This window comes from Marinobacter fonticola (assembly GCF_008122265.1).
In the GTDB taxonomy this organism is placed as follows: domain Bacteria; phylum Pseudomonadota; class Gammaproteobacteria; order Pseudomonadales; family Oleiphilaceae; genus Marinobacter_A; species Marinobacter_A fonticola.
In genome coordinates, this window is sequence record NZ_CP043042.1 from 2,872,173 (window position 1) to 3,333,545 (window position 461,373).

At 57.4% G+C, this 461,373-nt stretch carries 415 protein-coding genes, 2 tRNA genes and 3 pseudogenes (2 of these 420 running past the window's edge); 189 read left to right on the top strand and 231 right to left on the bottom strand.

Annotated elements, in window-relative coordinates:
* From FXO11_RS12770 to FXO11_RS12785, 4 genes are all read right to left on the bottom strand, one after another.
* Window positions 1-1,352, bottom strand: the beginning of a protein-coding gene (locus FXO11_RS12770) for an efflux RND transporter permease subunit (RefSeq protein WP_148863329.1). 1,846 nt of this gene lie to the left of the window's left edge; the window shows 1,352 of its 3,198 coding nt (coding positions 1-1,352); its start codon is at window positions 1,350-1,352; its stop codon lies beyond the left edge, outside the window.
* Window positions 1,353-1,366: 14 nt separating this feature from the next.
* Complete coding sequence (locus tag FXO11_RS12775; protein ID WP_148863330.1) at window positions 1,367-2,596, bottom strand: efflux RND transporter periplasmic adaptor subunit; 1,230 nt, start codon at window positions 2,594-2,596, stop codon at window positions 1,367-1,369.
* Window positions 2,597-2,619: 23 nt separating this feature from the next.
* The gene (locus FXO11_RS12780) at window positions 2,620-3,837 is read right to left on the bottom strand and encodes a TolC family protein (protein WP_148863331.1); all 1,218 of its coding nucleotides are present in this window, start codon (window positions 3,835-3,837) and stop codon (window positions 2,620-2,622) included.
* 194 nt (window positions 3,838-4,031) lie between these two features.
* Entirely contained in the window at window positions 4,032-5,282 is a 1,251-nt protein-coding gene (locus FXO11_RS12785) for a DcaP family trimeric outer membrane transporter (protein ID WP_148863332.1), read from the bottom strand.
* A gap of 337 nt (window positions 5,283-5,619) precedes the next feature.
* Here FXO11_RS12785 and FXO11_RS12790 point away from each other — a divergent pair, with 337 nt between their 5' ends.
* Window positions 5,620-5,919 carry a hypothetical protein gene (locus tag FXO11_RS12790; RefSeq protein ID WP_148863333.1) on the top strand — a complete coding sequence of 100 codons (300 nt, stop codon included), beginning with the start codon at window positions 5,620-5,622 and terminating at the stop codon, window positions 5,917-5,919.
* 175 nt (window positions 5,920-6,094) lie between these two features.
* On the top strand, window positions 6,095-7,408 hold the full coding sequence (locus FXO11_RS12795; RefSeq protein ID WP_148863334.1) for an ATP-binding protein: 1,314 nt from the start codon (window positions 6,095-6,097) through the stop codon (window positions 7,406-7,408).
* 409 nt (window positions 7,409-7,817) lie between these two features.
* Here FXO11_RS12795 and FXO11_RS20515 read toward each other — a convergent pair.
* A pseudogene (locus FXO11_RS20515) lies at window positions 7,818-8,075 on the bottom strand (group II intron reverse transcriptase/maturase); the annotation flags it as partial.
* Between the two features lie 216 nt (window positions 8,076-8,291).
* A complete protein-coding gene (locus FXO11_RS12805; protein WP_227545897.1) occupies window positions 8,292-9,281 on the bottom strand; it encodes a porin in 990 nt (329 codons plus the stop codon).
* Between the two features lie 475 nt (window positions 9,282-9,756).
* On the opposite strand from FXO11_RS12805, the gene FXO11_RS12810 reads away from it, so the two are divergent.
* Window positions 9,757-10,515, top strand: coding sequence for a ZIP family metal transporter (locus tag FXO11_RS12810; RefSeq protein WP_148863335.1), 759 nt, complete (start codon window positions 9,757-9,759; stop codon window positions 10,513-10,515).
* 457 nt (window positions 10,516-10,972) lie between these two features.
* Here FXO11_RS12810 and FXO11_RS20585 read toward each other — a convergent pair whose 3' ends face one another.
* The 6 genes from FXO11_RS20585 to FXO11_RS12835 form a co-directional block, all read right to left on the bottom strand.
* A complete protein-coding gene (locus FXO11_RS20585) occupies window positions 10,973-11,101 on the bottom strand; it encodes a hypothetical protein (RefSeq protein ID WP_264766171.1) in 129 nt (42 codons plus the stop codon).
* 97 nt (window positions 11,102-11,198) lie between these two features.
* Entirely contained in the window at window positions 11,199-12,191 is a 993-nt protein-coding gene (locus tag FXO11_RS12815) for a zinc-dependent alcohol dehydrogenase family protein (RefSeq protein ID WP_148863336.1), read from the bottom strand.
* A 10-nt stretch (window positions 12,192-12,201) separates the two neighbouring features.
* Complete coding sequence (locus FXO11_RS12820; protein ID WP_168203170.1) at window positions 12,202-13,569, bottom strand: dihydrolipoyl dehydrogenase family protein; 1,368 nt, start codon at window positions 13,567-13,569, stop codon at window positions 12,202-12,204.
* 94 nt (window positions 13,570-13,663) lie between these two features.
* The gene (locus FXO11_RS12825) at window positions 13,664-14,863 is read right to left on the bottom strand and encodes an oxidoreductase (RefSeq protein WP_148863338.1); all 1,200 of its coding nucleotides are present in this window, start codon (window positions 14,861-14,863) and stop codon (window positions 13,664-13,666) included.
* Window positions 14,864-15,036: 173 nt separating this feature from the next.
* Complete coding sequence (locus tag FXO11_RS12830) at window positions 15,037-16,200, bottom strand: zinc-dependent alcohol dehydrogenase (protein ID WP_148863339.1); 1,164 nt, start codon at window positions 16,198-16,200, stop codon at window positions 15,037-15,039.
* Window positions 16,201-16,535: 335 nt separating this feature from the next.
* Window positions 16,536-17,225 carry an SDR family oxidoreductase gene (locus tag FXO11_RS12835; RefSeq protein WP_148863340.1) on the bottom strand — a complete coding sequence of 230 codons (690 nt, stop codon included), beginning with the start codon at window positions 17,223-17,225 and terminating at the stop codon, window positions 16,536-16,538.
* A 217-nt stretch (window positions 17,226-17,442) separates the two neighbouring features.
* Between FXO11_RS12835 and FXO11_RS12840 the strand changes: the two genes are divergently transcribed.
* Window positions 17,443-18,084 (top strand): hypothetical protein, encoded by a 642-nt coding sequence (locus tag FXO11_RS12840; RefSeq protein WP_148863341.1) that lies wholly within the window; start codon window positions 17,443-17,445, stop codon window positions 18,082-18,084.
* 12 nt (window positions 18,085-18,096) lie between these two features.
* Here FXO11_RS12840 and FXO11_RS12845 read toward each other — a convergent pair whose 3' ends face one another.
* Both FXO11_RS12845 and FXO11_RS12850 read right to left on the bottom strand, forming a co-directional pair.
* Entirely contained in the window at window positions 18,097-18,717 is a 621-nt protein-coding gene (locus FXO11_RS12845; RefSeq protein ID WP_148863342.1) for an L-threonylcarbamoyladenylate synthase, read from the bottom strand.
* A 46-nt stretch (window positions 18,718-18,763) separates the two neighbouring features.
* Complete coding sequence (locus tag FXO11_RS12850) at window positions 18,764-19,102, bottom strand: BolA family protein (protein WP_148863343.1); 339 nt, start codon at window positions 19,100-19,102, stop codon at window positions 18,764-18,766.
* A 119-nt stretch (window positions 19,103-19,221) separates the two neighbouring features.
* Between FXO11_RS12850 and FXO11_RS12855 the strand changes: the two genes are divergently transcribed.
* The 4 genes from FXO11_RS12855 to FXO11_RS12870 all read left to right on the top strand — a co-directional run bounded on the left by FXO11_RS12855 (window position 19,222) and on the right by FXO11_RS12870 (window position 26,855).
* Window positions 19,222-21,387, top strand: a complete 2,166-nt coding sequence (locus tag FXO11_RS12855; RefSeq protein WP_148863344.1) for a DNA topoisomerase III — start codon at window positions 19,222-19,224, stop codon at window positions 21,385-21,387.
* A 315-nt stretch (window positions 21,388-21,702) separates the two neighbouring features.
* Window positions 21,703-22,434 (top strand): response regulator transcription factor, encoded by a 732-nt coding sequence (locus FXO11_RS12860; protein ID WP_148863345.1) that lies wholly within the window; start codon window positions 21,703-21,705, stop codon window positions 22,432-22,434.
* A gap of 47 nt (window positions 22,435-22,481) precedes the next feature.
* Window positions 22,482-24,137: a FecR domain-containing protein gene (locus FXO11_RS12865; protein WP_148863346.1), complete on the top strand. Its 1,656-nt coding sequence runs from the start codon at window positions 22,482-22,484 to the stop codon at window positions 24,135-24,137.
* Window positions 24,138-24,245: 108 nt separating this feature from the next.
* Complete coding sequence (locus FXO11_RS12870) at window positions 24,246-26,855, top strand: CHASE2 domain-containing protein (RefSeq protein ID WP_148863347.1); 2,610 nt, start codon at window positions 24,246-24,248, stop codon at window positions 26,853-26,855.
* Window positions 26,856-26,944: 89 nt separating this feature from the next.
* On the opposite strand, the gene FXO11_RS20520 is transcribed toward FXO11_RS12870, so the two are convergent.
* Entirely contained in the window at window positions 26,945-28,066 is a 1,122-nt protein-coding gene (locus tag FXO11_RS20520) for a fibronectin type III domain-containing protein (RefSeq protein WP_227545898.1), read from the bottom strand.
* Window positions 28,067-28,347: 281 nt separating this feature from the next.
* Between FXO11_RS20520 and FXO11_RS12880 the strand changes: the two genes are divergently transcribed.
* Window positions 28,348-28,833, top strand: coding sequence for a GNAT family N-acetyltransferase (locus FXO11_RS12880; RefSeq protein ID WP_148863348.1), 486 nt, complete (start codon window positions 28,348-28,350; stop codon window positions 28,831-28,833).
* 69 nt (window positions 28,834-28,902) lie between these two features.
* Here FXO11_RS12880 and FXO11_RS12885 read toward each other — a convergent pair.
* Window positions 28,903-28,979, bottom strand: a tRNA-Met gene (locus FXO11_RS12885).
* 347 nt (window positions 28,980-29,326) lie between these two features.
* Window positions 29,327-29,403: transfer RNA gene (locus tag FXO11_RS12890), tRNA-Met, on the bottom strand.
* 528 nt (window positions 29,404-29,931) lie between these two features.
* Between FXO11_RS12890 and FXO11_RS12895 the strand changes: the two genes are divergently transcribed.
* Window positions 29,932-31,023 carry a GGDEF domain-containing protein gene (locus tag FXO11_RS12895; RefSeq protein ID WP_148863349.1) on the top strand — a complete coding sequence of 364 codons (1,092 nt, stop codon included), beginning with the start codon at window positions 29,932-29,934 and terminating at the stop codon, window positions 31,021-31,023.
* Between the two features lie 61 nt (window positions 31,024-31,084).
* Here FXO11_RS12895 and rnhB read toward each other — a convergent pair whose 3' ends face one another.
* The 15 genes from rnhB to rpsB all read right to left on the bottom strand — a co-directional run bounded on the left by rnhB (window position 31,085) and on the right by rpsB (window position 46,341).
* Entirely contained in the window at window positions 31,085-31,750 is a 666-nt protein-coding gene (gene rnhB / locus FXO11_RS12900) for a ribonuclease HII (RefSeq protein WP_148863350.1), read from the bottom strand.
* Window positions 31,743-32,930 (bottom strand): lipid-A-disaccharide synthase, encoded by a 1,188-nt coding sequence (lpxB, locus tag FXO11_RS12905; protein WP_148864911.1) that lies wholly within the window; start codon window positions 32,928-32,930, stop codon window positions 31,743-31,745. The genes rnhB and lpxB overlap by 8 nt, the downstream gene beginning before the upstream one ends.
* A 76-nt stretch (window positions 32,931-33,006) precedes the next feature.
* Window positions 33,007-33,798, bottom strand: a complete 792-nt coding sequence (gene lpxA, locus FXO11_RS12910; RefSeq protein ID WP_148863351.1) for an acyl-ACP--UDP-N-acetylglucosamine O-acyltransferase — start codon at window positions 33,796-33,798, stop codon at window positions 33,007-33,009.
* The gene (gene fabZ, locus FXO11_RS12915) at window positions 33,798-34,235 is read right to left on the bottom strand and encodes a 3-hydroxyacyl-ACP dehydratase FabZ (protein WP_148863352.1); all 438 of its coding nucleotides are present in this window, start codon (window positions 34,233-34,235) and stop codon (window positions 33,798-33,800) included. The genes lpxA and fabZ overlap by 1 nt, the downstream gene beginning before the upstream one ends.
* A gap of 11 nt (window positions 34,236-34,246) precedes the next feature.
* Complete coding sequence (gene lpxD / locus FXO11_RS12920) at window positions 34,247-35,278, bottom strand: UDP-3-O-(3-hydroxymyristoyl)glucosamine N-acyltransferase (RefSeq protein ID WP_148863353.1); 1,032 nt, start codon at window positions 35,276-35,278, stop codon at window positions 34,247-34,249.
* Between the two features lie 83 nt (window positions 35,279-35,361).
* Window positions 35,362-35,856, bottom strand: a complete 495-nt coding sequence (locus FXO11_RS12925) for an OmpH family outer membrane protein (protein ID WP_227545899.1) — start codon at window positions 35,854-35,856, stop codon at window positions 35,362-35,364.
* Between the two features lie 116 nt (window positions 35,857-35,972).
* The gene (gene bamA / locus FXO11_RS12930; RefSeq protein WP_148863354.1) at window positions 35,973-38,291 is read right to left on the bottom strand and encodes an outer membrane protein assembly factor BamA; all 2,319 of its coding nucleotides are present in this window, start codon (window positions 38,289-38,291) and stop codon (window positions 35,973-35,975) included.
* Between the two features lie 44 nt (window positions 38,292-38,335).
* Window positions 38,336-39,685, bottom strand: a complete 1,350-nt coding sequence (gene rseP / locus FXO11_RS12935) for an RIP metalloprotease RseP (RefSeq protein ID WP_148863355.1) — start codon at window positions 39,683-39,685, stop codon at window positions 38,336-38,338.
* Between the two features lie 91 nt (window positions 39,686-39,776).
* On the bottom strand, window positions 39,777-41,000 hold the full coding sequence (ispC, locus tag FXO11_RS12940) for a 1-deoxy-D-xylulose-5-phosphate reductoisomerase (protein WP_227545900.1): 1,224 nt from the start codon (window positions 40,998-41,000) through the stop codon (window positions 39,777-39,779).
* A gap of 3 nt (window positions 41,001-41,003) precedes the next feature.
* Window positions 41,004-41,846 carry a phosphatidate cytidylyltransferase gene (locus tag FXO11_RS12945; protein ID WP_148863356.1) on the bottom strand — a complete coding sequence of 281 codons (843 nt, stop codon included), beginning with the start codon at window positions 41,844-41,846 and terminating at the stop codon, window positions 41,004-41,006.
* 24 nt (window positions 41,847-41,870) lie between these two features.
* On the bottom strand, window positions 41,871-42,695 hold the full coding sequence (gene uppS, locus FXO11_RS12950) for a polyprenyl diphosphate synthase (protein WP_148863357.1): 825 nt from the start codon (window positions 42,693-42,695) through the stop codon (window positions 41,871-41,873).
* A 102-nt stretch (window positions 42,696-42,797) separates the two neighbouring features.
* A complete protein-coding gene (gene frr / locus FXO11_RS12955) occupies window positions 42,798-43,355 on the bottom strand; it encodes a ribosome recycling factor (protein WP_148863358.1) in 558 nt (185 codons plus the stop codon).
* Window positions 43,356-43,529: 174 nt separating this feature from the next.
* Complete coding sequence (gene pyrH, locus FXO11_RS12960) at window positions 43,530-44,258, bottom strand: UMP kinase (RefSeq protein ID WP_148863359.1); 729 nt, start codon at window positions 44,256-44,258, stop codon at window positions 43,530-43,532.
* Between the two features lie 251 nt (window positions 44,259-44,509).
* Window positions 44,510-45,379, bottom strand: coding sequence for a translation elongation factor Ts (tsf, locus tag FXO11_RS12965; protein WP_148863360.1), 870 nt, complete (start codon window positions 45,377-45,379; stop codon window positions 44,510-44,512).
* Between the two features lie 224 nt (window positions 45,380-45,603).
* The gene (rpsB, locus tag FXO11_RS12970) at window positions 45,604-46,341 is read right to left on the bottom strand and encodes a 30S ribosomal protein S2 (protein ID WP_148863361.1); all 738 of its coding nucleotides are present in this window, start codon (window positions 46,339-46,341) and stop codon (window positions 45,604-45,606) included.
* A 507-nt stretch (window positions 46,342-46,848) separates the two neighbouring features.
* Here rpsB and map point away from each other — a divergent pair.
* From map to dapE, 6 genes are all read left to right on the top strand, one after another.
* Window positions 46,849-47,619, top strand: coding sequence for a type I methionyl aminopeptidase (map, locus tag FXO11_RS12975; RefSeq protein ID WP_148863362.1), 771 nt, complete (start codon window positions 46,849-46,851; stop codon window positions 47,617-47,619).
* A 239-nt stretch (window positions 47,620-47,858) separates the two neighbouring features.
* Window positions 47,859-50,528: a [protein-PII] uridylyltransferase gene (locus FXO11_RS12980; protein ID WP_148863363.1), complete on the top strand. Its 2,670-nt coding sequence runs from the start codon at window positions 47,859-47,861 to the stop codon at window positions 50,526-50,528.
* Between the two features lie 49 nt (window positions 50,529-50,577).
* Window positions 50,578-51,777, top strand: a complete 1,200-nt coding sequence (gene dapC / locus FXO11_RS12985) for a succinyldiaminopimelate transaminase (RefSeq protein WP_148863364.1) — start codon at window positions 50,578-50,580, stop codon at window positions 51,775-51,777.
* Window positions 51,778-51,843: 66 nt separating this feature from the next.
* Window positions 51,844-52,188 carry an ArsC family reductase gene (locus tag FXO11_RS12990; RefSeq protein ID WP_148863365.1) on the top strand — a complete coding sequence of 115 codons (345 nt, stop codon included), beginning with the start codon at window positions 51,844-51,846 and terminating at the stop codon, window positions 52,186-52,188.
* Between the two features lie 62 nt (window positions 52,189-52,250).
* The gene (gene dapD / locus FXO11_RS12995; RefSeq protein ID WP_148863366.1) at window positions 52,251-53,279 is read left to right on the top strand and encodes a 2,3,4,5-tetrahydropyridine-2,6-dicarboxylate N-succinyltransferase; all 1,029 of its coding nucleotides are present in this window, start codon (window positions 52,251-52,253) and stop codon (window positions 53,277-53,279) included.
* A gap of 197 nt (window positions 53,280-53,476) precedes the next feature.
* A complete protein-coding gene (dapE, locus tag FXO11_RS13000; RefSeq protein ID WP_148863367.1) occupies window positions 53,477-54,610 on the top strand; it encodes a succinyl-diaminopimelate desuccinylase in 1,134 nt (377 codons plus the stop codon).
* A 302-nt stretch (window positions 54,611-54,912) separates the two neighbouring features.
* Here the strand turns inward: dapE and FXO11_RS13005 are convergent, their stop codons facing one another.
* Window positions 54,913-55,131: a SlyX family protein gene (locus FXO11_RS13005; RefSeq protein ID WP_148863368.1), complete on the bottom strand. Its 219-nt coding sequence runs from the start codon at window positions 55,129-55,131 to the stop codon at window positions 54,913-54,915.
* Window positions 55,132-55,326: 195 nt separating this feature from the next.
* Between FXO11_RS13005 and FXO11_RS20625 the strand changes: the two genes are divergently transcribed.
* The gene (locus FXO11_RS20625) at window positions 55,327-55,863 is read left to right on the top strand and encodes a cold-shock protein (RefSeq protein ID WP_148863369.1); all 537 of its coding nucleotides are present in this window, start codon (window positions 55,327-55,329) and stop codon (window positions 55,861-55,863) included.
* 70 nt (window positions 55,864-55,933) lie between these two features.
* On the opposite strand, the gene FXO11_RS13015 is transcribed toward FXO11_RS20625, so the two are convergent.
* The 25 genes and pseudogenes from FXO11_RS13015 to FXO11_RS13130 form a co-directional block, all read right to left on the bottom strand.
* The gene (locus tag FXO11_RS13015; RefSeq protein WP_148863370.1) at window positions 55,934-56,308 is read right to left on the bottom strand and encodes a hypothetical protein; all 375 of its coding nucleotides are present in this window, start codon (window positions 56,306-56,308) and stop codon (window positions 55,934-55,936) included.
* Window positions 56,309-56,440: 132 nt separating this feature from the next.
* Window positions 56,441-57,397 carry a hypothetical protein gene (locus tag FXO11_RS13020; RefSeq protein ID WP_148863371.1) on the bottom strand — a complete coding sequence of 319 codons (957 nt, stop codon included), beginning with the start codon at window positions 57,395-57,397 and terminating at the stop codon, window positions 56,441-56,443.
* A gap of 246 nt (window positions 57,398-57,643) precedes the next feature.
* Complete coding sequence (locus tag FXO11_RS13025) at window positions 57,644-59,050, bottom strand: mannose-1-phosphate guanylyltransferase/mannose-6-phosphate isomerase (protein WP_148863372.1); 1,407 nt, start codon at window positions 59,048-59,050, stop codon at window positions 57,644-57,646.
* A gap of 313 nt (window positions 59,051-59,363) precedes the next feature.
* Complete coding sequence (locus FXO11_RS13030; RefSeq protein ID WP_148863373.1) at window positions 59,364-59,732, bottom strand: histone-like nucleoid-structuring protein, MvaT/MvaU family; 369 nt, start codon at window positions 59,730-59,732, stop codon at window positions 59,364-59,366.
* Between the two features lie 279 nt (window positions 59,733-60,011).
* Window positions 60,012-61,274 (bottom strand): Vi polysaccharide biosynthesis UDP-N-acetylglucosamine C-6 dehydrogenase TviB, encoded by a 1,263-nt coding sequence (gene tviB / locus FXO11_RS13035; protein ID WP_148863374.1) that lies wholly within the window; start codon window positions 61,272-61,274, stop codon window positions 60,012-60,014.
* An 18-nt stretch (window positions 61,275-61,292) separates the two neighbouring features.
* Window positions 61,293-62,708 carry an MBL fold metallo-hydrolase RNA specificity domain-containing protein gene (locus FXO11_RS13040; RefSeq protein WP_148863375.1) on the bottom strand — a complete coding sequence of 472 codons (1,416 nt, stop codon included), beginning with the start codon at window positions 62,706-62,708 and terminating at the stop codon, window positions 61,293-61,295.
* Between the two features lie 42 nt (window positions 62,709-62,750).
* Window positions 62,751-64,685 carry a polysaccharide biosynthesis protein gene (locus FXO11_RS13045; RefSeq protein ID WP_148863376.1) on the bottom strand — a complete coding sequence of 645 codons (1,935 nt, stop codon included), beginning with the start codon at window positions 64,683-64,685 and terminating at the stop codon, window positions 62,751-62,753.
* A gap of 1 nt (window position 64,686) precedes the next feature.
* Window positions 64,687-65,238: a sugar transferase gene (locus FXO11_RS13050; protein ID WP_148863377.1), complete on the bottom strand. Its 552-nt coding sequence runs from the start codon at window positions 65,236-65,238 to the stop codon at window positions 64,687-64,689.
* Window position 65,239: 1 nt separating this feature from the next.
* Entirely contained in the window at window positions 65,240-66,199 is a 960-nt protein-coding gene (locus FXO11_RS13055; RefSeq protein WP_148863378.1) for a UDP-glucose 4-epimerase family protein, read from the bottom strand.
* Complete coding sequence (locus tag FXO11_RS13060) at window positions 66,192-67,340, bottom strand: glycosyltransferase family 4 protein (RefSeq protein ID WP_202980226.1); 1,149 nt, start codon at window positions 67,338-67,340, stop codon at window positions 66,192-66,194. The genes FXO11_RS13055 and FXO11_RS13060 overlap by 8 nt, the downstream gene beginning before the upstream one ends.
* 295 nt (window positions 67,341-67,635) lie before the next feature.
* A complete protein-coding gene (locus FXO11_RS13065; RefSeq protein WP_148863379.1) occupies window positions 67,636-68,718 on the bottom strand; it encodes a glycosyltransferase in 1,083 nt (360 codons plus the stop codon).
* A 5-nt stretch (window positions 68,719-68,723) separates the two neighbouring features.
* On the bottom strand, window positions 68,724-69,944 hold the full coding sequence (locus FXO11_RS13070; RefSeq protein WP_148863380.1) for a hypothetical protein: 1,221 nt from the start codon (window positions 69,942-69,944) through the stop codon (window positions 68,724-68,726).
* Window positions 69,945-70,074: 130 nt separating this feature from the next.
* Window positions 70,075-70,974: a glycosyltransferase gene (locus tag FXO11_RS13075; protein WP_148863381.1), complete on the bottom strand. Its 900-nt coding sequence runs from the start codon at window positions 70,972-70,974 to the stop codon at window positions 70,075-70,077.
* Window positions 70,967-72,244, bottom strand: a complete 1,278-nt coding sequence (locus FXO11_RS13080) for an O-antigen translocase (protein WP_148863382.1) — start codon at window positions 72,242-72,244, stop codon at window positions 70,967-70,969. The genes FXO11_RS13075 and FXO11_RS13080 overlap by 8 nt, the downstream gene beginning before the upstream one ends.
* Before the next feature lie 3 nt (window positions 72,245-72,247).
* Window positions 72,248-73,369, bottom strand: coding sequence for a DegT/DnrJ/EryC1/StrS family aminotransferase (locus FXO11_RS13085; RefSeq protein WP_148863383.1), 1,122 nt, complete (start codon window positions 73,367-73,369; stop codon window positions 72,248-72,250).
* A gap of 11 nt (window positions 73,370-73,380) precedes the next feature.
* A pseudogene (locus FXO11_RS20660) lies at window positions 73,381-73,512 on the bottom strand (DapH/DapD/GlmU-related protein); the annotation flags it as partial.
* Between the two features lie 120 nt (window positions 73,513-73,632).
* A pseudogene (locus tag FXO11_RS20665) lies at window positions 73,633-73,830 on the bottom strand (N-acetyltransferase); the annotation flags it as partial.
* A complete protein-coding gene (locus FXO11_RS13095; protein WP_148863385.1) occupies window positions 73,827-74,228 on the bottom strand; it encodes a sugar 3,4-ketoisomerase in 402 nt (133 codons plus the stop codon). The pseudogene FXO11_RS20665 and the gene FXO11_RS13095, both read right to left, overlap by 4 nt.
* Entirely contained in the window at window positions 74,228-75,106 is an 879-nt protein-coding gene (rfbA, locus tag FXO11_RS13100; RefSeq protein WP_148863386.1) for a glucose-1-phosphate thymidylyltransferase RfbA, read from the bottom strand. The genes FXO11_RS13095 and rfbA overlap by 1 nt, the downstream gene beginning before the upstream one ends.
* A 106-nt stretch (window positions 75,107-75,212) precedes the next feature.
* A complete protein-coding gene (gene rfbB, locus FXO11_RS13105; RefSeq protein WP_148863387.1) occupies window positions 75,213-76,277 on the bottom strand; it encodes a dTDP-glucose 4,6-dehydratase in 1,065 nt (354 codons plus the stop codon).
* A 2-nt stretch (window positions 76,278-76,279) separates the two neighbouring features.
* On the bottom strand, window positions 76,280-77,302 hold the full coding sequence (locus FXO11_RS13110; protein ID WP_148863388.1) for an NAD-dependent epimerase/dehydratase family protein: 1,023 nt from the start codon (window positions 77,300-77,302) through the stop codon (window positions 76,280-76,282).
* 61 nt (window positions 77,303-77,363) lie between these two features.
* Window positions 77,364-78,128: a Wzz/FepE/Etk N-terminal domain-containing protein gene (locus FXO11_RS13115; RefSeq protein WP_148863389.1), complete on the bottom strand. Its 765-nt coding sequence runs from the start codon at window positions 78,126-78,128 to the stop codon at window positions 77,364-77,366.
* 249 nt (window positions 78,129-78,377) lie between these two features.
* Entirely contained in the window at window positions 78,378-78,857 is a 480-nt protein-coding gene (gene rfaH / locus FXO11_RS13120) for a transcription/translation regulatory transformer protein RfaH (RefSeq protein ID WP_148863390.1), read from the bottom strand.
* Between the two features lie 384 nt (window positions 78,858-79,241).
* Window positions 79,242-80,765, bottom strand: a complete 1,524-nt coding sequence (locus FXO11_RS13125; RefSeq protein WP_148863391.1) for an O-antigen ligase family protein — start codon at window positions 80,763-80,765, stop codon at window positions 79,242-79,244.
* A 280-nt stretch (window positions 80,766-81,045) separates the two neighbouring features.
* Window positions 81,046-81,492 carry a pilin gene (locus FXO11_RS13130; protein ID WP_148863392.1) on the bottom strand — a complete coding sequence of 149 codons (447 nt, stop codon included), beginning with the start codon at window positions 81,490-81,492 and terminating at the stop codon, window positions 81,046-81,048.
* A gap of 362 nt (window positions 81,493-81,854) precedes the next feature.
* Here FXO11_RS13130 and pilB point away from each other — a divergent pair, with 362 nt between their 5' ends.
* From pilB to FXO11_RS13200, 14 genes are all read left to right on the top strand, one after another.
* A complete protein-coding gene (gene pilB, locus FXO11_RS13135) occupies window positions 81,855-83,570 on the top strand; it encodes a type IV-A pilus assembly ATPase PilB (protein ID WP_148863393.1) in 1,716 nt (571 codons plus the stop codon).
* A gap of 2 nt (window positions 83,571-83,572) precedes the next feature.
* Complete coding sequence (locus tag FXO11_RS13140; RefSeq protein ID WP_148863394.1) at window positions 83,573-84,793, top strand: type II secretion system F family protein; 1,221 nt, start codon at window positions 83,573-83,575, stop codon at window positions 84,791-84,793.
* An 87-nt stretch (window positions 84,794-84,880) separates the two neighbouring features.
* Window positions 84,881-85,756, top strand: a complete 876-nt coding sequence (locus FXO11_RS13145) for a prepilin peptidase (RefSeq protein ID WP_148863395.1) — start codon at window positions 84,881-84,883, stop codon at window positions 85,754-85,756.
* Between the two features lie 47 nt (window positions 85,757-85,803).
* Window positions 85,804-86,430 (top strand): dephospho-CoA kinase, encoded by a 627-nt coding sequence (gene coaE, locus FXO11_RS13150; RefSeq protein WP_148863396.1) that lies wholly within the window; start codon window positions 85,804-85,806, stop codon window positions 86,428-86,430.
* A 77-nt stretch (window positions 86,431-86,507) separates the two neighbouring features.
* On the top strand, window positions 86,508-86,960 hold the full coding sequence (locus FXO11_RS13155; protein ID WP_148863397.1) for an HIT family protein: 453 nt from the start codon (window positions 86,508-86,510) through the stop codon (window positions 86,958-86,960).
* A complete protein-coding gene (locus tag FXO11_RS13160) occupies window positions 86,935-88,005 on the top strand; it encodes a hypothetical protein (protein WP_227545901.1) in 1,071 nt (356 codons plus the stop codon). Before FXO11_RS13155 ends, FXO11_RS13160 begins: the two co-directional genes overlap by 26 nt.
* A complete protein-coding gene (gene tsaA, locus FXO11_RS13165; protein ID WP_148863398.1) occupies window positions 88,002-88,742 on the top strand; it encodes a tRNA (N6-threonylcarbamoyladenosine(37)-N6)-methyltransferase TrmO in 741 nt (246 codons plus the stop codon). Before FXO11_RS13160 ends, tsaA begins: the two co-directional genes overlap by 4 nt.
* 122 nt (window positions 88,743-88,864) lie before the next feature.
* A complete protein-coding gene (locus tag FXO11_RS13170) occupies window positions 88,865-91,213 on the top strand; it encodes a response regulator (RefSeq protein ID WP_227545902.1) in 2,349 nt (782 codons plus the stop codon).
* A gap of 113 nt (window positions 91,214-91,326) precedes the next feature.
* Window positions 91,327-91,527 (top strand): DNA gyrase inhibitor YacG, encoded by a 201-nt coding sequence (locus FXO11_RS13175; RefSeq protein ID WP_148864917.1) that lies wholly within the window; start codon window positions 91,327-91,329, stop codon window positions 91,525-91,527.
* A gap of 152 nt (window positions 91,528-91,679) precedes the next feature.
* Window positions 91,680-92,234, top strand: coding sequence for a YfaZ family outer membrane protein (locus FXO11_RS13180; protein ID WP_148863399.1), 555 nt, complete (start codon window positions 91,680-91,682; stop codon window positions 92,232-92,234).
* Between the two features lie 139 nt (window positions 92,235-92,373).
* Window positions 92,374-94,557: a hypothetical protein gene (locus tag FXO11_RS13185; RefSeq protein ID WP_148863400.1), complete on the top strand. Its 2,184-nt coding sequence runs from the start codon at window positions 92,374-92,376 to the stop codon at window positions 94,555-94,557.
* A gap of 194 nt (window positions 94,558-94,751) precedes the next feature.
* The gene (locus FXO11_RS13190) at window positions 94,752-95,663 is read left to right on the top strand and encodes a glucosaminidase domain-containing protein (protein WP_148863401.1); all 912 of its coding nucleotides are present in this window, start codon (window positions 94,752-94,754) and stop codon (window positions 95,661-95,663) included.
* 2 nt (window positions 95,664-95,665) lie between these two features.
* A complete protein-coding gene (locus FXO11_RS13195; RefSeq protein WP_148863402.1) occupies window positions 95,666-96,052 on the top strand; it encodes a YkvA family protein in 387 nt (128 codons plus the stop codon).
* 26 nt (window positions 96,053-96,078) lie between these two features.
* Window positions 96,079-97,050: an acyltransferase gene (locus tag FXO11_RS13200; protein ID WP_148863403.1), complete on the top strand. Its 972-nt coding sequence runs from the start codon at window positions 96,079-96,081 to the stop codon at window positions 97,048-97,050.
* A gap of 47 nt (window positions 97,051-97,097) precedes the next feature.
* Here FXO11_RS13200 and FXO11_RS13205 read toward each other — a convergent pair whose 3' ends face one another.
* From FXO11_RS13205 to zapE, 5 genes are all read right to left on the bottom strand, one after another.
* Window positions 97,098-99,806 carry a LuxR C-terminal-related transcriptional regulator gene (locus FXO11_RS13205; protein ID WP_148863404.1) on the bottom strand — a complete coding sequence of 903 codons (2,709 nt, stop codon included), beginning with the start codon at window positions 99,804-99,806 and terminating at the stop codon, window positions 97,098-97,100.
* Window positions 99,807-100,151: 345 nt separating this feature from the next.
* Complete coding sequence (locus FXO11_RS13210; RefSeq protein WP_148863405.1) at window positions 100,152-101,513, bottom strand: DUF1329 domain-containing protein; 1,362 nt, start codon at window positions 101,511-101,513, stop codon at window positions 100,152-100,154.
* 33 nt (window positions 101,514-101,546) lie between these two features.
* Window positions 101,547-103,382 (bottom strand): DUF1302 domain-containing protein, encoded by a 1,836-nt coding sequence (locus FXO11_RS13215; protein ID WP_148863406.1) that lies wholly within the window; start codon window positions 103,380-103,382, stop codon window positions 101,547-101,549.
* Between the two features lie 350 nt (window positions 103,383-103,732).
* A complete protein-coding gene (locus tag FXO11_RS13220) occupies window positions 103,733-104,917 on the bottom strand; it encodes a thiolase family protein (protein ID WP_148863407.1) in 1,185 nt (394 codons plus the stop codon).
* A gap of 136 nt (window positions 104,918-105,053) precedes the next feature.
* Window positions 105,054-106,151, bottom strand: coding sequence for a cell division protein ZapE (zapE, locus tag FXO11_RS13225; RefSeq protein WP_148863408.1), 1,098 nt, complete (start codon window positions 106,149-106,151; stop codon window positions 105,054-105,056).
* Window positions 106,152-106,649: 498 nt separating this feature from the next.
* Here zapE and FXO11_RS13235 point away from each other — a divergent pair, with 498 nt between their 5' ends.
* Window positions 106,650-107,096 carry a YhcB family protein gene (locus tag FXO11_RS13235; protein WP_148863410.1) on the top strand — a complete coding sequence of 149 codons (447 nt, stop codon included), beginning with the start codon at window positions 106,650-106,652 and terminating at the stop codon, window positions 107,094-107,096.
* A 168-nt stretch (window positions 107,097-107,264) separates the two neighbouring features.
* On the opposite strand, the gene FXO11_RS13240 is transcribed toward FXO11_RS13235, so the two are convergent.
* The 11 genes from FXO11_RS13240 to FXO11_RS13290 all read right to left on the bottom strand — a co-directional run bounded on the left by FXO11_RS13240 (window position 107,265) and on the right by FXO11_RS13290 (window position 116,124).
* Window positions 107,265-108,026, bottom strand: coding sequence for a Nif3-like dinuclear metal center hexameric protein (locus FXO11_RS13240; protein WP_148863411.1), 762 nt, complete (start codon window positions 108,024-108,026; stop codon window positions 107,265-107,267).
* A gap of 21 nt (window positions 108,027-108,047) precedes the next feature.
* Window positions 108,048-109,112, bottom strand: coding sequence for a histidinol-phosphate transaminase (gene hisC, locus FXO11_RS13245; RefSeq protein WP_148863412.1), 1,065 nt, complete (start codon window positions 109,110-109,112; stop codon window positions 108,048-108,050).
* Between the two features lie 27 nt (window positions 109,113-109,139).
* Entirely contained in the window at window positions 109,140-110,447 is a 1,308-nt protein-coding gene (gene hisD, locus FXO11_RS13250; protein ID WP_148863413.1) for a histidinol dehydrogenase, read from the bottom strand.
* 55 nt (window positions 110,448-110,502) lie between these two features.
* Window positions 110,503-111,147 carry an ATP phosphoribosyltransferase gene (gene hisG / locus FXO11_RS13255; protein WP_148864918.1) on the bottom strand — a complete coding sequence of 215 codons (645 nt, stop codon included), beginning with the start codon at window positions 111,145-111,147 and terminating at the stop codon, window positions 110,503-110,505.
* A 102-nt stretch (window positions 111,148-111,249) separates the two neighbouring features.
* A complete protein-coding gene (gene murA, locus FXO11_RS13260; protein WP_148863414.1) occupies window positions 111,250-112,512 on the bottom strand; it encodes a UDP-N-acetylglucosamine 1-carboxyvinyltransferase in 1,263 nt (420 codons plus the stop codon).
* A 135-nt stretch (window positions 112,513-112,647) separates the two neighbouring features.
* Window positions 112,648-112,893, bottom strand: coding sequence for a BolA family protein (locus FXO11_RS13265; protein WP_148863415.1), 246 nt, complete (start codon window positions 112,891-112,893; stop codon window positions 112,648-112,650).
* 151 nt (window positions 112,894-113,044) lie between these two features.
* Window positions 113,045-113,365, bottom strand: coding sequence for an STAS domain-containing protein (locus FXO11_RS13270; protein ID WP_148863416.1), 321 nt, complete (start codon window positions 113,363-113,365; stop codon window positions 113,045-113,047).
* A complete protein-coding gene (locus tag FXO11_RS13275) occupies window positions 113,362-114,012 on the bottom strand; it encodes an MlaC/ttg2D family ABC transporter substrate-binding protein (protein WP_148863417.1) in 651 nt (216 codons plus the stop codon). The genes FXO11_RS13270 and FXO11_RS13275 overlap by 4 nt, the downstream gene beginning before the upstream one ends.
* Before the next feature lie 74 nt (window positions 114,013-114,086).
* A complete protein-coding gene (gene mlaD / locus FXO11_RS13280; RefSeq protein WP_148863418.1) occupies window positions 114,087-114,536 on the bottom strand; it encodes an outer membrane lipid asymmetry maintenance protein MlaD in 450 nt (149 codons plus the stop codon).
* Window positions 114,536-115,318 carry a lipid asymmetry maintenance ABC transporter permease subunit MlaE gene (mlaE, locus tag FXO11_RS13285; protein ID WP_148863419.1) on the bottom strand — a complete coding sequence of 261 codons (783 nt, stop codon included), beginning with the start codon at window positions 115,316-115,318 and terminating at the stop codon, window positions 114,536-114,538. The genes mlaD and mlaE overlap by 1 nt, the downstream gene beginning before the upstream one ends.
* Window positions 115,315-116,124: an ABC transporter ATP-binding protein gene (locus FXO11_RS13290; protein ID WP_148863420.1), complete on the bottom strand. Its 810-nt coding sequence runs from the start codon at window positions 116,122-116,124 to the stop codon at window positions 115,315-115,317. The genes mlaE and FXO11_RS13290 overlap by 4 nt, the downstream gene beginning before the upstream one ends.
* A gap of 484 nt (window positions 116,125-116,608) precedes the next feature.
* Here FXO11_RS13290 and FXO11_RS13295 point away from each other — a divergent pair, with 484 nt between their 5' ends.
* The 13 genes from FXO11_RS13295 (at window position 116,609) to yjgA (ending at window position 127,249) form a co-directional block, all read left to right on the top strand.
* Window positions 116,609-117,571, top strand: coding sequence for a calcium/sodium antiporter (locus FXO11_RS13295; protein WP_148863421.1), 963 nt, complete (start codon window positions 116,609-116,611; stop codon window positions 117,569-117,571).
* Between the two features lie 17 nt (window positions 117,572-117,588).
* Window positions 117,589-118,557, top strand: coding sequence for a KpsF/GutQ family sugar-phosphate isomerase (locus tag FXO11_RS13300; protein ID WP_148863422.1), 969 nt, complete (start codon window positions 117,589-117,591; stop codon window positions 118,555-118,557).
* 52 nt (window positions 118,558-118,609) lie between these two features.
* A complete protein-coding gene (kdsC, locus tag FXO11_RS13305) occupies window positions 118,610-119,170 on the top strand; it encodes a 3-deoxy-manno-octulosonate-8-phosphatase KdsC (protein WP_148863423.1) in 561 nt (186 codons plus the stop codon).
* 4 nt (window positions 119,171-119,174) lie between these two features.
* Window positions 119,175-119,765, top strand: coding sequence for an LPS export ABC transporter periplasmic protein LptC (gene lptC, locus FXO11_RS13310; protein WP_148863424.1), 591 nt, complete (start codon window positions 119,175-119,177; stop codon window positions 119,763-119,765).
* A complete protein-coding gene (gene lptA / locus FXO11_RS13315; RefSeq protein ID WP_148863425.1) occupies window positions 119,743-120,294 on the top strand; it encodes a lipopolysaccharide transport periplasmic protein LptA in 552 nt (183 codons plus the stop codon). Before lptC ends, lptA begins: the two co-directional genes overlap by 23 nt.
* Complete coding sequence (gene lptB, locus FXO11_RS13320; RefSeq protein WP_148863426.1) at window positions 120,294-121,019, top strand: LPS export ABC transporter ATP-binding protein; 726 nt, start codon at window positions 120,294-120,296, stop codon at window positions 121,017-121,019. The genes lptA and lptB overlap by 1 nt, the downstream gene beginning before the upstream one ends.
* 384 nt (window positions 121,020-121,403) lie before the next feature.
* Window positions 121,404-122,924 carry an RNA polymerase factor sigma-54 gene (locus FXO11_RS13325; protein ID WP_148863427.1) on the top strand — a complete coding sequence of 507 codons (1,521 nt, stop codon included), beginning with the start codon at window positions 121,404-121,406 and terminating at the stop codon, window positions 122,922-122,924.
* 153 nt (window positions 122,925-123,077) lie between these two features.
* Window positions 123,078-123,386: a ribosome hibernation-promoting factor, HPF/YfiA family gene (hpf, locus tag FXO11_RS13330; protein ID WP_148863428.1), complete on the top strand. Its 309-nt coding sequence runs from the start codon at window positions 123,078-123,080 to the stop codon at window positions 123,384-123,386.
* 55 nt (window positions 123,387-123,441) lie between these two features.
* Complete coding sequence (ptsN, locus tag FXO11_RS13335) at window positions 123,442-123,909, top strand: PTS IIA-like nitrogen regulatory protein PtsN (protein WP_148863429.1); 468 nt, start codon at window positions 123,442-123,444, stop codon at window positions 123,907-123,909.
* Between the two features lie 61 nt (window positions 123,910-123,970).
* Window positions 123,971-124,861 (top strand): RNase adapter RapZ, encoded by an 891-nt coding sequence (rapZ, locus tag FXO11_RS13340; protein WP_148863430.1) that lies wholly within the window; start codon window positions 123,971-123,973, stop codon window positions 124,859-124,861.
* The gene (locus tag FXO11_RS13345) at window positions 124,858-125,127 is read left to right on the top strand and encodes an HPr family phosphocarrier protein (RefSeq protein WP_148863431.1); all 270 of its coding nucleotides are present in this window, start codon (window positions 124,858-124,860) and stop codon (window positions 125,125-125,127) included. The genes rapZ and FXO11_RS13345 overlap by 4 nt, the downstream gene beginning before the upstream one ends.
* 163 nt (window positions 125,128-125,290) lie before the next feature.
* Window positions 125,291-126,652, top strand: a complete 1,362-nt coding sequence (gene mgtE / locus FXO11_RS13350; protein WP_148863432.1) for a magnesium transporter — start codon at window positions 125,291-125,293, stop codon at window positions 126,650-126,652.
* A gap of 66 nt (window positions 126,653-126,718) precedes the next feature.
* Window positions 126,719-127,249, top strand: a complete 531-nt coding sequence (gene yjgA, locus FXO11_RS13355) for a ribosome biogenesis factor YjgA (protein ID WP_148863433.1) — start codon at window positions 126,719-126,721, stop codon at window positions 127,247-127,249.
* Window positions 127,250-127,265: 16 nt separating this feature from the next.
* On the opposite strand, the gene FXO11_RS13360 is transcribed toward yjgA, so the two are convergent.
* The 7 genes from FXO11_RS13360 to FXO11_RS13390 form a co-directional block, all read right to left on the bottom strand.
* Window positions 127,266-128,108, bottom strand: a complete 843-nt coding sequence (locus tag FXO11_RS13360) for a carbon-nitrogen hydrolase family protein (protein WP_148863434.1) — start codon at window positions 128,106-128,108, stop codon at window positions 127,266-127,268.
* Between the two features lie 121 nt (window positions 128,109-128,229).
* On the bottom strand, window positions 128,230-132,126 hold the full coding sequence (locus tag FXO11_RS13365) for a YhdP family protein (protein ID WP_148863435.1): 3,897 nt from the start codon (window positions 132,124-132,126) through the stop codon (window positions 128,230-128,232).
* 94 nt (window positions 132,127-132,220) lie between these two features.
* The gene (gene rng / locus FXO11_RS13370) at window positions 132,221-133,702 is read right to left on the bottom strand and encodes a ribonuclease G (protein ID WP_148863436.1); all 1,482 of its coding nucleotides are present in this window, start codon (window positions 133,700-133,702) and stop codon (window positions 132,221-132,223) included.
* The gene (locus tag FXO11_RS13375; RefSeq protein WP_148863437.1) at window positions 133,699-134,307 is read right to left on the bottom strand and encodes a Maf family protein; all 609 of its coding nucleotides are present in this window, start codon (window positions 134,305-134,307) and stop codon (window positions 133,699-133,701) included. The genes rng and FXO11_RS13375 overlap by 4 nt, the downstream gene beginning before the upstream one ends.
* 23 nt (window positions 134,308-134,330) lie before the next feature.
* On the bottom strand, window positions 134,331-134,810 hold the full coding sequence (gene mreD, locus FXO11_RS13380) for a rod shape-determining protein MreD (protein ID WP_148863438.1): 480 nt from the start codon (window positions 134,808-134,810) through the stop codon (window positions 134,331-134,333).
* On the bottom strand, window positions 134,807-135,691 hold the full coding sequence (mreC, locus tag FXO11_RS13385) for a rod shape-determining protein MreC (protein WP_319945909.1): 885 nt from the start codon (window positions 135,689-135,691) through the stop codon (window positions 134,807-134,809). Before mreC ends, mreD begins: the two co-directional genes overlap by 4 nt.
* 217 nt (window positions 135,692-135,908) lie before the next feature.
* Complete coding sequence (locus tag FXO11_RS13390; protein ID WP_148863440.1) at window positions 135,909-136,952, bottom strand: rod shape-determining protein; 1,044 nt, start codon at window positions 136,950-136,952, stop codon at window positions 135,909-135,911.
* Window positions 136,953-137,249: 297 nt separating this feature from the next.
* On the opposite strand from FXO11_RS13390, the gene gatC reads away from it, so the two are divergent.
* Genes gatC through gatB form a run of 3 tightly spaced genes read left to right on the top strand, consistent with a single transcriptional unit; the run spans window position 137,250 to window position 140,502 of the window.
* Window positions 137,250-137,537, top strand: a complete 288-nt coding sequence (gene gatC / locus FXO11_RS13395; protein ID WP_148863441.1) for an Asp-tRNA(Asn)/Glu-tRNA(Gln) amidotransferase subunit GatC — start codon at window positions 137,250-137,252, stop codon at window positions 137,535-137,537.
* Window positions 137,538-137,586: 49 nt separating this feature from the next.
* Window positions 137,587-139,035 carry an Asp-tRNA(Asn)/Glu-tRNA(Gln) amidotransferase subunit GatA gene (gene gatA, locus FXO11_RS13400; protein ID WP_148863442.1) on the top strand — a complete coding sequence of 483 codons (1,449 nt, stop codon included), beginning with the start codon at window positions 137,587-137,589 and terminating at the stop codon, window positions 139,033-139,035.
* An 18-nt stretch (window positions 139,036-139,053) separates the two neighbouring features.
* Window positions 139,054-140,502, top strand: a complete 1,449-nt coding sequence (gatB, locus tag FXO11_RS13405; protein WP_148863443.1) for an Asp-tRNA(Asn)/Glu-tRNA(Gln) amidotransferase subunit GatB — start codon at window positions 139,054-139,056, stop codon at window positions 140,500-140,502.
* Between the two features lie 117 nt (window positions 140,503-140,619).
* Here gatB and rimO read toward each other — a convergent pair whose 3' ends face one another.
* Entirely contained in the window at window positions 140,620-141,963 is a 1,344-nt protein-coding gene (rimO, locus tag FXO11_RS13410) for a 30S ribosomal protein S12 methylthiotransferase RimO (RefSeq protein WP_148863444.1), read from the bottom strand.
* Between the two features lie 364 nt (window positions 141,964-142,327).
* Here rimO and FXO11_RS13415 point away from each other — a divergent pair, with 364 nt between their 5' ends.
* The 4 genes from FXO11_RS13415 (at window position 142,328) to FXO11_RS13430 (ending at window position 146,667) form a co-directional block, all read left to right on the top strand.
* A complete protein-coding gene (locus FXO11_RS13415) occupies window positions 142,328-142,717 on the top strand; it encodes a PilZ domain-containing protein (protein ID WP_227545903.1) in 390 nt (129 codons plus the stop codon).
* Between the two features lie 238 nt (window positions 142,718-142,955).
* Window positions 142,956-143,864: a sulfate adenylyltransferase subunit CysD gene (cysD, locus tag FXO11_RS13420; RefSeq protein WP_148863446.1), complete on the top strand. Its 909-nt coding sequence runs from the start codon at window positions 142,956-142,958 to the stop codon at window positions 143,862-143,864.
* Window positions 143,865-143,893: 29 nt separating this feature from the next.
* Window positions 143,894-145,555 carry a sulfate adenylyltransferase subunit CysN gene (gene cysN, locus FXO11_RS13425; RefSeq protein WP_148863447.1) on the top strand — a complete coding sequence of 554 codons (1,662 nt, stop codon included), beginning with the start codon at window positions 143,894-143,896 and terminating at the stop codon, window positions 145,553-145,555.
* A gap of 83 nt (window positions 145,556-145,638) precedes the next feature.
* Window positions 145,639-146,667 carry a nucleoid-associated protein gene (locus FXO11_RS13430; RefSeq protein ID WP_148863448.1) on the top strand — a complete coding sequence of 343 codons (1,029 nt, stop codon included), beginning with the start codon at window positions 145,639-145,641 and terminating at the stop codon, window positions 146,665-146,667.
* A gap of 90 nt (window positions 146,668-146,757) precedes the next feature.
* Here FXO11_RS13430 and FXO11_RS13435 read toward each other — a convergent pair whose 3' ends face one another.
* The gene (locus FXO11_RS13435; RefSeq protein ID WP_148863449.1) at window positions 146,758-147,084 is read right to left on the bottom strand and encodes a DUF1820 family protein; all 327 of its coding nucleotides are present in this window, start codon (window positions 147,082-147,084) and stop codon (window positions 146,758-146,760) included.
* A 162-nt stretch (window positions 147,085-147,246) separates the two neighbouring features.
* On the opposite strand from FXO11_RS13435, the gene miaB reads away from it, so the two are divergent.
* Genes miaB through lnt form a run of 5 tightly spaced genes read left to right on the top strand, consistent with a single transcriptional unit; the run spans window position 147,247 to window position 152,508 of the window.
* Window positions 147,247-148,587, top strand: coding sequence for a tRNA (N6-isopentenyl adenosine(37)-C2)-methylthiotransferase MiaB (miaB, locus tag FXO11_RS13440; protein WP_148863450.1), 1,341 nt, complete (start codon window positions 147,247-147,249; stop codon window positions 148,585-148,587).
* A gap of 52 nt (window positions 148,588-148,639) precedes the next feature.
* A complete protein-coding gene (locus tag FXO11_RS13445) occupies window positions 148,640-149,632 on the top strand; it encodes a PhoH family protein (protein WP_148863451.1) in 993 nt (330 codons plus the stop codon).
* Window positions 149,629-150,138 carry an rRNA maturation RNase YbeY gene (gene ybeY, locus FXO11_RS13450; protein WP_148863452.1) on the top strand — a complete coding sequence of 170 codons (510 nt, stop codon included), beginning with the start codon at window positions 149,629-149,631 and terminating at the stop codon, window positions 150,136-150,138. Before FXO11_RS13445 ends, ybeY begins: the two co-directional genes overlap by 4 nt.
* Window positions 150,135-150,980 (top strand): HlyC/CorC family transporter, encoded by an 846-nt coding sequence (locus tag FXO11_RS13455; RefSeq protein WP_148863453.1) that lies wholly within the window; start codon window positions 150,135-150,137, stop codon window positions 150,978-150,980. Before ybeY ends, FXO11_RS13455 begins: the two co-directional genes overlap by 4 nt.
* The gene (lnt, locus tag FXO11_RS13460) at window positions 150,970-152,508 is read left to right on the top strand and encodes an apolipoprotein N-acyltransferase (protein ID WP_148863454.1); all 1,539 of its coding nucleotides are present in this window, start codon (window positions 150,970-150,972) and stop codon (window positions 152,506-152,508) included. Before FXO11_RS13455 ends, lnt begins: the two co-directional genes overlap by 11 nt.
* 13 nt (window positions 152,509-152,521) lie before the next feature.
* On the opposite strand, the gene FXO11_RS13465 is transcribed toward lnt, so the two are convergent.
* Window positions 152,522-153,088, bottom strand: coding sequence for a zinc ribbon-containing protein (locus tag FXO11_RS13465; protein ID WP_148863455.1), 567 nt, complete (start codon window positions 153,086-153,088; stop codon window positions 152,522-152,524).
* A 313-nt stretch (window positions 153,089-153,401) separates the two neighbouring features.
* On the opposite strand from FXO11_RS13465, the gene leuS reads away from it, so the two are divergent.
* The 3 genes from leuS to holA are packed head-to-tail and all read left to right on the top strand — an operon-like array spanning window position 153,402 to window position 157,617.
* Window positions 153,402-155,987, top strand: coding sequence for a leucine--tRNA ligase (gene leuS / locus FXO11_RS13470; protein WP_148864919.1), 2,586 nt, complete (start codon window positions 153,402-153,404; stop codon window positions 155,985-155,987).
* A 38-nt stretch (window positions 155,988-156,025) separates the two neighbouring features.
* Window positions 156,026-156,607 (top strand): LPS-assembly lipoprotein LptE, encoded by a 582-nt coding sequence (locus FXO11_RS13475; RefSeq protein ID WP_148863456.1) that lies wholly within the window; start codon window positions 156,026-156,028, stop codon window positions 156,605-156,607.
* Window positions 156,604-157,617, top strand: coding sequence for a DNA polymerase III subunit delta (holA, locus tag FXO11_RS13480; protein ID WP_148863457.1), 1,014 nt, complete (start codon window positions 156,604-156,606; stop codon window positions 157,615-157,617). The genes FXO11_RS13475 and holA overlap by 4 nt, the downstream gene beginning before the upstream one ends.
* Before the next feature lie 87 nt (window positions 157,618-157,704).
* On the opposite strand, the gene FXO11_RS13485 is transcribed toward holA, so the two are convergent.
* The 7 genes from FXO11_RS13485 to bioB form a co-directional block, all read right to left on the bottom strand.
* Entirely contained in the window at window positions 157,705-159,495 is a 1,791-nt protein-coding gene (locus tag FXO11_RS13485) for an acyl-CoA dehydrogenase C-terminal domain-containing protein (protein ID WP_148863458.1), read from the bottom strand.
* 241 nt (window positions 159,496-159,736) lie between these two features.
* Window positions 159,737-161,536, bottom strand: a complete 1,800-nt coding sequence (locus FXO11_RS13490) for an acyl-CoA dehydrogenase C-terminal domain-containing protein (protein ID WP_148863459.1) — start codon at window positions 161,534-161,536, stop codon at window positions 159,737-159,739.
* Between the two features lie 220 nt (window positions 161,537-161,756).
* Entirely contained in the window at window positions 161,757-162,473 is a 717-nt protein-coding gene (locus FXO11_RS13495; protein ID WP_148863460.1) for a putative metalloprotease CJM1_0395 family protein, read from the bottom strand.
* Between the two features lie 26 nt (window positions 162,474-162,499).
* On the bottom strand, window positions 162,500-162,748 hold the full coding sequence (locus FXO11_RS13500) for a flagellar biosynthesis protein FlgE (protein WP_148864920.1): 249 nt from the start codon (window positions 162,746-162,748) through the stop codon (window positions 162,500-162,502).
* A 49-nt stretch (window positions 162,749-162,797) separates the two neighbouring features.
* Window positions 162,798-163,490, bottom strand: a complete 693-nt coding sequence (gene bioD / locus FXO11_RS13505) for a dethiobiotin synthase (protein WP_148863461.1) — start codon at window positions 163,488-163,490, stop codon at window positions 162,798-162,800.
* 85 nt (window positions 163,491-163,575) lie between these two features.
* On the bottom strand, window positions 163,576-164,745 hold the full coding sequence (gene bioF / locus FXO11_RS13510) for an 8-amino-7-oxononanoate synthase (protein WP_148863462.1): 1,170 nt from the start codon (window positions 164,743-164,745) through the stop codon (window positions 163,576-163,578).
* A gap of 8 nt (window positions 164,746-164,753) precedes the next feature.
* The gene (gene bioB / locus FXO11_RS13515) at window positions 164,754-165,815 is read right to left on the bottom strand and encodes a biotin synthase BioB (protein ID WP_148863463.1); all 1,062 of its coding nucleotides are present in this window, start codon (window positions 165,813-165,815) and stop codon (window positions 164,754-164,756) included.
* A gap of 83 nt (window positions 165,816-165,898) precedes the next feature.
* Between bioB and FXO11_RS13520 the strand changes: the two genes are divergently transcribed.
* Complete coding sequence (locus FXO11_RS13520) at window positions 165,899-166,651, top strand: ComF family protein (protein ID WP_148863464.1); 753 nt, start codon at window positions 165,899-165,901, stop codon at window positions 166,649-166,651.
* Between the two features lie 8 nt (window positions 166,652-166,659).
* Here FXO11_RS13520 and FXO11_RS13525 read toward each other — a convergent pair whose 3' ends face one another.
* Window positions 166,660-167,775, bottom strand: coding sequence for an NAD(P)/FAD-dependent oxidoreductase (locus tag FXO11_RS13525; RefSeq protein ID WP_148863465.1), 1,116 nt, complete (start codon window positions 167,773-167,775; stop codon window positions 166,660-166,662).
* 126 nt (window positions 167,776-167,901) lie between these two features.
* Between FXO11_RS13525 and FXO11_RS13530 the strand changes: the two genes are divergently transcribed.
* The 6 genes from FXO11_RS13530 (at window position 167,902) to cmoB (ending at window position 172,586) form a co-directional block, all read left to right on the top strand.
* Window positions 167,902-168,825 (top strand): DMT family transporter, encoded by a 924-nt coding sequence (locus FXO11_RS13530; RefSeq protein ID WP_168203171.1) that lies wholly within the window; start codon window positions 167,902-167,904, stop codon window positions 168,823-168,825.
* 87 nt (window positions 168,826-168,912) lie between these two features.
* The gene (locus tag FXO11_RS13535; protein WP_148863467.1) at window positions 168,913-169,335 is read left to right on the top strand and encodes a hypothetical protein; all 423 of its coding nucleotides are present in this window, start codon (window positions 168,913-168,915) and stop codon (window positions 169,333-169,335) included.
* Window positions 169,336-169,437: 102 nt separating this feature from the next.
* Window positions 169,438-170,448 (top strand): serine/threonine protein kinase, encoded by a 1,011-nt coding sequence (locus tag FXO11_RS13540; RefSeq protein WP_148863468.1) that lies wholly within the window; start codon window positions 169,438-169,440, stop codon window positions 170,446-170,448.
* A gap of 2 nt (window positions 170,449-170,450) precedes the next feature.
* Window positions 170,451-170,825 (top strand): kinase, encoded by a 375-nt coding sequence (locus FXO11_RS13545; RefSeq protein ID WP_148863469.1) that lies wholly within the window; start codon window positions 170,451-170,453, stop codon window positions 170,823-170,825.
* Window positions 170,809-171,576, top strand: a complete 768-nt coding sequence (gene cmoA, locus FXO11_RS13550) for a carboxy-S-adenosyl-L-methionine synthase CmoA (protein WP_148863470.1) — start codon at window positions 170,809-170,811, stop codon at window positions 171,574-171,576. The genes FXO11_RS13545 and cmoA overlap by 17 nt, the downstream gene beginning before the upstream one ends.
* 53 nt (window positions 171,577-171,629) lie before the next feature.
* Window positions 171,630-172,586, top strand: coding sequence for a tRNA 5-methoxyuridine(34)/uridine 5-oxyacetic acid(34) synthase CmoB (cmoB, locus tag FXO11_RS13555; RefSeq protein WP_227546159.1), 957 nt, complete (start codon window positions 171,630-171,632; stop codon window positions 172,584-172,586).
* A gap of 145 nt (window positions 172,587-172,731) precedes the next feature.
* On the opposite strand, the gene FXO11_RS13560 is transcribed toward cmoB, so the two are convergent.
* The 11 genes from FXO11_RS13560 to FXO11_RS13610 all read right to left on the bottom strand — a co-directional run bounded on the left by FXO11_RS13560 (window position 172,732) and on the right by FXO11_RS13610 (window position 186,578).
* Window positions 172,732-174,033 (bottom strand): adenylosuccinate synthase, encoded by a 1,302-nt coding sequence (locus FXO11_RS13560; protein ID WP_148863472.1) that lies wholly within the window; start codon window positions 174,031-174,033, stop codon window positions 172,732-172,734.
* A gap of 38 nt (window positions 174,034-174,071) precedes the next feature.
* Window positions 174,072-175,256 (bottom strand): ATP phosphoribosyltransferase regulatory subunit, encoded by a 1,185-nt coding sequence (locus FXO11_RS13565; RefSeq protein ID WP_148863473.1) that lies wholly within the window; start codon window positions 175,254-175,256, stop codon window positions 174,072-174,074.
* A 248-nt stretch (window positions 175,257-175,504) separates the two neighbouring features.
* On the bottom strand, window positions 175,505-176,386 hold the full coding sequence (gene hflC, locus FXO11_RS13570) for a protease modulator HflC (protein ID WP_148863474.1): 882 nt from the start codon (window positions 176,384-176,386) through the stop codon (window positions 175,505-175,507).
* Between the two features lie 2 nt (window positions 176,387-176,388).
* A complete protein-coding gene (gene hflK, locus FXO11_RS13575; protein ID WP_148863475.1) occupies window positions 176,389-177,582 on the bottom strand; it encodes an FtsH protease activity modulator HflK in 1,194 nt (397 codons plus the stop codon).
* A 233-nt stretch (window positions 177,583-177,815) separates the two neighbouring features.
* Complete coding sequence (hflX, locus tag FXO11_RS13580) at window positions 177,816-179,120, bottom strand: ribosome rescue GTPase HflX (RefSeq protein WP_148863476.1); 1,305 nt, start codon at window positions 179,118-179,120, stop codon at window positions 177,816-177,818.
* A gap of 407 nt (window positions 179,121-179,527) precedes the next feature.
* A complete protein-coding gene (hfq, locus tag FXO11_RS13585; protein ID WP_148863477.1) occupies window positions 179,528-179,779 on the bottom strand; it encodes an RNA chaperone Hfq in 252 nt (83 codons plus the stop codon).
* A 187-nt stretch (window positions 179,780-179,966) separates the two neighbouring features.
* Entirely contained in the window at window positions 179,967-180,980 is a 1,014-nt protein-coding gene (miaA, locus tag FXO11_RS13590; RefSeq protein ID WP_148863478.1) for a tRNA (adenosine(37)-N6)-dimethylallyltransferase MiaA, read from the bottom strand.
* A 3-nt stretch (window positions 180,981-180,983) separates the two neighbouring features.
* Window positions 180,984-182,879: a DNA mismatch repair endonuclease MutL gene (mutL, locus tag FXO11_RS13595; RefSeq protein ID WP_148863479.1), complete on the bottom strand. Its 1,896-nt coding sequence runs from the start codon at window positions 182,877-182,879 to the stop codon at window positions 180,984-180,986.
* 168 nt (window positions 182,880-183,047) lie between these two features.
* Complete coding sequence (locus FXO11_RS13600) at window positions 183,048-184,400, bottom strand: N-acetylmuramoyl-L-alanine amidase (protein WP_227545905.1); 1,353 nt, start codon at window positions 184,398-184,400, stop codon at window positions 183,048-183,050.
* A gap of 40 nt (window positions 184,401-184,440) precedes the next feature.
* On the bottom strand, window positions 184,441-184,956 hold the full coding sequence (gene tsaE / locus FXO11_RS13605) for a tRNA (adenosine(37)-N6)-threonylcarbamoyltransferase complex ATPase subunit type 1 TsaE (protein ID WP_148864922.1): 516 nt from the start codon (window positions 184,954-184,956) through the stop codon (window positions 184,441-184,443).
* 65 nt (window positions 184,957-185,021) lie between these two features.
* Window positions 185,022-186,578, bottom strand: coding sequence for an NAD(P)H-hydrate dehydratase (locus FXO11_RS13610; RefSeq protein ID WP_148863480.1), 1,557 nt, complete (start codon window positions 186,576-186,578; stop codon window positions 185,022-185,024).
* A 120-nt stretch (window positions 186,579-186,698) separates the two neighbouring features.
* Here FXO11_RS13610 and queG point away from each other — a divergent pair, with 120 nt between their 5' ends.
* Window positions 186,699-187,760 (top strand): tRNA epoxyqueuosine(34) reductase QueG, encoded by a 1,062-nt coding sequence (gene queG, locus FXO11_RS13615; RefSeq protein WP_148863481.1) that lies wholly within the window; start codon window positions 186,699-186,701, stop codon window positions 187,758-187,760.
* A gap of 20 nt (window positions 187,761-187,780) precedes the next feature.
* Here the strand turns inward: queG and orn are convergent, their stop codons facing one another.
* Complete coding sequence (gene orn, locus FXO11_RS13620) at window positions 187,781-188,329, bottom strand: oligoribonuclease (RefSeq protein ID WP_148863482.1); 549 nt, start codon at window positions 188,327-188,329, stop codon at window positions 187,781-187,783.
* Window positions 188,330-188,444: 115 nt separating this feature from the next.
* Between orn and rsgA the strand changes: the two genes are divergently transcribed.
* Window positions 188,445-189,494 (top strand): small ribosomal subunit biogenesis GTPase RsgA, encoded by a 1,050-nt coding sequence (gene rsgA, locus FXO11_RS13625; RefSeq protein ID WP_148863483.1) that lies wholly within the window; start codon window positions 188,445-188,447, stop codon window positions 189,492-189,494.
* A 42-nt stretch (window positions 189,495-189,536) separates the two neighbouring features.
* On the opposite strand, the gene motB is transcribed toward rsgA, so the two are convergent.
* Both motB and motA read right to left on the bottom strand, forming a co-directional pair.
* Complete coding sequence (gene motB, locus FXO11_RS13630) at window positions 189,537-190,496, bottom strand: flagellar motor protein MotB (RefSeq protein WP_148863484.1); 960 nt, start codon at window positions 190,494-190,496, stop codon at window positions 189,537-189,539.
* A gap of 32 nt (window positions 190,497-190,528) precedes the next feature.
* On the bottom strand, window positions 190,529-191,380 hold the full coding sequence (motA, locus tag FXO11_RS13635; protein ID WP_148863485.1) for a flagellar motor stator protein MotA: 852 nt from the start codon (window positions 191,378-191,380) through the stop codon (window positions 190,529-190,531).
* Window positions 191,381-191,779: 399 nt separating this feature from the next.
* Between motA and FXO11_RS13640 the strand changes: the two genes are divergently transcribed.
* Window positions 191,780-192,592 (top strand): sulfurtransferase, encoded by an 813-nt coding sequence (locus FXO11_RS13640; RefSeq protein WP_148864923.1) that lies wholly within the window; start codon window positions 191,780-191,782, stop codon window positions 192,590-192,592.
* Window positions 192,593-192,597: 5 nt separating this feature from the next.
* Window positions 192,598-193,461, top strand: a complete 864-nt coding sequence (gene asd / locus FXO11_RS13645) for an archaetidylserine decarboxylase (protein WP_148863486.1) — start codon at window positions 192,598-192,600, stop codon at window positions 193,459-193,461.
* 46 nt (window positions 193,462-193,507) lie between these two features.
* Here the strand turns inward: asd and epmA are convergent, their stop codons facing one another.
* Both epmA and efp read right to left on the bottom strand, forming a co-directional pair.
* Window positions 193,508-194,488 (bottom strand): EF-P lysine aminoacylase EpmA, encoded by a 981-nt coding sequence (gene epmA, locus FXO11_RS13650; protein ID WP_148863487.1) that lies wholly within the window; start codon window positions 194,486-194,488, stop codon window positions 193,508-193,510.
* A 19-nt stretch (window positions 194,489-194,507) separates the two neighbouring features.
* A complete protein-coding gene (gene efp / locus FXO11_RS13655) occupies window positions 194,508-195,083 on the bottom strand; it encodes an elongation factor P (protein ID WP_148863488.1) in 576 nt (191 codons plus the stop codon).
* Window positions 195,084-195,128: 45 nt separating this feature from the next.
* Between efp and epmB the strand changes: the two genes are divergently transcribed.
* The 3 genes from epmB to FXO11_RS13670 all read left to right on the top strand — a co-directional run bounded on the left by epmB (window position 195,129) and on the right by FXO11_RS13670 (window position 200,554).
* The gene (gene epmB / locus FXO11_RS13660; protein ID WP_148863489.1) at window positions 195,129-196,160 is read left to right on the top strand and encodes an EF-P beta-lysylation protein EpmB; all 1,032 of its coding nucleotides are present in this window, start codon (window positions 195,129-195,131) and stop codon (window positions 196,158-196,160) included.
* A gap of 251 nt (window positions 196,161-196,411) precedes the next feature.
* Entirely contained in the window at window positions 196,412-198,202 is a 1,791-nt protein-coding gene (locus tag FXO11_RS13665) for a GTPase (protein WP_148863490.1), read from the top strand.
* 264 nt (window positions 198,203-198,466) lie between these two features.
* Window positions 198,467-200,554 (top strand): EAL domain-containing response regulator, encoded by a 2,088-nt coding sequence (locus FXO11_RS13670; RefSeq protein ID WP_148863491.1) that lies wholly within the window; start codon window positions 198,467-198,469, stop codon window positions 200,552-200,554.
* A 105-nt stretch (window positions 200,555-200,659) separates the two neighbouring features.
* On the opposite strand, the gene serB is transcribed toward FXO11_RS13670, so the two are convergent.
* Both serB and parC read right to left on the bottom strand, forming a co-directional pair.
* On the bottom strand, window positions 200,660-201,886 hold the full coding sequence (serB, locus tag FXO11_RS13675) for a phosphoserine phosphatase SerB (RefSeq protein WP_148863492.1): 1,227 nt from the start codon (window positions 201,884-201,886) through the stop codon (window positions 200,660-200,662).
* Window positions 201,879-204,194 carry a DNA topoisomerase IV subunit A gene (parC, locus tag FXO11_RS13680; RefSeq protein WP_148863493.1) on the bottom strand — a complete coding sequence of 772 codons (2,316 nt, stop codon included), beginning with the start codon at window positions 204,192-204,194 and terminating at the stop codon, window positions 201,879-201,881. The genes serB and parC overlap by 8 nt, the downstream gene beginning before the upstream one ends.
* A gap of 389 nt (window positions 204,195-204,583) precedes the next feature.
* Between parC and FXO11_RS13685 the strand changes: the two genes are divergently transcribed.
* A complete protein-coding gene (locus FXO11_RS13685) occupies window positions 204,584-204,820 on the top strand; it encodes a hypothetical protein (protein WP_227545907.1) in 237 nt (78 codons plus the stop codon).
* Between the two features lie 108 nt (window positions 204,821-204,928).
* Window positions 204,929-206,569: a methyl-accepting chemotaxis protein gene (locus FXO11_RS13690; RefSeq protein ID WP_148863494.1), complete on the top strand. Its 1,641-nt coding sequence runs from the start codon at window positions 204,929-204,931 to the stop codon at window positions 206,567-206,569.
* 262 nt (window positions 206,570-206,831) lie between these two features.
* Here the strand turns inward: FXO11_RS13690 and FXO11_RS13695 are convergent, their stop codons facing one another.
* Window positions 206,832-207,425 (bottom strand): YceI family protein, encoded by a 594-nt coding sequence (locus FXO11_RS13695; RefSeq protein WP_227545908.1) that lies wholly within the window; start codon window positions 207,423-207,425, stop codon window positions 206,832-206,834.
* A 53-nt stretch (window positions 207,426-207,478) separates the two neighbouring features.
* The gene (locus FXO11_RS13700; RefSeq protein WP_148863495.1) at window positions 207,479-208,054 is read right to left on the bottom strand and encodes a cytochrome b; all 576 of its coding nucleotides are present in this window, start codon (window positions 208,052-208,054) and stop codon (window positions 207,479-207,481) included.
* Between the two features lie 830 nt (window positions 208,055-208,884).
* Between FXO11_RS13700 and FXO11_RS13705 the strand changes: the two genes are divergently transcribed.
* Window positions 208,885-210,153: an EAL domain-containing protein gene (locus tag FXO11_RS13705; RefSeq protein ID WP_148863496.1), complete on the top strand. Its 1,269-nt coding sequence runs from the start codon at window positions 208,885-208,887 to the stop codon at window positions 210,151-210,153.
* An 83-nt stretch (window positions 210,154-210,236) separates the two neighbouring features.
* Here FXO11_RS13705 and parE read toward each other — a convergent pair whose 3' ends face one another.
* The 7 genes from parE to FXO11_RS13740 all read right to left on the bottom strand — a co-directional run bounded on the left by parE (window position 210,237) and on the right by FXO11_RS13740 (window position 220,829).
* The gene (gene parE, locus FXO11_RS13710) at window positions 210,237-212,132 is read right to left on the bottom strand and encodes a DNA topoisomerase IV subunit B (protein ID WP_148863497.1); all 1,896 of its coding nucleotides are present in this window, start codon (window positions 212,130-212,132) and stop codon (window positions 210,237-210,239) included.
* A gap of 131 nt (window positions 212,133-212,263) precedes the next feature.
* Window positions 212,264-212,743, bottom strand: coding sequence for a protease complex subunit PrcB family protein (locus FXO11_RS13715; RefSeq protein ID WP_148863498.1), 480 nt, complete (start codon window positions 212,741-212,743; stop codon window positions 212,264-212,266).
* A complete protein-coding gene (locus FXO11_RS13720) occupies window positions 212,740-215,361 on the bottom strand; it encodes a S8 family peptidase (RefSeq protein ID WP_148863499.1) in 2,622 nt (873 codons plus the stop codon). Before FXO11_RS13720 ends, FXO11_RS13715 begins: the two co-directional genes overlap by 4 nt.
* Window positions 215,362-215,517: 156 nt before the next feature.
* Window positions 215,518-217,566, bottom strand: a complete 2,049-nt coding sequence (locus tag FXO11_RS13725) for a TRAP transporter large permease subunit (RefSeq protein WP_148863500.1) — start codon at window positions 217,564-217,566, stop codon at window positions 215,518-215,520.
* Between the two features lie 17 nt (window positions 217,567-217,583).
* Entirely contained in the window at window positions 217,584-218,615 is a 1,032-nt protein-coding gene (locus tag FXO11_RS13730; RefSeq protein ID WP_148863501.1) for a putative solute-binding protein, read from the bottom strand.
* A 108-nt stretch (window positions 218,616-218,723) separates the two neighbouring features.
* On the bottom strand, window positions 218,724-219,785 hold the full coding sequence (locus FXO11_RS13735; RefSeq protein WP_148863502.1) for a hypothetical protein: 1,062 nt from the start codon (window positions 219,783-219,785) through the stop codon (window positions 218,724-218,726).
* Between the two features lie 411 nt (window positions 219,786-220,196).
* Window positions 220,197-220,829, bottom strand: a complete 633-nt coding sequence (locus FXO11_RS13740; RefSeq protein ID WP_148863503.1) for a TetR/AcrR family transcriptional regulator — start codon at window positions 220,827-220,829, stop codon at window positions 220,197-220,199.
* 159 nt (window positions 220,830-220,988) lie between these two features.
* Between FXO11_RS13740 and FXO11_RS13745 the strand changes: the two genes are divergently transcribed.
* From FXO11_RS13745 to FXO11_RS13780, 8 genes are all read left to right on the top strand, one after another.
* Window positions 220,989-222,788 (top strand): acyclic terpene utilization AtuA family protein, encoded by a 1,800-nt coding sequence (locus tag FXO11_RS13745; RefSeq protein WP_148863504.1) that lies wholly within the window; start codon window positions 220,989-220,991, stop codon window positions 222,786-222,788.
* Window positions 222,785-223,651: an SDR family oxidoreductase gene (locus tag FXO11_RS13750; RefSeq protein ID WP_148863505.1), complete on the top strand. Its 867-nt coding sequence runs from the start codon at window positions 222,785-222,787 to the stop codon at window positions 223,649-223,651. Before FXO11_RS13745 ends, FXO11_RS13750 begins: the two co-directional genes overlap by 4 nt.
* An 8-nt stretch (window positions 223,652-223,659) precedes the next feature.
* Window positions 223,660-225,276, top strand: a complete 1,617-nt coding sequence (locus tag FXO11_RS13755) for an acyl-CoA carboxylase subunit beta (RefSeq protein ID WP_148863506.1) — start codon at window positions 223,660-223,662, stop codon at window positions 225,274-225,276.
* Window positions 225,277-225,305: 29 nt separating this feature from the next.
* Window positions 225,306-226,466, top strand: a complete 1,161-nt coding sequence (gene atuD / locus FXO11_RS13760) for a citronellyl-CoA dehydrogenase (RefSeq protein WP_148863507.1) — start codon at window positions 225,306-225,308, stop codon at window positions 226,464-226,466.
* Window positions 226,467-226,475: 9 nt separating this feature from the next.
* The gene (locus FXO11_RS13765) at window positions 226,476-227,297 is read left to right on the top strand and encodes an enoyl-CoA hydratase/isomerase family protein (protein WP_148863508.1); all 822 of its coding nucleotides are present in this window, start codon (window positions 226,476-226,478) and stop codon (window positions 227,295-227,297) included.
* Window positions 227,298-227,307: 10 nt separating this feature from the next.
* Entirely contained in the window at window positions 227,308-229,299 is a 1,992-nt protein-coding gene (locus FXO11_RS13770; RefSeq protein WP_148863509.1) for an acetyl/propionyl/methylcrotonyl-CoA carboxylase subunit alpha, read from the top strand.
* Entirely contained in the window at window positions 229,296-230,120 is an 825-nt protein-coding gene (locus tag FXO11_RS13775; protein ID WP_148863510.1) for an SDR family oxidoreductase, read from the top strand. The genes FXO11_RS13770 and FXO11_RS13775 overlap by 4 nt, the downstream gene beginning before the upstream one ends.
* A gap of 84 nt (window positions 230,121-230,204) precedes the next feature.
* The gene (locus FXO11_RS13780; protein ID WP_148863511.1) at window positions 230,205-232,037 is read left to right on the top strand and encodes a long-chain-acyl-CoA synthetase; all 1,833 of its coding nucleotides are present in this window, start codon (window positions 230,205-230,207) and stop codon (window positions 232,035-232,037) included.
* 175 nt (window positions 232,038-232,212) lie between these two features.
* Here FXO11_RS13780 and FXO11_RS13785 read toward each other — a convergent pair whose 3' ends face one another.
* A complete protein-coding gene (locus tag FXO11_RS13785; RefSeq protein WP_148863512.1) occupies window positions 232,213-233,190 on the bottom strand; it encodes an NADPH:quinone oxidoreductase family protein in 978 nt (325 codons plus the stop codon).
* A 214-nt stretch (window positions 233,191-233,404) separates the two neighbouring features.
* The gene (locus tag FXO11_RS13790) at window positions 233,405-233,965 is read right to left on the bottom strand and encodes a BLUF domain-containing protein (RefSeq protein ID WP_148863513.1); all 561 of its coding nucleotides are present in this window, start codon (window positions 233,963-233,965) and stop codon (window positions 233,405-233,407) included.
* 562 nt (window positions 233,966-234,527) lie between these two features.
* Here FXO11_RS13790 and FXO11_RS13795 point away from each other — a divergent pair.
* The 4 genes from FXO11_RS13795 to FXO11_RS13810 all read left to right on the top strand — a co-directional run bounded on the left by FXO11_RS13795 (window position 234,528) and on the right by FXO11_RS13810 (window position 238,650).
* Entirely contained in the window at window positions 234,528-235,823 is a 1,296-nt protein-coding gene (locus tag FXO11_RS13795) for an NCS2 family permease (protein ID WP_148863514.1), read from the top strand.
* 49 nt (window positions 235,824-235,872) lie between these two features.
* Window positions 235,873-236,415 carry an adenine phosphoribosyltransferase gene (locus FXO11_RS13800; RefSeq protein ID WP_148863515.1) on the top strand — a complete coding sequence of 181 codons (543 nt, stop codon included), beginning with the start codon at window positions 235,873-235,875 and terminating at the stop codon, window positions 236,413-236,415.
* A 61-nt stretch (window positions 236,416-236,476) separates the two neighbouring features.
* On the top strand, window positions 236,477-237,142 hold the full coding sequence (locus tag FXO11_RS13805) for a fumarylacetoacetate hydrolase family protein (RefSeq protein WP_148863516.1): 666 nt from the start codon (window positions 236,477-236,479) through the stop codon (window positions 237,140-237,142).
* Between the two features lie 170 nt (window positions 237,143-237,312).
* Complete coding sequence (locus FXO11_RS13810) at window positions 237,313-238,650, top strand: ABC1 kinase family protein (RefSeq protein ID WP_148863517.1); 1,338 nt, start codon at window positions 237,313-237,315, stop codon at window positions 238,648-238,650.
* Between the two features lie 230 nt (window positions 238,651-238,880).
* Here the strand turns inward: FXO11_RS13810 and FXO11_RS13815 are convergent, their stop codons facing one another.
* The 6 genes from FXO11_RS13815 to ligD (FXO11_RS13840) form a co-directional block, all read right to left on the bottom strand.
* Window positions 238,881-239,210 carry a four-helix bundle copper-binding protein gene (locus FXO11_RS13815; protein ID WP_148863518.1) on the bottom strand — a complete coding sequence of 110 codons (330 nt, stop codon included), beginning with the start codon at window positions 239,208-239,210 and terminating at the stop codon, window positions 238,881-238,883.
* Between the two features lie 218 nt (window positions 239,211-239,428).
* On the bottom strand, window positions 239,429-241,519 hold the full coding sequence (locus FXO11_RS13820; RefSeq protein WP_148863519.1) for a catalase: 2,091 nt from the start codon (window positions 241,517-241,519) through the stop codon (window positions 239,429-239,431).
* 444 nt (window positions 241,520-241,963) lie between these two features.
* Window positions 241,964-243,061, bottom strand: coding sequence for a non-homologous end joining protein Ku (gene ku, locus FXO11_RS13825; protein ID WP_148863520.1), 1,098 nt, complete (start codon window positions 243,059-243,061; stop codon window positions 241,964-241,966).
* Complete coding sequence (gene ku / locus FXO11_RS13830; RefSeq protein ID WP_148863521.1) at window positions 243,058-243,828, bottom strand: non-homologous end joining protein Ku; 771 nt, start codon at window positions 243,826-243,828, stop codon at window positions 243,058-243,060. The genes ku (FXO11_RS13825) and ku (FXO11_RS13830) overlap by 4 nt, the downstream gene beginning before the upstream one ends.
* Window positions 243,828-244,058, bottom strand: coding sequence for a hypothetical protein (locus tag FXO11_RS13835; protein WP_148863522.1), 231 nt, complete (start codon window positions 244,056-244,058; stop codon window positions 243,828-243,830). The genes ku (FXO11_RS13830) and FXO11_RS13835 overlap by 1 nt, the downstream gene beginning before the upstream one ends.
* On the bottom strand, window positions 244,055-246,658 hold the full coding sequence (gene ligD, locus FXO11_RS13840) for a DNA ligase D (RefSeq protein WP_148863523.1): 2,604 nt from the start codon (window positions 246,656-246,658) through the stop codon (window positions 244,055-244,057). Before ligD (FXO11_RS13840) ends, FXO11_RS13835 begins: the two co-directional genes overlap by 4 nt.
* A 537-nt stretch (window positions 246,659-247,195) precedes the next feature.
* Here ligD (FXO11_RS13840) and FXO11_RS13845 point away from each other — a divergent pair.
* From FXO11_RS13845 to FXO11_RS13860, 4 genes are all read left to right on the top strand, one after another.
* Window positions 247,196-248,536, top strand: coding sequence for an acetyl-CoA C-acetyltransferase (locus FXO11_RS13845; protein ID WP_148863524.1), 1,341 nt, complete (start codon window positions 247,196-247,198; stop codon window positions 248,534-248,536).
* Between the two features lie 23 nt (window positions 248,537-248,559).
* Window positions 248,560-250,668, top strand: a complete 2,109-nt coding sequence (locus FXO11_RS13850; protein WP_148863525.1) for a 3-hydroxyacyl-CoA dehydrogenase NAD-binding domain-containing protein — start codon at window positions 248,560-248,562, stop codon at window positions 250,666-250,668.
* A 219-nt stretch (window positions 250,669-250,887) separates the two neighbouring features.
* Window positions 250,888-251,415: an ankyrin repeat domain-containing protein gene (locus FXO11_RS13855; protein WP_148863526.1), complete on the top strand. Its 528-nt coding sequence runs from the start codon at window positions 250,888-250,890 to the stop codon at window positions 251,413-251,415.
* A gap of 93 nt (window positions 251,416-251,508) precedes the next feature.
* Window positions 251,509-252,513 carry an AraC family transcriptional regulator gene (locus FXO11_RS13860; RefSeq protein WP_148863527.1) on the top strand — a complete coding sequence of 335 codons (1,005 nt, stop codon included), beginning with the start codon at window positions 251,509-251,511 and terminating at the stop codon, window positions 252,511-252,513.
* Window positions 252,514-252,620: 107 nt separating this feature from the next.
* Here the strand turns inward: FXO11_RS13860 and FXO11_RS13865 are convergent, their stop codons facing one another.
* The 6 genes from FXO11_RS13865 to FXO11_RS13890 all read right to left on the bottom strand — a co-directional run bounded on the left by FXO11_RS13865 (window position 252,621) and on the right by FXO11_RS13890 (window position 258,206).
* Window positions 252,621-253,802, bottom strand: coding sequence for a thiolase family protein (locus FXO11_RS13865; RefSeq protein ID WP_148863528.1), 1,182 nt, complete (start codon window positions 253,800-253,802; stop codon window positions 252,621-252,623).
* A gap of 27 nt (window positions 253,803-253,829) precedes the next feature.
* Complete coding sequence (locus tag FXO11_RS13870; RefSeq protein ID WP_148863529.1) at window positions 253,830-254,978, bottom strand: acyl-CoA dehydrogenase family protein; 1,149 nt, start codon at window positions 254,976-254,978, stop codon at window positions 253,830-253,832.
* Between the two features lie 43 nt (window positions 254,979-255,021).
* Window positions 255,022-255,783, bottom strand: a complete 762-nt coding sequence (locus tag FXO11_RS13875; RefSeq protein WP_148863530.1) for an SDR family NAD(P)-dependent oxidoreductase — start codon at window positions 255,781-255,783, stop codon at window positions 255,022-255,024.
* A gap of 217 nt (window positions 255,784-256,000) precedes the next feature.
* Window positions 256,001-256,486 (bottom strand): hypothetical protein, encoded by a 486-nt coding sequence (locus tag FXO11_RS13880; protein ID WP_148863531.1) that lies wholly within the window; start codon window positions 256,484-256,486, stop codon window positions 256,001-256,003.
* A complete protein-coding gene (locus FXO11_RS13885) occupies window positions 256,483-257,781 on the bottom strand; it encodes a PQQ-dependent sugar dehydrogenase (protein WP_148863532.1) in 1,299 nt (432 codons plus the stop codon). Before FXO11_RS13885 ends, FXO11_RS13880 begins: the two co-directional genes overlap by 4 nt.
* A complete protein-coding gene (locus FXO11_RS13890; protein WP_148863533.1) occupies window positions 257,778-258,206 on the bottom strand; it encodes a DUF2231 domain-containing protein in 429 nt (142 codons plus the stop codon). The genes FXO11_RS13885 and FXO11_RS13890 overlap by 4 nt, the downstream gene beginning before the upstream one ends.
* Window positions 258,207-258,325: 119 nt before the next feature.
* Between FXO11_RS13890 and FXO11_RS13895 the strand changes: the two genes are divergently transcribed.
* Window positions 258,326-258,505, top strand: a complete 180-nt coding sequence (locus tag FXO11_RS13895; protein WP_202980227.1) for a hypothetical protein — start codon at window positions 258,326-258,328, stop codon at window positions 258,503-258,505.
* Window positions 258,506-258,730: 225 nt separating this feature from the next.
* Entirely contained in the window at window positions 258,731-259,849 is a 1,119-nt protein-coding gene (locus FXO11_RS13900; protein ID WP_148863534.1) for a phospholipase D-like domain-containing protein, read from the top strand.
* Window positions 259,850-260,206: 357 nt separating this feature from the next.
* Here FXO11_RS13900 and FXO11_RS13905 read toward each other — a convergent pair whose 3' ends face one another.
* From FXO11_RS13905 to FXO11_RS20535, 3 genes are all read right to left on the bottom strand, one after another.
* Window positions 260,207-260,587, bottom strand: a complete 381-nt coding sequence (locus FXO11_RS13905; RefSeq protein WP_227545910.1) for a DUF6152 family protein — start codon at window positions 260,585-260,587, stop codon at window positions 260,207-260,209.
* Window positions 260,588-260,773: 186 nt separating this feature from the next.
* The gene (locus FXO11_RS13910; RefSeq protein WP_148863535.1) at window positions 260,774-261,178 is read right to left on the bottom strand and encodes a hypothetical protein; all 405 of its coding nucleotides are present in this window, start codon (window positions 261,176-261,178) and stop codon (window positions 260,774-260,776) included.
* Window positions 261,179-261,307: 129 nt separating this feature from the next.
* Complete coding sequence (locus FXO11_RS20535; RefSeq protein WP_227545911.1) at window positions 261,308-267,214, bottom strand: putative Ig domain-containing protein; 5,907 nt, start codon at window positions 267,212-267,214, stop codon at window positions 261,308-261,310.
* A 471-nt stretch (window positions 267,215-267,685) separates the two neighbouring features.
* On the opposite strand from FXO11_RS20535, the gene fdhF reads away from it, so the two are divergent.
* The 6 genes from fdhF (at window position 267,686) to FXO11_RS13950 (ending at window position 274,660) form a co-directional block, all read left to right on the top strand.
* A complete protein-coding gene (gene fdhF, locus FXO11_RS13925) occupies window positions 267,686-270,655 on the top strand; it encodes a formate dehydrogenase subunit alpha (protein WP_148863536.1) in 2,970 nt (989 codons plus the stop codon).
* Window positions 270,655-271,137, top strand: a complete 483-nt coding sequence (locus FXO11_RS13930) for a DUF1641 domain-containing protein (protein WP_148863537.1) — start codon at window positions 270,655-270,657, stop codon at window positions 271,135-271,137. The genes fdhF and FXO11_RS13930 overlap by 1 nt, the downstream gene beginning before the upstream one ends.
* Window positions 271,138-271,215: 78 nt before the next feature.
* Window positions 271,216-271,812 (top strand): paraquat-inducible protein A, encoded by a 597-nt coding sequence (locus FXO11_RS13935; protein ID WP_148863538.1) that lies wholly within the window; start codon window positions 271,216-271,218, stop codon window positions 271,810-271,812.
* A complete protein-coding gene (locus FXO11_RS13940) occupies window positions 271,809-272,426 on the top strand; it encodes a paraquat-inducible protein A (RefSeq protein WP_168203172.1) in 618 nt (205 codons plus the stop codon). Before FXO11_RS13935 ends, FXO11_RS13940 begins: the two co-directional genes overlap by 4 nt.
* On the top strand, window positions 272,419-274,068 hold the full coding sequence (locus tag FXO11_RS13945; RefSeq protein WP_148863540.1) for a PqiB family protein: 1,650 nt from the start codon (window positions 272,419-272,421) through the stop codon (window positions 274,066-274,068). The genes FXO11_RS13940 and FXO11_RS13945 overlap by 8 nt, the downstream gene beginning before the upstream one ends.
* Before the next feature lie 25 nt (window positions 274,069-274,093).
* Window positions 274,094-274,660 (top strand): PqiC family protein, encoded by a 567-nt coding sequence (locus FXO11_RS13950; RefSeq protein WP_148863541.1) that lies wholly within the window; start codon window positions 274,094-274,096, stop codon window positions 274,658-274,660.
* A gap of 18 nt (window positions 274,661-274,678) precedes the next feature.
* On the opposite strand, the gene FXO11_RS13955 is transcribed toward FXO11_RS13950, so the two are convergent.
* The 3 genes from FXO11_RS13955 to FXO11_RS13965 all read right to left on the bottom strand — a co-directional run bounded on the left by FXO11_RS13955 (window position 274,679) and on the right by FXO11_RS13965 (window position 277,283).
* Window positions 274,679-275,662, bottom strand: a complete 984-nt coding sequence (locus tag FXO11_RS13955) for an aldo/keto reductase (protein WP_148863542.1) — start codon at window positions 275,660-275,662, stop codon at window positions 274,679-274,681.
* A gap of 155 nt (window positions 275,663-275,817) precedes the next feature.
* A complete protein-coding gene (locus FXO11_RS13960) occupies window positions 275,818-276,210 on the bottom strand; it encodes a cupin domain-containing protein (RefSeq protein ID WP_148863543.1) in 393 nt (130 codons plus the stop codon).
* An 86-nt stretch (window positions 276,211-276,296) separates the two neighbouring features.
* On the bottom strand, window positions 276,297-277,283 hold the full coding sequence (locus FXO11_RS13965) for a chemotaxis protein CheB (RefSeq protein ID WP_148863544.1): 987 nt from the start codon (window positions 277,281-277,283) through the stop codon (window positions 276,297-276,299).
* Window positions 277,284-277,713: 430 nt separating this feature from the next.
* Between FXO11_RS13965 and ligD (FXO11_RS13970) the strand changes: the two genes are divergently transcribed.
* From ligD (FXO11_RS13970) to FXO11_RS13985, 4 genes are all read left to right on the top strand, one after another.
* The gene (ligD, locus tag FXO11_RS13970) at window positions 277,714-278,727 is read left to right on the top strand and encodes a non-homologous end-joining DNA ligase (RefSeq protein ID WP_148863545.1); all 1,014 of its coding nucleotides are present in this window, start codon (window positions 277,714-277,716) and stop codon (window positions 278,725-278,727) included.
* Window positions 278,724-279,635: a non-homologous end-joining DNA ligase gene (ligD, locus tag FXO11_RS13975; RefSeq protein WP_148863546.1), complete on the top strand. Its 912-nt coding sequence runs from the start codon at window positions 278,724-278,726 to the stop codon at window positions 279,633-279,635. Before ligD (FXO11_RS13970) ends, ligD (FXO11_RS13975) begins: the two co-directional genes overlap by 4 nt.
* 434 nt (window positions 279,636-280,069) lie before the next feature.
* A complete protein-coding gene (locus tag FXO11_RS13980; RefSeq protein ID WP_148863547.1) occupies window positions 280,070-281,530 on the top strand; it encodes an ATPase domain-containing protein in 1,461 nt (486 codons plus the stop codon).
* A 35-nt stretch (window positions 281,531-281,565) separates the two neighbouring features.
* Window positions 281,566-283,851: a putative bifunctional diguanylate cyclase/phosphodiesterase gene (locus FXO11_RS13985; RefSeq protein WP_148863548.1), complete on the top strand. Its 2,286-nt coding sequence runs from the start codon at window positions 281,566-281,568 to the stop codon at window positions 283,849-283,851.
* Between the two features lie 108 nt (window positions 283,852-283,959).
* On the opposite strand, the gene FXO11_RS13990 is transcribed toward FXO11_RS13985, so the two are convergent.
* Both FXO11_RS13990 and FXO11_RS13995 read right to left on the bottom strand, forming a co-directional pair.
* Window positions 283,960-284,283: a low molecular weight protein tyrosine phosphatase family protein gene (locus FXO11_RS13990; RefSeq protein ID WP_148863549.1), complete on the bottom strand. Its 324-nt coding sequence runs from the start codon at window positions 284,281-284,283 to the stop codon at window positions 283,960-283,962.
* Window positions 284,280-284,873, bottom strand: a complete 594-nt coding sequence (locus tag FXO11_RS13995; protein ID WP_148863550.1) for a TetR/AcrR family transcriptional regulator — start codon at window positions 284,871-284,873, stop codon at window positions 284,280-284,282. The genes FXO11_RS13990 and FXO11_RS13995 overlap by 4 nt, the downstream gene beginning before the upstream one ends.
* Before the next feature lie 110 nt (window positions 284,874-284,983).
* On the opposite strand from FXO11_RS13995, the gene FXO11_RS14000 reads away from it, so the two are divergent.
* The 3 genes from FXO11_RS14000 to FXO11_RS14010 all read left to right on the top strand — a co-directional run bounded on the left by FXO11_RS14000 (window position 284,984) and on the right by FXO11_RS14010 (window position 286,980).
* Window positions 284,984-285,463, top strand: a complete 480-nt coding sequence (locus FXO11_RS14000) for an HPP family protein (protein ID WP_148863551.1) — start codon at window positions 284,984-284,986, stop codon at window positions 285,461-285,463.
* 102 nt (window positions 285,464-285,565) lie between these two features.
* A complete protein-coding gene (locus tag FXO11_RS14005) occupies window positions 285,566-286,174 on the top strand; it encodes an ABC transporter ATP-binding protein (RefSeq protein ID WP_148863552.1) in 609 nt (202 codons plus the stop codon).
* The gene (locus FXO11_RS14010) at window positions 286,174-286,980 is read left to right on the top strand and encodes an ABC transporter permease (protein WP_148863553.1); all 807 of its coding nucleotides are present in this window, start codon (window positions 286,174-286,176) and stop codon (window positions 286,978-286,980) included. The genes FXO11_RS14005 and FXO11_RS14010 overlap by 1 nt, the downstream gene beginning before the upstream one ends.
* A 9-nt stretch (window positions 286,981-286,989) precedes the next feature.
* Here FXO11_RS14010 and FXO11_RS14015 read toward each other — a convergent pair whose 3' ends face one another.
* Window positions 286,990-287,958 carry a hypothetical protein gene (locus tag FXO11_RS14015; protein ID WP_148863554.1) on the bottom strand — a complete coding sequence of 323 codons (969 nt, stop codon included), beginning with the start codon at window positions 287,956-287,958 and terminating at the stop codon, window positions 286,990-286,992.
* Window positions 287,959-288,149: 191 nt separating this feature from the next.
* Complete coding sequence (locus tag FXO11_RS14020; protein WP_148863555.1) at window positions 288,150-289,730, bottom strand: GGDEF domain-containing protein; 1,581 nt, start codon at window positions 289,728-289,730, stop codon at window positions 288,150-288,152.
* Between the two features lie 607 nt (window positions 289,731-290,337).
* On the opposite strand from FXO11_RS14020, the gene FXO11_RS14025 reads away from it, so the two are divergent.
* Window positions 290,338-290,976 (top strand): PEP-CTERM sorting domain-containing protein, encoded by a 639-nt coding sequence (locus tag FXO11_RS14025; RefSeq protein ID WP_148863556.1) that lies wholly within the window; start codon window positions 290,338-290,340, stop codon window positions 290,974-290,976.
* Between the two features lie 152 nt (window positions 290,977-291,128).
* Here the strand turns inward: FXO11_RS14025 and FXO11_RS14030 are convergent, their stop codons facing one another.
* Window positions 291,129-291,611: an SRPBCC family protein gene (locus tag FXO11_RS14030; RefSeq protein WP_168203173.1), complete on the bottom strand. Its 483-nt coding sequence runs from the start codon at window positions 291,609-291,611 to the stop codon at window positions 291,129-291,131.
* Between the two features lie 201 nt (window positions 291,612-291,812).
* Window positions 291,813-292,274, bottom strand: a complete 462-nt coding sequence (locus tag FXO11_RS14035) for a DUF1353 domain-containing protein (RefSeq protein ID WP_148863558.1) — start codon at window positions 292,272-292,274, stop codon at window positions 291,813-291,815.
* Between the two features lie 265 nt (window positions 292,275-292,539).
* On the opposite strand from FXO11_RS14035, the gene FXO11_RS14040 reads away from it, so the two are divergent.
* On the top strand, window positions 292,540-293,370 hold the full coding sequence (locus FXO11_RS14040; protein ID WP_148863559.1) for an AraC family transcriptional regulator: 831 nt from the start codon (window positions 292,540-292,542) through the stop codon (window positions 293,368-293,370).
* A 44-nt stretch (window positions 293,371-293,414) separates the two neighbouring features.
* Window positions 293,415-294,023, top strand: coding sequence for a LysE family translocator (locus FXO11_RS14045; RefSeq protein ID WP_148863560.1), 609 nt, complete (start codon window positions 293,415-293,417; stop codon window positions 294,021-294,023).
* A 15-nt stretch (window positions 294,024-294,038) separates the two neighbouring features.
* Here the strand turns inward: FXO11_RS14045 and FXO11_RS14050 are convergent, their stop codons facing one another.
* Both FXO11_RS14050 and FXO11_RS14055 read right to left on the bottom strand, forming a co-directional pair.
* Window positions 294,039-294,992, bottom strand: a complete 954-nt coding sequence (locus tag FXO11_RS14050; RefSeq protein WP_148863561.1) for an HlyD family secretion protein — start codon at window positions 294,990-294,992, stop codon at window positions 294,039-294,041.
* Window positions 294,993-294,994: 2 nt separating this feature from the next.
* Complete coding sequence (locus FXO11_RS14055; RefSeq protein ID WP_148863562.1) at window positions 294,995-295,339, bottom strand: DUF3302 domain-containing protein; 345 nt, start codon at window positions 295,337-295,339, stop codon at window positions 294,995-294,997.
* Window positions 295,340-295,553: 214 nt separating this feature from the next.
* Between FXO11_RS14055 and FXO11_RS14060 the strand changes: the two genes are divergently transcribed.
* From FXO11_RS14060 to FXO11_RS20590, 3 genes are all read left to right on the top strand, one after another.
* Window positions 295,554-296,504, top strand: a complete 951-nt coding sequence (locus FXO11_RS14060) for a ribose-phosphate diphosphokinase (RefSeq protein WP_148863563.1) — start codon at window positions 295,554-295,556, stop codon at window positions 296,502-296,504.
* An 821-nt stretch (window positions 296,505-297,325) separates the two neighbouring features.
* Complete coding sequence (locus FXO11_RS14065) at window positions 297,326-297,964, top strand: PEP-CTERM sorting domain-containing protein (protein WP_227545912.1); 639 nt, start codon at window positions 297,326-297,328, stop codon at window positions 297,962-297,964.
* A 341-nt stretch (window positions 297,965-298,305) separates the two neighbouring features.
* Window positions 298,306-298,431 (top strand): hypothetical protein, encoded by a 126-nt coding sequence (locus tag FXO11_RS20590; RefSeq protein WP_264766172.1) that lies wholly within the window; start codon window positions 298,306-298,308, stop codon window positions 298,429-298,431.
* Between the two features lie 44 nt (window positions 298,432-298,475).
* On the opposite strand, the gene FXO11_RS14075 is transcribed toward FXO11_RS20590, so the two are convergent.
* Window positions 298,476-299,366 carry a hypothetical protein gene (locus FXO11_RS14075; protein ID WP_148863565.1) on the bottom strand — a complete coding sequence of 297 codons (891 nt, stop codon included), beginning with the start codon at window positions 299,364-299,366 and terminating at the stop codon, window positions 298,476-298,478.
* A gap of 731 nt (window positions 299,367-300,097) precedes the next feature.
* Here FXO11_RS14075 and FXO11_RS14080 point away from each other — a divergent pair.
* The 7 genes from FXO11_RS14080 (at window position 300,098) to FXO11_RS14110 (ending at window position 308,884) form a co-directional block, all read left to right on the top strand.
* Window positions 300,098-301,552, top strand: coding sequence for a catalase (locus tag FXO11_RS14080; protein ID WP_148863566.1), 1,455 nt, complete (start codon window positions 300,098-300,100; stop codon window positions 301,550-301,552).
* Between the two features lie 334 nt (window positions 301,553-301,886).
* On the top strand, window positions 301,887-302,675 hold the full coding sequence (locus tag FXO11_RS14085) for a PIG-L deacetylase family protein (protein ID WP_148863567.1): 789 nt from the start codon (window positions 301,887-301,889) through the stop codon (window positions 302,673-302,675).
* 103 nt (window positions 302,676-302,778) lie between these two features.
* Complete coding sequence (locus FXO11_RS14090) at window positions 302,779-305,115, top strand: HAD-IIB family hydrolase (protein ID WP_148863568.1); 2,337 nt, start codon at window positions 302,779-302,781, stop codon at window positions 305,113-305,115.
* 1 nt (window position 305,116) lies between these two features.
* Entirely contained in the window at window positions 305,117-306,361 is a 1,245-nt protein-coding gene (locus tag FXO11_RS14095) for a glycosyltransferase family protein (RefSeq protein WP_148863569.1), read from the top strand.
* 5 nt (window positions 306,362-306,366) lie between these two features.
* Window positions 306,367-307,269: a glycosyltransferase family 2 protein gene (locus FXO11_RS14100; protein WP_202980228.1), complete on the top strand. Its 903-nt coding sequence runs from the start codon at window positions 306,367-306,369 to the stop codon at window positions 307,267-307,269.
* Entirely contained in the window at window positions 307,266-307,865 is a 600-nt protein-coding gene (locus tag FXO11_RS14105; protein ID WP_148863570.1) for an SAM-dependent methyltransferase, read from the top strand. Before FXO11_RS14100 ends, FXO11_RS14105 begins: the two co-directional genes overlap by 4 nt.
* Before the next feature lie 2 nt (window positions 307,866-307,867).
* Window positions 307,868-308,884: a hypothetical protein gene (locus tag FXO11_RS14110; RefSeq protein ID WP_148863571.1), complete on the top strand. Its 1,017-nt coding sequence runs from the start codon at window positions 307,868-307,870 to the stop codon at window positions 308,882-308,884.
* A gap of 40 nt (window positions 308,885-308,924) precedes the next feature.
* On the opposite strand, the gene FXO11_RS14115 is transcribed toward FXO11_RS14110, so the two are convergent.
* Together FXO11_RS14115 and FXO11_RS14120 are read right to left on the bottom strand one after the other, a co-directional pair.
* Complete coding sequence (locus FXO11_RS14115; RefSeq protein WP_148863572.1) at window positions 308,925-309,944, bottom strand: alpha/beta fold hydrolase; 1,020 nt, start codon at window positions 309,942-309,944, stop codon at window positions 308,925-308,927.
* Between the two features lie 117 nt (window positions 309,945-310,061).
* Window positions 310,062-310,340 (bottom strand): hypothetical protein, encoded by a 279-nt coding sequence (locus FXO11_RS14120; RefSeq protein WP_202980229.1) that lies wholly within the window; start codon window positions 310,338-310,340, stop codon window positions 310,062-310,064.
* A 93-nt stretch (window positions 310,341-310,433) separates the two neighbouring features.
* On the opposite strand from FXO11_RS14120, the gene FXO11_RS14125 reads away from it, so the two are divergent.
* A complete protein-coding gene (locus tag FXO11_RS14125; RefSeq protein WP_148863573.1) occupies window positions 310,434-311,390 on the top strand; it encodes a LysR family transcriptional regulator in 957 nt (318 codons plus the stop codon).
* Between the two features lie 49 nt (window positions 311,391-311,439).
* Here the strand turns inward: FXO11_RS14125 and FXO11_RS14130 are convergent, their stop codons facing one another.
* The 8 genes from FXO11_RS14130 to FXO11_RS14170 form a co-directional block, all read right to left on the bottom strand.
* Entirely contained in the window at window positions 311,440-312,837 is a 1,398-nt protein-coding gene (locus FXO11_RS14130; protein WP_148863574.1) for a DHA2 family efflux MFS transporter permease subunit, read from the bottom strand.
* Window positions 312,838-313,102: 265 nt separating this feature from the next.
* Window positions 313,103-313,612, bottom strand: coding sequence for a DUF2243 domain-containing protein (locus FXO11_RS14135; protein WP_148863575.1), 510 nt, complete (start codon window positions 313,610-313,612; stop codon window positions 313,103-313,105).
* 280 nt (window positions 313,613-313,892) lie between these two features.
* Window positions 313,893-314,429 (bottom strand): DUF421 domain-containing protein, encoded by a 537-nt coding sequence (locus FXO11_RS14140; protein WP_227545913.1) that lies wholly within the window; start codon window positions 314,427-314,429, stop codon window positions 313,893-313,895.
* A gap of 126 nt (window positions 314,430-314,555) precedes the next feature.
* Entirely contained in the window at window positions 314,556-314,903 is a 348-nt protein-coding gene (locus tag FXO11_RS14145) for a DUF2834 domain-containing protein (protein ID WP_148863576.1), read from the bottom strand.
* A gap of 187 nt (window positions 314,904-315,090) precedes the next feature.
* Window positions 315,091-315,861: a substrate-binding periplasmic protein gene (locus tag FXO11_RS14150; RefSeq protein ID WP_202980230.1), complete on the bottom strand. Its 771-nt coding sequence runs from the start codon at window positions 315,859-315,861 to the stop codon at window positions 315,091-315,093.
* 498 nt (window positions 315,862-316,359) lie between these two features.
* Entirely contained in the window at window positions 316,360-316,710 is a 351-nt protein-coding gene (locus FXO11_RS14160) for a VOC family protein (RefSeq protein ID WP_148863578.1), read from the bottom strand.
* A gap of 50 nt (window positions 316,711-316,760) precedes the next feature.
* Window positions 316,761-317,438 carry an SIR2 family NAD-dependent protein deacylase gene (locus FXO11_RS14165; protein ID WP_148863579.1) on the bottom strand — a complete coding sequence of 226 codons (678 nt, stop codon included), beginning with the start codon at window positions 317,436-317,438 and terminating at the stop codon, window positions 316,761-316,763.
* Window positions 317,439-317,574: 136 nt separating this feature from the next.
* Complete coding sequence (locus FXO11_RS14170) at window positions 317,575-318,969, bottom strand: FAD-binding oxidoreductase (RefSeq protein ID WP_148863580.1); 1,395 nt, start codon at window positions 318,967-318,969, stop codon at window positions 317,575-317,577.
* A 211-nt stretch (window positions 318,970-319,180) separates the two neighbouring features.
* Here FXO11_RS14170 and serA point away from each other — a divergent pair, with 211 nt between their 5' ends.
* Window positions 319,181-320,410: a phosphoglycerate dehydrogenase gene (gene serA / locus FXO11_RS14175; RefSeq protein WP_148863581.1), complete on the top strand. Its 1,230-nt coding sequence runs from the start codon at window positions 319,181-319,183 to the stop codon at window positions 320,408-320,410.
* A 75-nt stretch (window positions 320,411-320,485) separates the two neighbouring features.
* Here serA and FXO11_RS14180 read toward each other — a convergent pair whose 3' ends face one another.
* Window positions 320,486-321,145 carry an OmpA family protein gene (locus FXO11_RS14180; RefSeq protein WP_148863582.1) on the bottom strand — a complete coding sequence of 220 codons (660 nt, stop codon included), beginning with the start codon at window positions 321,143-321,145 and terminating at the stop codon, window positions 320,486-320,488.
* Between the two features lie 33 nt (window positions 321,146-321,178).
* Entirely contained in the window at window positions 321,179-322,222 is a 1,044-nt protein-coding gene (locus FXO11_RS14185; protein ID WP_148863583.1) for an alpha/beta hydrolase, read from the bottom strand.
* Between the two features lie 255 nt (window positions 322,223-322,477).
* Here FXO11_RS14185 and FXO11_RS14190 point away from each other — a divergent pair, with 255 nt between their 5' ends.
* A complete protein-coding gene (locus FXO11_RS14190; protein ID WP_148863584.1) occupies window positions 322,478-323,377 on the top strand; it encodes an alpha/beta hydrolase in 900 nt (299 codons plus the stop codon).
* Between the two features lie 146 nt (window positions 323,378-323,523).
* On the opposite strand, the gene FXO11_RS14195 is transcribed toward FXO11_RS14190, so the two are convergent.
* Window positions 323,524-323,802, bottom strand: a complete 279-nt coding sequence (locus tag FXO11_RS14195; protein ID WP_148863585.1) for a GIY-YIG nuclease family protein — start codon at window positions 323,800-323,802, stop codon at window positions 323,524-323,526.
* On the bottom strand, window positions 323,799-324,701 hold the full coding sequence (locus FXO11_RS14200) for a DMT family transporter (RefSeq protein WP_148863586.1): 903 nt from the start codon (window positions 324,699-324,701) through the stop codon (window positions 323,799-323,801). Before FXO11_RS14200 ends, FXO11_RS14195 begins: the two co-directional genes overlap by 4 nt.
* 504 nt (window positions 324,702-325,205) lie before the next feature.
* Between FXO11_RS14200 and FXO11_RS14210 the strand changes: the two genes are divergently transcribed.
* Window positions 325,206-325,607, top strand: a complete 402-nt coding sequence (locus FXO11_RS14210; protein WP_148863587.1) for a DUF4168 domain-containing protein — start codon at window positions 325,206-325,208, stop codon at window positions 325,605-325,607.
* A gap of 77 nt (window positions 325,608-325,684) precedes the next feature.
* Here FXO11_RS14210 and FXO11_RS14215 read toward each other — a convergent pair whose 3' ends face one another.
* Window positions 325,685-327,016, bottom strand: coding sequence for a TRAP transporter large permease (locus FXO11_RS14215; RefSeq protein ID WP_168203175.1), 1,332 nt, complete (start codon window positions 327,014-327,016; stop codon window positions 325,685-325,687).
* Window positions 327,009-327,692: a TRAP transporter small permease gene (locus FXO11_RS14220; RefSeq protein ID WP_148863588.1), complete on the bottom strand. Its 684-nt coding sequence runs from the start codon at window positions 327,690-327,692 to the stop codon at window positions 327,009-327,011. Before FXO11_RS14220 ends, FXO11_RS14215 begins: the two co-directional genes overlap by 8 nt.
* Window positions 327,693-327,821: 129 nt before the next feature.
* On the opposite strand from FXO11_RS14220, the gene dctP reads away from it, so the two are divergent.
* On the top strand, window positions 327,822-328,955 hold the full coding sequence (gene dctP / locus FXO11_RS14225) for a TRAP transporter substrate-binding protein (RefSeq protein WP_148863589.1): 1,134 nt from the start codon (window positions 327,822-327,824) through the stop codon (window positions 328,953-328,955).
* Window positions 328,956-329,045: 90 nt separating this feature from the next.
* On the opposite strand, the gene FXO11_RS14230 is transcribed toward dctP, so the two are convergent.
* The 3 genes from FXO11_RS14230 to FXO11_RS14240 form a co-directional block, all read right to left on the bottom strand.
* Complete coding sequence (locus FXO11_RS14230) at window positions 329,046-330,071, bottom strand: META domain-containing protein (RefSeq protein ID WP_148863590.1); 1,026 nt, start codon at window positions 330,069-330,071, stop codon at window positions 329,046-329,048.
* Window positions 330,072-330,308: 237 nt separating this feature from the next.
* Window positions 330,309-330,719 carry a DUF1330 domain-containing protein gene (locus FXO11_RS14235; protein ID WP_148863591.1) on the bottom strand — a complete coding sequence of 137 codons (411 nt, stop codon included), beginning with the start codon at window positions 330,717-330,719 and terminating at the stop codon, window positions 330,309-330,311.
* A 66-nt stretch (window positions 330,720-330,785) separates the two neighbouring features.
* Window positions 330,786-331,622, bottom strand: coding sequence for a 23S rRNA (adenine(2030)-N(6))-methyltransferase RlmJ (locus FXO11_RS14240; protein ID WP_148863592.1), 837 nt, complete (start codon window positions 331,620-331,622; stop codon window positions 330,786-330,788).
* Between the two features lie 229 nt (window positions 331,623-331,851).
* On the opposite strand from FXO11_RS14240, the gene FXO11_RS14245 reads away from it, so the two are divergent.
* The 6 genes from FXO11_RS14245 (at window position 331,852) to FXO11_RS14270 (ending at window position 338,776) form a co-directional block, all read left to right on the top strand.
* Window positions 331,852-333,153 carry an imelysin family protein gene (locus tag FXO11_RS14245; RefSeq protein WP_148863593.1) on the top strand — a complete coding sequence of 434 codons (1,302 nt, stop codon included), beginning with the start codon at window positions 331,852-331,854 and terminating at the stop codon, window positions 333,151-333,153.
* Window positions 333,154-333,292: 139 nt separating this feature from the next.
* A complete protein-coding gene (locus tag FXO11_RS14250) occupies window positions 333,293-334,699 on the top strand; it encodes a di-heme oxidoreductase family protein (RefSeq protein WP_148863594.1) in 1,407 nt (468 codons plus the stop codon).
* A 14-nt stretch (window positions 334,700-334,713) separates the two neighbouring features.
* The gene (locus tag FXO11_RS14255) at window positions 334,714-335,733 is read left to right on the top strand and encodes an imelysin family protein (protein WP_148863595.1); all 1,020 of its coding nucleotides are present in this window, start codon (window positions 334,714-334,716) and stop codon (window positions 335,731-335,733) included.
* 49 nt (window positions 335,734-335,782) lie between these two features.
* Window positions 335,783-336,841 carry a DUF1513 domain-containing protein gene (locus FXO11_RS14260; protein ID WP_227545914.1) on the top strand — a complete coding sequence of 353 codons (1,059 nt, stop codon included), beginning with the start codon at window positions 335,783-335,785 and terminating at the stop codon, window positions 336,839-336,841.
* A 110-nt stretch (window positions 336,842-336,951) separates the two neighbouring features.
* Window positions 336,952-338,259, top strand: a complete 1,308-nt coding sequence (locus FXO11_RS14265; protein ID WP_148863596.1) for an MFS transporter — start codon at window positions 336,952-336,954, stop codon at window positions 338,257-338,259.
* Between the two features lie 217 nt (window positions 338,260-338,476).
* The gene (locus FXO11_RS14270) at window positions 338,477-338,776 is read left to right on the top strand and encodes a DUF6316 family protein (protein WP_148863597.1); all 300 of its coding nucleotides are present in this window, start codon (window positions 338,477-338,479) and stop codon (window positions 338,774-338,776) included.
* 90 nt (window positions 338,777-338,866) lie between these two features.
* Here FXO11_RS14270 and FXO11_RS14275 read toward each other — a convergent pair whose 3' ends face one another.
* Window positions 338,867-339,232 (bottom strand): DUF4870 family protein, encoded by a 366-nt coding sequence (locus tag FXO11_RS14275; RefSeq protein ID WP_227545915.1) that lies wholly within the window; start codon window positions 339,230-339,232, stop codon window positions 338,867-338,869.
* 51 nt (window positions 339,233-339,283) lie between these two features.
* Window positions 339,284-339,913 (bottom strand): LysE/ArgO family amino acid transporter, encoded by a 630-nt coding sequence (locus FXO11_RS14280; protein ID WP_148863598.1) that lies wholly within the window; start codon window positions 339,911-339,913, stop codon window positions 339,284-339,286.
* An 88-nt stretch (window positions 339,914-340,001) separates the two neighbouring features.
* Between FXO11_RS14280 and FXO11_RS14285 the strand changes: the two genes are divergently transcribed.
* Window positions 340,002-340,904, top strand: a complete 903-nt coding sequence (locus tag FXO11_RS14285) for a LysR family transcriptional regulator ArgP (RefSeq protein WP_148863599.1) — start codon at window positions 340,002-340,004, stop codon at window positions 340,902-340,904.
* Here FXO11_RS14285 and FXO11_RS14290 read toward each other — a convergent pair.
* The 5 genes from FXO11_RS14290 to FXO11_RS14310 form a co-directional block, all read right to left on the bottom strand.
* A complete protein-coding gene (locus tag FXO11_RS14290) occupies window positions 340,901-342,547 on the bottom strand; it encodes a methyl-accepting chemotaxis protein (protein WP_148863600.1) in 1,647 nt (548 codons plus the stop codon). The genes FXO11_RS14285 and FXO11_RS14290 overlap by 4 nt on opposite strands.
* 211 nt (window positions 342,548-342,758) lie before the next feature.
* Entirely contained in the window at window positions 342,759-343,304 is a 546-nt protein-coding gene (locus FXO11_RS14295; RefSeq protein WP_148863601.1) for a DUF4136 domain-containing protein, read from the bottom strand.
* 135 nt (window positions 343,305-343,439) lie between these two features.
* The gene (locus tag FXO11_RS14300; RefSeq protein WP_148863602.1) at window positions 343,440-343,709 is read right to left on the bottom strand and encodes a hypothetical protein; all 270 of its coding nucleotides are present in this window, start codon (window positions 343,707-343,709) and stop codon (window positions 343,440-343,442) included.
* Window positions 343,710-343,885: 176 nt separating this feature from the next.
* Window positions 343,886-344,140 (bottom strand): hypothetical protein, encoded by a 255-nt coding sequence (locus FXO11_RS14305; protein WP_148863603.1) that lies wholly within the window; start codon window positions 344,138-344,140, stop codon window positions 343,886-343,888.
* A gap of 211 nt (window positions 344,141-344,351) precedes the next feature.
* Window positions 344,352-346,157, bottom strand: a complete 1,806-nt coding sequence (locus FXO11_RS14310) for an acyl-CoA dehydrogenase (protein WP_148863604.1) — start codon at window positions 346,155-346,157, stop codon at window positions 344,352-344,354.
* 142 nt (window positions 346,158-346,299) lie between these two features.
* On the opposite strand from FXO11_RS14310, the gene FXO11_RS14315 reads away from it, so the two are divergent.
* The 9 genes from FXO11_RS14315 (at window position 346,300) to FXO11_RS14355 (ending at window position 353,723) form a co-directional block, all read left to right on the top strand.
* Complete coding sequence (locus FXO11_RS14315) at window positions 346,300-347,274, top strand: GlxA family transcriptional regulator (protein WP_148863605.1); 975 nt, start codon at window positions 346,300-346,302, stop codon at window positions 347,272-347,274.
* A gap of 267 nt (window positions 347,275-347,541) precedes the next feature.
* Window positions 347,542-348,639 carry a potassium channel family protein gene (locus FXO11_RS14320; RefSeq protein ID WP_148863606.1) on the top strand — a complete coding sequence of 366 codons (1,098 nt, stop codon included), beginning with the start codon at window positions 347,542-347,544 and terminating at the stop codon, window positions 348,637-348,639.
* A gap of 55 nt (window positions 348,640-348,694) precedes the next feature.
* Window positions 348,695-349,105 carry a CesT family type III secretion system chaperone gene (locus FXO11_RS14325; RefSeq protein WP_148863607.1) on the top strand — a complete coding sequence of 137 codons (411 nt, stop codon included), beginning with the start codon at window positions 348,695-348,697 and terminating at the stop codon, window positions 349,103-349,105.
* On the top strand, window positions 349,102-349,827 hold the full coding sequence (locus tag FXO11_RS14330; protein WP_148863608.1) for a PspA/IM30 family protein: 726 nt from the start codon (window positions 349,102-349,104) through the stop codon (window positions 349,825-349,827). The genes FXO11_RS14325 and FXO11_RS14330 overlap by 4 nt, the downstream gene beginning before the upstream one ends.
* Before the next feature lie 22 nt (window positions 349,828-349,849).
* Window positions 349,850-350,479 carry a DUF4178 domain-containing protein gene (locus FXO11_RS14335; protein WP_168203176.1) on the top strand — a complete coding sequence of 210 codons (630 nt, stop codon included), beginning with the start codon at window positions 349,850-349,852 and terminating at the stop codon, window positions 350,477-350,479.
* Window positions 350,476-351,330 (top strand): DUF350 domain-containing protein, encoded by an 855-nt coding sequence (locus tag FXO11_RS14340; RefSeq protein ID WP_148863610.1) that lies wholly within the window; start codon window positions 350,476-350,478, stop codon window positions 351,328-351,330. Before FXO11_RS14335 ends, FXO11_RS14340 begins: the two co-directional genes overlap by 4 nt.
* Before the next feature lie 4 nt (window positions 351,331-351,334).
* Complete coding sequence (locus FXO11_RS14345; protein WP_148863611.1) at window positions 351,335-351,919, top strand: hypothetical protein; 585 nt, start codon at window positions 351,335-351,337, stop codon at window positions 351,917-351,919.
* A 17-nt stretch (window positions 351,920-351,936) separates the two neighbouring features.
* A complete protein-coding gene (locus FXO11_RS14350; RefSeq protein WP_148863612.1) occupies window positions 351,937-352,161 on the top strand; it encodes a hypothetical protein in 225 nt (74 codons plus the stop codon).
* Between the two features lie 11 nt (window positions 352,162-352,172).
* Complete coding sequence (locus tag FXO11_RS14355; protein ID WP_148863613.1) at window positions 352,173-353,723, top strand: polyamine aminopropyltransferase; 1,551 nt, start codon at window positions 352,173-352,175, stop codon at window positions 353,721-353,723.
* A 42-nt stretch (window positions 353,724-353,765) separates the two neighbouring features.
* Here FXO11_RS14355 and FXO11_RS14360 read toward each other — a convergent pair whose 3' ends face one another.
* Complete coding sequence (locus tag FXO11_RS14360) at window positions 353,766-354,797, bottom strand: CNNM domain-containing protein (protein ID WP_148863614.1); 1,032 nt, start codon at window positions 354,795-354,797, stop codon at window positions 353,766-353,768.
* 77 nt (window positions 354,798-354,874) lie between these two features.
* A complete protein-coding gene (locus FXO11_RS14365) occupies window positions 354,875-356,929 on the bottom strand; it encodes an NADPH-dependent 2,4-dienoyl-CoA reductase (RefSeq protein WP_148863615.1) in 2,055 nt (684 codons plus the stop codon).
* 99 nt (window positions 356,930-357,028) lie between these two features.
* Between FXO11_RS14365 and FXO11_RS14370 the strand changes: the two genes are divergently transcribed.
* Entirely contained in the window at window positions 357,029-357,841 is an 813-nt protein-coding gene (locus FXO11_RS14370; RefSeq protein ID WP_148863616.1) for a crotonase/enoyl-CoA hydratase family protein, read from the top strand.
* 123 nt (window positions 357,842-357,964) lie between these two features.
* Here FXO11_RS14370 and FXO11_RS14375 read toward each other — a convergent pair whose 3' ends face one another.
* Window positions 357,965-358,357 (bottom strand): EF-hand domain-containing protein, encoded by a 393-nt coding sequence (locus FXO11_RS14375; protein WP_148864934.1) that lies wholly within the window; start codon window positions 358,355-358,357, stop codon window positions 357,965-357,967.
* 705 nt (window positions 358,358-359,062) lie between these two features.
* Between FXO11_RS14375 and FXO11_RS14380 the strand changes: the two genes are divergently transcribed.
* From FXO11_RS14380 to FXO11_RS14410, 7 genes are all read left to right on the top strand, one after another.
* Window positions 359,063-359,392, top strand: coding sequence for an EF-hand domain-containing protein (locus tag FXO11_RS14380; protein ID WP_148863617.1), 330 nt, complete (start codon window positions 359,063-359,065; stop codon window positions 359,390-359,392).
* A gap of 448 nt (window positions 359,393-359,840) precedes the next feature.
* On the top strand, window positions 359,841-362,636 hold the full coding sequence (locus FXO11_RS14385; RefSeq protein WP_148863618.1) for a monovalent cation/H+ antiporter subunit A: 2,796 nt from the start codon (window positions 359,841-359,843) through the stop codon (window positions 362,634-362,636).
* A 1-nt stretch (window position 362,637) separates the two neighbouring features.
* Window positions 362,638-363,009, top strand: coding sequence for a Na+/H+ antiporter subunit C (locus tag FXO11_RS14390; protein WP_148863619.1), 372 nt, complete (start codon window positions 362,638-362,640; stop codon window positions 363,007-363,009).
* Window positions 363,006-364,529, top strand: coding sequence for a monovalent cation/H+ antiporter subunit D (locus tag FXO11_RS14395; RefSeq protein WP_148863620.1), 1,524 nt, complete (start codon window positions 363,006-363,008; stop codon window positions 364,527-364,529). Before FXO11_RS14390 ends, FXO11_RS14395 begins: the two co-directional genes overlap by 4 nt.
* Window positions 364,526-365,017: a Na+/H+ antiporter subunit E gene (locus tag FXO11_RS14400; protein WP_148863621.1), complete on the top strand. Its 492-nt coding sequence runs from the start codon at window positions 364,526-364,528 to the stop codon at window positions 365,015-365,017. Before FXO11_RS14395 ends, FXO11_RS14400 begins: the two co-directional genes overlap by 4 nt.
* On the top strand, window positions 365,014-365,283 hold the full coding sequence (locus tag FXO11_RS14405; protein ID WP_148863622.1) for a K+/H+ antiporter subunit F: 270 nt from the start codon (window positions 365,014-365,016) through the stop codon (window positions 365,281-365,283). The genes FXO11_RS14400 and FXO11_RS14405 overlap by 4 nt, the downstream gene beginning before the upstream one ends.
* Before the next feature lie 19 nt (window positions 365,284-365,302).
* Window positions 365,303-365,635 (top strand): Na+/H+ antiporter subunit G, encoded by a 333-nt coding sequence (locus FXO11_RS14410; protein ID WP_148863623.1) that lies wholly within the window; start codon window positions 365,303-365,305, stop codon window positions 365,633-365,635.
* Window positions 365,636-365,645: 10 nt separating this feature from the next.
* Here FXO11_RS14410 and FXO11_RS14415 read toward each other — a convergent pair whose 3' ends face one another.
* Window positions 365,646-366,155, bottom strand: a complete 510-nt coding sequence (locus FXO11_RS14415; RefSeq protein WP_148863624.1) for a DUF4112 domain-containing protein — start codon at window positions 366,153-366,155, stop codon at window positions 365,646-365,648.
* A gap of 66 nt (window positions 366,156-366,221) precedes the next feature.
* On the opposite strand from FXO11_RS14415, the gene ppnP reads away from it, so the two are divergent.
* The 4 genes from ppnP to FXO11_RS14435 all read left to right on the top strand — a co-directional run bounded on the left by ppnP (window position 366,222) and on the right by FXO11_RS14435 (window position 369,631).
* Window positions 366,222-366,503: a pyrimidine/purine nucleoside phosphorylase gene (gene ppnP / locus FXO11_RS14420; protein ID WP_148863625.1), complete on the top strand. Its 282-nt coding sequence runs from the start codon at window positions 366,222-366,224 to the stop codon at window positions 366,501-366,503.
* A 225-nt stretch (window positions 366,504-366,728) separates the two neighbouring features.
* A complete protein-coding gene (locus tag FXO11_RS14425) occupies window positions 366,729-368,372 on the top strand; it encodes a fatty acid--CoA ligase (RefSeq protein ID WP_148863626.1) in 1,644 nt (547 codons plus the stop codon).
* 218 nt (window positions 368,373-368,590) lie between these two features.
* Entirely contained in the window at window positions 368,591-369,106 is a 516-nt protein-coding gene (locus tag FXO11_RS14430; protein ID WP_148863627.1) for a DUF2780 domain-containing protein, read from the top strand.
* A gap of 48 nt (window positions 369,107-369,154) precedes the next feature.
* Complete coding sequence (locus FXO11_RS14435) at window positions 369,155-369,631, top strand: DUF4442 domain-containing protein (RefSeq protein ID WP_148863628.1); 477 nt, start codon at window positions 369,155-369,157, stop codon at window positions 369,629-369,631.
* Window positions 369,632-369,666: 35 nt separating this feature from the next.
* Here FXO11_RS14435 and FXO11_RS14440 read toward each other — a convergent pair whose 3' ends face one another.
* The 8 genes from FXO11_RS14440 to FXO11_RS14475 form a co-directional block, all read right to left on the bottom strand.
* Complete coding sequence (locus FXO11_RS14440; RefSeq protein ID WP_148863629.1) at window positions 369,667-370,074, bottom strand: hypothetical protein; 408 nt, start codon at window positions 370,072-370,074, stop codon at window positions 369,667-369,669.
* 13 nt (window positions 370,075-370,087) lie between these two features.
* A complete protein-coding gene (locus FXO11_RS14445) occupies window positions 370,088-370,762 on the bottom strand; it encodes a glutathione S-transferase family protein (RefSeq protein WP_148863630.1) in 675 nt (224 codons plus the stop codon).
* A gap of 187 nt (window positions 370,763-370,949) precedes the next feature.
* Complete coding sequence (locus FXO11_RS14450) at window positions 370,950-371,810, bottom strand: DMT family transporter (protein WP_148863631.1); 861 nt, start codon at window positions 371,808-371,810, stop codon at window positions 370,950-370,952.
* Between the two features lie 87 nt (window positions 371,811-371,897).
* Complete coding sequence (locus FXO11_RS14455; RefSeq protein ID WP_148863632.1) at window positions 371,898-372,638, bottom strand: glutathione S-transferase family protein; 741 nt, start codon at window positions 372,636-372,638, stop codon at window positions 371,898-371,900.
* Window positions 372,639-372,768: 130 nt separating this feature from the next.
* Window positions 372,769-373,074 (bottom strand): translation initiation factor Sui1, encoded by a 306-nt coding sequence (locus FXO11_RS14460; protein ID WP_264766231.1) that lies wholly within the window; start codon window positions 373,072-373,074, stop codon window positions 372,769-372,771.
* 91 nt (window positions 373,075-373,165) lie between these two features.
* Window positions 373,166-373,516, bottom strand: a complete 351-nt coding sequence (locus tag FXO11_RS14465) for a putative signal transducing protein (protein ID WP_148863634.1) — start codon at window positions 373,514-373,516, stop codon at window positions 373,166-373,168.
* Between the two features lie 14 nt (window positions 373,517-373,530).
* On the bottom strand, window positions 373,531-374,052 hold the full coding sequence (locus tag FXO11_RS14470; protein WP_148863635.1) for a DUF4136 domain-containing protein: 522 nt from the start codon (window positions 374,050-374,052) through the stop codon (window positions 373,531-373,533).
* A 54-nt stretch (window positions 374,053-374,106) separates the two neighbouring features.
* Window positions 374,107-374,748 carry a YigZ family protein gene (locus FXO11_RS14475; protein WP_148863636.1) on the bottom strand — a complete coding sequence of 214 codons (642 nt, stop codon included), beginning with the start codon at window positions 374,746-374,748 and terminating at the stop codon, window positions 374,107-374,109.
* A 110-nt stretch (window positions 374,749-374,858) separates the two neighbouring features.
* Here FXO11_RS14475 and FXO11_RS14480 point away from each other — a divergent pair, with 110 nt between their 5' ends.
* Window positions 374,859-375,083, top strand: a complete 225-nt coding sequence (locus FXO11_RS14480; protein WP_148863637.1) for a hypothetical protein — start codon at window positions 374,859-374,861, stop codon at window positions 375,081-375,083.
* Here the strand turns inward: FXO11_RS14480 and FXO11_RS14485 are convergent.
* Complete coding sequence (locus FXO11_RS14485; RefSeq protein ID WP_148863638.1) at window positions 375,036-376,349, bottom strand: sensor histidine kinase; 1,314 nt, start codon at window positions 376,347-376,349, stop codon at window positions 375,036-375,038. The genes FXO11_RS14480 and FXO11_RS14485 overlap by 48 nt on opposite strands.
* Entirely contained in the window at window positions 376,346-377,014 is a 669-nt protein-coding gene (locus tag FXO11_RS14490) for a response regulator transcription factor (protein ID WP_406565653.1), read from the bottom strand. Before FXO11_RS14490 ends, FXO11_RS14485 begins: the two co-directional genes overlap by 4 nt.
* Window positions 377,015-377,236: 222 nt before the next feature.
* Here FXO11_RS14490 and FXO11_RS14495 point away from each other — a divergent pair, with 222 nt between their 5' ends.
* The 4 genes from FXO11_RS14495 (at window position 377,237) to FXO11_RS14510 (ending at window position 381,377) form a co-directional block, all read left to right on the top strand.
* The gene (locus tag FXO11_RS14495) at window positions 377,237-377,770 is read left to right on the top strand and encodes a Spy/CpxP family protein refolding chaperone (RefSeq protein WP_148863640.1); all 534 of its coding nucleotides are present in this window, start codon (window positions 377,237-377,239) and stop codon (window positions 377,768-377,770) included.
* 126 nt (window positions 377,771-377,896) lie between these two features.
* The gene (locus FXO11_RS14500) at window positions 377,897-379,069 is read left to right on the top strand and encodes a GNAT family N-acetyltransferase (protein WP_148863641.1); all 1,173 of its coding nucleotides are present in this window, start codon (window positions 377,897-377,899) and stop codon (window positions 379,067-379,069) included.
* A gap of 305 nt (window positions 379,070-379,374) precedes the next feature.
* Complete coding sequence (gene ilvG, locus FXO11_RS14505) at window positions 379,375-381,105, top strand: acetolactate synthase 2 catalytic subunit (protein WP_148863642.1); 1,731 nt, start codon at window positions 379,375-379,377, stop codon at window positions 381,103-381,105.
* Window positions 381,102-381,377 (top strand): ACT domain-containing protein, encoded by a 276-nt coding sequence (locus FXO11_RS14510; protein ID WP_148863643.1) that lies wholly within the window; start codon window positions 381,102-381,104, stop codon window positions 381,375-381,377. Before ilvG ends, FXO11_RS14510 begins: the two co-directional genes overlap by 4 nt.
* An 81-nt stretch (window positions 381,378-381,458) precedes the next feature.
* Here FXO11_RS14510 and FXO11_RS14515 read toward each other — a convergent pair whose 3' ends face one another.
* From FXO11_RS14515 to FXO11_RS14535, 5 genes are all read right to left on the bottom strand, one after another.
* Window positions 381,459-381,998 carry a hypothetical protein gene (locus FXO11_RS14515; RefSeq protein WP_148863644.1) on the bottom strand — a complete coding sequence of 180 codons (540 nt, stop codon included), beginning with the start codon at window positions 381,996-381,998 and terminating at the stop codon, window positions 381,459-381,461.
* 170 nt (window positions 381,999-382,168) lie between these two features.
* Window positions 382,169-383,521, bottom strand: coding sequence for a nicotinate phosphoribosyltransferase (locus tag FXO11_RS14520; RefSeq protein ID WP_148863645.1), 1,353 nt, complete (start codon window positions 383,519-383,521; stop codon window positions 382,169-382,171).
* A gap of 47 nt (window positions 383,522-383,568) precedes the next feature.
* On the bottom strand, window positions 383,569-384,123 hold the full coding sequence (locus FXO11_RS14525; RefSeq protein ID WP_148863646.1) for an isochorismatase family protein: 555 nt from the start codon (window positions 384,121-384,123) through the stop codon (window positions 383,569-383,571).
* Between the two features lie 156 nt (window positions 384,124-384,279).
* Complete coding sequence (locus FXO11_RS14530) at window positions 384,280-386,433, bottom strand: TonB-dependent siderophore receptor (RefSeq protein ID WP_148863647.1); 2,154 nt, start codon at window positions 386,431-386,433, stop codon at window positions 384,280-384,282.
* Window positions 386,434-386,580: 147 nt separating this feature from the next.
* Window positions 386,581-387,516 carry an AraC family transcriptional regulator gene (locus tag FXO11_RS14535; protein WP_148863648.1) on the bottom strand — a complete coding sequence of 312 codons (936 nt, stop codon included), beginning with the start codon at window positions 387,514-387,516 and terminating at the stop codon, window positions 386,581-386,583.
* A 185-nt stretch (window positions 387,517-387,701) separates the two neighbouring features.
* Between FXO11_RS14535 and FXO11_RS14540 the strand changes: the two genes are divergently transcribed.
* Window positions 387,702-388,700, top strand: a complete 999-nt coding sequence (locus tag FXO11_RS14540) for a nucleoside recognition domain-containing protein (protein WP_148863649.1) — start codon at window positions 387,702-387,704, stop codon at window positions 388,698-388,700.
* Between the two features lie 24 nt (window positions 388,701-388,724).
* On the opposite strand, the gene FXO11_RS14545 is transcribed toward FXO11_RS14540, so the two are convergent.
* Entirely contained in the window at window positions 388,725-389,519 is a 795-nt protein-coding gene (locus tag FXO11_RS14545; protein WP_148863650.1) for an SDR family NAD(P)-dependent oxidoreductase, read from the bottom strand.
* Window positions 389,520-389,908: 389 nt separating this feature from the next.
* Here FXO11_RS14545 and FXO11_RS14550 point away from each other — a divergent pair, with 389 nt between their 5' ends.
* Window positions 389,909-390,670 (top strand): substrate-binding periplasmic protein, encoded by a 762-nt coding sequence (locus FXO11_RS14550; RefSeq protein WP_227545916.1) that lies wholly within the window; start codon window positions 389,909-389,911, stop codon window positions 390,668-390,670.
* 158 nt (window positions 390,671-390,828) lie between these two features.
* On the opposite strand, the gene FXO11_RS14555 is transcribed toward FXO11_RS14550, so the two are convergent.
* Window positions 390,829-391,602 (bottom strand): sulfite exporter TauE/SafE family protein, encoded by a 774-nt coding sequence (locus FXO11_RS14555; RefSeq protein ID WP_148863652.1) that lies wholly within the window; start codon window positions 391,600-391,602, stop codon window positions 390,829-390,831.
* Window positions 391,603-392,466: 864 nt separating this feature from the next.
* Here FXO11_RS14555 and FXO11_RS14560 point away from each other — a divergent pair.
* Both FXO11_RS14560 and FXO11_RS14565 read left to right on the top strand, forming a co-directional pair.
* Complete coding sequence (locus FXO11_RS14560; protein WP_148863653.1) at window positions 392,467-393,567, top strand: Glu/Leu/Phe/Val family dehydrogenase; 1,101 nt, start codon at window positions 392,467-392,469, stop codon at window positions 393,565-393,567.
* A 165-nt stretch (window positions 393,568-393,732) separates the two neighbouring features.
* Entirely contained in the window at window positions 393,733-395,139 is a 1,407-nt protein-coding gene (locus tag FXO11_RS14565) for a sodium-dependent transporter (RefSeq protein ID WP_148863654.1), read from the top strand.
* An 82-nt stretch (window positions 395,140-395,221) separates the two neighbouring features.
* Here FXO11_RS14565 and FXO11_RS14570 read toward each other — a convergent pair whose 3' ends face one another.
* From FXO11_RS14570 to FXO11_RS14580, 3 genes are all read right to left on the bottom strand, one after another.
* A complete protein-coding gene (locus FXO11_RS14570; RefSeq protein WP_148863655.1) occupies window positions 395,222-396,094 on the bottom strand; it encodes an alpha/beta hydrolase in 873 nt (290 codons plus the stop codon).
* A gap of 85 nt (window positions 396,095-396,179) precedes the next feature.
* On the bottom strand, window positions 396,180-396,656 hold the full coding sequence (locus FXO11_RS14575; protein WP_227545917.1) for an MgtC/SapB family protein: 477 nt from the start codon (window positions 396,654-396,656) through the stop codon (window positions 396,180-396,182).
* A 67-nt stretch (window positions 396,657-396,723) separates the two neighbouring features.
* A complete protein-coding gene (locus tag FXO11_RS14580; RefSeq protein ID WP_148863656.1) occupies window positions 396,724-397,971 on the bottom strand; it encodes an AI-2E family transporter in 1,248 nt (415 codons plus the stop codon).
* Between the two features lie 301 nt (window positions 397,972-398,272).
* Here FXO11_RS14580 and FXO11_RS14585 point away from each other — a divergent pair, with 301 nt between their 5' ends.
* Window positions 398,273-398,818, top strand: a complete 546-nt coding sequence (locus tag FXO11_RS14585; RefSeq protein ID WP_148863657.1) for a type 1 glutamine amidotransferase domain-containing protein — start codon at window positions 398,273-398,275, stop codon at window positions 398,816-398,818.
* 166 nt (window positions 398,819-398,984) lie between these two features.
* Entirely contained in the window at window positions 398,985-399,215 is a 231-nt protein-coding gene (locus FXO11_RS14590; protein ID WP_148863658.1) for a hypothetical protein, read from the top strand.
* Between the two features lie 54 nt (window positions 399,216-399,269).
* Here FXO11_RS14590 and FXO11_RS14595 read toward each other — a convergent pair whose 3' ends face one another.
* Window positions 399,270-399,551, bottom strand: coding sequence for a cytochrome C oxidase subunit IV family protein (locus tag FXO11_RS14595; protein WP_148863659.1), 282 nt, complete (start codon window positions 399,549-399,551; stop codon window positions 399,270-399,272).
* A gap of 2 nt (window positions 399,552-399,553) precedes the next feature.
* On the opposite strand from FXO11_RS14595, the gene FXO11_RS14600 reads away from it, so the two are divergent.
* The gene (locus tag FXO11_RS14600) at window positions 399,554-399,820 is read left to right on the top strand and encodes a hypothetical protein (protein ID WP_148863660.1); all 267 of its coding nucleotides are present in this window, start codon (window positions 399,554-399,556) and stop codon (window positions 399,818-399,820) included.
* On the opposite strand, the gene FXO11_RS14605 is transcribed toward FXO11_RS14600, so the two are convergent.
* From FXO11_RS14605 to FXO11_RS14675, 15 genes are all read right to left on the bottom strand, one after another.
* Entirely contained in the window at window positions 399,817-400,473 is a 657-nt protein-coding gene (locus FXO11_RS14605) for a cytochrome c oxidase subunit 3 (RefSeq protein WP_148863661.1), read from the bottom strand. The genes FXO11_RS14600 and FXO11_RS14605 overlap by 4 nt on opposite strands.
* Complete coding sequence (locus FXO11_RS14610) at window positions 400,460-402,061, bottom strand: cytochrome c oxidase subunit I (protein ID WP_148863662.1); 1,602 nt, start codon at window positions 402,059-402,061, stop codon at window positions 400,460-400,462. The genes FXO11_RS14605 and FXO11_RS14610 overlap by 14 nt, the downstream gene beginning before the upstream one ends.
* A complete protein-coding gene (coxB, locus tag FXO11_RS14615) occupies window positions 402,058-403,056 on the bottom strand; it encodes a cytochrome c oxidase subunit II (protein WP_148863663.1) in 999 nt (332 codons plus the stop codon). Before coxB ends, FXO11_RS14610 begins: the two co-directional genes overlap by 4 nt.
* The gene (locus FXO11_RS14620) at window positions 403,053-403,847 is read right to left on the bottom strand and encodes an SCO family protein (protein WP_148863664.1); all 795 of its coding nucleotides are present in this window, start codon (window positions 403,845-403,847) and stop codon (window positions 403,053-403,055) included. Before FXO11_RS14620 ends, coxB begins: the two co-directional genes overlap by 4 nt.
* Window positions 403,844-404,251 carry a hypothetical protein gene (locus tag FXO11_RS14625; protein ID WP_148863665.1) on the bottom strand — a complete coding sequence of 136 codons (408 nt, stop codon included), beginning with the start codon at window positions 404,249-404,251 and terminating at the stop codon, window positions 403,844-403,846. Before FXO11_RS14625 ends, FXO11_RS14620 begins: the two co-directional genes overlap by 4 nt.
* Window positions 404,244-405,314 (bottom strand): hypothetical protein, encoded by a 1,071-nt coding sequence (locus FXO11_RS14630; protein ID WP_148863666.1) that lies wholly within the window; start codon window positions 405,312-405,314, stop codon window positions 404,244-404,246. Before FXO11_RS14630 ends, FXO11_RS14625 begins: the two co-directional genes overlap by 8 nt.
* Window positions 405,311-405,889, bottom strand: a complete 579-nt coding sequence (locus FXO11_RS14635) for a c-type cytochrome (RefSeq protein ID WP_148863667.1) — start codon at window positions 405,887-405,889, stop codon at window positions 405,311-405,313. The genes FXO11_RS14630 and FXO11_RS14635 overlap by 4 nt, the downstream gene beginning before the upstream one ends.
* On the bottom strand, window positions 405,886-406,407 hold the full coding sequence (locus FXO11_RS14640) for a DUF3341 domain-containing protein (protein ID WP_148863668.1): 522 nt from the start codon (window positions 406,405-406,407) through the stop codon (window positions 405,886-405,888). Before FXO11_RS14640 ends, FXO11_RS14635 begins: the two co-directional genes overlap by 4 nt.
* On the bottom strand, window positions 406,400-407,749 hold the full coding sequence (gene nrfD / locus FXO11_RS14645; protein WP_148863669.1) for an NrfD/PsrC family molybdoenzyme membrane anchor subunit: 1,350 nt from the start codon (window positions 407,747-407,749) through the stop codon (window positions 406,400-406,402). Before nrfD ends, FXO11_RS14640 begins: the two co-directional genes overlap by 8 nt.
* 3 nt (window positions 407,750-407,752) lie before the next feature.
* A complete protein-coding gene (locus FXO11_RS14650; protein WP_148863670.1) occupies window positions 407,753-410,728 on the bottom strand; it encodes a TAT-variant-translocated molybdopterin oxidoreductase in 2,976 nt (991 codons plus the stop codon).
* The gene (locus tag FXO11_RS14655) at window positions 410,716-411,363 is read right to left on the bottom strand and encodes a cytochrome c3 family protein (RefSeq protein ID WP_148863671.1); all 648 of its coding nucleotides are present in this window, start codon (window positions 411,361-411,363) and stop codon (window positions 410,716-410,718) included. Before FXO11_RS14655 ends, FXO11_RS14650 begins: the two co-directional genes overlap by 13 nt.
* Before the next feature lie 392 nt (window positions 411,364-411,755).
* Entirely contained in the window at window positions 411,756-412,232 is a 477-nt protein-coding gene (locus FXO11_RS14660) for a nucleoside deaminase (RefSeq protein ID WP_148863672.1), read from the bottom strand.
* A 162-nt stretch (window positions 412,233-412,394) separates the two neighbouring features.
* Window positions 412,395-412,898: a methylated-DNA--[protein]-cysteine S-methyltransferase gene (locus FXO11_RS14665; protein ID WP_148863673.1), complete on the bottom strand. Its 504-nt coding sequence runs from the start codon at window positions 412,896-412,898 to the stop codon at window positions 412,395-412,397.
* 19 nt (window positions 412,899-412,917) lie between these two features.
* Window positions 412,918-413,691 carry a 3'(2'),5'-bisphosphate nucleotidase CysQ gene (gene cysQ, locus FXO11_RS14670; RefSeq protein ID WP_148863674.1) on the bottom strand — a complete coding sequence of 258 codons (774 nt, stop codon included), beginning with the start codon at window positions 413,689-413,691 and terminating at the stop codon, window positions 412,918-412,920.
* A gap of 187 nt (window positions 413,692-413,878) precedes the next feature.
* The gene (locus tag FXO11_RS14675; RefSeq protein ID WP_148863675.1) at window positions 413,879-414,613 is read right to left on the bottom strand and encodes a murein L,D-transpeptidase catalytic domain family protein; all 735 of its coding nucleotides are present in this window, start codon (window positions 414,611-414,613) and stop codon (window positions 413,879-413,881) included.
* A 122-nt stretch (window positions 414,614-414,735) separates the two neighbouring features.
* On the opposite strand from FXO11_RS14675, the gene FXO11_RS14680 reads away from it, so the two are divergent.
* Complete coding sequence (locus FXO11_RS14680; protein ID WP_148863676.1) at window positions 414,736-416,334, top strand: L,D-transpeptidase family protein; 1,599 nt, start codon at window positions 414,736-414,738, stop codon at window positions 416,332-416,334.
* 283 nt (window positions 416,335-416,617) lie between these two features.
* On the top strand, window positions 416,618-418,294 hold the full coding sequence (locus tag FXO11_RS14685) for a methyl-accepting chemotaxis protein (protein ID WP_148863677.1): 1,677 nt from the start codon (window positions 416,618-416,620) through the stop codon (window positions 418,292-418,294).
* Between the two features lie 89 nt (window positions 418,295-418,383).
* Here the strand turns inward: FXO11_RS14685 and FXO11_RS14690 are convergent, their stop codons facing one another.
* On the bottom strand, window positions 418,384-419,019 hold the full coding sequence (locus tag FXO11_RS14690; RefSeq protein ID WP_168203178.1) for a PEP-CTERM sorting domain-containing protein: 636 nt from the start codon (window positions 419,017-419,019) through the stop codon (window positions 418,384-418,386).
* 544 nt (window positions 419,020-419,563) lie between these two features.
* Here FXO11_RS14690 and FXO11_RS14695 point away from each other — a divergent pair.
* Together FXO11_RS14695 and FXO11_RS14700 are read left to right on the top strand one after the other, a co-directional pair.
* Window positions 419,564-420,532 (top strand): VanZ family protein, encoded by a 969-nt coding sequence (locus FXO11_RS14695; protein WP_148863679.1) that lies wholly within the window; start codon window positions 419,564-419,566, stop codon window positions 420,530-420,532.
* A gap of 127 nt (window positions 420,533-420,659) precedes the next feature.
* Window positions 420,660-421,079 carry an ATP-binding protein gene (locus FXO11_RS14700; RefSeq protein ID WP_148863680.1) on the top strand — a complete coding sequence of 140 codons (420 nt, stop codon included), beginning with the start codon at window positions 420,660-420,662 and terminating at the stop codon, window positions 421,077-421,079.
* A gap of 65 nt (window positions 421,080-421,144) precedes the next feature.
* Here FXO11_RS14700 and FXO11_RS14705 read toward each other — a convergent pair whose 3' ends face one another.
* Window positions 421,145-422,035: an NAD-dependent protein deacetylase gene (locus FXO11_RS14705; RefSeq protein WP_148863681.1), complete on the bottom strand. Its 891-nt coding sequence runs from the start codon at window positions 422,033-422,035 to the stop codon at window positions 421,145-421,147.
* Between the two features lie 169 nt (window positions 422,036-422,204).
* Between FXO11_RS14705 and FXO11_RS14710 the strand changes: the two genes are divergently transcribed.
* The 3 genes from FXO11_RS14710 (at window position 422,205) to FXO11_RS14720 (ending at window position 424,465) form a co-directional block, all read left to right on the top strand.
* Window positions 422,205-422,654, top strand: a complete 450-nt coding sequence (locus tag FXO11_RS14710; RefSeq protein WP_148863682.1) for a MarR family winged helix-turn-helix transcriptional regulator — start codon at window positions 422,205-422,207, stop codon at window positions 422,652-422,654.
* A gap of 292 nt (window positions 422,655-422,946) precedes the next feature.
* The gene (locus FXO11_RS14715) at window positions 422,947-423,375 is read left to right on the top strand and encodes an organic hydroperoxide resistance protein (RefSeq protein WP_148863683.1); all 429 of its coding nucleotides are present in this window, start codon (window positions 422,947-422,949) and stop codon (window positions 423,373-423,375) included.
* 295 nt (window positions 423,376-423,670) lie between these two features.
* Entirely contained in the window at window positions 423,671-424,465 is a 795-nt protein-coding gene (locus FXO11_RS14720) for a substrate-binding periplasmic protein (protein ID WP_168203179.1), read from the top strand.
* 437 nt (window positions 424,466-424,902) lie between these two features.
* Here the strand turns inward: FXO11_RS14720 and FXO11_RS14725 are convergent, their stop codons facing one another.
* The 4 genes from FXO11_RS14725 to codB all read right to left on the bottom strand — a co-directional run bounded on the left by FXO11_RS14725 (window position 424,903) and on the right by codB (window position 430,779).
* Entirely contained in the window at window positions 424,903-425,709 is an 807-nt protein-coding gene (locus FXO11_RS14725; RefSeq protein WP_148863685.1) for a DUF6160 family protein, read from the bottom strand.
* Window positions 425,710-425,872: 163 nt separating this feature from the next.
* On the bottom strand, window positions 425,873-427,684 hold the full coding sequence (locus FXO11_RS14730; RefSeq protein WP_227545919.1) for a choice-of-anchor D domain-containing protein: 1,812 nt from the start codon (window positions 427,682-427,684) through the stop codon (window positions 425,873-425,875).
* A gap of 384 nt (window positions 427,685-428,068) precedes the next feature.
* Entirely contained in the window at window positions 428,069-429,100 is a 1,032-nt protein-coding gene (locus FXO11_RS14735; RefSeq protein ID WP_148863686.1) for an AraC family transcriptional regulator, read from the bottom strand.
* A gap of 404 nt (window positions 429,101-429,504) precedes the next feature.
* Window positions 429,505-430,779 carry a cytosine permease gene (codB, locus tag FXO11_RS14740; protein ID WP_148863687.1) on the bottom strand — a complete coding sequence of 425 codons (1,275 nt, stop codon included), beginning with the start codon at window positions 430,777-430,779 and terminating at the stop codon, window positions 429,505-429,507.
* Between the two features lie 227 nt (window positions 430,780-431,006).
* Between codB and FXO11_RS14745 the strand changes: the two genes are divergently transcribed.
* Both FXO11_RS14745 and FXO11_RS14750 read left to right on the top strand, forming a co-directional pair.
* Window positions 431,007-431,315: a hypothetical protein gene (locus FXO11_RS14745; protein ID WP_148863688.1), complete on the top strand. Its 309-nt coding sequence runs from the start codon at window positions 431,007-431,009 to the stop codon at window positions 431,313-431,315.
* A gap of 88 nt (window positions 431,316-431,403) precedes the next feature.
* The gene (locus tag FXO11_RS14750; RefSeq protein ID WP_148863689.1) at window positions 431,404-432,006 is read left to right on the top strand and encodes a CBS domain-containing protein; all 603 of its coding nucleotides are present in this window, start codon (window positions 431,404-431,406) and stop codon (window positions 432,004-432,006) included.
* 99 nt (window positions 432,007-432,105) lie between these two features.
* On the opposite strand, the gene FXO11_RS14755 is transcribed toward FXO11_RS14750, so the two are convergent.
* The gene (locus tag FXO11_RS14755) at window positions 432,106-432,420 is read right to left on the bottom strand and encodes a hypothetical protein (protein WP_148863690.1); all 315 of its coding nucleotides are present in this window, start codon (window positions 432,418-432,420) and stop codon (window positions 432,106-432,108) included.
* A gap of 171 nt (window positions 432,421-432,591) precedes the next feature.
* Between FXO11_RS14755 and FXO11_RS14760 the strand changes: the two genes are divergently transcribed.
* The 3 genes from FXO11_RS14760 (at window position 432,592) to FXO11_RS14770 (ending at window position 435,708) form a co-directional block, all read left to right on the top strand.
* A complete protein-coding gene (locus FXO11_RS14760; RefSeq protein WP_148863691.1) occupies window positions 432,592-433,530 on the top strand; it encodes a LysR family transcriptional regulator in 939 nt (312 codons plus the stop codon).
* A 94-nt stretch (window positions 433,531-433,624) separates the two neighbouring features.
* Complete coding sequence (locus tag FXO11_RS14765) at window positions 433,625-434,668, top strand: sodium:calcium antiporter (RefSeq protein ID WP_148863692.1); 1,044 nt, start codon at window positions 433,625-433,627, stop codon at window positions 434,666-434,668.
* An 83-nt stretch (window positions 434,669-434,751) separates the two neighbouring features.
* Window positions 434,752-435,708, top strand: coding sequence for a hypothetical protein (locus FXO11_RS14770; RefSeq protein WP_148863693.1), 957 nt, complete (start codon window positions 434,752-434,754; stop codon window positions 435,706-435,708).
* Window positions 435,709-435,722: 14 nt separating this feature from the next.
* On the opposite strand, the gene FXO11_RS14775 is transcribed toward FXO11_RS14770, so the two are convergent.
* Complete coding sequence (locus FXO11_RS14775) at window positions 435,723-435,989, bottom strand: DksA/TraR family C4-type zinc finger protein (protein ID WP_148863694.1); 267 nt, start codon at window positions 435,987-435,989, stop codon at window positions 435,723-435,725.
* A gap of 290 nt (window positions 435,990-436,279) precedes the next feature.
* Between FXO11_RS14775 and FXO11_RS14780 the strand changes: the two genes are divergently transcribed.
* Together FXO11_RS14780 and FXO11_RS14785 are read left to right on the top strand one after the other, a co-directional pair.
* Window positions 436,280-438,733, top strand: a complete 2,454-nt coding sequence (locus tag FXO11_RS14780; RefSeq protein ID WP_148863695.1) for a putative bifunctional diguanylate cyclase/phosphodiesterase — start codon at window positions 436,280-436,282, stop codon at window positions 438,731-438,733.
* Between the two features lie 87 nt (window positions 438,734-438,820).
* A complete protein-coding gene (locus tag FXO11_RS14785; RefSeq protein WP_148863696.1) occupies window positions 438,821-440,197 on the top strand; it encodes an NAD-dependent succinate-semialdehyde dehydrogenase in 1,377 nt (458 codons plus the stop codon).
* 111 nt (window positions 440,198-440,308) lie between these two features.
* Here the strand turns inward: FXO11_RS14785 and FXO11_RS14790 are convergent, their stop codons facing one another.
* Window positions 440,309-441,352, bottom strand: coding sequence for a hypothetical protein (locus tag FXO11_RS14790; protein ID WP_148863697.1), 1,044 nt, complete (start codon window positions 441,350-441,352; stop codon window positions 440,309-440,311).
* A gap of 98 nt (window positions 441,353-441,450) precedes the next feature.
* Entirely contained in the window at window positions 441,451-442,230 is a 780-nt protein-coding gene (locus FXO11_RS14795) for an SGNH/GDSL hydrolase family protein (protein WP_148863698.1), read from the bottom strand.
* Window positions 442,231-442,433: 203 nt separating this feature from the next.
* Here FXO11_RS14795 and FXO11_RS14800 point away from each other — a divergent pair, with 203 nt between their 5' ends.
* Window positions 442,434-443,081 (top strand): HPP family protein, encoded by a 648-nt coding sequence (locus FXO11_RS14800; RefSeq protein WP_148863699.1) that lies wholly within the window; start codon window positions 442,434-442,436, stop codon window positions 443,079-443,081.
* Window positions 443,082-443,113: 32 nt separating this feature from the next.
* Here FXO11_RS14800 and FXO11_RS14805 read toward each other — a convergent pair whose 3' ends face one another.
* The gene (locus FXO11_RS14805) at window positions 443,114-444,136 is read right to left on the bottom strand and encodes a class I fructose-bisphosphate aldolase (RefSeq protein WP_148863700.1); all 1,023 of its coding nucleotides are present in this window, start codon (window positions 444,134-444,136) and stop codon (window positions 443,114-443,116) included.
* Window positions 444,137-444,416: 280 nt separating this feature from the next.
* Window positions 444,417-444,932, bottom strand: a complete 516-nt coding sequence (locus tag FXO11_RS14810) for a GFA family protein (protein WP_148863701.1) — start codon at window positions 444,930-444,932, stop codon at window positions 444,417-444,419.
* A 714-nt stretch (window positions 444,933-445,646) separates the two neighbouring features.
* On the opposite strand from FXO11_RS14810, the gene FXO11_RS14815 reads away from it, so the two are divergent.
* Window positions 445,647-446,078, top strand: a complete 432-nt coding sequence (locus FXO11_RS14815; protein ID WP_148864937.1) for a RidA family protein — start codon at window positions 445,647-445,649, stop codon at window positions 446,076-446,078.
* Between the two features lie 161 nt (window positions 446,079-446,239).
* Window positions 446,240-446,944: a pseudouridine synthase gene (locus tag FXO11_RS14820; RefSeq protein WP_148863702.1), complete on the top strand. Its 705-nt coding sequence runs from the start codon at window positions 446,240-446,242 to the stop codon at window positions 446,942-446,944.
* Between the two features lie 20 nt (window positions 446,945-446,964).
* Here FXO11_RS14820 and FXO11_RS14825 read toward each other — a convergent pair whose 3' ends face one another.
* Window positions 446,965-447,702 (bottom strand): DUF72 domain-containing protein, encoded by a 738-nt coding sequence (locus tag FXO11_RS14825; RefSeq protein ID WP_148863703.1) that lies wholly within the window; start codon window positions 447,700-447,702, stop codon window positions 446,965-446,967.
* 224 nt (window positions 447,703-447,926) lie between these two features.
* Between FXO11_RS14825 and FXO11_RS14830 the strand changes: the two genes are divergently transcribed.
* From FXO11_RS14830 to FXO11_RS14840, 3 genes are all read left to right on the top strand, one after another.
* Complete coding sequence (locus tag FXO11_RS14830) at window positions 447,927-450,761, top strand: mechanosensitive ion channel domain-containing protein (protein ID WP_148863704.1); 2,835 nt, start codon at window positions 447,927-447,929, stop codon at window positions 450,759-450,761.
* A 265-nt stretch (window positions 450,762-451,026) separates the two neighbouring features.
* The gene (locus tag FXO11_RS14835; RefSeq protein WP_148863705.1) at window positions 451,027-452,250 is read left to right on the top strand and encodes an MFS transporter; all 1,224 of its coding nucleotides are present in this window, start codon (window positions 451,027-451,029) and stop codon (window positions 452,248-452,250) included.
* A 494-nt stretch (window positions 452,251-452,744) separates the two neighbouring features.
* Window positions 452,745-454,205: an SLC13 family permease gene (locus FXO11_RS14840; RefSeq protein WP_148863706.1), complete on the top strand. Its 1,461-nt coding sequence runs from the start codon at window positions 452,745-452,747 to the stop codon at window positions 454,203-454,205.
* A 105-nt stretch (window positions 454,206-454,310) separates the two neighbouring features.
* Here FXO11_RS14840 and FXO11_RS14845 read toward each other — a convergent pair whose 3' ends face one another.
* Complete coding sequence (locus tag FXO11_RS14845; RefSeq protein ID WP_148863707.1) at window positions 454,311-455,915, bottom strand: BCCT family transporter; 1,605 nt, start codon at window positions 455,913-455,915, stop codon at window positions 454,311-454,313.
* 349 nt (window positions 455,916-456,264) lie between these two features.
* On the opposite strand from FXO11_RS14845, the gene FXO11_RS14850 reads away from it, so the two are divergent.
* Window positions 456,265-456,609, top strand: a complete 345-nt coding sequence (locus tag FXO11_RS14850; RefSeq protein WP_148863708.1) for an EF-hand domain-containing protein — start codon at window positions 456,265-456,267, stop codon at window positions 456,607-456,609.
* A 141-nt stretch (window positions 456,610-456,750) separates the two neighbouring features.
* On the opposite strand, the gene FXO11_RS14855 is transcribed toward FXO11_RS14850, so the two are convergent.
* A complete protein-coding gene (locus FXO11_RS14855) occupies window positions 456,751-457,179 on the bottom strand; it encodes a host attachment protein (RefSeq protein WP_148863709.1) in 429 nt (142 codons plus the stop codon).
* Window positions 457,180-457,490: 311 nt separating this feature from the next.
* A complete protein-coding gene (thpD, locus tag FXO11_RS14860; RefSeq protein WP_148863710.1) occupies window positions 457,491-458,399 on the bottom strand; it encodes an ectoine hydroxylase in 909 nt (302 codons plus the stop codon).
* A 520-nt stretch (window positions 458,400-458,919) separates the two neighbouring features.
* Between thpD and FXO11_RS14865 the strand changes: the two genes are divergently transcribed.
* Window positions 458,920-459,702: a Crp/Fnr family transcriptional regulator gene (locus tag FXO11_RS14865; RefSeq protein ID WP_148863711.1), complete on the top strand. Its 783-nt coding sequence runs from the start codon at window positions 458,920-458,922 to the stop codon at window positions 459,700-459,702.
* Window positions 459,703-459,943: 241 nt separating this feature from the next.
* Window positions 459,944-460,717, top strand: coding sequence for a Crp/Fnr family transcriptional regulator (locus FXO11_RS14870; protein ID WP_148863712.1), 774 nt, complete (start codon window positions 459,944-459,946; stop codon window positions 460,715-460,717).
* Between the two features lie 66 nt (window positions 460,718-460,783).
* Here the strand turns inward: FXO11_RS14870 and FXO11_RS14875 are convergent, their stop codons facing one another.
* On the bottom strand, window positions 460,784-461,373 hold the final stretch of the coding sequence (locus tag FXO11_RS14875; RefSeq protein WP_148864938.1) for a cation:proton antiporter. 655 nt of this gene lie beyond the right edge of the window; only the last 590 of its 1,245 coding nucleotides appear in the window; the start codon falls outside the window, past its right edge; the stop codon is at window positions 460,784-460,786.

A 461,373-nucleotide genomic window follows, 5' to 3' on the forward strand; every position in this document is an offset into this window, starting at 1 on the left:
GGGTCGTTACCTACCAATTCTTCTCGGTGGGCATCATGTTCGGCATCCGGATGTGTCAGATGTTTGAACATATTTTCAACCATGACAACAGAGCCATCTACCAGCATACCAATCGCGACCGCGATGCCGCCCAGCGACATCAGGTTGGCCGAAAGGCCAAACCAAGCCATAATCATCAAGGCTATACCGATAGAAATAGGTATCGAAAGCAGCACCAACAATGTTGCCCGTAGGTTCATCAGAAACAGAGCAAGCACCACGACGATAAACACGAAAGCTAGCAGCAGCGCATTAGCCACCGTTTCTACCGCCTTCGTGACCAAATCCGCTTGGTTGTAGTAGGGCTCAAAGCGAACCCCCTCAGGCAAGGCTTGATTTATGCGGTCAATACGGGCTTCGATCCCATCGATAGTGGCTTTGGTGTTAGCCCCCATTCGTTTGAGTACAATGCCTGAAATCACTTCGCCCAGAGGCTCTACCTCGCCATTCTCGGCCTTACGGGTCATGGTCACGGCACCTTGACGTATTTCACGACCAAGCTCTACAGTGGCCACCTCGTCTACTGTCACCGTGATGCCATTAATGGTCTTGACGGGTATCTGACGAATCTGCTCCAGGCCCTGCTCACCGTTGTCCAGCCAACCCATGCCACGAATAACTAGCTGTTCTTGCCCGCGGCCCATGTACCAGCCCCCAACATTGGAATTGTTGTTTTCCAGGGCTTGCATGATGTCGCTCTGAGATAGATCGTAGGATAGCAGTCGTGCCGGATTCAGATTCACCTGGTACTGACGGACTTCTCCCCCAAACGATAGGATATCGGTGACACCTTCAGCAGGTATCAACAGTAATTTGACCAACCAGTCGTGCAGACTACGCAGCTCCATCGCGTCGTAACCCGAATCGGGATCTGCCATCAGCAGGTATTGGTAAACTTGGCCAAGGCCCGAGGTATTGGGGCCCATCTCAGGCACGCCGACGCCCTCTGGAATCAGCTCTTTAGCCGCCTGCAAGCGTTCAAACACTAATTGCCGCGCAAAGTAGATGTCCGTTCCTTCTTCGAACACCACGGTAACGCCAGACAAACCAGTCTTAGAAATGGAGCGTACTTCTTCAACATCCGGCAACGCATACATGACCGCTTCAATGGGATAGGTAATAAGCTGCTCCACTTCTTCAGCCGCAAGACCCGGAGCTTCGGTATTTACAGCAACCTGGACATTGGTAACGTCGGGAAAGGCATCCAGGTTCAGTTTTGGGATCTGAAACGCTGCCGTAGCCACCAGCACGGTAAGCGCGATAAGAACCAACAGGCGGTTTTTAACCGCCCAATCGACAACTCGGTTAAACATAAGGGCTCCGGCGATCAGTGGTTATGTGGATCAAAGCCACCTTTGGCAATTTGTGATGCGACGAAAAATGCACCCTGCAAAACAACACGCTTGCCCCCGTCGATGCCTGAGATCTCGCGGAGTCCTCCAATTGAGCGCCCCAACTCTACTTCCACAGGTGTGTACTCGCCCTCAGCCTTTTCCACAAAGACTGTCCAGTCGCCGTCCGCTCCCCGCATCAACGCGCTCTCCGGCACCGCAAGCACTTGCTCCTGGGTCTGGAATCGAAAATACACTTCGGCAAACATCCCCGGATGGAAACGATCATTCGGGTTTGGCAACTCCAGCCTGACGGTTCGTGTGCGGGTGACCGGATCAATGGTATGGGCTTCCTGAGATACCGTCGCAATCGCCAGATGGTCTGCGGCCCTGATTTCCGCTTCCAACCCCTGTTCAAGCACGACATCGGAACTGGCGGGTAAGTGAGCTTCTACCCAAAGTTCACTTTCATCCGCCAGGGTAACCAGCGGTTGACCAGCCTCGACGCGTTGTCCCTGTTCAAAATCATCAGTGAGCACTGCGCCATCCACCCGAGCCCTCAGGGAGTATTCTCCGAGACTACCCAAGCGACTATCCTTCAACTTATCAATATCATCTTCACTCAATCCGTAAGCGAGCAGTGTGGCTCTTGCGGCTTCAACATTTGCTTTTGCTGTATTGAACCTCTCGTCCCCGACCACGGAACGACCCAGCCCGCTAATTCTCTCCCACTCCGGATAGGCCTTCCTGTAATCAGCCTGAGCCTGTGCTACCTTCTCACTGAACAGAGTCACTAACGGCTGACCTTCGGTGACGTGTTCACCCAACGCCACGTGCCGGCGCAGAACCACTGAAGCAACCCGAGGTGATACGTGATAACTGGTGTACCCGTTAGTCAGCAACTCGCCGGGTGCATAGACTTCGTACTCGATCCGCTGACGCTCAAGTTTGCCTACCCGAATGTTTGCAAGTTTTTTCTGCTTCAGGTCGATCTTCGCAGCAGCGCTTTCTTCATGCCGGTCACCTCCCTCCTCTTCGTGACCATGATCGTCTTCCTCTTGGTCTTCTTGGTGCTCACTGTCATGACTAGCGCTTTCCGGAGCGTGGTCACGGTCAGCCGAATGCTTGTAACCTTCCTTCTCAGGAGTACCTTGCTCAGCTAACGCAACTGACGGTGTGGACAAATACAGCGACAATGTCAGTAAATAAAACAGAGACTTATTCATAATAAAAATCCAGTTTCAGAGCGTTATTGGAATAAGAAAGTCAGTTCGCCGGACTGGCGCAGGAGTGCGATGAAACTAAGCTGTGCTTGTCTTTCCAGCTCGATACCTGTTTTCAGGCTCTCGGCTCGCTGGCCGAGCGCCTGAAGGTATTCGGAGGTAGAAATGTCCCCGACCCGCCACTGCTGCTCAAGCAAATCAGCACTTCGTTTCACGCGCCCCTGGGATAACTCATTCCATCGGCTGAGCTGCTCGTCGTATCTTTTCCAAGCAGCGCGAGCTCCCGCCAATTCATATTGCTGCTTCCGAAAAAGTGCCTTAAACCGAGCCTCAGCCTCCAAAGCGCGCCGGTTGGCCGCTCTGGTTTCCGCGCTGTAGTTATTGCGAATATTGAGAGGGATCGAAAATGTAAGCCCTACCACATTTTCTCCCCCATCACGTCCTCCATTGAGTCCGACGGTGGGTGAAGCCGTTGCCCTTCGACTGGCAACCTCAGCTTCACTCTTCAACACCTGCCATTTGGCACGGGCAGCCGCTATTGAGGGGTGCAACAGTAAATCAGCATCGTCAGCACGAGTTTCGAGTTTCGGCCAGACATGTTCGGGAATGCCTTCACTCCCTGAAACCCAATCAGGCAACAGTTCCTTGACGCGGACTTCGGCTTGATCAACCGTAGCTTTCGCCTGAGCGACTTCACTCAGTTGCTGCGAGAGGCTCAAAAACAGTAGCTCTGCATCGACACGCCCGAGATCTCCTGCCTGCTGACGCTGTTCGACAAGCTTCAGCAATGCATCTAATCGTTTCTGCTGTGTCTCAGCTATTTCAGCAACGAGTTTGCTGGCTCGCCACTGAACAAGTGCACCCAACGATTCAGATACTTGCTCCAATATCGTTTCGCTCAAGTCGGCTTGGGCAGAAATCCGCATCGCGGAAGCTTTCTCCTCTAATGCCCCCCTTTGATCCGACCAATCGATCGTTTGTGAAAGCCCTACATCGAAATTTTCTTCACTTCCTGTCCGGTCGGCTCCCACTGACAACTCAGGGTTATACAACGGCTGTTCGCTGGCTTCAGCGTCTGCCTGCGTAGCCGCCGATTGCTCTCGAGCCGCCTGTACATCCGGATGTTTACTCACTTGAGTGGATAACCAATTTGCCCAGATCCGTGTTTCGGTATAGCCAAGTAACGGGACCGCTAGTAACGCCATACACAGCAACACTCGGACTGAGTGTCTATAAATATTCATCGCCAAACTCCCAACGATAGAGGTCAGATAAATCGCGTCAAAGCCCTGCTGAAAACCGGGCGAAGCTTAGCTGGCGTGCCTGAAATGAGTTTGAATATGAGGCAGGAGAACTGGCTTAATTAGAAACTTTAACTGGGCGGGATTGAAAGCGGCGGGCCCCAAACCAGAACCCGCCAAAAGAAAGTAACTAAGGATCAGAAGCTGAACTGCGCAGCCAATTGCAAACGGGTATTGTCGGCCGACTCACCGTTCGCTAGCTCTTTATTGGCGTATGACAGTTCTAACCCAAGAGTAACCGGGTCAGCAACTTGGTAGAAGTTACTGAAATAGGCACTCTCCAGTGTCTGGAAGGAGTTAGGGAAAAGATTCTCTTCCTGATCACCCTCCAGGCGTCCGTACGTGAGACTGGAGGCGAGTTTCGGCGTCCACTGCTGACTGACAGATACGTTAAAGCCGTAAGCCTCAATAGTTTCGAGATCGCCATTAGCATCAATATATGCTTCACCGATACCACTTCGACCAGCGTCACTCTCATTATTACTAAATGAGCTGTATATATAACGACCGACGCCGTCACCAAAAATAGCACCCGCCATCAAAGAGGTGGCGTCTGTAACGTCCAGTCGCGCGGCTGCCATAACGCCATAACCAAAAGCTGAGTCGTCACCGGTCGCGCTGGAATCATCTGTCTTGAGCGAGCGAGCCAAGCCCGCGACTTCCAATCCTCCACCATTGCCAGACCACTTATAGCGAGCGGTTAGGTCGGGCACCGTGTCTCTTGACCCCTCAAAGCCGCTGGTTTCGGGATTTTCGGCAGACACCGAAAATTGCCCATCTCCTACGCCCGCGGTGTAGCGGATCTGTGCCTGACGGACAAAACTCACGCCGACCGGACCATTGAAGTCCACTGTAGTTGGGTAAGCGGTGAAGTGCATGAAGTTGCTCCATGTCTGCCCGGCCAACCAGCCGTTTAATTCACCATAGGCATGACGGAGACGGAGCCCTCGTGAATTCGAGAATAGTTCGTTTCCACCACTCCCGAAAAAGTCCGCCTCGACAACTGTTTTCGCTTCACCAAGATCAGTTGGCGTACTAGTACCAATCCGAACCCGCGACTGACGGGCATGGACTCTCAATGAGCTGTCGCTCTCATCACTGGCAGTATTCAGAACACTAGGGTCGAGAGCATCCCCAAGGTCCTGATCCATGTCATAGATCATATCGAGCTTGACGTAACCACCGATGGTTACGGAAGTATTTGTACCTGGTAGCGTCCAACCGTCAGACTCCTTGCTTTGCGCCATGTCGTCCAACTGACGCTGCAAATCGTTAATCTGCACTTGCAGTTCATTTTCGGTTTGGGCGTGAGTGGACGGGGCCAGAATTCCGGCTACTGCCATCATCAATGTTGTGTTGGCCGCCAATTTAAAGTTTTTAGTTCGCATCTAAAACAGTCTCCATGCACTTTTTTTTTGTTTCACCCAATCGACAGGTAGCGCCATTAGCTCCACACCGAAATGCTTGGGCTATCCGCCATTGCCGATATACGCAGCCCGCTGCTCTTTCGTAGAAAAACAGGGGTTGGCTATCAATAACAGACAAACTTGAAATGAAGTTGAAAATTAAGAGCCAACACTTCTTGCACACGGAAAGCGACCACGACCAAATCAACGCATTGTCGAATTAAATGTCGAGTACTTACAAATAAATTCGGTTTTTTCAAGTTGAGTTAAAGCTTATTTGCTTTACTTGAGACTTAACATCTTCGATAGAGGGAGCTCTATGAAAAAGAAATATATATTGATTGCCTGTATGGTGGCGACTGTTGGCGCTGGGACTATCCACGCTGAAGGCACCGAAGCAAAAAGTGTCACCAAGACAACTCTGTCAGAAAAAAGTACACAGAGTCTAAAAAAACAGCATCGCATCATGACAAGAAGCGCTGCCTCTGAGGTGGGAATGGAAGCGCGAAGGCAGCTTATGCTTTCAAAAAAGGATGAGCTCTATCATGAATTGGTTGAATCGGGGGACATTGAATTATCCAGCACAGACCGTTTCGCATTGGACCAATTTAGCCATTAAATTACCGATCAATTTCTATTAACGATACAAGATCACCAAAAAACTTAGTCGACCAATCTTTAAGCCTTCTCATGATGGTCCCCGTGCCATTTTGCCGCACTACATTAGTTGTGCGGCTTTTTTGGTGCCCACCAAAAAGATTGTGTTGTTAATCTCGTTGTTATAGCGAACGCAAATGAAAATCGTAAAGCGACGACTATCTATAAAACGCAAACTACTCTCCTATCTCACACTAATTGGATTTTTCTGTGCAGTGTTAGTTTATGTTTCACAGACTATTTTAGTAGACTACATCCATGACGAACTTCATCGAAATCAGCTAGAAACAATAGCAAATCAAATTGTAAAAGAGGTAGACAGTAGCGGAAAAAACAGCCCTAACAATATTATAGAAAAATATGGCTCAGGGTCATACTCTATTTATATTGAAGATAGCGAAGGTAAGTCTTTTGCCAACAAACAGATAAAGCCCTATCTGGACATAATCAAGGAATCGAGACAATCAGGGCTCTTTCACATATCCGAAAACAACCGTTCTACACTAGGTTATAGTTCAACGTTTGAGATAGAGGGCCGAAAAACAACCGTAGCTGTTGTCGAAAAAAATTCTTTCAGCGCCAAAATCCTTAACAAACTCCACGCTCTAATATGGTACCTCTCGATTACACTTTTCATCGCAGCATCTACTATTGTCTATTTTGGAGTTGCGATAGCTCTGAAGCCTTTAAGGGTAATGAGCGTGCAACTGAATGCGCTAAAAAAGGGCGACCGAAAGAGGTTAGATGAAAAGGTGCCGGAAGAATTCCGGGAGTTGGTCAAACATCTAAACCGGTTACTTGAGTCCTATGAGAAAAAGCTGAATCGCTCGCGCCACCTGGCCGCTGACGTCTCCCATAGCTTAAAAACACCTCTCGCCGTCATGCATTCTATTCTAGATAACAACGCCATACCTTCTACAATTGTTACTGAACTTAGATACCAGTTATCCGATATGCATGAATTAATAGACATTCAAATGAGAAAGACCGAAATGGCCGGCCAGCATATTGGAAAAGCGACACCAATAGTTGAAAAGGCTCTGGCTCTAATAGATGCAGTAAGTCGAATTTATTCATCCAAGAAAATTTATCTTGAAGAAGCGCTGCCAAGAGAATTGGTATGGCCAATTGACGAACGGGACTTTAACGAAATTATAGGTAATTTGCTCGACAACGCTAGTAAATGGAGTTACCAAGAAGCATATTTATATCTGAATGTTCAAGAAGAGACGTTAACCATTCTAGTCGAAGATGACGGGCCTGGGGTGGCAGATCACCAACTTACGGAGCTTACAAAACGTCAAAAAAGACTGGATGAGAAAACTCCCGGGTATGGACTTGGCTTATCCATCGTTGAAGAGATCGTCACTGACTATACCGGGATTATTCACTTTTCGACATCGCCTAAAGGTGGTCTTCGAGTTATGGTCGAACTCCCGAAAATTATTTAAATTATGAAAATGAATTTTTATTATTTAATTAGACACCTACTGATGGGTGAATCCGATATACTTGTGTATCAGATAGCTTGGAATTTTTACTAGAATTTTTTCAGGAGAGACAAAAAATAGTTCGGAAGCTCCCGACACGCCTGAAAACGATTATCCATATCACCGTGGAACTCGACTTCCGCGGCGGTCGCAGTCGAGCTTGCCGGAACCATCGCCAATCCAGCCATTGCTGAAAACAGAACGCTTTACTTCACCTCACTTCCTCCAGTTTGCTTGTTAAATTTTCATGGTTTAAGCCTGCTTGGAGTATGCTAATAAGAACATTCGCATGCGGAGCATCGAGTAGGAGGGGGAGTTGCCTCCCCCACCCTCTCACACCACCGGGCATACGGTTCCGCACCACGGCGGTTCATGGTTGGCTCTGAAGCCGGTTCATCGTATCCAGCAAGCTTACCAAAGACAGGCGGTCGAACACCTTCTTGGGCAGGGCCGCATTCATATGCGACGCACCACTATTCCACCAAGGTCCACGACCATTCACCGCGCTTGTCCAATCCCTCGGCTCGGTTAATCCGAGCCGCATCAGGTTACGAGCCCGAGTGCGGGCCTGTTGACACCGCCACAGGATTAGCCGCAGGCGACGTCTAACCCAGCCATCCAGTGCCTCAGGCCAGCACCACCTGAACCGGAACAGCGCTGTCAAGGCGCTACGCGCCATGCCTGGCGCGCACAAAAAAAAGGCGGAAATCAAAATTTCCGCCTTTAAAAACCTCAGTTAACTCATGCCTATAGTTTCATGCGAACCTTAAATGAAGTTGAAAATAATAAAAAATTTAAAGATAGCTGGATGAAATAACTTGATACCTAGAGTCGGCGCAATACGTTACATGGAAAATTTATGTTCGAATCCTACCCCAAAAGTGGTGTCTTCGGAACTGGCCAGTTCCGCCTCAACTCGAGACACATAAGCGTAGGCTTTGCTCTTGCTGGCCAGCTTGTAGTCCACCCCCAAAGCCGCAAGAGTCAGTTCCTCGTCCGTGGTATCTCCCTCTGTCAGACCATACTGCGCCCTAAACTTCCAACGATCGAGCTTGACTGCTCCACTTAATAGGTAAGAAGCCTCCTGACCGGGCCCATGACTTTCATCGGCCCTCTGATAAAGCGCACCTATCTGAAAGTCACCCAGCCTAGCTATACCTACAGCTCGCAGGATATTGAGACGCTCGCCTCCGCTTGAATCCGCTTCCAATGAATCCTCAACGTCGGAGTCATATGCGACGCTCCCGAAGAACCTGCCGTTATCAAAGGTAACCGCGCTCGAGATAGTATCGGCGGGGCCATCGTTTTCTGCGCCAGTTGACTGCTCCTCACCTGGGACCACGGCAATATCAAAACCTATAGCGTCCAGAAAGCGCGGAGAACTGTACTGAATAATATTGCTGGTTCGGTTTTCTCCAGCGATGATGTTCTTAATATCTCCCTGCAAGTCATTAAATTGGTCGATCTTTCCTTGGGATGATTTTAATGGCGTATCAAACTTTCCTGCTATTAAAGTACCTAAGTCGTCATGCTTAAAGCCGCCAAAGATATTTCGCTGTGAAAGAGTTTGGCCGTCCTTGTCCCCATCATCAATGGCGATTTCGAATTCGGCCTTATAAATCGCTTCCAGGCCCTCGATATCGGTATAAAATGCACCTTTTATGCCCAGACGTGAGGCATTACTTTGGAGCTTCCAGGTGCCATTATTACCATCATCCTGATTCTCATAAGAAACATTGGCTTTGCCGTAGATTTCTGCCCCTTCGAAAGCAAGCGAACTGAATGACGCCACACTTAATCCACCAAAAACCAACATTGAAAAATATTTATTCATGAGATAGATCCCCAAATTAAACAACAAAACATGACACTTGAACCTTTCAAATGTTGAGTAGATGGTGGTATCGCAGCGTTACAAATAAGTTACAAACAGATTATTTATCTTTAAATTCAAAATGATAAATAAAAACCTTTAATTATAAAATGTAGAGCTGAATTGAACTTGAAAATCAAAGCATCAACGGTTTATTGAATATTTTTGTATGAAAATGAGAGATTGCACCTTCGTCTAGTTATCGGGGTCTAGTTATCGGAGCCTGATTATCGGTACGATAATCAGGCTGTTTGTCCTCGAAGGCGCTCGACACCTCCTAGCGCTTAAGGCCTGAAACCAAGCGGTACAGCTATCGATGCCTGGAACACGTGATCGAAATGGCCGTGCAACCGCGCTAGGCCTGTACGAAAACAAGTAGCGCGAGGTCCGAAGCCCGTCAGCTAGCGCATCTAGAATCGACGAAGGAAGGAAGTTAATGGATAGTATCTGGCTGGTACTTGGCTTGGCGCTATTCCCAGCGTTGGGAAACTTCGGTGGTGGTCTAGCCGCGGAGGTCTCCGGAACTACCGGGCGCCATCTCAATTACGCCCTTCATGGTGCAGCAGGACTCATTATCGCAGTGGTGTCGGTTGAAATCATGCCACGCGTGCTGGAGAGTCTTTCAGCCTGGCTAATCGCCATCGCTTTTACACTGGGCGGCATCGCTTACGTAGGTATCGAAAAGCTCGTTGAGGGTTTCCAAAAGCGGCGAAGCCAGCAGGGAGAGAACAGTCAGACGAGCGTCTGGATGATCTACATCGCCGTGTTCATTGATCTGTTCAGCGATGGCCTTCTGATCGGGGCGGGATCGGCGGTTTCGCCGTCGGTTGCAATGATTCTGGCAGCGGGCCAGGTGCTCGCGGATGTCCCTGAGGGTTTCGCAACGATCGCTAACATGAAAGACAAAGGGATCCCCCGCAGCAAGCGCCTGCTGATCTCTGCCTCCTTTGTGATTCCCGTACTCTCGGCAGCCGCCTTCGCTTACTTCGTGCTCAGGAACCAACCAGAAACGTTAAAGTTAGCAGCATTGACATTCACGGCAGGCCTCCTCACGGTTGCTGCTATCGAAGACATGATATCCGAGGCCCACGAGAGCGGAGAAGATACCCATGTCTCCCCTCTGGCCTTTATAGGCGGCTTCGTCCTGTTCGTTCTGGTCTCAGCCGGGTTGGAAGCGGTGACGCCGCAAAGCTAATCGGCTGTTCCCCAATATAGCCACGCCCTTCTGGTCGAATGCGAAGCATCTCGCCATGATCTCGTTTCGCTTAATCCAGAAGGAGTCCTATGATCATTCGATAGTGATATTGCGGTTGATGCTTTTCCTGGTGAGTTAGCACCGAAGCAAAAAATAATGTAAATGTCGCAAGCATACTCCATTTATCGACCGCGTGTGCTGCACACAGCAAAGAAGAGTCGTCAGCGATCCCTCCAACGACTGAGCTGAACAATTGCTGGCGGCGATGGTCAGAGTGCCAACGGTATTGCCCTTTACCCAATTAATAACATTGGTGCATCGAACGTAAATGTATTGAACGGTGTTGCCTTCACCGTCCTCATAGCTGTCGTTTAGTTCAAGCCATGTACAACGGGCGCCCCCTAGCGCAATCCAGGGGGTGCTCGATTGTTCTTCTGGAAAGGTAAAGATCCCGCTTTCAATCGGTTGAGGAGGTGACCTTCTCCACCCACTCGCCCTGGGACAGATCCACAGTGTGATCCAGCGCTTCTTTGCGGTTGATGACGTCCAGAAAGAAACCGTTCTCCTGAAAGGCATCGACCCGCACCGCTGAGGGGGATTACCATATCAACAATCCGTCCACGGCCGCCGCTTCCACTGACAGCCATGTCTGTTGAGGTACGATCTTTCACATCGTTTCCTGATCAAGGCACGGTCACCACGATCTTGCCGAACTGCTGGTTGGATTCCATGTACTCATGGGCGGCGATCATGTCGTCAAAGGTAAAGGTTTTGGACACGATGGCCGAGAAATCGCCGCTTTCAAGTCCCTCTTTGACAAAGCGCTTGCCACGCTCAAAACGTTCGGCGTCGCCAATAACCTCGAACAACGTATAGCCGCGCATGGTCAACGCCTTTTTGAGCCCCTTGATCAGTGGGAATGGCGTGGGCTCGCCCGACAGGGCACCGTAGACGACCAGCGTGCCGCCTGGTGCCATGGCATCCACCAGGTTTTCGACCTGGGGTCCAGCGACCGGGTCGAACACCAGGCGGGCGCCAGCGTCATCAGTAATGCGCATCACTTCGGCGGCGATATCCTGCTCCTCGGTGACGATGACGTGTGCAGCCCCGGCTTTTTTCAGGTCGTCGACTTTCGCCGACGTGCGCGTAGCGGCGATAGAGATGGCGCCGACGCTGTTGGCGATCTGGATCGCGGCTAAGCCAACGCTGGACGACGCCGCCGGGATAATGATTGCATCGTTCCTGCTAAGCCGACCAATTTCTATGAGTGCGCCGTAGGCGGTCAGAAATGGCATCCATACTGCAGCCGCCTGCACCGCGTCCAATCCCGGCGGGCGCGGGGTCACGGCATAAGCGGGCACGATGGCCTGTTCGGCGTAGAAGCTGTAATCGTTCATCGAGAATCCGGGAATCACGGAAACCGAATCGCCTTGGCTGACGCCATCGACCCCGTCTCCGACCGCTTCAACGATGCCGGAGCCTTCGTAGCCGATACCGGCCGGTAGTTGCGGCTCCTCTAAATAGTTGCCTGAGCGAAACATAGCCTCCGCGCGGTTCAGGCCGATCGCCTCGACCTTCACGCGAACCTCGCCGGCGCCGGGTTCACCGACCTCGACCTCTTCATACTGCAGAACTTCGGGTCCGCCAGTTTCATGGAAACGGATCGCTTTAGTCATGTGATGCTCCTCAAATCGAATCGAACAGCGTGCCGATGATCTCGGACAGGCTGGGATGGATGTGGATGGACCGGCATACCGCATCGGCCGTGCCGTCGCCCGCATTCATGGCCACAACAACTTCGTGAATCAGCAAGGCGGCATTTGGGCCGATGATGTGGCAGCCCAAAATCCGCTCGCTGCCGTTTTCTACGATTAGCTTGGCAAAGCCCGCCGGCGCGCCGACGATTTTGCCCTTGGCCACATCGGCGTAATCGACCTTAGCAACGCGATAGTCCAAACCCTGCTGCTTGCATTCGTCTTCGCTCAAGCCGACCGCGCCGATCTCGGGGTCGCTGAACACAGCATGTGGGTTGCTGCGATACGACATCCTTTCGTCGCCGCCCTGGGAATTGCGATAGGCCAGCTCACCTTCGTAGCTCGATGCATGCTTGAACATACCTCGGCCAATCACATCGCCGTAAGCATAGATATCTGGGTGATCGGTGCGTAGATGCGCGTTTACCCGGATAGCGCGGTTGTCTACTTGCACGCCGGTCTGACTCAGATCAAGCGTTTCGGTATTGGGCGTACGACCGGTGGCCACGAGTATCTGCTCTGCATCCAGTGTTTGCGTCGAGCCGTTGGCGGTTTCTACCTCAACCCGCTTGGTCACACCCTCGGTCTTCGCGCGCTTCGCCTTGCCGGTCACCAACCGTACCCGTTTACCGAACTGCTCGGTGAACAGCGCGCGGACGTCGTCGTCTTCGGATAGCAGTTCCTCGCTCGAATTGACGACCGTGACGTCGGTACCCATGGCGGCGAAGAAATAGCCGAGTTCTGCGCCGATATAGCCACCGCCGATCACAATCAGGCTTTCCGGCTGCTGTTCGAGTTCGAGTACATCTTCGTTGGTCCAGTAACCGGCGTCTTCAAGGCCCTCGATCGGCGGAATGGTCGCCCGCGCGCCGCTGGCGATGAAGATCTTGTCGCCAGTGATGCGCGTGCCGCTTTCGGTTTCCAGCAGCTTATCGCCGACAAACCGCACCCGCTCGAAAACCGGCGTCATCGCGGCTTCCACCCATTCGCGAGCGCCGGACGCGTTATTGGCCCTTGACGAACGCATCTGGCGCATGATTCCGGCGAAATCGATACTCATGCTTTCTTGGTCGACATGCACGCCGAAAGTTGCGGCGTCGCGAATGGCATCGACGGTGCGCGCGGACTGAACCAGCGTCTTGGTGGGGATACAGCCAAAGTTAACGCAGGTGCCCCCGATGGCCTCGGGTCGGTCGGTTATCAGCGCTACGGACTTATCGTCCTGGCTGGCGAAATAGGCGGCGGTCAGGCCGGAGCCACCGCCGATGACGACCACATCGTACTTTAGGGTTTCTGCCATGCTAAAACCTCGCCTCGGCCGTTTTACAGTAGATTGCCCCGGTTCACCGGCACCGCCGGGCATACCGATGCCAGCCTGGATGTCCAGGTGGGCACTAGTCCGTCGATTCCTTTACCTGGTTCGAGGGTGTGGCGTTGCGGATCAGCGGATTGTTCTGCCCCGTATCATGTTCCCACTCGGCTTGGGCATCCAGGGTGGCTACCGGCGAGATCATATCCGTCGAGAAAGCGCGGGGGTCATGATGATTGGCAATTTTCTGCGGCCAATCAGGGTTCGCTAGTGCCCCGCGTGCGAGGCTGACGAACTGCACATGCTCAGACGCCAGCAACGCTTCCGCCCGTGCGGGATCTTCGAGTTCGCCGTTGCCGATCACCGGCACGCGGCCGTGTTGCCGAGCCAGTTCAGCCAGGCTGGGGCCATCGTTGCTAAATGCCGGATCGACAGCGCCCGCGCCAGTGATGTGTATAAAATCGACACCGGCCTCGGCCAGCGAGCGGAAGATGAGCGCGGCGTCGTCTTCACCCCCGGCCCAGCGGTGCTGCATATTGTTGACCTTGGTCTGTGAAAGCCGAATGCCCACCGGAAACCCTTCGCCCATCGCATCCTTGACGCTGCGCACGATCATCCGTGGCACGCGCAAACGATTGCCAATACCACCGCCATATTCGTCCGTGCGTTGATTGCTGTAATCGGTGATGAACTGGTCGATTAGATAGCCATTGGCGCCGTGGATTTCCACGCCGTCGAAGCCGGCGTCACGGGCGCGTCTGGCGGCGTCGACAAAAGCGTCCACCACTTCAAAAATACCGGTCTCGGTGAGAGCCGTCGGCATGGCGTATTCGCCCTCATCGCCGTACATCGACATCTTCTCGCCCAGGGGCTGCACCTTAGAGGGTGCAACCGTGTCGTCCTTCCAGCGGTTGCGTTGCACCAAGGCGCCAGCGTGCATAATCTGCATGAAGATCGGCGTTTGGTATTTATGTACCGCGTCCACTACCCGCGCCCAGGCGTCTTTCTGGGTATCGTTGGCAATGCCAGGCTGATTGCCGTAACCCTGGCTAGAGCGTTCATCCGGATAGGTGCCCTCGGTAATGACCAACGCAAAATCGCCTTGGGCAAAGCGGGCATAGTATTGGGCCATCTGCTCGGTAGGAACACCATCCTCGCTAGCGCTTACCCGTGTCATAGGCGCGACTATTGCGCGGTTTTTCAAACTGCTCCCGCCGATATGCCCCGGCGTGTACAAGGTGGGATAACGGTTACTTTCGGGTTTCAGAGATGTGGTGGTGGCCATGTCTGTTCCTGCTTTAGAAGTAAGTACAATAGGAGGCAGGTTTACGTTGTCAGCCCCTCATGCTTGGCTTCGACAGCCTTGGTGGGGCCAAGGCTGTCCGGGTTGACGTGATGTCATATGACATCGTGATTTGAGGCTCGCCTTCCACCGAACCTTCTGTGGGGGTCATTACGCTATGGGGTCATTACGACTTTAATGCAGCCGTCCTTCTTTGCGTTGAACGCTGCGTAGCCATCCGGAGCTTCCGCCAACGGGAGGCGATGGGTGATGATGAAGGACGGGTCGATAAGGCCCTGTTCGATCGTTTTAAGTAGAGGCGGCATATACTGCTGCATATGGGTTTGCCCGCTCTTGAGCGACAGACTCTTGTTCATCAGCCCATGCAGCGAGAAATTGTCCACAGCGTTGGTGTACACGCCGGGCAACGACAGATGGCCGCCCTTGCGGCAGCAGCGAATCATTTCGTTGAGGGCCTCGGGATGATTTTCCTCAGTCGAGTCACTATCCCGGCGCTCGGCTTCCGGGTCGCCCTGGCCGTGGGCTTCGGCGCCCACCGCATCGATACAGCGGTCTGGCCCGAAGCCTTTGGTCATTTCTAATAGGGCTTCATAAACGTCCTGCTCCTCGAAGTTGATAGTCTCCGCTCCGGCCTTGTCGTGGGCCAGTTTCAGCCGTTCCGGTACGCGGTCGATGGCGATGACTCGTCCCGCACCCAACATCCAGGCGCTGCGAATCGTGAACTGGCCAACGGGACCGCAGCCCCAAACAGCCACCGTATCGCCGGGCTCGATGTCCGCATTATGCGCGGCCATCCAGCCGGTGGGGTAAATGTCGGATAGGAACAGCAACTGCTCATCGCTATAATCCGATTCCACTTTCAGTGGCCCAACGTCCGCGTATGGCACGCGCACATATTCGGCCTGGCCGCCTGGAATACCGCCGAGGAGATGCGAATAACCGAACAGAGCGGAGGGCGAATGGCCCATTACTTCGGCTGCCTTGTCCGCGTTGGGATTGGATTCATCGCAAAGTGAATACAGGCTTTTGTTGCAGAAAAAGCAACTACCGCAAGCAATGGTGAAGGGCACCACCACGCGATCGCCCTGCTTCAGGTTCGGCACGTCAGCGCCGGTCTCCACCACTTCGCCCATAAACTCGTGGCCAAGCACATCACCCGCTTGCATACCGCCCATCAAGCCATTGTACAAATGCAGGTCGGAGCCGCAGATGGCGGTGGCGGAGACCTTTATAATAGCGTCTCGGCTGTCTTCGATTTTCGGGTCTGCAACGTTATCTACGCGAACATCGTGCGTTCCATGCCAGGTTAAAGCCTTCATATCGGCAGTCCTCTTTTGAGTTTGCGTAAGAATGCTGGGTAGGTGTTTAAATCCTCTTTTTGAGCTCGTGTCTAGGAACTACTGTTGCGCTACGCTATCGGGTAGCGGCGAGTCGAACTCCAAAGCATAAACAGCGCTGCTGGATGGACGATATACTCATCACGGCCGGATTTGACTGCTCGGATTTCCTACTTCGTTGAGAGCACGGTTTTTTGATCTCATAGGGAAGACAACTATTTCTATAAGTGGAAACCCTTATGACGCAAGTGAAGTCAGTGCCCATTCGACTTGCAAACGTTGCGTCCTCAACAGCGGGCACGCAGTACCTCGCCACGTCACTCCACTTTTGGCGTCGGCCGCACCAGAATTTCATTCACGTCCACATGATCAGGCTGCGACACGGCATACATCACCGCTCGGGCGATATCGTCGTCAACCAAGGCGTGCTCCGGCTTTTCGTCGAAAAATGGCGTGTCGACCATACCAGGCTCGATTAAGGTTGCTCGAATGCCGCTGCCTCTCAGCTCTTCGCGCAAATTATAGCCAATAGCCGTTACCGCCCACTTAGTGGCACTGTACATAGACCCGGGAATGGTGGCGCGGCCTGCGCCAGAGCCGGTCAGCAAGACATGGCCCTTCGATTCGCGCAGTGCCGGCAGAGCCGCCTGTATAGTTAGGCCGACGCCATAAATGTTGGTCAGGATCATGTCGCGCCAAGCCTCATGATCGGCGCCGCTGAACCCGCCGGGCGAGCCGCCCCGGCCAGCATTGGCAAAGACTGCGTCGAGACGCCCGAAACGGTCCAGGGTTTGCGCGACAGCCGATTTCTGCTGATCGAAGTCCTGAACATCGCACTCAAGCGCCAAGGCCTGCTCCGGACCGCCCAACTCCTCTTGCAACGATTGCAACTTATCGACCGAACGAGCCACCAGAGCAAGATGGTAACCGTCTTTCGCGGCCGCACGAGCCGTCGCGGCGCCGATGCCTGTAGAAGCGCCAGTGATCAACATTACCTTGCTTGTCATATCGCGTCCCTCTTGCTTGGCTAGGTGAATAAGCCCAGCGCCCTTTAATAAACACTCGTCAATTCCCAGGTTAATGCGTTAACCAGACCGCACGCCAGCACGTGGACTTTACGGTTCTGCAATGACGATCAGGTGATGTGACGGGCGGGGCTGGCCTGTTTTGTGCTTAATGCTATGTGTCATAACAATGTTTTGGCGCCCGAGGACGAGAAAAACCATGTCATTGCTTGCATCACTGGCCCGTGCTGGAGCCAGCTTTCAACAAGCCGCTGAAAATCGCGCCGCCCGTCAGGCCGCCGCGCAGACCGCTGTTGCCAAGCCCGAGGAGAAAGCCGCAACAGCCGCGGATGATAGCGTTGTCCTTAACGGGGGAGAGCCACGCAGGCCTTCCAGCCAGCTTTCTGTGAATCGTTATAAGCAGGATGTCGGGCCGGATCATGCCTTCGTTCGTGAGACCCTGCGGCATAAACTTGCCGAGTACAGCCTGAATCCGGCCACCCGGATTGCGGTGGAAAAGAAAGAAACGGGAGGATTCGCAATCCAGGGCGTGATGCCGGAAAGCACACGGCAACAGATTGAGAAAGATCTGGATAACAACAAGACTTTCAAGGAGGCGTTCAGCCGGCTCAGTGTCAACGAACCGACGGTGTCATTCGTGGATACGGCGCTCCGTCTCAATCAAGCCTACGGCGTCAGTAACACCCTGCTCGACCAGATGGTGAGCGAGAACCAGCAGTTCAATGGCCTGCAGGACCTCACCCATCGCCTCGACAGCCTACGCCGTAACGCCGGCACCGACAGTCTTGACGCTGCAGGCCAGAACCGGCACTACGCGTTCAGCCTGAACGCCCGCGCCTAACTCGCCAAAAATCTATTGGAACGGCTCGGGGTCGCCCTTGCCGACCCGCACGATCTCGGGCACCTCACCGCAGAAGTTCACGACGGTCGTTGCTTCCATGCCACAGAATCCGCCATCGATGATCAGATCCAGGTCGTGCTCCAGTGTTTCGCGAATGTCGTAGGGATCGGTCATCGGCTCGGTTTCGCCCGGCAGGATCAGCGTACTGCTCATGATCGGCTCGCCCAGTTCCGCCAGCAATGCCTGCACGATGGCATTGTCGGGTACCCGTAAACCAATCGTGCGTCGCTTGGGATGAAGCAAGCGACGTGGCACTTCACTGGTCGCATCCAAAATAAAGGTATAGGGCCCAGGCGTGAACGTCTTCAACAGTCGATATTGGGTATTGTCCACCTTGGCGTACTGCCCGATATCGGACAGGTCCCGGCAGACCAGGGTGAAGTTATGTTTGTCGTCCAGGCGGCGGATGCGTTTGATACGTTCCGTCGCCGGCTTATCCTCCAGCTGACAGCCTATCGCGTAGGCTGAGTCCGTCGGGTAGACGACGACGCCGCCTTTGCGCAGGATGTCCACCGCCTGCTTGATCAGGCGCAGTTGCGGTGTTTCCGGGTGAATCTGAAAAAACTGACTCATAAGACATCCTTTCTAACGGTCATTAAGACGAATGTAGACAGGCAGCCTATGCCTTGTCGTGCTTGGAACCACCCAGGCACTGGGGTGAAGCGGGAGAGACTTCATTGCGGGCTTGCCACTCCTCCGGCGTATAGAGATGCAATGCCAGGGCATGCACGCCCCCTTGAAGCTCGCGACCCAGAGCGCCGTAAATCGCCTGATGACGTTTTACCCGGTTCTTGCCGGCGAAATCCTCGCTAACCAAGGTCACTTTGAAGTGAGTTTCCGAGTTGGCGGGAACACTGTGCATGTGACTCTCATTCGCCACCTCAAGATGGGCGGCCTGGAAGCCATCGGTAAGCTTCTTTTCAATCGCTGACTGAATCGGCGCGTTGGAATTTTGCATCTTGAACCTCCCATATCCTACTCGGCATATTGTACAACATTGAGCGCCGGTCGCGCTTGACAGTCCCGGCGAGGTCGGCCATCTTCCTTCGCCCGTTAGCTCCCAGCACCGAGAATCCCATGCGGCTTTTTATCGCGGAAAAACCCAGCCTCGGGCGCGCCATTGCCGCAGCCCTCCCCGGCCCGATGCAAAAAGGCAAGGGCTGGCTGCGCTGCGGCGAGAGAGATGTCGTGAGCTGGTGTATCGGCCACCTGCTGGAGCCCTCCGAGCCTGGGCAGTACGATCCCCGCTGGCAGAAATGGCAGTTGCATGAGCTTCCCATCGTCCCCGAGCAGTGGGCCGTCAGCCCTAAGGAGAGCGTTCGCGAACAGCTGGGCGTGCTGGAATCACTGATCGGAAAGGCGGAAACCATCGTCCATGCCGGAGACCCGGACCGTGAAGGCCAGCTTCTGGTGGACGAAGTGCTGCGCTACTGTCGCGTTCGGCGCCCGGTGGAACGCCTGCTTATTCAGGATCTGACCCCGACCGCGGTGATCCGCTCGCTAAACCGGTTGCGTGATAACCGCGAGTTTCGGCATCTCTCGCACTCCGCCCTGGCTCGTCAGCGGGCCGACTGGCTGTATGGCATCAATCTTACCCGAGCCTATACCCTGCGCTACCGCCAGCAGGGGCAGCAAGGGGTCTACTCGGTGGGCCGGGTGCAAACGCCGGTGCTGGGCCTGATCGTCGAACGGGACCAGACTATTGCCGGCTTTACGCCGCGCCCCTTTTATACGCTGACGATCAACTGCGTCCCACAAGGCAGTGATCCCCAAAGCGGGGCTGAGGCATTCACCGCCCGCTGGCGTCCCGGCGACGCTGTCCGGGACGCCATGGACGAGGAAGAGCGTATCCTTGATCGCAACGTGGCGGAACAGGTCGCCGCTGACGTCGATGGCCGCAGTGGCGACATAGTTAATGCCCGTTTTCGCGATCGCAACGAAGCGCCGCCGTTACCCCTATCGCTCTCCGTGCTGCAGATCGAGGCCGGACGGCTGTTCGGCATGGGCGCAAAAGCCGTGCTGGACACAGCGCAGAATTTGTACGAAAGGCATCAGCTGATCACCTATCCGCGTTCCGACTGCCGGTATTTACCGGAGGCCCATTTTGAGCAAAAGCATGAGGTTATTGCAGCACTAAGAGGCATAGCTCCGGGTTTGCAGCGGTTGGCGGATCAGGCCGATACCAAACGCCAGTCCCGGGCCTGGGACGACGCTAAGGTGGATGCCCACCACGCCATTATTCCCACCGGTCGGCAGCGGCCGGCCGGCAACCTGAGCAGGACCGAGCAGCGAATCTACGAGCTGATTAGCCGCTATTACCTGATGCAATTCTATCCGGACGCTATTCACCGCGAAGGCCGCCTGGATGTGAAGGTCGCCGGCCACGACTTCCGTGCCACCGAAACCGGCGTGGTGGATCAGGGCTGGAAAGCTCTGGAATTACGCAAGAAAGAGCAATCGGATAGACCCTCTCGTCCCCTACCAAGACTCAAGCAAGGCGATGCGGTCCAATGTACGTCGCCGCAGATCAAAGACCGAATGACCCAGCCGCCCAGTCATTTTACCGACTCCACGCTGCTGTCGGCGATGACGCACATTGCTCGATTCGTAGCCGACGCGGACTTGCGCAAAACCTTGCGGGACACGGATGGTTTAGGCACGGAAGCCACTCGCGCCGGGATAATCGAGACGTTATTCCGGCGTGAATACCTTTTCCGGGACGGGCGCGCCATCAAGGCCAGCGAAAAAGGTCATGATCTAATCGGTGCTTTACCCGCCGTCGTCGCTCAGCCGGATATGACCGCGGTATGGGAAGCCACTCTGGAGCAAATTCGCCAGGGGGAAGCCGATCCCCGGTTTTTTCTACAAACCATCGAGACGCAGATCACCGACTTGATTACGTCTCTAAAGTCGAACGCTCCAGCCGGAATCCCTGGGCCGCCGCCAGAGCAAACGGGCGTGCACTGCCCTCAATGCCGGGCACCCATGCGTGAACGGGACGGCAAGTTTGGACCATTCTGGGCTTGCTCACGATATCCCCAATGCAAAGGCACCCGCCCCATAGAAGACGATACGGACCATGCCGACGGCGCCAATCAGGCACCGACTCCCTGCCCGGCCTGCTATTCGCCGCTTACTCGACGGCACGGAAAGAAAGGCTGGTTCTGGGGCTGCAGCAACTACCCATCCTGCCGGCACACAGTCAGTGATGTTGACGGAAAGCCTTCCACCGTCCGCCCCTGAGTGGCGGGCATTAGCCCGTAAAGCGGCTCCATGCGCTCGCTTTCTCTCCAGTGCACCACCCTCTCCAGCTCGCCACAGCGAGCAGCCTAAGCACACCTATCTTCAGGTCCGGTAAAAAACGTACACGTTTGCTCAGAAAATCCTTAGGTATGCGAATAACCCGGACAGGACTTTACGGTACGGATATCGCTGTCCGATTTATTAACAGTACGCTACACAACGACACTGACCGCAGGCCCTCGATTTGCGAAAATAATCAATAGAATGGCGTCGGCTCTGCACCCGTTTTGCGCCAATATTCTCAGGAGAAACTCAATGCGCATCGCTCTTTTGGAAGATCAACTGGAGCAAGCCAGGAACATAGAACACCTGCTCAGGGAAAGCGATCATCACTGCGACAGCTTTCAGACAGGCCAGTCGTTCCTAAGCGCGGTCACCCATCGTAGCTACGATCTGCTGATCCTGGACTGGCAGATTCCAGACATGACCGGCATTGATGTGCTCAAGCACGTTCGGGCTCAGCTTAACTGGCCGATCCCGGTCGTGTTCCTGACCCAGCGCGATAGCGAGCAGGACATTGTTCAGGCCCTGGATGGCGGTGCAGACGATTACCTCGCCAAGCCGGCTCGCCCAGCGGAACTGCTGGCGCGTATCCACGCGCTGGTGCGCCGCAGCAACCCAGAAGTGGATCGCCAGACCTTGGAGTACGGCGCGTTCAAGATCGATACCAAGGCTCGCATGATCCACTTGCGTGGCGAATTGCTGACCCTGACCGATAAGGATTTCGACCTGACGCTTTTCCTGTTCCAGAACAAGGGCCGCCTGCTAACACGGGAAATGCTGCTGGAGCGGGTCTGGGGCGTCACACGGGATATCAATACCCGCACCGTGGACACTCATATGAGCCGTCTAAGGCGACGGCTGGGTATCAAGCCGGAAAATGGATTCCGTATTAAGACCATCTATCAGCGAGGATACCGCCTCGAAGCCATGGACGAACTGGGCACTGAAATGGATAGCGCCGTCAGTGACGAGTCATTGGGCTAAAAGCCCGACGATTGTTTTCGACCCCAAAAGCCGTAAAGGCGACGTTCATGCGACTATCGACAACCCCTCTACCGGGAATCGTCCGTGCAGTCGGCTTGGTGTTGATGGCTGTTGCCATCTCACCCGTTCAGGCCGAACTACCGATTACCCGGGGCTCCCAAACCGTAGCCTATACGCCATCGGCCCATTCGCGAGACCTGCAGGACTGGCGCTACACGTTGCGCCCCGGCGAAACCTTACCTCAGATCAGCCATCGCCTGCTCGCTAGCGGATTCGATATGTTTCAGTTGGCACGCTACAACGACATTGACGATCCGCAGGCCGTTCTTCCGGGCCAAAGCATTAACATTCCGGTCAGCTGGCTGGAAAAACGGCCCGAACCCGCCATGGCGCTCGCGGTATCGGGTCCCGTCCAGCACGTTGATGGCGTATCGGGCAGGCGACAACCCCTCACGCCGCAAATGACGATTCAGGCCGGTGACGAAATCACGACCCATTCGGGCTTCGCCGTTATCCAATTGGCAGACGGCTCACTGATGCGTCTTGGAAAAGAAAGCCATCTGATTTTCAATCGGCTGACCCGTTTCGGCAAGACGGGCATGGTGGATACCCGCATGCGCCTGGGCCGGGGCGAGCTGGATGCGGACGTCGAAGTCCTGATCGAGGACGGCTCACGCTTTGAGATCGATACACCTTCCGCCGTGGCCGCAGTGCGCGGCACCGCCTTCAGGCTGCGGGTGGACGCTTCCAAAACCGAACTACAAGTAACGGAAGGCGCTGTCGCCTTCGGACCGTCCGGCAAGACCGTCAATATTCCAGCGGGCTTCAGCGGGATCGCTGGCAAGGGGACTCTCAACCCGGTGGATATCCGGCGGTTGCCGTCCGCGCCACAGCCCGGTAGCCCCTTACCCGAGACAGCGCATAAGCTGCCGCTCGAACTGAACTGGCCCGATATCGCGGGCGCCAGCCACTATCAGCTCGACATCTTCAATGCCGACACCGGCCAGTGGGTGACACGCAAACAAACCAAAAACCCCGTCCTGTCCTTCAACCACCTGGACAACGGGCGCTACAACATCCGTCTGGCGGCAGTTGACCCTCGCGGCATGCCCGGCATGCCCTATCGGCAGCAGTTCGACGTGGCCCAGCAAGCCAAAACCGCCACACTGGAACAACCGGCCGCCGACGCCCAGCTTGACGATGAGATGCCATCGTTTTCCTGGCAGTACAACGGTAGCAACGAAGTTGCGCGAGTCGAAGTGGCCGAGACACCCGATTTTTCCGATCTCGCCGCAACCAGCGAATGGGCGCCGGATAGCAACGCCATTCCTACACGTCCTCTCAATCCTGGGGAGTACTACTGGCGCGTCGTGACGGAAGCGGGGGGGACGTCCATCGCCATGTCGGAACCGCGGAAGCTGATGATCAACGGCACATTGCCCCCAGCTCGCATCATTAATATCAACTACGTCGACAGCCAGGTGCGTATCTTCTGGCAACAAGTACGTTCCGCCGACAAGTACCTGCTACAACTGTCTGAGGACCCGAGTTTCCACAACATCATCAAGGAAGCAAACGTCGCCGATACCACAGCGGCCTTGCGCCTGATTCCCGGAAGGCGGTATTTTGTGCGCTTAAAAGCGCTTTCTGACGGTCCAATCACAGGTCGGTGGGGACCTGGCAGGGAGCTTTTTGTTAACTGAACCGCCAAACGACTTGTCAACTGAAGCCCAAACAAGGGGGTTGACTGCCCCCAAACGACATGGGGCAGGAATAACCATGGGTTAGGCGGGCTTAACTAAGCGAGACGCATGTACAGGGAATGGTTTCGACTGACGCGCACGGCCTGGAAACTGGCGCTCCCCCTCATCCTCGTTGCGTTCGCGCTGAAACTTGCCGGTCTTCCACAGCGGCTCGACCTCTGGTTCTACGATACGCTGGCCATGGGTACGCCGCTGGCGCCTTCGCAAAATCTCGAATTAATCGCTATCGACGAGAGAAGCCTGCGTGAGCTTGGGCGCTGGCCCTGGCCCCGCGAGCGGCATGCCGAACTGATTACACGACTGAACGCAGCAGGCGCCAACGTCGTCGTCTTCGATATCCTGTTTACCGAACCCAGTCCTGGAGACGCCCCGCTGGCCGCTGCCATGCGCCGACACGGCAAGGTCGTGCTTCCCGTTCATCTTTATCCATCCACGGCAGACTCCCCGCTCTCGGAACAACTTCCCACTGCCGAACTTACCCGCGCCGCCGGGGCCTTGGGACACGTGCATGTGGAACTGGATGAAGATGGCATCGCCCGCGGACTGTATCTTTACAGCGGTCTGGGTGAGGCGACCTGGCCGGCCATTTCTCTGGCGGCTGCCAAACTCGATGACCAGCGCGTGCCTGAGGCTGTCCCGTTGGACGAGCCTACATCGCCGTACGTGAACGTGCGCAGCCAGTACGCCCATATCCCGCTATCAGGCCGCGTTGGCACCGTTTCGGCAAGCTCATACAGCGATGTACTCCTCGGTCGGGAGACCATGGATCGTTTTACCGGCAAAACGGTCTTCATAGGTGCCACGGCGCCGGGCTTCGGCGATGTCCTACCGACCCCCCTGTCAGGGCTCGCCAGCCCGATGTCCGGCGTCGAATTCCACGCCAACGCCTATTCTGCCCTGGCGCAGGGTAAGGTGATCGATACGCTACCGAAGTATCAGGTAGCGATCCTGGTTATTGCAGTCGTCCTTTTCATTAGTTTAGCCCTGCCTCAACTCAAGCCGTCGCATACCCTCTGGGTGTGCCTGATGACCAGCGCCCTCTTCCTCCTCGCGTCGACCCTACTTTTCCGGCATTTCCACCTGTGGGTGCCGGTAGCCCAAGCGTTGCTGATACCGCTGATTGCCTACCCGCTGTGGAGCACACGGCGCTTGACGCTACTTAATACTTTTCTCAACCGGCAGCTTGATGCGCTCAGTCACGATCCCGGGCTCGGGCTCAAAGACCCGCAGGACCAACAGCCGCTGAGGATCGTCGAAGATCTCCGGCACCTGCTGCAAGCCAACGGCTGGTGGTTATCCCAGGGCGACGTCATTGTGGCGCGCCACCGATTGACGGCAAACGATCGTCCGCCAGCGCTTAGTATCGGCCAATGGACACATGTGGAAGACCAAAGCTGGATACGCTTCAGTCGCGGCGAGCGCCAGTTCGACCTTGGACTCGAGCTACCTCCCAGTCTTTCCAGGGAAGCCAGCCGACGCTATTTGCAGCGGTTGCGCATCGACAATCCAGACAAGTTCATCGATTCGGAACGTGAATTTCCGGCTGAGAATATTGGCGCCCGTATCGAGCGGGTGCGCTATGCCATTGAATCTCTGACAGGTATGCGGGAGTTTATCGGCCGCGGCTTCGAACGGATGCCGGATGGCGTCATCGTGACCGACGCCTTGGCGACGATCCAGTTCGTCAATGGGCACATCGAAGAGTGGTTCGGCGAACCTCGGCCCAGCCTCATCGGTATGCCACTACCGGCATTGCTCAATGCCCACGACCCTCGCGACTCCGCTCCCTGGCAAGAAACCATCGCCGATACCTTGACGCTGGGTCAGACCCGCACGGTCGACCTTCGAATCAAGGGTCTGGACCTGTTGATCCACCTCGCGCCGTTCAGCATGTCGGACTCCGACCAGCACGGCATCATAGCCAACATTTCCAACATCTCGGAGCTCCGCGAGCAACAGCGACAGCACCGGGAAGCCATCGACTTCATTTCACACGACGTGCGTTCTCCCCTGGTTTCCCAATTGGCTCTCATCGCACAACTCAAGCGCCGGCCGGAATCAATCGGGCCCGAGCAGCTTGAGCATTTGGGCAAACTGGCCCGCCGTAGCTATCAGCTAGCGGAAGAATTCGTTCAGCTGGCCCGGGCAGAGCAACTCACCGAAACCCGTTTTTACGATTGCGAATTTCTAGCCGTGGTGGAAAACGCCCGGGACAGTGTGAGCGAGCAGGCGCTCAGCAAAGGCATCGAGTTGGCACTGCATGGCGCCGAAGATATCTGGCTGCGAGGTAACGCCGAGCTATTGGAACGCGCGGTCATCAACCTGTTGACCAATGCGGTGCAATATAGTCCCTCCGGCTCGACGGTAACCATCCAGGTTTTCCGCGCGGGGCATCAGGTTTGCCTTGCCATCTCAGACGAAGGTGCCGGCATTGCCGAAGATGAACTCCCTCACCTGTTCGACCGTTACCGGCGCCAAAAGAGCACGGAGCTTTCAGGCAACCGGGGCGCGGGTCTGGGCTTATCTTTCGTGAAGGTGGTGGTCGACAAACACAAGGGAGAAATAAGTGTGCAATCAACAGAAGGCGAGGGATCGGCCTTCACGATACGTCTTCCGGTGGCCGATCCGTTGGCGTTGATGGCACCGACGCCGGAGTGAAGATCTTATGCGGCGCTCGCCGGAAATCAACGAGCGCCGCTTGTCCAAATAGATTTTCTAACCCATTAGAGGGGCAATCTGCGGTCTATTTAGATCGACTTGCTGACCACACTCGATAACGCGCTGGCCAGACCTTCGGTATCGATTGCCCTGACCGCGAAGTACCACTCGCCTTCCGCCAAGTTCTCGATGGTGTAGCTGGTGGCATTGGCGTCATCGATAGTGACCGCGTTGTCCATTTCGTCGGCATCACGACCGTAACGGATTTCGTAACCGCTCAATTCGCCTAAATACAACTTATCGCCGTTCATCCGCGTAAACGGCGCGTCCCAGCTCAGTCGTGCATAGGTATCGGCGACTTCGGCCTGATCACCCCGATCTCCGCGATCACCGGTGTTCGAGGATACGATCTGCGTGTAGAAGTTTTCCGTTAGCGTTTTCACAGTCTCCAAAGACTGCCGTACGCTGCTATCTACGACTCTGCCTTGAAGGTCCTCGGATAACATCACGGACCGCAGCATAACTTTATCGACAGAGGGCTTACCGTCGCTATCCGTTGTCGCCGAGAAGGCTCCCTCGCTGCGAATGAGCGCCTCGCTGTCCGCAAGTACCTCTTCGATCGAGTTCCAGTTCGTTCCGTCTACGAGAGACAGGAACGCCGCGTTGATGACCGCGAGCTGGACAGCGTCCGTACTGCCTGTGAATCCGTCAAGACGAACCAAATCCGGCGGTGGCAATTGCAGGGTGCCGGCGCGCAATCCGAAAGCAGACTCCATTTCACCGTAAGCCTGTTCAATACTGTTTCCGGCCAGCCCCGCTGTGGACTCTTCGGCTAGGGCAACCGCCAGCGTGGACAGCGGGGTCAGATAAACTTCCCGCGAAGCATCCAGGTTGACCGCAGCGCGCAGACGGAAGTCTTCGCTCAGGATAAAGGTCTCGCCAAAAGCAACCGCATCCGGTGTGCCCACGAAACAGGATGGCACGACATCGCAGGTCATCCGGGTTTGTCCGTCGGCGCTCAGTTCAATCAACACCCAACCTGAGGTCTTACCCGCAACCGGGAGCTGGAAGCGGCCCTGACTGTCCGTTACCGCGGTCTGCCCCAGTGTAGCGACTGCCTCGTATTTACCCGTCTGGGGGCTAATCTCAAGACTCCAAGCCTTGACCTGCCCCTGGCTGACAACGCCCTTGATAGCGCCACCATTGAGCACGATAGACTCTGAAGCCGTATTGGTTGAAGCGGTGTTGCTTGAAGCAGAGGAACTTGAGCCATCGAAGAGACCTCCACCACACCCAGTAAGAATAAGGGAGAGTGCTAAACCGGCGATCCCTGCCCCTGACTGTTTAATGACGGATAAAAACATCTTTTGCCACCGATATATTGACGTGTTGATGGCAGTTTACCCGTCGAGGCACGCTGATAATGTGTTTTACGTCTTCCAGATGTTATTTTTTTAGCCAATTATTTGACATTAGTTAACTAGGCTCCCCTATGCATACAACCAAGATACACTTTGATGTCCGGCGCTTTCGCCCAGAATTCGACTGCTCCGCGATTGGCACCCTGTACCAGACCTCTATCGAAAACCTTGCTCGAGCCGATTACGAACCGGAAGCGCTAGCTGCATGGTGCCAATGGGGCAAAAACACTCATGGCATCGGCCTCACACTCAACCGAGGCCAGACGCTGATCGCCCAGTACAGCGGCCGAATTGCCGGTTTTGCCCAACGTCAACCGAAGACGCACATCAACATGCTGTACATCCACCCGGATTTCGCCCGACGCGGCATCGGCAAGGCGCTTGTAGAAGAACTTGCACTAACGGCCAAGCGAGAAGGCGTCATGCGCCTAACAGTCAACGCCAGCCGTACGTCACGAGGATTATTTGAAAAAGCAGGCTTTATTGGCAGTGCGCCGGAATGGGTTGAACGCGAAAACGTGAAGATCGAGCGATTCCCGATGTCACTGGAGCTTTGATAGAAAGCGAGAAGAAAAAGGAGGGTAACCGAAACGAAAGAAGGCCAGTCAAAGACTGGCCTTCTTAATTGGTAGCGGGGGCTGGATTCGAACCAACGACCTTCGGGTTATGAGCCCGACGAGCTACCAGACTGCTCCACCCCGCATCAAACTGTGTTTTGCCTTTTATTCTCAAGCCCCACCGGGGTCGGGCTCATTACCCGAAGGTCGGCAAACTCCCTTCGGCTATCTTGGGATGGGGAGCCCGACGAGCTACCAGACTGCTCCACCCCGCATCAAACTGTGTTTTGCCTTTTATTCTCAAGCCCCACCGGGGTCGGGCTCATTACCCGAAGGTCGGCAAACTCCCTTCGGCTATCTTGGGATGGGGAGCCCGACGAGCTACCAGACTGCTCCACCCCGCATCAAACTGTGTTTTGCCTTTTAATCTCAAGCCCCACCGGGGTCGGGCTCATTACCCGAAGGTCGGCAAACTCCCTTCGGTCTTCAAATATGGTAGCGGGGGCTGGATTCGAACCAACGACCTTCGGGTTATGAGCCCGACGAGCTACCAGACTGCTCCACCCCGCATCAAACTGTGTTCCGCCTTTTATTCTCAAGCCCCACCGGGGTCGGGCTCATTACCCGAAGGTCGGCAAACTCCCTTCGGCTATCTTGGGATGGGGAGCCCGACGAGCTACCAGACTGCTCCACCCCGCATCAAACTGTGTTTTGCCTTTTAATCTCAAGCCCCACCGGGGTCGGGCTCATTACCCGAAGGTCGGCAGACTCCCTTCGGCTATCTTGGAATGGGGAGCCCGACAAGCTACCAGACTGCTCCACCCCGCATCAAAATCGGTAAGACTGAGGCGTCTCTATGTGTTGCCTCGATCTCAGTGGCGCGAATAATACGGACTCATATTGGACCTGTCAATCGATTATCGGATATGTATTTTTACACACGCCACCAATAGGCGGTCAGCTCGGAATCGTCGTCGTTCGTCGACAGCACTTGCGGATTAACGATTTAAAGGTTATTGAAGTAGACTTGGTTGTAGCGAATTTGGTGTGTTGCGCACGCCAAATGGTATTGAAGCAGTAGATTCGCTTGGGAATTCGATGGCATCGTCTGATCACAAGAAAAGCACCCAGGGGCTGGAAGCTTTAATTCAGCAGGCGCGCCGCAATGAGGCTATCGCTGCCAAACTCTTCGATATTGAACTGGAGATGCTTCGGGCCACCGACCTCTCCAGCTTTATCGACGGACTCACCGAAAATGTCAGGGGCCGCTTTGAGCTGGACGATGTCTGGTTTGTCTTTACCGATATCGAAGAAAATCGTCGTTTGCTGCACCTACTCGATAGCCAAGGCGCGCTGTCGGAAAGACAGCTGATCAGTACCGTCGATTTTCTGCGCCTGACCGACAACGGTAGTTATCCGCTGTTGAGAAACAGACCTAAAGCGCTAGCCAGGCTGATTCCCTCTCACCTCCGCGAGTACATCGGGTCTCTCGCGATATTGCCTCTGCAGATGGAAGGACGACTGATCGGCGCTCTGATTCTCGGCGCGTCCGATGGCCAGCGTTATCAACCGGGTATGGAAGCCTTCTTTCTACATCAATTGGCCGTGAAGACCTCGGCAGGACTAACCAGCATCTGGGCTCGGGAACAACTGCGCCAGCTTGCGACTCGCGACCCATTGACCGGCTTACGTAATCGCCGGGATATGGAATCAACTTTGGAGCAGGAGCTGGGGCGTTCGCAGCGTTACGGCCAAGCCATGGCCTTACTCTTTCTGGACCTTGACGATTTCAAGCACGTCAACGACACCTGGGGACACGAAGCCGGCGATGCCTGCCTGATTCATGTGGCCAACCATTTCCAGGCTCTGCTGCGCCGGGATGACAGCATATTCCGATTTGCTGGTGACGAATTTATCGCACTGCTCCCGGGCCAGAATGAAGCGAGCGCGGACCAAATCGGTAAGCGCATGCTGCATGAGCTGGCACAAAACCCCTTGACTCGGAATGGCTCGGAGATTTCGATCTCTTTCAGCTACGGCGTAGCCTGCATACGACCGGAATCCAACTCAACCGCAGAAGAGTTGCTCAGGATTGCAGATAAGCGGCTTTACGAAATGAAGAGAAGCAGCGAGAGGCGCAAGAGTCAGACCGCCACAGAGGACGCCAGAGATGTCACTAGCGCCCCTTAATGCCAGCGTGACTATGAGCCCTAACAAATAACGAACTTGTATTAACGGACCGCCTTGACGCTCAAGTATCGAAGAGGTCAACCGGAACGACAGCTTCATCTGTCTCGATCATCCCCTTGGCATCTAGAGCTTCACGAACCGGACGGAACGAACGCCGATGGACGGGAGAAGCTCCCAGTCGGCCTAGAGCCTCGAGATGCATGGGCGTTGCATACCCTTTGTGAACGCCCAAACCGTATCCCGGATAGCGGGCGTCGAGCTCGACCAACTCGGCATCCCTTGCCACTTTGGCCAGAATCGAAGCCGCACTGATCGCCTCTACCCGGCTATCGCCTTTAATAACCGGCTCACTAGCCCAACGCCACTTTGGACAGCAGTTACCGTCTACGAGAACATACTCCGGAAACGGCATCAACGCGGCTACAGCACGCTCCATGGCAACCAGCGTTGCTTGGTAGATATTGATCTGATCGATTTCGTGCACTTCGCAACGCCCCAGACTCCAAGCGATTGCCTGTTCCTTTATGAGCAGGGCTAGTTCCTCTCGACGAACCCCGGTCAGGACCTTCGAATCCATCAGCCCGGTAATCGGGCGGTCAGGATCGAGAATAACGGCAGCGGTGACAACGGGGCCGGCCAGCGGACCTCGCCCCACCTCATCGACACCCGCCAGCAGTACACCTTGATAGGCGCAAACAAAAGACGCGCCAATCAACTCATTACTCATCCCGATTACCCTTCAATTCAGCTGTTCGACCTTCAATTAAAGCAACAAGGGCATCAGCAGCCCGCTCATTGGCGTTGCGGCGAAGCTGCTCATGAAGTTCGGTGAAAGCCTGCTTCAATGCACTCGCCTGGCCATCCGATTCCAGGTGATCCAACACAGCCTGCCCCAATGATTCAGGCGTCGCTTCATCCTGCAACTTCTCCGGGACGAGCTCTCGCTGTGCAAGCAGATTGGGCAGCGCGAAAAACGGCACTTTAACAAGATGGGAAGCCAGAAAGTAAGTAACGGTGTTCAGACGGTATCCCACGACCATAGGCTTCTTCAGCAGCATGGCCTCAAGGGTAGCCGTGCCCGAGGCGAGTAGGATGACGTCAGCTGCCGCCATCACTTCCCGGGACCGGCCAAGGACCAACCTGACGGGCAGCTTGACTGCCTGAGCGTCAATAATGGCCTGAACCTGTTGCTGCCTCGCCCGATTAATACAGGGGATCACCAATTGCAGATCTGGCCTACGTGACTGCAGCCAATGTGCCGCTGACAAGAACAGCGCCCCTAGGCGCTCCACCTCACCGGCGCGGCTCCCCGGAAGAATAGCCAGGACAGCACCAGATTCCGGGAGATCCAACGCTTTGCGTGCCGCTGCGGTATCCGGAGACAGCGGCACCGCGTCCGCTAGCGGGTGGCCGACAAAAGTCACCGGTACGTTGTGCTCCTCGTAGAACTTCGCCTCGAAAGGAAACAGGGTCAGCATCAGATCGACCGCGCGGGCGATCTTGAAAATACGCTTACGACGCCACGCCCAGACCGACGGACTCACGTAATGCGCCGTGCATATACCTGCCTTGCGGAGCTGTAGCTCCAGGCCGATGGTGAAATCCGGGGAATCGATACCGATGACGATATCCGGCGGCGTGGTCAGGAAATAGTCGCGCACGCGACGCCGGATGGAGACCAGCTCGCCCAAGTGCTTGAGCACTTCCACCAATCCCATGATGGATAGCCTCTCCATGGGCACCAGCGAATGGAAACCGGCGGCCTGCATTTCCTCGCCCCCGATGCCCGCAAACCGGGCGTTGGGATAACGTTGGCGTAAGGCGCGAATCAGGCCCGCGCCGAGAATATCCCCCGATGCTTCACCGGCAACGATACCAACCGTGACCGGACGTTCGCTAACGATCAAGGGAGACGAAGACGCTACCTCCAGCTCTTCGGACGAGGCAACGGATGCTGGCAGAGATCCAGACACTAACGAACCATTACCGTACAATGCCCCGGTGCGCCTTGCGCAGGGTTTCGATCATATGCTGGACTTCTTTGATATCGCCGAAATCACTCTCGAGCGCCTCGATGGCCTGCGCCAGCGTTAACCCCTGACGGTAAATAACCTTATAGGCACGCCGCAACTCAGCAATCACTTCGCGTGAAAAGCCACGGCGCTTGAGCCCTTCGGCGTTGAGGCCGTGGGCCGAGGCCGATTGGCCACTGGCCATCACGTAAGCCGGAATATCTTTCAACACGATGCTGCCACCGGCGCTCATGCTATGAGCGCCGATATGACAGAATTGATGCACCATGGTACCGCCACCCAGGATCGCCCAGTCACCCACCGTCACGTGGCCGGCAAGCGTCGCGCAGTTGGCCAGTATAGTGTGGTCGCCCACGACACAGTCGTGCGCCACATGAACATAGGCCATCAACAGGTTGTCACTACCAATGCGGGTTTCCTGGCGATCCTGTACGGTTCCCCGGTGAATCGTACAGTTTTCGCGGATAACGTTGTTATCGCCGATCACCAGCGTCGTTGGCTCACCCGCGTACTTCTTGTCCTGGCATTCCTCGCCGATACTGCAGAACTGAAAAATGCGGTTATTGCGACCGACAACGGTCGGGCCCTTTATAACGACATGGGACAGGACTTCAGTCCCATCCCCAATCTCCACGCCCGGGCCGACAAAGCTCCAAGGCCCAACAGTGACGTTTTTGCCCAGTTTCGCGGAGGGATCGACAATCGCCTGAGGATGGACGCCCGTCCAAACCTGTGTCGCCATCAAACTTCTCTCTCAGCGGTCATGATTTCCGCCACGCAGGCGACCTCATCACCCACCAGAGCGCGGCAGTCAAATTTCCAGATACCGTGCTTATCCGTCACGAAGCGCGACTCAAGCCGGAGTTGATCCCCAGGCACCACGGGACGCTTGAAGCGCACCTTACTGGAGCCAGCGAGGTAGTGTATCACGCCATCTGACGGTTTCCGGCCGACGGTCACAAACCCGAGGATTCCGGAGAGCTGGGCCATAGCCTCAATAATCAGAACACCGGGCATAATAGGTTTACCCGGAAAATGGCCATTAAAGAACGGCTCGTTGATCGAGATGTTCTTGTAACCCACTATTGACTGCCCTTTTTCGACTTCCGTGACGCGATCCACCAGCAAGAATGGATAACGATGGGGCAGGAATTCCATAATTTCTTCAATATGCATCATCAGGTACGGCCTCAGGCTCGTTTAAGCAGTTTCTTCTCAAGCTCGCGCAACTTCCGCGCCATCTCATTGAGCTGACGGAATCGCACGACATTTTTTTGCCACCGACGGTTTGTGTCTACGCCCACACCTGACGAGTAAACGCCGGGCTCCTTGAGGCTTCGAGTCACCATAGTCATGCCGGTGAGATGCACTTGGTCGCCAATCTCGAGGTGACCGGCAATGCCCGATGCTCCACCGACAACGCAATGACGTCCAATACGGGTGCTACCGGCAACCCCCACCAGGGCAGCCAAGGCAGTGTGCTCACCGATAGTGACGTTATGCGCGATCTGAACCAGGTTATCCAGCTTGACACCATTATCGATTCGCGTGTTGTCCAGCGCACCGCGGTCGATTGTGGTGTTGGCACCAATCTCGACATCGTCACCGACGACGACCCCACCCACCTGGGCAATCCTGTGCCAAACGCCTTTGTCGTTGGCAAAGCCAAAGCCGGCGGAACCGACCACGGCGCCACTTAGGATAAGACAGCGTTTTCCGACGATGACGTCGTGATAGAGCGTTACCCGGGCATCGAGTCGCGAATCTTCACCAACCGCCGACCGTGCACCCACGAAGCAGCCCGCGCCGATGACCGCCCGCTCGGCAATCGCCGCTCCGGCCTCGATGACAGCCTGAGGGCCGATCGATGCCGAATCCGCGACAGTTGCTGAGGGATCGACCACCGCCGAAGGATGGATGCCCGCCTCAGGCTTGGGTTGTGGATCAAACCAATGGCTGAGCCGAGCATAACCGAGGTAGGGATTATCCAGTAACAGGACATTGGTCGGACACTGCTCCGCCATCTCGGGAGAGAGGATAACGGCCGCTGCCCGGGTGTCTTTCAGGTAACGGCCGTATGCCGGATTGGCCAGAAAAGAAATCTGCCCTTCTCCGGCAGACTGCAGTGTCGCGATGCCGTTGATCTGTACATTCGCATCGCCCACAACTTTGGCACCAAGCGCCTGGGCGATCTCACCCAGCGAATGGACATTGTTCGTCATCGCTTTCTCCGCCAGTCCGCACCTACGAGCCTGTCCCCATGAGCCGCCAAGGCACGTTAAGGGACAGGCCGGCTACAGTCCGCTTAGTTGTTCAGCTTCTCGATCAGTTGTTCAGTCAGGTCCATATCCGGCTTGGCGTAAACCACGGCTTCGCTGGGCAGGACAAGATCCAGATCATGCTCCTCCAGCAACGACTTCACCGCGGCATCCACTTTTGGCCGTGCCTGCTCCAGGAACTGCTGCTTGCGGCCGCTAACCGTGGAGTCGAGACGGTTTTTGAGGTAGTTGAATTCCTGAACGCTTTCCTTGAACTGACTCGTCAGTTCCGTGCGCTCCGTTTCATTCATCATTGCACCGTCTTTTTCGATACGCTCCTTAAGCTTACGCGCCTTTTCCTGCGCGTCTCTCACCTTGGCTTCATCGTCGGCAAATTCGGACTGCAGCTTGTCGCTGAACGCTTGAGCGCCCTCGGAGGAGAATAACGCCCGGCGGAGGTCCACTACACCGATGTTGGTCTCGGCCAGGGCCGGCAGCGCCAGAACCATGGCCATCGTCGCTACCATCAACTTCTTCATCATACTGAGATCTCCTATTTTATTTTATCTTGGCCTTTCGCCCTGTTGTATCAACCGCCTGTTGTATCAACGGCCTGTTACACCAGCGGACAGGTTACGCAATGTCGAGCACCCTAACGTCAGAAGCTCTGTCCGAGGGAGAACTGGAAGACCTGAGTGTCGTCACCCGACTCGGCGTTGAGGGCCTTGCCCAAACTAAAGGCCAGCGGGCCGATGGCCGTGATCCACTGGAACCCCACGCCTGCCGACAACCGAATTTCGCCCAGCTCCGGGTCGTAGCCACGGTCCGAGTCGAACACCTGACCCGCGTCCAGGAAGAACGCCGTGCGCATCGACCTGGAGTCACCCGCAAATGGCGTCGGGAAAATTAGCTCGACACTGGCCTCGGTAAGCAGGTTACCGCCAAACGGGTCCGGATCAGAAAGATCTTGGGGATTATTCGTGGCCAGCGGACCCAGCGAGTTCGCTTCAAACCCTCGCACCGAACCATAACCACCAGCGAAGAAATGTTCGTAGAATGGCATCACAGTGGAATCACCGTAGCCATCGCCATAGCCGATGTCCGTACGCGTGCGGAATACCCATGTTTCAGCGTTATTGATGGGCTGATAGAAATTGGTGCGATGGTTTAGCTTGTAATACGTGATGTCACTGCCCGGGACGGCGATATCCACTGAAATGGAGTGGCTGAAGCCATCCGTAGGCAACACGCCGCGGTTAAGCGTGTTTTTACTCCAGGAACCCGTGAGGAAGTAACTATTGAAGCTATCGCCCTGATCGTCGATAAAATCTTCGACTTCAACGGCCGGGAAATCGTTAGTCTTAACGTTGGTGTGGGTGTAGCCCACCCCAAAGTTCAGCCGCGTCACGCTGTCGATGGGATAGCCAAACGTCATACGGCCGCCGTATTCGTCGAGCAGGAATGAGGAAATATCCTGCTCTTCGAAATCCGTCTCCCGGGCGAACAGACTGAATCCCCGGCTGACGCCGTCAACCGTGTAGTAAGGGTCCTGGTAGGAGAAATTGGCGCTCTTGATCGAGTCGCTGAAGTTGGCGCCGATAGATACCCGCTTGCCAGTGCCGAAGAAATTATTCTCGGAGACGCTGGCGCCAAGGATAATCCCGGAGACCTGGGAGAAGCCCACGGACGCGGACAGGCTGCCGGTCGCTTGCTCCTCAACCGAATAGTTCACGTCAATCTGATCGTCCCGCCCCGGCACCCGGACGGTTTCCACGTCCACGGTTTTAAAAAAGCCGAGCCGCTCGAGTTTTGTCTTGGAGTACTCTATAAGGTCTGTAGAGGCTACGGCGCCCTCCATCTGCACCATTTCCTGGCGCAACACTTCATCACGGGTCGACACGTTGCCGTTGAAATTGACGCGGCGTACGTAGGCACGGTTGCCCGGCTCTACGAAAAAGGTAACCGAAGCCGTATTGTTCTCGCCCGTCTCGGGAACGGCGTTCACGTTGGCAAACGTGTACCCTTCCCGGCCCAAACGGCGAGACAGGCGTTCGGACGTATCCGTCAGTTCCTGACGCGAGAATATATCGCCCGACTCCATCTTGATAAGCTCGCGCAGCTCACTTTCCTCAAGAATCAGCTCACCCCTGAGATCGATGTCGGAGAGGGTGTACTGGGGGCCTTCGTTAATCGCGATGGTGATGAAGACGTCTTTCTTGTCCGGAGATATGGAGACCTGGCTGGACTCCACATTGAAATCGATGTAGCCGCGATCCAAGTACCAGGAACGCAAGCTTTCTAGATCGCCGCTGAGGCGCTCTCTGGCATACTTGTCGGCACTGGTGATGGACGTCCACCAGTTCGATGTTTCAAGCTCGAACAGCCCGAGGAGTTCCTCGTCGGAGAAGGCTTCGTTGCCGATAACGTTGATATGCCGGATAGAGGCTACATCGCCTTCGTTAATATCCAGCTTGATCGCCACACGGTTTCGCGGCAACTCTTCCGCAGTAGCCGTGACCCGGGCGTTATAGCGACCCTGAGCGACGTAGGAGCGCAGAATTTCGAGTTCCAGCCGCTCCAGGGTCGCGCGCTTGAATACCTGACCTTCCTGCAGACCCGCGCTATCCAGCGCCCCCCGCAGCATCTCGGTCTCGATGGCCTGGTTGCCCTCGATATCAATAGAGCTGATTGCCGGCCTTTCTTTGACCGAAAGCACCAGAACATTATCGTCCCGACTTGCGCTTAGATCCGTGAACAGCCCTGTTTGAAACAGGTTTTTGATGGCGTCGGCCAACGAGACTTCATCGATCTCCTCACCGATGCTGACAGGAAAGGAACCGAATACCGTGCCCGCAGAAACGCGCTGCAAGCCTTCAACCTCGATATCGGAAACCACAAATTCGTCAGCCAGAGCCGTCGGCAAGGCCCCAACTGCGGTCATGAGGCCTACAGCCACACTCAGAAGAGAACGTCTCATTCAGATAATTCGCCTGTTCATGCGCGTACGGAAGGTCGCAATTCTCACAACCGCATCAGGTCGTTGTAAAGGGCAAAGACCATCAATGTCAGGATCATTGCCATACCGATTCGTAACCCTACAGCCTGGGTCTGCTCGGAGAGTGGCCTGCGGCGAATCGCCTCTACGCTATAGAAGAGGATATGACCGCCATCAAGGACCGGAACCGGTAACAGGTTCAACACGCCGAGACTGACGCTGAGGTAAGCCAGGAACTGGATAAAATCCTCGAATCCCGAACTCACGCTGGCTTCAGCAACGCGGGCAATGGTAATAGGGCCGCTAAGATTATTCAAAGAAAGCAGACCGGTCAGCATCTTCTTGATGGCGACGAGGGTCAGGCGGGTATCGTCCCAAGTCTCGCCAACGGCATGGGGGAGCGCGGCCAGCGGGCCATAGCGATTCTCACGCAGCATCTCCTCCGGCCATTGGATAGGCGACACTCCGGCGCCGACACGACCGATTACCTCACCGTCTTCAGTCTCGAAACGCGCGGGGGTTACCGTGACGGTCTTATCCTCGCCCTGGCGAGCCACTGTCAGCTCCAGCGACTCCTCGGGCGAGTTACGGATCTTTTCGACCAACGCGAACCAGTCCTTGATCGGCTCACCATCGACCGCTTGCACTCTATCTCCGGACTGAAGCCCCGATGCCTGAGCACGGTCCCCAGGCACAATCTCACCCAGCACCGCCGGAACATCCGGCCGGTAGGGCGTAATGCCGAACAGATCGATCGGGTTGGGCTCGTGCTGATCCAGACGCCAGCCCTCCAGCTCCCCTGAACGGGAGCCGAGCGAACCACCGTCGCGCACAGTCATCTCGATGGGACCGTATTCGCCGGCCCGCTCAAGCAGCAAAGCGCCCACGTCCCGCCAGTCCGCGACCTGCTCGCCATCGATGCCGACGATTTCCATGCCTGGTTCCAGGCCCACGCGCTCGGCAACGCTGCCTGGCTTTACGTCGCCCACGACCGGAGCCACGGAAGTAAAACCTACCACGCTAAGTAGCCAGTAGGCGAAAATAGCAAACAGGAAATTGGCGGCTGGACCGGCTGCGGCGATGGCAATTCGCTTCCCCGGCGTCTTCTGGGTGAACGCCTCGTGCAGCTGGTCCTCTGGGACCGGGCCCTCGCGCTCGTCGAGCATCTTGACGTAACCGCCGAGCGGAATAGCGGCTACGGCAAATTCGGTGCCTCGCTTGTCGTACCAGGAAAACATGGGCTTGCCGAAACCCACCGAGAACCGCAACACGCGGACGCCACAACGCCTGGCCACCCAAAAGTGTCCAAACTCATGGATGGTAACGAGGATGCCGAGTGTGACAATAAGGGAGAGAACCGTTTGAATGAACTGCATGTTGCTCCAGAAGCAGACGGGTTAATCGATCCTCCGTGGCTCAAAGCTGGCCCATAGCCTGAGGGCAGCTTGTCCGACGACAGATACGATACTAGCCGAGACCAGACACTGAGACCGCGCGACGACGAATCTGTTCCAGTGCCAGTGATCGAGACTCCCGATCCTTATCAAAAATGACGCTAAAATTGTCCGCGCTGACAGCTGGCAAAGCGGCCAGGACCGAGTCAATAATAGCGGGAATATCCGTGAAACGCAGTTCCCGGCGCAGGAAGGCAGCGACAGCCTCCTCGTTGGCGGCATTGAGCACCGCCGGACTCGTCCCACCCTGCTCAAAAGCTTCCGCAGCCAAACGCAGGCAAGGGAAGCGCTCCGCATCCGGACGCTCGAAATGGAAGCGGCCCAGCGCAAATAGATCGAGCGGAGCGACACCTGAATCAATCCGCTCCGGCCAAGCCAAGCCGTTAGCGATGGGCGTGCGCATGTCCGGACTGCCCAGCTGGGCCAGTACAGAGCCGTCCACGTACTCGACCATCGAATGGATAATACTTTCCGGGTGGACGTGGACTTCGATCTGCGCCGGCTGAGTATTGAAGAGCCAGCAGGCTTCGATGAGCTCCAGGCCCTTGTTCATCAGCGTCGCCGAATCCACCGATATTTTCTGGCCCATGCTCCAATTCGGATGGGCGCAGGCCTGCTCCGGCGAGACATCGATCAGGGCTTCCGCAGCGGTCTGCCGAAAAGGCCCGCCTGACGCAGTCAGCAGAATACGGCGCACGCCAGCGCCCGGAAAGTTGCGTGTCTGGTGCGGCGGAAGACACTGGAAAATGGCATTGTGCTCACTGTCGATAGGCAGCAGTTCCGCACCACTTTCAGCCACGGCATCCATGAACAGCTTGCCGGACATCACCAGCGCTTCTTTGTTGGCCAACAACACGCGCTTACCGGCTCGAACTGCCGCCAGCGTAGACTCCAGACCGGCGGCACCGACAATGGAGGCCATCACGGTATCGCACCCGTCGGCAGCAGCGACGCTAACAAGGCCTTCGGGACCACCTAGAACTTCGACGCCCCACTCGGCAGGCATACGGCTTGCCAATTCCGCGGCGCTTTGTTCATCCGCCATAACGGCATAGTCTGGCCGATGCAGCCGGCACAAATCGAGCATGCCGTTAACCTGGCGACAGGCTGTCAATGCAAACACCCGGAAGCGGTCAGGATGCCGGCTGATCACATCCAATGTGCTCAGTCCTATCGACCCCGTTGCTCCCAGAACCGTCACCTGACGCATGGCTGCCTCGATTGGCTGTGATGACATAATCTAAGCGATTGGACTGACGTGAAGCCAGCCCAGCCACGTCATACCCAGGGCAAAGACGGGAATAGCGGCGGTCAGACTATCAATGCGATCCATGATACCCCCATGGCCTGGCAGCAACTGACTGCTGTCCTTGATGCCCCGGAAGCGCTTTAACATGCTCTCCAATAGATCGCCAACCACGGACACCGCACCGGTGACCAAGCTCAGGAGCAACAGGAGTAGCGTCTCCTGGCCATTACAGCCGATTAACAGACTCACCAGCAACGATAGCCCGGTAACCGCTGCGAGTCCTCCCCACACGCCAGCCCAGGATTTTCCCGGACTCACGCGGGGCGCGAGTTTCGACTTGCCGAACGCCCGGCCGGCAAAGTAAGCGCCAATGTCCGCTATCCAGACCACGCAGAAAACATACAGTAACAGCAGCAGGTTGTTATCCACATTGGCGAGCTGGAAGTGACTGGAACGCAAGTGGTTAAGCCCGACCCAAGCCGGCACCAAAACCAGCGCGCCCATCAACGCCCTGACGGCCACCGGACGCCAGAGCGCACTGCCCTCGGGGTACGCACGCACGAGCAAGAGCCCCACGACCCACCACACCACCGATAGCACAAGCACCGTTACCGCCGTTGTATGCAGCAACAGGAAAAGCACTAGCGCGGTGAGCAACGCATAGACGATGCGCGCCGTGCGGTTTGTGAGGCCCGCCATGTTGGCCCACTCCCAGGCGCCCATGGCGATAATGAAACCGGTGAAGATGGCAAAGCCCATCGGCGGCAAGAAGAAAATGCACCCAATGGCGATAGGCGCAAGAATCAAGGCTGTGATGACGCGTGTCTTGAGCACAACAGGGCCCGCTCTTGTTATTTATTAGGTTCTTGAGCCAGTCGCGGCTACTTTCTCGGTCTGGTTATTCTCGATCTGACCTTTCTCGATCTGGCCTTTCTCGAGCTGATCGTCAGTCTGACCAAACCGTCGCTTGCGGCCCGCGTAAGCGTTCAGCGCCGCCAGCATTTCCCGCTCATTGAAATCCGGCCAGTAGACTTCGGAAAAATAGAACTCAGTGTAAGCCAGATGCCACAACAAGAAATTGCTGATGCGCTGCTCCCCGGCCGTACGAATCATTAGATCCGGCATGGGCAGGTCGCCAATGCACATTCGCTGCTGAACATGATCTTCGGTGATATCCACCGGCTGAAGCAAACCCTTCTTAACCTCTTCCGCCAACGACCGCGTTGCCTGGGCAATATCCCATTGCCCGCCATAATTGGCGGCAATGACCAGGGTCATGCCGTCATTACCTTCTGTAAGCGCTTCCGCGCGGGCCATGTGCTCGCGAAGGTTGTCGTTGAACGCCGTTCGGTCGCCGATGATACGCAAGCGAATATTATTGCGGTGGAGCTTTTTGACCTCCCGCTCGAGGGCAATCAGAAACAGCCGCATCAGCGCCGAGACCTCGTCTTTCGGCCGTCGCCAGTTCTCGCTGCTAAAGGCAAAAAGGGTCAGCACTTCCACCCCGTACCGGGCGCAGGTTTCAACCGATGACCGCACCGCCTTAACGCCGGCCTTGTGGCCCGCCACACCGGCCAACCGGCGCTGTTTCGCCCACCGGTTGTTGCCATCCATAATAATTGCGACATGCCGAGGCCTGGAGCCCGCTGTCACCGGAATTTCGGCAGTTAGACTGTCCGTCATGCCATCCTCTGATACGTCACGGGGGCGCCAGGTAAAGAGGTGAACGCCCTCACCCTGACAGCCCCCGATAAATTCACTGCGTAAACTACCCGCGCTTAGAGATCAGACCTCCATGAGGTCGTCTTCCTTCGATTTCAGCATCTTCTCGACGTCTGCGATATAGAGGTCCGTCAGCTTTTGGATAGCGTCCTGCCCCTTGCGCTCTTCGTCTTCGGTAATGTCCTTTTCCTTGAGCAGTTCCTTCAAATCGTTGTTGGCATCGCGACGGGCATTGCGGATGGAAACGCGGCCATGCTCGGCATCCGCCTTGGCCTGCTTGACCATCTCACGACGACTGTCTTCGGTGAGCATCGGCATAGGGACGCGAATGACATCGCCGGTGCTGGCTGGATTCAGGCCAAGATCCGACATCATAATGGCCTTTTCGATAACCGGAATCAGGCCTTTTTCCCAGGGAGCAACCGCCAGAGTGCGCGAATCTTCAACGTTAACAGCGGCGATCTGTTTTAGCGGTGTTTGCTGGCCATAGTAGTTGACCATCACGCTGTCCAGAATGGCCGGATGAGCACGGCCTGTGCGAATCTTGTTGAAGGCCGAATGCAATGCGTCGAGGCTTTTCTTCATGCGCGTTTCGGCATCTGACTTAATTTCGTCGATCACGTTTAATTCCTCAATTCAGTCCGTTGCCCGGAAAATTCGATAGGATGCTGGGCTGGGCATTCGCGGATTTTCAATCGAGCGAATTCTAATCGTCTCGTCCACACAAACCCATACCCATCCCTGGTTCAAGCAGGGATCTTATTCGATCAGTGTACCTTATTCGGTCAATGTACCTTATTCGATCAATGTACCTTCGGCTTCGCCAACGACGATACGGGTGAGCGCGCCAGATTTGTTCATGTTGAACACCCGAACCGGCATGCTCTGATCCCGGCACAGACAAATAGCGGTCAAATCCATCACGCCCAGCTTCTTGTCCAAAACCTCATCGTAAGTCAGAACTTCGTATTTCTCGGCTGTTGGATCCTTCACCGGGTCGGCCGAGTAAACGCCGTCTACTTTCGTAGCCTTCAGAACAACGTCCGCATCGATTTCGATACCACGCAAACAAGCGGCGGAATCAGTGGTAAAGAAAGGATTACCGGTTCCGGCGCAAAATATTACGACATCTCCGTCCTTGAGGTCACGGAGCGCGCGGCGACGATCGTAATGTTCGACGATGCCGCTCATGGGGATAGCGGACATAACGCGGGTGCGGATATTGGAACGTTCTAGCGCATCACGCATGGCCAGGCCATTCATCATCGTGGCCAGCATACCCATGTGATCGCCGGTAACCCGATCCATCCCCGCGGCGCTCAATGCGGCGCCACGAAACAGATTGCCGCCGCCAATGACCAGCCCTACCTGAACACCGATACCGATGAGCGCGCCGATTTCCAGCGCCATGCGATCGAGCACTTTCGGATCGATCCCGAATTCTTGCTCACCCATCAGCGCTTCACCGCTGAGTTTCAGGAGCACACGTTTATATTTAGGCTGGGACTGCGAGTGTTTTGGCATGGCGAGGGATCCCCTTACTGGCGTCCAGGCGGACGGTGACAAAGCGGATGCATCATATTCTGAACGCTCCGAGGCTTATTTGGGCGACGACAGAACATGAGAGATCAGGTACGTTCTGCCCACGGCATGGCGTTACCTGGATCAGGGCTGCATGCGAGATAACCCGGTACCGAGAGGGCTCGAGGCCAGGCTATCTCGCATGCAACCCGCGCCACACATCGTCGTGTAGCGCGGGGCTTAAAAAGCCTTTATCAGGCCTTGCCGGTACCTGCGGCAGCAGCGACTTCGGCAGCAAAATCGACTTCTTCTTTCTCGATGCCTTCACCGACTTCGAGACGGATGAAGCCAATCAAATCAGCGCCGGCAGACTTCAGCAGAGCGCCAACGGTCTGGTCCGGGTTCTTGACGAACGGCTGCTCGACCAGGCTGTTTTCCTTCAGAAACTTCTGGATACGGCCGGTCATCATCTTTTCGACGATTTCAGACGGCTTACCTTCCATATCCGGCTGAGCGCGGATGATGTCCTTTTCCCTCTCGACTTCGTCCTGCGGCATTTCTTCCGGCTTGCCCACACGCGGATTGACGGCAGCGATGTGCATGGCGATATCGCGGGCGATTTCGGAATTACCGCCGGTCAAAGCGACGATGGAAGCAATTTTATTGTTGCTGTGGACATAGCCACCAACCACGTCACCTTCAATCTTGACCACGCGGCGAACGGTAATGTTTTCACCAATCTTTTGGACCAGGGCCTGGCGCTTTTCTTCCAGGTCGCCTTCCATTAGTTTGGCCACATCGCCTTCGCCAGTTTTGACGGCTTGTGCCAGCACATCGTTGGCGAAGTTCATGAAGTTGTCGTCACGGGCGACAAAATCAGTTTCAGAGTTAACTTCCAGCAGCGTGGCACTCTTGTTGTCATCAGCCACACTCAGTATGGAGACGCCTTCAGCGGCCGTACGGCCTGCCTTCTTGGCAGCTTTGAGGCCGGAAGATTTGCGCAGCTCGTCAATCGCGTTATCAACACTGCCCTCAGCTTCAACGAGCGCCTTCTTGCACTCCATCATGCCCAGGCCAGTGCGCTCGCGCAGCTCTTTGACCATTGCAGCGGTAATAGCAGCCATGTTCATTCCTCTCGTTTCAATCTCTGGAAAATGGCGCGCGTAAACTGCGCCACCTTTGCTCAAATCCTGCCGGACGTTTTATCCAGCCGGGCGAGAGCCTTAACCGTATGACGGTCACCCAATTCACTCGAATCGGGCGAGCATCGTGAAGACAAACGCTATAAAAAAGGGGGATTCAGCTCCCCCTTCTTCAACGCTGAATCGCTATCAGCCCGTCGCCGGACTTATTCAGCCGCGGGCGCGTCTTCGCTGACTTCAACGAACTCATCCGCGCCAGTGCCGGACTGGGAGGCTTCGATGCAGGTATCGGCAACCGCTTTAACGTAGATCTGGATGGCGCGAATCGCGTCATCGTTACCCGGGATCACGTAATCGACACCGTCCGGGTCACTGTTGGTATCGACAACACCGACGACCGGAATACCCAGTTTGTTGGCTTCCTTGATCGCAATGCGTTCGTGGTCGACGTCGATTACGAACAGTGCGTCGGGCAGGCCGCCCATATCCTTGATACCGCCGATGCCACGCTCCAGCTTATCCATCTCGCGGGTACGCTCGAGAGCTTCTTTCTTGGTCAACTTATCGAAGGTACCGTCCTGGCTCTGGCTTTCCAGATCACGGTAGCGACGGATGGACTGGCGAATGGTCTTGTAGTTGGTCAGCATACCGCCCAACCAGCGATGATTGACGTAGGGCTGACCTGCGCGCAGGGCTTCTTCTTTAATAATCTTCGCCGCGGCACGCTTGGTACCTACGAACAGAACCTTGTTCTTGCTCTCGGCCAGCTGACGGATGAACTTCAATGCGTCATCCATGGCCGGAACGGTCTGCTCCAGGTTAATGATATGAATCTTGTTACGGGCGCCGAAGATGAACTTCGACATTTTCGGGTTCCAGTAGCGAGTCTGGTGACCGAAGTGGGCGCCTGCCTTGAGCAGGTCACGCATGCTTACCTGAGCCATGATATCTACCTATCTTTAACTTTGGGTTAGTCCTCCATGTGTCCAATTGCCCAACCCCGCAGAGTTCAACAGAAGTTCAACTCTAGCGCGGCACCCTGGGTCAACGTGTCGACACATGTGTGTTTTTGCCGGAGCCCCTCATCACGGGACAACAGCTCCAGCGGGCGCGTTTATACCATAACCAGCCCTTCAGACGCCACTCATTTGTTACGTAGTTTCCGTAAAACAGGGACTTACACGAAAAGGTTCCAATGGCTATTCGCGGCAAGGCAACCGTGGTTTATGCCGTCTTTAATTAAGACCGCTGCTCTTAGCAAGCTAACCCGCTCCGGCATCGCCATGTCAGTCGCTGCCGGGGCCTACGATCGCTCGATTTAACAGGCTTTATGCTCGATAGACGCGCTGAATACGCTCTGAATAAAGATGATTGCGCTAGCCCTTCCTTGTACCCTGGGAATCAGCTCCCTAAAATAGGCGTTTGATTCGAATGAAGGGAAAGCCCCACTGATGCAGGTATCCATTAAGACCCCGGAAGAAATCGAAAAGATGCGTGTCGCCGGCCGGCTGGCAGCGGAAGTTCTCGAAATAATTGGCGAACACGTCAAACCCGGCGTTACTACAGAAGAGTTGGACCGCATCTGCCACGATCATATCGTCAACGTGCAAAAAGCGATTCCGGCGCCCCTGAACTACAAGGGTTTTCCCAAGTCGATCTGCACCTCGGTCAACCATGTGGTCTGCCACGGCATTCCCACCGAGAAGAAAGTGCTGAAGACCGGCGACATCGTCAATATCGATGTAACGGTCATAAAGGACGAATATCACGGCGATACCAGCAAGATGTACTTTGTCGGCGAGCCCAAGATCGCCGCTGATCGCCTGGTCAAAATTACGCAGGAATGCCTCTATAAAGGCATGGAGCTCGTTAAACCCGGAGCGCACCTGGGCGACATTGGGCACGTCATTCAGAATCACGCCGAAAAGAATCGGTTCTCGGTCGTACGCGATTATTGCGGCCACGGCATCGGCCGGGTTTTCCACGAAGAACCGCAGGTCATGCATTACGGTAAGCCGGGTACCGGGCTGGAACTGCAGGAAGGCATGACCTTTACCATCGAGCCGATGATCAACCAGGGTAAATACCACTGCAAGCTGCTACCTGATGGCTGGACCGTAGTCACCAAGGATCACAAGCTATCGGCGCAGTGGGAACATACGATTCTTGTCACAAGCGATGGCTACGACGTTCTGACGAAAAGGTCCGAAGAGCACTTCTAGGGCGATCACAGGTTTTAGATCACCGGAGTGCCCTCTAACGTAAGCGGGGCCCTATATGGCCCCTTAGAAGCTGAAGCACCTGCGACACGTTCCCCTGGACGCTAGATACTTCTGCTTCGGAGCAGCCGCAGGGCTGCCAAAATATCACTCATTTGGGTGGGCGTCGGAATCCAATCTATGCCTGTCTATTCCGGCGCGATCTACCCAGCTCTCAACCAGCCCCCGAGGCCTTGTTTACGATGGCGATTGCCGACGTCCTAGATACCGCCAGCCTGGAATCCCAAATCGCGGAGGCGCCCTCACCCGTGGGCCCGGCGCGCAAGGCGCTGCGATCCTCGTTCAACAATCACGCCGAATCGTTCAAGACTGGCGCGGATGTACGCGAACTCGTGATGGCGCGGGCATTGACCGTCGACCGGGTGCTCGCCCTGCTCTGGAAGCGTTACCCCTTTTCCCAGTCTGACGATATCGCACTGATCGCCGTCGGCGGCTACGGCAGGGGTGAACTTCACCCGCACTCGGATATCGATCTGCTGATCCTGACCCAGGATGGCATACGGGAGGAGTGGCAGGACGATCTGGCCGCCTTCATTACGCTGCTTTGGGACTTGCGTCTCGACATCGGCCACAGCGTGCGCAGCATCGAAGAGAGCAAGACCGCCGCCCGAGACGACGTCACCATTCTTACCAATCTGCTGGAAACCCGCACCGTCGCAGGCCCGGACAATCTTCGGGCCAAGCTTTCGACAGAGGTCTATTCGGATAGTGTCAGCGACGATCGGGCCTACTTTATTGCCAAACGCGAAGAGCAGCGCCGCCGCCACGAAAAATACGGCGATACCGAATACAACCTGGAACCCAACATCAAGGGATCTCCAGGCGGACTACGGGACATCCAGACCATTGGCTGGATCACCAAACGTCACTTTGGGCTGGAATCCATCGCCGATCTGACGCGCTTCAGTATTTTGTCCGAGGAGGAGTACCAAATTATCCTCAGCGGCGAGAACTTTCTCTGGCGCCTGCGTTACGGCCTGCAGTTGATTGCCGACCGCAACGAGAATCGCCTGCTTTTTGACCACCAGCGCGCCCTGGCGGAAATGCTTGGCTATCGCGATAAGGGCAAGCGTCTGGGTGTCGAGATGATGATGCAGGAGTATTATCGTACCGTGCTTGCTCTGGCAGAGCTTGCGGACGTCATTCTTCAGTATTATGACGAGGCGATCCTCGGGTCGGATGAGCAAGAGGATATCCGGCCGCTGAACAAGCGCTTTCAGATTCGGAACCGTTATATCGAGGCCATCAACAACCAGGTTTTTGCTTACGCACCCTACGCGCTAATGGAAATCTTCGTGTTGATGGCGCAGAACCCCGGTATCCGGGGCATCCGCGCGAAAACGATCCGCTCCCTGCGTGCCCACCGGCACTTGATCGACGATGCCTTCCGCTCCGACTTAGCGGTAACGACCCTGTTCATGGAATTGCTGCGCACGCCTCACGCGCTGGACCAGACGCTCTCTTTCATGAAGAAATACAACGTGCTGGGTCGTTATCTGCCAGAATTCGGGCAGATTATCGGTCAGATGCAGTACGACCTGTTCCACATCTTTACGGTAGACGCCCATACCTTGCGCGTGATCCGCAACATGGTTCAGATGCGCAGCGAAGAAGCGCTGACGAACTTCCCGCTGGCCTCTCGCTTAATCCATCGTCTGCCCAAGCTGGAAAACCTGTATATTGCCGGGCTCTATCACGACATTGCCAAGGGCCGGGGCGGCGATCACTCGGAGTTGGGCGCGGAGGAAGCGATTGCTTTCTGCGAACGCCATCATCTGAGCCAGCGCGATACCCAGCTCATTGCCTGGCTCGTTGAAAATCACCTGCTGATGTCCATGACGGCCCAGCGCAAAGACATTTCCGACCCGGACATCATTCATGCATTCGCCCGGGCTGTGCCCAGCCAGGTCCATCTGGACTACCTCTACGTGCTCACGGTCTGCGATATCAGCGCGACCAATCCCAAGCTTTGGAATACCTGGCGCGCATCCCTCCTTCGCCAGCTCTACATTGAAGCCAAGCGGGCGCTACGCCGGGGCACAGAAACCCCTATAGATCGCAATGAGTGGATCCAGGCCACCCAGTCGGAAGCCCGTGAAATCCTGCTGGCCCAAAACATCTCCGATGAACAAATCGATACCGTTTGGGATGTGATGGACGAGGACTATTTCTTACAGGACTCCACCGTCGACATCGCGTGGCAAACCGCAGCCATTATCCGCCACGGCGACAATCCGGACCCGCTAGTGATGATTCGCGATACCCGCGGCGGCCCGACCGACGGCTATTCCCAGATTGTGATCTATATGAAGGATCGCGCCGCCCTGTTTGCGGCGACCACGGCGGTCTTCGAGCAGCTCAACCTGAACATCGTCGACGCCCGCATCAGCAGCAGCCAAGATCCCTATTCTATCAGCGCCTATGTCGTGCTCGATGAACGGGGACAGCCACTAGGCAAAGACCAGGCACGCAAGGAACGGGTACGCGAACGGTTGGTAGAAGAGCTGGATGACCCCGAAGACTACCCGGACATCATCCACCGCCGCACACCACGGCAACTTAAGCATTTCTCGTTCCCGACCCAGGTGACCTTCTCCAACGATACGGTAAACCAGCGCACGGTGATGGAGATGATCACGCCTGACCGGCCCGGCCTGCTAGCCCGCGTCGGCCGCATCCTACTCGACCACGGCGTGCGTCTCACCAATGCCAAAATCGCTACCCTGGGCGAGCGCGTCGAGGACGTGTTTTTTGTCACCGACGATAAAGGCGCGCCGCTGAGCGACCCGGCCACCTGTCAGGCCCTGCAGGATGATCTATGCCGCCAGCTCGACGAAAGCGTTGGCATGTAACCGCCCCCAGACAACACTCGTCCATAGAGACCGCTTCCCGAGACTCGCCATGAACCCGAATCTTGACCGTTTACATCCTTATCCGTTCGAAAAACTAGCCAAACTCAAGGCCGGCATCAGCGCACCTGAAGGCATCTCCTCAATCGCCCTGTCGATTGGCGAGCCTAAGCACGCTTCGCCGGACTTCGTTCAAGACGTTATTCGGGAGAACCTGGATAAGCTATCCAATTACCCGACTACCAAGGGCATGGACGAACTGCGCGAGGCGATTGGCGTATGGGCCACGCGACGCTTCGAGCTCAAGCCCGGCACCCTAACCCCGGCGAGTCATATCATTCCGGTCAACGGGACTCGTGAAGCCATTTTTTCGCTGGTGCAGGCCGTTATCGATCCTCAAGAAGAGGCCACCGTAGTCAGCCCTAACCCTTTCTACCAAATCTACGAAGGGGCCGCCTTCCTGGCGGGCGCCACCCCGCACTATCTACCCAGCGAAGCCGATAATCACTTTATCCCCGATTTCGAGGCGGTGCCCGAATCGGTCTGGCACAAATGCCAAATCCTTTTCCTTTGCTCCCCAGGCAACCCCAGCGGCGCGGTTATTCCCCGCGACACTCTCAAATACCTGATTGAACTGGCCGACCGGCACGACTTTCTGATCGCCTCGGACGAGTGCTACTCGGAGCTCTACCCGGACGAAAACAACCCACCGGAAGGCCTGCTGCAGACCTGCGCCGCCATCGGCCGGGATGACTACGCCCGCTGCATCGTATTCCACAGCCTGTCCAAGCGCAGCAATCTGCCCGGTTTGCGCTCAGGCTTTGTCGCCGGAGACGCCAAGATCCTCACCGAGTATCTGCGTTACCGCACCTATCACGGCTCGGCCATGCCGATTCAGCACCAATTAGCCAGCATCGCCGCCTGGGGCGACGAGGAGCATGTCCGACAGAATCGCGCAGCCTACCGGCAGAAATTCGACGCCGTCGTGCCTATTTTAGCGGAGGTGATGCGGGTCTCCGCCCCGGACGCCGGTTTCTACCTCTGGCCGGAAACGCCTTTCGAGGACCATCTGTTCGCCCGCGATCTGGCCGCTAGCCAAAACGTCCACGTGCTACCGGGACGCTTCCTCTCGCGGGAAGTGGATGGCCGCAATCCAGGCGAGAACCGGGTACGCATGGCGCTGGTAGCACCGCTCGAAGAATGCATCGAAGCCGCAAAACGCATCCGCCAGTTCATTCAGCAATCCGAATAAGAGCCCTTTAATCGTGCAAAAACCGATACCGTATAAAACCCTTTAAAAACGATGATGAGAAACGGCATGGACATCTACGGCATCAAGAACTGCGATACCGTCAAGAAAGCCCTGAAGTGGCTGGACTCAAGCGATAGAACCTACACCTTCCATGATTTCAAGAAAGAAGGCGTGAGCCGCCAGCAATTGGAAGCGTGGGAGCAACAGGTAGGCTGGGAGTCCTTACTGAATCGCCGCGGCACCACCTGGCGCAAACTGCCGGATGCGGTTCGTGATAACATAGACCGCGATTCCGCGCTGGTGGTCATGGTCGAAAACCCCTCGGTTATCAAGCGTCCGGTGGTCGAGCACCAGGGCCAGGTCAATGTCGGCTTCAATGCCGATGAATGGACCCGCACTTTCGGCGCTTAATTCTCTCTAATTTTTAAAACACATCGCTTTCAATGACATTTGGATCAAGGAGCAGCAATCACATGAGTTTCGCATTCGGCATTGGTATCGGCACCCAGAACAGGCAGGGCGACTGGCTGGAGACGTTCTACCAGAAACCGCTGTATATGCCGGAAGCGACCCTCGTGGAGATCGCAGGCAATACTCTGAACTACAGGGGCGGCAACCAGGCCATCGAGGCCGATGCGGAGCAACTCAAAGCCTTTGCCGAAGCATTACACCAGGCCGGCCTGGAAGATCAGGCTCGCTTGGCTGAGAAGGCTGCGGGGAGCAAGCGCCCCGCTGTCGTCACACTGCTGGAAACGGACGATACCGCCTCCAGCACACCGGAGGTCTATCTTAAACTGCACCTGATTTCCCACCGTTTGGTGAAGCCTCACGGCCTGAAGCTCGAAGGTATCTTCGGCCTGCTGCCCAACGTGGCCTGGACCAACGAAGGTGCCGTCGACCTGGAGGAACTACCGGAGCGTCAAATGGACGCCCGCATTAACGGCACCACGCTGGAAGTGAAATCCATCGACAAGTTTCCACAGATGACGGATTACGTGGCGCCCCGAGGCATACGTATCGCCGATACCGCTCGTGTGCGATTGGGCGCCTACATCGGCGAAGGCACGACCGTGATGCACGAAGGTTTCGTCAACTTCAATGCCGGCACGGAAGGGACCAGCATGATCGAAGGACGCATTTCCGCGGGCGTCATGGTCGGCAAAGGCTCCGACCTGGGCGGCGGTTGCTCGACCATGGGCACCCTGTCAGGCGGCGGCAATATCATCATCGCTGTCGGCGAGAACTGCCTGATTGGCGCCAACGCCGGCATTGGTATTCCGCTGGGTGATCGAACGACGGTTGAAGCCGGTCTATACATCACCGCCGGTACCAAAGTGGCCCTCCTCGACGACAAGAACGAGCTCGTGCAAGTGATCAAAGCACGCGACCTGGCCGGCAAGCCGGACCTGCTGTTCCGACGCAATTCGCAGAATGGTGCCGTGGAGTGCAAGACCAACAAGTCGGCCATCGAACTGAACGAGGCCTTGCACGCTAATAACTAGGCTGACTACTTATTCCAACTCGAGTTAATCGTTAAATGTAGCGGACGCTTCAGCTTCGGAGCAGTCCGCAGGACTGCCGGGATGTCAGGCCAGGCAGACCGTCCGGGCACCTTCGGCGCCTCAGAAGCTGAAGCTTCTGCTACATGCTCGAGCTAGCCTGAAAACAACTCGGACCAACACCAAACCACGAGATCAGCATGACCCTATCCCCCACCCTCGAACTTGCCATGGACCTCATTCGCCGCAGGTCGGTCACTCCGGATGACGCCGACTGTCAGGCTGTCATGATGCAGCACCTTGGACCCCTGGGCTTCAAGGAAGAATCCATGCGTTTCGGGGAGGTCGACAATCTCTGGGCACGTCGTGGCACTGAGGGCCCTGTACTCGCCTTTGCCGGTCACACGGATGTCGTCCCGACCGGTCCCGAGAAAAACTGGTCCAACGCCCCTTTTGAGCCCGTTTTGCGCGACGGTTATCTCTATGGCCGCGGTGCAGCGGACATGAAAGGCAGTCTGGCGGCTTTCGTTACCGCTTGCGAACGTTTCGTAGTCGCCCATCCGAACCACAAGGGCTCCATTGCTTTGCTGATCACCAGCGACGAAGAAGGCCCGGCGCTGGATGGAACGGTCAAGGTCGTGGAGACCCTGCAAGCCCGCAACGAAAAGATCGACTGGTGCCTGATCGGCGAACCTTCGAGCACCCACCAGGTCGGCGATGTCATCAAAAACGGGCGCCGGGGCTCGCTGCACGGCTACCTGACAGTGCACGGCATACAAGGACACGTGGCCTACCCTCATTTGGCCGAAAACCCGGTACATACTGCCGCCCCCGCGCTCGATGCCCTGGCGAAAACAGAATGGGACCAGGGCAACGCCTTCTTTCCCGCTACAACGTTCCAGATCACCAAGGTCGAAGCAGGCACCGGCAGCAATGTGATCCCCGGCGAGCTGACCGTCCACTTCAATTTCCGCTACTGCACCGAGAACACGTCGGAAAGCCTACAGCAGCGGGTTCTGGAGATACTCGACCAACATAATCTCAAGTACGATTTGCAATGGCACTTAAGTGGAGAGCCTTTTCTGACAGACCGAGGCTCTCTCGTTGGTGCCGCTTCGGATGCGATCAGAACCGTTACCGGTCGAGAAACGGAGCTTTCCACCTCCGGCGGAACGTCCGATGGACGCTTTATCGCGCCGACCGGCGCTCAAGTCGTGGAGCTTGGCCCCGTTAACGCCACGATCCACAAGATTGACGAATGCGTGAAGGCGGAGGATCTGGATACGCTATCGGCTATCTATGAAGAAGTGTTGGTGCGGTTGTTGGTGGAGTAAATGCGGTTGCCAAGGTACTGGCAGCCCTGCGGGCTGCTCCGAAGCTAAAGAGGGTGTTGTAAAAGCACCAGCTAACCGGTTTGCACAGAGAGGGGGAGGCGCCGTAAGGCGCCCATCAGTGTCATTGGCGACTTCCGGCGAGGCTTTCGCCTCGCCCCCCTCTCTCCAAACCTCTCTCTCTCCAGGGGAGAGAGGCTTAGAACCGCGACCTTTTGCAACACCCTCTTTAGCTTCCGAGGCGCCAACGGCGCCCCGTCCAGTCACCGCTGAAACATGCTAGCAACCCAGTTAGCCCGCCGCCGTTAATAATGCGGCGGCGGTGTTTCGTCCTCTTCCCGCTTGATGTTGGATGGTGCCACCTCGGCTAGCTGCTTCTTCAATAGCTTTTTCGCTTCCCAGAGCTCTCGCAGGTCCAGCTCCTGCCGTGTTACCTGATCGCTCAGGGTCGCGATTAAGTCGTCTTGAAATGCCACACGGGTCTCTAACTCGATGAGCCTGACCTCCAGTTCTTCCAAGTTCATGTGATGGGCTCCCGTGAATTCAAAGGCTTTGGTTCGTAGATTGGGTCGTTCGAAGAATGATCTGTTATCATGCTGCGCTTGCACGGAAGCGGCCCTCCTTATTCGGCCCGACCGGCATGTCCGTCTGCGCCTGGTGGTCTATTTTACGTGAAATCAGGCTGTTAGTATTTTTGATTATGGAGAATAAATCGTCACATGCGTAATCCAAAAAAAGCGATCCTTGTTGCCCTCTTAATCGCTATCCCCGCGCCTTTCATTCTGGCGTTCTGCCTGACCACCTTCACCCCGGAGCTCTTCCAGATCCTGTCCAAATCAGGCTCCAGTGAACTGGCCACCAACACACCCTTCGTTCTCGGCAGTGCCCAAGGTATCGCCGCTTACGTTATCGCCGTTATTCTGTTTGGCGTGGTTGGCTTTCTGACCGTGGTTCTTGCCCAGGGTGCATCCCAACAAACCCGGCCCCAGCAGACCAGCCGCACGCAAGGCGGTGGGGATGGTTATGAAGATGACTTTGGTCCGGAAGGTGGCGAGGAAGGCACCGTCAAGTGGTTCAACGTCAAGAAAGGCTTCGGCTTTATCGTGCGCGAAAGCGGAGACGAGGTCTTCGTTCACTTCCGTGCGATTCGCGGACGCGGACGTCGCGTCTTGCGCCAGGGGCAGTTGGTGCGTTTTGATGTGGTTGAAGCCGATAAAGGCCTACAAGCCGATAACGTCAGTACCCTGGAAGACTAATTGATCAGCTATGGATCACCGGCCTTCCAGAAAGAAGGCTGGTGATCTCTTAACCCGTGAAGCTAGTGCACTAGTTCCAAGCAACTTTCTGCTCACCGCGCGAGTCAATCCGCCACCACTTTTCCTCATCCACAGGATCCCCCTCCTTCCAGTCTCCGGGGCTGCAACGAACCTCGGTGTCGAGGTGGCGCCAGGCATTACGCGCACACTCCAGATCCGAACGCCAGGGTAACTCATCACCTTCAAGCACAACGCTGGTGAAATGCTTATTGAACGCACCGGGATAAAGAAAAACACGAACGGGCGCATCACGGTAAAAGCCCCTTCCCTTGACGACGCCCTTCGTTCCGTGGGCCTGGAGCTCCAATCCGTCCAGCGATTCGCTCAACCACTGCCGGATAGGTTCATCAGAAAGCTCTCGCACATAGATTTCTAGGTCGTGCATTGGGGGTCCCGGTCATTCTCACAGAAACGCAAACATACTGCTCGAGCATGCTGTTTGGTTAATTCGCTATGATGCCCCAGCCAGCCCTTACCAGCAATGAGCGAGGCGGTCGCCAAGCGCATTAGCGCCTCGTCAATCTTGGGGGTCGCAAACCATTTGGCTAGTATGTGAGACTTTGCCGTCACACGCGTTCTTGTCAGCAAACGATCGGCTGGACGTCCTTTTTTGCAGCACTTGCACTTCCCGCGCGACATCCCGAGCCGTTACTTGGCAGAGCTTCCCTGCAAGCTCCCGCTCATACCAGTCAACCGCATAGGCCGCATGTTCGATCTCGATATGCGCCAGCTGCGATTGAATGGACTCTACATTTCCGCCTCTCGCCTGCGCAACCAACAGGGCGCGGTTCAAATCCTCAACCTGCCCTTTCAACGCCCGTAGTTGCGGTTCGCCGTGCTTAGCATGAAGGCATACCCTTGTGGCTGCGGCTTCAAGCAGTTGTATTGCCGCTCCAGGCGTTTCCGTAACGGTAGGCGCTCGACCTTGGGCCGCCCGCTCAAGGGCTTCGGGCTCAATGCAAACGCCCAACCGGCGTTCAATACCGCTTTGCCAGGCGCGTAAAATGCTCAGCCTTAGCTCAAAGCTACTAGCCGGCATTGTCAATGTCTGGAGGTCGCGACCGGTACGAGCGGAGAGCACATCCCGCGCCGCGTTTTCGATGTCATTACTCACCAGCAGGATCGGCCCAGGGAATCCCGGTACGACGTAAGAAGCGGGATGCAATGGATCGGCAAGAAGCAACGCCAGATCACGCGGCGACATATCGTCCAGCACCAGAACCGGCGGCAATGCCATAGAAACTTCAGCATCACGCATCGCACGCGTGTCGTCGGCCATCAAGTCGTGCTCGCGGCGCAGATCGAGCCATAGGGAGGGAAACGGCCAATTCGGTACATTCTGTTGAAGAAAGGTGGTTTTGCCCGAACCGGGCTCGCCCTTAATCCACAAGAGCAATTTTTCCGAACTTGCCAAGCGAACAGCTACGTCGTCCGCGAAGTTGAGTTGCCGGCATGAGACCGGCGCTACGGTCATTGGTACAACCATTGGTACAACGCCTTTGGACGTTGCCTTCAAGCCATTCCCTGGCCTATCAGACATCGAAAGCTCCTTTTTTCACGACCTATTCTTAAAAGACCTGTTCTTAAAATACTTGTCCTTAAACGACAAACCTTAAGCCCCTTGGTCTTAAACTCCTTTTTCAAATCACTAAAACGGGTACTGAAATGACGCCCGCTGCCCGCACATCCTATGCGGACAGCTTTCCCAGTCTGACCGTAATCAAACGCGGTTGTAGGTATCTGCGAAGCGCACAATGTCGTCTTCGCCAAGGTAACTGCCGGTTTGCACTTCGATCAGCTCCAGCGGAATGACACCCGGATTCGACAGGCGATGGCGGTGGCCCACGGGGATATAGGTGGACTGATCTTCGGTCAGCATAATTTCATCGTCGCCTCGGATGACCGCAGCCGTGCCTTTAACGACGATCCAATGCTCCGCACGGTGGTGGTGTTTTTGCAGCGATAAAGAGGCACCCGGGTTCACGGTGATCCGCTTGACCTGGAAACGCTCGCCCATCGCTATCCCCTCGTAAGTGCCCCACGGACGGTGCACTTTCTTGTGGAAGCGATGCTCTTCACGTCCCAAGGTTTTTATCTGAGAAACGAGCTTCTTGACGTCCTGAACTCGGCTGCGATCAGCCACCAGAACCACGTCGTCGGTTTCTACAATAACGTGGTCACTAACGCCCAAAGCGGCGATCAAACGCCCTTCAGAGTGGATATAGGAGCCGCTCACATCTTCCATGATGACGTCGCCGCGGCAGACGTTTCCGTCCTCATCGTGCGGCTGAATTTCCCAGAGCGCCGACCAGGACCCGACGTCACTCCAACCTGCATTGAGCGGAACCACAACCGCGTCTTTCGTTTTCTCCATGACGGCGTAGTCAATGGAATCATCGGGGCACGCCTCGAAAGATTCCCGATCCACCCGGATAAAGTCCATATCAGATTCGCGCCCGGCAAAGGCCGCTTGACAGGCTTCGAGCATGGCCGGACTCTGCTTGCCCAATTCCTCCAGGTAACGGTCGGCCCGGAACAGGAACATGCCGCTGTTCCAATAGTAGCCGCCCTGATCCAGATAGGATTTGGCGGTGGACTCATCCGGCTTTTCAACAAAAGCATCGACGGGTGAATAACCGTCAGTAGAGTCGCCCGCCCGAATGTAACCGTAACCGGTATGGGGTGCCGTGGGCACAACCCCGAACGTTACCAGCTTGCCCGATGACGCCGCCCTGGCGCCGACCTGCACCGCATCGGCGAAGGCCGCACGGTCGCGCAGAACGTGATCGGAGGGCATAACGAGCAACAGTTCTTCAGGATTGCTCTCGGCAGCTGCAAGAGCGGCCAGCGCAATAGCCGGCGCAGTATTGCGTCCGACGGGCTCAAGAATGATACCGTCGACCTTACCCGCCGCCATCTCTTGCATATGCGCGGCGACGACAAAACGGTGCTCTTCGTTGGTGATCGCCATCACCCGTGTCTGGGGATCAACCTTAAGTCCACGGTCGATCGTTTCGGCTAACAACGTTTCGTCGGAAACAACAGGTAGAAACTGCTTCGGGTAGGCTTCACGAGAGAGGGGCCACAGACGTGTTCCGGATCCACCGGAAAGAATGACAGCTAACATACAGCATCCTTGTCAGAAACTTTTATCCGATTCTAACTCAAATAAGGGCTGTATTGCTTGTGGGATATTGCTGAAATGCCGTTAAGACGCGGCAATGGTCAGAAAACAGAACGAGGACGGCAGCGTAGTGGCCAGTAAAACCTGTAACTATCGATAAATACCAGCAAAAAATACCAGAGTAATGTAGCGGAAGCTTTAGCTTTCGAGGAGGCTAGAAGCCTCCCGATTTCCGGGCCCTGACGGGCCCTCCGAAGCTGAAGCTTCGTCTACATGTAAGGCACGTATGTCGCCCTAACATGAAAGGCAGGTCAACTTAATCCTGCTGCCAGCCTTGCACCGCATCTTTACCGTACTTATCACGCCATTCATTCAGCGTCTTGTGGTTACCGCCTCGGGTTTTGACCACTTCGCCGGTGTTCGGGTTCTTATACGTCTTCAGGGGGCGCTTGGGGCGGGAACCGGAACCTGCTTCGACTTTAGCGCCTGAAACTGCCGGGTCAATAGCACCCAGCACTTGCAATACATCTTTCGCCGACTTGTTGTACTCTTTCATCAAGCCGCGAATCTTCTCTTCAAACTCAAGCTCATGCTTCAGCGCGTTGTCTTCCTCGAGTTTACGCAGCTCGTCTGCAAGCTTATCCATAAGCTGTTTCTTCTGGTAATACTCGTTAATCTTTGCCATGGATATATCCTTACTTGGTTCAATTTAGTTAATTGATTCAAATAAACTGGAAACTTATCGAATAAAGGACGCCGGATAAGGGGCAAAACTACGCTTAAGTTTTGCCTAGCCGTCACTGACGGAAATCATAGTAGAACAATACACAGAATATGACAATTAAAAGCGATACCGTAACATTATCTTCACTAGTAAACGCAGCCTGACTGCGAAAATAAAAAAGGGCCTCTGAGAGGCCCTTTTGAAATACGCTAAAACCTAAAATCCAGATCACATCACTTTTTACAAGCGCAGATGAGATGCAGTTTTGGCAAACGTTCCTTTCAGATCATAGAAAACGCCACCCGATTTAAGGTACGAGCGAACTTCCGCGTCACCCATTTCAATATATTCACGGTGCGCCACAGTTAGGATAACGCCATCATAGGCTTGTTTTTCGGGCGATGCACAAAGCGATATACCATACTCGTGAACCGCCTCTTCATTACTGGCCCATGCATCGGCGACATCCACTTGGCAGCCAAAATCTTTTAGCTCACGGACGACATCGATAACACGCGTATTGCGCAAATCAGGACAGTTTTCCTTGAAGGTAAACCCGAGAATCAATATCCGCGCGCCCGAAATTGTTTGCCCGGACCGAATCATTGCCTTGATCAGTTCAGACGCGGCATAAGCCCCCATGCCATCGTTAACCCGACGACCCGCCAGAATCATTTCAGGATGATATCCCACGGACTGAGCCTTATGCGTCAAGTAGTAGGGATCAACGCCAATACAATGCCCGCCGACCAAACCCGGCTTGAACGGTAAGAAATTCCACTTGGTGCCCGCGGCCGCCAACACTTCATGGGTATCGATACCCAGGCGGGCAAAGATCATCGAGAGTTCGTTCATCAAAGCGATATTAACGTCGCGCTGGGTGTTCTCAATAACCTTGGCGGCTTCGGCAACTTTTATCGAGCTGGCTTTGTGCGTGCCAGCGGTGATGACCTCGGCGTATACCGCATCCACCTCATCGGCTATTTCAGGCGTTGAACCCGACGTTACCTTTTTAATACTCGTAACACGATGCTCTTTGTCGCCTGGGTTGATGCGCTCGGGACTATAACCGGCGTAGAAGTCCTGATTGAACTTCAGTCCCGAGAGTTTCTCAAGGACTGGAATACAAACTTCTTCAGTAGCGCCAGGATAGACCGTCGATTCGTAAATAACGATGTCGTCTTTCTTGAGCACCTTACCGACCGTTTCACTGGCCTTAACCAGCGGCGTCAGATCCGGCGACTTGAATTCATCGATAGGGGTCGGAACGGTGACGATATAGATTTGGCAATCGGCGATGCCTTCCATAGAATCCGTAAAGGAAAGATGCTTGGACGCCGCCAGTTCGTCCTTCGAGACCTCACGCGTAAAATCCATACCCTGTTTGAGTTCGGCAATTCGCTTCGTATTAATATCGAAACCAACCACTTCGCGCTTTTCACCAAAGGCTACGGCCAACGGCAAGCCAACATAACCCAACCCAATGATTCCAATCTTCTTCATGGTGACTCCTACCTACTATCAGGGAACCAGAATCCGGCTCTTATATTTCGCTTCAAGGGTTTGCCGAAATGCCGCCTTAGCATCCGTGTCCCCATGTACAATTCTTATCTCTTCAGGAGCATCGGGAATACCCTCGATAAACCTGAGCAAATCACTTCGCCCCGCGTGTGCGGAGTAGCCGCCGATCTGATGAATACGGGCGCGTATCGTGTAGCGCTCGCCATCCAATTCAACCCAACCGCCACGGGGACCGTACTTAAGTATATCCCGCCCCGGGGTACCCGCGGCTTGATAACCGACAAACAACACGTCGTTGCGCGCGCCCGCCAACATCGCTTTCAAATAGTTCACTACCCGGCCCCCCGCACACATCCCCGACCCCGCCAAGACGACGCAAGGACGGTGTGAGCGGGCCAGATAATCCACAGCATTCAAGTGGTCTTCGTGGCTATTGATGACCGTAAGCTGCTCGAAAGAAAGCGGATGACGTCCTTGACGGACGACCTCTGTCGCTTCCGCATCCCAGTAAGGCTTGAGGTCGCGATAGATTCCAGTGAACTCCGCCGCCAGCGGCGAATCCACGACGATCTCAAGATCCTGCCAAGATACCTTACGCTCGCTGTCCTGCGAACCGCCCTGCTTTGAGACATCCTCGCTCCCGAATTCATGGATGAGGCTTTCTATCTCATAAAGCAGTTCCTGAGTACGCCCGATACTGAAAGCCGGTATAAGTACCGTACCGCCATCCGCCAAGGCGTTTTCCAGAATCGATTTCAAGCGGTACCGGCGCGTCTCCCGATCTTCGTGATCTTTATCCCCATAAGTGCTTTCGATAACCAGGCGATCTGCACGCTCTGGAGATGAAGGTTCCGGTAGCAACGGTGCGTGCGGCGCACCTAAATCTCCACTAAAGACGATACGCGTTTCCTGGTCGCCGGCTCGGGCATCGCACTCAATATAGGCCGAGCCCAAAATGTGCCCTGCCTGCTGCAAGCGAACAGAAAGCGAACCGTCACTCTCCTCGAACACTCGATGCCAACGACCGTAGGGAAGCGCCACCAGACGAGACCGAATCAGCCCCAGAACGCGATCGATCAAACGGCGATCCCGGGTAAAACCAATCTTCAGCGCATCCTCCAGAATTTCCGGAAGCATGATCGCCGAAGGCTCCGAACAGATAATCGGGCCGTCAAAGCCCGCAGCCAATAGGTAAGGAATTCGGCCCACATGATCGATATGCACGTGAGTGACGACCAACGCACGTATATGCTCGATGGGAAAATCAATGGCCAGGTTCGAAGCCGTGGCTGAATGCCCTTCCTCCTGCCCTTGAAAAAGCCCGCAATCAACGAGAATACCGCTATTGCCGACCAATAATTCGTGGCAGGATCCCGTCACGCCGCGGGTGGCGCCGTGGTGTTTTATGTCAATCACTTCAACGTTCCCTGTTGACCGTCATCCACAATATGAAAAAAGTCAGTGAGGCAACTGCCTGACCGTCGCCTCACTCAATTGAACTACCTGCTCACCCCCATTGCTCCACACGAGATCGACCATGTCGCCGTTGGGTGAATAACCCGTGGGGGCTTCCCGCAGAAGATCGATAACGCCTCCGCAATCGAAACTCTGACTGGCGAGGGTCAGCTTTTTCAAAAGCAACTCTACCTCGGGCCACTGCATGGAGACTTCCCGTGCCATCATGATACGCGGATGACTGGTACCTTGGGGGCTATTACCGATCAGAAGTTCTTCGAAGAGCTTTTCTCCAGGCCTTAGACCGGTAAACATCACCTCAATATCACCCTCCGGGTTGTCTTGCGTTCTTTCCTCAAGCCCCATCAGATGAATCATTTTCCGCGCGAGTTCGGCTATTTTTACGGGCTCGCCCATATCCAACACGAACACTTCTCCCCCGCTCGCCATACTCCCCGCCTGCAGCACGAGCTGGCTGGCCTCGGGAATCGTCATAAAGTAGCGGATAATATCCGGGTGCGTTACCGTAATAGGCCCACCATCGCGAATCTGATCGCGGAAAAGAGGAACAACCGATCCAGAAGATCCCAGCACATTGCCAAACCGCACCATTGAAAAGCAGGTATTGCTCTGGCGTTCCGCCAGGCCCTGAAGTACCAGTTCGGCTAATCTTTTAGAGGCTCCCATCACATTGGTGGGACGCACCGCCTTATCCGTAGAAATCAGAACAAAACGCTGCACACCTGCGCTGATAGCGGCTTCTGCCATGTGCCAAGTACCGAATACGTTGTTCTGGATGCCTTCAATAATATTGTGCTCCACCAACGGAACGTGTTTGTACGCCGCTGCGTGATAGACTGTCTCGATACCAAACGTCCGCATGACCGCCTCGCACCGGCGGCGATGGCACACACTGCCTAAAAGCGGATGAATCTCTACCTGCAAGCCTTCTACACGGTTTATCGACTCCAGCTCACGCTCAATGGAATAGAGAGAGAACTCCGACTGTTCAAATAGCACGAGGCGCGCGGGCTTGTGACGGATAATCTGACGGCAGAGCTCCGAACCAATGGAACCGCCGGCGCCGCTTACCATGACCGACTTGCCGTAGAGACTCTGAGCGACAATGGCATTTTCCGGGAGTACCGGATCCCTCCCCAACAGGTCCTCAATATCCAAATCGCGAATATCATTGATGCGCGCCTGCCCGGTAACGAGCTCAGACATGGAGGGCACGGTCTGTACGGGAATAGCCAGCGGTTCTAGCTGTTTAAGCAGCCGCTTTCGGTCGACTTTGGAGTTGGGATCAAGGGCCAGCAGAATCCGCTGAACACGGCTCCGATCAACCTCTTTGGCGATATGTTTGATATCGACGACGGGCAAACCGTTAACGGTCGACTTATGGTTGGCGCGTGTAAATGTCAGGAAAACCACCGGACGGTATTCGGTACCTTGCGCAAGCGCTGAGGCTAGCTGCATCCCCGTCTCACCGGCACCGACAATGGCGACACGTTCTTTACTGAGTATGCGTGGGCGATTCACGAGCATTCGAACGCCCAAGCGTGTACCGCTAACGAAGATGAAAGCCACAGCGCCATAGATAATAGGCACTGACCGCGGTACGAACGCCTGGAGCAAATAGCCCAAAACAATAAGGGTTAGGCTTGAAGCCACGACACCATAAATTATCGTTAGAAATGCCCTGTCACCCAGATAGCGGATAACGGCACGGTACAGGCCGAGCCTTATGAAGATAACTATAGTAATAGCTACGGTAATGGCGGCGACAGTGAATTGCTCTTGGGATGGAACCCAAACATTTTGCTCCAAACGCAATGCGAAAGCCGCCCAGACTGCAAAGAATAGGAAAAAAGCGTCAGAGAAAACGGATATTAACCGCTTATAAACGCGGGGTAAGTTTAGGAAGACATTAATCATATTAGCCCTTTACACGGTCTCCCGAGCCCTTGCCTAGCAAGGTCATATAAATATATCGAAAGTAGTATTTGATACTCAGCTCAGCTAACAGCTTAGCATCGGTTTCCGCCAGCAAGCGCGGAGTCGACATGTCAATGTTGTTAACTTGCGCCAAGCCGGTGATCCCCGGTCTTATACCGTAGACCCCCCGAGCGTCTCGCTCGGCAATCAACTCTTCCTGGCTAAAAAGACAGGGGCGAGGACCGACCAGGCTCATGTCGCCTTTCAACACATTCCAGAGCTGGGGCAACTCGTCCAGTTTGGTTCGCCGAAGAAAACGACCGAATTTCGTGATAGAAGAACCGCTGGCAAGATGACTTGCTACCGATGCAGTATCGACCTTCATGGTACGGAACTTTACTAGAGTAAAAGATTGCTTATACCGCCCCACTCGCTTCTGCCTGAACAGAGGGGAGCCTGTGTCACACAGCCCTAATACATAAAGAAGGATCAGCATGGGGAGACCAACAACCAATCCGAATAGAGCAAACAGTAAATCCAGACAACGAATCAAGTTATTTATCCTGATAGCCAGTAAAACAACGTTTTAGCCCTTCTTCTACAGAGAAGGGGGGAGTCCAGCCGAGCAGTTCACGATTTTTCGATATATCCACTTGCAGCGAACCAAGCAGTCGCCGAGCCATTGCCCTCTTACCTAAAAGAGCAGCACTGAATTCAAGCAGCCCCTCAGGCACAGGAATGAGCCGTGCTCTCTTTCCATCGGCTTCAGCCAAGGTTCGCAGAAGCTCTGTAGTAGACAGGTCCCTGCCATCACTTACCAGAAATACCTGATTCGCAGCAGCTGGATGATCCAGACAGGCAATAATCAAATCTACCAGGTTATCCAAGCCAACCAGGGATCGTTTGTTGCTAATAGCTCCAAAAGGTAACGGCAACCCTTTCTGAACCAGCCTTATAAGGCTGGCGAAGTTACCCTTTACCCCCGGGCCATACACCAAGGTTGGGCGGATGACGACAATCTCCATGCCAGTTTCTCTACCTATAGCCCAGAGCTTTTGCTCGGCTTCCAGCTTGGAAATACCGTATGGATCATCAGTAGCCACGAGATCACTCGCTGTAAACGGTTTGCCAGGATTCGTCTGTTCGCCGTTCACTTTAATGGAACTGATAAAAACAAACCGTCGGACCCCAGCAGCCGCTGATTGCCGGGCAAGACTCTCAGTGCCATCTACATTAATTTTGCGGAACTCGCTGAGAGGGTCAACCGCATTATCTTGCATAATGTGTGCACGGGCGGCTGTGTGAACGACTAACTGTTTGCCATTCAAAGCTGACGACCAGTCGGTTTTACCATGAATGGCACCAATCGCCGTCAAATTATTGGTTGTACTTTTGTTGGCGGCACGAACTGAACCTGAAGCATTAAAGTTATCACTCGTACGAAGTCTATTCAGGAGAAAACGACCAACGAATCCGTTCGCACCGGTTACAAGAGCGTTAGGCTTTTCAAACATTGGACAGCAACTCGCGATAAATATTCAGATGCTGGTCTACTATTTTTTCGATGGCAAATTCTCTCTCGGCCAACTCTCGACCAGCCCTACCCATCTGGATACGCCGCTCACGGCAATTAACCAAAATTTGAATCGCATCCGCCAAGGCAACGGAGTTCTTTACCGGCACCAGTACGCCCGTAACCTCCGGCTCGATGGCATCGCGGCAACCGGGAACATCAGTGGTAACTACAGCGCGACCGCACGCTGCAGCCTCAACCAACCCCTTGGGTAGACCCTCCCTGTAGGAAGGTAGGCAAACAATATGTGAAGCCGCGTACTCAGCAGCTATATCGCTCCGATATCCGGGAAGCTCGACAACGCCCTCTTTTCGCCACGACGTAACTTGCTCCTCGGTCACACTTGACGGATTGCCTGAATCAACAGAACCGATAAGCCGCATTCGCACTAGAACCCCACGTTCCTCAAGCAATCGTGCTGCTTCCACAAACTCGAAAACGCCTTTATCCCGCAACAACCTTGAAGCCATCGCCACCACAGGCGTACCCTCTGGCTCCGGCAAAAGGGAATATCCACCCAAATCCACACCAGAGCCTCTTATCATTCGCACCTCAGCTTGGCGCAACGCTCCCAGTTTAAGTAATGCGTTTCGATCATCTGGGTTCTGAAAAATAACCGAGAGACGATTTTGGCTGAGAGCCAATCGATAAAGCAATGAGACCAGCCATCGCCTTACTCTTGCCGCCCCGACGTCCATAAACACTGTACCCAATCCCGAAACCGCAGCCACGGTTGCCCTAACACCGGCGAGTTTTGCCGCAATACCACCATAGAGCAAGGGCTTAATCGTAATCAGATGCACCAAGTCGGGCTTCAATTCTGAAAAAAGCTGATAAATCGCAAAAATTGAGCGAATCTCACGGAATGGATTTTGACCACTTCGAGCAAGCGGAATTACGTGGTGGTCAAATCCAAGCTCTAAAATATTCCTGACACCACCGCCAGCGGCGGTTGCCACGTGGACCTCGTAGCCCGCCTGTCTAGCAGCCAAAGCGATCGGTAGACGGTGGGATAGAAAAAATTCGGGAGCATTTACTACAAAAAGGAGTTTCTTCACAAACATTTTACTCAAGCAAAGCATGAAATCCCAAGCGACTCGACAAACTGAGGCGGACCCGACTAGTTGGGCTAGCTTGATGATACTACTTAGGCCTGGGTCGAGGGTTGTTGGTAGTACACCGCATCCCGTGTCTGGTATTCAGCTTACATTTTTCACTATTGATTCTTATTGTTGTGGAGATTAACTTTCAGAGCTTAGGCAACCTCAAAATTTTGGGATCCACTATAAACACTTTCTAATCTCTCTCTCGACTTGCAGCAAGCTGTGTATTGCTGGCTAAGCGTGTAGAACCCAAATCCAAGAGGACCCACTCAAATTAGCCTAAATATATCTCATAATATTTTTCAACATTTGAATGAAGCGAGAACCTATTAACTATATGAGCCCTAGCAAGACAGCTATTTTTAGCATAGTCTTGTTCATCAACTTTACACGCCTTTTCTATAGCATTACTTAAAGCTACATCATCACCTGGTTTTACTAGAGCCCCATACTCATCAACAATTTCCGAAACGCCCCCACAATCCGTAGCTACAACGTATCGTCCACACGCCATAGCCTCGGCAACCACTAAGCCGAAGCCCTCCCATGCGGAAGACAGAACAAATACATCTGTAGCTGCCATAACTTCATTAACATCACTGCGAAGACCAAGAAATTTTATCTTATCCTTCACATTTAGGGTATCTGCGAGCTTCTCTAGATCTTCTAAAAGCGGACCGTCTCCGACAATTAGTAGTTTAAAGTTCTCTAATTTACGTTTTAGTCTAGCTATCGCACGCAAAAGTGTAGGGTAATCTTTTGGCCTATCAAGACGTCCAACAGCCAGTAAAACCTTACACCCATCAACCTTTTCTTCACTGCGAATCTTTGCCCTGGATTTATAACTAAATTTGAACTTATCGACATCTATACCATTTGATACTAAAACCATTCTACTCTCTGGCACGGCCTTTTTATCAACAAACGATTTCACTGCACTAGCACTGACATTGGTAGAAACATCAGTCAAAAAATCCGTAACACGATAAGCAATCATACGCATTCGCCCACCCTCATAACTACTATGAGCAGTAGTAATGAGACGCGGAATTTTTATCGTTAACCTCAATAAACGACTAATAATATTCGCATGAACCATATGGGAATGAACTACATCGGGACGAAAATCAACTATCAACCTACGTAGCTTAAAATAGCATCGTAAAAAATCTCTTCCAGACATTAGACCAATAAAAACAACTTCCACATCAGCATTCTTTGGCAAAACGACAGCATTCCCTGTCAAATAAGCAATTTTCACTTGGTGTCCATCTTGCGCAAGGGAGTCTGACAAATTAACAACAACATTCTCTGCCCCACCCATGCCAAGGCCAGTGATAACCTGTAAAATTTTCATGCGCTTTAACCATCTTCCGTCGGGTGAAAAACGTAAGATCTAGTAAAATATCGACACAGGAAGAAAAAAGTAAAATAATAGGCTGCCATACCTTGCGCATTATTATACAAAAACAAGCCTTTAAAATGAAAAACCAAAACCGCAAAGACCACCAGCGTAACAAAAAAAGGACTTTTTTTAAAAAAAGTTAACACAAAAACAAGCAGCAAGCTTAGCTTTATAGCCAAGAAAAGCACGCCACCGAATAAAACGTCCTGCATATAGCCAGCATCTGTATAAATAAACGTTCCGTCATTTACGGAGCCCCTCCCTATTAGGAAAGCATAATCGCCTGGCCAGAAATACATCTGATTAACCAAATAAGCGCCGGAAGCATCATCGAAAAAGTAGAAAAAGCTAAGCATCCACGCTTTATATGACTGAAGTGCAGGCAACTCAATTACTAAATAGAGGATAACTGCTCCGACCACCGAAAGAAGCACAAAATAGATAAACCTAGATTTAAGAATGTAAAAAAAAGCGGGAGCCAAAGCAAAGAAAGAGGTCCTAGCCGCAATAAATCCTGCAACAGAGCAAAAAGACAGGAGAACCAAGAGCAGGACATTATTCGATCTAAACTTAACTAAATAATAAGAAAACAACAACACGATCAAGCCATAAGCCGTCCCAATACTATAATAACCCGAGCCAGATACAAAGGAGTCACGATAAGGATTATTGCCCAGACTATCACTTATCACCTCACCTCTAAAATATTCTAGAAACGTAAAATAATCCGGAAAAGTCCCCGAAACAAAGTTCACCACTACATTTAAAGCATATACAAAAAAAAGCGAATAAATATAAAACTTTAAACCTCTATCAGCATAGAAAATCAAGAAAACAAACAGGCAAGCCAAGAACACAAAAAAAGCTTTAAACCAAGACAAGACAAACTCTAAATTGCCACCATAACTTAAAATAGTTCTAAATATTATAAAAGCGAAAGCAACCAAGAATACCACTAACAAGGGTAGACTTTGCTTGAAAATCGTTCTGACAACATGGTCAGAAGCCTGAAGTTTAATCGCTAGCGGCAACAAAAGGAAAATAGCTACTAAAAAAGTAAAACCAACACCATTTGGCAAGAAAGGAACTTGCGGATCAAACGCCACTAAAAAAAGAAGTGATATTGAAAAACAGGACTTAATACCTCCTAAAGGCACTTGAGAAAAAACCAGACCCACTAAACGCTACCCTTTAAAGACATAGAACTTACCCCATATAATATTTATAAAAATTAGGATTAATACTTAATACAAGAAACTAAACAAAGGCAGCGACAAGATCTTTGTTCGTATTATGTTAGCCAATGAACTATCTTCTTAAAATATTATAAGGAACAAAAATTTTAACTACATATCTACGGAAACGACGAGTTAGTAACTGCGCAGGGAAAAGCTTTATCGAACTCAAGGCAACCCGAAGGCTTTCGGCTTTTCTATATGGCTGCAAATCAATGGCGTAAGACAAATTCGCCGCAGCCTTTGCTGCTTTAAAGCACTCATTCGACCTATAACCACTTAATATCTCGTTACGAGCGACATGCATTCTTTCGATATTTGCGCTTAACCCTCCCCCGTGCTTCCTATACTCTACGAGAGTTTCACCAATAACATCCAATCTACTACCATTACTTAGCAGCCTCAACCACATGTACCAGTCTTCGATATAAGCGCCGGGGGGATAACCGCCGACATCTTTTACTGAGGACAAACGAATCATTTGAGTTGGCGTGGAGACAGATCGTAGCTGCAAAAAAATTTGCTTAAATTTGACTTCTCCAACCTTAGGCCTTTGCCTGCGAACTACATCTCCGAAATTATTAATTACATTCGTCGCACCAAAGACGCCATCACATTGCGGGTTCCTTGCCAAGTAGGCCACCTGAATTGTCGTCTTTTTAGGCAACATCTTGTCGTCGGATGCTATCGCAGAAAAATACTCTCCTTCGCACCAATCAATGGCTTCGTTTAGGGTTGCGCAAAGCCCCTTATTTGGCCTTGATCTAAACTCAAACCGAGTGAATCTATTATCACATTCGGAAATTAGCTCTCGGATCTTGTCAGCAGTCTTATCTTTAGACCCGTCATCTATAATGATAAGCTCTATGTGTTTATAGTCCTGATTTATTACGCTATAGACACAATCCTGAACATAGCTTTCATGATTATAACAAGGGATGATTATTGAAACGAGAGGATCTACTTCAGGCATCGCAAATACCTTTCTGTACCGACTTGTTTTTTAACGATCTAGTTATAAAAAACGCCATTATCCCCCAGTACAAAAAATAGTTTGCGAAGTGTGCCATAGCCACGCCTTCCAAGCCAAACAACCTAGTAAATTCTACAGTTAGTCCATAAAACATAGCAGCAAATACAATTTCGGAAGAAATAAACAGCTTAACCATCGCTTTACCAAGCATCAGATAGGCCAATATCCAAGCGCCGATTTTCAATGTGTCGCCAGCCATTTGCCACGCGAAAAGTGTTTCCATAGGTAGAAAATCGCTACTAAACAAAACATGGATAATAGTATCCCTTAGAAAATAGATTATTAATCCACACCCAGCAGCAACGGGTAGGATTATTCTATATCCTTGAATAATTTCCCTTTTAATTGCCGATCGATCTTTTAACTCGGATAACTTCGGCAGGAAATAAACGCTTAAAGTGGTGGTCACCAAAGTCAGGTAGGCAGAGCTAAGCCGCCACATAGCCTCCCAGTAACCGGCTGCTTCCCACCCAAAACTTTCTCCCAGGTGGTCTCGGATTAAAATGTGACTAAGAGGCACACAGGCCGCACTAGTAAGTGCCATCATGGCGTACCTCGCCAGATTCTTGGCAGTTTCCCGGTCTACACCACCAAATAGATAGCTAATGCGAAACCAGCTCGCGTTGTAAGTGAGCATGAGAGTTACAAAAAAAGTAAGGGACTGATAGACAGCCAGTGACACCAGAGCCCCGTACAGACCGAGTTGAACCGATAAAAAAGTAGTTACCACCAATGCAAAAAAGCTGCCAGCAATGTTGGCGACAACATAGCGCTGAATCTCTTTCTTGCCGTTTAGTATTGCTAGGAGCAGCGTGTTGAACACAAACAAGACAAGCGTGAGTGCGAACCAAATAAACACGCTGCCCAACGACTCATCTCTTAGGAACCAGCCCGCCAGTTGGCGATTGAAAACAATGACCAACGTAGCGGTAAAAAGGGATCCGCTAAGCGCTATGGTTCCCGCTGTACGCCAAACTTTATGCTGTCTACTTTTGTCCTGATAGTGCTCGGCGGTATACTTTGTTACGCCCGTATTGATGGCACCGCTTGCGAAGGTAGTGATCATCTGCACGGCATTCTGGAATTGCCCAAGCGCGGCATAGCCTGTAGGGCCGACGTAAATAGCTAGAATTTTATTTATGCCCAGCAATGTCAGCATTCTAACAATTACAGCTATTCCGTTTAGCAGGCTTGTTTTAACCAGAGTCATTGTTTAATAAGCCGGAAATGAATTGCAGGCTTCGATAACTTTATTAACCTGCTCGTCACACATTGTCGGGCTGATAGGTAGACTCAATACTTCTTGATGTATTATTTCTGTGACAGGGTAGCTTTGGGCGCTCCAAGATTCGTAAGCTTCTTGCTGATGGGGGGGTATCGGGTAGTGAATCATAGCTTGCACGCCCAGCCCCTGCAGATGCTCCTGTAACGCAGTGCGCGAAGCTGTACGAACTACATAAAGATGAAAAGCATGATTCTCCAAGCAATTCGCCTTTGTATCACTGGCGATAGGACTTCGAATGGCGGGGTTATTGATACCGTTCGCATAAGCAGACGCGATTTCCCGGCGACGCTGAGTTTCTGAATCAAGACAATGCAGCTTCACCTTCAACAAGGCCGCCTGCAGCTCGTCCAGACGGCTGTTCACCCCCTGGTACTGATTCTGATATTTTTGCTCGCTTCCGTAATTGCCCAACGCACGTATGGTTTGGGCAAGCTCTTCATTATTGGTTGTCACCGCACCTGCGTCCCCTAGTGCACCTAGGTTCTTACCAGGATAGAAGCTAAACCCAGCTGCATGCCCCCAACTCCCCGCCCTGTGACCGTCTACCGATGCGCCATGGGCCTGAGCTGCATCCTCCAGAACCAAGAGGTCATGCTGCTTTGCCAACACCATGATGTCCACCATAGGCGCAAGCCGACCATACAAATGAACGGCGACAATCGCACGAGTGTTTGCGGTGATAGCTGCAGCCGTTTTTTGGGGACACAAATTGAACGTCTCTTCATCTGGCTCCACTAATATTGGCTTGAGATTGTTCTCGGTAATGGCCAAGATAGTGGCAATGTAAGTATTCGCGGGGACAATGACTTCGTCGCCGTCTTGCAATTTTCCTAGCTCTTTCCAAGCTCGCAAAGTAAGCGCTAGCGCATCTAGGCCATTTGCGACGCCAATACAGTGCTCGGTTCCGCAGTAGGCGGCAAACGCTTGCTCGAAGCTCTTAACTTCATTGCCCTGTATGTACCACCCAGAATCGATGACACGAGTTGCAGCTTCAATCAGCTCCTCACGATACTGGCTATTGATTGCCTTAAGATCTAGAAAAGGAATCATTCTTCAAAGTACCTAGTAATTCTAGCTGGATTACCGACGACAAGCGCATATGGGGGAACGTCTTTCGTTACCACAGCTCCCGCGCCCACCATCGCGCCTGTTCCAATACTTATTCCGGGCAATAATGTTGCATTGGCGCCAATACTCGCCCCATCTTTAATGGTAATACCTGAAAACTCGCTCGGGTAGTTTTTGGAATGAGGATATGGGTCATTCGTGAAAGTTGCATTTGGGCCTATAAAAACATTACTCTCAATGCGAGTTCCATCCCATAACTGAACGCCGGATTTAACAGTTACATTATCTCCAATGACTACATTCCCTTCGATTAAGCAGTGTGCGCAAATATTACAATTCCTACCAATTTTGGCTCCTTCAAGAATGACCACAAACTGCCATATACGAGTTTCATCACCAATTTCGCATGACGATACATCAGCCAAATGGTGAATAGTACTCATGAGCTCACCTGCTCGATGAAATCCTCATAATTCCGTATATAATCGCTTTCGTCATAGTGCTCACTGGCAACTACGAGCAGGACGCAATCGGAACTGAAATCATGCATTTCGTGCCAAACCATGGGCTCAATCGCTACCCCCTTAGTTGGTGCATCCAGCCAAAGTTCAGCTTTCTCTGTACCGTTATCTAGCAACATGCGACATTGCCCTGACACGCATACAGCGACCTGTTGAAGCTCTTTGTGAGCGTGAAAGCCCCTACTAACCCCTTCCATCGTTCCGAAAATGTAGTAGACGCGCTTGATATCAAAAGGGACGGCTCTTCCAGATTCGAGCGCAACTAACGAGCCACGATCGTCACCCAACATTGGAAACTCAAGCAGATTGATCAACGACATTAGTGCTCTCCCGCAATGTCCAATAAATATTGACCGTAGCCGTTTTTACTCAGCGACTGCCCATTGCGCTTCAAGGCTGCCTTTGTCAGCCATCCATTGTTATAGGCAACCTCTTCCAAACATGCGATTTTATTACCTTGCCGCTTTTCGATCGTCTCTACAAACTGAGCAGCCTCTAACAAGCTTTCGTGGGTACCGGTATCCAGCCACGCGAAGCCTCGACCTAAAAGTTCAACGTGAAGGTCACCCCGTTCGAGATAGGCTCTGTTTACGTCGGTAATTTCTAATTCTCCCCGCTGGGAAGGCCGCACAGCTTTAGCAATCTCTGTTACCTGATTGTCATAGAAATACAACCCGGTCACTGCATGATGCGATTTAGGCTTTAAGGGCTTCTCCTCGATGGAAACCGCTTTTTGCTGCTCATCAAACGCCACCACGCCGAAACGCTCTGGATCTTTGACCTGATACCCGAATATAGTCGCACCTTGGCCGTTTTCCGCTCGTTTCGCAGCTTCTCGCAGCTTAGGCGTAAAGCCCTGACCGTAGAAAATATTATCACCCAACACCAGGCATACGTTGTCGTCACCGATAAAGTCCTCACCAATGATAAACGCCTGAGCTAAGCCATCTGGGCTGGCTTGTATAGCATAGGTAAGATTGATACCGAACTGCTCACCGGTACCCAGTGCTCGCTTAAAGCCCGCCTGATCTTCTGGAGTGGTGATAATGAGAATGTCACGAATACCCGCCAACATAAGCACAGATAACGGATAGTAAATCATGGGCTTGTCGTATACCGGCAGCAACTGCTTGGAGGTGCCGAGAGTTATCGGGTATAGGCGGGTTCCAGAGCCGCCAGCAAGGACGATGCCTTTCATGGGTTTCCTTTAGTTTGCATGCGATCTACGAACTTACGAGAAAAACGCAGCTGAAGCGTTCTACTAGGAGCCGAGTGACGTTGTAGTTGTAGCTGAAGCGAGCATCTCAGCCAGCAACCCCCAGCCGCTCTCGCTGGTAGCTACCGTCTTGCGCTCGCCGGCACCAGTCGAGGTTGTCGAGATACCACTGGATGGTTTTACGGATGCCTGATTCAAACGTTTCTGCGGGAACCCAGCCAAGCTCTCTCTGAATCTTGCGGGCATCGATGGCATAACGCAGATCATGACCCGGGCGATCTGTTACGTAGGTGACTAAGTCCGAATAAGCATCGACGCCTACCGGCTTGTTCGGCACAAACTCTTCCAGCAACGTGCAAATCGTTCCCACTACGTCGATGTTCCGCTTTTCATTGCGGCCGCCGATGTTGTATGTCTCACCGACCTCGCCTTCGGTGGCCACTTTGTATAGTGCATGGGCGTGGTCTTCAACATAGAGCCAATCGCGAACTTGCTCGCCCTTGCCATACACGGGCAAAGGCTTGCCCTCCAGGGCGTTAAGAATCATCAACGGAATAAGTTTCTCAGGGAAATGATAAGGACCATAGTTGTTCGAACAGTTGGTAACCAATACCGGAAGTCCATAGGTCCTATACCAAGAACGCACCAAGTGATCGGAGCTCGCTTTACTGGCGCTATAAGGGCTGCTGGGTGCGTAAGATGTAGTCTCAGTGAAAAGTTCAGTCGTCCCTTCAAGGTCTCCGTAGACCTCATCGGTACTGACATGATGGAAGCGGAAACGTGCTTTCCGGATTTCATCGAGGCCACCCCAGTATCTTCGCGCAGCTTCCAGTAACGTATAGGTGCCTACAATGTTCGTTTCGATGAATGCAGCCGGGCCGTCAATGGAGCGATCCACATGGCTTTCGGCAGCCAAATGCATAATCGCGTCCGGTTGGTGCTGTCTCAGCACACGTTCAAGTTCCGAGCGATCGCAAATATCAACCTGCTCGAAACAGTAACGCTTGTTACCGCTAACTTCAGCAAGGCTCTCAAGGTTGCCTGCGTACGTAAGCTTGTCAACGTTTACAACGTCATCAGCGGTGTTGTGAATAATATGACGGATGACGGCAGAACCGATAAATCCGGCCCCACCTGTAATCAAAAATTTCATGGTTAGTTTACGTCCTCAATGTACCAAGGCATGGCTTTAGTAATCCCTGCAGCAATCCGATATTCCGGGGAGTAGCCAAGTTTGCTGACCGCCTTGCCGATATCTGCTTGTGAGTGGCGTACGTCGCCTGCGCGGAAATCTTGGTAAACGGGCGATTTGATATATTGCTTGCCATTCTCCGCCAACGCGCTCTGAAGCGCCCCAAACAACTCGTTTAACGTCGTACGATCCCCTACAGCAACGTTGTAGACTTCGTTCTTTGCATTCTTATCGGCGGTGGCAGCTAGCAGGTTGGCTTGAACGGCGTTCTCCACGAAACAGAAATCCCGACTGGTCTCGCCGTCTCCATTTACCACCACATCCTCGTCCTGCAGCATTGCGGCGGTCCATTTAGGGATAACGGCAGCATAGGCGCCGTCTGGGTCCTGGCGTTTACCAAATACGTTGAAGTAGCGCAGGCCTACAGTGTTGAACCCGTAGGTTTTTGCGAAAACATCAGCATACAATTCATTGACGTACTTGGTGACCGCATAGGGTGATAGTGGTTTTCCAATATTTGCTTCAACTTTGGGCAAGGCGGGATGGTCGCCGTAAGTTGAGCTACTGGCGGCGTAGGTGAAACTCTCTACTGCAGCATCTCGGGCAGCAACGAGCATATTCAGAAAGCCACCGATATTGGTGCCATCCGTCGTAATCGGATCGTTAATGCTGCGAGGCACCGAGCCGAGCGCCGCCTGATGCAGTACGTGGTCGACATCCTGACACGCGTGACGACAGTCCTCCAGGTTGCGAATGTCCCCTTCGATAAACGTGAAACGGGACCATTGCTCTCCTGAGACCAAAGTCTTTACCTCTTCCAGATTATGCCGATGGCCAGTGGCAAAGTTATCTAGCCCGACCACAGCCTGGCCCAGACCGAGAAGGTGCTCGACTAAGTTAGAGCCTATAAAGCCAGCTGCACCAGTGACAAGCCAAACTCGTGGATTGACCAACAATTCTTGCGCTAAGGCGTCGTATCTCTTCATAGGGCTGCTCACCTCATCACCTGGGTCATTCAGTTACTTATCCACGCAAAATCATAGGAGCTTAGGCGCTGGCATTCGCACTTAGCTGTGCTCTCACGCGAATAATAAATTCAAAGAGAAATGCTCCAAAAACACCTACCATGCCACCCAGCAAACCCGCTAGCACGACGATCAGCGCTCGTCTTGGCCCTGTCTTCTCCGCACTCTCGCGACTCACCACAAGCACTTCCACTGGCTTAAGCTGTTCCAACTGGCGCTCCAGGCTTACACGTTTCTCAATGGCTCTCGCCAAAGCTTCTCCGGCGAACTGCTGCCCTTCTAGGGCTTCGATAACCTTCTCCAGAGATTCAATTTGTCGCTGAAGGCTCTTTTCTTCCGAGCTAATCAAATTGCCCTGATGCTGCTTCACCCTGTCGATCAAGGTTGTGTGTATATCCTTAACAACCTCGGCATTTTCCTTATCCGACTCGGAGCTGAGGCGGATGAGGCGGGTTTGTTCCGGATTGCTTGCGTTTACCTCGAAAGGTAGTTTTTTCTCATGCTCCGCTCGGAAGCGAGTACTCACTTCTTGCAGCCAGCGATTCTCAATAGTGGCAATCACTGCAGCTGGCTGCTCTATGGGGCGCCCGTCGCCTTGCTCGGCCACTTCCAAAAGGCTCGCATATTCGTACTTGTCGGATGTGAAAAGTGCGTATGCTAAGCCCGCTAAAGTCACGACAACAAATACGATATAAAAAACATACCGGCGGCGGACGAACACCGCGGCCAAATCCACCAAACTTATCTCGTCATCTCGCATTTGTTGCTGCTCGTAAGCATTGTTCATCTGAAAAAACCTGCTACAACCTGTTTGAAGAGTCCGGCACGCTACCGCCCCACCTACCCATTTCAGTGCGTTAAGGCGACGAGCCATGCATTCACAGCCTATTAACAACTGTTAGCGCAGCTTTTGGGTATAACCTGCCGGTGATTCGTATACGTCACGAAAGGAGGCGAATTCTACGGTATTTTGCGGAGTTTTTGCAGTTTCAATGAGTGACGAATCTGTAGGGAATTACCTCAGTTCAACCACCCATTATCGCTTTATAGCAGATACGGGCACGCGCACCCTTTGTTGACTCTGCATAAATTCAATCAAAACAATGGCTCGGGTCTCGCCATCGTATGTCTGGAAAATGGCATTGAGGCCTTTAAAGGGACCGTCTTCGATATTGACCGGCTGGCCCGGCTTGATGCCGCCCTGCTCCGCGATGGCCTGCATGCCACGCTTAATCTGCGTTATGACGCTGTCCTCTATAGGAGAGGGCTTGTTACTGAAAGCAACCACTCGCAGCACCCCTCGTGTGGAACGAAGCTTTGCCCATGATGGATCGCTGGGGTCCATCTTAAAGAAGATATACCCAGGGAAAAGCGGCTCGAGCTTCTTTGCCCGTTTACCGTTTTTAATCTTCTCTACTTCAATCTTGGGGTAGAAGCACGCCACATCCTGGTTTTGCAGATGCTCCACAGCTCGATCTCCCTGATTCGGTTTGTGCTGTAGAACGTACCAAGTCATGGCCATGCCTCCTTTCCGTCAGCCGTATGTGTCGATCATCGTTGATGCAGCCTGGGCATCCCAGAACATTCGGCGGCGCCTAGTCCGCGTAGTGGACATGCAATTTAACAGAGGTCTGCCTGCTGCAAAGCTAGTAGGATGACATAGGTCCGTTAAAGCAGCCCATTGCTCGCGGCGGACTGTGCTCAACGTCATCTGCTGTCCTGACAGACAAGCCTATCATGCCCTACACTTCTTAAGGCGCAGTGCACCGAGTGGGCTGTTCAGAGGCATCCTCGCTTTGTGACGCCTATGTTTTGCTCCCGCTTTTATCCATCATCTGACTAAAGACTCATGCCTGAGAATGATGTAGACCTTATCTTGGAGATGCTCCGACAAGCATCGTTACGGCATCTGGCTCGGATGCCTAGGGTAGTTCCCATGGAACCAGAATCTGGGGAGCGTCCCCTCGGAGGCATGCTCGTGATAGAACTCAACGTCCTGCTCCATCGCGCGATAATAGTGCCAAACCTCCCTAAGCCACACGACGCAAAGTACGGCGACCACAGCCGTCACCAGTAGAGCTATCTTTGTCCTACCTCGCCTCTGACGTACCGTTAATGGTGGTACTAGCGCAACAGGCGGCTGGACCAACGCCCAAAACAGTGTCAGAACGAGCAATCCAATTAACATGGAGCCAGGTGCCATAAATACGGCTGAAACACCCGCATGAAAAAGTGCTGCAGAAACCGATGCAGTAAAAGCTGCCAAGATGAGCGCCAGCTCTGGCGCCTGCCCGGACCTAATCAACGTACGTTTTACCCAAAAATTTTTAGCGGCTTGGCCAACCAATACAAGCAACCCCGCGATCAACAACCAACCGTATTCGGCTGCCCACATGAGATACATATTGTGAGGATGCCCAAACTTCGGTGAGTTTCGGTATGCCTCGGTAATAATTTCATGGGTTAGCCAGGATTGCGGTCCCATGCCGAAGGGAAAATTCTGAATGCTCATCTGAAACGCTTCGAGGAATAGCGGCCATCGGCCAGAGCCGCCAGTTTTAATGCTTCTTATTTGAACTTCATCTAGCAGAATGGAGGGGATCAATACCGATAATAAAAGCCATGCGCACACGCCGAAAAGCAAGTATTTCGCCGATACCTTGAGCCACGGAAAGGAAGGTCGACCGATCAACAGAAGGACTAGAAGAGTCCCGAACCCCACCCCTAACATGGTCCCTCGAGCTGACGACATCAGAACGATCCACCACCAAAGCGCGGCGGCTAACGCTACGCCTGTTTTCCACAGTCGATTGTCTTTATACGGGCCAATGAAAACGGCTAGGGGCAAAAGGGGTAGCAGCCAGGTGGCGACATGGCTCCAATAACGAATGTTTACGAAGCCCCAGGGGATATAGTTAACAAGGTTCGCTACGCTACCGCTGATAGCAAATAGATACACATTGATGGTCATTGCGCCGTAGAAAAAACATGCACCCGCGACAAGGAAAATGAACGCACCTACTAAACGTTCAGCACGATTCAATTGAGCCAGACGACCACCCACTAAAATGATAAAAAGAAAATAGAAAGCATACATCCCCGGCTCAATCCAATTAAACGGCCGGAATCGGTAAGGAAAAGAAAGAAGAAAAAAGAGAACAGCAAGAAAAATGCCAGGAAGCGCCTGCCATAACACTTGTGACTGGGATGCCTCTCTAGCAGGATTTAACCACCCAAATCCTACTACTAAAACAACTGAGCCGGAGATGCTTAGCAACAAAAACCGTTGAGCTGCGTATCCCCCAAAAGATATTGGAAGGAAATCAATGAATAGTACTATAAGCAAAAATAACACAATGGTGCTGCACAAGCATTTCATTAAAAGCAGCTCGATGGCCCTGAATAACGGTTTAAGAAAAGCCATAAAACACTTCAGCAGCAGTATCTAATTGAACTCGACAAGTAGACCCAACTCGAACTCCATCTGTTCGGGCAAGCGCACAAAATAGGTCCCTTACCAACTCTAAGTCGCAATAACACCAGAAATGCAGTAAACAAAATCACCTGTCAAAAAAGATCGGAGATTACCACCTCTGTTGAATACTTACTTTAACTTGGCGGAGACGTGAAAATGAAAAGCCCCGATGACAGAAACCGTCGGGGCTTTTCGAGGGTCAAGCAATGTATGTCGACCTTTAACTCAATTAACTCTTGGTACAACCAGTTGGCGTATAAGAATCTTTCCAGCTTGCTGGAGCACCTGTGATAACGCAAGCCCAGCTTCCATCAGCGAGACGGTTGAGGTTGATGTCAGCCCCTGCAACATTCGGGTTACCGTTCAAGTCACACACAAGCGCACCGTTAATCGGAAGTGTCGTCGTGCCTGGAGTATACGCCGCAGATGTTACAGTACACCGGTCTGTAGATTTAATACCCAGATCGCTAAGAGCGTTAGCTGCGAGAGTGCTTCCGTCATTTATCGCCAGCTCATAGGCTGTCTTGGCTGGAGAAATCTCCGCCAGCCCCGCAGCAACCTGGGACTTTGCGGTGTAATCCTGATACTGAGGAATAGCGATGGCAGCCAAAATACCAATGATCGCAACGACGATCATCAATTCAATCAGAGTAAAACCTTTTTGGGCACGTTTCATTTGAACGTTTCTCATGAGCAAGCCTCTATTATTCGTTAAAATTCTCAAGCGACCCGGCTTCCGGCTGGACATTTACCGTAACCGTGACGAGTCTGATGATTGTTCAGCATGCGCTATGCCAGAATACAAAAAAGAAAAATTTATCATTTAAATTCAATATATTGAGACTTTATAATGAGAGAAAGAAAACCTTAAACATTAAGCCAAACGTGTCGCAACAAGCTCAAAATTGACAAAATTTGTCACCTTAGGCTCTGTTATCTTTTGAAACAATTCCACCACAGACGCGCCTTTCAAATTGATCCCAGCCCAACTAAACTTCTGATTCTTAAACTCCTGGTAACCTACCGACTACTCCTCTTATGGCGCTCAACAATCAGAATGTGACACTGACAGGACTTGCCCGTCGCTTCGTGGAAGACGGACTGCTGGATGAAGCTGCTGCAAGGGATGCCTTTCTTCAGGCTTCAAACAACAAAATCCCCCTCATCACTTATCTGGTACAGAACAACCTGGCCGAAAGCCGTGGATTGGCTTTTTCAGCTGCCATGGAGTTCGGAGTTTCCGTACTAGACCTGTCCTCATTTGCCCCGGATATGCTTCCGGAGAAGATTGTTGATGAAAAACTCATTCGCAAGCATAACGCACTGCCTTTGTACAAAAGGGGTAAGCGCCTTTATATCGCTGTTTCTGACCCCACCAACATCCAGGCCCTGGATGAGATCAAGTTCAATACCGGCCTGAGTACCGACGCGGTCCTCGTCGACGACGCAAGGCTGCGCGAACTTATCGACGGCTATCTCGAATCCAGCGAATCATCCATGGGTGACCTTGCCGATTCGGAGCTTGGTGACATGGAAGTGGATGTCGAGGGCGCCGATGAAGATCAAGGTGAAAGCGCGGCGGCCGACATCGATGACGCGCCTATCGTCAAGTACGTTAACAAGATTCTTCTGGACGCGATTCGCGGCGGCGCCTCGGATGTCCATTTTGAACCTTATGAAAAGGTCTACCGGGTCCGTTATCGTACCGACGGTATTCTGAAGGAGATGTCCAAGCCTTCGATAAAACTTGCGCCCAAGATCTCCGCCCGGGTCAAGATCATGGCTCAATTGGATATTTCTGAGCGCCGCGTCCCTCAGGATGGGCGGATCAAGATGAAGCTATCCAAAACGAAGGCTATTGATTTTCGGGTCAATACGTTGCCGACACTCTGGGGCGAGAAAATCGTGCTTCGGATTCTGGACCCCAGCCAAGCCAAACTGGGTATCGATGCGCTTGGCTATGAGGAAGAGCAGAAGGAGATGTACCTGACCGCGCTGGAACAGCCGCAAGGGATGATCCTTGTGACTGGCCCCACCGGTTCAGGTAAAACAGTTTCTCTTTATACCGGGCTGAATATCCTCAATACCCAAGAACGCAACATCTCCACCGCTGAGGACCCAGCGGAAATCAATCTTGAGGGCATCAACCAGGTCAACGTTAACACCCGGGTGGGCCTTGGCTTCGCCGAAGCATTGCGCGCATTCCTGCGCCAGGATCCTGACGTCATCATGGTCGGCGAGATCCGGGACCTTGAAACCGCGAACATTGCGATCAAAGCGGCCCAAACCGGTCACCTGGTGCTTTCGACGCTCCACACGAACAGCGCCCCGGAAACCTTGACTCGAATGATGAACATGGGGGTGCCTGCCTTCAATATCGCGACCTCGGTGAGTCTAATCATTGCCCAGCGTTTGGCCCGTCGGCTTTGCAGCTGTAAGGAGTCTTTAGACGCCCCAAGCGATGTCCTTTTAAAGGAAGGCTTCACAGAGCAACAAATTGAAACAGGCTTTACTTTGTACCGCCCCAAGGGCTGTGATAAATGCAATGGGGGATATAAAGGCCGCGTCGGTATTTACGAGGTGGTGAAGATTACGGACGAGCTGGCCAACATGATTATGGAAGAAGCCAGCTCTATCCAGATAGCAAAACAGGCTCAGGCGGAAGGCTTTGCAAACTTGAGGCAGTCAGCCCTTAAAAAGGTCATTGAGGGCGTGACCAGTCTCGAAGAAGCGAACCGCGTGACGAAGGATTAAACATGGCAGAAAATGCGCAAAAGCTGTCTACCTTCTTATGGGAAGGCAAGGACCGCAAAGGTAACAAAACCAAAGGCGAGGTTTCAGGCACTAACCTTGCGCTGGTGAAAGCCCAACTGCGAAAGCAGGGCATCATGCCCAGCAAGGTCAAGAAAAAGCCAAAGCCGCTGTTCGGTGGGACCAAAAAAATCACGCCTTTCGACATTGCGATGCTGACGCGGCAATTGGCGACCATGATGAAGGCAGGCGTCCCTCTTGTGCAAAGCTTCGATATTGTTGCCGATGGGCTTGATCATAAGGGTCTTCAGGAGCTGGTGGTCACCATTCGAAACGATATCGCGGCGGGCACCAGCTTTGCTGGCGCACTCAAACGCCATCCGCGCCACTTTGATGACCTCTATTGCAACTTGGTTGACTCCGGCGAACGCGCTGGTGCGCTTGAGCAGATGCTTGAGCGGATTGCGGTGTACCTGGAGAAAACTGAGGGCCTGAAGAAAAAGATCAAGAAAGCCATGACCTACCCGATCGCTGTTGTGGTGGTCGCAATTATCGTAACAGCTATCCTTCTGGTGAAAGTCGTACCACAGTTCGAAAGCTTGTTCCAAGGTTTTGGTGCCGATCTTCCCGTCTTTACACAGATGGTTGTCAATCTCTCGGAGTGGATGCAGGCGTGGTGGTTTGTGGTTCTACTGAGTATTGTCGGTGGTATCTTTCTTTTCAAAGAGGCCAATCGACGGTCGCAGAAGTTCTCTGACGCCATTGATCGCCTAGTGCTAAAGATTCCGGTGATGGGCGAAATTATTGATAAGGGAGCTGTGGCCAAGTTTGGTCGCGTTCTTTCAACAACATTCGCTGCTGGTGTGCCCCTTGTTGATGCTCTCGACTCAGTCTCAGGCGCGACAGGTAACGCCGTTTACCGTGATGCAGTGCGTAAAATAAAAGACGAGGTCTCATCCGGAACACAACTCCAAGCGGCCATGAAACAAACCGATGCCTTTCCCGTTATGGCCATACAGTTGACTGCCATTGGTGAGGAGTCGGGCAACTTGGACGAAATGCTGTCAAAAGTGGCGGACCACTACGAGGGTGTTGTCGATGATATGGTCGATAACCTCACGGCTCTTATGGAGCCGATGATTATGTCGGTGCTAGGTGTCCTTGTCGGCGGCTTGATCATCGCCATGTATCTACCGATCTTCCAGATGGGGCAAGTTGTAGGCTAACCCTCTTGTTAACGAAAGGCTTGGAGTTAACGCTTCAAGCCTTTTTTATCGATCTAATTCCAATTACTAAGCCCCGTTCGAGGCCGCATGTCCCAGTTTGAAGCCTTTCTGAACATACCTTGGCTCTTTTATCCTGCAACTATTCTTTTCTCCCTCTGCATAGGCAGCTTCCTAAACGTCGTCATCCTCCGCCTCCCCAGAATGATGGAGCAGGATTGGCGCTGCCAGTGCGAGGAGTTCCTCGAACTCCCGGATAAACAACGCAAGCCGTCGCAAAAAATTACTCTCTCGTCCCCTAACTCCACGTGCCCCAAATGCAATCATGAGATCAAGCCGTGGGAGAATATTCCTGTCGTCAGCTACTTATTCCTACGCGGTAAGTGCAGTGCGTGCAAAACGCCTATTTCGGCGCGCTACCCGATCATCGAGGCAAGTACAGCGATCCTTTCGGTGTTCACGGTTTATTTATTGGGCGCGACGCCAGAAGCCCTTTGGGCTCTGCTGCTGGTTTGGGCGCTGATCGCGCTGACGGTTATTGATTTCGATACCCAGCTCTTGCCCGATAGCATCACCCTTCCCCTGCTCTGGCTAGGTTTGATCCTGAACTACTTTGGCATGTTGACCGACTTTGCCAGCGCTTTTTGGGGCGCGGTGTTTGGGTATTTATCGCTGTGGTCCGTCTACTGGCTGTTCAAGCTGGTGACCGGCAAGGAAGGCATGGGTCATGGGGATTTCAAGTTACTGGGGGCTCTAGGCGCCTGGCTGGGATGGCAGATGCTGCCTGCGGTGATTCTTCTATCCTCGGTGGTGGGTGCGGTTATTGGTTTGAGCCTGATCGCGTTCAAGGGGCATGGGCGTGAAGTGCCGATTCCTTTCGGTCCTTATCTCGCCATCGCCGGACTTTTGGCGTTATGGTTTGGTCCTGAAATCCAGGCGCTTTGGTTCGGGTACCTTCGGGTCTGAGCGCGCGCGGTGTAATGGTTAAATCCTTTCTGACGGAGTAAGTCTTTTTGAGAGTCATCGGCCTAACCGGGGGAATCGGCAGCGGCAAGTCCACCGTCGCCCGCCTTTTTGAACAACAAGGCGTGCATACCGTCGATGCAGATACGGTGGCCCGGGAAGTCGTTGAGCCCGGCACGCCGGCCCTGGCAGAGATCGCCGGGCATTTTGGCGCGGATATTCTAACGTCGGCAGGTGCGCTCGACCGGGCGGCCTTACGCAAGGTCGTATTTGACGCGCCGGCTGAACGCGAGTGGCTGGAGAAACTGCTCCACCCTGTTATCCGCGAGGAGCTGATGCGCCAGCTGTGGCTCACGCCTTCAACTCCACCGCCGTCCGGCTATTCCGCGGGTTACGTTCTGCTGGTGTCGCCCTTGCTGCTTGAAACCGACCAGCACCAGCTGGTGGAGCGTGTAATCGTTATCGATGTGCCGGTCGAAACCCAGATTGAAAGGACCATGGCACGGGACGATAACGATCGGGCTCAGGTCGAACGCATTATTGCGGCGCAAATAGACCGCGAAAAGCGTTTGCAAAGCGCCGATATGGTGATCGACAACAGCGCGCCAATCGAGAGTATCGTCGAGCAGGTCCAAGAGGTCCATCGGAAGCTGAGTGAACTAGGAGCCTCTGAATAACACCTTGTGCTTCCTAACCTAAGAAACTGAGATACTATTCAGTTGCATAAAAAGAGCTTAAAGGCGAAACAACACAGATGGACTGCGTTTTCTGTCAGATTAGCCAGGGTAAGGCGCCGGCCGCCCGGGTACTTGAGGATGAGCATTGCTGCGCGTTCCTGGACATCCATCCCTTGGGGCGCGGCCACGTTCTCGTGATTCCGAAAATCCACGTGGTGCAGATCACCGAGTTGCCCGACACGACTGCAAACCATCTTTTTGCGGTCGCTCAGCGCATCTTGAAAGCCCAACGGACCATAGGCTGGGGCGTGGACGGCACCAATGTGCTGCTCAACGATGGTAAGGCCGCAAACCAGACGCTCGCGCACATGCACATCCATGTCATCCCCCGGGAAAAGGGTGACAGCCTGAAATCCGCAGGCCGCCTACTGCTCCATGTGACCGGCCTATTCGGTCCCAGAGCCCGCCAACACACATTAGAAGAACAGGCTGAAGCGCTTCGCAATGCTCTGGATTACTCAGCAAATTAGACACCTTCGTTACGGTCTCTTCGCCCTCGCTATCGTCCCCAACATGCTCTGGGCCGCAACAGACGATCAGGACCACAAGTTTGTCTCCCCGCCGGGTGTGGAGGATCTTGGGCCGTCATTTTTTACGTTCTCCCCCGAGGAAACTCACTATCCGGCCCGGGACTCCTGGTGGATCGATACCTCTGATTGGGTGATCAAGCAACGCCATTACCGCTCGGACCAAGTTCAGCGCATGGGTGCCTGGGCTGACCGCACGCTATCCGGCGACGCGCAGGCGCTACCCGACAACGAGAGCTACCTGCGTTTGGGCTTTGCCACCCGGTCGGAAACCGGCGACCTTGCCCAGCTCGAGCCGGAAGCGCGTTTCCGTCTGGATTTGCCCACGCTCGAGGAAAAATTAAGGCTCGTCGTCGAGAGTGAAAGCGAGGAAACCAAATCTTTGTCGGAGCGCGACCGCGACCGCCAGCTCACAGACAATGAGCGCTCCGAAAGCGAGGCTACGGGCGCCTTACGCTACATCACGCAAATCACCGAGACTTTGAACCTGAGCAACGATGTTGGCGCGCGCCTCAGATTTCCGCCGGATGCCTTCTGGCGCGCCCGCTCTCGCGCCCGGTTCGAACTTCAGAACAACTGGCAGTTGGATCTCGATCAACGCTTCTACTACTTCCATGTGGATGGTTGGGGTGAAAGTACCTGGGTCGGCTTTTCGCGGCCGTTCGACGAGTGGCAGTTTTTGGCAGCATCGGAACTGCGCTGGGTTCACGAGGACCGTAATTTCGAGTTCTCCGAGGTCTGGAGTCTTTATAAACGACTCAATAACCGCGCGGAATTGAATCCCCGGCTCGGCATCATCGGTGAGAGCAATCCCAACTGGCGCAGTACCGAATACCTAGCCGACCTGACTTACCGTTACCGCATTTACGATACTTGGCTATTCGGCGAGGTTATCCCCGCCGTGAACTTTTATCGCGATAACAATTTCAAGGAAACCACGTCCCTGACGTTACGGATCGAAATGTTCTTCGCCCGGAGCATTCGATGAGCAGACATCGCTCTCGCCCGTCAGAGGACGCGCTAACCCTAACGCCCGTTGCTATCGCCCGTTCGTGCTTCCGGGACAAGTTCGGCGTGCCCCGCCAACCGGGGATGACCCGCCATGCATGGGCCGATCTGATCATCCAGCCGCCGTTCAACCGGGAAGACGCTTTTCGCGGGCTGGAGGCCTGCTCGCACATCTGGCTGACCTTTCAGTTTCATGAAGCGGTTCGCGCCGATTGGCGCCCGACGATCCGGCCACCACGTTTAGGGGGCAACAAGAAGATCGGTGTTTTTGCCAGCCGGTCGCCCTTCCGACCGAACAGCCTTGGGCTTTCCGTGGTCCGCAACGAAGGCTTGAGCCGTCGGGACGGCCACCTGGTGCTACGCGTTCGTGAACACGATCTGATTGATGGCACGCCCATACTCGACATCAAGCCCTATCTACCGTTTGCCGACGCTGTGTCCGAAGCGCATCTCGAGTGGGCATCCACTGCGCCAACGGAGCGGCTGCCCGTCGTCTTCGCTTCGGAGGCCGTAGAGCAGCTGGAGATCTTGGATCAGACGCGTTATCCGGATTTTCAGGCCTTGATCGAAGATGTGGTCGCCTACGACCCCAGACCCTCTTTCCGGCGAGGACGGATCGAAGAGCGAATCTACGGTGCTCACCTATATGATCACAATGTTCGCTTCCGATTCGACGATGACCAAGTGACCGTTTTGACAGTAAGTCTGCTAGACTGAGAGCCATTCTGGCAGCCTATTGAAGGCGTCGGATAGTAGGCATATGCCGGAGTCGCAAATAGGGAACCTCCAGACTCGCCCGTTAGAATTCTGGAAGGTTTCGGAACCAGGGAAACGGTAGCGTGGCATTACGATTATCCCTCCGAAAGCTTGGTATTCGCCCCCTTGCGGCAAGACTATTGGTTTATGTCTTGCTGTTCAGTTTCCTGTTGTCTCTCGTGGCGACCGGCGCCCAGATGGTGGGCGAGTTCGAGCGTCGCAAAAGCGAATTGATGGAAGTTCAAGACCGCGTCGCGGAGATGCTCTTGCCAATTCTTAGCAAGAACCTCTGGATAATGGACATGGACGCGGTGGAGACAAGTCTAGACGGCTTGCTCGCCTTCCCGTCCATGCAATATGCCGAAGTTCAGTCAGACACCGGCGAGCGCTTCCGCTCAGGCCAGCCCATCGAACAGGAGCACATTGAGCAACAGTACAGCATTCTCCTGAACGGCGCCGATCGCGCGTCTCACAAGCTGGGCACGCTGACGATCGGTTCCTCGCTGGAGACCGTCTACAACGACATTGTCAGCCGCAGCCTTGTACTGCTGTTATTCCAAAGCCTCATCGTCATGCTAGGCACCCTGGGCCTGCTGCTAATTGTCAGAGTTACCCTGACTCGCCATCTCGAAACCATCGCCGACTATATCAAGCGCCTCAATTTCGATGCCCTGATTGCCCCGCTGAAGTTGCGGCGCAAGGCGCCAACACGGCCAGACGAGCTGAGCGAAGTGGAACAGGCCCTTAACGTCATGCGCACCCAGTTGTTGGAGGAGGCAGATGACCTGCGCCAATCCAACTTGCGCTCTCAGGATGAGCGTGACGAAGCCGTACGCGCCAATCATGCCAAGAACCTATTTCTCGCTAACGTCAGTCATGAATTAAGGACGCCACTTCAATCCGTACTCGGCTATGCCAGCCTGCTGGAAGACACCAAGCTGGACCAGGAACAGCTGGACTACGTAAAAACCCTGCAAATTTCAGCTGAGGGCCTGTCGGCCATCATCAACGACCTGCTGGATATCTCCAGTATGGAAGCCGGCAAGCTGGTGCTTGAGCATATCGCGTTCGATCTTCGGGATACCCTGAACGACCTGGTGATCATGCTCGGCGATCGCGCCCGGGAAAAGGGTCTGGCGCTGGAGCTTCGGGTCGACGAGAACCTGCCCTCCGCTCTACGCGGCGATCCCATTCGGCTGCGCCAGATCCTGCTCAACCTGACCTCCAACGCGATCAAATTTACCGACTCGGGCCACGTATTGATCAGCCTGGAAGTGTTGGGCCGGAGTCAGGAGGGTATTCAGGTCCGTGTCGCCGTCGAGGACACCGGCGTTGGCATTCACGCCGAAGACCTGCCGCTGGTCTACGAGCCCTATGTTCAGCTGGGCCAGCGGTTTCGCCGGCAGCTTCCGGGCGCCGGCCTGGGCCTGACCATTTGTCGCCAGCTGATCAATCTGATGGGCGGCGTCCTGGATGTTCAGAGCACCCCCAGCGAGGGCTCGACTTTCTGGATCGAACTCGATCTGGCGCTGGCGCCGGAAGGCTCGACCCGTGTGCGGCCGGATACCCGGATGATCCAGGGCAAGCGTCTGCTGGTGGTGGATTCCTACGCCCTGTCGCGCAAAATCACGCTGGAAATGCTCTCCCGCCACGATGTGGAGATCGAAGCGGTCAAGTCCGCCGCTGAAGCCATCCTGGCCTTGCGCCAGAGCAGCGAAGGCGAACTCCCCTTCGACGCCATTATTCTCGACGGCTTCGTACCGGACATGGATAGCGACCTGTTTTGCCAGCAGATTCGGGAAAACCCGAGTTGGAAAGGTACGCGCATTCTGGTGCTTTCTTCCAATCCTCAGCGCGGCGATGCCGAGCATTTCCGGCAGGCGGGCGCCGATAGCTTCCTGAGCAAGTCGTTGCGCGAATCCTGCCTGACACCCATGCTTCATCAACTGTTCGCCGACCGCGCCAGCGGCCAGCGCACGTTCCTCACTCGCTTTTCCCTGCAACCCGCCCAGGAGCAGCGCGAACGCACACCCTTACCCAGCCAGCGCATGCGCATCTTGCTGGTTGAAGACAATCCGGTGAATCGCACCCTGACCCGGCGCCTGTTGGAAAAGCTCGGCTGCGACGTCACGACTGCCAATGATGGCGAGGCCGCCCTCGGTCTTATCCAGTGGCATCAGTTCGACATTATTTTCATGGATTGCGTCATGCCGCGGATCGACGGATTCGAAGCCACCCGTCGCTTGCGCCAGCTAGAGCGCGAAGAGAATCGGACGCATGTCCCGGTCGTTGCATTGACCGCAAGCGCGATGGAAAAAGATGAAGAACGTTGCCGGCGCGCCGGCATGGATGCTTTCGTCGCCAAGCCGGTCAATATGGAGATGCTGCGAGCCATCCTGGAACAATTCTGTCAGAGTGCAATCGACGTCTGAGCTAGTTACCATAGTCTGCGAAAACAGCCTCTTCAGGAAATCAACGTTTCTTGACGACAACAGTTTCCGTACGACAAACGTCTCTTTGCAACAAACCCGGTACTCAGATCGCCATGTTAGTGACTTGCCCCACCTGTAAGAAAGACAACGAATGGGACACGGGCAACCCTCATCGCCCCTTCTGCAGCGAACGCTGCAAGCTGATTGACCTCGGCGCCTGGGCGAATGAGGACTTCCGTATTCCTGCCGAACCTGTAGATCCCAACGAGATCCCGCTTGGGGAAGAAGAGGACTCGGAGCCGTCAAGGCATTAGTATCCGTTAGCGACACACTGTCGTTGCCTGACGTCATGGAAGACCCGCAGGAAACAACCTGACCGTGTTACCCAGCTTTAAGTTGAGCGGCCCCAAGCCCATAGCTACCATGTGCCGCTGATTCCATCAGAACGTATTACAAGGGTGAATCCATGAAATATAGCCGCCTCTCCATCCTGGCACTCGCCGTCGCCACAACCCCAGCTTTGGGCGCCGATTTCGAGCTCAGCCTGACTGACGATTCTGCCAAGGGACAGGTCAATTTCACGCCAACCACGTCCGACATCCAGGGTGGCGTCGGCTACACCTACCATCAGGGCAGCCGCCACATCGCCAACATCGACCTGCATGCCCAGGGACGTACCGCTATCGGTAACTTACCCACCACCGCGGGTATCGGCATGCGCGCCATCGGCTGGGATGACGATCACGTGGACGGGGGCGCCATCGGCCTGGGCGGTTTCGCCAATATGAATATTCCCAACGTACCCGGCCTGTCCGTAGGCGGCAGCCTGCATTACGCGCCAAGTATCCTCTCCTTCGGCGATTCCGATGACATGACCAGCTTCGAAGCGCGAGTGAGCTATCGCGTGATCCGCAATGCAGAAATATTCGGTGGGTATCGCTACCTCAACACCGAGCTCGATCCCAGCGGCGACATTAATCTTGACGAAGGCCTCATGGCGGGCATGAAGATATTTTTCTGAGCTTGAAGTCTGCTCGGTAAACTATCGACGGGGCCGAGTGCCCCGTTTTTTTGATTCCGTGGCATGCCTCACTGTTTACCTCCCCTCCCATTGCTAACCTGCCCCCTTTAATATAACAACACAGGGATTGCGGCAGCTTATGTCTTCGGTTACTCGCTTGGTTTGCATGATTGGCCTGACGATGTTCCTCGCCGCTTGCGGCGGGGGCGGCGACGATGCAGTGGAGGATGCCGGCGCGCGTCCCAACAGCTTTCCCGGCAATAAAAATCCCGGCGATGGCTTCTCGGAATCGAGCACCGGCGACACCAGCAATTCCAATGGCCTCGACAAAAATCAGGTTCGGATCACAGTGGAAGTGCCCAGCTCCATGGCTCCGGATGCACCGCTCTCCCGCCGCAACCTCCGCCTGGTCCAACCCGATAGCATCAGTGTCTATCGCACCAACCAGACATTGCGCCCGATTGCTTCCGTAGATACTGAACGCGGGCTAGACAACGATGGCTTCGACGTCATCGAATTTCCCACCGGCCAGCCTCAGGGCCCTGACGTGCTGATCGAAATCGACTATGACGGCACGCGCATTCGGGCATTTGCGACGGACCGCGATCGCGATATCAAAGTGAACCCCTTCTCGGAATACGTGGTGCGTTATGGGCTGGGGGGGTATAGCGCGCCAGAGTTCGAAACCGTCATGGATTGCGTCAATTCCAGCGACGACGCGCTGTGCATCAATAAGTTCGTCTGGCCGACGCTTGCGGACCAGGTTCAGGACTTCGAAATCAATATCCCCGACGGCAATGACCTGGATAGCGCTGTCGACCTGCTGGAGGAACGTGCCGATTTTTCCGGTTATGTGAACAATATGACTGATTTGGCGCAGGTGCCTCCGGCCGTTTCGGGGGTTATCTCTGCCGATTCCGTGGATATGAATAGCGTCTTTTTTGGGCTGGAATTGGGTCGCAGCAGCCGCTTTTCCGATCAACCGGCAGCCCAATGGGGCACGCGCCGGGGCTACGAGGAGAAACTGGAAAGCTCGGGCACCGCATACATTTACCCGGGGCTAAGCATGGCCTCCTTCGAAGTTTTCAATATCAGCGTTACCTCTATGGCCAGCGACATACCCTATGAGCGTGCCACCCTCTCCCGGTTCCCTACTAATGCCTTCGACGCGCGAGGCCGGGAATTTTGGGGTATCAACACGCATTCGACGTCGCCGAGCGCGGCTGGCATCGAGAATAACGACCGCTTGATGGCCGGCCAATCGCTCTATCAAAGTATCACCGATAAAAGCAGTGCTCAGCCCATCGGCTGGACACGCAATCCATTCTATCTGGACGCCCACCTGCAATTGCTCAATGGGGCGCCCAGCGCGTTACTCGCCAGCTATTTCATCGGGGGCAAGGCCATTGAGCTGGAGAGTAAGCCAGAAGGTTACGACCGTGGCGCCGAAGTAGAGGAGCATTTCATGTCAGTGCTCGATCTTTCGCTCACTCAAAGTCGTGATTTCCAACTTTCGACCCTCGCTGATGCCTATAATCTGGTCAGCTTTTCGGTTCAACTTGGCGATGAGACTTATCCGTTTCGCGCCGAATCCCTTGTGGGAACCTGGGATAAAGAAGCGACCAATGGCCGTTACGCGCAACAAGGCGACACGCTGGAAATTAACCGTAGCGCCAACGGGACGGTAGGTGCAGCCACTGCGCCGCGACTGGACACGGCAAAGCTGGGCACCAGGAGCTCTCAAACCAGCGAGGGCACTAGAGACAATGGCCGCCTTAATCTGGTCCTGGAGAACGTCAGCAATAACGCCCGCGCTCAAGACGGCATTGGCGCCAGTAATCCGGATGGCACGTTGGTGGCGTTCAACCTCAATAACCCAACCAACGGCGATGGCATTCTGGTCGCGCTAAAGCGGACGACGACGGCGCCTGACCTTTCCAATCCGAATTATCGCTTGCAGGGCACGATGGCTGGACTCGGGCCGGATACGCATTATCTCCGTCAGATCCAGGGCGGGCAGTTATCTTTCACCAGCGCCTCGACGGCGAGCATCGCTTTGACCGGTTTGGAAGTCGGTCAGGAAATCAGCACGCGCCAACTGACAACGCCACAATCGGTAAACGGTACAGCTACGACGCTCTCGTATAGCCAAAGCGGAACGACCGGCCAGCTGTCCTTAAGCGACGGCAGCGGGGAACTGGCTCTCGAAGGTTTTCTTTCTAGCGACGGCGAGTACCTGGTGATGCGGGTTCGAAAGTCGTCCGGTGGCGGCGCAGACTACCTCGGCCTCATCCTGGGCATACGTGAGAATGCCTCCGAGTAACAACAACACAACAAACCGGACAAGAAACCCAAACCAAGGTCCGTTTCGTAACCTGCTACAATTCGCGTGACTACCTAAAGCGTGAGCATCTAATTCGCGTTATTAGCTAATTAGCGTTTCGCAGTCTTAATCGCGTCACCGCCTAATTAGCGTCGCAATATAATTAACGACGCAACGCCGCTATTGGAGGACGTATGTCAGCAGGTGCGAAACTGACCGGTATGGTCGTTACGCTGGTGCTCGCTTTTGCATGGGGCACGCTGCACGAGCCTGTCGATTACCAACCGGAATACGATCAGGATAGCGTTACGCTGGACGCCCTGCCGTCGCTGCCGGACTGGGCCCACTCCGATTTGCCGGATTTCAGTACCTTCAGCGATACCGCGGAGAAAAAATCGGCGTTCTTCTCCTTCCTTTATCCCCGCATTGTACTTGCCAACACGCGCGTACTGATGCTGCGGGAGAATCTACAAACGCTGGAAGGCAAACCGGAGCTAAACGAAACCGAGCGCGCGTGGTTGCAGCGCCAGGCAGAGCGCCTGCGCGTGGACGCCGACTTGGCTTCCACAGAAATGTACGAGTTGCTCAATCGGCGCCTGGATGTCATCCCACCGTCGCTCATCATGGCCCAAGCCGCCAACGAATCGGCCTGGGGAACCTCACGTTTCGCGCGAAAGGGCAACAACTTGTTCGGCCAGTGGTGCTTCTCGGCCGGGTGCGGCCTGGTGCCACTGAGCCGTAACGAGGGGGCCTCTCACGAAGTGGCCAGCTTCGAGTCGCCCTATGCGTCGATCAGGGCCTACATCACCAACCTGAACCGGCACGACACCTACCAGGCTCTACGCAACACGCGCGAGCAAGCCCGCACCAAGGACCGCTTTCCCAGTGGAACCGCGCTTGCGCAAGGCTTGATTGGCTACTCCGAGCGGGGCGCCGCGTATGTAGAGGAAATCCAGTCTATGATCAGCTACAACAATCTTGGATACTATGATCAGCAGTATAAATCTCTGATTGGAGAGCGCGACTCACTGCCGGATCTTCTGCAGCTGGCAACGGCGGGCGAAGATGCATTTACACCCGGGGGTATCGCCAAGAACGAGGGCTGACGATGAGAACGCCGGAAATCAACGCGTTAGAAGATAACTGGTCGGTACAGTATTCTGAACAAAACTTCTGGTCCAAAGTGCAAAAACGCACCAAAGCCTTGGGGCGCCGGCCGGTGGAACTCGGCCTGACCCTGTTCTACACCCTCAAGGAGCCCACCACGCCGGTATGGTGCAAGGCTGTTATTTCTGGCAGTTTAGGCTACTTTATCAGCCTGATCGACGCCGTACCCGACCTGACGCCCGTGTTGGGTTACACCGACGATGTCTACGTCATGGCGGCTGCCCTAGCTGCACTCGGCGTCCATGTTACGCCTACGGCACGGGCTAAGGCACGCCACGCCAGCCACCGCCTATTGGGCGACAGGCACCCAACACACCCATCAGACTGAGTCTTATTGCCTGAGAGTTCGTTCACATGCTGAATTTCCTGCCCGCGAAGCTAAAAGGCTGTCTCGCGGCCCTGTTGATTCTAGCCAACACGCTGTTGTTATTTCCGATTCTACTGGCCTTTGCCTTCTTCAAGCTGCTGATTCCGCTACAGAGTACACGAACCGCGAGCACCAAAGCCCTCAACACCATTGCTTACCTGTGGATCGGCTTTAATAATCGGCTGGCAGACCTTTTACACCGTATCGAGTGGCACGTTGAAGGCGTTGACGGTCTTGCTCGCGACGATTGGTATCTGGTCACCTGTAATCACCAATCCTGGGCAGACATACCGGCGATCCAGTACGTGCTCAACGACCGTATTCCCCTGCTAAAATTCTTCCTCAAAAAAGAACTGATTTGGGTTCCGTTGCTAGGCGTCGCTTGGTGGTCCTTGGACTTTCCGTTCATGCGTCGCTACACCCGGGAGCAAATCGCCAAGCGCCCTTCCCTCAAAGGCAAAGACCTGGAAACGACCCGCATGGCCTGTGAAAAATTTCGCTATACGCCGGTCACCGTGTTCAATTTCATGGAAGGCACCCGTTTCACCCCGGAGAAACACGCTAGCCAACAGTCGCCGTACAAACATCTACTCAAACCCAGAGCCGGCGGCACGGCGTTCGTGCTGGGAGCTATGGGAGAGATGATGCACAAAATGCTGGACGTCACTATCGTCTACCCGAATAGCCCCGTCCATTCGGGTAGCAAGGCGCGCCCAGGCAGGCCTTACGGGATCTGGGATTACCTTTGCGGCAGGATACAGAAGATTGTCATCCACATCCGTACCGTCGATATCCCCCCTCCGTTTCTGGGCATGGATTATGTCAACGATGAAAAGTTGAAAGACGAATTTCAGAACTGGATAGACGAAATCTGGTCCGAAAAGGACCAGCGGGTCGAAGCATTACTGGGCACAGAGCCGGCGAACCATCCAGAAGACGTCGAGACGTCGGCGGCGTGACTGGCACTTTTTGCCACCTTTTTGCCACCTGCGCCGACGAGTTACGCCTACAACACCCCCAGTTCACGCGCCCGAACGATGGCCTGGGTCCGGGAGCGTACCCCAAACTTGGCATTAATACGCCGCGCATGGGTTTTGACGGTATGCAGTGAGATGTGCAGGCGGTCGGCGATGTCTTGATTCGACAATCCTATCGCGATCAATTCGAGCACACCCCGCTCCCGGTCACTGATAGGCTCTGCCAACGCTTCCCCAACCACGCTGGGATGGCCACTCTTCTCCACCCGGAAGTAGAGTCGCAACTTGTCGTAGAACACCGAATCGCCAGCCGTCGCCAGAACCTTTGGCAGAAGCGTTCGCAGAGAACGCTCCATTTCCACAAACGGACTGACGTACTCTTCGCGGGCCGCATCCTGCACCGCCTCGCGTAACAGCACCAAGGACCGATCAGGCTTGCCCGCCCTGTCGTGGATCAGTGACTGAAGGATTTTCGAGTAGATGAGGTGGCCCTGGGGCACCAGACCGTTCTCCCCGCCTGACACGGCGTAAACATCAAGCTTCGCCTGTGCCGCGTCCAGCTCGCCGTTGGCGATGTGCAAACGAATACGCATGGCCTCGAGTAGCCCCGGCAGCATGGGGAAGAGTTCCGGGATACGGTCATCCTGCTCATCCATCGGCAGCTTACGCAACGCCTCGCTAACATGATCGAGTTGATCGCCATGGAGCCAGCAGGAAACCTTTAGCGCTTCGAGAATCGGCCGGTAAACCACATCGTCCACCTGCCAGAGCTGCATCGTTCTCTCTGCCTGGCCTATCCAACTGAATGCCTGCTCCAACTCGCCCCGGGACTTGGCAATCAATACACGCAAGGCCATGTTCAGCAACAAGCCCAGGTCGCGGCACTGCTCCGCCTGACGAGCGGAACGCACAAGGCTAGTTTCAGCCTCGTCGAAGCGCCCCTGGTGCCAAAGCGCCAGGGCGAGACTCAACTGCAGACGACTTTCGCCCACCCTTGGCGGTTGATAGGGCGTGTTCAGTGCGACATCCAGCCCCCTGCGAATCAGTGTTTCCGCTCGCTTGAGGTAGCCCTTGCCGAGTTCGATACGGGCATGATCGTAAACCGCCAGTATCTCGCAACCCGCATCGCCGGATTCACGGGCCAACCGGGCCGCGCTTCGATTGGCGCTACGCGCTTCGGCGTAGCACTGTGTGGCGCACAGTGCACTTGAACGCACTAACAACGCCATCAACCGGGCATGATCGGACAGCGCCGGATCCTGTAGAGCCTGATCGGCTTCCGCCAGCGCTGGAGCAATAGCCCCGCGGCCGCGCAGGATAAACGACTTCAAGGCCGACAAACGGCCACCGAGTGACTGGAGCTCATCTTCCGGCAATCCGGATATCAGCTTTTCCGCCTGCGCGAACTGCCCGCCGATTGCATGCACCCAGCCGTACACCAGTCGCAACCGGGGGCTTTTCTCTACGAGATGCGCCGGGAGATGTTGACGCCAGCTCAGCAGCGCTCCGGTATCCTGCCCCGCTAACAAGGCTTCCGAACCCGATGCGGCAATATCCAGCGCGCGGTCGGCATCCTGTGCACGCAGAGCGTACGTCAGCGCCTCCGACCGGTCTCCGCGCGATTCGAACCATTGACTGGCCCTGACCGCACGTTCGAACCGACCATTGAGCCCCCTGGCCAGCAGCCAATCGCGAAACAGCGGATTGAAACGGTACCAACGCCCCTTGCCCGCCACCGGCCACAATGGAAGACCTTTCTGACAGGCGCCGGACGGGGTCAGGTCTCCGTTGCCCAGCGGCTCGTGGATGGCATGGAAAAGCGCGTCGCTGATCAAATCGGGCTCGGCCATTTGGAAAAGCGTTGCCTGGGCTTCAGCGGTAAATCGAGCCAACAGACCATCGCGGAAAAAGCGGGCCACGCCGGGACTCTCGGAAATCGCCCGCCCCAAGGCATCCGCCGTGTTCAGTTCCAGGCGGTAAAGCTGTAACGGTGTCAGCCAGCCTTCGGACAGGTGATGCAGGTGTTCGACCGTGGTGACGGAAATGCGCCCATGGGACATCTCATCGGCGAAAAGCGTCGCTGTTTCGTTTAAGGACAAGGCCAGTTCGTCGACGCCAATACGCTGCAGGCGGCCAGCGATAGCGGGGCCGTGGGTAGAAAAGTGAACCTGTTCGCTGGAGACGATGACCAGCGATAGTGACTCGGGCAGCTCGGCGATTAACTGCGCAACCATCTCCCGCGTCGACACCTGCGACAACCAGTGCGTATTGTCCAGCACAAGGCAGTCGGGCAGGCCCTCGATGCCGGCCTCCCGGGCATGCTGGTAAGACTGGAGCATGAGGGAGACAAAATCGTGGTAAACGTCTCGCTGGAGGGGTGAGCGACCAAGCTGTTGATCCTGCTTGAGCGCGATGGCCAAAAGCGTCAAAAACCTGAGCGGTTCGTTGTCCCGGGATTCCAGAGTCAACCAGGCCACGTTTCGCCGCTCTCTTGCAACGGCCCTGACCGCCTGAGTTTTACCGTAGCCGACGGGTGCTTCCAGCAACAAGACACGTCCTGGCTTGATCGCCGAGTCAATGTGCCGGTATAAGGCCGGTCTTTCCAGCATGTCCTCGGCGGCGGACGGGATTCGAATACGGTGGGTTAACAGATCCCAAATAAGATCGCCGGGCTGCGCTACCCGGGCCTGACCGGCGTAGTCATCGTTCGCCGCTTGTACATCGTGAATACTTTTCAATAGTTGCCCCAGTTGAAACTGTACGATCCAGGCCAATCGCACGGGAGTGGTGTCGCATTTATTATTCTCCTTGTTTTTATTCGTCGTTCCGTCCGGTTATTCCACGTTGACGTCTTACGCGCCCTGGGTGCCGGCTCTGTTTATTCTATTATTTTCTCGGTGCACTCGTATTTTCTCCATTCACTAGAGTAATACAACATTCATAACAATCGCAAAAGGCCTTACAGCACTCAACCTCCTGATTTGACAATATTTCGCACCTTTCGGAAGTTACAAAAAAGCATCAAAAAGACAAAAAAAAGCCCCGACAACGGTCGAGGCTTACGCACGTTAGACGTTTTGCGATTAACGCGTGCCAGCGCGGCGCAGGGCGGCCGGCGTGTACTCCCTTGAGTTTCGCTCAACGCCAAACTCGTAGGGGTTAGTTTCTTCGTTGGTCAGACCCAGCGCCAGATAACGACCGGACAGGGTGTCGTACAGCGTTTCGATGGCGTACCACGGCACCTCCCGGTCGTAGAAGTACATGCTGTGCGCTTCGGCCACACGCCACAGCTCACCGCGGCCGTCGTAATGGTCGATCACCGTAGCCTGCCAGGTATCCTCATCGATGTATAAGTCTCGGCGTGCATAGATATGACGCTCGCCGTCCTTCAGCGTGGCGCTCACATGCCACACCCGGTGAAGCTCGTAACGCGTCAGTTCCTGGTTGATATGGCCAGGCTTTATGATCTGGTCATAGCTCAGGTCCCGGTCAGTCAGCTTGTAGGAATTGTACGGGATGTACATTTCCTTCTTGCCGATCAGCTCCCAGTTGTAGCGGTCAGGCGCACCGTTAAACATATCGAAGTTGTCCGAAGTCCGCATACCGTCTGCGGCTGTACCCGGACCGTCGTAGGCAACCTGGGGCGCACGGCGAACGCGGCGCTGACCGGCATTGTAAACCCACGCGCGACGCGGTTCCTGGACCTGGTTAATGGTCTCGTGGACCAGCAGCACGTTACCTGCCAGGCGGGCCGGTCCTGTGATCGCCTGCTTGAAGTAGAACAGCACGTTCTGATCTTCGTTCGGATCGAAATCCTCCAGGGCGGTACGCCAGGTCAGTTCGTCCTGGAACTTGACGACGCTATAGGCACCATCGGCCGTTGGCGTTACCTGGCCGACATTACGCGAAACGGAACCACCGCGGTAACGGGTAATGTGGTTCCAGATAGCCTCAAGGCCATTCTGCGGTATCGGGAACGGAATGCCTCTGGTGTAGTTATCCATCCCGTTGCCGCTCGGGATCAAATTCGTTTGGGTGGCATTTTCCGCAGTCGCCTCGTAGATCTCCTGCGGGTAGGCCGCCGTGCGGTGGCTCGGATAGACCGGAATGAAGTAGTCGTCGTACTTCTTGATCATCTTCACCTGGCCGGGAGAAAGCTTATCCGCATACTGATCGACGTTGCTCTGGTCGATGCGAAACTCTTCTTTCTCGTCAGGGAACGGGTTGACATAAATACCGTCACCCTCGTAACCCGCCGGAATAGCCTGCAAGCCGCCGTCCCAGGCCGGGATCGCACCGCCATTGCCTGACTTCTCGGCGCCTATGGGAGTCAGTGAATTGCCCAGTTGTGCGGCTTTCTCCGACGAGACTGCCGCGATAACGCTGCCGCTCAGCATGGAGGCAGCGAAGATACCGGAAACCATCAGTTTCTTATTTAATTTCATTGAATCTACCTCGTTATACGAATTCAGGCCCGATCAGAAGGAAACCGATACACTGGCACTGACGTTATCCCGGTCGGCAAGTTCGTTGAAGTCGCCGCCAAAATAGTTCGTATAGCCAACGGTTGCACTGTAACGGTTCTGGTAAACACCGGTAAGGGAGACGCCCACAGCCTTGCTACCCTCGTTGAAGTTACCGCCGGGCGACGGCGCATAGCCCTTCACGTCGTGAGAAAGCGCCAATTGCGGGCTCAGATTCACGCCAGCGAATACGTTCGGATAATCCCAAACGAACCGGGCACGATAGCCCCAAGAGAAGTCGGTGGTGAAACCGTCGTTATTACAGTAGTTATCATTGATGTTGAGCGCGATACAGCCGCCGCCCTCAAGCTCCCCGATACCGTAGGTACCCGAGCGGCCGTAGCGGGCTTCGTCATAGTCCGGCAGGCCATGCACGTATGTTGCACCCACCTCGCCGACGAAGGTCAGCCGGCTTGCGCCCATGATCTGGTCAAAGAACTTGATCAGCGTCATCTGGGCCTGAGAGACCTTAAAGCGGTCGTTGCCGCTGCTGACCTGGCCTGAAAGGTCATTGCCACCGGCTTCCTCTGTGCGCTGGACGTCCAGCAGGCTGGCAGGCTCACCGGTCGCCGGATTTTCAAGCTGCAAACCGCCGTAGATCAGCTCGAAAGCGTTCCACTGGATCGGCATGTTGTCGCGGAAGCTGTATTCCGCACCCAGCGACCAGCCACCGGGGATCGTGGTGTTGATGCTGATGCCGTAAAGGTTGATCCCTTCCGGGTACTCGATGAAGTAGTCCGGGAACCGCTTGCCATTGGCCGGATCGTTGACCACGCCACTCACGTACGGCAGACGGCTATGGTAGCGAATGTAGTAGAAGCCCAACTCTGAATCGTTCAGTTCGGGGACATACCAGCGAATTGCCGCACCGAACTGGTCTCGGTCATCCGGCTGCTGGTCGCCAAGGCGGGGAGAAATAAAGCCCTGCGCGAACGCTTGGGAATCCGGTAGTTGACCGGCTAGAAGAACCGGACCACAGCCGTCGGCCGCAAAGTCATTTGTCGAGAAGAAAGTACCGCAGTCATCCGGGCGAACCTTTTGCCATTCTGTCTGCAGGAAGGCTTCAACCGTCACGTTCTCAGTCAGGCCGATGGAGGTATAGAGCATCTCGACCGGCAACAGTGCATCTTTAAGCTCGGCGCCCGGCGCTCGAATGGCATTGACGTCTATTGGGTTGATAACGTTAACGCCGCCTTGGATAAAGGTACTCTCGCCCCAGCTCAGGACCTGCTTACCGTAACGAATGCTGACCGGGGTTTCGCCGAAATACCAATCGGTGAAGACGTAAGCATCGAGGAACTCACCGCCTGAGGCGTTGTCCTTGGCATCCGGGTTCAGTTCGCGCTGCTGACCCACCGGATCGACAGCACGCGATTCGTCTTTCAGCTCGAAGTCGTACCAGTAACGTCCGCGAACGAAGCCGCCGACACGGGTGAGATAATCATTATCCGTGTAGTAATTGAGGTAAAGCTCGCTGGTGCCCTTGACGATCTTGCTGTAGGTATCCCCTTTCTCGAAGTTGAGGTTACCGTCGTCGTAGTTGTTGGTGGACGCACCGATATTTTCGTTCGCCCCACCCGGAGCGAAGGACGGCCCCAAGTTACCCTGAGCGATCAGCTCCTTGTCCTGTTCTTCGACCCGCCAGCCAGCGCCCGCAGTCAGTGTGGTGTCGAAAGACGCTTCCACGTCCCCCAGATAGAACTGAAAGGCTGCAGCCGGGGTAGAAAGCGTGGCTGCAACTGCTGCCGCCAGAGGCAATTTCGCCCACTGCTGCTGAATTTTTCTTGTCATTGGAAAGCTACTCCATTGTTGTTCTGAGTCGCTGCTCTAGTTATTGGTCTTCACGATGCCGGAGGCTCCACGCACAGTACTCGTGATGCTGGCACTATAGCTAAGCCCGTGGGACGCTTTGATCAGTCAAAAGTATGATTTTGCGGACTCGCAGGTCGATGGCGCTTCCGAAATGTCCAAACTGGCACCTCCCCCTGGGAGCACCGGCCCGGCGGTCAGAATCAATATAGACGCTATTCCGGCTTGCCACCAGTTGGGCGAAAGCTGGCGCCCCCTTTACCGCGGTCGGGCAGCACTTGCCGCCCGACAGAGAACATCGCGAAAGATCGGAGATGACCGAACGTAAGGCCTCAGAGCATTTCAATGGCCATAGCGGTCGCTTCGCCTCCGCCAATGCACAGAGCGGCGATACCGCGTTTCTTGCCCTGGCGTTTGAGGGCGTGCATCAGCGTGACGATCAGACGGGACCCTGTGGAGCCTACCGGATGGCCTTGGGCGCAGGCGCCACCGTGAATATTTACCTTTTCCGGATCCAGCGCCAGCTCCCGGATGGGCATCATAGCCACCATGGCGAAGGCTTCGTTGATCTCGAACAGATCCACATCGTCCTTGGCCCAGCCAGCCTTCTCAAACAACGTCTTAATGGCGCCCACCGGTGCGCAGGTGAATTCCGACGGGTGCTGGGAGTGGCTGGCGTGGGCAACGATACGCGCCATCGGTTTGAGTCCACGGCGCTCGGCTTCGCTTTCGCGCATCAAAACCAAGGCAGAGGCGCCATCGGATATCGACGACGCATTGGCGGCGGTGACCGTACCGTCCTTCTTGAAGGCCGGGCGCAACGTCGGAATCTTCTCCAAGTTAGCCGTCAACGGCTGCTCGTCATCCTCAACGATCGATTCGCCCTTACGGGATGTCACCGTGACCGGGACGATTTCCTCTTTTAAAAGGCCCGCCTTGATGGCCTTCTGGGCGCGCTTGAGCGAATTAATGGCGTAGTCGTCCATCTCCTCGCGGGTATAGCCCTTCTTATCGGCCATATCCTGTGCGAAAGCCCCCATCAACCGGCCGGTTTCTGCATCCTCAAGGCCATCCAGGAACATGTGATCCTGCGGCGCCTGGCCAGGCCCCATGCGATAGCCTTGGCGCGCGCCCAACAGCACGTACGGGGCGTTGGACATGCTTTCCATGCCGCCAGCCACCATAATCTCGTTGGTACCCGCTTTGATCAGGTCGTGAGCCATCATGGCTGCCTTCATACCGGAACCACATAGCTTGTTTATCGTGGTGGCGCCGGTGCTGTCCGGCAACCCAGCCTGGCGCATAGCCTGACGCGCGGGCCCCTGCTTGAGCCCCGCTGGCAGCACGTTACCCATGATGACTTCCTGGACGTCTTCCGGCTTTAGCGAAGCGCGGCGCACAGCCTCGGCGATAGTAATCGCTCCAAGCTCCACGGCACTGACACTACCTAAGCTTCCCTGGAAACCGCCCATCGGCGTACGGGCGCCGCTCACAATTACAACGTTGTCGTGGCTCATTTTAATTCCTCATCAGTGAGTCAAGCTTGAAGTCCACCTGCGCGGCCCCCACCACAGGCAACCCCTCCACAGGTAACCTGTCCGGCGGTTGTGCTGACGCCTTATGGTTTGTGTTGCTGTCTAGGGTTGGTACCTGTCAGGGCTTATGCGGGGCTTCGAGGTACTCGTGCGACTGCATTTCCAGCAGTCGGGACTCGGTTCGCTCGAATTCGAAATTCAACCGCCCACCCGCATAGAGTTCGTGGATCGGTGCGGCGGCCGACATGATGACCTTGACATTACGGTCGTAGAACTCGTCCACCATATTGACAAAGCGTCTGGCCTGGTCGTCTTTGTCGCCGCCGAGCACCGGTACATTGCTGATAATAATGGCGTGAAACTCACGGGCCAGTTCGATGTAGTCGTTCTGACTACGCGGCCCATCGCACAGGGCGTCAAAATCGAACCAGACCACATCTTCGCAGTGGGCCAACGCCCGTATCTTGCGGCCGTTGATCTCCAGTTCCAGCGAGTCCCTGACGCACTCGACTGCCAGGCTGTCGAAACTGCGCCGCAAGCTGGCATCCGCCGAGGACCCCAGGGGCGTGTGAAAAAGCTCCGCCTGCTCCAGCGTCCGCAGCCGGTAATCCACGCCGCCGTCGACATTAACCACATCCGTATATCTCTTGACCAGATCGATGGCCGGCAGGAAGCGCGCCCGTTGTAACCCATTTTTGTAAAGACCGTCGGGCACGATGTTCGAGGTGCAAACGAGCGTCACCCCGCGGTCGAACAGCGTATCGAGCAAGGTCGCCAGAATCATGGCGTCCCCGATATCGGACACGAAAAATTCGTCGAAACAGATGACGGCAGCCTCTTCGGCAAAGCGCTGCCCGACGGTTTCCAGCGGATTCTTAGTACCCTTAAGCGATTTAAGCTCGTTGTGTACCCGCTGCATAAAGCGGTGGAAATGGACCCGCATCTTGCGCTCGAACGGCAGCGACTCGTAGAACGTGTCCATCAGATAGGTCTTGCCACGCCCGACACCGCCCCAGAAATAGAGGCCCTTGACCGGCTCCTCGCGACCGCCACTGAGCTTGCGCCGGAGACGGTTGAAGGTCTTCTGGCGCTGCCTTTCAGATTCAACGAGTTTGTCGTACAGTGCCTGGAGACGCTTGACGGCATCTTCCTGCGCGGCGTCTTTTTCGAAGCCGTCTTTCTGGAGGTCTTGCTGATATCGTTCCCAAGGGGTCATGCGGTACTCTTGCCTCACGCGTGCGGTACTCTTAATCTCGATACGGCTAATCTCGATACTGTTAATCTCGACACCGTTTTTTATCTCGACGCTTTTTATCTCGACGCTTTTTATCTCGACGCTTTTTATCTCGACGCCTTTTTATTTCGACATTCTCAATTTCGCTCAATGGAGTAGTCAATCTCACTGACGGAGCCGTTTTTATGATCGGTGGCGCTGTTTTAATCGGTGACGCTATAAGCCTCAGTCGATGAATAGCCTTACTCGATGCGACCTGACCAATAAGGCGCCGTATTGTCGCTGATTTCGTCTTTTTTCTCCATGATGTGAATAGATGCACAGCAAGTCTTGTGAGCCCTTGCTGGCGAAGGTTTGACCTATTCGATATCAATGCCGGGTCTATTCGACGATAGGAGTACGATCAGGCATGGGCGTTCCGCGGGTCAGACGGTATACTCGGACAACCACGTCATTTTTGAATTCAGGGCCAGGAACAGTATGACCAAACTCATTCTCATTGCTTTAGCGACACTCGTCATCGGGCTCATCGTCGGCGTCCTGATCGGGCGCTCGGGCCAGAGCACTAGCCTGCGCCAGCGCCGCCTGGAACAGCAGATCGACGAGTTGCGTAGCGAGTACACCCGCTATCAGGCCCAGGTCAACGAGCACTTCATGGAATCCGCGCACATGATGCGTCGGCTGAACGATGTGTACCGGGATGTTAGCCAGCATATGGCGCGCGGTGCCAACCGGCTATGTCACGATGAAGAGTGGCTGGACGAACTGAATAGTAAGGATGAAACCGCTCGGCTCGACCGCAAGAAGGATAGCGGCTTCGAGCCGCCCCGGGATTATGCGCCGAAGAGCGACCCCAAAGAGAAAGGCACGCTGGCTGAGGACTATGGTCTCAAGGAAAACAGCGTTGAGGAGAAGAACAAGGCCTGAGAGGGTCGAATGTAGTTGCTGTGAGCAGCTACTCTGTCGGAGCAGCCTCTGGGGCTGCTTCGACGTGGCTTGTTATAAATGTATTACCCTAATGCATTGAGAAAATAACGGAATAAAAGAGTGTTGCAAAAAAGGGCGGTACAGCCCTCTTCCCAACGCACTACCCTCTCAAACCGGATTATCGATATCGATAAACCGATGCTCGATAGCCAGCTCCTGCGCCAGACGCTCCCCTACCGCCTGGACCCCATAGCGTTCGGTAGCATGATGCCCAGCTGAGAAATAATGGATGCCGCATTCACGCGCGGTATGAACCGTAGGTTCGGAAATTTCGCCACTGATGAATGCATCGGCGCCCGCCTCGATAGCTTGAGTAATAAAGCCCTGCGCTGCCCCCGTACACCAAGCTACCCGTCGTATCTCCGGACGTCCCTCGCCGACATGAAGCGGACGGCGTGCCAGGCGCTCTTCCAACAGTCCTGAGAAACCCTCAACCGGCATCGCCGATGACAGCTCTCCCATCCAAACCAAGCCACCCTCCGGTTGCAGCGGTTTGGCATTCTGGATACCCAGCCGGTCCGCCAGCTGCCGGTTGTTGCCCAACTCGGCATGAGCGTCAAGCGGCAGGTGGTAAGCCAGCAGACTGATATCGTGGGCTAGCAGTGTTTGCAGGCGGCGTTTTTTCATTCCCTGAATACGCTGGTCTTCACCCTTCCAGAAGTAGCCGTGATGAACCAGGAGCAGGTCTGCGTCCGCGTCCATAGCGGCTTCAATAAAGGCCTGCGAGGCAGTGACACCACTGACGATACGGCGCACCTCGGATTTGCCTTCAACCTGGAGTCCGTTGGGACAGTAATCCTGGAAGCGCCCCGGCTCCAGCCACTGTTCAACGCGGCGAACGATTTCATCGCGAGTTACGGTTGCTGTCATTGGGTTGTCCTCCCGATACGATCAACTTGCTTCGACGATACCGGGCAGCGCCGCTAAAAGGGCGTCATTCTGGTCGGTCGAGCCAATCGTGATCCTCAGAAAATTTTCGATGCGCGGTTTATTGAAGTGTCGCACGATGATGCTGCGTTCGCGCAAGGCGGCAGCGATATCGGCTCCGGCGTGGAGCGGGTGGCGGGTCAATACAAAATTTGCCACGGATGGCAGCACCTCGAAGCCCAATGACGCCAGCCCCTGTGTGACGCGCTGCCTCTCGCGGACAACATAGTCCGTCGCTTGGCGGAAGTATGCCTCGTCGTCATAGGCGGCAACCGCGCCGACAATAGCCAGGCGATCCAGCGGATAGGAGTTGAAGCTGTTTTTGACCCGCTCCAGCGCCTCGATCAGATCGGTATGGCCAATCGCAAAACCCACACGCAGCCCGGCCAGCGAACGCGATTTGGATAGCGTTTGCGTCACAAGCAGGTTGGGATAACGATCAACCAGCTGGATGGCGGATTCACCGCCGAAATCGACATAGGCCTCGTCGATCACGACAGGCACATCCGGGTTCTGGGTCACGATCTTCTCGATGTCGCCCAGAGACATCAGGCGCCCCGTCGGCGCGTTGGGGTTGGGGAAAATAATACCGCCACAATCGCTAGTATAGTCTTCCGGCCGAACCGCAAACTGCTCGTCCAGCGGTACCAAGCGGGACTCAATGCTGTAGAGCCCGCAATATACCGGGTAAAAACTGTAGGTGATGTCCGGGAACAGCACCGGCTTGCCATGCTGGAACAGACCGTAAAAGATGTGCGCCAGCACTTCGTCCGATCCGTTGCCCACGAACACCTGCTCGGGGGTGACACCGTGATAGTCTGCCAGTTTCTGCTTCAAGGCATCGGCATTGGGATCTGGATAGAGGCGAAGACTGTCGGCCACTTCCAACTGGATGGCTTCGATAACCCGTGGCGAAGGCCCCCAGGGATGCTCATTGGTGTTCAGCTTTATAAGATCAGGCAGCTTGGGCTGTTCCCCCGGCACGTAAGGCACCAGATCGTTGACCAGCGGACTCCAGAAACGGCTCATATTCACTCCTCGGCAGATCGTTCCGACTTAGGACTTCACCCGGTATTCCGCTGACCGGGCGTGGGCCGTCAGCCCCTCGCCTCGCGCCAATACCGACGCCACCCGCCCCATGCGGTCCGCACCTTCGGCGGAGAAACCGATGATCGAGGAACGTTTCTGAAAATCGTATACCCCAAGCGGCGAGGAAAATCTCGCAGTACCAGAGGTGGGGAGCACGTGGTTCGGACCGGCGCAGTAATCCCCCAGCGCCTCGGCGGTGAAGCGCCCCATGAAGATGGCGCCAGCGTGGCGGATCGACGGTAGCAACGCCTCTGGATCGGCAATGGAGAGCTCAAGGTGCTCGGGCGCGATCCGATTGCTGACCACCGCCGCCTCGTCCAAATCTTTTACGTGGATCAGCGCTGCCCGGTCGGAGATGGATGTCGCGATAATCTCGGCTCGCTCCAGAGTCGGCAGGAGTTTGCGGATGCTCGCTTCGACCTGGTCCAGAAAATCGCCATCGGGACTGACCAGAATGGATTGAGCCTGCTCATCGTGCTCAGCCTGCGAGAACAAATCCATGGCAATCCAGTCCGGATCCGTCTGGCCATCGCAGATCACCAGAATTTCGGACGGACCGGCAATCATGTCGATGCCAACGGTCCCGAAGACCTCGCGTTTGGCTGTGGCGACGAAGATATTGCCCGGCCCCACGATCTTGTCCACCTTGGGCACGGTCTCGGTTCCATAGGCCAGAGCGCCCACGGCCTGAGCCCCACCCAGCGTGAAAACACGGTCGACACCGGCGATGCAGGCCGCCGCGAGCACCAACTCGTTAACGGTGCCCCCGGGCGTCGGCACTACCATCACCACCTCGCCGACGCCGGCCACCTTGGCCGGAATAGCATTCATCAATACCGACGACGGATAAGCCGCCTTTCCGCCTGGAACATAAAGCCCCGCGCGGTCCAAGGGCGTCACCTTCTGGCCCAGGACCGTGCCATCGTCCTCCTCGTACCGCCAGGAGGCGGCATTCTGACGCTCGTGGTAACCACGGATTCGTTCTGCGGCCGTTTCCAGGGCCTCCCGCTGCTCTGCCGGAATCGTGTCCAAGGCTTCTTGCATACGATGGGCTGAAATTTCCAGTTCCGAGACGCTATCAGCATGGACCTGATCGAAACGCGCGGTAAACTCCAGCAGCGCGGCATCGCCGCGGGTTTTCACGGAATGGAGGATATGACGGACCGACTCGTTCACCTGATGATCGACACTATCCTCCCACGCCAGCAGACGGTCGAGGGTGGTATCGAAATCCGCATCTGACGCGGACAGGCGCTTCACGGTTACCTCAGTCATAGCACATCCTCTCGGGATACGAACAAAGCGGGATTCTGGTGGGTGGTGTAGAGAATCAGTCGTTGCGACGCCGATCCACAGCTGCACCCAGTTGTTCAATAATAGGGTGTAGGCCCCGGTGTTTCATCTTCATCGAGGCCCGGTTGGCAATCAGGCGCGTGCTGATATGGGTGATTAACTCGCGCGGTTCAAGACCGTTGGCCTTGAGTGTATTGCCGGTGTCGACGATATCAACGATCTCGTCGGCCAGATTCAGGATGGGGGCCAGCTCCATCGCACCATAGAGCTTGATGATGTCTGCCTGGCGACCTTGGGAGGCATAGTACCGGCGCGCCAGGTTGACGAACTTGGTAGCCACACGGACACGGCCCTGGGGTGGATTCACCCCGACCTGCCCAGCCGTCATCAGCCTACAGCGTGCGATATTCAGATCCAGCGGCTCATAGAGGCCCGCGCCTCCGTGCTCCATGAGCACGTCCTTACCGGTGACCCCCAGGTCGGCGCCGCCATACTGGACGTACGTCGGCACATCCGTGGCCCGGATGACCAGCAGGCGGACATTGGGATCGGTGGTGGGGAATACCAATTTACGCGAGCGGTCGATGTCGTCGACCGGCTCGATGCCCGCCTCAGCCAGCAGCGGCAGCGTCTCCTTGAGAATACGTCCCTTGGAGAGGGCGATGGTGATACTGTCGGTCATCGTATTTTCAACGGTCATCGTATTTTCAACAGTCACAGTATGTTCAACAGTTACAGCACATCCGAATCGTATGTCTAAAACAGTACGTTCAAATTCCCGGGATCAGGCTGGTAGCCGGCGAATGCTCGCACCCAGGAGCTGTAGTTTCTCTTCGATACACTCGTAGCCACGATCGATATGGTAGATACGGTCGACGATGGTATCGCCTTCGGCTACCAGCCCCGCGATAACGAGGCTTGCCGACGCACGTAAATCCGTCGCCATGACCGGAGCGCCGTTTAAATTCTGCACCCCTTTGATGATGGCCGTGTTGCCTTCCAGGGCGATGTCGGCGCCCATGCGGATCAGCTCCTGAATGTGCATAAACCGGTTTTCGAACACCGTCTCGGTAATCGCACCGGTGCCTTCGGCGACGCTATTCATGGCGGCAAACTGGGCCTGCATATCGGTCGGAAACGCTGGATAGGGCGCAGTACGAAGATTGACGGCTCGGGGCCGGTTACCCTTCATATCGAGTTCGATCCAATCCTTGCCGGTGGAAATGTGCGCGCCCGCCTCATTGAGCTTGAGCAGCACGGCCTCCAGCAGATCTTCACGGGTATCCTTCAGCTTGACCCGGCCGCCGGTTGCTGCGGCGGCAACGAGATAGGTTCCGGTTTCGACGCGGTCCGGCAAGACATTGTACGTGCAGCCGTGCAGGCGCTCGACGCCGTTAATCTCGATGGTCGCGGTGCCCTGTCCCTTGATGTCCGCGCCCATGGCGATCAGACACTCGGCAAGGTCCACCACTTCCGGCTCCCGGGCCGCGTTCTCGAGGATGGTTTTGCCGTCGGCCAAAGCCGCCGCCATCATCAGGTTTTCCGTACCGGTTACCGTCACCGTATCCAGGAAAATATGCGCGCCCTTGAGACGACCGTTCGAGCGGGCCTTGATGTAGCCATTCTCAACTTTCACTTCGGCGCCCATCTGCTCCAAACCCTGGATATGCAGATTCACGGGCCGACTACCGATCGCACAACCACCCGGCAGCGAGACTTCCGCTCGACCGAAATGCGCCACCAGCGGTCCCAGGACAAGAATCGACGCGCGCATGGTCTTCACGAGTTCGTAGGGCGCGTGGAATTCTTTGATGGTGTTGGCGTGAATCTCGACGCTCATCTTCTCATCAATCATCAGCTCGACACCCATGCGCCCCAGCAACTCGATCATTGTAGTGATGTCGTTGAGGTGCGGCAGGTTGCCTACCGTGACGGGTTCATCCGCCAGCAGCGTGGCGGCCAGAATGGGAAGGGCCGAGTTCTTGGCGCCGGAAATCCGGATCTCACCGTCCAGCGGCTTGCGGCCACGGATGAGTAGTTTATCCACAGTTCTTGTCCTGTTAATGGGGTGTCGCCTGAAACGGCGATTCACCGGTACGCAAATCGGCTGTATGGCCTGACTTCAGGCCCAGCGGGAGCGCTTTCGAGCCTCGCGGGCACACGCTTCTACCCCTAGCTCTGCTTATTGTCCCTGGCGGGCGGCCCACTGTGCGGGCGTAAAAGCCTTGATTGTCAGCGCGTGGATCGTCCCCTCGGACAGCTGCTCGTTAAGCGCACCGTAAATCAGTTGCTGCTTCTTAACGGGCGACATGCCTTCGAATCGCTCACCCACAGCCACCACCAAATAGTGGTTACCGTCGTTCTGGACCTGGATTTCACAATCGGGAAGCTGTTCACGGACCAGTTTTGCAACGTCCTCCGCCTGCATGGTTACCTCTTTATTTACTGGAGTACGGGCCGCAACCCGGCAGCCCAGTCGGAAGTCATTGGCCCCTGACCTATCGTTCAGAGGCAAGATAGACGCGGAATTGTATCGAATTACGGGGGCGGGCTAAACAATAGATAGTCAATGGCCTCAATCAGGCGGGCGCCAGACCGAGATAATCAGCCACCCGACTCATTCGAGCCAAGTCGTAGAGACGCTCGTGGGCGCCTTTAAACTGAAGGTCGACCTTGCACTTCAGTGCTTCGCGCTTCCAGCACAGCATGAGCGAAAGAACGACGCTACTGGCATTTTCCAGGCCGGCGATATCCATTTCGCAGTCCCCGCCCGAGAGCTCACCGAGCAGCGCCTCGCCCTGTTTGCGCACGGCACGGACATCGCGCTCAACAAGGGTACCGGACAGACGCAAGCATCCGGCCGAGTCTTTTTCGACCCTGGCCGGTGCAGGGGTGGTCACGACTTCTCCGCCTCTTCATCGAGATTGAAATCCTTGACGCTGTCGGTCCACCCATTGATGACCGCTTGTACGTCGTTCCGGTTTTCTTCCATTTCCTGAGCAAACCGGTCGCGGAACGCCAGACCGATGTTGACCCCTTCGATGATGACGTTCTCCATCATCCATTGGCCGCTGTCGTTCTTAAACATGGAGTAGGTGACCGGGTAACGGTTGCCGGACGCCGTATTGACCTGCATCTGGACCGACGCGCGATCGCTATTGCTGGCATTGATCGTGGCTTCCTGCACATTAATCGTGAATTTGTCCGCGTCCACCAACGCCTTGGCATAACTATCGAACAGGCTGCGCTTAAACTTTTCGACAAAGGCGTCCCGTTGCTCAGGGGAAGCCTGCCGCGCATACCGGCCCATCACGCGGGCTGCGATTCGACGGAAGTCGACAAAATTCTGCAAGGACTGATCCATTTCCTTGTAAAAGGCCTGCTGATCCTTGCTGTACAGCGAACGGTTGTCGTTCAACTGCTGCACCAACTCCTGCGTATTTTTCTCGACATACTGCCTCAGATCCTCATCCGCCACCGCCGGCGTACCGACGACGATGGATGCCAAGACCACCATTCCGATCCAGAATTGCTGGACTGCCTTCATAATATGCTCCTGACTCACTTTAAACCGGCACTGTACACGGTCGTTACCAACCCGGCCTTTCCCAATCCTGCAGGTTATTTGCCCGATGCAAAATTGCTGATCAGACGCTCGATATTGAGCGCAGATTGGGTGCCATAAAAGGTGTCGCCTGGTTGCATATACGTCTGGTCGGCACCAATGGATACATCGATATACTTCTCGCCCAACAAGCCAGCCGTGCGGATGACCGCGGTGCTATCTGTCGGAATGATATCAACCGATTGATTGACTTCCATTTCCACCTTGGCCTGATAGGTTTCCGAGTCGAGGGAAATATTGGTCACCCGGCCGATTGTGACGCCCGCCATGGAAACCTGTCCTCGCTGGGACAAACCGCCAATATCGTTAAAGTTGGCGTAAATTTTATAGGTGGGCTCGGCAGAAGCCGGCGTCAGACCGCTGACCTGCAGCGCCAGGAACAGCAATGCGCCAACACCCGCAAGCATGAAACACCCAACTACCACTTCCAATGTTCTCTGACGCATCAGATTTCTCCGAACATGACCGCTGTAAGAATAAAATCGAGCCCCAAGACCGCCAGCGACGAATAAACCACGGTCTTGGTTGTTGCCGAACTGATGCCTTCCGACGTCGGCACGCTATCGTAACCCTGATACACCGCGATCCAGGTACAGACAAACCCGAACACGATGCTCTTGATAATGCCGTTGACGACATCCTCGGAAAAATCGACGGAAGCCTGCATGTTGGCCCAGTACGAACCTTCGAAAACACCCAGCCAATCGACGCCCACCAACATACCGCCCCAGATGCCCACCATGGAAAAAATCATGGCCAGCACCGGCATGGAGATCAAACCGGCCCAAAATCGCGGTGCGATCACTCGCCGCAGCGGATCAACGCCCATCATTTCCATGCTGGACAATTGTTCGGTGGCTTTCATCAACCCGATTTCAGCCGTCAGCGCCGATCCAGCTCGGCCGGCAAACAGCAGCGCCGTCACCACTGGCCCCAATTCGCGCACCAGCGTCAACGCAACCATCTGGCCGATGGCTTGCTCGGAACCGTAGTCGGCAAGGATAGTGTAGCCCTGCAGACCGAGAACCATGCCAATGAATAGACCGGAGACGATGATAATCGCCAGGGAAAGCACGCCCACCGCATAAATCTGTTTGATTAATAAGGGGAAACCCGTCGCCGGCTGGGGAACGGCAACAATACTGCGGAACAGGAATTCGCCGGAACGGCCCAGCGAAGCAAAGGTGTCGAGAGTGCCGCGACCCAGCGCCGCCAATCGCTCGATCATCGGGAGGCTCCAGCCAAATCGTCAGCTATCATCGGCGCCGAATAATGGAAGGGTACCGGTCCGTCCGGCTTACCCTGGAGGAACTGCTGCACCCGCTCGGATTCGCTGGCACGCAATTCAGAGGGCACGCCTTCGCCGACAACCTTGCCGCTGGATACGATGCAGGCATAGTCGCAGATACTCAACGATTCCGGCACATCGTGGGACACCAGTACACTGGTCAGCCCCATGGATCGATTGAGCTTACTGATCATTTCCACCAGCACGCCCTTGGCGATCGGGTCCTGCCCGGTGAAGGGCTCATCGTACATAATCAGTTCCGGATCCAGCGCAATACTGCGGGCCAGCGCCACCCGCCGCGTCATCCCGCCGGAAAGCTCGGAAGGCATCAGGTCTCTCGCGCCGCGTAGGCCGACCGCCTCCAGCTTCATCAGCACGATATCGCGAATCATGTCTTCGGGGAGATCGGTATGCACCCGCAACGGGAAGGCAACGTTTTCAAACACGCTTAGATCGGAGAATAACGCACCGCTTTGAAACAACATGCCCATGCGGGCCCGTAAGGCATAGAGCGCCGAACGGCTAAGATCGTGCACGGGCTGGCCGTCAACCAGAATACGTCCGCTATGGGGCTTTAACTGGCCACCGATCAGTTTAAGCAGCGTCGTCTTACCGGTGCCGCTCGGCCCCATGATGGCCGTTACCTTACCGCGAGGAATCTGTAGAGACAGGCCATCGAAGATTCGACGTTCACCACGCAGGAACACCAGATTATCGATATCGATGTAAGTGGATCCGGACGCCATCAAGATCTTCCTGTTGGAACCGTGCGAGAGTGTACTGCGTCAACACCGCAGTAAACGCCCGTTAACTCCGTTATATACACGCCCGCCACGACCATTGGCGGTGACAGACGCTCGCTGAAGGGCGGTACATTAAGCCAAGTTGCCGCCAAGCTCAAACGCTCCGTCTCAGCAATGACTATTCTGCTCCACCGGCGACTATTTTTCCTTCCAGTGGCTAGGCCTTTAAATCCATGATTATCAAGCGCGAGCGCATATCCGGCTGAAATCGACGGTGATGCTCTGCAGACCATAGCGTACCGGCATTTTGTCCGCCACGCCCGGCCGGTTGCGGCAATCCCCCATCTGCCGCACAATTCCCCGCCTCTTTATCGCTCGCTTTGGACTTCCAGACGTCTGGTTTTCCAGGCCTTAATTTTTCAGACTTCGATTTTTTCGGTCTTTTTGTTTTCGGACTTTGATTCTCCAGACATAAGGGAACTGCAGGATGTCTCTACTGCCTTACATTGGCGCCCTCATCGTCGGCCTGATTCTGCTCATCTGGAGCGCAGACCGCTTCGTCGAGGGCTCGGTCGCTATCGCCCGCGGCTTTGGTATGTCGCCCTTGCTGATAGGCCTCACCATTGTCGCCTTCGGCACGTCCGCCCCCGAAATGCTGGTCTCCGCCACTGCAGCCCTCACAGATGTCCCGGCCCTGGCCGTTGGCAACGCGCTGGGTTCGAACATCGCCAACATCGGACTGGTGCTCGGCATTACCACGCTTATTGCGCCGATCCCCCTGAAGCGCGCCGTTCTCTTCCGGGAGTTCCCCATCCTGCTGGCCGTAACGCTGCTGGTGCTTCCCTTATTACTGGATAACGAACTATCGCCCGTCGACGGCGTGATCTTCCTGGTGATGCTGGGCGTCTCGCTATTTCTGATGAGCCGCAATAACAACCCGGCCGATGCCCCAGAGTTTCTCGAAGAATTGGAGGAAATCCCCCCAATGGCCACCGGGCGGGCCATCTTCTGGTTTGTCATCGGCTTGGCGGCGCTCGTTTTGAGCTCGCGCATTCTCGTCTGGGGAGCCACCGAACTCGCGCTCTCCCTGGGAATCAGCGATCTAATCATCGGTCTGACTATCGTCGCCATTGGCACCAGTCTTCCGGAGCTGGCCGCTTCGGTCGCCAGCGCCTTAAAAGGACACCACGACGTAGCGCTCGGCAATATTGTCGGCTCCAACCTGTTCAATTTGCTTGCGGTGCTCGCGATGCCGGCGCTGCTTAACCCGGTACAGATCGAGAGCGAGGTCCTCTACCGGGACTATGGTGTCATGGGCGGCCTGACCTTGCTGCTGGCAGCATTCGCTTACGGCATGCAGAAAAAGGGAAAACTGGCCCGCTTTGAAGGTGGTATACTGCTGGCCGGATACATCGCATACACCATCGTGCTGTATCAGGCAGCGCGCTAGAGAGTTTTGCCGTAATTATGACGACCTCTTTTATCGATTCCGCCCGCGAAGCCATTGGCATCCAGCGAGAGGCCATTGACGCCCTTATCAATCGGATCGACGACACCTTTATAAAAGCCTGCGAAGTCATTATGTCCTGCTCCGGTCGCGTCGTCGTGACCGGCATGGGTAAGTCCGGCCATATCGGCAAGAAGATCGCTGCGACACTGGCCAGTACCGGCACACCGTCGTTTTTTGTCCATCCGGGCGAAGCTAGCCACGGCGACCTGGGCATGATTACCCGTCAGGATGTGGTTCTTGCCATCTCCAATTCCGGCAAGACCAGCGAAGTGCTGACCATCCTACCTCTACTCAAGCGCATGGGCGCACCGCTGATCAGCATGACCGGCGACCCGGAATCGGTGCTCGCCCGGGAAGCGGTGGTCAACCTGGACGTGAGCGTACCGCGGGAAGCCTGTCCGCTAAATCTGGCCCCCACCAGCAGTACCACCGCAACACTGGTTATGGGCGACGCTCTAGCGGTAGCCCTGCTGGCCGCACGCGGTTTTAGCGCCGAAGATTTTGCCTTCTCTCATCCAGGCGGCAGTCTGGGCCGCCGGCTGCTGCTGCGCGTTTCCGACATCATGCATACCGGCGACCGCATTCCGCGTGTGTCGGCGGACACGCTACTCAGTGGCGCACTGCTGGAAATTTCTCGAAAAGGGCTGGGGATGACCACTGTGGTCGACGACCACGACGCCCTGGTCGGCGTATTTACCGATGGCGATTTACGGCGCACGCTGGATCGAAATCTGGATGTTCACGTCACACCGATTCACGATGTCATGACCGTTAAAGGGCGTAGCATCTATGACGATCAGCTCGCAGCCGAGGCCCTCAAGCTCATGGACGAGGTGAAAATCAATGCCCTGCCGGTACTAAGCCGCGACGGACGCTTGGTCGGCGCCATCAACATGCATGACCTGCTTCGCGCCGGCGTGATATGAACGTCAACCCGCTCGAACGAAGACCCAACGAAACGCCGTGAAGGACCCTCGCATGGAACGACCGCTGCCCGATGATCTGATTACCAAAGCCGCCAGTATTCGCTTACTGGCACTGGATGTGGACGGCATCATGACCGATGGGCGGCTGTACTTTACGGCCCAAGGCGACGAGCTGAAAGCTTTTAACATTCTCGACGGACACGGCATCAAACAGCTTCGCCGCAGCGGGATCGAAGTGGCCGTCATCACCGGTCGCAGCTCGCCGCTAACCGCACGCCGAGCCCGCGACCTGGGCATCCAGCACGTCTATCAAGGCCGGGAAGATAAAGAGGCTGCCCTCCGCGAACTTCTATCCGAGCTGAATATTTCCAACGAGGCAGCCGCCTACATGGGCGATGACCTTCCCGACTTGGGCGCCATCATGCTTGCCGGCTTGGGCATTTCGGTTCCCAATGGCCACTGGTATGTTCGCGAACAGGCGGATTACTGCACTGAAGCCGCAGGCGGAGAAGGCGCCGTGCGCGAGATTTGCGACCTGATTCTGCAGGCCCAGAACAAGCTGGCCGACCTGCACCTGACTTACCATTCCGGCGGCGCTACCGACGGAGCGTGACACCATGCTGAATCGACTCAACCGGCTTCGTTTGCGGCACCTGGGCATTGCCATATTGTCGGCCGTGCTCATTGGCCTGCTATGGCAGAGTGACGAGAAACGAGGCATTGACCCGGCCGCTGACCTGCGTGGCCCGCAGGAACCCGACAGTTTTGTCGTGAACGGCGAATACCGGTCCTTCGCGGAGACGGGGCAGCTCTCGGCTGTCATCAGCAGCCCGCGCGTCGAGCAATTCGACGAACAGAGCCTCGCAGACATGGAAGCCCCCCGGGCCCGACTGATCGACGTCAACACCGGTTTACCCTGGACGCTCCGGGCCAACGAAGGCCGCTACCAACTGGATAGTGACATCGTCAGGCTCTCCGGCGATGTTGTCATTACCCGCACGCTGCCTTCCGGAAGTCAGGGCGAACTGAAAACGCCCCACCTGACGCTGGATAACGACAAGCGCATTGTGCACACTGACGCCCCGGTGGTGCTGACGGATCCCCATGGCGTAACCCGGGCGACGGGCATGCAGGCCTGGATCGACGAACGCATTATGGAACTTAAATCACAGGTGGAAGGACAGTATGAGGCGCCCTCAAACCGGTAACACCCACAAGCTCTCCGGCCTTATCGGCATCGCTTTGATGGCGCTGGCCGGCCAGGCTGCGGGCTTCGACCTGGACTCCAACAGCCCAATAAAGGTTACGGCGGACAACGCTCGCCTGGATGAATCCAAGGGGACCGCAATCTACACCGGCGATGTCATCGTGAGTCAGGACGCCACCGAACTGACAGCCCAGAAGGTTGTCCTCTACCGCAACAAAGGCGTGCTCGATCGGATCGAAGCCTTTGGCGAACCGGCACACTATAGCCAGGCACGTCAGGGTGAAACGCCGAAAACCGACGCCGAAGCCCTCACCATCATCTACGCCGCTGGCGACAGCCGCATTACCTTCGAAAAGCAGGCGATAATCCGTCAAGAGGGCAACGTTTTTAAAGGGGATCACATCGAGTACAACACGGCCAGCCGCGTCGTCGTCGCCGACGGCGGGCGCAGTCCGGATAACCCGGACGGTCGGGTAGAAATGCTGATACAACCGCGCCAGTCCAACGAAAACCAGGGCGAGACCAACTAATGGCGATCCTGTGCGCAAGCAACCTGGCTAAAAGCTATAAACAGGTCAATGTGGTCAAGGACGTCTCCCTGGAGATTCGTAGCGGGGAAATCGTCGGCCTGCTCGGCCCCAACGGCGCCGGCAAGACCACCTGCTTCTACATGATCGTCGGCCTCGTGCCGGCGGACCGGGGCCGGGTCACCATCGACGACAAGGATATTACCCCGCTACCGATGCATGGGCGCGCCCGGGCCGGCATTGGCTACCTGCCCCAGGAAGCCTCGGTTTTTCGCAAGCTAAGCGTGCGCGACAACATTATGGCGATACTGGAGACGCGCAAGGGGCTGTCCCGTGCCGACCGGGAAAGCCGACTCGAAAACCTGCTGGAAGAATTCCACATCACTCATATTCGCGACAGCATGGGCATGTCACTCTCCGGCGGCGAAAGACGGCGAGTGGAAATTGCCCGCGCGCTGGCTATGGAACCCGCCTTTATCCTGTTGGATGAACCTTTTGCCGGCGTGGATCCGATATCGGTCAGCGATATCAAGCAGATCATCCGTCACCTCCGGGACAAAGGTATTGGCGTGCTGATTACAGATCATAACGTGCGAGAGACCCTGGATATCTGCGAAAATGCCTATATCGTCAGTGGAGGCCACATCATCGCCTCCGGACATGCCGACGACATACTGGCAAATCAGCAGGTCAAGGAAGTTTATTTAGGCAACGAATTTCGCCTGTAACAAGAATCGGCGTGAGATGAGTTCAACTGATGCCAAACGCAGTACAGAAAGCAATACAGAAGAGCAAAAGCACTCACAGAACCACAGCCCGGCATCTTGTCTGATGCTTCCATCTTGTCTGATGCTTCAAAGGGGCTGGCTGTCGCATATTTCTGCGAAAACGCTAAACTCGAAACATGGCCGTCCGAGTATGGGCTCAAACATCGGCGGCCAGAACGTTGTCATCTGCACACCCATGGCAGTAAACTTCGGCAAAGAAATTGCTTGTAGAACTAAGTCGCCACTTTCTAAGTCCGGGATCAATGCCCTATAACTCCGGGCGCGACGTGGTTCGGCAAAAAATTAACGCCGAGAGCATTAGGGTGACGGGATAAATCAATGGTAATGAAAGCTTCGCTCCAGCTTAAGCTGGGTCAGCAGCTCACCATGACACCGCAGTTGCAGCAGGCCATACGCCTTCTGCAACTGTCGACGCTGGATCTTCAGCAAGAGATCCAACAAGCGCTGGACTCCAACCCGATGCTGGAAACCTCCGAGGAGGAGGAAGGCTCGGACACGTCCGCCGAGAACGAAAACAGCAGCAACGAGGCTGAATCCAAAGAGCAGAATGATTCAGACTCCCAGCAGGAAGACAATAGCTGGGATGAACCGAGCGAAGAGCCGGATTGGTCTGCCGACAACCAGCAGGACATCCCCGACGATCTCCCGGTCGATACAGCCTGGGACGACATCTACCAATCCGCACCTACCTCAGCCTCCCGCGGCGACGACGAAGACGACAGCGACTTTGAGTCTCGCAACTCACCGACAGAAACCCTCCAGGATCACCTGCTCTGGCAACTCAACCTGACGCCCATGAGCGACCGCGACCGCGCCATTGCACACGCGCTGCTGGATTCGGTGGATACCCGCGGCTACCTCATCACGAGCGTCGAGGATATCCACGCGGGATTGGAGGACGAAGCCGACGAGGACCCTCTGGAACTGGACGAAGTCGAGGCGGTCCTGCGCCGGCTCCAGCATTTCGATCCGCCGGGGGTTTTTGCCCGCGATCTGCAGGAATGTTTACTGATTCAGCTTAACCAGTTGCCGCATGACACGCCCTGGCTACCGCAGGCGCGCCTGGTCATCAGTCACTACATCAACCTGCTGGGCAACCGTGATTACGCTCAACTCCTACGCCGCAGCCGCCTCACCGAAGAACAACTCAAGGCCGTACTCGCGCTGATCCAGACACTGAATCCGCGTCCGGGCGACTCCATGGAGCAAGGCGAACCCGACTATGTGGTGCCGGATGTGGTGGTGAGCAAATCGAAAGGCCGGTGGCGCGTCGAACTGAACCCGGAAATCGCCCCTCGGATCCGGGTGAACGCCGGTTACGCCGCGCTGATCCGGCGGGCGGACAGTAGCGCCGACAACACCTATTTGCGCGATCAGTTGCAGGAGGCCAAGTGGTTTATCAAGAGCCTACAAAGCCGTAACGAAACCCTGCTTAAAGTCGCCACCCGTATTGTCGAACATCAGCAAGGCTTTCTCGATCATGGCGAGGAGTCGATGAAGCCTCTCATTCTGTCCGATATCGCCCAGGCGGTCGGCATGCATGAGTCGACCATCTCGCGGGTCACCACCCAGAAGTACATGCATACGCCCCGCGGCATTTTCGAGCTGAAGTATTTCTTCTCCAGCCACGTCAGCACGAACGAAGGCGGGGAGTGTTCGTCCACGGCAATCCGTGCCATGATCAAGAAACTGGTGGCGGCGGAAACGCCAAAGAAGCCGCTTAGCGATAGCAAAATCGCCGCCCTACTTGGCGATCAGGGTATCAACGTCGCCCGGCGAACAGTTGCCAAATATCGCGAAGCCATGCATATACCGCCGTCCAACGAACGTAAACGATTGGTATAACGCAAATACGGATACAGCGTAAGACCGTTATGAGGGACAGCCGCCCTCAAGTCCGGGCGGCCAGACATAATTTCAGGCGTCCGCCGCACGCGACGGGCTCAACATCGGGCGCGCTCTTAAGCGCCCGTGCATGTCGACAAGTAGGAGAAGCCTATGCAACTCAATATGTCAGGTCACCATGTCGAATTAACCCCTCCCCTGAAAGAGTATGTGTCTGAAAAATTTCAAAAACTTGAACGTCATTTCGACCATATCAGCAACTGTCAGGTGACCCTGTCCGTGGTAAAACTCCGCCATACCGCTGAAGCCACGCTGCATGTCGTCGGCGGGGAGGTTCACGCAAAGGCTCAGAACGAAGACATGTATGCGGCGATCGATTCGCTCGTGGACAAACTTGATCGGCAGATCCTGAAGCACAAGGAGAAGACGGTCGACCGAATGCACGGCGCAGCCAGTCGCTAGCCGCTTCATTAAGCGTCAATCGTTATCCGTTTCATATTAGGAAAGCATTCCATCCATGACGGAAACACCTTTAACCATACAGTCCATCCTGGTTCCCGAGCTCACCCTTAGCGGTGTGCCGGGAACCAGCAAGAAGCGAATCCTGGAATTGATCGCCGAGCATATTGCTCGGCGCTATCCAGAGCTTGAGGAAGCCCAGATTTTCAACAATCTGGTCTCCCGCGAGCGCCTGGGCAGCACAGGCATTGGCCAGGGTATCGCCATTCCTCACTGTCGCCTCGAAAACTGCAACCACGTCATTGGTGCGCTTCTGACCCTGGAAGAAGGCGTTGCCTTCGATGCCATCGACAACCAGCCGGTTGATTTACTCTTCGTGCTGATCGTGCCAAAGGAGGCAACCAGCGAACATCTTGAGTTGCTCAGCCAGTTGGCCGAGAAATTCAATGAACGCACTTTCTGCGAGCGCCTGCGTCGATGCGAGGATGCGACCCAGCTTTACGAGGCCATGACGCAGTCGCAGTAGCTGAGTATTCGCACGGGCCATAGCACCAATCCAGACAGGGCATCCCAAGTTAAGGCATAGCATGAAACTGATCATCGTCAGCGGTCGTTCAGGCTCGGGGAAGAGTACGGCCCTCCACGTTCTGGAAGACCTGGGCTTCTATTGCATCGACAACCTACCCATTGGATTGTTGTTCCCACTGACAGAAGAAGCCAGCCAGGCTTCACCGCGCAGGCTCCGCAACATTGCCGTCAGTATCGATGCGCGCAACCTGGCGGGCGAAATCGCCAACTTCGAAGCGATCCACGAACGCCTGGAAGCCACCCAGCTGAAGGTCGAGATTATCTTTCTCGACGCTACCGATCAGTCGCTACTCCAGCGTTTTCACGCCACCCGGCGTAAGCACCCGCTGAGTGACGATCGCACTTCATTGCGCGAAGCCATCGCCGGCGAGAAACGTCTACTAGAACCCCTGGCTCGTCTCGCGGACCTTTACATCGACACCTCCGAGCTCTCGATGTATGAGCTACGGGACATGGTCAAACAGAGGATCGTAGGCCGGCGGGAGCAAGAGTTGGCACTGCTGTTCCAGTCATTCGGCTTCAAACATGGCGTGCCGGTGGACTCGGATTATGTCTTCGACGTGCGCTGCCTGCCCAACCCCTATTGGGATCCCAGCCTGCGCAAGTTTACCGGTGTCGATACCGAGGTTAAGGACTTTCTCGAGCAGCAACCGGCAACGCAACATATGCTGGATGACATAAAACGCTTCCTGGAAGCCTGGCTACCCGCTTTCCGCGAAAGCAACCGTAGCTATATGACCATTTCCATCGGCTGCACCGGGGGACAGCACCGCTCGGTCTACATGTGCGACCAGCTCGGCGCCTACTTTGAAAGCCAGTACAGCAACGTCCAGGTCCGTCACACCGAATTACCCCACTTGACGGCCCAACCCGCTCAGGACACCCCATGATCCGCGAGCCCATCACCATCATAAACAAGCTCGGCCTTCATGCCCGAGCCGCTGCCAAGTTGGTCAGCACGGCGTCGGCGTTCAAAAGCAAGGTATTGATTGGAAAGGACAGCCGAGAAGTGGATGGTAAGAGCATCATGGCGGTCATGATGCTGGCCGCCAGTTGCGGCACCGAGATCGAGCTGGTGATTGATGGCGCTGACGAATGCCAGGCCCGAGACGCGCTCGTCGATCTGATTAACGACTACTTCGGCGAAGGCGGATAACGGCGACATCGGTGGAATTCACCTATACTGATCTCTCACGTCTGCAACGTAAGTCCGCTATAATACATCATTTTCTGAAGCGGCAACCTCCCGGGAGTGACTAACTAACTCTCAGTCTTAAGCCGCCTTTATGGTCAACTCGACCCGATTTCGTGGGTGATTCATGTCCGACGCACTCGAAAACAGCCAGGCCCGGCAGCGCCTCCGTACGCTCGGTGAAGCGCTGGACAGTGGTGCCCTGCAACAGGTCGCCCGCATTCTCAATGGCGGCCTGAGCCCGAGTGACATTGCCCACCTGCTGGAATCCTCCCCGCCGCGCCAACGGGCTTTGCTCTGGAATCTGGTGGATAAAAGCCTGGAGGGGGAAGTCCTCCAGTACCTGAGCGACGATATTCGTAGCTACTTCCTGAGTAAGCTCAACGCTCAAGAACTGGCGTCTATTATCGAAGACTTCGAATCGGATGACCTTGCCGACCTGCTGCAGCAGCTACCGGATACGGTTATCCAGGAAGTCCTCGACACCATGGACGATCAGGATCGCCAGCGTGTGGAGGAAGTCCTGGCCTACCCGGAGGACACCGCCGGTGGCTTGATGAATACGGACACCATCACGGTGCGTCCGGATCTCAGCATCGATGTCGTCCTGCGTTATCTGCGCCGCCACCGGTCGCTGCCGCCTATGACCGACAGCCTCATTGTGGTCAACCGGCGCGACGAATACATCGGCGTTATGCCTATCACCAAGATGCTGGTTTCCAGCCCCAGCGCCACGGTGCGCGAGGTCATGGACACCGATATCGAGCCGATTCCCGTTACCATGGCCGACACCCAGGTCGCGACCCTGTTCGAGCGCTATGACCTGATTTCCGCCCCGGTCGTCAGCGAGAACGGCAGATTGCTCGGCCGTATCACGATCGACGACGTGGTTGACGTTATCCGCGAAGACGCGGACCACTCCCTGATGAGCATGGCCGGTCTCGACGAAGATGAGGATACCTTCGCGCCGGTAATGAAAACCACCAAGCGTCGCGCCGTCTGGCTGGGCATCAACCTGATCACCGCCTTTATCGCCTCTTCGGTGATCGGACTTTTCGAGGGAACCATCTCCAAAGTCGTCGCCCTGGCCGTGTTAATGCCCATTGTCGCCAGCATGGGCGGGATTGCCGGTAGCCAGACTTTGACACTGGTCATCCGCGGTATGGCCGTCGGCCAGATCAGCGCCGCCAATGTCTCCTGGCTTCTAAACCGCGAGCTCCTGACCGGCGTCCTCAACGGCATTCTATGGGCACTGGTGGTTTCTGTGGCTGCCACAATCTGGTTTGGCGACCCTATGATCGGACTGATCATCGCCGCTGCATTGGTCATCAATCTGATCGCCGCGGCCCTGGCAGGCACGTTGCTGCCCCTGTTCCTGAAATCCCGTAACATCGACCCGGCGCTGGCCGGCGGCGTTATCCTTACCACCGTCACCGATGTGATAGGCTTTCTAGCCTTCCTGGGACTGGCGACACTGATTTACGGCTGATTTTCACCTGACTGATGCCGGCGAGCTCTCCAGATTACAGATAGTTGATCGAAAAAGAGAATGGCAATGACGACCGAAGAAGACGATTTCCAGGGCGACGAAGACTACAAGAGTAAATCCCAACTCAAGCGCGAAATGCATGCGCTACAAGACCTCGGCAAACGTCTGATCGAGCTTCGCCCCGATCAGGTCGCGCCCCTCCCCATCAGCGACAGGCTACGGGCAGCCATCGACGAATCACGCCGCATCACCCAGCGCGAGGCGCGCCGTCGCCACCTGCAATACATTGGGAAAGCGATTCGCCAGGAGGAGCAGCTCGACGAACTAATCCGCGCGATTGAAGCCTATGACAGCGGCAGCGCCGAGCACACCCGCCGCCAGCATCTGGCTGAGCGCTGGCGCGATCGTTTGATCGCCGAGGGCGATGCGCTCGTGGGCGAGTTTATCGACTACTGTCCGTCCGCCGATATTCAGCACCTGCGCAACCTGACACGCAATGCCCGCCGCGACGCACAGAAAGAAAAGAATACCGGCCAGGCGAAGAAACTCTTCCGCTACCTGCGCGAGTGCGTCGACGAACAGGAAAATCCGAGCTGAATCGGTTTAGAGGCGCTTAAGCCTTTGGTTGCAAGCGCCGATGCAGCCACACCGGCATACGGTCACGGGTTGTTTCCAGGCGTTCCGGACTCAACTCGTCCAAGGTTAGCGTCATGCCTTCACTGACTTGCGCTGTCATGGTTCCCCACGGGTCGACAATCATCGAGTGGCCATACGTGCGGCGTTTCGAATCATGCTCGCCGCCCTGCCCGGCAGCCACCATCCAGAACTGATTCTCGATAGCACGCGCCCGTACGAGCGGATGCCAGTGGGCCGCTCCCGTCTGGTAGGTAAAGGCACTGGGCAACGTCACCCATTCGGCCCCCTTCTCCCGCAGCAGTCGAAATAGCTCCGGGAAGCGCAGATCGTAGCAAATCGCGAGCCCCAGGCATCCGAAAGGAGTGTCCACCGTCACCACGTCCTCGCCGGGCTCGAAGGTTTCCGACTCGCGATAGCGCCCTTGGGCATCTTCAACGTGCGCATCGAACAGGTGGATCTTATCGTAACGCGCTACCTGCTTCCCTTCATCGTTGAAAACAAGGCAACTGGCGCGAACCCGGTCGCTCAGCTCAGTGCCGTCCGGCCGGGCGGCGATGGGCAGGGACCCGCCAATAATCCACAATCCTAAACGACGCGCCTGCTCCGCCAGGAACGAACGGATCGGGCCTTCGGGGGTCCGCTCATCCTGGCCTCGCTCCAACATTTGGCGTGTGCTAAGTACTGCGAAATTCTCCGGCAATACAGCAGCCACCGCCCCTTTCTCACTCGCCGCTTCGAGAAGCTCGCGAGCATCAGCCAGATTTTGGTCAAGATCGTGACCGCTCACCATTTGCAATACAGCTACACTACGGTTCGTCATCGCACGCTCTCCTGATGAACCATACAGTCGTCTGGAATGTGTTTTCTATTTATGGCTTTTATTCGATACTATTTATGGCTTTTTTCCAATAAAAGCATCAACTCCAACAGCGGATTTCGGCTTAATCCCCCGTATCAAAGACATTACGCAGATCCACATCCGGCTTATCCCACGTGCCCTGAACCAAGTACGTGGCGCTGGTCAATCTACTCAAAGGATCGCCCAAAACTTTATCCAGTACAAACAGGGCGCCCCCAATCGGCGGGGCGACCCCCATCAGAATGGCCGCCAGCGGTAGATTTTGGGTCAGTGGCAGTACCACCACCAGGCGCATATCGAGGGTCTCCTCCACCAGGCTGGTGGAGCCGGTTAATTTGAACGCCCCCGAAGGCCCCACGATCTGGAGTTCCGGCTCCCAGGTCAGGGTACCTGAGTTCAATTGCGCCGTGCCTGAAATAGCATCGAAAGCCACACCCGCCTCGTAGAGATCTGAAAAATCCAGCTTCAACCGCCGCAGGAGCGTGTCCGAATTCAAAATGCCGAAGATGCGAAAAATCTGGGCAGTATTGTTGCTCTCGAGGATTACGCCATCGTCCAGGCGAAAGCCCAGCGTGCCTTCAACGGTTTCAAGCGAACCATTGCTGGGAGGACCATCCCAGCCGAGGTCTACTTCGATTGCGCTCTTTTCGTTACGCAACGGGACGCTCCCGTCAATCCACGGGCTGATATCCGCCAGACTTCCACCAGCGAGCGTACCGTCGATCTGAGTTTGCTCAGTGCCATTGCGTGCTGACCAGACCACATCGCCATCGAATACGAGGCTACCCACCTTACCTTTTAATTGCTGAATTTCGAGTGCATCGGCGGCAGGACGAAACAGAAACGACCAGGCACCGTAGTCTCGGCCATTAAGGCGAAGAGCATCGATAATCACATCCACGTCCGGCCAGCCCGCTATGCCGTTCTCTTCGAAAGGCACCGCTGCTTGTAATGACTCACTCCCGGGCGTCCCTTTTTCTTCGCTTACCAGAATCACTTTACTGAGGTCGACCACGATAGGCTGATCACCGGCGGGTAAAAACAGCTCACCCCCAACATCCTCGCCATCCAGTGAAACGCGCCAACCGTTGGCGTCGGGTATGGCCAGCACGACGGTTTCGTTGAACTGCTGGCCAGCGGCCCGCGCCGACCCAATGCTGAGCGCCACCCGCTTTAACCAATCCGGCGCCTCCAGACCCGGTCCGCCCTGTCCCGAACTTGGCGCAAGGTCAAACTGCGAGAGCCCGTTTTTCCACTGCGCGAGATCCAAGTGTTCCACACGCCCCGTTACTTCCAATCCGGGGGCGCCCGAGAGCGATGTTGACGCCACGCCCAGCTCGACACGGCCACGCTGGAACGCACCACCCGCCCAACGCAGGCGATAGGCTAAGCGATCGCTCCAGTGGCCGGAGAGCAACATGCCATCGTTCTCACCCCAACTCATCACCAGTTCCATCGGTACCGCAGCGCCCACCGGTTTGCCAAAGGGCGCTGGCCATTCCAAAGAAACATTGGCCAGTGACGAAGAAACGGCCAGTGACGATGCGCCGCTGGAAGAGAGGTCCAACCGTGCGGAATATGTGGCGCGCCCATCGATCCCGGGCGGTAAAGACATTTCGAACTGCTCGGCCACATCCGCAACGGCTATGCGCCCGGTCTGGGTGATACGTAGCGGCGCACCGGTATCGGGCCGCGACAGCGCCAGCTCGACAGGATTGCCTAGAAACCGCGCGGTCAGCGGATCGCCGGAAAATCCCGAGTCACTGCTGTAGTGGAGGGTGCCTGCAACGTTTTGCCAGACCGCCTGGGTGTCGCTATAGGCAAACTGGGCGTCCTCGGTTTTTACCGCGACGTCGGCCTTGGTTTGAATGTCGTCGCTCAGTGCCAGCTCAAGACCCAGATCGAGATGAAAGTCGCCCTCAAGATGCAGATCGCTCGCAGCCTCTCCGACAAGCTCGCCCAAAGGCGACGACTCAAGCCAATGACCAACATCCTCGCCGTTAAAAGGCGCAGCGGTTTCGATAGCGACCGTAGTCGGCGAGACATCGCCATCAACCTTGACCGAGGACGGCTCAAGCTGCAGTCCACCCGTTTCACCCGAGGCAATTTGAATCTCGGCGACTTTATTATGCACCTCAACGCTGCCCGAGATTCCGGTTATCACCGGCCACGCCTCGTCATACTTCAGCCTTGCATCTTCGAATCGATAACGCATGCTGACGCTGAAGCTCCCCTTTGGGGCGCCCTCGTTGATCTGGCCATGACCGTAAAACCAACCTTCCGGAACGCTCGCCTCTTCAACCGCGGTCGTTATCCAATCGTAGAACTCCCGATCGACTTCCTTGACCGGAATGAACTCAGCCAGCATTGGCGCGCTGGCATTCCAGCTTCCGACCCGCAACGAGAGTGTATCTTCGCCGGGATCGTTGAGCACCAGCTCGAAAGCGCCTTCCATTCGCGTATCGCCGCGATACCGTATATCGATCCAGTCGGACCAGACGCGCTTACGGCTCCCCTCTATCAGCCAGTTAACCTGGGTGCTGAGCCGTTCCATTTGCCAGTAGTCGGCAAAGAGTTCGGGGAAGCCGAGGGTCACGGAAACGGTATCCACATGGACCCGGCCTGCGGACTCCGTCATGTTGACGGTCCCTTTCAACCCACTGGCGCCGGGCGCGCCGTCGTAGGCCGCCACCGAAACGCCGTCCAGCTCTGCCGCGAGCGCGAAGGCGCCATCGCCGGACGTCCGCAGCACAACGTTCTGTAGTTGGCCACCAGGCTGGTAGCCGGCCAAGGCCCTACGCTGCGTTTCTCCCAGCGGCACCATGGCCAATACCATGGGGGTCACGCTCCCGAGCGGGATCGAGTCCGAGCGAAGCTCCCATTCACTGTCCCGGACAATACTAAGGTCGATAGGCTCGACCGAGTCACCGCCCCACTGCCACGAGAGATCCTTTACGTCGATACGCCAGCCTCCATCGGACGCGTGACGCCACCCCACGTGAGCCTGCACCGATTCGACGGGTGCTTGGCTTTGGCCTTGAGCACGAAGCTGAAGATGCGGGATAGAAACCTTGGCGTTGACGGACTGGAGCTCGCCCCCCCGGAAGTCCAGCCAGGCCTGCCCATCGGCTTCGAAACCGACGATAGCCCGTTCCTGCCAGTCATAACGAGCCATTAGAGCGTCGAACAGTCGGCCGGAATCGATATCCAGGTAGAGTTTGCCGTCAAAATCCCCGCGGAAGAAGTGCTCGCCTTTCAGGTAAAAGCGCGCCAGCTGGATCGCCGAACCCGGCTGCATCGCGCGGCCGGAAGCGCTGAAGACTCCGCGTTCGTAAAGCAGGTCGACCTGAGGAATAAAAAAGGTTCGCAGCTCTTCTTCCGGGACCTTGAGTCCCAGTCGAAGCTGGTTCAGCTGTACAGAGGGATCGGAAAGAATGCCGCCGAGCTTATCGATCCACGCTCTCGGGCCGCCCGCCGTTTTCTCCGCGGACGTTTCATCACTGAGCACAGAGGAATGGGCCAGAGGAACACCCTGGATTGCCATGGCACCGGACGGGGTCTGCTCCAGTGTTAGATCCAGCCCGCTGGCGATAAAATCGCTAAACACCAGACGCTGTCTTAATAGCGACGTCAACGCATCCAGCCTGATCCGTATGCTGTCGATGCGGGCGGCTGGCTCGTTTGATGGCGCCACCTCCTCCACCTCGATACCGGCGATCAGGATGACGGGATCGAACCCCCGCCAGCGACCTTCCAGACCATCAATGTGTACCGGTTGGCCCAGCCGCTGTGACAGTTCGGCTTCAAGTTCCTGGCGGTAGTCGCCAACGGCAGAGACCAGCTGGCGGCCGATGACGACGTACAACGCGACGACGATCAGCAGTGCGAGAACCAAACCCCAAATAAGATTGGCACTGCGCTCAATCCAGCGCAGTGCCCTCGATTTCTCTACCTCGTCCTGACTACTTGTCGCTTCCATGCCGGTAATCGCCGCCTAACCCAAGGCGCAACGCGCCAGAGCCCATATCGTCAAACCCGTTTGAAGGGTACCCGCCATGAACAAGCGTCCGATCTCAGAGCAGGACCACATCATACTGTTCCTGGCTGTAAAAAGGTTCGACCTGAAAGCGGATGCTCTTGCCAATGAACGTCTCCAGGTCCGCAACATTGTCGGATTCTTCGTCCAGTAAGCGATCCACCACTTTCTGGGCCGCCATCACCAAGTAGCTTTCCGCCTCGTAAGCCCGGTTTACCCGCATGATCTCCCGGAACACCTCATAGCAGACAGTTTCAGGCGTCTTGAGAAAACCTCTGCCGTCGCAGATCGGACACGACTCGCACAACACCTGGCCCAGGCTTTCGGTCGTGCGCTTGCGGGTCATTTCCACCAGGCCCAGCTCGGAAACACCGGTAATCTTCGTTTTGGCGTGATCCCGCTCAAGCATTTTTTCCAGCATGCGGTGCACTTGCCGCTGGTGTTCAGGATCTTCCATATCGATAAAGTCGATAATAATGATCCCGCCCAGATTGCGCAGGCGCAATTGCCGGCTGATGGAGCGCGCAGCCTCGAGATTGGTCTTGAAGATGGTTTCCTCAAGGTTGCGATGTCCGACGAAGGCTCCGGTATTGATATCGATGGTGGTCATCGCCTCGGTCTGGTCAATGATCACATAACCACCGGACTTAAGCTGTACCTTGCGACTCAACGCCTTCTGGATTTCGTCTTCAACGCTGTACAGGTCGAAGATGGGACGCTCGCCGGGATAGTACTCCACTTTATCGGAAAACTCGGTGACGAATTCGTCGACGAACTCCATGACCCGCTGATAGCTTTCCCGGCTGTCGATGCGCACCTTCTCCGTTTGCGGCCGAATCAGATCACGAATGGTGCGGATAAACAACGGCAGGTCCTGATAGACGACGGCGGGGACCTTGCCGGACGTATTGCGCTCCACAACAGATTGATTCAGGCGATGGAGGTACTTCATGTCGCCCAGCAGATCCTCGGCAGAGGCGCCTTCGGCGGCCGTGCGGATGATGTACCCGCCGCCACTCGCGCCCAACGCTTCGGCACCCTGTTCCACCAGCGCCTTCAAACGGGCGCGCTCGGCTTCGTCTTCGATACGCTGGGAGATCCCGATGTGCGGCACCTCGGGCATGAAGACCAGATAGCGCGACGGAATCGACAACTGCGTCGTCAGCCGTGCCCCCTTGGTGCCAATCGGATCCTTGGTCACCTGAACCACCAGTGACTGACCCTCTCGCAACAGGGACCGGATATCCGGAACGGTTCTTTGCGTATCCGACGCGGATTCGTCGCCGTTACCGGCCACCATGACATCGGAGGCGTGGATAAAAGCGGCCCGTTCGAGTCCAATATCGACAAAAGCGGCCTCCATGCCGGGCAACACGCGCACCACCTTACCCTTATAGATGTTGCCGACAATGCCTTTGCGGCTGGTGCGCTCGATATAGGTTTCCTGCAACATGCCGTTTTCAACAAGCGCTACGCGAGTCTCGACCGGCGTCACGTTGATCAGGATTTCCTCACTCATAAGGGTGTCTCCGCCGATGACAGCCAGAAGTTCCACACCGGCTGACCTGCTTCCTCGAACAATTCCGCTGTTTCCTGCAACGGCAGACCCACCACGGCACTATAGCTTCCCCACAGGCCGTCCACGAATACCGCGCCCCGGCCTTGAATGCCGTAACCGCCTGCCTTGTCGGCCGGCTCGCCGGTTTGCCAGTAGGCTGCAATTTCCCCATCGGTGATCTTCCTGAACCGCACTTCGGTGACAGCCAGGCGCGCATAGCAGCCGTATTCTCCCGCCAACGCCACCGCCGTCATCACCTTGTGCGTGCGCCCGGAAAGGAGTGCCAGCATCTCTGCCGCTTCCGCTTCACTGGCGGGCTTACCCATAATGCGATCGTCGCAGACCACCGTGGTGTCCGAGCCAATCACCAAACTATCGGAATCGTCAGCCCCGGCCAGTCCGGCTTCGGCTTTTTGACGAGCGAGGCGCTCGACATAGTGATCCGGCCGTTCGCCGGGAAGCGGCGTTTCATCGATATCCACCGGCGCTACCGAAAATGGAAGCCCAATCTGTTCGAGCAGTTCCCGGCGCCGGGGGGAGGCAGAGGCAAGTACAACGGGACGCATGGTCCTGGGGTGTCGAATCATAGTCAGGCCAGTTTCAGGTTGAGACGATCGAGGATCGCGCAGACAAACGGCCAAACAACGGCGCTGGTGACCGCGGGCAAGAGATAAGTAAACCCGGGATTGTCGGCACCCAGCACCTGGTTTACGAAATGCACGATCATCTGATTAATGCCGAGCAACAAGAAGACCATCAAGCACTGTTGCGGCAGGGGAAACATGCGTAGCCGTTGGTGCGTTGTCAGCACCAGAAAGGCCACCAGCGCCATGGCGAAGGCATTGATGCCCAGCGTGCCGGCCTCCAGCACGTCCAGCAGCAAACCCAACACCCAAGCCACCAGCACGCCGAAGCGATGAGGCGAGCGGAAGGTCCAGTAGAAGACCATCAGACCCAGCCATTCAGGACGCAGAATCAGCCAGTTTACGGGAAACAGGGAGATACTCAGCACCAGGGCGACAATGACGCTGACCACAAACACCGGGTAGCTAATCACCGACAGACTCATGAACGTTCTCCCTCACCACGATCCGGCGTGCTATCGGTCTCGGCCGGCGCGCACTCCGGTGGCGGCGTTTCGCCGTCGGCAACGGGCGCGCAATTCGGTTCGGCGCTACGAATCTGAGGCTGAAACACCACTAGCACCAAGTCGCTACGGTTGAGCGCTGCGGCGGGTTGGGCCTGAATTTCGGCGAACGATTCGCCGGGCTCGCTATGAACACGGGTGACCTGGGCCACGGGATAGCCCTTGGGAAAGCGTCCACCCAGTCCGGAACTCACCAACATATCGCCCTCTCTGACGTCCGCCGTATCCGGCACATGCATCAACTCAAGGGAATTCACGCTGCCCGTGCCCAATAGGATGGCGCGCACGCCGCTGCGCAGCACCTCCACCGGCACGGCGTGGCTACTGTCGGAAACGAGCAGCACGCGGGAGGTAAAACGATTGGTCTGGATCACTTGGCCCATCAGGCCGTTGGCATCCAGGATCGCCTGACCTTCGGCGACCCCATCGCGGGAGCCGCGATTAACAATGACTTCGTGAGAAAACGGGTCCGGCGAAACGCCGATAATATCCGCCACCACAACCGTTTCATCTAACTGCGCCGACGCATCCTTGAGGTTACGCAACTCGATGTTATCGGCGGCAAGGGACGCGTATTTGATGGAGCGACGCTCAAGGATGAGCAGGCGCGCCCGAAGTGACTCGTTTTCCTCCAAAAGCTCATCGCGACTGGCGAACACGTCGTCACTCCACTCGCCAAGGCTCGCCGGCACATGCCCCAGCCAGATGACTGGCGTCAACGCCGAGCCGAGCCAACTGCGTAACTCGTCAACCCGGTGAAAACGGGAATCCAGCACCACAAGCACAAGAGAGAGCACCACCACCAACAACAGCCGGAAGCCCGGGATGGGTCCCTGAACAAAAAGTGTCTTGATAGCCCAATTCTCCCCACCTAGGAACCTCTGATTTCTAATTAAGGCTATTGCGCTTTAGGCTTAATCAGAGGTTCCTTAAACGACAACCGCCGCTGCGACGAATCGCCAGCGGCGGCCTTGTGCAGTGAATAGTTCACTGCGATCCAATTCAATAGCGAAAGCCGGATCAGCCTTCGTGTGAAAACATGCCAATGCCGCCCCGGTCGATCACTTCAAGCGCCTTGCCACCGCCGCGAGCTACACAGGTTAGTGGATCTTCGGCGACAATCACCGGCAGGCCGGTTTCCTCGCTCAGCAGTTTGTCCAGGCCGCGCAACAAGGCGCCGCCGCCGGTCAGGACGATACCACGCTCGGCAATATCGGACGCCAATTCCGGCGGTGACTGCTCCAACGCACTCTTTACGGTCTGAACGATCTGCGCCAGAGACTCCTGAAGGGCTTCCAGGATTTCTTCGCTATTCAGGGTGAACGCCCGCGGTACACCTTCAGCCAGGTTACGGCCACGTACGTCTATTTCGCGAACCTCGACGCCTTCGTAAGCGCAACCAATCTCGTGCTTGATACGCTCGGCAGTGGAGTCACCGATCAAGCTGCCATAGTTACGGCGAACGTAAGTCACGATGGCCTCGTCAAACTTGTCGCCGCCCACGCGAACCGACTCGGCATAGACGATGCCATTGAGGGAAATGATCGCGATTTCCGTCGTGCCGCCGCCGATGTCGACGATCATGGAACCGCTGGCTTCTTCCACCGGCAGGCCGGCGCCAATCGCTGCGGCCATCGGCTCTTCGATCAGGAACACTTCACGCGCCCCGGCGCCCATGGCTGATTCGCGAATGGCCTTGCGTTCAACCTGGGTGGACTTGCTCGGCACACAGACCAGCACCCGGGGGCTCGGCGTAATAAAGCTGTTTTCGTGCACCTTGTGGATGAAGTGCTGCAGCATCTTCTCGGTCACCACGAAATCCGCGATAACGCCGTCTTTCAGCGGACGGATAGCCGTGATATTGCCCGGGGTACGGCCCAGCATGCGTTTGGCTTCGCCGCCAACCGCAGCCACCATCTTCTGGGCACCGTTGGTACGAATGGCCACAACCGACGGCTCATTCAGCACAATACCGCGGTCGCGAACATAGATGAGGGTGTTGGCCGTCCCCAGGTCGATAGATAAATCACTGGAAAAAAGACCACGAATTTTCTTGATGAGCATTAGCGTATTTTCAACCTGAGAAAAGCTATGGAACCTCTGATTAAGTCTATTGGCAATTCTGGCCCTCAAGGCTTGCAGAATCGCCAATAGACTTAATCAGAGGTTCCTTTGCAAAATGAATGCGGCAACTTTAGCAGTGGGCCGGTACTCAGGCAAGGCTCATACGGGCCGGAGGCGGCGTCATATCTGACGAAACGAGAGGGTCGTCAAGGTTAGAATCTGCGCCAGGCGGCCTCCCGCAGGCGGCACAATCTGTTACCATATTGCGCCATTAAGAACCGTTAGTGGAGACGTTACGTGGCCATATCCCGCGAGGACATCGAAAAAGTCGCCCTGCTCGCTCGCATTCGGCTTGACGACAGCCAGGTCGCATCCCTGGAAAATGACCTGGGCAATATTCTGAATCTCGTCGATCAGCTTCAGGCGGCGGATACCTCATCCGTCGAACCGCTTGCCCATCCACTCGATGCCACTCAGCGCTTGCGTGCGGACGAGGTGACCGAGAGCAATCAACGCGAGGCCTTCCAGCGCATCGCTCCGGCGACCGAAGACGGCCTGTACCTGGTGCCGCGCGTTATCGAGTGACGCCCCAGCCGCCGAACGACGACTTCATATTGTTACGGATATCCTTTATATGCACGACAAGACAGTAGCCGAACTGGCCCGTGATCTGGAGCAGGGCAAGGTTTCCAGCGTCGAACTGACCCAGCACTTCCTGGATCGGATTAAACAGGAAGATACTCGCTACAACAGTTTTATTACGGTCACCGAAGACGAAGCCCTACGCGATGCGAAGGCTGCGGACGAGCGGCGTGCCAGCGGCGATGCGACGCCCTGGACCGGCATTCCTTTCGCTCACAAAGATATCTTCTGCACGAATGGCGTACGCACCACCTGCGGTTCGCGCATGCTCGAAAACTTCGTTCCGCCCTACGACGCCACCGTCACCGCCCGGTTTCGCAGTGCAGGCGCAGTGTGTCTGGGCAAGACCAACATGGACGAGTTCGCCATGGGCTCGTCGACCGAGAGCAGTTACTTCGGCGCCACTAAAAACCCCTGGGGCGACAACCACGTGCCCGGCGGCTCATCCGGCGGATCGGCGGCTGCCGTCGCCGCACGTCTAATACCGGCAGCTACGGCAACGGATACCGGCGGCTCTATCCGTCAGCCGGCGGCCCTGTGCGGCGTGTCCGGACTCAAGCCGACTTATGGACGCGTCTCCCGCTACGGGATGATCGCCTTTGCCTCAAGCTTGGACCAGGGCGGCACCATGGCAAGGACCGCCGAAGACAACGCCATGATGCTCAACGTCATGGCGGGCTTCGACCCCAAGGACTCTACTTGCATCGACAAGCCGGTCCCCGACTACACCGCCACGCTCAACGAGCCGCTCAAGGGGCTGAAGATCGGCCTGCCAAAGGAATACTTTACCGATCAGCTCGATAGCCAAATGGCTCAACAGGTCCGCACGGCGGTTAGCGAGTACGAGAAGCTGGGCGCGACGGTTAAGGATATCTCCTTGCCCAACACCCATCTGGCGATCGCGGCCTACTACGTTATCGCGCCGGCGGAGGCATCCGCCAACCTGTCCCGTTTCGATGGCGTACGCTACGGCTACCGCTGCGAAGATCCGAAAGATTTGCTCGATCTCTATACCCGTACACGGGCAGAGGGCTTCGGCGAAGAAGTTAAGCGCCGGATACTCATCGGCAGCTACGCGCTTTCCGCCGGCTACTACGACGCCTATTACCTGAAAGCCCAGAAAGTCCGGCGGCTGATCCAGCAGGATTTCATCAAGGCCTTCGAAGACGTGGATGTCATTATGGGCCCATCTTCACCATCGCCAGCCTTCACCCTCGGCTCGAAGACCGACGATCCGGTGAAGATGTACCTGGAAGACATCTACACTATCGCCATCAACCTGGCCGGGGTTCCCGCCATGTCCATTCCCGCCGGCCAAATCAACGGCCTGCCCGTGGGCCTGCAACTGATTGGCAACTATTTCGACGAAGCCCGCCTGCTTAATGCTGCGCACCAGTACCAGCAGGTTACCGACTGGCACACTCAGGCGCCCGCGGGCTGAAGCAGGAGAACGACAGACATGCAATGGGAAGTTGTGATTGGGCTGGAAATACACGTTCAGCTCGCAACCAAAACCAAGATCTTCTCGGGCACCAGCACCGCTTACGGTGCCGACGCAAACACGCAGGCCAGCGCTGTCGACCTGGCCATGCCAGGCACTCTGCCGGTCGCCAACGAGCAGGCGTTTCGTTTTGCCACCATGTTCGGCCTGGCGATCGACGCGGACATCGGCCGCCGCTCGGTGTTCGAGCGCAAGAACTACTTCTATCCGGACCTGCCCAAGGGCTATCAGACCACCCAGTTGGCCGAGCCCATCGTCGGTGCGGGTCATGTGGACATCCAACTTGAAGATGGCACCGAGAAGCGCGTGCGCATCCACCATGCCCACCTGGAAGAAGATGCGGGCAAATCCCTGCACGAGGGCTACCACGGCGTGACGGGCATTGATCTGAACCGTGCCGGGACACCGCTGATCGAGATCGTCACCGAACCGGACATGCGCAGCGCCGAGGAAGCCGTTGCTTTCGCCCGCCAGCTTCACGGCCTGGTGACGTCGCTGGGGATCTGTGACGGCGATATGTCGCAGGGCTCCCTGCGCTTCGACGTCAATATTTCCGTGCGGCCGGAGGGGGAGGAAAAGCTCGGCACCCGTACCGAGACCAAGAACCTGAACTCGTTCCGCTTTATGGAAGCAGCGATTCATCAAGAGGTGGAGCGCCAGATCGATGTACTCACGGATGGCGGCACCATCGTTCAGGAGACGCGACTTTATAACGGCGACCGCAATGAAAGTCGCTCCATGCGCACCAAAGAGGAAGCAAACGACTACCGCTACTTCCCGTGCCCTGACTTATTGCCGGTCGTGATCGATGACGATTTCATCGAACAGGTTCGCCTAACCATGCCGGAACTGCCGGATGCCAAGAAGGCACGTTTCCTGGCCGACTACACCCTCACCGAATACGACGCAGGCCTGCTCAGCGCCAACGCCCGCACGGCCGAGTATTTCGAAGCCACAGCCAAGACGGGTGGCGATGCGAAACTGGCTGCCAACTGGATCCTGGGTGAGCTGAGCGCCCGGCTCAATGCCGAAGATCTGAGCATCACCGACTCGCCGGTGTCTGCAGATCGCCTGGGCGCGCTGATCCAGCGTATTGCCGACAACACGTTGTCGTCGTCCGGCGCCAAGAAGGTTTTCGATCTGCTCTGGAACAACGACGAAGCCGACGTGGATAGCATCATCACCCGAGAAGGCCTTAAACAGGTCTCCGATACCGGGGAACTGGAAAAGCTGGTGGATAACGTTCTTGCCGACATGCCGGAGCAGATCGCCCAATATCGGGACGCCGACGAGAAGAAGCGGAAGAAGCTCATGGGTGGCTTTATGGGGCCGCTGATGAAAGCGTCGAAGGGCCAGGGTAACCCGAAGGTTCTGACGGACATTCTGAAGAAGAAGCTGGACGCTTAAATCTGCTAATAGCCCGCCCGATCAAGGGTGTCGAATGTAGCTGATGGGGTGGCCCCTCCCATCAGCTACATTTAGCCCTCACGCTCTCGCGTTCAGGCTTCAGCTAATAAGAAACCATTAACCGATCAAATCGGCCCAAAGATCATGCTCATCGGCATGCGTAACCCGGGCGCGGACGATCTGTCCCGGAGCCAGGCCGGTTTCGTCGTTCAGATAGACCATACCGTCAATCTCCGGGGCATCGGCCTTGCTGCGGCCGATAGCGCCCTCCTCGTCCACTTCGTCGATCAGCACATCAATTTCAGTGCCTATCTTGCGCTGTAACCGGGCGGCACTGATGTCCGCCTGCTTGGCCATAAAGCGTGCCAGCCGCTCTTCCTTGACCTCTTCCGGCACGGCACCGTCAATCTCGTTTGCCTTGGCCCCTTCCACCGGGCTGTACTTGAACGCACCGACCCGGTCCAGTTGGGCTTCGTCCAGCCAATCCAGTAGATATTGGAAGTCTTCTTCGGTTTCGCCCGGGAAACCGACAATAAAGGTAGAGCGAATAGTCAGTTCCGGGCAGATCTCGCGCCACTTGCGAATCCGCTCCAGAGTCTTGCTGTCATGCGCCGGACGCTTCATCGCCTTGAGCACACGCGGGCTGGCATGCTGAAACGGGATGTCCAGATAAGGCAGGATTTTGCCCTCGGCCATCAGCGGTATCACGTTGTCCACATGGGGGTAGGGATAGACATAATGCAAGCGCACCCAAACACCCAACGCGCTCAGCGCCTCACACAGTTCCTGCATACGGGTCTTGAGCGGGCGCCCCTGCCAGAAGCCGGTCCGAAACTTTACGTCGACCCCGTAAGCACTGGTGTCCTGGGAAATCACCAGTAGCTCTTTCACACCGGCGTTCACCAGACGCTGGGCTTCATCCATAACGTCGCCCACTGGCCGGCTGACCAAATCGCCGCGCATAGATGGAATAATGCAGAAGGTACACCGGTGGTTACAGCCCTCGGAAATTTTCAGATAGGCGTAGTGGCGAGGCGTGAGCTTAATACCCTGAGGCGGCACCAGATCCACGAACGGATCGTGGGTTTTCTGACTAGGCACATGCTCGTGGACGGCGCCGACCACTTCCTCATAGGCTTGTGGGCCAGTCACGGCCAGAACCTTCGGATGGGCTTCCCGTATGCGGTCCGCTTCAACACCCATGCATCCGGTCACGATAACCTTGCCGTTCTCCTGCAACGCCTCGCCGATAGCATCCAGAGACTCTTGCTTGGCCGCGTCGATAAAGCCGCAGGTGTTGACCACGACCACATCGGCATCGTTGTAGGTCGGGACCACTTCGTAGCCATCCATCCGAAGCTGGGTCAGGATTCGCTCCGAATCCACCAGGGCCTTGGGACAACCCAGGCTGATAAAACCAACTTTGCCGCCGTTTGTGGTGACGCCCTGACTATCGCTCATGATCCAAACCAACCTTCAGAAAACGGGAATAAAGAAAGCCAGCGCCCAGATGGACGCTGCGCGGCGCCATTGTACTCCACTCGACTGGCGGCCATAAGTCCGTACTACTGCGACGTCGTGCACAGACCCGCCGACAGACGCGACACACGGCTTGCTCATCTTTTAACAGAGGTCTAAACTTTCAACGTGTTAGCTTTAAAATGCTGAACTCTGGGTGCACTTTATCTGGCAGTCGGTCGCGATGAATCGCCTTTTTATAGAAGAACGAGACTTATAGAAGAACGAGACGACTTATAAAAGAACAAGACGTCGCATGGGCAGTGGACTCACTCCTTCACCTTATTCACGAGGCGGTTTAAAAAATATGGCCGGTAAACTCAACCTGCGCCAGCAACAGCGCGTACCCACCGATATCGATGTCACCGTCATTAATCCCGACGGCGAGAGCCTGGTGTGTAAAACAGCCAACCTTTCCAGAGCCGGCATGATGGTCGAGTGCGAGAGCGACCGCGTACAATCCTTGATCTCCGACCGCTGGAATGTTGCACCGAAAGACCCCGTCGGACTGGACGTCAGATTCTCGGTCCCTGTCGTGACCGTGCAATCCGTCAATATCGAAGCCCAATGTAACGTGGTCCATATTCGCCGTATCTCCCGCAAGGTTTTTCAACTGGGCCTCCAGTTCACCCATTTCGAAGGCAATGGCCACGACTACGTCGACCAGTATGTCAGCCGGCTACTCAGCAAAGACTAATAGCCCGAACTCCCGCGCCCAGATGTTGGTGAAGGCGACCCCACCAAGTCCGCCGCTTTGGCATATTGTTATACCTCTAAACTCTAGCCCATCTTCTTCTTATGCACTTACTCTCTCTGGTATAGTTTCGCTCCAATTATGCGGTACTGCGTCCCTTATACCTGACCCGATGTCACGGATCGCGAGGCGCACCGCCTGAACGAATCAATCTGCGTTTCACGCAACCGGTAACTGGATCATGACCACCTATAATCTGACGCATCTCAAGCAACTGGAAGCTGAAAGCATCCACATCATCCGGGAAGTCGCTGCAGAGTTTGACAACCCCGTCATGCTCTACTCCATCGGCAAAGACTCCTCCGTCATGCTGCATTTGGCACGCAAGGCGTTCTATCCCGGCAAGATACCGTTCAAGTTGATGCACGTGGATACCACGTGGAAATTCAAGGAAATGATCGAGTTCCGGGACCGTCAAGCAGAGAAATACGGCCTCGACCTGATCGTCCATATCAATCAGGAAGGCGTCGACGCCGGTATCGGGCCGTTTACTCACGGTAGTGCCAAGCACACCGATGTTATGAAAACCCAGTCGCTGAAACAGGCATTGAACAAGTACAAATTCGATGCCGCTTTCGGCGGCGCCCGGCGCGATGAGGAAAAATCCCGCGCCAAGGAGCGGGTCTATTCGTTCCGTGACGAATACCATCGCTGGGACCCCAAGAACCAGCGTCCCGAGCTGTGGAATATCTATAACGGCAGGATCAACAAGGGCGAGAGTATTCGGGTGTTCCCGCTATCCAACTGGACCGAGCTGGACATCTGGCAATATATCTACCTGGAAAATATCGAGATCGTTCCACTTTACTATGCTGCCGAGCGGCCGGTGGTCGAGCGCGACGGCACCTTGATCATGGTGGACGACGAGCGCATGCCGCTGAAAGACGGCGAGAAGCCGGCGATGAAATCGGTCCGTTTCCGCACCCTGGGCTGCTACCCGCTAACCGGCGCCATTGAATCCAAGGCCGATACCCTGACCGACATCATTCAGGAAATGCTGCTGGCGAAAAGCTCCGAGCGTCAGGGTCGCGTGATCGATCACGACTCTGCCGGCTCGATGGAGCAGAAGAAACGCGAAGGTTATTTCTAACCGCCAGACAGTTTTACGGGAAGAGAATCATGTCACACCAGTCCGAACTGATCGCTGAAGACATTCACGCGTACCTGAAACAGCACGAAGAAAAAGAGCTACTGCGCCTACTGACCTGCGGCAGCGTCGACGACGGCAAGAGCACACTGATTGGGCGCCTGCTTCACGACACCAAAATGATCTACGAAGATCACATGGCCAGCCTTAAAGCCGATAGCGCCAAGCTGGGTACGACCGGCGAAAAGCTGGATCTGGCCTTGCTGGTAGATGGTTTGCAGGCGGAGCGTGAACAAGGCATCACCATCGATGTCGCCTACCGCTATTTTTCCACCGATAAGCGCAAGTTCATTATTGCCGATACCCCGGGCCACGAGCAGTACACCCGCAACATGGCCACCGGCGCGTCCACAGCGCAGTTGGCGATCATGATGATCGATGCCCGCCACGGCGTATTGACCCAGACCCGCCGCCATTCGTTCATCGCCTCTTTGCAGGGCATCCGTCACATTGTCGTCGCCATCAACAAGATGGACCTGGTGGATTACAGCGAAGAGCGCTTCGAGGAAATCAAACGCGACTACCTGGCGTTCGCTGACAAGCTGGGCCTGCAGGATATTCGGTTTGTCCCGATTTCCGCGCTGGAAGGCGACAACGTCGTTAATCGCAGCGAAAATACGCCCTGGTTCACCGGCCAGCCGATGATGGACATCCTGGAGTCGGTGGAGGTCGCCCGGGACAAAAACCTGGAACACTTCCGCTTCCCGGTTCAATACGTCAACCGCCCCAACCTGAACTTCCGTGGTTTCAGCGGCACGATCGCGTCCGGCGTCATTCGTCCCGGCGATGAGGTCATGGCGCTGCCGTCACGCCGCAAGAGCAAGGTCAAGGACGTCGTCACCTTCGACGGCAACCTGGACGAAGCTTACATCGACCAGGCCGTCACCCTGACCTTGGAAGACGAGATCGATGTCAGCCGCGGGGACATGCTGGTCAAGCCGGAGGACGAGCCGCTGGTAAGCAACAAGTTCGATGCCCACCTGGTGTGGATGATCGACAAGCCTATGGCCACGGACCGCCTCTACGACATCAAGCTGGGGCCTAACTTTACCTCCGGTTCGATTACCGCCGTTCACCACCAGATCGACGTCAACTCGCTGGATAAGGCGACCGATCGCGAGCATCTCGACCTGAATGAGATCGGCTTGTGCGAAGTTACGCTGAGCCAGCCGGTCGCCTTCGATCCATACCCGCGCAACCGCGCTACCGGCGCTTTCATCGTGGTCGACCGACTGACCAACGTCACTATCGGTGCCGGCATGATCAGCGGTCTGGCGAAGGACAGCGGCGACGGCCTGCAACCGGTGACCCCTGAAGAGCGCGAACGCCGCCTATCACAGAAGCCGCTGATCGTTGGTTGCACCGGCAGTCAGGCAGCCGAATTGGCACTGGCGATTGAGCGTAAGCTGTTCGACCTGGGCCGCACCAGTGTCGTGCTGACCGAAGACAACGCCGGCAACGCCGACGATCGCCGCCGGGCAGCCCAACTGGTGACCAGCCACGGTCTGATCGCCGTTGCCGTAAACATCGGCGACGATATTGCCGGCACCGTTGCTTCGGCCGATTCCGAGACCGATCTGGCCGGGGTGGCCGACAGCGTCGTGCAGGAGCTGATCAGCAAGAAGCGAATCTGATAAGCTCTGCGCCATTCAAATCAGAACACGGCCATGATCTGCTCATCCGGATCATGGCCGTTTGCGTTTTTCAGAGGACAACGATGGCCATTAAACAACTGCGAGTGACCTTTGCCAGCCAGATGCAGCCAGGCCAGGAGGCCCAGGTCCGGCCTGGGAAACCGCTACCCGAACCCGGCGGCGATTACGAAGGTCTCCATAAGCAACTCAAGCGGCTGTTCAATGCCAAGCCGGGCAAGAAATACGGTCGCTTCACCGACGACATCGGCGCCAGCCCAGCCAGTGCCTGGTTGCGCGACTACACGGAAGGCAAGCAGAGCTTTGAATCGCTGACCGACAAGCTGTTCGGGCAATGGCAAGAGCTGCTGACCGGCTCCCAAGAGGAATACTTCGGTCACTTGATGCTGGTTCACGAAGCGCTGGCCGACGGCGAGGTGATTTACCTTTTCGCCCTGGAGAACGACAGTGCCCTGCGTATGGATCACCAGCAGGAGCTGGATGCCACCGATGTACTCAGCACCTCACGGCTCAACCTGGCCCTGCGCCTGGAACTCGAGGATTGGCTCGGCGATCATCCGTCAGAAAATTGCCTGACGCTGGTTCATGCCCGGGGCACTGGCGAGCCTGGCGAACTGTTCATCCGCCTCTGCGGCTTTACCAATCAGGTCGACGTGGAGAAGGAAACCCTGACTTTCCTCAACGCGGTGGAAGCGTTTGCCGCCCAAACGGACGAGCCGGAGAAAGCCGGCCAGGTGCGCAGCAAAGCGTATGAATTCTGTAAGGAGCAACACGCGCTGGGTGAACCGGTGGCCATCGAAGCGCTCTCGGGGTATCTGGACGAGGACCAACCGGAGCGATTCCGCGAGTTCGCGTCCGAGAGTCAGGATATTCCGACGAATGCCGTGCTGCACCCGGATCATCGCAAAGTGAAAAAACTTGTACGCATTTCCGGTTCCGGCGGCGGGATGAGCGTCTCCTTCTCATCCGATCTGGTCAACCAGGCGGTCTATTACGATCGCGACACAGACGCGCTGACGATTACCAAGTTGCCAAAGGCGCTCAGGGAACAGCTTCAACGCTATCTTGAAAACCGCCAGGACAGCGGCGAGTGATCGCTATTGCCGGAAGGCAAGCGGGCGCGGCGCGATCTTGCGTCGTTTCAATACGGGCAACGCGTTCCGCGGCATGAGCTGCAGCGGCAATCAGTCGCGTTTGCGGCCGTGGCCGGAAGAGCCGGGAAAGGGCGTGACAGCGCTCTTGACCCGGCCCATCGGGCGGGCGTTTTCGGCAGCCTCGACTTCATCGATGCGGATCACGGCATTCATCGGAATATAGGTGCGCAGAACGCCGTCGAACTCGTTTCTCAGTTTTTCCTGAGAGGGATCAACCAGCACCTGGCTACGCTCACCAAAGGTCAGACTCTCGACCTCCAGAAAACCGAACATCTCGCTGGGATAAACATGCCCAGCGTAGATTTCGAAGATCTCGTCCTGGTTGTAAAAAATGATTTTGTAGCACGTCTTGGCCATTAACCACTCCAATCGACAGAAAACCGCTTTGAGAATCGCGTAAGCGGGTTGCTATCTTAACATGAGTGAGCGTTTCGCAGGATAATTGCCAACGCCTCTGGTTGCTGTTTGATCACACCGTTATAATACCCGGTCCTTTACCCACCAACCCCATCGAGTTCCATGACCAAGAAGCTGTTTATCAAGACGCATGGCTGTCAGATGAATGAGTATGATTCATCGCGCATGGCCGACCTGCTCAAATCCGGCGAAGACGTCGTCATGACGGATAATCCGGACGACGCGGACATTCTGCTGCTGAATACCTGTTCTATCCGGGAAAAGGCTCAGGAAAAGGTCTTCCATCAGCTGGGGCGCTGGAAGCAACTCAAGGCCCGCAAACCGGAACTCGTTATCGGTGTGGGCGGCTGCGTGGCCAGCCAAGAAGGCCAGGCCATCATTAACCGCGCACCTTACGTGGACATGGTATTCGGCCCCCAAACCCTGCACCGGCTACCGGACATGCTCAAGGAATCCCGCAACGGCGGTGTGGGCGTGGTGGATGTGAGCTTCCCGGAGATCGAGAAGTTCGACAATCTGCCCGCCCCCGGTGCCGAGGGGCCGTCGGCGTTCGTTTCCATTATGGAGGGGTGCTCCAAGTATTGTACGTTCTGCGTTGTGCCATACACCCGCGGCGAGGAAGTCAGCCGGCCGGTGGACGATGTGATCGCGGAAGTCGCGCACTTGGCCACCCAAGGCGTGCGCGAGGTGAACTTGCTGGGCCAGAACGTCAACGCCTATCAAGGCGAGACCTACGACGGCGACACCATCGATATGGCTGAGCTGATCACCATGATCGCGACTATCGACGGCATCGACCGCATCCGCTTCACGACCTCGCATCCGGTGGAATTTTCCGATGCGCTGATCGACGTCTACGAGCATGTACCCGAGCTGGTCAGCCATCTGCACCTGCCGGTCCAAAGTGGCTCCGATCGCATCCTGGCGGCCATGAAACGCGGCCATACAGCACTGGAGTACAAGTCCAAGCTACGGCGGTTGCGCAAGATTCGCCCGGACATCAGTTTCTCGTCCGATTTCATTATCGGCTTTCCGGGCGAGACCGATCGCGACTTCGAGGCCACCATGAAGCTGATCAACGACATTGGCTTCGACGTCTCCTTCAGCTTTGTCTATAGCCCGCGTCCCGGGACCCCGGCTTCGGACTTGCCGGACGAAACACCGATGGAGATCAAGAAACAGCGTCTGAGCATTCTGCAGCAGCGGATCAACCAGCAGGCCCAGGACATCAGTCGGCGCATGGTGGGTTCTACCCAGCGCATTCTGGTAACCGGCCTGTCGAAAAAAGATCCTGGCGAGTTCGCCGGCCGCACCGAGAACAACCGGATCGTCAATTTCCGTACGGACAATCCCGAGGTGGTGGGCAGCTTTATCGACGTTGAAATTCTCGAAGCGCTCCCCAATTCCCTTAGAGGCCGGCCTATCGATGACCGGCTGCACTAATGCTTCCGCGCCGCCTGCGGCGCGACCATCCCTTTTTCTCTGTGAGGCTTGATTGAGCAGCGACGACGCTAAACAGTTCGACCTGAAACCCGCCGACCCGCGGCGCCTGGCAGCCCTTTGCGGCCAGTTCGATGAACACCTCAAACATATCGAACGCCGTATGAGCGTGCGTATCGGCTATCGTGGCCACCATTTCCGCGTTCAAGGCGAACCGGAGCACGCCAATGCGGCGGCCGAAGTCCTCCGCCATTTATACCGGGAAACCGAGGCGCTGGACGACGTCTCACCGGACATGGTGCACCTGTATATCCGCGAATCCGGATTCGAGCGCCTGCCCGACGAGCAACCGTTCGATGGCAGTCAGATTATTATCAAAACCCCCAAACTGCAGGCCCGCCCCCGCGGCAAGAACCAGCAGAAATACGTGCATAGCATCCGCACTCACGACGTCAATTTTGGCATCGGTCCCGCCGGTACCGGCAAAACCTGGCTGGCGGTGGCCTGTGCGGTCGAGGCGCTGAAAGACGAACAGGTCAAACGCATCATGCTGGTCCGTCCGGCGGTCGAAGCGGGCGAAAAGCTCGGCTTTCTGCCTGGGGATCTGGCCCAGAAAGTGGATCCCTACCTCCGCCCGCTTTACGACGCGCTTTACGAAATGCTCGGCTTCGAGCAGGTCACCAAGCTGATCGAGAAGAGTGTCATCGAAATCGCACCGTTGGCATTCATGCGTGGCCGTACCCTGAACAACGCGTTCATCATTCTCGACGAGAGCCAGAACACGACACGCGAGCAGATGAAGATGTTCCTGACCCGGATCGGCTTCGGCTCCACGGCCGTGATTACCGGCGATACGACTCAGGTGGATTTGCCCCGCGGCCACCATTCCGGCCTGGTCCACGCTGCTGACGTACTGCGTCAGGTGACCGGCATCGGCTTTACCCGTTTCGAAGCCCGGGACGTGGTCCGTCACCCGCTGGTTCAGCGCATTGTCGAGGCCTACGATGACCACGACGACGAGCTGACAGCCGGAGGACGCAACCATTGAACCGACTTGAGGTCGATATACAACGCGCCTCGCAGGCGCCCGACCTGCCCAGCGATGAACAGCTTTCACGCTGGGCCAACGCTGGCTGGCAAGGTGAACAGGCCGCCGAAGTCACGTTGCGTATCGTCGACGACGAGGAAAGCGCCCAGCTCAATGGCCAGTATCGCCAGAAGGCTTATCCGACGAATGTGCTCTCTTTCCCCTTTGAGGAACCGGAAGGTATCGGGAGCGTCGAAGGTCTTGAGGGTATTAAGGGTATCGAGCTGCCTTTGGCCGGCGACCTCGTGATCTGCGCCGGTGTCGTTGCGCGAGAAACGGAAGAACAGCATAAAACCCTGGATGCCCACTGGGCACACATGGTGATTCATGGCATGCTCCACCTTCAGGGGTATGATCATATAAACGACCGGGAAGCTGAAGAGATGGAAACCCTTGAAATCCGCCTACTTGCGGATCTCGGATTCAGCAACCCCTATCTTGCAGAGGAAACGGATCAGGACTCATGAGCGACGATCACTCGAGTCGCAGTCAGGGCAACAAGTCCTGGCTGGAACGCATTTCCCAGGCTTTCTCCAACGAACCGGAATCGATCGGCGACATCCTGGAAGTTCTTCGGGACGCCGAATCTGAAAACATCATCGACGCCGATGCCATGAGCATCATCGAAGGGGCCATGCAGGTCACCGACATGCGCGCCGATGAAATCATGATCCCCCGCTCCCAGATGGTTACCGTGAAGGCCAGTGCTGAGCCCAAAGCGTTCCTGGCGGACATCATCGACTCCGCGCACAGCCGGTTTCCGGTCATCGGCGACAGCCAGGATGACGTCATCGGCATCTTGCTGGCCAAAGACCTTCTGCCGCTGGCGATGAGCAATGACCTTAGCTGGAGCAAGATCCGCGAAATCTTGCGTCCGCCCACCTTCGTGCCGGAAAGCAAGCGCCTGAACCAATTGCTCAAAGAGTTCAAGGAAACCCGCAACCACATGGCTATCGTGGTGGATGAGTACGGCGGCACCGCCGGCTTGATTACCATCGAGGACGTACTTGAGCAAATCGTTGGCGAGATCGAAGACGAGCACGACTTCGATGAAGAGACCCATATCAAAAGCCGCGCCGACGGTAGCTACGCGGTAAAAGCGGTGACGCCGGTGGAAGATTTCAACGAGTTCTTCGATACCGAACTCGACGAAGAAGAGTTCGACACGATTGGCGGCCTGGTACTCAAGGAGTTTGGCCACCTACCCCGCCGCGGTGAAGAAATCGATTTCGCCGGCTTCCAATTCACCATCCTGAACGCGGATAACCGTGTCATCCGTCTGATTCAGGTTCGTCGTCGTGAGTCTTGACGGCAATCGTCTGAACGGGTTTCGTGCACTTGCGCTGATCATCGGGGGCGGGCTGCAAACCCTGACTTTTTCCCCCTTCGAGCTAACCTGGCTGGGGCCGCTGTCCGTGCTGCTGGTCCTGCTTGCCGCGATGCCGCTGCCAGCCAGCAAGCTATTCCGGGCCGGCTGGCTATTCGGTCTGGGCCTATTCGGCTCGGGCGCGTCCTGGGTCTATATTTCCATCAGCCAGTACGGCAACACCTCGGCCCCGTTGGCGGTGCTGCTCACGGCCATCTTCGTTGCCGGCCTGGCCCTTTTCCCGGCAATCACGTTCTGGGGCTGGGGCAAGCTAGCCGGCGAAGGCGCTGTAAGAAGGCTGATCCTGTTTCCGGCAGCGTGGATCATCGGTGACTGGTTGCGTAGCTGGTTGCTCACAGGTTTCCCCTGGCTCTACCTCGGCACCGCGCAAGTCGATGGCCCGCTGGCCAGCCTGGCACCGATGATGGGCGTCCATGGCGTCACGCTCTTGGTTGTGGCCACGGGGGCCGCGCTCTATGCCTTAATCGACCTGATCCGGCGCCGGCAAACCATCCCAGCCGTTACCGTTGCCGGGATTACCCTACTGCCCTGGGCGCTCGGCCCTCTACTACACTCGGTGAGCTGGACCGAGCGTGCCGACAAGCCAATCACGATTGCCGCCATGCAAGGCAATATCCCGCAGCAAATAAAGTGGGATCCGGAGTTTCTCGAGCAACAGATTGCCACCTACATCAAGATGACGGCCGCGGACTGGAATCGCGACCTGATTCTCTGGCCTGAAACCGCCATCCCCATCACCCAGGATCAGGCGGGCCCCTTAATCGATAGCCTTGCTCAGCGCCTCGGACCGGACAGCACGCTGATTACCGGTATCCCCTGGTATGGTTTCAGCGATGCGCTGGAAGACTTCACTTTCCGTAATAGCATCATGGCTATCGGCGCCGGCCAAGGCATGTACCATAAGCAGAAGTTGGTGCCGTTTGGGGAGTACGTGCCACTGCAGCAATACCTCCGTGGGCTCATCGGCTTTTTCGACCTGCCCATGTCGAGCTTCTCCCGCGGTCCATCCGATCAGTCGCCGCTAACCGCCGGCCCTTACCAGACGATGCCGTTCATCTGCTACGAGATAGCCTACCCGGATTTCGTGGCGCGTAATGCCTGGAATACCGACTGGCTGATCACGATCAGCAACGACGGCTGGTTCGGGCATTCCATCGGCCCGTTGCAGCATCTGCAGATTGCCCGGATGCGCGCGCTGGAAACCGGGCGTTTCGTGTTGCGCGGTACCAACAATGGCGTCACGGCGATCATCGACGACAAGGGCCAAATAACTGAGCGGATCGCGCAATTCGAGCGCGACGTGATGCGCGGAGAAATCTATCCAGTCACCGGCGCCACGCCGTATATGGCCACCGGCTCTTGGCCGGCACTCATCCTGGCCCTGATCCTGATTGTCTTCGCCCGGCCCCGCCAGCTACCCAAGCCGAGTCATCAGACCCACGCCGGGTAAGCTGCGAAACGGTTCAGGACGCAACGTCGCCGCTGATTTCCGGCTCATGGGGCCAGCGAGCGGTAACCCGCTCGAAGTAGTGTGCGTTACAGGCCTCGCAGGGCTCGATGTGGCTGGTTTCCACCAAGCACACCATGTGACCGCACGCCAGACAGCGCAGCACACCAGCGGTCGCGATTTCACCGCTGATGTACTGACTGGGTCCGTGGTGAAGCTTGTGGTCCAGCTCCAGTGTCTCGAGCCGGGTCTTGTCGGCTACGGAGAACAGTAATTCCAGCAGTTTCTGCTCGATCAGCGCGAGATCCAGACGCAGCCATTCGCCAGCATCCCCGCCGGTTTCATCGACGAAGTGCATCAGGTGCCCCACGTCACGCTTGACGTAGGCGGCCAGCAGGTCGATCTCCTCCCGGGTCAGTTCTTCCAGGCCTTTCTCGAATTCCACCGCCTCGTCCAGGCTTTCGCGCAGGCCCTCCCAACTCTTTCGCTCCATCCTGTTGAGGCGCGATACGACGCGCTCAAGCATCCGGTTGTAAACCTGTAATGCTTTGCCGGAAAAAGCCGACTTATCCCGTTCACTCATCACCTGTCTCCTCGCGATTCAAGCGTCAACGGCAGGACTCCCAGAATCGGGAATACGCTTTCTACCTGGATTTCATTCTCTGTCGGAAACTCACTCTCTATCTAAGACTTACGCTTTAAAGTGTGGCACAAACTGCTGGATACTGCCGAGCCGCACCTACCTATATGACTGAACCGTAACAGGCTACCTGTTGAGGCCGGTGTGCGTTAAAATGCGGCATTCCCCGAAGACGCAACGCCATCTTGGCTGGTCGGCGTTCCAAGTTCGTGACCGAATACAGTTCCACAACAGGGTAACCTCAGTAATGGCAGGAATGGACGAGCACTATCGCCCGCAGGACATCGAGAAAAAAGCCCAGCAGTTCTGGGAAACCAATGAGACCTTCTCGGTTAAGGAAGAGCCCGGGAAACCCAAATACTACTGTCTATCGATGTTCCCCTATCCCAGCGGCAAGCTGCACATGGGTCATGTCCGCAACTACACCATCGGCGACGTGATCAGCCGCTACCAGCGCATGCAGGGCATGAATGTCATGCAACCCATGGGCTGGGACGCCTTTGGCCTGCCGGCTGAAAATGCAGCTGTTAAAAACAAGTCCGCGCCCGCCAAGTGGACCTACGCCAACATCGAATACATGAAAAGCCAGCTGCGGCAGCTGGGATTCGGTTACGATTGGAAGCGGGAAATGGCTACGTGCTCCCCGGACTATTACAAATGGGAGCAATGGTTCTTCACCAAGCTCTACGAAAAAGGCCTCGTGTACAAGAAAATGGCCACGGTTAACTGGGACCCGGTGGATCAGACGGTCCTGGCCAACGAGCAGGTGGTGGATGGCCGCGGCTGGCGCTCTGGCGCCCTGGTGGAACAGAAGAAGATTCCACAGTGGTTTATCAAGATCACCGATTACGCCGAGGAATTGCTGAACGACCTGGACCAAATGGACGATTGGCCCGAGCAGGTGCGCACCATGCAGCGCAACTGGATCGGCAAGTCCACCGGCGTCGAACTGGACTTCAAACTGCACGAGCGCGACGAAGCCCTGCGCGTTTACACCACCCGCCCGGACACCCTGATGGGTGCAACCTACATGGCGGTGGCCGCCGAGCACCCGCTGGCCAAGGAAGCCGCCGAACGTAACCGCGAAGTCGCCTCTTTCGTCGAATCCTGCCGCAACAGCAAAGTGGCGGAAGCCGACCTGGCCACGATGGAAAAGCAGGGTATCGATACGGGCTTCAAGGCCGTGCATCCGCTTACTCAGGACCTGATTCCCGTTTACGTCGCCAACTTCGTGCTGATGGACTACGGCACTGGCGCCCTGATGGCGGTTCCGGCCCACGACGAACGCGATCACGAGTTCGCCCGCAAATACCGCCTACCCATTCGCCAGGTCATCGCCCCCAACGATCACCGGGAAGTCGATACCCAGGAAGCGGCCCTTTCCGAGAAAGGCTTTCTGGTTAACTCGGGCAAGTACAACGGACTGACCAGCGAAGAGGCTTTTGACGAAATCGCCAGCCGTCTGGAAAGCGAGGGCGTCGGCGAGCGCAAGGTGAATTATCGCCTGCGCGACTGGGGCGTGTCCCGCCAGCGTTACTGGGGCGCACCCATTCCAATGATGACCCTGGAAGATGGTACCGAGATGCCGGTTCCGGAAGACCAGTTGCCCGTGCGCCTGCCGGAAGATGTCGAAATGGACGGCGTGAAGTCACCGATCAAGGCCGACCCCGACTGGGCCAAAACCAGCTATAACGGACAGCCGGCCACGCTGGAAACCGACACCTTCGATACCTTCATGGAGTCGTCCTGGTATTACGCCCGCTTCTGCAGCCCACAGTATAAAGACGGCATGCTGTCCCCCGATGCCGCCAATTACTGGTTGCCGGTGGATCAGTACATCGGCGGTATCGAGCACGCCATCCTGCACCTGCTCTACGCCCGCTTCTTCCACAAGCTGCTGCGCGACTTCGGACTGGTTAATAGTTCCGAACCGTTCAAGCGTCTGCTTTGCCAAGGTATGGTTCTGGCCGAGACCTATTTCCGCGAAGACGCCAACGGCGGTAAAGAGTGGATATCGCCGCTGGAGGTAGAAGTCCAGCGCAACGAAAAAGGCCAGGTGGTGAGCGCCCATCATCGTGACGATGGGCAACCGGTGGAATCCGGTGGCATCTCCAAGATGTCCAAGTCGAAAAATAACGGCATCGATCCTCAGGCGATCATCGACCAGCACGGCGCCGATACCGTACGTCTGTTCATGATGTTCGCGGCACCCCCGGAGCAATCCCTGGAATGGTCCGATAGTGGCGTCGAAGGTGCCCACCGCTTCATCAAGCGCCTGTGGCGGCTGGTCCATGAACATGCCCAAAGCGGCCGGGCCGGGCCGGTCGATCCGTCGAGCCTGAACGATGCCCAGCGCGATCTGCGCCGCAAGACCCACGAAACCATCACCAAGGTCAGCGACGACGTTAGCCGCCGCCTGACATTCAACACCGCGATCGCCGCCGTCATGGAGCTGCTGAACGAAGTCGGCAAGCTCCAGGTAGCGACCGAGACCGACCGGGCGGTGGTTCAGGAAGCGCTCGACACGGCGGTCCTATTGTTGTCGCCGATCACCCCGCACGTATGCCACGTGCTCTGGGAGACATTGGGACACGAAGACGCCGTAGTGGATGCATCCTGGCCCCAAGCCGACGAGGCTGCCATGGTACGGTCGACGATCCAGATGGTTCTGCAGGTCAATGGCAAGGTCCGCTCCAAGGTCGACGTTCCTGCCAACATCGAGAAAGCGGATCTCGAGAAACTGGCCGTGGAAGACGAGAACGTCCAGCGCTTTACCGAGGGCAGCACGATCCGAAAGGTCATCGTGGTGCCAGGTAAGCTGGTCAACATCGTTGCTAACTGATCGTCTTTACATCCAACCACGGCCGGGAGCTGTCATTGATGCCGAGAAATCCGCGGACTCCGAGTCATCTATCCGCCGCTCTGGCGGCGCTCCTGGCCCTGGCTGTCACCGGCTGCGGGTTCCAGTTGCGGGGCGCTCCACCGGTGTCGGCAGCGCTTCAGCCGTTGAGCGTTAACTGTGATGGCAGTGTGCCCTTCGACCTGTGCGACACCCTGCTTACGCAACTGGAAGAAGGCAGCATCCAGGTCGTCGACGCAGCGCAAGCGGCGTATCGGGTGGAGCTGAACAACTTCTCCGAGACCCGCCGCGCCAGCGCCATTCAGCTCGACGCCTCGGCTGCCGAATATGATCTGCGCCAGTCGGTGGAAATCAACGTAATGAGTGCCGATGACGTGCCCGTGCTGGTGGACGCCGAAGTCCGTTCCAGTGAGATTTACAGCTACGACGAAACCAATGTGCTGGCCAAGCGTCGCGAAGAAGAAGATCTTCGTGAGTCGCTCTATCAGCGCCTGGCCCAGCAAGCCATCTTCCGCCTGGCACCCTTGACGGCAGAACGGCTTGAAGTGATTCGCGAGGATTACGAAGCCGAGCAACAAAGCGACGCCGCGGAGTCGCCATGAAGACCAATCCGGCCCAGCTCGATCAGGTCCTGTCCCGGGGACTGGCGCCGGTTTATCTGGTGTCCGGCGACGAACCCCTGCTCGTGCAGGAGTGCTGCGACAAAATCCGTGCCGCGGCCCGAAAGGCAGGCCATCAAGATCGCCAGATCTTTCATGCGGATCGTAGTCTGAACTGGGGCCAGGTAGGCGAAGAACTCAACGCCTTATCCCTCTTTGCCGAAAAACGTCGCTTGGAGATTCACCTGCCCACCGGCAAGCTGGGCGAGGGTCGCAGTGTTATCGAGCAGGCACTTCAATCCCCCGCGGACGATATTGTCCTTATCCTGATCAGTGTCCGCCTTGACGCTGCCGAGATGCGTCGCAAGTGGTACAAGCTGCTGCAGGAGAAAGGCGTACACGTGCCCATCTGGCCTATCGACTCCGATAAGTTCCCGGGCTGGCTCCAGCAACGGGCCAAGGGGCATGGGTTGACCCTCACCCAAGGCGCCCTGGAAGAGCTGAGCGACCGCCTGGAAGGTAATTTGCTGGCGGCTAGCCAGGAGATAGACCGGCTGGCGTTGTTAGCCCCGAATAAAACGGTCGACGAGCAATTCGTTACCCAGGTCGTGCTGGACAGCGCCCGCTTCAGCGTCTTCGAGCTCGTCGGCGATATTTTGCTGGGCAAAACCGAACAGGCCCATCGTGTCATCGGTGCACTGCAACAGGAACAAGATAATCCGCTGGGCCTACTGGCGATCCTCAGCCGCGACCTGAGAATGGTAGGCCGCCTGCAGTTGGCAATGCAGCGTGGCGAATCCGCCAAGGACTTCTTCCGCAGCCAGCATATTCGCCAGCCCCAGCGCATGCGCCAACTGGAACAGGCGGCGCGCCGCCTGCGGCCGCCTCAGCTGCGCCAGGCCATGGTGCGTTGCAGCGATATGGATCGCAGCGCCAAAGGCTTCGACGATCTCTCGCCCTGGCACCACTTGCGCACGCTCACGACTGAACTCGCCGGTCGCCGACCGCAGTGAGCCGGCGGGCAACCGATTAGTCATCGAAAAAAGACATAAAAAAGCCGCATGCTGAAACACATGCGGCTTTTTGTTCGTCGTATCGGATCAGAACTCGTCAGCAGACAGATCCATCATGGCAGCACTACCGCTACGGATACCCTCGGCCAATGAGACCGTCTTCGGTAACAGCCGATTGTAGTAGAATCGCGCCGTCTTCAGCTTGCCGGTATAGAAGCCTGAGGTGTCCCCCTCCGCCTTGGGCGCTGCCGTTTTCACGATACGCGCCCACATGTAGGCCAACGCCGTCAGGCCGAACAGATCCAGGTACTCAACGGAGGCGGCGCCTACCTCATCGGGGTTCTCGGCAGCCGCCTTAATGACATATTCGCTGACGTCAGCCAGGCGTTCGAGCGCGGCCGCCAAAGGTTCCAGATAAGGACGAACAGCCTCATCGGACTGGTTCACCTCAATGAACTCCGCCACATCCTGCGCGAACAACTCGAAGAAACGTCCTTGGTTGAGCACGACTTTACGGCCCATCAAGTCCAGCGCCTGGATACCGTTGGTGCCCTCGTAGATCTGCGTAATCCGCACGTCGCGAACCAGTTGTTCCTGGCCCCACTCGCGAATATAGCCATGACCGCCGAAGACCTGCTGACCCATCACGCAGACATCCAGACCTCGGTCGGTCAAGAAGGCCTTAGCCACCGGGGTCAGCAAGGCCACCATGCCTTCAGCGTACACGCGACGCTCTTCGTCTTCCGCATATTTTGAAATATCCAGCCACTGCGCCACGTAGGTCGAGAACGCACGTCCGCCTTCGATATAGCCCTTCATGGTCAGCAGCATACGGCGCACGTCCGGGTGAACGATGATCGGGTCTGCCGCTTTATCGGCTTGTTGCGCCCCGGTCGGTGCCCGGCTTTGCAAACGTTCCAGCGCATAGTCCCGGGCACTCTGCAGAGAGGCCTCCGCCGCGCCCATGCCCTGGATGCCTACGCCTAAGCGCTCATAGTTCATCATGGTGAACATCGCCGCCAACCCCTTATTGGGTTCGCCGACCAACCAGCCCTTCGCGCCATCGAAGTTCATCACGCAGGTTGCCGAGCCCTTGATGCCCATCTTCTTCTCGAGGGAACCACAAGCGAGGCTGTTGCGTTCGCCCAGGGAGCCGTCCTCGGTAACCAGGAACTTGGGTACCAGGAACAGGGAGATGCCTTTCGGACCTTTCGGCGCATCCGGCAGTTTGGCCAGCACCAGGTGGATAATGTTCTCCGCCATGTCGTGCTCGCCCCAAGTGATGAAGATCTTGGTGCCGCTCACGCTGTAGGAGCCATCATCGTTGGGCTGAGCCTTGGTGCGGATGATGCCGAGGTCGGTACCGGCGTGGGGCTCGGTCAGATCCATGGCACCGGACCACACGCCGGAATACATATTCGGTAGGTACTTGCCTTTCAGTTCCTCGCTGCCATGGGCATCGAGCGCCAGGCAGGCGCCAGCCGTCAGCATCGGCGCCAGGCCGAAGGCCATATTGGAGGCTTGCAGCATCTCTTCGAACTGGGCCACGAGGGTTTTGGGCATGCCCATACCGCCGAAATCCGGGTTACCGCCCAAGCCGTTCCAGCCACCTTCGACGATGGTCTGGTAAGCGTCCTTGAAGCCCTCTGGCGTGGTGACCTCACCGTCATTCCACTTGCAACCTTGCTCGTCCCCTTCACGGTTCAGGGGGGCGATGACGCCGCTGGTAATCTTGGCGGCTTCCTCGAGAATGGCGTCTGCCGTTTCCGGATCAACGTTTTCTGCCAGTTTGGGTAGCGACGCCCACAATGCGGGGGCGTCGAAGACTTCGTTCAGTACAAATCGGATATCGCGTAACGGTGCCTGATAGTCTGCCATGGATGAATTCCTCTCTGTGCGAGCATTAAAACCTCCGGCAAGCCGATTCGCCGGCGAATCGATAGATTGCGCATCTTGTACATCCGCATGCACAAGCCAGCCGAAAGGTTCTATTCAACGAATTGTCTTATTGTTGGGGCAGGATTTTACGCCAATTTGGCGAGTGTCTCATGTTATCCCCCAAGAAAAAGCCCGCCTCCGAGGAGAGCGGGCTTTTTGCTTTACCTCACGTATCCGGCGATTAGAATACGAAGGCTTCTTCCGGCATATCCATCAGGCTGTCGGCGCCGGCCAGCATGGTCTCGGCGTGGGCCTTGGAGCGCGGCAACATACGCTTGAAGTAGAAACGGGCAGTCTGCACCTTGGCGTTATAGAACATTTCCTCGCTGGTGCCATCGGCCATCTTGTCCAGCGCCACCTTGGCCATACGGGCCCACAGGTAGGCGAACACCGCGTAACCCGAGTACATCAGGTAGTCCACGGAAGCCGCACCAACCTCTTCGCGGTTCTTCATTGCGTTCATACCGACCTTCATGGTGAGGTCGCCCCACTCCTTGTTGATCGCCTGCAGAGGCTCGACAAACTCTTTGAGCTGTTCGTTGTCTGCGTTTTCCTTGCAGAAAATATGCACCCGCTTGGTGAAGACCTTCAGCGCCTCGCCCTGGGTCATCAGAACCTTACGGCCCAGCAGGTCGAGTGCCTGAATACCGGTTGTTCCTTCGTAGATCATACCGATACGAGCGTCGCGGACGTTCTGTTCCATGCCCCATTCGGAGATAAACCCGTGGCCACCAAAAACCTGCATACCCAGGTTGGCGGATTCGTAACCGATTTCAGTCAGGAACGCCTTGGCAATCGGCGTCAGGAAGCCCAGCAACGCATCGGCGGCTTGGCGATCTTCCTCACTCTTACCGCTGTGAACAACGTCCACTTGCTGACCGGCCAGGTAAATCAGCGCACGGGCACCTTCAGAAACCGCTTTTTGAGTCAGCAGCATACGGCGTACGTCAGGGTGGACGATGATCGGGTCGGCAATGCCTTCCGGGTTCTTCGGACCACTCAAAGAACGCATGGCCAGACGCTCCTTCGCGTAGACCAGCGAGCCCTGGAAGCCCAGCTCGGACGCGCCCAACCCTTGGATCGCGGTACCGATACGGGCCGTGTTCATAAAGGTGAACATGCAGTTCAGGCCTCTATTCTCCGGCCCGATCAACCAGCCTTTGGCGCCATCAAAGTTCATCACGCACGTGGAATTGCCGTGGATACCCATCTTGTGCTCCAGAGAGCCACAGGATACCGCGTTGCGCTCGCCCAGGGCGCCATCTTCGCTGGGCATGAACTTGGGTACGATGAACAGGGAAATCCCCTTGGTACCTTCCGGCGCGCCTGGCAGCCGAGCCAGGACGATATGGACGATGTTCTCGGCCATATCATGCTCACCGGCAGAGATGAAGATCTTGGTGCCGCTAATGCTGTAAGTGCCGTCGGCATTCGGCTCTGCCTTGCTGCGTAAGGTGCCCAAGTCCGAACCGCAGTGGGGCTCGGTCAGACACATGGTGCCGGTCCACTCACCACTGATCAGCTTGGTGAGGTAGGTCTGCTTCTGCTCTTCGGTACCGTGAGCCTGGATGGTATTGGTCGCACCATGGCTCAGCCCCGGGTACATACCCCAGGACCAGTTCGAGGTGCCAACCATTTCGCTGACAACCAAGCCAATAGAGTGCGGCAGGCCCTGCCCACCGTAGTTCGGATCCGCGGTCATCGAGGGCCAGCCGCCTTCGACATACTGCTGGTAGGCTTCCTTGAAGCCAGTCGGCGTCTTGACGCCGTCTTCGCTCCAGGTACAGCCTTCCCGGTCACCCACTTGGTTTAACGGGGATAGAACCTGCTCACAGAACTTCGCGCCTTCCTGGATGATGGCATCGACCATATCCGGAGTCGCATCGTCGGCGCCGTCCAGATTGGCGTAGTGCTGCTCGCTCTCCAGCAGCTCGGACATAACAAACTTGATGTCACGCAGGGGCGCTTTGTACTCAGGCATGGAATCCACCTCATTCTCGGTTGTAACCGTCGCGCGGCAACGGACTAGCAGCCTTGGTTTTGCTAATGGGCAAGCATTCGCGCTCTACCCGTTAATTAAACAGTTGTTTGAAACATACGTTTGCAACACCACGACTGTCAAGCTCCCCATGATGAAATTATGTAGCGTGACGCAACCGGATATTGCGAATAATGTCTGAAAATGAGGAGCTTTAAAGAATTCAGGCAGTTGCCTGAAAGTTCGCGGAAGGGGCTGGGTCATTTAGGCTGGAGATACCTTGATAGGCCGTTTCGGCTTGCTGCCGTTGACGGTTGTTCGGCCTATCCTCTTTAGACTCTTCGGGGGCACTCGAATCCTCTTCGGATGGGGAACGACGCTCGGCGGCGAGCTCGACCTGCGCCTGCAGCATTGTCTGCATCGCCTGCGCCGCCACCTGACGGTCCTGAGTGGAGGGTTCGGCGGGCGCAAGTGCCGCGGCGCGGACAGTGCGCATCTTGTCGATCGTCGCCTGCGGATTGTTGGCTACCGGCGCCACATCGATGGGCACCTCGCCGCCCGTGGCATACTGCACGCCGTCCGGGCCTCGGCTGTAGGTGTAGCTCACCGCACCGGCGTATTGGCCACCTACCGACTGATGCGCGGCCTCGTGAGCCCTTACTTCGCGATCCCGGGCCTTGAGGTCTTCCAGTGCGGCCAGCTCAGACTCTTCGAGAGACTGACCGTTCACCGTGCGTGATTCAGGGTTTCCAGCGTCAGCTTGGCCCCTTTTTTCGTCAGAAGCCTGGCTCTTGGTGGGCGGATTGCTAGTGAACTGCTTGTCAGCGGATGCGCTATCAGCGGGGTTTACGGGCGCGGACGACCGCACCACTGGCACCTGGCCAGGCGAATTGACAGTCGGCGAGAGAAAATAGGGTGAGGCGGATAGTGCTAGGGACACCGCAGACACTCCGGCAGCGTTGCGGGTTAGGCCATGATATCCAACAGAGTCCCAACGGTTTCGTCAGCGGTCTTCACCACTTGGGCAGAAGCCTCGACGCTACGGGCATAGAGATTCAATTCAATGATCGGCTCGATCAGACTGTTGCCGCTATCGGTATTCGTACCCTGCGGCCCATCTGTCCCGGCGCGGGCAATCTTGCGGGCGGAGGCCTCCATACCGGCCATACCGTCTTGAACGCCCTGGATACCAATCGCAAAACTATTATTGATCATCATGGCCACCACTTATAGAACCATTGACCTCATCTAACCAGAAACCTGTCTAAAAATCAAACAGACCTTTAACGTCCAGGCGCTTTGATAGAGCTTCGGCGTCCGGTGTGGTCTGCCATGGCAAATCGCCAATCAAGGGGGCCCCCATGTGCATCTTGAGGTATTGCAGATTTTCTGACTCGACCGCCATGGGCTCGGGGACGACACGATTCGCAACCCAACCTGCGACCGTCAGGCCATCGGCGCGGATAGCTTCGGCAGTCAGTAGCGCATGATTGATGCACCCCAATTGCAGAGGCACCACCATAATGACGGGCAAGCCTAGCTCTTGGGGGACTCGGGCGTACGTTTCGCGGTCATTCAAGGGCACCCGCCAGCCGCCGGCCCCTTCGACCAACATGATATCCGCCGGACGCATCTGCAATCCGCGGCAAAGACCAATCAGGCGCTGAGCCGACAACTGCTTACCCGCCTGGACAGCGGCAATATGGGGAGCAATGGCAGGTTCCAGGGCGACCGGATTGATCTGGTCGTAAGGCAAGCTTTCGGTAATGGCGGCCTGAAGCGCCAGGGCATCCTCGTTACGCAAGCCCTCGACTGTTCGTTCGCAACCGGAGGCAACCGGTTTCATGGCGAGCGTGCGTAACCCCGCTGCTTTGGCGGCGTAAAGTAGTGCTGCAGACACCAGCGTTTTACCGACGCCGGTGTCGGTGCCGGTTACGAAGAAGGTCTTTTTTGCCATTCTGAAGATGCCTTACGTGATACGCCTTACGTTGCAGGGTTTACAAGCTATAGATTGCGAGGTTTACGGGCCGGTATGGCGGCCGTCATGCCGCGTGGCCCGGCAGTTCGCGCTGGGCATCGCCGAGGGCGCTCAATAGCTTGTCGAGATGCGCTTCGGTATGGGATGCACTGAAGGTCACTCGCAGACGGGATTCGCCTTCCGGGACCGTTGGCGGCCGGATAGCAGTCACCCAGATACCGCGAGCTTCCAGTGCCTTGCTCAGTGCCAGCGCCGACCACGCATCGCCCACCATAATGGGTTGAATCGGCGTATCGGACGGCATCAAGGCATATCCCAGGCGAGCAGCCTCACGGCGGAAACGAACGACCAGACGGGCCAGGTGCTCGCGCCTGTCGTCAGCCTCGCGCACCAGCCGAATACTGGTACAAGTGGCTTGGGCAACAGCGGGCGGCATGGCCGTCGTGTAAATGTACGTGCGCGCTTTCTGCACCAGATAATCCATCATTAGGGCCGAACCCGCCACGAAGGCACCGCTGGTACCGAAGGCCTTGCCCAGTGTGCCGATGACAATGGGCACGTCGTCCTGGCTCAGACCAAAATGGGCCGCGCTACCACGCCCTTCGGGCCCCACACAACCGAAGCCATGGGCGTCGTCGACCACCAGCAATGCGTCGTGTTGTTTGCACAACGCCACTAACTCGGGTAGGGGCGCGATATCGCCATCCATACTGAACACGCCGTCGGTGACAACCAGCTTGTGTCCATCCGTGTCAGCGAGCAGTGCTTCCAGCGCCGCCATATCAGCATGCGGGTACCGTTTGATCTGGGCTCGACTGAGAATACAGCCATCGATCAGGGAGGCATGATTGAGCTGGTCGGAAAAAATAGTATCGCCGCGCCCAGCCAGAGCGCTGACAACCCCCATATTTGCCATGTAGCCGGTGGAGAAGAACAGTGCGGCTTCACGGCGGGAAAAATTTGCCAGAGACTGCTCCAGGCGATGGTGGGCGGAATGGTGGCCACAGATCAGGTGGGAGGCGCCACCACCCACGCCGGTTTCCGGCAACGCCTCCCGGACGGCGGCAATCGCGTCCGGGTGGTTGGCAAGGCCCAGATAATCGTTGCTGCAGAAGGAGAGTACCGAGCGACCGTCGACGATCATATCCGGCCGCTGCGGTGTTTCGACCTGGCGACGCCAGCGGTATAACCCCTTCTCGCGTCGCTGCTCAAGCTCAGCTTTAAAGTCGCGCACGGATCACCTCAGGCAGACTTACGCTCGGCCGCATCGTAGAACAGATGGCGGTTGCGCTCCTGCTCCATCGCCTCGATGAGCCCTGCCTCGCGCTCGTTATCCGTATGAGGCTCGCCACGCTGTTCCGGACGGATACCCAGGCGCTGAAACAACTGCCGATCATGGTCGGCTTCCGGGTTCGAGGTGGTCAGCAACTTCTCGCCATAGAAGATGGAATTGGCGCCCGCCAGGAAGCATAGGGCCTGCATCTGGTCGTTCATTTGTTCGCGTCCAGCCGAAAGGCGCACGTGAGATGCGGGCATGACAATTCGAGCGACGGCGATAGTACGCACAAACTCGAAGGGATCCAGATCGTCCACATCCTCCAGTGGCGTGCCGGCGACTTTCACCAGCATATTGATGGGCACACTCTCGGGATGGTGTGGCAGGTTAGCGAGCTGCATCAGCAGGCCGGCGCGGTCATCCTCATCCTCGCCCATGCCCATGATCCCGCCACAGCATACTTTCATGCCTGCCTTGCGCACGGTTTCCAGAGTATCCAGGCGATCCTGGTAAGTCCGCGTCGTGATAATGTGGTTGTAGAACTTCTCGGAGGTATCCAGGTTGTGGTTGTAATAATCCAACCCGGCTTCGGCCAGCTCACCCGCCTGACCCTCGTTCAGCATACCCAGCGTCATGCAGGTTTCGAGGCCCAGGGACTTTACCTGGCGTACCATGTCCAGTACGTAGGGCATGTCTTTTTTGGTGGGACTGCGCCAGGCAGCGCCCATACAGAAGCGCGAAGCGCCTTTTTCCCGTGCCGCCTTCGCCTCGGCGACAACGTTCTCGATTTCGAGCAGCTTTTCCTTTTCCAGACCGGTGTTGTAGTGACCGCTCTGAGGGCAATACTTGCAGTCTTCAGGGCAGGCACCGGTCTTAATCGAAAGCAATGTGCTTACCTGAACTTCATTCGGATCGAAATGCTCCCGATGCACGCTCTGGGCGCGGAACACCAGATCATTAAACGGCAGAGCGAGCAAATCACGAATTTCGGCAAGCGTCCAGTCGTGGCGAATCGAAGTGGCAGTCATGTGAAGCATCCTGTTGGTTCTGTGCCGGTCACGCATTATGCTGTTCGATGGAGCCGGACTTTTTCTGTTCAGGGATTGAACGCATGATAAATTGCCTGAGGGCGCTGTCAACCTTCATTCAACCAAAGGTTAACATCTCCCATATTACCCCTCACCTTTGCGCGGGCTGTCTTAGTCCGACCCGCACGACGGGCCTCTGTCCAGGCTGCCGCGGCGATCTGCCACGCAACGATGCGGCTTGCGCCCACTGCGCCCTGCCCCTGGCTTCCTTGGCGGCACACCATGCGCAGTCGCTCTGCGGCCCCTGTATCAGTCAGCCGCCGGCTTTCGATAAAGTTCTCGCCCCCTGGCTGTACGGCTTTCCCGTCAACGGGCTGGTTAGTCACTTCAAGTACGGTAAGCAGCGGGCGTTCGGTCGGCCATTGGCGGAACTTCTGGCCCAGGAAATCGCAAATTCCGGGGTAAACCTACCCGACTGCCTGATTCCCGTCCCCATGCCGTCGCATCGCCTGCGACAACGCGGCTTTAATCAGGCGGAGGAGATTGCCCTCTGGCTGGCTGACAGCCTCGATATCCCGGTGACTTCCCGGGTTGTTCACCGTAAAAAGCAAGGCGAGACCCAATCCGGCCTGACCCGGCGGCAGCGTCTGGTTAATCTGAAAGGTGCTTTCGAAGTCATTGGCGATGTACCCGAGCATGTGGCATTGGTGGATGACGTTGTGACGACGGCAGCCACCGCTCAGGAACTGGCCCGAACGTTGAAAAAGGCAGGCGCTCGAACGGTTGACGTATGGGCGCTGGCCAGAACGCCTAAGGTGCCCACCGAAGACCTGTAAAACACCTTTTAGGCAACTAAACCAGCCACGTAGCGGCCAAGAGATAAACTGGCCGTAAGTCCCGGCGATTCAATACCCAGCAGTTGCACCACCCCCGGCAATCCGTGAGCGGTTTCGGTTTGGATCAGAAAATCCTGAAACCCGGCCTGGGCGTTCCCAAGTTTGGGTCTGACACCGGCATAGGCAGGTTGCAGCCGGTTCGGCTCCAATGCCGGCCACCAGCGCCGGATCGATTCGGCGAAGGCATCGCGACGGGCCGGATCGACGCTGTAATCCACCCGGTCGATCCACTCCACATCGGGCCCGAAGCGCGCCTGCCCGGCAAGATCGAGGGTCAAATGAATGCCCAGGCCACCGGGTTCAGGAACCGGATAGACCAGGGTATCGAACGGATGCCGTCCGGAATAACTGAAATATGAGCCCCGGGCGTAGTACTGCGCGGGCCTAACACCCTGGGGATAGCCCACCCAGCGCTCAAGCAGCGCGATGGCATCGAGACCGGCGGCGTTGATCACACGGCTGGCCGCCAGTTCACAAGGAGACGCCCCACCTACAGTCACAACATGCCGCCCCGGCTCGTCAGCACTGTTCACGGACTGCACCGGTGCACGACAGATCAGCATGCCATCACTGGCTTCCACATCCGCCAGTAGCGACAGCATCAGGGCGTGGCTGTCGACAATGCCCGTGGTGGGCGAAAAAAGCCCGGAAAGCGCGGTAACCTCCGGCAACGCTTGGGCAACACCCGCTTCGTTAACCCAGTCCAAGGGCACACCACAGGCACTGGCCCGATCGACAACAGCCTGGAGGGCCGGTGCCTGCTCCGAGGCCGTGGCGATTATCCATTTGCCGGTCCGCCGGTGGGGAATATTCCGTTGTTCGCAGTAGGCGTACAAGGCTTCGCGTCCCGCGACGCAAAAACGGGCCTTGAGGGAATCAGGGGGATAGTAGAGCCCGGCGTGAATCACCTCGCTGTTCCGTGACGAGGTCCCCTCCCCCCAATGGCCGCTTTGCTCAAGCACCACGACGTCCTGACCTGCAAGGGCCAGCTCACGAGCGCAGGCCAAACCCACGACGCCAGCTCCGATCACCACCGTATCTACTGAATAGCGTTCCAACGTCATGCAACGTTCTCTGACATGTGAGTTGCCTTCTACCATGGTCTTACGCATGTTCCGGTCGGAAGTCTGTGAAACGCAATGCTATCATTGCCCACCCGATCGATCGCAATGACAACGAAGGAGAGGCCCGTGAGCGCATCGTCCCGGCAGCTGGCTATGGCCGGCCTGGTTCTGACCACCCTGTTCTGGGCTGGCAATGCTCTGGTTGCACGGGGCACATCGGAAGCCATTCCGCCGTTCGCACTCTCCTTCTGGCGCTGGCTTATTCCCAGCATCTACCTACTGCCATTCACCATCAACGCAGTGATGCGATACAAGACGACCCTTCGCCGCCATTGGCTCCAAGTCATTGGCTTGGCGTTCTTCAGCGTCGGCGCTTATAACACGATTCTTTACCTCGCCGCCCAGACGACCGGTGCCATCAACATCGCACTGGTCAGTTCCACCATGCCATTGATGATCGTACTGCTGTCGGCGCTCATTCTTCGTATTCTGCCGGGCCGCCTGCAATTGGCGGGTTTGTTCCTGGCCTTCAGTGGGGTGCTGATCATCCTGACCCGAGGCAGCCTGGAGACGCTGCTCCAGGTCAATTTCAATCCGGGCGACCTGCTCATGGTACTGTCGATCGGCAGCTGGGCCTTGTATTCAGTCTTGCTCAAGCGCTGGCCGCTCGATATTCCGCTGTTTCCGTTGCTTTGCATCCTGATCACTATCGGCACCCCGATGATCCTGCCGCTTTATCTCTGGGAACTGCAAACCGAAGGCGGCTTCGCCATAAATTTACCTAATGCAGCCGCCCTGCTTTATGTCGGTACGCTGCCCAGCGTCGCCGCCTACTTCCTTTGGAATAACGGCATAAAGGCCCTGGGCCCGGATATCGCCGGTCTGTTTGCCTATCTGATACCCGTTTTCGCGGCCTTGATCGCGGTACCCATACTGGGCGAATCCATCGAAGCCTACCATGCCGCCGGAGGCGGCCTGGTGCTGGCCGGACTGATTGCCGCATCGCGTCGATCAAGAGCACCGGCCGCGACCGAACGCGCATCGCCTTAACCTGTAGCATTCGCACCGGCGAATAAACTCGTTATACTTCACCGCCCAAGCCCACAAAAAAGCATGGAATGCTACGGAACATTTTAGATGTCTGATCGCAAGCAGTTTCTGATCGTCATGCTGGTCGCAGCCCTGTTCGTCGGCTGGTTAGGCTGGCGCGGCGTGGAAGTGATCACCCTGAACGATCGCCTCCAATCCGACCCTCAATTGAGCAGCTACCCTTACCTGTTTCGCGTATTACGTGTTGATGGCGATACCGCAGTGATGACCTCACCGCGCTCCTATGAAGTCACCACACGTGAAGCTCTGGGCACCCTGTTCCCCGGCATGCAACCTCTGAACGAGGATCACCGGGACTGGCAGCGTGCCGAGCGTGAATTCGCTCGTCTCCAGGCCCGCGCCGGCAACCTGATCCTAGAGGATAGCCGTATCGACCGTGTCCGCTGGGAGCTGGACGCAAACTGGTACCACCTCACGCAGATGAAGAAGCAGAATTCGTCGCTCCGGTAGCGAGATAACCCGAAAACCGGCATACCGTAGCGCTGGCAGAGGCTGAGCCAAGCCCGCGGCTGTGGTATATTGCGCCACTTGAACTTCAAGTGGCGGAGCCTTATGTCTGATACCGGAGAGTCCACCGGACACCCTTACGACGCGCTGACGCCCGACGTCCTACTGGACGCTATGGAAGACGCCGGGTTTGTCATTAACGGTCGCCTATTCCCGCTTAATAGCTACGAGAACCGAGTCTATCAAGTAGGCATCGAGGACAGCCCCTCGGTCATCGCGAAATTCTATCGTCCCGATCGCTGGAGCCGCGCCCAGATCGCCGAAGAGCATGACTTTTCCCACGAACTGGAAGCCGCCGAGGTGCCGGTAGTCGCGCCCATGAAGCTGGCCAACGGCGATTCCATCGCCGAGCACCAGGGCTTCTATTTCGCCGTTTTCCCGCAGCGCGGCGGCCAAGCCCCGGATACCAGCGAGCCGGATATGCTCTGGCGTCTTGGGCAATGGCTGGGACAATTGCACAACCTCGGTGCCCAGAGGCCGTTCCAGGAGCGACCATCCATGGATCTGGTGGCCGGCGCTGAAAAAAACGCCCGCTACCTGACCGATAGCGGCCTGATCCCCCGAGATTTACGGCCGGCCTGGGATTCGCTGATACCGGATCTGATCAGCCATTGCCGCGCGCGCGTCGATGAGGCAGGACCCGTCGACACCCTGCGCCTCCATGGCGACTGTCATGCTGGCAACATTCTGGTGCGGGACGAGCACATGCTCTTTGTGGATATGGACGACTGCCGCCAGGGCCCTGCCGTGCAGGATTTGTGGCTGTTGCTCAACGGCGACGAACGAGAGCAATCGCTGCAGTTCAGCGAATTGCTCGAAGGCTACGAAACCTTCCGCGAATTCAACCGACGAGAGCGCTTTTTGATCGAGCCCCTGCGTTGCTATCGCCAGCTCAGCCACGCCGCCTGGCTGGCCCGGCGCTGGGACGATCCGGCATTTCCCAAGTTTTTTCCCTGGTTTGCCCAGCCGCGTTTCTGGTCCGACCAAGTTTTGGCGCTACGCGAACAGCTTGCAGCGCTACAGGCTTCGCCGATAAACCTGAGTGGACAGTATTGAAGATGAGTGATTCCGAACGCCGTTACAGCGCTCGCGCCTTGCTGGTCACGTTCTTTTTAACGGTGGTCGGTACCATTCTGGTACTCGAATCCACTGGTCGCATCGTACACACTGAAGATAAAGCCGAGGTGCCGGTTGGGGAATTTCGGGCCATCTACGTTGGCCCACGGGAAGATTACCGCATGTCGCCAAAGCCCTCTGAATTGCATGCGGAGTGCTATCGCGGCTATCTGGCCATCGGCTCAGACACCGATAGCACGCTGACCGGCCTATTGGTCGACTACAAGAACCGTGGCGTGCGATGCTTCGCGGGGCCGCAACCACCGTCCGCGGATTCAGCTATTCCGGATAATGACAGCAATGAACCCACCGAATAACGGTAAAGACGATAAAGTCCTCTTTGAAACGGACCGCATCTATACCTCTACCGCGTCCGAGGGCGGAGATTTCCGCTTCGATACTGCGGTAGCCCGCGTGTTCCCCGATATGATTCGCCGTTCGGTACCGGGCTACACCACCATCATTCCGATGATTGGCGTCATTACCGAGCGCTTTGCCCGTGACGATACCCGCTGCTACGACCTGGGCTGTTCGCTGGGGGCGTCGACACTCGCCATGCGTCACGGCGTCGGCGACCGGCGCTGCCGGATTATCGGCATCGACAATTCCAGCGACATGATCGAGCGCTGCCAGCATTTCATCGCCCTGGACGATCATCCTGCCACAGTGGAGCTGCGCTGCGAGGACATACTCGACAGCGATATACGCGACGCGTCGGTTAGCACTCTCAACTTCACGCTTCAGTTTGTCGATCCCGAACGTCGTCCGCAACTCCTAGAGCGCATCGCCCATGGCACGCTGCCTGGCGGCGCGCTCATTCTATCGGAGAAGATCCGCTTCGAAAGCGACTGGGAGCAGTCAACCCAAACTGAGTTACATCACGACTTCAAGCGGGCCAATGGCTATTCCGATCTGGAAATCAGCCAGAAACGCTGCGCTCTGGAACAAGTCCTGATTCCCGAAACCATCGCCACCCACCGCGAACGACTGCTGGCCGCCGGATTCGACCAAGTTACGCTGTGGTATCAATGCTTTAACTTTGTATCACTGCTTGCCGTCAAAGCCTAACAAGGCCCTAGGGAGATTGTGCCGTGTTTGACTGGAAACAACGCTTTCAGCCACTGTTTACCGATTTGGAGTCCAATGGACACCTCCAATGGGCAGACCATATCTGGGATCAACTTTATCGCCAGTTCGAAACCCAGCCCCATGGCGACCTGGAGCGCTGGAACGATGCCCTTTCGGAATTACCGGTATTGCACGAGGTGGACACAGACTTCAACGCGCCGGCCATTACCCTCTCCACACCGAAACCGTTGACCGAAGCCCAGCACAAAGATCTGGAAACCGGCCTGCGCGGGCTGATGCCGTGGCGCAAAGGCCCATTTTCATTCTTTGGTATCGACATCGATACCGAATGGCGCTCGAACATGAAATGGGACCGCATCTCGCCCTTTGTCAGCGATTTGCAAGGCCGCCGAGTACTGGATGTTGGTTGCGGCTCGGGCTACCACTGCTGGCGAATAGCCGGGGCCGGCGCCAGCGACGTTATCGGCGTCGATCCGGGCCTACTGTTTCTGATGCAATTCTTCGCCGTGAAGGATTTTGTCGACGCGCCTCATGTCCACATGATCCCGGGACGCCTGGAAGATCTGCCGGCCAAACTGGAATACTTCGATACCACCTTCTCCATGGGCGTGCTCTACCATCGACGATCTCCCCTGGACCATTTGCTGGAGCTGCGGGATACGCTCAGGGTTGGCGGGGAACTGGTGCTGGAAACGCTGATCGTCGACGGCCCTGAGGGCTACAGCCTGATGCCCGAGGACCGCTATGGCATGATGCGCAATGTCTGGTTCCTGCCCAGTTGCGACACCCTATTGCGCTGGCTTGATCGCACCGGCTTCAAGAATGCCCGCGTGGTCGATGTCACGGTGACTACGACGGACGAACAGCGCTCGACGGACTGGATGCGCTTCCAGTCGCTGGAGGACTTCCGCGACCCGGACGACCCCAGCAAGACGATCGAAGGCTACCCCGGCCCGAAGCGGGCGACGATTATTGCAGAGAAAGGCTGAAAAAGCGTTCGGCCACAGGCGCACGCCGCCAGACAGCCAAAGGTCGCACACAAACTGAGCGCTCGTCAGCGTCAACAAAATACCCAAAAAAAGGCGAAACGCATAAACGTTTCGCCTTTTGCCTATCGCACGCAACCGTTAGGTATTAATCATTCGCACCGAACGGGTGCCGCAGCACCACGGTTTCCACCCGGTCCGGACCGGTTGAAATGATATCGATTGGCGCTTCAATCTGTTCTTCCAGGAAACGAATATAGGCCAGCGCGTTCTTCGGCAATTGCTCCATACTGGTCAGGCCGACCGTGCTCTCGCTCCAGCCCGGCAGTTCTTCGTAGACCGGCTCAATATCGCGATAGTCGTCGCAACCAATCGGTGGCCGCTGCAGCTCGCCTTTCGGCGTCTTGTAGCCCACGCATACTCTTACGGTTTCAAGGCCATCCAGCACATCCAGTTTGGTCAGGCAGATACCGGACACACTATTGATCTGAATCGCATGACGCAGGGCGACAGCATCGAACCAACCACAGCGACGGGCGCGCCCTGTCGTCGTGCCGAACTCGTGTCCTTTTTCGGCCAGATGACGGCCGAAGTCATCGAATAGCTCGGTGGGAAAGGGACCGGCTCCGACACGGGTGGTGTAGGCCTTGGTGATGCCCAGCACATAATCCAGGAACAAGGGACCAAAGCCACTCCCGGTCGCCGTGCCGCCGGCCGTCGTGTTCGACGACGTTACGTAGGGATATGTTCCCAAGTCGATATCCAGTAGCGAACCTTGAGCACCTTCAAACAGGATATGCTCGCCCTTCTTACGCAGGTCGTGAAGGATATCGGTCACATCAGCCGCCATGGGCAGAATTTCCTTCGCCATGGCGAGGAGATCCTTGAGAGCCTGATCGACATCGACGGCCTCTTCACCAAAATATTCGGTCAACACGAAGTTATGGTACTTCATGATGTCCCGTAATTTGGTTTCGAAGGTTTCGGCGTTATATAAATCGCCAACACGCAGGCCGCGACGGGAAACCTTATCCTCATACGCCGGACCAATACCACGCCCGGTCGTTCCAATCTTGTCGTTGCCGCGCGCTTTTTCGCGAGCCAGATCGATGCGCACATGCGTCGGCAGGAGCAGCGGGCAGGCTTCGCTGATACGCAGGCGCTCACGAACGGCGACACCACGCTCTTCCAGTTCACGCACCTCTTTCAGCAACGCTTCAGGGGACAACACCACGCCATTGCCGATCAGGCAGGTTACGTGTTCACGCAGAATGCCCGAGGGTATCAGGTGCAGCGCGGTTTTCTTGCCTTCAATCACCAGTGTATGACCGGCATTGTGACCGCCCTGGAAACGAGCGACGGCTGCTACCTGGTCGGTGAGCAGGTCTACAATCTTACCCTTGCCTTCATCACCCCATTGGGTGCCCAGTACAACGACGTTCTTACCCATGATCTTCTCTCAATCCCGCCCGTCTTGGCCGGACGCATTTATCCGTTTAATGACTCGACGACCCATTGGCCGTCCCGTTTTACCAATTGCCGCGTGCAACCCCGAGCTTGCGGGGACATCGAGGAATCGTCGGGCAACGCCTGCAACACCGTGTCAGTCCTGCGTAGGTCAGCAACCCTTGCTTGCAAACCGACATCGTCACTCACCGGAGCCCATATCGCGCCGTCACGGGGCGGTACAGTGCGTTCTCCCAAGGCAACGAGGGCACGCACATCGGCGCTGAAGCCGGTTGCAGGACGCGGACGGCCGAAGTCGCGTCCGATGGCATCATAGCGCCCGCCTTGTGCCACCGCCTGTCCATGCCCGTGAGCATAGGCGGCGAAAACCAAACCGGTATGGTAGTTGTAGCCACGCAGCTCACAGAAGTCGAAGCCCAGCTCTACATCGGGGAAGGCCTCAGCGATAACCGTTGCCACGGACGTCAACTCGTCCAGCGCCTTCAAGGCCTGGGGGGTCGCCCCAGCTAGCACCTGGCGAGCATCGTTCAAGACCTCAGCCCCCCCGCTCAGGCGAGCCAACTCGCGCAGACGCGCCGCAGGACTGCCCGCCGCCCGGTCACTCAGTAATGCATCCAGCTCGGGGATCGACTTTCGGCGCATGGCGTCGAAAATCTCTGCCTCGGTCTGGGGATCCAGATCCGCCTCGGACATCAGCGATTGGTAGATGGCCACATGCGCCAGATCCAAGTGAATCTTGGGAATGCCGGCAAGCCGCAGGGTTTCCAGCATCAGGCGAATCACTTCCTGATCGGCCAGCGCCGACGCACTACCGAACAGCTCGCAACCTGCCTGAATGGGCGTACGGCCGGTTAGCATGTGCGGACGGGTATGCAGGACGTGACCGGCATAGCATAGACGCGTGACACTGTCCTGACGCAGCGTATGGGCATCGATCCGGGCTGCCTGCGGTGTCATATCGGCACGAACGCCCATCAGACGTCCGGTCAGCTGGTCGGTCAGCTTAAACGTCTGCAGGGCCAGATCATTGCCCGTACCGGTAAACAAAGATTCTAAGTATTCGATGAGCGGCGGGATTACCAACTGGTAGCCCCAGCGCTGGTAGGTGTCCATCATCTCACGGCGCAGAGAGTCGATCTTACCCGCCAGAGGCGGCAGGATATCCTCCACACCATCAGGCAGTAACCAGCGGTCGGATGCAGTCATGAGTCGCGTAAAGTCCGTTCTTTTTGCCCACCGGTTGCAGGCTTCAGAATTTAGGCTGGCGCGCTGTCCTCCCGCACGACGATATTGACAGCAGGTTAGCACGCACCGGGAAAGCGCTGATAGATCCCGGAAAGGGATCACAAAACCCCGCAATTCTACACATTTGACGCCCACAAAAAAACCGGAGTACCGTTATGGGCTCCGGTTTATTTCAAACCCCGGCCGGGGTCGGGGCCAAAGGTCTACGCTTATTGACTGGCCTCTCCCCGGAGGTTGCCAAAGTAGCGCATAAAGTCGCTATCGGCATCGATCACCAGAATGTCATCCTTACTGGAGAATGTCTGACCATAGGCACTCAAGCTGCGGTAGAAGCGGTAAAACTCTTCGTCGGCCGTATAGGCGTCGGCATAGACTCGTGCCGCTTGACCATCGCCCTCACCGCGAGTTTCTTCAGCGGCGGCAAAGGCCTCAGCCAGAACAACGGTACGCTGACGATCGGCGTCTGCACGAATCCCCTCCGCCAGCTCGCGACCACGGGAACGGAATTCCTGTGCCAGCTTCTCGCGTTCGGTGCGCATACGGCGATAGACGGTTTCGCTAACCGATTGTGGCAGCTCGATCGCCTTAATCCGTATATCGAGCACTTTCACACCCAGCTCATTGACCACGGTTTCGTCGATACGTACGACCAGCTCTTCCATCAGTTGGTCACGTTGCCCGGAAACGACTTCGTGCATGGTGCGAACACCGAATTCGTTACGAAGCCCCGTGTCGACCCGTGAAGAGAGCAACGAAATTGCCCGCAACTCGTCGCCGCCGGTTGCCCGATAGAACTGATCCACATCCTGGATTCGCCAGGCAATGTAGGAATCCACATCCAGCGGTTTTTTCTCGACAGTCAGGTACTGGCGCGCCGGGAGGTCGTTGGTCAGAACCCGAACATCAAACTCCCTGACCTGGTCGATCACTGGCACTTTGAAATGCAGGCCCGCTTCGATATCGGTCTCGATCAACTCACCGAAGCGTAGCAAAACCCCTCTGTGAGTTTCCGGGATAATGTAGACGCTGGAAGAAACGATCAACACAACGATCAGGGCGCCGGCTAGCCCAAGAACAGCTTTAGGACTCATGATTAACGCCCCCTCCGCACACTTGATGAGTTGCTACGCTGACGAATTTCATCCATAACCTGATCGGTCAAGGCCTGGACATCCGTGCTCTGTCCCGTGGTGTCAGACGCGCCGGAATCGGTTTGTTGCCCCGAACGCTGCTGCATCAGCCGGTCAAGCGGCAAGTACATCATATTGTTGCTGCTTTCCGCATTGATCAGCACCTTGCTGGTATTGGAATAGACATTCTGCATGGTATCGATGTACATGCGGTCGCGGGTCACCTGCGGCGCATCGCGATAGACATTCAACAGCTCGACGAAACGCGCGGTTTCACCGTTGGCCCTCTCGATCACCTCTTCCTTATAGGCGTTGGCTTCTTCGATCATTCGCTGAGCGCGACCACGCGCTTCGGGCACGACCTTGTTGCGGTAGGTTTCGGCTTCTTCCACCAGACGCTGTTCGTCTTCCTTAGCCCGCTGAACCTCGCGGAACGACTCCTGAACTTCGGACGGCGGCTGGGTACTTTCCACGTTCACTTGAACAATCTGCAAGCCGGTACCGTACTTCTCGAGGAAGTTCTGCAAACGTTGCTCAACATTGATCGCCAAAGCGGCGCGACCTTCAGTCAGCACCTGATCAAGCTGGGAACTGCCGACTTCATGACGCAATGCACTGTCGGTCGCAAACGCCAAGGCCTGGTTGGAATCACGCACATTGATCACATAATCGCGGGCATTGCCAACGCGGTATTGAACCTGCAGATCAACCGACACCAGATTCTCGTCCTGGGTCAGCATCTGACCCTGAGACTCCGCATTTCGTACACTGGTCACCCGCACCTTGGTCACGTTATCGATGATGGGAACCTTGAAGCGCAAACCCGGGTTTTCAGTCGTGTGATACTTGCCAAAGCGCAGTACCACCGCCCGCTCCTGCTCATCAACGGTATAGAACGACTGGTAGATCACATAGCCCAGGAAGACGATGCCGATAATCGCGAGAATAGCGCCAAAGCCACCACTCGACGACGAGCCCCCACCGGAGCCGCCGGAGCTACCGCCCTTCTTCTTGCCGCCGAGCATCTTGTTGAGCTTATCGAGCCCCTTGCGCAGCGCTTCATCAAGATCGGGTGGACCCTGATCATTTCCACGGCGCCCCCCACTACCCCAGGGATCGTTGTCGTTCCGATTTCCACCCGGTTCATTCCAGGCCATAATTCTCTCCGTTCGCAAACTCATCGAATGGCTGCAAATACTATGGATTAAGGAGCCTCTGAACAAGTCCTGAATGCTCTCTTCGCGGCGCATTGGCCACAGAGGGAGCGGATCGGGACTCGGAAACCGCTCACCGACTATGATCGAGGACCGATTTTCCAGCGCTCAATAAAACGCTGCAATGCAGTGGATACAGCACAGACTCATCGAGCCTTCACGCTTTTTTGTCTTGTTTACTCTTTTTCTGTGTTCTCGGCGTAGCGAACCTGATCGGCGCGCATCTCGGCGCGACTCAGCAGCTGGTGCCAATCCCGGGACTGCAAGCGCACGTCCACCTGAACGTCGCCATTATCCAGATAGTGCTCGTCGACGACACTGCCAGCCTCGTGCAGCAATGCCCGTAATTTACCGTCTTTTGGACCCAGCAATATCGAAAGCTGTAGCACATCCTCCGCAACCCGCTCGACCACGGCGTCAAACAGCATCTGGATACCAGCACCGGTTACCGCGGAAACCCAGACTCGAACCGGGACGCCCTCCTCGTTGCGATCAACCCGAGACTGGAAGTCTTCGAGCAGGTCAATCTTGTTATAAACCTGCAGCACCGGCACCTCGTCGGCACCGATTTCAAGCAATACATCCTCGACTTGCTCGATATTTTCGTCCCGGCGCTCGTCCGCACAATCGATAATGTGCAGCAGCAGGGACGCTTCCGTGGTTTCTTCGAGCGTGGCGCGGAACGCTTCGACCAGCTTGTGCGGCAAATGACGAATAAAGCCTACCGTGTCAGCCATGACCACCGGGCCGATATCCGGTAGATCCAGCCGGCGTAGGGTTGGATCCAGCGTCGCGAACAACTGGTCTGCGGCATAGACCGACGCCGTCGTCACATGATTGAACAACGTCGATTTTCCAGCGTTGGTATAGCCAACGAGAGAGACTGTTGGAATATCGGCTCGCTGGCGAGCGCGACGCCCCTGATTTCGCTGCCGGCGGACCTTATCCAGGCGGCGATGAATCGCCTTGATACGCCCCCGCAACAATCGACGGTCCGTCTCCAGCTGGGTTTCGCCGGGGCCACGCAAACCGATACCCCCCTTTTGCCGCTCCAGGTGGGTCCAGCCCCGTATTAATCGGGTCGACATGTGCTCGAGCTGGGCCAGTTCCACCTGAAGCTTGCCTTCATGGGTACGGGCGCGCTGGGCAAAAATGTCCAGAATGACGCCGGTTCGGTCCAGTACGCGGCACTTGAGTTCGCGCTCGAGGTTACGTTCTTGGCTTGGCGAGAGGGAGTGATTGAACAGCACGACGTCAGCTTCATTAACCTGGACGGCTGCACGAATTTCCTCCAACTTACCTTCACCGACGAACAGTCGGGAGCTGGGCTGGTTACGCGACCCGGTAACCTCGTCCACCGCTTCGACACCGGCCGAGCGGACAAGTTCGACGAATTCACCCAAGTCTTCGGATTCGTTGTGGGAAGAAAAATCGATATGAACGATAACGGCTCGTTCACCGACATCAGGACGCTCAAACAAGGAGCAGCTTCTCCAGGAAAAACGGGGAATGGATGCTGCCAGAGCACATCGAACGATCTGCCCTGGCAAACAGCGAGCTAGTGCACTGTTTGGTTAATTCGCTGACTTAATGAGGCCCTGAGAATCTGGATGGCAAGGCGCGGCGGCGGAGGTGTGGTGGTTCCACATCGAGTCGCCGCAACGCCGCTAGCCAGATTCTCAGGGCCTCCCTTCGGGCGAGCGTCTGAAGGCTTTGGTTCTGCGTTGCTGCTCTTTGACATGGAACCACCATGCCTGCAGACCAGCGCCTTGCCCAAAGCCTTCAGAAGCTCGCAGTAAGTCAGCGAATTAACCAAACAGAGCACTAGGATGACAGGCGGCCGGAATCATGACGAAAACCGACCAATCAAATCAGCCGCCTGAAACTATCAAACTTCGCCTTCAACCTCGCCAGCTGCATTTTGCTGCGGAATTCTGACATTGCGGGCAGGCACAACCGTTGAAATGGCATGCTTGTAAACCATCTGGCTCACTGTATTCTTCAACAGGATCACGAACTGATCGAACGATTCGATCTGTCCTTGCAGCTTGATCCCGTTAACCAGGAAGATGGACACCGGAATGCGTTCCTTGCGCAGTGCATTGAGGTAAGGGTCTTGTAAAGAGTGCCCTTTTGACATGTTATTTTCTCCTGTTTTTTTAGTCGCAGATCGTCTGGTAGAAAGCGGATTACCGCTGTTGCAAATATCAGCAGAGGCAACCCCGAACAGGTTTGGGACTCAGCACGCTTCGTCTCAAGCCCGAACAATAAGATACCGGCCACTCTTCAAGACCGGCTTAAAATAACTTGACCACGATAGTCCTAAGTTACCTAATCAATGTGGTGCGAGATTCGATGATTTTCAAGGCGCGCATTGAAGAACTTGACGAATCGGCATTGATCCAGTGCAAATCGTTCCATTTTCGCAGCCAGGTCAACTGGCGTTTGGCCAACTGTCGTGTGGCAGCGACGCCCTTATCCACAAACGTCGGATAGTCAATGTCGCCATCCAGCCACGACCAAGCTTGCCGATACCCTACACACCGGATGGACGGCAACCCGGGATGAAGATCGCCCCGAGCCTGCAAGGCACGGACCTCATCCACAAATCCCGATGCCAGCATCTTGTCGAATCGCAAACGGATACGTTCGTGGAGCACGGATCGATCATTGGGCCCGATCGCCAGCTGCACCGCATTATACGGGAGCCCCCCGGGTGCGTCTGCCTGCCAGCGCGTTAAATACGGGTAATCCACGTTGTCCCGGTCTCGCTCCGGAGACTCACTGGACCAGGCCTCGGAGATTGGCCGACCGGATATGAGCACCACTTCCAACGCCCGCAATACGCGTTGCCGGTTATTGGGGTGGATGGCCCCAGCCGCCACAGGGTCACGCCTCGCGAGTTCAGCGTGCAACGCCGGCCACCCCTCCTGCGTGGCACGCGCTTCGAGCTCAGCCCGCAACGCCGGGTCCGCGCCTGGCATGTCCGCAAGCCCATGCAGCAGAGCCTTGTAGTACATCATCGTGCCGCCGACCAGCAACGGAATACGTCCACGCCCTGAGATTTCCGACATTTCACGGAGGGCGTCGCGACGAAAATCCGCCACCGAATAGGTGTCAGCCGGATCGCAGATATCAATCAGACGGTGCGGAGCCCTGAAAAGTTCCTCAGCGGAGGGTTTTGCCGTGCCGATATCCATATTCCGGTAAATCATGGCGGAATCGACGCTGATAATATCGCACGGCAACCGCTTGCAAAGGTCGATGGCGAGATCCGTCTTACCCGCCGCTGTCGGTCCCATCAAGAAGATGGCCGGGGGCAGGTTCCGCTCCAAAGTCATGGTTCAGCGCCCGCGCAGGAAGAGCTTGTCCAACTCGCCCACAGTGACCAGGGTCCATGTGGGCCGGCCGTGATTGCACTGACCGCTACGCTCGGTGGCTTCCATATCGCGCAGCAGAGCATTCATTTCCGGGATGGTCAGCTGGCGGTTGGCGCGCACCGAGCCATGACAGGCCATCGTACCCAGCAACTCGTTGGTGACCGCTCTCACCCGGTCCGACTGGCCGTGCTCCATGAGATCGGATACGACATCTCGAACCAACTGCTCCGTATCCGCACCGCGCAGCAGCGCTGGAATCTGCCGCACCACCAGGGTTTCCGGCCCCATGCGCTCCAGCTGTAGGCCTAGAGCCTGGAGTTCCTCGACGTGCGTTTCCGCCACACCGGCTTCCCGCTGACTCACGGCAAGCGTCACCGGGACCAGTAACGGCTGGCTCTTGAGATCCTGCGCCTCAAGTGCAACCTTCATACGCTCGTACGTAATACGCTCATGAGCCGCATGCATATCCACGACGATCATGCCCGCACGGGTTTGTGCGAGGATATAGATACCATGCAGTTGCGCTATGGCGAAGCCAAGCGGCGGCTCCTCGTTGCCGGTCTGCGGCGGGGTCGGCATGGGCTGCACAGAAGCAGTTATCGGCGGAGCCTCGGCAACACCCAGCTCGGCCTGGGCAGAACCGCCCTGCTGGGTTCCACCTCCGCCGTTCAGAGACTGGTAGAACGCCATCTGGTCCTGCGCCTGCCAGGCGACCGGACGCTGGCCGCCGTAAGCCGAAAATGCCGCGCCACCGCCATTCCGTTCGCCGCCATTCGTCGCGGCATGCGCGTCTGGCGGCGCGTAGCCGGCTTCACGGCTTAGCGATTGAGCAACCGCACCGTGCATATGATCCTGGGGTTTCACCTCACCCAGCGCCCGGTGCAACGTGCGGAAAATGAAATCATGCACCAGGCGCCCGTCGCGGAACCGCACTTCGTGCTTGGTCGGATGCACGTTCACATCGACGTTGGCCGGATCCAGCTCCAGATAAAGCACAAACGCCGGATGGCGGTTGTTGTAAAGTACGTCCCGATACGCCTGGCGCACCGCATGAGCGACCAGGCGATCGCGAATCACCCGGCCGTTGACGAAAAAGTACTGGAGATCTGCCTGACTGCGGGAGAACGTGGGGAGCGCAACCCAGCCCCAAAGCCGCAGCCCCGATGCTTCGGCATCGATTACGACAGCGTTGTCGATAAATTGCTGACCGCATAGGGCGCCAATTCGGCGCTCCCGATCCAGTGGAGTCATGGCCGGTCGCAGGCTCTGAATGGCTCGCTGATTGTGGCGCAGCGTGAATCCGGTTTCGAAGCGGGCAAGAGCCTGGCGCCGGATGCATTCTTCGACATGACCGAACTCGGTTTTCTCGGTTCGGAGAAACTTGCGCCGGGCCGGCGTATTGAAAAACAGGTCTCGGACTTCCACCGTGGTGCCCACCGGGTGGGCTGCCGGCGATAGCCGGGCATCCATATCCCGTCCTTCCACCTCCACCCGGCTCGCGGCATCGCAGCCTTCCGTTCGTGACGTCAGCGACAGGCGCGACACGGAACTGATGCTGGCCAGAGCCTCACCGCGAAACCCCAGGGAGGCCACCGCCTCAAGATCGTCCAAGTCGGCAATCTTGCTGGTAGCATGCCGGCTCAACGCCAGCGGTAAATCGTCTTCGGCGATTCCGGAGCCTGTATCTCTGACCCGAATCAGCTTGACGCCACCCTGCTCAACTTCGATTTCAACCCGATCGGCCTTGGCATCGAGGGCGTTTTCCACCAGCTCCTTGACCACGGACGCTGGCCGTTCGACCACCTCGCCGGCAGCGATCTGATTGGCAAGTCGGGGACTGAGCAGACGAATGGCAGGCATAAGACAAGAGGGCGCCTCTGTTAAAGGGTTTACGTTGAGCGGTCTGCGCAATCACGATTGACCAACTCGCGCAACATAATACCAGAGACAAGGGCTTGGGCTCAGGTCGAAATCATACATCGGCCTGAGCCCGATACGGGCGGGGTATAAAGTTGCCCCAACTGAAGATCAGGAGGTAGGAACGCTAATAGTCTGGCCGATGACGACCTGGTCGCTGTTCAGATTATTGATTTCCTTGATCCGACTCACGGTCGTTGAGTAGCGACGCGCCACGTCGGAAAGCGTATCCCCACGCTGGATGCGGTAGGAGGCAACCCCGCCGTCATTGCGCTTTTTCCAGGCTAGCAGGGTGCCGGGTGGCGGAGTGTCGTTGAAATAGGCAGAGATACCTTGCCAGATAGCCCGCGCCAGTTTGTCTTGATAACTGGAGGATTGCAGGTTTTTCTCCTCCTGGGGATTGGAGATGAAGCCCGCTTCCACCAGAATCGACGGAATGTCGGGTGATTTGAGAACCACGAACGCGGCCTGCTCTACGCCGGATTTGTGCAGACGGGCAACATTGCCGAGATTACGTAGCACATAGTCCCCGACGCCCACGCTGGCATTGATGCTGGCTGTCATTGACAGGTCCAGCAGAACGCCCGCGAGCACGTCATTTTTGTCTCCCAGCGACACCCCACCGACGCCGCCGATCAGGTCGGACCGATTCTCGTTGCGCGCCAACCAGCGCGCGGTCTCACTGGTGGCTCCGCGCTGGGATAACGCAAACACCGATGCACCCCGGGGCTGTGAGGTACGAAAAGCGTCTGCATGCACGGAGATAAAGAGATCGGCATTCTGCTTTCGTGCCAGCAGCGTCCGGCTGCGAAGATCGACATAGTAGTCGCCATCCCGGGTAAGCCGGGCCTTGAAGCCCGGCTGGGCGTCCACCAGTTCCTTTATCCTTCGCGAAAGCCGCAGAACGACGTCTTTTTCACGCGTGCCGCTGGGGCCAATAGCGCCAGGATCCTCTCCCCCGTGACCCGCATCGATGACGACGATAACATCCCGCTTGCCATCCCTGTTGTCACTGAGTACGGGCTGACGCGGCTCGCTGCGCCGAAGCCCGTTTTCATCGATAAGATCCAGCACCAGGCGATGGCCATATTGCTGGTTCGGCTCCAATTGAAAGCTGCGGGGCTTGATTTCGGACTTGAGGTCAAGCACGACACGCAGGTCGTTGCCGTTGCGTGGCGCACTGCGAATACGGCGAATCGGGCTGCCGGACAAATCCAACGTCTCCAGATTTGCCTGCAAGGTCGTATTCTCAATGTCGATGACCAACCGATCCGGATTCTGCAGCGCAAAAATGGTGTGTTCGACGGCATTGCCTAAATCGAGCACTAACCGGGTATGGTCCGGCGCCGGCCAGATGCGCGCGCTGTTCACAGCCCCGCCTGCTTGAACGCCTGTCGCCACGAGGATTAACACCACAATCTGCAGGAACAATCCCGTCAGCGAAAACTGCCTCATACTGCTCATCGCTCTCAGTCCTTTCATCTCGCGCATCCGTGACGGCCTATTAGCTGATCCAGCCGCTATTCAGGCTTGTATAAAGTGTGTCCAGAAGTTGCTGCCCTGCGGGTGTACCCGCAGTCAGCCGAGCCTGGCGACCAGCTCCGGCCATCGTTAGGGCGATCGCACAATCCGCTGCAGGCAGAATGCCCTCGCCCCGCTCCGGCCACTCGATCAGGCACACAGCACCGTTTTCGAGATAGTCACGAATACCCATGTATTCCAGTTCTTCAGGGTCACCCAACCGGTAGAGATCAAAGTGATAAACCGGTGGCTGAAGCTCTTCGTAAGGCTCCACCAGGGTGTAGGTTGGGCTTTTGACAGCGCCGGTGTGGCCAAGGCTACGAATAACCCCCCTGCTGAAGGTGGTTTTACCCGCCCCAAGGTCGCCGCTCAAATGCAGAACACAGCCCTCACCCGCTGTCCGCAAGGCCTGAACCAGCAACGCCCCGAGTTGCTCTGTGGACGACTCGTCAGGCAAATGAACACTCAGCTCGGCTTTGCTCACGGGAGCACACTCCATTTCCATCAATTCTGCCAACCCACCTTTCAATTCCACGGCTACCGGCCGTTGGCGAACGCCGAAAGTCAACGATAGCCAAGCGGAATCAACACGCCCTCAGCCTCGCCCAACACCTGAGGAATCCGATCTATCACGTCCATCGGCAGCAACCCCATAAAACCTTTATCCAGGGCCGCCCGGTCAGCCGCCTCCGCGTGAAGGCTTGCACCAATCACCGCTGCCTCGGACGGCGCTATACCCTGTACCGCCAGGGAGCCGATAATTCCCGAAAGCACATCGCCCATGCCGCCGGTGGCCATGCCCGGGTTGCCGCCCTGGACCAGAACCGGAGCACCCATATCGGCGGCATAAACCAGCGTTCCCGCGCCTTTGAGAAGCACCACGCCGCCGTAACGTTGCTCCATTTGCTGGATAGCGCCGAGACGATCACTGTTTACCGCCTTGTTCTCGACCCCTAGCAGGCGGGCCGCTTCGCCGGGGTGGGGCGTCAGAATCCAGTTGTCGTGCCGCCCGGGTGCGCGAGACGACAGCATATTCAGCCCGTCTGCATCCATCAAGACGGGGCCGTCGAAGTCCATGATCCGCTGCAGCATCTGCTGCCCCCATGCCCCCTGACCGGCTCCCGGCCCGAAGACCACACCATCGGCCGCTTGCAGCAACGCTTCCAGCTCGTTGCCGTGGGTCAAGCCATGAACCAGCAGACTCGGACAGCGAGCTAGCGCCGGCGCCACATGCTCCGGCCGAGTGGCCAGCGTGACCAGGCCCGCTCCGGTTCGAGCTGCGGCTTCCGCCGTCAGCAGCGCCGCGCCGCCGAAACCGCGCTCACCGGCCACCACCAGAACGTGGCCGCAATGACCTTTGTGCGCCCCGCGAGACCGCACCGGTAGTCGCGAAGCTACCGCATTCCAGTCCACGCGGCGGGCAACGGGGTCTACCCGCGAGGCTATTTCTCCGGGAACCCCCAAGACATCGAATATCACGTCACCGGAAACGTCCGGCCCCTTACCTGTCAACAAGCCAGCCTTCAAACCGATAAAGGTCACGGTCACCCCAGCCTTGACGGCATCGCTCTCGATCCAGCCCGTCGATGCGTTCAATCCTGACGGCACATCGATCGCCAATACCGGGCGACCGCTGGCGTTGAGCTGGGCGATCACCCGATCGAATGGCTGGCGCAACGCACCGGTGATGCCAGTACCTAACAGGGCATCGACAACGACATCGGCGGCAGCGAGGCGATCCGTCAGGTCGCTTTCTCCGAGGGTCTCGTATTGTTCAATATCGAGCCCGATGTCCTGGGCCGTTTCGTAAGCCGTCAGAGCGTCGCCTTTCAACTTCGCCGGATCCGCGACCGCAACACAGCGCACCTCCAACCCTTGACGGCAGGCTGCTGCGGCCACCAAATAGCCGTCACCGCCGTTATTCCCGGCACCGCAAAGTACCAGCACCGTCTTGGCATTAGGCCAATGCCGTGCCAACTGTCTAAAGCCGGATCGGGCCGCGCGCTGCATCAGCTCGAAGCCGGGCACCCCGAATTCATCTATGGCGCATCGATCGAGCGCTTGCACCCCATCCGCAGTGTACAAGCTCTCTGGTAAACTGGAACTTTCAGCAGCGCTCATCGGTCTGTGTATCACCTTAGGGCCTTGCAGCCTCCCTGAAAAAACAGAATCCGGTTGAAATCATTCGGCCAGATGCCTGTTAAGCATAGCAAAACGATCGAAAAGGTCATAACTTAATCAATGTTAACTGAGTCGCTAGACACATTAGCGCGCCAAATCCCTGTTTGGGCACAGGAACTCGGCTTTCAGGATGTCGGTATCACCGAAGCGGATACCGGCGATCATGGTGATCGCCTGAAAGAATGGCTCGACGCCGGCAGGAACGGCGAAATGGCCTATATGGCCGATCACGGCGCCAAACGCTATCGCCCCGACGAACTGCTACCCGGCACCCGTCGGGTCATTTCCGTTCGCATGGATTATTTGCCATCGCCGGATAGTCCGGCACTGACACTCAAAGATGCCGAGAAAGCCTATATTTCCCGCTACACCCTCGGCCGCGATTACCATAAGTTGATCCGCAAGCGCCTTGCGCAGCTTGCAAAGCGTATCGACAACGCGCTTGAGGGTTACAACCATCGTGCCTTTGTCGACAGTGCGCCGGTTTTGGAGCGCGCCCTGGCCCAACGCGCAGGCCTGGGCTGGTTCGGCAAGAACACCATGCTGATTCACCCAAAGGCTGGCTCATTCTTCTTTCTCGGTGAAATTCTAACCAGTGCGCCGCTACCCGTTAGCGAACCTTTTGAGACCGAACACTGCGGCAGCTGTTCAGCCTGTCTGGATATCTGCCCCACGAATGCTTTCGACGGCCCGCATCGTCTCGATGCCCGGCGCTGCATCAGCTATCTGACAATCGAACTCAAAGGCTCGATACCCGAGGAATTGCGCGCAAAGATGGGCAACCGCGTCTTTGGTTGCGACGACTGCCAACTGGTCTGTCCCTGGAACAAATTCAGCAAGCCGACGGATAAGGAAGACTTCCAGCCTCGGCACAACCTGGACAACAGCGACCTGGCGGAACTTTTCCTTTGGTCGGAAGATGAATTCCTCAAGCGCACCGAAGGCTCGGCCATTCGGCGCACCGGCTACGAAGGCTGGCTCAGGAATCTGGCAGTCGGACTGGGAAATGCGCCATCAACCATTCCCGTGGTTGAGGCCCTGCGGCAACGAGCCGACCATCCCTCGGAGCTGGTGCGGGAGCATGTGCAATGGGCACTGAGGCAGCATGGAATCACGAGTTAAAGGAATGCCAGCCCTGCCGGTTACTCATCCAACCGAAAAAAATGCTCTCGGTAATGCCGTAACTCGTTGATTGAATCCCGAATATCGTCCAGCGCCAGGTGCGAGCCCTTCTTCTCCACGCCTTTGAGTACATCCGGCCGCCAGCGGCGCGCCAGCTCCTTGATCGTGCTGACATCGAGATTACGATAGTGAAAGAAAGCCTCCAACGCTGGCATATAGCGCACTAGAAAACGACGGTCCTGGCCAATGCTGTTGCCGCACAGTGGGGACTGCCCCTGCTCCAGATGCTGTTCGAGGAATTCGAGGGTCTGGCGCTCGGCATCTGCATCGCTGACCGAGCTTTCTTTGACGCGCTGCGTCAGCCCGCTCTCCCCGTGGGTTCGCGTACACCATTCATCCATGGCCTCCAGCAAACTGTCCGGCTGATGCACCGCCAGCACAGGCCCCTCGGCAATGGTGTTGAGATCGGAATCGGTGACGATGGTTGCAATCTCAATAATGCGTTCCTTATCCGGATCGAGCCCGGTCATTTCCAGATCGATCCAGACCAGACGGTCAGATGAAGCCATGCTGAGTTCTCCTAAAATCACGTTCACCATAAGCAGATACGGCGCCTTCAACGGTGCTATGATGGCACACTTGCAGGAACAGGCAGAAATTCCCGGGGAATCAAAGACAAAAGCTATGGCGAAACGTAGGCTCAACAGGCAGCAGAAATGGCGCATCGAGAAGATCCATGGGGAGCGCGCTGCACGGGCCACGCGCCGAGAGCGGGATATCAACCGTCAGTTGCAGTCCGGCGAGCTGGGGGATGAGCAATCCGGCCTGGTGATTGCCCACTTTGGCAAGCAAATCGACGTTGAGGCCCTGGAAGGCGACCACCGAGGCGAAATCACGCGCTGCCACGTGCGGGCCAATCTGGGTGCGCTCGTCACCGGTGATCGCGTGATTTGGCGGCCGGGCTCAGATGACCTTGGGGTCATCGTGGCCGTTCAGGAGCGCGATAATCTGCTGCAGCGCCCCGACAAGTTCGGTCAACTCAAACCGGTGGCCGCAAACATCGACCGGATCATTCTTGTAATCGCCCCCGAACCCGAACCCCACGATAATCTGATCGACCGCTATCTCGTCGCCGCAGAGAACTGCCACATCACCCCGCTGCTGCTGCTCAATAAAACAGACCTGATCACCGAGGCCAACCGTCAGCGCATCGATGCCCTGCTGGAGCGCTATGCCGCGCTTGAATACGCCATCGAGCAAACGTCGATACACACCGCGCCGGAGGACGACCACACTATAGAAATGCTTTTACGCGACCGCACCACGGTATTCGTCGGTCAGTCCGGCGTGGGCAAATCGTCCATTATCAGCCGCTTGCTGCAGGACAGCAGCATCAAGGTAGGCGATGTCTCGCAAAGCACCGGCAAAGGCATTCATACGACGACGACAGCAAAACTGTTCCATCTCGACTTCGGCGGCAACCTGATCGACTCGCCAGGCATTCGGGAATTCGGGCTCTGGCATATGGACATCCAGCATCTCGAGTATGGCTTCAGGGAAATCCGGCCGCTGATCGGCCACTGCCGGTTTCGCAATTGCCGGCACCAGGCCGAACCGGGCTGCGCGCTGCTCGGTGCGGAGGAAAAAGGCGAAATCAGTCCCGAGCGAATGCAGAGCTTCAGAAGGATCTACGCAGAGATAGAGGCCTCGGACTGGCAATCCCCGGCGGGCTGACTATGTGGCCTGACTATGTGACCTGACGATGTAGCCTGACGATCACCAGTTCACTTCGTCAGGCTTCGGTTCCGGCGGCGGATCAAACCATTCGCCAGACTCCAGTTGCTTCAGGGCCTGTTCGGATTCTTCGCCGGTAGGCTGCGTCAGGTCGATCAACGGTTGGGCATCGGCGCCGGAATCCGACTGGATATCCTCCACCGCCTTCTTGTTCAGCACGATGATGGCAATGCGGCGATTGACCGGCGCCCGCGCACTCTCCTTATCGAACAGTACCGAATCAGCCAGACCGACCACGCGGCCAATCTGCTCCGAACGAACACCTCCCGCCACGAGCGCCCTGCGCGCGGTGTTGGCGCGATCCGCCGACAGCTCCCAGTTGGTATAACCGGGGCGCCCGACAAAAGGCGTCGCATCCGTATGCCCGGTAAGGCTGAGCTTGTTGGTCACCGCGCTCAACGGCTTCGCCAGCTCGAAAAGAATATCCTGGGAGTAATACTTCAGGCGCGCGCTGCCGCTGTCGAACATCGGGCGCTGCGAACGGTCCACGATCTGAATGCGCAGGCCTTCGTTGGTAATATCGATCAGCAATTGATCCTTGAACTCTTGCAGTGTCTCGCTCTGCTCAATTTGCTGCTTGAGTTCTTGAAACAGCTCTTCCATCTGACGCTGTTCCAACGTTTCCGAGAGTTGCTCGATTTGCTGGTCTTCAAGCTTGATCTCGGTATCGGCGATATCGGCGCTCGAGGCATCGACCACGGAGGCGCTGCCTCCCAGGTCGATAGGATTACGGCTCGCTGCCTCCATATAACCGACTGGATCCTTAAAATAGCCCTCGATGGCCTGCTTTTCTTCATCGGACGCCGTGGTGGTCAACCACAGCACCATGAAGAACGCCATCATCGCCGTGGCGAAATCCGCAAACGCCACCTTCCAGGCACCGCCGTGATGGCCGCCTGTAACCTTTTTGACGCGCTTGACGATGATCGGCTGTTCTTCCACGGCTTACCTCAATCCGGAACGGCGCTGATCGATCACTTGGAACGCACGTGATCGTTGAGTTCCTGGAAACCGGGCCGCTTGTCCGATGGCAGCGCCTTGCGGCCGAATTCGATGGCCATCTGCGGCGCCTGACCCGACACGGTTGCCAGGATGGCGGCCTTGGCACACGCGTAGGCCCTCAACTCGTACTGCGCCTGATGCTCCATGGCGGTCGACGTCGGACCGACGAAGCCATAGCCCATCCAGATACCCAGGAATGTGCCCACCAGTGCGGCCGCGACCTTCATGCCGATCATTTCCGGCGGCCCGCCCAGCAGCCCCATGGTGATCACGATACCCAGAACCGCAGCCACGATACCCAGGCCCGGCAAGGCATCCGCCACCTTGGCCACCGCATGAGACGGCTCCATCAGCTCGTGCTCACGATTTTCCAGCTCCATGTCCATCAGGCCTTCCAGCTCATGAGGCGCCATATTGCCGGAGCTGATAATGCGCATGTAATCGGTGACAAACGCCATCAGCTTTTCGGACTTCTGAATCGCCGGATAACGGGTGAATATCTGACTCTCGCCTGGGTTATCGATATCCTCCTCAATCGCCATCACGCCCTGCTTGCGCGACTTGTCGAAGATGTCGTAGAGCAGGCTTAACAGGTCCATGTAGAACGCTTTATTGAAAGGAGACCCTGTCAGCAACCGGAGGACACCACCAAAGGTTTCCTTGATGGTGTGCATGGGGTTGGAAATGATGAATGCACCGATCGCCGCCCCGCCGATAATCAACACTTCCAGCGGTTGCCAGAGCGCCATCAGGTTGCCCTTGGACAACACGTATCCGCCTAGCACACACACAATGACAATGATTGAACCGAGTATTAACGCCATATCGGTTTGGAACGCCCCCTAAAATAACAGCTCGCCACTTGCTTGGAGCGATTCAACCGGATCAACCCGGCATACCGCCAATGCACTATTGTGGAAATTTGTTTCGGAGAGTAACGGGCAAGCGCGCAGTCCTTGCAAGACAACGGTGTAGCGAACAACCGTATGGCTTGCTCAGCCCGAACTGCTCTTTCATTTTGTTGGTGTCCCGTCCGGGTTGTTCGCAGACGGGACATGAGTATCTCTTAACACTCGTTTTCAGCAAGCATAGCAAGGGCCTGCATCGATCGCGAAAAAATGACCACGTTCCCCGGCCGGGAACAGGATCGGTTGATTATCCAGGCGCGGCAATCTGTTAAGATGCCGCTTTGGAAATCGGACCGTCATCGTGTGAGACATGCCATGCCCGACCTGCCACTGGTTATTGAACCGGACGCTCTGGAATCTCTCCTGGAGGAGCCGGATCTTCTGCTGATCGACCTTTGCCACCCTGAGCGCTATGCCGGTGGTCATCTGCCGGGCGCGGTTTACGTTCACCCTCAGGAAACCCAGCTCGGCTACCCGCCAGCGCCCGGCAAGCTGCCCACCATCGATGCCCTGCGCGAGCTTACCCGCCGCCTCGGCCTCACGCCAGACACTCACGTCGTGGTATACGACGACGAGGGCGGAGGCTGGGCGGGGCGCTTTATCTGGCTGCTCGACTGCATCGGCCACCGCCGTTACAGCTATCTGAACGGCGGTTGGCTGGCTTGGCAGGCGGAGGAGTTGCCGTTAACGACCGACGTGCCCGATCCGCAGCCCAGCGACTACCCTATCGATCTTCAGGAGGCCCCCACGGCGACCCTGGAAGAGGTTCTGGCCGGCCTGAACTCATCCGACCAGATTATCTGGGACGCGCGCTCGCCGGGTGAATATTTCGGCCAACGCATTGCTGCCGCCAAAGCAGGCCATATCCCCGGCGCCCATAATCTGGAATGGACGCAGCTCATGGACCCCTCGCGGGAATTACGATTGCGCCCCGAACCCCAGTTACGCGCGTTGATGGAACAACACGGCTTTACCCCGTCGAAAACCGTTATTACCCATTGCCAGACCCACCATCGGTCTGGCCTCACCTACCTGGTCGCCAAGATCCTGGGCTATCCGCGCGTCCGCGCCTATGCCGGGTCTTGGGCCGAATGGGGCAACCACCCCGATACACCCGTGGAGCGTTGAGATTAATGCGAGATAAGCTTTTCGTGATGAGCCAGTACCTGCTGCCGCAACAAGGGCTATCGCAGTGGCTGGGGCGTCTGGCCGATGACGACCGGTTCCCAAAGGTGAAAAACCATGTCGCTCAATGGTTCATTAAACGTTACGGCGTTGATATGAGCGAGGCGGCCGATGCCGATCTTGCGTCCTACCCCACGTTCAATGCGTTCTTTACTCGGCCCCTCAAGCCCGGCATGCGCCCCGTTGATGAGGATCCGGACCGGGTCACCAGCCCCGTCGACGGCGCCATCAGCCAACTGGGACAGATCGACGAGGGCCGCATTTTCCAGGCCAAGGGGCAAGACTATAGCCTGCTCGAACTCGTGGGTGGCGACGAGCAAAAGGCCAAACCTTACGTCGATGGTGAGTTTGCGACCATCTACCTGGCCCCCAAGGACTATCACCGCATCCACATGCCCCTTGCAGGCACGCTGAAGGACATGACTTACGTGCCAGGACGGCTATTTTCGGTCAACCCCGTTACCGCAGCCAACGTGCCGCGTTTGTTTGCGCGCAACGAGCGTGTGATTATCAATTTCGACACAGAATGGGGGCCCATGTGCATGGTTCTGGTCGGCGCCATGATCGTCGGCAGCGTCGAAACCACCTGGGCAGGCGTCGTAGCTCCCGGCCGGGATATCAATACTATCGATTACAGCCAGGAAGCGCCTATTCACTTCGAGAAGGGTGACGAAATGGGCCGCTTCCGCTTGGGTTCAACGGTCATCCTGCTATTCCCCAAGGGCCGCATGGACTGGACCAGCGAGTTGCGGGCGGAAACCGTATTGCGGTTGGGCCGCGCCATCGGCACGCGGACGAAAAACACGAAGTAAAGAACGGGAAATGCCTGGTCCGGTGGCGGGTTTTGCCCCCAGCGGATCAGGCATGCTCGATAGGGAAACCGATCACATCCTCAATGGCCTGCACGCCCAACCGGCACATCAGCAGCCGGTCCAGACCCAGCGCAACACCGGCACAATCCGGCAATCCACTCCTCAAGGCCGCCAGCAAGAACTCATCCGCCGGCATGCCGGGTTTGCCGTGCTGGCGACGTAATGCGTTGTCCTGCTCAAAACGGGAGCGCTGTTCTTCGGCATCGGTCAGCTCCCAATAGCCGTTGCACAATTCCACGCCATAGAGGTAGAGCTCAAAGCGATGAGCCACGCGATAACCATCCGCCTCCCGGGTTCGCGCCAGGGCGGCCTGGCTGGCAGGATAGTCGTGTATGAACACGGCTGAGCGCTTTGACAGCGCGGGCTCGACGCTATGGGTCAGGATAAAGTCGAGGCAGCCGTCGCGCTCCAGATTCGCGGCGAAAGCGGCATCGCCTGCCTGCTCGCCAACCCGGCGGCGAAGAGCGTCCAAGGATAGGGTAAACGGATCCAGCCCGGCGTATTGGAGAAACGCTTGCCGGTAGGTCATACGCTCAGGGGCCGGGATGTTCAGCCAACCGCAAACCAGCTCGCCCACCTCATCCATGAGCCGATGGTCGTCGAATCCCGGCCGATACCATTCCAGCAGCGAGAATTCGGGATTATGGCGCCGCCCGCGCTCACCGTCCCGAAAGGCGCGAAAAACCTGATAGATAGCACCACTACCGGCCGCCAGCAGCCGCTTCATGTGGTATTCCGGAGAGGTCTGCAGATAAGCTTGGCCGCCCCCGAAACCGGAGGCCGCTGCCAGCCGAGCCGGAATGCAGTCGAGGTGGAGGTCGGTGACACCGTGGCTCGCCAGAAGCGGTGTTTCCACTTCCAGCACGTCACGGCTGTCGAAGAACCGGCGCAGATAGGCGAGCAGCGCCGCTCGCTCCTTCATAGCGGCCAGCGACGCTGTTGGCTGCCAATGGGTCTGCTGGGCCATAGGGGTCGTAGTAGCCCGCCTAGCTACTCTTGACGCGGCTAACGTATTCACCGGAGCGCGTATCCACTTTCAGGACCTCGCCAATGGTGATAAACAAGGGAACGTTGACCACGGCGCCGGTCGTTAGGGTCGCCGGCTTGGAGCCGCCTTGAGCGGTGTCGCCTTTCATACCTGGATCGGTATCGACCACTTCCAGCTCGACGAAGTTCGGCGGAGACACCGACAGCGGCGTGCCGTTGTACAGGGTCACCGTGTAGACATCCTGTTCTTTCAGCCACTTGAGGCAATCACCGACTGCCTTTTCGTCGGCCGGATGCTGCTCGAATGAACCGTCGGTGGCCATGAAGTGCCAGAATTCACCGTCGGTATAAAGGTATTCCATCTCCTGATCGACGACGTCTGCCGCCTCCAGGCTCTCACCGGACTTGAAGGTCCGCTCCCAGACCCGGTTTGACATCAAGTTGCGTAGCCTGACGCGGTTAAACGCTTGGCCTTTACCCGGCTTTACAAATTCGTTCTCGAGAATGATACACGGGTCGCCGTCCAGCAAAACCTTAAGACCACCGCGGAATTCATTGGTAGAATACGAAGCCATGAAAATCTCACCTGAAATAGTGCAGTTGGAAAATCAAAGGGGCTCATGATACAGCGAACCTCCACGTCGGTAGAAGCCCGTCAAGCACCGGAATCACCTTTAACCTGGCAGCAGGAACTGGCTCGGGCCATCAATCGTCCGGACATACTGCTCTCCGAACTCGGCTTACCACTCGATCTGTTGCCTGGTGCACAGGCCGGTGCCCGGCTGTTCAGTATTCGCGTACCCTACCCTTATCTGGACAGAATGGAATATGGCAATCCAGCCGATCCGCTGCTGCGTCAGGTCCTGCCGCTTGGGGACGAGATGCTCGCCAGCCCGGGGTTCGTTCCCGACCCGCTGAACGAATCCGACCATACCCCGCAGCAAGGCTTGATCCGCAAATATCGCAGCCGAGCGCTGTTGATGGTCACCGGCACGTGCGCCATCAATTGCCGCTACTGCTTTCGCCGGCATTTCCCTTACGGCGATCACCGGCAGTCGCCAGATGCGCGATCACAAGCCCTTGCCACCCTGCACGACAGTCCGGAGATTAACGAAATCATTTTCAGCGGCGGCGATCCGTTAGCGATCAATGACCAGCGACTAGCCGCATGGAGCGAAGATCTCGCCGCCATCCCCCATCTTAAGCGACTGCGAATTCATACCCGTCTACCGGTGGTGATACCTCAACGCATCGACGATACCTTCATGCGCTGGTTCGGCGATAACCCGTTGCAGAAAGTTGTGGTACTGCACATCAACCATGCGCGGGAAATCGATGCAAACGTGCACAACGCCATGCAGCGCCTGCGCAGCGCCGGTGTGACGCTGCTCAACCAGAGCGTGATCCTCCGGGGGGTCAACGATTCTGTCGATACGCTGCGCGAACTCAGCGAGTCGCTATTCGATGCGGGCATCCTGCCTTACTATCTTCACGCCTTCGATCCGGTCGAGGGGGCGGCTCACTTCGATGTCTCCGACGACCGGGCACGCGCATTGGTTCGTGAACTATTAGGCCAGCTGCCGGGTTTTCTAGTGCCTCGGCTTGTACGCGAAGTTCCGGGAAAAGCGAGCAAGACGCCTTTGAATCTATAGTCAAAGCGAGTTTTTCGCACTTTTTTGTCAAACAATGTCAACTTCAGGCTTTGTGTCTTTTTGAAACCGCTCTGCTACTTTACAGTCACAAATATTATTATAAAAAAACGTTTTGCCGGGCTTTTCCTACTTGACAGCGACTTGCACAAATCCGGCAATAGAGATCAAGGACAGCACGGACAGGGGACGCTGAGACGCGTCTATTGCCTCAGGGTGCTGAGAGCACACGAGGTAGGACCCAGGCACAAGGTATGACGGTGAAACCTGATCTGACATTGCCCGAGCAAAAAATAGCCAACTTATCCTTCTGCGATGCGACACCGAAGTCCTTCGCCAGATGGATCGGCGCGCTTCCGATTGCCAACGTTGGCGAAACATCGCGCCAGCTCTACCACGCTATTATCGAGCTCAACCAGTTGTTTATCGCCCCCCAGCAGCGTCTGCAATTGCTGGAATTGATTCGGCCTCGCATCAATTTTGTCTGCAAGGAGCTGTCGCGCCACTACCTTGGACTCGCCATCGCCCTACCGGAAAAGCAACGCAAAATTGCCAATCTATCCCAGGCTCTGCAGCTCCACCTGGCCAGCGGTTACAAAACCACGCTGATCGAGCTTCTGGACGCCGGTGCCCTGGACAAGAATCGCAAAGCGATTACAGCGGCCTGTCATCGCGTCATCAGTGATTTGGGTTACACCATCCTGCGTGCACATCAGCTCTATTGCCCGAGCCCGGCAAGGAGCTGGCTGGAAAGCCACCGGGTTTACCGTTTTGCCTTGCGCAACAACCTTCTGGAAACACCTGTCGAAGACGAAACGTTGATGCATCGCAAGTCGAGTACTGTCGCCGATGCTTATAAGCGTCTTCTATTGCTGGGTTGTGCTCGCCCTAACCAGTTGCGGCAGAACGAATTATTACAGGCCTACGAACTATTCGAGGTCTGGACGGATCGTACGAGCTGCAGCAGCAACAACGTCGATCAAGCCCTGTTTCTGGTGCACACAGAGCGCGATGCCGCTCCGATCTACAGAAGCCTGGTAGAGCAGGACCAGATTACGGGCGACTGCTTCGGTTTCAGTTCCGTGGACCTCTCCGGACATATCGGCGAACACCTGAGTAAGCCGGCACCGGAAAGCGATCTCCCTTTGCCGCTCAGCGTTTCGGACAACCTCCTCACCCACCTAAGCCAAGCGCTGGGCATTCTTACCAAGCGCAATTTCAAGCGCGTGAGCACCCAGGGCAACCTCCAGGTCTGCGTCGGCCTGACTGCGGCTCACTATTTCATAGCTGGCGAGAAGACCTTCAAGCAATTCATTGCCAGCGGCGACAACGAACAGGAGGGCGACAACAACCTCTTCCTGAAACAGGCCCGGCGCCGCAACGATGCCTGGGCGGACGCCCACGATGCAGGTCCGTCCAGGGATTTCTCATCCTCTGCGGATACCCCGATTGCGTTTCGCGGGACCGGCGGCTCCGCTCGCCTGGACGAAAACCGCAGCGACCGGCCCAAGACATTCTCCTCGCCACTGGTCAATACCAGTCCTGGCGGCTACTGCGTTAGTTGGGAAGGCGAAATGCCGCCCTCGCTGCAGGCGGGCGAAGTACTCGCGGTACGCGAACAAAGCGCCCACCCCTGGAGTGTGGCCGTGGTGCGCTGGATAAGACAACTGCGCAACCAGGGTACTCAGATCGGCATTGAGCTGCTGGCGCCCAGCGCCTCGCCCTGCGGTGTGCGCCTGATCCAGAAGATAGGCAATTCCAGCGAATATCTGCGCGGCCTGCTGCTGCCGGAAATAACCGTTATCGGCCAGCCCGCCACACTCATTACCCCGCGCCTCCCATTCCAGCAAGGCAGCCGCATTGTCCTGCGCCAGGGCGACCGGGAGGATAATGGCCAACTCTCCAAACGGCTATCGGCCACCGGCAGCATCAGCCAGTTCGAGCTCCGCCTGCAAAGCCGGACTAAAAGCGCCGACAGCAAACCATCGGGCCCCGGCGGCCACACCGGCGAGGACGAATTCGACTCTCTCTGGCCTTCCCTGTAAGCTTCTCAAGCTGTTGCAAGGGTATCGTGAGCGCGATTGAGGTTGAGCAAACCCGTCATCACCGCCTAGAATCGGCTAAGCTCTATACAGGGCGTCGGTTTCAATCAACCGACGGCCCCATAAAGCTAAGGGGTTGTACCTGATCCCTGCCCAAGTCGCGTTAACGCCGGCAGGATTAAGGCATAATTCGACTTCGATACCCGAATTCAATTGCCTCTTCCGTGAAGGATTCACGGGATGCCGGCTGCGCGAGATGGTTTACGAATGCAGAAGAAGAATACGACGGTTCATCTGCTGATCCTCGATCCTTCCCAAAACGATGCCGAAGTACTGGTCAGCCTGTTGAGAAACTCCGGCCGGGCGACCCGGGCCCATCGAGTCACTTCCGAGGAAGATCTTGAAGAAGCGCTGAGAACCAGTCATTGGGACCTGATGCTGGCCCGGGACCTGGACGATCAGGCAGTCTCTCCCGATGCTGCTTTGGCGCTCATCAAACGCCTGGACAAAGACATCCCCTTCATCCTGCTAACCACCGAATTCAACCGCGAACGCAGCGTTCAGGTCATGAAGGCCGGCGCCCAGGCCACAGTGCCGGGCGATTACAACGACCTCATCATACTGACCGTCAACCGCGAACTGGACAGCCTGGCCGCACGACATCAGCGCCGGGTGCTCGAGTCGCACTTGCGCGAGTCCGAGCAGCGCTGCCAGCTCTTGCTGGAAAGCTCCAAGGACGCCATCGCCTACATCAACGATGGCATGCATATCTATGCAAACCAGTCCTACATGGATTTCTTTGGCTACGACGATATCGACGACATGATCTGCGTGCCGATCCTGGACACGCTCGCGCCGGAGAGCCACGGCGACTACAAGGAATTCATGAAAGCCTTTGCCGAACACAAGGAAGACGGCATGGCCCTCAACTGCATCGCCAAACGCAGCGACGGCAACGAACTGAACATCGTGATGAAGGTCTCCGCCGCCACCTACGATGGCGAACCCTGCACGCAGATCGTCGTTCAGCCCGAACAAAACAACGCCGAACTCGAAGAGAAGCTTAAGCAAATCAGCACCCAGGATTTGCTCACGGGTCTCTATAACCGCCAGCATCTGATGGACGAGCTGGGCCATGCTATCGTCCGCGCCGGAGAGACCAATCAAACCGGTGGACTGGCCTATATCGCGTTAGACCACTTTGTGCAGGTGCGCGGACAACTGGGAATCGCCGGCGCTGATCTGATGCTGGGCGATGTCGCCAATTTGCTGCGCGACAAAGTAGAGGAAGGCATGACGCTGGCGAGATCGAGCGACGATGCCTTCTGTCTACTGGCACTGCCCTGCCAGGAAACCCGGATGGCCGAAATTTGCGAGTCAATCCGCAAAGCCATCGAAGACCATCTGTTCGAGATTTCCGGCAAGACGATACAGCTCACCGTCTCCATCGGCATCGCCGCGATCACGGAGAATGCTCCGAAAGCCCCGGATGTACTGGGTCGGGCTCACATGGCGTCCGCCGAGGTGCGCAAACTCGACGGCCATGAAGGCGGCAACGGCGTGGTAGTCTACAACCCCGCCAAGTACGAATCCCTGAACGATTCAAATTCAGTGGAGGCCATCCAGAAAGCGCTGGACGAAGACCGTTTCCGCTTGCTGTTCCAACCGATTATCAATTTGCGGGGCGAAGGCGAGGAACATTACGAAGCCTTCGTACGCATGCTCGATAAAGACGGCGAGGAAGTTTCGCCTTACGACTTCCTGCCGCCGTCCGGCCCGAGCGACATGGCCAGCAAAATTGATCGCTGGGTCATCTTGCAAACGATCAAGCACCTGGCCAGCCACCGCTCCAAAGGCCACGATACCCGGCTCTTCCTCAACGTGACCGGCGAAACCATCCAAGACAAAACGTTTACCGCGTGGCTCAGCGTCGCCCTTAAAGCGGTGCGCTTGCCCGGCGATTCGCTGATTTTCCAGCTCCGGGAAGGGGACGCTAACAATTACATGAAGCAAGCGCGGGAATTCGCCAAATCGCTACGCGAGCTTCACTGCAAGCTCTCCATCAGCCAGTTTGGCTGTGCACTGAACCCGTTTAACACGCTCAAGCATGTGGACGTGGATTACGTGAAGATCGATGGCTCCTTTACGGAAGAAATCCAAAAGAACGAAGATGTGAGAGAAGAAGTTAAGGAGATGGTTTCGGCACTGCAGAAGAACGGCAAGCTGACCATCATTCCGCTGGTAGAAAACGCTTCAGTGCTCGCGACTTTGTGGCAGGCTGGCGTCAATTACATCCAGGGCTACTACCTGCAAGCGCCGGTGCCGGAGATGGATTACGATTTCGGGGATCAGTAGGCCAGTTCCGTAGGTTGGGCTAACGAAGGCAGCCCAACACGATGCTTAACCGTCGATGGGTTGGGCTTCGCAAGTTCAACCCAACCTACCGATTCCCCGACCGAGTTACTCTGCCTTGAAAAACTGCCCGGTATCGCTCTCCCTGAAACCAATCAGGTATAGAATGGCATCCAGACCCAGCGTGGAAATCGAGTGCCGCGCGGACTCTTTGACCAGCGGCTTGGCGCGGAACGCAACCCCCAACCCCGCCTGACTCAGCATCGGCAAATCATTGGCACCGTCGCCCACGGCGATCACTTGCTCCCGGGAAACGCCCTCCCGCTCCGCAATCTCCACCAACAATTCGGCCTTGCGCTGACCATCGACAATACGGCCCGAGACATCGCCGGTGACCTTGCCGTCCTTGATTTCCAGCTCGTTGGCGTAGACATAGTCAATTCCCAGACGCTGCTGCAAGTGGCGTGCAAAATAGTTAAATCCACCGGAGAGAATGGCCGTGCGGTAGCCCAGCGCCTTCAGGCTGCGAATCAAATCCTCTGCGCCTTCAGTCATTGTCAGGCGGTCGGCGATAGACTGCAGAACGCCTTCATCGAGGCCCTTGAGCAACGATAGGCGCTCGGTAAAGCTCGCGCTGAAGTCCAGCTCTCCCTGCATGGCCCGCTCGGTGATCTCTGCGACCTGCTCGCCAACCCCCGCTTCACGCGCAAGTTCGTCAATCACTTCCGCCTCGATCAAGGTGGAATCCATATCGAACACCACCAACCGTCGGCTGCGACGGAAGATCGTATCTTCCTGGAACGCAATATCCACGTTCATTTCGCCGGCAATGCGTAGGAAATCGGTGCGCAGGGTTTCCAGATCCTGAGGCGTGCCGCGCACGGAAAATTCGACGCAGGCGATACGGTTATCCGCCGTATTTAGCGAAGGCCGCGCCGACAGCCGCGTGATATTGTCGATATTCAGCCCATGCTGGGCGGTGACCGCCGAGACCTTGGCAATCTGCTGGGCCTTAATGTCGCGCGCCAGCAAGGTGACGATATAGCAGGCCCGGTTTCGGCCCTCAGCCCACTGCTGGTAGTCCGCCTCGGTGATGGGCGCGAAGCGCACCTGCAAATCCAGCGAATGGAGTCGAAACAGCAAGTCGCGAATCACCGGCGGTGCATTCGCCTCGTCCGGAATTTCCGCGAGAATTCCCCAGGTGAGATGATCATGGATGACCGCCTGGCCAATATCGAGAATGCGCACGTCGTAACGCGCCATGATACCGGTGATTTCGGACGTCAGCCCCGGTTTGTCACGGCCGGATACGTTGATCAGAACCAGTTCACTCACCGTCTGCCGTTCCTTCTTCCGCTGCACTTTCAGTCACGGGAGCATCAGCCACCGGAGCAGCAGTCACGACTTCCAGGGCATCTACGCGTTGGAGTCCACGCGGCAGTTTATGCCCACGACGGCCGCGTTCGCCGATGTAATGCTCAAGATCGCTGAACTGCAGCGTCATCTTGCGTTTACCGGCCTGGACCACCAACTGATCCGCTGGACGGAAGACGCAAACCGAGACGACAAACTCCTCGCGCGTCTGAACTCTCGCCGAGGGGATGGAGATAATTTTGTTTCCTTTACCCTTGGCCAGTTCGGGCAGTTCGGCCAACGGGAACACCAGCATGCGGCCCTCATTGGTAATCGCGCCGAGGTGAACGTCCTCTCCTTCCGGCACCATGATCGGCGCCATGACCCGCGCGCCTTTCGGCACCGAGACGATGGATTTACCGTTGCGATTCTTGCTGATCAGATTGTCGAGGTTGGACACGAACCCGTAGCCGCCATCGGTCACCAGCAATACACGCTGACGCGGGTCGCCCATCATAACCCCGGCGAAAGAGGCACCCGGCGGCGGATTGATGCGTCCCGTCAACGGATCGCCCTGCCCGCGGGCAGACGGCAGGCTGTGCGCCATCAAAGCGTACGCGCGGCCGGTCGAATCGAGGAAAATGGCTTGCTGGTTGTTGCGCCCCTTGGCAGCCAGTGCGAAGCGGTCGCCCGCCTTGTAGCTGAGCCCTTCCGGATCGATGTCATGCCCCTTGGCGGCGCGAACCCAGGCCTTCTCCGATACGACGACAGTCACCGGGTCGTTGGAAACCAGATCCACTTCACTAAAGGCCCTGGCTTCCTCGCGCTGGACAATGGGGGAACGGCGGTCGTCACCGAACGTTTCGGCGTCGGCCTGGAGTTCGGACTTAATCAGGTCGCGGAGCCTGGATTCGGATCCGAGAATAGACTGCAAATGATCGCGCTCCTGGGACAGCTCATCCTGCTCTCCCTTGATCTTCATTTCTTCGAGTTTGGCCAGGTGCCGCAATTTCAGTTCAAGAATGGCTTCGGCCTGTTCCGCACTCAGGTTGAAGCGGCGTATAAGCTCGGCCTTTGGTTTGTCCTCGTAGCGGATGATCTCAATCACCTCGTCGATATTGAGGTAGGCCACCAGCAAGCCTTCGAGGAGATGCAGGCGAGCCAGCACCTTATCCAGACGAAACTGCAGCCGCCGGCGCACCGTCGTCGTGCGATAGGTCAGCCACTCAGTCAACAGCGTGCGCAGGTCCTTGACCTGAGGACGGCCATCGATGCCGATCATATTGAGGTTAACCCGGTAGCTCTTCTCCAGATCGGTGCTGGCAAACAAATGCGTCATCAATCCGTCGAGATCGACCCGGTTGGAGCGCGGCACGACGACCAGGCGCGTGGGGTTCTCATGATCAGACTCGTCACGCAGGTCCGCGACCATCGGCAGCTTCTTGGTCTGCATCTGATGAGCAATCTGTTCCAGAACGCGGGCGCCGGAAACCTGGTGCGGTAGTTCGGTGACCACGATCTCGCCGTTGTCACGCACCCATTTGGCCCGCATGCGCAGTGAGCCGCGGCCGGTCTCGTAGAGTTGGCGAATGTCTTTGCGCGGGGTGATGATTTCTGCCCGTGTGGGGAAATCCGGCCCCTTGATATGCTCCAGCAATTGCTCGGTGCTCGCTTCCGGCGCATCGAGCAGACGAATACAGGCGGCGGTGACTTCACGCACGTTATGGGGGGGAATATCCGTTGCCATGCCCACGGCGATGCCGGTCGTGCCATTGAGAAGCACGTGCGGCAAACGCGCTGGCAGAGTCGAGGGCTCATCCATGGTGCCATCGAAGTTGGGCACCCAATCGACCGTCCCCTGCCCCAGCTCACTCAGCAGAACCTCGGCAAACGGAGCCAGACGCGACTCGGTGTAGCGCATCGCGGCAAACGATTTGGGGTCGTCCGGAGAGCCCCAATTGCCCTGGCCGTCGATCAGCGGATAACGGTAGGAAAAAGGCTGCGCCATCAGCACCATCGCTTCGTAGCAGGCACTGTCGCCGTGGGGGTGGAACTTGCCCAGCACATCCCCGACCGTTCTCGCCGACTTTTTGTACTTGGCGGTCGCTTTGAGCCCCAGCTCCGACATTGCATAGATAATTCGGCGCTGCACCGGCTTCAGACCGTCGCCCACATGGGGAAGCGCGCGATCCAGGATGACGTACATGGAGTAGTCGAGGTAGGCCTTCTCCGTGTAATCCCTCAGCGCGACGCGCTCAAATCCTTCGTCGGTCGTCTGAAATTCAGCCATATCGGCCCCTTTTCCTAAAAATTTTCGATCGGATCGTCCCAACTAGTGCGCTAGTAGTTCGCTAGTAGTGCGCTAGGGCAATCCTGGTAAGGGAATCTCCGGATGGGGTCCGGGGCTCCCGACAGCAAGCGGCCATTATAGGAAGGCCGCGGCTAACACACCAACTCTTCGCCGCTTTTGCGCCAAAGATTACGGATGGTTGAGCCAAAAATCAGGGATGGAATAGCGGAATCCACGAATGGAGGGTCCCGGGTAGGCTCACTATTCTCTATCTCGTGGTCGAGACGAAGCCGGTTTCGATTTGCAGACCGGCATCCGGACAAACCCGGCCCAATCCGCAACAGGCGCAGCGGACGCGTCGTCTACAGAGAAGGGTGATCCTCGTTCCTATGCAGACACACTCGCTGAAACTGACTTTGAAAGCCTGCGGCCGCGCCGTACTGACCGCCTGTATCAACGCAGGCCTCGCGCTGGCTCTTATGTTGCTGGTCGAGTTCGCCATCAGCGGCAGTCTGATTCTGGCCGAACCCTACCTGTATGCCGGGTTGCTGATTTGGATCGTCGTGTTTACCGGACAGATGTTCCGCCAATACCGCCTCTGCCATTGCCAACGGATTGAGCAATAGCCCGCTAGCCCCATCCTAAACTGAGCTCAGCCACAAAATCCGACGATTTCTCCCATAGTTGCTACTCTCATCTATGTAGCTTCCGTTTTAAGCGCTGGGAGAATAATAATGAACGTCATTCGCAAACTGGGCCTGAAAACCAAGATCGTCCTTCCGTTTGCCTTGACCGCTCTGGCGATCATTGCCTTGGGCATCGTCAACCTGCTCACGACCTATGGACTGGTCCAGGATACCGATCGCGTCGCGCACAACTACCTGCCCTCAGTGAGTGCTGCGCTCAATGCCGACCGAGACCTTTATCAAGCCTATACCGCTCAACAGAACCTTATTTTCGCCGCCCAAGCCGGTGAGGATACCCAGGCACTTCTGGCCGAATACGAAGAGAATGCCCAGCAAGCCTTCGACCGAATGGATACGGTACGCAACCAGCTTTCTGCCGATGGCGTAGAGCAGCAACTCGGGGGGGTTGAGAGCGCCTATGATCGCTGGAAAGGCGCCGCCGATGAAGTTAATGCACTTGCGGTGGCCGGGGAACTGGCACAGGCCCGGAGCACCATGGCCGGTAGCGTCTTGCCGTTGTTCTCCACCTTGAGGGACTACTACGACGTCGCGGGCGCCTTTGCTGACGAAAGGGCTCTGGCAACGGCCGAAGGCGCGACAGCGGCAGGCTACCAAAGCATGACGGCAACCGTTGTCGTTACGATCATCGTATTGGCTATCAGCGGTTTGATCTTTTTTGTTGCGACGCGTCTGATTATTGGATCGATCAGCGAACTGCGCTCGCGCCTGGACGATATTGCCGAAGGTGAAGGCGACCTGAGTAGCCGCGTGCCGGTCGAATCCAATGACGATCTGGGCCGTCTCGCGAACAGCTTCAATGCCGTACTGGGCAATCTGCAGAGCATGGTGAGTGAGATCAAGGGACTAGCCGGGGAACTGAACCGCGGCGCAGAGAAGCTCGACCGCGCCGCTGCCGAGAACCGCGACGGTATCAGCCAACAGACCGATGCCATCACCCAGGTGGCCACCGCCATCAACCAAATGCAGAGCGCCATTGAAGAAGTGGCCGGCAACGCCGGTACCGCAGCGGATGTCACCCGTAGCGGCCAGGATAATGCCCAGTCCGGCGCTCGCATCGTGCGCAATACGTCGGAGGAGGTTCATCGACTGTCTGATCAGATCGAACAAGCCGTTGGCGTTATCCGTAAGCTATCGGAGGATTCCACGAACATCAGATCGGTACTGGATGTGATTCGCGGCATCGCCGAACAAACCAATCTTCTAGCCCTGAATGCCGCCATCGAGGCCGCCAGGGCCGGGGATCAGGGCCGTGGCTTCGCTGTCGTCGCCGATGAAGTCCGCACGCTGGCCCAGCGCACCCAGGAATCCACCACGGATATCCAGTCGATGATCAGCACCCTACAAACCGGGGTTTCCGATATTGTGTCGGTGATGGAGAGCGGCAACGAGCAGGCCGCTCAAACCGTTAGGCTATCGAGCGAGGCGGAGCGCGAACTGGGGGCCACCATTCTGCAGGCTATGAACAGTATCAGCGATGTGAACGCAAGCGTTGCGTCCGCCACGGAAGAGCAGACGCAGGTAGTGGACGAGATCAATCGCAGCATCACGCGTATCAACGATCTGGCGCAAAACAGCGACGAGCGGTCGGTCGAGATCAACCAAATCAGCGAACTGCTTGCAGGCTATGCACAAACCCTGAATACACACGTCGGTCGCTATCAGGTCTGATGGTCGTGGTCAGCCCGAGCGGTTTGTGGTGGCGACCTGCCAAGCCAAGCCAATCAGGTTGCGAGACCTACAAAATTAGCGGCCATCAAGGCCAGTAAAACAACGGTCAAACTCAAAGTAACGAATCGAAGCGATCGATTGCGCCGGACGCGCTCCATAACACCTTCCTGAAAATGAAAAACACCGCCAATTTATACCAGGCGGTGTTTTCCATTCAAGCACTGTGAAAGACTGATTTCACGGCTTGGGCTGGCAGCGGCGGTTATTGCCGCACGCCCTCGATGGAGATAATCATTTCCACCGTCTTCGAAGCCGGCCCCAAGTCGGTCGGGATTCCCCAATCCGCCAGCCGTAGCTCGGTATCCGCCTCAAAGCCCATGCGGTAGCCGCCCCAGGGATCTTCGCCGTGGCCGATCATTTCCGCGTCCAGGGTGATCTCGCGTGTCACGCCGCGCAGCGTCAGGTCGCCGACGATTTCAGCTTCGCTCTTGTCGTCTTCATCGACAATGATCCGCTTGCTCTTGAACGTGGCTTCGGGAAATTCGTCAGAGGCGAGAAAGTCATCGCTCCGCAAGTGCTTGTCACGCTCGGCATGATTGGAATCCACGCTGCCGGTGTCGATAGTCACCTGAACGGAGCTCTCCGAGGGATTGGCTGAGTCGTAGTCAAACTGTCCGTCGAATTCGTTGAAACGCCCGTACAGCCAGCTATAGCCAAGGTGTGAAATCTTGAACATCACGAATTGATGGGCGCCTTTTTTATCGAACGCATAGGTGCCATCCTGCTCCGCCGCTTGAGCACCGCCAGCCATAATGGCCATGGATACGGCAGAGGAAATTGCCAATTTTTTCAACATGCTAGTTCTCCTTTTCCCGGCCCGGATGGACCTCATGTTAAACGACTCAAGTGTCACGAAGATCGCGCATTGCGATCCTTCAAACCAACCATGCGTCGCAGTGTTTCGTCACGATCGATCAAGTGATGCTTAAAGGCCCCCAATGCATGGACGCCAGCCAGGGCCACCAACGCCCATGTCGACCAGTAGTGCACGTCACCGGCGATGTCTTCCATCCCCTGCTGACGTCCCGTGACCGACGGTACGGTAAACCAGTTGAACACGTCGATGCCCGAACCGTCCGCCGTCGGGATGAGGTAGCCGCTCACTATGGCGACAAATGTCACGATATACAGCAGGGCATGAGCGATATGGCCGCTGAGTTTCTCCCAGGCCTTGTGTGAAGGCAGCGTAGGGGGTGGCGGAGATATCAGGCGTAACGCAACCCGGAATACCATGACTCCTAACAACAGTAGGCCAATGCTTTTGTGGATGTGGGGAGCAACACGATACCACGTGTCATAGTAGGTCAAGTCGACCATATAGAAACCAAGGCCGAAAAGACCAAAAATGGCGACCGCAACCAACCAGTGCAAGATGATAGTGGCCCATCCGAACGTTCGGTCATCATTGAACAGCGCCTTAGCCATTTGCGTTTCAACTCCTGTTAAGCAGCATTTCAGGCAGAAGTACTCGCCGTCTCGACCGTCGTCAAACAATAGCGCCCATACTAAGAACCGGCACCGGGACCGCCAACCAAAATATTCTGTCCCTGTTGTTCAGAAAAACTGTTGGTGCTCAAAAGAATGAAAGAATGGATGGATCAGCTACCGGGCATAAAGTTCCGATAGATTCACATCGCCAGGTTTTCATGGTCGCAAATCTGTAGGCCGAGTTTTCACACCACCTTGGTCGAATAGGGCTAATACTGATTGTTGCCTATGCTTATTAACGCCATAGTTAAAAGCCATCCTGCTTCTCGGCATTGCTGAGACAGGTTCCCGCACAGGCGTAAGGAGCGTAAATCATGGAAGTCGAATTCGACGAAGACGTTGTAGTCCCCAGCAACAACTAAAATAGTCCCAAGCAACTATTAAATCCGTATACCCTAAAATAGTACCGAGCAACCGCTAAAGCAGTACCGATCAACGAGGAATAGCACCAAGCAGCAATGAAAAGCCGTATTTAACAGCGTCTGTTGGCGGCCAGAGATTGAGTGTCGGCATCCGGTATCCAGTCCACTCATGCACCTGTCCATAATGACAGCTCATGCAGTTGTATAAGCGACTGATCGAACGGACATTTTTAACTCGGTTTTACTGTTGTCGCTGGCTTTGGTCTGCAAACTTTGGCATTCTGCTTTACGTGGATAGCTGACTAACGACGCTATTCATTGAACGCCTGCACCCATAACGATCCAGTAGTCTTTCATCCAAGGATCGATGGCGGCAGGTTGCCCCTAACGCGTGCAGTAGCTTCGATGTCGACGAGTGTTCCACACCATAGCGGCGATCCCGAGCTGGAGATCCTGACTCCCATGCTCGACCGCCATCCTCAAGGATGGTCGGCCAGTTTCCAGGGACTCACCCTGCGCACGGCTCTGCAGCCCATTTTCAGTATTTCCCATAAACGTATCGTCGGCTATGAAGCGCTCATTCGCGCCTTCGATAACGACAACGCCAGTGTCCTACCGATCCACCTGTTTCAGCTTCCGACCAGCGATCCCGAAAATGTGCTGCTGGACCGCCTCTGCCGCTACCTTCATATCCAGAACTTCGCGGGGCTTCAGGATGACGTCAACTGGCTTTTCCTCAACGTTTCCCCCCGGGTGGTCGCCACCGGCAAGCGTCACGATTCGTTTTTTGGCCAACTGTTGTCGCGCATCGGTTTTCCGCCCCACCGGATTGTGGTGGAAATCGTTGAACAGCCCACGGACGACGCTGAGCAGTTGCGGGACACCGTGGCTTACTACAAGCAATTGGGCTGTCTGACCGCCATCGATGATTTTGGCGCAGGGCATTCCAATTTCGAGCGCATTTGGAACCTGGCACCGGACATCGTCAAGCTCGACCGGCAGATCCTCACTCGCGCTACAGACGATAAGCGTGCCCGGCAGATCCTCAACGGCATCGTTTCGCTGCTGCACCAGTCCGGTTGCCTTGTGCTTTTAGAAGGCGTGGAAACCCGCGATCAGGCCATGATCGCCATCGATGGCGGGGTCGATTTCGTGCAGGGCTTCTTCTTCCAACGCCCCGGACTGGAGCTGGATGAGGTCATAAAATCAGCGACGGACTTCGACTCGCTACTGACCGACTACAAACGGAACAGCCAGGACGCGCTAGACCCCACCCATGAAATTGGCCAGTTCTTCGAACAGCGTTTTGCCATCGCCGCAGAGGCCATTCGCCATGGCAAATCGTTCAGCGACGCCTGCCAAGCGCTGACCCGGCACTACACCGTATCGCGCTGCTACCTGATCGATGACAAGGGCGTGCAAACGGAAGATACATTGAATGCAGATCGCCTGATTGAGTGCTTCGACCCGCGCTTCCGGCCGCTCGAGAATACGACCAACGCCGACTGGTTCCGCCAGCACTACCTGCGCCAAGCCCTCAACCAGCCCGATCACCTGCAAGTCACCCGCCCTTACCTCTCGGTAACGGGCGCCTACATGTGCGTCACCTTATCCCTGGCGTTCTATCGCGGCGACGAACTGAAAGTGCTTTGCTGCGACATCCTCGCACGCTGAAGAAGCTAACACGCTGAAAACGCTGAAAAAAGTAGAAGCCAAATAGCCTCGAGCACCATGAAGAATGCGGTTAGGATGGCCGGTTAGACCGGCACGTCCGCCATGTTGCCGTAGGTTTCGAGCCAGGAGCGGCGATCGGAAGCGCGCTTCTTGCCCAGCAGCATATCCATACGCTCATCGGTACCGTCGTTATCTTCCAGGGTCAGCATGACAAGACGGCGGGTATCCGGCGCCATGGTGGTTTCACGCAGCTGCAGTGGATTCATTTCGCCCAGCCCTTTGAATCGGGTGACGGAAATCTTGCCTCGACGCTTCTCCGCCTCGATGCGGTCCAGAATGCCCTGCTTCTCGTGTTCGTCCAGGGCATAGAAGGTTTCCTTGCCCAAATCAACCCGGTACAGCGGCGGCATCGCGACGAAGACATGCCCGGCAGCCACCAGCGGCCGGAAGTGCTTAACGAACAGCGCACATAGCAGCGTGGCGATATGCAAACCATCGGAATCCGCATCCGCCAGAATGCAGATTTTGTTATAGCGCAGGCTTTCCAGCTTGTCCGATCCGGGATCCACACCGATGGCCACCGCAATGTCGTGCACCTCCTGGGAAGCCAGGATTTCACCCGAATCCACTTCCCAGGTGTTGAGGATCTTGCCTCGCAGCGGCATCACCGCCTGGAACTCGCGGTCTCGCGCCTGTTTGGCGGAACCACCGGCAGAATCCCCTTCCACCAGAAACAACTCCGACCGGTTGGCGTCCGCCCCCGAGCAATCCGCCAGCTTGCCGGGCAAAGCCGGTCCCTGAGTGACCTTCTTTCTGGCCACCTTGCGGCTGGCCTTGAGCCGGCGCTGGGCATTGCTGATGAACAGCTCGGCCAGCGCTTCGGCAATATCGGTGTGCTGGTTGAGCCAAAGACTGAACGCGTCCTTCACCACACCCGAGACGAAAGCAGCCGCCTCGCGGGAAGACAGTCGTTCCTTGGTCTGGCCGGAGAACTGCGGGTCCTGCATTTTGAACGACAGCACGTAAGCGCACCGGTCCCAGATATCTTCCGGCGACAAGCGTACACCTCGCGGCAACAGGCTGCGGAACTCGCAGAATTCCCGCATAGCCTCAAGTAGTCCGGTCCTCAGACCGTTGATATGCGTACCGCCCTGGGCCGTGGGGATGAGGTTGACATAGCTCTCCATCAGCGCCTCGCCCTCTTCGGGCAGCCATTGGATCGCCCAGTCCACCTCTTCGGTATTGCCCGCCATACGCCCGGTAAACGGTTCGGCGGGAATCAGCTCGATATCCGCCAATGCGGACCGCAGGTAATCGCGCAGTCCGTCTTCGTAATACCACTCGTCCTTGTCGCCGGTAGTTTCCTGTAGAAAGGTGATGGTCAGCCCTGGGCATAGAACCGCTTTGGCGCGCAGATTGTGGCGCAATCGGCTGACGGAAAACTTGGGGCTATCGAAGTACGAAACGTCCGGCATGAACTTCAAGCGGGTACCGGTATTGCGCTTGCCGACGGTATCGACCACTTCCAAATCGGTCATTTTTTCGCCATTGGCGAACGTCATGCGATGCAGTTCGCCGTCGCGCTTGATCGACACTTCCAGGTGAGTGGAAAGGGCGTTGACGACCGAAACACCCACACCGTGCAAACCACCGGAGAAATTATAGTTGCCCTGGGAGAACTTGCCGCCGGCGTGCAGCCGGGTCAAGATCAGCTCGACACCCGGTACGCCATGTTCCCGGTGTACATCGACCGGCATGCCGCGGCCATCGTCCTCGACCGAGAGCGATCCGTCCGCATGCAGGACCACGTCGATGCGGCGGGCGTGGCCAGCCAGGGCCTCGTCCACACTGTTATCGATAACTTCCTGAGCCAGATGGTTGGGCCGCGAGGTATCGGTATACATACCCGGCCGCTTACGAACGGGATCCAGACCGCTGAGGACTTCAATGGCGTCGGCGTTGTATTGTTTCTGGCTCATAGGGCGTCAGCTGCTCTCAATAAACTGCTATCGGGAATGACGCCCATAGCTTAGGGATTCACGGGCAAAGTTCAACGGTTCTTTTGTTGTGCCCGGAACCTAGGCCGTGCGGTTAATTCGCTGATCTAGCCTCAGGGATGTTCCCGGGAAATCGGAAACGGCGCTTCCCCGGCAACGGTGACTGTTTTCCAGCCCGTGGACGGCAGCTCGAATACGATACAGGGGGTGGTCAACGCCTGGGTTACCATCGCGTCGGCCGCTGGCCGTCTTACCTTCACGCTGACTTTGAGCTGGTGCCCGTCCATTCCAGCGTTCTCGAAATCGACGCCGTAACCGCCGGTACGCTGCTGGCCCAGGCTCGCCACCATCAGCCAATGGTCAGATTCCTCCGGCCAGGCGGGCAATTGGGCGCCCAAACTCGACGATAGCTTTTGCCACTGAGCGGCATTCTCGACCAGCACCAACCCGGGTGCCGTCAGGCCACAGTGCGCAAGCGATGCCACGGGCCGGACCTCTTCGGTCACTGAATGAGATGCGCTGGACATGGAGGTGCATCCGGTCAAAAGTAGCTGACTGGCTAACAGGCCTGCCGCCGCTCTTGCGAACTTCATCGAGGGGCCTCCCTGCGTCGCTTCTCGTCAGGGAGTGTGGACAGCAATCGATAGCCACGGAAATCTGTCCTCGGCAACGAAGCGCTTTCCAGCGAGGGCCGGGTGTAGCTGGTCGTCAATGCGATGCCGGATAAAGGGCTATCACCTTTCACAACCGGCTGAGGCAGCCCATTGGTGGGATACTCGGCGCAGGCCTCTCCGGATTGGCAAATAAAGCCGTCGTTGTCCATATCGGTGCCCGCCACGAGAAAGTATTCGCCATTGGGCACCTCGTCGAATGCAAAGAGGTAGCGTCCATCCCGTGCCACAACCGTGGTCTGCGCAACGGGCTCACGGTTGTCGTCGGCGGTCACCAGCAGCACGAAATGTCGCCCGGCGTTGCGGGCGGCGGGTTGGTCGCCAAGCTGGACGTTAACGGGAATGGCTAAGGACTGCGATGCGCCCTCCGCGTTGTCGTATGTCACCGTAATTTCAGTCTGCGTAGCCGCAGACGCATCGAGAATGGACGCATTCAGGAGCAGCGCATCCCCGTTTCGCTGGGAGACATCGACATCGAGCCAGACGGGACTCGTCACGCCAACCGACGCGAGCACGGTGTCGGTGTCTTCCGCAGGCACCACCTCCAGCGCCAGCTGATCGGAGGTCACAGAACCGCCAAACTGAAGGGATGATGGCGACGCCGTCAGAAAAGCGCCCAGCCCTCCGGTCGTAACCGAATCCACGGCCTTAAGGGCGTTGATCAGACCCGCACCGTATTGATCGGCAGTGCCGACAGTATCGGTGAGAACACCCCGCCGGAGGAGTTCGAGAAATTCGGATTGGCTCAATCCGCCATGCTTTTGACGCATCAGCGCCAGCACGCCCGAGACGTGCGGCGCCGCCATCGACGTTCCCTGCAGTCCGGCATAAGCCGGAGTGAAAACGCCGCCGGTGTCCGAGCCCCAGGTGCTGATGATCACATCCCCCTGGCCATCGTTATTGCCATCGCGGGAGGCATCGCCGCCGGGCGCGACCAGATCCAGCCAGTCGCCGAAACTCGAGTAGCTGGCCCGCTGCCGGCCCGCATCGACAGCGCCGACGGCAATGGTGTTGTCGAAGGCCGCCGGATACACCCGCGCATTCGTACCCTGGTTACCGGCAGCGGCCACCACCAAAATGCCCGAGTCGACAGCTCTTTGAATAGCCGCTTCCAATTGCGCACTGTTCGCGTCGGTGCCCAGGCTCAGGTTCATCACATCCGGTTTCAACGTATTGTCCGGGGACGTTAAGGCATCGATCGCTGCGATGATGTCGCTCAGCGATCCCATGCCATCGAGGCCCAGCACCCTGATGGGAAGAATCGTCGCATTAGGTGCAACGCCCACCCCGCCCATGGTGTTGTCCAGCGCGGCGATGGTGCCCGCGACGTGGGTGCCATGGAACGACGTCGCATCGGCGCGGCCGTTGCCAGGATTTGCCGGATTACCGTCCCTTCCGGAAACGCCGTCAACATCCGCATCGCCGGTGACAAAGTCATTGATCGGAAGCACCAAAGCAACGTTATTGCCATTGGAGTTGCCATCATCCAGATCCGGGTGCCAGTTCCCAACGGTGCCGGGGGTCTCGCTGAATATCCCCGTGTCCAGCACCGCAACCCGAATCCCCTGCCCCGGCGTACCGACAGCCTGCCAGGCTGCAGGCAGGTTAATCAGTGGATAGCTCCATTGACGGGAATACAGCGGATCGTCATCCGCGGCGACCGCCAGGGCATGAAACTGATAGTTGGGCTCGGCGGCAACCACACCGGGCGCCTGCCGGAGTTCGCGAATCCATTCCAGCGTCTCCTGGCGAACGGTTTGCGAGGACGCCTGCACGCTACGATTAGAGCCCGTACGATTGACCAGCCATACGCCGCTGCCCAATGCGCGCGACGAGGCCACCGAAGGCAGGACCGTTGCGAGAGCGCTGACACCAGCGGGCGACGCCATGGTGATGACAGCTTCGTCGGGCTCGAACGCGGTATCCGGATAGCTGAAGGTGGCGGATGACGCCGATGCTGAATTGATACTGACAACATAGCGGAACGGCCCGCCGGAGAGGGCTTCAAGCTCCAAATCGTACACCTGCCTGGCGGAGCTGGAAGGTGGCCCGATACTGACAGCAGTAGCCGGCGTTAAAGGGCTGGACCCCACTTCGCCACCGCTTCCGGAGAGTGTTACCTGGCCTACCGGCGGGCTGGAAAGCCCCCCATCCGGCTCGAAGGCCTGCACATAGACGGTTTGCCCGCCTTCCAGCGCGAGCCGGAAACGGTCGTCCTGATCGAAATAGTAGACAAAGTCAGTATTGTAACGCCCTGACTCAGCACTCAAGTAGCCGCCGACCAGTGCGGGGCTGGGTAAATCCTGTGGGTCTGCCGAATTGTCACCGGCCTCGCGAAAGAGGAAATCCGTCGCGGTATCGCTATCGGACCGGGTGCGCGCCTCGATCTGGATGACGCCACTGAGGTCCGCTTCCGGCACTACCGGGGGCTCAACGACGTTATCACCGTCGTCACTGCTACCGCCGCCGCCCCCACAACCGGCTATTACCACCGTGAACAGGATTAGCGTTGGGACTACACTCGCGTAAGAACTGGACAACTGAATCACCTCCCCGCAAATTGGCTTATACGCTCCGGCACTTCAAACGTATCTATTTCAGACAGCCCTGTCTTGATCTTAGGTTAGCCCATAACCTAAAAACGAAAAAAAGCCGCTGCCAGATGCACTAGCGGCGGCTTTCTTAATATTACGCCTTCAGGCGTAGAAGAACATGGGCACAAAGGCGACGATTAGCAGCGTGCTGCCCATGACCACAAGTGGTAGCAGCAGACGCTCGTAGCGATGCCAGAAACTGCCGGTGCGCTCGGCCGCCAGCACCTCGGTCTCGCCGACGACTTGCCGGGTAAGCAGATGGTTCAGCGCCACCGGCGGGCTGAGATAGCCCAGCTCAAACGCGACCAGACATACCAGCCAGAAGTGCAGCGGAACGATTCCGAGATTGATCGCCGCCTGGGCAATGGTGGCGGAGACCAGAATGACCGCACCGAACGGATCCATAATCATGCCGATAAAGGTCAACATGACAACGATCACCAGCATGATGATCCACGGATTGCTTAAACCCTCCGGGAAGATCGCATGGACGACGTCAGAGCGTTCGAGGATACCGCCCAGGCAAACGGAAAAGCCGATCAACGCCAGCAATGCGCCGATGTGCACCGCTGAGTCGCTGGCCGCAGCGACGCTCCGGCTGCAGAATGCAGCAGTGCGGCTCTGGCCGGGTTCCCGGCTGCCCTTGCCGGCATCCAGAAACACCAGCGCCAGCATCACCAGCGGCAAGATCAGGGGCGCGCTGTACTCGTTGAACGTCAAACCCAGCAGGAACCAGATCAGTCCGATAGCCAAGGCGGCCACGAGGGCGTATGGCATCAGCGGTGTAAGCCGTCGTGCGGCTTCGGCAAAGGCGCCTGGCTGGGGGCGCGGTTTCCAGTTGCCCTGGGTTTTGCAGACCACCAGGGTGAACAAACTCGCTGACATCATGAAAATCCAGAAACCCCAACCGTACAGCTCGTCGGTAGTCACTTCCTTGTTTAGCGCCGCCACGACCACAATCAGCAAACACGGATTGAGCACCACCCCCATACTGCCGGACATGGCCGTAGTGGCCAGGGACAACTGGCGTCCGGCTCCGGACTTGCGCAGCTCGTCGTAGATCACGCCGCCAACCGCGAGAATGAAGATACCGGACGCGCCGGTGAACGCCGTCGGGAATGCGGTCGCGAAAATCATCAGCGAAGCCAGCGCCGGGGCCGGCAACCGGAAAGGCTGGATCACATTCAGCAGCAGGCCCGGCAAGCGGGTCTGTTTGAGCACCATGCCCACCAGCACGTATAGCCCGATGTTGATAAACATCGAAGCCAGATTACTCATCTGGCCAAAGTAGATCGCCAGCCCCGAACTATAGCCATCGACAAAGTAGAAATAGGCCATGGCGATCAGCCCCATCTTGCAATACAGCGGGATTGAAAGGAACGACGAGGGGGACAATTTGCCGGGGCGGATGCGCTCGGGTACCACGGTAAGGCGATAGGCATTGATGGCCACAAAAAGTCCGAATACGCCCGTCCAGGCATACTGAAGATCGCGCAGAGCATCGGACGAGCGCGAGTCGCCCAGCTGCCCGGCGTAAGTGGACAGTGAATACGCCATCAGTCCGTTGACCAATAACTGAACCGCCTGGGACAACGTCCACTCAGACCGGTTGCGCGGCAGACGCAAGGCGATATGGTCGGCGTCGAACGCGGCAATCATGGCCGCCAGAGCGAACAGGCCCAAAAACAGGTATTTGGTCAGGTCGATATTGTCCAGCAACCAGTCGGCAATGCCCTGTTCCACCACCTTGAACAGGGTCAGCGCGGGGGTAATCTGCTCTTGATTGGTCGCGAACATGGCGTGCTTCTTCTCGCAAAGCGCCAGGTTCCTACGAAAACTCTCCCTTAACGCCTGGGCATCCGGCGGCGACGAGAATAAGGCGTCCGGATCGGGCTTGTAAGCCTGCATCCGCTGTTGCACCGCTGCCTCGACATCCCTATCCACACTGCAGGTGGGCTCGGTGGCCCAGGGGTTCAGCAGGTAATAATCGGGCCAGGTCTGCTCGCCGATCCAGAGCATCCGCGAATGCAGCGAGTTGCCCATGCCCAGCAGCAGAGTAAAGACCAACAGCGCCAGCAGGACGACCCCATGTAGCCGGTGGACCGGGTACAGTGTCGTCATCCTACTGGCCGAAAGCGCACGCCAGTTCATGATGCGTTGCCTACCCTTTATTCGCGGTTTTCAGCGGTGCATTCGGAGGCGCCCGCATTACTGGCGCAACGGACTTTGCTCAGCAACGACATCATTCGGGGATCGTAGACCTCGGGCGCGCCATTCATGCCATCGCGCAGCTCCATCCGGTTTTCACGGAACATTTCCTGATAGCCCTGAACATCCGCATCCGGAATCCGGATCCACTGTTTCTCGGGAATGTTTTCTTCACTCTTTTCCACCAGCGCCATCGCCTGTCCGTACATCGCCCACATTTCCTGGCGGGAGGCTTGAGCTAACTCCTCGCTGAATACATCGTCACGCGCTACCAATTGGATGGTCAGCTGGGCGAGCGGATAATCGACGATCCCGCCTCGATCGCCGACGCCCTTGTATAATTCCAGGGCCTCGTAAGCGAAGGCTGGCGCGTAGGCCGTATCCACCGAGCCATTATTGAACTTGCCGGCAAAGTTGGTGATGTCCGAAGGCACCACCGTCGCCTTCACGTAATCCACCATGTGGATCGCATCTTTCTGATAGTCCAGGGTGGCCATACGCTTGCCCGCCAGCTCACCCGCAGTGTCGATGGCGCGGTCGTTCACGAACAGATAGCCGGCGCCCGCAGGGGCGATGCCGAGGATCTCGTAGCCCTCTGCCTTCATCAGCGAAGCCGCCTTGGGCTGGGCCAGCGTTGCCAGTACGGTTCTTAAATCGTCATAGCTGGGAATGGCGCCGACCGCGCTGATGGAGCCGGTAAACCGGTTAAAGCGGCGGATCCGTATATCCGTGGCAGCCAGCACATCGCATTGTCCGGATTGAAAGTCCCCCAGGGCCACGCCCTCATCGGTGTAAGGCTTGAGCTTGTAGTCCACACCGTGCGCCTTCATCTCCAGGGCGTAATCTTTCATCAAGTTGTAGACATCGCCATTGGCGCCAATAACATCGAATACGCACATACTGACTGACTGGGACTGGGACTGGGCTAGGGCTTGAGTCACGGGCGTTACGGCCAGCGCCATCAACATTGCTGCGGTTGCCTTGCGGAACATTCGGAACCTCCAAATTGTCTTTTTTATGGTTGTTTAACAGGTCAATCGATCAAGCCGGACTCCGGCCGGTCGTGGCCACAGATCCTCTCGCGCCGCCCGTATAGCGGATCAGAGCAGGCTATCGAGATCCATGACCTCCGCATCCGTCGAGCTCTCCGGACTCATCTTGCCGAAGTAGGTACGCGGTGTGCGGTAGCCATACGCTTCGGTCCAATGCTTATCGGACCCATGGAGAATGACCGAACGGCCCACCCGGTCCACCAGCCGGTAGTCTTCACTCACCTCGAAGCCGTCTTCGGAGGCGACGAACCGGGCGATCACGTTGGCGATGACGTCGTCCCGCCCCTTGGTTTCGGCGGCCACAACTTCAAGCGCCATAGAGGCGCGGAAACCGGCCTTAACACCCAGCTCGGCGCTGCGACGCAGAACCCGCCAGGGGTCCGGTGACGTAGCCGGGCGGGTGTCCGGCAACAGCAGCCATACGTTGGCCCGGATAGCGTCGGGAATGCCGCCCCACTTTTCGTTATCCAGGCATTGCGCCGCGCGCTCGGCCTGGGGTGCGATGTCCTTGGGAATGCCGGCTGCGCCGCCGGAGCTGGTATCGTTAATGATCGCCTGGAGGCCGGTCAGAAGTCCGAGTAGGAAGGTAAGCTCATCCTGATCCGCGTGGAGAATCGGGCATTCCGCTGCCGGATCGGCGGGATCGTATTCGTATGCGCGCATGGCACGCTCGAATGCCTTAAGCCGGCGCTCGGCGGTAATGGCATGCCAGCGTTTGGCGGCATTGCGCGCGTCCTTGGCGGCTGGTACGTCGCCCTGATAGTTGGCTCGCAGGTAGCGTAACTCTTCCTCCCAGGCCTGTTCCTCCGAGCAGTTCGCCGCCAGCAGTTGCAAAAGCGAACCCGTGGTATCCGGCCGATCCGTGACCCGCCCGAAGGAATAGACCAGCGGGTCCAGCGAATTGCCCAGGTTGCACGCCATGTTGGCATCCGACATCTGCATCACGTAGGGCGTCGCTTCAGATTCCGAGTAGCCGGTGATCACCATGCCGGTCGTCTGATAGATGGGGTTGTAGCCGCAGCCCGCGAGGGAGGCGAGCAATCCGAACACGAGCAGAATACGGTTCGTGGAACCCGTCATCCAAAAACGAGGGATGATTGACGTATGCATTCCCGATCCTTTCTCTTGTTTATTGTTGTCAGTGGAAGCGTCCAGTTCTTCCGGTCGGGAGTTCGCCCAACCAAACACGGCTTTTTACCTTTTCATTGCCTCTCACTACGTCTCACTACGTCTCATTACTTCTCATTACTTCTCGTTACTTCTGGAGTGCATGAAAGAATGCGGCTTGGCGGTTCGTTAGTGAATGACCGGAGTGCCGTCGGAATTGGCCTATCAGGCCAATCAGGATGGCGACACACCCATGCCAGCCCCTCACTTCGGCCTGATTTCGGACGGCTGTGCCGGACAGACGCAGGAACCGACCAAACCTTCAGAGAGGGGTGAAACACAGTCATCCATGGGTTAATAGGTGGGTTAATAGGTGGGTTAACAGACAGGTTAATCGTTAGGTTAGTCGTTAGGTTAAGAGGAGGTAGTCACCGGGCTCGTCATCCCCAGCATCGCCATCACCTCGTCAGCAAGGGTGTCGAGGCTGCGGGGACCGTCGGGGCGGTACCAAGTCACCGTCCAGCTCAACGCGCCGGTCAACAGGCGCCGGGCGATAAAAGGATCGGCAGCCAAACGCCCTGCCTGACGCAACTCGCCGAGCACATCCAGCCATAGCTGCTCATAGATATCGCGCAATTTCAGAATGTCCCGCTGGGACTCGGGCGACAGGCTGCGCCACTCGAACACCAGCACGGCCATGGCTTCGCCGGTCTGGCCATTGATAGCTTCCAGCTCGCAGAGAACCAGGGCACGCAGCCGCTCGTCGGCCGTCGTCGCCTGCTTGACCGCGTGGCGCATCAGCTCCGTGTTGAGCAGCACGGTTTCCACCATGACCGCCTTAAGAATAGCTTCCTTGGAGCGAAAATGGTGGAACAGACTACCTGACTGAATCCCCACCGCCGTCGCCAGATCCCGCACTGTGGTGCGCTCATAGCCTTTCTCCCGAAACAGCCGGGCCGCTTCTCTCAGCAAACGTCCACGGGCCCCCGCAGGGTCGGAAATGCGTTCGTCGGCAACCAGTTCGGCAAGGATGGATTGGGGGGTCAACTCGTACGTCCTCTGTCGTTATCTAAACGTTATCTAAAGGCCACGTCAGTGTAACCTGAACCGGATCATTTACAAACCAAGCGCTTGCTTGGTATTGTCGTTTTCACAGTACGTTTGTTGCCATTGCGAAAAAGACGACAACGCCGGAAAGGACACCTCATGACACGCGCACCGCTGCGAATCGGCTGCTCCTCCGCCTTCTGGGGCGACACCGAAACGGCCGCCCGCCAATTGGTGGATAAAGGCCATCTGGACGTCCTCATTTCCGATTACCTTGCGGAGATCACACTGTCCATCATGGCTGGCCAGCGCATGAAGGACCCGGAGGCGGGCTACGCCCGGGATTTCGTGCAAACGGCCGTGGGCCCGCTGCTGAGAGACATCAAAGACAAAGGTATCCGGGTCATCAGCAATGCCGGTGGGGTGAATCCGGAGGCCTGCCGGGATGCTCTGCAGGCGCTTTGCGACGAGCAAGGCGTGGAGCTGAAAATCGCCCTGGTGCAGGGCGATAACCTACTACCGCAAAAAAAAGCGCTTGAGCAGCAGCGCATCACCGAGATGACCACAGGCGATCCCATGCCGCCAGTGATAATGAGCATGAACGCCTATCTGGGCGCGCCGGGCATCGTTGCGGCGCTGGAAGCCGGTGCCGATATCGTCATCACCGGCCGGGTCGCCGACAGCGCTCTAGCTTTGGCGCCGCTGGTTCACGCGTTCGGCTGGGCCTGGGACGATTACGACAAGCTGGCCCAAGGTAGCCTGGCGGGCCACTTGATCGAGTGCGGCGCCCAGGCCACCGGGGGAAACTTTACCGATTGGGAGACGGTCGAGAGCGGCTACGCGGATATGGGCTTTCCCATTGTCGAAGTTCAGCCCAGTGGCGATTTTATCATTACCAAGCCTGAAGGCACCGGCGGCGCCGTCAACGTCGGAACGGTCGCGGAACAGCTAGTTTATGAAATCGGCGATCCAAGAGCCTACCTGTTGCCAGACGTCACGTGCGATTTCAGCCAAGTGAATCTGCAGGAAACGGCACCTGACAGGGTCGCCGTTTCAGGCGCACGCGGCTTTGCGCCCACCAACAGCTACAAGGTCTCCGGCACCTGGCCGGACGGACACAAATGCACGGCCACCTTCCTGATTGGCGGTATCGACGCACCCAGAAAAGCCCAGCGCGTAGCCGATGCCATCGTCGCCAAGACCAACCGCCTGTTTCAGAGTCGCGGCCTGCCCCCCTATTCCGAAATAAACGTCGAACTGCTCGGCACCGAAGCCACCTATGGCCCACACGGTCGAACCGGCCAAAGCCGTGAAGTCGTGGTGAAGATCAGTACCGCTCACCCGAAGAAAGAAGCTCTGGTGCTGTTCTCTCGCGAGATCGCCCAGGCGGCAACAGGCATGGCGCCAGGACTGACCGGTATAGTCGGCGGACGACCGACGGTTTGGCCCAAGATTCGACTGTTTTCCTGTCTGGTGCCTAAGGATCAAGTCGACGTGCAAGTTCAAGTCGATGGCCAGAACAGACCGGTACCGGTCAACACTGAAGGTGTCGAGGTCGTGGAAGCAGGCCCGGATAACAATGAGTTTCCACCTGCAGCCGATACAGACACAACCGTGCGGCTGATCGACCTCGCCTGGGCGCGCAGTGGCGACAAGGGCGACCACAGCAACATTGGCGTTATCGCCCGGCACGCGGACTATGTGCCCTATCTCGCCAGTGCGCTGAGCGAAGCCGCCGTCGCCGATTGGATGCGCCACACATTGAACCCCCGGAGCGGCCGCGTTACCCGCTGGTTCATGCCCGGTTTCAATGCCTTCAATTTCCTCCTTGAACACAGTCTTGGCGGTGGCGGCGTCGCCAGTCTGAGGATCGACCCCCAGGGTAAGGCCTTCGCCCAGCAACTGCTTGAAATGCCGATCCCCATTTCCCGCGCCGCGCTGAAAGGACATCAAACATGAGTTATCAATCGATTCTCCGCCCCGGCCTGTTCGACGGCCAAACCATTATCGTGACCGGCGGCGGATCCGGTATCGGCCGCTGCACCGCCCACGAACTCGCGTCGCTGGGCGCCCATGTCGCTCTGGTCGGCCGTAAGCCCGACAAGCTGGATACCGTGAAAGGCGAAATCGAGGACGACGGCGGCAAGGCCTGGTCCTATCCCTGCGACATCCGGGAGGAGGAGGTCGTCGCAGCAACCATCAAACACATCCTGGCCGCTCACGGTCCGGTCAGCGGATTGGTCAACAACGCCGGTGGGCAATTCCCCTCGCCGCTTGCGTCTATCAACCAGAAGGGCTGGGAGACCGTGGTGCGCACCAACCTCACCGGCGGCTTCCTGATGGCCCGGGAACTGTACAACCAGTCCATGAGCAAGACCGGCGGTGCCATCGTCAATATCGTGGCGGACATGTGGGGCGGTATGCCCGGCATGGGGCATTCCGGTGCGGCACGGGCGGGCATGGTGAATTTCACCCAGACCGCTGCGGTGGAATGGGGCGCCACGGGTGTACGCGTCAACGCGGTCGCACCGGGCTGGATCGCTTCGAGCGGCATGGATACCTACCCCGAGCAGATGAAAGCCTGGATTCGCGGCCTCGCGGACGGGGTGCCGGGCAAGCGTATCGGCACCGAATCCGAGGTCAGCTCGGCGATCTGCTTCCTGCTGAGCCCCGGCGCGGCCTTTATCAGCGGGGACACCCTGCGTATCGATGGCGGCGCATCCCACGGCGGGCGGGTATGGCCCTTGCCCAAAGCCAAAAACGTCGAGGTCTTCAACGGCTTCCACCGTGCCGTCACCCCCAAAATATTCAGCGAAGACTGAGGACCGCCATGCAGATTATCGAGTCCGCCATCGACCCCCAATCCGAAGCCTTCGCAGCCAATGCGGAGTCAATTCGGAAACATATCGATGCCTTCCGGGAGGTGGAGCGGCAGGTCCTTGCCTTGGCGGAATCAGCCCGGGAAAAATTCGTAAAGAAGAACAAGCTGCTCCCCCGTGAACGCCTCAACCGCTTGCTGGATCGGGGCACGCCTTTTCTGGAACTCTGTTCTCTGGCTGGCTACAAGATGTACGACGACAAGAACGGCAGCATGGCCGGCGGGGGGATTATCGCCGGTATCGGTACGGTGAGCGGCGTCCGCTGTTTGGTCGTGGCAAGCAACAGTGCGATCAAGGGCGGGACCATTACCCCGGCAGGCCTGGACAAGACCCTACGTCTGCAACAGATCGCCCTGGAGAACAAGCTGCCCGTCGTCTCCCTCTCGGAAAGCGGCGGCGCCAACCTCAACTATGCCACGGATATTTTCGTGCTCGGCGCCCGAGGGTTTGCCAACCAGGCGCGGCTGTCCGCGGCGGGTATTCCCCAGGTGACCGTGGTTCACGGCAATGCCACAGCCGGTGGCGCCTACCAGCCGGGCCTCTCCGACTACGTGATCGTGGTGCGCAACAAAGCCAAGATGTTCCTTGCCGGTCCACCGCTACTCAAGGCCGCGACGGGTGAAGTCGCAACGGACGAGGAGCTGGGCGGCGCGCAGATGCATGCCGAAATTGCCGGCACTGCCGAATATCTGGCCGAGAACGACGCCGACGGCATCCGCCACGCCCGTGACGTGCTCGATGCCCTGGCCTGGAACGAACGCCTGCCACCAAAGCAGACGGTCGAATGGGATGAGCCCCTTTATTCGCCGGAGGAACTCTCCGGCGTGATCCCGGCCGATCCCAAGTCGCCTTATGACGTCCGCGAGATTCTCGCCCGTATCGCCGACGGCTCCCGGTTCCAGGACTTCAAGGCCAACTACGATGATCAGACCGTGTGCGGCACGATCCGAGTCCATGGTCATCGTGTCGGTATTATCGGCAATAACGGACCGATCACGCCGGAAGGCGCGACCAAGGCGGCTCAGTTCATCCAGCTCTGCGACCAAGCGGGCACGCCAATTCTGTTCCTCCATAACACGACCGGATTCATGGTCGGTACCCACGCGGAGCAGCACGGCATCATCAAGCACGGGTCCAAGATGATTCAGGCCGTCGCCAATTGCCGGGTTCCGAAACTCGCCATCGTGGTGGGCGGCTCCTACGGTGCGGGCAACTACGCCATGTGCGGCCGCGGCCTCGATCCACGCTTTATCTTCGCCTGGCCCAATAGCCGCACCGCCGTCATGGGGCCAGCCCAGGCCGGCAAAGTAATGCGAATCGTCGCCGAGGATAAGCAGCGCCGTAGCGGCGTGGAACCGGACGAGAAAACGCTGGAATTCCTGGAGCAGGCTACTGCCAAGAAGCTAGAGGACGGCTCCACCGCGCTATTTGGTACGGCACGGCTTTGGGATGACGGGCTGATCGATCCGCGGGATACGCGCAAGGTGCTCGCATTGGTTCTTTCGGTTTGCCGGGAGGCGGAACAACGGGAACTACGCCCTAATAGCTTCGGCGTAGCGCGTTTTTAAAGGGCAACAAACAGAACAAGGGGACCCACATGCTATTCACCGAAGAACACGAAGCGCTCCGAAAAACCGTCCGCGACTTCGTCGAAAAGGAGATCAATCCACACTGCGACGCGTGGGAAGCCGAGGGCAAATTCCCCATCCACGACATTTTCGGCAAGTTGGGCAAGCTCGGTGTATTAGGCATCCATAAGCCGGAGGAATACGGCGGCATGGGCCTGGACTACAGCTACAACCTGGTTGTTGCCGAAGAGCTGGGTACGGCTCATTGCGGCGGTGTCCCCCTGGCCGTGGGCGTGCAGACCGACATGTGCACACCGGCCCTGGCTCGCTTCGGTTCGGACGAACTGAAACGGGAGTTTCTGGCACCGGCAATCGCGGGCGAAAAGGTAGGCTGCATTGGTGTTAGCGAGGTCGGCGCGGGTTCGGACGTCGCCGGGATGAAGACCACCGCCCGCAAGGACGGCGACGATTACGTCATCAACGGCGCCAAGATGTGGATTACCAACTCTCCCAGTGCCGATTTCATCTGCCTGCTGGCCAATACATCCGACGATAAGCCCCATAAGAACAAGTCGCTGATCATGGTGCCCATGAGTACCCCCGGTATTTCCTTTTCTCCGCACCTGAACAAATTGGGCATGCGCTCCTCGGAAACCGCACAGGTCTTCTTCGACGACGTGCGCGTCCCCCAGCGCCACCGCATCGGCGCCGAGGGCACCGGCTTCATGATGCAGATGGTGCAGTTTCAGGAAGAACGTATGTGGGGCGCGGCCAACGTCATCAAGGCGCTGGAACACTGCATCGAGGCCACCATCGACTACTGCCGCGAGCGCCAGACGTTCGGCCAGCCGTTGATCGACAACCAGTCCATCCACTTCCGCCTGGCCGAACTGCAGACCGAGGTGGAAGCCCTACGCGCCCTGACCTACCAAGCCTGCGAGCTCCACATACAAGGCAAGGACGTCACGCGCTTGGCGTCCATGGCCAAACTCAAAGCCGGCCGCCTGGGCCGGGAAGTCACCGATAGTTGCCTGCAGTACTGGGGCGGCATGGGCTACATGTGGGATAACCCGCTGTCCCGTGCCTTCCGCGATGTGCGTTTGGTGTCCATCGGCGGCGGCGCGGACGAAATCATGCTGGGCATCATCTGCAAGCTCATGGGCACCCTGCCCGGCAAGCGAAAGGATTGAGGAGCCACGATGACCACTCTGCCTGACTGCCGGACCTTGGCTTTGCTCGAGAACGGATCCGTGCTGCATATCACCCTGAACCGGCCAGACAGCCGCAATGCCATGAGCCTTGAAATGGTTCGGGAATTGACGGCCGTCTTCGATCGATTAGCTGCGGATCGCAACGTGCGCGCTGTGGTCCTGCGTGGCTCAGGCGGGCACTTCTGCGCCGGAGGCGATATCCGCGATATGGCGGCCGCCCGTTCGCAAAAAACGACTAACGGCGAGGACCCGTTCCGGGATCTGAATCGCGCTTTCGGCCGCCTGATTCAGCAGGTCAACGAAGCACCGCAAATAGTGATCGCCTTACTGGAAGGCGCGGTTATGGGCGGTGGTTTGGGCCTGGCCTGCGTCAGCGATGTCGCCATTGCCGGCCAGAACGCCCGTTTCGCGATGCCGGAAACCCGTTTAGGCATTATTCCGGCCCAGATTGCGCCTTTCGTCGTGGAACGCATCGGCTTAACGCAAACCCGGCGATTGGCCCTGCTTGGCTTGAAGGTCGATGGCCGCGAGGCGCAGCGGCTGGGCATCGTGCATCAGGTCGTGGCTGATGGAAACGCGCTGGACGTCGCGCTCGAAGATGCCCTGGACTCGCTTATCCGCTGTGCACCGCAAGCCACAGCGTCCACCAAGGCCCTGCTTCACAAGGTCGGCAAGGTGGCGATGACAACATTGCTGGACGAGGCCGCCCAACAGTTCGCTGACGCCGTTCGCGGCGAGGAAGGCACCGAGGGCACGCTGGCCTTCATGCAAAAGCGCCCTCCCGCTTGGGCCACGGAAGACAACACATAGGTCACCAAGCATGCTCAACAAGATCCTGATTGCCAACCGGGGCGAGATCGCCGTACGCATCATGCGCACCGCCCACGCCCTGGGTTACCGGACGGTCGCCGTCTATAGCGAGGCCGACAGCCAGGCGCTGCATGTCCAGACTGCCGACGAGGCTGTCTGCATCGGCCCCGCCCCTGCCAACGCATCCTACCTGAACGCGCAGGCGATCCTCGATGCGGCAGCGCTCACAGGTGCCGAGGCGATTCATCCCGGTTACGGCTTTTTATCGGAAAATGCCGACTTTGCCCGGGCCTGCGGTGACGCCGGGCTTATCTTCATTGGGCCGCGCCCCGAAGCCATAGAGCTCATGGGCAGCAAACGACGCTCCAAGGTCGCGATGCAGGACGCCGGCGTGCCGGTGGTGCCCGGTTTCGAACAGGCCAATGCGTCCGATGAAGCGCTGCGAGAAGCCGCAAAGCAGATCGGCTTTCCGGTGATGATTAAGGCCTCTGCCGGGGGCGGTGGTCGCGGCATGCGGCTGATTCACGAGTTTGACCAGCTATCCGACCAGATTCAGCGCGCCCGCTCCGAGGCAAAGAACGCCTTCGGTGACGACGAACTGATCCTGGAGAAAGCGGTGGTCGAGCCGCGGCATATCGAAATCCAGATTTTTGCCGATACCCACGGCAACGTCATCCACCTGGGCGAGCGGGATTGCTCTATCCAGCGCCGTCATCAGAAAGTCGTGGAGGAAGCCCCCTCCCCGTTCATGACGCCGGACATGCGCGACGCCATGGGTGAAGCCGCCGTGAAGGCTGCCAAGGCTTGCCATTATGTGGGCGCGGGAACCGTGGAATTCCTGGTAGACAAGGAGCGCAACTTCTACTTCCTGGAAATGAACACCCGTCTCCAGGTCGAGCACCCGGTCACCGAGCTGGTGACCGGCCACGACCTCGTGGAATGGCAATTCCGCGTCGCCGAAGGCGAACGGCTTCCGCTGGGCCAGCAAGACGTCCAACTTCGAGGACATGCCATCGAAGTGCGGCTCTACGCCGAAGACCCGGCTGCGGAATTTATGCCCCAGACGGGCGTTCTGGTCGACTATACCCCGGCCCGGCTTCAGAACGTGCGTTACGACAGCGGTGTGCAAACCGGCGATATCATCTCGCCGTTCTACGACCCCATGCTGGCAAAAGTCGTGTCCTACGGCGTTTCTCGCAACGACGCCATCCGCCGCTTGAAGCGGGCACTGGAAGACAGCCGGGTCTTCGGCGTCACCACCAACCAGAGCTTCCTCAGCCGGATCCTGGGCCACCCTCGATTTATCGCCGGCGAGGCTACCACGGCTTTTCTCGAGACGGACTTCGCCGATGACCCGTCCTTGCGTCCGGCTCAACCCACCCTGCGGGATCTGGGCGTCGCCGGCATTCTTTTCAGTCATCCCAAAACCCATGCCACCGCCTTGGGCTGGAGCAACGGTCTGTCTACGCCACTTCCACTGAAGCTGTCATTCGATGAGAACCATTACGAGATCAGTCTTCAATGGTCGGGCAATCGCGTCACCGTTCACGATAATCAAGCCAGCCTGTCGCTTGAGGTGCTCACGGTTACGCCGCAAGCGGTGGACTATATCGACAACGGCATTCGTCAGCGTTGCCAATATCAGCGCTCGGGGGATCGCCTATATTTTCAGCTGCATGATCAACAGCTCAGCCGGACCCTCTGCGCCATCGACGTGACCCACGCGCCTATGGCGGCGCTTGAGGGGAGCGGATCGGACCGGATACTGGCCTCCATGGATGGCGCCATCGTCGATGTGCGCGCAGAACCGGGCCAGACCGTTCAACGGGGTGATACGCTGGTGGTGCTTGAAGCCATGAAGATGGAGCATCCCCTGGTTGCCGAGCGGGACGGGCAGGTTGCCCGTATCCACGTGACGGCAGGCACCCAGGTCAAACGCCGCCAGGTTCTGGTGGAACTGACCAGTGAAGATACCGCATCCCATGAAGGAGCATCGGCATGAGCATGAAGGACAAAACCATTTTTATTACCGGCGCCAGCCGTGGCATTGGCCGAGCCATCGCCCTGGCTTGCGCTCGTGAGGGCGCCAATATCGTTATAGGCGCGAAATCGGACGAACCGCACCCGAAGCTGCCCGGCACCATCCACTCCGTAGCGGAGGAGGTGGAAGAAGCCGGCGGTAAGGCGCTCGCTCTGGTGCTGGACGTCCGCGACGACGCGATGGTCAAAGAGAAAATCGACAAGGCGGGCGAACACTTCGGCGGCATCGACGCCCTGGTCAACAACGCGGGCGCCATCCGTTTGCAAGGTGTGGAGAAGCTGCCGGTCAAACGCTACGACCTGATGCACCAAGTCAATGCCCGGGCGGTTTTCACCTGTTCTCAAGCTGCGCTGCCCTGGCTGAAAAACTCCGGCAGCGGCCATATTCTGAGCCTTTCACCGCCCCTGAATATGGCGCCCAAGTGGTTCGCCCAATACGGCGCCTACACGACCACCAAGTACGGGATGTCCATGCTGACACTGGGCATGGCCGAAGAGTTCCGGCAGTACGGCATCGCCGTGAACTCTTTGTGGCCTAAGACACTCATCGCAACCGCTGCGATCGAATTCGAAGTGGGCGGAACGGAGATGATGGCCCAGGGCCGCAAGCCGGACATTATGGCCGATGCTGCGGTGACCATCCTCGGCCACAGCCACGAAACCATGAGCGGTAAGCTGCTGATCGACGAAGATGTCCTGCGCGATGCCGGTGTCACGGATTTCGAAGGCTATCGCTATTCGGCAGGCGACAAGCCGCTGTTGCCGGATCTATTTCTGGATTAGTGCTCTGGACGTGCTGTTTAAGGGACTCCGAAGGGTTTCTCAGTCCGGGGCCAGGGCCATAAAACCGACAATACGGACGACAGCATGACTCAAGACACCATCTCCGTAGGCGACCTAGTCCGCCAACTGCCCGGCGTCATGCGCCGGGCTCCGGCCATCGCCAAAGGCCTCTACTACTATTCCATCGAGAACGACCGCAAGGCGCTGACTCTCGGCACGCTGATCGAACGCAACGCCGGGAAGTATGGTTCCCGTCCCGCGGTGATGTGTGACGATCGCCGTCTCACCTATACCGAATTCAACGCCTGGGCCAACCGCATTGCCCACTACCTCCGGGCTCAGGGCCTGAAGAAAGGGGACAGCATCGCCGTCCTTTTGGAAAATCGCCCCGAACTGCTGGCCATGGTCGCCGGCGCCGCCAAAATCGGTGTGGCCTGCGCCATGCTCAATACGTCGCAAAAGGGCAAGGTGCTGGAACACAGCATCAACCTGATTGCGCCGCAACTGATTATCGTCGGCGAAGAGTTGCTGGATACATTCGAGAACGTGCGCGGCCACGTCGCGTTTGGCCATTCATCGCCCTACCACTTCGTGCCGGATACCGACTCCATTCACGATTTCGGCAGAACGCCCGAAGGCTATATCAACCTGGCACAGAAAATCAGCGGCTACCGTGGCGACAATCCGACCGTGAGAAACGGTCCGCGGTTGGGCGACACCGCCGTTTATATCTATACCTCCGGCACCACCGGGCTGCCCAAAGCGGCACCGGGCTCGCATCGCAAGTTCATCAAAGCTTACGGTGGTTTTGGCCTGATGACCCTGAATATGGGCCCTAGCGATGTGCTCTATTGCACCCTGCCCCTCTATCACGCCACGGCGCTTTTAGTGTGCTGGGGTTCGGTGCTCTCCGGCGGTTCGGCCATCGCCATGCGCCGCAAATTCTCGGCAACCGAATTCTGGAATGATGTCAGGCGTTATGGCGCAACGACCTTTGGCTACGTGGGCGAACTCTGCCGCTATTTGCTGAACCAGCCTCCGAGCCCGGACGACCGCAGCCACGGCCTAACCAAAATGATCGGCAACGGTCTACGCCCATCGATATGGCGACCGTTCAAAGAACGCTTCGGCGTCGAAACAGTGGCTGAACTCTATGCGTCCAGCGAAGGCAATATCGGCTTCAGCAACTTTTTCAACATGGACAATACCGTGGGTTTCACCACCGCGCCTTACGCCTTGGTGAAATACCATGAAGGCACCCGCGATCCCATTCGCGGCGACAAGGGCCGTTTGGAGAAAGTAAAGCAGGGCCAGCCTGGTCTACTACTGGGCGAGATTACCGCCAAGTGGGCATTTGAGGGCTACACCCAGAAAGAAGCCACCGAACAGTCGATCCTGCGCGATGTGTTCAAAAAAGGCGATGCCTGGTTCAACCCCGGCGATGTGCTAAAGGAAATTGGCTGGCGCCACCTACAGTTTGTCGACCGCATGGGCGACACCTTCCGCTGGAAAGGCGAAAACGTCTCCACCACCGAAGTGGAAAACATCATCGACGAATCCGGTCTGGTGGAAGAAGCCATCGTCTACGGCGTGGAGATTCCCGGCACCAACGGCAAGGCGGGCATGGTGACGCTGGTGCCGCAACAAGGCGACATAGTCGCGTTCGATGCCCGGAAGTTGTTCAACTACTTACAGGAAAACCTGCCGCCCTATGCCATTCCCGTATTCGTGCGGGTGACCTCGGCTATCGAGAAGACGGGGACTTTCAAGTACAAGAAAGTGGATTTGAAGAAGGCGGGGCATTCGCTGGATCGCGAGGATGACGTGGTTTACGTCTGGTTACCGAAGACGCAGGAATATACGCGGCTGGACGCGGCGCTGGTGAAGCAGATTGGGGATGGAGAGATCAGTTTCTGACACAGAAGTCAGGTCGCCCATCGATGCTCGCGGCAGGGTGTAGCGGACGCTTCAGCTTCCGAGCAGACCGCCGGCCTGCCGATATATCCCGGGGCTCTGACGGACCCTCCGAAGCTAAAGCGTCGGCTACATTACTGAGGCTGGCGGTGGGCCCGATAGACCCGCCGCATCCCAATCAGCCGACTTTCAGAACGACCTTGCCCGTCGCCGTGCGACCGGTCAGTGCATTCAGCGCGCTCACGTAATCTTCGAACGCAAAGGTCTCGCTGATTTTCGGCTTGATCTTGCCCTCGCTGTAGAGCTTGAGCAGGTCTTTCATGTTCTGGGCGCTGACGTCCGGTTCCATGCGGGTAAAGTTGCCCCAGAATACACCGATCAGCGCGCAGCCCTTGAGCAGAGTCAGGTTGGCGGGCACTTTGGGGATATCGCCGGCGGCGAAGCCGATGACCAAGTGGCGGCCGTTCCAGGCCATGGCGCGCAGAGCCTGCTCGGTGAAATCGCCACCTACGGGGTCGTAGATAACGTCCACGCCTTTGTTGTTGGTTAGCTTTTTCACGGTCTCTTTAAGGGGCTCTTCGGCGTAGTTCAGCAGCTCATCGGCGCCGGCTTCTTTTGCCACTTCCAGCTTCTCGGCACTGCTTGCGGCGGCAATGACATGCGCCCCCATGGCCTTGCCCAATTCCACCGTGGCCAGGCCAACGCCGCCGCTGGCGCCGAGCACCAATAGGGTTTCGCCCGGCTGGATGTTCGCCCGCTGCTTGAGCGCATGATAGGAGGTACCGTAAACCATGGTGAAAGCGGCTGCTTCCTCGTCGCTCATGTTATCGGGCACCGGCAGCAGATTGGCCTCGGCTGCGACGATCTCCTCGGCGAAGGCGCCAAAGCCCGTCAGTCCCATGACGCGGTCACCCGGCTTGAAGCGAGTCACCTTCTCGCCCACGTCCAATACTTCACCCGCCATTTCGCCACCGGGCGAAAAGGGCATGGAGGGCTTGAGCTGGTATTTGCCCTCGATAATCAGCGTGTCCGGGAAATTCAGGCCAGCCGCTTTGACGCGAACCTTGACGCCGCTACCTTTCGCATCCGGTGAATTCACGTCTTCGATAACCAGCGTATCGGCCGGACCATATTCCTTACAGAGAATCGCGCGCATGGATGACGCCCCTTTGTTGTGTGCATGACAAATTGCCTTTAGTCATGTCGGGTTGACCAAACAATGAATGGCATCAAGCTAATGCGATTGTAAAAATGAGGCAAATCAATATCAGTTATGCTTCTCCATAAACAGCAGTCATAGTTAGAGAATAGAAACGACAATGGAATGGAACGATAGAAGAGAATGAGAGGTGTTGGATCGCTAGATGGCGTTACGCCAGGAAACCGCTCACAACAACCGCTGCAACAACAGTAACGATGGCCGCCGCAAACAGACCGGCGCGTTCCCTTCCCAGCGTCACCGTACCTTCGGTGCTTTCCCCGACCGTGGCTATCGATGGTGCGCTGTCAGGCTCCTCGCTTAGCAAATCAATCATACCGCGGAGCATATCGGCATCGAAGGCGAATGGATCGAACCGCGCCTGACCAGCGCTTTTCAGAAAGTCGACAATCGCCGTCTCCACGGCGATGTATTTCATCGACCAGGCGTCAAAAGCGTACGCCTTGATGGGCTCCTCAAACAGCAGCGTTACCTTACGGTGCCGATGGTCGCCACAAATACGATTGAAAAGCGCATGCACCTTGTCGGATTCGCCTTCCAAGCACTGAAAAAAATGGCCATCGCCGTAGTAGAGTCCGCCAACCAAACCGAGCTTCGGGTTACTGCGTCTCGATGCCATCAGGATTTGGGTAATGTCAGGCTCGATACCGCCATGCCCTACCTGTTCCTGAAAATTGGCCTCGCTGGCGTAGGCCAGCCTGATCAATCCCATGCCTGTACTCCACAACTCAGGTCCGGTTTGTCGTCAATTGAAACGAGGCGCCCCCTTTCAATCGCGTCGGCGTACATTCACCGTTTTTCGTTACGCCCGGTGGGCCGGCAAAGATGCACTTCCATGAAATGTTTTATGTTTTTTTGTGTGAGCGATCTGCCACGAAGACGGAAAAGCGTAAAAACCTGCAATAACACCCCGGCTTCCTTGGCCTCAGCCCACGTGACCGCTAAGATTATTTCGCTTATGGAACCTCTGATTAAGTCTATTGGCGATTCTGGATCTCCCTGAAAGCCGGAATCAAGGCGCGGCTTCGCAGGAAGGCTGGTTGCCTTTCAAGAAGTCGCAACGCAGCAGTCCGGCTTTCAGGGAGAGCCCCTTTGGGCAAGCCTTGTGGGCCTCTCTGGACTGCGTTGCGAATCTTGGCAAGGACTACGCCATTGCCGGCGATCCGCGCCTTGCCAGAAAAGCCCTCAAGGCTTGCAGAATCGCCAATAGACTTAATCAGAGGTTCCCTATAAAAATCTCTAACCCTGTTGCTTCACACACTTAAGGCAGACCCATGCTCGAAAAATTCTTCAAGCTGCACGCCCACGGCACGGATGTTCGGCGCGAGGTTATCGCAGGCATCACCACATTCCTCACAATGGCTTACATCATTGTGGTCAACCCCAGCATTCTGTCGGCGACGGGCATGGACTTCGGCGCGGTGTTCGTGGCGACCTGTCTGGCGGCCGCCATCGGCACGCTGATTATGGGTCTGCTGGCCAATTACCCCATCGCCCTAGCGCCGGGTATGGGGCTCAACGCCTTCTTCGCCTTCACGGTCGTCGGCAACATGGGCTATAGCTGGCAGGTGGCGCTGGGCGCCGTATTTCTGTCCGGTCTGATTTTTTTCCTGCTCAGCATATTCAAGGTGCGGGAATGGATTATTAACAGCATCCCCATGTCGCTACGATTCGGTATCTCGGCAGGTATTGGCTTCTTTCTGGCACTGATTGCTTTTAAAAATGCGGGCATCGTTGTCGATCACCCAGCAACACTGGTCAGCCTGGGTGAAGTGAAGACCGCCGAATCGCTACTCTTCTTCGGGGGTTTCGCCCTAATCTGCGCCCTGTCCTTTCGCCAGGTCACTGGCGCGGTAATGATCGGCATCATTGCCGTGACCGTGACGGCAATGCTACTCGGCCTAGTTCAGTACGAAGGCTTTGTTTCCGCACCGCCCAGCCTGGCACCCACCTTTATGCAGCTGGATCTCGCCGGCGCACTTAACGTAGGCATGATCAGCGTGGTGTTTGCCTTCCTTTTCGTCGACCTGTTCGATACTTCCGGCACCCTTATCGGCGCCGCTCAGCGCGGTGGTCTATTGGACAAGGACGGCAAGCTGCCACGTCTGGGTAAGGCGTTGATGTCGGATTCCGTCGCGACCATGTCCGGCGCGGCGCTGGGCACATCGACAACAACCAGCTATATCGAATCCACAGCGGGTATCTCCGCCGGCGGCCGAACCGGTCTAACCGCTGTTGTCGTGGCCGTGCTGTTTCTGGCATGCCTAATGCTGTCGCCCATCGCCAGCATCATTCCCGCTTATGCCACCGCGCCCGCCCTCCTTTATGTTGCGGTGCTGATGGCCAGCGGCCTCAAGCTGGTTGACTGGGATGACATTACCGACGCTGCGCCGGCTGTCGTGACCGCCCTGATGATGCCGCTGACTTTCTCCATCGCTAACGGCATTGCCCTGGGTTTCATCACCTACGCCGCGCTCAAGGCACTCAGCGGCCGCTGGTCCCAGTTGAATGCGAGCGTGGTCATCATTGCGATTATCTTCATCCTCAAATTCATCTTTCTGAGCGAATAAGCTGGAGGGCGCGGGCTGAGCCTGCGCCACCCGCCTGAGGCCCCGAACCATGGACTACTTCTCCGAGAGCATCAAAAAAGCCATCCGCACCGTGCCCGACTGGCCCAAGCCGGGTGTGCAGTTCCGCGACATCACCACGGTACTGCAGGATCGTACCGCCTTCCGCAAGCTGATCGACGCCTTCGTCCATCGCTATCACAGCGAGGAAATCGACGCCGTCGCCGCAGTCGACGCGCGCGGCTTTATTATCGGTTCCGCCCTGGCCTACGAGCTGAACGCCGGCTTGGTGCTCGTGCGCAAGAAGGGCAAGCTGCCGTTCGACACCCTCGTGGAAGACTACGAGCTGGAATACGGCACCGCCTCCGTCGAATTACACAAAGATGCCTTCAAGTCCGGCGATAAAGTGGTGCTGGTAGACGATCTAATCGCCACCGGCGGGACGATGCTGGCCGCCAGTCGTCTGATCCGCCGCATCGGCGCTGACATCCTGGAGGTCGCAGCCATGATCGACTTGCCCGACCTGGGTGGCTCGGCGCGTCTTCGCGAGGAAGGATTGAAGGTCTATACCGTCTGCGCCTTCGAAGGCGATTGATTCCGGCGCCTAGCAGTGGCACTGTTTTGGTTCACCTTCGCACCCAAGGAAGACGCGTACCATGCACGCCTACCAACACTTTTGGCATACCGGTAACCCGATAGAACTACCATTGGGGAAAATTGTGTGCGTCGGCCGCAATTATGCGGCTCACGCCAAAGAGCTGAACAACCCGGTGTCCGACACCCCACTGCTGTTCATGAAACCGGCCACCGCCGCCACCGTCATGGAGCAGCCGATACATTTGCCCCAGGGGCGCGGCGAGGTCCATTTTGAAACCGAGCTGGCCGTATTGATCGGCAAGCCATTGACCGACGCCACCGAAAAGGACGTCCGGGGGGCCATTCTGGGCTTCGGCCTGGCCCTGGACCTGACCCTGCGCGACGTGCAGAGTCAGCTCAAAGCCAAGGGGCAACCCTGGGAGCGCGCCAAGGCTTTCGACGGTGCTTGCCCGTTGTCACCGTTCGTACCGGCCGAGGCGCTGGATCCCAAAGAACCCATCACCTTCGCCCTGGATATCGACGGCCATCGCCATCAGCGCGGCACCACGCAGGAGATGCTGTTTCCGATTGTCCCGCTGATCGCCCATATCAGCGAACACTTCACGCTGATGCCTGGCGACGTGGTGCTCACCGGCACACCTGAGGGCGTAGGTGCGCTTCACCAGGGCCAGAAGCTCACCCTGCAGCTTGGCGAAGAGTTGCTGATCGACACCCGGATCGCCTGAACCGGTCAACTTGCGTTTGAACGGACTCGATGTTTTCTGAACCGGAAAGAAAAGGGTAACGTAACGCCCCTTCTTGATCGTAGGCTGACTCGTTAAACTCAAGTCAGCCCATCGCCCTATAAGAGATGGTTTGTCCACCACGCTTACGGGCTGCAACCCCAGGAACATCAATGGCCAAGAAACCGGTAACTTCCCGTAGAGGTCGTTTTTTTAAACTCGCCGGCATGACCGCGTCGGTCGCCGGACAATACGCCGGCCAGCGCGCGCGCCGTTTCCTCGGCCGTGAAGAAGACGAAGCCGCCCGTAGTGAAAGCTACACCCGGATGGCTGGCCAGATTGCCGACACCCTGGGCGAACTCAAAGGGGCGGTAATGAAAGTGGGTCAGATCGCGTCGCAGACCCAGGATTTTCTCCCCAAGGAGTTTTCCGACGCCCTGCAAAAATTGCAGAAAGAAGCCCCCCCGATGCCCTTTGAGGTCATCGTCGACCAGATCGAGCGTGAACTGGGCAAGCCCCTCGGCGAAGCCTTCGAATACCTGCAGGAAAAGCCTTACGCCGCCGCCTCCATCGGCCAGGTGCATCGAGGCCGGCTGCATAGCGGCGAAGACGTCATCATTAAGGTTCAGTACCCGGGCGTGGACGAATCCTGCGACTCCGACCTGCGTCAGCTACGCACGGCGCTCAAGCTCGGCGGGCTACTGAAAATGCCCAAGGAAAGCGTAGACCAGCTCTTCGGCGAGATTCGCGAGAGACTGAAAGAAGAGTTGGACTACGAGAACGAAGCCCGCAACCTCAAGCTGTTCCGGAATTTCCATCAAGATGACGAAAAAGTCCTGATTCCCGACGTGATCGACAGCCACTCCGGCCGCCGTGTCCTGACCCTGGAACTGGTCGAAGGCGACCACATCAGCGAGATCGCGCCAGAGCACTACGATCAGGATACGGTCAATGGGATTGGCACTCGCATCTTCACCACCATGGCAGATCAGCTATTCCGCTTTCACTGCATTCACGGCGATCCCCATGCCGGTAACTTTGCCTTTCGTCCCGACGGCACACTGATCATGTACGACTTCGGCTGCGTCAAAAAGCTCAAACCGGACATCGTCGAAGCCTACCGCAAAGCCCTGATAGCGGCCCTGGACGAGGACTACGCGGCCCTGGACCGGCACCTGATTGACCTGGGCGCGCGCGTGGAGAACCAGCCTGCGGTCGACCAGGCCTACTACGCCATGTGGCGCGACATTCTGATCAAGCCCTTCAATACCGACGCGCCGTACAACTTTGCCGAGTCGGAGATCCATAAAGACGTCGCGGCAAAAACCAGCACCGTGTTCAAGTACCTGGATTACTTTAAACCGCCGGTGGAAAGCATCTTCATCGATCGCATGATCGCCGGGCATTATTGGATGATGAAGCGGCTGGGCGTCCACGCGGCGTTTGGACCGGAACTGGAACGCTATTTGGACGAAAGCCGATTGAAACACACCAGCGCCGGCGGTGACTGATATAACGTAGACGCCAAATGCTTGTCACCGAGGTCATCCGGATGAGGCGAGTCAATGTGGATAGCAGCACTTTAGCTCGACTGCCGGTAGCAGACAAAAAAGGCCGGAACACGGCCTCAGCGCGGTTCCGGCAAGGTCCTCACGATGAGAGTAGTGAGGTGGGGAACGTGTGGGTTAAAGGTCACTGAACGTTGGCATAGGCCGCTTCCAGAGTTTGCACAGCGGACATATCAGGCCGCCATCTGAAAGCACGCCTCGGCACATCTACGGCATGCACTCGCGCATTCCTTACAGTGATCGTGATCGTGCTTTTCACACTCTTCAGCGCAGGCTTCGCAGATTTGCGCACAGAGTTGGCACATGGCGATTGCGTTTTCACTTTCCCGGGCCATGGCGCTAGCGGTGATGCGGCATTGGGCGGCGCAGTCCATATCCAGACGGATGCAACGGGCCATCATCGCTACGTTTTCCTCATTCAGGCAAGATGCGGCGCAATAATCGCAGATATCGGCACAGCGATTACATTCCGCGATGCACTCGGCATATTTTAGCGTGGACATATCGTTGACCTCCTTATCGATGTCTAAAGATTTTCTGACGTACCTAGCGAGCTTTCGTGTCGGTATACGCAAGCTTTTATCATCGTGCACTTATCTTGGAGGCCCTCCACTATCCCAGGTTAAGGATTTGGTTAAATTTCCATCTAAGTCTGAAAAGCCAACAAAGATAAGCATGGGGTGCGGCCGGCGCCGCCCCCCCAGAAAAGCTCGAAGCCAAATCAGAATTGATCTACCGCGGGTTCGCGCTCCCAGTACCGGAGCTTCCTGCAAGCATTGATGAACGTCTTTGCTGAGCTCGGGTCGTCCACGGGAATACACCCTTTGTCCAGCATCTTATCGAGGCCTGCGCTTGCGAAAAGCGCGTTTGCCTGGGAGACATAGCCGATGAACTTGCAGTGGGCGAAGGCATCGTTAACGAAGTCGCGCGCCGTAGCATCTTTCGCCAATGTCTCCACCTCATCATCGGAGGGAATAACCACCACAGCGTCGAACAACACCGATGGCCCACCGTCCAGTTTTTCATCCGCAGGAATATGACGGCCAACGCTGTCTTTGATGCCACCTATGGTGGGGGCGATCACGGCCATTATCGCGCCTTCGTCTTCGATGGCCTGCTTCATGCCATCGATGATTCCGGAATCTGCGCCGTTGGTCAGAAGCAGCCCCACTTTGCGTCCCTTGAAGCTGTCCGGTCCGTTCAACAGGATGCTCAGCTTGGGCGACTCCTTGAGATCCTGGCGAGTCGGCATGGCCGCCTCTGCGGCCTCGGGCATGTCTTCGAGGCCGAGCCCTTTCGCCACTTGATTGGCCAGGCCCTCGTCGATGTTGAGTAGATGCGAAACCATGCGCTCGCGGATATCCAATCGCTCGCACTTACTCAGTTCAAAAATGAAGGCATTAGCAATGTGCCGCTGCTCGATATCTGTCTGGCTCTTGTAGAACTGCCGTGCCTGACTGTAATGATCGGCAAAGGTCTCGGAACGCACCCGCTGCTTCTCCCCTTCGACATGGGACGGATAGGTGGTGAAGCCCCCGTCCGGATTCTCCCTGGGCCCGCTGCCCTCGCCCCAACTATTGGGTTCGTAGTTGGCGCGCCCGGTGGGATTCTGCATCGCCATATGCCCATCCTGCTGGAAGTGGTGCATGGGGCACTTCGGCGCGTTAATCGGTATCTGGGTGAAGTTTGGCCCGCCAAGGCGCTTGAGCTGCGTATCCAGATAGGAAAAGTTCCGGCCCTGGAGTAGCGGATCGTCCGACTGGTCGATGCCCGGTACGATATTCTGAGTGCAGAAGGCGACTTGTTCCGTCTCGGCGAAGAAGTTATCGACCACACGATTGAGTACCAGCTTGCCTACCTTGCGTACCGGTACGTCTTCCTCGGGAATGATCTTGGTGGCGTCAAGCACATCGAAATCGAATTTCTCCGCAAACGCCTCGTCGAATATCTGCAGTCCCAGCTCCCACTCGGGATAGTCACCGCGCTGGATGGCGTCCCAGAGATCCCGGCGATGGAAGTCCGGGTCGGCACCATTGATTTTCAGAGCTTCGTTCCAAACCACGGACTGCAGTCCCTGTTTGGGTTTCCAATGAAACTTCACGAATTTCGCTTCGCCCTGGGCGTTAACAAAGCGGAAACTATGAACACCGAACCCCTCGATAAACCGGAAGGAACGGGGGATAGCCCGATCCGACATGGTCCACATCAGCATGTGCATACTTTCAGGCGTTAACGTCGCGAAATCCCAAAAGTTGTCATGCGCGGTCTGCGCCTGGGGAAAAGCCCGGTCCGGCTCCTGCTTCGCGGCGTGGACCAGGTCTGGAAACTTCATGGCATCCTGAATAAAGAACACCGGGATGTTGTTGCCCACCAAATCCCAATTGCCTTGTTTGGTGTAGAACTTGGTCGCGAAACCGCGTACATCTCGCGGTAAATCGAACGACCCCTTGTTGCCCGCGACGGTCGAGAACCTCGTAAACACCGGCGTTTGTTCTCCAGGGCGCTGGAATAGGTCCGCCGAGGTTATGTCCGATAGGCACTCGTAGTTTTCGAAATAGCCATGGGCGCCATAACCCCGTGCATGGACCACGCGTTCGGGTATGCGCTCGTGATCGAAGTGGAAGATCTTTTCACGCATGACGTGATCTTCCATGATGGTCGGGCCACGGGCTCCCGCCCGCAGGGAGTTCTGGTCGTCGGATACCGGGCAACCCTGCTGGGTCGTCAAGGTATGTTTGTCGCCTGTGGCTTCCTGATGATATTCGCCGCCCTTGCCCGCGCGGCCGCCTTGGTATGTGAATCTTTCAGCCATTAGTCTCGCTCCTTTGGACTTGGTTTCGGTTCACGCCAGACGACTTCAACGTGCGATTTGCCGCCAGATATCGACAGCGGCAACCGACAATGCCGGCCGCTCTCCCAGTGGGCGCACGCCTAAAAAGGATCATGGCAAGGTTCACACCGGGGACAGCCTGCATGTCACCATGCAGCAGCGGAGACTTCGAGATGCCAGCAGCCGATCCGTCGTCTAGCTGATTCTCGTTACTAAAAACAGCACGTGTTTGCCTGCATGACAGGCGCCGCACAAATACCCCAAATACCCTGTGCGGAAACCGGCCTTATCGGCCGGCTCGGACCTCTTAAAAAGTTAAAATAACAAGTTAAAAGGCCCTTGCGTCCTGGGTATCGATAGACAGGACGCCGACGACCTGCAGTATTAGAACTGCAGTACTGCATTCGAGCTAAAGATGGTTTATTTCTAGCCGGATTGTCCGAGTGCCTCGACCAACTCACGCTTGGACATTTGACTACGACCGGCAATCGATTGAGCCTGGGCGCGCTCATAAAGCTCGTCGCGGGATAGCGCTGACAGATTTTCTTCATCCGTGCCGCCCGATTTACGCTTCCCGGACGGGCGGCTTGCGCTGCTACTACGCCCGTCGGATGCCTTGGCCCGACTACCGCGCTTGGACTGGGGCGCCTCGCTTTTGCCTTGCAGGCGCTCCTTGAGAACCTGCATCAAATCCACGACCTGACTTTCGTCTTGATAGCCCTGCTCTCCTTCGGGCAGGCGCACGATGTCCTCGCCGGAGCGCAGTTTCTTGTCGATGCGCTTGAAGACGCGTTCGGTTTGCCGGTCTGCCAGCAACGCCCGGTCAAGGGTTTTACCCGAAAGCGATTTCATCGCGCGCGTCATCTTGTCGACCTGTTTCGAATCCGCTTGGGCCAACTCGGGTAGCCCGACATCGGCCGGCGAACGTATTTCGTCCTGGAAGCGCAAAGTCTCCGCCCGGAGCAAGCCTTTTTCGGAGATGATCGCCACGATGTATTCCTTGCCGCGCATCACGAACGTGGCCACGCCAGCCCGTTTTTTCTGCGCCATGCTACGAGCCAGCAGGCGGTAAGGTTTGGTTGCGCCGGAGTTGGGCGTGAGGTAATAACCTCGCTCGAAGAAAACCGGGTTAATGTCGTCTAGCGGCACAAAACGGCTTAAGTCGATCTCGCGAGTTTTTTCCGGTGCTACAGCCTCAAGATCGCTGTCTTCGACAATGACGTATTTATCCTTGTCGATGGGATAACCCCGGACCAGGTCCTCGTTTTCGACGACACGCGATTCCTTCTCACAGAAATAGCGCCGCCGTAGGGGCGTGCCGTCGCGATCGACCATGTGTAAGGACAGGGGCTTGCTGCGGTTGGCGGGGAACAGGCTGACCGGCAGACTCACCAGACCAAAGGCGATGACCCCAGACCAGAACGGGCTAGGTTGGATAGGCCCCGTATCGTTGTCGGCCTTTTTGTCTGTAGTCTTCTCGTCTTTAGCCTCGTTAGCTTTCCCCTTTCTGCGACTACCGGTCATTTTTTCATCCTCTTGAGGCTGGCTTCCAAGGCGCTGGACAGGTCCTCGGAAGGTTCCTTCTTGCGCGCCGGGGGCTTTTTAACTTTCCCGCCCTTGCGTTTCCGTTCGATCATTTCCAATACCCGCTCACGGTACTCATCGTGATAATCATCGGGCTCGAAAGACGCATCCAGCATTCCGATCAGTTCCTTCGCCATATCAAGTTCCCGGCCATCAAGCGTCTTCCCCTCCGGCGCCTTGAGCTGATCGGCAGAAATCACCCGGTCGGCATAGCGTAAAGTCATCAGCATGGGGTAGCCCTCGTAGAGTTGCAGGGCGCCTACATATTCCTTTTTGCGCATGACCCAGCGGGCCAGCCCTTCTCGATCGGCCTTCGATAAGGCTTCGCCCAGTGCCGCGTATGCCTCGTCGTCGCCATCCGGCCCCAGATAGTAAGGGCGGTCGTACCAGCGATGATCGATGACCTTGGGTGGGTAGAAGCGCACTATTTCAATGTCCCTCGAGGCCTCCGGTTGCAACTCATCCAGCTCGTCGGGATTAAGTAGCACTTCATCACCCTCATCGGTTCGATAGGCCCGCAGCATGCTATCGCGCTCGACGACATCGCCTGATTCCGCGTTAACCATGGCCTGACGCACAGGCTGATGATCCTTACCGTGCAGCAGCCGAAAATGGATATTGCGGTCGGATACGGCAGAGTAGAGCTTGACCGGAACCGCAATATCCTTGAACCGCACAGTCCCTTTCCAGATTGCACGTGCGGCCATCAGCCCTCCTCGGTGCGCGAGCTACGGGACTCGGCGGCACACTCGGGACAAAGCAGGTCGGACGACTGCACCTCGTCAATCACGCAGGTATGGCACACCGGCCGATCGCAGGCTATGCAGTAGGCCAAGGCCTCGGCATGCCAACTGCCTTCGCAAAAAGGGCAGTACTCGCCACCGGGCGAAAGCCACCAACGCTCATCTTGGGGGCGTTCTCCTGATTCGGATGTCATCTGTTCGACTCCAGTTTTTCCAGTGTATTTACCGTCAACGGACGCCGGGCCTGCTCAAAACCCTCCCAGGGATCGTCTTTCAGTGAACGCAGCCTACGGAACAGGTTTTTGACGGTATAGCGATCCCCGCGCTCTACGCGGGTCACTTCGTCCCATCGCAGAGGCGTCGCTACCGGCGCGCCCTCCCGGGCGCGGATCGAGTACGACGCTACGCTGGTGGCGCCGCGGCCATTACGTAGGTAGTCGATAAAAATACGCCCCTTGCGGCGGGCCTTGGCCATGTGGGTGGTCAACAACTGGGGCTGTTCCTGGGCATGGATGTTGGCCACCACGCGGGCGAACTGTTTGATAACCTCCCAATCCGCCTCGGGTTCGATGGGAACCACCACATGCAACCCCTTGCCGCCGGTGGTTCGCGGGAAACCCGTCAGCCCTGCCCTAGCCAGCCTTTGGCCGAGGTGGTGCACAGTCTCGGCCAATACGGACCAAGGCACCGAGGGGTCAGGATCGAAGTCGAAGGTCACCGTATCGGGGGTTTCCACGTCCTCTATGCGACTGCCCCATGGGTGCAGTTCGAGCACCCCGGTTTGCGCCAGGTAGACGAGATCGCGGGCCGTCTCGACGTAAACGAAATCGGAGTCATCACCGGAATTCCCGGCGATGGTGACTTGCGGCAGCTGGCCGGCCAGTGCACGGCCGGGCCGCTTCTGGAAAAAGCAGTCGCCAGTCCAGCCATCGGGACAACGAACCATGGCAAGCGGACGACGCCCTACATGGGGCAGCATCCACTCCGCAACGGCGTCCAAATACTGCGCAATCGCCCGTTTGGTCAGACCAACCTCGGGAAAGACGACGCGATCCGCGTGACTCACGGCAACACCGGCAATGCGCACGCCCCGAGGGCCGGGAGAGTTCCGGGTTGGCCCTTCAGCCGTCGTCCGGCGTGTGGAGCCTTCGGCTGATTTAGCTTGCTCGGTGTCTGCGCTATCAACCGAAGGCGCGGTGTCTTGAGTTGTTATTTCGTCTGCAGTCTTGTCGTCGCGCAGCCCACGAAAGACCGGCTGGCGCAACACTCCGCGAGCGGAGCGCTGGGCATACTCCACATCAACGACGAGCTCAGGCTGAACCCATTGAGCGCCCTTGCTATCCGGTACCTGTTGCGCAAAAGGGCGGCGTTCGATACTCAGGCTTTGCAGCCGTTCGCGGAGCATTCCGATCTGGTGTGAGGAGAAACCTGCGCCCACCCGGCCCTGGTATTCAAATCCGGACGATCCGAAGGCGCCCAGCAACAGTGAACCGAAACCGGTTCGCGCTCCGGAAGGTGGGGTATAGCCGCCCACGACGAACTCATCCTGCAGCGTGCATTTAGACTTTACCCAGCTTTCCTGGCGACCCGGGCGGTAGCGGGCATCGACCTGTTTGGAAATAATGCCTTCAAGGCGCATGTCACAGACTTCGCGCAGGAATCCGGCGCCGTGCCCCAGAATATGGTCAGAGTAGCGCACGGCGCCGCCCGCTAAATCGGGGCGCGCTTCCAGCACCGCTTTCAGCGCGGCCTTGCGCTCCGTCAACGGCGTGCGCATCAGGTTATAGCCATCCAGGTGGAGCAAATCGAACACCTGCAGTACCAGGCCAGCGTCATGCACGGTGCCTCCAACGCCGCCGACCCGGTCCTGAAGTTTACGGAAACTGGTTGTGCCGTCCTGATCGAAGATCACGATTTCGCCATCAATGATCGCTTCGTCGACGGGTAGCCGGCCAAGCGCGTCGACCAATTCGGGAAAGCGATGGGTCCAGTCCTTGCCATTGCGGGTTAACAAGGCGACGTCGCCGAGATCCAGACGCGCCATAAGACGATAACCATCGAACTTGAGTTCATGCAGCCACTGATCGCCCTTCGGGGGCCGAGGTTTGAGGACCGCCAACTGCGGGGCTGGACGATCAATCAGGGCCTGCTTCCGGGTATCCGGCAACGCAGCAGGATCGACGGCGGGTTCTTGAAGCTGTGCAGTCCAGACTCGGTTTTTATCGGCTGCAATCTCGTCCATGGAGCGGCCAGACACAATGCTCAGATCGTCCGGGTCCAGCGGTTGCCTCGCAGGATCAGTGCGTTTGATGAGCAGCCATTGCCGGCGATCCTGGCGGCCCTCACGCGACTTTCCAGCCGACGACCCAGCCGACGACGTGCGTACCAGCGACCAGCGGCCGGTCAGTTTGGAACCGTGCAGCTCCAGGTCAATCCGGTCAGCGCTGGGCTTGCCGAGCGGACGCCAGGTGCCTGTATCCCAAAGCATGACAGTGCCGCCCCCATACTCCTGGCGCGGGATCACACCTTCAAAGTCGCCGTACGCCAGTGGATGGTCTTCAACCTCAACCGCCAGGCGCTTCTCGCCCCTGGCTAGACTCGGCCCCTTCGGCAGGGCCCAGCTGCGTAAAACACCGGCTTGCTCCAACCGCAAGTCAAAGTGCTCGTGGCTGGCAGCATGCTTATGCATGACGTAGCGAGCATTCCCTTTCCGGCTTTGCGCAGGCTGGCCCTGCGGCTCCGGCGACCGCTCGAAGTTACGCTTATCTCGGTAGGCTTTGAGGGAGTCGGGCATCCTGGCGCCTCAATCGTTAGTCTATCCATACGACAACAACCCTAATAGAGCCAGCCTGATACACCTTCAGCCAAGGTGACAATGACATACATCAATCATTTTGAGCCTGCGCCCCTATTTAGCTAATACATTAATCGACTAGCACATTAATTAACCGTCACCAAAAACGACCCTCTGGCCAGCGCAGTTAATTGGTTTGAGCACGCCATCGGCGTTACGCTGAAAATCAGTCTCGCCCATCGATCCAGCAGCCTGGGATTGGGTTCGAACCTACTGGCATCGCTTTTAAGCCGTCCAGCAATACCAAGGTCAATCAGGTAACGCTTCACGAAATCAGTCGCGCTCCGTTAGAAAACGACCGCGGCGGGCCAGGAGGCGTACCGAAGAAGTTAGGATAGGAGGAATACCAAGAGTTAGGAGGCGTACCAAGAGTCAACGGTTTAAAACAGGGAAAGCTCAACACGGCAGTTCTTTCCTGATCAGGTTCGCAAACGCAACGCTTGCAGGACATCTCGATCAGACAATGGAGGATCCCGAATGGCACGGAGCTCTTCAACATCATCAAACAGTCCAACCGCAGATAACCGCAAAGATACGCACCGGCCGGTGTATATCGTCGACGGTTCCAGAACCCCCTTTATTAAAGCGCGTGGCCAACCTGGCCCCTTTACCCCAGTCGACCTTGCGGTCCAGTGCGGTCGCCCGCTACTACTGCGGCAACCGATGGCGCCGGACGCCTTCGATCAGGTCATTCTGGGTTGCGTAAACGTGTTGCCCGAGGAGATGAACCCCGCTCGGATTGCCGCGCTGCGTTTGGGCATGGGCGAGGCCATGACGGCTTTCACGGTGCAGATCAACTGCGGCTCCGGCATGCAATCCATCGATACCGCCTATAAATACATCCGCGACGGCGACAGCGATCTGATTCTCGCCGGCGGCACCGAAGCGCTGAGTAAAGCGCCGATGATGCTGACCGAAGACGCGGCCCGTTGGCTGGCTGGTCTCAACTCAGCCTCCTCGGCTCAGGACTATGCGCGTCAGCTTGCGCAGTTCAGCCCCTCGCAATTCAAACCCGAGATCAGTTTGGTCAAGGGGCTGACCGATCCCATCGTAGGGCTGAGCATGGGCCAGACGGCCGAAGTGATCGCGCAGCAATTCAACATCACGCGGAGAATGGCGGACGAGTACGCCGTAACCAGTCATCAGCGACTGGCCAAAGCGCAGGAAGAAGGCTGGCTCGACGGCGAGGTGGTTCCGGCCATCGCCCCGGACGGCACACTTTACAAGCATGACGATGGCGTCCGTGCGGATACGTCCGTGGAAGCGCTGGCCAAACTCAAGGCCGCCTTCGAACCGCCGTATGGGCAGGTGACGCCGGGCAACAGTTCCCAGGTCACCGACGGTGCCTCCTGGCTCATCCTGTCATCGGAAGAGGCGGTGAAAAAGCACGGCCTGGAACCCATCGCCGTGATCAAGGACAGCGAGTGGTCCGCCCTGGACCCGAAGATCATGGGGCTTGGCCCCACCCTGAGTTCGACCGAGATCCTCAAACGCCAGAAAGCCGGCCTCAACGACATCGACCTGTGGGAAATCAACGAAGCCTTCGCCGCCCAGGTATTGGCCTGCACCGCCGCCTGGGACGACCCGGAGTTTTGCCGGGTCGCCCTGGGCCTGGATGAGCCCATGGGACGGCTCGATCCGGAGCGATTGAATGTCGACGGCGGCGCTGTGGCTATTGGCCATCCCGTCGGCACCAGCGGCAACCGGATCGTGCTGCATTTGGTAAATGCGCTGCGCCGCAAGCAGCTTAAGCGCGGCATCGCTACCGAGTGTATCGGCGGCGGCCAATCCGGCGCCATGCTGATCGAGACGGTCTAGGACGCTCAAGGAGGAACAACACCATGACAGGTCACATTCTCAAGACATTGAGTACCCGTGAAATGGCGCTGGGTCCGTTCGATACCGGCGAGCGCCCTTACCAACCGATCAAAGACGGCGACTGGAAGCACTGGCACCTGAGCCGCGATGCAAACGATATCGCCTGGCTGCTCTTCGATAAGCAGGACGCCAGCGCCAACGTACTTTCCGCTGACGTGCTCGAAGAGCTGGACGCGGTGGTCAGCCAACTGGAAAGCGATAAACCCCGAGCCCTGGCGCTGCGTTCTATCAAGGCCTCCGGCTTTTGCATGGGCGCGGACATTTCCGAATTCAAAGAGCTGACCTCCGAAGAAGACGTCGTCGAGAAGCTGACACGCGCCCACGAGGTGGTGGATCGCTTCGAGGCCTTGCCGTTTACCAAGGTCGCCATTGTCCATGGCGCTTGTCTCGGCGGTGGTTTGGAACTCGCCCTGTGCTGCGACCACCGGCTGGCTATCGCCGGCGCCAAACTGGGCTTTCCCGAAGTGCAACTGGGATTGCATCCGGGGTTGGGTGGTACGGACCGGCTGACGCGCCTGATAGATCCGATAGAAGCCATGACCATGATGCTGACGGGCAAGAACGCCCACGACAGCAAGGCCAAGAAGCTCGGCCTGGTGGATGACGTCATCCAGGAGCGCCACGTGGAAGCCGCTGTACGCATGGCGGCCGAAGGCGAACTCAAGCAAAACGGTAACGGTTTCCGTGAGCGGTTGCTGACCACGCGCCCGGCGCGCCAGCTGGAAGTCCGTCAAATGCGGTCGAAAACCTTTAGCAAGGCGCCGCCCAAGCATTACCCGGCACCGCAGGCGCTGATCGAGCTTTGGGAGGAGCATGGTGGACAAGAAAAGGCCATGCGCGAAGCCGAGGTTAAGTCCTTTGCCCATCTGCTGACCACTGAAGCCTCGCGTAATCTGGTTCGCGTGTTCTTCCTGCGGGAGAAGATGAAAGGCATGACCCGGGCCGATGCCGAGCCTGTACGTCACGTCCACGTGGTGGGCGCTGGTGAAATGGGCGGCGACATCGCCGGCTGGTGCGCTTTCCAGGGGCTACGCGTCAGCCTGTTCGACATGGAGCCGGACAAAATCGCCAAGGCCGTTAAAAAGCTCGGCGACCTATGCGAGAAAAAACACCGCTCGAAGGGCGAAACACGCACTATCCTCGACAACCTGATCCCGGATTTCGAGAACCGGGGTGTCAGCCATGCGGATCTGGTCATCGAGGCGGTTCCGGAAGAAGCCGAGATCAAGCATAAGGTCTACGCCGAAGCCGAACCCAAGCTCAAGAAAGGCGCTATCCTGGCCACCAATACCTCGAGCATTCCCCTGGAAAGCCTCCAGGAAGGCCTGAAGAATCCAGAGCGCTTGGTGGGGCTTCACTTCTTCAACCCGGTCGCCAGCATGCCCCTGGTTGAAGTGGTTAAACACGATGCCATTGACGAGAAGACTTACGACCGGGCTCGCGCCTTCGTGGGGCAGATCGACCGCCTACCGGCGCCTGTCGCTACCGCGCCAGGCTTTCTGGTGAACCGGGCGTTGACGCCTTACCTGGTCGAAGCCATGGTGATGTTGGATGAGGGCATCCAGGCGGAAGCCATCGACAAAGTGGCTGAGGATTTCGGCATGCCGATGGGGCCGATCGAACTGGCCGATCAAGTCGGTTTGGATATTTGCCTGAGTGTCTCGGACATGCTGCGCGAACGTCTGGATACGGATATGCCCGACTCCCCCGCATGGCTCAAGCAAAAGGTGGAAGAAGGCAAACTGGGCAAGAAGTCCGGTGAAGGACTGTACACGTGGAAAGACGGCAAGGCCGACAAGAAGGATGGGGTTTCCTCGCCGCCGGACGATACCTTGGACCGGATGCTGCTACCCATGCTCAATGCCTGCATGGCCTGCATTCGAGAAGGTGTGGTGGCCGACGAAGAGACCGCCGATGGGGCAATGATCTTCGGTACCGGCTTCGCACCGTTCCGCGGTGGACCGATGAAGTATGCCCACGACCGCGGCTTCGACGCTATCCGGGAGACCCTGGCCACACTGACCGATCGTTACGGCCGGCGTTTCCAGCCCGATCCGGGATGGCAGGGTTAAAGCTGGCACTCGCCCCATGACGAAGAGCCCCAAACGGGGCTCTTTTCTATTGTCCCGATAGGCGGCCAATTCAGATAAACTCATGTAGGCTAAGGGCATTCAGCGAGAGCATGGAACCTCTGGAAAAGTCCTGAATCGCTTTGGTGGCCCGGTTTTGCAATCGAAATGGGGCCAAACCGTCTCCAGAGGCTCCCGACACGTCAGTTTAAGGAGTACCTGATGAGCGACAACAACCAGCCCCAGCAGCCGGGCAATCAACTGGACGAAGATGCCATTGCCTTTGCCCAGGGTATTTTTGATCTGGCCCGTAACGGTGGCACCGATATACTGGGACCTTTGCTCGATGCCGGTGTACCGGCGGACATTCGCACCAGTAGCGGTGACAGCCTGTTGATGCTGGCCAGCTACAACGGGCATCTGGAAACCTCACGCCTGCTTTTGGAGAAAGGCGCCGATCCCAACCTACCCAACGACCGCCAGCAAACACCGTTGGCCGGTGTCGTCTATAAAGGCGAAATGGCGATCGTCAACCTGCTGCTGGAAAACGGTGCCGACGCAGATAGCCGGCCCGAAGGGGCGAAAACACCGCTGATGTACGCAGCGATGTTCAATAAAACCGATATGATCGAGCGCCTCTTGGAGGCTGGGGCCGACCCGGAAGCGGTGGATGCCGATGGCAATTCCGCGCTAACGCTGGCCAAGGCCATGGGCGCCGAGGACGCGATGGCGCTGCTTGAGTCCCGGTAACGGCCTAAGCCGATGCGGTCCACGTCCCGCCGGCCTCTTACGCGGGTGCTTTTCAAATACCCATACTGAGTCGCCTTGTTCTTTGCAGGCCCAATGAAAAACCTGACATTCTCCTCCCACTATGCGCGGGCCGCTCTCCACGGACTGGAAAAGCAACGCGGCAACTGCGATGCCCTACTGCGCAGCCGGGATATCGACCCCGAACTGATCCGCGAGCCCAAGGCCCGGGTGCCGCGAGAACAGTTCATTCGCCTGTTCCGGCTGGTGTGGAAGGAATTGGACGACGAGTTTATGGGACGCACCACGCACCCGTGCCGTGTCGGCCATTTTCATCTGATGGGCTCGCTGGTGGTCCACAGCAGCAACCTGGAAGACGTGCTGCGCCAGAGTATCCGCTGCTATCGGCTATTCTCAGATGACATCCGTATCGAGCTGGATCTTGAGGGGGACGAAGCCAGGCTTTCCCTCACCCATCGCCATCCCGAACTGGATCCGGACCATTTCCTGGTGGAGTGGCTGCTAATGGTCTGGCATCGCTTGGTAGGCTGGCTGATCGGCCGCAAGATCGTACTTAGCCAAGCCACCTTCACCCAAGCGCTGCCCCACCACTTCGACGAATACCGGTTCATCTTTCCGTGCCGCTGCCATTTCGAGCGTGAGAGCAACAGCCTGTTCTTCAGCAAGCAATACCTGACCATGCCGGTAGTCCGCTCCGTCCGCGAGCTAGACGAATTCATCCTCGGCTCGCCGCGGCATCTGATGATTTGGACCGTGGACGACGACAGCGTCACCACCCAGGTCCGCCGCCTGCTGGAATCCTGCGACGAAAGCCGCCTGCCTAACCTAGACTGGGTGTCCGGGCAGTTGCACACGACCTCCTATACCCTCAGCCGCAAACTCAAAGCCGAAGGCAGCGCCTACCAGAAGATCAAGGATAATTTACGACGGGACCAGGCGGTCACCCTGCTCACCCGGCAGAACCTAAGCGTGGCGGAGATTTCGGCGCAATTGGGATTCACCGAGCCGGGCGCCTTTTCGCGGGCATTCAAGCACTGGACGGGGGTCAGCCCGCTGGCTTATCGGCAGCAGGATCAGTAAGAGCGAAGGCCGGAAATGTAGCCGACGCTTTAGAGGGTGTAAAAGGCTGCTTTAAAGCCTCTCTCCCCTAAAGCATCTGCTACATTGGCCTGAGAAATTTGTAAGCGTCAGAGAATTTCTATAGCTACAGCGGTCCCTTCACCACCACCGATACACAGCGAGGCCACGCCGCGCTTCAGGCCGCGACGCTTCAACGCGTTGATCAACGTCACAAGAATCCGCGAACCCGACGAACCGATGGGATGGCCCAGGGCGCAGGCGCCGCCAAAGACATTGACCTTATCGGGATCCAGGCCCAGTTCGTTGATCGCCAGCAACGCCACGACGGCAAAGGCCTCGTTGACCTCGAACAGATCCACGTCGTCCTTGGTCCACCCGGCCTTGTCGAGCACCTTCTGAATGGCCCCTATCGGCGCCAGGGTGAACTCGGCGGGCAAGCGTGCATGGGTGGCATGCGCCACGATTCGGGCCAGCGGTTTCAAGCCTCGCTGACTGACTTCGTCGGCATGGGCCAGCACCAGCGCTGAAGCACCATCGCTGATGGAACTGGCGTTGGCTGCGGTCACGCTGCCCTCTTTGGCGAAAGCGGGCTTCAACGTCGGAATCTTGTCGGGATTGGCTTTGCCGGGTTGTTCGTCAATTTCCACCAGCGTCTCGCCATGACGATCCTTAACCGGAACCGGCACGATTTCGTCATCGAAATCGCCGCTCTCCGCCGCCGCCAGCGACCGCCGCAACGACTCGATGGCATAACTGTCCATCGCCTCGCGACTGATCTTGTATTCATCCGCTACGCGCTGGGCAAACACGCCCATCAGGCCACCTTCGTAGGCGTCTTCCAGGCCATCCAGAAACATGGAGTCCATGACTTGGCCATGCCCCATCCGCAGCCCCTGGCGAGCCTTGGGCAGCAGGTACGGTGCCTGACTCATGTTCTCCATGCCGCCGGCAATCATGATGCGGTTGGTGCCGGCCTTGATCTGGTCGTGCGCCATGATGACGGCCTGCATGCCCGACCCGCACATCTTGTTCACCGTGGTACAGCCCGAACTGTCGGGAATACCCGCCGAGCGGGAGGCCTGCCGCGCCGGCGCCTGACCGAGACCCGCCGGTAAAACGCAGCCCATCACCACTTCATTGATATCCGCCGGCGTCAGCTTGGCCCGCTCAATGGCTGCCTTGATGGAAATAGCGCCCAACTCCGGCGAGCGCACGCTGCTCAGCGCGCCCATCATGCCGCCCATGGGCGTGCGGGCCCCGCCTGCAATCACAACATCGTTATCTGCCATAACTCACCTCAAGTCTGTTGAAGATACTCACTTGCCCAAGACGGCGCGAGCGATGACTTCTTTCATTACTTCGGATGTCCCACCGTAGATGCGCTGTACACGGGCATCGGTAAAGGCGCGGGAAATCGGGTATTCGGTGGTGTATCCATAGCCGCCGAACAACTGCAGACAGCCATCGGCCACCCGGCACTGCATTTCCGTGGCGCTGTACTTCGCCATGGAGGCGGTGGCGGCATCCAGCTCGCCCTGGCTGTACAGATCGATGCATTCGTTGATGAACGCCTGGTTGACCCGGTAGTCGGTTTCCATTTCGGCGATACGGAACCGGGTGTTTTGCAGTTGCTTGAGCTTCTGGCCGAAGAGCTCGCGCTCGTCGGCATAGGCAATGGTCAAATCCAGCGCACCGCGGGCGGCGGCGCAGCCCAGGGCGCCAATGACCAGGCGCTCGCGGGGAAGTTCGGTCATCAGGTAGACGAAGCCCTTACCTTCCTCACCCAGTAGCGCCGAGCGCGGTACTTTCAAGTCTTCGAAGAACATTTCCGAGGTGTCGCCGCAATGCTGGCCAATCTTGTCCATGTTGCGGCCCCGGCTGAACCCGGGCAGCGTGGTATCCACCAGAAACAGGCTGATGCCCTTGGCGCCCGCCGCCGGATCGGTTTTGGCGGCGACGATCACCATATCGGCATGCTGGCCATTGGTGATGAAGGTCTTGGATCCGTTCAGCACATAGTCGTCGCCGTCACGCTTGGCGCTGGTGCGCATGGCCTGCAGATCGCTGCCGGCGCCCGGCTCGGTCATGGCGATAGCGCCCACGGCTTCGCCGCTGACCATCTTAGGCAGCCATTGCTGTTTCTGCTCGTCGCTGGCGATGTTCGTCAAATAAGGCGCAACAATGTCCGAGTGAACCATGACGTTGGTGGCCAAGGCGCCAAAGCCCATGCGGGCGAGCTCTGCGCCCACGACAATGGAGTAGTCGAAGGTGACGCCTACCCCGCCGAAGTCCTCGGGTACATCCACGCACAGCATGCCGGCCTCGCCGAAGGTGCGCCACACGTCACGGGGCACGATACCGGCCGCATCCCAATCCTCGTAGTGTGGCTTGACCTGGCTTTCAAGGACCTTCACTACCATGTCACGGAACATGGCGCGCTCTTCGGGTTCTTTCCTGTCGTTCATACAAGCACCTTGTTGTTCATACAAGCACCGCGTAAAGCCGAATCTATTTCGGCGCCATGCGAAGCGCACAATCCAGGCGGACAACCTCACCGTTCAGGACCGGATTTTTCACCATCTGTTCGACCATCATGCCAAACTCTTCCGGCTTGCCCAGCCGCTGCGGGAACGGCAATGTCGCCGCGAGACTTTCCTGCACGTTCTCGGGCATCGCCGCCATCATCGGCGTCATAAAAATCCCCGGTGCGATGGTATTAACGCGAATCCCGCTACGCGCCAGCTCTCTCGCAGCCTGAAGCGTCATCGCCACCACGCCGCCCTTGGAGGCGCTGTAGGCCACCTGGCCAATCTGGCCTTCGTAGGCGGCCACCGATGCAGTGGAAATAATGACGCCACGCTCGCCGTCGGCATTCGGTTCCCGTTCGGCCATCTGCGCTGCCGCCAGCCGCATGATGTTGAACGACCCCACCAGGTTGACCTGAATAACCTTGTTGAAATCATCCAGCGGCATCGGGCCGTCCTTGCCCACGATCTTCGCCGCGGGCGCGATGCCGGCACAACTCACCGCCACGCCGCAGGGGCCGTGCGCTTCACGGGCCGTTTTCAGGGCGGCTTCGGCACTCTCGGCGGAGGCGACATCGCAACGGACAAAAATACCGCCGATTTCCGCCGCCACGGCATTGCCTCTCTCTTCCTGTAGATCCAGGATCGCCACCTTACAGCCTTCCGCGGCGAGCGCCCGTGCTGCGCCCTCGCCCAGGCCGGAGGCGCCTCCGGTTACGATTGCGGGTACGTCTTTAAAATCCATCGTTATGTCCTGTGTTCTGAATAAGTCGTTGGGATGAACGTTGCGGCTGTGACAGCGGGTATCTATCGGAATTCAGTACCCGCCAGCAGCGCCCACTAGATACATCCAGTGTGAATCACCTGCCCTTGCCGGGCCATGACATCTTTATGCAGGAAATTTGATAAAAAGCGGCGAGCGGAACCCTTTATGTTGCATAAATGATTCAGAAGTCGCCCAGTCAGAAATAGCCCAGTAATCGACCCAGAACCAAAGCCGTTACCCAGGCGCAGAGAGAAACCAGCGCGCCAAGCCGTATGGTCACAGGCATAGACGCGCCGAGGGGAAGATTCCAGATAGCCTGCCGGGTTAGCGCGCGCCCCATGACCAGGGCATTCACGACCCCGCCTACAACGACGGCCATCTTGCTCAGAAACAAAAAAGAGCCCGCGTAGTCCGCGGCCGCCGTGGCAAAAAGCAGCAGGCCGCACGCGACGGCCAAACCCAGTCCGCATGCCGATGTCAGCCTCAGAACCCGCAGGAAGGGCGCGACCGGATAGCCGCGCCACGCCCCCAGCAAGCGCAGGTCAAGCGGAACAATCCCGCCCACCAGCAGGGCAACGCCCAAAATGTGTCCGGCGTTAACCAACGGATAGAGCCATGTGGACTGACGCAGCGCGGCCACTGGCGCAGCGCTCTCGATAAAGCCCAGAGCCTGCTCCATCATTCCTTCGGCGCTATCCTCCAGATCGTATGGGAAAGATCGTCCGCGACGATGAGGGCACCGCTTGGGTCCACGGTCACGCCGACCGGCCGTCCTCGCGTTTTATTGTCTCCTGAGAGAAATCCGGTCACAAAGTCAACAGGTTGACCGGCCGGGCGTCCGTCGCTGAAAGGTATAAAAACCACCTTGTAGCCCACAGGATTCGCGCGGTTCCAGCTGCCATGCTCGCCGACGAACACCCCTTCCGCGAACTCGTCACCCATTTCGGGGATTGAAAAATCGACGCCGAGTGCAGCCACATGCGATCCGAGGCTGTAATCGGGCACAATCGCCGATTCTACTTTTTCAGGCTTCTGCGGCCGGACCCGCTGATCGACATTCTGCCCCCAATAACTGTAGGGCCAGCCATAAAAGCCGCCTTCCTGCACAGACGTCAGGTAGTCGGGAACCAGGTTGGGCCCGAGTTCATCCCGCTCGTTCACCACGGCCCATAGCTGATCTGTGTCTGGCTGAATCGTAAGCGCGGTGGGGTTACGCAGCCCCGTCGCATACGGTTTATGTGCACCGGTCTCGGCATCGATCTGCCAGATCTCCGCCCGGTTGACTTCCGCCGCCATACCACGCTCGGTGATATTGCTGTTGGAGCCAATACCCACGTAGAGAAAACGCCCATCAGCGCTGGCCGTCAGCGCCTTGGTCCAGTGATGGTTAATCTCAGAGGGTAGCTTCGTAACCTCTTCAGGCCGCCCGCTGGCCTGGGTCTGGCCTTCCTCGTAATCAAACCGTACGAGCGCATCCTGATTGGCAACGTAGAGATTGTTATCAACCAAAGCCAGTCCATAAGGCGCGTTGAGGTTCTCGGCGAAAACAGTTTGCTCCTCATAGCTGCCGTCTCCGTCGCTATCGCGCAGCAGAGTCAAGCGGTCGCCACCCTTAACCGAGGTGCTCCCCTGCGACTTTATATAACCGGCAATCACACCTTTCGGCTTCGATAGCGGTGCGTCACCGCCGCCACTACCTTCGGCAACCAGGATATCGCCGTTGGGCAACACCAGCGTTTGGCGCGGTATCTTGAGGCCGGTGGCGATGGCTGTGATGGTGTAGTTGTCGGGCACCGTCGGTTGCTGATCGCCCCACTCGGCAGGCTCGGGAACCGTCATGCCAGGCAAGAGCCCTCGTTGCGGTTCTGGAAGTGTCGGATTGGGGCCGTATTGTTGTTCCGAATCTGGAGCGCCATCTCCGCAGGCACTTAGAAAAACCGAGAGCGTACTGACGTAAAAGATGCTGGAAAACCTCATTCCCTACCTCCTGCGCTGAGACTGGAGAGCCCGATCCAAGTCGCCGCGCAAGCCAGCACGGTAACAATTATCGATAGAATAAAGCCGGTGGGCATCATGCCCCAGGCGTCTTTGGCGTGGACCAGCGCATTGAAGAAGCCCACAACCCACACGGCCAGCAGCAGAAAAAAATAAGCGAGGAAAAGTCCGCGACGGCGGTCAGCACGGAACAGGCCGATGATCGCGCATAACAGCGCCAATCCAGCGAAGACAAGACCGCCGGCAATCAGCCAGGAAGCGAACATGCTCCAGAGTATGTGGTAGGTCGACGAGTAGGCATAGTCGCTCAACGTGGCCCCAAGAAACAACGGAATGGTGCCAGCGAGCAATATAGCGTGAAGCGGATGCAGCGCACTTCGATACGTTCGATGGGCAGTCGCCATCATGGCAAGCTCCTCCTTGCTGAGTAAGCAAAGATTCTGCGCCTGGATCGGCCCGGGCACTGCATCGAGCTCTATTCCAAGAGCAAAATCGTGAGCATTCGGGTGGAGTATAGCTCATCCGTATGCCCCTTACAGGCCCCCTTGGACCGGCCCACGAATTCAGTTCCGAGAAAGCCCGCAAGGCTGGCGAGAAAGGCGGGAAAGTAGCTCACGAAACGGGCAATGCTCACGAGTTCGATTTGGAAGAAGCCCGCAAGGCCGGTCAAAAGGGCGGACGCCAGAGTCAGGGTGGTTGCAGCTAACTCATCCTTTCTTAAGCGTCGATAGCACGCCGGTTCGCTCCGGGGTGCTCTTCATTTTAAATTTGATCTGTCCCGCCACAATCCCTAGCCTTTAAGACTTAATGAAGAAAAGCCAGTCGATGCCGACCGTAATGTTCCGACAATTTATCGATGTGCCTGCACAACTCCGGGCCTCTTACTCCAATTCAATAAGATTTCTACAGCTTGTAGATTCAGGGTCGCTGAATGCAAAAGCCATGGCGCAGCAATAATCGTTTTCAGGTTTTTCCCGGAAGCGATTGCTATGTGCCTGAACTACTCTCTAGCATCGATTCAGCCACCGATCTCATCATTCTTGAGCAGTATCTGGTCGAGTCTGGACGCTTTGCCGACAGGTTCATCGATGCTTTGAGAAACGCAGCGAATCGCGGCGTGAAGGTTTTCCTGCTTTTCGATAGTTACGGTTCTCAAGGTCTGGAAGCGATGGACCGGCAACGATTGGATTATCCCGGAATTGCTCTGGCTTATTTCAACCCCGTTTCTTTACCTCGGCTTTGTCGAAGTATTACGCGAGACCATCGTAAGTTGCTGCTTGTGGACCGAAAGGTCGCTTTCACAGGGGGTTTCTGTCTTACCGACGAGTTCCTTAATTGTTGGTATGATCTCGCCATACGCATCGAGGGACCTGTGGTCGAGGATTGGTTCGACTCGTTTTACCGATTGTGGTCGTCACGGCTCGTTTGTGGCGCCAGAGAATGGCCTTTGCCTTTAGTTCTACGTAACCGTTCCGAAGTTGAACATAAGACGGGTAAAAGCGAAGGACGGATGACACGGACCCAGGGCCGGCGGCGACCTATTCGGCACTCTCTTCAAAGTCACATTGAAGAGGCCCGTAAGCGCGTCTGGATGTACACGCCTTATTTTCTGCCCACTCGAAACCTACTCCGACAATTACAAGCGAGCGCCCGGCGTGGTGTCGATGTTCGGATCATCGTTGCCGGCAATAACCACGATCATCCGGCCGTACAATATGCCGGGAGGAGTTACTATGGGCGGCTCCTACGCGCAGGTGTGCGTGTGTACGAATATCAGGCCTCTTTCACGCACGCAAAATTCTGTCTTGCCGACGACTGGTGCACAGTGGGCTCATGCAACTTTGACCACTGGAGCTTTCGGTGGAACCTGGAAGCCAATCAGGAAGTAAAAGACGGCGCATTCGCTGAAGATATCGCTGAACTCTATCGATCACACTTATTTGAATGTAAATCGATAAGTCTTGATACCCGGTCTCGCCAAAGCGTCGGGCAACGGTTGCGGCAGCGAGTATTGGGCGCGCTGAGCGCTGCGGTAAAGTTTCTGTACTGAAAGCGATTGATATTCCGCTTCGCTGCCCAGGATCTCTCAATTGTCGGTTAGATCTGGTTCCCCTGTTTGAGTGGCGCAAACGTCTCTATTGCCGATAACCCACTAATAAGCATCGTCCATACCAATCAATGTGAGAGCCTGCTAGAAGTGCACTCTGGTTTGATCCGGATAACGGGGTGGCACCGGCTAGCCGACCAATTTAGTTTTGACAGCGGTTACTTGACTCGCTATGACATCGGCGCCAAACAACCGATGCCAAGGTCATTCGGATAATTCGCAACTGCGGCTGCACGCCAAGTAACCACTTTATGCGACGCTGATGGCCTACAATCTTTTCACGGTATCGTCGCTCTGTTCTCAGGAATCGCGGTCCGGGTAGAGATCGTATTCTTTGCCCTCGATAACCACCCGTTCGGCCTTGACCAGACGTTCATTCTCGTCGGCCGAGCGGTGACCGTGCACGCTGATTTCCTGCCCCTGGCTCAACTGGTCTTTGGACAGCCCCACCCGATCATTACGCCAGGGCTGGCCCACCTCTATGACCCAGGCCTCGCCCTCGACCTCAATGGTCACTTCGCCGTGGGGATTGCCCAGCCGGGTTTCGGTCACCGATCCACTGATCTCGAATTCCTCGTCCGTGGCCCAGGCCCAGCCGTGGTGGGCCGAGACCGTTTGAGCAAAGACGGTGCACAGAAGCGGCATCAAGATTGTGAGTAACCTACGGTGGATCGTTGACATGATAAAACTCCCTTTGGTTCCGTTTCGCTTCCCCGAAAGCAGACTGAGGGATGGACAAATACATTGGCACCGACGCTAGGCGACACCGGCATTCACAGTAGATGACCGGCTAACCGGTTAAAAATTCCCTACCGGACGCCCGGCTGATGCCACAGACGAAGCAATTCAACATGCGCTCAGAAACACTTAATTCTTAAGTTCGTAACTGAAGTTCAGAACCCACGTTTCTGCAGCTTTGGCGGTGGTCTTCCAGGTAAAGCAGTACTCCTGATCGTCAGAAGCGAGAAGCGAGGCCTGATGCTGGTCTATATTGTCAATCAGCACCGGAAACAGAGTCTCAGTTTCGGTATGGACGTGCACGTTGAAGTTTACCGCATACGGTGAGTTGAACCTGTATAAAATTTCCGCGCCTTCGTTCACCGGCAAACATTTTTCGGTAAAGTAGCCCGGTGCGCGGCCCATCTTAAACGAGAAATCGTGTTTGGTGGCAGCGTGCTGCCCGTCACCATGGTCGTTGTGAGCATATCCGTTGCCTGACAGCGCCAGGAGCGCAGTAGCAAGCCATGCGTAACCTGTTTTGCCAATACTCACTTTAGGCCTTTCCGCGAACATATAGATTTCATACCAACTGTAGCTGCGAAACCATAGGGTGTGGGGATACCAGCATCCGTTGAGTAGTGTGGCAACCGGCCCAAGTATGGAACCGGCTGCCCTTTATTTCTATTTCAACAACTCGGGGAAATTGAATTCAAACCCTGCCGAAACAAAATGACTCGGGTCCCTGCTGAATTCAAATCGCTGCACTTCCGCCGTAAGGAAAATCAGGCGGCTCACGCGATAATCTATCCCCACTCCATAAAAGAAGTCGGTACCACTCTCCTCGTCATCGGTGATGGCGACCTCTCCCTGGGTCGTGCTGTAGTCCCTATCCCAGAAGAGAACGCCGCCGCGAGCACGGAGTCCCAGCCGATCAGTTATGGCATAGCGATATATGGCGGATGCTGCCGGCCCTTGCCCGGATTCGGGATGCACAGCCGCAATGTCCCGATTGACAGGTGTTGAGCTAAAAGTAATCTCAGTGTCCCCTAAATCTACCCAGGCGATCTCCAATGCCAGACTCTCGGTCAAGCGGTAGCCCGCCCCGATCGTGCCCGCCAGGCGACCGCCGTCGGAGGAATGGACGGTCGCCTGGTATCCGCGATCAGCAAACCGGCCTTCAATATCGCTATGACTGATGTCGGTAAAGGCATAGCCAAGGCTCCCTGTGAGGTATATCGGTGGGGCTCTTTCCCCGGTCACCCCGCGATTGGCAGCCTGGGCCTGCACAATATCAAGCGAGGAAGCCAATACGCACACTGCGATCACAGGCAAAGCTAATGCCTTAAGCTTCGCTCCTAGAGCCGCGCGCAAGCGCGCGGCCCTTGCGGCGATACCCGCGGCAATCAACAAACCCAGACCGAAGGGGCCGAAGGCACCACCGCCGCCCGATGTTTTCAGAGTGCCACTATTCTCCAAGCCGGCAATCACTGCGACACCACCCGGGTCAACGACCACGCCGTTTGCTTTACCATCATCGTCGTTTTCTCCTCCATCCGTCATGGTTAACTGCACACACCAGTCGCCCGGGTTTAGGCCTGCCCGGTACTCACCACTCCCTGCCGTCGGGCAGAACCCTGGCTCACCGGGAGCAGAGGCCAGCGAATTGCCTGCGTTTTCACGGAAGTCCACCCAGCCGCCTTCTGCCGAATACTTCCGATAAACCGCGTTCTGCGGAATGGCCGCGCGTTGCGGAACCACCACGCGGACGCTTTGCCCCGCGGAAGCCAGGTTTTCCACCGTGAAGTCAAAGATACCACCCACATTGGTCGTTTCGGGATCTTCCGGTAACTGCGTGATGCTGGTTGCACCAATGTCGCTTTCCTCCAGCAGGCGGCTACCTCCGCGAGTGGCAAAACGTGAATACTGGCCCAATTTGATGCACGTACCGGGGTCGCTCTCCATCAGGAAACGCTGGTAGTCCTCGACTTCTTCGGGCACCACACTGCAGTCATACAGTGAACTATCCAGGTAATCGGGAATACCGTCTTGGTCCGCGTCCCCATGACCTTCGTTTGCATCCGGCACCCCATCGCCATCGCTGTCCTGTACCGAAGATAGTGCCGGCAAGACGTCGACGACTTTCAAGTGAACTGTCGTCGAATCCTCAGCCGCAGGGCGACCGTTGTCAGTGACCACGACCGTTAGCGGATAATCTCGTCCCGGCTCCATGACACTGGGATCGAGGGTTACGCTGGCCGAGGCACTGTCGCGGTCAATCAAGATACCGGTGTTCCAGTTGAACTGATGGCTATCGTTCCGATTTCCGTCGGTCACCAAAGCGCTTAGCACAACAGGACCTCCGTCGCGAGTTACTACCAAGCGCTCTTCACCATCCTGGCGAACCACGACGTCGACCTCCGGTGAGATATTTCTTTCACTGACCGTCAGAACATGGCGCGACGATGGACTACGATTGACGCCTTCCCCCAGGGTTACGACGATCGTTTCGTCAGCCTCCGGAATTGCATCGTTGGTCAGGCTAAACGAGAGGGTCGTTTGCAGGCCTTTATCGATCACTGCGATACCGCCCGCAAGGTTGTGGTCTGCCGGATTGGTTGCACTACCCGACACGCTATAGGGCACCTCGACCGGATAGAAAGGCGATGGGCCATTCAGCACAACCTTGATCTGCACGTCCGCACCTTCGGGCTTAACCTGATCTTTGCTCAGGCTGACCAGCGGCTTCACGTTCAGGACCTGGTTGGCCGTACCCACGTTGCCCTTATCATCTTCCGCGGCCCAGACGATTTCATGTCGGCCCGGCGGGAAGAAGGGCTCATTGTCGACGAGCGACTTGGGATAAGGCGAACAGCAATTGGCTCCGTCATTCGAGTCCGATGCCGAGGCCAGGCCCAACGCTTCAAGTTGCGCGCGACTGATCTTGGTATAAAGTCCCGTCGCATTGACAGTGACCTCAGGCGGCGCCGATACCGTAGGTGGAGAACTGTCGCCCAGCGGATCTGTACCGTCTACATACACCTCAACAAAATCGGGTGTACCGTCGCGGTCACTATCCAGGAAGAGCGAACCATCCGCAGGATTAGTGCCGTCGACCTGGTTCTCAATGAAGTCGGGTACGCCGTCACCGTCCGTATCCCGTACGCTCTCCGCGATACTGGCGTTCGACCCGTCAAAATAGAGTTCACCATAGTCCGGCACCCCATCGCCATCGGCGTCCAGGAACCTCGAACCGTTGTCCGGATCCGTCAGGTCGACACGGAGTTCCACGTGGGTGGGTACACCATCCCCGTCGGCGTCAGCGTAGCTGCGCTTATCCATTTCATCCGTGCCATCGATAATTTCGACATAGTCCGGCACGCGGTCGCTGTCCGTATCGACATAGCTGGCGGCATCGTTGGGATCGCTGCCTGTTACCGTTTCCTGGTAGTCCGGCACACCATCGCCATCCGTGTCGCGGAAGGACTGCTGATTGTTGGCGTCGGTGCCGTCGACGACAGTTTCCACATAGTCGGGTACGCCATCGGCGTCCGCATCCCGATAGTCAGCGTCGTCGTTGATATTGGTGCTTTCGGTCTGCTCTACCTGATCAGGTACCTGATCGGCGTCGGTATCCCGGTAGGAGGTCTTGTCATTGGGGTCCGTGCCCTGCTCGGTCTCCAGCCGATCGGACACGCGGTCACCGTCGGAATCGCGGAAATCGCTGCCGTCATTGGGATCGGTGCTGTCGAGGCTACTCTCCACATAGTCCGCGGTACCGTCGTTGTCGGTGTCACGGTAGTCAGTACCGTCGTTGGCGCTCGTGCCCTGCGCCGTCTCGACGCGATCCGGCACGCCATCGCCATCGACGTCCTTGTAGGACGTCTTATCGCCCGGGCTCGTGCCATCCCGACTTTCCTGATCGTCAGGAATGCGATCGCCGTCCGTATCCTGGACGTCCGAAGTATTACCGGGATCGGTGCCGGCCTGGCCTTCCGAATAGTCAGAGGCGCCATCACCGTCGGTATCCAGATAATCAGCAGCTAGGCCAGGATCAGTGCCCTCCTGCATTTCAACGACCCCCGGCACACCATCCCCATCGTTATCCCGATAGGACGTCCTGTCGTTCAAATCCGTCTCATCACGGGTTTCCTCATCGTCAGGAACGCGATCCCCATCGGTATCCCGCACATCACTGGCATTGTTTGGATCGGTTCCATCTCGCGCTTCGGAATAATCGGAAGCGTTGTCACCGTCTGAATCCAAGAAGTCGCTTTTGTTGTTTATGGCAGTGCCGTCCCGGGTTTCCACATGATCGGGCACGCCGTCGGCATCTCCATCCTTATAGCTCGCCGCATCACTCGGATCGGTGCCATCCGTATTTTCGGTACTATCAGGCACGCCGTCGCCATCGCTGTCCTGAAAGACCCAGATGTCGAACGCGGGCAGACTGGAGGCGGCGCCGTCGCTGTCCGTCACCGTGATTCCGATGGAGGCATAGGTGCCCCGATCGGCGTTCCCCGGGGTACCGGAAAGCTCACCGGTTGACGCATCGAACGTTGTCCAGGACGGCTGATTGGTGACACTGAAGGTTAATACGTCGCCGACGTCCTCATCGGAGGCGGTCGGCCGGAACTGGTATGGTGTATCAACCTTAACCTCAGTGTCGGGTGTTCCGCTGATAACCGGTGCATTGTCATTGATATGGGAGAATCGCACGTCGCCCGCAGAGGGTGCGGTCGAGGTCGTGCCGTCCGAGGCGCTCAGGCTGTATGTGGGCGCGACCTCACTGTCATCATGGACAAAGGTGACCTGGCCGAGGTCGACACTTTCCTGGGTAAAGGAGGTAATGGCAACGCCAGGGTTGCCTGAGTTCTCAAACTGCCCATTCGATACTTCCGTGACACTAATCGCGATCTGGCCGCGATCGGTATCCGGATCCGAGAAGTTGATGTTTTCAGTTCCCAAAGCAACGGCGCTGCCTTCGGCAACGATCATGCCGTTCGCGGAACCTACCGGCCCGCCACTGGCCGGTCTTGAGGGGTGATCCTGCACATCGACATAGAAGTTATAGGAGTTGCTCTTACCTTCCTTGTCCTTGATGAACAGCGACAGATTGCGGTCGCCCGGCGCACGCAGGGTAAAGGTATCCTGGTAAGTAAGGTTGCGGACGAGTGCCGTGACCGCGGCGGGCGTAGCATTGGCCCCTGCGAAGTTGATCCGTAACGCGCGGCCCTGACCATTATCATTGGCGTCTATGGTGCCAATGGGATTGCCTTCGTAGAGAACGGTATCTCCGGACAGTCCAATCTGGCCCGCGCCCGTTCCCTGATTCCGAACACTGAGATTTTCCTCCAGGCCGTCGGTGAAAGTAACGTTCACCTTCAGCTCGCCGCCGTCGAAATCAACGTTATTGCGATCAGTCACCAGGGCATCTTCACCGGCATCGATAATCTGGCGGTCTGTGGTGCCATACACGGTCCGGTCCGCCTCCAAATTTACGATTTTCGGCGCATCCGGATCCGGAACAATGAAATTGAGAACCAGGTAGTTCTTAATCGTCGTATTGGTCGTATCGCGTACTTCGAAAGTAATGGGATATGCGGCAGGCGCCAGGTTAACCGGGTCAAATGTATATTGGCTTTCAACGCTCGCATCTTCGGTCAGCGCGCCCTGGATATTCCCGAGACTGGTGGTTTCGATTGCCGTGCCGTTAACATTGAAAGTATAAGTCGAACCCTTTTCTACAATGACGTTACGGGTTTCAGGTACATTGGCCGACTCATTGAATTGAGTTGCCTTGTTGTTTTGCAGGTACAGAATGAAATCCACATGGGATTTCGACTTTTCGATACCGTTGTCGTCCTGGTCTTCCGCCACGATACCGGCACTGTATAACCCGGGCGCTAAGCTGCCTGAACCCGACCAGGTAATCACGCCTGTGTTCGGGTTAATTGAAAAACCATCCGGCTGCACGGCATCACTCGCGCCCAGCTCATCGAGGTTGGCCAGGCGGAACTTCAGCTTATCGGCATTAGGATCGGTGGAACCGGTGTTGAATGTCCAGTTTTCCAACCGGGTGCCGTCCTGCCTGATCTGGGGTACTTCAAAGATGATAGGCAGCTCAATCTTGGGTGCCAGGTTACCGCCCGCTAGATTAATAACCGTCTGAATTTTCCATGCTTTCCCGGCATTGTTAACCAACTCGTTGATGCGGCAACACGAGGTGTAATACACCTCATACGAGGTACTTATATCGAGGTTCCGGGCCTCGAAAATGTTCGTACTCAGTGCATATTGGCCATTCGCGTCCGGACTTCCGGACAACGTGGTGACGTTACCCGTGCCCACTTCAGCGAACGTGATCGCGGGTTCGGAAACGAAGGAATTTGCGGTTGGCGACTCGACAAAATCTGTCCGCCAAGCGGTCTTGACCGTGAGTCGTACATCATTCACTTGGCCATCATTGTCCAGGTCCAATGCCTGCCAGGTTATTGACCCACCGCGAAAGTGGCTGGCTTGGGCCAGAGCCGGCGCCAGGATTGCAACGATCAATAACACGCCACTGAGAGTACGAGGGAATCGAAACATTTAAGTGCCTATATCTTTTTTTTGGGTCGCACTTGTGTGCATCTATAGAATACTCGGTTGGGATAATTAAACAGCCCGTCCACACGATTCATTACAATTGCACATAAAACGATCATTTATGAATACGGATGGTTAAAGATTTTGGAGTCAGCCATCTCAAAAAACTTACATTATTTATTATTTCGTTACATATAATTACGAAGTAATATATAAATATGGGGAGCAATTTCTTATTTATTGAGTGGCCAGACAAATCGAAAACACGCCGCAGTTCCCACGACGTATTGTTTGCTTTATCTCTTCTCATAGCCCTTTGGACAGCCCAGCCATCTTACGTCTCTGTAATCTCACGGCACTATTCGCCTTTTCCAGGCTGAGCTAGCATGAGTCCAAAGCCCTTGATGGAGCAGTCAACCGGATCCAAAGCATTCAAAAACGTCCCGGTTGTCCGTCTAACATGGAGGTTACCTGATGCCAGAGAGCCAACTGTGCACCCTCACGTGTGACGGCAAGAAGCTGATCGGGCCTGCCGGCACCCCGTTGATCGATTTCCTTGCCCGCTACGATATCGACCTGCCCCACATCTGCTACGACAAGACGCTCGGCGCACTACAGACCTGCGATACCTGCTGGGTACGCGTCGACGGCGAACTGCAGCGGGGCTGCACGGTCCAGGCCGAAGATGGGTTGAATGTCGAACTGGACAATGAAGACGCCCGCCAGGCCCGGCATGAAGGCGCCGACCGCATCGTCGCCCGGCATGAACTCTATTGTTCGGTGTGCGAGAACAATAACGGCGACTGCAAGGTCCATAACGTCATCAACGCGATGGATGTCAGTCACCAGCGCTACCCCTACCGCACCAAACCCTATGAAACCGACGATAGTCATCCGTTCTACCGTTACGACCCGGATCAATGCATCCTCTGCGGGCGCTGCGTGGAGGCCTGCCAGAACGTCCAGGTCACCGAGACCCTGACCATCGACTGGGAGCGAGAGGACCCCCGCGTCATGTGGGATGGCGGCGAGTCCGCCAATGACTCCAGCTGCGTGTCCTGCGGCCACTGTGTCACCGTCTGCCCCTGCAATGCGCTGATGGAGAAAACCATGCTCGGCGAGGCCGGGCCGCTCACCTCGCTTCCCACAGCGGTGAAGCGCCCGGCCATCGACTTCGTGAAGAAGATCGAGCCGACGCTGGGCTTCCAGCCCATTTTTGCCATGTCGGAAATGGACGAAGCCTGGCGTAAATCGGAGATCAAGAAGACCAAGACCGTATGCACCTATTGTGGCGTGGGTTGCGCCTTCGATATGTGGACCCGTGATCGTAAGATTCTGAAGGTCCAACCGGTGGAAGAGGCGCCGGTAAACGGGATATCTACCTGCATCAAGGGCAAATTCGGCTGGGACTTCGTCGATTCCGACGACCGCCTGACGACACCGCTGATTCGCGAGGAAGGCCGTTTTCGCGAAGCCAGTTGGGACGAAGCCTATCGGCTGGTCGCCAAACGGTTCAACGAAATCAGGGACGAGCACGGTCCCGATGCCCTGGCCTTCGTGGCCTCGAGCAAATGCACCAACGAAGAATCCTACCTGATGCAGAAACTGGCCCGCGCCGTTATCGGGACCAACAATATCGACAATTGCTCACGCTACTGTCAGTCGCCGGCCACCCAGGGCCTCTGGCGGACGATGGGCTACGGCGGCGATGGCGGCTCGATATCGGATCTGGAACAGGCGGACCTGATTTTCTTTGTTGGCTCCAACACCGCCGAAAGCCACCCTGTGTTGGCCACCCGGCTTAAGCAGGCGCAGAAACACCGCGGCCAGAAGCACCTGGTGTTCGACCTGCGCAGACATGAGATGGCAGAGCGGGCCGACGAATTCATCCGGCCCAAACCAGGCACCGATCTGGTCTGGCTCTGCGCCATCAGCAAGTTCATCCTGGACAACGGGCTGGAGGACAAGACGTTCCTTGAGGAGCGGGTTATCCAACTGGACGAGTACCGTGAGAGCCTGGCGCCCTTCACGCTGGAATACGCTGAATCCGTCACCGGCATCGACGCTTCACGACTGGAATCTCTCGCCAGGATGATCGTCAGCGCCGGTAAGGTTTGCGGTGTCTGGGCTATGGGTGTGACCCAGCATATCGCCGGCTCGGATACCTCGACGGCCATCGCCAATCTGCTCCTGGTCACCGGCAATGCCGGGCGCCCAGGCACTGGCGCGTATCCCATGCGCGGACACAACAACGTTCAGGGCTGCAGCGACTTTGGCTCGATGCCCGGCCGGCTTCCCGGCTACGAGTTCGTCACAGACGATGACGCCCGCAAGCGCTATGAGGATGCCTGGGGTGTCAAACTCTCCACCAATAAGGGGCTCAACAACCACACGGTGGTGGAAGCCATTCACAAAGGTCAGGTTCGCTCGCTTTATGTGGTGGGCGAAGAGATGGCTGTGGTGGATTCAAACGCGCATTACGTCCAGGAGGCTTTCGACAAGCTCGATTTCATGGTGGTACAGGACATCTTCTTCACCCGCACCTGCGAGCATGCGGATGTGGTGTTCCCCGCAGCACCCAGCGTCGAGAAAGAAGGCACGTTCGTTAATACCGAACGTCGCATCCAGCGCCTTTATCAAGTGCTGGAACCCAAGGGCAACAGTAAACCCGACTGGTTGATCCAGACTGAACTCGCACGCCACCTCGGGGCAACCTGGAATTACCCGTCCCCGGCCGACATCATGGCGGAAGCCGCCTCGCTTTCCCCCATGTTTGCGGGCGTCACCTATGAACGTCTCGAAGGGTATAAATCCCAGCAATGGCCCATCGCTGCCGATGGTACGGACACCCCTCACCTGTACCTTAACGGTTTTGCGTTCCCGGACGGTAAGGCGCGACTGTATCCGCTCGAGTATACCGAGCCGACCCAGCAGACCGATGAAATGTACGACCTGCACGTTAACAACGGGCGGCTGCTGGAGACCTTTCACGAAGGCAACCTCACCCACCAGTCAGCAGGCATTCGCAGCCAGGTGCCCACCAAGTTCGTGGAAGTCTCGCCGGAACTGGCGAAAGAGCGGAATATCGAAAGCGGCCGCTGGGTTCAGCTCACCTCGCGGCATGGGTCAATCCGCTTGCAGGCGCTGGTCACCGACCGGGTGACCGGCAATGAGCTGTTCGTGACCGAGAACGCCACGCGCAACGACCACGCCATTAATATTCTGACCTCCTTCGACGCCGACAAGGACAGCGATACCCCCACCTTCAAGGAGATCGCCGTTTATATGGAGCGCCTCGATGTTCAGGATGATCCGCCGCTACCGGCAAACAATTTCCGTTTTGGCAAACCGACGCCTCGGCGGGGAGTTGAAGCTGAACTGAAGTGGAACCGGGCAGACTACACCCTGCCGCCGGCCAAAGCCCGCTACCCGGAGAAATTCTGATGGCCAAACGCATACTGTACGAGGTGCCCGAGCCGCCCAAGCCCGATACAGCGCGAGAAGAGCTGGACCAGCTCGTCGAAAATCTTAGCAATACCGGCGTTCTGCGCTTTGCCAACGACGTGCTGAAAGCCTCGCCGGAGGTCTCCGAAATCCTGCTCAAAGGTCTCAATACTGAACAGAGCCGCAACGCAGTTCAGAACCTTTCCCTGCTGCTGATGGCCCTGGGGCGCCTGCCACCGGAGCGCATGGCTGCGATTACCCGAGCCTTCACCGAAGGGCTGGATAGCATGGAAGAGGCGGCCAGCGAAGCGTCGAACGAAAAAGCGCCCGGGATACTGGGCTTCTACCGGTTGCTGCACGACAACGAGCTATGGCAAGGGCTCAGGCCGATGCTGGCCGGTATAAAAGGCTTCTCCGACCGGATTCACGAACCCCCGGAAAAGCCTGCCGCCAAGCGCGAAGCCGAGCGCAAGTCGGAGTAATGTCCCTGGGCTGCGAGCGCGTCATACGCTAGTCTGGAACCAAAGGCGTTTTTCGCGAGAAGGTCCGGACTGAGCCCGATGTACACATCGCCCTACATTATTTGCGAATACTGCGATTCGGTATACCACCGTCCGCAACTATCGTTGCACCAGAAGGCGCTGTGCCAGCGTTGCGGCGCGGTGGTTGCCCGGCACAACCTGTTATCCATCGACCAGTCGCTGGCGCTGAGTGTCGCCGCCGGCATGCTTTTGCTGTTTATCTGCTTCTATCCGGTGTTGATGCTCAAAGCTCAGGACCAAATCAATTCTGCCAGCCTGTTCGACACCGTGTTGGCCCTGGCTGAAGGTCCGATCAGCCTCATGGCCCTCATGTCCGCCTTCGCTATCGTCTTTGTACCGGCCCTGCAGGTGGTATTGATGATATGGCTGCTGGTTCATGCGCGGGGCGGTGTCCGGGCGCCGGCATTCCGTGGTTGTATGCGAGCGCTGGCCGCCTTACGGCCCTGGGGCATGCTGGAGGTTTTTCTTCTCGGTTGCCTGGTCGCTGTGGTGAAGCTGAAGGGTCCACTGGACGCGGCGCCGACGCTGGGGCTGTTCGCACTGGGGTTTCTCAGCCTGCTGATGATCGGCATGGCCGGCCGCGATGTCCACCTGTTGTGGGAGAAACTGCCATGACGCCGCCCTTTGCCGAGCAACTCAATCTGCGGCTCTGCCATTGCTGCCGCTTGGCCTGCCCAGCCGATGAATCCGCCGCTAATTGTCCCCGCTGCGGGTCCCCGCTGCACATGCGCAAACCCAATGCGATTGCCCGCACCTGGGCTCTGATGCTGGCGGCGTTGGTTTTCTATATCCCTGCCAACGTGCTGCCAATCATGCATACTGATGCGCTTTACCGAGAGTCGTCCACAACCATACTCGGCAGCGTCGTCACCCTTTGGCAGGGGGGCGCCTGGGATATTGCAGCGATTATTTTTATCGCCAGCGTCGGCGTGCCGGTCACCAAGTTTCTGGTACTGGGGCTGCTGCTGATCACCGTACAAAGGGGCAGTTTGCGGTCTCGCCGGGAACGCACCGTGCTATACCGCGCCCTTGAGCTCATAGGCTACTGGTCTATGCTCGATGTATTCGTCGCCGCCCTACTGGTGTCGCTGGTGCAGTTCGGCGTGTTTGGTACTATCGAACCGCGGCTCGGCATTCTTTTTTTCGGCTTGGTGGTGGTACTCACGATGTTGGCCGCCCAAAGCTTCGATCCACGACTGATATGGGACACAGAACCACGCAATGAGTGATGACCAGATGTACAGAGAGCCGGGCGAAGCAGAGGTAAAGTCCCGGCGCTGGGGATTGTCGCTGGTGTGGCTGGTTCCGCTGGTCGCTGTGCTGGTCGGGCTGTCGATGTTGATTCAGGCCTGGCACGATGCCGGCCCGACGGTCCGCATCACATTCGAAACCGCGGGCAGCCTGGCAGCGGAGAAATCGCCGGTGAAGTACCGCAACGTGGTAATCGGCGAGGTCACTTCGGTTCAGCTCAGCGAGGACCATGAAAAAGTCATCGTCACCGCCCAGCTAAACCGCGAGGCTTCTTCCTTCACCCGGGAGGATTCACGCTATTGGGTAGTCCGTCCCCGGGTGGGTACCGAGGGCATTTCCGGACTGGATACTCTGCTCTCCGGCGATTTCATTGCCGCCGACCCCGGCACCTCGGAACAACGCTCGGAAACGTTCAAAGGACTTGAGTCACCGCCGCCGGTCACCTATGGCGAGCCTGGCAAGCGCTTCCAACTGAAGGCCCAGAATTTGGGTTCGCTGGATATCGGATCTCCGATCTATTACCGCAAGGTACGGGTGGGACAGGTGGTCTCCTATAACCTGGACGACTCCGGCGACGGCGTGAACGTCGCTATTTTCGTGACCGCACCCAACGATCGCTTCGTCACCAGCGGCACCCGGTTCTGGAACGCAAGCGGGATCGATGTTGGCGTCAGCGCCAACGGCGTGGATATCGACGCCCAGTCGCTGATTTCAGTCGTCGCCGGCGGGATTGCTTTTGGCTCGCCACCGGGCGCAGATCCACCCACGCCCGTAAAAGCCGGCGCCGAGTTCCAGCTATTCGACGAGCGGGAGACCGCCCTGGCGCCCAGCAAAGGGCCCGCGCAACGCATTCGCATGCGGTTCACCCAGTCGCTGCGTGGTCTATCGGAAGGGGCTGCGGTGGACTTCATGGGCAAGCGGATCGGCGAAGTGACGAGCGTCTCCCTGGATTACGATGCGCAGAATAAGACATTCCCGGTCATTGTCGATGCCCGGGTGTACCCGCAGTTGATGGGGCGCGCTTACGACAAATTGCTGGCAACCGTAGACGCGGGCTCCCGGGAGCAAGAGGTCATTCCGAAGCTGTTCAACCGTTTTGTCGCCCAAGGCCTACGTGCGGAGGCACGGACCGGCAACCTGCTGACCGGCCAGCTCTACCTCGCCCTTGAGTTCTATCCCGATGCGGGACCGGCGACCGTCGATGCCAATCGCCGGCCAATACTTATTCCCACCCGCCCCACCAGTCTGGACCAATTGCAGGACCAGCTCATGGCTCTCGTCAACAAGTTCAGCGAGATCCCGCTCGAAAGCATTGCCGGGAACATGGACGGCAGCCTGGCGGAATTGAGGCAGACCATGGAACAAATCAACGACGACTTACTACCGGCGACCGACGGCGCCCTGCAAGGCATCAACGACACCATGAAAAACATGCAGCAGACGCTGGCTTCGGCCGCCGAAACCCTGGACCCCAGCTCGCCGGAACGCCAGCGGCTGGGCCTGGCGCTGGACGAGGTCGAACGCATGTCCCGCTCGGTCAGGGAATTGGCGGATTACTTGCGCCGCCATCCCGAAGCGCTGATTCAGGGACGGCCGGAAGCAGCACGGGGTAATCGGTAACCATGAAAAGAGGTCATCGGTAGCCATGAACCAGTTCAAGTACTACAAGCAATGGGGAGGGGTCTGGCTTTGCCTGGCATTTCTCGCCGGCTGCAGCAGCACACCGATACAGTTTCATACGCTGATGCCGTTGCCCACCGACACGCCCTCCGATCAGCAGGAAAAGGTTGTGGTGGAGAGTGTCAGCGTGCCGCCCCAGGTCAACCGGACCGAACTGGTGGTCCGCGAGGACGCCAGCGGCCTGCTCATCCTGGAGTCGGAATGGTGGGGGTCGTCATTGCCTGAAGAGATCCAGAGCGCACTTACCGCCCGCCTCGATGGCCCGAGAACCCCACACCCGGTCAGGGCGTGGGTAACCGTGTCTCGTTTCGACACCATTGTGGGCCAGGCGGCCTGGCTGGAAGCGGAGTTCCGGCTGAGCGTCACCCAGGATCAGAACGGGCGTATGACCTGCAGCTTCCGCCAGAAAAGCACCGCCGGCGACAGCGTCACCTCGCTGGTACTGGCTCACCAGGATAATGTGGAAACTCTGGCCCAACGCATCGCCGAAGCCGCACGCCAACTTAAACAGGGACAGACGCACTGTCCCTGAGGATTCCGCGGCAATGAATCAGGCATGCCCGGCGATGGCGTGCGGCACGTACGCCTCCTCTAACAGGTCCATTTCCCTGCGACTCAAGGTAATGTTCAGCGCGGCGATGGCATCGTCCAGATGTTTTTCTTTGCTGGCGCCGACAATGGGGGCTGTCACCACGGGATTGGCCGCCACCCACGCGAGCGCGATCTGCGCCATGGACGCATCATGCTCGGTCGAAAGCTCGCGCAGGGCCTCAATCACGGGCGCGTCCTGATCGCTGCCCAGGTTCCACTTGCGCGTCGCTGCATCAGTCCGGGCGCGGGTACTCTCGCCCCCTTCGCCTTGGGTGGTCTTGCCGGCCAATACGCCGCGCGCCAGCGGACTCCAGGGAATAACGCCTACGCCCTGATCCGCGCATAGCGGAAACATCTCACGCTCTTCTTCGCGGTAAATCAGGTTGTACATAGGCTGCATGGTGACAAAGCGGGTCCACCCATTTTTCTCCGCCACGTGCTGGGCCTTGGCGAACTGCCAGGCGAACATGGATGAAGCACCGATATAGCGCGCCTTGCCGGCTTTCACCACGTCGTGCAGTGCTTCCATGGTTTCTTCGATGGGCGTGTCGTAATCCCAGCGATGGATCTGGTAGAGATCGACGTAATCCGTCCCTAGCCGCTGCAGGGAATCGTCGACGGCTTGCATGATGTGTTTGCGCGACAGCCCGCGGTCATTGGGCTTGTCGCTCATGGGGTTGTATACCTTGGTGGCGAGAACCACATCGTCACGCTTGGCGTAATCCAACAGCGCCTTACCGACCACCCGCTCGGACTCGCCCAGTGAGTACATGTCGGCGGTATCGAAGAAATTAATGCCTGCATCCAGCGCTTTTTTGATGAATGGCCGGCTTGCTTGTTCGTCCAGTACCCAGTCACGCCACTCCGGCGTGCCGTAGGTCATGGTGCCCAGGCAAAGGGGAGAAACCTTCATACCGGTGGTGCCTAAACGACGGTATTCCATGGCGAGCTCCTTTTAATTTCACGTCGCAACTAATTTCAGGTTGGCTAATACAGCAACTTCAGGGAACGGCAATGCCGAACGTTCGATCGAACGGTATCGGGAAGAGAGGGGGATTTATGCTGGACCTTGGTATAGGGTTTTGCAAACAGCAAAGTTTAGCGGGGCGGCTCGGGGTCCACATCCCGGTAATCCTCGGGCCGAAATCGGGGCGTACATAGCGCGAGGAAAATCAGGTGGCTCTCACCGGTATTCCGGATGCGCTGCGGATGGCCGGGCGGGATGATCACCACATCGCCCACCGTGACAGTTTCAGCGAGCGCATCGCCTATCTCCACAAGCCCTTCCCCATCGAGGATCACATAGCGTTCCACTTGTTCCGCCAAGGTGTGCAACCGCGTAACGCGCCCGGGCTCGACCCGGGCACGGGCAATGGATAGCGCAGGATCGTCAGCGCTATTGGCCATCTCCAGGATGTAGCAGCCCTCCTCGAAGAAGTACTCCTTCGCCGGATCGAAACGATTGATCGCTGGCTTGATCGTAGGCTTCATTCTGTACTCTCGTTTTATCGATTATCTCATCAATGCAGCGCCCTGCTTCCGGGAGCTCGCCTATGAAATGGGCTATTCCGGCATCATCACCCTGAAGCTGGACGATTAAGCACCGTTCTGATTTTGGTGGCGCTATCTTCAACGTCGGCACTTTGGTCTTCGTACCAACGCGCGACCATTTCATGGCCTCCGTCTAACGCACTCTTAGTCATACGTTTTAGCAGGTTGGCCCTTTCTTCCAAAGCCCGCAGTGTCATCCACAACGAACGCTCGAGCTCTTCGTTCTGCCCGGCCAGCAGCGACAGGGCGGTAAATGAATGTCCAACATGGCAGCGGAAGCGCTGCAGTTTGCCCTCATCGTGTTGCCATAGCGCACCGCCACAATCCGGGCAGGCAATCGGCACCAGCGTACCCGTCTTCTGCTCATCTTCGATGGTTGCTGCTTTCTCAGCCATTTTGACCTCAAGTTCGATGTCCTTGGGTATGGGTACGTACTGTCCGACGGGCTCGTCAACGAGCCGAGTCAAGATACGGCCCATCTCAGCAACAGCAACCTGGTAGTCAACGGGCTCGGCCACCATCAATGCATTGAGGGGCATTTCATTGCAGACAGCATCATCCGGTTCCTGCACCACCGTTTTGCCGTTGCAACGTTTAATGGCTCGCAAACCGGAGCTGCCATCATCCAATGCACCCGTCAGAATGACTCCGATGACGCGGGGACCGAAATAGGTAGCGGCTGAGCGCAATAAAGGGTCGATTGCCGGTCGACTACGGTTCTCCTTAGGCCCATGAACGACACCGATCCGGTCCTGTTGCACCAGCATATGCCGATCCCGTGGCGCCAAATAGACTCGCCCTTTTTCGATGGGCTCATTGTGTTCCGGAACGATGACGGGCAAGGCACTGGCCTTTCCGATGATGGCCGGCAACATCCCCGGGCCTTCGGGCGCCATATGCTGAACCACAAACACTGAAGCCTCCAAGTCCGCCGGTAACTGAGCCAGCAACTTGGGCAACGTTTCGACTCCGCCCAGCGATGCGCCGATGACAATAATCTTGTGGTCGCCCATTATCTCTCCGTTTTTCAGATGCAATCCTTGTCACAGCCGCTACCCCAGGCCCCTAACAACCTTTTAGTTGCCATGATATTGGTACGAATGCTCTACATTCGCAACATTCTGGATGATTCGATACGGCTACCGTAAACCAGAAGGGATGCGCAACTATTGACGGGCACGAGGACGCTATCCTCTATAGGGAATGGGGTGGCGTTGCCAAACTGCGCCGCGCCCGGAAGCGCCGCAGCAGTGCCGCCGCTGCCGGGAAAACCCCCATAAAACAGGCCTGGATGTTTGACTTGCTCCCGGCAAACTGTATGTCTTGCCTGAAGACGCTTTTATTACGCAGCCATTGTCATTAAATCTATAAGTAGACGTGACGAGGTGAAGGTAGATAGAGAGGTTCAATCAACAGGGACACGTTTCGAACGGAGAACCGACAATGCCCAAATGGCTCGACCAGCTCGCCAGCGATGTCCGCGGCAAGGTTAGCAAGGCCCCGCTGCCTGACGACGTCAACCCGATGCTCGCCACACTGACCGACAACCACTTCTCCCACCCGGACTGGCTGTTCGAGCGCAAACTCGACGGCGAGCGCTGCCTGGCCTTTCACGATGGCACGTCAACCCGCCTCTATTCGCGTAAACCCAAGTCCCTCGACGCCACCTATCCGGACATCCGCGACCCCCTGGCCACCCATGAGCGGTCTTTTGTCGTCGATGGTGAAATTGTCGCCTTCGAGGGCAAGACCACCAGCTTCTCACGCCTGCAGAAACGGATGCAGATCAAGAACGAAGCAGAGGCGCGGCAGTCCGGCATCAAGGTTTACTACTACGTCTTTGATTTGCTCTATCTGGATGGCTACGACATCACCGCCCTGCCCCTGCGGGAACGCAAGCGGCTGCTTGAAGAGTCACTCCGTTTCGAGGCACCTCTGCGTTACACCCAGCATCGCAACGAAACCGGCGAAGACTACCTTAAAGAGGCCTGTCAGAAAGGTTGGGAAGGCTTGATCGCCAAGGATGCTCAGGCGGGATACCGCAAAGGCCGTTCGAAAAAGTGGCTTAAGTTCAAATGCGTCAATCAGCAGGAAATGGTGGTCGTCGGCTACACCGACCCGGAAGGGGAGCGTACCGGTTTCGGCGCCCTGCTGCTGGGTTTCTACGAAGGCAAGCAGTTGCACTACGCCGGCCGTGTGGGTACGGGTTTCGATGAGCGTGAACTTAAAGACTTGCATGAACGGCTGCGCGCATTAGAGCAGGATGAGCCACCCGTCGTCGATGCGGCCAAGGCAAAAAGCAAAGGTGTCCACTGGGTCGAACCCACGCTGGTCGCCGAAATCGGTTTTACCGAATGGACCGACGATAACCGTCTGCGTCATCCGCGGTACCTGGGCCTGCGGGACGACAAATCACCCAAGGACGTCATCAAAGAAGAGCCGGGAGCACGCACATGACAGAACGCAAATTCGGCAAACACACCATCGATCTATCCAATCAGGATAAAGTCTTTTTCCCCGACGACAAGATCACCAAGGGGAGCGTTGTGGCGTATTACGATCAGGTCGCCGACTTCATGCTGCCGCACATCAAAGGCCGGCCATTGACCCTGCACCGGTTTCCCGACGGCATCGGCAAGAGCGGCTTCTTCCAGCAGAACCGGGCCGACCACTACCCCGGGTTTGTGGATGAATATGCAGTTGACCACGGGGGAAATACCGGTCAGGTCCGGCACATACTCGCCGATCATCGCGCCGCCCTGGTTTACCTGGCGGATCAGGGCGCCATCACCCTTCACCGCTGGCTCAGCCAACAGGATCACATCGGCAACCCGGACACGCTGATATTCGATCTGGACCCGCCCGGCGACGACTTCGGACCCGTGCGCCAAGCTGGCCTATGGGTGGCCGACGCCATGCGGGAATTGGGGTTGACGCCTTACGTGATGAGCACCGGGTCCAAAGGCATCCATGTCGTCGCGCCGCTACGGCCGGAAGCGGACTTCGACCGTGTACGCGAGATCGCCCAGGGGCTTGCCCGCTGGCTGGCCGACGAACATTCGGACGAACTCACCACTGAACAACGCAAGAATAAGCGCAAGGGACGCATTTACCTGGATGTCATGCGTAATGCCTTTGGCCAAACCGCCGTCGCGCCCTACGCCATTCGCGCGAAGGCCGGAGCGCCGGTAGCCATGCCCCTGGAATGGGACGAACTGGAAGACAAAAGCATCACCCCGCAAAGCTTCGACCTGAACAACGCCACCAAGCACCTCAACAATCGGCACGATCCATGGGCCGATATGCACCGGCACGCTATCAAACCCGATAACATGGCGAAAAAACTGGAAAAACTTCTGACTTAGATTTACTTGGATTAAAGTTAAATATGTAGCCACTTATCCTATGTTATGGTCATTATCCGACGAATTGCTTTCTAGTAGCGGTTGGTTTTCCCATGTGCAAATATCGGGTTAACGTAGCGATGCGCACCCCATGGCGTGTAGTTGTGTTATCGCCAAACGGAAAGCAATGCCTTTTGTAAGACAATAAATACTGAACTGCTTATGCAGCCTTAACCGAGAACCAAAGTTATAGAGGGTGTTGCAAAACGTAGCGAGCGAAGGCCAGGCAAGGCGAAAATCCGCGAAAAAGCGCAGTTTACTAGTAGTAAATGAGCATTTTGATCGGACTCGCGCACGAGCGGATTTTCAACGCCGCATGGCCGAGCACAGTAGTTTTGCAACACCCTCTACAGGTTAGGTGCTCGCAGCTGCCAGTAGTGTAGGAGAAAACCTGCTTGGTTGAACGTATATCCACCGGCATTGCCGGTCTCGATGAAATTAGTGAGGGTGGGCTACTAAGCCAGAAAACCTACATGATCAACGGAGGGCCCGGCAGCGGCAAAACGACGCTCTGCCTGCACTTCCTCGCTCAGAATCCGGAAGAAGACGCGCTCTACGTCACTTTCGACAAAAATACCCGCGTCATTCGCTGGTTTGCCGAAAGCCTCGGCTTGATGACCTCAAACCTGCATTTCGAAGACCTTTCGCCACGCGATATCGATGAAGAGCTGCAATCGTCCTTTGATGTGATACCCAGCTCAGAGCTTGGCCTGGGTCCGATGCTCAAGAAAATCTGTGAGGCGGTCGATCGACACAAGCCGCGGCGCGTCGTCATCGAGCCTATGTCCACCCTTCTCTATCTTTCGCCCGACAGCTACCAGTTCCGGCGGCAGTGCCAAGCGCTTTTCAACTACATTACCGACGCCGGGGCAACAGTAATATTTACCTCCGAAGCCGGATCGGCCTCCCAGCAAAACAATACCGGTGGCGATCTCCAGTTCATTTGCGACGGTGTTATCGAATTGCAGAACATGCGTGAAGGCCGGAGTATCAGCGTGACCAAATTCCGTGGCTCGGGCTACTCGGAAGGGGCGCACTTCATGCGACTGACTTCACACGGCATGGCCGTATATCCCCGTCTCATCCCTGAAGATCACGTCCGCGAGTTCCGGCGGGAGACCGTTTCCAGCGAGATCGACGAGATCGACAAGCTGCTCCACGGTGGCATTGACCGCGGTACAGTGACGATTCTCTCCGGCCCGTCCGGTGTCGGTAAGACGACACTCGGCATGCAATTCGTCCGGGCTGCGGCGAGGCGCGACGAACGCAGTGTGGTTTATAGTTTCGAGGAAAGCTCGCAAACCATGTTGCACCGCTGCCGAGCCATAAAGATGCCGGTTGACGACATGATCGACGATGGCGCCCTGAAGATCAGAAATATCGAACCCATGCTCTATTCGCCGGATGAGCTCGCGCTTTCAGTGCGACGCGAGGTGGAAGAGCGCGGGGTAAAGACCGTCATGCTGGACAGTTCATCCGGATATCGCCTCTCGGTTTCAAAACTTTCCGTGGCCGGCGAAGATATTGTTGAACGACTGCATGCGCTGTGCCGGTACTTGGTGGGCGTGGGCGTTACGGTCATCATCGTCAATGAAACACACACGATCTCCTCCGATAACGTGCAGCCTACGGAACTGGGCATCAGCCATCTCGGAGATACACTCATTCTCATGCGCTATCTCGAAGTTGAAGGCGAAGTCAGGAAGACAATCGGCGTTCTTAAGAAGCGAACCGGCAATTTCGAAAAAAGCCTGCGCGAGTTCGAGATCAGCGACGACGGCATTAAGGTCGGCGCTCCCTTACGTCACTTGCAAGGTATTTTGCGCGGCTTGCCCTCGAACTACTCCACGAAGTAGGAAGTCGTTGCGACATACTGATTAAGGAGCGCTTTTTGGCAAGGCTATTCGTCTCAGTTGGCCATACGGGCAACGAACGCATCTTCCGGGATGTGCTTCCCGACTACGCGTTGGATTTCTCAAAATCGGGCCGGCTGCCCGAGACGCCTTTCGATATAGCCGTTCTGGACCTGAACGCCTTCAGCCGTTTGCGCCAAGACCTAAGTGCCCTTCGCCGTCTCAACGCCCCAATCGTACTCCCCGTACTCCTCATCTTGCGCGAGAGCCAGATGGCTCAGGTCCGCCATTTGCTCGGTAGCGAAGTCGACGAGGTGCTATTAAAGCCCCTAAGCAGCGCCAACCTGGCGGCCAGAGTCGACAATCTTGTGCGCGCGCGGGCGCTCTCCGAAAAACAGCAAACCGAGCTGGATTCTGCGCGCCAAGATCGCCTTCGCACCCATAGAGCGTACAAGGTATTGGCGGCTTGTAACGAGACCGTGCTACGCGGCGATACCGAGGGCCAGCTCATCGGTGCCGTCCTGCAGAATGTAATCGAGCTCAGCGACTACAATCTGGCCTGGGTGGGCGTCGCCCGTCACGACGAGCAACACAGCATCGAGGTCCTGGCCCATGCGGGCCATCTGGAACCGTTCATGAAGCAGCTCATCGTCCGCTGGCAGGACGATGCCTACAGTTATGGCCCCTCTGGCCGGGCCATCAAGGAGCAGCGAGCTATCGTTTGCCAGAACGTGGAAACCGATCCCGACTATGCGCCCTGGCGCGAAGCCGCCCAGGCCCACGGCATCGCGGCCACCCTGGCGCTGCCCATGGCGTTCGACGCCGGCGAAAATGGCGTGCTGGCGATCTACAGCGCGCTTCCCAATGCCTTCAACGCCGATGAGATCATGCTATTGGAGCGACTCGCCGCCAATCTATCCTACGGGGTCAGCGCTTTGCGCACGCGTACCGATTTGAAGGAGCAACGTAGTCTGGCGTGGGACCGTGCTTATCGGGACGCCCTCACCCACCTGCCGAACCGGCATTGGGTAATGGAAGAGCTGAACAAATTGGATATCGAAGTCGCCCGCCACAAGCGCTATGCGGCCGTCCTTTTTATCGACCTCGACGGCTTCAAACGCATTAACGATAGCCTGGGCCATGAAGTAGGCGACCGCCTGCTCCATCGTGTAGCCGAGCGCCTCAGGAGCATTGCCCGGGAAGAAGATTTTGTCGCCCGGTTGGGCGGTGACGAGTTCCTGATACTGATGCGTTTCGACCCATCCGATGACGCTATCGCCGCTGCTGAAGTCCCGCGCGATGCGGTTGCCGAAGCAGCGGCGCAACTGGCCCGACGCCTGGTGGACGGACTGAGTCAGTCGTTCGAGGATGCCGAAATGGAACACCACCTGGGTAGTAGCATCGGCATCAGCCTGTATCCGGACGACACCGATCAGGCTCGCAGCCTGGTCAACTGCGCCGATATTGCCATGTACGAAGCTAAATCCGCTGGCGGCGGCGATTTTCGCTTTTACTACAACGATCTGTCCGTGCGCCAGCGAGATAAGCTCACGCTCAAGAACGACCTTTACAAAGCAGTCAACGACCGCGCCTTCACCGCCTATTTCCAGCCCATCGTCAACATCGAGACTGGCCAAACGGAGTATGTCGAGGCGCTGATGAGGCTCAATCGTCCGGACGGCACCGTGGTCTCCCCGATGGAGTTCCTGCAAACCCTGGAGGAAACCGGACTCATCGCGCGCACCGGACAGCTGATGCTGGACGAAGCCGGGCACACCCTGGCTCACTGCCGGGAAATCGAGCCCGACTTGTGCCTGGCATTGAACCTTTCGGTGAATCAACTTTGGCAGGCGGACTTGGTGGAGCAGCTTGAGCACATGCTTGAGAAATACAAACTGCCACCGGCCGCATTGATGCTGGAACTCACCGAAGGCTCGATGATTTCGGACGTGCGCAAAATGGAAGCCTTTCTCCAGCAGCTGCATGCGCAAGGCTACGAAATTGCTATCGACGATTTCGGCACCGGCTATTCCTCTCTAAGCCGGCTCAGGGCGCTGCCCGTGAGCAAACTCAAACTCGATAAGTCGTTTCTTACCCAAGTGCCGCAAAACCGGGAAAGCCTGGACATGGTCAAGGCCGTGCTGCAGATGAGCAACAGCTTGAACATCACGATGGTCGCGGAAGGTATCGAAACCGAAGAGCAGCTCGAAGCGCTGCGCCAGCTCCGCTGTCCCTTGGGACAAGGCTACCTGTTCGCCCGGCCGATGCCCGCCGCCGAGTTGTTGAACTACCTTCTAGCCAACAAAAAGCAGAACACTATTTAATCAACAATCATCCTCTAATCAACAACCACCCTATAATCAACAATGACCCTCTAGCCAACAATCACTATCCAGTCCCCAATTGCTATCCAGTCCACAAAAAGCGGAACACTACAGGCGGATAGCCTGAACCACCCGTGCCTTCAGTAGCTCCACCAGTTCGGGGTCCATGAAGGGAAAGCGATCCGGTATATCCAGGCAGACCAAAGTCTTGTCTTCGAATTGCAACGGGAAGGCATTTCGCAGCCATTCTTGGTGGAAGGGCTCCATAACCACCACCGTATCGGCCCATTCGATCAGATCCGCCGACACCGGCCGGTTAGCTTCGGGGCTAATGCCGGCACTCAGAGGTTCGACATCGGGATAGGTTGAAAAAATCGCCTCGGCCGTCGGGCTGCGAAGCCGGTTCTCGCTACAGACGAAAAGCAGTTTCATGAGATAGCTCCTCCAGGGTTCGCCATCGCGTCCAACAGCCGTTCCGCGGCTGCACGAGCCTTAACCCCCGCCTTGAGATCACCCATTACGTGGGCCTGGACGATAGCCCCCTCCTTCAACATGATCACTGCCTCAGAGACTGACTCGACGCTGCGGGGATCGTCAATGACCTGTGCAACGTGCCGACGGATCAATTCGGCAATCGACTGTTTGTGATGCGCGCATTGACGATGGATCGGGTGTTCCAAGTCGCCAAACTCGGCACTGACATTGATGAAGAAGCAGCCATGGAACGGCTGCATTTCCTCGTCTCGTTGGTTGAACCAGTCATCGAGTGCTTCGAATAGGGCCACCAGCGCAGCCCGGCCGGACCTCGCGTTATCGACCCGAGCGGTTAACCAAGCGGTAAACCGGCGGTCCCGGTAGTCCACCGTAGCGGCAACCAGATCCTCCTTGCTGGCGAAATGGTGGTATAGCGTTTTCTTCGCCACGCCGGAAACCTCCAGCACGCGATTGATGCCGACCGCATGCACCCCGTGCCGGTAGAACAAGTCAAAAGCAACGCTGACCAAGTGCTCCCGTTTACTCACACGACGACTCTCCGCTATTCGATGCCGTTATTCGATGCCGCCATATTGACACTGGCAGACAAAACTGTCTACCGTAAGTAGACAAACCGGTCTACCACAACGAGGTCGTCATGAAATATCCGCTCAACCTGACACAGTACAAAGCAGCCCTGCTAGCTGGCCTAGGCGCGGCTACCTGTATCACCGCGCTCAGCCTCCTCGGTACGCTCAACAGCGCCATAGCGCTGATGGCGCCCTTCGGGGCCACCATGGTGATCCTGTTCGGTCTACCCGAAAGTCCTCTCGCACAGCCTCGCAATATCGTAATGGGTCATGTGCTGACCGCTGCGGTGGGGCTCGCCGTCGCGATGTTGCTCGGTGTGCATGCCTGGTCCCTCGGGTTGGCCGTGGGCTTGGCTGTAACGTTGATGCTGGTCACCCACACAACACATCCCCCGGCAGGCGCGAATCCTCTGTTAATCATGCTTACCGGCGAGGACTGGCATTTCCTGCTGATGCCCGTGGCTGCCGGCGCACTCGCTATCGTTGCGTTTGGCTACCTGTATCACCGGATCGTCTCGGGACAGACTTATCCGACAAGATGGTTATGAATAGTGCGCCAGCGGTTCTGCGCTACACTTTCCCCGCTAGCCATCGACTTTCTCGCTGGCTAGCGGGGCACCCACTACTCATCGATAAACCAAGAACCCGCCATGCCTGCATCTTCCAGCTGTCTCCATCTGGACACCGTCGCCGTCGGCAGTATTAGCGGCGTCACGCTGACCGTGAATCCGGGCGAAGTCGTCTGCATTTCGGGTCCGTCAGGTGGCGGTAAAAGCCGCTTGCTGCGGGCCATCGCCGATATCGAAGCCCATGGCGGGCGCATTCGGCTCGATGGTCAGGATCAGCAGTCGCTGGCCGGGCACGCCTGGCGCCGCCGAGTCTTGATGATTCCGGCAGATAACCCGTGGTGGTTCGATCAGGTGGGCGACCACTTCCTCGGATCGATGCCACGCAGCGACTTGGAAGCCCTGGGTTTCGACAGCGATGTCTCGACTTGGCCGGTCAGCCGTCTGTCCACTGGAGAGCGCCAGCGGCTGGCGCTGTTGCGCGCTCTGGTGCTCGAACCCGACGTCCTGCTATTGGACGAACCCACCAGCAACCTGGACCCCGATCGCGTGGTTGCGACGGAAACGTGGTTACTACAGCAGATTCGTTCCCGCCGGATGCCGACGCTCTGGGTCGCTCACGATCCCGAACAGATCGCCCGCATCGCTGATCGCCATTTCCGCCTGCGATCCAACGGACTGGAGGCCGTGTAATGGAAGTAATCGATATTGCCTGGTGGAAGCTGGCGTTAGCGTCGGGGCTGGTGATGCTGCTCGCGGGCTTCACCTACGCGGGCCGGCTTGGGATGACGCGCAGCCTGTTGATCGCGGCACTGCGAACCGTCATACAGCTTGCACTTATCGGGCTGGTGCTCGAAGCGTTGTTCGCCAGCGCCGGTTTACTTTGGGTGCTGTTGCTCGCCGTCGTCATGCTGCTGGTCGCCGGTCGGGAGGTGATGGCGCGGCAAAGCCGGCGCTTAACGGGCTTCTGGGCTTTCGGTCTGGGTACCGGGGCTATGTTCGTGTCGTCCTTTACGGTGACCGTGTTTATGCTGGTCGTGATTATCGGGCCCGAGCCGTGGTATGCGCCCCAGTACGCTATTCCCCTGCTGGGCATGATCCTCGGTAACGCCATGACCGGCATCGCACTCAGTCTGGACCGCCTGACAGAGTCTGTCTGGCACCAGCGCACCGTGATCGAAGCGCGACTGATGCTGGGACAGACCTGGCGTGAAGCGGTGGGCGATGTCCGCCGCGACGCCATGCGCAGCGGCATGATTCCCTCCATCAACGCCATGGCCGCCGCCGGTATCGTCAGCCTGCCCGGCATGATGACGGGCCAGATCCTGGCCGGCAGCCCGCCGGGGGTGGCGGTGAAGTATCAAATTCTGGTGATGTTCGCGATCAACGTGGGGGCGGGCTTCGGCTCGGTCATCGCAGTGACCTGGGGGAGCCGCCGACTCTTCGACGAGCGGGAACGCTTGAGACTGGATAGGCTGGAAAAGCGCTCAGGCGGCTGATGCTGTCGACTAACCTCGGTAACGGCCTTCCCGGATATCGCGCCAGGACACGTCCCAGGGCGATCTTATCCAGAGCCACAATGCGCGCAGCAAACCCGGCGGTACGGCCTTGCGCGTTCCCCCTGCCGTTGCATCCTTCAAAACCGGGGAATTCCGGTGTGCAGGTTGTGGTGGCGCTTGTTTTCGTGGTGGCGGTTGTTCCGGCTGACCCGCTGACTCCGAGAAAGGCGCTTCGACCTCCTGCGGTTCCGACCCTTCTGGCAAGGGTTCGATGAATGAGGCGGTCTCAATCGGCAGAGGGAGTTCGGCAACGCTGTGGCCGGCTTTCAGATGTTCGAGGTTTGCCAGCAAGCCCGCCTGCATCTGGTCCAGCAGGTGCCGCATCGCCACCGGCAGATCCGGTCGCTGTAACAGTTTACGAATATCGCTGCCCATGACTCTCACTTGCTGAATCACTTCGCGGCGCGCACGCTGCTCTTCGCGAGCAATCGCCAGTAGCTGCGTCTGCAGACGCTCCCGGTCCAGAGGTAAGCGGAAATCGGCAAAGGCCACACCGCGTCGCGTGAGCATGCCCCGGACCGCCAACGCTGTCCGCGACAGCCGCTTCAACGCGTCGATGTCGTTGCTGGCACCCACCAGCTTTGCCTCGTCAACGGGCGCGTCGCCCGAACTGATCTGCTCGATCAACGGCACGAGCCGGGAGAACAATCCGCCAATGCGACGATCCAGCTTCTCTAGGCGCAGGCGAACTTCCGCATCTGAAAGGTTACGCACCTTACGCCCAAGGCCTTCGATAAAACGGGCCATATGGGGCTGGTCGTCCGATGCCACCGCCCCTTGCGCCAGCATATCTTCGACGCTATGTTTTAGCCCCTCGATAGCACTGGCTGCAACGATCAGACGCTGCAGAAAAGTCCGGCTTTCCTCCAACTGCTGCAACGCACGGGTCGGTGTAAGTTCGGCTACGCCGTCTGCCACTCTTGCCTCCAGTTTGTCCTACTTTTATACCGGGGTCCTACTTCTCTCCCGGGTTAGGGCTTCTCCCCATCCCAGTTTAAGGATTGTCGCCCGCCATTCCAGCTATACCGGCTCACCAAGACGGATACGTGAAAGATCTAATGGGACAGAGATCACAACGTGATCCATCACCACCGACCCGGCATCCTCCATCACACGGTATCAGACGGGACCTTGATGACCCGGAACTTTACCCGGTTCCGGCCTTCGCTTTTCGCCTCGTATAGCGCGGCATCGGTCTGACGCATCAGGTCTACAACGGATGTATCGGCATCGTCACCACTGGGGGATACGATGTAGACCACGCCAACGCTCAACGTCAGCACAGAGCTGACCTGGGACCTGGGGTGATGGATACCCAACTGCTCGACGGCCTGGCGCAGCTCTTCCACCCACCTACGGGCCTCGCTTTCCGAAAGCCCCAGTACGACAACGGCGAACTCCTCGCCGCCCAGACGAGCGCAAAAATCGCCTGAACGCCGGGAAAAAGACGTTAACGTTTGCGCAACGAGCCTTAACGCTCGGTCTCCCTCCGGGTGTCCTAACGCGTCGTTGAATTCCTTGAAATAGTCCAGATCAAGCAACACGAGCATGAAGGTTTGTTCCAGACGCATGGCCTGGCGCCAGAGACTGTCGGCAGTCCAATCGAAGGCGCGGCGGTTGGGAATATCCGTGAGCGCATCCGTCATCGAGAGCTGGGTCAAATGGGCCTGCTGAGTCTGAACGTGCTGAACCAGCCGGTTGAAGGCTCCGCGAATCTGCTCTAGCTCGTAAACCGGCGTTTCCTGCGGCAAGAGTTCAAGGGCTTCGCAACGAACCATCGACTCGATGCGTGAGGCGTTGCGACGCAAGGGCCGCACCAGCACACGGTCGGTTATGGTCAGGGTCAAAACCGGCACCATCATCAAACCCAGCAGCAAGAAGACCTGGTCCGCACCGATGGCCTTCGGCGTCGCTATGGGGTCGTGCTCGATGGAAAGCACGGCGACCGGGGCGTTGTCGGGATCCGTCAACAGACGCTGGCGGGCCGCCTGAAAGCCTTCCTCAAGTTCACTCTCAGCCAGGAGCGGCACCGTGTCTGGTGTGTCCTGTTGGTTGGCCGGGCGCATGTCGACAGTCAGCCGCGTAATGGCTTGCAGGCCACTCAACTGGTCTTGGGAAATCTGCCGTACGAACAAGAGGTACCCTGCTGGCGGCCGGTCTTCCTCCGACGTGGTAATGTATTCCAGCGCGAACTCTGCCGGACCCTGATCCGTCAGAATCCAGCCCGTGACGGATAGCTCGGGGTCCCCGGCCGGGATGGCGCCGACAAGCCCCGCCAGCGATTGCGGCATGACCTGTTCGAACGGAGCCCACTCGTTGTTCTCAAGATTAAAACCCCGGCGCAGCACAGGTCGAAGGTTCGTATCGTAGTAGCCGATAGCCACAAGATTGAAGAGGCGAAACGTTTCACCAACGATGTTGCCTGTCACGTAATCGTCGTGGTCTGCCGGCGCTTGGATGAACGCGTAGGTGTCGTCCCAGTGCGCCCAATCCCGGGCAACGGCGAGCAAGTTCTCGCGATTCTGCTGCAATCCCTGTCTCAGACTTTCAAGTTCACGCTGCTGATGGGCCTCGACCGCCGCCAATTCGCGGGGGTACTCACTCCAGAAACGATAGGCAAGAAAGATGGCTGCAATCGATGCGCAGGCGAACAGCACAAACTGAAGCGAATAGGTCTTAACTGAGCGCATGTCGTGTAAATCGTCTACGGGAAGAAGCCTGGGGAGGACATCGGGCGGGACAGGCACGACTGGAGCTTGCCAGGCCACCTCTCAAGACGAGAGTGTGGCTCAATTCTGAAGAAAATCGAGCACAAGGCTGTAATAAAGGGTGAAACAACTGCAATAAGAGGTGAAATGACTGCGCCTCGCACGACGTGTCGCCTGACCATAGCGAAACAACAAGCCTGCCTCGGTGCGGCGAGCTGAAACACACCTAAGACGGAAAGCCGTGTTATAAACATGAAGCCTAGAAGGCCAGCTAAAAATAAATAATCGTTATAGCCGAGGTACATCTGTTTACTATCAAATCCCGTAGCATGAGGCGTGGCTTGCCTACAAATCCACGTATTGAGGCGCCGCATTCAAAGGAGTGATTATTAGGTAAAAATGCCTGCAGTAATGATCTCCATGACATGTGTTGGGGATCGCCGGACACGCACGACCCAGTTTCTCTTGCTCGTGCCAGCGCGATCCCCGTCCAAAAAGGAGAATCACAGTGACAGTACGTCAAAACCTTGTCAGAAAGATCCTTGTTACGAGCATCGCTTTATCTCCCGCAGCAGCCTTGGCTGCTCCAATGGAATATACTGCCACACTCGATTCCCTGAACGGCTCGGGGGTCACTGGCGAGGCCAACCTATCTCTCGATGGCAGTGAACTCACAGTTCAGATTCAGGCCGAAGGTCTGGTGCCCGGCCAGCCACACCCACAGCATATTCACGGTCGCTTTGGCGACGACGGCGAACCGATGGATTCGGTAAACCCGACGCCAGCGGTGGATGCCGACGGTGACGGCTTTATCGAAGTGCCCGAAGGTGCAAATACCTACGGCGCGATTCTGTTGCCCTTAACCTCGCCTCCCGGCGGTGCCGTGGCGGACTTCCCTACCGCGGATGACGGCACGTTGGACTTCATGCAGGTCTATAATCTCGACAATGACGAGATTTTCAACGGCGACTTCTCTTCCGAGGATCTGTTTTCCCTGGATTTGCGTGAGATCGTGCTTCACGGCATGACCGTTCCCGAAGGCGTGGGCGCGGGTACGCCCAACGAAGTCAACGGCGAAGGCGGTTACAATCCCCTCGTGCCTGCAGCTTCTGGTGAAATCCGCGAAGTGGCCCAAGTACCGGAGCCTGCGTCAATCGCCTTGCTCACCGGCGGCTTGATGGCCTTTGGTGGTCGTCGCCTGGCTAAACGGAGACATACAACGGGTTGAGCTGTCGTCTAAGCTGCTTCATTAGCCGCTAAAATTTACCCGCAAATCGTAAAGCCCTTACGCCCCGTAAGGGCTTTTCTTGTATGGAGCCAGTGCCGCAATAGCAGCAAGAACAACCAGCGCCGACAAACGGAGCACGAACACAGCAGCCGTCAACGGTCGAAACGTTTGGCCGCCTCCACGTATCGGTGCAGGATAAACGGCCAGCCATAGTCCGACGACAAGGCGGCTTGGTACTCGTCCGCTCCCTGGCCATGGCGTTCAATGTTGCGGTGCTCCAGCGTCACGCTGCAGGTGTCCGAGGTCTCGGGCCGGAAATCGATGATCACAGTACTGGCCTGTTCAGGGTCCGGCTGAGGCTCTCGATTCAAGCCGATTTGCCACGTAATCACCAGTTTCTCCGGGGCCGACCACTCCAGCACACGCCCCCAGTCGCACTCGAAGCCATAGGGACCCTGTTCGGTACAGCGGCCACTCTTGCGTGGCTCGATCCTTAGGTCCACCAGCGTACCCTGGGACCAGGTATACTCAGCCGGCCACCAGGAAGCGAGGCCGTCGGTAAACAGGCGGAATGCGTCGGACTGAATAAGGGGAACAACCACTGAATGTCGAATAGCGTTGTCGGGAATCGCCATGGCGTTATCGTCCTTTGAATTGAAGCCTGCAGGTAAACGAGGCTGGACCGGAGCCTGTTCATGCCTCCACACGTCCCCGAAAGGCCAAGAGCCCCACAGCGTTTTTCCCATCATTCATTGTTGGCGAGTCAGGCGTTAAAAACAATGCTCCTTAGATAAGTACGCTCTTGCTCGAGCATATTTTGTTTTCCCGATGCGTGATTATTCCTCACTCAACGCGTGATCGAACGCCGCCTCGACAACGTCGAAGTCCGGATCGTTCGGATTCAGTGGATCGAATGACTCTGGCGCTTCGCCCGCGCGCCATTGGGGCCCAAAGGCCCGGACCGCCATATAGAACAGCAATGCCCGCCGGCGGTCGACGCCGTCTTCCAGCATCGCTTCGTAAAACATGCGGTGCGCCTCACGGGAACTGCGAATATGTTTGTCGATAGCCACATCGTGAACCACGCTCGCCCTCCGGTAGTCGCCGACAAACGGCGTGCCGGCGATCCTGGACCAGATGGCCTCGGGTAGGCTGGCACCGTTGATGGTATCGCCCGCTTCGGCGGGCCAGGTACGGCCCTCCCCGTCGATAAAGGCGAAAGGCGCCAGCAGTTCCATCTTGCGGTCCAAGCCGCTTTCCACGATCCAGCGCGTTTCAACATCTCCTACAAACGGCATAACTGAAGCTCCTCTTTCGCCAAACCCAACGCTCGTTCAATTTAAATATAGCCACTACTCATATAGAACGTACTGAGACTAGAACGTACTGAGACCAACCCGATACCGGTATCGCAACGCAAGCTCGCTGATTGAATCGGATCTCGTTACTCAGCTCACCTCTATCTTCCAGACCTCGAATATCCTAGCAATATTGTCCAAGCCATCATCCCGAGCGAGCGTTAAGGTATGCTTAGTTTCAGCGGAGATACCGCAGGGGTCGGCAATGGAACAGCAGAGTCAGTTTCGGTTTATTAAAAGCACGCACTTACTGGAGGTGACCGCTCTCGAGGCCGCTATGGACGGCTTCACCTACGACAAGCACGCTCACGAGGAATATGCCTTCGGCGTCACCCTGAGCGGCCGCCAGGATTTCTTCAGCAACGGTGTCTATCATCGTAGTCCGCCGGGCCATGTTATCCAGCTCAATCCCGATGAAGTTCACGACGGTAATTCCGGCGGTGACGATCCACTTAACTATGTGATGCTCTACGTCCACCCGCGTCAGATCGAGCCCTTGTTTGCCGATGCCGCTGGCGTCGAAAGCGCCAAGGATATTCGTATGAGCGAAACGCTGATGCACGACCCGGTCCTGCGCGGCTACATCAACGAATTGGTCCGGCTGATGGCCCACAACGTCGGTAGTCGTATCGAGCAGGAACACGCGCTCTATCAGATCGCCTCGCGCGTGGTGCAGCGGGTGGGCAAATTCGAGCCGAATGAGCTGGCGCGGCGGGCTGACGGACTGTTACGGCGCGCCAAGGATTTCATCCATAACCACGTGGATGCAGACCTTTCCCTCGAGGACATCAGCGAAGCCGCCAACCTCTCCAAATACCACTTTCTCAGGCTGTTCCGGCGCCAGTACGGCATTACCCCGCACCAATACGTGATCAACTGCCGCATCAACGCTGCACGCACCGAACTGGATGCAGGTGCGTCCCTGAACGATGTGGTCTATCGCTACGGCTTCTCCGACCTGAGCCACTTTAACCGGCGCTTCAAACGCATCTACGGCATGACCCCGAAGCGGTACCAGGCGAGCGTCACGGCCTGACCGACCACATCCGACCAGCACGCTAATCCTCGATAGGTCCGATCATGATCGAAATCTTCGCCTATGCCATAGGCGTGATGTACACGCCTGGGCCCGTAAACCTGCTTGGCCTGAATTCCGGTATCAACGGGCATTTCCGCGCCTCCATCGGTTTCTACGTCGGTGTCGGCGCCGCCATGCTGATCCTGTTCCTACTGTTCGGCTGGGTCGGCTCGAACATCGTCGGCGCTGACGGCCTGGTGCTGGTCAGCACAATCGGCTGCGGTTACATCGCCTACCTGGCATTCAAAATCCTGCGCGCCAGCGTCGACATCGATGCGACCAGCCACGCCACGCGTCCCTTGCGCTTCCGTGAGGGGCTGGTCACCCAGCTGCTCAATCCCAAAGGTATCGTGGCCACATTGCCTATCGCCACAATCCAGTTTCCTGGCGTGGGGATTCACGGCATCGCGCTGATTCTCTGGTCTGGCGTGCTCGCTTTGCTCGCGATAGGCGCGCCCGGGAGTTATTCGCTGGTGGGCAGCCTGGTGGGCAAACGCATCCATAATCCGGCGTTCTTCCGGTGGTTCAACCGGATTATGGCGTTGCTATTAATCTATGTGGCGATGACCATCGGCTATGAATATATCTATCTGCCGCTCTTGGGCGTCTGAAACACGTTAGTCGGATCAATGAAACGGAAACAGATAATTCATCCACGCCGACATCCGTAGCAGGATCTTGCGCATGACGGCCACATGATGGAAATGTTCGCTATAGAGCGCCATCTGGCCATAGGCGCCGCCCGGTAGGTGCTGGCGGTACTTGTCGAAAGACGGATCGGTGATGCGGATGGTCACAGGGATGCGCCCCGGTGGAGCCGCATCTATAGCCAGGTCGCCGGAGGGTTGCAGCTGACCTTCCGCCAGGATGGGCATCACAAGGTTTACCTCACCGGCAAAGACCTGGCCGGGGATGCCGTCAAAAGCGACTTCGGCTTCATCGCCTTCTTTCAGCCGAAGCAGGCTGTTCTGGCGGAACCAGCCGGTAAACACATCGGCTTCCTGATGGACGAACACCATGGACGGCCGCAAGGGAAGGCTGACCGCCATCATCCCCGGGCGCAGGAAAACCTGGGATACGTAGCCCCGGGTCGGCGCCTTGACGACTGTTTCGTCGAGGTTGTACTCAGCGGAGATCAACTGGTTCCTGAGGTCATCGTAACGCGCCTGGGCCAGGTCCTGATCCCGCCGTGCGCCGGCACCCCGGCTTGCCAACTGAGTCGCCCGGTCCAGGTCCATTTTCGCCGACTTGAGCTGAGCTTGCAGTGAATCCACCTTTGCCTGATATCGGGTTGGATCCAGCCGGAATAGAACATCGCCCTTTTCCAGCAACGTATTGGGGCTCGCTTCGACGCTGACCACCCGGCCTTTCACCGTAGGGATAATGGGCGTCGTCAGCTCGTACTTGCGCGCGCGCTCGGAATACGGGTGGTTGTAGTTCATCACCATGATCAACGCACCGATGAGCACCACGCCCCCGAGTACAGCCGTCGGGACCGTCCACTTGTTCAGGGGCACCCGGAATACCTTAAAGATCACGACGCAGATCGCGGTATAGGTCAGAATCAGCAGTAGATCCATGCTCAGGCCTCCGGCTCGCTTGCGGACCGGTTGGCCTCGTAGCGGTCTAGGCGGGCTTTGAGTTCCGAAACCTGGGTTTCGAGACTGGCAAGATGCTCGTGATCCGACCGCCCATCCTTAAACCCCCATCCCCGGTCAGGCCGGTAGAGCGTCGCCCAGATCCAAAGGAAGGGCCAGAGAATGTGCAGCGTCAACAGGCTGATCCAGCCGGTAACGTGGATCGCATCCTGATGGGGATGGCCACGCTTTTTCGCGATCTCATAGGGAATATCATGGATGGCGATAATGCCGTAGAACAGCACGATTACCACGAAAAACAACAAGAACAGCGCCACGTAGTCGAGCATGGGTCCGAAATCCTCTCGGTATACCTTTCCTTTAGGGAAGACTAGCACTGTTCAACTAACGCGCCTGTTTTTTAGATTTGTATTAACTGCCAACGTGATTTCGTGCCATCCCCCTGCCTAGGCTATCCTGGGTCATTTACAAGTCAGGTAAGGACGTACATCGTTAAGTGAGCGCGACATAGCATCAGTGTTTCGTCATTATCAAGGAGAGTATATGGATTACCAGCCACTGCTGTTTGCCCTGGAAGGAAGCGAACATTTGGGTCAGGCCGTTGCCGACGAGCTTGGCATCCAACTGGCCGAACACGAACTCCGGGAGTTCGAGGATGGCGAGCACAAGGCCCGTCCGCTGCAGAGCGTGCGTGGACGCGATGTCTACGTGCTGCATACCCTATTCGGCGACGAGGCGCACAACGTCAACGATAAGCTCATGCAGCTGCTGTTTTTTATCGGCAGCGTCAAAGACGCGGGCGCCCATCGTGTCACCGCCCTGCTGCCTTACCTGGCCTATGCCCGCAAGGACCGCCGGACCAAAGAGCGTGATCCGATCACCACCCGCTATGTCGCCCAGTTATTGGAGACTATGGGTACGGATTGCGTCGTCGCTCTGGAAGTGCACAATCGCGCAGCGTTCGACAATGCCTTCCGGTGCAGGGCGGTCCACCTCGAAGCTCACCGCTTGTTTGTCGACGCCTTGAAAGAAAAAATCGGCGACCAGCCGGTGGTCGTGGTTTCTCCAGATGCCGGCGGCACCAAGCGCGCCGACCGTTTCCGCGATGTATGGACCGAAATCACCGGAGACGAACCACCTACCGCTTTCATGGAGAAGCATCGCAGCAAGGGTGAAGTAACCGGGGACGCCGTGGTGGGCGACATGACCGACCGCGTGGCCATTATCATCGACGATATGGTGTCTGGTGGAACGACGCTACTACGTGCGGTGGAAGCGTGCAGAAATAACGGTGCAACTGCGGTATATGGCGTGATCACCCACGCCCTGTTCCGTCCGGGCTCGGAAAAACTCTATGATGCTGAGGTGATGGACGAGTTGCTGATCACCGACAGCGTGAAGCCCCAGCGCGAGGCGGCTGATACCAGTAAGGTGACTGTAATTCCGGTGGCTGAATTGTTCGCTGATGCCATCCGGGACCTGCATGACGGTTGAGTGTTTGAAGGGACGTTTGATAGCAGCACCCGGGGGTCTAAGGAGTTTTGGGCAGGTTCCGGCCCTAACTCCCCGGGGTCAAGCCATCTCCGTAGCTATCGCCGTCAAATTCAATAAGGCATAAACCATGGCCGAACGGATCCGAGAAAGCCAGGCAGCGCGAACCGTGAATAGGTATCTCGCTCATCGCCTATCAACGGTGAATGATGAAGCACCAGAAGCGGAATCCAGTCACAGCTGCAACGGCGACATGTAACCGCGACGGTGTCAGAATCTCTTACAGCATGCATGGCAACTTATTGTAATAAAGGAAAAATTTCGTCAATCCCTGGCCATTCCGTAATATAATGCGCATGCGTTTTAACCCTCCGTTTTAGCTCATTTGTCTCCTCTGGCTGGCAAGCCTACCCTCTCCAAAATCCGCATGTTGCGGCCAAAAATGAACACGGCGTCATTCGTCACACGGGTCAGTCGTTTCATTACATAGGTTGTAGCAGGAACCCATCCAAAAATCGGCTCGTATGCAGCGAAACGACGCTAACAGGCGGCTCAAAACATAAAAACCCGTTAAGGGTCGACTCTAAACTAAACAAATATTAATTATATCAATGATTTATAGGCATCTTTTGACAGAATTGTTTACATATAAACGAGCACTCCCGCCGCAAAGATGTTTCGCAATTTCACAGTCACCTGTTTACTGGAGGATTTTTATCGGTGGCACAAGCTTTGAATACCGGCGGGTGCCTCTGATAACGACGAAGCCGTTCAACTGGATGGCCCGGAGGCGTTACTCAACCAATGAAGCAGGAAGAAGCACTATGCTGAAAAACCAGAAAGTACTCGCCGCCGCGGTAAGTCTGTCCTTGGCAGGCGCGGCTGGAACGGCCGCAGCAAAGCCGATCGAGGGTACCCTCCTGTTCGCAGGTCAGGCCGAATACCTGAATGAAGCCGGCAAAAAAACCGAGTCCGTTCTTGACGCTCGGGAGATACAGTTCCAATCACAGGGCGATGACACTGAAGACAACGCGAGCCTCGTGGGTGTCGAGGGAGATTTCGCCAACACTCTGTCCATAGGCGACAGCGGCCAGTTCAATGATCTGGTTTTCAACCCGCCCTATTCTGTTGAGGGAGACAGCCTGTGGTCGTTCGGCGATTTCAGCTTCGCGCTGTCCTCCATGGAAATCGTCAACCAGGAAGAAACCTTCCTGTCGTTGTATGGCGAGGGCACCCTGAGCTCGACGCTGGAAGGCTACGAGGACACCGACTTTGTCTGGTCCTTTAGCAGTGACGCAACAGGAAACAACGGCGGAACCTTTGCGTTCTCTTCTACTGCGACAGAAAACGAGAACCCCTCGACTGATACACCGTCCGAAGTCCCCGAGCCTGCAACGCTGGCCCTGTTCGGTCTGGGCCTCGCAGGTATTGGCGCGGCCAAAGGTCGCAAGAAGGCTGCCTGAAACGCCTGACTAGCTCAGCGTTGAGGGGTGACACATCGCGTCCTGCGCCGGTGACGCAACCCCTGGTTTAGCCAGTAGTATGCGGGACCGTCGGTTCGGATTCATCGAAGGACCAACGGTCTCGTAGTCCAGTTTCCTGCACGAACCTTGCTTTTTGCGTATTCCAGACCAAGGTTGCCACTGATTCCAGACGAAACCTGCCACCCATTCCACGCGAAAGCTGCCACTGACTCCACGGCAAAGCTGCCACCCCGGCGAGCTGCCTGACTCACCCCATCAAAACCGTCCGACGCGGGCTAACTACCGGTATTCTGACCCTTTTCATCCACGATGCCGATCTCATGGACCAGCTGCTGATCACCGACAGCGTCAAGCCTCAGCGTGAATCGGATCAGACTGACAAGGTTACGGTCGTCCCGGTAACAGAACTGTTTGCCGATGCCACACGACGGCTAAACACCGGTTGATAGGCGCTGCCGTCGACAGCCGGTACGTCACGGCGGTTAAGGGCTCACTCCCCGGCCCTTTGCGGAGCGAGCGCATTCAATCCCAGGCGAACATAGCCTCGGGTTATTTCGCGCCAGGGTTTCCGGTCGTCGTTGCGCTTCAGATGACGGGCCGTCAGTACGGCCCAAAGCAACGCCCGGTAACCCTGATAAACCGCCAGCAAGGCCTCTGGCGCAGGATCGTCCGAACATTCCCGATAAACCTGAATGAAGCGGCGCCCGATCCAGGTCACGCCGATGCGGTCACATTCCAGGGCGAAAAAGGCCAGCTCCTCCAACGGATCCATTGACCGCAGCTCGGCATTGAACTCCAACCGATCGATAAACACAGGCTCTTCGCAGAGATAGACGTGCTCAGGACGAAGATCGCCGTGCACGTCAATCCGATGCCGGCCGGCGAGCGCCGACTGCGCCTCATCCAACGCCGCCAGCAGTCGTTCCACAAGCGTACTTAAGGCATCGCCCAGTTCGACCGGTAATTCATCGAGTTCCCGTTTGAACGCCCGCACCTCTTCGGAGTAGCGATCCACCGCAACATAGCCTTGGAAATCACGGCTGGTGTAGAAATTCGCCAGCTTTGTGGCAACTTCGTCGACTTCCGTTTCCACTACGGCAGCGTTATGGATCAGGTACTCGAGATTGCATGTCTCCGATAGCCGTCGCATCTTCACGAGGTAGTCCAGTGGCTCTCCCCGCCCCTCCAGATTAAACCCTTGGTCATCCCGGGCGAGCGTCAACACACCTTGGTAGACATCGGGCGCCAGTTCGGAGTTAATCCTCACTTCGGTTTCACAATTGCGTAAACGCGCCTCGCGCGTGCTGAAATCCAGGAAGGTGTAGGTCAACGGCTTCTTGAGCTTGTAGACGAAATCCTCCGTCAAAAAGACACAAGACAAGTGCGTCTCCGTGAATTCGACGCCCGAAGTCGACTCGGAATAGGTCTCTGGGCGACACAAATAGCGGATTATCTCGTTCCATGAATCGGTGGACGCGTGCCCGGTCGCGCTTACGCTCCCGGCTGGCTCCTGTCCTTCCATTATGTACCGGCCTCCTTGTGCCGCTATTGGCGGGCTTTGGCATGTCTACACTCACACTGCGCTTCACGACTCAGCGGGTCTCTTTATCATCGTTGTAGCTATCGTCGTTGTAGCTCCCGCAGTTGAAGCTAACGTTGCTTAAGCTAGCGTAGTTTAAGCGGCCAGTACGACACCAGCGGTTTACCTAAGCCTCCTTAACGGGCGGCAATGTCGTTCTGACCGATAGCCAAACCCAGCAGATTTCCTACCTCTTCCATGAATATTTTATATAAGCTTCATAAACAAACCCCTCGGGCAACGGCCGGCGCGATGCGGCCAGTTTCTTCTAAAGGCCCGCCATAGCGGCCTTTCAGGTCATTCGGGCTAACCAATACCAAGCCTGCGAGCGGCACGATTGAGCCAAGCGGGTTTCTTGACTGAGATCGCCACTGCGCCGAGGATTAGTGTGCTCTAAATCGAAGTAAGCGCGATTTTCCCGCTAGGCGGTTTCCCGGTCATTCAGGATGGAACAAGGTCTGTTAAAGACTTCGAAGTAATGACCGCGAACTGGTTGGACGTCGCTTCAAAGTGAAGATAAGGGAGACCTCACGATGAGCAATGATAATAAGCCGACAACGACCGATGCAGGCATACCCGTAGCCAGCGACGAAGATTCACTCTCCATCGGTCCGGACGGCCCCTTACTGCTGCACGATCACTATCTGATCGAGCAGATGGCCAACTTCAACCGGGAGCGTATTCCCGAGCGCCAGCCCCACGCTAAGGGCGGCGGCGCATTCGGCCATTTCGAAACCACCGAGGATGTGAGCCAGTACACCAAGGCGGCGGTATTCCAGAAAGGTACCAAGACCGATGTCGTGATGCGTTTTTCTACCGTTGCGGGTGAACGCGGTAGTCCCGACACTTGGCGCGATCCTCGCGGGTTTTCCATCAAGTTCTATACCAGTGAAGGCAACTACGACATGGTGGGCAACAACACGCCGGTGTTCTTCGTCCGCGACCCGATGAAATTCCAGCACTTCATTCGCTCGCAGAAGCGTCGTGCCGACAACCACCTGCGTGACCATGACATGCAGTGGGATTTCTGGACCCTGTCGCCGGAGTCCGCTCACCAGGTCACCTGGCTGATGGGTGATCGGGGTATTCCCAAGACCTGGCGCCATATGAACGGCTATTCCAGCCACACGTATATGTGGACCAACGCCCAAGGCGAGAAATTCTGGGTCAAGTACCACTTCAAGACCGAACAGGGCATCGAGTGCCTGACTCAAGAAGATGCGGATCGCATTTGTGGTGAAGATAACGATTACCACACGCGCGACCTGTACGAGTCCATCGACCGTGGCGAGCATCCAAGCTGGACGCTCTACATGCAGATCATGCCGTTCAAGGACGCCGAAACCTATCGGATCAATCCATTCGACCTGACCAAAGTCTGGCCGCATGACGATTATCCGCTGATTAAGGTCGGCAAGCTGACCCTTAATCGCAACCCGACCGACTACCATGCCGAGATCGAGCAAGCGGCCTTCGAACCGAACAACCTCGTGCCGGGTATCGGCATCAGTCCGGATAAAATGCTCATCGGCCGCGTGTTTTCCTATGCAGACGCGCACCGGCACCGGCTCGGGGTCAATTACAAGCAGATTCCCGTCAACGCACCTAAGGTCCCAGTCCATAGCTACAGCAAGGACGGCGCTATGCGGATCAATAACGTATCGGATCCCGTCTACGCACCAAACTCCAAAGGTGGCCCTTCAGCCATGGGCGAGCGTTATCCGACGGACTCCACCTGGGAAACCAGTGGCAACATGGTCCGAGCCGCCTATACCCTGCGGGAAGGAGACGATGACTACAGCCAGCCTCGCGACATGATCAACAAGGTCATGGACCAGGCCGCCCGCGACCGCTTGGTGAACAACGTGGTCGGCCACGTATCCGGCGGCGTGAAGGAACCGGTGCTGTCCCGGGTATTCGAGTACTGGAAAAACATCGACCCGGAAATCGGCGCCCGCATTGAGAAGGGCGTTAAGGAAGGCATGTAACGCGGGTATTGCCCGTTATGGAGGCACTTCTTGCGAGGGGTGCCAATCCAATCGTTCTAATCCACCAGTACTAAACCATTAGTACTAAACCATTAGTGCTAAACCATTAGTGCTAAACGAATAGTACTAAACGAATAGTGCCGAAAGCCCGCCACGGTTGTTCCGCCGGCGGGCTTTTTTTCAGGCTTGCGCACAAGTACCGCGCAACGCAGCGATTCGCCGCAGCGTGGACTTCTCAGAGGTTCCCGTTAATTCGGCAACCGCAACACAACCTATGTGAGTAGGATCGACTAGGAATAAGGCGTATTGTTCTTATCAGGAGGCAAGCTTACCAATGGATCAACTCACGTGCGTTAAGAGCGTATTTTGCTCAGACCCTTCGTACGACCCCCGCTCGGGGCTTGTCGACGACGACATGCACGTTATTCCCTTCGAGGAACTGGGCCCCATTGTTGTGGTTTCGCCGCATCCAGACGATGAAAGCCTTGGCTGCGGCGGGCTCATCGCTCGTTGCGCCAGCTTGGCCGTTCCGGTGACGGTGCTCGCCATGACCGATGGCGAAGCGTCGCATCCCGGTGATCGCGCTTGGCGCGTGGAACTCGCCAGCATTCGCAAGAGAGAGCAGCGTAATGCATTGAAGGTTCTGGGATTAGTTCGGCCGGACATCGTTTCGCTGGGCCTCCCCGACGGCGGCCTGCACGCGATTGAGGGACAGATGCGAGAACGCATCGTCGCCCTGATCCAGGATGTTGTCCAATCCCGAATGATTCGAAGCGTCTTTGTGCCGGCGGTTGACGATCGTCACGACGACCACCGGGAAACGGCGATGCTCATCGCCGAGGTGGTTCGACGCTGCCCCGTGGAGCATGTATTCAGCTACCAAATCTGGCCACCGGAGAAGCGTTCAGCGCGGGTTCAGGCCAACGAAACGCGCTATCACCACGATATTTCGGATTTACAACCATTGAAGCAACGTGCAATCCACGAACATCAATCCCAGTTTGCTGCGCCGGATCTTGCCCATGCCGAAGGCTTCCAGATCCCGCCTGACTTACTGGAAGCCAAGCTCAAGAACAAGGAAACCTACGCGCTGGTTAGCGACGTATCCGCATGGAGCGCATGAGGAAAACGCTGTGAGGTGATGTCCACAGCGTTAGCGCCATGCGCATTGAGGCGAGAGGTATTAATGCGATGATCGCCGGCGCGCCGCATATACAAGGAAAGATATGGCCAAGGACATCACCAGAACCCAGCGTTCGTGGAGCTTGCCAGGCGACGGTACACGTTCGGCCATCGACAGGCCGGAGAACCTACCCGTGCAAACGGGGCTGGTCATGCACATCGCGCTTCAGGGCTGTTTACGCGCCGGCGACATCCCCTACGGTTTGACGGCCGATACCGGCGGCCACATTCGCTATCTGTTAGAGCTGGTGGAAGCACTCTCGCAACGCCCTGAGGTCAGCCACCAGATCATTGTCACCCGCGCTTTTAACGACCCCAAACTCGGTGCGGACTACCATTGTCGCGAAGAAGCGTTAGGGCATAACGTCACGCTTTGGCGCTGCAATGGAAAAACAACAGATTATCTCCCCAAGGAGGCTCTCTGGCGCGAGCTACCCACGCTGACGGAGGCGCTGATACAAAGAGTAATCCAGCACGGCGTGCGGCCCGAACTCATACACGCACATTATGCCGATGCCGGCGTCGTTGCCCGGCATGTGGAAGAGAGATTGAGAATCCCCTACATTTTTACGGCGCACTCTCTGGGCGCATCCAAAGCCCGGCACCAGCCTGAAGCCGGGATTGCCAGCAAACCTTTGAGACGCCGCATCCTCTCCGAGGAAAGCGCCATCGAGCGCGCTCGATGGCTCGTTGCCAGTTCGGAACATGAAGCTCGCATCCAGTACGGCATGTACCGGCACCACGATTCAGGCAAGACGCTCGTCAATCCGCCAGGTTGCGAGTTGGCGCAGTTCCGCAACCCCGCACCAAGGGTATACGCGAATCAGGTCGACACGTCGCTACGACGCTTCCTCCGTCACCCCGAGCGGCCCTGTCTGCTGGCTATCGCGCGCCCCGTAGCAAAAAAGAACCTGCAAACACTGTTACGAGCTTACGGCGAGAGTCCTGAACTCCGCGAGAAGGCCAACCTGGTCATCTATGCCGGTACCCGCCACGATATTGACTCCGGCGAGTCCGAAGCGCGGGACGTCTGGCTGGAACTATTGAAGTTAATCGACGACTACGACCTCTATGGCCTGGTTGCCTACCCCAAACAGCATCAATTTCATCACATCCCGGCGATCTACCAGTGGGCCGCCCAGCGCCGGGGCGTGTTTGTGAATCCAGCGCTCAATGAACCCTTTGGATTGACTTTACTCGAAGCGGCGGCGGCCGGCCTGCCGGTGGTCGCCACACGGGAAGGCGGCCCCGTCGATATCGTTCGCCGCTGCGGCAATGGGCGCGTTATCCCACCCACCGATGCCAAGGCTATCGGCGAGGCTTGTCTCCAGATTCTGTCCGACGATGTGGGATGGCGACGGCTTAGCGCTTGCGGACAGAAGAACGTCGGATTTTACACCTGGACACGGCACGCCCAGCAATACGTGAATGAGCTGAACATAGGCCAGCCCCCGGCGCCGGCCCGATCCGACCACAGGCCAGACTCCGAACTATTGGCATGCGAACACTTACTCGCCTGCGATATGGACGGCACATTGCTAGGCCACCGCGCAGGTCTTCAACGGCTTCGGCACTGGCTCGTGAGCAACCGCCAATTCTTGTTCGTGGTAGCCACGGGCCGTTCCGCGCCGGAGGCGCTGGCCGAACTTGAAGCCTGGTCTGCGCCACTACCGGATTTCCTGATCGCCGATGTGGGCTCGTCAATCTACCGGATAGATGCGCAGGGACGGCCTCGCCTGCTTCCTTCTTGGCAACGTCAACTGGACGAAGGCTGGCAACGCGCGTCTTGTCAACAACGGCTCGATCGTTTGGAAGACATCCTGTTGCAACCGGCACAGACCCAGTCGGCTTATAAGTTGAGCTATTACACCGATAGCGCCAAGGTCCCCACAGCCATACTTGTCGCTCGAGTCGAACGCACACTTGCGGAAGCTGGCCTGGAGGCCCGGGTGGTGCACTCCCACGGCCATCTTTTGGACATTCTTCCAGCACGTAGCGGCAAAGCCCTGGCGGTGGATTTTCTGCGCCGGCGGTTCAGTATGAATCGCCAACAGATCGTTGCCGCAGGCGATTCCGGCAACGATGAGGACCTCATGCGCTACGCAGCATTGGGCATCGTCGTGGCCAACCACAGCCATGAGCTCGATGCCCTGCGGGCGTGTGACAACATCTACTGGGCGCGGTCTGAAAGCGCGTCCGGCATTCTCGAAGGCCTAAACCACCGCGAGAACAGTCTCGACGGTCGCCACGTCCAAGCATCGACAGTCGGCCGGCCACGCGCACCATTGGAGGCTGCCGAGGAACAAACAACTCAATCCAAAACCGAACTTGCCAAAGCCGACCTTGAAAGCGGCACCACGGGTATCGAAGCAGGAGCTTGATATGTCCTCACTACAAACCGTCGTAAACGACATGGCATTCGCCCGGCGTCCGGTGGGGTATTTTGTCCACCATCACGGGCACGGGCATGCCAAGCGCTGCTTGGCGATCACCCGGCAAATGCACCCCCGCCCCGTGACGATTTTCTGCGCCAAGCCGGAAATTTTTCCAGACCTGCCGGACAACGCGAACATCGTGCGGATACCTGATTTCCACGGCAAACAGGCGCGATCGGAACAGTTGCACAACCAGCCGGCCTGTCTTGCCCTGGATTGCGCCCCCGTCGGCGTATCGGCGATTCGCGGCACCGGCGGCATCATCGCGTCCTGGCTCGCCCGCGAGGATCCGGCCCTGTTTGTCGTGGACGTGTCGGCAGAACTGGCTCTGCTTGGCCGCATCTGTAGTGTGCCGGTGGTGAAAATCCGTATGCATGGCGATAGGGGCGATCAGGCGCATCAAGCTGCCTACTCAGCTTGCGCAGCTATGCTGGCGCCTTACGATGCCTCCCTGGAGCAGGCGGATTGGCCGTCCCATTTCCGCCAGCGCACCTTCTATACCGGCGGCCTTATCGATACCAGCGTGGCTGTGCCGAGCAAAGCCGAAGCCCGGGAGCGCCTGGGTTTATCGCAAGACCAGCACATTTTTACCGTTGTAGCCGGCAACGGCGGCGTAGGCATTCCCATTGCCCCCGTGACACTCGCTGCCCGTGCCTATCCGGATGCCCTGTGGCTCACGGTCGGAAAAACGGTGCGCTATGGCCACGAAACGGATTTCTCCAATCTGATGGATGTGGGCTGGGTCGACAACGTCAACGATTACCTGGCTGCAGCCGACGTGGTGGTAGCAACGCCAGGCGACACCCTAACTCATGAGATCGCTCGAGTTGGCAGGCCGCTCATTTGTATCCCCGAGTGGTGCTATTACGACGAACAGGCATGCAAAGCCCAAGCCCTCGAGGCGCGTAATCTTGCGGCCTATTCACCCACTTGGCCTGCCAGCTTCGAGCAGTGGCGGCAGCTGGTTGCTCGGGCCAACGATTGCGACATACCCAGTCAGCACCTGCTGGTTGACGATCAGGCGGCTCGTCGCGCCGCGGATTATCTCGAGGGTCTGATCCGCGACCTCTGGCTTGAAAGCCGGCCCGATGAACTGGCGGAAGATGAGCTTCCGGGTCTCCACCGAGCGATGACCGCCTCGCCTGCCCCGGCCAGTACGGCGTACGAAGAAACGGTTCCCGGCTCGGAATGACGTCCATGGTCGACATGCAAGACAGCGGGCATACACCCAAAGCCAGCGTTTTAACGCTGGTACGGGGCCGGCAAGCGCATCTCGATGCGCTCGTCGAAGGTCTGCAAAAGCAGACCGAACCGGAGTTCGAGCTGGTCATAGCAAGCATGCAGCCCGAGCCTCCGAGGGTCAGGTCCGGCCTGCCCTTCCCGGTATCCATCGTCACGATACCGGGGGATAAACTGCCGTTGGCCGCGGCGAGAAACGCCGCAGCTAAAGCGGCCCGTTCCGACCGGCTTGTCTTCCTCGACGTCGACTGCATTCCCAGCCCCGGCCTGGTCCGCCAGTATGTTCGTCAGCTCGGCGACTCAGGCCGGTGCCTGCTCGGTGAAGTGCGGTACCTGCCGGGCACCGTTCCGGCCTGCCAGTTAACATCGGCCACCTTTGCCGATCTCGCAGCACGGGCACTTCGTCACCCTGCGCGGCCTGCCCTGCACGGCAATGCCTGGATCGACGAGCCTGAACACCGGGCGCTCTGGGGACTTTCATTTGCGCTCAGCCGGCAACAATACCTGGCTGCGGGCGGCATGGATGAACGCTACGTGGGCTATGGCGGCGAGGAGACCGACTTCGCCGAGCGGCTCGCGGCAAGTGGAATCCGCTTGGCGTGGTGCCCTCATGCACTGGCCCTTCATCAATATCATCCGGTCTATACGCCGCCCCTGGACCGGTTCGACGACATTCTCGATAACGCCACCCGCTTCCATGGCACCTGGGGCAGTTGGTGCATGGAGTACTGGCTCGACTATTTTGTCCGCCACGGCCTCATTCGCTGGACACCCGGGGCTGAACAGATTGAGATTCTACGACGCCCCACGCCAGGGGAGATCGAAGCCTGCCGACAAACACCGGAGGTTGCCTTCGCATGACATCGCATACTCAAGCATTTTCGCCGGATACTTCTCCTGAATTCTTCGAAAGCCTATACCGCAATTCGGAGGACCCGTGGGACTTTCGTTCCTCCGCCTACGAGCGTAACCGTTATAGCGATATCGTCGGAGGCATTAACGACCGACACTACACCAACGCATTCGAACCCGGCTGCGCCATCGGCGAGCTGACGGCCCTGCTCGCACCCTACTGCCAGTCGCTGCACGCCATGGATTGCTCAGCGGCCGCTGTCCAAAGCGCACAGCGTCGATGCGACGAGTTTGCCCACGTTGATATACGCAAAGGCAGTTTGCCGGGCGATCTCCCAGGGCAGACCTTCGACCTGATCGTATTTTCGGAAGTGGGCTACTACTTCACGCGCCACGATCTTGCCCTGCTAGTGGCTCGCCTATGGACACGACTGAAACCCGGTGGACGGATAATCGCCTGTCATTGGCTTGGTTCCTCCAGGGATCACCGTCTCCACGGGTCGGTGGTACACCAAACCATGGATCAGGTCATTCGCACGCCTGGGGACTTCGATATCGCGAACCCGGGCTACGCGCTAAAACGCTGGACCAAACCGGGAAGCTAACCATGGACGACACCGCTCTCAACCGGGTACTGGCCGCGTTGCCGCCTACACCCAGCGCTGACGATTACCGGCATATCGCGCATCAGCTATTGCCGTATATTCAGGCTGAGGTGCCGGCTATGGGCGAAGGCGAAAGCCTCGAACGGCTTCGCTTTTTGATGCAGGTGGCGCGCCGTGATCTGGGTCTTGCCCGAATCATCGAGGGCCATCTCGATGCGACACAGATCCTGTATGAAGCCCGGCATCCTTTGCACGACGAGTCGCTTTACGGCATATGGGCATCGGGCGGGCCCGCCGATTCCACACAAATCGACCACGACAGCCCGACGGGATCCGGCAAACTGTTGGGCAGCAAACCCTTTTGTAGCGGCTCGGACATCGTCGATCGGGCCTTGGTCTATATCTATTCCAGCGAACAGTTGATCGACATCGACATGCGGAGCGCCGCGGCTGAAAGCAGGCTCCACTTCGAGGCGGAACACTGGAAAGCGCCGGCCTTTGCCGAGACCCATACCTGGACCGTCGCCTTCGATAGCCTACTGGTTCGTCCAACGCAGCGCATTGGCCAGCCCAGATGGTACTTCGAACGGCCCGGTTTCTGTCTCGGGGCTTTGGCACCCGCTGCATGCTGGGCAGGCGGCGCCTTCGGCCTGGTTGACCATGTGCGGCAGCAGACTCTTAAAAACGGCCACGCCAAGGCCCACCTCGGTGCCATGGTCGCGGCAACGACGAGCATGCGGACGATGCTCGCATGGGGAGCGGAGCGGATCGATGCCGACCCCGGCAACGACGGTGGGCACCTGTTTCCAACGGCGCTGCTCGTTCGGCATCATATCGAGCGCGGTTGTGCCGATATCCTGGACCGCTTCGGCCGGACACTCGGGCCGCGGCCCTTGGCGTTCGATGCTGAGAACGCCCGTCGTGTTAGCGAGCTCAGCCTCTATATGCGTCAATGTCATGCCGAGAGCGATCTGGAAGAGCTCGGGGTTCACCTGGAAAAGCACCCCGGCTTCCCTTGAGTTTTGGGTACCCGCCAATCTATCCCCCTAGCATTTGCCGCTACGGCAATGCTTTGGCAAAGACCTCCTTGAAGCGATCGAAAGCCTCGATCTGGGGTAGATGTCCCAGGTCCGACAACTCGTAAAGCTGGATATCTTCGTTGCGCGCACGAATAGCACGGCCCAGTTGGTCGTAGCGCCCAAGCTCGTACTCCACTCCGTCTTTCTTCCAGTTGCGGCCCGGACCGGTACGGTCGCGGGTACCGAGAATCAGTGCGGCCGGGACGTCCAGATCGTCATATTCCTCCACGACTGGCTGGGTAAAAATCATGTCGTAGGTCAGCGCGCTAACGTAAGCCAGGTCCTTCCAATCCGGACCCTGGACCCAGCCAACCAGCGGCTCGGTCAGCGCGGCGTAGCGATCATTCCAGTCGCCGGCGTAGTAGTTCTTTTTCTGGTATGCCGTTATCTTTTCCGGGGTTTTCTTCAATTCGCTCTGGTAGAAGAAACCGACATCCTTGTATTGGACAAAGCGCAGATAGTTCTCAAGGCCAATGGGGTTGACCAGAACCAGCTTCTCGGTCGCGCTCGGATAGTTCAGCGCAAAGCGCGAAGCCAGCATGCCACCCATGGAATGACCGACAATCACGGCTTTTTCGATATCCAGGGACTTCATCAGCTCACGGGTGTTGTTGGCCAGCACCGGGAACGAGTATTGATAACCGGTTGGCTTGGAGGACTTGCCGAAGCCAATCTGGTCCGGCATCAGCACGCCGTAACCCTGGTCTTGAAGAAACTGCGCCGTCTGTTCCCAGTAGGCACCGTTGAAGTTCTTGCCATGCAGCAGAGTGACGACCGGCTTGTCACCTTTCGCTGGCAAGTACATGTAGGTCATCTCCAGTTTCTGATTTTGAGAATCGAAACTGAAGGTCTTCACGTCGAAGGGGTATTCATAGCCGGACAGGCGTTTGTCGTACGAGAGATCGTCCATCGACGACGGGGTACTGTTCTTTTCTTCGGCATGTACTGGCACTGAAAAAACAAGCACTGCGGATGTAATTAAGGGCAATAGATAGCGCACGAGGAACTCCTTTCCCGATTCGCATTCATGGCTTAAAACCTAGAAATCAATATTTTGATGGAATCAGGGCATGGGAGTTCCGCGCATACGATCAGATCGTGTTTGCCAGCGAAGGTTTCACGCCCGCCAGAACGGCTTTCCGGCCTCCTCGGCCAGTGAGCCTACGGGTAACCCGACATCCTTCTCCGCCAGATAGGCATCCATCTCGCGCAATTGCCGGCGCAGCCGCGCACGGGACCGGTAGCGCCGGACCCAAGCACGAAGGGTCGCGCTGATCGTTACCCAGGCCCTCGCGCGCCGGGCTGGGCGCTCCTCCGATGGACAGGCTCCGGGCGACGGGATGAAAACAGCCGGTTTCCGGGATGACGCCGCATTCTGCATAATACCTTCCTCCATAAAAGACGAATTGAGCCAAGCCTGTCATTGCCATTAAACTGCGGCTAGGAAGGCGCATCCATCAGTCATTCTTGAAAGCGGCGTTCGTGAAATATGAACATAAAACTCGACAAGCTTCGCTCCTTCGTTTTGGTGGCGGATGAAGGCAACCTGACGCGGGCAGCCCATCGCCGTCACACCACTCCATCAGCCGTGAGTGAACACTTGCGCCAGTTGGAAGATCATTTCGGGGTGCCGTTGTTCGAACGCTCGTCGAGGGGAATGAAGCTGACGCCGGAAGGGCGCAAGCTTGTCATGCCGGCACGGCAGGCACTGCTGCAGGTGGCTGAGCTGGATGAGATCGCGCGAACGCTGCGCTGCGAGAAGCCTGCGCGCCTGTTCCTGGGCCTGAACGCGCCGCCGGAATATCTGAAGGTGGATCAACTGCTGCGTCAGGTCGCGCGGGATATCCCGGAAGTCTCTCTTGAACTGGGCACCAGCGCGTCCTACCTGATTGCCGACCAGGTGGGAGGCGGCAAGATGGATCTCGGTTTCGTGTACGGTGACGTGCTGGACGATCGGATACAGAACATCCGGCTTTCGACCATTCGCATCTGCATCGTCGGCCCTATGGAGGACGGGCTGGAAGCCCTTCCGCAAGACCCTAAAGCCTTGCAGCGCCTGCCTTGGATCTGGCCATCCTGCAGCTGTCCTTTCGACCGGTTGATGCCGGAAATTATCGGCTGCGGCCGGGATGAGGCGAATGCCGTCAGCACCTCCGAGGACGAACACACCACCCTGTCGATGATCCGCGCCGGCATTGGCTACGGCATCCTCGAGTACGAATTGGCCAAACACTGGGCTGACCGCGGCAGCGTACGCATCTACGAAAAACCCGACAGCACGGTCAGCCTGAACCTGTTAGTACGACGAGACCAGCTTGCGCGCAAGCCGATTCATGCGTTGGTTGAGCTAGTGAGGCAACTTTGGGCACCCGAGCACGCCGTCCTGGATAGCGCAGAAGCTATATCCGAGAGCGTAGCGAATAAAGTGGAGAGCACAGCGGAATAATCGCGGATAGACAGATACAAAAATACCCAAAAACGTATACCGAACGCTCTCAACGCACCACATGCTTCTGCGATAGAGACGTCTGCCGCTGCAGCACCATCGCTGTTGCCAAGGTAAGCAGAGATAACACACCCAATGCGGCGAATGCCCAAATGTAGGCCTCTACAGTGGTCAGGCCACTCACCTGCTGCAGAATAATGACAACCCCCACCGCCCCGATAGCGCCAAACACCCGTTGTACGATATTGACCAACGTCGTTGCATCGCCCATCTCGCGGGCCCGCGCAGCCGTGTAAGCCGCCGCTACCGCAGGCATCAGTGCCAGGGCCAATCCGGCGCCACGCGCAGCCAGCGCAAACGCCAGCACGCCATCGGTAAGCGCCGCCGGAAATAGAAATGGAATGGTACTGATCAACAACAAACCGGCACCGGTCAGGGATATCGGACCTGCGCCGTAGCGATCCGTCAACGAGCCTGCCACCGGCAGCGCCAAAGCGGTGCCCAGGCCCATGACGAGCAAGCAAATCCCGGTCGAGCCCGGCCCCAACCCCATCACGATCTGCAAGTAAAGCGGCAGAAGAAGCAAACCAGCGTACATGTTCGCCCCGGTAAAACCGGTGATCGCGGTGGCCGCGGAAAAGCGCTTGGAGGCCAGCAGGTGAAGGTCGATCAGCGGATACCGCGTGTGCAGTGTACGCAGGACAAAGGCAACAATCAGGAGGGCGCCCAGCGAACCCGACACGAACGCTAACGGCACAAGGCCGTTAGCGCCTATCTCCGTCATCCCATAGAGCACCAGGGGTAGCCCCAAACTTATTAACAGTAAACCACTGACATCCAGCCGGCGCTCCGGATGCCTCCGCCCCTCCGGCACGACACGAATCGCTGCCAGTAACGCCATCACCCCAAAGGGCACGTTAATCCAAAACAACCATCGCCAGGACACCACATCGAGCAGGAGGCCGCCCACAGCGGGACCTATGGCGGGTCCTAACGCGATCACCAACCCCAGAAAACCCATGATCCGCCCGAGCTGACGACCGCCGGCAATGGCGCCTATCACTGCCTGGCCAGCCGGCACCATCAATCCCCCCGCCAGCCCTTGGAGCAAACGCGCGGCGATCAGCATTAGCGGACTTGTCGCCACTGCGCAGAAAGCCGATGCCATGACGAAAAATGCCAGGCTGATCGCCCAAATCCGGCCATAACCATAGCGGCCGCCCAGCCAGGCAGCCGCAGGCAGAGAAACGGCAAGCGCCACCAGATAGCCCGTACTGACCCACTGAACCACCGGCAAGGTCGTCGCAAAGTCTACGCGGATGGATTCCAGCGCGAGATTGGCCACCGTAGAATCGAGCATAGCCATAAAGGCGCCCGCGCCCGTGACCGCAGCGATGCTCCAGGTCCGGCCCGGGATGGGAGGATTCGCGCTCCCCTGCCTATCCATTGCGCACTCCTAACGGCTCGGCCTGTGATGAAAAAGTTTGGATTAAGAAGTTGGCAACACCTATTTGAAACTAGTCGGTTAGTCGACGATTCGCATTAACACTGGATACGTCGACCGAAATGGCAGGTAATAGGTCATCAATAAGGGGACTGGGGGAAAAGCTGTTTTCCGGGGGTGAAAATAGCCGGGAGGGCCGTTCACATCGCCGACTCTCAAGCGCTGAAACCGTCGAGTACCGTGCCGACCCTCCTCTCTATCTTTCCGCTTAAACCGCTCCGCGGGGCGATTTCCTCACACCTGATCTGTAGAGGGCCCAGCCACCAATCAGCATGGCGGCGCCCCACACCAGAAATCCAATATCCCAATAGAGCCATTCCGATGGCGGCACAGTTTCATTGACGTGATGGATGCCCAGCAACTGATGGTTGATAAGTCCTTCAACCACGTTGAAAAGGCCAAACCCCATGAGCAAAGAACCGATCAGAAGCTTTGCGGACCACCACAAGCGCGAGCGGTGCGACGTCCGCCATAACAGAACGAGCCCCACGACAACAAAAATATAGGTGCTTGCGTGAAACAGACCGTCCCATAGCGTATTGATCTTCAGGTTGGTTAAGCTCGTATCGGGATAGCCGGCGCTCGTCAGCATATGGTGCCATTGCAGAATCTGGTGCAGCACAATGCCATCGAAAAAACCGCCCAGACCTAAACCAAAGAATATGCCCGCCGCGGTTGGAAAAGTTCGATCTTTTTGGTGCGCCTGATCACTGGCCATGGGACTGCTCCCTTTGTCGTCCATGATATGCGGTTACCGAAGCTTGGCACATTTCCCCATCCATTATGGGGATTTAACTTATCGTAATTTGTGTTCTAAGGAGCCTCTGAATAACTCCTGGACCGCCTCTGCGTGCTCTGAAGGCTGTAGCTGCAAGGCGTGGCTCGCTGGTAATGGCCGTAGCCCTTGCCAAGAGCCGCAACGCGGCAGATGCAGCCTTCAGAGCGCGCCCTTCGGGCTTTTAGAGCCAGAGGCGATCCAGGAGTTGTTCAGAGGCTCCCTAACCAACCCGTCGCACCTCGAAGCCCCGGACATCAGCCAGGCTGGAATTTTCACTGTGCGCCTCATGGCGTACGACGCTGAACGAGCCGTCCGTTTCCAGCACTACCGCCTGAACCACATCCAGGTTGGCTACTCCCGCCGTTCGTACCGCGGCAAGCACCTCGCCCTTCGTGATACGGGCACGAAGCAGGGCTTCAGGAATAAAGCGCCCCCTTTCGAGAAGCAGTTGCGGCTCTCCCGTTACAATCTTTCGGACCCATTGGATACGCACACTGGACCAGGTCACTACGAACTGTAGAGCGATTAAAAGCATGAACGCGAGAACGCCTTCAGCGAGCGCGACGTTTTTACTCAAGATGATCGATGCCAAGGTCGAGCCCAGAGAAACGGTCACGATCAGATCGAAAGCGTTCATCTTCGCCAAGGTACGTTTACCTGAGATGCGCAGGCAAAGAATCAAACAGGCATAGGCGAGAACACCGATCACCAGAATGCGCGCCAGTCCTTCCCACCCGTCGTAAAGAATATTTTCCAAGGTTCCCTCCTGTCTGTAACGCCCAGGTCGAGGCAAGGGCGGCTTCGAATCACGAGGCCGCAGGTTTACGAACGGGACAGCACCGACCGAGATCGGCGTCCCTGCGCCGCCTTCAGGGATTGCCGTTTAGCTCGACGGCCAACCGGCCTTTTGCGAACTGCTCGGCGAACATGCCCGATCGTCTCCCCGTAAAGCCAGATACAGCAGCGGGCCGGCCGAAACGAATACTGCGGTTAACACGAAAAATGGAGCGATATACAGCATCCCCTTACCCCGGCTTTTCGCATCCTGATACATCCAGATACAGCCCAAGACCGCGAATATATAAAGATCGATAACGACCTGGGCCGTGTCCGGACTGGACATTAACGCCATACCAAACGCGAGGAGCGATTGCTCTGCGCCTGCCATTACCCAGAAGGGGTAAGCCATGAATGCACAGAAAACAACAAGAGGGAGGGGTGAGATTCTCATGATCGTCCTTGGTTGTGAGTAAACAATGACCCGGGGCTCAATCTAGAGCGCTAGAGCCAGGCGAAGCTACCGGTCATTAAACCCGTTTTTCGCAACAATTGCTTCCATGCATGCCTCAATAAGAGACACTCGGAACTAGGAATTTCGGATTTCGAATTGCTTGGCGCCGGAAAAATGAAGACGGTTCTCAGTCGTTTGCCGCGGTCGGAAGCTGGCTGAACCTCTCAGTGCGGGGGAGATGGCCTAACGCTACGATGTCGAACCGCTCGGCCAGGAGCCCATACGCGGGCTCTTCCCGGAATCGCCGGTAGGCCTGCGCAAAAACGGCAGCTTTGCGCGAGTCCTCTTCGTAAGCCGTCAGAGCGTCTGGCCGGGCAAACGCGATATACATCTGTTTGCCAGCAAAACGCGCACCTTTGAGAGGCTGAACTTGATGATGGAGGCCCTCGATTCCTGACCCGGCCCGATTCCGCGCTATAGCGGCACCAAAAACGGCATCGTAACGGTCACTAAGCAGCATGTCGAAGAGCTGCGATTGCGTCACGGTAGGCCGCTCAATGGGAGCGCCCTCTGCCAGTAAGCCACTGATGCTGTCGCTCATATAGTAGCCGTTGGGAACGGCAGTCCGCCACTGGCGCACCATCCGATCCAGGGGCGGCTGATACTGAATCTCTTCCGCACGGCTCGTCCTGATGTAGAGGAGGGTGTCGGAAATATGCAACAAATTGTCCGGCAGGAAGACAGCAAACTGCGACCGTTCATAGGAGTAAGCCATGTAGGTCACCGCGTCGACTTCGGCCTCCTCCAGCGCACGCATCGCGCGCTTCCAGGGGTAGCGCCGAAAGATCACCCTCCACCCGAGCCGTTCCGCCACCGCCCGCACGATTTCAACGTGAAACCCTGTTAGTTGAGCATTCTCGTCCAAGTATTCGAACGGCGCGTTATTGGCATCTTCCATGCCCACCACCAAGGTTTGCGCCGCTGACTGTGCAGCGCAACTCAGCCCCAAAAGCAAAACTATAAGAACAATTTTTCCCATCTGTACGCCCAGGTTCCGGGACTGCGCTAATCCTGGTCATTCAGAATCCAGTATCTGTACGAACGCCATCCGGTTTACGCCCACAAACGCCGCCCTCCGGCGCATCGGGACTGTTAGGGAGCCTCTGAAAAAGTTCAGGCTGTGGATGAAGCGCAAGGCGCACGGAGCGCAAGACGCGAGACATACCTTGCTGGTAGGCGAGTGTCTGAGCACCGCGCAACGCAGTGATTCGCCGCAGAATGGACTTTTTCAGAGGCTCCTTAGTTCAAGCATAGCCAAGTTCGGGGAATGCGAAAAAGATTCTCTGCACCGATGCCGGATAATTGAAGCATCCGCACACGCGCAGGATAGCGGGCTCTCATCCAGAGCAGTATTGCCTGAAGGATGTCCACAAAACCTGTGGTGCATTCGTCCGGTTTATTCGTGCTGCAGGATGTTGAGCAGCTTTCCAAACGGGTCGCGAACGTAGAAGCGCCGCACGCCCCACGGTTCGCTTACAGGCCCGTATTCAATGGGAACGCCCGCCTCGTTGAACCTCGCCAGTGCCGTGTCCAGATCGTCCACTTCGATGGACAAATCCGGCACAGGTGTGCCTGAGCCACCCTCGGAGCCAAAACTCACCTGGACCGTCATGTCTTCGGTCGAGCCGTAAGTCTGGAACCAGCCGTGGTCCATCAACAGCTCAAGACCCAGAATGCCTCCGTAAAAGGCGGCGGCCTTGTCGAGATCCGGCGTCGCCGTGTTCGCCATAATGCGTTTTACTTTCATCGTTCGCCCCTGGGCTCAATAGATTCTAACGAACTCGATAACCGCCTTTCTCAATGACGCAAAGACGCCATCCACTCCAAAACCCCTTCACTTGCCGGCTTCCGAATCACCCGCGCCCGGGACACATTCGACTCACCCGGATCAATCACGGTGATCGGCACATCGAAATCCACGAAGTCCACTAGACCGGCTGCTGGGTATACCTGTAGCGATGTGCCGACGATTAACAGGTGATCGGCGGTGCCAACCACATCAGCCGCAGTTTCGATCATGGGGACGGCTTCGCCGAACCAGACGACATTGGGGCGCATCTGGCTGCCCTGGTCGCAGGTGTCGCCCAGCCGAATCTCGTTGTAGCCAATATCGTAAACGAGGTCTTCGCGTTTGCTGCTACGGGCTTCGGTGAGTTTGCCGTGGAGATGGACCACGTTGGTCGAGCCGGCACGTTCGTGAAGGTCGTCGACGTTCTGGGTGACGATGGTGACGCGATAGTCCTTCTCCAACTCCGCCAGGACCTTATGGGCGGGATTGGGCTGGGCGCCTTTCAACTGGCGGCGGCGTTCGTTGTAGAAGCGCAGGACCAGTTCGGGATTGCGCTGGAAGGCTTCGGGGGTAGCGACGTCGTAAACATCGTGTTTTTCCCACAGGCCGCCGTTGTCGCGAAAGGTGGCCAGCCCACTCTCGGCGCTCATGCCAGCGCCGGTGAGGACGACGATGTGATCTTGCATATCCGGCCTCGCATGCGTTGGAAATGTATTGACACTTTAGCAGTTGCCAACGGCTGAGTGGAGACGGACTTATCGGGAAGGTAATGCTGATGCCGGATGACCGGCCTGGACTATCCAGACCGGTGATCGCTTCGGGTTAAAGATCGAAGATCTTGCCCGGATTCATAATGCCCTTCGGGTCGAACACCTGCTTGATGCCTTTCAGGTAGGCGATCTCAGCTTCGCTTCGGGTATATTGCAGATAGGGCTTCTTGGTCATGCCCACGCCGTGCTCGGCGGAAACGCTGCCGTTATAGCGCTCGACGATCTCGAATACCCACTTGTTGACCTGCTGACACTTGTCGAAGAACACCTCCTTGGCCATGTCCTCCGGCTTGAGGATATTGAGGTGCAGGTTGCCATCGCCGATGTGGCCGAACCAGATGATTTCGAAGTCCGGGTAATGCTCGGTGACCACGGCGTTGATCTCGGTCAGGAATTCCGGAACCCTGGAAACCACCACAGAAATATCGTTCTTGTAGGGCGTGCGCGGGGCAATGGACTCGGAGATGCCTTCGCGCAGCATCCATAGACTCTTGGCCTGGGTCTCGCTCTGGCTGATGGCGCCGTCCAACACCCAGCCGTTCTCGACGGTTTGCTCGAAGAGGCTCATGGCGGTGTCCATCACTTCGTCGGAAATAGCCTCGAACTCCAGCAGTGCGTAATACGGCGCTTCGGTTTCGAACGGCGCCTGCACTTGGCCATGGGCGAGCACGAACTGCATCGCCTCATGCGAGAAGAACTCGTAGGCGGTCAGGTCGATCTGCTTCTGGAAAGCCTGCAGCACGTCCATGGTATTCGTCAGGTCCGCCAGCCCCAACACCAACACCGTAAGGTTGTCCGGCTTGCGGGTCAGCTTCATGGTCGCTTCGGTGATAAAACCCAGCGTGCCCTCGGCGCCGATGAACAGGTGGCGCAAATCGTAGCCGGTATTGTTCTTCTCCAGATCTTTGTTCAGGTGAAGAATGTCTCCCTTGCCGGTAACGACCGTCAGGCCGCCAACCCAGTCACGGCTCATGCCGTAACGGATGACTTTGATACCGCCGGCATTGGTGGAGAGGTTGCCGCCTAGCTGGCTGGAGCCTGCGGACGCAAAATCGACCGGGTAGTAGAGGTCGTTGTCTTCGGCGAAGTTCTGCAGCTGCTCGGTAATCACGCCTGCCTGGCAGCGCACCGTACGGTCGCTGGCGCTGAAATCGAGGATCCGGTTCATGTAGTCGAATGCGACCACCACCTCGCCATTGGCCGCAACGGCACCCGCGCTGAGACCGGTACGACCGCCCGAAGGCACCAGGGCAACTTGATTCTCGTTGGCGAAGCGGACCAGCGCCTGCACCTGCTCGGTAGTCTTGGGGAAAACGATGGCGACCGGCTTGGGCGGGTAGATCTTGGTCCAGTCCTTGCCGAAGTTGTCGAGATCGTCCGGGTCCGTGAGCACCTTGCCGTCGTCTACAAGGTCTTTGAGGGCATCAATAATCGGGTCGGCAGTCATGTAGATGTAGGTCTCGTGAAAGGCAAATCCACGGCGTTTCAATCAGTTCCCAGCGCTGCGGTGGCAGGCGTCACAGGGATTTGATGGAAGTCACCGAACACAATGTCAAAACGGGCGATTATGGTATCATACCGGCCCTATTCTGCGAGCCCGGCCGCCTGGACGGCTGCGGACACGGTTTACATCACGCGACGAAAGGTCTGTTAAGCCCATGGCAAATACGTCCCTCGACAAGAGCAAGATTCGGATCCTGCTGCTGGAAGGTGTCCACCAGTCTGCGCTGGATACGTTGCACGAAGCGGGTTACACCAACATTGAGTACCTGAAGCACTCCCTGGCAGAGGACGAGCTAAAGGAAAAGATCGCTGACGCGCACTTTGTCGGTCTCCGCTCCCGCACTCAGCTAACCGAAGACGTATTCGAGGCGGCCAAGAAGCTGGTTGCCGTGGGCTGTTTCTGCATCGGCACGAATCAAGTGGACCTGAAGGCGGCGACCCGCCGTGGCGTGGCGGTGTTCAATGCACCGTTCTCCAACACCCGTAGCGTGGCCGAGCTGGTGCTGGCGCAGGCCATCCTGCTGCTGCGCGGGGTTCCCGAAAAAAATGCCAAGGCCCACCGCGGCGAGTGGCTCAAGTCCGCCAAGGATAGCTACGAGATCCGCGGTAAGAACCTGGGCATCATCGGCTACGGCAATATCGGCACGCAATTCAGTGTGCTCGCCGAATCCCTCGGCATGAAAGTCTATTTCTACGACGTGGTATCCAAGCTGACTATCGGCAATGCCACCCAGGTCAGTTCCCTCAAGGAGCTGCTGAACATCGCTGACGTGGTGAGCCTGCATGTTCCCGAAACCGCGGCCACAAAGTACATGTTTGGCGCCGAGCAATTGGCTCAGATGAAGCCGGGCAGCATTCTAATGAATGCGTCTCGCGGCACGGTGGTAGACATTGAAGCCCTGGCGGAAACCATGAAGAGCGGCAAGCTGCTCGGCGCTGCGATTGACGTCTTCCCAGTCGAACCGAAGTCCAACGAGGAGGAGTTCGTCTCCCCGCTGCGGGAGTTCGACAACGTGATCCTGACGCCACACGTCGGTGGTTCCACCATCGAGGCGCAGGAAAACATTGGCCGCGAGGTGGCGGAAAAGCTAGCGATGTACAGCGATAACGGAACCACCGTCTCGTCCGTCAACTTCCCCGAAGTGGCGCTGCCTTCCCATCCGAACCAGCACCGCCTGCTGCACATTCACGAGAACATCCCGGGCGTCATGTCCGAAATCAACCATGTGTTCTCGGACAATGGCATCAACATCTGCGGCCAGTACCTGCAGACCCAGGAAGACATCGGCTACGTGGTCATCGACGTGGACAAGGCCTATGGCGAGCTTGCACTGGAGAAGCTCAAATCCGTTCATGGCACCATCCGCTGCCGCGTTCTTTTCTAATCGGACTGCCTCCCGATAAGAACTAAAAAGGCGTGGTCCCTTGGGAGCACGCCTTTTTTATTACCGAGGGCGCTGTTAACCCTGCATCGGCACCAGCGTCAGTTCGACGCGGCGATTCTGCTCGCGGCCGGCTGCCGAGTCGTTGGAGGCAACCGGGTGTTGCTCGCCATAGCCCGTTGCCCGTGTCCGTGATGAGGTAATGCCCTGGTTGAGCAGGAAATCCCGAACGGACGAAGCGCGGCGCTCACTAAGCATTTGATTGTAGGACGTCGAGCCGGTGCTATCGGTATAGCCCTCAATCTGGATCATGGTCTCGTCATATTCTTTGAGAACCAAAGCCACGGATTCCAGGACACCGGTGAATGTCGGCCGGATCGAGGCCTGGTCGACATCGAAGGTGATGTTGCCCGGCATGATCAGCTCGATCTGGTTGCCGTTGCGCTTGACGCGAACGCCTGTGCCTTCAAGTTTGTGGCGCAATTGCGCTTCCTGGCGATCCATATAGTAGCCGATGCCACCGCCCGCTGCGCCACCCGCGGCTGCGCCGATCAGGGCGCCCTTTCCACGGTCGCTTTTGCTGGAAGTCGCCGCGCCTACAGCCGCCCCGGAGATGGCGCCGATCACACTGCCTTTGGTGGCACTGGATACTTTCTCTTCTCCCGAATACGGGTCGTAAGTCATACAACCGCTGAGCGTGGCCCCTGCAACCACGACTGCCATGATCGTTTTCTTCATCCTACATCACTCCCTAACTGCTTTTTACGTCTACTACACGCCGGCGGCTGATTTGGCCTCGGCCGTTTCATTGCTTCGTTCAACGAACGCGTTGATCGTCACGTTGAACACCGTTGCCTGAAGGTCGGTCGCCTCGTTTACGAGGTGGTGACGGCCATTGGGCAACCGGCGCTCGGTGACCGACGAAAACTTATTCTTGATAATCCTTAGATTATGCTGCCAGTCGACCGTCAGGTCCTTCTCCCCCTGAATCACGGTGACCGGGAAATCCACCGGTGGCGCGGCCTCGATCAGCGGCACCCATTGGCGCAACGCCGATACCCAGTCCACGTGGACCGCGCGAGCCTGCAACGGGTCATGTTCGCGCAGGAAACGAAGGAAGCGGGAATTGCCGCTGTTCGCCGAGAACATCCTGCGCCAGCGCGAAATAAACGGACGCATCACGCTATGCAGCACCTTCGCGCCGATCCAGCCCGCCGGGCGCACCAGGGGCGCCAGTAAAACGACGTGTCTGAATGCAGGCTTGCCGCTGAGCGCGGTGTTCAGCAAGTAGTCAATCAGTACCCCGCCGCCGGTGCTCTGTCCCACCGCAAACCAGGGGCCGCGAGCTCTGTCTCTGGCGGCATCGAGCACATTGGCCAATACTTGCTGATACTCCAGAAAGCTGCCAATCGCCGCAGGCGTGCCACTTGAAAGGCCATGGCCCGGCTGGTCGTAGGCCAGCACGTCAAAACCCGCCCCCAAACAGCGATCGATCAGTTGGCTGTATAGGCCAACATGATCGAAATAACCGTGCAGGATAAAAACCGTGCCACGCGATTGCGGCAGGCGGTAATAATGGATCGCCACACGGTGGGCGCCGGCTTTGAGGTTACCGACGGTGTACTGTACATCCGGGTGCTCGACCCACAGATCCAGGCCGTAGAAGCGGCAGTAGGCGGCGATCTCCTCCTGCAGCTCTGCCCGCCCGTCACGCGCTGCTCCCTGGACCTCGCCAATGGCGAAATCAGGCAACAGTGAGATCAGGCTGGCCCGTTCCCACTCGGGCATATCCAGATTATCGGTTTTCCAATACACAGTGAATTCGCCGTTTGCGGACATTCTACGAAAGGGGTTTCAGAGACGTGATTACGTCTCTGTCATCTGGATGACGCCAAACCGATTTGCCGCGACAATTCAGTGCAACCAGATTTCAGTGGAACTACATTATCACAACGTGAGGGGGTGCGATGGTGCTGTATTGACCCAAATACACGCGTGCTCACGGGTATATGGCCACATCAATCCGCAAGTCGATCAGTGACAATGGCCGGAATGGCAACGGAGTTCTCGATGCTGCAAAGCGCTTTACAGAATGCTCTCAGATTTACCCTGCAAACCACGGTCAAGCCGCTGCTCCGGCCCGGGATGCCGGTGGGCATTCAACGCGCGTTGATCCGCCAGGCCTATCGATTATCGCCGCCACCTCGCCAATGCCTGTTTTCCCGGTCAAAAATCAACAACGTCCCCTACATGAAGGTGACCCACGGCGCCCCCAACGCCACCGCCATGCTCTATCTGCATGGCGGCGCCTATACCATCGGATCGGCGCAGACCCATAAAGGGATAACCGGCCATATCGCCAAGGCATCCGGGGGAACTATCTTCGTTCCGGATTATCGTCTGGCTCCGGAGCATCCGTTCCCTGCCGCGCTGGAAGATGCCTTGGCCATCTATCGGCACCTGCTGGGGCTCGGTTACCGCCCGAACCGCATCAGTATTGCCGGAGATTCGGCTGGCGGGGGCCTGACTCTGGCGCTGGCGCTGAAGCTCAAGCAGGAAAAGCTGCCGCTGCCCGGAGCGCTGATCATGTTATCGCCATGGCTGGATCTCACCCACCGCCATATCCACACGCCGGACATCGAGCCCGTCCTGCAATTGGGCTGGATCAGAAAAGCCGCCGAAAACTACTGCAGCGGACTGTCGCTTGAAGAGCCGTTCATCTCTCCGCTCTACGGCAACATCGATGGGCTGCCGCCGATGCTGATACAGGCCGGCACGCAGGAAATACTGTTGAACGATGCCCGCCGACTGTCCGAGAAGGCACGCCTGGCCGGCGTCAATGCGACGCTGGAGGAGTACACCGACCTCTGGCATGTCTTTCAGATTCACGCTGGCCCTCTGGACGCCGCCAACGAAGCTATACGGCGGATAGCGGAACATCTGGCCCACTACGTCAATACCCCGCGCTGAATCAATCACATCTTAAAGCGCCGCGACCGCATACTGCTTCTTCTGTTCAGGATTGACCTTGGGCCTGACCGATATCGAACACGTGGCTACACAACGGTATTACGCGCCAGTTGACTGGGCTACTGAGCAGGACCTGACACCACGCCTTAAAGCTCAATGTCTTCCAGGCGAATCATGCCGGCAATCAATCGTTCTTTGCGTACACGCGGCCAGCGTTTGAGCGCATACTCGAGCTGCGCCGCCCGGGTACGGTCCCCAACCTTCACGGAGTAGGCCAGCGCCAGCGGCCCTTTGCCGCGCAGGCTACGCGCCGTGCGAGCGCCACCGGATTGGTGTTCTGCGAAGCGGCGTTTCACATCTGTGGTAATACCGGTGTAAAGCGTGCCGGTGCGGGTCCGCACCAGGTAAAGAAACCAGGGTGTCATCGTGCTTCGGCGACCCTTTCCCGTCTCCGCCCCCTTTGCTGCCACCATAACCCCACAACGATCAGTATCAGTCCCACGTAGGTGGAATTAAGGATCTCCTCACCCAGAATGAAATGGATGAATACCAGCGAAAGGAACGGCGATATAAAAATAAGATTGCTCACCTGGGACGTATTTTCCGCTTTTTTCATGGCGAACATCCACAGAACGAACGCAATGCCCATCTCAAAGACACCGACATACACCGACGCCAGCAAGGCCGTGTTGGAGCCCGTGGGCAACCCGTCGGTCACCATGCAGATGACCACGATAAACGGTAAACCGAAGAGAAAGTTAAGGAACAGCCCGACCAGAGGGTCGCGGGTATCCCGGGTGTTGGCAATCCAGTAGACCGCCCAAATTACCGTGCTGGCCAGGGCCATGAAGACACCCACCGCATCGGAAAACGCCAGCGCCAGCACATCGCCCCGCGTGGCAATCACCACCACCCCGCTGTAACAAATCAAGCCAGCGACGATATCGGCCAGGCTCAGCCGCTGGCCTAATAAGGGCACCGAAAGGTAAGCCAGGGTTAAGGCCCAGGTGTAGTTGAGGGGCTGGGCCTCCTGCGCCGGAAGGCGATCGAACGCCTCGAACAGCACCAGATAGTAAAGCACCGGGTTGAGCAGCCCCATTACCACTGACCCCAGGTACTGGCGGCCAGTCAATTCAAACAGCGCCGGTACCCGTCGCTGGATCACGATAATCGCCGCCAGCACCGCCACCGATGTCGTGCAGGCGATCAGCATCAACTGCAGCGGCGCCAGATCCCTCAGGGAGAGCTTGAAAGCGGTTGCCACTGTGGACCAGAGCAGCACAGTGGCGCCCCCGAACATCAGTGCATGCTTCTGGTTTTTCATATTCTTCCAGGCTCGCGCAGTGGCTTAAGAGGGTGCTGCAAAACTACTGCGCTCGGCCATGCGGCGTTGGAAATTCGCTCAAAATGCTCATTTACTATTAGTAAACTGCGCTTTTTCGCGGATTTCCGCCTTGCCTGGCCTTCGCTCGCTACGTTTTGCAACACCCTCTTAGGCGAACATCGCACAATACCCCAAGAGACCCTTTTCCCGCCAGAGATCCGGGCTCCCGAACGGCCTGGGAGCGACCTTTCAGCGTTGTTCTTTATGGACAAAGAATGGGTAATCCTTAACTTGAACCAAAAAGCAGAACTGGCAAGGTGATGAGTGTCAGAGACGGATGGGTTGTCGCTCATGTGTTGGCGCCATCCACGAGAGCCTCTGGGTAAGTCGTCACTTACGCAGGTGCTTCTTTTACAGCACTTTTGGGAAAGCAGTACGCGAGAAACGAGTTAGCGAAACAACTTGTCAGCGAAAAATCAGCGAAAAAATAGTGAGGAGATTTCTATGAAAACATTGATGACCTCCCTTGCAGTTTCCATGTCGATGCTCGCCGCCGGTCCCACCCTGGCGCAATCCACCGAAAGCCAGAGCCAGACCCAAAACCAGCAGAGCCAGGGCTACCAGAATCCCTCGGCCACGGGCACGCAGAAAACCAACTATACCGATGCACAGCTGAAGAAGTTCGTTAAAGTCCAAGAGGACATCAGCGGCATCCGTGAGGAGTACATCCCTCAGATCGAGAAGACCGATGACCAGAACAAGGCCCAGAAACTGCAGATGGAGGCCAACGACAAGATGGTCACTGCCATTCAGGACAAGGGTTTGGACATCCCCACCTACAATGCCATCGCGACCGCTTACAACAGCGAGCCGAAAGTGCGTAACCGTGTGGATGCCTTGATGTAATTTTCAATTCAGCATCAAAAAACCCCGCTTCGCCAGCGGGGTTTTTTTGTGCCTGACTGTTAGGCTCCTTAGCTTCGCTACTCCATTAATCCAGGCAGGAACAACGCGATCTGCGGGAACATAATGAGCAGTACCGTCGACAGGAGCAACAGCACAATAAACGGCGGCGTACCGGCGATTACCTCCAGATACGGTCGCCTGAATATCGCGACGGCGGTAAATATGTCGCAGCCGAACGGTGGCGTTGCCGAGCCAATCGCGGCCTGCAGTGTCACCAGCGTACCGACCAGTACCGGATCGATACCGGCCGCTTCCACGGCGGGCGCGAAAATCGGCGTCAGGATGAGGATCACGACAATCGGGTCCACGAACATGCAGCCGATAAAGTAGGACACGGCGATCAAGCCCAGAATGAAGTACGGGCTGTCCGCGGCGTTGGCGACCACGTCACCCAGCAGCAAGTCCGGAATCTTGGCAAAGGAAATCACCCAGGAAAAGGCTGTCCCTGCGGCTACGAGGATAAAGACAACCGCCGTGATCAACCCGGTCGAGAGTGCAACGGACGGCAAATCGCTGATCTTGACCTGACGGAAAATCACCACCTCCAGCAACAGCGCGTAGGCCACGGACATGGACGCCGCTTCGGTGGGACTGAACATCCCCGAATAGATACCGCCGATGATGATGACCGGGAACCCCATGGGCAAAATCGCTTTTTTAAGCGCAGCCCCCCGCTCGGACCAGCTGGCCTTCTCCTTGGTCGGAATTTTGAGCCGCACCGACTTGAAATAGCAGTAGACCGAAAAGAGCACCAGGATCATTAGCCCTGGACCGATGCCCGCGATAAACAGATCGCCGACGGAGGTGCCGGAAACTACGCCATAGATAATCATGCCGATGGACGGCGGGATCAGAAGCGCGATGTCGCTGGCATTGATAATCAAGGCCATCGCGAATTTATCGGTATAGCCGGCCTCGATAAGTTTGGGTCGAAGCGGCTGGCCCATGGCCACTACTGTCGCCTGGGTGGAGCCAGAAACGGCGCCGAACAGCGTACAGGATACGGCAGTGGTCATGGGCAGGCCGCCGCGCAGGTGGCCGACGAACTTGGACACCACATCCAGCAACCGATCAGCCGTGTGCCCTTTGATCATGATATCCGCCGCCAGGATAAACATCGGGACCGCTACGAGTACGCTCTGGGAAATGCCGCCGATCATCTGCTGGATCAGAACCGTCCCTTCTAGGAACGGAAACTGGGAAAATAGTAAAACCATGGCTCCGATCAGCAGCGGCACCATCATAGGAAAGCCCAGCAGCAGGAACACAAGCATGATGACCGCGACCACAATCGCCGTGGTAAACGTGCTCATGCCCGCCAGGCCAATAAACTCCATGACCTTATCCATTGGACTTCTCCTTGTCGTCGGCGTTCGGCGCTTCGTTCTCGCGTTCGAAGTGCTCCTGCTGTTCCGACGAGAGCCCCGCTTCAATGGCCAGTTCTTCTTCGTATTCGTCCGGATTATGCCAGGATAGCCAAGCGCCCTCGCTGATTATGTTACGTACACCGGCCAGGAAAAACTGGGCCGAACCCACGATCAGACCGACGGGGACGATGAGGTAGGGAATCCACAGAGGCAATTGCATCGAGGGCATCACCCGACCGGAGTTCTGCAGATTGTCGATGTAGTGGATGGAGTACACTGCGAGCAGCGCCAACAGAGCGCAGGAGAAAAAACTCACAAAGGTGAGCAATATTTTTTGGCCTTTTTTCGGCAACATGTCGTGCAGGGCAGAAACGCGAATGTGACGTGCGTTACGCACCCCGTGACCGACACCGACAAAGGTCACGATAACCACAAGGATCTGCGCGAGTTCGTCGACGAAGGATAGGCTGTGCCCCATATTCCTGGCGAAGACGCCAACGATACTGGTCGCAGCCATAACCAGTATGCCGGTAATGAGAATACCCTGCTCAACGACGTTGAGCCCGGTATCGAGCATGTGAAAGGGCCCCTGCTTTTTTCCCTTTCCCTTTTTTTCTGGTTCTTCCGGGCCATCGGATGCGCCCCTGGGTGATGCCATGGTTTCGCTCCATTTTCTTTTCAGGTAAATACAGTATACGTTGTAATAGATGGCAAACTTCAAGAAATATGTCTATTTGATAGTGTGTTATCGTGGCGATGTTGGTTAGAACTCAAAGGAGAAAAGAACATGAGAATACTCATCCGCTGGCTGGGAAGCCTGACCCTTCTGATGTCATTCGTACTGGTCGGATGCTCGGATTCAGGCGATGACAGCGCGAATCAGGAAGCCAATACCCAACAACAGCAATCCTCAAGCTCGTCATCTGAAACTGCCGCTAAAAGTGAGCCTGTAACCTGGCGCTTCGCCCTCGAAGAAATCGAAGGAAGCGTACAGGATGCCTACGCTCAGGAATTCAAGAAGCGCATGGAAGAGAAGTCCGACGGTCAAGTGAAGATTGAGGTTTATCCTTACGGTTCGCTGGGTACTTCATCTCAGCTGACCGAACTGGTCCAGCAAAAAGCCGTCGAGCTGGCCTTCGCCTCCCCGGGCCATTTGGCGTCCGTCATTCCGGAAGTCGGTATTTTCACGCTGCACTTCGTGCTTTCCGATGACAACCAAGTCAACAAGGAAGTGCTGTCCAGCCAGGACGTACACGACATTCTGGCGCCGGAATACGCCAGCCAGAACCTTCAGCTGCTGAGCATTGTGCCCGAAGGCTGGATGGTATGGACCGCCAACAAGCCGTTGCGCACACCGGCCGACTTCAATGATTTCAAGATCCGCACCATGACGTCGCCGATCCTGACCCAATCCTACGAGGCCTACGGTGCCAACCCGACGCCGATGCCCTACTCCGAAGTCTATAGCGGGCTGCAGCTCAAGCAGATCGAAGGCCAGGTCAATCCGATCTTCGCCATTGAAGAAATGAGCTTCTACGAAGTTCAGGACTACATGATCATCGCCAAGCACGCGCAGTTCATCGCTACGGTCATTGCCAACGACGAGTGGTATGGAAACCTGCCTGAGGAACAGCGCAAGTGGGTCGATGCAACCCGCGACGAGATGGTGGACTTCATCTACGACAAGCAGGAGGAGTTCAACCAGCAGCGTTTGGAGAAGATCAAGAGCAACAGCGACACCGAAGTTATCACGCTGAGCGATGAAGAGCGTCAGGCTTTCCGCGAGGCGAGCATGGGTGTACGCGACACCTATGTCGAGCAGGCTGGCGAAAAAGGCCAACAACTGCTGGACACCGTCACTTCGATGGTTAAAGAGAAAGACGGCGGCTCAGGTTCTGAATCAGGCTCAGGCCAGCAGTAACCTCTCGAGGCTTCCTGCCTGAAGGCGTGGCTCCGGCCACGCCTTTTTTAATGGTTTACCCGCCAATACCCGTATGCAAAACGCACTGACCTACTTGAGCATCCCGGCCTGAAACTGCGCTAAAACCTTCCCATCTTCGGTCATCAGCAACAAGGTTTCGCCCTCGATGGCAAAACGCTGAGTACGGTCCAACGCCACAAAAAGAGCATTTTCCGTTCCCGCCCGGTCCGGGCACATCATGCGCGTCGAGGCCAACGGCCCAAGCGCGAGACTGTCCTTGCTACGCGCGTAGGGTCCGCTGAAACGATTGCAGCCGGCGAGGCCTGAAAGCTTTCGCTCCGCATCGAAAACAATGTGAACATCCCGCTTGCCTTGTACCGGTTCAATCGATTCGTTACCCAGCGTCTTCAGTACCCAGTAGGTTTTCTGCAAGCCCACTTGAGGGCAGTTTTCCTCCCCCGGCTCCATAATCGCATCCAGAGCAACGGCACGTAGGTACAGCACGTCGCCGCTGCCTTCCGGCGCATCGTCCATAATCCAGTGCGCGGTTACCTGCATGGGGAGGCGCGCTGGCGGCTGCAACCCGGAGCCGCTATAGGCCGCTTCAAGCTGCGGATAGGCCGCCTCCATTTGTACCGGCCAATTGCGGCGAGTACGCGGTTCATAGGCAAGCGGCGCGTCGGCCTGAGTCATGAAACAGACCGTCATGGGGCGTTCGGTTTCCAGGGGTTCGGCGTCGTCTTCGCGGTAGAGGACCGAAGCGTCAGCAGACTCGGAGCGCTTCAGGGTGACCGCTTCCGCCGATTGCACATCGAGAAAGTAGCGGGACGCATCGCCGCCACGCGCAATGGCCACACCCATACCATTGATATCGTGCCATTGACCCCAATCGAACTGGGGATCAGCTTCGGCAGTCTCGTCTCTCACGATGGATCGCTCGAACATGCCGTTCTCCCAGAACGCCCAAACCTGCCGCTCATCTTCGGAGGTATAGGTTCCCGGGCTCAGTGGCAGCGTTCGATCACCTCCGCCATCGACTGGCCCCTTGCTGGCGCAACCCGCCATCAGCCCGGCAACCGAAAACAAAACAACCGGCAGCGATAGACTAGCCTTCATATAGATTCCTTAATCGAATACTCAATCGGTCGACACTTTTGATCGGCGCTTTTAATCAGCGCTTTTAATCGGTACCTGCGTCACGACGACCGGCCGCAAAGTTCGGAGGAGAAGCAGACGTCACCGTGTGTTGCGAGTCGCCAGGCCAGTTTTACATTGGAACAGATCTCGGCCCCCAGAAAATCTTGCTCCTACGAGAGCATCCCATCTCTTCCCGGAGGCCACACCGTTCGATCCTCAACGGTTTTTCGGCCGGGTCGCAATCAGTCGCGAATCCGCCAGCGCCGCCGTACGGTGATGAACCACAGCCTGGTATTCCGGATCGCCGGTCATCGCGAGGAACGCTTCTGCGGAGGGATAGCGCACCAGCAATACCTCGTGCCACACCTCATCCTCGGGCGCGATCACGTTGGTCATCGCCTCGCCCACCCATTCCGGCTTCGCGCCTACCTTTTCCAGCTGGGCGAGCGCCAGCTTGCTATATCGGGCATAGGCTTCACGGCCCGTGCAGGGCTTTTCTCGATCCTCCGGCTTATAGTTCGCCTGATCGTGAAAGCGCAGCAAATTCAGCATGACGACCGGCTCATCCGGCGAGAAATGCCGAACCAGCGATTCCAGGCTTGCGCGAGAAGGATGGATCGATGACATAAACTAGACTCCTTGTTTTTGAAAGATAAGATCCAATTTTCAATAGCAAAGGTTCGATTGGGTTGGTTATTCCGGCACCGCCCAGTCCAGACGATGGTGGGCCGCAATAGCGCCGCTCCCAGCGATTTCGTCCAAGAGGGCCTGCAAGGTCTCGCCCCACTCCCAGGGCGGATTGACCAGCAACAATCCGGAGCCCCTCATGCCCCGCGCCGGTGCCTGGTCGAGCACGTACTGGCTGTGCAGTACCTTTCTGACCGGGCTTGCCTGAAGACGCTGGATCATCGTTTCGAATTGGGCCCCGGGCAGGACCGGATACCAGATGAGGTAGACACCGTGCCGACACTGCTTCCACGCGTTAATCACCGTGTCGGCAGTCGTTGCGTAGTCGTCTTTCACTTCATAAGGCGGGTCGATCAACGTGAACAGCCGGGGTTCGGAAGGAGGCAAAGACGCCAGCAAGCCTTTGAACCCATCGCCAGCCGTTACGCGTACATCCCGTGTTTTTGCCCATTGTTGCAACCGGGTGCTCTCATTCGAGTGCAGTTCGAACGCTGTGATCCGGTCCTGCTGCCGCTTCAAACCATAGAGCCAGGCGGGCGAGCCCGGATAGTAGCGGATGGTAGAGGCCCCGTCGGCCTCCCCTATAACACCCCAGATATCGCGCCACAGCATGTGTTTAAGCTTGTCGCGCTGGGCCCATACCCGTTGGATACCGCCTTCCGCCTCCGACGTTTTTCTGGCTTGTTCGCCCGTCAGGTCGTAGTGCGCGCTGCCCCCATGCGTATCGAAGCAGGCAATAGGCGTCGCCTTGCGCTGCATTAGGTGCAAGGCGATGTAAAGACCAAGGTGCTTATGCACATCGGCAAAATTGCCCGCGTGGAAGGCATGAAGATAACTCAGCATAAAAGAACAGGTTTCCGGTCGAGGCGAAGGCATTTCGAGAAGAACCATTAAGCCGCAAGACGAGGCGTCCAGCAACCATCTGCCAAACCGTCGTCAGCCATTCCATCAACACTGGCCATCCCGACGAAGGCCGCTTGCATTGCAAATCTTTAAGCCCGGCCTATAATCGCAAATACAAATAACTATCATTAAAATTTTAAACAACGGTATTCCACCAGGGAGTAGTTCGATGAGGGCTCGCTTTTCGCTTACAACGCTGGCTATTGCAGTCGCTGCACCGGCCTTGATCACCGCATGCAGTTCGCTCGATAGCGATGCCGCCATGAACGAAAAACCGGCCACCCCGGCCAATGTGGTCGAGCAGTATACCGATGTCGCCTACGCCACCTACCAAGACGCACTGAATACAGCAAAAGCCCTGAACGAGGCGACCGATACCCTGATTGAAAAACCCACCGCCGACAATCTTGCCGCAGCCAAAACGGCCTGGATTGAAGCGCGCGTACCCTACCAGCAAAGCGAAGTCTTCCGTTTCGGCAACGCGATCGTCGATGACTGGGAAGGCCAGCTCAATGCCTGGCCGTTGGACGAGGGTCTGATCGACTACGTTGCAACCTCGGACTACCAGTACGAACTGGGCAACCAAGGCGCAACGGTCAATATCGTCGCGAGCGAGGAAGTCAATGTCGGCGGCGAAACCGTCGATGTCGCCACGCTGACCCCGGAACTGCTGGCCGAACTCAATGAAATCGGCGGCTCGGAGGCTAATGTCGCCACGGGCTATCATGCGGTCGAGTTTCTGTTATGGGGCCAGGACCGGCACGGCTTCGAAGCGGGCAACGGCGAACGCCCGGCAACCGATTACGCCACAGGCGACGCGTGTACTCACGGGCACTGCGAACGCCGCGCCGCTTATCTGGATGCCGTGACAGACCTACTGGTGTCCGATCTGGAATGGATGGCGTCCCAGTGGGCACCGGACAGCAACGACAACTACCGTGCAGAGCTGCTAGCCATGGATCCGCAAGCGGCGGCCCAGAAGATGCTGTTCGGTATGGGTTCCCTGTCGCTGGGCGAGCTTGCCGGCGAGCGGATGAAAGTCGCGCTGGAAGCGAACTCCTACGAGGACGAACACGACTGCTTCAGTGACAACACCCATAATTCTCACTATTACAACGCGATGGGCATCCGCAACGTCTACACGGGCACCTATACGCGCGTGGATGGTAGCGCCGTATCCGGTCCTTCGCTGTCCGACCTGATGGCTAAAACCGACCCGGAGCTGGACAAGCGTCTGCGCTCTGACCTGAACGCTTCGGTCAATGCTCTCCAGGACATGAAGGATCGCGCCGAAGCATCGACTCATGCGATGACCTTCGACATGATGATCGCGCCAGGCAACGACGAAGGTGCCGCCTTGATCAATGACGCCATTGCCGCGCTGGTCGCACAAACAGGTTCCATCGAGAAAGCGTCCAGATCCCTGGGCGTCGACGCCCTTCAGCCGGACGATGCTGGGCACACCTTCTAAGGTCGCCCGAAATCGTCTACTCTTTGGGGCCCTCTTTGCGGGCCCCAACATTGACGACACCCGATTCCGCGGAATCGGGTGTCGTGCCATTCCTAAGCGCATCATAAAGCCGCATAAAAAGTTGCATCAAAGTCATCCCATGAGCGCCAAAAGCCGTTTCACCCTGGCAATGACAGTCCTCCTTTCGACCGGCGCCCTGGAGGTCGCCCCAGCTCCGGCTATTCAGGAGACGCCGATGACCGGCGGTGAGGGTTCGGTAAAGCAGTTCGATCACAACGCCTATTCCCTGCCCCAGTCCAATCTCTCCATGACCAAGCGTCTGGACTTCAGCGTGGGCAACAGTTTTTTTCGCAATCCTTGGGTAGAGGCACCCTCGAGCACCGATGCGCGGGACGGCTTAGGCCCGCTCTTTAACACCAACTCCTGTCAGGGCTGCCACATCAAGGATGGCCGCGGCCATCCCCCCAGCGTCGACCAGCCTTCGGTATCGCTTTTTCTACGCCTCGCGGTACCGGCGGATCCCCAAATCGATGCCGAGATCCTGAAAACTCACGGTTTCAAACCGGCGCCTGTTTACGGCAGCCAACTGCAAACCGCAGCCATCCCGGGCCACAAGCCGGAGGCCAACCTCAAACTCACCTGGGAAGCTGTCGAGCAAACCCTGCCGGATGGCACGGCGGTAACGCTGGAGCGCCCGGTCTACCACATCGAAAACCCGAACTACGGGCCGCTACCTGAGAACCTTCAGGTGTCCCCTCGCGTCGCCCCGCAGATGATTGGCCTGGGGCTGCTGGCCGCCATTCCCGAAGACCGAATCTTGGCCGGAACCGACCCGCAGGACGACAACGGCGACGGCATCTCCGGCCGGGCGAATCGCGTTTGGGATAAAAAGGCGGAAACAACCGTGTTGGGCCGCTTTGGCTGGAAAGCCGGCGAACCCAGCATCTTCCAGCAAAGCATGGGTGCTTTCTCAGGAGACATGGGCCTGACCTCCACACTGAGGGCCAGTACCGATTGCTCAGCGCAACAGAAATGCGACGAATTTCCTAACGGCGGCACCCCTGAAGTTAGCGACAAGATCGCCCGTTTTATCGATTTCTACGCCAGCAGCCTGGCCGTACCGATGCGCCGCAACATGGAAAATCCACAGGTGCAGCGGGGCGCCAAGCTATTCAACGACATTGGCTGCGCCGGCTGCCATACGCCGCGTCACACCACAGAAGAAGTGACTGACCGGCCGGACCTTAGCCATCAGACCATTTGGCCATACACCGACCTGCTTCTACACGACATGGGGCCGGAACTGGCGGACGGTAGGGGCGAGTTCAAAGCCGATGGCAATGAGTGGCGCACGGCACCGCTCTGGGGCCTGGGCCTGGCGCAAACGGTTAACCCTCGGGCCGGGTTCCTGCATGACGGTCGAGCCCGCACCCCTGAGGAAGCCATCCTCTGGCATGGCGGCGAGGCCCGGTCCGTTACCGAAAACTACCGTGACCTGCAGCCGGGCGAACGTGACGCCCTACTGCAATTTCTCGATTCACTCTGACAGGAGCGCTTGCGATGCCCGCCCTGCGTCATCTCATCGCCGTCCCCCTTTTCGTCCTGACGCCATGGGCGCTGGCTACGGAGACACCCCGCAAACAGTGGCTGGCGGATATTGGAGACGGCTACCAATCGCTCGCCAACCGCGCCGCCGAGCTACAGCGCGTTGCCGAGGACTATTGCGCCGTCCCCGGAACGGATGGCCGCACTCAGGTGGAAACGGCCTGGAAAGAGGCCTTCCTCGATTGGCAAGCGGTCCGTTTTGTCGATTTCGGCCCTATCGAGCAACACAGCCGGGCCTGGCAAATCCAGTTCTGGCCAGACAGCAAAAACTTGGTGGCCCGCAAGGTGGGTTTTGCACTGGACCAATCTGCGATAACCCAGCAGCAAATCGATGAAGCCGGCGTAGCGCTGCAAGGCTTTCCCGCCCTGGAATACCTGTTATTCGATTCCCGTATGGGGCAGTCTGAGCAGGCACTGCCGGCTGACCAAACCTGCCAGTTGCTGACGGCCATTGCAGGCCACCTCGAAACGACTACCGCCAACCTGGCAGAAGACTGGCAGCATTTCGCCCCCCACTACCTGAGCATGGAAAGCTACACCGCCCGTACCGTCGAAGCGGGACTCAATGGTCTCGAGATTCTGCAGGCCCGGCGCTTAGCCGAACCCATGGGGTTGCGGAATACCAAAAAGCGCAACCCCTACCTGGGCGACGCCTGGCGCAGTGGTCACTCACTGGCTGCGATCGGCGCCAGCGTAGATGGCCTGTACCGCTACCTGTACCCGGGCTTAAAGACGTTACTGCGCCAGCACAACAAACCCGAATTGGCGGAGCGCTTGGCCAAGCAGTTCGATAGCACCCTTGAGGAGCTGAACGCCTTACCCGATGCATTAGCGCCTTCCCTGGAAGACGACGAGAAGTATCGCGAGCTACAGTCGCTGTTTATCGAAATCACACAGCTTGAGCAGGTTCTGGCCAACCGTGTCGCCCCGGCCCTTGGTATCAGCCGTGGTTTCAACTCGAGTGACGGCGACTGAGATGATGACTCGCAGGCGTCTTTTGCAAACCGGCCTTGCGAGCATAACCTTGGCAGGATTGAGCCCCCGCCTCGCGTTGGCCAGCAACACTCAGGAGCACCCGCTAATCCTGAGTGCAGTAGACGGACCGGATGGCCAGCATTTCGTCGCAGGATTCGACCCCGTGGGCCGCACCCGTTTCAAACTCCCGGTGGAGGACCGTTGCCACGGTGGGTGCCAGCGCCCGGCATCGGATCAGGCATTGCTCTTCGCCCGGCGCCCTGGCCGGCATTTCTATGTGATCGATACCCGCCGCGGTGAGCACGCCGCGCGTGTCGAAGCGGGCAACGAGTTTCACTTCTATGGCCACGGCGTTTTTAGCCCGGATGGGCGTTATCTGTATGTCACCGCCAACCATTTTCCTTCTGGCCAAGGCGTGATCAGAGTTTACGATGCCAGCGAAAACTACCGCCAGGTGACCGACTACACACTGAACGGCATCGGTCCGCACGAACTGCGCCTGCATCCGGATGGCGAGACCCTGGTGATCGCGCTCGGCGGCATCAAGACCCATCCCGACTACGACCGCATTAAGCTCAACCTGGACACCATGGCGCCGGCCCTGCTGCTCATGGACCGCCGGACCGGCACCATCCGCCAGCGCTATACCCCTTCCGATCATCAACTGAGCTGCCGCCACCTGGATGTCGGGCCGGACGGTACTGTCATTGCCGGTTACCAGTACCAAGGCCCCGAATGGGAGGCTCCCCCTCTAATCGCCCGCCTGGATGGCATCACTGGCGAATTCAATGAAATCGCCCTGCCGGAGGACCAGCAGGCCTTGCTGCGCAACTATACCGCCAGCATTGCCGTGCATCCTCACACGCCGTTTTGCGCCATTACAGCGCCGCGGGGCAGTCGGGTAGTGCTGATCGATTACCACAACGGCACCTATCTGCACAGCATCGAGGTACCCGATGTCGCCGGCGCCCTGCCCCTGGCGGACGGCCAGTTCGTTGTTTCCTCCGGTAACGGTTCGGTCCAACTGATCCATCCTCATAAAAAAACTACAAAGCTGCTAACCCACCTGGACCTCCGCTGGGACAATCATCTGACGCTCGCTAGCTAGTGTGCCGTGCGGTTCGCGCTCTGACGACTAACGCAACATATCGCCTGTAAGCGGTGCCCTTGCGCTGCTACTATCTCGACCTTTTCGAATGATCTAGAGGGAGCCTCTCTTTGGCCAGCCAGCGTCGCGATACCGCCGAACAACTCTATAGCCTGATTGCCAACGAAGAAGATGCCCGGTTGTGCAAGGATATTCCCGACAATGCCTGCCACGATGTGCCACGCAATTTTTTCCTGATTCTGGGTAGCCTGGTGCTAACCAAATTGGGCGACCTGCTGGTAAACCCAAAAACGGTGCTGGCCTGGCTGCTGGGCGCGGTAGGCGCCTCCGGTCTTGTGGCTTGGTTGGTCCCCATCAGAGAATCCGGCTCACTGATCCCGCAAATGGCCATCGGGGCGTGGGTCCGGCAAAAGCCTGTGCGTAAATGGTTCTGGATTGGCGGCAGTCTGGGACAAGCCGCCAGTGTGGCAGCCATGGCTGCCAGCGTCTGGTTTCTGGAGGGCAATGCCGCCGGCCTTGGCGTGATTGGCGCGCTGATCGTCTTTTCTCTGGCGCGGGGGTTCTGCTCGGTTGCGATGAAAGATGTCCAGGGCAAGAGCGTTCCCAAAACCCGCCGCGGTCGCCTGTCGGGGCTGGCCACCACTTTGGGCGGCAGTGCAACCGTCGTGCTAACGGTGCTCCTGTTCTGGAATCAGGGCGACCCATCGACCGGTTTTTACGTTGCCCTGCTGGGCATGGCCGCCCTCCTTTGGGTGATTGCAGGCGTCCTGTTCGCCGGCATCGAAGAAGAACCCGGCGAGACCGGCGGTGGCGGCCATGCTCTGCAGGAGGCCATACGCAGTTTATCGCTCCTGCGGGATGATCCGCCTTTTCGGCACTTCGTCGTGACCCGATCGCTTCTGCTGTGCTCTGCCCTGGCATCGCCGTACTTCGTCTTGCTCGCCCAACAGCAGGGCGACGGCAGCGGGTTGCTGGCGGGTTTTCTGCTCGCCAGCAGCCTGGCCAGCTCAGTCAGCGCTACAATCTGGGGCTGGATGGCGGACACATCGAGCCGCCGGGTGATGATTCGCGGCGCCGCGATTGCCAGCGGTGTCTGTCTGGCCGTCGGTGGGCTCAACTTGTTTTCCGAGGCCAATCTGCGCAGCGCCTGGCTCTACCCGTTGGCTTTCTTTGTCCTCGGTATTGCGCATGCCGGCGTACGTTTGGGGCGCAAAACCTACCTGGTGGACATGGCTGGCGGCAATAAGCGGACCGACTACACCGCCGTCAGCAACAGCGTGATCGGTGTACTGCTGCTGGTCACGGGCGGGTTGAGTGCACTGGCCTCGCTGATCTCGGCCACGGCGGTCATTATCCTGCTTGGTCTTATGGGGGCATTGGGAACCGTTAGCGCTATACGCATGAAGGAAGTGGAGTAGGGCCGCCCAAAAGGCACCATTTTCCCATCTTTTAAAATTCCTCCGGCATTAACGTAAGTTTTTGCTACATAGCGCAACATTGCGTAAATTAACGGTTGGCCTTTACGGAACGTCCAGGGAGGCAAACTGGCCAAGTGCATTGAGCACGCCGTCCGGCAGACTACCGGACATCGTTGTAACGCCTCCCGGCCGGGCAAAACCATTGGAAGGATTCGAGATGACAGTAGTCAAGCAGCAGTTCTCGCCCATTCGCACCGAGCGCTTTATCCATACGCTGATCGGCTGGTACGTTCGGACCCGGGAGCAAGTCGATCTTGGCCCCTTTGCCGATGCCGCCGCCGCAGAAACGGCGCTAAAAGGTCACCTTGACCAGTACCGCGACCTCAATCGTCCGCGCACGACCACCACGCTGCACCATGGCATGGACATCCATGATCCAGCCGCCTGCCGCAAGAGCAATTGCGCCGTTTGCATGGAGGCCCGTATCGTCTCACAGAGCATGGGTTTGCAGGCATAGCACCGGACTGGATTTTGAATGAGCCCCAGCCCTAAGCCATAAGAAACCTGCAGGCACTCGCACTGCAGGCTTTCGTCGTCCGGGATCTACTCAGGGCGCCTTGCCGTCGTTCAGCGCCAACGCGCCCTTGACGATGCGATAGATCACCCAGATCGAAATACCCAGCAGGACAAACCAGCCAACCAGAATGGGTAGGGTGATAAAGCCGATGACGCACCAGAGCAAACCTATCCAGAACGTCCGGATCTGCCAGCGGAAGTGCGGTTCGATCCAGGTATCGCGGACGTCATCCAGCTTCACGTAGTTAACGATGACGCCTGCCAGGCCGCTGATGCCACCAAGGAAAAAGGATAAGGCCTGCAGAATGTACACCAGTACGGCCAGGTTTCGAGACGTTTCCCCACGACGCACGATAGGATCGTCACTAGCGATTGAGCGGGCTTCATGTTCGTTCAAGACTAAGTCCTCATAGACCAGGCATTTCGGCCAGTATAGAGGAATATGCCGCTAGTTTGCGCCAGGCACCGGTACGTGAATCCCGTTAACGATCAGATGGATGGCAATCGATAGCATCATCAGCGAAATGAGGCCGTCGATAATGCGCCAGGCCAGCGGACGTGACAGCACCGGAGCCAGCGCCGATCCGCCCCATGCCAGCAGCGCGAACCACATGACGGAGGCACTGCTGGCGCCTGCCGCAAACACCATCGGCTCCGGCTGCTGGGCGCCAATCGACGGAATGAGTAGCAACGTATCCAGGTAAACCTGCGGATTGAGCAGGGTGACCGCCAGTGTCGTCATCAGCACCGCGCTAAGGCTGCGCCGAGAGCTGTCATCCGCCACCAGAGCGCCGCGGCCCTTAACCGCTCGCACAAACGCCGTAAATGACATCCACAGCAGGAAAGCCACGCCTGCCCAGCGAAGCGCATCAAGGGCAGAGGGGAAGGCGATCAGCGCCGCACTTACGCCCAGCATGCCTATGGTGAAGAGCGCGATGTCGGCACTCATGCACAGCGCCGCCGACCACCAGTGATGCTCACGCCGAAAAGCCTGTCCCAGCAAATAGGCATTCTGTGCTCCGATCGCGATGATGATACCGCCACAAACCACGAGGCCGGTCAGATAACTCTGTAACATGGTGCTCTCCCTCAATCTGCAGGGGAAAGCGTACGCAAAACCGGCTATAGTAAAAAATCATATTGCTAATGCTGCATTAATTTTACTTATGCTCGACTATAAACTTTTGGAAGCCCTGATCACCGTCGTCGAAACGGGCGGCTTCGAACGCGCAGGCCTCGTGCTGGGCTTGTCCCAATCCGCCGTCTCCCAGCGCATCAAGCTGCTGGAATCCCGTCTCGGCCAGCCGGTACTCACCCGGCACCCTCACCTTCAGGCCACGCCCGCCGGGCGGCGTTTGCTGAATCATGCTCAGCAGGTGCAATTGCTGGAACGCGACCTGCGGCGGCAAATCCCCGCCCTTTCCGAAGACCGGACCCGTCTGCGGATTGCACTCAACGCCGATAGTCTTGCCACGTGGTGGGGAGACGCCATCGGCGACTTCTGCCAGGAGGAAGGTCTACTGTTGGATATGGTGGTTGAAGATCAGGATGTCGGCTTGCGGCGGATGCGCGAAGGGGACGTCGCAGCCTGTCTGTGCAGCAGCGATCAGCCGGTCGCAGGCGCGCGCTGCATGGCGCTGGGCAATATGCCCTACCGCGCCTGGGCGCACCGGAACTATGTGCCGCGCTATTTCCCCGAAGGGTTGACGGCTCGGGCGTTCCAGGAAGCGCCGGCCATTGTCTTCGGCCCCCATGACCAGCTCCAGCACCGGTTTCTCGCTCAGTGCGGCTACCATGGCCGGTTCCCCTATCACCTGTGTCCATCGTCCGAGGGGTTTATCCGGCTCGCGATGGCTGGCATGGGCTACGGCATGATTCCTGACAACATGATTAGCAACCGCCAAACAACGCTGCTGGTGCCCGAGGGGGAACTAATCAATCTGGCTGAGGAGGTCGTCGTCAACGTTCCGCTCTACTGGCATTACTGGCGTCACGGCGGCGAGTTTATGGAGCGCCTGACCCGGGCTATCGCCCGAGCCGGTAGCGCTTTGCTCGAGCCGTTGCCCTAGCGAGACGTTTCCTGCGGTCGGTAACCCAACCGGAAACCGCCCCAATGCCGGCCCTTGACGTAGATCGGCACCGACAGGTCATGCATGATCTCGCCGGTATCCCGCCGGTAGGTCTGCAACAACATATCCTGCTTGTGACTGCCGCAGCGCTTCCCGGTGCGGTCGTTGAACAGGCGCTTGCTGCGGCTTTTCACCAGATCCACTTTGGGGTCCCCTGTCGGCGCATTGGCGAACGCTTTGTTATGCGTCGGCACATAGCCGTCAGGCGCGCAGGCAATGGCAAACACCAAGGCCTTATGGGCCTCTTTCACCGGTTCCTGGATGGCGTGCAGGTGCTGGTCGGTGAAGCGGTCAAAACCGCTGTGGTATTTCTGCGGATTGGTATTGGCCACCGGCACACGCTTGCTGTCGAACAGCTGGGATTCGGTCAGCTTGCCATCACTCATAGCCTTCTCGAACATGGCGCCGATCCGGTCGGCGCCTTCACGAGCCCGGTGGTAGAAGAAGCGGTGATAGCTGGCCTCGCTGTTGAGTGCGAAGGCGGCGTTGGCATTCTCGGCAATTTCCATCAGTCGGGACGCTTGCCCGGCCAGCGCCTGTACACTGACATCGCTCTCGGTCATCTCGTCCCGTAGGGTGGCTATCGCCTGAAACATTTGCTGCAGGCTAGCTTCGTTGTGCTGATCGCCTTCAGCGATACCGGATACCTGCCGCTCCACCTGATCGGTCTGGGCACGGATCTCGTTCAAGCGCTCCCCGACGCTTTCTACCGATTCCAGTCCGCTTTCTATACTTCCCGCCAATTTTTCGATCTGGGATACGATCAGCCCGGTATCGCCCCTGATGGCCTGCAGTGTTTCCGCAACCTCGCCGGTAGCCTGCGCCGTGCGCCCCGCCAGTTGGCGAACCTCATCCGCCACCACCGCAAACCCCCGGCCCTGCTCACCCGCCCGCGCGGCTTCAATCGCGGCGTTAAGCGCGAGCAGATTGGTCTGCTCGGCGATGCCCTGGATAGTGCTCGTCACACCCTGGATCTTTTCGGATTTCTCATTCAGCGCCTGAATCTGGCGCAATGTCTCGCTCGACTGTTGGTGCACAAGGCGCACTTCTTCAATCGCCTTGGATAGCGCTTGGCGACCACTGACGCTGAGCTCGCTGGCTTGGTGCGACATGGCGGCTGCCTGTTTGGCCTGTTCGGCCGACTGACGGACGGTTTCGGTGATCTGGCCAGCATAATCGGCCATCTGCGACGTCTCGGCCACCTGGCGATCCAGCCGGGACTTCAACTGGTCCGCTGCGAAGGAGACCTCCGCTGCGGAAATGGCATTGGCGTCGGCTCCGGACGAGAGGGATTCAACCAGCGAATTGCCCGAGCGTGCTTGCTGTAACAACGACGGAATCCATCTCGCCGCCGGGTTGTCGACATCGGTTTCACCGGCTTCCAACTTGGCGAAGCCACGCTCCAAAGGATCGAGCACACGAACGATCAGCATCAACGTCGCGACCACAAGCCCGACAATCAACCCCACAACTAGAGAGGCCGCATCCAGGCCCAGCATTGGCGACATGAAATACCCCAAAACCACAATAATCAGCGCAACGACACCCACAGCAGCGATGGCTGAACGACCGATAAATTTCATTGAATCGCGATCCTCTGAACGAAATGCCCGCTAACGCCTGTTGCTAGGAGCCATATTATTGTTGTTTTCCACGGACTCGCCTTTGTCTAGAGCCCTGCCCAGATTAAGCAAACATATGCGACAGATATCTCCTACTTTAGTTGATATCTGTACATTAATCGGTATGCGCCTTAATCAGCATCTGTAATTTAGTTGGTATTTGGTAACCGGATCAGGACGAACCGTTATTGCGCTTTGGAACGCCTTGCAGGAATAAGCGCACCCGTTCGGCGATCTCGTCATCCTGCATGAAGTCGAGGTCGATGCTGTTCAGATTGGGCGTGCGACCCGTGCGCAGGGTGGTGTCGCCGTCACGCAAATACAGCAGCAGGCGTCCGGATTCGACCGGCTCGACCATGGGTACGATCCGGTCCGTTCGGCTCAACCGAATGAGGATCGAAAAATCTCCGTTTTGGTCAACCAACTCGTATCCACGGTTTTTCAGTTGAGAAATGACAGCGTGTTCTACTTTCCCCAGAAATCGAAACCGGCCGGGTGCGGGTCTGACATCGATATGAAAGGTGCGTGCCGACTCAGGAAGGGGCTGTGCTCCTGCATCCAGAGCTAGGGGTTGGACAGGCTGTAGGGAACAAGCTGAAAATATCAACGCACTCATAACCGCTATAAACCGGCGAAAGCCTGCGGTCAGCCGGTGCGTAAACCATGAAGGGATATTTCGGACAGGCGGAATAAAGCAGAAATCCGGGATGGTCTCCATGCGCTGCTCCAATGAATCCAGATGCGCTAATCACAACAGAACTCAGGTCTCTTAATCAGAGCAGCCAGACGACCACCCCGTAACCGCTCGATCAGCAAGACAGTCTGCCGAGCGGTTTAGACGGGTAAGTGACGCTTAGTTGTTGGTCGCGTCTTCGGCCGTATCTTCCACGGCTTCGCCGGCTTCTTCAGCGCTTTCCTCAGCATTCTCTCCCATGCTGTCGGACTGGCCAGTCGCATCCTCGTAGGTTTCTTCCATAGAGTCGCCAGCGTCTTCAGCCATGTCGCCTGCGTTCTCAGCCGCCTGATCTACGGATTCACCCGCCTCTTCGGCCGGGCCTTCGTCACAACCCACGAGTGCCAACCCCATCAGAGCTGCGAACGTACCTGCGATTAATTTGTTCATGCGCTTTCCCTCAGCAAATTATGAATTCCAAACGAACGTTTGATTACGCGAGCAGTGTATGAGGGAGCGGCACATCAATACAATAAAAGCGCGATTACGTTTTCTTTAATAACTAAAGAACGTAAGTACGCCACGCGCATGGGATACAGGCGAACCGTCATGAAAGCCATAGCCCATCAGGCCGAAACCTTACCTCCCTGGGTCACCGGCTTTCCATCGACCAGTATGAGGTGGTCCAAGCGGATCAACTGTCCTCGTTCCAATAAGAGAAACTCTTCTCCCGCACGGGTGAATACATCGCGAATGCGATCATGAAAGTTCTGAATCTGACCCGCTTCATCCCGAAAGATAATTTCGACAGTTCGATGGAAGGTGGCCACCTCCAACAGAATGTCGTGAACGGCGCAATCAATGGGGCGGTAGTTTGTCATGGAGCATCCTTTGCCTGACGGTGCCGCGTTCCGGAACCCGAACGCCACTAAAAGTATCACGTGCTGTGTATTACAAGACGTCTACCCAGTCTGGTTCAGGATAAGCGTTAATGCCAGCCACCGACGACTGCCGGCGGCTGGCAAACCACGAGGGAACCTCGAAGATATCGCCGCCCCTATTTTGGGCGCTATTGGAAACACCGTAAGACGATCAGAACCACTCGGCTTTCATTGTCAGACAGGTGTCGTCCCTATTCTGTAACAGCACGATATCCTGAGCCACGGTTGGCAGCTCCCAGTGGAAGAAGTATTGCGCGGCCTGCAACTTGCCCTCGAGGAAATTGCGGTCCTGCTCGGACAAGCCCGGGGAAGCCAGTTTGAACTCCGCCACATTGGCCTGACGCAGCCACATCCAGGCTACGGTAATGTGACCGAACATATGAAGATAACAGGACGCATTGGCCAGCACCGCGTCCGGGTTCTCTTTCGTCAGGGCGGCACCCAAGTCCTGGGTCACCTTAACGGCCCGCTGCAAGGTTTCACTCAGTGACAGAGCCCATTGCTGGCAACGGGCCGTCGTGGCCGCTTCAAGATCCACCTGCATTCGCTTCATCAACAGTTGCAGACCGTAACTCTTATTCTGCCAAACCTTACGCCCCAGCAGATCCAGCGCCTGGATACCGTTGGTGCCTTCGTGAATCGGGTTCAGGCGATTGTCGCGCCAGCACTGCTCAACCGGATACTCCCGCGTATAGCCAGCTCCGCCATAGACCTGGATCGCCAGATCATTCGCCTTGGGGCCGTATTCCGACGGCCACGCCTTCATGATCGGCGTCAGCAGATCCAGCAAGAAGCCCGACTGCTCGCGCACGTCAGGGTCCGGATGGGTGTGCTGATCGTCCACCAGACGCGTTCCGTAAAGGCACAGCGCCAAACCACCCTCACAATACGCCTTTTGAGCCAACAGCATACGCCGCACATCGGCGTGCTCGATGAGGGCTACCGGCGGCGTTGTGGGATCGGACTGGGACGGCTTGCGGCCCTGCAACCGGTCTTTGGCATAGTCCAGACTATGCAGGTAGCCGCGATAGCCGATCACCGCTGCGCCGAAGCCAACCCCAAGGCGCGCTTCGTTCATCATTTGGAACATGTACTTCAGCCCCTGGTGGGGCTCGCCGACCAGATAGCCATGGCAAGGTGCGTCGTCGCCGAAACTTAGCGCAGTCGATGTGGTACCCCGGTAACCCAGCTTGTGGATTAGCCCCGCCAGGGCCACGCCGTTGCGACCGGTGACCTGGCCATCGGCCGTTGTCAGGAACTTGGGCACGATAAATAGTGAGATTCCCTTCACCCCGGGAGGCGCGCCCTTGATCTTCGCCAAAACCAGGTGAACGATATTCTCGGTAATGGACTGCTCGCCACCGGAGATATAGATCTTCGCTCCCTTAATTAGGTAATGGCCGTCGTCGGTCGGCGAGGCCGAAGTGCGGATATCGCTCAACGAAGATCCGGCATGGGGTTCGGTAAGCGCCATCGTGCCGGAATAGCGGCCATCCATCATCGGCGGCAGATACTTATCCTTCTGCGCGCCGGAACCAAATACGCGAATCAGGTTGGCCGCTGCCGTCGTCAGGAAGGCGTAGCCAGCCGTACCCGGATTGGCGGCGGTAAAAAAGCCATTACAAGCGGCCATGACGGACTCCGGCAATTGCATCCCGCCCAAGTCCTGGTCGTAGCGACCCGCCAGGAAGCCGGCCTCCGCGTAGGCCTGGAACGCCTCTATCACCTGCGGCAGCATCTCCACCTGGCCATTGACGAAGCTGGGTTCCTGCTTGTCCGCGAGGCTGTTATGCGTTGCGAACTTCTCGCGGGCCATGCGGTCGGCTGTCTCGATCACCGCATCGAATGTCTCGCGGCTATGGTCCTGGAAACGGTCACGGCTGCACAGCGCGCCGGTATCCATAACGTCGTAGAGCAGGAAATCCAGATCGCGTCGGTCAATGAGGGTGTCAGTCATTACGGCTACCTTATTTTGAGAAATCGGTCCAAAGCCTTTTGAGAGATCGATCAAGGGTCGCATAGGGCGGGTTTGGTGAAAACCGTCACATCTGACACACTTTAGGCCAAATCCGCCAGCCACACCGTTACAGCGTGCAACCATGAGACAGGTCTCCATCCTCGGCTTTCCGGGCGCCCTGGCCAGCGCAATCACAGGCATGATCGATCTTTTCCGGCTAGCTGGCGTCACCTGGGCGCGCATCCAGGGCACCGAACCGGAGAGATATTTCGAGGTACAGCTTCTGACCGAAGACGGTGCGCCCTGCCGTTGTCTCAACGGTATTTCCCTGTTGGCCGACGGCAGCTTCGCAGCCCATGAACCCGGCGACCTGATCCTGGTACCGACTATCGGTGGCCCCATTGTGCCGACGCTGGACGAGTCAGGCGCGCTTCTGGAATGGCTAAAACGTCAGGCCGCGGAGGGCCGTGAAATCGCCAGCAACTGTACGGGCGCCTTCCTGCTGGCCGAAGCCGGACTACTCGACAGCCGCAAGGCGACGACGCACTGGGGCTACAGCGCACTGTTCCAGCAACGCTATCCCCAGGTGGATTTCCACCCGGAACAATTGGTGACGCTGGACGGGCCGATCGCCTGCGCCGGGGGCGGAACCGCCTGGTGGGATCTGGGTATTCTGCTGGTCGAACGCTATACCGGGGCCCAAGTCGCGCGGGAGTTGGCCAAGGCTTTCGTGATCGACGCAGGCCGGCGCAGCCAGGCCCCTTACGCGGCGCTACAAACCAAGCGCTACCACCAAGACGATGCGATACTCGCGCTTCAGGACTGGCTCGACCAGCGCTACGCCCGCCCACTGGGCACCGATGACCTGGTACGCCAATCGGGCTTGAGCAGCCGTTCGCTATTACGCCGTTTCAAAGCCGCGACCGGGGAGACTCCCCAGCATTATCTACAGGCGCTACGCATAGAAGCGGCCAAATCGCAGTTGGAGTCCTCCCGTCTGCCGGTGGAGCAAATCACCCAGGCTGTTGGCTACGAAGATGTGAGCTCTTTCAGCCGACTGTTCCGACGCCAGACCGGCTTGACGCCCAGCGATTATCGCGCGCGGTTCGGTCGCTAGCGAGCGGGCGACCACCCGTAGCAGCCTGATCGAACCGGGCGGTGGTAATCGCCTCCGGGGTCACGTAATATCGCCTGTTTGCAGAGATACGTTACCTTTCCGTAATCCCTTTCACGGTGATGGGACGGATAAAGATCTGCTGGACAGGTCTGACGGATAGGGATGATGACCAGGGATCTGATAAACAAGAGCCCTGCCACCCTGGGTTCGCCGCCGGCGATGGATCGGAATCAGATCGTACAGAGACTCAGGGATGGGTGAGCCCACATGTTTTTCCTACTTCGCAAGCGTCATCAGTCCTACACCCGGATTACCCGCCAACTCGACGTCAACCTCCGGGGGCGTCTGACTCGCGCCCTGCTTTGGTTGCTCGGCCTGGCCGGCGTCCACGTCGTCGCAATGATCGTGTTTGAAGACCTGGGTCTCGGCGATGCCATCTGGCTCACCCTCACCACCTTGACCACGGTAGGCTATGGCGACTTTTCCGCATCGACCGTCCCCGGCCGCATCGCCACCACGTTCCTGCTGTATTTCGCCGGCATTACGTTGCTGGCCCAGCTCGCGAGCGACTACATCGATTACCGCCTCAAGCAAAAGGAATACATGATCAAAGGCCTCTGGAGATGGCGTATGAAAGATCACGTGCTGATTATCAATAGCCCCCTTAACAATCCTGCCGTCTACTTCCAGCGTCTGGTTAGCCAGTTCCGTGCAACCAAGGCCTTCGCCGAGACGCCCATCCTGGTCCTGACCGACGCCTTTCCGGAAGGTCTTCCCTCGCATTTACGGGAAATGGGCGTCGTCCACTATCACGGGGAATCCACCGACCGCAATGCCATCGAGGCCGTGACCCCGGAGCATGCCCGGGCCATCATCGTGCTCGCACGCGACGAACACAGCCGGATTTCCGACAGCGTCACTCTCGATGTCCTGCTCCGGATCAGCAACCGCTGCGGCGACAAGCTACCCTACACCGTGACCGAGTGCGTCGACGAGGATAATCGACAGCGTACCGAAGCGGCCGGCGCCAATGCTACGCTACGCCCGATCCGCGCCTACCCCGAAATCCTGGTACGGTCGCTGGTAGCGCCCGGCGCCGAGAAAATCCTGGAGAACCTCTTCACCCATCATGACGACCATGCCATGCGCTTCAACGTCGAAGTCACGGACGCCCTGTGGTCGGATACTGCCTGTAAACTGATCAAAGCCGGGCATGGCACGCTCATGGCCTATGTGACCGATAGCGGCCGGGTGGAATGCCATCCGGCCCCCGATCACCGCTTCAATGCCAGCGCCTTAATCCTGATGGTGCGCGAGGAGGCCATCCCGACTGAACAGGATCTCAGGCACTGCCTGCAAACCTGAAACGCCGTAACCTTGCCCGCCAACTAGAGCGGGCTGTCTTCAAGGAGCGATACTCATGAATACTGCCTATTCCACCGTCAAGGCGTACGTGCAGCAATTGCCGCTCACGGTCGTCGACGAACATCCCGACGACCAGCTCCTGATCGTCGAGGCGCCCGCCCAGGGCATCCATAACCTGATCCTGGACTGCGAGGACGACATTCTGGTGATCGAGCAGTTTATTACCCACCTGCCCGGCGCCGATGCGGCCTGTTATCGGACCCTGCTGCAAATCAACCGGGAACTGGTTCACGGTGCGCTGTGCCTCGACGAAGACGGCGAACGGCTGATCTTCCGCGACACGCTGCAACTGGAAAATCTCGATCTGAACGAACTCGAGGGTTCGATCAACGCTCTCAGCCTGATGCTCGCCGAGCATGCCGACCAATTGATTCAATACGCCCGCCAGGGAGGAGCCACCGCATGAACCTGTTCAAGCGTCTATTCAAGGTTAGTTCGTCCGAAGCGCATGCCGCCCTCGACAAGCTGGAAGACCCCATCAAGATGAGCGAGCAGGCGATTCGCGACCTCAAGGCGGATATCGACAAGAGCCTGCAAAGCCTTGCCGAAATCAAGGCCATCGGCATTCGCAGCCGGCGCGAGCTGGAAGCGGCCCAGGCCGATGCGGAAGACTACAAGGTCAAAGCGATGCGTCTGCTGCAAAAGGCATCCGCGGGCGAACTGGCTGCGGACGAGGCCGACCGGTTGGCCACGCGGGCACTGGAGCAACAGGCACAGGCCCAGAAGCAGGCCGAGCAACATCGCCAGGAAAAGGACAAGTACGAGCGGCTCTCGGCGGACCTGGAACACCGTATCCAGGACTTGCGCGCCCAGACCACCCAGTGGGAAAACGAGTTAAAGACCCTCAAGGCGCGCGCCAAGGTCAGCTCCGCCACCAAGAAAATCAACAAACAGATGGCGCAGATCGACTCATCCTCCACCATTGCTACGCTGGAAAAGATGCGTAGCCGGGTGGAAGAAGAGGAAGCCCTGGCCGAGTCCTACGGCGACATGATCAAACCCAACCGCAACCTGAATGACGAAATCGATCAGGCGCTGGCCGGTGGATCCCCCGGCGGCGATGCGCTGAGCGATCTCAAGAAACAGATGAGCCTCCACGGCAAGGATGAGCCGTCCAACCCGTCCTGAGGACGTCCTGAGGAGAGAGACTGTGCTTTCAGAGCTTCTGTTACTGCTGGTGTTTGGTGTGCTCGGGTATGGAGCCTATCGGCTCTGGTCGAACCGGCAGCAGAATGGCAATCGTGCCTCGCCGCTGTCCACATCAACGCCGTCCAACGCCACCATTGAGCAGGTGCGACCCGGGGGCATGATTCAGTTGCCGCCGCATGGCGAGGATATGGAAGAGCGCGATGTCCAGATTACGGCGCGCCACGCCTATCGCCAGGACGGTTTCAACTGGTACGAGCTGGAAGGCCAGTCCGGCGCCGGTACGGTCTGGCTGGATGTCGAGCACGACGACGAGCTGGAGACCAGCGTGACCTTGCAGCGATTGGCGCTCGACGACATCGGCCTGACCACCGACGCCCTCGCCGGTCTCAAGCAGGGAGCTACCGTCAACTGGCAGGATAAAGCCTTTCGTTTTGCCGAAAAAGGCCGCGCCCAGTTCCTGAAGAATGGCGATGCCCAGAGCGCCGAGGCACTTGAATTCTGGGACTTCGAAGGTGACGACGAGCGCCACGATCTGGGCATCGAACGCTGGGATCAGGATTACCGCGTCTACGTGACCCAGCGCATCGACCCGGCCCGCATCAGAATCTACAGCCTGGGAGACAATACGTGATCGATCTGGACATCGACCTCCAGCTCCTCTTGCGCGGCGCCAGCATGCTGCTGCTGTTTGTGCTGCTATTCGTGGTAGCCAAGTACCTCAAGCGGCTACTGACGCCCTACGATATCGAGCAGGAACTGACCGGAGTCGACAATCTCGCCCAGGCCACCAGCCTGGCGGGCTACTATATCGGCTTCACCATCCTGTTCTGCGGCGCGTATCTGGGCCCGAGCGAGGGCTGGTTGACAGATCTGGCCGCCGTCACCGGCTATACCCTTCTCGGGCTGGTGCTGCTGAATATATCGCGCCACCTCAACGACCGTTTTATTCTGCATTCCTTTTCCGTGGCGGCCGCAATCCGCGACCAGCACAACCAGGCGGCCGGCGTTATCCAAGGCGCCAATTATGTCGCTTCGGCTCTGGTGGTCGCTGGCGCCATCCACGGCGAAGGTGGCGGCATTGTCACCGCGCTCGTGTTCTACGTGATCGGCCAGGTCGCCCTGATGCTGTTCAGTCAACTCTACGAGTGGCTCACGCCCTACCGCATCCAGGCGGAGATCGGGAAAGACAACCTCGCTGCCGGACTGGGCTTCGGCGGCAGTATGATCGCGCTCAGTATCGTTATTATGGCTTCGGTCAACGGCGACTTCGTCAGCTGGAGTTACAACCTCTCTTGGGTCGCTATCAACATCCTTGGGGTTTTCCTTTTCCTGATCATTGTGCGGGTGTTTTTCGACAAGGTGATCATCAGCCGCGACGACCTGAATAAGGAAATCGCCGACGACCGCAATGTTGGGGCTGGCCTGCTTGAGTTTGCCATGGCCGTCAGCTTCGCCTCCGTCCTGTATTTCATGATCGGATAACGCCATGACCCAGAATCAACCGCACCCTCAAATGCGCATCGTCGGGCGCTGCCTCTTTATTTTCGCCGTGGTTTCTCTGATTACGGCCTTTATCCTGAGTGTGCTGGGCGGCACCGACAAGCTCCGCGAGAACGTCCCGGCCGATGGTGGCATTATCGGCCCGTTCCACATCGAGGAGGGCAATACCGTCCTTCGCGCCAACGTCCACCAGAACCTTCCCGTCAACCAGTGGAGCTTCGTCACGCTTGCGTTACTCGACAGCCAGAAACAGTATCTCACCGGCTTCGGCGAAGGCTTCTGGGACGAAGACGGCTATGATTCCGACGGCTACTACTGGCGGGAGGCCGAAGAATCCTACGAGGCCAAGGTCACGGTCGCCCAGCCCGGCGACTACTACCTGGAGGTGACGCCGGAGAGCAATCTCTCCGCCAGCCAGGTCTCGGGCACTCCGATCAGCGTGCAGGTAGCGACCCTCGGTTTCAGCCCCATTCCCCACATGGCTACGGGCATCATCGCGTTGATTGCCTATGTCGTGCTGCGTTTCTTCAGCCGATCAAGCAGCACGCTCGACTTGCTCCGGGAACACTAATCAACAGGGACGTCACTATGCGTTTAATCACCGGCATGACTCTGGCACTACTGGGCATCCTCTATCTCGGCATGTTCGCCTTTGCCAGCGACGGCTACGGCTACTCCGGCCACGATGGCTACAATAGCGGCCCCTCGTTCTGGTATTTCGGTGGCCCGCGCTACTACCCCAACCGTTCCGTCCGCAACGGCAGTGTCGGCGGCCCGGGCGACCGCGGCGCCGGCATCCATTACGGCAAGTAGGTACCGAGTCCTTGTTATCCGATACGTCGCAACATCAAGGAAAACTGCAACGCCAGAAACAGGTGCTGATCGGCTCCATCCTGATCGCGGGGCTGTGCTCGATTATCTACGAGCTGCTGATCAGCACCACCGCTTCGTATTTCCTCGGCGACAGTGTGCGCCAATTCTCGATTACGATCGGTATCTACATGGCGGCCATGGGCCTGGGATCGTGGCTGTCCCGTTGGATAAACGGCAACCTGCTGATGGCGTTTATCGCCGTGGAGTTGGTGCTGGGGCTGATTGGCGGCCTGTGCGTGCCGTTCATGTACCTGGCCTACGCCTACACCGACCTGGTGCAGCCGGTCATGATCCTGCTGATTTTGACGGTGGGCACACTGACCGGACTGGAAGTCCCCCTGCTGACGCGTCTGCTCGAACATCAGGACGTTCTCGCCAGGAACCTGTCCAACGTGTTGTCGCTCGACTACCTGGGGGCGCTGCTGGCAACTCTCGCCTTCCCGTTCCTGGTGCTGCCCTGGATGGGTGTGTTCCAGTCGTCGCTGGTTTTCGGCCTGCTCAATATCGGCCTGGGGCTGCTCAACCTCTGGTACTTCGCGCCGCAGCTCGACCTGTCGCGCAAGCGGCTGCTGGGCTGGTCGGGCGCCCTCGTGACCTCATTCCTGGCCGTGCTGCTGATCTTCTCCCAGGGGCTGCTCTCTCACTGGACCAACAGTCTGTATAGCGACCGCGTGGTCCATCGCGAACAAACGCCCTATCAGACCATCGTGCTCACGCAATACAAAGACGACACCCGGCTGTTTCTTAACGGCAACCTGCAATTCTCGTCCGTTGACGAATACCGTTATCACGAGGCGCTGGTGCATATTCCCCTGTCCCAGCACCGGGCGCCGCGCCGGGTTCTCCTGCTCGGTGCTGGAGACGGCATGGCTGCGAGGGAGCTGCTCAAGTATCCCGGGGTCCAGTCCATCACCATGGTGGACCTCGATCCCGCCGTGGTCGAGTTGGCCCGAACGGATCATCGCTTGATCACACTGAACCAGGGCAGCCTGGATGACCCGCGAGTCACGACCGTGGCTCATGACGCCATGCTGTTTCTCAAGGAATCCACGGAACACTACGACGTTATCCTCGCGGACCTGCCGGACCCGAACAACGTCTCGCTGGCTCGTCTGTACAGCCGGGAATTCTATCGGCTAGCGAAGAAGCGCTTGGCCCCGGGAGGCATCTTCACAACCCAGGCCACGAGTCCCTACTTTGCGCCCAAGGCGTTCTGGTCCATTCACGCGTCGCTGGCAGCGGCAGGGTTTGAGCGGGTCATCCCCTATCATGTGCAGGTGCCGTCGTTCGGAGAGTGGGGCTTCGTGTACGCCAGCCGCTTGGAACAACCGCTGAAGCCGACCGAACCGGCCGTCCAGACCCGATTCCTGGACCGCACCACGTTTGCCGAAGCCTTAACCTTCCCCCGGGACCTCATGCCGACCGACCCGGTGAAACTCAGCTCCCTGGATAATCCGACCGTCCACGACTACTACATGGACGGCTGGACTTACTGGCACTGACGAGGATCTGGCAGGCGCAAGCGGTGACGATCAGGCCCAGCGTTATTTGTGCCGTTGACCTGCATATTGACTCAAACGCCGGCTCCAGCGCTGCTTGGCATATCGCCGAAGATTAGACACGTTATCGGTCTCGTCCATAATTTCAGTGCCCAGCAATGTTTCCAGGAGATCTTCAAGGGTCACGATACCGAGCCAGGTGCCCAACTCATCGTACGCCACCGCAAGGTGTTGCCGCTCGCGTAACATCTCCGCAAACACATACTCGATATTGGTCCTACCTTTCACGCGCTTAACCGACCTCAGGTTCGCCATCAGGTCGTCACTGTCACTCAAGTTGATGAGGTCCGACTTATGTGCATACCCCAAGGCCTCACCCTCCTCATCGATAACGGGGTAACGGGAGAACGGCAGTGATCGTGCGCGTTCACGAAACTCTGCCACGGTGGTTTCCGGTGTAATCGTCTTGCATACGGTGCGCGGCGTCATGACTGCACTTACCTTGATCTCGTGGAAACGCAGTGCGTTCAGGATCAAGCGACGCTCATCGTCGTCCAAGGCCTGCTGGTCCCGGCCAATTTCAGCCAGTGCACTGATTTCCGCACGAATGTCCGTTTCCGGCTCGCCGGAGACCAGACGACGGGTCACCTGCTTGGACAGCCACACGAAAGGCGCCAGAATCTTCATCAAGACACCCAGGATCGCCGGCAACCGGGGTGCCAAATCACGCCAGTATTTCGCGCCGATAGTCTTGGGAATAATTTCGGAAAAGATCAGTATTGCCAGCGTCATTATTGCAGACGCCGCGCCAATCCAGGCTTCACCGAAGACAACCGCCACCTGGGCTCCGACGCCGGTAGCGCCAACCGTATGGGCAACCGTGTTCAGCGTAAGAATTGCCGATAAGGGGTCGTCTATATTGTCCTTCAGTATCCGCAGACGGGCGAAAAGCTCAGGCCGCTCCTGGCGAACGGATGCAATATAGCTGGGTGTAATCGAAAGGAGCGCTGCCTCCAGCACCGAACAGAGGAATGAAAAGCCAATCGATAGGATAGCGAAAAGAGTAAGTAATATCATGGATGCCTACAGTGAACGATGTGGCGCGAGTATAGATGAGCGCACAGGCCCATCCAATCACAAAGTCCACTAGTGCACTAGATCGCCGCCGCTACCTCGGTCCCCTGCCGAATCGCCCGCTTGGCATCCAACTCCTCGGCAACATCCGCCCCGCCGATCAGGTGCGATTTGATCCCGGCAGCCGCCAGGTGGTCATGAAGATCGCGAAACGATTCCTGGCCGGCGCAGATAATGACATTATCCACGTCCAGCACGCGCCGCTGCACGGTCTTGCCGTCCTTACCGGTGACCGTGATATGCAGGCCCTCGTCATCGACACGCTCGTAGGAGCAGCCGCGCAGCATTTCCACTTCCCGGTGCTTCAGACTGTTGCGATGCACCCAGCCTGAGGTTTTGCCAAGGCCGCCGCCTACCTTTCCTGTCTTGCGCTGCATCAGATAGATCTTACGGGGCGCTGGTGTGGGCCGCCGTTCAGCGAGTCCGCCAGGCCCCTCGAAGGCCGGATTGACACCCCACTCTTTCTGCCAGTTCGCCACACTGATCTGTTCGCCTTCCCGGTGGCCGCCCATTTCGTGGGTGAGGAATTCGCTGACATCGAAGCCGATACCGCCGGCGCCGATCACCGCGACGGACTGGCCCACCGGTTTGTTGTGGCGCAGTACGTCCAGATAGCCCAGCACCTTGGGGTGATCGATGCCATCGATTATCGGCGTGCGAGGTTTGACGCCGGTGGCAATCACGACGTCGTCGAAGCCTTCGCTTTTTAAGCTATCCACATCCACACGGGTCTCTAGTTGCAGATCGATGCCAAGCACTTCGATCTGGCGGCGGTAGTAGCGCAGGGTTTCGTAGAACTCCTCCTTGCCGGGGATACGCTTGGCGTAGTTGAACTGGCCGCCGATGTCGCCGTCGGCCTCGTACAACGTCACCTTATGGCCGCGTTTGGCAAGGGTTGTCGCCGCAGCCAGGCCTGCCGGACCGGCGCCTACGACGGCAACGCGTTTCCGCACCGGCGCCACGGTCAGTAACAGTTCAGTCTCGTGGCAGGCCCTTGGATTCACCAGGCAAGAGGCTCGCTTAGCCTGGAATACGTGATCCAGGCAGGCTTGGTTACAAGCGATGCAGGTATTGATCTCGTCGGCCCGGCCTTGCTCCGCTTTGCGGACAAACTCGCTGTCGGCCAGCAGTGGTCGCGCCATGGACACCATATCCGCCTTGCCCGCAGCCAGGATGTCCTCGCCGATTTGCGGCGTATTAATGCGATTGGTGGTGCAGATCGGGATATCCACTTCGCCGTAGAATTTGGCCGTTACATCGGCAAAACCACCCCGCGGCACCGAGGTCACAATGGTCGGCACCCGCGCCTCGTGCCAGCCGATACCGGTGTTGATGATGCTGGCGCCAGCTTTCTCGATGGCCTTGCCCAGCGTGACGATCTCGTCCCAGGTCTGACCACCCTCCACCAAGTCGAGCATCGATAGGCGGTAGATGATGATGAACTCGGGGCCGACCGCTTCACGCATGCGGCGCACGATTTCCACCGGCAAGCGCATGCGATTCTCGTAGGGGCCGCCCCACTTGTCGGTGCGATGGTTGGTACGTTCGCACAGGAACTGATTGATGAAGTAGCCCTCGGACCCCATCACTTCGACACCGTCGTAACCGGCAAACTTGGCGAACTTGGCGGCAGTGACGAAATCGTCGATCTGCTTATCCACGCCCTTGGTGGACAGCGCCCGTGCCTTAAAAGGACTGATCGGAGCCTTGGTCGCCGAAGCCGATACAATCAACGGCTGGTAGCCGTAGCGGCCCGCGTGCAACAGTTGCAGACAAATCTTACCGCCGGCTTCATGCACTGCGCCGGTAACCTGGCGGTGCAGGAAAGCCGTCGCACGATTGTTCATGGTGGACGACAACGGTGCCAGCTGCCCGACCAGATTGGGTGAAAAACCACCGGTCACCATCAAGCCGACGCCGCCGTCGGCACGCTCGGCAAAATAACGCGCGAATTTGTGAATATTCCAGAAACGGTCTTCCAGCCCCGTGTGCATGGAGCCCATAAGCACACGGTTCTTAAGCTCGGTAAAACCGAGATCGAGCGGCTTGAGGAGATTGGGGTACGCGGTTGTCATGTCGGGAATCTCTGATTCAGTCTATGGGCGATTCTCATCAGGGTGGCCATGGTAGCATAGCCGCTCTACGACTAAAGGCTAACAAGGAGCGCCTAAAAAATGGCCAAGAACGCTTCAGATCGGATCCTGCTCGACATCGACCGGGGCATCGCCACCGTCACCCTGAACCGCCCGGAAAAATACAACGGGCTGGACATGCCGATGTTCGAAGCCATTGCCGGAACCGCGCGCAAGCTCAAGAAGGAGCGGCAGGTACGCGCCATTGTCATCAAGGGTAACGGGGAGGCCTTCTGCTCCGGACTGGATGTAAAGACGGTGAGCAAAAATCCCGTCAACTTTCTCAAAATGCTGATCAAGCCCGGTCGCAGGATCAGCAATCTGGCGCAGGATGTCGGCTACCTCTGGCGCGAAGTGCCCGCGCCGGTCATTGCCGCCACGCACGGCTACTGTTTCGGTGGCGGTTTCCAGATTGCCCTCGGCGCGGATTTTCGCTATTCCACGCCGGACTGCGAGTTTTCCATCATGGAAACCAAGTGGGGGTTGATTCCGGACATGAGCCTGACCGTCACCTTGCCCGAACTGATTAGCATCGATCTGGCCAAGGAACTGACCATGACGGCGCGGCGCTTCAATGGAACCGAAGCAAAGGAGATGGGACTGATAACGCGGGTGTGCGAGGACCCCGTGACCGACGCTTACGCTTTCGCCGAAACACTCGCCCAGCAGTCGCCCGATGCGGTAGCTGCGGCAAAACTGCTGTTCAATCGTGCATGGCAAGCCGACGACAAAACGAGCCTAGCGTGGGAAACCCGCTTACAGAAGAAGATCATCGCCCGCACCAACCAGCGCACGGCGATTTCCAGAAATACCTCAGACCCCGAGCGCGCTTACGAAGACCGGCGCAGTTTGTAACCCCAGTAAGGACGCGCACCGCATAAAAAAATGCCCGGACCAAAGCCCGGGCATTCTCTCGTCGGAACGCGTGGCGTTCATATCGGCCGTAGCGTTCACATCAACCAATGTGCTTCAGGCTGATTACTGCATGCTGCTTTCGTCGTGGCCATCAGCGCCGTCTTTAAATTCTTGGCGCGTGATTTCGCCATCGTTGTTGGTGTCGCGAGACTCCATCGACATGCGATTGCCTTCAGCTTCACCCTCCGTACCGGCACTGGCAGAGCCACCTGCGGCTGTGCTGCCGTACATGTTCAGCTCTTCTTCACTAATAACGCCGTTACCGTCGGTATCGACTTGCTCGAAGCGGGGGCTTTGCATAGCCATCCCGTCTTTCTTGTGCTCCATGGTAGTGGCCCCTTCGCGGTCGGCCTTACTGGAGCCCTCGTTATCCATGCTATCGGTACCTGCCAAGGCCATAGGTGCGACCAGTACCGTGGAGATTGCAGCTGCTAGAGTCATCTTCCTGATCTTCATAATGCCTCCTTACTTTGATGGCAATTTTACGATCTGCTTTTAAATGAGCTCGCCACTGACAAGCATTTTGCTTTACGTCTGCCCAAAGACCTCTGGGCGAACCGGTAGATTTCAACCGGCTCTCACTATCAACTTACGGGAGGCGTTCCTTTTTAGATGCCTCATATGTTGTTGACAGCGGCTCTTTAACTTAGGTTCCCCACCTATACCCCCCAGTAAATGACCTCTGCTTAATTTTGCGCCATACCGACGTCCAGTACACATAACGCTTGGACGCCATACGCATCCTCAGCTGCGACCTGAAAGCCATCATTCACCGATCTTCAAAACAAGCCTTTCGGTCGCGCTCAGACCTTATATTCATTATGAGTCTGTAATGTTTTAGCTCGCTAATATTAATAGTGCAGCGGTCGAACTAGGAGTGCATATAAAGAAGCAGAGCTATAGAGACAACCTGGCTATAGATTGAGCCTATGTATAGCCTGCCGATACATCGGTGGTTTTCTATTGGTCGTATGGCCAACCTTCATCTTCACTAAAGGAGGGAGTCGTTTCCCGGTGCACTGACGCTAACGCCTCGGCGACATCGTCCGCCGAGGCGCCGACTGTAGGCCGTCAGTCGCTACGAAGATCAAAAAGCATGTAGTCAAGCCGTTTTGATCGTAATAAACAGGCGCCTATAAGGGCGCTCATGGGAGGTTTGTTATGAACATCAGGATGTTTGCTCTGGTTGCAGTCTCAGCCATGTTGATACCCGCTACATCGGCGCTGGCCGACGATTCGATGAAGAAACAAAGCGACAGCGAGGGCATGAGCCAAAGTGGCGACATGGCCATGAAAGGCCCTAAATTCGAAGAAATGGATACCAATGGGGACGGCAAGATTTCGTCTGACGAGCTGAATGTGTATGGCAACACGGCCGCCGGTGATTCCACAGCCGAGCGGCGCATGAAGCGCATCGAAAAGCACGACATGAACGATGACGGCAACATCAGCCGTGAAGAGTTCAATGAGGCTGTTAAAAAAGCCCAGTAAATAGACGGCGCCCGGTAACCCGCAGTCGGGCGCCATCATCCAAGCTCATCAATGCTTGACCTGAGAGGTTGGCCACGTATCATCACCGTTCGAGATCAACCAAGCGCTCTGGATACCCTGCAGCCTGACAATCGCCGGTTTAGCCAATAAAAGAGGCATCGCGCGGTCAGGCCCCAGAAACGCGTTGACGGAGCAGTCATGTTAGAACGGCCCCGTGAGTTCACATTGCCATCCCCCGAGCCGGACGCTTTCGTGCCGTTACGCCCCGGCCGTCTTCCCTATTTCCCCGACCCGCCCAGCCCGCTTTAAAGCGAATTCGGTCGCGCTTAGGCTGTGCATGGCCGAGACCTGGACGCTAAACTCAGGCAACCCAGGCGTATTCCTGACAGTCGATGACCGAACAGCGTTGAACGCGTAATCATCACATTTGAAGAACAACGAGGTTGCAATGACCCTTGCGCTGGTCGTCTTACTGCCTTTTATTGGCGCTATTGTTGCCCCCCTCTTTGCGCAGGCGGGCCGCACGGCAATTGCCATCGCCTCTTCGATACCGGCGATTGTGGCGCTTGCCATGCTCTATCCGCTCTGGGAACCCTTGTCCCAGGGCAATGTGCTTGTCGAAACCATGGAATGGCTGCCGAGTATTGGCCTGTCCCTGAGTTTCAGGCTGGATGGATTGTCGCTGCTGTTTGCGCTGCTGATCCTGCTTATCGGCTTGCTGATCATTCTGTATTCCCGGTACTACCTGAAAAAACACGAGAATGTCGGCAAGTTCTATTCTCTATTGCTGATGTTTATGGGGTCGATGCTGGGCATCGTGCTTTCCAGCAACCTCATCCTCATGCTGATTTTCTGGGAAGTGACCAGCCTGGTGTCGTTCCTGCTCATCAGTTTCTGGAATTACAAGCAGGATGCCCGGCGTGGCGCGCGCATGGCCCTGGCGGTGACCGGCGGGGGCGGCTTGGCGCTACTCGCCGGCGTGCTGCTACTGGGCCAGATCGTGGGGAGCTATGAACTGGACGACGTTCTGGCCGCCGGCGATCTGATCAAGGCCCATGCGCTGTATCCCGTGGCGTTGGTGCTGGTTCTTTTGGGCGCCTTCACGAAGTCTGCCCAGTTCCCCTTCCATTTCTGGCTACCCCACGCCATGCAGGCGCCAACGCCGGTTTCCGCGTATCTGCATTCCGCGACCATGGTCAAGGCGGGGATTTTCTTGATGGCGCGTCTCTATCCCGCTTTGGCGGGCACGGAGCTGTGGTTTTACCTGGTCAGCTTCACGGGCATGGTGACACTGCTCGTAGGCGCCTATACAGCCCTATTCAAGCATGACCTCAAAGGCTTGCTGGCCCACTCTACGGTCAGTCATCTCGGACTGATTACGCTGTTGTTCGGCATGGGCACCAAGTTGGCGGCAATCGCTGCGGTTTTCCACGTCATTAATCACGCCATCTTTAAGGCGTCACTGTTCATGGCGGCCGGGATAATCGATCACGAAACCGGCACGCGAGATATGCGTCAGATCAACGGCCTCTGGCGCTTTATGCCGCACACAGCCACGCTGGCGATGGTCGCGGCCGCCTCCATGGCCGGGGTGCCGCTGCTGAATGGCTTCCTCAGCAAAGAGATGTTTTTCGCCGAGTCTTTGGCACTCAACCTACCCGGCCTCTGGGCTTACCTGCCACCGTTAGTGGCCACGCTAGCCGGGATTTTCGCCGTCGCTTACTCGGCCCGCTTCATCCATGACGTCTTCTTCAATGGAAAACCGGTCAACCTGCCCATCTATCCGCCGCACGAACCGCCGCGCTACATGAAGATACCCGTGGAAATCCTGGCCTTTGCCTGCATCATGGTGGGCATGTTCCCGGCAATAGCCGTCGGTCCGCTGCTGGACTCCGCTGCCGCAGCCACGCTGGGCGGCGCCGTACCGGAGTATCAATTGCAAGTGATCCACGGCTTCAATCTACCGCTGTTCATGAGTTTCCTCGCCTTCTTCGGCGGTCTGCTGATGTACACCCAGCGGCAGAAATTTTACGACTTCCACGACCGTTTCCGGGATATCGACGAGAAAGCGGTGTTCGAGACCATAGTGTCCTGGCTGGCTGAGCGTGCCCGGATGCTGACCGAGCGGATCGAGAACGGGTCCTTGCAACGCTACGCTGCGCTGTTGATCGGTGCGGCGGTGGTGGTGGCCGTAGTGCCGATAGCCGGCATGGGCGTGAGCATTGGCAGCGAGGGACTGAGTAATGTCGACATCCCTACCGCTGTGGCTGCGATACTCCTGATTGGCTGCGCTCTAGGGACGGCTGTCGTACACCGGAACCGGTTGTACGCGCTGATTCTGCTCAGCGTTGTCGGCCTGATCGTCGCACTGACGTTCGCTCGGTTCTCAGCGCCCGATTTGGCCATGACCCAGCTTTCGGTCGAGGTCGTCACCATCGTGTTGTTGATGCTGGCCTTGTACTATCTCCCCTCCTGGACGCCCCTGGAGGCCGGCCGTTTCCGGCGCTGGCGTGACGGTCTGATTGCACTGCTGGCCGGCGGCGGGATGTTCCTGATTACCCTGGCGATGCTGACCCGACCGTTCGAGTCCATCTCCGACTATTTCCTGGAGAACAGTGTCACCGGCGGTGGCGGCACCAACGTGGTCAATGTGATCCTGGTAGACTTCCGGGGCTTCGATACTCTGGGTGAAATCACCGTGCTGGCCATTGCGGCACTGGGGATATTCGCCATGCTGCGAGAGGCGAGACTAACGCCACCCTCGACGGATGGTCAGGGCCACCCCTGGTCCCGAGATGCCCACCCCACCATGTTGGCACAGATCTCGCGCCCCTTGCTGCCGTTGGCCTTGATGGTGTCCGTATTTATCTTCCTGCGTGGGCACAACATGCCGGGGGGCGGCTTTATCGCCGGGCTGATCACGTCGGTGGCATTGATTCTCCAGTATATCGCCAGCGGCATGCGCTGGAGCCACCAACGCATGCCGTTCAGCTTACGCACGCCCATCGGATTGGGGCTATTGGTCGCTACGGTTACTGGCTTGGCCAGCTTTACTGTCGGCTACCCGTTCCTCACGTCGACCTTCAGCCATATTCACTGGCCCATCGTGGGTGAGTTCGAGCTAGCCTCGGCACTGGCCTTCGATATCGGTGTCTACCTGACTGTGGTGGGAGCCACGCTCACGATTCTGGCCAGCCTGGGTCGTCTTTCCATGAAATCGGACGCCACGGCGGAGGGTTCTTGAGATGGAAATCATGTTTGCACTGGTCATTGGCGCCCTAACGGCGTCCGGCGTTTACCTGATCCTGCGGGCCCGCAGTTTCCCGGTGGTGGTGGGGCTGACCATGTTGTCCTACGCGGTGAACCTGTTCCTATTCTCCACCGGACGTCTGGCGACTGGGGCGGCACCGATTATCGGCAAGGTCGAGAACTATACCGACCCACTACCCCAGGCGCTGGTCCTGACGGCGATCGTTATCGGCTTTGCCATGACAGCCTTCGTCGTCGTGCTGGCCTTGCGCAGCCGGGCGGATACCGGCGACGACCATGTGGATGGACGTGTGGATTACGAAGCCCCCAAAGACGATGCTAAAAAATCCGCGGAGGAGGCCAAATGAATCACTGGTTGACCGCCCCCATCCTGTTGCCGTTGCTGGGAGGGATCCTCCAGATCTTCATGAGCTTCGCGCCTCTGGGTTTGCGCCGCACACTGGCACTGGCGACCACGACCTTGATTCTGGTGGTCGCAATCGGTTTGGTGATGCTGGCCGACGATGGCAGCTATCGGATCTACGCCTTCGGCAACTGGGCGCCGCCGTTCGGCATCGTCCTGGTGCTGGATCGCCTCTCCGCCCTGATGGTTTTTATCACCGCTCTGCTGGCGTTTTTCTGCCATATCTATTCGACCCGCGGCACCGACGCGATGGGCCGTCATTTCCATGCGCTCTTCCTGTTTCAGCTGATGGGCCTGAACATCGCTTTCCTGACCGGCGATCTGTTCAATCTTTTTGTCGCGTTCGAGGTCCTGTTGATCGCCTCCTACGGGCTGCTGATGCATGGCGGTGGATCGGTGCGTTCGGTACCGGGCCTGCATTACGTGGTGCTTAACCTTATCGGCTCCTCCCTGTTCCTGATCGGCGTGGGCATGCTTTACAGCGTAACTGGCACGCTGAACATGGCAGACCTGGCGCTAGCGGTGCGCGAGGTGACGCCTGAGGACCTGCCGCTAGTGAAAGCCGCTGGCATGATCCTGCTGGTGATGTTTGGTCTCAAGGCCGCAATACTGCCGCTTTGCTTCTGGTTACCACAGGCCTACGCTGCCGCCACGGCACCTGTCGCGGCCCTATTTGCCGTCATGACCAAGGTTGGCGTCTACGCCATTCTGAGGGTCTACACGCTGATTTTTGGCAGCGAAGGCGGCCCCGTAGCGGACCTGGGCATGGATTGGCTGTTCCCGCTGTCACTGCTGACCCTGGCCATGGGCGTTATCGGCGCTGTGGGTGCCGACGGCCTACGCAAGCTGGTGGCGTGGCAAGTCATCATCTCGGTCGGCACGCTGCTGGCCGCCTTTAGCCTGAGCACCGCCCCGGCCACATCGGCTGCGCTGTTCTACCTGATTCACACGACCTGGATTACCGCGGGTTTGTTCCTGGTGGCCGATCTGATCGCCCGACAGCGAGGCACTGCGGAAGACCGTATTGTGACCGCGCCTCGCATGCGCAGCCGTACCCTGCTCAGCATATTGTTTCTTCTAGGCACCACGGCCGCCGCGGGGTTGCCGCCGCTGAGCGGCTTCTTTGCCAAGGTACTCATCCTGGAGTCCGTTGAGACGGGTACAGCCATGGCGTGGGTCTGGGGCGTCATCATCGTCGGCAGTTTCCTCACGGTGGTGGCCTATAGCCGCGCGGGCAGTATCGTGTTCTGGCGTAACGTCGAAGGCCATGTCAAAGATCCCGGCCGTCTGACCCTCCCGGTCACAGTCTCTACGGCGGCCCTGATCGGCATGAGCGTCGCGATCGTCGCATTGGCCGGCCCGATTTCCGAGTACACTGACAAAACGGCCCAGCAACTGCATACGCCCTCGATGTATATTGAAATCCTGCAGACGCCAATGGTGGGCGAGGAGGTTTCCCAATGAGCGGGCGTTTCGGATTGCCTCATCCCTTCCTGAGCCTGGCGCTGTTCCTGGTGTGGCAGGCTCTGGCTAACGGCGTCAGCGGCGCCAGTGTCGTGATGGGTCTGCTACTGGCGTGGCTGCTGCCGTTGTTTACACGCAACTTTTGGCCCAATAACCCTTCGGTAGGCCGGCCAGTGCGTTTCCTGCTTTATGTGGCGCGCGTCATCTGGGATATCATCGTCGCCAGCTTCAACGTCGCCTTCATCGTTCTAAACCCGCGGCGGCGCCCAAAACCCGCTTTCGTCTCCTTCCCCCTGGAGCTGGAGCATCCGCTAGCTATTTCCACTCTGGCAGGCACTATTTCCCTGACGCCGGGTACCGTAAGTGCGGACATCAGCGACGACCAGACTCTGCTACTGATTCATGCGCTCGATGTGGGCGACGAAACCGAACTGATCGAGACCATCAAGCGAAACTACGAAAGGCCGCTGCGGGAGATTTTCAAATGATCGAAATAGCGCTGAAGATCACGCTCGCCATGGTAACGCTGGCCGCCGTGCTCAATGTCTATCGCATCGTCAAAGGTCCGGACGCCCCCGATCGTATCCTGGCGCTCGACAGCCTTTACGTTAACGCGATCGCTCTCATTATCCTGATGGGAATGACGCTTCATTCGCGCATGTATATCGAGTCGGCGCTGCTGATTGCCGTGATGGGGTTTGTGAGTACCGTGGCGCTGGCCAAACACCTCAAGCGCGGCAGCGTAATCGAATAGACTTCATTAGAGGTTTCTTATGTCCATTGTTATAGAAATCATCATCAGCATCCTGCTCGTCACCGGCGGGCTCTTTGCCTTGGCCGGCGCGATTGGCCTGGCGCGGCTACCGGATTTCTACACGCGCCTGCATGCCCCCACCAAAGCCACGACACTGGGTGTTGGCGGCATCGTTTTCAGCTCGGTCGTGTACTTCTCGACCAGCGAGCATGGGCTGGGCATCGAGGAAATCCTGATCATGCTATTCCTGTTCCTGACCGCGCCCATCAGTGCCAACATGATGGCCAAAGCCGCCATGCATCTGCGGGTCGACCGGGTCGAGGGAACCCGCGGCAACCCCTGGGACCAGTAGTTCAGACCGCTCAGCCGCCGGCCGCCGCAAACAGTGCCCGCCACAGCATGACCAGGAAGAACAGCAACAGCGCGCCGAAGGTACCGATTATCACATACTGGAGCCAGGGCTTGCGCTGTCTCCCCGGGGGCTCCAGGCGCTTTTCGATATGGCGGCGAAGTAACGCAGCGTTGCGATTATTGGCCTTCCAGTAGAGATCGAAGGCGTCGCCCACCAGCGGCACCAGGCCAACAACGAACTCCACCAGCACATTGCCGGCCATTTTCACCACCTGCCGGGTGCCGGCGCCGAGGCGCGCGGCTTCGACCATCAGATAGAGGGAAAGAACCAGGCCGGTTGCATCGCCAATACCCGGCAGTAGGCCGATTAGCGGATCCAGACCGAACCGAATACGGGTGAACGGGATACGAAATTGGCTATCGAGAAGCCGTGCCGAGCTGTCCAGCCGCGCCAGGGCCTGTTCCAGTCGTGCTCGCTCGGCCGGGTCGAGAACCGGGTCAGGGTGCTTGCCATTCACCATAAATTTCATCCAAGTAGAACAATTTTCCCGTATAGTAGGCCATCCAAAATTCAGGAGACATATTTTATGTTGAAAGTGAACGAATACTTTGACGGCAAAGCCAAATCCATCTCTTTCCAGACGGCGACGCTGCCAGCCACCGTGGGCGTCATCAGCCCGGGTGAGTATGAGTTCGGGACCAGCAAGAAGGAAACCATGACCGTGGTCAGCGGCGCTTTGGAAGTCCTCCTGCCAGGCATGGAGACCTGGATGACCTACGGTGCCGGCGAAACTTTCGAAGTGGCCGGACAGGCCAGTTTCAAGGCTAAGTCCGACGTCGATACCGCGTATCTGTGTACCTACGAGTAAGGATTTCGACACCGCCCCCGGCAGGGCTCTGCCCTGCCACACTGCTTTCCGCTCTGTTTACTCTTAACGCCCTTTCCATAACGTCGTTCCAACGGCCTCGCTACAGCAGCCAATGCCCACGCGCTCACGCTTTCGAGTGATTTGCCTTTTCCGTGAACTGTGTCAGATTACCCATACAACCGAAAAACAAAATTCACTTTCATAAATTGAAGAGGTTGTTTCACGATGGCAGACACAAAAATAATTCCGCCGGTTAGCAATGCCTACACCTACCCCCTGTTGATCAAACAGTTGCTGCTGTCGGGCCCGCGCTATGCGCCCGATGAAAAAATCGTCTTCGGCAATCACAGTGAGTACACGTACCGCGACCTGGTCGAGCGCATCCATCGCCTGGCGAATGTGCTGACCGAAGCGGGCGTTAAAGCGGGCGATACGGTCGCCGTGCTGGACTGGGACACACCGCGCTATCTGGAGTGTTTCTTCGCCATTCCGATGATCGGCGCCATCCTGCATACGGTCAACGTGCGCCTCTCTCCCGAGCAGATCGTCTATACCATGAACCACGCCGAGGACGACCTCGTGCTGGTCCACGACGATTTTGCGCCGTTGCTGGAGAAAGTCAGCGACGACCTGCAGACGGTCAAGGGCTACATCCAGCTCACCGAGAACAGCGAACCTGTCTCAACCGGGCTCAAGACCCACGGCGAGTACGAGGCGCTGCTGGCCAAGGCCGAGCCACAATTCGACTTTCCGGACTTCGACGAAAACAGCATCGCCACCACCTTTTACACCACCGGCACCACGGGCAATCCCAAGGGCGTCTTCTTCAGCCATCGTCAGCTGGTACTCCACACCATGGCTCAAGTGGGCAGCCTGGGCTTCAGCGACGAGATGCCCTTGCTGCGTTCTTCCAGCGTTTATATGCCGGTAACGCCGATGTTCCACGTCCATGCCTGGGGCGTGCCCTACGCCGCGACCATGATGGGCATCAAGCAGGTCTATCCCGGCCGCTACGAGCCGGAACTGCTCGTCGACCTGTTGAAGAAACACAACGTCACGTTCTCTCACTGCGTGCCGACCATCATGCAGATGATGCTGGCGACAGAATCCATCAAGACAGCGGACCTCAGCAACTGGCACGTTTTGATCGGCGGCAGCGCGTTGACCGAAGGTCTGTGCAAGGCCGGCGCCAAACTCGGCATCCGCATGTACACCGGTTATGGCATGTCGGAAACCTGTCCGCTGCTGTGCTCCACGCACCTGACCGAGGACGATGTAAAACGCCCGCTGGAAGAACAGACCGACAAACGCACCCGAACCGGCGTTGCGGTGCCCATGGTGGATCTCCAGGTCATCGATGCCGACGGCAACCCCCAGCCCCATGATGGCAAGTCCAAGGGTGAAGTGGTGGCGCGCGCGCCCTGGCTTACCCAGGGTTACCTGAAGGAACCGGAAAAGGGCGAGGCGTTGTGGGAAGGCGGCTGGCTTCATACCGGCGACGTGGCCACAATTGACTCCGACAATACGTTGATGATCCGCGACCGAATCAAGGACGTGATCAAAACCGGCGGCGAGTGGTTATCCTCGTTGGATCTGGAGAACCTGATCAGCCAGCATCCGGCCGTCGCCGCAACGGCAGTCGTTGGCGTTCCCGATGAAAAATGGGGTGAACGCCCCCACGCCCTGGTCATGCTTGCACCGGGCGAGGAAGCGACCATTGAGGATCTCCAGAACCACCTGCAACAATTTGTCGACAGTGGAGAGATCAATAAGTGGGCCATTCCGCAGCAGATCGATTTCGTTGACGACATTCCCAAGACCAGCGTGGGCAAGATCAACAAAAAATTGATCCGAGATCAGCTCCACTGACTGCCTGACCGGCGCCGCGAGAGCTGCGCCGGCCCTCTTTGCCTAGCGCGCTGCCGGGTTAGTTCGTCAACCTACTCATGAACTAACCCGGCAGCGCACCAAGCCGGTTCCTGTCCGAACCGTAACCGTCCCGGCTTTAAAACCACTGGATCTGTCTATATTTCTAAGTAGATTGGTTTTAGCGTTTATAGCTCACACGAACAATAGCCGGAGTCACCATGAACACCATTATCAAACGTTTTCTGATCGTATCGAGTCTCTATCTGCTGGCGCCGTCCGCAGGGGCACTCGATGTGGGGAACAAACTGGGGTCCGGTGCGCTGCTTCTTCCCGAAAAAGAGGTGTCCGTCGACGGCGAGGCACAGGCGCTGGTCAACGAACTCCAGGACCAGCTCGGAATCACCAGAACCCAGGCCGTCGGCGGTGCCGGCGCCATGTTTCAACTGGCAAAGAATGAGCTCGAACCGAGCCAATTCGGTAGCATCTCCGACCAGCTGTCTGGCGTTGGCAGCCTGCTGGGCGGCGGCAGCGGAGCCCAGTCGAAGGGGCTGATGGCATCGGCTCTGTCCGGCATTTCATCGATGGATAGCGTGGAAAAAGCGTTCTCCGCCTTGGGACTGCAGGGCAGCGCGGTCGAACAGTTCGCGCCGATTATCCTGGATTTTCTCAAGAAACAAGGCTTGAGCGCAGGCGTGCTGGGCAATCTCACCTCGCTTTGGACACCCAATGCTTGATGCGCCATCGACCATCAGCTCCCTACAAAGACGTATTCAGAGCCCTTAATGACCAAGACCCTCCGTAAACTATTCGCCTCGGCCCGTGGGCTTCAGCGGGCGCTGAATATCTTCGGGCCCTATCTGGGTGCGGGCGTCTCCGTCCAGCATATTGCAGAGGATTTCAGCGAGGCGACGGTGGAGTTGAAACTCCACTGGTACAACACCAACTATGTCGGCACCCACTTTGGCGGCTCGCTCTATAGCATGACGGACCCCATGTATATGCTGCTGCTGATGAATCGGCTGGGGAAGGATTATATCGTTTGGGACAAAGCCGCCAGCATCGATTTCCTCAAGCCCGGCAAGGGCACCGTAACGGCCCACTTCGTGTTATCGGATGACGTTGTCGAGGATATCAAGACACAAGCCGCCACGGGCGGGAAGGTATTGCCGGAGTGGCCCGTGGATATCGTGGACGAGTCAGGAGAAGTCGTCGCCCGGGTGCATAAGACGCTTTATATCCGCAAAAAACGCCCGGCTTGATAACAAACCAAGCCGGGTGTTTTCTATCTAGTGCACTAGTCGCCGGTCGCGCCGGAGCCCACGCGCTGCCCCAGGATGCGACCGATGATCTGCCGCCGGGTTTGAAGCGCGGCGTCCGCCGCATGCAAACGTGCCCGATGACGCGCCGCGTCCCGCCCCGATCCGGAGACGACCGCGGTGAAATAGTGGGTCACCGCTGTTTCATAGGTTTTGAAGGTGCTTTCACAGGCACCCTGCGCAGCCTCGGCAATATCTGCAGGTGGCGCAGAAAGCACGTCCACGTAGGGGTCCGACTCCGCCACCATACAGTCTTGATAAGCACCGAAACTGGTTTGTAGCTTACCCTGCAGGTTTTCACGCTGCGGCTGCGGCACGCCGGGCTGCATGCTGGCGCACCCTCCAACCACAACGACAGCCATTGCGAGCGCGACGCCGCGTACCATGTCATCCCTCCTTTCACGGCTTGGCAAAGGCATATTCGCCTCCTTTCTCGAGCGCGCGCTGGTAGGCTGGTAATGCCTGGAAGCGTCTGACGTAGTTGCGGATCTTCGGGCGATTGCGACCTACGATGCCTCGGGCCAGGGACGATTCCAAAGGAAAGCTCATCTGGATATCCGCAGCACTGAATTTATCTCCCAGAAACCACTCGTTCTTGGCCAAGTGCGCTTCCACAAAATCCATATGGCTCTTGATCCGGGGACTGATGAACGCTTCGTTGGTCTTGTTGGCGATGCCTTTGGCAACCGGCCTGACAAAGAACGGCATCGGGTTGGTTTTGAGCTTCTCGAACACCAGTCGCAGCAGCAACGGTGGCATCAGCGAGCCTTCGGCGTAATGCAGCCAATACGTGTAATCGATCCACTGCTGGGTGCCGGGTTCGGGGAGCATGGTTTTGCGGCCATACGTATGGGCCAGGTAATCGAGAATGGCACCGGACTCGGCGATCGTCAGCTCCCCATCGGTAATGACGGGCGCCTTGCCCAGGGGGTGAACCTGCTTCAGGCTCTCCGGCGCCTGCATCGTCTTGGGGTCGCGCTGGTAGCGCGTGATGTCGTAGGGCACCCCGAGCTCCTCCAGCATCCAGAGAACACGCTGCGAGCGGGAGTTGTTCAGGTGATGAACGGTAATCATGAAGAAACCTCTGGTTGGCATCCTGTCATTGAGCGGGCTGGCCTCACTGTACGCAATCGCGCCGTTTAGGGCGACCCGAGCACAACCAGCGATTGCCCATCCTTACATTCGAGCAGATTGAAACAGTGGATCGCCGAAACGTGTACGACTTAACGAGACATGCACGACGTAGCAAGACGTGTACGACCTAGCGAGCCGTTGATGGTCGACGAGCCAGGATGACCAAGCCTATCCCGCCCAGGATAACGATCGAAGCGATGACCAACCGCGCGGTCACCGGCTCAGCAATCAACACCAGGCCAAATACGGCGGCAATCACCGGAACCGAAAGCTGGACACTCGCCGCCCCTGTCGTCGTCAAACTGGGCAAAACAGTGTACCAAATGGCGTAGCCAATAGCGGACGCCAAAGCGCCGGAGAGCACCGCCAGCACAACGCCCTGCATCCCGACCTTCCAGAACGGCATCGCCAGTAGGAGTGCGACCAGCGCCATGGGCGCCGAGCGCAAAAAGTTATCCGCGGAAACGACCAGCGGCTGGCTAACGCCTCGCCCACGCAACGAATACACGCCCCAGGCCATACCGGCGACGGCCATGAGCAGGGCCCCGCTTAACGATGGCGCGGTGACGCCTGGCGATAACAGATAGATCAGGCCTCCGACGGCCATCGCCGTACCGGCCCATTGCATAGCGGAGGGCCGCTCCCCGGTGATCAGCCCCCAGCCGATCATCGTGAGCTGAACCAGCCCAAACAGGATCAGAGCGCCGGTACCGGTATCCAGGGAAAGGTAAGCATAGGAGAAGCAGATGGCATACAAAAACAACATCGCCCCGGAGAACCAGCTACCGCGATTGCCGGTCTTTGGTCCCTTAACCCGAAACCGGACCAGCAACCAGAGCATAATGGCACCGGACAGCAACCGGATAAAGGTAAAGGAGGCGGCATCGATGGTCCCGGAATCCAGCGCCATGCGACCGAAAACGGAATTGGCGGCAAAGGCCAGCATGGCAAGGATCGTCAGGCTAACCACTCGCATCGATCCGGACATTAGTGCTCCCTGCCCTTGCCCTTGCCGCGCAGCAGCCCAGTCACGCTGAACGACGGCCGGCTGGTATCAAGGATGTATCGAGAGACACTATCGGTGCTTCCGGTAAATGTCGCGCACCCAATCGAGGGTTGGCCGTCCGGCATACGCGTCGATGAAATCTCTAAGCCCCCGGGGCCGCTCGCCGGGAAACTGGAACGGCGCTTCGGGCGGCTCTGCCAACGGGCCGAGCAGCGAGGCCACCGTCAGATCAGCTACCGTGAACCGGTTGCCCACTAAGTAACCGCCATTCGCCAGTTGACCGTCGAGTCGATCCAAAGCTGCGTTTAGCCGCTCGAGACTACGCTCGTAACCGCGCGCGGTGATGCCCATGGCCTCCTTCATGGCACGGATAACGACCGGCTGGCTGGTACGGAATGCCATGCGGCCTACGGCACCCTGGCCTTGAGTCAGAATGTCGAACATCACAGGGGGTTCGTCGATCAAATGAAAATAGGCGGCACGCCGCAGATGGGGGCCAATCTCCCGGTCAGCGAAGGTCTGCCACTCGAGCGCTTCTTCAAGGGCGCCCTCACCATCCGGATACAGGGCAGGTGCCGAGGGAAAGCGCTCTTCCAGGGTCTGAATAATGACGTCTGATTCGGCAATGTAGCGTCCATCCAGCTTTAGCACTGGCACCTTTTTCTGACGCGTTCGACGGAAGATGACCGGCATGTGGAACAGCGGCAGGAGGTTACGGGGCTCGTAGTCGAGGTGTTTATGATCGAGCGCCCATCGCGCTTTCTCGCAATATTGGGACACCGGGAACTGATATAGAACGGGCTTTATCATAAATTTTCTGTCCGCACGTCGATAAGGCGCTATCGTTGGAACAAAAAGGCGCTATGGTCGGAACAAAGACGATTGCCGGGTCGCATGTAAACGCCACCAGGATCGGAAATAGAATCACATCAGGCGATCGCTATCCACCCGCTTTTTTGACAGTCCATCCCTTGTCTTGCAGCAACGGCACCAACACATCCCGTTGGTCGCCCTGAATCTCAACCACGCCATCCTTGACCGTACCTCCCGTACCGCACTTGGCCTTCAGGATCTTGGCGTAGTCTTTTAGCGCTTTCCCCGCTAGCGGTATACCGGTAACCAAAGTGACGCCCTTGCCCTTACGGCCTTTCGTTTCCCGGCTGACACGGACAATACCGTCACCGGCGGGCACCTGATCTTCGCCACAGCGGCAGTCCGATACGGGGTGACGGCATTGCGGGCACATGCGTCCTTGATCCGTCGAGAAAACCAACCCACCCGCGGATTGCTTCTTCAAATCACGACTCCTTAACCTACTTCGACTTTAGAAAACCCGTTCAGGATCCGATAAACCAGAACAGGAACGCAAGGAAGAATCCGCGCCGATAACGCGGATCGGCCAGTCGGGTTAGGCGTGGCGTTTCACCGGTGTCCCGAGCCGCCAGCCCCGGCGCGATGGATTCATCCACCAAGTCGGAGCGGTCTTCCGCCAGCACCGCCTGAGCCCGGTCCGCATCCGCTTCATCCACTTGCAGCCGAACGCCGCCCATGGCGTCCGAATAGAGCCACTGCATGTTGATGGTGTGCTCGTCCGCCACCAACGCCTGAATGCCTTCGGACTCCAGCCGCGAACGCGCGACGTGAGCCTCGAAAGGTAGGGAGTAGCGAGCGACCGTGACCCAGCTCATCGATGTCTGCCGTTTCAGCTTGGTGGGTAGCGTTCAAACATGGCGGTAACAACCTCGTTGATCAGCGCGTTGCGATCTTCCGGAGACTGGCGTTCGTCCAGGTAGCGCCGGCTGACACCGCGCCAGACCACCCTCTCGGAGCTGCGATCCACCAATTCCACGACCAGCTTGCCCTGCTTCACTTGGCGTACCTCCGGCGGTGTCGACACACCAAAACCAAAATTCCCGCGCCCTAGGCCGAAACCGTAGGTAAAGCCGCTGGATTCCAGTTTTTCGGCGTCCTCCACGCGATAACTCACCAGCAAATCGGCTGCTTCGGCGTCGGCTTGGGAGAGCGTTTCCATTTTCATTTCGCGTTGGATGGCACTCTCGACCCTTGCGCCGTCGAGGCTCAGGAAGCTGTCCTGCCCTCGTTCCGGGGCAAAAGCCCAAGTCTGGTAGCTGCCGAAAGCCGCGTTGGTATCATAATCCGTCGATACGATGCTGGCACAGCCCGACATCAATCCCAGACACATCGCCAAGACCAGGTAGCGCATAATTCCTCCGTTCATTGCCCAAAAAATCGTTTCAACACTCTGATACGACAAAACTTAGGTTTCGGAGGCATCCGCTTCGGCAGCTGGCAGTCCAATGCCTTCGGCCCGGCAGAAAGCCAGGAATGCGTCGTTGCGATCCAGGGGGACCGAAACCCGCATCTCCACTCCATCACCATAGTCCACCTCGACCACATCCGCCTCATGCTGGCCACACCAATGCCTGACAGGCTGCTCTAAGGCGAAGTCCAGTTTCAGATTGATATCGCGTGTGGGGCGCTGGATCTTGCGCGCCACCTCGGACAGTACTGCCTCCGTGGCTCCGGCGTAGGCTCTGACCAACCCGCCCGCACCGAGCTTGATGCCGCCGAAGTAACGAATCACCACCACCATAATATCGCCCATGTCCTTATGCTGGATCACATTAAGAATGGGTTTCCCCGCCGTGCCCGAGGGCTCGCCATCGTCGTTCATCGCCGCTTGGCTCGCCGCACCGGGGCGACCGATTTGATACGCCCAGCAGTGGTGGCGAGCGTCGGGAAAGTCAGTTTGAGCCCGGGACAAAAAGGTCATCGCTTCCTCCCGCGAACCCACCGGTGCAACACGGGCGATAAACCGGCTTTTCTTGATCTCGATGACCCGCTCGATTGATTCCGCCGGTATGGGATAATCTTTCTGCGTTGGATCGTCGTTGTACATGAGGTCCGTCGGTGCGAGCGCTGTTATTCTGAAAGCGCCTGTTTATGAAAGCGACAGTTTATGAAAGCGCCTAGAGAGTTTCAGCTTACCAAGGGTGAAGAGGAAGGGACATGAACCGTTCGGTGCAACCGGATGACGAAGAATTCATGCAAAGTCCGGGCACTGCTGGCCCGGCACAGGTCATCAAAGCGGGCTGCGGCATTCGCTTCGATGAAGATGAGTTGGCCGAAGGGATCGATTTTTCCGGTGTGGAGCAACGCCGCCTCGACGCCGAGCCGTCCGCTTTTTCAGGTGAAGACCGGCCAATCGAGCCGCACGACAAGGCCGCCGGCTGAGCCGTTTTCAGCGGTGATGCGGCCGTCGTGCGCCTGCATGATGTCCCGTGCAATTGCGAGCCCCAGCCCCCAGCCCTGACCACCCCGAGCCCGGTCGGAGCGGAAGAATGGCTCGAAAAGATGAGGTAGGTCGGCCTCCGGCACACCGGGCCCCCGATCGGCAATTTCACAGGTCAGCCACTTGCCGGCGATCATCAAGTGCAGGTTCACCACCTGCCCCGGCGGCGTGTGGTCCAGCGCATTCTGCAACACGTTATCCAGCGCACGGTGCAGCAGCCCGGCGTCTCCCAATAGGGTCGCCATTCTCGCATCCTCGGCGACTTCCAGATGGCAATCGACCCGTTGTTGCTCGGCGTAATCCGCTGCACCCTGCAACACGTCATTCAGCACCATCGCCATTCTGACCGGTTCCTGGCTCATGGACTGCCCTTTGGCGCTCAGCCGGTGCAGGGTAAGGATCTGCGCCGTCATCGCTTCCAGGCGTTCGTTCTGGCGCAAGATAGACGCCATGATCTCGGGATCGTCGCCACTGTCGCGTGCGAGCTCGATGGCCACCCGCTGCCGGGCCAGCGGTGTACGCAGATCGTGGGAAATATCGCGCAGCAATTGCTTCTGACGGTCAAGCAATTGGCAAAGGCGGTCCGTCATGGCGTTAAACGCCTGTGCGAGGGCGCCAATCTCATCGCGCCGATTGGCGACGGCCTGGCGCACCCTCAGCTCGGTATCGCCATCGGCGATTGCCCGCGCTGTGCTCTCGACGTCCCGCAACGGGCGGCTTATACGCCGGGCGATCCACCAGCAGGCGAGTGTTATCAGAATAAAGGTCAAGCCAAGCTCGAACGAACGGAACAGACGCGGATCCAGCCACCCATCGCCACCGGCCCGTGGCCACACCACCAGGCGATAGCCCGAGGGCGCATCGATAACCGCTGGGCGTTGCGGTTGCCAGCCCGCACCGTGCCGCTCACGCAGCTTTCCCGCTATGCCATCGCGCGCCTCGTCCCCTTCGATCAGGAACAGGTGAAGCCGCTCACGCTCACCCTGCTCGCGTAATAGGCGAAAAGCCTGGCGCCGTTCGCCAGCCTCCTTCAAGGCCACGGCCTGTTGCGCCAGCTGCGCCAGATCCTGCCGTTGCTCGAGCTGGGCGCGCTCTCGACCGGCCCATTCGTGGATGGCGGTATTGCTCAACACCACGGCCAGCGCCATGGCGAACCAGATCAGAAAGAAAATGCGCCACGACAGCGGCAGGAAAAAACGCGCCTTCATGCAGGTCTCCGGTAGCTGTAACCCAGCCCGCGAATGGTTTCGATACGCGACGCGTCGCCCTTGTCGAGCTTGCGCCGCAAATTGCTCACATGCATATCCAGGGTACGGTCGTGGGGCGTGAGACGCCGTCCAAGCGCCCATTGCATCAAATCAGTCTTACGAACCACTGAACCGGCACGACTGATCAGCACCTGCAGGATCTCATATTCCGTGGCGGTCAGCTCCACAGGCTGGTCGTCCTGATAGACCCGGCGTGCGTCGGGTTCGATCCGAAGATCGCCAATCGCTTGCGTGCGGGGGCCATCGGTTTTTTGGTCCCAAGCGACCCGGCGTAATGCGGCTTGGATCCTCGCTACCAGCTCGCGCGGATTACAGGGTTTGGGAATATAGTCGTCTGCACCGACCTCGAACCCGACGATCCGGTCCGTCTCCTCGCCGCGAGCGGTCAGCAAGATCACCGGCAGGCGCGTGCGATAACGAAGCTGGCGCAATACATCCAGCCCGTTGATATCCGGCAGCATGATATCGAGCACGACGAGGTCAGCCAGCTCATCCTGGGCCAGGGCGAGACCATCGCTTCCCGTGGCGGCTTCGCGCACGACAAAGCCCTGGCCATTGAGGTAGCGGGTAAGCAGGCTGCGCAGCTCGTCATCGTCTTCAATCAGCAGAATTCGGTCCTGCATTGCCGGTCCTCAATCGTCCTGTCAGCCTGTTTCGATACCCTGCTTCCACACCCAGTCTATCACCCCTCTTTGGCTCTCTTTGGCCCGCATTTCCCCTTTACCCAACCTTTACGTTGCCCTGACAGGGCCTGACATTGAAAGGGGTACGCTTTTCTCCGACAGCTGCAGCACTGGCTGCAACACCTGCCCACAAGGAGTCTTTCCATGAAAACGTTCAAACAATCCCGCCTGGCCATCCCTGTAGCCCTGGCGACGGCCCTGGCCATCAGCCCGCTGGCGTGGTCCCACGGCTCCGACAGGGACCGCGACCCCGCGCCCCGTCATCACGATACACAAGACCATCGGTCGGACATGAAACACCGCTTCGATCACCTGGCCGAACGCCTGAACCTGACCGAGAACCAGCGCGGCGAACTACGTGGCATTTTCAAGAAGCGTATGGAGGCGCGCAAAGCCCGTTTCGCTGAGGAGCATGGCGAAGCGCGCCCCAACGTGATGACCGGCGATCCGGAGAGTAGCGCGTATAAGAATAACCTGAAAACCGCAGCGGACAACGCCGCCGAAGCCGCCCGTGCTCGTGTCGAGGCCCGTGCCGCGCACTATCGCGCCATTTACAGTGTACTCAACGAGGACCAGCGCGGAATTTGGGACAAGATACAGGCCGAACGCAAGGAAGACATGAAGGCAAGGCATAAGCGCCACTCCGGCCCGGGCGCAAAAGGTTCGCGTCACGAATGAAAGCCCATCGTCACGTGATCGGAACCGGCTAATTGGCGTATGGTTGGGGGCCTCTGCACACGTCCTGAACATCTTCTGGCGTTCAGAGACTCCCAATCTCCATGAACCAGCGAGCCTGAATCAGCTATGGCCGAATCGTCCCTTGAACAGACCGTCTCCGCCCTTCGTATCGAGTGCGTCAGCTCCATTGACGACATTCGCGAAGCGGACTGGGACGCGCTCAGTGGCGTCACCAATCCGTTTCTACGCCACGCCTTCTTCGCGGCACTGGAACGCAGCGGTTGTACGACCCGGAAGACGGGCTGGATACCCGCCCACCTGAAACTCGTGGAAGGAGAAGAACTGGTCGGCGTCATTCCCGCGTTCCGCAAACTGCATTCGATGGGCGAGTATGTGTTCGACTGGGCCTGGGCCGACGCCTACGCCCGCTACGGCATGGATTATTACCCGAAGCTACTGATGGCTGTGCCCTTTACCCCATCGCAGGGTGCTCGGTTGCTACTCAAGCCCGAACTGCGCCAGCGTCTCCAGCCGGGAGACCTCCATGCCGTGTTGGATCAAACCGCCGAAGCCCTCGGTTGCCACTCCTGGCATCTCTTGTTTCCCAACGCGCGGGATCAGGCATTGCTGGACCTTGACGGCCGGCTACACAGGCTGGGTTGCCAGTTCCACTGGTTCAACCGGGATTACACCAGTTTCGACGATTTCCTGGCCACCCTCACCTCGCGCAAGCGCAAGTCCATCCGCAAGGAGCGCCGGCAAGTTAACGAGCAAGGAATCGAATTCCGCCACTTCCCCGGTCAGGCACTGCCAGACCCTGTATTGGACGCCTTCTACGTGTTCTACCAAGCCACCTACCTGAAACGGGGTCAGCGGCCTTATCTGAACCTGGAGTTTTTCCACGCGTTGCGACAGAACCAGCCCGAACAGATGCACGTGGTGATGGCTGTCAAGGATGGGCAGATGATAGCGGGTGCATTGTTTCTGATGGGGGCCGATACACTCTACGGACGCTATTGGGGCTGCCTTGAGGATTACCAGCACCTTCACTTCGAAACCTGCTATTACCAGGGGATCGAGCTAGCCATCGACAAAGAGTTTCGCTGCTTCGATGCGGGCGCGCAGGGCGAGCACAAACTGGTTCGCGGCTTCGAGCCACAGCTGACCCACTCCTGGCACTGGGTGGCCCATCCGGGCTTTGCCGATGCCATCGAGCAATTCACCCTGGAAGAGGCGGAGGAGATGATCGCTTATCGGGATGCAGCGCTGGAGGCTTTGCCGTATCGGCAAGACGAGTGATTGCGTGCCCGCAAACGCGTCATTTTAGCCTACAAGACTCGCAATCATCGAAAAAAAGGTTGCCCCAAACCAAAAGCCCGGGTTATGTTTTAGTCATTCAAACTGTCGTGCTCAAAGATTGATCCAATGATTCTGAATTCTGTCGTCGTCATCGTAAAGCTAGTCCTGGTGGTCGTGGTGCCATCCGGGGGCTTTTGCGTGGATGACAGGATGAGCTAACAACAGCCAGACTGAACACCGAAAGCCCCCGGCACCGAAAGGTCCCGGGGGCTTTTTTTTGCCGCTCCAAAACAAGGGAAAATACCGTGAACGCTGCACAGCATATCCTCGACACCTTGAGACGACACCGTATCGATACGGTTTTCGGCTACCCCGGCGGCTGCATCATGCCGCTGTATGACGCGCTGGTCGCAGATCAAGCGGTGGGCGGTGTCGAGCATGTCCTGTGCCGTCACGAGCAAGCCTGCGCCCTGGCTGCGGATGGCTATGCCAGAGCCAGCGGCAAGGTCGGCGTGTGTATCGCAACCTCGGGTCCCGGCGCGACCAACCTGATTACCGGCGTGGCCAATGCCCACCGCGATTCCATTCCCATGCTGGTGATTACCGGACAGGTCCCCTCCAGCCTGATCGGCACCGACGCTTTCCAGGAGACGGATGTTCTGGGCATGACCCTGGGTATCGTCAAGCACAGTTATCTTGTCACCGCAGCAGACGAGATTCCCGGCGTTATGGAAGAAGCCCTCAGTCTGGCCACTTCCGGCCGCCCGGGACCGGTTTGGATCGATATCCCCAAAGACGTCCTGTTAGCGGACGTGAACAGCTTCATCGACAGCGCGGCAGCGACCGATGGCGAGTCGCCAGCCGATCCGGTCCTGATCACGCACGCCATTGACCTGTTAAGAACCGCAAGACAGCCCCTGCTCTACAGCGGCGGCGGCATCAGCCTGGCCAACGCGGAGGGGGCCTTTCGTCGCTTTGCCTCGGCCTCTCGGTTACCGAACGTCGTGACGCTAAAAGGCATTGGTAATACTGGCCGGGGACATCCGGATCATTTAGGCATGCTCGGAATGCACGGCTCGAAGGCGACCAATATGGCGGTCGACAGCTGCGACCTGCTGCTGGTTATCGGCGCGCGGCTGGACGACCGCGCTACAGGCGCCGTAAACACCTTTGCCCCCAATGCCCGTTTGATTCATATCGATGCCGACGCTGCCGAACTCGGCAAGCTGTGTCCGGCCGATCTAAGCATCCGCGGCGACTTGAACGCCATCTTGCAGGCACTCACCGATCAATTCGAGGAACAGCCCTTAGCCATCGAGCCCTGGCGCAAGCAATGCCGGACATGGCATCGAACCCACGGTTTCCAAGCGGCTGTCAACGAAGATCCGCACGCGCCGATTTCCGGACCCGAGTTCATACGCCAACTCTCCAGCATCACGCCGAGGGATGCGATCGTTGCCTGCGATGTGGGCCAGCATCAGATGTGGGTAGCGCAGTACTTCGAGTTCGATCACCCGCGCAACCACCTCAGCAGTAGTGGTTTGGGTACCATGGGTTTCGGCCTGCCAGCGGCGATTGGCGCCCAGTTCGCCTATCCGGACCGGCCGGTCGTCAACGTCACCGGCGATGGTTCTTTCATGATGAATGCCCAGGAGCTGGCGACGATCCGACGCCACAAACTGCCGATCAAGCTGATCATCATGGACAACCAGTGCTTGGGCATGGTGCGTCAGCAGCAAGAGCTTTTCTACGGCAATCGCGAAAGCCAGATCAATCTGGACGACAACCCCGACTTTCTGGCTCTGGCCCGGGCTTTCGATATTCCATCGTTGCAGATCACCCGTTCCGACCAGGTCCGACGCGGCATCCAGACCATCCTTGCCTATGACGGCCCGATGCTCCTCCACGTCGCTATCGACCGGACCGAGAACGTCTGGCCCATCGTGAAACCTGGGGCATCCAACCGTGACATGCTGGATGCGACCCATGGGCAATCGAACAAAACCCAGCTCTCGCACAAGGAAAACGTGGCATGAAGACACCTAGCAAAACCACCCGAATGCATACGCTCGCCTGCCGGATGAGCGCGGAGGCCGCCGCCATCGAACGGCTGTGTCAGGTAACCCGGATTCGCGGTTTCCGGATCGAGCAAATGCAGGTTCAGACGAGTGATGACGGGCTGGAGATTAGCATGACGCTAAGTGGTGAGCGTTCTATCGACATGCTTCGAAGTCAGCTTGAAAAGTTGCACACGGTGACGCATCTGCGTCCTGCGGCGGAACAGGGGCCCCTGAAGCAAACCGCCTGATGCGCTGGAACTCTTCGCATCAGGCGGCCTTGGAGGGCGTGAGATTGCATGCCGTGAGAGGTCACACCGTGAAAGGTCACACTATGTGACGTGAAACCTGCCGTCCTTTTCGACAAACGGGTTGTTGAGGCTTGAACTCTCACCCTGGAGCTTGGCTTCGGGGTGATTTTCGGCCATCAGCTGTTTCATCTTTTCCCGGTGCTTTCTCGGCACGTCGACCATGGCCAAGTATTCCCCACGGTCAATAGCGTCGTGGAAACGCCGGATACGATAGTTCTCGCCCACGATGCCGCCAAAGCCGCCTAACCAGCCGCCGGCGAGCGTAAAGAAGGCCACCAGCATGATCCAGGCGAACAGCGGCCACTCGAGACCACTGAACATCTGAAGCCCGACCGTAAGCACGAGGCCGAATACCGCGCCAATCATCAATCCACGCTCCATAAAGCGAACGATATCGGTACGGTCCAGAACGCTGGCGCGGTGCAGCCGGTGAGTGTATAGCCCGGCTTCGTCCTTACTGACGACGTGAAATCGCCAGTCGGTGACGCCATGCTCGTGCAGATCCGCGGAAATTTCATCCATGCTGTCGATGCTACGCGCGAGGTAGTAGAGCCGTCTCATGATTCATCCCTCCCTGCGGTCGGGGAATAGTTGAGTACTCTACTTAAGTATACGGACTGTCGGTCCTGGCGTGATTCTTTCCTCAGATGGATTGCCGATAACTAAATCTGTTTTAGGAGATCGTAGAATAAGCCGGGCCGAATCTGGCTTGGCTTTAAGCTGTAAGAGCTTTAAGGGCGCTGGGACGGGGCGCCAAGAGACTCCAGCGTGCGGTTCTGCAGCTTCTGCAGCCGGTCACTGATGGTGATCGGGTACGGCTCCGCAGGCTCCAACTGACGCAACCTGTCCGGCAACCGGGCGACCGCTTCCCGGGACGTACGCGTCGCCTCGTCCAACGGTGCTATGGCGCCTTCGACCACCCGGCCGGCCCAAAGGGTCGGTACCAACAACGGTGTGCCTTCCATCGTCTCATCGCGGTGCGCAATGACATCGCCCATAATGTTGCCGTTCTCATCCTGCTGACGAAAGACCTGCTTGCGGCCTGGAAAGGACTGTTTACCCGGTGAGTTCTTCATGCGTGGCTTGCCGGCATATTCGGTGAGTTTGTAGGCCAACTCCAGCGCCGGAGCGTCGTTGGACGCCCCCACCGCAGTCCCCACGCCGAAGCCGTCCAGGGGGGCGCCGTCATCTTGCAGGCGGGCTATCTTGTATTCGTCGAGACCGCTGCTAGCCATGATACTGATATGCTTATAGCCCGCCTCGTCGAGCAGTTTCCGGCAGCTAAAGGCCAGCGCCGACAAATCGCCGGAGTCCAGACGGATACCGCCGATGTCCACATCCGGGTTTTCCGTCATCCACCGAATGATGTCCTTAACGGCCTTTTCGGTGTCGTAAGTATCCACCAGCAATGTCGTGCCAGGATACAGGCGAGCGTAGGTGCGGAAAGCGGACATTTCGTCGTCGCACGCCTGCACAAAGCTGTGCGCCATGGTCCCTCTCGGTGGCAAACCATGGTCCAAACCCGCAAGCACGTTGCTGGTGCCACTCAGCCCGGCAATCCGGAATGCGCGCACGCCACGATAAGCCGCATCAAGACCGTGCATACGGCGCATGCCGAAATCCACTACGGGCTTGTCGCCAGCCGCGATCACGAGCCTCGACGCCTTGGACGCGAGCAAGGATTCCAAATGCACATAGTTCATCACCAGGCTTTCCAGCATCTGCGCTTCGGCTATCGGAGCCTCCACTTCCAGAAGCGGCTCCTGCGGGAAAACCGGTGTACCTTCGGGTAACGCTTGAATGGACCCACTGAAACGGAAACGGCGAAGCCAGTCGAGGAAATCAGGCTCAAACCGGTTCAGCTCACGTAACCGGTCGATGTGTTCTTGGGAGAAGCGGAACGATTCTATAATTCGAGCGACATGCTGTTGTCCGCAGGCCAGCACAAAATTTCTATGTTTCGGCATTTTGCGGAAGAAAAGACTGAACGTAGCGGTCTCCTCCATGCCTTCAGACCAGTACGCCTGAGCCATCGTTAATTCGTACAGGTCGATCATCATCGACAGGTCTTTTTCCTCGACCATTCACCCTCCTTAGAACATTGCGATAATTACCAGAAACATGTGGAGCCTTAACCGATAATCCGCGCCCCGGCGGAACTCAATTCATCCAGCACTTTGGGGGCCTTGTCATCCTCCACCGCACGGGAGCCTTCTGCCAGGAGATCCACCTTGAATCCGGCGTCCAAAGCATCTTTGACCGTTGCTTGTACACAGACATCGAGCGCCAGGCCAGCGATTTTGAGGCGTGACACGCCACGGCGCACGAGAAAGCGGTCCAGCTGAGTCCCATCGAATGCGGAGTAGGCATCTTGCTCGAACGCGGTTCCTTTGCTCACGCGAATGGCATCGGCGGGCAATTCCATTTTTGGATTGAATGACGCCCCATGACTATCCTGGACGCAATGGACCGGCCACGGTCCCCCACGGTGTTCGAAGCTGCAGTGATCCACGGGGTGCCAGTCGCGCGAAGCAACGATAGGCCAATCGTTCTCGCGGGCCTCGCTAATGGCAGCATTGACCACCGGAAAAATCTCCTCGCTGTCTGGAACGGCGAGGCTACCGCCCGTACAGAAATCGTTCTGGATATCCACTAGCAAGAGCGCGGTCTGGGTTTGATCGGCCATCGTGAACACCTTACCCGGTAAGGGTTTGATAAGTTCGCTTCTTTAATAGCCTTGGGTCTTGCCTGAAAAAATGCAAGTGCCGCCTATTGGCGGCAGGGGGAAAGGTAAGGCAGGTGATCGCCAGACAGTCCTTATCCGGCGCCACAAAATGCGTGCTTAGAAGGTGTATGCCAAGCTGGCTTCCACCGTGCGCTCAGCGCCAAACCAGCAATTCAATCCGTCGTAACAGGAGTAGTAGCGCTCATCGGTGGCGTTATTAACCGATACCCCTATCGAAGCTCCCCTCAGGGTGCTGCTTACGTACCCAAGATCGTACCCTAAGGCCAGATCGAGCAGGGTCGCATCGGGAACCTGATCGGTATTCGATGCGTCCAGTTCAGCCTCACCGATGTAGCGCACGCCCATGCCTGCATTAAGCCCGGCAAGCACACCGTCAAAGAAGCTGTAATCAGCCCAGGCAGAGGCCATATGCTCGGGCACCCAGACCGGAGTTGTGCCTTCAACAACACCCACAGATCCAGCGTTAGCTTCAGAGTTACCCTCCGTCACCTCCGCATCCGTGTAGGTATAGGCCATGCTGAGACGCAAATTTTCGATGGGCTGAGTCTGAGCTTCAAACTCGATACCACGAGACCGCACTTCTCCTGCCTGCAGCGTGTCGTATGCGGTCCCGCCTGGATCCCTGACCTCTACGTTCTCCTTCGTAATGTGGAAAGCTGCAAGAGACATTGTCGTTATACCGCTTGGCGCAGCGTACTTGATACCTGTTTCCCATTGCTTGCCAGTGGACGGATCAAATTCGTTGCCAAATCGATCGGTTCCCGATTCCGGCTGAAAACTCTCGGAATAGCTTACGAAAGGCGAGATTCCATTGCTAAATTCGTAAAGCATCCCCGCGCGTGAAGACAGGTTATCTTCTTCCAGCTCGCGGTCGATCTGCGCGCCGTACTCGATGCCTTTTTCAGTACCCCGGTAGTGATCGAACCGCGTTCCTGCAATGAAAACCCATTGATTCCAGCGAATTTGATCTTGCAGGTACAATCCCAACTGTTCCTTTTTCAAATCAAAGTCGCTTGTATAGCCGGAGGCTGCAAAGTCGAGTGCGGCAGGGTTGATTTGGTAATAATTCGGTGCGAAAAGATCGATGGTTGGTGCTTCAGCATCCTCGTACTGGATATTGGAATCCAAGTAGAGGTAATCGACGCCGATTAGAACATTGTGTTCAAACTCTCCAGCCTGGATAAGGCCCGACAACTGGTTATCGACGGTAACGCCCTGGGTTTCCTCGTCTGTCAGGTAAGCACGGCGCCCCAAAGTCCGCCTATCCGTACCCAAAGCGGTGCTATAGGTATTCTCCTGATAGGCAGACGCATCCGTATACCGGAAATTATGCAGGAAGGTCCAGCGGTCAGTGAAACGGTGGTTGATCTTGTACCCCAGCATAGTCACTTCACGAGTATACTGGTCCCAGTTAGCATCTCCGGAAAAGCTATCGACTGGCAACTTCCCATTGGGGTTGTATTGGAATAGCCCCGCTGCCGGCAGGGTGTTGTAGACGCCGAGATCGGGATCCTTTTGGTAATACAGATTGAAGTTCACCAGCGTGTCCTCGCTGACCCGCCAGTCAACTTGGGGCGCAAGCATGATGCGCTCTTCCTCGGAGGTTTTCGCCTGACCATCCTTGGAGCGCGCGAGCCCAACCACACTGTACGAAAGATCGGTATCGCCGAGCTGCCCAGTACTTTCGAAGCTGCCTTCCTTCAAATCGTGGCTGCCGGTTGCAACTTCGACACGGTTGTAATTCTCTGCATCCGGCTTTTTGCTGATGAGGTTGACCATACCGCCGGGTGCCATCGATCCATATAGGGTCGACGTTGGTCCTTTGAAAACTTCAATCTGCTCGACAGCCATCAGGTCAATCTGAGGCTGAAGGTTCCAATCGTTGTAGAGCAGCACGAGGCCATCGTAGTAATTCTGATAATTTATAAAACTGCGGATGTTAAAAAGGTCCATACGCGTAACCGCACCGCCCCGCAACTCGGTGTTGACGCCAGACGCGTATCGCAACGCCGATGCAACAGAATCCGAATCGCGCATTTCCAGAGCTTCACGATCCAACACAGACATACTTTGTGGGGTCTCTCCCGGCTCTAAAGCCGTCTTGGTTGCCGTGTTCCTGTAGGTCTCGCTATAAACAGTAAGGGCATCCAGCTCGACGGCATCGCCTTCCTGTGCCTGCGCATGTGGCGCAAATGACAGGGCCACAGCTACGGACAACAGTGTCCGCGGGAATGAAGATGGGGTGGTCATGAAAAGTTCCTGTTACTTCTGGGTGGGCCAAGGAGTCTAGTGAATAATAATCATTCTTATTATAAGACGCCGGCCTCACTGGAACTTAACCATTTGGTGCATTCGGACAATTCTACTTTCAGGAAGCAAGAACGCCGAAAATAAACGTTACGCTATACCTAAGGAGACGCAGTCCACCGTCATCTGGCGAGTGGGATCGGGCTCGACGGGCACCCAATACTCCATGCGCGCATGAGCATCGGACGATTTGAATCCAGGCGGATAAACTTCAAGGTCGTAGCCGAAGCGACCGCGATAGCCCGATGCAGGCAGCCAGTGGTGGATAAACCAGTCGAGTGTTTTTTCAAGAGCGGCTAATGGCCCCTGAAATGGAATGATGGCATACGTCTGAGCAGGAACGGTAAGTCGTCGAAAGCCGGATTCGATGCGGTCGCCTTCCCCCTCATGGCCCGCCCAGTAAGGGAAACTACATCCGTTATCGGTAGACTCCGTGACACCCAGAACGCCTATGGACGGCCCATGGAAATTTGCCCCCACGCGTTGATGGAAAGCGTGCCAGAGTCGGGGAACACGGAAGGCAAAATCCGGTGACTCGGAATACAAGCCTCGAATCTGGTCACAAAGACCGACTACGCTGAACGTAGGCCGGAACTCGAGGCGGATCTGCAGCATTCTATGATCGAGTTCAGAAGGCGGAGAGGGAACGTTGCCGGTTGAAATCGGCGTGCGTAGGCCAACAAGCTGCCCACGCTGACGGTAGCTGCCCGGCGAGCAGCCAAACATTTGGCGAAAACTACGGCTGAAACTTATTTCCGAACAGAAACCGCAAGCCAGCGCAATATCCAGGTGACGGCTGTGGGTATTGAGTAAGGCGTTCGCAGCACGGCTCAGCCTTAATTCGCGGACATATTGGGCGACCGATAAACCCGTGTGCGCGTTGAACACCCGTTGAAATTGCCAACGCGACCAGCCAGCAAGATCGGCTAGAGAATCGACGGACAATGACGTATCCAAATTGTCGTGAATATATCGAAGGACGGTTTCGATACGAAGTTTGGGGTCGGTAGCAGAAGAAGAAATCATGGAGACACTCAAAATGACACCTTATTCAGGATTCACTTTATCGCAAATAATTATCATTTGAAATAAGAATGAGGTGGCGACCTTCTTACACAACAAACCTGGAGCAAGCAGGTGTTTCTCACCTGTCCCCGCCAGGCAAAACACCTTAGACTGCCCGCTCGATTCGCCAGCGAGCGCCCCTATCTATGTCCGCCAAAACGTCCGCCAAAACGTCCGCCAAAACGTCCTCCAGATTTTATCGGCAGATCACCGGCATCCTCCGCGAAACCAAGGCAGTCTACCTGACACTGCTGAAGATCCTGGTGCCGGCCCTGATCATCGTCAAGATTCTGGAAACCCTCGGCTTCACGGAGTGGCTGGCGACGGTGCTGGCGCCGCTGATGTCGTTGCTGGGACTGCCAGCGGAGTTGAGCATCGTCTGGGCGGCCACCCTGCTGACCAACATCTACACCGGCATGGCGATTTTCTACAATCTGCCGGGCGACCATATGCTGACGGTGGCCCAGGTCACCGTATTGGGCACGCTCATGGTGCTGGCGCATGGATTGCCGGTGGAAGGCGCCGTAGCGCGCAAGGCTGGGGTGCCCTGGTGGCTGACATTACTGCTTCGCGTGGGTGGGGCGATGATTCTCGGCGGTCTGCTTAATCTTATTTACCAGTCGACGGGTTGGCTGCAGGAGGCCAATCAACTGGTGTGGAAGCCGGGCAACATAGAGACCGGCCTCGGTGCCTGGGCAGTGGCACAAGTGCAAACCCTGGCCACCATCTTCGTGGTGATACTGGCGCTGATCAGCCTGTTGCGCCTGTTGCGGGCGATAGGCATTGAACGGTTGCTGCATGCCCTGCTCTATCCGCTGCTGCGCTTGCTGGGGATCGGCAAGGACGCAGCCAATACCACGATTATCGGTATTACCCTGGGGTTGAGTTTCGGCGGCGGGTTGTTGATCCGGGACGCCCAGTCCGGCCGGCTCAGCGCCCGTGATGCATTCCTGACCCTGGCCTTCCTCGGTCTCTGCCACAGCCTGATCGAAGATACCTTGCTGGTGATGCTATTGGGTGCTGATCTTTCGGGCATCCTCTGGGCCCGTGTCCTGTTTGCCTTCCTGGTGATTGGCATTCTGGCACGTCTACCCATTTCGGATCGGCCGCAGCCGGACAGCTCCGAAGAGCGTCCGGCTACTTAGCCGCCTCCAGCATGGGGGACGATATCAAGCGATAGAGTCCACCACGCCACCGTCGACGCGCAGGGCGGCGCCGGTGGTCGCCGAGGCCTGTTCCGAGCAGGCGTAGACGATCATGTTCGCCACTTCTTCGACTGTAGCGGGCCGCTGCAGGATCGAGGACGGCCGATGGGCCTTCACGAAATCTCGTCCGGCCTCTTCGAGGGATACGCCCCGCTCCTTAACATCGTCTTGCAGCATGCCAGCGACGCCCTCGCTGAGGGTCGGCCCCGGCAACACGGCATTTACGGTAACGCCGGTGGCTGACATGATCTTCGCCAGCCCGCGAGAAATGCCCAGCACGGCCGTCTTACTGAATCCGTAATGAAGCATCTCCGGTGGCATGTTGAGCCCGGACTCCGACGACAGGAAGACCACTCGCCCCCAGCCGCGCTCCTTCATGGCCGGCAGATAACTGCGCGCCAGCCGCACACCGGACATGACGTTGACGTCGAACATCTGCTGCCACTCGTCGTCGCTGATCTCGAAGAAGTCCTTGGGCCCGAAGATGCCGACATTGTTCACCAGGATGTCGCAGTCGGGCACTTCCTCGCGGATGGCGTTGCAGCCCTCGTGGGAGCCGGCATTTGCAGCCACGCCTTTTACCTCGGCGCTGGGCACTGCGTCCCGGATTGCGGCTACCGCTTTATCGACAGCCTCCTGCGTGCGGCCGTTCACCACCACGGCTGCGCCAGCTTCCGCCAGCCCCTTCGCCGCGGCATATCCAATACCCTTGGTCGATCCGGTCACTAGCGCTGTCTTGCCGTTCAGACTGATTTGCATGACCTATCTCCTTTGCTTGGACGATTCCTTGTGGATTGGGTGTTGAAAGGACTTACTCATACACTCTTTCAGTCCTGTATTGGCTTTCGGTCCTGTATTGGCTTTCGGTCCTGTATTGGCTTTCCGTGCTGTATTGGAAAGGTACATCCTATGTATTGAAAAAATACTACTGAGGCAGACTAACATTTGGAACCGAGTTATTCAGAGGCACTCTAATACTCATTGAGATGTTAAAACCCGTTTTCGACCGTTTAAAACAATGATCCTTAATGAGGCCTCCCGTCATCTCTTCTGCTACGCACCCACTCAAACACTTCGTTGAAACCGTCCGTGGACGGCCCCGAACCACTGGCGATACCTCGAGGCGCTGCTATTCTTTTTATATGGTAATGACCTTTTCACGTCGTTCACTGAGCGTGCTGAAAATACCCGCCTTGGCCTTGTTCGCCCTGTTGGCGGTCGGTCAGACTTTTGCGGATGCCAAGCCTGCACTTAGGGTGGGTTTGGAGCCCTTGCCGCCGCTGATCAATGAAAACAGAACCGGATACAGCATCGAGTGGCTGCAAGCCGTCGCCGAGGAAGCCGGCATGGCGCTGCATATTCGCATCATGCCTTACAGTCGGGCCAAGGTTGCGCTGATAACCGGGCAAGTCGACTTGATCGGTCATACTCCACGGGGTTTGGAAACCGGCGGATTTTATGATGATGCGGTGGAGCTGAACCACCGGGTGCCGACTAAAATGGACGCGTTTGCCCTAACGCCTGCCGAGCTGGACTTCGAAGAGGGCTGGATGGAGCTTGTCGGCACGCCCTTCGGCAATTCGGCCTTTATCGCCGACCTGACGGGCGTCACTCGCGACCGGTTTGTGGAAGCGTCACTGACACGCATCGTGAACATGTTGGTGGCCGGCCGTGTCCATGCGGTGGTTTTCGAGCGCATGTCGGTCGTTACCCAGTTACACCACCAAGCCTCCAAACCGGTTTACTACCGATTGGTCAAGGAGATAGACGCGGGTTTCGCCGTGCGCAAAGACAATGATGCCTTGCTAAAGCGCCTAAACGCAGCCGCACAACGCATCGATGCGGAAAAAATCTACGCGCCCTATGAGAACGTGCTGGATTGGCCGGACAGGGGGACGATCGAGCCCTAGTACGTCTCAACACCCCTAGTACTTCACCCCTGGTGGCTAGTACTTCACCCCTGGTGGCTAGTACTTCACCCTTGGGATAGTACCTTACCCCTGGGATAGTACGTCCCCCCCTGGAATCTATTAACACGCCTCGTACCTACCCATGCCGGGTACACCTATCACGACAGCCCTTTCCACAGCCCCATGCAACTGATGAGCAAAAGGACGCCACCCAGCAACCGGAAAAACACCGGCGTTTCCGATTTGAGCATGTGGTCATGGAATTTCAGGCCAATCACATGACCGATTGCCGCACAGGGCAACAGCCACAGGTGATGGATCAGTTGCAGATCCACGCCAACGGCAATAAACGCCGCCAGCTTGATGGTCACCAAGATGAACCAAAGGGCAAAGAGTGTATCCCGCAGCTTTTCCTTAGGCAGCTGCTGGGCAACGACCGCAATAATTAGCGGCGCGCCGATCAGCGATGTGCCGCTGATATAACCTCCCAGCATCAGGAAAACCGTATCCACCACCTTGCTGTTGCTGCGGAAAGGCCGGTTGAAGATATACGACAGCGAATAGACCGATACGATGCCAAAGATGATCACGCTCATGATCTGGGCCGGCAACGTGATCAAACCGAAAACGCCGATCAGCTTAGGCACAATCATGATGCCCAGAATGCGCCAGAGATAGGGCCACTCCACGGTACCGCCTTCCGGTTTGGTATCGGCTTTGCTTTTGCGGTTGTTCATGACGATGGTGAGCGACGAAAACACCAGCAAATGCACCGCAATGAGCGGCAGGTAGACCAGCGGATCGTTGTGGACCAGCAGCAAAAACGGCAGAGACAGTACGGCCCCGCCAAACCCCAGCCCGGAACGAACGAAACCACTCCAAACGAAAATCAAACCTATCAGAACATATTGGACGAGCGACAAGTCAGCCATGACACCCCGAAATCGGAACAGGTAGCGGAAAATCAAAGAATTGGGAAGACGACGAGTGTAATCGCCTCGCAAACAGATTGGTACTCGACTGAGGTGTGGGGAACCCTTGACCCTACCCTGTTCCGCGCGCTGCCGCCTGAGACGTCGGTCAAAAAAATCCAAAAGTCTCGGGCGCCATGCCTTTTGTGTATTTTTATAGGCAAGTCAGCGAAATCCGGGGAATAAATGACGTTATGAACTAATTCCGAGACATCGATCCGAGGCCTACCAGCCTGCTGAGGCCGTATTAACCATTGACGGCGCGTGCCGAACACTCTAGGTTAATCCCTGTTCAACGCCCCACAAGGCAGCGATTGAACCCTGAAATCAAATCACCGGCCATAAGCCGGTTTACAAAAACAAGATGACCACCGATGCCGAGATCCGGCCACGTGGATAGGATTTCAAAAATGAGCAAGCAAATCGCATCCCCAATGGGACTGTGCCTGTCGCTGGCCGGTTCTTTGCCCCCATGTACTGCCCGATCTTCCCGCCGATCGAACGTCGCATCGCCAACGCAATTACCTGACATATCGCAACAGTTCCGTCTGGGACGCGTGCTGGCTATTATTCCCAGCCGTTAAACGCATCCGGTTACAGACGCACTGTGCGTAGCACGATCAGCTTTGCCGCTGGGCGTGTTCTCATATGCTAAGCATCCATCGCGAACACCCTCTATCGCGAACACAACGGACTGAACTCACGCCGGTTCAGCCGTACTAAACTGTAACTGAGCCAGGCGGTAATCCCGCTTCCGGCTCGAAAACTGCTGCCGCCTGTCAGCCTCACAAGGGTACGGACGGCCCGGACGTAAGGTGTAACGCCATGAACGTATTCAGCCATCCCGAGTTCGACAACCACGAGCATCTGTCCTTTTTCTGCGATCCGGAAACCGGACTCAAAGCCATCGTCGCCATTCACAACACCTCGCGCGGCCCAGCCCTGGGCGGCTGCCGCATGTTCCCCTACGCGACCGACGAGGAAGCGCTGCGCGATGTACTCCGTCTTTCCCGCGGCATGACCTACAAGTCCGCCCTGGCCAACTTGAACCTGGGCGGCGGCAAGTCAGTCATCATCGGCGATCCACGCAAGCACAAGACCGAAGCGTTGATGGAAACCATGGGGCGCTTCCTGGAGCAATTGAGTGGCCAATACATCGCCGCCGAGGATTCCGGCACCAGCGTCACGGATCTGAAGGTGATGGGCCGCCATACCGCGCATGTGGCGGGTGTTAAGGAGCATCTCGGCTTCAATGGTCTCCCCAGCAATGGCGACCCGTCGCCGGCAACCGCCTACGGCACTTACATTGGCCTGTGCATGGCGGTCAAACACGGCCTCGGCCGGTCCGACCTCGAGGGTCTGACGGTCGCAGTACAGGGTATCGGCAACGTAGGCTATCGCTTGGCCCGCCACCTGAAGGACGCGGGCGCCAAACTTTGGGTCTATGACATTCACAAGGACCAGATGGATCGCGCTGTCGAGGAACTGGGCGCCACGCCGGTGTCGGCAGAGGAGATCCTATCCTTGCCGGTCGACGTAGTCGCGCCCTGTGCCCTTGGCGCCGTGCTGAACGACAGCTCAATTCCGAAACTGCAAGCCAAGGTCGTGGCCGGCGCCGCCAACAACCAGCTTGAACGCCCCGAACACGATGCGGCGCTGCAAAAGCGCGGCATCCTGTATGCGCCGGATTTCGTTATCAATGCCGGTGGCATCATCGATGTCTTCCACGAACGCACGGATCACGACCACAACATGGTCCGCGCCCACGTGGAATCCATTGGCGCCACTTTGGACGAAATCTTCACGCGCGCTGGTCGCGAGGGTCTCCCAACGGGTACCATCGCCGACCATTTGGCGGAGGAACGCTTCCGCCATATCCCCGCTCAACATCAGAACACCGCCAGAAAGATGGCAAAGGTGGGCTGAAATATTGAGTTAGCCGTTGATGAGGCCGGGGCTGTTTCCCGGCCTTGGTCCCCTGGGAATCCCTGACATGACCCTGTCGCCACGACGTTCAAGCGTCTTCCGCGCAGGAAAATTGTAACCGGGGGTTCACCTACAACAACAAAGCTTTCGCAGGAGACTATAGTTATGTCATCTTCTTCTTCCGCCACTGCAGGGGGCGTCATGGAAGGTTCTACCGAAAAACGCGGCCTCTGGTCGTCACGACTCGCCTTTATCCTCGCGGCCACCGGCTCTGCCGTCGGCCTGGGTAACATCTGGAAGTTTCCCTACATCACCGGTGAAAACGGTGGTGGCGCTTTCGTTATGGTGTACCTGGTGTGCATTGCCGCCATCGGTATTCCAATCATGATGGCTGAGGTGATGATCGGCCGGCGCGGCGGACGCAGCCCCATCACCAGTATGAAATTAATTGCCCAAAACGACGGCTTATCCAAAATCTGGCCGATTGTCGGTGCGGTCGGCGTCCTCGCCGCGTTCCTGATCCTCTCCTTCTACTCGGTGATCGGCGGCTGGGCGGTATCTTATGTAGGTACCGCGGCGACCGGCCAATTGGCGGGCCAGTCCGAGGAAGCCATTGGCGCGATTTTCTCCGGCCTGCTGGCTGATCCCGGCACGCTGCTGCTTTGGCACACGGTGTTCATGGCGCTGGTGATGCTTGTTGTGGCGCGCGGCGTTAAATCCGGCTTGGAACGCGCGGTGAAGTTCCTGATGCCGGCGTTGTTCGTCCTGCTGCTCATCGTGGTGGGCTACGCAATGACCACCGGTGCCTTCGGTCAAGCGGTCAGCTTCCTGTTCGCGCCCAACTTTTCCAGCCTGAGTACCGCCGGCGTCCTGGTCGCCCTGGGCCACGCCTTCTTTACCCTGAGTCTCGGTATGGCGGTGATGATGGCTTACGGCTCCTACCTACCGAAGAACGTCTCCATCGCCAAGACGGCGGTGACGGTTTCCATCATCGATACGGTGGTCGCCCTGACCGCAGGCTTAGCCATCTTCCCCATCGTTTTCGCCAACGGCCTTGAGCCCGGCGCCGGCCCGGGCCTGATCTTCCAGACCCTGCCATTGGCGTTCGGTCAGATGCCCCTGGGCAGCTTGTTCGGCACGCTGTTCTTCGTCCTGCTGATCTTCGCCGCATGGACCTCTGGCATTTCCCTGCTCGAGCCGCTGGTCGAGTGGCTGGAAGAGCAGAAAGGCATGAACCGCACCGTCAGCACCCTGGGTGCCGGTATCGCCTGCTGGGCGTTGGGTATCGCGTCGATCCTGTCGCTGAATGTCTGGTCCGATGTCACGCCATTGGGTATGTTCGCCATGTTCGAGGGTAAGACGATCTTCGACCTGCTCGATTTCGTCACCGCCAACATCCTACTGCCGCTGGGTGGTTTGCTGGTTGCGATCTGCGCGGGCTGGTTCATGTCTCGCCAGGCACTGGAAACGGAGCTGGCGACATCACCGGGCGTGTTCAAGCTGTGGTACAACACCTTGCGCTACTTCACGCCGGTTGCCGTGGCTATTGTGTTCATCTATAACCTGCTTTGATCGGTTATTAACACAAGGAAGGCGCGGTCGAAAGATCGCGCCTTTTTTGTTGGTGTCTGCCTTTGCGGTACACATGTCTTCATCAGGCGACAGTAATCGCCGGCTCGACGCTGTTTGCTGCCCGCAGATAGCTCCACAGGCGGCTGGTTGAGGCGTCCTTTGCGAGGAACTTCCCGGCCCGAAAATTTTCCAGGTAATGGGCATTCAACAAGTGCCCGCTGGCCCGGTAGGTAAAGCGCTTGCCGGAGAACTTGTCCAGGTTGGCCGCCACGCCGATACGCGCCACATAATCGCCGGTATGGTAGAAATGCTCAGCGTATACCTGCGGCAAATCCAGCTCCGTCGCGGCGCTGGCGAAAGAATAGACTTCCAGCTTATTGAACAGCAACGCGCGGGAACCGGTAAGCCGGTTGCGCAACTGATAGAGCGCTGCGGTACTGATGATGCCGCCCTGGGAATGCACGATGAGCACCACCTTGCTGTAGCGTTTCAACGCGTCTTCCAGGATATCCGCCACGCTGGTATCCAGCGTCGACACCAGCTGCATGGTGCGTCCGATAATGCACTCGAAGATATCCAGCGCAAAACCGTCGGACGGGTTATGCATCAGGTACACCTTGCGCCCGAACAGGTCCGCGAGGGCCTTGCCGTTAAGCCGAAGCACGTTGCGGTCCGTGCAGATGCCATTGAGAAAAAACCAGCCCTGGTCGTCGTCGAACTGCACACGGTCTTCTTCCGGCACCTCGTACGGCAAATGCGGCACCTGCCGGAATGGCGAGAATACCGGGAAGGCCAGCGAACGCGCCGCATGCACGAAATGAAGGATGGACTCGTAGTTACCGGGCGCGAACTCGGACCAGCGCGCCGAAGTGTCGACCGGTGTTAGCACGAATGGCAGAGAAGGTAGATTGCGAATGCCTGTGGCGAGGCGTTTGAGCTTCTCGGTCAGAACCATAATCAAGCATCCCGCGAAGAAGTGGAGAACGGTTTGGAATAGCGGAGGCGACTTACCACCCACTTAGTAGTGCGCTAGTAGTGCACTAGGGCGCCTCCGGGCCGCGGTCGGACCCCCCTTTCATGACGCCGCGCTCGAACCAACCCAGCGCCACCATGATGATAAAGGCCATGGCTGTCAGCATGCCCGCCAGTACAAGGTTACCGATGCCGCAGGCTACGCCGATGGCACCGGCGGTCCAGATCGATGCCCCGGTGGTGATCCCCTGGATATTGCCGCGGCTCTGGATGATGCTGCCTGCGCCCAAAAAGCCGATGCCGTTGATCACTCCCTCAACGATCCTAGTGGGATCGATCCGGGCCGAAGGATCGCCCTCGGCGGTGGAGAACATGATATCCATGCCGACCATGATGAAAGCTGCCGCCCCCAGCGCAACCAGCATGTGGGAACGTAAACCCGCCGGCTTGCCACGAAGCTCTCGCTCAAGACCGAGAATCAAGGCCAGACCGGCGGCGGCGGAGAGACGAATCAACATATCGAGCCACGGAATTTCCGTATCCACGCCTTCCTCCTCATCGACGACGAACCAGACAACCCGGTAAACGGCCTTGTCAGACCTCTGGCAGAGGCTATTTCCCCAACAGCTCTCCCACCGCACGAAGATTCGTAATGTGGTCGCAAAGCGACTTGACGATCATCAGCAAAGGCATGGCGATCACCAGCCCCACCGGTCCCCAGAGCCAGCCCCAGAACAATAGGCCGACGAAGATCGCCACAGGATTCAAGCTCGACATCTGGCTGGTTAGCCAGGGCGTTAATAAATAGCCTTGAATACTGGTGATCCCCAGCGATATGCCGCCTACGAGAATGGCCATGTCCAGCGCACCGAACTGAATGAACGCGGCGGCGCCGGAACCGATAAGCACCAGGAAGGGACCAAGATAGGGAATGGCACTGGCTACGCCCGCCAATACGCCCCACAAAGCGGCCTGCTCCACGTCCATAATGACGAAAGCGAGCCACGTCAGAATACCGACGAAGATGCCGCTCAAGAGCATCACGAACAGGAAGCGCCTCACCTGGAGATGGAAGTCGTTCATGATCCATACGGCTTTGCGCATGCGACCGAAAGAAGGCCCGGAAATTCTGACCACTTTCCGCTTGTACAACGACCCCACCGACAACAGGAAGAACACCAGTAGCAGTACAGAAAAACACTGAGTTATCAGCACAATCGCAGCCGATGACCCCTGCATCATGTATTGTTTGATATCCAGGGGCTTGTCGACGATCATGACGGGCGTCACGCCTATCGGCGTATCGTTGTTATCGTCGTCTTCAGCAGCGGTCGCCTCGATTTTCTTTGCCGCTTTCTGGGCCTTTTCAACCATACTTTCTTCGGTGGCACCCCCATTGGAGGTCCGCTGGAACCGATCCATGGCCACCGGCACCTTGTCCAGCATGGCCGCTGCCTCTTCCTTAAGCGGCACGCTAGACAAGCCGAGGATACCGACCAGCAAGCTTAGGATAAGCGCCGCGCTCAGTACCCTGGGCAAGTGCAAACGCTCCAGTAAAGACACCAGCGGATCCAACGCGTAGCTGAGAAGCACACTGACCACCAGTGGCAACAACACGGCTTGAGCCCATTCGATAAAGTAGAGCGTTGCGACCGTGGTCAGGAGCACCAGGGCCGTACTGCGTATGTTGATCGACTTGATCAGAACCTTGGTTTCCGGATCCTCGCCTGCAGTCTTTTCCGATGGTGTACCGGACGGCGGTGGGGGTTCGGCCTCTTGCCCGGCGCCATCCTCTGCCGTTTCGTCTTCACTCAGCGAATCGTCGGCATCCGATTTCTTCTTGTCGTCGTTCGTGTCCATTCAGTTACCTTGAAAAAACTTCAGTTGAATTCCGTTGAGACCTCAGACCTTTCAATAGTTACCTACCAGCCAATAGTTACCTACCAGCCAATAGGTATCCACCAGTAGGCACGCAGTAGGTACGCGCAGTACGTACGCGGTCTATACACACAGTAAAGCCTATGGTTGGCTTATAAACATTTCGATTCATTCATTCTTCTCATCGCCCGGTTTTAATCGGCTAATGTCAACCTCAGGTTAGTAACAGGCGTCGATCTACTGCGTCCCACATTACTTAAAATCGTCAAGGAGACATTAACCCATGAGTGAACCACTGAATGGAAAGAAAATCGCCTTTCTGGCAACCGATGGCGTCGAACAGATCGAGCTGACCCGTCCCTGGAAGGACTTGCAAGGTGCAGGTGCAACCCTGGAGTTGGTGTCGCTGGAGGCCGGAGAGATTCAAGGTTTCCATAAGCTCGACAAGGCGCATACGTTTCCCGTGGACAAGACCGTAGCCGACACCGATGCCGCCGACTACGACGCGCTGGTACTGCCCGGCGGCGTAGCCAACCCGGATCTATTGCGCATGGACGAGAATGCCGTCTCGTTCGTCAAGAAGTTCCTCAACGAGCATAAGCCGGTGGCCGCCATATGCCATGGCCCCTGGACACTGATTGAGGCAGATGGGCTTAAGGGCAAAACGCTCACCTCCTTCCCCAGCTTGAAGACGGATATACGCAATGCCGGCGGCACCTGGGTCGACGAGGAAGTACACGTTTCCGATGGCCTGATTACCAGCCGCAACCCGGATGACCTGGATGCGTTCTCCGCCAAGATCATCGAGGTGATGTCGCCAGCGGGCTAACCTATAGATGAGGCCGCGCTACAGCTTATGCGCTTTCGTCGAGCTGTAGCATGGCGGCCTTGAACCTCACACGCCAGCATCCATAATCTTTACTAAAGGATAAGGGCATAAGGACAACGCAAGGTAACGCCACCGGACCATCTGGTGGCGAAGCAAGGAGGTTAGTATGGATGACCCTAAAACTGTCGTTAAGAACGAGCCTCGCAAGAGCCTGATTATTCTGTTTGCCGCTGCAATCTTCACGATCATCATCGGCGTGATCGTCCTGTTTGCACCCGGTTCGGGAGAGACCGACATGGCAGAAAATGTCGGCTGGATCATGATAGCGATTGGCGTCGCCTGCCTGGGACTTTACGTTTACGGTCGGAAGGAACGGCCTAAGGCGCCGCCTAAATAGCAGCGAGCCGTTCGTGAGCTGGTCGCACCGCCTCCGTGCGGGTGCGATCGGCACTCATCGAGTCAGGTAATCCGCCATCGTCATCAGAATCAAAAAGCCCAGCCATAGGAATCCTCCGAGAGCATATAGCCGGATCAGCGCTTCGGCCGACCTGAGGCGCATGAAAAACGTCATCACCAGTGCGGCCATCAGGGCTGCGCACGTTAGGCTGATAACGAGCTGGAGCACACCGGATGTCATCGAAGCGCCCAGCACGCTGACGCCGAGCAGTATGAGAAGGCCGATCCAGGTGAGCAGCATCGGGCGGTAGTTCATGTAGTTCATCTTGGAGGGCATAAGTGCTCCGTCAATACGATATTTGCGTCTTCAGTTGGCCTGTTCACGCCCAGGGCAAGGCACGGCTCGCCGGGAATGGCCGGGCCCTTGCCAAGAGCCGTAACGCGGCCCTGGGCGTGAACAGGCCAACCCTGCGGGCCTCCCTGTGGTGCTTCGCCACCGCGTTGCAGGGCTTGGCAAGGGTTGCGGCCATTCCCGGCGCCCTGCGCCTTGCGGCGAAGCACCACAGGGAGGCTGAAGCCGTAAATATCGTATTGACGGTGCACTAGCCTCGCAGCAGGTAAAGCACAGTAAATACGAAGATCCACACCACATCGACGAAAGCCCAATAGAGTCCGACGATATGGATCTGGCGGTCCAGCTTCGCAGGCGCCCGCCAGCCGGCGACCAGCGCCGCCATGACAGCCAGGATAACGATGCCGATCAGCATATGCGCAGCGTGCATACCGGTCATCGCGTAGTAGAAGTTGAAGAACAGTTCGGCCACTTCCGGGTGCTCGCCCGGGTAGTTGAACGGCAAATCCATCACCGGCAGCAACTGCTTCGTGTACTCGTGATGCCACTCGTACGCCTTGATCCCGAGGAAGACGAGTCCCAGCAGAATAGTCCCCAGCAGAAACACCAGGCTCAGGCCCCGGCGCCGCACGCTGACAGCCTGCTCCGCCAGTGCCATCGTCAGGCCACTGGTCAACAGCAGGACCGTATTGATCGTGCCCAGCACCAGGTCCAGATGATGGGCCGCCTCCGCAAAGACGTTCTCGTGCTGGACCCGTAAGACGATAAACGCCCCGAAAACCCCGCCAAACAAAAGCAATTCCGTTATCAGGAACACCCACATACCCATCAGTCCGGCGTGGCGCTGCTGGGCCATGGTATTGAATTGCTCGGCGGGGGCGGATTCAGGCGTCTCAGTCGTAGACATAGGGCCCCCCGGTCACCTTCGGCGTTTCGGTGAAGTTGTGTTTTATCGGCGGTGAGTCCGCAAGCCACTCCAGGCCATAGGCGTCCCAGGGATTGGCTGGCGCCCGCGGTCCGCGCCAAAGCGACCAGCCCAGGTAAACCAGCGGCAGCAGGTAGCCAATCGCCAGCACGCCGGAGCCAAGCGAGGACAATATATGAAGGAACTCAAAGGCCTCGGGGTAGTCGTGATAGCGCCGCGGCATACCGCTGTAGCCCAGCAGGAACTGGGGATAGAACGTCAGGTTGAAACCGATGAACAAGGCCAGGGCCGCCACCTTGGACCAGAGCTCCGAATACATCCGCCCGGTCATCTTCGGCCACCAGAAATGCAGACCGCCGAGGTAAGCCGTCACGGCGCCGCCCACCATGATGTAGTGGAAATGGGCGGTCACGAAGTAGGTGTCGTGCAAATGCACGTCCAGCGCCAGTGCCGCCAGGAAAACCCCCGTCAGGCCGCCGATGGTGAACAGCCCCAGGAAAGACAGTGCATAGATCATCGGCGCCGAGAACCAGATGTGCCCACGGAACAGCGTCGCTGTCCAGTTCAGGGTCTTTACCGCCGACGGCACCGCCACCAGAAACGTGAAAAACGAGAACAGAATACCGGCATAGAGGCTCTGGCCGGAGACGAACATGTGGTGCCCCCAAACCACGAACCCGAACAACGCGATGGCGGCAATTGAAATCACCATGCCTTTGTAGCCAAAAACAGGATTGCGGGAAAAGCACGCAATGATTTCCGAAACAACGCCCATGGCTGGCAGGATCATGATGTAAACCGCCGGGTGCGAGTAGAACCAGAACAGATGCTGGAACAGCAGCGGATCGCCCCCCAGGGCCGGATCGAAGATACCGATCCCCAGTCCCCGTTCCAGTCCCAACAGCAGCAGCGTCACCGTCAGCACGGGCGTGGCCAGCACCATAATCAGTCCGGTGGCGTAGTTGGCCCAGACAAACAGCGGCAGCCGCTTCCAAGTCAGGCCCGGAGCCCGCATGGTATGGGTGGTCACAATGAAGTTGAGGCCGGTCAGGATCGACGAGAAGCCGACGACGAAGACGCCGGTGGCCGCGGCGATCACCGCGGAATTTGAGAATAGGCTGGAGAATGGCGTGTAAAAGGTCCAGCCGGTGTCCACCCCACCCGCGATCACGGCCGCCAGGGTGAAGATGCCGCCCACGGTGTAGATGTACCACGACAGCAGATTGAGCTTAGGGAAGGCCATGTCCTTCGCACCCACCATCATCGGCATCAGAAAGTTGCCGAGCGTGGCGGGAATGGACGGAATCAGAAAGAACCAGACCATCACGATCCCGTGCAGCGAGAACATTTTGTTGTAAGTTTCCGAACTCAGCAGATCGCCGGGCGCCGTGATCAGTTCCAGCCGAATCAGCAGCGCAGCAAGACCGCCAAGAAAGAAGAACCCGGTGATCGACGCCGCATACAGCCAAGCGATGCGCTTGTGGTCCACCGTCAACAGCCAGCCGCGCAACGTCCAGTCATGGCTGAGGTAATGCCCGGAAGCGTGTTCGGCATGGGAGGCAGTGATCATTGCGTTGCTCCTGAAGCGTCGTCCTGATGCCAGTCCCCGGGCTGCAGCGACTTGATATAGGCGATCATCTGGAAAATCTCGCTCTCGGAAATCTGACCCGAGAAGCTCGGCATGATCGGCTGAAAGCCGGCGACCACATGCTTCTGGGGCTGCAGGATCGAGTCGCGGATATAAGCCTCGTCCGCGACGATGGTATCGCCGCCCTCGAGGGGCACCGTGCGGCCATACAAGCCGTCCAGCGCTGGAGCCGGCGCCCCGGCACTGTCCTGATGACAACCGGTGCAGCCATGGCTCTGGAACAGCTGCTTGCCGGCCACCGCCGGACTGGGCCCTTCACCGTGACGGGTCAGCCAGTCTTCGTAGTCAGCCCGGGACATCACCACTACCCTGCCCCGCATCCTCGAGTGATCGTTACCGCAATACTCCGCGCAGAACAGGCGGAACTCCCCGGTCTGCGACGCGGTAAACCGGGCGGTGGTGTAAAATCCCGGCACGGCGTCACGCTTCAGGCGTAGCGCGGGAATGGAAAAACTGTGGATCACGTCCTGCGACGTTAAACGCAGCGTCACGGACTCGCCCACCGGGACATGCAGGGTATTGATCTCACGGGTGCCGTCGGGATGCTGGACCTTCCACATCCACTGCTTGCCGATCACATTAATGGTGATATCCGACGGCTCGTCGCCATACACGTCCATGTAAAGATGGCTGCCCCAATAGAACAGCCCCATGAAGAACAAGGCCAACATGGCGGCGAAGCCAATCTCGATCCGGTGTCCGGCTTTACCGGCAATGCGCGGCCTGCGGGCGCCGGTCCGCGAGCGGTGATAGCGAAACCCGAACACCGCAATCAGCCCGACCAGGATAGCAATCAACAACGCCGACAGCCCCAGCAACCCGTAATACAAATGGTCCACCTGGGTGGCGTAGTCGGAGGCTTCCGTGGGAATCAGCTGGTAGCCGATGTCAGGATCGACAATCGCCTGCTCGCTCATAGTCGATTACGCCTCCGCATCCAGAAGAACAAGACCACCACAGCCACCATGAATATGCCGCCGGAGGCCTGCAGCAAACGCATCACCGCCAGGTTGTACTGACCGGACTCGACGTTGAAGCGATAACAGCGCAGCACCACCTGATCCACCGGGCTACCCACTTCGCCTTTTCCGGCATCCAGCAGGGCCAGGCGCAAATCCGGTGCTTGAGGATCGATACCGAACAGATAGCGGTTGATGGTGCCGTCCGGATCAACGATGACCAGCCCGGCGGGATGGGCATAGCGGTCGTGCTCCGCATCGTAGACATAGTCGAAACCGACGGCCTCGGCGAGCCGGTCGATAGCAGCATGATCGCCGGACAGGAAGCGCCAGTTGGCGGCAATATCACCGTTGCGCGAGCGCATCCGCCGCTCGACCGCCTGCGCCTCTTCCGGGCCCTCGCCGGGATCGATGCTGACGGCAACCACTTGGTACTCGTCGGGAGCAAACGAAAGTTTCTCCGCCGTCTCGGCCAGCCGGCCGAGCAGCATCGGGCACAAATTGGGGCAATCGAACCAGGACATCACCAGCACCATGGGCTTGCCTTGGGCGAGCTGCCCGATCTGTACCGGCGCCCCCGTGCGATCCAGGAACGTGATATCGCCGGGCAGGGTTTCGCCGATACGCTGATCGAAGGCGACCTGCTCCAGGCGCTGCTCGGCCGTCTTCGCCTCATGTTCGGAATGGGCGTGGCTCTGGGCTGCCATCAGTATCAGCAGCCATCCTAGCGTCCAGGTGATCCGTGTCATGGGTTTACCGCCCCCTCGCTACCTGGCAATTTCGCCTCCTCGGCTGAAATGCCGGGCTCCGGCAACCCCCGCTCCAGCAGCAGCGCCATCGCCTCGTCGATGGGGATATGCACCACACCGGCCTCGCGGTCGACCCAACCCACGGTTTGCAGCCGTTTCTGCGCCTGGGCTTCAAGCACCGCGAGATCCTTGGGTGGATCGGCTTGCAGCTGCGGCCGCCCGGACAGCGGCCGGTCTCCGAAGGGTGTCGGTTCGGCGGGCGTCTGCCAGGCCTGGAACCCCCACCAGACGAGGAAGACGCAAGCGACAATCACCCCCAGGGTCACCAGCATCGCCGTCACTAGCGGCCCCACATTGGATATATCGTCTTCATGTCCCGGTGGCCGGGGATCTATTTCAGCCATGGCGCGCCCCCTGCATTGCGGTATAGCCCCTGATCCAGCCCAGGTAAGTGGCCCCCGTAACGACCAGGATGAGCGGGGTCAGGATCATTTGTTCGATCTTCAAGGGGCCGAAAGCTGGGAGTATCAGCCATTGCAATTGCAGCACATGCCCGGCCAGGCACAGCATCGCCACCGTCGACAGCCAGGACTGGCGTTCCTTCGCCCGGCTCGGCAATAGCATAAAGAACGGCACCAGGAAGAAGAGCAGGAACGACATCACACTGATCTCGCGCCAGACAGGCTCGCTGCGATGAATGTACCAGCCAATTTCGTCCGGCAAGTTGCCGGACCAGATGATGATGTACTGAGAAAAAGCCAGAAACGCCCAGCCCAGAAGGAACGCCAGCCAAAGGTTGGCGAGATCCTTACGCGGCCCGGCCTCCATCCCTGTACCGCCCACCAGTAGCCCCACGGCTAGCGCCACACCCGCCAGGTTGGTGCACAGCATCAGGCCGAATACGTCCGAATAGAATTTCGGCTCCAGGGACATGAACCAGTCAAAACTGAAGAAGGTGATCGATAGCACCCACAGAATCAGGCCCGGCGCATGGAGCCCTTGCGGCCCCCGCCCTCCTATACCGGCACCGCTTGAATCCGGCGACCGCCAGAGCCCCTGCATCCATGCCAGGGCCAGCCAGATGCCGCAGTAGATCACCAGCCGTGTGACAAAAAACGGTAGGTTCAGGTAGAACTGCTTGCGCTTGACCACGTCCGGCAACAGGTGTTCGGGCTGGGTCCAGGCAAACAGGGTTTCCATTGCCAGTACGAGCGGTACGAGGGACAGCACGAACAATGGCAGGGTTGCCACCAAGGCGAGCCAGACACGCCGGCTCTGATCCCCCCAGCGGCCGCCGGTGAGTCCGTGAATCATTAATATCGGCAAAGCCCCCAGCGGTATCGCCCCCCAGGTCACCGCGGCTGCCAACCAGCTCTGCAGGAAGGAGGCAGGCCAAAACAACAGGCCGACGACGACCACGAGTAGCGTCAATACCGCAGGTAGCCAAATCTGCCTCCGCAACATCATGGAGAACCCTCCAGACTGGCGCGTTGTTCTTCGTTCAGGTCCTCCGGCGACGCATGCTGTGACAGTTGCAACGCGCGGATATAGGCCGCCACGGCCCAGCGATCTTGCGGCGCTACGCGGGCGGCATAGCTATACATAATGCCGTAGCCATCGGTCATCACATTATAAAAATGGCGCAGGGCGACCGAGCGCAAGCGCTCGTTATGCAGCGACGGCGGTGCCGGGAAGCCGCGCTGCACCACCATGCCGTCGGCATCGCCTGTGCGCCCGTGACAGGGCGAGCAATAGGTGTTGTACCTTGCCCGACCCTCCTCCAGCAATTCAGCGGTCAGCGGCATCGGAAGCGTCTCCGGCACAGGCCCCAGATCGGCACCGCGCGATACGGTTCCCGGTACCGGCTCCAATGCCGACTGGTCGTTCTTCCAGCCCGGCGCCGCCTCATAGGCCTCGTAGCGGGGCTGGTTAGCCATATCCTGCTCACAGCCAGCCAGCCCGAAACCCACGACGACAACCCAGAGCCAGGCTCTCCAGGCTTTCCATACCCTCCGTACGCTCCAAACGTTCCAGAACCTCATAGGGCAAGCTCCCTGATCACGCCGGTATCGTGATCTTCCAGACACGCTTGCACCTCAGCCAATGCGGCACCGGGCAGCACCAGGAAAAAGCCGTCGCTGGACGCGGCGTCGAAGTCGGGATCGTTGAACACCGGATGATAGGGCTGCGGCAGGCCATTGCGGATCAACATGGTCAACAGCGCCGTGAGCACCGACGCCAGCACCCCGACTTCAAACGTGATCGGCAGAAAGGCCGGCCAGCTGTTTAAGGGTTTGCCACCGACCACATAGGGATAGTCGAACGCGGCATACCACTGCATGAAGAAGGCTCCGGCGGCGGCAATCAAACCAAGCACGAGTGACAGGACCGGTATCAACCGCTCACGGTAGCCCAGTGTTTCCGCCAAGTCCGGCACCGGGAAAGGCGAAAACGCATCCAGATCGCGAAAGCCGGCCTTGCGCGCCGCTTTGGAGGCGGCCAGCAACGCCTCGGCAGAAGGCAAGCGGACCAGAATGCCGAACACGGGGGCGTCACTCATCGCGCTTGCTCCCGTGGATTTCCAGCCGCATATCGTGGATCGATACCAGCGGCGCGACCCGCACGAAGACCATCAACAGGAACACGAACAGGCCCAGGGTGCCGATATAGACCAGCCAGTCCCAGGTGGTGGGCCAGGCGGTATCCCAGGCGGACGGCATGAAGTCGGCATGGGTACTGGTGAACACAATCTGGAAGCGCTCCAGCCACATGCCGATATTGCTCGTGATCGCCAGACATAAAATGGCCAGCGGCGACCGGCGTACCCGCTTGAACCAGAGCAACTGCACCAGCACCACGTTGCAGAAAATCATGCTCCACCAGATCGGCGCATAAGGGCCGGTCCAGCGGTCGTAGTAGACGTTGAAATAATTGGGATCGCCGGAATAGAAGGCGGTAAAGATTTCCTGGCTGTAGGCGTAGTCCACCACCAGGGCGAACACCAGCATCATCCGTCCCAGGTAATCCAGGTGGCTCCGGGTGATCAGGTTCTTGAGACCGAACATCGCCCGCATCACGACGGCTAGCAGCGCCACCGTGGAGAAACCGGAAAACAGCGCCCCCGCGACAAAATACGGGGGGAAAATCGTGAAGTGGAAACCGGGCACGATCGCCACGGCCAGATCCAGGGAGATGATGCCGGTGACGGAAACGACTATCGGCGCCGCCACCGCGGCCATCACCTGATTGGCCTTTTCATAGCGCGCCCAGTGTAGGGCCGAGTTGCGCCAGCCCAGTGCCAGAATGCCATAGAAATACTGGGCAAAACGGGCCTTGGCCCGGTCCCTCAAGGTAGCGAAGTCGGGTAACAGGCTCAGGTAGAGGAAGCTCGAGGTGTAGATCAGGTAGGTGCTGATCGCAAAGAAGTCCCACACCAGCGGACTGCGCCATTGGGGCCAGAGGTCCATGGTGTCGGGGTATGGCAGCAGGTAATAGAAAAACCAGGGCCGTCCCAGGTGGATCATCGGATAGAGCCCGGCGCAGACAATGGCAAACATGGCCATGCCCTCCGCCAGACGGTTGATCGACGCCCGCCAGCGCTGGCGCGTCAATAGAAGCACCGCCGAAATCAGCGTGCCGGCATGGGCAATCCCGATCCACCAGACGGTGTTAACGATAGGAAAGCCCCAGGCCACGGGAATATTGATGCCGAACAGCCCCACACCCGTGGTAAACACCACCCAAAGCACGACCAGCAACATGAACGCCAGAGCCGCTGATATGACAAAGGCAATCCACCAGGACACCGGCGCTTTGCGATCCAGGATCAGACCGGCGATACGTTCGGTCACCGAGCGGTGCGTCAGATCAGGAATCAGGGAGGCCTGGGGTCGCTTTGCCATGGTCTAGCCCTTCCCTTCCAGTGCTGGATTGGGATTGCGCACCGCTGCCAGATAGGTTGTACGCGGTCGCGTATTGAGGCCGCCCAGCATGGCGTAGTTCAGCGGGTGGGCTTTAAGGCGGGCCACCTCGCTGTCAGGTTTGGCCAAATCGCCAAAAACGATGGCCTCGGTGGGACAACTCTGCTGGCAGGCCGTTTTCAGTTCACCTTCGGCAATGGGGCGCTCTTCCGCTTCCGCGTTTTGGCGAACGGTGTTGATCCGCTGCACGCAGTAGGTGCATTTTTCCATCACACCACGGGAGCGCACGGTCACATCGGGGTTCTGCACCGCCGGTTCCGCCGGATAGGCGGCTTGAGCGCTGGTGTAGTCGAACCAGTTGAAACGACGCACCTTATAGGGACAGTTCTGGGAACAGTAACGGGTACCCACGCAACGCTGGTAAAGCATCTCGTTCAGGCCATCGGCCGAGTGCTGCGTGGCGCCCACCGGACAGACGTATTCACAGGGCGCGTTCTCGCAATGCATGCAGGGCACCGGCTGGAAGGTCATGCGCGGGCCATCGAGTTCGCCCTGGAAGTAGCGATCCACCCGAATCCAATGCATATCGTGACCGCGCGATACCTCCTCGGGGCCGACGATGGGAATGTTGTTCTCGGCCTGGCAGGCGGTGACGCAGGCATTGCAGCCGGTGCAGGCGGATAGATCGATAATCATGCCCCAGGCATGCTCGGCCTCCCGTTCAGCCGGCCAGGGCTCGGGATAGAGCGACAGCTCATGATGCTCGTGCTGGGCAAAGGCCGGATTCTCCCGATAGGTCTCCAGGGACGCCTCCCGCACCATATCCCGGTCCTCGATATGATGATGGGTCTGGATGGCCGCCAACGTCAGGTGCTGATCCGTTACCTGGATCGACACCGGTACGGCCCAGGGCCGACGGCTATCGCGCAGGGTGAAGGCATTGCTGCCCACGCCAGCGGCTACCCGACCCGCCGAGCGGCGACCATGCCCCAAATGGAGGTTCACTGCATGGGCCGGCTGGCCCGGCAGGATGTAAACCGGCACCTCAAGCGAACCCGCCTCGGTGTCGAGCTTGACCACCTGGCCTTCCACAAGATCGCGCTCTTCCGCCAGCCGAGGGCTGATCAACAGCGCGTTATCCCAGGTTAGTGTCGTAATAGGTCGTGGCTGCTCCTGCAGCCAGCCGTTGTTGGCATAGCGGCCATCCCACAACGCCGGGTCTGGCCGTAGCTGAAGCGTCAAACCGTCGTCTATCTTGGGCGGCGCCGGTAGCTGTTCGGCCCAACCGGAACGCGGCTCGACGGATTGAGGCGCGGACGCCGTCTCGGCAACGACGCCGTCGTGGAGGCTGCGCCGCCAAAACGAATCGAAGTCCGCCCCGGTGTACTCCCCACGCCAGAAATCCACCAATAGATCGTGGGCATTGCGCTCGACGCCACTGCCGAGCGCATCCAGCATCTGCAGCGCCGAGCGCCCGCCATGAAAGGGCTTGATCAGCGGTTGCACCAAACTGACCGTGCCATCGTAAGCGCGACCGTCACCCCATGTTTCCAGCATGTGGGCCGCCGGTACATGCCAGTGGGACAGCCGCGCCGTCTCGTCACGATACTCGCCCCAATGCAGACGCCAAGGTACCTGCTGGAAAGCCTCTTCGAAATCCAGATCCGACGGAGCGGTAAAGACCGGGTTGCTGCCCAGCACCACCAGATCTTCCACCTCGCCGGCGCGGATCGAAGGGGTCAGTTGCGACAGATCCGGTGCATTGGCGAGGGCCGGCACGGGCTCGATCCAATCCATCGTATTGCCTACGGCGTCCAGCGCCGTATTCATGCCGTGGGCGAGCATATGCACCGCTGGTGATTGCTGCTCGCCGGGGATAATTAGCGCGTTGCCCCGATGCGCCCGGAGGTCGTCTACGAGAGCCGTTACCCAGGCGTCCGGCAGGGGCGCATCTTCCGGCGCCGGTACCGCCAAACCCAGGGCCGAGGCCAGTTGCCGTGCCGCGAGTTCCACCTCCTGATAGCGCATCAGCTTCAGGTGATCGGCCATAGCGCCGGTGACGGAGGGCGTCGAATCCACGGCGTAAAAGCGGGCCAGCTGTGTTTCCCGATCCCGCGGGCGACGACGGGCCATGAAATCATGGGCGTAGCGCAGGAATCCCGGTTGAGACTGCAGGAAATCCGCGTCGAGGGAAACGGCCACATCGACGTTGCTGAAATCGTAGCGCGGCTCCAGCGGGCGCCCGAATAGGGCCTCGCTGCCACGATAGACCGTGCGCCGGTCCACCGGCTCATGAACGTACCAGCGGGCCTGGGGCCATCGATCACGCAGGGCCTCGATACGCGCCTCTTCGCTGGGCGACGTGACAGTCCCCACCACGAAAGCCAAGCCCCGGCCCTGACGTTCATCCCACTGCCGCCCCTTCTTCGAGAGCTCCATCAAACAGCGACCGTAGCCCGCAATGGCACCGTGGGATCGCACCGATGCCGAACGGTCCGGGTCGTACAGCGACAATACCGCAGCCTGGGCAATGGCATCGCATGCGCCCAGGGTGGCGGGATGGTCGGGGTTGCCTTCCAGTTTGGTGGGCCGGCCCTCATGGCTTTCCGCCAGCACGCCATGGGCGTAGCCGCCGATCAGGGCTGTGGTCGCGTAGTAGCGCGCCTGGCCCGGCACCATCTGCTCGGGCATATTAACGTAGGGCACGATGTGCTCTTCCGGCTGGCGGCTACAACCGCTCACACCCGCCAGCGCCATACTGGCTCCCAGCAGTTTGAGTACGTTGCGCCGGCTCACCGGCTCCTGCCAGGGCTTGCCCTCGCCCCCAAACTCGCCTGCGGCCGCATCCTGATATTCGGGCGTTTGCGCCAACTCAGCCAGGCTGCGCCAATAGCCAGCCCCCTCCTGCCCCGCGAGCCTTTCACGCAGACTGTTGTAGTCGATCGAAGTTATCGGTGGCATGTGCTGCACTCGGTCATTCGGTCCGTGTGAATGTCGTAGAGCGCCAGATAATCATCCGCGCTACGTCCGCTGTCCGGCGAATAGCCCATTTCCGTGATCTTATCCTTCGGCCGCAGCCTCGGGCCGGGATTACGATGGCATTCCAGGCACCACTTCATGGTCAGCGGCTTGTCCTGACGCATCAGCGGCATGCGATCCACCCGGCCATGGCAGGATTCGCAACCCACGCCGTTATTGACGTGCATCTGGTGATTGAAATAAACATGATCCGGTAGATCGTGTACACGCACCCATTCGATGGGCTCTTTTCGCGCCAGGCTCTGCCGGACGGGCGCCAGCATGTCGGCGTTGGTCCAAAGCTGCGAGTGGCACGTCATGCAGGTCTGCGTATCCGGCAAACCCGCAAATGACGACCGATCGACACTGGTATGACAGTACTGGCAATCGATACCAAGCCCCCCGACATGGTGCTGGTGGCTGAAGGGCACGGGCTGTTCGGGCACGGCATTCTGGCCGGTAGCGTAGGGCGAGCCGTTCAGTGACAGCGCCACACCGGCCAGAAGTACGGTCAGTGCCACCAAGGCAAGAAAGAGCTGTACGTAGCCATTGGTCCGGCGCCGGAAAAGCTGAGGCATGCAGCCCTACCCCCGCACGCGAGCATTGATGTGGAGCGCATGCACGTAAACACGGCTGGAACCACTGGGGCCGGATAACAAACAATGACGTGAAAGAGAAGAAAAACCGCAGATCAGCATGAAGTCATGTTCACGACTCCAACGTGCTGAAGCTATGCCAGAAGAGCCCCTCCGGGCTGTGGAAGATCGCTGACGTTCGGGCATTCCTCTCCCTCCATGTCAGACGGACAGCCGAACATACGTGTTCGGACTGACTGCTCCATCCATGAACCTCTATTCAGGTTAGACGGCGAAAGCGACGGAATTCAATTGCCGAAACATTACGAGAGTGCCACGAATAAACCTGGAGCAGTTTCACTGGATGCTCCAGGTCACGTTTTTAGGGAGCCTCTTTAGGTTTCCGTATAGAAGCGCCGGTGCAGCTCGTGCACCTGTTCGGCCAGGTCAGGCACGGGTCCTTCCACCGGAACGCCTGGGGCAACGTCGTTAATCGGCAGCGCACGCACCGGCGGTGGCGGCACCTCCAACTCACTCAGCCACGCCGTGAGCTGCTCCGTCGAGCTGACATAAACGATACGGCCCAAGCCGACCCAGGCATGGGCCGCCGCGCACATGGGGCAATGCTCACCGGAGGTATAGACGGTGGCTGCGGCACGCGCTTCCGGCGTCATGTTTGCCGCCGCCCAGCGGGCCAGTTCGAATTCGGGATGGCGGGTATGATCACCGGACGCCACATGATTGTGATCCTCGGCCAACACCTCGCCTTCAGCGGAAACCAGGATGGAGCCGAAAGGCTCGTCTCCCGCTTCCAGCGCTTGCCTTGCCAGTTCCACGCAGCGGCGTAGGTATTTGAGTTCGCTGGTGTCCATAACGGTGTCCTCCATCGGCGATCTATTCGATAAGCGTAGCGTGCCAGTGAGACGCTGCCGAGCCGAGCGGCGGACAAGGCGCTCAGAAGCCATGTGGGATGATGCCTTGCCTTTTTATCCTTGGATGAATCCAACCAACGTTCGATGAGCTTGGAGAACGTCTCAAAACAGTTCGAACTGTCCGTATTCGCCGTTGCTCGCCTCATGGGCTAGCAGCCAGCGCTTGCGTTCCACGCCGCCCCCGTAGCCGGTAAGACTGCCGTCGGCGCCGATCACGCGGTGGCAGGGGACAACGATGGAAAGGGGGTTCCGGCCATTAGCGGCACCCACGGCGCGGGTCAGTTTGGGACTGCCCAGACGCCGGGCTAGCTCGCCGTAGCTCAGGGTCCCGCCGTAGGGAATGTCGAGCAACATATGCCAAACGGTTTGCTGAAATTCGGTGCCGGCCGGCGCAAGCGGCAAGTCGAATTGCGTGAGTTCGCCTGCGAAGTAGGCATCCAGTTGGCGCTTGGCTTCCTTGAACAGTGAAGCGTCCCGTTGCCAATCAGGCGCCACGCCGGATCCGTACTTCTGTTTCTGCATGTAGATCCGTGTCAGCGAAGTGCCGTCGCCAGTCAGCAACAGCTCGCCGATGGCGCTGGGGATACGGCAGTAAAAGATAGTCATACCCGCGCGCCAAACGACATTAGCCCTGATACCAGCTACCGGCAGCGACAAAGTGGGGATTCATAACGTCCTCCTTACCGTAGCGCATCAATTCGCCCTCGAGGGTTTGGACCTTGCCGCCCGCCGCTTCCAGCACCGCTTGGGCGGCGCCGGTATCCCACTCACAGGTGGGGCCAATACGCGGGTAGATATCCGCCCTGCCCTCGGCGATGCGGCAGAACTTCAATGAGCTCCCAGCTTGCACCAGGCAATGTTCGCCCAGGGCATCGATGAACGCGCGGGTTTCCTCGTTGAGGTGATTCTTGCTGGCGACGACACGGCGGACAGGTGGCGGGACGACTACATGAAGCTGGCGCTCTCGGCCTTCGTGATCTCGTTTCCAGGCACCCTCGCCTTTGATGCCCCAGAACGCCTCGCCCAGGGCCGGCGCAGTGACCACGCCCAGCACCGGTTCGCCCTCTTCGATAAGCGCAATATTGACCGTGAATTCGCCGGTGCGCTTGACGAAATCCCTGGTGCCATCGATGGGATCCACCAGCCAGAATCGGGTCCATGCCTTACGTTCGGACCAAGGGGCATGAGCGGACTCTTCCGAGAGGATCGGGATGTCCGGCGTCAGTTGCTTGAGCCCCTCGACGATCACATCATGGGACGCCAAGTCGGCGGACGTCACCGGCGACTCGTCCTCCTTGTGCTCCACCGAAAAGTCGGTGCCATAGATCTCCATCACCTTGGCATTGGCAGCTTCGGCGATGGCTAGAATATCTGTAAGGAGCGACGTATTTGAGGCCATGGGGCATCCTTTCGCAAGCAAGTGATTGGCTATGCTTGGGAAGTTTAGCGGATAGACCCATGAGGTGCGAAGATCACGGGCATGTCCACCACGAGAACCGGCACATTAAATATGACGGCAATCGTGGCATGACCCGGAATTGATTGACTAAGGTTGATGAGAGGCTTATACCGCGAGGAGGTCAGGCTCAGATCTGTTCGCTTTCGCTCACCTCAGCTTGGTTGCCGGCCATTTGGGTCGAGCCGCAATTGAGGTAGTCCGAAGACTGCAGCCATTGCTGATCCGGATAGTAGGTAAAAACGAATTGACCGCCCTTCAGGCTATCCACCACCTTGCGGATCACCTTCTGGCTGACCGCCGGGCAACCGTGACTGCGGCCAATACGTCCGTAACTCTGGACCCAGGAGGCATCGACGTAGTCGGCGCCGTGGATCACGATGGCACGCTGGCGGGCGAGATCGTTGATGCCGGGTTCGAGACCGTCGAGACGTAGGGAGTAGCCGTGCTTGCCACGGTAAGTTTCACGGGCCTGGAACAGCCCGATGCTCGACTGATGGCTGCCCTCGACATTGGAAAAAGCGCTCGCCTGGACCAGACCGGAGTTTTTGCCATGGGCCACCAGGTCCCGTAGGACCAGGGCGCCCGTCTCCAGGTCAAAGATCCAAAGCCGCCGCTCTGAGGACGGCAGGGAGAAGTCGATGACGGCGAGACGCTTGGGCTTGCCAAGTCCGCTGCTTACCGCACACTGAGAGGCTTGCAGAGCGTTTTTCAGCACGTCACGGCTGATCTCGGGGGCGGCTACGCTGAGCCTGCCGTACAGCGTTTTGTCGAGCCCGGACGCCAGCGTGTGCGAGGACAATGAAAACGAGAACAGTACGCCCAGTGCGACTGCCAGCACGCATTGAAAGCGACTGCTAAACATCTTTAGACCTCTCGGGTGTTTGAAACTCGGGTATCGCGAATTCAGTTCGGCGCAAATGCCGGGACTGACTTCCGGAGCCGCATGCCCCGAAAGGATGGTGCATTCTAGCAAGGTTTTCTGCGATGGAAATCAGGCTGTACAAAAACCATACAATCCGCAACGTATGGCGACGCGCTCTCGCCGTCGCCGTCTGCTTTTGCCTGCTACCGGCAGCCGAGGCCCTACACCGCATCGACCCCGATCAATGTGAGCCGCTGCCGGACAATTCGTCCTTTCATCACGCCGCCATGGCCAGATTCAGCACTCAGTCCGGCAGCGCCGAGCTCTGGGCCGACAGCCAACGCCTGCAAGCGTTGATCGACGCTCTCGACAGTCTGGCTGCCGATGGGCTGGAGCCGGCCGACTACCATACCGATGCGCTCAAGCATGCGCTGGCCCATTTCAAAACGTGGGGCCAACTGGGGAAATGCGATATTCGCCTCGCCAATGATGCCTATCTTCGAGCCCTGACAGATCTGCGGTTCGGCAAGACCCATAAGCGCGAGGAACACGCCATCTGGTACGCCGCCACTCTTTCACGCGGCGAAGATCCTGGCGGCGTAGTGACATTGGCGCTGAACGGCCTGGACAACCTGGCTCAAGCTTTGACGGATGCTCGTCCCGATTTGCCGCGATACCGCTACTTGCGGAGAGGGTTCGTGCAAGCCCAGGCCGACTTCCCGCAAACCTGGGCACAGGTGCCGAACGGCCCCACTCTCGAGAAAGGCGACCGAGGGGACCGGGTCGCCCTATTGCGCGAGCGCTTGGCCGCGGAGGGCTACCTGACCTCGCCACCAGCGGTACGAGGCCAGCTCGGCGCGCCCTTCGACGATGACCTCGAGCTGGCGGTGGAGCGTTTCCAGCGCCGGCATAGTCTAACCGTGGACGGCAAGGTGGGCGCACGCACGATAGACGAGCTGAACATTTCGCCGCAGCAGCGCCTGGAACAGATTCGAGCCAACCTGGAGCGGTTGCGCTGGCTGGCCCGGGATATGGAACGCACGCTGCTGCTGGTGGACATCGCCGCGGCACGGATCCACTACTACGAGGATGGCGACCTGATCTGGTCCGGCCGGGCTCAGGTGGGCAAGCCCCGAAGAGCCACGCCGGAACTGAAATCGGTGATCACCCACGTCACGGTCAACCCGCACTGGAATATGCCGCGCAGTATCTTCCTGCGTGACGCCCTACCTTCGATCTTGCGGGATCCTCTTTACCTGAGCAAACGGGGCATCCGCGTCTATGACCGGGAGGGCAATGAGCTCACCCAGACCGAAGCCGACTGGAGCAACCCGCATGGCCTGAGGCTGCGCCAGGACCCGGGGCCAGGAAACGCCCTGGGCCAGGTGGCACTTCGTTTTTCCAATCCGTTCGCCGTTTACCTGCACGACACGCCGGCGGCGAGCCTGTTCGAGAGCCAAAATCGATTCTACAGCTCAGGCTGCGTCAGGGTGGAAGACGCGATGACACTGACCCGAATGCTGTTCCGCCATGCCAGCCCCGATTTCAAGCAGCACTTCGAAACCGTGCGGACATCCGGCGAATCCCAGAACATCCATCTGCCCCGCGGCGTCTACATCCTAATGGCGTATTGGACGGCCGAAGCTGATGCCTCCGGCCAGATCACCTACCGGCCCGATGTTTACGGCAGCGACGGTCAGTTGCTGGCCTTGCTGGAGTAGAGGTTATGAACAGGCCAGTTTTCCCGCAGTAAACGCCCACCACGCCTTATATCACCCCTGATATCACCCCTGTCCGCATCGACCCACTAGCCGGTGTGCGAAAAATGTCGGCACACGTTCCCTACCAGACAGTGCACTCGTTTTTACCGGCAGTGCCTTAACACTCGCGAATACCTTCAGCGACAGTTGTTTACATTTTCGAACTACAGGAACAGGAGACATTGCCGATAATAAAGTTAGAAAAAGCATTAATTGCCATATTCACCCAACGGAATATCCGCTAATGAGTAAATTCAATCGTCTGCGTATTCGATCCCGCCTGCTCATTGCTGTGCTGGTTCCGGTTGTTCTTACGGCCCTGACCTTGAGCTGGCTTACCGTGAACCAGCTCAGAAGTGGCGGCGAGGCCGAAATCGAGCTGCTTCGACAAAACCTGATCGAGGCGCGCAAGGCCGGCCTGAAAAACATCGTCGAGACGACGCAGTCGGTTATCCGGGAGGCCATGGGCGATCCCACCCTCAGCGAGGACGAAGCCAAGAAAGAGGCCCGTGAACGCATCCGGTCCATTACGTTCAGCGACAACAACTACGTGTTCGCCTATCAGCGTGATCTGTTCAACCTCGCCTACCGACCCGATCCGAGCCGCGAAGGGCCGACGACCAATCCCGACGTCCGCAAGCTGATCAGCAACATCATCAAGGCAGCGGAGCGTGATGGCTTCCATACCTACGATTGGCCCAATCCCGCGACCGGCAACATCGAGCAGAAAGTGTCTTACGCCACCATTATCCCGGAGTGGAACTGGATGATTGGCGCTGGCGTTTATACAACGGATATTCAGGTTGCCTTAACAAAGGCACAAGGCGAGGTAGAGGCGAGTGTGGACCAGGCCATTATGTTCTTTGCGCTTGTCACCTTGGCTGTCATTGTCGCCGCCTTGCTGATTGGCCTGTCTGTCGGCCGCACGGTCACCAAACCACTAAACCGCGTCAGCGACTTGATGCGGGAAATTGCCGAGGGTGAAGGCGACCTGCGCCAGCGCTTACCGGAAGACGGCAACGACGAGCTCGCTGAACTGGGCCGGCGCTTCAATGCCTTTACCATCAAGATCCAAAACACGATCCGGGAGGTCGGCGCAACCACAGACCAGGTGGCCTCCGCCGCCGAAGAGCTTAGCCGGGTCGCGGTCGAGACCCGCGCTTCGGTACAGGAGCAAGGCTCGGAAACCGACCAGATCGCTTCCGCCATTAACCAGATGGCGGCGACGATCCAGCAGATCTCAGGCAACGCCAACGAAGTTGAGAGCGCCGCTTCCGATACGGACCGGATGGCGAAGGACGGTGGGGCCACCATTGCCCAGGCCCAGGCTGCAGTGAATCAACTGTCGGAAGAAATCGAAGACACGGCCAGTACCATCAGCGCATTGGCACAGAAATCAGACGATATTCAGCAGGTTCTGGACGTGATTCACGCGGTCACCGAGCAGACCAATCTGCTCGCGCTCAACGCAGCTATCGAAGCGGCACGCGCTGGCGAGCATGGCCGTGGGTTTTCGGTGGTCGCGGACGAAGTGCGCCAGCTGGCAAAACGCAGTGCCGAATCGGCTGATCAGATCCGCAGCATGATTGAAGGTTTCGTCACCGAATCTCGGGCAGCCGTAGAGCGTATGAACGCCTCGCAGAATCGGTCCGGGGAAACAGTGGAACGCATTAACCACGCCACATCGGCGTTGAACACGATTGAAAATTCGGTGGGCCATATCCACGATCAGGTCACACAGATCGCAACAGCAGCGGAAGAGCAAAGTCAGGTCGCCGAAGAGATTAACCGCAACGTGGTTAGAATCGTTGAAGCGGCTCAACGTAGCGATACTGGGGTGACGCAGACCAACGATGCCAGTCAGGAGCTGGCTCGCCTGGGCGAGAACCTAAGGGACTTGGTAGGACAATTCAAAGTTTAGAGTCTATCAATATCTAAATAGACGCAAAAGGCGCCGACCCGCAAAGCTGCGGGTCGGAGCACACGTGCTAGGTCTGCAAGCTCTGAAGCTTATGCAGCAGACTTACGACGGGCTGCAGCGCCCATGCCTAGCAGACCCATGCCGAACAGTGCCAGAGTACCGGGCTCGGGTACTTCAGCTACCGCAGCAACGTCGGTCAGACCAACGACGATGTCGTTAAAGTCGCCGTCGCCGTTAGCTTGGTCTTCGAAAGCAACAACCAGGTTAGAGCCGAACAGGCCTTCACCAGAAGTACCTACGGTATCGTAGATCAGGGCCGGATCGAACGATGCGTTCATGTCCGGATCTGAGAAGTACTTGTTGCCGTTACCATTATCGATGTAGAAACCGAAAACGTTACCAAGCTGCACCTGATTACCTGTGGTCAGGTTGGTCGCCAGACCGGTAGCCAGATCGAAAGTCACCGTGGCACTTGTGTTAATGTCCGTGCCACCAGTAAACAATTCAAGCTCTTCGCCAGTGTTCTGGTCGAAGATACCGAACGAGTTGCCGCTTGCCAGGTTAGCGTACTCAGCAAGCAAGGTGACGTTGGTGTCATCGAGATCGCCATCGGTATCAGTGAGAGTGACATAGCTCGCACCAGTATCGGAGTACTTGCCATCCGGTACATCAGCGAATACCTGATCGCCGCTATCGGTTTTCAGATCGGCCAGATCTGTGGGCACTGCTGCGACACTGCCTGCAGCTAACATAAACGCTGAACTTACGAGTAGTTTTTTTGCGAACATCATGTCCTCCTGGACTTACTCCATTTCATGTGACTCCCCGCCGATGAAAAGTCATAAACGGGAAACGCTATCCGAGAGTAGCAAGGGCAATGCCAACTCTCTCAAACGCCCGCCCCAGGCCTTTCTGAACTTTCGTTAATAGTCAAATCGTTAAAGATTCAAACACATCGATTAAAGTTACACATGAAACTTAATGCCTTGTTTTTACTTATTTTTATTTTTATCTATCTATCGCGTTTTAAACATAAGTTAAACCTTGGTCTCAGATGGCTGTTAAATTCGTTGCTTTAGTATCGTCAAGTAAGCTGACACCTGGACAGTCGACCGCTCTCGCGGTATTAAGTGGCTACTCTCCGGGACTTAAGAAGCCTCCGATGGCCCTTAGGGTCAACACCAAAGGTCAACAGATCGGATGCCTGATCAGCCCAACTAGGTCCGGTCGCGAATGGATCGGCCTGCGGTCCAGTTAACAGTGAGTCTTATGCCGAATATCGCCACCCTCTTTACTACTCCGCCATTCCGGCGCATCCGGATCCTCTACGCCACCATTGCGCTGTTTTTGCTGCCTCTGTTCTTCATGGGCGGCCCGGACTGGACATCCGGTCCACTTTTCAAGGCAGCCTGGAATCTGGGGCATATTCTCTTCTTCGCCCTCTTCACGCTCGCGCTGCAGCCGCAGGATAGGCTCTCAGGCGTTCGCCTGTGGTTGGGCATGACGTTGGCAGTTATTGTGGCGGGCATCGTCATCGAATGGCTGCAGGGCAACCTTGGCCGTCAAAGTGACTGGCACGATATTTTGCGAAATCTGGTGGGCACTTGGTTGGTATTGGCTTGGGTGAAGCAGCCCGCCGGCCAAACCTACGGTGCCCGTCAGTCCCGGGCCAGAGCTATACGCTGGCTCCTACGCGGCATCGCCCTGGCGCTACTGGCCGTAGAGCTCACGGCAGTGGCCGCAGTGGCCCTACGGCAGTATCACATTAGCCAGCAATTGCCGACGCTCTACGATTTCAGCCAGTCGAACCCACTGCATTTCTGGCGAGGCAACGTGTATCGCTCAACCGAACATACGTTCGAGAACGATTTCAGCCTACGCATCGAACTGGGAACGAACTTTTACACCGGCGCTGCCTTGGATAACTTGCCGGACGACTGGCGCAACTATGAAGCCCTGGTTGTGACGATATTTAATCCGGAGCGGACGCCGGTGGACATGACTCTCCGCGTCAACGACGTTGTTCACGACCGCGGGCGCAATGCCTATAATGACCGCTACAACAGGCGATTGCCGCTACAATCCGGCATGAACCGCGTGCGCATCCCGCTGAGCGAGATCCGTGACGCTCCGGCATCGCGTACCATGGACATGGACGAAATACGCCGTTTAGTGATTTTCACGACACAGCTCGAGCAGCGGCGCGAATTGTACCTACAGGAGCTGTCTCTCGACTGACCCGGGCGCGCGTGCACGGCACACTAGTTCGGCGCAGAGCTTTACTTGTGTAAATGCAACGCTGGCTATCCTATGCAAACTATTGCCTTTGTTGCTCTACAACGATTGAAATTATTTCCAAACGACTATGACGACAACCAATCTGAGCTTTCAACTGACCGACACCAAGGAATTACCCACTGCGCTCAACTGGCTCGACGGACACTTCTCCGAAGCGGGTGCCGATGCGGGGGTCAATGCCGATCTTAAACAGTTGCTGAACGCTCAAGTGCAGGACGTATTCAGCCATCACGCTCATGAGCCTCGCAGCGTCGAAATGCACGTGGAACTGGAGCTGGATCGGGGGCAGGTTTTGCTAAGGCTGATCGATAACGGCCAACCGTATAATCCTCTGAGCAATGGCCTGTCGGCGAAAAACCAGGGAGGAGCGTCAAAGAGCTGCAGTTGCGGCGCGGTATTAATTCAAGAACTCACCGATGCACAATCCTATCGTCGCCGGCACGAGCATAATGTTCTGGAGTTGACCCGCCATTTTCTGCCGGGCTAACACGTCCTTCTGCCCAAGCTAAAACGCAAGATGTATGGTTAGCGCCCCCGAGCAACAACTCAGTTTTAAAGGGCGTCCAACGCCACTTTTAGCGTCTCGCCAATCCGTGCGTTGAGCTTCAGGCTTACCAGGTCGTCGGCCCGGGTGCGACCGATGTTCAGCGTCGCCACCGGCTTTTCCCACTCCCTGGCGTAACGGCAAAAGCGGAAACCGGAATACACCATCAGCGAAGAACCAACGACTAACAGGCCATCGCTGGCCTTTAGGGTATCCAAGGCAGACGTTACGCGCTGTTTCGGCACGAAGTCACCAAAGAAGACCACATCGGGTTTGAGGATACCGTCGCAATTGGGGCAGTTCGCGACCTGAAACTTGCTGAAATCCACATCCAGATCCGCATCGCCGTCCGGCGCGGTGGCTGCGGTGTAGTGACGAAAAGCCGGGTTCAGGTCGCTGCAGCGGGCATGGACTTCGTCGCGATCGCAGCGGTAGCCGCAATCCATACAGATCACCTGGTCTGCGCGACCATGCAGATCCAGCACCGACTCGGCCCCCGCACGCTGGTGCAGGCGGTCCACGTTTTGGGTCACCGTCAGGCGCGAGTGGGCTCGGCGCTCCAGCTCCGCCAGTAAGAAATGGGCCGGGTTGGGCTGGGCATTGCGCATCACCGGCCAGCCAATGAGGCTGCGCCCCCAGTAACGCCGGCGGGTGTGGTCTTCGGTCATGAACGCTTGGTGCTGCACCGGTTGCTTACGCTTCCAAGCACCGTCGCCGTCGCGGTAGTCCGGAATGCCGGAATCGGTACTGACACCTGCGCCGGTAAGCACCAGCAACTTGGGGTGGCGGTCGATAAATTCGGCCAGCCGTGCGCCCGCCTCCTCAGGTCGATGCAGCTCAAGGGGTGGCAGATCAGCAGTCATGGAACGCGGTCTCGCGGAATAAGCGTCTAAAACCATATTACTACTTTAGTGATCGTTGCCCCGTCCGCCAAGGTCGTTTTGGCGTATCGGTATCGGTAAATGCCGCTAGTGCAGCGTCTGAATCATCTTCACAATGTTGCTAGAAACTTGGCATCCCATTAGTTTGCGCGATAAATTAACGCCATATCTTTCTGGGGAGCCTCCGATGTCCAAGAACGACGAATGCGATGAATTGAGACTGGAAAACCAGCTCTGCTTTGCCCTGCATTCCACGTCTCTGATGATGACCAAGGTGTATAAGCCCTTTCTCCGGGAATTGGGCCTGACTTACCCGCAATACCTGGCCATGCTGGTTCTATGGGAATCTAACGGACTTACCGTAGGCGAAATGAGTCAACGCCTGTTGACCGATCCGGGATCCCTCACTCCACTGCTAAAACGTCTGGAAGCCGAAGGCTTAATCAAACGCACCCGCCGCCCCACAGACGAGCGTGTTGTCGAGTTGCGACTGACCACTGATGGCCAGCAGCTACGCGAAAAAGCACGCGCAGTACCGAGTTGTATCGCGGACGCCAGCGATCGGAGCATCGAACGTCTGATGGCTCTGAAAGAGGAACTGGTGGCTCTTCGCAATAACCTGCAGAGCGCCCTTTAAGGACAGCCTTCAGCCCGTCGCCAACGACCGTATGGCCCGTCGCCGACGACCGTATGAAAAGGGTGATACTCGCTTGGAAAAGACAATAGAGGGCGATAGAACGCGTGCAGAAAAGAATCGATTTAAAGACGGTCATGACCATCACCGAAATTTAACTTGCGCACAAAATAAATCGTAACTAGGCTAATTATGCACTTACTGCACTAACGTTTAGCGCGCAAAGTTAAGCGCTATAGGGTTACAGCAGTATCCGAAAGCACAACATTCGTTCAACCGAGACAAGGAGATTAGAATGTCGCTCGAGAAAGTTGCTTATCGCGCTAAAGCCGAAGCTACCGGCGGCCGCGACGGACGCGCCGTATCCTCCGACGGAATTCTGGATGTTGCATTGACCACACCGAAAGAGATGGGTGGCGGCGGTGGAAACGGCACCAATCCGGAACAGCTCTTCGCCGCGGGCTACTCAGCCTGTTTTCTGGGTGCCATGAAATTTGTTGCGAGCCAGGACAAGCTGTCTATTCCGGACGACACTTCCGTTGAAGGCAATGTGGGTATCGGTCCGATCCCTACCGGCTTCGGTATCGAAGTGGAGCTTCGTATCAGCCTGCCCGGCATGGACGACGATCAGGCCAAGCAGCTGATCGACAAGGCCCACGTGGTATGCCCGTATTCCAACGCAACCCGTGGCAACATCGACGTCACCCTGACCCGGGTCGACTGACGATTATGGCCCGTGCCGCCCTTGCGGCACCGGCTTTATTCTTCCCTCGAACACGTCCTTACCCTCCATCGGCCTTGCCGCAGAACCTTTAGAGTTCCTCGACTGGCCCATCTCAGACTATGAGCTATTGGTCCATATTTAGGGTGGCTCTGTATAATTGCGAGTGTCCACCCCTGATTCTCACGAACGTTCTGAGTCCGCCACTAGAGCAGCAACCTGAAGAATGCACCGAGCCAAATCGAAAAAATTAACGAAGTTAACCTGTGTTCAGTGGGCGCTGGGCGTCCTGGCGAGCATGCTCTTGCAAACGGCGTGGGCTGACCCTCTACGCGCTTGCTACGGCGACTGGCAGCCTTACATCTATAAAAACGATCGGAACGAACTGGTCGGCATCGCCAAAGATCTTCTTACTGCGGCGGTCGAGGCTATTGGTCAGGAAATCGAGTACGTCAGGCTGCCCTATAAACGCTGTATTTTAGAGGTCCGGTCAGGCCGTCTGGACATCGTGATGCTCACATCGCCGGCAATATCTACCGACCTCATCGAATCCAGAACCATTTTTGCTTACTGGCGGCCGGCGGCTATTGTTCGCAACCAGGATGCCCTCACCCATTTCAGCACTTTAAAACAGCTGTCCGACCGGGTGGTTATCGTTATCGATAGCTACAAGTATCCAGAACCTCTCCGCCGCTGGCTTGAAGGTCATGCCACCGTCGTGAAGGCCAGCTATGGCAGTGAGCAGGTCCAAGGTTACACCGTACCCTATCGCATGCTGGAAGCCGGCCGGGGCGATGTGTTCATCGAAGACCTTTTCTGGAGCCACAACTTCATTCACGAGTACGATCTGGACCTGCGGGTCTTGGAACCGGCAATCACCTGCGAGACTAACTCGATCAGCTTTCGCAAGGGCCTGTCGGACCTACGGGATAAAATCGACCACGCCTTATCGGTGCGCGGCACCGAGTTTAGGGAGGCGCTATTCATGGCGTACACGGGCCAGCCGGAGTCAACGTTCGCCTACGCGCCGAGAGCCGGTTCCAGGCACGACACCGATCGTAGGCCTTGTGGTGGGCTGAAGCTGCGGTATTGATCGATGCTAACCGCGCGTAGTGTGCCGTGCGGTTAATTCGCTGATCTACTGAGCCCCTGAGAGCTTTGAGAGCAAGGCGCGGTGGCGAAGGTTTGGTGGTTCCAAATCGAGCCAGCGCAACGCGGCTATCAAAGCTCTCAGGGGCTCCCGAAGGGCGCGCCGCTGACGACGCTGGGCCGTCGTTTCCAAACCTTAACGGGGAACCACCCCGCCTGCGGCTTGGCGCCTTGTCCAGCGCCGTCAGCGACGCGCAGTAGATCAGCGAATTAACCGCACGGCACACTCGTAGCACTGTCTTTTACGGCGTCTTTGGGACGCCTCATCGATACCATGTGGCAAAAAAAGCCTCCGCACAGATAACCGGCGGAGGCACGGGTGGCCCTCGACACACTCTCGACACATCGTCTTCGGACCTGGCTTGGGGTTGCGTTAAATCCTTAGTGACCGTAGATACGCATCTGCGTCTGCTGGATAGACAGATCATCCAGGGCGATGGAACCAATGGAGGTTCCACCCACCAATACGCCACCAATATTCATGTCGGCGTCGAAGGTGTTGATATCCACCGCGAGACTATCCACACCGGCAGCGTTGGGCGCCTTGTAGACATCCATTTCGGCAATCGCGCCCAGCGTGACGATATTGGGGTTATCGTCGTAATCCGCACCCGTCAGTTCCAGATCCCGTATGCCCACGGCCATGAAGGGCACATCCACATCCATGTCGTCGATGGCAAAGCGTGTGCGGATATTCATGTGGTCGGTTTCGGTATCCACACGAATCTTGAGTTCGGTAAACAACCCTTCGATGGACAGGTTGTCCATTAACAGCGTGCTATCGGTATGGCCACGAAGTTCCCAGGCGCCCGTGCGCACCGCGAAATCGATGGGTGAGCCAAACAGCGGGAAGACATCGATGGCTGCATCGCCATCTTCCAGCACATCGATGTTGATCCTGATGTTGTCGATCAGGTCTGTGGCTTCGTTCGGAATGGCAAAACCCAGTTCTGAAAACATGTCGTCGCGTCCCGCACCACCGACGAAAATGTCGCTAACCGCTAGCGTGCCTTCGTCGATGTAGCGAAACTCGTCGATGTTGACCTGCGTTTCCAATTCGATGGTCACCCCCGCCTGGCCGGTAATACCGCCCATTGCAGAGTCGTCGAGCGCCTTCAATTCCGCCTGCGCCGCGAGAGGCAGTCCGGATACAGCCAGCGCCAGGGCTGTGGTTTTCAGGCTAGTCATGGTCATGTTCCTTTTTCATTGTTGCTCGGTTCGTTATTGTTGGTCTGTCGTTGCTTAATCACTGCTTAGTCGTCGTTTACCGGGAGTGTCTGATGCGTGTTGTCGCCTCCCACCGCTATCGCCTGGAAAACCGGGCGCCCCGGGCGGGGCACCCGGCGACCCCTTACAGGTTCGGAGTCAGCGCCAGGTTGATCTCGTTGCCATCGCCTGCCAGGAACAGGTTGAGGATGTCGGTCAGGCCGCCGCAATTTTCCAAAGGCGGCAGTGCATAGGTCCCGGAGAGGTTGCCGCCTTCCAGCGGTTTGAAGGTTTCACCTTCCGGCGACTGCATGTCGATAGTGACCGGATCGATGGTCTGGCACCGATCGCCGCCGCCAATCGGCAACTTGAAGCCGAACAGGTTGATGGTGACCTTGGGCACCTTGACGATCAGCTTGGACTTCGCAGTCAACGTGCCGTCGACCAAGGTGCCAGTGGTCTGCTCAACCGCTTCGAACTCGACGTTGGCCGTGGCTTTCAGACGCTTGAAGAACTTGATGACCCGGAAAGATCCCTGGGTCGGCTCAATGTTCAGGTCAGCGGTGTACATACCCGTCGCCAGCTCCAGCACCGCGTCGATGGTGCCGTTGATCGGCAGGGTACTGTCGGACGCCTTGATATAGGTGGAGCCATCGATATCGAGCAGGAAGTCAACGGTGCCGCTGCTGCCGTCGTCACCTTCGCCGTTGAGCGGAACGGTGAGGCTCGCGCTGTCCGGATCGTCGGATTCGATGACCAGGTCGGCGTTGCCGGCTTGGGCTGACGCTGGCGTGTACGTCACGGTAACGGCACAGCTTGCGTCGGGCGCGACCGTGGCACAGTCGTTGGTCTGCATAAACTCGCTGGTGGCGCCGTTGATGTTGATCGCGGCAATATTCAGGGCAGCGGCACCGGTGTTGGAAACCGTCACGGTCCGCTCGGCGGTGGTACCGACCTGGACCGCACCAAAGCTGACGTCCTCGGGTGAAGCCGCGATGTTCGGTGTCGCTACGCTGTAGCTGGTGCCGGTCAACTGCAGTGCCACACTCGGATTTTCAGGATCGGTAGAATCCACGGTCAGCGTCGCGACCTGTTCGCCGTCGCCGTCCGCGTAGTAGGTCAGATCAACGCTGCAGCTTTCCCCCACAGCGACGGTGGTGCAGTCGTTAGTCAGCATGAAGGCCGCCGGGTTGGTTCCGCCCAGGGTAATGTTGTTGATACCCAGTTCGGCGCCGCCGGTGTTGGAGATGGTGACAGTCTGTTCGCCTGTCAGGCCGGATTGCACTTCGCCGAAGTCGACGGTTTCAGCCGGTTCCAGGCTAATAACCGGATCGGCTGTCTGCTCGCCGACGATCTGAAACGTCTGCAAAACGTTATCCTGACCGGCCACCTGGGTACAGTCCGCAATGAACTCGCCAATCGGTGCTGGCGCGACGGAGCCATCGGCCGTGCGCGCGGTCATATCCAGCACCAGACCACCGACGACGATGGCGCCTTCGCCCACTTGGTCGGCGGTGAATGTCTGCGCGGCTGCGTCGCCTGTCGCCGGCACCGTAAAGGCACCGGTCTCGTCCGGAATGGGGGATTGCGGAATCGTCAGCGGAACGGTGATGTTGGTATCTCCGGTGACGGTGCGAATGATATTGGTGGATGTGGCCACACCCTCGATGGTCTCCGACCCCACCAGTTTCAGGCCAGTGCGGGAGTTCTCGTTAACCGTGGTAAGGGCTTCGATCTGGAAGGGCCCCAGCGGCTGACCGACCTGTGCCTCGGTCGGGATGTCCGCCGAGATTTCCGCCAAAATAGGCTGTTCGCCGATCAACGGAAACGGGCAGGTATATTCAAGGGTGAGCGATACCGGTTCGGCGGTCGCAGCACCGCTTGCCGCCATCAGCGCCGCGGCGGTAATGGCAAACGGCAAATGGCGCGAGCGCCTGCGTGCATTCTTCGAATTCATGGTTCGTCCTCTGCTTTGAGCATTTAACTGTTTTTGTTGGGCTCGCAGACTGCATCGATGAGGACTTCTTTATCGATCTGCGGCGTATCCCTGTCGTCCGTCGTGTTTGAAACAGACAACTGCCTGGATACACCCACCTCGGGAGATGTGGTGCATCACGCTCATTAGGCGTGCCGGGGACCACCACCGTCATTGCCAGAAACGGCAAGCTCTTTGACAAAATAGGAACGAAACCCGATCAATCGGCTGAATCGTGAAGACCTTCAAATTTCTGACAGGTCATGCGTTATTGGCCCGATACGACTGTATTGGGAGACTGTCTTGGAAAACTGTAGCGAGATGAGGTATTGATCGGAAAAGGAACGTATTGGTGGGGCAAGCCAGTCAGTGATCCAACGTATCGCGGCTGTGATGACGCCGGATCTCCCCGGGGGTATGGCCGGTCCAGCTTCGATAGGCCCGGGTAAAACTGGCCTGGTCGCTAAACCCCATCTTCTCGGCGATGACTTCCAGCGCCACGGTGGTTTCAGTGAGGTAGCGCGTGGCGTAGATACGGCGGATCCCGTTGCGAATCTCGCGAAATGTCGTTCCTGCAGACGCCAGATGATGACGCAGTGAACGGGCACTCATACCAAGCTCCCTTGCAGCGCAGTCCAGACTGCCGCCCGGTCCCGGGTGGTGCATGACGATGTCCCGCACCCTGGCGACGATCTCCCCTGGACTTTCCGGCTGCATTTCTTCGCGTGAACGCGCCTTGGCCAGAAAATACGCCAGCCCCAACTTCTTGTCCCTCACCGGGCGACCGGAGAGAGGCATAACCACTTGGGTAGCCGGCGCATCGAAGACGACCTCGGCGCCCCGGGTCAGTCGATGCCAACGCTCAAGGCCGATATCGCTGCTGAAGTCGAATTCGAAGCGGAACTGCCCACAGGCCTGAGACGCTAGCGCGTGAATACTGCCCATATAGATCTTGGCCATAAAGGGCCGGAGATCCCCCAGCTCCCAGGAGTCACGCAGGCGAATACGCACGTCCTCGCCGGTTGAACTCAATTCCATATCCATAATCGGCAGACAGACCCGAAGGTACTGCACGATCATGCTCACCAGCTTGCGCGGGTCTTCCTGGCCGAGCAGCGCAAAACCGAGTAGACCATGGGCCGGAAAGTCCAGTTGCTGGCCGAACTCAAAGCCAGCGGTCTCGTCGCGCAGCAGCGAATTCGCCTGGCGCAGGATCTGGATCACCTGGTTCATGGATAGAAAGGCTTCGGGATTATCGAGGATCGACTGGTCTATGCCGGAGCCTTCGACCAAAGCTTGCCGCCCTATTCCTCGCGCCTCCATGAAGCGCAGAAATCGACGGCCATAGCGCACGGAAACAATGGGCACGTTGTAGACCATGCGGCTGGACGGGTGCATTGGGTCATCCCTGAAGTCCGGTCTTTCAGTTTGAGGAACCTCCGACTACCGGCAACGGGCGAGAGTGACCTCGCCCTATCCTTGTTGCCCGGAAGGATGCTCGCTTCGCCACGGTCAGTTGATGGCGGACATAACCACCCTGCCTTGCGAGCGCTGACCCGAGTATAAGAAGAAGAGTAATTGGTCTTTCTGCCAACCGATCACGCTTTCTCGACGATGGCCGAAAATGACAACGTGCGTCGTTGACCTTGTGAACGAGCGAACAGATGTAAGCCCGACGCAGTTTCTTCGTGAATGAACAGCCTGTTATTGGCCAGGCCAGCCGTTCACTTCCGCCGGTACGACTGTACGGGAAACGAGCACCCGGCCATCGCGCACGGAAGCCAGAACAGGCTATTGATTGATCAGCACGTCATAGGACGCCGCGCCTTGATCCAAGCCGTGGCCAGATAAATCAGGGCAAAAGCGAGAATCGCGGCCACCACACCCACGAGAGGTGCAATCCACGGCGAGGTATAGGCTGCCAACGAACCGAGACCGTAGGCCGCAAGGCCGGTGATGTTAAAGGCCGGAAGCGAGGCTGTTTCCAGGTTGGGGTAAACCCCACGCCATGCGACCAAATAGTTGGCCATAATTACGCCGCCTACCGGGGGAATGAAGGTAGCCAGCAGAGCCAGGAAAGGTATCAACCATTCGTACATGCCCAGCACCGCCAGCAGCGTGCCGATTCCGGCGCCAATCACGGTTATCAGCCTGCGGCGGCGCGTGCGAAACATATTGCAGCCCGCCATGGCGAAGTTGTAGACGGTGTTATCCTGGGTGGTCCACAGGTTGAGAAACAGCATCAGGATTCCCATGGTCGCCAGGCCCTGTGCTACTAGAATGTCGACGATATCCGCTTGCCGGTAGACCAGCGCGCCGACTGCACCAACCAGCGTCATCAGTCCGTTTCCTACAAAGAAGGCCGCCAGGGTGGCAAACACCGCCGCTTTACTGGAACGAGCGAAGCGCGTCCAATTGGTCGCTTGGGTGCCGCCACTCACAAAGGTGCCGAATACCAACGTAATTGCCGCCGCCATGCTCACCTCGCCAGAAGGTGCAACGGCGCCCAGGCCTTTTATGCCACCACCCTCCATAATGGCGATGGTCATGCTAACCGCGATAAGAATCATCATGGCCGGCACCGCAAAACGCGACAGCCATTCCAGTCCGCGATATCCCACAAGCGCACTGATACAAAATCCGAAACCAAACATGACCATCAGGGGCAGCTCCCAGCTCTGAGCCAGCCCCGTCATCTTGACCAACATAATCGCCATGGTGGCTGTTCCCCAGGCATACCAGCCAATTTGGGTAAAGCCGAGGATGAAATCCGACAATTTACTGCCCATCTGCCCGAAGGCAAACCGGCTCATCTGAGCGGTGTTCAAGCCAGAGCGAGCGGCAATATAAGCCAGAACCGCCGCGTAGGTGCCGAGTAACAGGTTGCCGATCAGCAACACCAGCAACAGGGTCTCAAAATCGAAAGCGGCGCCGATCGAACCGCCGACCCACATGGTTGCGGTAAAAAACGTAAAGCCCAGCAGCACCAGCCCCATGGATGCCAGACTCTTACGTGCCTCCGGTGGCACGGCGCTGAGGGGATAGTCCTGTTCCCGAAGTCTCCCTGAATCGCTCATGCGCTCTGCACTCCCGTTTTATGGGTATAGGTTGGCCATCATGTTGTTCGTCAGGCTCGTGATGGTGTCGCAGTCAATGACCTAGGTCAGGTGTACGGACTTCTACGCGGTTTAAAATGGAGAAGTGGTCTCTATATTGACAATCACAGCAGTCCCAGCATTGATAATCAAAGCAATGCCAACTTGGAAAGTCCAAGCAATACGCAGTAAGCGCGAGGACAAGCGCAATGGCAAGTACACGTTTCAGCCGTATTTTGATCGCCATCGCGATCACGCTGTTTTTCGTTGGCTCGACGGTGTCCGGGCCCGCCGATCTGGCGTCGGGCTACTCAACCGGGGCGTATAGCGCCGATACCTTCGCCAGTGCTGCTGACGATACGTTTTCCTCCGCTGACCTTTCCTTCTGGCCCCAAGCGATCAGTTTCGTCGCTCTGGCGGCTTTGATGGTGCTGGTAGGCTTACACCCCCGGCCAGCCGTCCAATCCTATTCGATCAGCTATCCGGTTTTGCCTCAAGGCCCGCCGACGCGTCATTGAATCCGTTGAACACCGACCCGAAACGCGCCAACCAACACGGTTGGCAGCACTCGGGCATCTAACGAATTCGATTACGAGAGGCGTCTCCATGAACACAAGCTACCATCCGTTACCGACCAGTGAAGTGCTGGCCAACCCGCGTATTGTCGATCCTGACGTGCATCCCGAGTTGACCCCGGACGATCCAGCAATCGCCGTCATGCGCGACTTTCGAGAGAAGCCGCCAGAAACAATCGGCAGCGACATGCCGATAACCGAAGCCCGTACATTGATGAAGCTCGCCGATGCGCCACTCAAGCTGGTGACCAACCGTTCGGAGGAATTCATCGGCCTCATTGCATTGAAAGATATCCTGGGCAAAAAGGCCCTGGCCCAGGCACACGCCATGGGCACGAGCCTGGGAGACGTTCAAGTGAAGGATATTATGGCGCGGGCCAACCAGTTTCCCAGTGTCCATATGCGTCATCTTGCCAACGTCCGCATAGGGGATGTGGTGGAAACCTTCAATCAGGCGCAGACCGACCACTTCCTGGTGTTCGAGGACGATGAAAACTATCCCGGACGTACGCGCTTGCGCGGGCTTATCTCCTCCAGCCTGATCGCGCGACACCTGCACATCGCCCTGGAAAGCAATGCCCGGGCGCGATCGTTTTCCGATATCGTGCATGCGGTGCATGGGCATTTCGACTAGACGCCGTTAAGCCAGAGGGCCGATTGTAAGATCGGCCTTCTGTGTCGGGCGTCTTGGGAACCATAGAGCTTCTCTGCACACGCGGCCTTCCCAATCGATCTAACGCGCTTGCCGTCTTTCCAAGGCCTCGAAGGCATCCGTTTTTATCGGTTGCCGGGCGGCCCAGCGTACATCCTCGCGGTTGAGTCCGAGGATCGCCAGGCTGCGGTCGTCGAACCGCAAGAGACGACAAAACTTACGACGCCGGAACCAGAGACGCAACCAACGATCCAGAGCTTCGGTCAGGTGTATCGGTGGCATGGCCGGCATATAGAACTCGGGGACCGGCGTTTTGTCACGCTGAAACGCAGGGCGGCGGCTCGATGTTATGTTTTCCTCGCTCATATTTCGATCTGTCATGTTTTGATCAGTCATGGACGGATCCTCCATTCAAACCCGTTGAGTTTGCCGGCAAGTCCCTTACTGTTCGCCAGCCTTGAACGTCAGGTTGCATTGCCCACTTTGTTCAATCCATCGAAATAAACTACACTATGATTTCAATTTAATTGAACATAAGGTTTGTCAGGCAAAGCACGGAGCATCCCAATGAACGTCACCTCGCCAGCTCTGAACACGCGCGCCCTTCCCCTGCTGGAGAGTGACGTGCTGCGAACCTTCGTTGCCATTGCGGAAACCGCCAGCTTCAGCCGTGCCGCCAAGCAGGTGTTTCGTACCACCTCGGCGGTGAGCATGCAGATTAAGCGGCTGGAGGACATGCTCGGCAAACAGCTCTTTGTGCGGGAGGCACGGCGCGCCTCCCTGACGCCGGAGGGCGAAACGCTGTTGCGTTATAGCCGGCGCCTGTTGAAGCTCAACGAAGAGGCGGTCTCCGAATTCCTGCGGCCGTGCCTTAGCGGGACCGTCAAATTCGGCACGCCGGACGATATTGGCACGCGCATTCTTCCCAGCGTGCTGGCAGATTTCGCCCGCTCTCACCCGGCGGTACAGGTGGATGTGGTGGTCGGCAACAGCCAGAGCATGATGGAGCGCATCGAATCCGGGGAGATCGATCTGGCGCTGGTCACTGTCGGTAGCGAAGGACGAACCGGGCTGGGAACGGTGGTTCACACCGAGCCGCTGATTTGGGCCTACCGCGCCGGTGGTACGGCGATTGAACGCTCGCCTCTGCCGGTGGCCTTCGCCAGCCCCGGCTGCATTTGGCGAGCGACGGCCCTGGCTGCACTGGATCGAGCCGGCATCGCTTACCGGGTGGCCTACACCAGCGAACATTGCGCTGGCCAGCAAGCCGCCATGGAAGCGGATCTCGCTGTTGCCCCGTTCCCCCAAGGCTTGGTCCGCAAACCTATTCGCCAGGTTCCCGAGGCTGCTGGCCTCCCACCGCTGGGCCATTACCAAATCGAAATGCTGTCCGGTGGCCAGAGTGACAATGCCGTCGAGGCCCTGGCGGGGCATATCTCACGGGCGTTTACGGCATTACGGGGCGAGCAGGCGGTGTATTCGGATACCCCCGCGCAGCTTGCTTAACGGTTGTTGCCTGAGGCAGCCTTAAGGGGCCTTCGAGCATCAAGCCTGTAAACGGACTTTTTGGAGGCTCCCTGAACTTTGGGCGCGAGGACGCATGGAGATTCTGCTCTGGTTAGCGGTTGCGCTGACCGGCACGGCTATTATCTGGAAAGGCAGCGGCTTGCTGGAGACCTCCAGCGCACGGCTCGCGGCCTATTATTCCCTGCCGGAAATCGTCCAGGGCGCCGTTGTCGTCGCTGTGGGTTCCAGCTTCCCCGAACTCTCCACCACCGTCATTTCGACGCTGATACACGGCGAATTCGAACTGGGCGTGGCCGCCATCGTCGGTTCGGCACTGTTCAATATCCTGATTATTCCTGCCGCCGCCGGGCTGAGTACCCGCAAACAGTTAAAAGCCAACCGGGATCTGGTCTACAAAGAAGCCCAGTTCTACATGATCGCGGTCGCGGTGCTGACGCTGACCTTCGCCTTCGCCGCCATCTATTTCCCGGTGGAGAATGAAAACGCCATCGTTGGCGAGATCAACCGCTGGCTGGCTCTGATGCCCATCGCGCTCTATGGGCTCTATATCTTCGTGCAGTATCAGGACACGCTGGACCAGGGCGAGAAAGTCGATACCACGGGTATTTCCGCGCCAAAGGAATGGGGCAAACTGGGCCTGTCGCTGATCGTTATCGTGATCGGCGTGGAAGGTCTGGTGCGTGCCGCCATCAATTTCGGCGAGATTTTCAATACTCCCAGTTTCCTCTGGGGCATCACGGTCGTCGCTGCCGGCACTTCGATCCCCGACGCCTTTGTCTCGATCCGAGCGGCACGGGATGGCCGCGGCGTCACCAGCATCGCCAATGTGCTGGGTAGCAATACCTTCGACTTGCTGGTCTGTATCCCTGCGGGTGTGCTGATCGCCGGTACCACGGCAATCAACTTCTCCGTCGCCGCGCCGATGATGGCGGTGCTAACCGCAGCCACCATCCTGCTTTTCCTGCTGATGCGCACACACATGGTTCTTTCGCGGCCCGAGTCCGTTGTTCTTCTGGTGTTCTATCTGGTATTCGTGGTGTGGATCAGCGCGGAAAGCTTCGGCATCGTCGACTGGGTACCCGGCTTGCCGCCGGCGTCGCCCCAGGGCGCGCATTAATTTGACCCCTACATTCGCTTGCGAGACGCTAAACCGGTACCGCGAGCGATACGACACCCACAACGCAAAGGCAGGCGACGACCATGCAACTTGCGGATAGACAGCGACTGACACGCTACACTGCGGATATCGACACCTACACGCTTGCCATCATCACCGACGAGGACCACGCCTCACAGGTCGAACTCGATGATGGCCAGACCGCATGGCAATCCACATTACGCTACGACAGACTGACCCGCAGCCAGGATCCGCAAACGGGCCAGGTCCGTTATTCACTTGAAGAGATTCCGGCGGACCAAGGCGGCGAGCACCAGTTGATCAGCCTGATTGCCGAGGGTGGACGCGGCGCTGAATTTTCCGAACTGGTGATGTTCGGCGAGCGGCTGGTCACCTTCGACGATCGCACCGGCCTGGTATGCGAGATCCGCAACGACAATCAGCTGGTGCCGCGTCACATCCTCATGACCGGCAGCGGCGACGAACGGTTCAAGGGCTTTAAAAGCGAGTGGGCCACCTTGAAAGGCGACCGGTTGATCGTCGGCAGTCACGGTAAGAAACCCCAGGAGGAGTGGATTAAGGTGCTGGACCGCGACTACCGGCTCCAGAGTATCAACTGGCAGGACCAATACCAGCGCATCCGCGACGCCCTGGGGGTCGGAGCCGACGGCTACGTGATCCACGAGGCGGCCGAATGGCACCCCGACCGCAACGAGTGGCTATTCTTCCCGCGCAAGATTTCCAATACCCCCTTCGACGAACCTGTGGACGAACGGGAGAAAGGCACGAATACCCTGATTATCACCGACGACGAATTCAGCGATATCCGCACGATACAGGTGGGCGAGCGGGTACCGGAACGCGGCGTGTCATCCTTCAAACTCGTCCCCGGCAGACCCAATGAATGCATCGGCCTGAAAAGCGTAGAAATTGGCGATCGTACCGAAACCTACCTGTTCTGCTTCGATCTTGACGGTAATGTCCTGCAGGAAGATACCTTTCTTGGACACTACAAGTGTGAAGGCGTGGAAATTATCTAAGCAGCCTCTGCCAGCTAACGCAATTGGCTGTCCTTGCTGCCCCGGCGGTTGTAGCCGCTATGCGGTCCTGCGGACTTGTCGCGTTCGCTTTGGCATTGCACGCACAGGCGCACCCCGGGCAACGCTTTGCGGCGGGCCTCGGGAATGACCGCATCGCACTCTTCGCAATGCTCAAGGCTCTCGCCAGAAGGCAATTGGGCTCGCGCCCGCTGAAGTTCGTCTTCGACGGTGCTGTCGATCTGATCCTGAACCGCACCGTCCTTTGACCATCCGCCAGCCATGGGACTCTCCTGTATGCGTGTCGGTCATTCAATACTCCGCCCCCGGAAGGCCAGATTCAAGCCGGCTAAAACAATGTGAAATCTGTGGACTCATCCTACAAACACTGCATTTAGCGACTACAGTTGTAGATGAGCCGGACAGAGGTACAGGAGCCAGATAGAGGTACAGGAGCTGGATAGACCTCTCGCGAAAGAGTGAGGCAGTAACCTCTCAACAGCCAAACCAGCCAAAAAGAATAACGCTCTATCGGCGCTGAGCTGGATTGGGAGGTCACCGCAAGGAGGCAACAATGGGACGTGCCGAATCCGGTAGCAAGCAACGTCGACGTTTGAAAGTAGCCAGCCTGATCACCGGGCTGGTCGTTATCGTGCTTGCTGCTGTCGCGTTTACCGTTTCGGTGGTGCAAATCCAGTCGGCGATTGCGGCTTACGCCGGCGGCAACAGCGCGTGGTCACGGGCACAGGTCAGTGCCGTTTTACACCTGGATAGCTACGCCCGCACTGGCAGACCCGAGGAGCTGCAGGCCGCGAAAAGATGGCTTGAAATTCCATTGGGCGACATGGTCGCCCGGCGCGCCATGGAAGCGGAGTCGCTAAACGCTCAGGACGCCCGAGCGGGACTCATCCAGGGCCAAAACGATCCCCGCGATTTAACGCGCATGATCTGGCTGTTCCGGTATTTCTCCCAACTGGATCATTTTCAGAGGGCGGTCCAGGCCTGGCGCGAAACCGATCCCTACCTCCTTGAACTCCAGCAAATCACGCAATCGCTTGAAAGCCAATGGCAGTCGGGAACACCGAGTCCGGAGCGTATCGAAAACCTTCGAGGCCGCCTCAAGGCCATCAACGCCGAACTGGACACGCTGGCTCGGGAGTTTCGTGTGGCGATGGGCGAAGCCGCTCGCTGGACCACCACCATTCTCTCCCTCGCCAGCGTTGAATTCCTGGTTTTATTATCCGCCTTGGCCTGGATAATCGGACACCGGCTGGTCCGCATTCAGCGGACCCATGAGTTGAAATTCCGCGCAATTTTTGAGCAGACGGCGGTCGGCATTCTGCAAATTGCACCGGACGGCAGCATTCTGGAAGTGAACCAGGCCGCCAGCGAAGTGCTCCATCGCGATCGTTCGGAGTTGATCGACCTGCCCTTTTACCATTTGGTCCACCCGGAAGATTGGGCGCTGGATCGCCAGGAGCGCCTGGAGCTCCTGGACGGCCGAAGGGCAAGCGCCACTACCGAGTATCGGCTGCTCAAAGGCGACAACGAGCTACTCTGGGCCAGGCTGACAGCCTCTATGGTGTGGCACCAGGTCGGCACGTCGCCGTATATGATCGTCATGCTCGAGGATATTTCGGAATCCCGCAGGCTGGCTTACGAATTGAGCTTCCAGGCCACACACGATGAGCTGACCGGCCTGTTCAACCGGCGCGAATTCGAACACCGCCTGGCCACGACCCTCGGACGAGCCCGCAAGGACGCGTCGGTCCACGCGCTTTGCTTTATTGACCTCGACCAGTTCAAGGTGGTTAACGACACCTCCGGCCACACCGCCGGCGACCAGCTCCTACATCAAGTGTCGCAGCTCGCACGGTCCACTCTGCGCGACCACGATATCCTGGCACGCCTTGGTGGTGACGAATTCGGTGTCATCCTGGAGAACTGCAACCTTGATCAGGCTGCGATCGTGGCGGAAAAATTGCGTACTTCGCTCGAATCCATCGTATTCAGTTGGGAGGGCATCAACCACAGTATCGGCTGCAGCATTGGCGTGGTCGCTATTACCACGGATGCCCCGGATACCGGGGAGCTTATGCGGGCGGCGGATATTGCCTGCTACGTGGCCAAAAACGAAGGCCGTAACCGAGTTTACGTGTCTGAGCTAAACGACCGTCTGCAAGCGGTCCATCGTGGCGAAATGGCCTGGCTCAATCGCATTCAGGACGCCTTGCATGAGAACCGTTTCTACCTGGACGCACAATTGATCGTGCCCATCGACGGGACCTCCGCCCTGCCCCGCTATGAGGTATTGATCCGCCTGAAGGATACCGACGGCGAAACCGTGCCCCCCTCGGCTTTCTTGCCCGCAGCGGAACGTTATGGCGTGGTCAATAAAATTGATCGCTGGGTCATTGGCGAGGTTATCCGCCAGTTGTCACGGCACCCCGAACACCTCGAGCGCATCGAAGCCTGTCATGTAAACCTGTCCGGACGCACGTTCGATCAGGCAGATTTCGCCGACTTCGTGATTGACCTGATCCGCGAACACAAGCTTCCGGCCCATAAACTCTGTTTCGAGATCACCGAGACCGCTGCGGTACACAACCTGGTGGATGTGCAGACCTTTATGGTCCGCTTATCGAGAATGGGCTGCACCTTCGCTCTCGATGACTTCGGTACCGGCCTATCTTCCTTCAGTTACCTGCGCCAACTGCCGGTCGAATGTTTGAAAATCGATGGCTCCTTCGTTCGCCATATCGCCACCGATGAAAGCGACCGCGCCATTGTTCGAGCCATTCATGAAATTGGGCATACACTGCAAAAATGTACCATCGCCGAATTCGTCGAGAACGACGAGGCGGCCGCTATCCTGGGCGACATCGGCGTAGACTACCTACAGGGTTATGGTCTGCACCGGCCCTGCCGCTTCGACGAGCTTCTCGTCAACGCGCTGCCTGAAAACAAACACATTTCCCGACTGCGCAAGTGGACGCGGAGACAGGCGCGGGGTGTGGATAAACGGTAATCCCCTTGCTGTTGGTAAGTGTCGCTATTCACCCCCATGTATAGGAGACGACGCTTAATCATGGACCCAACCGCAAAGGAGAAGAGCATGAGCGATGTTTACCAGACGGTAAATCCTGCAAACGGCGAGCCCATCGAAAGCTATCAAATGATCAGCGACGATAAGGTGAGAACCCTGGTCGTCCAGGCACACGAAGCCTTTCTCGAATGGCGCAAAACCTCTTTCTCCGACAGGGGCGAGATACTGCGCAACATTGCCCGCATTCTCCGCGAGCGCAAGGATTCCCTCTGCGATCTGATGACCCAGGAAATGGGCAAGCCCATACGTCAAGGCGGTGACGAAGTGGAGTTGTGCGCCGCCATCTGCGAGTACACCGCGGATAACGGCGCCGACGAATTAGCCGATGAAAAGCGCCCGCTGGAGGGTGGCCATGCGTTAGTGACCTATCAGCCCCTTGGCGTTATTCTGGGCATTCAGCCGTGGAACTTTCCACTCTACCAAGTCGTTCGCTACAGCATCGCCAACATCATGGCGGGGAACACGGTCTTGCTAAAGCACGCCCCGAATGTGTGGGGGTCAGCGCTTGAGCTGGAAAAAATCTGTCGCGAGGCCGGCCTCCCCGAGAACGTCTTCACCGTCCTGCTTATCGATGCGAAACAGACCGCGCCAATCATCGAGCACGAGTATGTGCGCGGGGTAACGTTGACGGGCAGTCCCGGTGCCGGTAGCAAAGTCGCGGCGAAGGCTGGCGAATGTCTCAAAAAATCCGTGCTTGAGCTGGGTAGCAACGACGCGTACCTCGTCCTTGAAGACGCCGATATCGAAAAAGCGGTCAAGACCTGTGTTCAGGCCAGGGTTATCAATAATGGTGAAACCTGCGTGTCGGCCAAACGCTTCATCGTCGTCGATAAACACTACGAAGCGTTCCGGGACGCCATGGTCGATCAGATGCAGAAACTCAAATACGGGGACCCGACCGACCCCGAAAACGATATTGGTCCCATCGCCCGTGACGATCTGAGGGAGACCCTTCACAAGCTGGTCAGCGAATCCATCGAGAAAGGCGCAAAATGCCTGATCGGCGGCGAAGTACCGAGTGGGCCGGGCTATTTCTATCCGCCTACAGTGCTGGAAAACCTGAAACCCGGCATGCCCGCCTACGACGAGGAACTCTTCGGTCCCGTTGCATCCTTGATTCGGGTTAAAGACGACAACGAGGCGATCGAAGTCGCGAACGACTCACGGTATGGCTTGGGCGGCGGTATCTTCTCGAAGGATCAAGCCCGCGCCATCGATATCGCTCGAAACATGTTCGATACCGGCATGGTTAACATCAACGGCTATCGACTCGCTCAACCTCACCTGCCTTTCGGCGGTGTGAAGGACAGCGGCTATGGCCGGGAACATGGCGGCTTTGGCATGAAGGAATTCGTCAATGCCAAAACCGTAATGGTCATCGAGTAACTCGTGCCGTTCGAGGGCGCCGGCCTGGCGCCCTCAGTTCCTATCGACCGTTCCTATCGACAGTTCCTATCGACCGTTCCTACTGCCAGTTCCTATCGATAGTTTCTACCATCAGTTCCTACCAAAGTATCGCGGCCGCTCGTAGCGGAAGAAACCTTTCTCCTCCTCCAGCCGGATGGTCTTGGCTTCGTGCTGGAAATATTCATCCCGTAACTCGCCGAGTGCCTCGCTCAGAGCTTCGCCGTCAAGCTTTTCTGAGAACTGACGCCGTTCGGTCATATAGGCATGGCCGTTGTCCCAACGTTCGTTGCGACGCTGATCCTGTTCGGCCAGGCGTTGGACCTGCTCCTCCGAATAGCCCAACTGGCGCCGGGTAGCGTTGATCTGGGTCTGGCGGGCCTCCGGCGACATGTCTTTTAACTTCCCCTGGACCGAGTCCAGACCGAAGTAGACCTGGGCCACCGTGCTGCCATCAATCATCGCCGAGCGCGTGGCGCTATCGTAAGTTTCCTGTAAAGCGGACTGGAGCTGGAACAGGGTCTCGTCGAGAGAGTTAACGTCCGTATTGTTAAGGCGTTCCACGGTTTGCTGGAATTGCTGCTGCTTCCTGGACCACGCATTCCTCTCCTCCGCCCAAATTAGCTCGGCATCCTCGCCAAACAGCCCCACGCGCTTGCGCCAGAGCGTGCCGTTACGCTCCAGCATCGACATATCGTCAAGCGCCAGACGGTTGTCCTCCAGCCAACGTTTGTATTCGGCCATGCGCGTCACGGTATGCAGGATTTGCTCGGCGTAGTCCGGGAAGGCGGTTCGAATAGCCTGGACGAACAGCATTTCGCCGGTGTCCGGGTAGCGTGCCACGAGCTTCTCACGTAGCTCCAGCAGCAGCGCCTGCACCCGTTTTTCATGAATGGTTTCGCCGTAGTTCTCCAGCAACTGAATAGCCAACGCCTGCACCTGCCGATCCAAGGAGTCGGCAGACCCATCGGTCGTTCGGGACGTCCGGGAAAGAGGCGGATCGCGATCAACGGCGAGCTGCGACACCTCGGACCCGGTTTGATTGCCACGCCAGGTCTGGAACATCGGGGATGTCGTCACCGCTGCCGCCGTGCATGCCGCGACGACACCCACGCCGAGAAGAATGCGCTTGATCATAGTGGTGAAATCGACTTTAGGAAGAATGAGGCGGACGACAGCGCGCCGCCCGCCTGTTTGCGTTGATCAAACAATACAGCCGTGGCCAGACACCCTGCCTAAAGCAGCGGTTGCAGCTTGGGCCACACCAGATCCGCCAGCTTACGCGAACCGTTGGTATTGGGATGAATCCCATCGACAATGATGTCGGCGTCGTTGATCGTCGAACGGGGGTCTACGAACTGACAGCGCACCGCAGAGAAACTGCACGCCTGGGAAAGGCTCGTGTCACCGTAGTCGACCGCTTCTTCCATGCTATCGAGCAAGAAGATACCGTTCTTGGTGTAGTAATAGCCCAGGTAGATGACGTTATCGACGCCATCGGCATGCATGTCGTTCAGTAGATTGACCCCTTCTACATAGATATCGTCGATGAAATTCTTGCACTTACCGCTCAGGCGCCCGAACTGATACCACTGGGTTTTGCAGTTATAGGGATCGAGCGCGATGGCCGGAATGAGGATATCGTTGCCGCCGCCATCCATCACGATGGTGTCGATATCGGGATTATCCGCGCGCGCCGTGCGATATTGGTCCGCCACGGACGTGGCAAGCAGCCCACCGGTAAGCTCGGCGCCAGAGAGCGTGTATTGCCGGAAAGTCTGACCGGCTTTGTCTTCCAGGAAATCCTGGAGTTTACCGGAGAGCGCAAAAATCGAATCGCCGATCGTCACCACCCGGTCGTTATCGGCGTCGGTTACCCGCGGATTGCTCAACAAGCTACCGGCGCCGCCGCAACCGGTTAAAACCAGGGCGCACAGCAATGTTACCGGGAGTTTGAAGAATGCTTTTGGACGGAGTCTGGGCAGAAAGTGCCCCTTGCTTATCAGGTTTTTCATCGTCATTCCTTGTGCATAGTTGTTTGTTGTTGTTCAAGAACTGCACAAAAGACTGTACCAAGGCGAGTCATACGGCTATTGCGAACTGGTTAACAACTAGCCAGAGACGATGACGAAGATCAACTCCCCACTGTGACGCGTTTGCCTTCGCACCAAAACAGGGCGTATCGTTTGCGGCCGAAACGACAATGTGGACGTGATCAATGGGGATCAGGAACGAACGACTGCGCTGGCAGCTCGTATCCGGTGTACTTAAGGCACTTCATCTGGAACGGCTTTCACAGCGGTACAGTCACCGCGCCGTCATGGCAGGTTTCAGCTTCGTCAACGGTACCATCAGCATCGCGCTGATCTCGTTCGTCGCCTTAATGACGCAGGAGGCCTTCATTTTTCCCTCCCTGGGGGCTACGGCCTTTATTCTCTTCCACGTGCCGATGGCCGCTCCCGCATCGCCTCGCAATACACTATGCGGCCACCTGATCGGCGCCCTGATGGGCTACGCCAGCCTTTATCTGTTCGGTCTTGCGGACGCGCCCTCCGCCATGGCGTCTGGGGTCAGCCCCGAACGCATCGGGGCCGCTGCGGTTTCATTAGGCGCCACCGGTTTTTTCATGGTGTGGTGTAGGGTTCCTCACCCACCGGCAGGCGCAACGGCACTGATCGTGTCGCTTGGCCTCATGCCGCAGTTGCAACAGCTACCGCTACTTATGGCCGGTGTTGCCATGCTGCTGGTACAGGCCTTTACGCTGAATCGGCTCGCCGGCCTGCCCTATCCGCTGTGGCGTTCGGTAGAGGATGCCGATATGGGCCGCCCAGCGCCTGTCTCGCTCGGCACCGACGCCAACCGCTAAACGACCTTCCCAGACGAAAACTAGAAAGCGGCCTAGACCGCTTCCTCCTGCTGGGATTCGTAAACACCCCGGCGCGCCATGCTGTTGAGTTTGGCCCGTTTGAGGAAAGCCTGCTGCGCCTTCTCCAGGTTGCTGGTATCGCCACCCCATGCCTTCATGGCATGTTCCTGCAACGCGCGACCGTAGGACATGCTCAGGTGCCAGGGCGCCTTGTCGCGCAAATGATTGAGCGCATTGAGATTGGCGGTAGCCTCTTCCGACGTCTGGCCCCCGGAGAGAAAGTTGATGCTCGGCACAGCTGCCGGCACGGTGCGACGCAGGATCCTGAGCGTCATCTCCGCCACTTCTTCCGGTGAGGCTTTACCGGTTTCTTTACCCGGCGTGATCATGCTCGGTTTGAGGATCATATGCTCGAGCACCACGCCATGTTGATGCAGAGCGTGGAAGACCGAATGCCAGACCTGCTCGTTAACCTCGGCAGCGCGGTACATGCTGTGATCGCCGTCGATCAGCACTTCCGGCTCAACAATGGGCACGATACCTGCCGCCTGGCAAATCGCCGCGTAGCGGGCCAGCATTTCGGCATTGGCCGTGAGGCCAAGCGGGGTCGGATTATGATCGCTGATGGGATACACCTCGCGCCACTTGGCGAAACGTGCACCCTGGGCCTTATAGCCTTGCAGGCGGTCTTCAAGGCCGTCCAAGCCATAGGTGATCATGTCCCCCGGTGCGCCCGGTAACGGCGCTTTGCCCTTGTCCACTTTGATGCCGGGAATAACACCCTGGGAGGCGGCCAGCTCCGGCAGCGGCGTACCCTTATCGTCCTTCTGGCTCAGGGTTTCCTCGTAGAAGATCACGCCGCAGATGTAATTGCCCACCTCCGGTGTGGATAGCAACATGGAGCGATACCAGCGCCGATTTTCCTCGGTGGATTCCACACCCACCGCCTTAAGGCGCTTGGTCATGGTTCCTGTGCTTTCATCGGCAGCCAGGATGCCACGCTCGGAATCAATCATATCGTCGATGGTTTTCTGCAGCTCCGCGCTGTTTGACATGCTAAAGCCTCCTTGTGAGTCCACTGGTCACACGATACTTGCTGATTTAGCCACGCTGGGCAAGGGGCGGAGCCGGCTGTTAACGCTCCTGTCATGATTGATAGGCCTTCATCCAGTGCCGAATCTGCGGCTACTCGGCCCTTTGCGGACACCAAAACCGGTCGTCCCAGTGACGGCTTGTTTCGGCGAACGCCACGACCTCAAGGGCTGCATCGACAAGAATGAGAGGGATGAGGCGCCCTGGCGTCTTGCGCGGTAGATAGCTGCACTGCGCAAACGCCTAATCGTGGTTCGTTGTAAGACCCTGGGGATCCTCCAGGCCAAGCCGTTGGTGCCAGTCGGCCAGGGATTCGTCAGGATATCCCTCGAACACCTTGTCGTTCTCGCCGGCGTCGACCTTCACCCAATCGGGTTTCGAACCGATCATCAGGTGCGTCCGCTCCGGTGGCTGCGGTAAAGGCGTATCGATGGCCGACGCCATGGGATGGACCAGTTCGGGCCAGCGGGGATCCCACAACCACAGCGCGCTACCGCAGTTCTTGCAGAAGTGGCGCGCCGCCGGACTCTCTTCCATAGTGCCATTCTCGGCGTCGGAGATACGCGCGTGGTAGATGTTGATGTTCTCCTGCCCGTAGATATGCAGAGTGCCGTAGTCGGCGCTCAGATTAATGGCATAGCCCCCGCCGCCGGCGGTCTTGCGGCAAATGGTGCAATAGCACTGCATAAAGGGATAAGGATGGATCGATTCGACAAAGAAACGAACCGCGCCACAGTGACAAGATCCTTCGAGTTTCATGTCCTTCTCCAGAGTCACGGGTATTGAGTGAATTAACGAGCACCGTACTGACCGGGACTGCTAACGACCTCCGGAAATTCAGACGCTAAAGTGCTTATCTACTTTAACGCCGATGAGCAGAACTCATTCCTACGCTAACGCGTCAGCCGCGCTCTGAAAAGCAAACCATGTTAAGGCATATTTTTTCTCAGGATATGCTACATACAACCTGGCGGGATCATCTTAATCGGTGAAAGCCTGGTTGGCGGGGACTCATTAATGAAGACGGTGAACGCATTACCGATATTTATGTAATGCGTAACCCCAACAAGATGGATCATGTAGTGCACTGTTTGGTTAATTCGCTGACTTACTGCGAGCTTCTGAAGGCTTTGGGCAAGGCGCTGGTCTGCAGGTATGGTGATTCCATGTCAAAGAGCAGCAACGCAGATCCAAAGCCTTCAGAAGCTCGCCCGAAGGGAAACCCTGAGAATCTGGCTAGCGGCGTTGCGGCGACTCGGTGTGGAACCACCGCACCCTCGCCACCGCGCCTTGCTATCCAGATTCTCAGGGTCTCATTAAGTCAGCGAATTAACCAAACAGTGCACTAGGTCCTATCGTTCCAAAATCCGAGATAAATCTTGCAGGTGGCCATCAAAACGTAAGCGATGATGGTCGAGACAGAGGAGATGCTACCCGATGAGTGCGACTCAAACTCCAGATAAGGAAGCAACCATGACCCAGGACGGCCGTAAGCGTCTGACATTGGCCAACCCGGAAGGTCTTTACGATCCTTCCGAGAATGGCTATTCCCACGTGGCGGTGGTCGCACCCGACAGCCGACTCATCTACATCGCCGGCCAGGGCGGTGAGAACGCGCAGGGCGAACTGCCGGACGATTTCCACCTGCAAGTGCGCTGGGCTATCGCCAACCTAAAAATAGCCGCTAACGCCGCTGGTGCGGAATTGAAGGACATCGCCAAACTGACCGTGCTGATCGTGGATCATTCCGAAGAGCGGCTGCGCATTCTCACGGAAGAGCTAAATTCGGCCTGGGGATCGGAGATGAAACCGACTTGCACGCTGATTCCCGTACCCCGATTGGCGCTGGACGGGATGCTGTTTGAAGTCGAGGCCGTGGCAGTGGCGCCCGAACGGGAGTATTGAGCCGCTATCGCGTTCCATAGCACAGGCTACTGTAGCGGACGCTAAAAGGGATCTTGCAGTAGGTTTGCAGAATCCCATTTAGCAATGCCGGCTAAGCTCGTGCCGGAAGAAGATGCCACTTGAGTATGGCCTTCCGGCCGCGGCAACGATAATCTCCGGCGATGAGACTCGATCGCTTCATCTGCAAACGGACCCGGCACAGCTACAAGCACTCGCGCCTACTGGTTGCCAATGGCCATGTGTGCGTGGACGGTAAGACCGAATGCAACCCGGTCTACGAGGTGGGACGGTTCACCACGGTAGCGGTCGAGGGCGTCATTCTTCAGCAACGAACGCCGCATTATCTGATGCTGCACAAACCGGTCGGCTACCTGAGCGCCACTGAGGACCGTCAGCACCGCACCGTTCTCGACCTCGTAACGCCGGATCTACGACCGCATCTCCACATTGGCGGGAGACTCGACCGCAGCTCGTCGGGTTTGATCATCCTCACTAACGATGGCTTATGGTCACGACGCCTCACCGAACCTCGCGAGAAGATGCCGAAGACCTACCGCGTGCAGACCCTAAAACCGATCGGTGCGGACACGGCCAGGCGATTTGTAGAGGGCATCTACCTGGCCTACGAGAACCTGACCACCTCCCCGGCAGAGCTGGAGCACATCGATACGTGCGAAGCCCGGCTAACGATTTACGAAGGACGCTATCATCAAGTCAAACGGATGTTTGCCGCCGTCGGCAACCAAGTGACGGCACTGCACCGGGAGCGCATGGGCGACATTCGGCTCGACCGGGCTTTGGCGCCCGGTCAGTCGCGGCCATTGTCTGAAACTGAAATCGCATCGGTGTGGCAAAAGGGACTCTAAGAACCTAATAAGAAATCGCTTCAGTGCTGCTTGAGGGACGCCATCAACTTCTCCGCATCGTGGGGAGCGCACGCCTTTTCGTCGTTATCGAAATAGCAAAACACATCGCGGCCCTCATCGCGCCAACGGCTGATCTTGCGCGCGTACCCCGCCAGCGTCCGGCCATCGTACGCGCCGGTGTAGGCTGTTTCTTCCGGCCCGTGCAGGCGGATGTAGATAAAATCGGCCGTGGTCTCCTCCGGTGATTGGTATTGCTGGTAATCGTAGAAACACAGAGCAGCGTTGTACTGTTTCAACAACGCGTAGACTTCATCGCAGTGCCAGCTTTTATCGCGGAATTCAAATGTATAGCGGTGCCCCTTCGGGAGCTTTTGGAGAAAAGACGCCAGACGCTCGGTATTCACCCGCCAGTTAGGCGGCAATTGAAACAGGATCGGGCCGAGCTTTCTTTCCAATGGCTCCAGAGCGTGGAGGAGCTTGTCGATACCTTCGTCCGGGTCCTTCAATTTTTTCATGTGGGTGAGGTAGCGGCTGGCTTTGCAGGAAAACAGGAAGTGATCAGGGGCTTCGTCCCTCCAGCCTTTTGCCGTTTCCGGCTTGGGCAGGTTGTAGAAGCTGTTATTGACTTCCACCGTGGAGAAATGGCGAGCGTACTGGGGCAGCAACTCGCTCTTCTTCAAGCCGTCAGGGTAGAAGTCCCCGGCCCAGCTATCGAAGTTCCAGCCCGATGTACCGATATGAACCTGACCTTTGCTCATGATGCCTCCCTTATCAATCTCTCAATCGAATCCTTTGGAGGCGGTACGGCTCCATCCGCCGAACCTTCAGCCTACTGCGCCATGCCGCGACTTTAAACATCACAGGCTATTTCGCGAACTGTTATGAATGCTTTGTCATCTCTCATCAGGCATGCTTTCTGGTTAAACTTGTGGATTGTACGGGTAGGCTCGTTGCAGCCAAAAAAGCAAAAGGAAATGCACGCATGATGTTGTTGAGAAAGCAGAGACCTGTTGTCCTTACCACTGTTCCCACTGTTTTCATCATATCCTCCGTCTTCTCGCTACTTGCGTTGGCTCTGGCCATGCTCGGCGCGCAGTCGGTGCGTGCTGCAGAACAGCTTCTTCCACAGCAACAGCAACAGCAACAGCAACAGCAACAGCAACAGCAACAGCAACAGCAACAGCAACAGAACAGCGAACAGGCCCAGGATGGCGAAGGCAAACCGGAAGAGGAGCCTGCGCCAAAACCCGAATTGCCGGTGAACCCGGATATCGAAAGAGACGTCTCGGAACCGGTAGCCCTTGACTTGCCGTCGGCGTCTTCAGCGAGCATCCGCCAGCAGATTCAGTCTATACGGCGGTCGTTGGATCAACGTCAATCAGCGCTGGAAGAGAGCCAGGAGCGGCTCGCTTATGCGGAATCGTTGCGCACGCGACTTAACAACGAATATCAAAGCTTTCAGTTGAGGCTGGAGAGGGCCGGCCTGAACCTGACGGACGAGTATGCCAGCTTACTACGTCAGCGATTGGATCGACTCAAGCAGCAAAGCGTGGACGACAGTCTCATCGAAGGGATTCAACGAAAGCTTTCTGCAGCACGGGAAGAACAGCTTCGATTGGAGGAATTCGAAGCGATTCTCGACAATGACCCCGAGGTCAATCGCCAGCTCAGAGAAAAGCGGTCGGATCTACTGCGCCAGCTACACGAGTCCATCACTGGCCATATCGAAGTACTCAATGAGTACTTCACGACAGTCTTCGAGCTGAAACAACTCATCCAGACCTACCAGGACCTGCTGCAACAACGCCTGTTCTGGCTGCCCAGTGCCAAGCCGTTTGCCTTGGATACCTTCAACAACCTCTACCACGCCAGCGTATGGCTGGTATCGTCGTTCAAACCCAAAGCCCTCATCGACACAGTCAGAGCATCCATCGATGAGCGCGGCGCACGTATACTATTGATGCTGTTGGTGCTCGTCGCCGTCGTGGTAAAACGCAAGGCGATCAAGGCTAATATCATCGCCAATGCCGATAACGTCGGTAATGTGAGCAAGGATCGCTTTTCCTATAGCCTGATGGCCCTTGGAAACAGTCTGCTTCTCGTCGTGCCCGGCGTTCTGGCGCTATCGATCGTTTCTTTGTTGCTCATGGAGGGCAACACGTTCTTCAGCGCACTCTCCGACGGCTTTACCGCCGCGGCCTTTGTTCTGCTGCTGCTGAGCTTCGTCAACAAGGTCGCTCGCAGGGATGGACTGGGCGAGCGTCACTTTAAGTGGAATGCTCCAACGCTGCGCGTCGTCCGCCGCCAGATCCCCATCCTGCTGGCGGTGCTAGTCCCGGTCAGTGCCCTCTTGCCCACCATGGAAACGCCCCAAGGGACAGCTTATAGCGACAGTCTCGGGCGGGTCCTTTTCGCCATTGCGTCCATCGCGCTGGCCTTCTTCGCCCAACGGGTCATGAGTGCGACCCGGCGCCGCCGGGTCGATCAGAAAGTGCTTCGAGTCCTGCATTGGATTGCGGTGGCGACCCCCTTGCTGCTCGCCGCCTGTTCACTCTGGGGTTATCACTACACAGCGGTCCAGCTGGAAGGCAACATGTTTATCAGTATCTGCTGGATCGCCTTTACGATGCTGCTCTACTACCTCGGCCTAAGGGGGCTCTCAGTGCGTGAGCGCCGCTTGACGCTGGAGCGACTGCGAGAGCAGCGGGCCGCCGAACGCAAGCTGGCCGAAGCCAAAGAAGCGGCTGAAAATACCGGCGAAGGCCTGCCCCAGGCCTACGAAATGCCGGAAATGGACTTAAAGGATATCAGTCAGCAAAGCACCGCCCTGTTGCGTATTCTTGCTTTTGCCCTGGCTCTGACAGGTCTTTGGATGCTCTGGGAAGGTGTTATCCCGGCCCTGCAACTCTTCGACAACCTAACACTCTGGACGATTTCGACGGGTCTCGAGGGCAGCGAGCCCATTCCGATCACCATGGGCGATCTGCTGTTTGCGCTACTGGCCATTGCCGGCACGGTGCTGGCTGCCCGGAACCTGCCAGGCACCCTGGAGGTCATGGTGCTCAGCCGGATGAAGCTGGAACCGGGCACCGGCTACGCCATCACGACTATCGTCACTTATCTTATTGTGATCTTTGGGGTCTCTCTAGCCCTGGCGGTGATCGGTTTGCAGTGGTCCAAACTGCAATGGCTGGTGGCGGCCCTCGGTGTCGGCCTGGGCTTTGGTTTGCAGGAAATCGTGGCCAACTTTATCTCCGGCATCATCCTGTTATTCGAGCGGCCGATCCGCGTCGGCGACACAGTGACCATCGGTGGTGTCACCGGCACGGTATCCCGCATCCGTATTCGCGCCACCACCTTGGTGGACTGGGACCGCAAGGAACAGATTATCCCCAACAAGACGTTCGTCACCCAAGACCTGACCAACTGGACGCTGACCGATCAAATCGTGCGGGTGATCGTCCGTGTTGGCGTCGCTTATGGATCGGACATAGACAAAGTGCAGGAACTTCTCAGCCGGGTCGCGGAAAACAACCCCCGGGTCGTGGACGATCCCGCGCCGGCCGTATTCTGCGTGGCCCTGAGCGATAGCAGCATCAATTTCGAGGTACGGGTATTCATCGGCGATCTACTCGATTACATGCCGCTGGCGCACGAGCTACACGCCTCGATCACCCGGGAACTACGGGACGCCGGGTTCCAGATTCCATTCCCGCAAAGGGATATCCACGTTCGCAGCTGGATCGACTCGAACACCGACGAGGAAAAGGAAATTTCGGAGAATTCAGACACGACGCCGCCAGCCCCGGCGAGTTAAGGCTTTTTTATCAGCTGACGATTAATGCGGGTCGACGGGTTGTTCGTGGTCTAAGGGCTATCGGCAGCGAAAGTATTGCAATAGTTGCTGTTGGCGGCGCCTATTCGCGATCTTGGAAATAAGCATTCGCGGAATCGCTTATTTTTTTACGCCTGTCATCAGCGGATAATGCCGTTTTGTTAGTCTTCTAAGAAACCCGGTTTCGTCCGTTCGGGACGTCTCTGCGGCGCCTCTATTTTATTTTCTGCGACTCAGTAAGGATGCCATGTCGGCTTCAGTGTCTACTCACGATTTTTCTCGATTCAAGCTATTGCTGATCGAGTTTGCCCTGGCCATGGGTGGATTCGGCATCGGCACCGGCGAGTTTGCCATTATGGGTCTGATGCCCAACATGGCGCAGGATCTCGGGGTCAGCGAGCCCCAGATTGGCCACCTGATCAGCGCCTATGCCTTGGGTGTGGTCGTCGGCGCTCCGTTGTTAGCGATCCTGGGGGCACGGCTCTACCGGCGTCACTTGCTTCTTTTGTTGATGGCATTTTATGCCCTGGGCAATATCGCGAGTGCCATGGCACCCACCTATGAATCGTTGATGGCACTTCGTTTTATTGCCGGGCTACCCCACGGTGCCTATTTCGGCGTAGCGGCCTTGGTCGCCGCGACGCTGGTGCCACCCAGCCAAAGGGCCAAGGCGGTGAGCCGAGTCATGATGGGCCTGACACTGGCCTTGCTGATCGGCAACCCCCTGGCAACCATACTGGGTCAATCCCTCAACTGGCGGTACGCTTACATCTTTGTCGGCCTGATCGCCGTACTGACCGTCGTCCTGGTGTTCTTCTTTTTGCCACTCAATCGCCAGGAAGTACGTAACAGCCCCCTGCACGAAGTCCGGGCGTTCCGCGGCGCCCAGCTCTGGTATGCCCTAGCCATTGGTTCCATCGGCTTTGCCGGCATGTTCTGTGTGTTCAGTTATCTGGCGCCTACGCTGCTCAACGTCACCGGCATGGACCCCTTCTGGATTCCTATTGCGCTCGCCGTCTTCGGTCTCGGCGGCTTCATTGGCAATCTTCTGGGCGGCTGGCTATTCGATCGCCTGCAATTTCGTAGCGTCGGGCTGCTGCTGGTCTGGGCCATCGTGACGCTTTCGCTGTTTCCCCTCGCCAGTGAGTCGATCTGGACCCTGCTGGCGATCTGCTTCCTGGTCGCCCAGATGTCCGCCTTGGGGCCTGCCTTGCAAACACGGCTGATGGATGTTGCAAACGACGCACAGACCTTGGCCGCTGCATCGCACCACGCCGCTTTCAATGTGGCCAACGCCTTGGGCCCCTGGTTGGGCGGCATGGCGATAACCGCAGGTCTGGGCTGGCAGTCCACCGGCTACGTTGGCGCCGCCGCCGCTGCCGCTGGCCTGGCGATCTTTGCCATGGCCTGGAGACACGAGGTCGGTACGACGACACTGACCGAAGCCACCGAGCAGCCCGGCGCCGGCTAATAGCTCGGCTGTGAAAGCTATCGCGTCATGGCGTGTGGGACGGGGACGCCTGCCGGACCTTCAGCCATCGCCCGTCGCGGATGCGCCATGCAGCCAGACAACATGAAAACCTGACAACAATAGAGTCACTTGCGCTCAACCGAAGCCTCTGCAACTTTTAATAGACGCTGGAATACGTTTAAGGAACCTCTGATTAAGTCTATTGGCGATTCTGCAATCCTTGAGGGCCTTTCTGGCAAGGCGCGAATCGCCGGGAAGGGTGGTTCCCTTGCCAAGATTTGCAACGAAGACTAGGAAGGCCCTCAAGGTTTGCCCGAAGGGGCTTGTCCTGAAAGCCGGAAGCCGCGTTGCGGCTTCTTGAAAGGCAACCAGCCTTCCTGCAAAGCCGCGCCTTGATTCCGGCTTTCAGGGCGAGCCAGAATCGCCAATAGACTTAATCAGAGGTTCCCTAATAAAGGACAAAAGGTCGACGTCTACAGAGGGAAGGACGAGGCATGGACGAAAACGATGCGCATGGACAAGAGAAGAAAGGGCTGACCCGGGCACAGATTATCGGCTTTATCCTTGGCCCGCTGTTTCTGCTGGCCACGCTTATCCTGCCGGCGCCGGCAGAAATGTCGGAAGAAGCCTGGCGCGCCCTGGGCCTGATGCTGCTGATGGCCACTTGGTGGTCCACGGAAACCATCCCGATTCCCGCAACCGCGCTGATTCCCATCAGCCTGATCCCTGCTCTGGGATTGGGCTCCATCAAAGACGCCACGACGCCCTACGCCAATCCGATTATTTTCCTGTTTCTGGGGGGCTTTGCTATCGGTCTGGCGATGCAGCGCTGGAACCTGCACCGCCGCATCGCCCTTAACATATTGCGTGCCGTCGGCAGCCAGCCCCGACGTCAAATCGGCGGGTTTATTCTCGCCACGGCCTTCCTCAGCATGTGGGTCTCGAATACCGCCACCAGTATTATGATGCTGCCCATCGGGCTGTCGGTCGTTAACATGCGCGAAAGCGAGGACCCGGAGGCCTCGCGTCAATTCGCAACCCGCTTGCTACTCGCCATCGCTTACGCCGCCAGTGTCGGCGGGATTGCCACGCTGATCGGGACACCGCCGAACGCCCTTCTCGCCGCCTATTTGGCAGACAATCACGACATCGACGTGGGATTCGCGCAATGGATGCTGATCGGCGTTCCGGTATCCCTCACGATGCTCGTAGCCGTGTGGTGGTGGCTGACCCGTGGCGATCTCGGTTTCAAGGATGGCGGCGAGAGCGGACAGCTAATTCGCGATCAGCTTAAAGAGCTGGGAAGCATGGGCCGAGGCGAAAAGCTGGTGCTCACCGTGTTCGTGCTGACCGCCGCAGCCTGGATCTTCCAGCCACTGCTATCCGACGGTCTGCTGCCCTGGCTCGACGATACGGTGATCGCAATCGGCGCCGCCGTCGCCCTGTTCCTGATCCCTGTGGAGCTCAAGACCCGCACCTTCCTAATGAACTGGGAAACCGCACAGGACATCCCCTGGGGCGTTCTATTGCTATTTGGCGGTGGTTTGGCACTGGCCAGCGTCATCAGTAGTTCGGGGCTGGCGAAATGGATTGCGGAGAGTCTATCGGTGATTGGCGTGTTGCCTGCGATACTGACAATTGCCCTGGTCGCAGCGGTTATCATCTTCCTCACCGAAGTCACCAGCAACACCGCGACCGCCGCCGCCTTCCTGCCTTTGATGGGCGCACTGGCCACATCTCAGGGCGCCGAGCCCTATCTGCTTGCGGTGCCGGCAGCGATTGCCGCTAGTTGCGCCTTCATGATGCCGGTCGCCACACCGCCAAACGCCATCGTCTTTGGCAGTGGGCACATGCGGATCGCCGACATGATCAGCGCCGGTTTCGTGCTGAATCTCATCGGCGTTGCGGTTGTGACAGTGATCGGATACGCGCTGATCGGCGTTGTGTTTGGCTGACGTATTTAAGTCAGGATTCAAACTGCGTCCTTGCCAGCCAATCGGCCAGAGGCCTGGGCTTTCCAGGCCTCTGGTGCACTGTTTGGTTAATTCGCTGGAAAATACCTACTTTCGCTCACCAATCCCCAATCGCTCCCCATCGAGCTCATAGCGATGGCGCCGGTACTGCTTCAGGCCCACCAAAAGCCCCAAACACATTAACAGCAGCAGGATGACGAACGGAAAGCCAGCAATGGTGGCAACCGATTGCAGCGCTTTCAAGCCGCCAGCCACCAGCAGCACCGACGCCACCACGCCTTCGAGAATCGCCCAGAATACCCGGGTAGATGTTGGCGGATTCAGGTCCCCGCCCGAGGTAATGATGTCGATCACCAGCGAGCCGGAGTCAGACGAGGTGATGAAGAAGATAGCAACGGTGGCAATGAGCACCATCATACTGCCCAACGAGACCCACTCCGGCACCGGGAAATTCTGCAGGAACTGAAAGGTCCCTTTGGCGGCGTTGGACGTGATTGTCGGTGCAAGGTTGCTGCCTTGATACAGCTCGCCATACAGCGCCGTACCCCCCATGATCGTCAACCAGACCATGGACACAATCGTCGGAACGAAAAGTACACCCAGCATGTATTCCCGAATCGTGCGCCCACGGGAAATACGCGCGATGAACATCCCGACGAAGGGCGACCAGGAAATCCACCAAGCGAAATAGAATAGTGTCCACTCATTTTGCCATTGAGTCGCATCGGGTGATTTGAACGCTTCGGCGTAGGTGCCCCGGCTGGGAATCTGCTGAATGTAGGAGCCGACGCTTTCAATCATGGCATGGAACAGAAACTGGGTAGGGCCCGCGATCAACACGTAAAGTCCCAATATGCCTCCGGTCACCATGGCGAGCTTGGACAGCTTCTGAATGCCCTGATCCAGCCCGGTCACGACAGAAATGGTGGCGATAGCCGTCACGCCGCCAATCAGTCCTACCTGCATGTACTTGTTTTGCGGTAGAGAGAAGGTTTCGGCCAGCCCGGTGTTCATCTGCTCGACGCCGAGGCCGAGGGAAACCGCAACGCCAAACAGCGTGCCCACAACCGCAACCACGTCGATTGCCGCACCCAGGCGGCCGTTCACTCGCTCGCCGAGAAGCGGATAAAACGCAGAACGCACGGTTAGCGGCAGGTCACGGTTATAACAAAAGAAGCCCATCGCGAGCCCTACCAGGGCGTACATCGACCAGCCATGAAACCCCCAGTGGAAGAAACTATGGACCAGGGCATCCCGCGCGGCCTGCTCTGTTTGCGGCTCGCCGAACGGCGGGTTGGCAAAGAACGAAACCGGACCGGCGACGCCGTAGAAGAGGAGCCCTACCCCTGTCCCCGCCGCAAACAGCATCGAGTACCACCCCCAACTGGAGAAATCCGGTCGCCGGTCCACCCCGCCCAGCCGAATATCGCCGTAACGGCCGAAAATCAGGTAAAGCGCAAAGATCAGGAACACATTCATCGCAAGCAGGTAAAACCAGCCCATGCCATTGGCAATGGCGTCTTGGACAACCTTAGCGCCTGATTCGAGTTGACTGGGAACGACGATACCGGCCAGAGCCAGCCCCATGATGATGAGTGCTGCGGGTATGAACACCCGGCGCTGTACCGGAATGCCCATCAGGTTGTTCTTGCGCGTACTGCCGTAACGCCCCTTATCGGATGAACCTGCCATGGTCCGCCTCCTTGGCGTAAATGTGGATCCTTCACACCGACTGCAGTAAAAGACACCATTGAGTTAGTGGTTCATTAACGGTTGTACTTTTAATGGCTGTACTTCATTCAGCGCACCAGCGCCGATAGCCAATGCCCATCAAGACCTCTTAAACAGTCAAACACACCATTTTTTCTTGGCAATTTAAGTAAGTTTAACGTTTCGACAAACGCACCTTGGGGTTGAGTCTTTCCGATAAACCCAACATATTCTAATAATGGTTATGAAAACTGATCGGAGGAACCCAAACCCTTTCCGTTCAGGCCAGGGAGCTCATATTGGAAGCAAAGAACCTAAGGAGAGATAACCTATGAAGACAAGCTTGAAGACCCTGCCCACCCTGCTGAGCCTTGCCCTCATCGCTCCGGCCATTCAGGCGGGCGACTATCAGGGGGGTAGCGTCACTCCCCAGCCCGCGCGCGAGTCGAATACTCACTACCCGGGTTTGGGTATGAGCCAGGGTGGCCTGGACACCAACCTGTTCAATCAACTCGACCGCAACCAGGACGGCACGTTGAGCGGTGAAGAACTAGACGCCTACGGCGAGCCTGCTGCCGGTGAAAAGAAGGAAGAAAAGCTACGCCTGCTAGATCGGTACGACGCCAATGATAATGGCACGATCAGCCGTGAAGAGTTCGATCAAGGCGAGGAATAGTAGAAAAACATGATGCAGAAGCCTTGTGGCGCAATCCTGTAAGCGATTTTAGGGCCCGGGACGCGTTGGTGCTATCGATAGCAACCTCGCGCCCGGGTCCGTCGCCGAAGCTACAGTGATCGGCTCACGGCTTCCTTCACCTTAATGGAAGAGCTGCTTGCGAATGCTCTCTTCGTCGTGAGTCACCAAGTTCTTGTCCAGACTTTGCGTCACCATTTTGCTAAGGGGCTTGCTCAACGAATTGCGAAGTATCCCGAGAAAGTTGGGCGCAGCAACCAGCACCAAGCTGTCAAAACGCCCTTGCTGCCGGCCTTCCTCCAACTTTTCCACAATGTTGCTGGCAAATGACTCGTGCTCTTGCCCCTGGTAATCCGGTTCTTCCATCTGGTTCTGGGCCACACCCATCCGGTCGTTGGTTTGTCCGGGCTTGTCAGCCACGAGGTCTCCATTATGAAGACGGCTTTCTGGGTGCTCGAAAGATGCAATCTCGGCTGGCGTATTAATGCGCTGGGTGGTTGCCAAAATACGGGCGTGAGCACTATCCGCTACGACGATCCAAGTCTTGTCCATGATTCCTCCTGTTGCGTATGGCAACGGCGACTTTCACGGAATGGCCGGTGAGGACTCGATTCCAGAACGCGACCATCCCTCCTTATAACCTTAGCCTACGAAAAGGCGTTGGACACGAAAAGGGGTTACCCGAAAGGATACGGAATTGTAACCCTCATTTACGTGCTCTCCCTGTCTTCTAAGGGCTCTTTATGCGTTCATTGAGCGCAACGAAGGTATTACTTGTCGCACGCGATGTGCCCGCCAATGATTGACTATGATCGCCAATCTGGTTTAGCGAACGCCTGCGATGGAAGCGGGACAGGCTTCCATTACGTGTTCGCTGACAGCGCAACATTGCGCTTGCGTGCGCCCAGGTATTCCGGACGGGGCTGGGTACCGGCGAACGGTTCGGCCAGGCGATTTTCAACGCTGTTATAGACGAAGAACAGGTTGGCACGCGGCCACGGCGACAAATTGGCATTGGAGGCGTGCAACGTATTGCAGTCGAACAACAGAAGCGACCCGGCAGGTCCGGTCGGCGCTTCGATGCCGCGTGAGTTCGCCAAAGACGCTATATCGTCCCGGTCGGGCACGCCGATTTCCTGGCTCTTGAGCGACTTCAGCCAATTATTGTCAGGGGTTTTGCCGACGCAGGGTACGAACCGACGGTGTGACCCGGGTATCAGCATCAACGGACCGTTAAAGGCGTTGTTATCGGTCAGCATGATCGATGCGCTGACCGCACGCATCTTGGGCATACCATCCTCGCTGTGCCAGGTCTCGAAATCCGAATGCCAATCGAAACCGCCACCGCAGAACCCGGCCTTACTGTTGATACGCGATTGGTGGATGTAGACGTCGCCGCCTAAAAGTTGCTGGGCCATGCCCAGTAGTCGCGGATCACGCGTCATGCGATCAAAGGCTTCGGAAAGCTCATGCATGGCGAACACCGAGCGAATCTTTTCCCGCTCCGCGTCCATGATGACTTCCTCACGGTCCCGCATCTGCGGATCTCGGGCCATCGCATCGAGCTCTTCGAAAAAGGGTTCGACAACCTCTTGAGGGAAGAAGCTTTCAAGCCAAATGAAGCCGTCACGCTCGAACTGATCAAGCTGGGAGACGCCCAAGGGACCATGCTCACGTGCTTTGCCAGTGCTGTGTACGACCGGTTCCCTGCGATCAAACGTACCAAGCTTGTCGTCTAACCTGGTGGGGTAATGATCTGCAGTCTGCAACATACCTAAAGACTCCTTTGTAAGTGTTTGTAACCAACGCTACAAAACTATCAGTGAGCCAAAAGGCGAGACACAACATAAGTTGCTACAACATAGGTCAAAGGAACAAGTTATTTCCTTTAAAAACAGATAATTAAGAAGCACAAAACAAGAAAATGGAGCGAATGAATGAAGCAGCTGTAACTTAACTACGAGGATGATTTGAGCCTGTCAGGGGATGCTTACGGTGCAAACCTCCATCGCTCCTGACGATGTATCTACAAAAACGCCACAAGAAAGAAAAAAGGCACTGATTTCGGGTAGCTAGACGCACCATTGAACAAATTAAGAGCAAAAACCCCGCTAGGTTAAGGTTATTTCATTAAAACCACGAGGCGCTAAACATAGGTTATGGAGTTCCGAGCGCATCAGAGGCTGAATAGGGCGCTATACAAAGCTGTACAGAATAACTGAGGCTAACAAAGCACTTACGACACAGCCCAGAAAAGTTTGGTCATTAACACCTCCGCACAGAATAGCGTTCATGACAGACACTTTGGACACCCGCTTTATCGTTAAGCAGTTCGAAAACTACATCCCTCTTAGCTGTAAAGATAAGGAACTTGTCAGCTCGCTGGTAAAGCCTCCGGTTACTTACCTTAAAAACACTTCGGTATGGCATCAAGGCACCAGCTCGGAACGCTTCTACATTCTCAGCAAAGGCTGGGTCTACGCTTATAGGAATATGGAAGATGGAACCCGCCAGGTTCTCGATCTTTACGTTCCAGGCGATATTATCGGCTTACGGGAATTTGCGTTCCGTAAGCGTGGATCGGGACTGATGACCCTCAGTAACGCGGAACTCTATCCCTTTTCCATGCCGCAATTAAGTACTCTCTTTGCCCACTCTCCATCACTGTGCAATGTCCTCTTTACGATTGTTGCCCGCCACCAAGCGATCCTATTGGAACGCATGGTCAATCTGGGCCGGCGATCTGCAAGGGAGAAACTCGCCCACTTCCTGGTCGAGTTATCGGAACGACTGCGGCGGGTTCAGCGTATTCCCGGCAATGCTTTGGAGCTGCCCGTTCCCCAGGCGCTACTGGCCGATGCCTTAGGTTTAAGCGTCGTACACGTGAACCGGACCTGCCGCGAACTGAAAGAGAACGGCTTGGTAATGCCGGCAGGGAGTGGACTGACGATTCTGGATCTGGAGGGCCTACGGAAGGTCGCCCAGTTCGATGCTTATTACCTTGAGCACGATGCAGAAACTCTATCGGCCTATCTGCGCACATCGGCTGAGGCAAATGTTTCGCCGGATTGCTGAGGCAGTTCGGATAAGTCTAGTATTCAGCGTATCGTTTCTTTGGGGCTGTACGTGGACGCACCATCTCCGTAACCTGATAACCTTAAGCTGAGGAATTTTCGCCGACACCTCCTTACCACCACTTGGAGGTTCGTCTTTCCGACGACGAAATCATTACGCAGACGATTTAAACGAAGCTTACTGAGCTCTAGGAGTGCATTTATCATACTGCTGCCGAGGACTTTGTAAGAGGGAGGACACTGTGGACGGCAGTTGCATCATCAAGCATTTCGAATACTATTCGCCCTTGACCGATAACGACAAAGTCTTATTGGATTCTCTGGAAAAGAATGCCAAAACGTATGCGAAGAACACAACGGTATGGGAGCAGGGCTCAAGCTCGGAGTATTTCTACACCGTAAAGAAAGGCTGGGCCTTTTCACATCGCTTGTTGGAAGACGGCTCGCGCCAGGTGCTCGATCTTTTCGTACCGGGCGATATCGTCGGGTTACGCGAATTCGCCTTCAAAACCCGGGTATCCGGACTCACGGTGCTTAGCGATGCCGAACTTTGCGCGTTTCCCAAGTCCAGGCTAACGGAAGTCTTCGCCGAGTCTCTACTGCTATGCAATATATTCTTTACCATCGCGGCCCGCGATCAGGCCATTCTGCTTGAACGGGTGGTCAACCTGGGTCGCCGCTCCGCGATTGAAAAACTGGCTCATTTCCTGGTGGAAATCTCACAGCGGCTGAAAAAGACCAACGCCGACATTGGCAACCATACCAAGCTACCGTTGACCCAGCCCATGCTAGGCGACGCCCTTGGGCTTAGCTCGGTCCACGTTAACCGAACGTTCCGCGAACTGAAGGCCCAGGGACTGATCAACCCTTGCAATGGACATGTCGAACTTCTGGATTTGGCTGGTCTTGAAGAGCTGGCCCATTTCGACCACACCTACCTCCAGGAAGATATCACCGGCATGCTTGAACATGCCCGGGAATTACAGAAGGCAACCGACCAGCGCCGCCAGTCCTGACCGTATTCGGTTTAAGGCGCGATGCCCTCGAAGGTTCGAGAACGTCACTTCGCCTGGGCTAGTGCACTAGGGCGTTTTACGATGACCGGAACCCATCACCCGCTTGAGGGTTAATCCCTGCACCAGAATCGAAAAAACCACCACGACGTAGGCCATCGGCAGGATCAAATCCCGTTCCGGCCCGGATGGCAGTGAGAGCGCCAATGCGACGGAAATACCGCCTTTGAGCCCGCCCCAGGTCATCGCACGAATAGAATTGGGATTGAACTCCCTGAATGGCCTAAGTGCCATAACCGGTATGCCCACCGCCACCAGCCGCGACAGCAGCGCCAGTGGAATCGCCGCCAGCCCGGCCCATAGGATGGGCAACTCGAAATTCAGGATCAGCAGCTCCAGCCCCATCAACAAGAACAAGACGGCGTTGAGCAGTTCGTCGACCAACTCCCAGAACGTATCCAGCTGCGCTTCGGTCTTCTCCGACATGGCGAATTTACGCCCGTGATTGCCCAGCATCAGCCCGGCGACAACCACCGCCAATGGACCCGACATATGCAGCCGGTTGGCCAACGCATACCCGCCGGCGACCAAAGCTACGGTTACGAGAATCTCGACCTGATAATTATCCAGTTGCCGCAGTAACCGGTAGCCGATGTAAC

What these genes read in the sequence shown, in the direction of transcription:
- FXO11_RS14050 (WP_148863561.1), bottom strand. Translation starts at nt 294,992, where the DNA reads ATGGATCTACTGCTGATTCTGACCTATACCGCGATCTGCGTCGTGATC.
- FXO11_RS14680 (WP_148863676.1), top strand. Translation starts at nt 414,736, where the DNA reads ATGGAAATCAGGCTGTACAAAAACCATACAATCCGCAACGTATGGCGA.
- FXO11_RS12860 (WP_148863345.1), top strand. Translation starts at nt 21,703, where the DNA reads ATGCGCATCGCTCTTTTGGAAGATCAACTGGAGCAAGCCAGGAACATA.
- FXO11_RS14650 (WP_148863670.1), bottom strand. Translation starts at nt 410,728, where the DNA reads ATGCCACCGATAACTTCGATCGACTACAACAGTCTGCGTGAAAGGCTC.
- FXO11_RS14760 (WP_148863691.1), top strand. Translation starts at nt 432,592, where the DNA reads ATGAACGTCACCTCGCCAGCTCTGAACACGCGCGCCCTTCCCCTGCTG.
- FXO11_RS13890 (WP_148863533.1), bottom strand. Translation starts at nt 258,206, where the DNA reads ATGATGGCGACTGCCCATCGAACGTATCGAAGTGCGCTGCATCCGCTT.
- FXO11_RS14525 (WP_148863646.1), bottom strand. Translation starts at nt 384,123, where the DNA reads ATGGCCGATCAAACCCAGACCGCGCTCTTGCTAGTGGATATCCAGAAC.
- FXO11_RS13065 (WP_148863379.1), bottom strand. Translation starts at nt 68,718, where the DNA reads ATGAAAATTTTACAGGTTATCACTGGCCTTGGCATGGGTGGGGCAGAG.
- FXO11_RS14385 (WP_148863618.1), top strand. Translation starts at nt 359,841, where the DNA reads ATGACCCTTGCGCTGGTCGTCTTACTGCCTTTTATTGGCGCTATTGTT.
- FXO11_RS14465 (WP_148863634.1), bottom strand. Translation starts at nt 373,516, where the DNA reads ATGAGCTGGGTCACGGTCGCTCGCTACTCCCTACCTTTCGAGGCTCAC.
- FXO11_RS12835 (WP_148863340.1), bottom strand. Translation starts at nt 17,225, where the DNA reads ATGACAAGCAAGGTAATGTTGATCACTGGCGCTTCTACAGGCATCGGC.
- lpxA (WP_148863351.1), bottom strand. Translation starts at nt 33,798, where the DNA reads ATGGCGACACAGGTTTGGACGGGCGTCCATCCTCAGGCGATTGTCGAT.
- FXO11_RS14770 (WP_148863693.1), top strand. Translation starts at nt 434,752, where the DNA reads ATGCAACTTGCGGATAGACAGCGACTGACACGCTACACTGCGGATATC.
- FXO11_RS13690 (WP_148863494.1), top strand. Translation starts at nt 204,929, where the DNA reads ATGAACGTCATTCGCAAACTGGGCCTGAAAACCAAGATCGTCCTTCCG.
- tsaA (WP_148863398.1), top strand. Translation starts at nt 88,002, where the DNA reads ATGAGCAGACATCGCTCTCGCCCGTCAGAGGACGCGCTAACCCTAACG.
- FXO11_RS14755 (WP_148863690.1), bottom strand. Translation starts at nt 432,420, where the DNA reads ATGACTGATCAAAACATGACAGATCGAAATATGAGCGAGGAAAACATA.
- fdhF (WP_148863536.1), top strand. Translation starts at nt 267,686, where the DNA reads ATGCCAGAGAGCCAACTGTGCACCCTCACGTGTGACGGCAAGAAGCTG.
- FXO11_RS13885 (WP_148863532.1), bottom strand. Translation starts at nt 257,781, where the DNA reads ATGAGGTTTTCCAGCATCTTTTACGTCAGTACGCTCTCGGTTTTTCTA.
- orn (WP_148863482.1), bottom strand. Translation starts at nt 188,329, where the DNA reads ATGGCTTCATCTGACCGTCTGGTCTGGATCGATCTGGAAATGACCGGG.
- FXO11_RS12880 (WP_148863348.1), top strand. Translation starts at nt 28,348, where the DNA reads ATGCATACAACCAAGATACACTTTGATGTCCGGCGCTTTCGCCCAGAA.
- FXO11_RS12830 (WP_148863339.1), bottom strand. Translation starts at nt 16,200, where the DNA reads ATGAAGGCTTTAACCTGGCATGGAACGCACGATGTTCGCGTAGATAAC.
- FXO11_RS13610 (WP_148863480.1), bottom strand. Translation starts at nt 186,578, where the DNA reads ATGAGCGCTGCTGAAAGTTCCAGTTTACCAGAGAGCTTGTACACTGCG.
- FXO11_RS14520 (WP_148863645.1), bottom strand. Translation starts at nt 383,521, where the DNA reads ATGGTCGAGGAAAAAGACCTGTCGATGATGATCGACCTGTACGAATTA.
- FXO11_RS13145 (WP_148863395.1), top strand. Translation starts at nt 84,881, where the DNA reads ATGTCCCAGTTTGAAGCCTTTCTGAACATACCTTGGCTCTTTTATCCT.
- FXO11_RS14280 (WP_148863598.1), bottom strand. Translation starts at nt 339,913, where the DNA reads ATGTTACAGAGTTATCTGACCGGCCTCGTGGTTTGTGGCGGTATCATC.
- FXO11_RS14305 (WP_148863603.1), bottom strand. Translation starts at nt 344,140, where the DNA reads ATGACAAACTACCGCCCCATTGATTGCGCCGTTCACGACATTCTGTTG.
- FXO11_RS14540 (WP_148863649.1), top strand. Translation starts at nt 387,702, where the DNA reads ATGTCCGCCAAAACGTCCGCCAAAACGTCCGCCAAAACGTCCTCCAGA.
- FXO11_RS13190 (WP_148863401.1), top strand. Translation starts at nt 94,752, where the DNA reads ATGTCAGCAGGTGCGAAACTGACCGGTATGGTCGTTACGCTGGTGCTC.
- map (WP_148863362.1), top strand. Translation starts at nt 46,849, where the DNA reads ATGCAGGTATCCATTAAGACCCCGGAAGAAATCGAAAAGATGCGTGTC.
- FXO11_RS12805 (WP_227545897.1), bottom strand. Translation starts at nt 9,281, where the DNA reads ATGAATAAATATTTTTCAATGTTGGTTTTTGGTGGATTAAGTGTGGCG.
- FXO11_RS14455 (WP_148863632.1), bottom strand. Translation starts at nt 372,638, where the DNA reads ATGATAAAGCCCGTTCTATATCAGTTCCCGGTGTCCCAATATTGCGAG.
- FXO11_RS14040 (WP_148863559.1), top strand. Translation starts at nt 292,540, where the DNA reads ATGGAACAGCAGAGTCAGTTTCGGTTTATTAAAAGCACGCACTTACTG.
- thpD (WP_148863710.1), bottom strand. Translation starts at nt 458,399, where the DNA reads ATGTTGCAGACTGCAGATCATTACCCCACCAGGTTAGACGACAAGCTT.
- FXO11_RS13865 (WP_148863528.1), bottom strand. Translation starts at nt 253,802, where the DNA reads ATGGCAGATAACGATGTTGTGATTGCAGGCGGGGCCCGCACGCCCATG.
- FXO11_RS14210 (WP_148863587.1), top strand. Translation starts at nt 325,206, where the DNA reads ATGAAAACATTGATGACCTCCCTTGCAGTTTCCATGTCGATGCTCGCC.
- FXO11_RS14845 (WP_148863707.1), bottom strand. Translation starts at nt 455,915, where the DNA reads ATGGCAGGTTCATCCGATAAGGGGCGTTACGGCAGTACGCGCAAGAAC.
- rfaH (WP_148863390.1), bottom strand. Translation starts at nt 78,857, where the DNA reads ATGACTTGGTACGTTCTACAGCACAAACCGAATCAGGGAGATCGAGCT.
- FXO11_RS13770 (WP_148863509.1), top strand. Translation starts at nt 227,308, where the DNA reads ATGCTCAACAAGATCCTGATTGCCAACCGGGGCGAGATCGCCGTACGC.
- FXO11_RS13715 (WP_148863498.1), bottom strand. Translation starts at nt 212,743, where the DNA reads ATGAAGTTCGCAAGAGCGGCGGCAGGCCTGTTAGCCAGTCAGCTACTT.
- FXO11_RS13565 (WP_148863473.1), bottom strand. Translation starts at nt 175,256, where the DNA reads ATGACTGCATCCGACCGCTGGTTACTGCCTGATGGTGTGGAGGATATC.
- FXO11_RS14705 (WP_148863681.1), bottom strand. Translation starts at nt 422,035, where the DNA reads ATGGTTTTAGACGCTTATTCCGCGAGACCGCGTTCCATGACTGCTGAT.
- lpxD (WP_148863353.1), bottom strand. Translation starts at nt 35,278, where the DNA reads ATGACGAACAATGTCCATTCGCTGGGTGAGATCGCCCAGGCGCTTGGT.
- FXO11_RS14170 (WP_148863580.1), bottom strand. Translation starts at nt 318,969, where the DNA reads ATGACTGCCGACCCGATTATTGATGCCCTCAAAGACCTTGTAGACGAC.
- ku (WP_148863521.1), bottom strand. Translation starts at nt 243,828, where the DNA reads ATGGCCGCACGTGCAATCTGGAAAGGGACTGTGCGGTTCAAGGATATT.
- FXO11_RS14095 (WP_148863569.1), top strand. Translation starts at nt 305,117, where the DNA reads ATGTCCTCACTACAAACCGTCGTAAACGACATGGCATTCGCCCGGCGT.
- FXO11_RS13540 (WP_148863468.1), top strand. Translation starts at nt 169,438, where the DNA reads ATGTCTGATACCGGAGAGTCCACCGGACACCCTTACGACGCGCTGACG.
- FXO11_RS13685 (WP_227545907.1), top strand. Translation starts at nt 204,584, where the DNA reads ATGCAGACACACTCGCTGAAACTGACTTTGAAAGCCTGCGGCCGCGCC.
- FXO11_RS14805 (WP_148863700.1), bottom strand. Translation starts at nt 444,136, where the DNA reads ATGTCAAACAGCGCGGAGCTGCAGAAAACCATCGACGATATGATTGAT.
- FXO11_RS14855 (WP_148863709.1), bottom strand. Translation starts at nt 457,179, where the DNA reads ATGGACAAGACTTGGATCGTCGTAGCGGATAGTGCTCACGCCCGTATT.
- FXO11_RS14180 (WP_148863582.1), bottom strand. Translation starts at nt 321,145, where the DNA reads ATGAAGAAAACGATCATGGCAGTCGTGGTTGCAGGGGCCACGCTCAGC.
- FXO11_RS14605 (WP_148863661.1), bottom strand. Translation starts at nt 400,473, where the DNA reads ATGTCTACGACTGAGACGCCTGAATCCGCCCCCGCCGAGCAATTCAAT.
- FXO11_RS14410 (WP_148863623.1), top strand. Translation starts at nt 365,303, where the DNA reads ATGTCCATTGTTATAGAAATCATCATCAGCATCCTGCTCGTCACCGGC.
- FXO11_RS14135 (WP_148863575.1), bottom strand. Translation starts at nt 313,612, where the DNA reads ATGGCCAGTGATCAGGCGCACCAAAAAGATCGAACTTTTCCAACCGCG.
- FXO11_RS14430 (WP_148863627.1), top strand. Translation starts at nt 368,591, where the DNA reads ATGAACACCATTATCAAACGTTTTCTGATCGTATCGAGTCTCTATCTG.
- mgtE (WP_148863432.1), top strand. Translation starts at nt 125,291, where the DNA reads ATGTCCGACGCACTCGAAAACAGCCAGGCCCGGCAGCGCCTCCGTACG.
- FXO11_RS13110 (WP_148863388.1), bottom strand. Translation starts at nt 77,302, where the DNA reads ATGAAGAGATACGACGCCTTAGCGCAAGAATTGTTGGTCAATCCACGA.
- FXO11_RS14100 (WP_202980228.1), top strand. Translation starts at nt 306,367, where the DNA reads ATGGTCGACATGCAAGACAGCGGGCATACACCCAAAGCCAGCGTTTTA.
- FXO11_RS13725 (WP_148863500.1), bottom strand. Translation starts at nt 217,566, where the DNA reads ATGAACTGGCGTGCGCTTTCGGCCAGTAGGATGACGACACTGTACCCG.
- FXO11_RS13870 (WP_148863529.1), bottom strand. Translation starts at nt 254,978, where the DNA reads ATGAACGACAGGAAAGAACCCGAAGAGCGCGCCATGTTCCGTGACATG.
- FXO11_RS12865 (WP_148863346.1), top strand. Translation starts at nt 22,482, where the DNA reads ATGCGACTATCGACAACCCCTCTACCGGGAATCGTCCGTGCAGTCGGC.
- FXO11_RS13430 (WP_148863448.1), top strand. Translation starts at nt 145,639, where the DNA reads ATGGCCATTAAACAACTGCGAGTGACCTTTGCCAGCCAGATGCAGCCA.
- FXO11_RS14745 (WP_148863688.1), top strand. Translation starts at nt 431,007, where the DNA reads ATGGCAAGTACACGTTTCAGCCGTATTTTGATCGCCATCGCGATCACG.
- coxB (WP_148863663.1), bottom strand. Translation starts at nt 403,056, where the DNA reads ATGAGCGAGCAGGCGATTGTCGATCCTGACATCGGCTACCAGCTGATT.
- FXO11_RS14435 (WP_148863628.1), top strand. Translation starts at nt 369,155, where the DNA reads ATGACCAAGACCCTCCGTAAACTATTCGCCTCGGCCCGTGGGCTTCAG.
- FXO11_RS14150 (WP_202980230.1), bottom strand. Translation starts at nt 315,861, where the DNA reads ATGGAAGATGCCAATAACGCGCCGTTCGAATACTTGGACGAGAATGCT.
- FXO11_RS13490 (WP_148863459.1), bottom strand. Translation starts at nt 161,536, where the DNA reads ATGCCTGAGTACAAAGCGCCCCTGCGTGACATCAAGTTTGTTATGTCC.
- FXO11_RS13415 (WP_227545903.1), top strand. Translation starts at nt 142,328, where the DNA reads ATGGCCGGTAAACTCAACCTGCGCCAGCAACAGCGCGTACCCACCGAT.
- FXO11_RS13095 (WP_148863385.1), bottom strand. Translation starts at nt 74,228, where the DNA reads ATGTCGTTGATCAATCTGCTTGAGTTTCCAATGTTGGGTGACGATCGT.
- serA (WP_148863581.1), top strand. Translation starts at nt 319,181, where the DNA reads ATGGCAAATACGTCCCTCGACAAGAGCAAGATTCGGATCCTGCTGCTG.
- FXO11_RS14290 (WP_148863600.1), bottom strand. Translation starts at nt 342,547, where the DNA reads ATGAAATTTATCGGTCGTTCAGCCATCGCTGCTGTGGGTGTCGTTGCG.
- cysN (WP_148863447.1), top strand. Translation starts at nt 143,894, where the DNA reads ATGTCACACCAGTCCGAACTGATCGCTGAAGACATTCACGCGTACCTG.
- FXO11_RS13360 (WP_148863434.1), bottom strand. Translation starts at nt 128,108, where the DNA reads ATGACGAACCGTAGTGTAGCTGTATTGCAAATGGTGAGCGGTCACGAT.
- FXO11_RS13500 (WP_148864920.1), bottom strand. Translation starts at nt 162,748, where the DNA reads ATGATCAATAATAGTTTTGCGATTGGTATCCAGGGCGTTCAAGACGGT.
- FXO11_RS13955 (WP_148863542.1), bottom strand. Translation starts at nt 275,662, where the DNA reads ATGGAATACCGTCGTTTAGGCACCACCGGTATGAAGGTTTCTCCCCTT.
- FXO11_RS14445 (WP_148863630.1), bottom strand. Translation starts at nt 370,762, where the DNA reads ATGATTACCGTTCATCACCTGAACAACTCCCGCTCGCAGCGTGTTCTC.
- FXO11_RS13755 (WP_148863506.1), top strand. Translation starts at nt 223,660, where the DNA reads ATGCAGATTATCGAGTCCGCCATCGACCCCCAATCCGAAGCCTTCGCA.
- bioD (WP_148863461.1), bottom strand. Translation starts at nt 163,490, where the DNA reads ATGGCAAAAAAGACCTTCTTCGTAACCGGCACCGACACCGGCGTCGGT.
- FXO11_RS14640 (WP_148863668.1), bottom strand. Translation starts at nt 406,407, where the DNA reads ATGAGTGACGCCCCCGTGTTCGGCATTCTGGTCCGCTTGCCTTCTGCC.
- FXO11_RS14215 (WP_168203175.1), bottom strand. Translation starts at nt 327,016, where the DNA reads ATGGATAAGGTCATGGAGTTTATTGGCCTGGCGGGCATGAGCACGTTT.
- FXO11_RS13435 (WP_148863449.1), bottom strand. Translation starts at nt 147,084, where the DNA reads ATGGCCAAGACGTGCTACAAAATCATTTTTTACAACCAGGACGAGATC.
- FXO11_RS13455 (WP_148863453.1), top strand. Translation starts at nt 150,135, where the DNA reads ATGAGCGACGATCACTCGAGTCGCAGTCAGGGCAACAAGTCCTGGCTG.
- FXO11_RS12815 (WP_148863336.1), bottom strand. Translation starts at nt 12,191, where the DNA reads ATGACTAAAGCGATCCGTTTCCATGAAACTGGCGGACCCGAAGTTCTG.
- rng (WP_148863436.1), bottom strand. Translation starts at nt 133,702, where the DNA reads ATGAGTGAGGAAATCCTGATCAACGTGACGCCGGTCGAGACTCGCGTA.
- rapZ (WP_148863430.1), top strand. Translation starts at nt 123,971, where the DNA reads ATGAAACTGATCATCGTCAGCGGTCGTTCAGGCTCGGGGAAGAGTACG.
- FXO11_RS13775 (WP_148863510.1), top strand. Translation starts at nt 229,296, where the DNA reads ATGAGCATGAAGGACAAAACCATTTTTATTACCGGCGCCAGCCGTGGC.
- FXO11_RS14620 (WP_148863664.1), bottom strand. Translation starts at nt 403,847, where the DNA reads ATGACACGGATCACCTGGACGCTAGGATGGCTGCTGATACTGATGGCA.
- FXO11_RS14570 (WP_148863655.1), bottom strand. Translation starts at nt 396,094, where the DNA reads ATGGTTCTGACCGAGAAGCTCAAACGCCTCGCCACAGGCATTCGCAAT.
- rsgA (WP_148863483.1), top strand. Translation starts at nt 188,445, where the DNA reads ATGGCGAAACGTAGGCTCAACAGGCAGCAGAAATGGCGCATCGAGAAG.
- FXO11_RS13800 (WP_148863515.1), top strand. Translation starts at nt 235,873, where the DNA reads ATGGACTACTTCTCCGAGAGCATCAAAAAAGCCATCCGCACCGTGCCC.
- FXO11_RS13600 (WP_227545905.1), bottom strand. Translation starts at nt 184,400, where the DNA reads ATGAGCAGTATGAGGCAGTTTTCGCTGACGGGATTGTTCCTGCAGATT.
- FXO11_RS14105 (WP_148863570.1), top strand. Translation starts at nt 307,266, where the DNA reads ATGACATCGCATACTCAAGCATTTTCGCCGGATACTTCTCCTGAATTC.
- FXO11_RS12820 (WP_168203170.1), bottom strand. Translation starts at nt 13,569, where the DNA reads ATGGCAGAAACCCTAAAGTACGATGTGGTCGTCATCGGCGGTGGCTCC.
- FXO11_RS14125 (WP_148863573.1), top strand. Translation starts at nt 310,434, where the DNA reads ATGAACATAAAACTCGACAAGCTTCGCTCCTTCGTTTTGGTGGCGGAT.
- rfbB (WP_148863387.1), bottom strand. Translation starts at nt 76,277, where the DNA reads ATGAAATTTTTGATTACAGGTGGGGCCGGATTTATCGGTTCTGCCGTC.
- FXO11_RS14005 (WP_148863552.1), top strand. Translation starts at nt 285,566, where the DNA reads ATGCCTGCATCTTCCAGCTGTCTCCATCTGGACACCGTCGCCGTCGGC.
- FXO11_RS14560 (WP_148863653.1), top strand. Translation starts at nt 392,467, where the DNA reads ATGAACGTATTCAGCCATCCCGAGTTCGACAACCACGAGCATCTGTCC.
- FXO11_RS13880 (WP_148863531.1), bottom strand. Translation starts at nt 256,486, where the DNA reads ATGATGGAGCAGGCTCTGGGCTTTATCGAGAGCGCTGCGCCAGTGGCC.
- FXO11_RS14565 (WP_148863654.1), top strand. Translation starts at nt 393,733, where the DNA reads ATGTCATCTTCTTCTTCCGCCACTGCAGGGGGCGTCATGGAAGGTTCT.
- FXO11_RS13200 (WP_148863403.1), top strand. Translation starts at nt 96,079, where the DNA reads ATGCTGAATTTCCTGCCCGCGAAGCTAAAAGGCTGTCTCGCGGCCCTG.
- FXO11_RS14660 (WP_148863672.1), bottom strand. Translation starts at nt 412,232, where the DNA reads ATGGACACCAGCGAACTCAAATACCTACGCCGCTGCGTGGAACTGGCA.
- miaB (WP_148863450.1), top strand. Translation starts at nt 147,247, where the DNA reads ATGACCAAGAAGCTGTTTATCAAGACGCATGGCTGTCAGATGAATGAG.
- FXO11_RS13695 (WP_227545908.1), bottom strand. Translation starts at nt 207,425, where the DNA reads ATGTTGAAAAAATTGGCAATTTCCTCTGCCGTATCCATGGCCATTATG.
- FXO11_RS13900 (WP_148863534.1), top strand. Translation starts at nt 258,731, where the DNA reads ATGCAAAAGCCATGGCGCAGCAATAATCGTTTTCAGGTTTTTCCCGGA.
- FXO11_RS13235 (WP_148863410.1), top strand. Translation starts at nt 106,650, where the DNA reads ATGACCAAACTCATTCTCATTGCTTTAGCGACACTCGTCATCGGGCTC.
- FXO11_RS14795 (WP_148863698.1), bottom strand. Translation starts at nt 442,230, where the DNA reads ATGAAAAACCTGATAAGCAAGGGGCACTTTCTGCCCAGACTCCGTCCA.
- FXO11_RS13545 (WP_148863469.1), top strand. Translation starts at nt 170,451, where the DNA reads ATGAGTGATTCCGAACGCCGTTACAGCGCTCGCGCCTTGCTGGTCACG.
- FXO11_RS12845 (WP_148863342.1), bottom strand. Translation starts at nt 18,717, where the DNA reads ATGAGTCAGTTTTTTCAGATTCACCCGGAAACACCGCAACTGCGCCTG.
- FXO11_RS14020 (WP_148863555.1), bottom strand. Translation starts at nt 289,730, where the DNA reads ATGCGCTCAGTTAAGACCTATTCGCTTCAGTTTGTGCTGTTCGCCTGC.
- FXO11_RS13785 (WP_148863512.1), bottom strand. Translation starts at nt 233,190, where the DNA reads ATGCGCGCGATTCTCTGTAAGGAATATGGTCCGGCCGATACGCTGGTT.
- FXO11_RS14370 (WP_148863616.1), top strand. Translation starts at nt 357,029, where the DNA reads ATGGCCAAGAACGCTTCAGATCGGATCCTGCTCGACATCGACCGGGGC.
- FXO11_RS14495 (WP_148863640.1), top strand. Translation starts at nt 377,237, where the DNA reads ATGAAAACGTTCAAACAATCCCGCCTGGCCATCCCTGTAGCCCTGGCG.
- uppS (WP_148863357.1), bottom strand. Translation starts at nt 42,695, where the DNA reads ATGACGGACAGTCTAACTGCCGAAATTCCGGTGACAGCGGGCTCCAGG.
- FXO11_RS14330 (WP_148863608.1), top strand. Translation starts at nt 349,102, where the DNA reads ATGAACCTGTTCAAGCGTCTATTCAAGGTTAGTTCGTCCGAAGCGCAT.
- tsaE (WP_148864922.1), bottom strand. Translation starts at nt 184,956, where the DNA reads ATGGAGTGTGCTCCCGTGAGCAAAGCCGAGCTGAGTGTTCATTTGCCT.
- FXO11_RS14485 (WP_148863638.1), bottom strand. Translation starts at nt 376,349, where the DNA reads ATGAAGGCGCGTTTTTTCCTGCCGCTGTCGTGGCGCATTTTCTTTCTG.
- FXO11_RS13295 (WP_148863421.1), top strand. Translation starts at nt 116,609, where the DNA reads ATGTCTCTACTGCCTTACATTGGCGCCCTCATCGTCGGCCTGATTCTG.
- FXO11_RS14395 (WP_148863620.1), top strand. Translation starts at nt 363,006, where the DNA reads ATGAATCACTGGTTGACCGCCCCCATCCTGTTGCCGTTGCTGGGAGGG.
- FXO11_RS14810 (WP_148863701.1), bottom strand. Translation starts at nt 444,932, where the DNA reads ATGAAACTCGAAGGATCTTGTCACTGTGGCGCGGTTCGTTTCTTTGTC.
- FXO11_RS13240 (WP_148863411.1), bottom strand. Translation starts at nt 108,026, where the DNA reads ATGACAGCAACCGTAACTCGCGATGAAATCGTTCGCCGCGTTGAACAG.
- FXO11_RS13780 (WP_148863511.1), top strand. Translation starts at nt 230,205, where the DNA reads ATGACTCAAGACACCATCTCCGTAGGCGACCTAGTCCGCCAACTGCCC.
- FXO11_RS13820 (WP_148863519.1), bottom strand. Translation starts at nt 241,519, where the DNA reads ATGGCTGAAAGATTCACATACCAAGGCGGCCGCGCGGGCAAGGGCGGC.
- FXO11_RS14480 (WP_148863637.1), top strand. Translation starts at nt 374,859, where the DNA reads ATGAACCGTTCGGTGCAACCGGATGACGAAGAATTCATGCAAAGTCCG.
- FXO11_RS14550 (WP_227545916.1), top strand. Translation starts at nt 389,909, where the DNA reads ATGACCTTTTCACGTCGTTCACTGAGCGTGCTGAAAATACCCGCCTTG.
- FXO11_RS13185 (WP_148863400.1), top strand. Translation starts at nt 92,374, where the DNA reads ATGTCTTCGGTTACTCGCTTGGTTTGCATGATTGGCCTGACGATGTTC.
- FXO11_RS13875 (WP_148863530.1), bottom strand. Translation starts at nt 255,783, where the DNA reads ATGGATTTTAAAGACGTACCCGCAATCGTAACCGGAGGCGCCTCCGGC.
- FXO11_RS14665 (WP_148863673.1), bottom strand. Translation starts at nt 412,898, where the DNA reads ATGACTATCTTTTACTGCCGTATCCCCAGCGCCATCGGCGAGCTGTTG.
- motA (WP_148863485.1), bottom strand. Translation starts at nt 191,380, where the DNA reads ATGGCGTTAATACTCGGTTCAATCATTGTCATTGTGTGTGTGCTAGGC.
- FXO11_RS13300 (WP_148863422.1), top strand. Translation starts at nt 117,589, where the DNA reads ATGACGACCTCTTTTATCGATTCCGCCCGCGAAGCCATTGGCATCCAG.
- yjgA (WP_148863433.1), top strand. Translation starts at nt 126,719, where the DNA reads ATGACGACCGAAGAAGACGATTTCCAGGGCGACGAAGACTACAAGAGT.
- FXO11_RS14255 (WP_148863595.1), top strand. Translation starts at nt 334,714, where the DNA reads ATGCCCGCCCTGCGTCATCTCATCGCCGTCCCCCTTTTCGTCCTGACG.
- FXO11_RS13215 (WP_148863406.1), bottom strand. Translation starts at nt 103,382, where the DNA reads ATGACAAGAAAAATTCAGCAGCAGTGGGCGAAATTGCCTCTGGCGGCA.
- hfq (WP_148863477.1), bottom strand. Translation starts at nt 179,779, where the DNA reads ATGTCAAAAGGGCACTCTTTACAAGACCCTTACCTCAATGCACTGCGC.
- FXO11_RS12790 (WP_148863333.1), top strand. Translation starts at nt 5,620, where the DNA reads ATGAAAAAGAAATATATATTGATTGCCTGTATGGTGGCGACTGTTGGC.
- FXO11_RS14625 (WP_148863665.1), bottom strand. Translation starts at nt 404,251, where the DNA reads ATGGCTGAAATAGATCCCCGGCCACCGGGACATGAAGACGATATATCC.
- FXO11_RS14240 (WP_148863592.1), bottom strand. Translation starts at nt 331,622, where the DNA reads ATGCTGAGTTATCTTCATGCCTTCCACGCGGGCAATTTTGCCGATGTG.
- ppnP (WP_148863625.1), top strand. Translation starts at nt 366,222, where the DNA reads ATGTTGAAAGTGAACGAATACTTTGACGGCAAAGCCAAATCCATCTCT.
- FXO11_RS14585 (WP_148863657.1), top strand. Translation starts at nt 398,273, where the DNA reads ATGAGTGAACCACTGAATGGAAAGAAAATCGCCTTTCTGGCAACCGAT.
- atuD (WP_148863507.1), top strand. Translation starts at nt 225,306, where the DNA reads ATGCTATTCACCGAAGAACACGAAGCGCTCCGAAAAACCGTCCGCGAC.
- bioB (WP_148863463.1), bottom strand. Translation starts at nt 165,815, where the DNA reads ATGACTGCCACTTCGATTCGCCACGACTGGACGCTTGCCGAAATTCGT.
- ligD (WP_148863546.1), top strand. Translation starts at nt 278,724, where the DNA reads ATGACAGAACGCAAATTCGGCAAACACACCATCGATCTATCCAATCAG.
- FXO11_RS13290 (WP_148863420.1), bottom strand. Translation starts at nt 116,124, where the DNA reads ATGGCGTCCGGATCCACTTACATCGATATCGATAATCTGGTGTTCCTG.
- FXO11_RS14415 (WP_148863624.1), bottom strand. Translation starts at nt 366,155, where the DNA reads ATGGTGAATGGCAAGCACCCTGACCCGGTTCTCGACCCGGCCGAGCGA.
- FXO11_RS13155 (WP_148863397.1), top strand. Translation starts at nt 86,508, where the DNA reads ATGGACTGCGTTTTCTGTCAGATTAGCCAGGGTAAGGCGCCGGCCGCC.
- ispC (WP_227545900.1), bottom strand. Translation starts at nt 41,000, where the DNA reads ATGTCATCACAGCCAATCGAGGCAGCCATGCGTCAGGTGACGGTTCTG.
- FXO11_RS12895 (WP_148863349.1), top strand. Translation starts at nt 29,932, where the DNA reads ATGGCATCGTCTGATCACAAGAAAAGCACCCAGGGGCTGGAAGCTTTA.
- FXO11_RS12925 (WP_227545899.1), bottom strand. Translation starts at nt 35,856, where the DNA reads ATGATGAAGAAGTTGATGGTAGCGACGATGGCCATGGTTCTGGCGCTG.
- rfbA (WP_148863386.1), bottom strand. Translation starts at nt 75,106, where the DNA reads ATGAAAGGCATCGTCCTTGCTGGCGGCTCTGGAACCCGCCTATACCCG.
- FXO11_RS13735 (WP_148863502.1), bottom strand. Translation starts at nt 219,785, where the DNA reads ATGCATACGTCAATCATCCCTCGTTTTTGGATGACGGGTTCCACGAAC.
- FXO11_RS13195 (WP_148863402.1), top strand. Translation starts at nt 95,666, where the DNA reads ATGAGAACGCCGGAAATCAACGCGTTAGAAGATAACTGGTCGGTACAG.
- parE (WP_148863497.1), bottom strand. Translation starts at nt 212,132, where the DNA reads ATGAGCCAGAAACAATACAACGCCGACGCCATTGAAGTCCTCAGCGGT.
- pyrH (WP_148863359.1), bottom strand. Translation starts at nt 44,258, where the DNA reads ATGCCAAAACACTCGCAGTCCCAGCCTAAATATAAACGTGTGCTCCTG.
- tsf (WP_148863360.1), bottom strand. Translation starts at nt 45,379, where the DNA reads ATGGCTGCTATTACCGCTGCAATGGTCAAAGAGCTGCGCGAGCGCACT.
- FXO11_RS13745 (WP_148863504.1), top strand. Translation starts at nt 220,989, where the DNA reads ATGACACGCGCACCGCTGCGAATCGGCTGCTCCTCCGCCTTCTGGGGC.
- FXO11_RS13275 (WP_148863417.1), bottom strand. Translation starts at nt 114,012, where the DNA reads ATGAAGGCAGTCCAGCAATTCTGGATCGGAATGGTGGTCTTGGCATCC.
- FXO11_RS14835 (WP_148863705.1), top strand. Translation starts at nt 451,027, where the DNA reads ATGTCGGCTTCAGTGTCTACTCACGATTTTTCTCGATTCAAGCTATTG.
- FXO11_RS13465 (WP_148863455.1), bottom strand. Translation starts at nt 153,088, where the DNA reads ATGAGTGAACGGGATAAGTCGGCTTTTTCCGGCAAAGCATTACAGGTT.
- ligD (WP_148863545.1), top strand. Translation starts at nt 277,714, where the DNA reads ATGCCCAAATGGCTCGACCAGCTCGCCAGCGATGTCCGCGGCAAGGTT.
- FXO11_RS13665 (WP_148863490.1), top strand. Translation starts at nt 196,412, where the DNA reads ATGACGGTGAAACCTGATCTGACATTGCCCGAGCAAAAAATAGCCAAC.
- FXO11_RS13945 (WP_148863540.1), top strand. Translation starts at nt 272,419, where the DNA reads ATGAGTGATGACCAGATGTACAGAGAGCCGGGCGAAGCAGAGGTAAAG.
- FXO11_RS12850 (WP_148863343.1), bottom strand. Translation starts at nt 19,102, where the DNA reads ATGCAAAATTCCAACGCGCCGATTCAGTCAGCGATTGAAAAGAAGCTT.
- FXO11_RS14425 (WP_148863626.1), top strand. Translation starts at nt 366,729, where the DNA reads ATGGCAGACACAAAAATAATTCCGCCGGTTAGCAATGCCTACACCTAC.
- epmA (WP_148863487.1), bottom strand. Translation starts at nt 194,488, where the DNA reads ATGGCCCAGCAGACCCATTGGCAGCCAACAGCGTCGCTGGCCGCTATG.
- FXO11_RS13130 (WP_148863392.1), bottom strand. Translation starts at nt 81,492, where the DNA reads ATGAAACGTGCCCAAAAAGGTTTTACTCTGATTGAATTGATGATCGTC.
- FXO11_RS14000 (WP_148863551.1), top strand. Translation starts at nt 284,984, where the DNA reads ATGAAATATCCGCTCAACCTGACACAGTACAAAGCAGCCCTGCTAGCT.
- FXO11_RS14055 (WP_148863562.1), bottom strand. Translation starts at nt 295,339, where the DNA reads ATGCTCGACTACGTGGCGCTGTTCTTGTTGTTTTTCGTGGTAATCGTG.
- FXO11_RS13220 (WP_148863407.1), bottom strand. Translation starts at nt 104,917, where the DNA reads ATGAGCCACGACAACGTTGTAATTGTGAGCGGCGCCCGTACGCCGATG.
- FXO11_RS13390 (WP_148863440.1), bottom strand. Translation starts at nt 136,952, where the DNA reads ATGCTCATCAAGAAAATTCGTGGTCTTTTTTCCAGTGATTTATCTATC.
- kdsC (WP_148863423.1), top strand. Translation starts at nt 118,610, where the DNA reads ATGGAACGACCGCTGCCCGATGATCTGATTACCAAAGCCGCCAGTATT.
- FXO11_RS14245 (WP_148863593.1), top strand. Translation starts at nt 331,852, where the DNA reads ATGAGGGCTCGCTTTTCGCTTACAACGCTGGCTATTGCAGTCGCTGCA.
- FXO11_RS13475 (WP_148863456.1), top strand. Translation starts at nt 156,026, where the DNA reads ATGCCGAGAAATCCGCGGACTCCGAGTCATCTATCCGCCGCTCTGGCG.
- FXO11_RS13960 (WP_148863543.1), bottom strand. Translation starts at nt 276,210, where the DNA reads ATGAAGCCTACGATCAAGCCAGCGATCAATCGTTTCGATCCGGCGAAG.
- hflK (WP_148863475.1), bottom strand. Translation starts at nt 177,582, where the DNA reads ATGGCCTGGAATGAACCGGGTGGAAATCGGAACGACAACGATCCCTGG.
- FXO11_RS13835 (WP_148863522.1), bottom strand. Translation starts at nt 244,058, where the DNA reads ATGACATCCGAATCAGGAGAACGCCCCCAAGATGAGCGTTGGTGGCTT.
- FXO11_RS14320 (WP_148863606.1), top strand. Translation starts at nt 347,542, where the DNA reads ATGTTTTTCCTACTTCGCAAGCGTCATCAGTCCTACACCCGGATTACC.
- FXO11_RS13265 (WP_148863415.1), bottom strand. Translation starts at nt 112,893, where the DNA reads ATGCAGGCGGAGGACGTTGCAAAACTGGTCCGTGAACAGCTTCCCGAT.
- mlaD (WP_148863418.1), bottom strand. Translation starts at nt 114,536, where the DNA reads ATGCGTCAGAGAACATTGGAAGTGGTAGTTGGGTGTTTCATGCTTGCG.
- FXO11_RS12810 (WP_148863335.1), top strand. Translation starts at nt 9,757, where the DNA reads ATGGATAGTATCTGGCTGGTACTTGGCTTGGCGCTATTCCCAGCGTTG.
- FXO11_RS14850 (WP_148863708.1), top strand. Translation starts at nt 456,265, where the DNA reads ATGAAGACAAGCTTGAAGACCCTGCCCACCCTGCTGAGCCTTGCCCTC.
- FXO11_RS12775 (WP_148863330.1), bottom strand. Translation starts at nt 2,596, where the DNA reads ATGAATAAGTCTCTGTTTTATTTACTGACATTGTCGCTGTATTTGTCC.
- dapD (WP_148863366.1), top strand. Translation starts at nt 52,251, where the DNA reads ATGAGTTTCGCATTCGGCATTGGTATCGGCACCCAGAACAGGCAGGGC.
- hflC (WP_148863474.1), bottom strand. Translation starts at nt 176,386, where the DNA reads ATGAGTCCTAAAGCTGTTCTTGGGCTAGCCGGCGCCCTGATCGTTGTG.
- FXO11_RS14450 (WP_148863631.1), bottom strand. Translation starts at nt 371,810, where the DNA reads ATGTCCGGATCGATGCGAGTGGTTAGCCTGACGATCCTTGCCATGCTG.
- FXO11_RS14580 (WP_148863656.1), bottom strand. Translation starts at nt 397,971, where the DNA reads ATGGACACGAACGACGACAAGAAGAAATCGGATGCCGACGATTCGCTG.
- FXO11_RS14815 (WP_148864937.1), top strand. Translation starts at nt 445,647, where the DNA reads ATGACCCAGGACGGCCGTAAGCGTCTGACATTGGCCAACCCGGAAGGT.
- FXO11_RS14630 (WP_148863666.1), bottom strand. Translation starts at nt 405,314, where the DNA reads ATGATGTTGCGGAGGCAGATTTGGCTACCTGCGGTATTGACGCTACTC.
- FXO11_RS13895 (WP_202980227.1), top strand. Translation starts at nt 258,326, where the DNA reads ATGCCCCTTACAGGCCCCCTTGGACCGGCCCACGAATTCAGTTCCGAG.
- holA (WP_148863457.1), top strand. Translation starts at nt 156,604, where the DNA reads ATGAAGACCAATCCGGCCCAGCTCGATCAGGTCCTGTCCCGGGGACTG.
- FXO11_RS13140 (WP_148863394.1), top strand. Translation starts at nt 83,573, where the DNA reads ATGGCAGAAAATGCGCAAAAGCTGTCTACCTTCTTATGGGAAGGCAAG.
- FXO11_RS14595 (WP_148863659.1), bottom strand. Translation starts at nt 399,551, where the DNA reads ATGCCCTCCAAGATGAACTACATGAACTACCGCCCGATGCTGCTCACC.
- FXO11_RS14190 (WP_148863584.1), top strand. Translation starts at nt 322,478, where the DNA reads ATGCTGCAAAGCGCTTTACAGAATGCTCTCAGATTTACCCTGCAAACC.
- FXO11_RS14065 (WP_227545912.1), top strand. Translation starts at nt 297,326, where the DNA reads ATGCTGAAAAACCAGAAAGTACTCGCCGCCGCGGTAAGTCTGTCCTTG.
- FXO11_RS13810 (WP_148863517.1), top strand. Translation starts at nt 237,313, where the DNA reads ATGGCCAAGAAACCGGTAACTTCCCGTAGAGGTCGTTTTTTTAAACTC.
- FXO11_RS13730 (WP_148863501.1), bottom strand. Translation starts at nt 218,615, where the DNA reads ATGTTCCGCAAGGCAACCGCAGCAATGTTGATGGCGCTGGCCGTAACG.
- FXO11_RS13855 (WP_148863526.1), top strand. Translation starts at nt 250,888, where the DNA reads ATGAGCGACAACAACCAGCCCCAGCAGCCGGGCAATCAACTGGACGAA.
- FXO11_RS13375 (WP_148863437.1), bottom strand. Translation starts at nt 134,307, where the DNA reads ATGCGTCCCGTTGTACTTGCCTCTGCCTCCCCCCGGCGCCGGGAACTG.
- FXO11_RS13125 (WP_148863391.1), bottom strand. Translation starts at nt 80,765, where the DNA reads ATGGCTTTTCTTAAACCGTTATTCAGGGCCATCGAGCTGCTTTTAATG.
- FXO11_RS14380 (WP_148863617.1), top strand. Translation starts at nt 359,063, where the DNA reads ATGAACATCAGGATGTTTGCTCTGGTTGCAGTCTCAGCCATGTTGATA.
- dapC (WP_148863364.1), top strand. Translation starts at nt 50,578, where the DNA reads ATGAACCCGAATCTTGACCGTTTACATCCTTATCCGTTCGAAAAACTA.
- FXO11_RS14390 (WP_148863619.1), top strand. Translation starts at nt 362,638, where the DNA reads ATGGAAATCATGTTTGCACTGGTCATTGGCGCCCTAACGGCGTCCGGC.
- FXO11_RS13805 (WP_148863516.1), top strand. Translation starts at nt 236,477, where the DNA reads ATGCACGCCTACCAACACTTTTGGCATACCGGTAACCCGATAGAACTA.
- FXO11_RS14310 (WP_148863604.1), bottom strand. Translation starts at nt 346,157, where the DNA reads ATGACTGACACCCTCATTGACCGACGCGATCTGGATTTCCTGCTCTAC.
- ptsN (WP_148863429.1), top strand. Translation starts at nt 123,442, where the DNA reads ATGACGGAAACACCTTTAACCATACAGTCCATCCTGGTTCCCGAGCTC.
- dapE (WP_148863367.1), top strand. Translation starts at nt 53,477, where the DNA reads ATGACCCTATCCCCCACCCTCGAACTTGCCATGGACCTCATTCGCCGC.
- lptA (WP_148863425.1), top strand. Translation starts at nt 119,743, where the DNA reads ATGAGGCGCCCTCAAACCGGTAACACCCACAAGCTCTCCGGCCTTATC.
- zapE (WP_148863408.1), bottom strand. Translation starts at nt 106,151, where the DNA reads ATGACCCCTTGGGAACGATATCAGCAAGACCTCCAGAAAGACGGCTTC.
- FXO11_RS14440 (WP_148863629.1), bottom strand. Translation starts at nt 370,074, where the DNA reads ATGGTACGCGGCGTCGCGCTCGCAATGGCTGTCGTTGTGGTTGGAGGG.
- FXO11_RS13640 (WP_148864923.1), top strand. Translation starts at nt 191,780, where the DNA reads ATGCCCGACCTGCCACTGGTTATTGAACCGGACGCTCTGGAATCTCTC.
- ligD (WP_148863523.1), bottom strand. Translation starts at nt 246,658, where the DNA reads ATGCCCGACTCCCTCAAAGCCTACCGAGATAAGCGTAACTTCGAGCGG.
- FXO11_RS13765 (WP_148863508.1), top strand. Translation starts at nt 226,476, where the DNA reads ATGACCACTCTGCCTGACTGCCGGACCTTGGCTTTGCTCGAGAACGGA.
- FXO11_RS14715 (WP_148863683.1), top strand. Translation starts at nt 422,947, where the DNA reads ATGTCGCTCGAGAAAGTTGCTTATCGCGCTAAAGCCGAAGCTACCGGC.
- FXO11_RS14780 (WP_148863695.1), top strand. Translation starts at nt 436,280, where the DNA reads ATGGGACGTGCCGAATCCGGTAGCAAGCAACGTCGACGTTTGAAAGTA.
- FXO11_RS14345 (WP_148863611.1), top strand. Translation starts at nt 351,335, where the DNA reads ATGACCCAGAATCAACCGCACCCTCAAATGCGCATCGTCGGGCGCTGC.
- FXO11_RS20590 (WP_264766172.1), top strand. Translation starts at nt 298,306, where the DNA reads ATGGACCAGCTGCTGATCACCGACAGCGTCAAGCCTCAGCGTGAATCG.
- FXO11_RS13045 (WP_148863376.1), bottom strand. Translation starts at nt 64,685, where the DNA reads ATGATTAATGTCTTCCTAAACTTACCCCGCGTTTATAAGCGGTTAATA.
- FXO11_RS13085 (WP_148863383.1), bottom strand. Translation starts at nt 73,369, where the DNA reads ATGATTCCTTTTCTAGATCTTAAGGCAATCAATAGCCAGTATCGTGAG.
- FXO11_RS14285 (WP_148863599.1), top strand. Translation starts at nt 340,002, where the DNA reads ATGCTCGACTATAAACTTTTGGAAGCCCTGATCACCGTCGTCGAAACG.
- FXO11_RS14235 (WP_148863591.1), bottom strand. Translation starts at nt 330,719, where the DNA reads ATGTCATCGATCCATCCTTCTCGCGCAAGCCTGGAATCGCTGGTTCGG.
- FXO11_RS14510 (WP_148863643.1), top strand. Translation starts at nt 381,102, where the DNA reads ATGAAGACACCTAGCAAAACCACCCGAATGCATACGCTCGCCTGCCGG.
- FXO11_RS13025 (WP_148863372.1), bottom strand. Translation starts at nt 59,050, where the DNA reads ATGTTAGCTGTCATTCTTTCCGGTGGATCCGGAACACGTCTGTGGCCC.
- FXO11_RS14460 (WP_264766231.1), bottom strand. Translation starts at nt 373,074, where the DNA reads ATGTGCCCGCAATGCCGTCACCCCGTATCGGACTGCCGCTGTGGCGAA.
- FXO11_RS14825 (WP_148863703.1), bottom strand. Translation starts at nt 447,702, where the DNA reads ATGAGCAAAGGTCAGGTTCATATCGGTACATCGGGCTGGAACTTCGAT.
- FXO11_RS14120 (WP_202980229.1), bottom strand. Translation starts at nt 310,340, where the DNA reads ATGGAGGAAGGTATTATGCAGAATGCGGCGTCATCCCGGAAACCGGCT.
- FXO11_RS12780 (WP_148863331.1), bottom strand. Translation starts at nt 3,837, where the DNA reads ATGAATATTTATAGACACTCAGTCCGAGTGTTGCTGTGTATGGCGTTA.
- FXO11_RS13940 (WP_168203172.1), top strand. Translation starts at nt 271,809, where the DNA reads ATGACGCCGCCCTTTGCCGAGCAACTCAATCTGCGGCTCTGCCATTGC.
- FXO11_RS14635 (WP_148863667.1), bottom strand. Translation starts at nt 405,889, where the DNA reads ATGAGGTTCTGGAACGTTTGGAGCGTACGGAGGGTATGGAAAGCCTGG.
- FXO11_RS14160 (WP_148863578.1), bottom strand. Translation starts at nt 316,710, where the DNA reads ATGAAAGTAAAACGCATTATGGCGAACACGGCGACGCCGGATCTCGAC.
- FXO11_RS14200 (WP_148863586.1), bottom strand. Translation starts at nt 324,701, where the DNA reads ATGAAAAACCAGAAGCATGCACTGATGTTCGGGGGCGCCACTGTGCTG.
- rimO (WP_148863444.1), bottom strand. Translation starts at nt 141,963, where the DNA reads ATGAGCGATAGTCAGGGCGTCACCACAAACGGCGGCAAAGTTGGTTTT.
- codB (WP_148863687.1), bottom strand. Translation starts at nt 430,779, where the DNA reads ATGAGCGATTCAGGGAGACTTCGGGAACAGGACTATCCCCTCAGCGCC.
- FXO11_RS13060 (WP_202980226.1), bottom strand. Translation starts at nt 67,340, where the DNA reads ATGCTTTGCTTGAGTAAAATGTTTGTGAAGAAACTCCTTTTTGTAGTA.
- FXO11_RS14130 (WP_148863574.1), bottom strand. Translation starts at nt 312,837, where the DNA reads ATGGATAGGCAGGGGAGCGCGAATCCTCCCATCCCGGGCCGGACCTGG.
- FXO11_RS13075 (WP_148863381.1), bottom strand. Translation starts at nt 70,974, where the DNA reads ATGCCTGAAGTAGATCCTCTCGTTTCAATAATCATCCCTTGTTATAAT.
- FXO11_RS13930 (WP_148863537.1), top strand. Translation starts at nt 270,655, where the DNA reads ATGGCCAAACGCATACTGTACGAGGTGCCCGAGCCGCCCAAGCCCGAT.
- FXO11_RS14735 (WP_148863686.1), bottom strand. Translation starts at nt 429,100, where the DNA reads ATGCACCCGTCCAGCCGCATGGTCTACAACGTGCCCATTGTTTCCGTG.
- FXO11_RS14820 (WP_148863702.1), top strand. Translation starts at nt 446,240, where the DNA reads ATGAGACTCGATCGCTTCATCTGCAAACGGACCCGGCACAGCTACAAG.
- FXO11_RS13990 (WP_148863549.1), bottom strand. Translation starts at nt 284,283, where the DNA reads ATGAAACTGCTTTTCGTCTGTAGCGAGAACCGGCTTCGCAGCCCGACG.
- FXO11_RS14530 (WP_148863647.1), bottom strand. Translation starts at nt 386,433, where the DNA reads ATGACCACCCCATCTTCATTCCCGCGGACACTGTTGTCCGTAGCTGTG.
- FXO11_RS12825 (WP_148863338.1), bottom strand. Translation starts at nt 14,863, where the DNA reads ATGGCCACCACCACATCTCTGAAACCCGAAAGTAACCGTTATCCCACC.
- FXO11_RS13965 (WP_148863544.1), bottom strand. Translation starts at nt 277,283, where the DNA reads ATGGGCGACCACAAGATTATTGTCATCGGCGCATCGCTGGGCGGAGTC.
- FXO11_RS14695 (WP_148863679.1), top strand. Translation starts at nt 419,564, where the DNA reads ATGCCGAATATCGCCACCCTCTTTACTACTCCGCCATTCCGGCGCATC.
- bamA (WP_148863354.1), bottom strand. Translation starts at nt 38,291, where the DNA reads ATGAGACGTTCTCTTCTGAGTGTGGCTGTAGGCCTCATGACCGCAGTT.
- FXO11_RS14610 (WP_148863662.1), bottom strand. Translation starts at nt 402,061, where the DNA reads ATGATCACTGCCTCCCATGCCGAACACGCTTCCGGGCATTACCTCAGC.
- FXO11_RS13935 (WP_148863538.1), top strand. Translation starts at nt 271,216, where the DNA reads ATGTACACATCGCCCTACATTATTTGCGAATACTGCGATTCGGTATAC.
- hpf (WP_148863428.1), top strand. Translation starts at nt 123,078, where the DNA reads ATGCAACTCAATATGTCAGGTCACCATGTCGAATTAACCCCTCCCCTG.
- FXO11_RS13700 (WP_148863495.1), bottom strand. Translation starts at nt 208,054, where the DNA reads ATGGCTAAGGCGCTGTTCAATGATGACCGAACGTTCGGATGGGCCACT.
- FXO11_RS14765 (WP_148863692.1), top strand. Translation starts at nt 433,625, where the DNA reads ATGGAGATTCTGCTCTGGTTAGCGGTTGCGCTGACCGGCACGGCTATT.
- FXO11_RS14515 (WP_148863644.1), bottom strand. Translation starts at nt 381,998, where the DNA reads ATGAGACGGCTCTACTACCTCGCGCGTAGCATCGACAGCATGGATGAA.
- FXO11_RS13175 (WP_148864917.1), top strand. Translation starts at nt 91,327, where the DNA reads ATGTTAGTGACTTGCCCCACCTGTAAGAAAGACAACGAATGGGACACG.
- FXO11_RS14400 (WP_148863621.1), top strand. Translation starts at nt 364,526, where the DNA reads ATGAGCGGGCGTTTCGGATTGCCTCATCCCTTCCTGAGCCTGGCGCTG.
- FXO11_RS14295 (WP_148863601.1), bottom strand. Translation starts at nt 343,304, where the DNA reads ATGGAGACCATCCCGGATTTCTGCTTTATTCCGCCTGTCCGAAATATC.
- FXO11_RS13905 (WP_227545910.1), bottom strand. Translation starts at nt 260,587, where the DNA reads ATGTCAACGATCCACCGTAGGTTACTCACAATCTTGATGCCGCTTCTG.
- FXO11_RS12870 (WP_148863347.1), top strand. Translation starts at nt 24,246, where the DNA reads ATGTACAGGGAATGGTTTCGACTGACGCGCACGGCCTGGAAACTGGCG.
- FXO11_RS13670 (WP_148863491.1), top strand. Translation starts at nt 198,467, where the DNA reads ATGCAGAAGAAGAATACGACGGTTCATCTGCTGATCCTCGATCCTTCC.
- FXO11_RS14555 (WP_148863652.1), bottom strand. Translation starts at nt 391,602, where the DNA reads ATGGCTGACTTGTCGCTCGTCCAATATGTTCTGATAGGTTTGATTTTC.
- FXO11_RS13815 (WP_148863518.1), bottom strand. Translation starts at nt 239,210, where the DNA reads ATGTCCACGCTAAAATATGCCGAGTGCATCGCGGAATGTAATCGCTGT.
- FXO11_RS12990 (WP_148863365.1), top strand. Translation starts at nt 51,844, where the DNA reads ATGGACATCTACGGCATCAAGAACTGCGATACCGTCAAGAAAGCCCTG.
- FXO11_RS14725 (WP_148863685.1), bottom strand. Translation starts at nt 425,709, where the DNA reads ATGACTAGCCTGAAAACCACAGCCCTGGCGCTGGCTGTATCCGGACTG.
- FXO11_RS14270 (WP_148863597.1), top strand. Translation starts at nt 338,477, where the DNA reads ATGACAGTAGTCAAGCAGCAGTTCTCGCCCATTCGCACCGAGCGCTTT.
- FXO11_RS14405 (WP_148863622.1), top strand. Translation starts at nt 365,014, where the DNA reads ATGATCGAAATAGCGCTGAAGATCACGCTCGCCATGGTAACGCTGGCC.
- fabZ (WP_148863352.1), bottom strand. Translation starts at nt 34,235, where the DNA reads ATGATGCATATTGAAGAAATTATGGAATTCCTGCCCCATCGTTATCCA.
- FXO11_RS13845 (WP_148863524.1), top strand. Translation starts at nt 247,196, where the DNA reads ATGGCACGGAGCTCTTCAACATCATCAAACAGTCCAACCGCAGATAAC.
- FXO11_RS14230 (WP_148863590.1), bottom strand. Translation starts at nt 330,071, where the DNA reads ATGAAGGCTAGTCTATCGCTGCCGGTTGTTTTGTTTTCGGTTGCCGGG.
- FXO11_RS13325 (WP_148863427.1), top strand. Translation starts at nt 121,404, where the DNA reads ATGAAAGCTTCGCTCCAGCTTAAGCTGGGTCAGCAGCTCACCATGACA.
- FXO11_RS14840 (WP_148863706.1), top strand. Translation starts at nt 452,745, where the DNA reads ATGGACGAAAACGATGCGCATGGACAAGAGAAGAAAGGGCTGACCCGG.
- FXO11_RS13525 (WP_148863465.1), bottom strand. Translation starts at nt 167,775, where the DNA reads ATGACGTTGGAACGCTATTCAGTAGATACGGTGGTGATCGGAGCTGGC.
- FXO11_RS13080 (WP_148863382.1), bottom strand. Translation starts at nt 72,244, where the DNA reads ATGACTCTGGTTAAAACAAGCCTGCTAAACGGAATAGCTGTAATTGTT.
- FXO11_RS14080 (WP_148863566.1), top strand. Translation starts at nt 300,098, where the DNA reads ATGAGCAATGATAATAAGCCGACAACGACCGATGCAGGCATACCCGTA.
- FXO11_RS14730 (WP_227545919.1), bottom strand. Translation starts at nt 427,684, where the DNA reads ATGAATTCGAAGAATGCACGCAGGCGCTCGCGCCATTTGCCGTTTGCC.
- FXO11_RS14365 (WP_148863615.1), bottom strand. Translation starts at nt 356,929, where the DNA reads ATGACAACCGCGTACCCCAATCTCCTCAAGCCGCTCGATCTCGGTTTT.
- cmoA (WP_148863470.1), top strand. Translation starts at nt 170,809, where the DNA reads ATGAACCCACCGAATAACGGTAAAGACGATAAAGTCCTCTTTGAAACG.
- FXO11_RS14590 (WP_148863658.1), top strand. Translation starts at nt 398,985, where the DNA reads ATGGATGACCCTAAAACTGTCGTTAAGAACGAGCCTCGCAAGAGCCTG.
- gatA (WP_148863442.1), top strand. Translation starts at nt 137,587, where the DNA reads ATGCACGACAAGACAGTAGCCGAACTGGCCCGTGATCTGGAGCAGGGC.
- FXO11_RS14545 (WP_148863650.1), bottom strand. Translation starts at nt 389,519, where the DNA reads ATGCAAATCAGTCTGAACGGCAAGACAGCGCTAGTGACCGGATCGACC.
- FXO11_RS12840 (WP_148863341.1), top strand. Translation starts at nt 17,443, where the DNA reads ATGTCATTGCTTGCATCACTGGCCCGTGCTGGAGCCAGCTTTCAACAA.
- FXO11_RS13520 (WP_148863464.1), top strand. Translation starts at nt 165,899, where the DNA reads ATGATAAATTGCCTGAGGGCGCTGTCAACCTTCATTCAACCAAAGGTT.
- hisC (WP_148863412.1), bottom strand. Translation starts at nt 109,112, where the DNA reads ATGAGCCGTTTCTGGAGTCCGCTGGTCAACGATCTGGTGCCTTACGTG.
- gatB (WP_148863443.1), top strand. Translation starts at nt 139,054, where the DNA reads ATGCAATGGGAAGTTGTGATTGGGCTGGAAATACACGTTCAGCTCGCA.
- FXO11_RS14720 (WP_168203179.1), top strand. Translation starts at nt 423,671, where the DNA reads ATGCTCTTGCAAACGGCGTGGGCTGACCCTCTACGCGCTTGCTACGGC.
- epmB (WP_148863489.1), top strand. Translation starts at nt 195,129, where the DNA reads ATGATACAGCGAACCTCCACGTCGGTAGAAGCCCGTCAAGCACCGGAA.
- FXO11_RS13015 (WP_148863370.1), bottom strand. Translation starts at nt 56,308, where the DNA reads ATGCACGACCTAGAAATCTATGTGCGAGAGCTTTCTGATGAACCTATC.
- FXO11_RS14360 (WP_148863614.1), bottom strand. Translation starts at nt 354,797, where the DNA reads ATGATATTACTTACTCTTTTCGCTATCCTATCGATTGGCTTTTCATTC.
- cysD (WP_148863446.1), top strand. Translation starts at nt 142,956, where the DNA reads ATGACCACCTATAATCTGACGCATCTCAAGCAACTGGAAGCTGAAAGC.
- dctP (WP_148863589.1), top strand. Translation starts at nt 327,822, where the DNA reads ATGAGAATACTCATCCGCTGGCTGGGAAGCCTGACCCTTCTGATGTCA.
- FXO11_RS13535 (WP_148863467.1), top strand. Translation starts at nt 168,913, where the DNA reads ATGTCTGATCGCAAGCAGTTTCTGATCGTCATGCTGGTCGCAGCCCTG.
- FXO11_RS13345 (WP_148863431.1), top strand. Translation starts at nt 124,858, where the DNA reads ATGATCCGCGAGCCCATCACCATCATAAACAAGCTCGGCCTTCATGCC.
- FXO11_RS13210 (WP_148863405.1), bottom strand. Translation starts at nt 101,513, where the DNA reads ATGAAATTAAATAAGAAACTGATGGTTTCCGGTATCTTCGCTGCCTCC.
- FXO11_RS14535 (WP_148863648.1), bottom strand. Translation starts at nt 387,516, where the DNA reads ATGATTTCTTCTTCTGCTACCGACCCCAAACTTCGTATCGAAACCGTC.
- FXO11_RS14060 (WP_148863563.1), top strand. Translation starts at nt 295,554, where the DNA reads ATGGATTACCAGCCACTGCTGTTTGCCCTGGAAGGAAGCGAACATTTG.
- FXO11_RS14045 (WP_148863560.1), top strand. Translation starts at nt 293,415, where the DNA reads ATGATCGAAATCTTCGCCTATGCCATAGGCGTGATGTACACGCCTGGG.
- miaA (WP_148863478.1), bottom strand. Translation starts at nt 180,980, where the DNA reads ATGACTTTGGAGCGGAACCTGCCCCCGGCCATCTTCTTGATGGGACCG.
- FXO11_RS14315 (WP_148863605.1), top strand. Translation starts at nt 346,300, where the DNA reads ATGAGACAGGTCTCCATCCTCGGCTTTCCGGGCGCCCTGGCCAGCGCA.
- FXO11_RS14865 (WP_148863711.1), top strand. Translation starts at nt 458,920, where the DNA reads ATGACAGACACTTTGGACACCCGCTTTATCGTTAAGCAGTTCGAAAAC.
- FXO11_RS14035 (WP_148863558.1), bottom strand. Translation starts at nt 292,274, where the DNA reads ATGCCGTTTGTAGGAGATGTTGAAACGCGCTGGATCGTGGAAAGCGGC.
- FXO11_RS14375 (WP_148864934.1), bottom strand. Translation starts at nt 358,357, where the DNA reads ATGAAGATCAGGAAGATGACTCTAGCAGCTGCAATCTCCACGGTACTG.
- FXO11_RS13860 (WP_148863527.1), top strand. Translation starts at nt 251,509, where the DNA reads ATGAAAAACCTGACATTCTCCTCCCACTATGCGCGGGCCGCTCTCCAC.
- FXO11_RS13485 (WP_148863458.1), bottom strand. Translation starts at nt 159,495, where the DNA reads ATGGCAGACTATCAGGCACCGTTACGCGATATCCGATTTGTACTGAAC.
- FXO11_RS12855 (WP_148863344.1), top strand. Translation starts at nt 19,222, where the DNA reads ATGCGGCTTTTTATCGCGGAAAAACCCAGCCTCGGGCGCGCCATTGCC.
- FXO11_RS13795 (WP_148863514.1), top strand. Translation starts at nt 234,528, where the DNA reads ATGCTCGAAAAATTCTTCAAGCTGCACGCCCACGGCACGGATGTTCGG.
- FXO11_RS12795 (WP_148863334.1), top strand. Translation starts at nt 6,095, where the DNA reads ATGAAAATCGTAAAGCGACGACTATCTATAAAACGCAAACTACTCTCC.
- FXO11_RS14220 (WP_148863588.1), bottom strand. Translation starts at nt 327,692, where the DNA reads ATGGCATCACCCAGGGGCGCATCCGATGGCCCGGAAGAACCAGAAAAA.
- FXO11_RS14750 (WP_148863689.1), top strand. Translation starts at nt 431,404, where the DNA reads ATGAACACAAGCTACCATCCGTTACCGACCAGTGAAGTGCTGGCCAAC.
- FXO11_RS14775 (WP_148863694.1), bottom strand. Translation starts at nt 435,989, where the DNA reads ATGGCTGGCGGATGGTCAAAGGACGGTGCGGTTCAGGATCAGATCGAC.
- hisD (WP_148863413.1), bottom strand. Translation starts at nt 110,447, where the DNA reads ATGACTGAGGTAACCGTGAAGCGCCTGTCCGCGTCAGATGCGGATTTC.
- mreD (WP_148863438.1), bottom strand. Translation starts at nt 134,810, where the DNA reads ATGAGTCTGTCGGTGATTAGCTACCCGGTGTTTGTGGTCAGCGTCATT.
- lptB (WP_148863426.1), top strand. Translation starts at nt 120,294, where the DNA reads ATGGCGATCCTGTGCGCAAGCAACCTGGCTAAAAGCTATAAACAGGTC.
- FXO11_RS20625 (WP_148863369.1), top strand. Translation starts at nt 55,327, where the DNA reads ATGCGTAATCCAAAAAAAGCGATCCTTGTTGCCCTCTTAATCGCTATC.
- FXO11_RS14025 (WP_148863556.1), top strand. Translation starts at nt 290,338, where the DNA reads ATGGAATATACTGCCACACTCGATTCCCTGAACGGCTCGGGGGTCACT.
- FXO11_RS13180 (WP_148863399.1), top strand. Translation starts at nt 91,680, where the DNA reads ATGAAATATAGCCGCCTCTCCATCCTGGCACTCGCCGTCGCCACAACC.
- asd (WP_148863486.1), top strand. Translation starts at nt 192,598, where the DNA reads ATGCGAGATAAGCTTTTCGTGATGAGCCAGTACCTGCTGCCGCAACAA.
- FXO11_RS13115 (WP_148863389.1), bottom strand. Translation starts at nt 78,128, where the DNA reads ATGAACAATGCTTACGAGCAGCAACAAATGCGAGATGACGAGATAAGT.
- rseP (WP_148863355.1), bottom strand. Translation starts at nt 39,685, where the DNA reads ATGCAGTTCATTCAAACGGTTCTCTCCCTTATTGTCACACTCGGCATC.
- FXO11_RS14145 (WP_148863576.1), bottom strand. Translation starts at nt 314,903, where the DNA reads ATGAGAATCTCACCCCTCCCTCTTGTTGTTTTCTGTGCATTCATGGCT.
- FXO11_RS14500 (WP_148863641.1), top strand. Translation starts at nt 377,897, where the DNA reads ATGGCCGAATCGTCCCTTGAACAGACCGTCTCCGCCCTTCGTATCGAG.
- FXO11_RS13030 (WP_148863373.1), bottom strand. Translation starts at nt 59,732, where the DNA reads ATGGCAAAGATTAACGAGTATTACCAGAAGAAACAGCTTATGGATAAG.
- FXO11_RS14700 (WP_148863680.1), top strand. Translation starts at nt 420,660, where the DNA reads ATGACGACAACCAATCTGAGCTTTCAACTGACCGACACCAAGGAATTA.
- FXO11_RS12980 (WP_148863363.1), top strand. Translation starts at nt 47,859, where the DNA reads ATGGCGATTGCCGACGTCCTAGATACCGCCAGCCTGGAATCCCAAATC.
- FXO11_RS20535 (WP_227545911.1), bottom strand. Translation starts at nt 267,214, where the DNA reads ATGTTTCGATTCCCTCGTACTCTCAGTGGCGTGTTATTGATCGTTGCA.
- nrfD (WP_148863669.1), bottom strand. Translation starts at nt 407,749, where the DNA reads ATGGCAAAGCGACCCCAGGCCTCCCTGATTCCTGATCTGACGCACCGC.
- FXO11_RS13790 (WP_148863513.1), bottom strand. Translation starts at nt 233,965, where the DNA reads ATGGGATTGATCAGGCTGGCCTACGCCAGCGAGGCCAATTTTCAGGAA.
- tviB (WP_148863374.1), bottom strand. Translation starts at nt 61,274, where the DNA reads ATGAAGAAGATTGGAATCATTGGGTTGGGTTATGTTGGCTTGCCGTTG.
- mutL (WP_148863479.1), bottom strand. Translation starts at nt 182,879, where the DNA reads ATGCCTGCCATTCGTCTGCTCAGTCCCCGACTTGCCAATCAGATCGCT.
- hisG (WP_148864918.1), bottom strand. Translation starts at nt 111,147, where the DNA reads ATGACCGACAGTATCACCATCGCCCTCTCCAAGGGACGTATTCTCAAG.
- FXO11_RS14675 (WP_148863675.1), bottom strand. Translation starts at nt 414,613, where the DNA reads ATGTTTAGCAGTCGCTTTCAATGCGTGCTGGCAGTCGCACTGGGCGTA.
- queG (WP_148863481.1), top strand. Translation starts at nt 186,699, where the DNA reads ATGTTAACTGAGTCGCTAGACACATTAGCGCGCCAAATCCCTGTTTGG.
- leuS (WP_148864919.1), top strand. Translation starts at nt 153,402, where the DNA reads ATGGACGAGCACTATCGCCCGCAGGACATCGAGAAAAAAGCCCAGCAG.
- rpsB (WP_148863361.1), bottom strand. Translation starts at nt 46,341, where the DNA reads ATGGCTCAGGTAAGCATGCGTGACCTGCTCAAGGCAGGCGCCCACTTC.
- FXO11_RS13160 (WP_227545901.1), top strand. Translation starts at nt 86,935, where the DNA reads ATGCTCTGGATTACTCAGCAAATTAGACACCTTCGTTACGGTCTCTTC.
- FXO11_RS14785 (WP_148863696.1), top strand. Translation starts at nt 438,821, where the DNA reads ATGAGCGATGTTTACCAGACGGTAAATCCTGCAAACGGCGAGCCCATC.
- FXO11_RS13005 (WP_148863368.1), bottom strand. Translation starts at nt 55,131, where the DNA reads ATGAACTTGGAAGAACTGGAGGTCAGGCTCATCGAGTTAGAGACCCGT.
- mlaE (WP_148863419.1), bottom strand. Translation starts at nt 115,318, where the DNA reads ATGATCGAGCGATTGGCGGCGCTGGGTCGCGGCACTCTCGACACCTTT.
- FXO11_RS14800 (WP_148863699.1), top strand. Translation starts at nt 442,434, where the DNA reads ATGGGGATCAGGAACGAACGACTGCGCTGGCAGCTCGTATCCGGTGTA.
- FXO11_RS13850 (WP_148863525.1), top strand. Translation starts at nt 248,560, where the DNA reads ATGACAGGTCACATTCTCAAGACATTGAGTACCCGTGAAATGGCGCTG.
- lptC (WP_148863424.1), top strand. Translation starts at nt 119,175, where the DNA reads ATGCTGAATCGACTCAACCGGCTTCGTTTGCGGCACCTGGGCATTGCC.
- FXO11_RS13950 (WP_148863541.1), top strand. Translation starts at nt 274,094, where the DNA reads ATGAACCAGTTCAAGTACTACAAGCAATGGGGAGGGGTCTGGCTTTGC.
- FXO11_RS14325 (WP_148863607.1), top strand. Translation starts at nt 348,695, where the DNA reads ATGAATACTGCCTATTCCACCGTCAAGGCGTACGTGCAGCAATTGCCG.
- FXO11_RS14350 (WP_148863612.1), top strand. Translation starts at nt 351,937, where the DNA reads ATGCGTTTAATCACCGGCATGACTCTGGCACTACTGGGCATCCTCTAT.
- FXO11_RS14090 (WP_148863568.1), top strand. Translation starts at nt 302,779, where the DNA reads ATGGCCAAGGACATCACCAGAACCCAGCGTTCGTGGAGCTTGCCAGGC.
- FXO11_RS14470 (WP_148863635.1), bottom strand. Translation starts at nt 374,052, where the DNA reads ATGCGCTACCTGGTCTTGGCGATGTGTCTGGGATTGATGTCGGGCTGT.
- FXO11_RS14010 (WP_148863553.1), top strand. Translation starts at nt 286,174, where the DNA reads ATGGAAGTAATCGATATTGCCTGGTGGAAGCTGGCGTTAGCGTCGGGG.
- FXO11_RS13020 (WP_148863371.1), bottom strand. Translation starts at nt 57,397, where the DNA reads ATGACCGTAGCGCCGGTCTCATGCCGGCAACTCAACTTCGCGGACGAC.
- FXO11_RS13560 (WP_148863472.1), bottom strand. Translation starts at nt 174,033, where the DNA reads ATGGGTAAGAACGTCGTTGTACTGGGCACCCAATGGGGTGATGAAGGC.
- FXO11_RS14165 (WP_148863579.1), bottom strand. Translation starts at nt 317,438, where the DNA reads ATGCAAGATCACATCGTCGTCCTCACCGGCGCTGGCATGAGCGCCGAG.
- pilB (WP_148863393.1), top strand. Translation starts at nt 81,855, where the DNA reads ATGGCGCTCAACAATCAGAATGTGACACTGACAGGACTTGCCCGTCGC.
- FXO11_RS13365 (WP_148863435.1), bottom strand. Translation starts at nt 132,126, where the DNA reads ATGGAAGCGACAAGTAGTCAGGACGAGGTAGAGAAATCGAGGGCACTG.
- FXO11_RS13750 (WP_148863505.1), top strand. Translation starts at nt 222,785, where the DNA reads ATGAGTTATCAATCGATTCTCCGCCCCGGCCTGTTCGACGGCCAAACC.
- FXO11_RS14655 (WP_148863671.1), bottom strand. Translation starts at nt 411,363, where the DNA reads ATGCCTCAGCTTTTCCGGCGCCGGACCAATGGCTACGTACAGCTCTTT.
- FXO11_RS14110 (WP_148863571.1), top strand. Translation starts at nt 307,868, where the DNA reads ATGGACGACACCGCTCTCAACCGGGTACTGGCCGCGTTGCCGCCTACA.
- FXO11_RS13055 (WP_148863378.1), bottom strand. Translation starts at nt 66,199, where the DNA reads ATGTTTGAAAAGCCTAACGCTCTTGTAACCGGTGCGAACGGATTCGTT.
- FXO11_RS14300 (WP_148863602.1), bottom strand. Translation starts at nt 343,709, where the DNA reads ATGAACAAATTAATCGCAGGTACGTTCGCAGCTCTGATGGGGTTGGCA.
- FXO11_RS14195 (WP_148863585.1), bottom strand. Translation starts at nt 323,802, where the DNA reads ATGACACCCTGGTTTCTTTACCTGGTGCGGACCCGCACCGGCACGCTT.
- FXO11_RS14250 (WP_148863594.1), top strand. Translation starts at nt 333,293, where the DNA reads ATGAGCGCCAAAAGCCGTTTCACCCTGGCAATGACAGTCCTCCTTTCG.
- parC (WP_148863493.1), bottom strand. Translation starts at nt 204,194, where the DNA reads ATGGCTGAATTTCAGACGACCGACGAAGGATTTGAGCGCGTCGCGCTG.
- cysQ (WP_148863674.1), bottom strand. Translation starts at nt 413,691, where the DNA reads ATGGCCTCAAATACGTCGCTCCTTACAGATATTCTAGCCATCGCCGAA.
- FXO11_RS14790 (WP_148863697.1), bottom strand. Translation starts at nt 441,352, where the DNA reads ATGATCAAGCGCATTCTTCTCGGCGTGGGTGTCGTCGCGGCATGCACG.
- efp (WP_148863488.1), bottom strand. Translation starts at nt 195,083, where the DNA reads ATGGCTTCGTATTCTACCAATGAATTCCGCGGTGGTCTTAAGGTTTTG.
- FXO11_RS14685 (WP_148863677.1), top strand. Translation starts at nt 416,618, where the DNA reads ATGAGTAAATTCAATCGTCTGCGTATTCGATCCCGCCTGCTCATTGCT.
- ku (WP_148863520.1), bottom strand. Translation starts at nt 243,061, where the DNA reads ATGACCGGTAGTCGCAGAAAGGGGAAAGCTAACGAGGCTAAAGACGAG.
- FXO11_RS14830 (WP_148863704.1), top strand. Translation starts at nt 447,927, where the DNA reads ATGATGTTGTTGAGAAAGCAGAGACCTGTTGTCCTTACCACTGTTCCC.
- FXO11_RS14475 (WP_148863636.1), bottom strand. Translation starts at nt 374,748, where the DNA reads ATGTACAACGACGATCCAACGCAGAAAGATTATCCCATACCGGCGGAA.
- rnhB (WP_148863350.1), bottom strand. Translation starts at nt 31,750, where the DNA reads ATGAGTAATGAGTTGATTGGCGCGTCTTTTGTTTGCGCCTATCAAGGT.
- FXO11_RS12785 (WP_148863332.1), bottom strand. Translation starts at nt 5,282, where the DNA reads ATGCGAACTAAAAACTTTAAATTGGCGGCCAACACAACATTGATGATG.
- FXO11_RS14085 (WP_148863567.1), top strand. Translation starts at nt 301,887, where the DNA reads ATGGATCAACTCACGTGCGTTAAGAGCGTATTTTGCTCAGACCCTTCG.
- FXO11_RS13705 (WP_148863496.1), top strand. Translation starts at nt 208,885, where the DNA reads ATGTCGACGAGTGTTCCACACCATAGCGGCGATCCCGAGCTGGAGATC.
- FXO11_RS14030 (WP_168203173.1), bottom strand. Translation starts at nt 291,611, where the DNA reads ATGGCGATTCCCGACAACGCTATTCGACATTCAGTGGTTGTTCCCCTT.
- FXO11_RS14710 (WP_148863682.1), top strand. Translation starts at nt 422,205, where the DNA reads ATGTCCAAGAACGACGAATGCGATGAATTGAGACTGGAAAACCAGCTC.